Origin of the sequence: Clostridium sp. AM28-20LB (genome assembly GCF_003480665.1) — a bacterium.
Classification (GTDB): domain Bacteria; phylum Bacillota; class Clostridia; order Lachnospirales; family Lachnospiraceae; genus Otoolea; species Otoolea fessa.
The window spans coordinates 57,672-519,044 of the sequence record NZ_QUJN01000001.1; the positions used below are offsets into that span (position 1 = coordinate 57,672).

The 461,373-nt window shown below is 48.7% G+C and carries 404 protein-coding genes, 7 tRNA genes, 1 other RNA gene, 2 pseudogenes and 1 riboswitch (2 of these 415 running past the window's edge); of the genes and pseudogenes, 285 read left to right on the plus strand and 129 right to left on the minus strand.

The window, feature by feature from the left end; all coding sequences use genetic code 11:
- The 5 genes from DW739_RS00275 to DW739_RS00295 form a co-directional block, all read left to right on the plus strand.
- Nucleotides 1-762 carry the 3' portion of a glycine--tRNA ligase gene (locus DW739_RS00275; RefSeq protein ID WP_107001585.1) on the plus strand. It extends 627 nt beyond the left edge of the window, so 762 of the gene's 1,389 nt are visible here — the last part of the coding sequence; the start codon falls outside the window, past its left edge; the stop codon is at nucleotides 760-762.
- A 334-nt stretch (nucleotides 763-1,096) separates the two neighbouring features.
- Complete coding sequence (gene ppdK, locus DW739_RS00280) at nucleotides 1,097-3,730, plus strand: pyruvate, phosphate dikinase (protein WP_022359744.1); 2,634 nt, start codon at nucleotides 1,097-1,099, stop codon at nucleotides 3,728-3,730.
- Nucleotides 3,731-4,124: 394 nt separating this feature from the next.
- Entirely contained in the window at nucleotides 4,125-4,940 is an 816-nt protein-coding gene (locus DW739_RS00285; RefSeq protein ID WP_107001673.1) for an ABC transporter substrate-binding protein, read from the plus strand.
- Nucleotides 4,924-7,131: an ATP-binding protein gene (locus tag DW739_RS00290; RefSeq protein ID WP_118742445.1), complete on the plus strand. Its 2,208-nt coding sequence runs from the start codon at nucleotides 4,924-4,926 to the stop codon at nucleotides 7,129-7,131. Before DW739_RS00285 ends, DW739_RS00290 begins: the two co-directional genes overlap by 17 nt.
- A complete protein-coding gene (locus DW739_RS00295; RefSeq protein WP_107001582.1) occupies nucleotides 7,109-8,959 on the plus strand; it encodes an ABC transporter substrate-binding protein in 1,851 nt (616 codons plus the stop codon). Before DW739_RS00290 ends, DW739_RS00295 begins: the two co-directional genes overlap by 23 nt.
- Before the next feature lie 112 nt (nucleotides 8,960-9,071).
- Here DW739_RS00295 and DW739_RS00300 read toward each other — a convergent pair whose 3' ends face one another.
- The 30 genes from DW739_RS00300 to DW739_RS00450 all read right to left on the minus strand — a co-directional run bounded on the left by DW739_RS00300 (nucleotide 9,072) and on the right by DW739_RS00450 (nucleotide 34,597).
- Nucleotides 9,072-10,580: a recombinase family protein gene (locus DW739_RS00300; RefSeq protein ID WP_107001168.1), complete on the minus strand. Its 1,509-nt coding sequence runs from the start codon at nucleotides 10,578-10,580 to the stop codon at nucleotides 9,072-9,074.
- A 400-nt stretch (nucleotides 10,581-10,980) separates the two neighbouring features.
- The gene (locus DW739_RS00305; protein WP_107001169.1) at nucleotides 10,981-11,181 is read right to left on the minus strand and encodes a hypothetical protein; all 201 of its coding nucleotides are present in this window, start codon (nucleotides 11,179-11,181) and stop codon (nucleotides 10,981-10,983) included.
- Between the two features lie 490 nt (nucleotides 11,182-11,671).
- Nucleotides 11,672-12,094 (minus strand): sigma factor-like helix-turn-helix DNA-binding protein, encoded by a 423-nt coding sequence (locus tag DW739_RS00310; RefSeq protein ID WP_107001170.1) that lies wholly within the window; start codon nucleotides 12,092-12,094, stop codon nucleotides 11,672-11,674.
- 808 nt (nucleotides 12,095-12,902) lie between these two features.
- Nucleotides 12,903-13,439, minus strand: coding sequence for a hypothetical protein (locus tag DW739_RS00315; RefSeq protein ID WP_107001171.1), 537 nt, complete (start codon nucleotides 13,437-13,439; stop codon nucleotides 12,903-12,905).
- Between the two features lie 635 nt (nucleotides 13,440-14,074).
- Entirely contained in the window at nucleotides 14,075-15,490 is a 1,416-nt protein-coding gene (locus tag DW739_RS00320) for a relaxase/mobilization nuclease domain-containing protein (protein WP_107001172.1), read from the minus strand.
- A gap of 79 nt (nucleotides 15,491-15,569) precedes the next feature.
- Nucleotides 15,570-15,860, minus strand: coding sequence for a CD1845 family protein (locus DW739_RS00325; RefSeq protein ID WP_023042378.1), 291 nt, complete (start codon nucleotides 15,858-15,860; stop codon nucleotides 15,570-15,572).
- A 161-nt stretch (nucleotides 15,861-16,021) separates the two neighbouring features.
- Nucleotides 16,022-16,390, minus strand: a complete 369-nt coding sequence (gene vapD / locus DW739_RS00330; RefSeq protein ID WP_016306491.1) for a VapD family protein — start codon at nucleotides 16,388-16,390, stop codon at nucleotides 16,022-16,024.
- Between the two features lie 3 nt (nucleotides 16,391-16,393).
- On the minus strand, nucleotides 16,394-16,732 hold the full coding sequence (locus tag DW739_RS00335) for a hypothetical protein (protein ID WP_016306492.1): 339 nt from the start codon (nucleotides 16,730-16,732) through the stop codon (nucleotides 16,394-16,396).
- Nucleotides 16,733-16,892: 160 nt separating this feature from the next.
- The gene (gene mobC, locus DW739_RS00340; RefSeq protein WP_015553878.1) at nucleotides 16,893-17,234 is read right to left on the minus strand and encodes a plasmid mobilization relaxosome protein MobC; all 342 of its coding nucleotides are present in this window, start codon (nucleotides 17,232-17,234) and stop codon (nucleotides 16,893-16,895) included.
- Nucleotides 17,234-17,416 (minus strand): DUF4316 domain-containing protein, encoded by a 183-nt coding sequence (locus DW739_RS00345; RefSeq protein ID WP_107001173.1) that lies wholly within the window; start codon nucleotides 17,414-17,416, stop codon nucleotides 17,234-17,236. Before DW739_RS00345 ends, mobC (DW739_RS00340) begins: the two co-directional genes overlap by 1 nt.
- A 12-nt stretch (nucleotides 17,417-17,428) precedes the next feature.
- Nucleotides 17,429-18,019: a hypothetical protein gene (locus DW739_RS00350; RefSeq protein WP_227589686.1), complete on the minus strand. Its 591-nt coding sequence runs from the start codon at nucleotides 18,017-18,019 to the stop codon at nucleotides 17,429-17,431.
- Between the two features lie 132 nt (nucleotides 18,020-18,151).
- The gene (locus tag DW739_RS00355) at nucleotides 18,152-18,553 is read right to left on the minus strand and encodes a cysteine-rich VLP protein (RefSeq protein WP_050005650.1); all 402 of its coding nucleotides are present in this window, start codon (nucleotides 18,551-18,553) and stop codon (nucleotides 18,152-18,154) included.
- Nucleotides 18,554-18,751, minus strand: coding sequence for a hypothetical protein (locus DW739_RS00360; RefSeq protein ID WP_005927616.1), 198 nt, complete (start codon nucleotides 18,749-18,751; stop codon nucleotides 18,554-18,556).
- Nucleotides 18,748-19,395: a DUF4366 domain-containing protein gene (locus DW739_RS00365; RefSeq protein WP_107001175.1), complete on the minus strand. Its 648-nt coding sequence runs from the start codon at nucleotides 19,393-19,395 to the stop codon at nucleotides 18,748-18,750. Before DW739_RS00365 ends, DW739_RS00360 begins: the two co-directional genes overlap by 4 nt.
- The gene (locus tag DW739_RS00370; RefSeq protein WP_005927622.1) at nucleotides 19,382-19,648 is read right to left on the minus strand and encodes a DUF4315 family protein; all 267 of its coding nucleotides are present in this window, start codon (nucleotides 19,646-19,648) and stop codon (nucleotides 19,382-19,384) included. Before DW739_RS00370 ends, DW739_RS00365 begins: the two co-directional genes overlap by 14 nt.
- 22 nt (nucleotides 19,649-19,670) lie before the next feature.
- Nucleotides 19,671-21,338: a C40 family peptidase gene (locus tag DW739_RS00375; RefSeq protein ID WP_107001176.1), complete on the minus strand. Its 1,668-nt coding sequence runs from the start codon at nucleotides 21,336-21,338 to the stop codon at nucleotides 19,671-19,673.
- Nucleotides 21,339-21,617: 279 nt separating this feature from the next.
- Nucleotides 21,618-23,885 (minus strand): VirB4-like conjugal transfer ATPase, CD1110 family, encoded by a 2,268-nt coding sequence (locus DW739_RS00385; RefSeq protein WP_107001296.1) that lies wholly within the window; start codon nucleotides 23,883-23,885, stop codon nucleotides 21,618-21,620.
- Nucleotides 23,886-23,964: 79 nt separating this feature from the next.
- Nucleotides 23,965-24,351, minus strand: coding sequence for a PrgI family protein (locus tag DW739_RS00390; RefSeq protein ID WP_016306500.1), 387 nt, complete (start codon nucleotides 24,349-24,351; stop codon nucleotides 23,965-23,967).
- Nucleotides 24,352-24,395: 44 nt separating this feature from the next.
- Entirely contained in the window at nucleotides 24,396-25,049 is a 654-nt protein-coding gene (locus DW739_RS00395; protein WP_107001178.1) for a hypothetical protein, read from the minus strand.
- Nucleotides 25,050-25,058: 9 nt separating this feature from the next.
- On the minus strand, nucleotides 25,059-25,481 hold the full coding sequence (locus DW739_RS00400) for a SpoVG family protein (protein WP_227589684.1): 423 nt from the start codon (nucleotides 25,479-25,481) through the stop codon (nucleotides 25,059-25,061).
- Between the two features lie 42 nt (nucleotides 25,482-25,523).
- A complete protein-coding gene (locus DW739_RS00405; RefSeq protein ID WP_107001180.1) occupies nucleotides 25,524-26,063 on the minus strand; it encodes an MT-A70 family methyltransferase in 540 nt (179 codons plus the stop codon).
- Between the two features lie 41 nt (nucleotides 26,064-26,104).
- Entirely contained in the window at nucleotides 26,105-26,971 is an 867-nt protein-coding gene (locus DW739_RS00410) for a VirB6/TrbL-like conjugal transfer protein, CD1112 family (protein WP_009901636.1), read from the minus strand.
- Between the two features lie 39 nt (nucleotides 26,972-27,010).
- Complete coding sequence (locus DW739_RS00415; protein WP_016306504.1) at nucleotides 27,011-27,226, minus strand: Maff2 family mobile element protein; 216 nt, start codon at nucleotides 27,224-27,226, stop codon at nucleotides 27,011-27,013.
- A gap of 89 nt (nucleotides 27,227-27,315) precedes the next feature.
- The gene (locus DW739_RS00420; RefSeq protein ID WP_107001181.1) at nucleotides 27,316-29,139 is read right to left on the minus strand and encodes a VirD4-like conjugal transfer protein, CD1115 family; all 1,824 of its coding nucleotides are present in this window, start codon (nucleotides 29,137-29,139) and stop codon (nucleotides 27,316-27,318) included.
- The gene (locus DW739_RS00425) at nucleotides 29,136-29,606 is read right to left on the minus strand and encodes a PcfB family protein (RefSeq protein WP_107001182.1); all 471 of its coding nucleotides are present in this window, start codon (nucleotides 29,604-29,606) and stop codon (nucleotides 29,136-29,138) included. The genes DW739_RS00420 and DW739_RS00425 overlap by 4 nt, the downstream gene beginning before the upstream one ends.
- A 91-nt stretch (nucleotides 29,607-29,697) precedes the next feature.
- A complete protein-coding gene (locus tag DW739_RS00430; protein ID WP_107001183.1) occupies nucleotides 29,698-30,747 on the minus strand; it encodes a hypothetical protein in 1,050 nt (349 codons plus the stop codon).
- A gap of 14 nt (nucleotides 30,748-30,761) precedes the next feature.
- Nucleotides 30,762-31,475: an antirestriction protein ArdA gene (locus tag DW739_RS00435; protein WP_107001184.1), complete on the minus strand. Its 714-nt coding sequence runs from the start codon at nucleotides 31,473-31,475 to the stop codon at nucleotides 30,762-30,764.
- Nucleotides 31,476-31,479: 4 nt separating this feature from the next.
- Nucleotides 31,480-32,565, minus strand: a complete 1,086-nt coding sequence (locus DW739_RS00440) for a DNA cytosine methyltransferase (protein WP_107001185.1) — start codon at nucleotides 32,563-32,565, stop codon at nucleotides 31,480-31,482.
- Nucleotides 32,552-32,908 (minus strand): hypothetical protein, encoded by a 357-nt coding sequence (locus DW739_RS00445; RefSeq protein ID WP_009901612.1) that lies wholly within the window; start codon nucleotides 32,906-32,908, stop codon nucleotides 32,552-32,554. The genes DW739_RS00440 and DW739_RS00445 overlap by 14 nt, the downstream gene beginning before the upstream one ends.
- Nucleotides 32,909-33,217: 309 nt before the next feature.
- Nucleotides 33,218-34,597: a ParB/RepB/Spo0J family partition protein gene (locus DW739_RS00450; RefSeq protein WP_107001186.1), complete on the minus strand. Its 1,380-nt coding sequence runs from the start codon at nucleotides 34,595-34,597 to the stop codon at nucleotides 33,218-33,220.
- Nucleotides 34,598-34,912: 315 nt separating this feature from the next.
- Here DW739_RS00450 and DW739_RS00460 point away from each other — a divergent pair, with 315 nt between their 5' ends.
- From DW739_RS00460 to DW739_RS00470, 3 genes are all read left to right on the plus strand, one after another.
- The gene (locus tag DW739_RS00460; protein ID WP_243023703.1) at nucleotides 34,913-37,711 is read left to right on the plus strand and encodes a response regulator; all 2,799 of its coding nucleotides are present in this window, start codon (nucleotides 34,913-34,915) and stop codon (nucleotides 37,709-37,711) included.
- Nucleotides 37,712-37,884: 173 nt separating this feature from the next.
- Nucleotides 37,885-38,709 carry a Cof-type HAD-IIB family hydrolase gene (locus DW739_RS00465; RefSeq protein ID WP_107001580.1) on the plus strand — a complete coding sequence of 275 codons (825 nt, stop codon included), beginning with the start codon at nucleotides 37,885-37,887 and terminating at the stop codon, nucleotides 38,707-38,709.
- A 168-nt stretch (nucleotides 38,710-38,877) separates the two neighbouring features.
- Complete coding sequence (locus DW739_RS00470; RefSeq protein WP_022359748.1) at nucleotides 38,878-39,192, plus strand: YerC/YecD family TrpR-related protein; 315 nt, start codon at nucleotides 38,878-38,880, stop codon at nucleotides 39,190-39,192.
- Nucleotides 39,193-39,472: 280 nt separating this feature from the next.
- Here DW739_RS00470 and DW739_RS00475 read toward each other — a convergent pair whose 3' ends face one another.
- Nucleotides 39,473-40,087, minus strand: a complete 615-nt coding sequence (locus DW739_RS00475) for a DUF1836 domain-containing protein (RefSeq protein ID WP_118492096.1) — start codon at nucleotides 40,085-40,087, stop codon at nucleotides 39,473-39,475.
- A gap of 245 nt (nucleotides 40,088-40,332) precedes the next feature.
- Between DW739_RS00475 and DW739_RS00480 the strand changes: the two genes are divergently transcribed.
- The 4 genes from DW739_RS00480 to DW739_RS00495 all read left to right on the plus strand — a co-directional run bounded on the left by DW739_RS00480 (nucleotide 40,333) and on the right by DW739_RS00495 (nucleotide 45,269).
- The gene (locus DW739_RS00480) at nucleotides 40,333-42,771 is read left to right on the plus strand and encodes a UvrD-helicase domain-containing protein (protein WP_118742447.1); all 2,439 of its coding nucleotides are present in this window, start codon (nucleotides 40,333-40,335) and stop codon (nucleotides 42,769-42,771) included.
- A 161-nt stretch (nucleotides 42,772-42,932) separates the two neighbouring features.
- On the plus strand, nucleotides 42,933-43,226 hold the full coding sequence (locus DW739_RS00485; RefSeq protein WP_022359751.1) for a hypothetical protein: 294 nt from the start codon (nucleotides 42,933-42,935) through the stop codon (nucleotides 43,224-43,226).
- Between the two features lie 261 nt (nucleotides 43,227-43,487).
- Nucleotides 43,488-44,867, plus strand: a complete 1,380-nt coding sequence (gene rlmD, locus DW739_RS00490) for a 23S rRNA (uracil(1939)-C(5))-methyltransferase RlmD (protein ID WP_118742448.1) — start codon at nucleotides 43,488-43,490, stop codon at nucleotides 44,865-44,867.
- A gap of 24 nt (nucleotides 44,868-44,891) precedes the next feature.
- Complete coding sequence (locus DW739_RS00495; protein WP_107001672.1) at nucleotides 44,892-45,269, plus strand: hypothetical protein; 378 nt, start codon at nucleotides 44,892-44,894, stop codon at nucleotides 45,267-45,269.
- On the opposite strand, the gene DW739_RS00500 is transcribed toward DW739_RS00495, so the two are convergent.
- Complete coding sequence (locus DW739_RS00500; RefSeq protein WP_107001577.1) at nucleotides 45,247-46,056, minus strand: YihY/virulence factor BrkB family protein; 810 nt, start codon at nucleotides 46,054-46,056, stop codon at nucleotides 45,247-45,249. The genes DW739_RS00495 and DW739_RS00500 overlap by 23 nt on opposite strands.
- A 290-nt stretch (nucleotides 46,057-46,346) precedes the next feature.
- Between DW739_RS00500 and DW739_RS00505 the strand changes: the two genes are divergently transcribed.
- From DW739_RS00505 to DW739_RS00630, 26 genes are all read left to right on the plus strand, one after another.
- Nucleotides 46,347-47,288, plus strand: coding sequence for a metallophosphoesterase (locus tag DW739_RS00505; protein WP_118742694.1), 942 nt, complete (start codon nucleotides 46,347-46,349; stop codon nucleotides 47,286-47,288).
- A gap of 160 nt (nucleotides 47,289-47,448) precedes the next feature.
- The gene (locus DW739_RS00510) at nucleotides 47,449-48,267 is read left to right on the plus strand and encodes a segregation/condensation protein A (RefSeq protein ID WP_107001576.1); all 819 of its coding nucleotides are present in this window, start codon (nucleotides 47,449-47,451) and stop codon (nucleotides 48,265-48,267) included.
- Nucleotides 48,251-48,859, plus strand: a complete 609-nt coding sequence (scpB, locus tag DW739_RS00515; RefSeq protein ID WP_118467432.1) for an SMC-Scp complex subunit ScpB — start codon at nucleotides 48,251-48,253, stop codon at nucleotides 48,857-48,859. The genes DW739_RS00510 and scpB overlap by 17 nt, the downstream gene beginning before the upstream one ends.
- A 181-nt stretch (nucleotides 48,860-49,040) precedes the next feature.
- Complete coding sequence (gltS, locus tag DW739_RS00520) at nucleotides 49,041-50,222, plus strand: sodium/glutamate symporter (RefSeq protein WP_107001574.1); 1,182 nt, start codon at nucleotides 49,041-49,043, stop codon at nucleotides 50,220-50,222.
- 301 nt (nucleotides 50,223-50,523) lie between these two features.
- Nucleotides 50,524-50,955 carry a dUTP diphosphatase gene (locus DW739_RS00525; protein WP_117795742.1) on the plus strand — a complete coding sequence of 144 codons (432 nt, stop codon included), beginning with the start codon at nucleotides 50,524-50,526 and terminating at the stop codon, nucleotides 50,953-50,955.
- A 178-nt stretch (nucleotides 50,956-51,133) separates the two neighbouring features.
- The gene (locus DW739_RS00530) at nucleotides 51,134-51,925 is read left to right on the plus strand and encodes a tetratricopeptide repeat protein (protein ID WP_243023704.1); all 792 of its coding nucleotides are present in this window, start codon (nucleotides 51,134-51,136) and stop codon (nucleotides 51,923-51,925) included.
- Nucleotides 51,926-51,939: 14 nt separating this feature from the next.
- On the plus strand, nucleotides 51,940-53,190 hold the full coding sequence (gene hflX / locus DW739_RS00535) for a GTPase HflX (RefSeq protein WP_117795120.1): 1,251 nt from the start codon (nucleotides 51,940-51,942) through the stop codon (nucleotides 53,188-53,190).
- 394 nt (nucleotides 53,191-53,584) lie between these two features.
- Entirely contained in the window at nucleotides 53,585-58,282 is a 4,698-nt protein-coding gene (locus DW739_RS00540) for an acyl-CoA dehydratase activase (RefSeq protein ID WP_118742449.1), read from the plus strand.
- 58 nt (nucleotides 58,283-58,340) lie between these two features.
- On the plus strand, nucleotides 58,341-59,633 hold the full coding sequence (eno, locus tag DW739_RS00545) for a phosphopyruvate hydratase (protein ID WP_118742450.1): 1,293 nt from the start codon (nucleotides 58,341-58,343) through the stop codon (nucleotides 59,631-59,633).
- A gap of 441 nt (nucleotides 59,634-60,074) precedes the next feature.
- Complete coding sequence (locus DW739_RS00550; RefSeq protein ID WP_107001569.1) at nucleotides 60,075-61,181, plus strand: BMP family ABC transporter substrate-binding protein; 1,107 nt, start codon at nucleotides 60,075-60,077, stop codon at nucleotides 61,179-61,181.
- Nucleotides 61,182-61,320: 139 nt separating this feature from the next.
- Entirely contained in the window at nucleotides 61,321-62,859 is a 1,539-nt protein-coding gene (locus DW739_RS00555) for an ABC transporter ATP-binding protein (protein WP_118742451.1), read from the plus strand.
- Nucleotides 62,856-63,902: an ABC transporter permease gene (locus tag DW739_RS00560; RefSeq protein ID WP_118742452.1), complete on the plus strand. Its 1,047-nt coding sequence runs from the start codon at nucleotides 62,856-62,858 to the stop codon at nucleotides 63,900-63,902. The genes DW739_RS00555 and DW739_RS00560 overlap by 4 nt, the downstream gene beginning before the upstream one ends.
- Entirely contained in the window at nucleotides 63,899-64,849 is a 951-nt protein-coding gene (locus DW739_RS00565; RefSeq protein WP_243023440.1) for an ABC transporter permease, read from the plus strand. Before DW739_RS00560 ends, DW739_RS00565 begins: the two co-directional genes overlap by 4 nt.
- A 41-nt stretch (nucleotides 64,850-64,890) precedes the next feature.
- Nucleotides 64,891-65,829 (plus strand): nucleoside hydrolase, encoded by a 939-nt coding sequence (locus DW739_RS00570; protein ID WP_022359767.1) that lies wholly within the window; start codon nucleotides 64,891-64,893, stop codon nucleotides 65,827-65,829.
- Between the two features lie 32 nt (nucleotides 65,830-65,861).
- Nucleotides 65,862-67,136: an ArgE/DapE family deacylase gene (locus DW739_RS00575; RefSeq protein WP_118467445.1), complete on the plus strand. Its 1,275-nt coding sequence runs from the start codon at nucleotides 65,862-65,864 to the stop codon at nucleotides 67,134-67,136.
- A 31-nt stretch (nucleotides 67,137-67,167) separates the two neighbouring features.
- A complete protein-coding gene (locus DW739_RS00580) occupies nucleotides 67,168-67,914 on the plus strand; it encodes a glutamine amidotransferase (protein ID WP_118472469.1) in 747 nt (248 codons plus the stop codon).
- Nucleotides 67,915-67,939: 25 nt separating this feature from the next.
- On the plus strand, nucleotides 67,940-69,085 hold the full coding sequence (locus tag DW739_RS00585; protein ID WP_118742453.1) for a M20 family metallopeptidase: 1,146 nt from the start codon (nucleotides 67,940-67,942) through the stop codon (nucleotides 69,083-69,085).
- Nucleotides 69,082-70,107, plus strand: coding sequence for a LacI family DNA-binding transcriptional regulator (locus DW739_RS00590; protein WP_117795132.1), 1,026 nt, complete (start codon nucleotides 69,082-69,084; stop codon nucleotides 70,105-70,107). The genes DW739_RS00585 and DW739_RS00590 overlap by 4 nt, the downstream gene beginning before the upstream one ends.
- Before the next feature lie 60 nt (nucleotides 70,108-70,167).
- On the plus strand, nucleotides 70,168-71,064 hold the full coding sequence (locus DW739_RS00595; protein WP_118742454.1) for a ribokinase: 897 nt from the start codon (nucleotides 70,168-70,170) through the stop codon (nucleotides 71,062-71,064).
- Nucleotides 71,065-71,232: 168 nt separating this feature from the next.
- On the plus strand, nucleotides 71,233-72,603 hold the full coding sequence (locus DW739_RS00600; RefSeq protein ID WP_118742455.1) for a sodium-dependent transporter: 1,371 nt from the start codon (nucleotides 71,233-71,235) through the stop codon (nucleotides 72,601-72,603).
- Between the two features lie 375 nt (nucleotides 72,604-72,978).
- Nucleotides 72,979-74,304, plus strand: coding sequence for an electron transport complex subunit RsxC (rsxC, locus tag DW739_RS00605; RefSeq protein WP_118742456.1), 1,326 nt, complete (start codon nucleotides 72,979-72,981; stop codon nucleotides 74,302-74,304).
- Between the two features lie 13 nt (nucleotides 74,305-74,317).
- Nucleotides 74,318-75,259 (plus strand): RnfABCDGE type electron transport complex subunit D, encoded by a 942-nt coding sequence (locus DW739_RS00610; RefSeq protein WP_107001558.1) that lies wholly within the window; start codon nucleotides 74,318-74,320, stop codon nucleotides 75,257-75,259.
- Nucleotides 75,259-75,867 carry an RnfABCDGE type electron transport complex subunit G gene (locus DW739_RS00615; RefSeq protein WP_022359777.1) on the plus strand — a complete coding sequence of 203 codons (609 nt, stop codon included), beginning with the start codon at nucleotides 75,259-75,261 and terminating at the stop codon, nucleotides 75,865-75,867. Before DW739_RS00610 ends, DW739_RS00615 begins: the two co-directional genes overlap by 1 nt.
- Nucleotides 75,868-75,881: 14 nt before the next feature.
- A complete protein-coding gene (locus DW739_RS00620; protein ID WP_022359778.1) occupies nucleotides 75,882-76,583 on the plus strand; it encodes an electron transport complex subunit E in 702 nt (233 codons plus the stop codon).
- Complete coding sequence (locus tag DW739_RS00625) at nucleotides 76,583-77,158, plus strand: RnfABCDGE type electron transport complex subunit A (protein WP_107001556.1); 576 nt, start codon at nucleotides 76,583-76,585, stop codon at nucleotides 77,156-77,158. The genes DW739_RS00620 and DW739_RS00625 overlap by 1 nt, the downstream gene beginning before the upstream one ends.
- A 15-nt stretch (nucleotides 77,159-77,173) precedes the next feature.
- Nucleotides 77,174-77,965, plus strand: coding sequence for an RnfABCDGE type electron transport complex subunit B (locus DW739_RS00630; protein WP_022359780.1), 792 nt, complete (start codon nucleotides 77,174-77,176; stop codon nucleotides 77,963-77,965).
- Nucleotides 77,966-78,115: 150 nt separating this feature from the next.
- Here the strand turns inward: DW739_RS00630 and DW739_RS00635 are convergent, their stop codons facing one another.
- Nucleotides 78,116-78,559 (minus strand): hypothetical protein, encoded by a 444-nt coding sequence (locus DW739_RS00635; protein WP_117795137.1) that lies wholly within the window; start codon nucleotides 78,557-78,559, stop codon nucleotides 78,116-78,118.
- Nucleotides 78,560-78,852: 293 nt separating this feature from the next.
- Between DW739_RS00635 and DW739_RS00640 the strand changes: the two genes are divergently transcribed.
- Nucleotides 78,853-79,074, plus strand: coding sequence for a peptidase M50 (locus DW739_RS00640; protein WP_107001555.1), 222 nt, complete (start codon nucleotides 78,853-78,855; stop codon nucleotides 79,072-79,074).
- Nucleotides 79,075-79,130: 56 nt separating this feature from the next.
- Complete coding sequence (locus DW739_RS00645; protein ID WP_117795139.1) at nucleotides 79,131-79,742, plus strand: class I SAM-dependent methyltransferase; 612 nt, start codon at nucleotides 79,131-79,133, stop codon at nucleotides 79,740-79,742.
- 373 nt (nucleotides 79,743-80,115) lie between these two features.
- Here DW739_RS00645 and ychF read toward each other — a convergent pair whose 3' ends face one another.
- Nucleotides 80,116-81,213: a redox-regulated ATPase YchF gene (gene ychF, locus DW739_RS00650; protein WP_118742457.1), complete on the minus strand. Its 1,098-nt coding sequence runs from the start codon at nucleotides 81,211-81,213 to the stop codon at nucleotides 80,116-80,118.
- A 487-nt stretch (nucleotides 81,214-81,700) separates the two neighbouring features.
- Between ychF and DW739_RS00655 the strand changes: the two genes are divergently transcribed.
- The 14 genes from DW739_RS00655 to DW739_RS00720 all read left to right on the plus strand — a co-directional run bounded on the left by DW739_RS00655 (nucleotide 81,701) and on the right by DW739_RS00720 (nucleotide 95,769).
- A tRNA-Leu gene (locus DW739_RS00655) sits at nucleotides 81,701-81,784 on the plus strand.
- A 4-nt stretch (nucleotides 81,785-81,788) separates the two neighbouring features.
- Nucleotides 81,789-81,872: transfer RNA gene (locus DW739_RS00660), tRNA-Leu, on the plus strand.
- Nucleotides 81,873-82,038: 166 nt separating this feature from the next.
- Nucleotides 82,039-82,122 (plus strand) — tRNA-Leu (locus tag DW739_RS00665).
- 4 nt (nucleotides 82,123-82,126) lie between these two features.
- A tRNA-Leu gene (locus tag DW739_RS00670) sits at nucleotides 82,127-82,210 on the plus strand.
- A gap of 97 nt (nucleotides 82,211-82,307) precedes the next feature.
- Nucleotides 82,308-84,065, plus strand: coding sequence for a S8 family peptidase (locus DW739_RS00675; protein ID WP_118742458.1), 1,758 nt, complete (start codon nucleotides 82,308-82,310; stop codon nucleotides 84,063-84,065).
- Nucleotides 84,066-84,327: 262 nt separating this feature from the next.
- The gene (locus tag DW739_RS00680) at nucleotides 84,328-86,010 is read left to right on the plus strand and encodes a carbon starvation protein A (RefSeq protein ID WP_022359691.1); all 1,683 of its coding nucleotides are present in this window, start codon (nucleotides 84,328-84,330) and stop codon (nucleotides 86,008-86,010) included.
- Nucleotides 86,011-86,334: 324 nt separating this feature from the next.
- Nucleotides 86,335-87,342 carry a deoxyguanosinetriphosphate triphosphohydrolase gene (locus tag DW739_RS00685; protein ID WP_117795145.1) on the plus strand — a complete coding sequence of 336 codons (1,008 nt, stop codon included), beginning with the start codon at nucleotides 86,335-86,337 and terminating at the stop codon, nucleotides 87,340-87,342.
- Nucleotides 87,343-87,352: 10 nt separating this feature from the next.
- Nucleotides 87,353-89,266, plus strand: a complete 1,914-nt coding sequence (gene dnaG / locus DW739_RS00690) for a DNA primase (RefSeq protein WP_118742459.1) — start codon at nucleotides 87,353-87,355, stop codon at nucleotides 89,264-89,266.
- Between the two features lie 204 nt (nucleotides 89,267-89,470).
- On the plus strand, nucleotides 89,471-90,586 hold the full coding sequence (gene rpoD / locus DW739_RS00695; protein WP_022359694.1) for an RNA polymerase sigma factor RpoD: 1,116 nt from the start codon (nucleotides 89,471-89,473) through the stop codon (nucleotides 90,584-90,586).
- Between the two features lie 43 nt (nucleotides 90,587-90,629).
- Entirely contained in the window at nucleotides 90,630-91,397 is a 768-nt protein-coding gene (locus DW739_RS00700; protein ID WP_107001549.1) for a class I SAM-dependent methyltransferase, read from the plus strand.
- A complete protein-coding gene (locus DW739_RS00705) occupies nucleotides 91,384-92,184 on the plus strand; it encodes a Nif3-like dinuclear metal center hexameric protein (protein WP_107001548.1) in 801 nt (266 codons plus the stop codon). The genes DW739_RS00700 and DW739_RS00705 overlap by 14 nt, the downstream gene beginning before the upstream one ends.
- A 12-nt stretch (nucleotides 92,185-92,196) precedes the next feature.
- Nucleotides 92,197-93,849: a nucleoside kinase gene (locus DW739_RS00710; RefSeq protein WP_118638554.1), complete on the plus strand. Its 1,653-nt coding sequence runs from the start codon at nucleotides 92,197-92,199 to the stop codon at nucleotides 93,847-93,849.
- 44 nt (nucleotides 93,850-93,893) lie between these two features.
- Nucleotides 93,894-94,241, plus strand: an RNA gene (rnpB, locus tag DW739_RS00715) — RNase P RNA component class A.
- Nucleotides 94,242-94,341: 100 nt separating this feature from the next.
- A complete protein-coding gene (locus DW739_RS00720; protein ID WP_118742460.1) occupies nucleotides 94,342-95,769 on the plus strand; it encodes an alanine/glycine:cation symporter family protein in 1,428 nt (475 codons plus the stop codon).
- A gap of 136 nt (nucleotides 95,770-95,905) precedes the next feature.
- Here the strand turns inward: DW739_RS00720 and DW739_RS00725 are convergent, their stop codons facing one another.
- Both DW739_RS00725 and pyrB read right to left on the minus strand, forming a co-directional pair.
- Entirely contained in the window at nucleotides 95,906-96,331 is a 426-nt protein-coding gene (locus DW739_RS00725; RefSeq protein ID WP_022359701.1) for an aspartate carbamoyltransferase regulatory subunit, read from the minus strand.
- Nucleotides 96,325-97,248: an aspartate carbamoyltransferase gene (gene pyrB, locus DW739_RS00730; RefSeq protein WP_118742461.1), complete on the minus strand. Its 924-nt coding sequence runs from the start codon at nucleotides 97,246-97,248 to the stop codon at nucleotides 96,325-96,327. Before pyrB ends, DW739_RS00725 begins: the two co-directional genes overlap by 7 nt.
- Nucleotides 97,249-97,667: 419 nt before the next feature.
- Between pyrB and DW739_RS00735 the strand changes: the two genes are divergently transcribed.
- From DW739_RS00735 to DW739_RS00775, 9 genes are all read left to right on the plus strand, one after another.
- A complete protein-coding gene (locus tag DW739_RS00735) occupies nucleotides 97,668-98,432 on the plus strand; it encodes an ABC transporter ATP-binding protein (protein ID WP_118467468.1) in 765 nt (254 codons plus the stop codon).
- Nucleotides 98,433-98,509: 77 nt separating this feature from the next.
- On the plus strand, nucleotides 98,510-100,480 hold the full coding sequence (locus DW739_RS00740; RefSeq protein ID WP_243023705.1) for a CARDB domain-containing protein: 1,971 nt from the start codon (nucleotides 98,510-98,512) through the stop codon (nucleotides 100,478-100,480).
- Nucleotides 100,481-100,495: 15 nt separating this feature from the next.
- On the plus strand, nucleotides 100,496-101,857 hold the full coding sequence (locus tag DW739_RS00745; protein ID WP_107001542.1) for an ABC transporter permease: 1,362 nt from the start codon (nucleotides 100,496-100,498) through the stop codon (nucleotides 101,855-101,857).
- A gap of 129 nt (nucleotides 101,858-101,986) precedes the next feature.
- Nucleotides 101,987-102,496, plus strand: coding sequence for an SEC-C metal-binding domain-containing protein (locus DW739_RS00750; protein ID WP_022359524.1), 510 nt, complete (start codon nucleotides 101,987-101,989; stop codon nucleotides 102,494-102,496).
- 143 nt (nucleotides 102,497-102,639) lie between these two features.
- Nucleotides 102,640-105,717, plus strand: a complete 3,078-nt coding sequence (locus DW739_RS00755; RefSeq protein WP_182427914.1) for an insulinase family protein — start codon at nucleotides 102,640-102,642, stop codon at nucleotides 105,715-105,717.
- Nucleotides 105,718-105,748: 31 nt separating this feature from the next.
- The gene (locus tag DW739_RS00760; RefSeq protein ID WP_117795163.1) at nucleotides 105,749-107,440 is read left to right on the plus strand and encodes a GspE/PulE family protein; all 1,692 of its coding nucleotides are present in this window, start codon (nucleotides 105,749-105,751) and stop codon (nucleotides 107,438-107,440) included.
- A 32-nt stretch (nucleotides 107,441-107,472) separates the two neighbouring features.
- Nucleotides 107,473-108,534, plus strand: coding sequence for a type IV pilus twitching motility protein PilT (locus DW739_RS00765; protein ID WP_118467476.1), 1,062 nt, complete (start codon nucleotides 107,473-107,475; stop codon nucleotides 108,532-108,534).
- Nucleotides 108,535-108,682: 148 nt separating this feature from the next.
- Nucleotides 108,683-109,789, plus strand: coding sequence for a stage V sporulation protein AD (locus DW739_RS00770; RefSeq protein ID WP_118467478.1), 1,107 nt, complete (start codon nucleotides 108,683-108,685; stop codon nucleotides 109,787-109,789).
- A gap of 38 nt (nucleotides 109,790-109,827) precedes the next feature.
- Complete coding sequence (locus DW739_RS00775; RefSeq protein ID WP_022359528.1) at nucleotides 109,828-110,184, plus strand: SpoVA/SpoVAEb family sporulation membrane protein; 357 nt, start codon at nucleotides 109,828-109,830, stop codon at nucleotides 110,182-110,184.
- A gap of 131 nt (nucleotides 110,185-110,315) precedes the next feature.
- Here the strand turns inward: DW739_RS00775 and DW739_RS00780 are convergent, their stop codons facing one another.
- Nucleotides 110,316-113,027 carry a transglycosylase domain-containing protein gene (locus DW739_RS00780; protein ID WP_118742463.1) on the minus strand — a complete coding sequence of 904 codons (2,712 nt, stop codon included), beginning with the start codon at nucleotides 113,025-113,027 and terminating at the stop codon, nucleotides 110,316-110,318.
- 235 nt (nucleotides 113,028-113,262) lie between these two features.
- Between DW739_RS00780 and DW739_RS00785 the strand changes: the two genes are divergently transcribed.
- Together DW739_RS00785 and typA are read left to right on the plus strand one after the other, a co-directional pair.
- Nucleotides 113,263-113,913 carry a YigZ family protein gene (locus tag DW739_RS00785; protein ID WP_022359530.1) on the plus strand — a complete coding sequence of 217 codons (651 nt, stop codon included), beginning with the start codon at nucleotides 113,263-113,265 and terminating at the stop codon, nucleotides 113,911-113,913.
- Between the two features lie 165 nt (nucleotides 113,914-114,078).
- Nucleotides 114,079-115,917, plus strand: a complete 1,839-nt coding sequence (gene typA / locus DW739_RS00790) for a translational GTPase TypA (protein ID WP_117795171.1) — start codon at nucleotides 114,079-114,081, stop codon at nucleotides 115,915-115,917.
- Here the strand turns inward: typA and DW739_RS15285 are convergent.
- Nucleotides 115,914-116,048 carry a hypothetical protein gene (locus DW739_RS15285; RefSeq protein WP_267895340.1) on the minus strand — a complete coding sequence of 45 codons (135 nt, stop codon included), beginning with the start codon at nucleotides 116,046-116,048 and terminating at the stop codon, nucleotides 115,914-115,916. The genes typA and DW739_RS15285 overlap by 4 nt on opposite strands.
- Before the next feature lie 136 nt (nucleotides 116,049-116,184).
- Here DW739_RS15285 and DW739_RS00795 point away from each other — a divergent pair, with 136 nt between their 5' ends.
- The 15 genes from DW739_RS00795 to DW739_RS00865 all read left to right on the plus strand — a co-directional run bounded on the left by DW739_RS00795 (nucleotide 116,185) and on the right by DW739_RS00865 (nucleotide 131,074).
- Complete coding sequence (locus DW739_RS00795) at nucleotides 116,185-116,814, plus strand: single-stranded DNA-binding protein (protein WP_022359532.1); 630 nt, start codon at nucleotides 116,185-116,187, stop codon at nucleotides 116,812-116,814.
- Nucleotides 116,815-117,059: 245 nt separating this feature from the next.
- Complete coding sequence (locus DW739_RS00800; protein WP_022359533.1) at nucleotides 117,060-117,578, plus strand: cob(I)yrinic acid a,c-diamide adenosyltransferase; 519 nt, start codon at nucleotides 117,060-117,062, stop codon at nucleotides 117,576-117,578.
- Nucleotides 117,579-117,607: 29 nt separating this feature from the next.
- Nucleotides 117,608-117,780: riboswitch (Lysine riboswitch) on the plus strand.
- A gap of 148 nt (nucleotides 117,781-117,928) precedes the next feature.
- On the plus strand, nucleotides 117,929-118,822 hold the full coding sequence (dapA, locus tag DW739_RS00805; RefSeq protein ID WP_118467484.1) for a 4-hydroxy-tetrahydrodipicolinate synthase: 894 nt from the start codon (nucleotides 117,929-117,931) through the stop codon (nucleotides 118,820-118,822).
- A gap of 48 nt (nucleotides 118,823-118,870) precedes the next feature.
- A complete protein-coding gene (gene dapB / locus DW739_RS00810) occupies nucleotides 118,871-119,626 on the plus strand; it encodes a 4-hydroxy-tetrahydrodipicolinate reductase (RefSeq protein WP_107001533.1) in 756 nt (251 codons plus the stop codon).
- 321 nt (nucleotides 119,627-119,947) lie between these two features.
- Nucleotides 119,948-120,676: a hypothetical protein gene (locus DW739_RS00815; RefSeq protein ID WP_182427915.1), complete on the plus strand. Its 729-nt coding sequence runs from the start codon at nucleotides 119,948-119,950 to the stop codon at nucleotides 120,674-120,676.
- A gap of 274 nt (nucleotides 120,677-120,950) precedes the next feature.
- Complete coding sequence (locus DW739_RS00820; protein ID WP_118742465.1) at nucleotides 120,951-123,413, plus strand: phospholipid carrier-dependent glycosyltransferase; 2,463 nt, start codon at nucleotides 120,951-120,953, stop codon at nucleotides 123,411-123,413.
- Nucleotides 123,386-123,769, plus strand: a complete 384-nt coding sequence (locus DW739_RS00825) for a hypothetical protein (protein ID WP_147355655.1) — start codon at nucleotides 123,386-123,388, stop codon at nucleotides 123,767-123,769. The genes DW739_RS00820 and DW739_RS00825 overlap by 28 nt, the downstream gene beginning before the upstream one ends.
- Before the next feature lie 120 nt (nucleotides 123,770-123,889).
- Complete coding sequence (locus DW739_RS00830) at nucleotides 123,890-124,324, plus strand: hypothetical protein (RefSeq protein ID WP_118472488.1); 435 nt, start codon at nucleotides 123,890-123,892, stop codon at nucleotides 124,322-124,324.
- Nucleotides 124,325-124,602: 278 nt separating this feature from the next.
- Nucleotides 124,603-126,033: an adenylosuccinate lyase gene (gene purB / locus DW739_RS00835; RefSeq protein ID WP_022359544.1), complete on the plus strand. Its 1,431-nt coding sequence runs from the start codon at nucleotides 124,603-124,605 to the stop codon at nucleotides 126,031-126,033.
- Nucleotides 126,026-126,943 (plus strand): LysR family transcriptional regulator, encoded by a 918-nt coding sequence (locus DW739_RS00840; RefSeq protein ID WP_107001527.1) that lies wholly within the window; start codon nucleotides 126,026-126,028, stop codon nucleotides 126,941-126,943. Before purB ends, DW739_RS00840 begins: the two co-directional genes overlap by 8 nt.
- A 210-nt stretch (nucleotides 126,944-127,153) precedes the next feature.
- Entirely contained in the window at nucleotides 127,154-128,434 is a 1,281-nt protein-coding gene (locus DW739_RS00845) for an adenylosuccinate synthase (protein ID WP_118467494.1), read from the plus strand.
- A gap of 398 nt (nucleotides 128,435-128,832) precedes the next feature.
- Entirely contained in the window at nucleotides 128,833-130,107 is a 1,275-nt protein-coding gene (locus DW739_RS00855) for a PD-(D/E)XK nuclease family protein (RefSeq protein WP_118742467.1), read from the plus strand.
- Nucleotides 130,108-130,231: 124 nt separating this feature from the next.
- Nucleotides 130,232-130,606 (plus strand): MmcQ/YjbR family DNA-binding protein, encoded by a 375-nt coding sequence (locus DW739_RS00860; RefSeq protein WP_107001522.1) that lies wholly within the window; start codon nucleotides 130,232-130,234, stop codon nucleotides 130,604-130,606.
- A 10-nt stretch (nucleotides 130,607-130,616) separates the two neighbouring features.
- Nucleotides 130,617-130,793 carry a hypothetical protein gene (locus tag DW739_RS14805; RefSeq protein WP_182427916.1) on the plus strand — a complete coding sequence of 59 codons (177 nt, stop codon included), beginning with the start codon at nucleotides 130,617-130,619 and terminating at the stop codon, nucleotides 130,791-130,793.
- A complete protein-coding gene (locus tag DW739_RS00865; protein ID WP_118742468.1) occupies nucleotides 130,784-131,074 on the plus strand; it encodes a type I restriction-modification enzyme R subunit C-terminal domain-containing protein in 291 nt (96 codons plus the stop codon). The genes DW739_RS14805 and DW739_RS00865 overlap by 10 nt, the downstream gene beginning before the upstream one ends.
- A gap of 104 nt (nucleotides 131,075-131,178) precedes the next feature.
- On the opposite strand, the gene DW739_RS00870 is transcribed toward DW739_RS00865, so the two are convergent.
- A complete protein-coding gene (locus DW739_RS00870; RefSeq protein WP_022359311.1) occupies nucleotides 131,179-131,376 on the minus strand; it encodes a hypothetical protein in 198 nt (65 codons plus the stop codon).
- Between the two features lie 247 nt (nucleotides 131,377-131,623).
- On the opposite strand from DW739_RS00870, the gene DW739_RS00875 reads away from it, so the two are divergent.
- Nucleotides 131,624-132,916, plus strand: a complete 1,293-nt coding sequence (locus DW739_RS00875) for an N-acetylmuramoyl-L-alanine amidase family protein (RefSeq protein ID WP_118742469.1) — start codon at nucleotides 131,624-131,626, stop codon at nucleotides 132,914-132,916.
- A 90-nt stretch (nucleotides 132,917-133,006) separates the two neighbouring features.
- Here DW739_RS00875 and abc-f read toward each other — a convergent pair whose 3' ends face one another.
- Nucleotides 133,007-135,067: a ribosomal protection-like ABC-F family protein gene (gene abc-f, locus DW739_RS00880; RefSeq protein ID WP_118673030.1), complete on the minus strand. Its 2,061-nt coding sequence runs from the start codon at nucleotides 135,065-135,067 to the stop codon at nucleotides 133,007-133,009.
- A gap of 272 nt (nucleotides 135,068-135,339) precedes the next feature.
- Here abc-f and DW739_RS00885 point away from each other — a divergent pair, with 272 nt between their 5' ends.
- The 6 genes from DW739_RS00885 to DW739_RS00910 all read left to right on the plus strand — a co-directional run bounded on the left by DW739_RS00885 (nucleotide 135,340) and on the right by DW739_RS00910 (nucleotide 140,574).
- Nucleotides 135,340-136,035: a redox-sensing transcriptional repressor Rex gene (locus DW739_RS00885; RefSeq protein WP_106999697.1), complete on the plus strand. Its 696-nt coding sequence runs from the start codon at nucleotides 135,340-135,342 to the stop codon at nucleotides 136,033-136,035.
- On the plus strand, nucleotides 136,032-136,400 hold the full coding sequence (acpS, locus tag DW739_RS00890; protein ID WP_106999698.1) for a holo-ACP synthase: 369 nt from the start codon (nucleotides 136,032-136,034) through the stop codon (nucleotides 136,398-136,400). Before DW739_RS00885 ends, acpS begins: the two co-directional genes overlap by 4 nt.
- Entirely contained in the window at nucleotides 136,391-137,911 is a 1,521-nt protein-coding gene (locus tag DW739_RS00895; RefSeq protein WP_347560973.1) for an NAD(P)H-hydrate dehydratase, read from the plus strand. The genes acpS and DW739_RS00895 overlap by 10 nt, the downstream gene beginning before the upstream one ends.
- Nucleotides 137,912-137,933: 22 nt before the next feature.
- Entirely contained in the window at nucleotides 137,934-139,139 is a 1,206-nt protein-coding gene (gene alr / locus DW739_RS00900; protein ID WP_243017102.1) for an alanine racemase, read from the plus strand.
- A 215-nt stretch (nucleotides 139,140-139,354) separates the two neighbouring features.
- Entirely contained in the window at nucleotides 139,355-139,702 is a 348-nt protein-coding gene (locus DW739_RS00905) for a type II toxin-antitoxin system PemK/MazF family toxin (RefSeq protein WP_106999700.1), read from the plus strand.
- 143 nt (nucleotides 139,703-139,845) lie between these two features.
- A complete protein-coding gene (locus DW739_RS00910) occupies nucleotides 139,846-140,574 on the plus strand; it encodes a YebC/PmpR family DNA-binding transcriptional regulator (protein ID WP_022360132.1) in 729 nt (242 codons plus the stop codon).
- Between the two features lie 265 nt (nucleotides 140,575-140,839).
- Here DW739_RS00910 and DW739_RS00915 read toward each other — a convergent pair whose 3' ends face one another.
- A complete protein-coding gene (locus DW739_RS00915) occupies nucleotides 140,840-142,303 on the minus strand; it encodes a nicotinate phosphoribosyltransferase (RefSeq protein ID WP_118524473.1) in 1,464 nt (487 codons plus the stop codon).
- Nucleotides 142,304-142,913: 610 nt separating this feature from the next.
- Between DW739_RS00915 and ileS the strand changes: the two genes are divergently transcribed.
- The 17 genes from ileS to DW739_RS14810 all read left to right on the plus strand — a co-directional run bounded on the left by ileS (nucleotide 142,914) and on the right by DW739_RS14810 (nucleotide 159,323).
- Nucleotides 142,914-146,102, plus strand: coding sequence for an isoleucine--tRNA ligase (ileS, locus tag DW739_RS00920; RefSeq protein ID WP_118742470.1), 3,189 nt, complete (start codon nucleotides 142,914-142,916; stop codon nucleotides 146,100-146,102).
- 46 nt (nucleotides 146,103-146,148) lie between these two features.
- Entirely contained in the window at nucleotides 146,149-148,617 is a 2,469-nt protein-coding gene (locus DW739_RS00925; protein WP_118472916.1) for a glycogen/starch/alpha-glucan phosphorylase, read from the plus strand.
- 27 nt (nucleotides 148,618-148,644) lie between these two features.
- Nucleotides 148,645-149,169, plus strand: a complete 525-nt coding sequence (locus DW739_RS00930; RefSeq protein WP_118742471.1) for a hypothetical protein — start codon at nucleotides 148,645-148,647, stop codon at nucleotides 149,167-149,169.
- A gap of 214 nt (nucleotides 149,170-149,383) precedes the next feature.
- Nucleotides 149,384-150,376, plus strand: coding sequence for a SpoIID/LytB domain-containing protein (locus DW739_RS00935; protein WP_118742472.1), 993 nt, complete (start codon nucleotides 149,384-149,386; stop codon nucleotides 150,374-150,376).
- A 40-nt stretch (nucleotides 150,377-150,416) separates the two neighbouring features.
- Nucleotides 150,417-151,184 (plus strand): M23 family metallopeptidase, encoded by a 768-nt coding sequence (locus DW739_RS00940; protein WP_118742473.1) that lies wholly within the window; start codon nucleotides 150,417-150,419, stop codon nucleotides 151,182-151,184.
- Between the two features lie 591 nt (nucleotides 151,185-151,775).
- Nucleotides 151,776-152,366, plus strand: a complete 591-nt coding sequence (locus DW739_RS00945) for a lactate utilization protein (RefSeq protein ID WP_118467519.1) — start codon at nucleotides 151,776-151,778, stop codon at nucleotides 152,364-152,366.
- 204 nt (nucleotides 152,367-152,570) lie between these two features.
- Nucleotides 152,571-152,966, plus strand: coding sequence for a CBS domain-containing protein (locus DW739_RS00950; RefSeq protein ID WP_022360124.1), 396 nt, complete (start codon nucleotides 152,571-152,573; stop codon nucleotides 152,964-152,966).
- 92 nt (nucleotides 152,967-153,058) lie between these two features.
- Entirely contained in the window at nucleotides 153,059-153,457 is a 399-nt protein-coding gene (locus tag DW739_RS00955; RefSeq protein WP_227589710.1) for a spore coat associated protein CotJA, read from the plus strand.
- Nucleotides 153,457-153,711, plus strand: a complete 255-nt coding sequence (locus tag DW739_RS00960; protein ID WP_022360123.1) for a spore coat protein CotJB — start codon at nucleotides 153,457-153,459, stop codon at nucleotides 153,709-153,711. The genes DW739_RS00955 and DW739_RS00960 overlap by 1 nt, the downstream gene beginning before the upstream one ends.
- 3 nt (nucleotides 153,712-153,714) lie before the next feature.
- Complete coding sequence (locus tag DW739_RS00965; protein WP_118742474.1) at nucleotides 153,715-154,257, plus strand: manganese catalase family protein; 543 nt, start codon at nucleotides 153,715-153,717, stop codon at nucleotides 154,255-154,257.
- A 183-nt stretch (nucleotides 154,258-154,440) separates the two neighbouring features.
- Complete coding sequence (locus DW739_RS00970) at nucleotides 154,441-154,659, plus strand: DUF5348 domain-containing protein (protein WP_118742475.1); 219 nt, start codon at nucleotides 154,441-154,443, stop codon at nucleotides 154,657-154,659.
- An 85-nt stretch (nucleotides 154,660-154,744) separates the two neighbouring features.
- On the plus strand, nucleotides 154,745-154,978 hold the full coding sequence (locus tag DW739_RS00975; RefSeq protein ID WP_118742476.1) for a hypothetical protein: 234 nt from the start codon (nucleotides 154,745-154,747) through the stop codon (nucleotides 154,976-154,978).
- Entirely contained in the window at nucleotides 154,975-155,262 is a 288-nt protein-coding gene (locus tag DW739_RS00980; protein WP_118742477.1) for a hypothetical protein, read from the plus strand. The genes DW739_RS00975 and DW739_RS00980 overlap by 4 nt, the downstream gene beginning before the upstream one ends.
- Nucleotides 155,263-155,805: 543 nt before the next feature.
- Nucleotides 155,806-156,129, plus strand: a complete 324-nt coding sequence (gene mobC, locus DW739_RS00990) for a plasmid mobilization relaxosome protein MobC (protein WP_118742479.1) — start codon at nucleotides 155,806-155,808, stop codon at nucleotides 156,127-156,129.
- Nucleotides 156,120-156,992 carry a relaxase/mobilization nuclease domain-containing protein gene (locus DW739_RS00995; RefSeq protein WP_118742480.1) on the plus strand — a complete coding sequence of 291 codons (873 nt, stop codon included), beginning with the start codon at nucleotides 156,120-156,122 and terminating at the stop codon, nucleotides 156,990-156,992. Before mobC (DW739_RS00990) ends, DW739_RS00995 begins: the two co-directional genes overlap by 10 nt.
- Before the next feature lie 472 nt (nucleotides 156,993-157,464).
- Nucleotides 157,465-158,760 carry a type IV secretory system conjugative DNA transfer family protein gene (locus tag DW739_RS01000; protein ID WP_182427917.1) on the plus strand — a complete coding sequence of 432 codons (1,296 nt, stop codon included), beginning with the start codon at nucleotides 157,465-157,467 and terminating at the stop codon, nucleotides 158,758-158,760.
- Nucleotides 158,761-159,146: 386 nt separating this feature from the next.
- The gene (locus DW739_RS14810; RefSeq protein ID WP_182427918.1) at nucleotides 159,147-159,323 is read left to right on the plus strand and encodes a hypothetical protein; all 177 of its coding nucleotides are present in this window, start codon (nucleotides 159,147-159,149) and stop codon (nucleotides 159,321-159,323) included.
- Nucleotides 159,324-159,416: 93 nt separating this feature from the next.
- Here DW739_RS14810 and DW739_RS01010 read toward each other — a convergent pair whose 3' ends face one another.
- The 3 genes from DW739_RS01010 to DW739_RS01025 all read right to left on the minus strand — a co-directional run bounded on the left by DW739_RS01010 (nucleotide 159,417) and on the right by DW739_RS01025 (nucleotide 162,511).
- The gene (locus tag DW739_RS01010) at nucleotides 159,417-159,752 is read right to left on the minus strand and encodes a YopX family protein (protein WP_118742483.1); all 336 of its coding nucleotides are present in this window, start codon (nucleotides 159,750-159,752) and stop codon (nucleotides 159,417-159,419) included.
- A 233-nt stretch (nucleotides 159,753-159,985) separates the two neighbouring features.
- Nucleotides 159,986-161,149, minus strand: a complete 1,164-nt coding sequence (locus DW739_RS01015) for a hypothetical protein (RefSeq protein WP_118742484.1) — start codon at nucleotides 161,147-161,149, stop codon at nucleotides 159,986-159,988.
- Between the two features lie 1,002 nt (nucleotides 161,150-162,151).
- Nucleotides 162,152-162,511, minus strand: coding sequence for a hypothetical protein (locus tag DW739_RS01025; RefSeq protein WP_118742486.1), 360 nt, complete (start codon nucleotides 162,509-162,511; stop codon nucleotides 162,152-162,154).
- Nucleotides 162,512-163,130: 619 nt separating this feature from the next.
- On the opposite strand from DW739_RS01025, the gene DW739_RS14815 reads away from it, so the two are divergent.
- The 5 genes from DW739_RS14815 to DW739_RS01040 all read left to right on the plus strand — a co-directional run bounded on the left by DW739_RS14815 (nucleotide 163,131) and on the right by DW739_RS01040 (nucleotide 165,994).
- Nucleotides 163,131-163,277 carry a hypothetical protein gene (locus DW739_RS14815; RefSeq protein WP_182427919.1) on the plus strand — a complete coding sequence of 49 codons (147 nt, stop codon included), beginning with the start codon at nucleotides 163,131-163,133 and terminating at the stop codon, nucleotides 163,275-163,277.
- A 47-nt stretch (nucleotides 163,278-163,324) separates the two neighbouring features.
- Complete coding sequence (locus tag DW739_RS01030; RefSeq protein WP_118742487.1) at nucleotides 163,325-163,564, plus strand: hypothetical protein; 240 nt, start codon at nucleotides 163,325-163,327, stop codon at nucleotides 163,562-163,564.
- Nucleotides 163,565-163,618: 54 nt separating this feature from the next.
- Nucleotides 163,619-163,981 (plus strand): hypothetical protein, encoded by a 363-nt coding sequence (locus DW739_RS01035; protein WP_118742488.1) that lies wholly within the window; start codon nucleotides 163,619-163,621, stop codon nucleotides 163,979-163,981.
- A gap of 270 nt (nucleotides 163,982-164,251) precedes the next feature.
- Nucleotides 164,252-164,401, plus strand: a complete 150-nt coding sequence (locus DW739_RS14820) for a hypothetical protein (protein WP_182427920.1) — start codon at nucleotides 164,252-164,254, stop codon at nucleotides 164,399-164,401.
- 84 nt (nucleotides 164,402-164,485) lie between these two features.
- Nucleotides 164,486-165,994 carry a recombinase family protein gene (locus DW739_RS01040; protein WP_243023707.1) on the plus strand — a complete coding sequence of 503 codons (1,509 nt, stop codon included), beginning with the start codon at nucleotides 164,486-164,488 and terminating at the stop codon, nucleotides 165,992-165,994.
- A 275-nt stretch (nucleotides 165,995-166,269) separates the two neighbouring features.
- Here DW739_RS01040 and DW739_RS01050 read toward each other — a convergent pair whose 3' ends face one another.
- Nucleotides 166,270-166,653: a hypothetical protein gene (locus DW739_RS01050; RefSeq protein WP_182427921.1), complete on the minus strand. Its 384-nt coding sequence runs from the start codon at nucleotides 166,651-166,653 to the stop codon at nucleotides 166,270-166,272.
- A gap of 126 nt (nucleotides 166,654-166,779) precedes the next feature.
- On the opposite strand from DW739_RS01050, the gene DW739_RS01055 reads away from it, so the two are divergent.
- The gene (locus DW739_RS01055; RefSeq protein ID WP_022359091.1) at nucleotides 166,780-167,070 is read left to right on the plus strand and encodes a phage holin family protein; all 291 of its coding nucleotides are present in this window, start codon (nucleotides 166,780-166,782) and stop codon (nucleotides 167,068-167,070) included.
- A 471-nt stretch (nucleotides 167,071-167,541) separates the two neighbouring features.
- Nucleotides 167,542-168,384 (plus strand): M15 family metallopeptidase, encoded by an 843-nt coding sequence (locus tag DW739_RS01060; protein ID WP_118742489.1) that lies wholly within the window; start codon nucleotides 167,542-167,544, stop codon nucleotides 168,382-168,384.
- Nucleotides 168,385-168,612: 228 nt separating this feature from the next.
- Here DW739_RS01060 and DW739_RS01065 read toward each other — a convergent pair.
- Nucleotides 168,613-168,683: transfer RNA gene (locus tag DW739_RS01065), tRNA-Gly, on the minus strand.
- Between the two features lie 328 nt (nucleotides 168,684-169,011).
- Between DW739_RS01065 and trkA the strand changes: the two genes are divergently transcribed.
- From trkA to DW739_RS01085, 4 genes are all read left to right on the plus strand, one after another.
- Entirely contained in the window at nucleotides 169,012-170,370 is a 1,359-nt protein-coding gene (gene trkA / locus DW739_RS01070) for a Trk system potassium transporter TrkA (RefSeq protein ID WP_117795754.1), read from the plus strand.
- Nucleotides 170,371-170,379: 9 nt separating this feature from the next.
- The gene (locus tag DW739_RS01075) at nucleotides 170,380-171,819 is read left to right on the plus strand and encodes a TrkH family potassium uptake protein (RefSeq protein WP_118491207.1); all 1,440 of its coding nucleotides are present in this window, start codon (nucleotides 170,380-170,382) and stop codon (nucleotides 171,817-171,819) included.
- Nucleotides 171,820-171,834: 15 nt separating this feature from the next.
- On the plus strand, nucleotides 171,835-172,125 hold the full coding sequence (locus DW739_RS01080; protein WP_022359095.1) for a hypothetical protein: 291 nt from the start codon (nucleotides 171,835-171,837) through the stop codon (nucleotides 172,123-172,125).
- A 194-nt stretch (nucleotides 172,126-172,319) separates the two neighbouring features.
- Nucleotides 172,320-172,544 carry a hypothetical protein gene (locus tag DW739_RS01085; RefSeq protein ID WP_022359096.1) on the plus strand — a complete coding sequence of 75 codons (225 nt, stop codon included), beginning with the start codon at nucleotides 172,320-172,322 and terminating at the stop codon, nucleotides 172,542-172,544.
- A 113-nt stretch (nucleotides 172,545-172,657) separates the two neighbouring features.
- Here the strand turns inward: DW739_RS01085 and DW739_RS01090 are convergent.
- Nucleotides 172,658-172,731 (minus strand) — tRNA-Pro (locus DW739_RS01090).
- A 543-nt stretch (nucleotides 172,732-173,274) separates the two neighbouring features.
- Here DW739_RS01090 and DW739_RS01095 point away from each other — a divergent pair.
- The 25 genes from DW739_RS01095 (at nucleotide 173,275) to sigE (ending at nucleotide 204,047) form a co-directional block, all read left to right on the plus strand.
- On the plus strand, nucleotides 173,275-174,051 hold the full coding sequence (locus DW739_RS01095) for an HAD family hydrolase (RefSeq protein WP_118467525.1): 777 nt from the start codon (nucleotides 173,275-173,277) through the stop codon (nucleotides 174,049-174,051).
- Between the two features lie 242 nt (nucleotides 174,052-174,293).
- On the plus strand, nucleotides 174,294-175,304 hold the full coding sequence (asnA, locus tag DW739_RS01100; RefSeq protein ID WP_022360200.1) for an aspartate--ammonia ligase: 1,011 nt from the start codon (nucleotides 174,294-174,296) through the stop codon (nucleotides 175,302-175,304).
- A 151-nt stretch (nucleotides 175,305-175,455) separates the two neighbouring features.
- Nucleotides 175,456-176,877, plus strand: coding sequence for a dihydrolipoyl dehydrogenase (gene lpdA / locus DW739_RS01105; RefSeq protein WP_118742490.1), 1,422 nt, complete (start codon nucleotides 175,456-175,458; stop codon nucleotides 176,875-176,877).
- 25 nt (nucleotides 176,878-176,902) lie between these two features.
- Nucleotides 176,903-178,699: an aminopeptidase P family N-terminal domain-containing protein gene (locus DW739_RS01110; protein WP_181357136.1), complete on the plus strand. Its 1,797-nt coding sequence runs from the start codon at nucleotides 176,903-176,905 to the stop codon at nucleotides 178,697-178,699.
- A 121-nt stretch (nucleotides 178,700-178,820) separates the two neighbouring features.
- Entirely contained in the window at nucleotides 178,821-180,098 is a 1,278-nt protein-coding gene (locus DW739_RS01115; protein WP_118742491.1) for a peptidoglycan-binding protein, read from the plus strand.
- Nucleotides 180,099-180,221: 123 nt separating this feature from the next.
- Nucleotides 180,222-181,652, plus strand: coding sequence for an MATE family efflux transporter (locus DW739_RS01120; protein ID WP_106999719.1), 1,431 nt, complete (start codon nucleotides 180,222-180,224; stop codon nucleotides 181,650-181,652).
- 199 nt (nucleotides 181,653-181,851) lie between these two features.
- A complete protein-coding gene (locus DW739_RS01125) occupies nucleotides 181,852-182,562 on the plus strand; it encodes a Bax inhibitor-1/YccA family protein (RefSeq protein WP_107000382.1) in 711 nt (236 codons plus the stop codon).
- Nucleotides 182,563-182,978: 416 nt separating this feature from the next.
- Complete coding sequence (locus tag DW739_RS01130; RefSeq protein WP_243023708.1) at nucleotides 182,979-184,577, plus strand: GH25 family lysozyme; 1,599 nt, start codon at nucleotides 182,979-182,981, stop codon at nucleotides 184,575-184,577.
- A gap of 964 nt (nucleotides 184,578-185,541) precedes the next feature.
- Nucleotides 185,542-186,342 carry an OadG family transporter subunit gene (locus DW739_RS01140; protein ID WP_118742492.1) on the plus strand — a complete coding sequence of 267 codons (801 nt, stop codon included), beginning with the start codon at nucleotides 185,542-185,544 and terminating at the stop codon, nucleotides 186,340-186,342.
- Nucleotides 186,343-186,370: 28 nt separating this feature from the next.
- On the plus strand, nucleotides 186,371-186,727 hold the full coding sequence (locus DW739_RS01145; protein WP_118742493.1) for an acetyl-CoA carboxylase biotin carboxyl carrier protein subunit: 357 nt from the start codon (nucleotides 186,371-186,373) through the stop codon (nucleotides 186,725-186,727).
- A 63-nt stretch (nucleotides 186,728-186,790) separates the two neighbouring features.
- Nucleotides 186,791-187,942, plus strand: coding sequence for a sodium ion-translocating decarboxylase subunit beta (locus DW739_RS01150; RefSeq protein WP_022360208.1), 1,152 nt, complete (start codon nucleotides 186,791-186,793; stop codon nucleotides 187,940-187,942).
- Between the two features lie 280 nt (nucleotides 187,943-188,222).
- Entirely contained in the window at nucleotides 188,223-188,408 is a 186-nt protein-coding gene (locus DW739_RS01155) for an aspartyl-phosphate phosphatase Spo0E family protein (protein ID WP_106999723.1), read from the plus strand.
- 230 nt (nucleotides 188,409-188,638) lie between these two features.
- Nucleotides 188,639-189,064: a division/cell wall cluster transcriptional repressor MraZ gene (gene mraZ / locus DW739_RS01160; protein WP_022360210.1), complete on the plus strand. Its 426-nt coding sequence runs from the start codon at nucleotides 188,639-188,641 to the stop codon at nucleotides 189,062-189,064.
- Nucleotides 189,061-189,999 (plus strand): 16S rRNA (cytosine(1402)-N(4))-methyltransferase RsmH, encoded by a 939-nt coding sequence (gene rsmH / locus DW739_RS01165; RefSeq protein WP_022360211.1) that lies wholly within the window; start codon nucleotides 189,061-189,063, stop codon nucleotides 189,997-189,999. Before mraZ ends, rsmH begins: the two co-directional genes overlap by 4 nt.
- A 91-nt stretch (nucleotides 190,000-190,090) precedes the next feature.
- Entirely contained in the window at nucleotides 190,091-190,570 is a 480-nt protein-coding gene (locus DW739_RS01170) for a hypothetical protein (RefSeq protein WP_022360212.1), read from the plus strand.
- Nucleotides 190,548-192,719 carry a penicillin-binding protein 2 gene (locus DW739_RS01175; protein WP_243023709.1) on the plus strand — a complete coding sequence of 724 codons (2,172 nt, stop codon included), beginning with the start codon at nucleotides 190,548-190,550 and terminating at the stop codon, nucleotides 192,717-192,719. The genes DW739_RS01170 and DW739_RS01175 overlap by 23 nt, the downstream gene beginning before the upstream one ends.
- Nucleotides 192,720-192,964: 245 nt before the next feature.
- Nucleotides 192,965-194,746 (plus strand): penicillin-binding transpeptidase domain-containing protein, encoded by a 1,782-nt coding sequence (locus tag DW739_RS01180; protein WP_118742495.1) that lies wholly within the window; start codon nucleotides 192,965-192,967, stop codon nucleotides 194,744-194,746.
- An 88-nt stretch (nucleotides 194,747-194,834) separates the two neighbouring features.
- Nucleotides 194,835-195,791 (plus strand): phospho-N-acetylmuramoyl-pentapeptide-transferase, encoded by a 957-nt coding sequence (mraY, locus tag DW739_RS01185; protein WP_022360215.1) that lies wholly within the window; start codon nucleotides 194,835-194,837, stop codon nucleotides 195,789-195,791.
- A 10-nt stretch (nucleotides 195,792-195,801) separates the two neighbouring features.
- Nucleotides 195,802-197,151, plus strand: coding sequence for a UDP-N-acetylmuramoyl-L-alanine--D-glutamate ligase (gene murD / locus DW739_RS01190; protein WP_106999726.1), 1,350 nt, complete (start codon nucleotides 195,802-195,804; stop codon nucleotides 197,149-197,151).
- A 239-nt stretch (nucleotides 197,152-197,390) separates the two neighbouring features.
- The gene (locus DW739_RS01195; protein WP_117795227.1) at nucleotides 197,391-198,545 is read left to right on the plus strand and encodes a putative peptidoglycan glycosyltransferase FtsW; all 1,155 of its coding nucleotides are present in this window, start codon (nucleotides 197,391-197,393) and stop codon (nucleotides 198,543-198,545) included.
- Nucleotides 198,546-198,651: 106 nt separating this feature from the next.
- Complete coding sequence (gene murA / locus DW739_RS01200) at nucleotides 198,652-199,935, plus strand: UDP-N-acetylglucosamine 1-carboxyvinyltransferase (RefSeq protein WP_118293738.1); 1,284 nt, start codon at nucleotides 198,652-198,654, stop codon at nucleotides 199,933-199,935.
- Complete coding sequence (locus DW739_RS01205) at nucleotides 199,907-200,680, plus strand: cell division protein FtsQ (protein ID WP_233430135.1); 774 nt, start codon at nucleotides 199,907-199,909, stop codon at nucleotides 200,678-200,680. The genes murA and DW739_RS01205 overlap by 29 nt, the downstream gene beginning before the upstream one ends.
- 200 nt (nucleotides 200,681-200,880) lie before the next feature.
- The gene (ftsZ, locus tag DW739_RS01210) at nucleotides 200,881-202,107 is read left to right on the plus strand and encodes a cell division protein FtsZ (RefSeq protein WP_022360220.1); all 1,227 of its coding nucleotides are present in this window, start codon (nucleotides 200,881-200,883) and stop codon (nucleotides 202,105-202,107) included.
- A gap of 337 nt (nucleotides 202,108-202,444) precedes the next feature.
- Nucleotides 202,445-203,233, plus strand: coding sequence for a sigma-E processing peptidase SpoIIGA (locus tag DW739_RS01215; RefSeq protein ID WP_181357137.1), 789 nt, complete (start codon nucleotides 202,445-202,447; stop codon nucleotides 203,231-203,233).
- Nucleotides 203,234-203,288: 55 nt separating this feature from the next.
- Nucleotides 203,289-204,047, plus strand: a complete 759-nt coding sequence (gene sigE, locus DW739_RS01220) for an RNA polymerase sporulation sigma factor SigE (RefSeq protein WP_106999729.1) — start codon at nucleotides 203,289-203,291, stop codon at nucleotides 204,045-204,047.
- On the opposite strand, the gene DW739_RS01225 is transcribed toward sigE, so the two are convergent.
- Complete coding sequence (locus DW739_RS01225) at nucleotides 204,001-205,068, minus strand: acyltransferase family protein (RefSeq protein WP_118695708.1); 1,068 nt, start codon at nucleotides 205,066-205,068, stop codon at nucleotides 204,001-204,003. The genes sigE and DW739_RS01225 overlap by 47 nt on opposite strands.
- Before the next feature lie 242 nt (nucleotides 205,069-205,310).
- Between DW739_RS01225 and sigG the strand changes: the two genes are divergently transcribed.
- Together sigG and DW739_RS01240 are read left to right on the plus strand one after the other, a co-directional pair.
- Nucleotides 205,311-206,087, plus strand: a complete 777-nt coding sequence (sigG, locus tag DW739_RS01230; RefSeq protein WP_106999731.1) for an RNA polymerase sporulation sigma factor SigG — start codon at nucleotides 205,311-205,313, stop codon at nucleotides 206,085-206,087.
- Between the two features lie 451 nt (nucleotides 206,088-206,538).
- The gene (locus DW739_RS01240; RefSeq protein ID WP_106999732.1) at nucleotides 206,539-207,327 is read left to right on the plus strand and encodes an SseB family protein; all 789 of its coding nucleotides are present in this window, start codon (nucleotides 206,539-206,541) and stop codon (nucleotides 207,325-207,327) included.
- Nucleotides 207,328-207,446: 119 nt separating this feature from the next.
- Here the strand turns inward: DW739_RS01240 and DW739_RS01245 are convergent, their stop codons facing one another.
- Complete coding sequence (locus DW739_RS01245; RefSeq protein ID WP_106999733.1) at nucleotides 207,447-208,220, minus strand: type III pantothenate kinase; 774 nt, start codon at nucleotides 208,218-208,220, stop codon at nucleotides 207,447-207,449.
- Nucleotides 208,221-208,529: 309 nt separating this feature from the next.
- Between DW739_RS01245 and DW739_RS01250 the strand changes: the two genes are divergently transcribed.
- From DW739_RS01250 to DW739_RS01325, 15 genes are all read left to right on the plus strand, one after another.
- Nucleotides 208,530-210,119: a peptide chain release factor 3 gene (locus DW739_RS01250; RefSeq protein ID WP_106999734.1), complete on the plus strand. Its 1,590-nt coding sequence runs from the start codon at nucleotides 208,530-208,532 to the stop codon at nucleotides 210,117-210,119.
- A gap of 243 nt (nucleotides 210,120-210,362) precedes the next feature.
- Nucleotides 210,363-210,812, plus strand: coding sequence for a GatB/YqeY domain-containing protein (locus DW739_RS01255; protein WP_022360228.1), 450 nt, complete (start codon nucleotides 210,363-210,365; stop codon nucleotides 210,810-210,812).
- A 32-nt stretch (nucleotides 210,813-210,844) separates the two neighbouring features.
- Entirely contained in the window at nucleotides 210,845-212,248 is a 1,404-nt protein-coding gene (pepV, locus tag DW739_RS01260) for a dipeptidase PepV (protein ID WP_117795236.1), read from the plus strand.
- A gap of 154 nt (nucleotides 212,249-212,402) precedes the next feature.
- Nucleotides 212,403-213,395, plus strand: a complete 993-nt coding sequence (locus DW739_RS01265) for an FAD-binding protein (RefSeq protein WP_118472906.1) — start codon at nucleotides 212,403-212,405, stop codon at nucleotides 213,393-213,395.
- Between the two features lie 357 nt (nucleotides 213,396-213,752).
- Nucleotides 213,753-215,051: a dicarboxylate/amino acid:cation symporter gene (locus DW739_RS01270; protein WP_118742497.1), complete on the plus strand. Its 1,299-nt coding sequence runs from the start codon at nucleotides 213,753-213,755 to the stop codon at nucleotides 215,049-215,051.
- 250 nt (nucleotides 215,052-215,301) lie between these two features.
- Nucleotides 215,302-216,318, plus strand: coding sequence for an aminopeptidase (locus DW739_RS01280; RefSeq protein ID WP_118524346.1), 1,017 nt, complete (start codon nucleotides 215,302-215,304; stop codon nucleotides 216,316-216,318).
- 518 nt (nucleotides 216,319-216,836) lie between these two features.
- Nucleotides 216,837-217,853, plus strand: a complete 1,017-nt coding sequence (locus DW739_RS01285; protein ID WP_118472903.1) for an aminopeptidase — start codon at nucleotides 216,837-216,839, stop codon at nucleotides 217,851-217,853.
- A gap of 416 nt (nucleotides 217,854-218,269) precedes the next feature.
- Complete coding sequence (locus DW739_RS01290; protein ID WP_118742498.1) at nucleotides 218,270-219,256, plus strand: LysR family transcriptional regulator; 987 nt, start codon at nucleotides 218,270-218,272, stop codon at nucleotides 219,254-219,256.
- 300 nt (nucleotides 219,257-219,556) lie between these two features.
- Nucleotides 219,557-220,408: a 4-hydroxy-3-methylbut-2-enyl diphosphate reductase gene (ispH, locus tag DW739_RS01295; protein ID WP_118742698.1), complete on the plus strand. Its 852-nt coding sequence runs from the start codon at nucleotides 219,557-219,559 to the stop codon at nucleotides 220,406-220,408.
- Nucleotides 220,389-221,471, plus strand: a complete 1,083-nt coding sequence (rpsA, locus tag DW739_RS01300; RefSeq protein WP_022360427.1) for a 30S ribosomal protein S1 — start codon at nucleotides 220,389-220,391, stop codon at nucleotides 221,469-221,471. Before ispH ends, rpsA begins: the two co-directional genes overlap by 20 nt.
- 52 nt (nucleotides 221,472-221,523) lie before the next feature.
- Entirely contained in the window at nucleotides 221,524-221,673 is a 150-nt protein-coding gene (locus DW739_RS15320; protein ID WP_333490962.1) for a hypothetical protein, read from the plus strand.
- 288 nt (nucleotides 221,674-221,961) lie between these two features.
- Nucleotides 221,962-222,276, plus strand: coding sequence for a PadR family transcriptional regulator (locus tag DW739_RS01310; protein ID WP_022360428.1), 315 nt, complete (start codon nucleotides 221,962-221,964; stop codon nucleotides 222,274-222,276).
- Nucleotides 222,277-222,289: 13 nt separating this feature from the next.
- Nucleotides 222,290-223,111 carry a DUF1700 domain-containing protein gene (locus DW739_RS01315; protein ID WP_106999742.1) on the plus strand — a complete coding sequence of 274 codons (822 nt, stop codon included), beginning with the start codon at nucleotides 222,290-222,292 and terminating at the stop codon, nucleotides 223,109-223,111.
- 12 nt (nucleotides 223,112-223,123) lie between these two features.
- On the plus strand, nucleotides 223,124-223,426 hold the full coding sequence (locus DW739_RS01320; protein ID WP_118491223.1) for a hypothetical protein: 303 nt from the start codon (nucleotides 223,124-223,126) through the stop codon (nucleotides 223,424-223,426).
- A gap of 54 nt (nucleotides 223,427-223,480) precedes the next feature.
- Entirely contained in the window at nucleotides 223,481-223,675 is a 195-nt protein-coding gene (locus DW739_RS01325) for a small, acid-soluble spore protein, alpha/beta type (protein ID WP_106999744.1), read from the plus strand.
- A 75-nt stretch (nucleotides 223,676-223,750) separates the two neighbouring features.
- On the opposite strand, the gene DW739_RS01330 is transcribed toward DW739_RS01325, so the two are convergent.
- Nucleotides 223,751-223,833: transfer RNA gene (locus DW739_RS01330), tRNA-Leu, on the minus strand.
- Nucleotides 223,834-224,040: 207 nt separating this feature from the next.
- Here DW739_RS01330 and DW739_RS01335 point away from each other — a divergent pair.
- From DW739_RS01335 to brxL, 16 genes are all read left to right on the plus strand, one after another.
- Nucleotides 224,041-224,379 carry a zf-HC2 domain-containing protein gene (locus tag DW739_RS01335; RefSeq protein ID WP_022360432.1) on the plus strand — a complete coding sequence of 113 codons (339 nt, stop codon included), beginning with the start codon at nucleotides 224,041-224,043 and terminating at the stop codon, nucleotides 224,377-224,379.
- A gap of 38 nt (nucleotides 224,380-224,417) precedes the next feature.
- Nucleotides 224,418-227,090 (plus strand): DNA polymerase I, encoded by a 2,673-nt coding sequence (polA, locus tag DW739_RS01340; RefSeq protein ID WP_118524124.1) that lies wholly within the window; start codon nucleotides 224,418-224,420, stop codon nucleotides 227,088-227,090.
- 19 nt (nucleotides 227,091-227,109) lie between these two features.
- Entirely contained in the window at nucleotides 227,110-227,691 is a 582-nt protein-coding gene (gene coaE / locus DW739_RS01345) for a dephospho-CoA kinase (protein ID WP_118524129.1), read from the plus strand.
- Between the two features lie 7 nt (nucleotides 227,692-227,698).
- Nucleotides 227,699-228,496 (plus strand): MBL fold metallo-hydrolase, encoded by a 798-nt coding sequence (locus tag DW739_RS01350; RefSeq protein WP_022360435.1) that lies wholly within the window; start codon nucleotides 227,699-227,701, stop codon nucleotides 228,494-228,496.
- A 261-nt stretch (nucleotides 228,497-228,757) separates the two neighbouring features.
- Nucleotides 228,758-229,030: an ACT domain-containing protein gene (locus tag DW739_RS01355; RefSeq protein WP_022360436.1), complete on the plus strand. Its 273-nt coding sequence runs from the start codon at nucleotides 228,758-228,760 to the stop codon at nucleotides 229,028-229,030.
- A 30-nt stretch (nucleotides 229,031-229,060) separates the two neighbouring features.
- Complete coding sequence (locus DW739_RS01360) at nucleotides 229,061-230,425, plus strand: PFL family protein (RefSeq protein ID WP_118742499.1); 1,365 nt, start codon at nucleotides 229,061-229,063, stop codon at nucleotides 230,423-230,425.
- Between the two features lie 12 nt (nucleotides 230,426-230,437).
- Complete coding sequence (locus tag DW739_RS15325; protein WP_347560975.1) at nucleotides 230,438-231,856, plus strand: SAM-dependent methyltransferase; 1,419 nt, start codon at nucleotides 230,438-230,440, stop codon at nucleotides 231,854-231,856.
- 294 nt (nucleotides 231,857-232,150) lie between these two features.
- Nucleotides 232,151-232,369 (plus strand): helix-turn-helix domain-containing protein, encoded by a 219-nt coding sequence (locus tag DW739_RS01370; protein WP_106999747.1) that lies wholly within the window; start codon nucleotides 232,151-232,153, stop codon nucleotides 232,367-232,369.
- Between the two features lie 14 nt (nucleotides 232,370-232,383).
- The gene (locus tag DW739_RS01375; RefSeq protein ID WP_118742500.1) at nucleotides 232,384-232,989 is read left to right on the plus strand and encodes a DUF1819 family protein; all 606 of its coding nucleotides are present in this window, start codon (nucleotides 232,384-232,386) and stop codon (nucleotides 232,987-232,989) included.
- Between the two features lie 10 nt (nucleotides 232,990-232,999).
- Complete coding sequence (locus tag DW739_RS01380; protein ID WP_118742501.1) at nucleotides 233,000-233,560, plus strand: DUF1788 domain-containing protein; 561 nt, start codon at nucleotides 233,000-233,002, stop codon at nucleotides 233,558-233,560.
- Nucleotides 233,561-233,573: 13 nt separating this feature from the next.
- Nucleotides 233,574-237,122, plus strand: coding sequence for a BREX system P-loop protein BrxC (gene brxC / locus DW739_RS01385; protein ID WP_118742502.1), 3,549 nt, complete (start codon nucleotides 233,574-233,576; stop codon nucleotides 237,120-237,122).
- A gap of 15 nt (nucleotides 237,123-237,137) precedes the next feature.
- A complete protein-coding gene (gene pglX / locus DW739_RS01390) occupies nucleotides 237,138-240,662 on the plus strand; it encodes a BREX-1 system adenine-specific DNA-methyltransferase PglX (protein ID WP_118742503.1) in 3,525 nt (1,174 codons plus the stop codon).
- A 15-nt stretch (nucleotides 240,663-240,677) separates the two neighbouring features.
- A complete protein-coding gene (locus DW739_RS01395; protein WP_118742504.1) occupies nucleotides 240,678-241,580 on the plus strand; it encodes a hypothetical protein in 903 nt (300 codons plus the stop codon).
- 42 nt (nucleotides 241,581-241,622) lie between these two features.
- Complete coding sequence (locus tag DW739_RS01400; RefSeq protein ID WP_118742505.1) at nucleotides 241,623-243,095, plus strand: RNA-binding domain-containing protein; 1,473 nt, start codon at nucleotides 241,623-241,625, stop codon at nucleotides 243,093-243,095.
- Between the two features lie 9 nt (nucleotides 243,096-243,104).
- Entirely contained in the window at nucleotides 243,105-245,747 is a 2,643-nt protein-coding gene (pglZ, locus tag DW739_RS01405; protein ID WP_118742506.1) for a BREX-1 system phosphatase PglZ type A, read from the plus strand.
- A gap of 20 nt (nucleotides 245,748-245,767) precedes the next feature.
- Nucleotides 245,768-247,885, plus strand: a complete 2,118-nt coding sequence (gene brxL / locus DW739_RS01410; RefSeq protein ID WP_118742507.1) for a protease Lon-related BREX system protein BrxL — start codon at nucleotides 245,768-245,770, stop codon at nucleotides 247,883-247,885.
- Nucleotides 247,886-248,027: 142 nt separating this feature from the next.
- Here brxL and DW739_RS01415 read toward each other — a convergent pair whose 3' ends face one another.
- The gene (locus tag DW739_RS01415) at nucleotides 248,028-248,921 is read right to left on the minus strand and encodes a selenium metabolism-associated LysR family transcriptional regulator (protein WP_147355656.1); all 894 of its coding nucleotides are present in this window, start codon (nucleotides 248,919-248,921) and stop codon (nucleotides 248,028-248,030) included.
- 341 nt (nucleotides 248,922-249,262) lie between these two features.
- Here DW739_RS01415 and yedE point away from each other — a divergent pair, with 341 nt between their 5' ends.
- Genes yedE through DW739_RS01430 form a run of 3 tightly spaced genes read left to right on the plus strand, consistent with a single transcriptional unit; the run spans nucleotide 249,263 to nucleotide 250,921 of the window.
- Nucleotides 249,263-250,411 carry a YedE family putative selenium transporter gene (yedE, locus tag DW739_RS01420; protein WP_347560981.1) on the plus strand — a complete coding sequence of 383 codons (1,149 nt, stop codon included), beginning with the start codon at nucleotides 249,263-249,265 and terminating at the stop codon, nucleotides 250,409-250,411.
- 19 nt (nucleotides 250,412-250,430) lie between these two features.
- Nucleotides 250,431-250,652 carry a sulfurtransferase TusA family protein gene (locus tag DW739_RS01425; protein WP_118742510.1) on the plus strand — a complete coding sequence of 74 codons (222 nt, stop codon included), beginning with the start codon at nucleotides 250,431-250,433 and terminating at the stop codon, nucleotides 250,650-250,652.
- A 32-nt stretch (nucleotides 250,653-250,684) separates the two neighbouring features.
- Complete coding sequence (locus DW739_RS01430; protein ID WP_118742511.1) at nucleotides 250,685-250,921, plus strand: DUF3343 domain-containing protein; 237 nt, start codon at nucleotides 250,685-250,687, stop codon at nucleotides 250,919-250,921.
- A 223-nt stretch (nucleotides 250,922-251,144) separates the two neighbouring features.
- Here the strand turns inward: DW739_RS01430 and udk are convergent.
- Both udk and DW739_RS01440 read right to left on the minus strand, forming a co-directional pair.
- Nucleotides 251,145-251,797, minus strand: a pseudogene (udk, locus tag DW739_RS01435) (uridine kinase).
- Nucleotides 251,798-252,000: 203 nt separating this feature from the next.
- On the minus strand, nucleotides 252,001-253,419 hold the full coding sequence (locus DW739_RS01440; protein ID WP_118481754.1) for a nucleotidyltransferase family protein: 1,419 nt from the start codon (nucleotides 253,417-253,419) through the stop codon (nucleotides 252,001-252,003).
- A 298-nt stretch (nucleotides 253,420-253,717) separates the two neighbouring features.
- On the opposite strand from DW739_RS01440, the gene pta reads away from it, so the two are divergent.
- From pta to DW739_RS01515, 15 genes are all read left to right on the plus strand, one after another.
- Nucleotides 253,718-254,713 carry a phosphate acetyltransferase gene (gene pta / locus DW739_RS01445; RefSeq protein WP_117795259.1) on the plus strand — a complete coding sequence of 332 codons (996 nt, stop codon included), beginning with the start codon at nucleotides 253,718-253,720 and terminating at the stop codon, nucleotides 254,711-254,713.
- 231 nt (nucleotides 254,714-254,944) lie between these two features.
- On the plus strand, nucleotides 254,945-256,135 hold the full coding sequence (locus tag DW739_RS01450; protein ID WP_022360442.1) for an acetate kinase: 1,191 nt from the start codon (nucleotides 254,945-254,947) through the stop codon (nucleotides 256,133-256,135).
- Between the two features lie 98 nt (nucleotides 256,136-256,233).
- Entirely contained in the window at nucleotides 256,234-256,752 is a 519-nt protein-coding gene (locus DW739_RS01455; protein WP_022360443.1) for a DUF177 domain-containing protein, read from the plus strand.
- Nucleotides 256,753-256,754: 2 nt separating this feature from the next.
- Nucleotides 256,755-256,937, plus strand: coding sequence for a 50S ribosomal protein L32 (gene rpmF / locus DW739_RS01460; protein WP_003499726.1), 183 nt, complete (start codon nucleotides 256,755-256,757; stop codon nucleotides 256,935-256,937).
- A 789-nt stretch (nucleotides 256,938-257,726) separates the two neighbouring features.
- Entirely contained in the window at nucleotides 257,727-258,728 is a 1,002-nt protein-coding gene (locus DW739_RS01465; protein ID WP_118742512.1) for a hypothetical protein, read from the plus strand.
- 408 nt (nucleotides 258,729-259,136) lie between these two features.
- Nucleotides 259,137-260,489, plus strand: a complete 1,353-nt coding sequence (locus tag DW739_RS01470; protein ID WP_118472290.1) for an SLC13 family permease — start codon at nucleotides 259,137-259,139, stop codon at nucleotides 260,487-260,489.
- 12 nt (nucleotides 260,490-260,501) lie between these two features.
- A complete protein-coding gene (locus DW739_RS01475) occupies nucleotides 260,502-261,116 on the plus strand; it encodes a cytidylate kinase-like family protein (protein WP_118293659.1) in 615 nt (204 codons plus the stop codon).
- Nucleotides 261,117-261,442: 326 nt separating this feature from the next.
- A complete protein-coding gene (locus tag DW739_RS01480; RefSeq protein ID WP_118637441.1) occupies nucleotides 261,443-262,309 on the plus strand; it encodes a patatin family protein in 867 nt (288 codons plus the stop codon).
- A gap of 176 nt (nucleotides 262,310-262,485) precedes the next feature.
- Nucleotides 262,486-263,475: a phosphate acyltransferase PlsX gene (gene plsX / locus DW739_RS01485; protein ID WP_106999768.1), complete on the plus strand. Its 990-nt coding sequence runs from the start codon at nucleotides 262,486-262,488 to the stop codon at nucleotides 263,473-263,475.
- 102 nt (nucleotides 263,476-263,577) lie between these two features.
- Nucleotides 263,578-263,808, plus strand: coding sequence for an acyl carrier protein (gene acpP, locus DW739_RS01490; RefSeq protein ID WP_106999769.1), 231 nt, complete (start codon nucleotides 263,578-263,580; stop codon nucleotides 263,806-263,808).
- 185 nt (nucleotides 263,809-263,993) lie between these two features.
- A complete protein-coding gene (rnc, locus tag DW739_RS01495) occupies nucleotides 263,994-264,686 on the plus strand; it encodes a ribonuclease III (RefSeq protein ID WP_107000387.1) in 693 nt (230 codons plus the stop codon).
- 2 nt (nucleotides 264,687-264,688) lie between these two features.
- On the plus strand, nucleotides 264,689-268,270 hold the full coding sequence (gene smc, locus DW739_RS01500; RefSeq protein WP_118742513.1) for a chromosome segregation protein SMC: 3,582 nt from the start codon (nucleotides 264,689-264,691) through the stop codon (nucleotides 268,268-268,270).
- A 40-nt stretch (nucleotides 268,271-268,310) separates the two neighbouring features.
- Nucleotides 268,311-269,261 carry a signal recognition particle-docking protein FtsY gene (gene ftsY, locus DW739_RS01505; protein WP_106999771.1) on the plus strand — a complete coding sequence of 317 codons (951 nt, stop codon included), beginning with the start codon at nucleotides 268,311-268,313 and terminating at the stop codon, nucleotides 269,259-269,261.
- 166 nt (nucleotides 269,262-269,427) lie between these two features.
- On the plus strand, nucleotides 269,428-270,705 hold the full coding sequence (ilvA, locus tag DW739_RS01510) for a threonine ammonia-lyase (protein ID WP_118742514.1): 1,278 nt from the start codon (nucleotides 269,428-269,430) through the stop codon (nucleotides 270,703-270,705).
- Nucleotides 270,706-270,753: 48 nt separating this feature from the next.
- Complete coding sequence (locus DW739_RS01515) at nucleotides 270,754-272,007, plus strand: chloride channel protein (RefSeq protein ID WP_118467603.1); 1,254 nt, start codon at nucleotides 270,754-270,756, stop codon at nucleotides 272,005-272,007.
- A 128-nt stretch (nucleotides 272,008-272,135) separates the two neighbouring features.
- Here DW739_RS01515 and DW739_RS01520 read toward each other — a convergent pair whose 3' ends face one another.
- A complete protein-coding gene (locus DW739_RS01520; protein WP_022360458.1) occupies nucleotides 272,136-272,429 on the minus strand; it encodes a helix-turn-helix transcriptional regulator in 294 nt (97 codons plus the stop codon).
- Nucleotides 272,430-272,956: 527 nt separating this feature from the next.
- Here DW739_RS01520 and pyrH point away from each other — a divergent pair.
- The 13 genes from pyrH (at nucleotide 272,957) to DW739_RS01585 (ending at nucleotide 292,483) form a co-directional block, all read left to right on the plus strand.
- Entirely contained in the window at nucleotides 272,957-273,658 is a 702-nt protein-coding gene (pyrH, locus tag DW739_RS01525) for a UMP kinase (RefSeq protein ID WP_106999774.1), read from the plus strand.
- Nucleotides 273,659-273,671: 13 nt separating this feature from the next.
- Nucleotides 273,672-274,226 carry a ribosome recycling factor gene (frr, locus tag DW739_RS01530; protein ID WP_022360460.1) on the plus strand — a complete coding sequence of 185 codons (555 nt, stop codon included), beginning with the start codon at nucleotides 273,672-273,674 and terminating at the stop codon, nucleotides 274,224-274,226.
- A 125-nt stretch (nucleotides 274,227-274,351) separates the two neighbouring features.
- Complete coding sequence (locus tag DW739_RS01535) at nucleotides 274,352-275,077, plus strand: isoprenyl transferase (RefSeq protein ID WP_106999775.1); 726 nt, start codon at nucleotides 274,352-274,354, stop codon at nucleotides 275,075-275,077.
- A 12-nt stretch (nucleotides 275,078-275,089) separates the two neighbouring features.
- Entirely contained in the window at nucleotides 275,090-275,890 is an 801-nt protein-coding gene (locus DW739_RS01540) for a phosphatidate cytidylyltransferase (RefSeq protein WP_106999776.1), read from the plus strand.
- 42 nt (nucleotides 275,891-275,932) lie between these two features.
- Nucleotides 275,933-277,075, plus strand: coding sequence for a 1-deoxy-D-xylulose-5-phosphate reductoisomerase (locus tag DW739_RS01545; RefSeq protein ID WP_022360463.1), 1,143 nt, complete (start codon nucleotides 275,933-275,935; stop codon nucleotides 277,073-277,075).
- A gap of 1 nt (nucleotide 277,076) precedes the next feature.
- Complete coding sequence (gene rseP, locus DW739_RS01550; RefSeq protein WP_106999777.1) at nucleotides 277,077-278,204, plus strand: RIP metalloprotease RseP; 1,128 nt, start codon at nucleotides 277,077-277,079, stop codon at nucleotides 278,202-278,204.
- Between the two features lie 228 nt (nucleotides 278,205-278,432).
- On the plus strand, nucleotides 278,433-279,509 hold the full coding sequence (gene ispG / locus DW739_RS01555; RefSeq protein ID WP_118742515.1) for a flavodoxin-dependent (E)-4-hydroxy-3-methylbut-2-enyl-diphosphate synthase: 1,077 nt from the start codon (nucleotides 278,433-278,435) through the stop codon (nucleotides 279,507-279,509).
- A gap of 4 nt (nucleotides 279,510-279,513) precedes the next feature.
- Nucleotides 279,514-284,022, plus strand: a complete 4,509-nt coding sequence (locus tag DW739_RS01560) for a PolC-type DNA polymerase III (protein WP_118742516.1) — start codon at nucleotides 279,514-279,516, stop codon at nucleotides 284,020-284,022.
- A gap of 72 nt (nucleotides 284,023-284,094) precedes the next feature.
- Nucleotides 284,095-285,369 carry an aminotransferase class I/II-fold pyridoxal phosphate-dependent enzyme gene (locus tag DW739_RS01565; RefSeq protein ID WP_117795288.1) on the plus strand — a complete coding sequence of 425 codons (1,275 nt, stop codon included), beginning with the start codon at nucleotides 284,095-284,097 and terminating at the stop codon, nucleotides 285,367-285,369.
- A 262-nt stretch (nucleotides 285,370-285,631) separates the two neighbouring features.
- Nucleotides 285,632-287,173: a cardiolipin synthase gene (gene cls, locus DW739_RS01570; RefSeq protein WP_337502334.1), complete on the plus strand. Its 1,542-nt coding sequence runs from the start codon at nucleotides 285,632-285,634 to the stop codon at nucleotides 287,171-287,173.
- Nucleotides 287,174-287,189: 16 nt separating this feature from the next.
- Nucleotides 287,190-287,750, plus strand: coding sequence for a DNA-3-methyladenine glycosylase I (locus DW739_RS01575; RefSeq protein WP_118742517.1), 561 nt, complete (start codon nucleotides 287,190-287,192; stop codon nucleotides 287,748-287,750).
- 62 nt (nucleotides 287,751-287,812) lie between these two features.
- Nucleotides 287,813-290,992: an ATP-binding protein gene (locus DW739_RS01580; protein WP_243023710.1), complete on the plus strand. Its 3,180-nt coding sequence runs from the start codon at nucleotides 287,813-287,815 to the stop codon at nucleotides 290,990-290,992.
- 39 nt (nucleotides 290,993-291,031) lie between these two features.
- Nucleotides 291,032-292,483: an AAA family ATPase gene (locus tag DW739_RS01585; RefSeq protein WP_118742518.1), complete on the plus strand. Its 1,452-nt coding sequence runs from the start codon at nucleotides 291,032-291,034 to the stop codon at nucleotides 292,481-292,483.
- A 136-nt stretch (nucleotides 292,484-292,619) separates the two neighbouring features.
- On the opposite strand, the gene rpmB is transcribed toward DW739_RS01585, so the two are convergent.
- Nucleotides 292,620-292,805: a 50S ribosomal protein L28 gene (gene rpmB / locus DW739_RS01590; protein WP_003504147.1), complete on the minus strand. Its 186-nt coding sequence runs from the start codon at nucleotides 292,803-292,805 to the stop codon at nucleotides 292,620-292,622.
- Nucleotides 292,806-293,306: 501 nt separating this feature from the next.
- Here rpmB and DW739_RS01595 point away from each other — a divergent pair.
- The 3 genes from DW739_RS01595 (at nucleotide 293,307) to recG (ending at nucleotide 297,709) form a co-directional block, all read left to right on the plus strand.
- On the plus strand, nucleotides 293,307-293,663 hold the full coding sequence (locus tag DW739_RS01595; protein WP_022359718.1) for an Asp23/Gls24 family envelope stress response protein: 357 nt from the start codon (nucleotides 293,307-293,309) through the stop codon (nucleotides 293,661-293,663).
- 15 nt (nucleotides 293,664-293,678) lie between these two features.
- On the plus strand, nucleotides 293,679-295,373 hold the full coding sequence (locus tag DW739_RS01600; RefSeq protein WP_118742519.1) for a DAK2 domain-containing protein: 1,695 nt from the start codon (nucleotides 293,679-293,681) through the stop codon (nucleotides 295,371-295,373).
- Nucleotides 295,374-295,651: 278 nt separating this feature from the next.
- On the plus strand, nucleotides 295,652-297,709 hold the full coding sequence (recG, locus tag DW739_RS01605; protein WP_118742520.1) for an ATP-dependent DNA helicase RecG: 2,058 nt from the start codon (nucleotides 295,652-295,654) through the stop codon (nucleotides 297,707-297,709).
- Nucleotides 297,710-297,845: 136 nt separating this feature from the next.
- On the opposite strand, the gene DW739_RS01610 is transcribed toward recG, so the two are convergent.
- Entirely contained in the window at nucleotides 297,846-299,033 is a 1,188-nt protein-coding gene (locus DW739_RS01610) for a ribose-phosphate pyrophosphokinase (protein ID WP_022359714.1), read from the minus strand.
- 279 nt (nucleotides 299,034-299,312) lie between these two features.
- On the opposite strand from DW739_RS01610, the gene DW739_RS01615 reads away from it, so the two are divergent.
- The 65 genes from DW739_RS01615 to DW739_RS01935 all read left to right on the plus strand — a co-directional run bounded on the left by DW739_RS01615 (nucleotide 299,313) and on the right by DW739_RS01935 (nucleotide 373,643).
- Nucleotides 299,313-300,767: a DUF512 domain-containing protein gene (locus DW739_RS01615; RefSeq protein ID WP_118467626.1), complete on the plus strand. Its 1,455-nt coding sequence runs from the start codon at nucleotides 299,313-299,315 to the stop codon at nucleotides 300,765-300,767.
- Between the two features lie 231 nt (nucleotides 300,768-300,998).
- Nucleotides 300,999-302,330 (plus strand): ribosome biogenesis GTPase Der, encoded by a 1,332-nt coding sequence (gene der, locus DW739_RS01620; protein ID WP_118293679.1) that lies wholly within the window; start codon nucleotides 300,999-301,001, stop codon nucleotides 302,328-302,330.
- Nucleotides 302,330-302,962, plus strand: a complete 633-nt coding sequence (gene plsY, locus DW739_RS01625) for a glycerol-3-phosphate 1-O-acyltransferase PlsY (RefSeq protein WP_022359710.1) — start codon at nucleotides 302,330-302,332, stop codon at nucleotides 302,960-302,962. The genes der and plsY overlap by 1 nt, the downstream gene beginning before the upstream one ends.
- Nucleotides 302,963-303,220: 258 nt before the next feature.
- A complete protein-coding gene (locus DW739_RS01630) occupies nucleotides 303,221-304,231 on the plus strand; it encodes an NAD(P)H-dependent glycerol-3-phosphate dehydrogenase (protein ID WP_118742521.1) in 1,011 nt (336 codons plus the stop codon).
- Between the two features lie 322 nt (nucleotides 304,232-304,553).
- Nucleotides 304,554-305,747 carry an ABC transporter substrate-binding protein gene (locus tag DW739_RS01635; protein WP_118628861.1) on the plus strand — a complete coding sequence of 398 codons (1,194 nt, stop codon included), beginning with the start codon at nucleotides 304,554-304,556 and terminating at the stop codon, nucleotides 305,745-305,747.
- 290 nt (nucleotides 305,748-306,037) lie between these two features.
- The gene (locus DW739_RS01640) at nucleotides 306,038-306,919 is read left to right on the plus strand and encodes a branched-chain amino acid ABC transporter permease (RefSeq protein ID WP_022359707.1); all 882 of its coding nucleotides are present in this window, start codon (nucleotides 306,038-306,040) and stop codon (nucleotides 306,917-306,919) included.
- A 112-nt stretch (nucleotides 306,920-307,031) separates the two neighbouring features.
- Nucleotides 307,032-308,096 carry a branched-chain amino acid ABC transporter permease gene (locus tag DW739_RS01645; RefSeq protein ID WP_118293682.1) on the plus strand — a complete coding sequence of 355 codons (1,065 nt, stop codon included), beginning with the start codon at nucleotides 307,032-307,034 and terminating at the stop codon, nucleotides 308,094-308,096.
- A gap of 3 nt (nucleotides 308,097-308,099) precedes the next feature.
- Nucleotides 308,100-308,858 carry an ABC transporter ATP-binding protein gene (locus DW739_RS01650; RefSeq protein WP_022359705.1) on the plus strand — a complete coding sequence of 253 codons (759 nt, stop codon included), beginning with the start codon at nucleotides 308,100-308,102 and terminating at the stop codon, nucleotides 308,856-308,858.
- 13 nt (nucleotides 308,859-308,871) lie between these two features.
- The gene (locus tag DW739_RS01655) at nucleotides 308,872-309,582 is read left to right on the plus strand and encodes an ABC transporter ATP-binding protein (RefSeq protein ID WP_118742522.1); all 711 of its coding nucleotides are present in this window, start codon (nucleotides 308,872-308,874) and stop codon (nucleotides 309,580-309,582) included.
- Between the two features lie 94 nt (nucleotides 309,583-309,676).
- Nucleotides 309,677-311,152, plus strand: coding sequence for a stage IV sporulation protein A (gene spoIVA / locus DW739_RS01660; protein ID WP_118742523.1), 1,476 nt, complete (start codon nucleotides 309,677-309,679; stop codon nucleotides 311,150-311,152).
- A gap of 208 nt (nucleotides 311,153-311,360) precedes the next feature.
- Nucleotides 311,361-312,968 carry an MBL fold metallo-hydrolase gene (locus tag DW739_RS01665; protein WP_118742524.1) on the plus strand — a complete coding sequence of 536 codons (1,608 nt, stop codon included), beginning with the start codon at nucleotides 311,361-311,363 and terminating at the stop codon, nucleotides 312,966-312,968.
- A 33-nt stretch (nucleotides 312,969-313,001) separates the two neighbouring features.
- Nucleotides 313,002-313,475, plus strand: coding sequence for a ribonuclease HI (gene rnhA / locus DW739_RS01670; RefSeq protein WP_022359619.1), 474 nt, complete (start codon nucleotides 313,002-313,004; stop codon nucleotides 313,473-313,475).
- Nucleotides 313,476-313,727: 252 nt separating this feature from the next.
- Nucleotides 313,728-314,570, plus strand: coding sequence for a lysozyme inhibitor LprI family protein (locus DW739_RS01675; RefSeq protein ID WP_118472309.1), 843 nt, complete (start codon nucleotides 313,728-313,730; stop codon nucleotides 314,568-314,570).
- A gap of 214 nt (nucleotides 314,571-314,784) precedes the next feature.
- Nucleotides 314,785-317,394, plus strand: a complete 2,610-nt coding sequence (gene alaS, locus DW739_RS01680) for an alanine--tRNA ligase (RefSeq protein ID WP_227589512.1) — start codon at nucleotides 314,785-314,787, stop codon at nucleotides 317,392-317,394.
- Nucleotides 317,395-317,531: 137 nt separating this feature from the next.
- On the plus strand, nucleotides 317,532-317,708 hold the full coding sequence (gene rpsU / locus DW739_RS01685; RefSeq protein ID WP_003504099.1) for a 30S ribosomal protein S21: 177 nt from the start codon (nucleotides 317,532-317,534) through the stop codon (nucleotides 317,706-317,708).
- A 97-nt stretch (nucleotides 317,709-317,805) separates the two neighbouring features.
- Nucleotides 317,806-319,683, plus strand: coding sequence for a DUF6020 family protein (locus DW739_RS01690; RefSeq protein ID WP_118742525.1), 1,878 nt, complete (start codon nucleotides 317,806-317,808; stop codon nucleotides 319,681-319,683).
- Between the two features lie 62 nt (nucleotides 319,684-319,745).
- Nucleotides 319,746-320,018 (plus strand): YabP/YqfC family sporulation protein, encoded by a 273-nt coding sequence (locus tag DW739_RS01695; RefSeq protein ID WP_118293687.1) that lies wholly within the window; start codon nucleotides 319,746-319,748, stop codon nucleotides 320,016-320,018.
- A gap of 9 nt (nucleotides 320,019-320,027) precedes the next feature.
- A complete protein-coding gene (locus DW739_RS01700) occupies nucleotides 320,028-321,317 on the plus strand; it encodes a sporulation protein YqfD (RefSeq protein ID WP_182427922.1) in 1,290 nt (429 codons plus the stop codon).
- Complete coding sequence (locus tag DW739_RS01705; protein ID WP_022359624.1) at nucleotides 321,292-322,326, plus strand: PhoH family protein; 1,035 nt, start codon at nucleotides 321,292-321,294, stop codon at nucleotides 322,324-322,326. The genes DW739_RS01700 and DW739_RS01705 overlap by 26 nt, the downstream gene beginning before the upstream one ends.
- Nucleotides 322,323-322,820 carry an rRNA maturation RNase YbeY gene (gene ybeY / locus DW739_RS01710; RefSeq protein WP_118467641.1) on the plus strand — a complete coding sequence of 166 codons (498 nt, stop codon included), beginning with the start codon at nucleotides 322,323-322,325 and terminating at the stop codon, nucleotides 322,818-322,820. The genes DW739_RS01705 and ybeY overlap by 4 nt, the downstream gene beginning before the upstream one ends.
- 81 nt (nucleotides 322,821-322,901) lie before the next feature.
- The gene (locus DW739_RS01715; RefSeq protein ID WP_118523400.1) at nucleotides 322,902-324,026 is read left to right on the plus strand and encodes a DUF3048 domain-containing protein; all 1,125 of its coding nucleotides are present in this window, start codon (nucleotides 322,902-322,904) and stop codon (nucleotides 324,024-324,026) included.
- The gene (locus DW739_RS01720; protein WP_227589503.1) at nucleotides 324,007-325,818 is read left to right on the plus strand and encodes a polysaccharide biosynthesis protein; all 1,812 of its coding nucleotides are present in this window, start codon (nucleotides 324,007-324,009) and stop codon (nucleotides 325,816-325,818) included. The genes DW739_RS01715 and DW739_RS01720 overlap by 20 nt, the downstream gene beginning before the upstream one ends.
- A gap of 75 nt (nucleotides 325,819-325,893) precedes the next feature.
- Nucleotides 325,894-326,271 carry a hypothetical protein gene (locus DW739_RS01725; protein ID WP_106999838.1) on the plus strand — a complete coding sequence of 126 codons (378 nt, stop codon included), beginning with the start codon at nucleotides 325,894-325,896 and terminating at the stop codon, nucleotides 326,269-326,271.
- Between the two features lie 84 nt (nucleotides 326,272-326,355).
- The gene (locus DW739_RS01730; RefSeq protein WP_118628854.1) at nucleotides 326,356-327,600 is read left to right on the plus strand and encodes an NAD(P)/FAD-dependent oxidoreductase; all 1,245 of its coding nucleotides are present in this window, start codon (nucleotides 326,356-326,358) and stop codon (nucleotides 327,598-327,600) included.
- Nucleotides 327,597-329,237 carry an FAD-dependent protein gene (locus DW739_RS01735; protein ID WP_118523338.1) on the plus strand — a complete coding sequence of 547 codons (1,641 nt, stop codon included), beginning with the start codon at nucleotides 327,597-327,599 and terminating at the stop codon, nucleotides 329,235-329,237. Before DW739_RS01730 ends, DW739_RS01735 begins: the two co-directional genes overlap by 4 nt.
- A gap of 90 nt (nucleotides 329,238-329,327) precedes the next feature.
- Nucleotides 329,328-329,555, plus strand: a complete 228-nt coding sequence (locus tag DW739_RS01740; RefSeq protein WP_022359502.1) for a DUF896 domain-containing protein — start codon at nucleotides 329,328-329,330, stop codon at nucleotides 329,553-329,555.
- Nucleotides 329,556-329,571: 16 nt separating this feature from the next.
- Entirely contained in the window at nucleotides 329,572-330,150 is a 579-nt protein-coding gene (locus DW739_RS01745; RefSeq protein WP_118637377.1) for a 5-formyltetrahydrofolate cyclo-ligase, read from the plus strand.
- 355 nt (nucleotides 330,151-330,505) lie between these two features.
- On the plus strand, nucleotides 330,506-331,873 hold the full coding sequence (gene miaB, locus DW739_RS01750) for a tRNA (N6-isopentenyl adenosine(37)-C2)-methylthiotransferase MiaB (RefSeq protein ID WP_333523587.1): 1,368 nt from the start codon (nucleotides 330,506-330,508) through the stop codon (nucleotides 331,871-331,873).
- A gap of 13 nt (nucleotides 331,874-331,886) precedes the next feature.
- A complete protein-coding gene (locus DW739_RS01755; RefSeq protein ID WP_106999843.1) occupies nucleotides 331,887-333,164 on the plus strand; it encodes a L,D-transpeptidase family protein in 1,278 nt (425 codons plus the stop codon).
- Nucleotides 333,165-333,266: 102 nt separating this feature from the next.
- Nucleotides 333,267-335,909: a DNA mismatch repair protein MutS gene (mutS, locus tag DW739_RS01760; protein ID WP_106999844.1), complete on the plus strand. Its 2,643-nt coding sequence runs from the start codon at nucleotides 333,267-333,269 to the stop codon at nucleotides 335,907-335,909.
- Between the two features lie 32 nt (nucleotides 335,910-335,941).
- Nucleotides 335,942-338,038: a DNA mismatch repair endonuclease MutL gene (mutL, locus tag DW739_RS01765; RefSeq protein WP_118742527.1), complete on the plus strand. Its 2,097-nt coding sequence runs from the start codon at nucleotides 335,942-335,944 to the stop codon at nucleotides 338,036-338,038.
- Between the two features lie 24 nt (nucleotides 338,039-338,062).
- On the plus strand, nucleotides 338,063-339,046 hold the full coding sequence (gene miaA, locus DW739_RS01770; protein ID WP_118742528.1) for a tRNA (adenosine(37)-N6)-dimethylallyltransferase MiaA: 984 nt from the start codon (nucleotides 338,063-338,065) through the stop codon (nucleotides 339,044-339,046).
- An 805-nt stretch (nucleotides 339,047-339,851) separates the two neighbouring features.
- The gene (locus tag DW739_RS01775; protein ID WP_117795348.1) at nucleotides 339,852-341,150 is read left to right on the plus strand and encodes a methionine gamma-lyase family protein; all 1,299 of its coding nucleotides are present in this window, start codon (nucleotides 339,852-339,854) and stop codon (nucleotides 341,148-341,150) included.
- A 135-nt stretch (nucleotides 341,151-341,285) separates the two neighbouring features.
- Complete coding sequence (locus DW739_RS01780; protein ID WP_106999848.1) at nucleotides 341,286-341,540, plus strand: DUF4321 domain-containing protein; 255 nt, start codon at nucleotides 341,286-341,288, stop codon at nucleotides 341,538-341,540.
- 67 nt (nucleotides 341,541-341,607) lie between these two features.
- On the plus strand, nucleotides 341,608-342,354 hold the full coding sequence (radC, locus tag DW739_RS01785) for a DNA repair protein RadC (protein ID WP_347560976.1): 747 nt from the start codon (nucleotides 341,608-341,610) through the stop codon (nucleotides 342,352-342,354).
- Nucleotides 342,351-343,205, plus strand: a complete 855-nt coding sequence (gene mreC / locus DW739_RS01790) for a rod shape-determining protein MreC (RefSeq protein ID WP_106999850.1) — start codon at nucleotides 342,351-342,353, stop codon at nucleotides 343,203-343,205. The genes radC and mreC overlap by 4 nt, the downstream gene beginning before the upstream one ends.
- Complete coding sequence (gene mreD / locus DW739_RS01795) at nucleotides 343,186-343,704, plus strand: rod shape-determining protein MreD (protein WP_022359512.1); 519 nt, start codon at nucleotides 343,186-343,188, stop codon at nucleotides 343,702-343,704. Before mreC ends, mreD begins: the two co-directional genes overlap by 20 nt.
- A complete protein-coding gene (locus DW739_RS01800; RefSeq protein ID WP_118742529.1) occupies nucleotides 343,697-346,597 on the plus strand; it encodes a penicillin-binding transpeptidase domain-containing protein in 2,901 nt (966 codons plus the stop codon). Before mreD ends, DW739_RS01800 begins: the two co-directional genes overlap by 8 nt.
- 14 nt (nucleotides 346,598-346,611) lie before the next feature.
- Nucleotides 346,612-347,277 carry a septum site-determining protein MinC gene (locus DW739_RS01805; RefSeq protein ID WP_117795354.1) on the plus strand — a complete coding sequence of 222 codons (666 nt, stop codon included), beginning with the start codon at nucleotides 346,612-346,614 and terminating at the stop codon, nucleotides 347,275-347,277.
- Nucleotides 347,278-347,361: 84 nt separating this feature from the next.
- Nucleotides 347,362-348,153 carry a septum site-determining protein MinD gene (minD, locus tag DW739_RS01810; protein WP_118742530.1) on the plus strand — a complete coding sequence of 264 codons (792 nt, stop codon included), beginning with the start codon at nucleotides 347,362-347,364 and terminating at the stop codon, nucleotides 348,151-348,153.
- Between the two features lie 11 nt (nucleotides 348,154-348,164).
- On the plus strand, nucleotides 348,165-348,464 hold the full coding sequence (locus tag DW739_RS01815; RefSeq protein WP_022359516.1) for a cell division topological specificity factor MinE: 300 nt from the start codon (nucleotides 348,165-348,167) through the stop codon (nucleotides 348,462-348,464).
- Nucleotides 348,465-348,492: 28 nt separating this feature from the next.
- A complete protein-coding gene (locus tag DW739_RS01820; protein WP_338108838.1) occupies nucleotides 348,493-349,569 on the plus strand; it encodes an FtsW/RodA/SpoVE family cell cycle protein in 1,077 nt (358 codons plus the stop codon).
- A gap of 82 nt (nucleotides 349,570-349,651) precedes the next feature.
- Nucleotides 349,652-350,047, plus strand: a complete 396-nt coding sequence (locus DW739_RS01825; protein ID WP_022359519.1) for a methylglyoxal synthase — start codon at nucleotides 349,652-349,654, stop codon at nucleotides 350,045-350,047.
- On the plus strand, nucleotides 350,044-351,021 hold the full coding sequence (locus DW739_RS01830) for a serine hydrolase (RefSeq protein ID WP_182426208.1): 978 nt from the start codon (nucleotides 350,044-350,046) through the stop codon (nucleotides 351,019-351,021). The genes DW739_RS01825 and DW739_RS01830 overlap by 4 nt, the downstream gene beginning before the upstream one ends.
- A gap of 87 nt (nucleotides 351,022-351,108) precedes the next feature.
- Nucleotides 351,109-351,528 carry a hypothetical protein gene (locus tag DW739_RS01835; protein ID WP_022359521.1) on the plus strand — a complete coding sequence of 140 codons (420 nt, stop codon included), beginning with the start codon at nucleotides 351,109-351,111 and terminating at the stop codon, nucleotides 351,526-351,528.
- A 410-nt stretch (nucleotides 351,529-351,938) separates the two neighbouring features.
- Nucleotides 351,939-353,180 (plus strand): aminopeptidase P N-terminal domain-containing protein, encoded by a 1,242-nt coding sequence (locus DW739_RS01840; RefSeq protein WP_022359522.1) that lies wholly within the window; start codon nucleotides 351,939-351,941, stop codon nucleotides 353,178-353,180.
- A 2-nt stretch (nucleotides 353,181-353,182) separates the two neighbouring features.
- A complete protein-coding gene (locus DW739_RS01845; RefSeq protein WP_118742531.1) occupies nucleotides 353,183-354,244 on the plus strand; it encodes a Xaa-Pro peptidase family protein in 1,062 nt (353 codons plus the stop codon).
- Between the two features lie 24 nt (nucleotides 354,245-354,268).
- Nucleotides 354,269-355,930: a peptide ABC transporter substrate-binding protein gene (locus DW739_RS01850; RefSeq protein WP_118742532.1), complete on the plus strand. Its 1,662-nt coding sequence runs from the start codon at nucleotides 354,269-354,271 to the stop codon at nucleotides 355,928-355,930.
- A 194-nt stretch (nucleotides 355,931-356,124) separates the two neighbouring features.
- A complete protein-coding gene (locus tag DW739_RS01855) occupies nucleotides 356,125-357,045 on the plus strand; it encodes an ABC transporter permease (protein WP_117795360.1) in 921 nt (306 codons plus the stop codon).
- An 8-nt stretch (nucleotides 357,046-357,053) separates the two neighbouring features.
- Nucleotides 357,054-358,064 (plus strand): ABC transporter permease, encoded by a 1,011-nt coding sequence (locus tag DW739_RS01860; protein ID WP_242995696.1) that lies wholly within the window; start codon nucleotides 357,054-357,056, stop codon nucleotides 358,062-358,064.
- A 13-nt stretch (nucleotides 358,065-358,077) separates the two neighbouring features.
- A complete protein-coding gene (locus DW739_RS01865; protein ID WP_022358656.1) occupies nucleotides 358,078-359,169 on the plus strand; it encodes an ABC transporter ATP-binding protein in 1,092 nt (363 codons plus the stop codon).
- Nucleotides 359,153-360,127: an oligopeptide/dipeptide ABC transporter ATP-binding protein gene (locus DW739_RS01870; RefSeq protein ID WP_117795362.1), complete on the plus strand. Its 975-nt coding sequence runs from the start codon at nucleotides 359,153-359,155 to the stop codon at nucleotides 360,125-360,127. The genes DW739_RS01865 and DW739_RS01870 overlap by 17 nt, the downstream gene beginning before the upstream one ends.
- Before the next feature lie 332 nt (nucleotides 360,128-360,459).
- On the plus strand, nucleotides 360,460-361,641 hold the full coding sequence (locus tag DW739_RS01875) for a MalY/PatB family protein (RefSeq protein WP_117795364.1): 1,182 nt from the start codon (nucleotides 360,460-360,462) through the stop codon (nucleotides 361,639-361,641).
- A 45-nt stretch (nucleotides 361,642-361,686) separates the two neighbouring features.
- Complete coding sequence (locus tag DW739_RS01880; RefSeq protein WP_117795366.1) at nucleotides 361,687-362,250, plus strand: cupin domain-containing protein; 564 nt, start codon at nucleotides 361,687-361,689, stop codon at nucleotides 362,248-362,250.
- 189 nt (nucleotides 362,251-362,439) lie between these two features.
- Nucleotides 362,440-363,843 carry an HlyD family efflux transporter periplasmic adaptor subunit gene (locus DW739_RS01885; protein WP_118695680.1) on the plus strand — a complete coding sequence of 468 codons (1,404 nt, stop codon included), beginning with the start codon at nucleotides 362,440-362,442 and terminating at the stop codon, nucleotides 363,841-363,843.
- A 41-nt stretch (nucleotides 363,844-363,884) separates the two neighbouring features.
- Complete coding sequence (locus DW739_RS01890) at nucleotides 363,885-364,583, plus strand: YggS family pyridoxal phosphate-dependent enzyme (RefSeq protein ID WP_106999861.1); 699 nt, start codon at nucleotides 363,885-363,887, stop codon at nucleotides 364,581-364,583.
- A 4-nt stretch (nucleotides 364,584-364,587) separates the two neighbouring features.
- Nucleotides 364,588-365,097, plus strand: coding sequence for a cell division protein SepF (locus tag DW739_RS01895; RefSeq protein ID WP_022358650.1), 510 nt, complete (start codon nucleotides 364,588-364,590; stop codon nucleotides 365,095-365,097).
- A gap of 149 nt (nucleotides 365,098-365,246) precedes the next feature.
- Nucleotides 365,247-366,005, plus strand: a complete 759-nt coding sequence (locus DW739_RS01900; RefSeq protein ID WP_243023711.1) for a YlmH/Sll1252 family protein — start codon at nucleotides 365,247-365,249, stop codon at nucleotides 366,003-366,005.
- A 21-nt stretch (nucleotides 366,006-366,026) separates the two neighbouring features.
- On the plus strand, nucleotides 366,027-367,136 hold the full coding sequence (gene aroB / locus DW739_RS01905) for a 3-dehydroquinate synthase (protein WP_118742533.1): 1,110 nt from the start codon (nucleotides 366,027-366,029) through the stop codon (nucleotides 367,134-367,136).
- Nucleotides 367,137-367,158: 22 nt separating this feature from the next.
- The gene (lspA, locus tag DW739_RS01910) at nucleotides 367,159-367,680 is read left to right on the plus strand and encodes a signal peptidase II (RefSeq protein WP_118695679.1); all 522 of its coding nucleotides are present in this window, start codon (nucleotides 367,159-367,161) and stop codon (nucleotides 367,678-367,680) included.
- Nucleotides 367,680-368,603, plus strand: coding sequence for an RluA family pseudouridine synthase (locus tag DW739_RS01915; RefSeq protein WP_118742534.1), 924 nt, complete (start codon nucleotides 367,680-367,682; stop codon nucleotides 368,601-368,603). Before lspA ends, DW739_RS01915 begins: the two co-directional genes overlap by 1 nt.
- A gap of 161 nt (nucleotides 368,604-368,764) precedes the next feature.
- Nucleotides 368,765-369,412 carry a cytidylate kinase-like family protein gene (locus tag DW739_RS01920; RefSeq protein WP_118695678.1) on the plus strand — a complete coding sequence of 216 codons (648 nt, stop codon included), beginning with the start codon at nucleotides 368,765-368,767 and terminating at the stop codon, nucleotides 369,410-369,412.
- 144 nt (nucleotides 369,413-369,556) lie between these two features.
- Nucleotides 369,557-371,413 (plus strand): NlpC/P60 family protein, encoded by a 1,857-nt coding sequence (locus tag DW739_RS01925; RefSeq protein ID WP_118742535.1) that lies wholly within the window; start codon nucleotides 369,557-369,559, stop codon nucleotides 371,411-371,413.
- A 333-nt stretch (nucleotides 371,414-371,746) separates the two neighbouring features.
- A complete protein-coding gene (locus tag DW739_RS01930) occupies nucleotides 371,747-372,586 on the plus strand; it encodes a tRNA 2-thiocytidine biosynthesis TtcA family protein (RefSeq protein ID WP_022358643.1) in 840 nt (279 codons plus the stop codon).
- 1 nt (nucleotide 372,587) lies between these two features.
- Nucleotides 372,588-373,643, plus strand: coding sequence for a tyrosine-type recombinase/integrase (locus tag DW739_RS01935; protein WP_022358642.1), 1,056 nt, complete (start codon nucleotides 372,588-372,590; stop codon nucleotides 373,641-373,643).
- Nucleotides 373,644-373,906: 263 nt separating this feature from the next.
- On the opposite strand, the gene DW739_RS01940 is transcribed toward DW739_RS01935, so the two are convergent.
- The 6 genes and pseudogenes from DW739_RS01940 to DW739_RS01980 form a co-directional block, all read right to left on the minus strand.
- On the minus strand, nucleotides 373,907-374,269 hold the full coding sequence (locus DW739_RS01940) for a helix-turn-helix transcriptional regulator (protein ID WP_118742536.1): 363 nt from the start codon (nucleotides 374,267-374,269) through the stop codon (nucleotides 373,907-373,909).
- Nucleotides 374,270-374,546: 277 nt separating this feature from the next.
- Complete coding sequence (locus DW739_RS01945) at nucleotides 374,547-374,834, minus strand: DUF4491 family protein (RefSeq protein WP_118742537.1); 288 nt, start codon at nucleotides 374,832-374,834, stop codon at nucleotides 374,547-374,549.
- A 175-nt stretch (nucleotides 374,835-375,009) separates the two neighbouring features.
- Complete coding sequence (locus tag DW739_RS01950) at nucleotides 375,010-375,294, minus strand: Ada metal-binding domain-containing protein (RefSeq protein WP_118742538.1); 285 nt, start codon at nucleotides 375,292-375,294, stop codon at nucleotides 375,010-375,012.
- Between the two features lie 539 nt (nucleotides 375,295-375,833).
- Nucleotides 375,834-376,205 carry a DUF2500 domain-containing protein gene (locus tag DW739_RS01960; protein ID WP_106999873.1) on the minus strand — a complete coding sequence of 124 codons (372 nt, stop codon included), beginning with the start codon at nucleotides 376,203-376,205 and terminating at the stop codon, nucleotides 375,834-375,836.
- A 288-nt stretch (nucleotides 376,206-376,493) separates the two neighbouring features.
- Nucleotides 376,494-377,096, minus strand: a complete 603-nt coding sequence (locus DW739_RS01970; protein ID WP_007888235.1) for a Type 1 glutamine amidotransferase-like domain-containing protein — start codon at nucleotides 377,094-377,096, stop codon at nucleotides 376,494-376,496.
- A gap of 316 nt (nucleotides 377,097-377,412) precedes the next feature.
- Nucleotides 377,413-377,523: pseudogene (locus DW739_RS01980) on the minus strand (AraC family transcriptional regulator); the annotation flags it as partial.
- Between the two features lie 11 nt (nucleotides 377,524-377,534).
- On the opposite strand from DW739_RS01980, the gene DW739_RS01985 reads away from it, so the two are divergent.
- Nucleotides 377,535-377,693, plus strand: a complete 159-nt coding sequence (locus DW739_RS01985; RefSeq protein WP_333489807.1) for a helix-turn-helix domain-containing protein — start codon at nucleotides 377,535-377,537, stop codon at nucleotides 377,691-377,693.
- A gap of 366 nt (nucleotides 377,694-378,059) precedes the next feature.
- On the opposite strand, the gene DW739_RS01990 is transcribed toward DW739_RS01985, so the two are convergent.
- The 3 genes from DW739_RS01990 to DW739_RS02000 are packed head-to-tail and all read right to left on the minus strand — an operon-like array spanning nucleotide 378,060 to nucleotide 380,181.
- Nucleotides 378,060-378,491, minus strand: coding sequence for a secondary thiamine-phosphate synthase enzyme YjbQ (locus DW739_RS01990; RefSeq protein ID WP_106999876.1), 432 nt, complete (start codon nucleotides 378,489-378,491; stop codon nucleotides 378,060-378,062).
- Nucleotides 378,481-379,347 (minus strand): amidohydrolase family protein, encoded by an 867-nt coding sequence (locus DW739_RS01995; protein ID WP_106999877.1) that lies wholly within the window; start codon nucleotides 379,345-379,347, stop codon nucleotides 378,481-378,483. The genes DW739_RS01990 and DW739_RS01995 overlap by 11 nt, the downstream gene beginning before the upstream one ends.
- A 33-nt stretch (nucleotides 379,348-379,380) precedes the next feature.
- A complete protein-coding gene (locus DW739_RS02000; protein ID WP_118491397.1) occupies nucleotides 379,381-380,181 on the minus strand; it encodes a PfkB family carbohydrate kinase in 801 nt (266 codons plus the stop codon).
- 658 nt (nucleotides 380,182-380,839) lie between these two features.
- On the opposite strand from DW739_RS02000, the gene cobI reads away from it, so the two are divergent.
- From cobI to DW739_RS02025, 4 genes are read left to right on the plus strand one after another with little or no spacing between them, the layout of a single operon-like run.
- Nucleotides 380,840-381,535 carry a precorrin-2 C(20)-methyltransferase gene (gene cobI, locus DW739_RS02010; protein WP_265104113.1) on the plus strand — a complete coding sequence of 232 codons (696 nt, stop codon included), beginning with the start codon at nucleotides 380,840-380,842 and terminating at the stop codon, nucleotides 381,533-381,535.
- Entirely contained in the window at nucleotides 381,528-382,370 is an 843-nt protein-coding gene (locus DW739_RS02015) for an ABC transporter ATP-binding protein (protein ID WP_118742541.1), read from the plus strand. The genes cobI and DW739_RS02015 overlap by 8 nt, the downstream gene beginning before the upstream one ends.
- Entirely contained in the window at nucleotides 382,361-383,104 is a 744-nt protein-coding gene (locus DW739_RS02020) for an ABC transporter permease (RefSeq protein WP_243021941.1), read from the plus strand. Before DW739_RS02015 ends, DW739_RS02020 begins: the two co-directional genes overlap by 10 nt.
- A gap of 25 nt (nucleotides 383,105-383,129) precedes the next feature.
- Nucleotides 383,130-383,681, plus strand: coding sequence for a hypothetical protein (locus DW739_RS02025; RefSeq protein ID WP_118742542.1), 552 nt, complete (start codon nucleotides 383,130-383,132; stop codon nucleotides 383,679-383,681).
- Between the two features lie 137 nt (nucleotides 383,682-383,818).
- On the opposite strand, the gene DW739_RS02030 is transcribed toward DW739_RS02025, so the two are convergent.
- Together DW739_RS02030 and DW739_RS02035 are read right to left on the minus strand one after the other, a co-directional pair.
- A complete protein-coding gene (locus tag DW739_RS02030; RefSeq protein WP_106999887.1) occupies nucleotides 383,819-386,068 on the minus strand; it encodes an alpha-galactosidase in 2,250 nt (749 codons plus the stop codon).
- A 183-nt stretch (nucleotides 386,069-386,251) separates the two neighbouring features.
- On the minus strand, nucleotides 386,252-386,554 hold the full coding sequence (locus tag DW739_RS02035) for a LysM peptidoglycan-binding domain-containing protein (RefSeq protein ID WP_022359414.1): 303 nt from the start codon (nucleotides 386,552-386,554) through the stop codon (nucleotides 386,252-386,254).
- A gap of 978 nt (nucleotides 386,555-387,532) precedes the next feature.
- Between DW739_RS02035 and DW739_RS02040 the strand changes: the two genes are divergently transcribed.
- Complete coding sequence (locus DW739_RS02040; protein WP_118742543.1) at nucleotides 387,533-388,447, plus strand: hypothetical protein; 915 nt, start codon at nucleotides 387,533-387,535, stop codon at nucleotides 388,445-388,447.
- A 182-nt stretch (nucleotides 388,448-388,629) separates the two neighbouring features.
- On the plus strand, nucleotides 388,630-389,247 hold the full coding sequence (gene lexA / locus DW739_RS02045) for a transcriptional repressor LexA (protein WP_022359416.1): 618 nt from the start codon (nucleotides 388,630-388,632) through the stop codon (nucleotides 389,245-389,247).
- Between the two features lie 185 nt (nucleotides 389,248-389,432).
- Here the strand turns inward: lexA and fliB are convergent, their stop codons facing one another.
- The 32 genes from fliB to DW739_RS02205 all read right to left on the minus strand — a co-directional run bounded on the left by fliB (nucleotide 389,433) and on the right by DW739_RS02205 (nucleotide 419,754).
- Complete coding sequence (fliB, locus tag DW739_RS02050; RefSeq protein WP_118742544.1) at nucleotides 389,433-390,587, minus strand: flagellin lysine-N-methylase; 1,155 nt, start codon at nucleotides 390,585-390,587, stop codon at nucleotides 389,433-389,435.
- Complete coding sequence (locus DW739_RS02055; protein ID WP_118742545.1) at nucleotides 390,575-391,270, minus strand: TMEM165/GDT1 family protein; 696 nt, start codon at nucleotides 391,268-391,270, stop codon at nucleotides 390,575-390,577. Before DW739_RS02055 ends, fliB begins: the two co-directional genes overlap by 13 nt.
- A gap of 314 nt (nucleotides 391,271-391,584) precedes the next feature.
- On the minus strand, nucleotides 391,585-392,859 hold the full coding sequence (locus DW739_RS02060) for an amidohydrolase (RefSeq protein WP_118472349.1): 1,275 nt from the start codon (nucleotides 392,857-392,859) through the stop codon (nucleotides 391,585-391,587).
- A gap of 3 nt (nucleotides 392,860-392,862) precedes the next feature.
- On the minus strand, nucleotides 392,863-393,822 hold the full coding sequence (locus DW739_RS02065; RefSeq protein ID WP_106999892.1) for an ABC transporter permease: 960 nt from the start codon (nucleotides 393,820-393,822) through the stop codon (nucleotides 392,863-392,865).
- Nucleotides 393,822-394,970 (minus strand): ABC transporter permease, encoded by a 1,149-nt coding sequence (locus DW739_RS02070; protein ID WP_106999893.1) that lies wholly within the window; start codon nucleotides 394,968-394,970, stop codon nucleotides 393,822-393,824. Before DW739_RS02070 ends, DW739_RS02065 begins: the two co-directional genes overlap by 1 nt.
- On the minus strand, nucleotides 394,957-396,498 hold the full coding sequence (locus DW739_RS02075; protein ID WP_106999894.1) for an ABC transporter ATP-binding protein: 1,542 nt from the start codon (nucleotides 396,496-396,498) through the stop codon (nucleotides 394,957-394,959). Before DW739_RS02075 ends, DW739_RS02070 begins: the two co-directional genes overlap by 14 nt.
- A 32-nt stretch (nucleotides 396,499-396,530) precedes the next feature.
- Nucleotides 396,531-397,703 (minus strand): BMP family ABC transporter substrate-binding protein, encoded by a 1,173-nt coding sequence (locus tag DW739_RS02080; protein WP_106999895.1) that lies wholly within the window; start codon nucleotides 397,701-397,703, stop codon nucleotides 396,531-396,533.
- Between the two features lie 13 nt (nucleotides 397,704-397,716).
- Nucleotides 397,717-398,790, minus strand: a complete 1,074-nt coding sequence (mtnA, locus tag DW739_RS02085) for an S-methyl-5-thioribose-1-phosphate isomerase (RefSeq protein WP_233430147.1) — start codon at nucleotides 398,788-398,790, stop codon at nucleotides 397,717-397,719.
- Between the two features lie 31 nt (nucleotides 398,791-398,821).
- The gene (locus DW739_RS02090; RefSeq protein WP_106999896.1) at nucleotides 398,822-399,655 is read right to left on the minus strand and encodes a purine-nucleoside phosphorylase; all 834 of its coding nucleotides are present in this window, start codon (nucleotides 399,653-399,655) and stop codon (nucleotides 398,822-398,824) included.
- 1 nt (nucleotide 399,656) lies between these two features.
- On the minus strand, nucleotides 399,657-400,268 hold the full coding sequence (locus tag DW739_RS02095) for a class II aldolase/adducin family protein (RefSeq protein ID WP_118742546.1): 612 nt from the start codon (nucleotides 400,266-400,268) through the stop codon (nucleotides 399,657-399,659).
- 4 nt (nucleotides 400,269-400,272) lie between these two features.
- The gene (locus DW739_RS02100; protein WP_106999897.1) at nucleotides 400,273-401,085 is read right to left on the minus strand and encodes a DeoR/GlpR family DNA-binding transcription regulator; all 813 of its coding nucleotides are present in this window, start codon (nucleotides 401,083-401,085) and stop codon (nucleotides 400,273-400,275) included.
- 1 nt (nucleotide 401,086) lies between these two features.
- Nucleotides 401,087-402,400 carry a hypothetical protein gene (locus DW739_RS02105; RefSeq protein WP_118742547.1) on the minus strand — a complete coding sequence of 438 codons (1,314 nt, stop codon included), beginning with the start codon at nucleotides 402,398-402,400 and terminating at the stop codon, nucleotides 401,087-401,089.
- 458 nt (nucleotides 402,401-402,858) lie between these two features.
- Nucleotides 402,859-403,035 (minus strand): hypothetical protein, encoded by a 177-nt coding sequence (locus DW739_RS14825; protein WP_181357143.1) that lies wholly within the window; start codon nucleotides 403,033-403,035, stop codon nucleotides 402,859-402,861.
- 531 nt (nucleotides 403,036-403,566) lie between these two features.
- Entirely contained in the window at nucleotides 403,567-404,082 is a 516-nt protein-coding gene (locus DW739_RS02110; RefSeq protein WP_118742548.1) for a hypothetical protein, read from the minus strand.
- A 47-nt stretch (nucleotides 404,083-404,129) separates the two neighbouring features.
- On the minus strand, nucleotides 404,130-404,783 hold the full coding sequence (locus tag DW739_RS02115) for a hypothetical protein (RefSeq protein WP_118742549.1): 654 nt from the start codon (nucleotides 404,781-404,783) through the stop codon (nucleotides 404,130-404,132).
- Nucleotides 404,784-404,804: 21 nt separating this feature from the next.
- On the minus strand, nucleotides 404,805-405,122 hold the full coding sequence (locus DW739_RS02120; protein ID WP_106999901.1) for a helix-turn-helix transcriptional regulator: 318 nt from the start codon (nucleotides 405,120-405,122) through the stop codon (nucleotides 404,805-404,807).
- Between the two features lie 448 nt (nucleotides 405,123-405,570).
- The gene (gene rsfS / locus DW739_RS02130; RefSeq protein ID WP_106999903.1) at nucleotides 405,571-405,939 is read right to left on the minus strand and encodes a ribosome silencing factor; all 369 of its coding nucleotides are present in this window, start codon (nucleotides 405,937-405,939) and stop codon (nucleotides 405,571-405,573) included.
- A gap of 27 nt (nucleotides 405,940-405,966) precedes the next feature.
- On the minus strand, nucleotides 405,967-406,548 hold the full coding sequence (gene yqeK / locus DW739_RS02135; RefSeq protein WP_022359429.1) for a bis(5'-nucleosyl)-tetraphosphatase (symmetrical) YqeK: 582 nt from the start codon (nucleotides 406,546-406,548) through the stop codon (nucleotides 405,967-405,969).
- Complete coding sequence (nadD, locus tag DW739_RS02140; RefSeq protein ID WP_118742701.1) at nucleotides 406,548-407,174, minus strand: nicotinate-nucleotide adenylyltransferase; 627 nt, start codon at nucleotides 407,172-407,174, stop codon at nucleotides 406,548-406,550. Before nadD ends, yqeK begins: the two co-directional genes overlap by 1 nt.
- Before the next feature lie 50 nt (nucleotides 407,175-407,224).
- The gene (gene yhbY, locus DW739_RS02145; RefSeq protein ID WP_022359431.1) at nucleotides 407,225-407,521 is read right to left on the minus strand and encodes a ribosome assembly RNA-binding protein YhbY; all 297 of its coding nucleotides are present in this window, start codon (nucleotides 407,519-407,521) and stop codon (nucleotides 407,225-407,227) included.
- Between the two features lie 215 nt (nucleotides 407,522-407,736).
- Nucleotides 407,737-409,029, minus strand: coding sequence for a GTPase ObgE (obgE, locus tag DW739_RS02150; RefSeq protein ID WP_106999904.1), 1,293 nt, complete (start codon nucleotides 409,027-409,029; stop codon nucleotides 407,737-407,739).
- Nucleotides 409,030-409,088: 59 nt separating this feature from the next.
- Nucleotides 409,089-409,379: a 50S ribosomal protein L27 gene (gene rpmA, locus DW739_RS02155; protein ID WP_022359433.1), complete on the minus strand. Its 291-nt coding sequence runs from the start codon at nucleotides 409,377-409,379 to the stop codon at nucleotides 409,089-409,091.
- Nucleotides 409,380-409,382: 3 nt separating this feature from the next.
- The gene (locus DW739_RS02160) at nucleotides 409,383-409,712 is read right to left on the minus strand and encodes a ribosomal-processing cysteine protease Prp (RefSeq protein ID WP_022359434.1); all 330 of its coding nucleotides are present in this window, start codon (nucleotides 409,710-409,712) and stop codon (nucleotides 409,383-409,385) included.
- Nucleotides 409,713-409,717: 5 nt separating this feature from the next.
- A complete protein-coding gene (gene rplU, locus DW739_RS02165; protein WP_106999905.1) occupies nucleotides 409,718-410,026 on the minus strand; it encodes a 50S ribosomal protein L21 in 309 nt (102 codons plus the stop codon).
- 312 nt (nucleotides 410,027-410,338) lie between these two features.
- Nucleotides 410,339-411,649, minus strand: a complete 1,311-nt coding sequence (pepT, locus tag DW739_RS02170; RefSeq protein WP_118742551.1) for a peptidase T — start codon at nucleotides 411,647-411,649, stop codon at nucleotides 410,339-410,341.
- Nucleotides 411,646-412,191, minus strand: a complete 546-nt coding sequence (locus DW739_RS02175) for a Holliday junction resolvase RecU (protein WP_022358599.1) — start codon at nucleotides 412,189-412,191, stop codon at nucleotides 411,646-411,648. The genes pepT and DW739_RS02175 overlap by 4 nt, the downstream gene beginning before the upstream one ends.
- Nucleotides 412,192-412,238: 47 nt before the next feature.
- Nucleotides 412,239-413,237, minus strand: coding sequence for an RluA family pseudouridine synthase (locus DW739_RS02180; RefSeq protein WP_118650813.1), 999 nt, complete (start codon nucleotides 413,235-413,237; stop codon nucleotides 412,239-412,241).
- 18 nt (nucleotides 413,238-413,255) lie between these two features.
- The gene (locus DW739_RS02185; protein ID WP_022358597.1) at nucleotides 413,256-413,825 is read right to left on the minus strand and encodes a hypothetical protein; all 570 of its coding nucleotides are present in this window, start codon (nucleotides 413,823-413,825) and stop codon (nucleotides 413,256-413,258) included.
- A gap of 57 nt (nucleotides 413,826-413,882) precedes the next feature.
- Complete coding sequence (locus tag DW739_RS02190) at nucleotides 413,883-414,647, minus strand: SDR family NAD(P)-dependent oxidoreductase (RefSeq protein WP_118293503.1); 765 nt, start codon at nucleotides 414,645-414,647, stop codon at nucleotides 413,883-413,885.
- A gap of 67 nt (nucleotides 414,648-414,714) precedes the next feature.
- Entirely contained in the window at nucleotides 414,715-416,757 is a 2,043-nt protein-coding gene (locus tag DW739_RS02195; RefSeq protein ID WP_118742552.1) for a YgiQ family radical SAM protein, read from the minus strand.
- A gap of 1 nt (nucleotide 416,758) precedes the next feature.
- A complete protein-coding gene (locus DW739_RS15330) occupies nucleotides 416,759-418,228 on the minus strand; it encodes a pseudouridine synthase (RefSeq protein ID WP_118482382.1) in 1,470 nt (489 codons plus the stop codon).
- Nucleotides 418,228-419,754, minus strand: a complete 1,527-nt coding sequence (locus DW739_RS02205) for an RsmB/NOP family class I SAM-dependent RNA methyltransferase (RefSeq protein ID WP_118742553.1) — start codon at nucleotides 419,752-419,754, stop codon at nucleotides 418,228-418,230. The genes DW739_RS15330 and DW739_RS02205 overlap by 1 nt, the downstream gene beginning before the upstream one ends.
- 198 nt (nucleotides 419,755-419,952) lie before the next feature.
- On the opposite strand from DW739_RS02205, the gene DW739_RS02210 reads away from it, so the two are divergent.
- Entirely contained in the window at nucleotides 419,953-420,951 is a 999-nt protein-coding gene (locus DW739_RS02210; RefSeq protein WP_243023712.1) for a nucleoside recognition protein, read from the plus strand.
- Here DW739_RS02210 and DW739_RS02215 read toward each other — a convergent pair.
- Genes DW739_RS02215 through rsmD form a run of 3 tightly spaced genes read right to left on the minus strand, consistent with a single transcriptional unit; the run spans nucleotide 420,917 to nucleotide 422,624 of the window.
- Nucleotides 420,917-421,534 carry a hypothetical protein gene (locus tag DW739_RS02215; protein ID WP_022358776.1) on the minus strand — a complete coding sequence of 206 codons (618 nt, stop codon included), beginning with the start codon at nucleotides 421,532-421,534 and terminating at the stop codon, nucleotides 420,917-420,919. The genes DW739_RS02210 and DW739_RS02215 overlap by 35 nt on opposite strands.
- Nucleotides 421,535-421,545: 11 nt before the next feature.
- Nucleotides 421,546-422,049: a pantetheine-phosphate adenylyltransferase gene (gene coaD / locus DW739_RS02220; protein WP_022358775.1), complete on the minus strand. Its 504-nt coding sequence runs from the start codon at nucleotides 422,047-422,049 to the stop codon at nucleotides 421,546-421,548.
- Nucleotides 422,050-422,069: 20 nt separating this feature from the next.
- Nucleotides 422,070-422,624: a 16S rRNA (guanine(966)-N(2))-methyltransferase RsmD gene (gene rsmD, locus DW739_RS02225; protein ID WP_022358774.1), complete on the minus strand. Its 555-nt coding sequence runs from the start codon at nucleotides 422,622-422,624 to the stop codon at nucleotides 422,070-422,072.
- 316 nt (nucleotides 422,625-422,940) lie between these two features.
- Here rsmD and DW739_RS02230 point away from each other — a divergent pair, with 316 nt between their 5' ends.
- Nucleotides 422,941-423,150 (plus strand): alpha/beta-type small acid-soluble spore protein, encoded by a 210-nt coding sequence (locus tag DW739_RS02230; RefSeq protein WP_022358773.1) that lies wholly within the window; start codon nucleotides 422,941-422,943, stop codon nucleotides 423,148-423,150.
- A gap of 155 nt (nucleotides 423,151-423,305) precedes the next feature.
- On the opposite strand, the gene pgeF is transcribed toward DW739_RS02230, so the two are convergent.
- The 13 genes from pgeF to DW739_RS02295 all read right to left on the minus strand — a co-directional run bounded on the left by pgeF (nucleotide 423,306) and on the right by DW739_RS02295 (nucleotide 432,835).
- Nucleotides 423,306-424,196 (minus strand): peptidoglycan editing factor PgeF, encoded by an 891-nt coding sequence (pgeF, locus tag DW739_RS02235; protein WP_118742554.1) that lies wholly within the window; start codon nucleotides 424,194-424,196, stop codon nucleotides 423,306-423,308.
- A gap of 70 nt (nucleotides 424,197-424,266) precedes the next feature.
- Nucleotides 424,267-424,653 (minus strand): YraN family protein, encoded by a 387-nt coding sequence (locus DW739_RS02240; protein ID WP_118742555.1) that lies wholly within the window; start codon nucleotides 424,651-424,653, stop codon nucleotides 424,267-424,269.
- 15 nt (nucleotides 424,654-424,668) lie between these two features.
- Complete coding sequence (locus DW739_RS02245; protein ID WP_117795445.1) at nucleotides 424,669-425,340, minus strand: ribonuclease HII; 672 nt, start codon at nucleotides 425,338-425,340, stop codon at nucleotides 424,669-424,671.
- A gap of 6 nt (nucleotides 425,341-425,346) precedes the next feature.
- Nucleotides 425,347-426,222 carry a ribosome biogenesis GTPase YlqF gene (gene ylqF, locus DW739_RS02250; protein WP_022358769.1) on the minus strand — a complete coding sequence of 292 codons (876 nt, stop codon included), beginning with the start codon at nucleotides 426,220-426,222 and terminating at the stop codon, nucleotides 425,347-425,349.
- A 24-nt stretch (nucleotides 426,223-426,246) separates the two neighbouring features.
- Nucleotides 426,247-426,792: a signal peptidase I gene (lepB, locus tag DW739_RS02255; protein WP_106999916.1), complete on the minus strand. Its 546-nt coding sequence runs from the start codon at nucleotides 426,790-426,792 to the stop codon at nucleotides 426,247-426,249.
- 235 nt (nucleotides 426,793-427,027) lie between these two features.
- Nucleotides 427,028-427,375, minus strand: coding sequence for a 50S ribosomal protein L19 (gene rplS, locus DW739_RS02260; RefSeq protein WP_022360232.1), 348 nt, complete (start codon nucleotides 427,373-427,375; stop codon nucleotides 427,028-427,030).
- 154 nt (nucleotides 427,376-427,529) lie between these two features.
- Complete coding sequence (trmD, locus tag DW739_RS02265; protein ID WP_118742556.1) at nucleotides 427,530-428,288, minus strand: tRNA (guanosine(37)-N1)-methyltransferase TrmD; 759 nt, start codon at nucleotides 428,286-428,288, stop codon at nucleotides 427,530-427,532.
- A 62-nt stretch (nucleotides 428,289-428,350) separates the two neighbouring features.
- Nucleotides 428,351-428,863: a ribosome maturation factor RimM gene (gene rimM, locus DW739_RS02270; protein WP_106999918.1), complete on the minus strand. Its 513-nt coding sequence runs from the start codon at nucleotides 428,861-428,863 to the stop codon at nucleotides 428,351-428,353.
- Nucleotides 428,864-429,004: 141 nt separating this feature from the next.
- On the minus strand, nucleotides 429,005-429,232 hold the full coding sequence (locus DW739_RS02275; protein WP_022360235.1) for a KH domain-containing protein: 228 nt from the start codon (nucleotides 429,230-429,232) through the stop codon (nucleotides 429,005-429,007).
- A 32-nt stretch (nucleotides 429,233-429,264) separates the two neighbouring features.
- On the minus strand, nucleotides 429,265-429,504 hold the full coding sequence (gene rpsP, locus DW739_RS02280) for a 30S ribosomal protein S16 (protein WP_106999919.1): 240 nt from the start codon (nucleotides 429,502-429,504) through the stop codon (nucleotides 429,265-429,267).
- An 81-nt stretch (nucleotides 429,505-429,585) separates the two neighbouring features.
- Nucleotides 429,586-430,953, minus strand: a complete 1,368-nt coding sequence (gene ffh, locus DW739_RS02285; protein ID WP_106999920.1) for a signal recognition particle protein — start codon at nucleotides 430,951-430,953, stop codon at nucleotides 429,586-429,588.
- 15 nt (nucleotides 430,954-430,968) lie between these two features.
- Complete coding sequence (gene ylxM / locus DW739_RS02290) at nucleotides 430,969-431,310, minus strand: YlxM family DNA-binding protein (protein WP_106999921.1); 342 nt, start codon at nucleotides 431,308-431,310, stop codon at nucleotides 430,969-430,971.
- Nucleotides 431,311-431,470: 160 nt separating this feature from the next.
- Nucleotides 431,471-432,835: an MATE family efflux transporter gene (locus tag DW739_RS02295; RefSeq protein WP_118742703.1), complete on the minus strand. Its 1,365-nt coding sequence runs from the start codon at nucleotides 432,833-432,835 to the stop codon at nucleotides 431,471-431,473.
- Between the two features lie 217 nt (nucleotides 432,836-433,052).
- Here DW739_RS02295 and DW739_RS02300 point away from each other — a divergent pair, with 217 nt between their 5' ends.
- A complete protein-coding gene (locus DW739_RS02300; protein ID WP_106999922.1) occupies nucleotides 433,053-434,132 on the plus strand; it encodes a Xaa-Pro peptidase family protein in 1,080 nt (359 codons plus the stop codon).
- Nucleotides 434,133-434,302: 170 nt separating this feature from the next.
- On the opposite strand, the gene gatB is transcribed toward DW739_RS02300, so the two are convergent.
- From gatB to aspS, 4 genes are all read right to left on the minus strand, one after another.
- Complete coding sequence (gatB, locus tag DW739_RS02305; RefSeq protein ID WP_118742557.1) at nucleotides 434,303-435,739, minus strand: Asp-tRNA(Asn)/Glu-tRNA(Gln) amidotransferase subunit GatB; 1,437 nt, start codon at nucleotides 435,737-435,739, stop codon at nucleotides 434,303-434,305.
- A gap of 1 nt (nucleotide 435,740) precedes the next feature.
- Nucleotides 435,741-437,216: an Asp-tRNA(Asn)/Glu-tRNA(Gln) amidotransferase subunit GatA gene (gene gatA, locus DW739_RS02310; RefSeq protein ID WP_118650835.1), complete on the minus strand. Its 1,476-nt coding sequence runs from the start codon at nucleotides 437,214-437,216 to the stop codon at nucleotides 435,741-435,743.
- 41 nt (nucleotides 437,217-437,257) lie between these two features.
- The gene (gatC, locus tag DW739_RS02315; RefSeq protein ID WP_106999925.1) at nucleotides 437,258-437,551 is read right to left on the minus strand and encodes an Asp-tRNA(Asn)/Glu-tRNA(Gln) amidotransferase subunit GatC; all 294 of its coding nucleotides are present in this window, start codon (nucleotides 437,549-437,551) and stop codon (nucleotides 437,258-437,260) included.
- Nucleotides 437,552-437,626: 75 nt separating this feature from the next.
- A complete protein-coding gene (aspS, locus tag DW739_RS02320; RefSeq protein WP_118742558.1) occupies nucleotides 437,627-438,958 on the minus strand; it encodes an aspartate--tRNA(Asn) ligase in 1,332 nt (443 codons plus the stop codon).
- A gap of 910 nt (nucleotides 438,959-439,868) precedes the next feature.
- Between aspS and DW739_RS02325 the strand changes: the two genes are divergently transcribed.
- Both DW739_RS02325 and purF read left to right on the plus strand, forming a co-directional pair.
- The gene (locus DW739_RS02325; protein ID WP_118742559.1) at nucleotides 439,869-441,968 is read left to right on the plus strand and encodes a glutamine synthetase III; all 2,100 of its coding nucleotides are present in this window, start codon (nucleotides 439,869-439,871) and stop codon (nucleotides 441,966-441,968) included.
- 174 nt (nucleotides 441,969-442,142) lie between these two features.
- The gene (purF, locus tag DW739_RS02330; protein ID WP_118293519.1) at nucleotides 442,143-443,567 is read left to right on the plus strand and encodes an amidophosphoribosyltransferase; all 1,425 of its coding nucleotides are present in this window, start codon (nucleotides 442,143-442,145) and stop codon (nucleotides 443,565-443,567) included.
- Nucleotides 443,568-443,811: 244 nt separating this feature from the next.
- Here the strand turns inward: purF and codY are convergent, their stop codons facing one another.
- The 7 genes from codY to DW739_RS02365 form a co-directional block, all read right to left on the minus strand.
- Nucleotides 443,812-444,609, minus strand: coding sequence for a GTP-sensing pleiotropic transcriptional regulator CodY (codY, locus tag DW739_RS02335; protein WP_022360247.1), 798 nt, complete (start codon nucleotides 444,607-444,609; stop codon nucleotides 443,812-443,814).
- Between the two features lie 143 nt (nucleotides 444,610-444,752).
- Nucleotides 444,753-446,822, minus strand: coding sequence for a type I DNA topoisomerase (gene topA / locus DW739_RS02340; RefSeq protein WP_118742560.1), 2,070 nt, complete (start codon nucleotides 446,820-446,822; stop codon nucleotides 444,753-444,755).
- Nucleotides 446,823-446,831: 9 nt separating this feature from the next.
- On the minus strand, nucleotides 446,832-448,064 hold the full coding sequence (gene dprA / locus DW739_RS02345) for a DNA-processing protein DprA (protein WP_243023713.1): 1,233 nt from the start codon (nucleotides 448,062-448,064) through the stop codon (nucleotides 446,832-446,834).
- Between the two features lie 278 nt (nucleotides 448,065-448,342).
- Nucleotides 448,343-449,986: a YifB family Mg chelatase-like AAA ATPase gene (locus DW739_RS02350; protein WP_118742561.1), complete on the minus strand. Its 1,644-nt coding sequence runs from the start codon at nucleotides 449,984-449,986 to the stop codon at nucleotides 448,343-448,345.
- Nucleotides 449,987-450,328: 342 nt separating this feature from the next.
- Nucleotides 450,329-452,641, minus strand: a complete 2,313-nt coding sequence (locus DW739_RS02355; protein ID WP_118468604.1) for a molybdopterin cofactor-binding domain-containing protein — start codon at nucleotides 452,639-452,641, stop codon at nucleotides 450,329-450,331.
- Nucleotides 452,638-453,114: a (2Fe-2S)-binding protein gene (locus DW739_RS02360; protein WP_107000403.1), complete on the minus strand. Its 477-nt coding sequence runs from the start codon at nucleotides 453,112-453,114 to the stop codon at nucleotides 452,638-452,640. The genes DW739_RS02355 and DW739_RS02360 overlap by 4 nt, the downstream gene beginning before the upstream one ends.
- Before the next feature lie 59 nt (nucleotides 453,115-453,173).
- Nucleotides 453,174-454,037 (minus strand): FAD binding domain-containing protein, encoded by an 864-nt coding sequence (locus DW739_RS02365; protein ID WP_118468606.1) that lies wholly within the window; start codon nucleotides 454,035-454,037, stop codon nucleotides 453,174-453,176.
- Nucleotides 454,038-454,184: 147 nt separating this feature from the next.
- Here DW739_RS02365 and DW739_RS14830 point away from each other — a divergent pair, with 147 nt between their 5' ends.
- Nucleotides 454,185-455,309, plus strand: coding sequence for an NTP transferase domain-containing protein (locus DW739_RS14830; protein ID WP_118524292.1), 1,125 nt, complete (start codon nucleotides 454,185-454,187; stop codon nucleotides 455,307-455,309).
- A 146-nt stretch (nucleotides 455,310-455,455) separates the two neighbouring features.
- On the opposite strand, the gene DW739_RS02375 is transcribed toward DW739_RS14830, so the two are convergent.
- The 3 genes from DW739_RS02375 to nifJ form a co-directional block, all read right to left on the minus strand.
- Nucleotides 455,456-456,853: a nucleobase:cation symporter-2 family protein gene (locus tag DW739_RS02375; RefSeq protein ID WP_118523362.1), complete on the minus strand. Its 1,398-nt coding sequence runs from the start codon at nucleotides 456,851-456,853 to the stop codon at nucleotides 455,456-455,458.
- A 145-nt stretch (nucleotides 456,854-456,998) separates the two neighbouring features.
- Nucleotides 456,999-457,922, minus strand: coding sequence for an alpha/beta hydrolase (locus DW739_RS02380; protein WP_118523363.1), 924 nt, complete (start codon nucleotides 457,920-457,922; stop codon nucleotides 456,999-457,001).
- 287 nt (nucleotides 457,923-458,209) lie between these two features.
- Nucleotides 458,210-461,373 carry the 3' portion of a pyruvate:ferredoxin (flavodoxin) oxidoreductase gene (gene nifJ / locus DW739_RS02385; protein WP_106999935.1) on the minus strand. The gene runs 373 nt beyond the window's last position, so only the last 3,164 of its 3,537 coding nucleotides appear in the window; the start codon falls outside the window, past its right edge; its stop codon occupies nucleotides 458,210-458,212.

The window sequence follows — 461,373 nt, forward strand, 5'->3', positions numbered from 1 at the left end:
ACACCGGGTAACTTTACTTTCCGTACCAGAGAGTTCGAGCAGATGGAGCTGGAGTTCTTCTGTGAACCGGGAACCGACCTTGAGTGGTTTGCATACTGGAAACAGCACTGCATCGACTGGCTGCAGACACTTGGCATCAAGCCGGATGAGATGCGCGCGCGCGACCATTCTCCGGAAGAGCTGTGCTTCTACAGCAAGGCGACGACCGATCTGGAATTTCTGTTCCCGTTCGGATGGGGCGAGCTGTGGGGTATCGCAGACCGTACCGATTACGATCTGACCCAGCATCAGAACACCTCCGGTCAGGATATGACCTACTTTGACGATGAGAAGAAGGAGAAATACATCCCGTATGTGATTGAGCCGTCACTGGGTGCTGATCGTGTGACGCTGGCATTCCTGTGTGCAGCTTACGATGAGGAAGAGATCGGCGAGGGCGATGTGAGAACCGTTCTTCACTTCCATCCGGCGATTGCACCGGTTAAGATCGGTGTGCTTCCGCTGTCCAAGAAGCTTAACGAGGGAGCAGAGAAGATCTACGCAGAGCTTTCCAAGTACTACAACTGCGAGTTCGACGACAGAGGAAACATTGGTAAGCGTTACCGCCGTCAGGATGAGATCGGTACTCCGTTCTGCATCACTTACGATTTCGAGTCGGAGACCGACCAGGCTGTTACCGTCCGTGACCGTGATACCATGGAGCAGGTACGTGTGCCGATCGCAGAGTTAAAGAACTACTTTGAGGATAAGTTCCGTTTCTAATCTTTAAATAAACAAAAAAGCAGAAACCATATTCCAGAAAACAGGAGATGGTTTCTGCTTTTTGTGTTAGAGAGGGCTTGTGACATTTTTGGCATTTTGCAAAGAACGAAATTTATTTTGGGGAAGATTAGGCACTGTTCTGGATAGTCATCTCATTTAATATTCGCGAAAATTACAAAAAAATATATATTGATCGAAAAAAAGTTGGAAAGAATTCAAAAAAACTCTTTACTAGACCGCAGTTTATGTTATAATATTCACGATGGCTTTTATCTTTCACATAAATACAAATATGTGAATGTAAAACATAAACGAGTATAGGAGGAAAATACTTATGGCAAAATGGGTTTATATGTTTAGCGAGGGCGACATGACCATGCGTAACCTGCTGGGAGGAAAGGGAGCGAACCTGGCGGAGATGACAAGCATCGGTCTGCCGGTTCCACAGGGATTTACAATCACAACTGAGGCTTGTACCCAGTATTACGAAGATGGTCGCAAGATTAACGACGAGATCATGGCACAGACCATGGAAGGCGTTAAGAAGATGGAAGAGCTCAATGGAAAGAAATTTGGCGATCTGAAGAACCCACTGTTAGTATCGGTTCGTTCCGGTGCGAGAGCATCCATGCCAGGTATGATGGATACCATCTTAAACCTTGGTTTAAATGACGAGGTAGTTGCAGCGATGATCGCAGGCAACCCGGACCCGAAATTTGAGCGATTTGTATATGACTCCTACAGACGTTTCATCCAGATGTTCTCGGATGTCGTTATGGAAGTTGGTAAGAAATACTTCGAGCAGCTCATCGACAAGATGAAAGAAGAAAAGGGTGTTCAGTACGATATCGAACTGACTGCTGCTGACTTAAAGACTCTGGCTGAGCAGTTCAAGGCTGAGTACAAAAAACAGTTAGGTGAGGACTTCCCGTCTGACCCGGTTGTTCAGTTAAAATTAGCAATCGAAGCTGTATTCCGTTCCTGGGACAACCCACGTGCGAACGTATACAGAAGAGATAATGATATTCCGTATTCCTGGGGTACTGCAGTAAACGTAATGCCGATGGTATTCGGTAACTTAAACGATGAGTCCGGTACAGGTGTTGCATTTACCCGTGACCCGGCAACCGGCGAGAAGAAGCTGATGGGCGAGTTCTTAAAGAACGCACAGGGCGAGGACGTAGTTGCTGGTGTTCGTACTCCGATGCCGATCGCTCAGATGGAGCAGGAGTTCCCGGAAGCATATGCAGATTTCATCAAGGTTTGCGATGTGCTTGAGAACCACTACCATGATATGCAGGATATGGAGTTTACTGTAGAGAACCGTAAACTTTATATGTTACAGTGCCGTAACGGTAAGAGAACTGCTCAGGCAGCTCTGCAGATCGCTTGCGACCTGGTAGATGAAGGCCATAAGACAGAGGAAGAAGCAGTCGCTATGATCGACCCGCGTAACCTCGATACACTGCTGCATCCGCAGTTTGACGCTGCTGCATTAAAGGCAGCTACTCCGCTTGGAAAAGGCTTAGGTGCTTCTCCGGGTGCTGCTTGCGGTAAAGTTGTATTCACTGCAGAGGATGCTGAGAAATGGGCTGAAAAGGGCGAGAAGGTTGTCTTAGTTCGTCTTGAGACCTCTCCGGAAGACATTACCGGTATGAAGGTTGCTCAGGGTATCTTAACCGTTCGTGGTGGTATGACCTCTCACGCAGCCGTAGTTGCCCGTGGTATGGGTACCTGCTGTGTATCCGGATGCGGCGACATCGCTATGGATGAAGAAAATAAGAAATTCACATTAGCTGGTAAAGAGTTCAATGAGGGAGACTTCATCTCCATTGATGGTACAACCGGTAATATTTACGAGGGCGAGATCAAGACCGTAGACGCTACCATCGCTGGTACATTCGGCCGCGTTATGGCATGGGCTGACAAGTTCAGAAGACTGAAAGTTCGTACCAACGCTGATACACCGGCAGATGCGAAGAAAGCTAGAGAGCTTGGCGCAGAAGGTATCGGTCTTTGCCGTACTGAGCATATGTTCTTCGAGGAAGACAGAATCGCTGCTTTCCGTGAGATGATCTGTGCTGACACCGTAGAAGAGAGAGAAGCAGCTCTGGATAAGATCCTTCCGTATCAGCAGGGCGACTTCGAAGGTCTGTTCGAGGCTCTGGAGGGCAACCCGGTTACGATCCGTTTCCTGGATCCGCCGCTGCATGAGTTTGTTCCGACTGAGGAAGATGACATCAAGAAACTGGCTGACGCTCAGGGCAAACCGGTTGAGACTATCAAGAACATCATTGCTTCCCTGCATGAGTTCAACCCGATGATGGGTCACCGTGGACTTCGTCTGGCAGTTACCTATCCGGAGATCGCAGTTATGCAGACCAAGGCTGTTATCCGTGCAGCTATCAACGTACAGAAAGCACACGCTGACTGGTCCGTAAAACCGGAGATCATGATTCCGCTCGCTTGCGATGCGAAAGAGTTAAAATATGTAAAAGATATCGTTGTGAAGACCGCTGACGAGGAGATCGCAGCAGCAGGCGTTGATCTGAAGTACGAAGTAGGTACCATGATCGAGATCCCGCGTGCAGCTCTGACCGCTGACGACATCGCAAAAGAGGCTGAATTCTTCTGCTTCGGTACAAACGACTTAACTCAGATGACCTACGGCTTCTCCCGTGATGATGCAGGCAAGTTCCTGAATGCTTACTATGATAAGAAGATCTTCGAGAGCGATCCATTTGCAAAACTGGATCAGACTGGCGTAGGTAAGCTCATGGAGATGGCGATCAAGTTAGGTAAAGCAGAGCGCCCGACCCTTCATGTAGGTATCTGCGGCGAGCACGGCGGCGACCCGTCTTCCGTAGAGTTCTGCCACAAGATTGGTCTTGACTATGTATCCTGCTCACCGTTCCGTGTGCCGATCGCTCGTCTGGCTGCTGCTCAGGCTGCAATCGCTGAGAAATAATTATTTAAAGGAAACCTTAAATAGAATAAATGGGTAGATAAGGACTCCCTTACGAAAGTAAGGGGGTCCTTTTGTATAAATAATCTGTGGCTGTTTATGAAAAAATGGAGTTACTGTTCACGCATGTGTGAACAGTAACAAAATGGATGATGGAAACTTTTTGTGGACATGGTATATTTTGAATGCTATAATAAAAAGTGTAAGAATATAAGGTAAGAGTTAAGTGGGTATTATGGATAAAGTTCCTGTAAATTTTTTACATGGAGCTTTTTTTGATCATATAGGAAATTAAGTCTTATATGCGGGGGCACCTAAGCGCGGACCACTGAATCGTAATAAATGGCCGGAAATCAGATGTGAAGAAATAGAAAAGAATAACAGGGATGGAATGAAAATGAAAGGAAAAAGAGTGATCGCAGGTATTCTGCTTGTTGGAATCTTAGCAGTTACCCTGGCAGGGTGCAAAAACACAGGTGAGAATAAAAAAGAAACGGAAAAACCCGTCATCACCCTGGGAAGCGACAGCTATCCACCATACACTTATCTGAATGAGGATGGTGTGCCGACAGGAATTGATGTAGAACTGGCTACAGAAGCGTTCAGAAGAATGGGCTATCAGGTGGAGCCTGTCCAGATCAACTGGGAGAAGAAAAAAGAACTGTTGGAGAGCGGGGAGATCGATTGCATCATGGGCTGTTTTTCCATGGAAGGGCGCCTTGACGAGTACCGCTGGGCCGGACCGTATATAGCAAGCCGTCAGGTGGTTGCTGTAAATGAGAGCAGTGATATCTATAAACTGAGTGACCTGGAGGGAAAGAATCTGGCTGTTCAGTCCACAACCAAACCGGAAGGTATTTTTCTGAACCGGACGGATGAGAGAATCCCAAAGCTGGGCAATCTGATCAGTTTGGGACACAGGGAGCTGATCTATACATTTCTGGGAAAAGGATACGTAGATGCAGTTGCCGCACATGAGGAATCGATTGTCCAGTATATGAAGGATTATGACACAAGCTTTCGTATTCTGGAAGAGCCGCTGATGATCACCGGTATAGGGGTTGCCTTTGCAAAAGAGGATGACCGGGGAATCTGTGAGCAGATGGATCAGACCCTGGAGGAAATGCGTCGGGATGGAACATCCCTGAAAATCATTGAAAAATATCTGGATGATCCGGGAAGGTATCTGGAGGTGGATGAACTTGGATATTAAGGGAAGGACAAAGAAAAAGCAGATAGAAATAGTTGGTATTTTGTTTGGAATCTGTGTGGCGGTAGTTTCCCTGACTTATTTCTTTCATGCGGAAAAAGCGGAAGCAGAAGAAAGAATGGTAGAGATTGTAAACTATGTGAAAGTGCAGTGTTCCACCTATACTCATTATAATGAATCTTCGGAATCCAAAAGCCTTCTCCGTGCCATTGAAAGTGCCAGACAGATGAGTACCAATATTAACATGGAAAGAGAAAACGGTGGTCAGTTAAGCCGGGAGTTTCTAAAAGATAATCTGCAGACTCTCTGGGTGGATGGCATCCTTGTACTGGATGCAGAGGGAAAGACGGTCTGTGAGTATAGCACAAAAGAGTCTCTGACGGATGAGATTACGGAGTATCTGCAAAAAGAAATTATCATGGATTTTACAGGATATGAAGAAAGAAGCTATTCGGAACGGCTTGCCAGGGAAGACGGGTCCCGGATCGACATTGCAGCCTGCGCCAGAAAAGACGCACCGGGTATTGTGGCAATTTACTATTACACATCTCCTGAATTTACCAGAAACTATACTTTGACGATACAAGGGCTTTTAAATGGATATAGTGTCCAGAAAGATGGAACAATTATTGTTGCAGACGATGGGCTCGTTGTTGCCAGTAACGATGAGAGCCTGTTGGGGCAGAATACGGCCGACAATGAGGTTATTCAGGCAATGAAAAAGCACACAGACAGCCAGCATATTTTTCATTTGAAGAATGAAGGAACCGGATGCTACGGAATCATGCTGAAGCAGCGGGATTATTATATTTATGCATATCTTCCGGATGAGGAAGTGTTTCATAACCTTCCATTAAGTGTGGCTGGTGTCATTTTTCTATATTCTTTGATAGTTGGTATATTTTGGTCCTGTATCTTCAGAACCAATCTGGAACATGAGAAACAAGAGCGGGAAAAGGATGAAAAATATAAATCAGAACTTCTGATAGCTGCCAAAAAGGCGGAAGCCGCCAATAGGGCGAAGACGGAATTTCTCCAAAGGATGAGCCATGATATCCGGACTCCGATTAATGGAATCTGCGGTTTACTCAATATGGCAGATCATTGTGCAGATGATATGGAGAAACAGACAGAATACAGAACAAAGGTGAAAGAGGCATCCAATCTGTTGCTGGAGCTGGTAAACGATGTCCTGGATATGAGTAAGCTGGAGGCGGGTGAAGTGATTCTGGAAGAAATTCCATTTGATCTAAGCCGTATTTCCCGGGAAGTACTTGTTGTGATCGAGCAGATGGCTGCAGACCAGAATATCCGGATTGTGTGGGAGAAGAAAGAAATCACACATCGAAAGCTTATTGGAAGTCCAGGACATGTGAAACGTGTGATGATGAATATTCTGTCGAATGCGGTGAAATATAACAGAAAAAACGGATATATCTATATTAGCTGCCGGGAGATTCCATCCGAACAGCCAGAGATGACGACGATAGAATTTGTCTGCCGGGATACCGGAATCGGAATGGCAGAAGAGTTTCAGAAACATATTTTTGAACCGTTTGTACAGGAACACGCAGGAAGCCGCACAAAATTTGCGGGAACGGGTCTGGGAATGTCGATTGCAAAGAAGCTGGTTGAGAAAATGGGTGGAACCATTACCTTTGAAAGTGAAGATGGTGTAGGGACTACCTTTGTGATCCAGGTTCCATTTAAAATAGATCTGAATTCGGATAAATGGGAAGAACAGAAAGATGTATCAGATGGAAAATCTATAAAGGGACTGCATATTCTTATGGCAGAAGATAATGAGCTGAACATAGAAATTGCTGAATTTATGCTTCAGAATGAAGGTGCTGTCGTGACCAAGGCATGGAATGGGCAGGAAGCTGTGGATCAATTCAAAAAAAGTGAGTTAGGTGAATTTGATGCGATCCTCATGGATATCATGATGCCGGTCATGAATGGTTATGAAGCAACGAAGAGGATCCGGTCTCTGGAGAGAGAGGATGCTAAGACGATACCGATCATTGCAATGACAGCAAATGCGTTCACGGAGGACAGAATAAGAGCAAAAGAAGCGGGAATGGATGAACATATTTCTAAGCCTGTTGATGCAAAATTACTGGTAAAGGTAATTTATGAACTAGCGGAACACAGTTTTAGGGGGATTCGTAATGAAAAAGGAAAAAAGAAATAAGTTACTTGCTGTATTCCTGGTGATGGTAATGGCCATATTACTTTTATCAGGCTGCGGCGGGAAAAGAGCGGAAAAAGAAGATGCAGAAACCATCACGGTGTATTTATGGAGCACAAACCTGTATGAAAAATATGCACCCTATATTCAGGAACAGCTTCCGGATATTAACATTGAATTTGTAGTAGGAAATAATGATCTGGATTTTTATAAGTTTCTTGATGAAAATGGAGGATTGCCGGATATTATAACCTGTTGTCGTTTTTCACTGCATGATGCAAGTTCGCTGAAAGACAGCCTGATGGATCTTTCCACAACCAATGCGGCAGGTGCTGTCTATGATACATATCTAAACAATTTTAGGAACGAGGATGGCAGCATAAACTGGCTTCCGGTGTGTGCGGATGCCCATGGCTTTGTAGTGAACAAAGATCTTTTTGAAAAATATGATATCCCGTTGCCAACAGACTATGAAAGCTTTGTCTCTGCCTGCGAGGCATTTGATAAGGTGGGAATCCGAGGGTTTACCGCAGACTATTATTATGACTATACCTGTATGGAGACACTGCAGGGCCTGTCGGCGTCAGAACTTTCTTCTGCCGACGGACGCAGATGGCGCACCACCTACAGTGACCCGGATCATACAGTGAAAGAAGGTCTGGACAATACCGTCTGGCCGGCGGCTTTTGAACGGATGGAGCGGTTTATCCGGGATACAGGATTGAACCGGGATGATTTGGATTTGAACTATGATAATGTGGTTGAGTTGTTCAAAAGTGGTAAGCTTGCCATGTACTTTGGAAGCTCTTCCGGTGTAAAAATGTTTCAGGATCAGGGCATTCACACAACATTTCTGCCATTCTTTCAAGAGAATGGAGAAAAATGGCTGATGACGACACCCTATTTTCAAGTGGCTTTAAACCGTGATCTGGCACAGGATGAAACACGACGGAAGAAAGCCATGAAGGTATTGGATACAATGCTTTCAGAGGATGCTCAGAACCAGATCCTTTATGATGGTCAGGATCTCTTAAGCTACAGCCAGGATGTGGATATCCATCTTACAGAATATCTGAAAGATGTGAAACCTGTGATCGAAGAAAATCACATGTATATCCGTATTGCGTCAAATGACTTCTTCTCTATTTCCAAGGATGTAGTATCTAAGATGATCGCAGGAGAATACGATGCAGGGCAGGCTTATCAGTCCTTTAACACCCAGCTTCTGAATCAGCAGACTATCTCCGAGGATATCCTGCTGGATTCACAGAAATTCTATTCCAATCGTTTCCATGCCAGTGGAGGTAATGCAGCCTATTCGGTTATGGCAAATACGCTGCGCGGTGTCTACGGGACGGATGTGCTGATCGCCACCGGAAACAGCTTTACCGGAAACGTGCTGAAAGCCGGGTATACGAAAAAAATGGCGGGCAGCATGATCATGCCAAATGGTCTTTTGGCTTACAGCAGTAAGATGAGTGGGGCAGAGCTGAAAGAGACTGTCAGAAATTTTGTGGAAGGCTATGAGGGAGGCTTTATTCCCTTTAACAGCGGTTCTCTACCTGTAGTCAGCGGTATTTCTGTGGAGATCAGGGAAACGGATGATGGTTATACATTGAGCAAAGTTATGAAGGATGGAAAGAAAGTTCAAGACAATGATATGTTCACGGTAACCTGCCTGACGATACCTAAACACATGGAGAATTATCCGGTAGAGGATAATATTGTGTTTGATAGGGGAGATACTTCTGTGAAGGATACCTGGATAGGATATATTTCAGATGGTGATGCCGTTCTTGCAGAGCCTGAAGACTATGTGGCTCTGAGGTGAGAAAAATGGATATTAAGAATCATAAGCAACGGTGTACAAGGGGTACAAACAAGATTAAAAAGAAAAGATAGATTTGAAAGTAAGTAGAGTGGGATAATCCAGAAGTTAGAGCTTAGATTTTCCACTCTACTTGAACGTGGTCGCTAGTTGCGCTGATTGAAATAATCAGGCCGTCAACGGCTTTCCTTTTGTCGTCAAATTCAATGCTGTCCCAATGGTCGAGGTAATAAGAGAGTTCCTGCTCCTTTTGGGGTGACATTGTTTCAATGGACATTTCCGCAATCTCCTTTGAAATGGTCTGGCGGCGAGTGTCCAGTTCTTCAATTTTTTTGTTAGCATAGGCAAGAAGTGTTGCGTTGGCTCCGGTTAGCGTATCAAGTAGTTTTTCAATCTCGGCTTCAACTTGCGCCAGTTCAATTTGATGGGCGGTCAGTTTGGGATTGACTTTTTCCTCCCGGCTATGGCGGACTTGAAAATTTTTAAATCTCGCCCGCATAGCACTGAAAATAAATTCCTCAAATTCAGATTTACGGATTTTACCACAGCCCGGGCAGCCTTTATTTTCAGTCCGTTTACTACAGCGAAAATAGCCTTCGCTGTTCGGAACGTGTGTTGCCTTTAAGGCATATCCGCAACACCCGCATTTAACTTTTCCGGCAAGCCATGTATTTTTCGGCTTACGTCCTTGTTGAAAACTCTTATTTGTCATTAGCTTCTTCCTGCATTTCAGCCATACATCAGACGGTATGAGCGCTTCATGTGGAGCGATTACAAGTATCTGGTCTTTCAGGCTCCTGTCTTTATCCTCCTTCACGTCCCGGCCCTGATAGAGATAACAGCCATTGGTTCCGGCAAAATCGGAAGCGTCATTGACAATAGCCGCCCCCTGGCTTTTAAAAAATTCGTAGAGTTCTAAATCTGCTTGTGCGTAAACAGGATTTCTTAAAAGCTGTGAAATAAAGGTACGGAATAGCGATTTACCGTAAACTTTGATGTTCTGTTCCTCAAAGTACCGTGTAATGTCACCAAAAGACGTTTCCGGCTCGGAATACATTTCAAACATGAGCTTTACATATTGGGAAGTTTCGGGGTCTGCCACCATCTTTTTTGTGCGGATACCTTCAACCACTGTCGGCTCCAACTGATAACCATAGGGGGCCTGTCCGCTCATGTGAAAACCTTTCAGGCACCGGGAGTAGTAAGCGTCCGTGACGCGTTTCTGGATTGTCTCACGTTCAAGCTGTGCGAATACGATACAAATATTCAGCATGGCCCGCCCCATTGGGGTTGAGGTGTCGAACTTTTCTGTGGACGAAACAAACTCCACGTCATATTCCTGGAACAGCTCCATCATGTTTGCAAAGTCCAGAATGGAACGGCTGATTCTGTCCAGCTTATAAACGATTACCCGCCGCACCCGGCCCTTTCGGATTTCTCCTAACAGCTTTTGAAACTCCGGCCTGTCCGTATTCTTCCCGGAATAGCCTTTATCCTTGAATACTTTACAGCTTCCGCCTTTCAGCTCATACTTACAAAAATCAATCTGGCTTTCAATGCTGATACTGTCCTTACGGTCTACCGACTGTCTCGCGTATATACAATCTTCTCTGATAATGTCCATATTGGGCTCCTTCCGTATGGAATGGAGCTACCAACCTTACAATTATATTATACCATAGGCAGCCCCGGACAACAATGTTGCGGTTGATTAGTAAAATCTGTCCGTGTATTTACTGAACACATCATATAAGTGATTTTCGATTTCTCTTTTTCGCTTGTTCTTTTCATCCGGGGATAGTACCGGAATTAGATTTTCCAATACGATAAGTTTCCCTTGAAAATATACGGATTGTTTTTCGCTTTGGTATGTAACAGATTGAACCATCGAAAACCTCCACTTTTCAGTACGGATGAACAGCGGCCAGCTTCCCTCTTGTCTGCTGGGGAAACCTAAAAAAGCGGCTCCCTGGAAGGAACTGCCCTTTGAGCTTTCCCCAGCCTCGGGCCACGTTGGCCCGAAGCTAATAATCGCCGTTATAATATTTCTGTTCAGCCTCGTTGAGTGTGTATAAGTCAAACACTCCATAAAGCTGATTTACTACACGGCTAATATCTTTATGGGTGAATCCACAGTCCTGCATGGCCATAATCACATAGCCCCGGCAGGCGTCATTACTCCATATATTCAGCGTTAATTCTGGACTAGATATATTTTCCTTCATAAAATTCTCCTGTTCATAGAAAAATATGGGGCCCAGCCAGAACGGTTGCCCTATCATCAGACAGTAATAGAGGAAGGGCCCCACAGGTTAGAAAGTTTTTTCAGATAGACCGGACGGACAGTTGGCTTTTTGTCCCATAGCATTTCAGCTCTCCCCATTCTGATGGCAAGGCGATCTCATTACCTGCGACGGCTCACGGTTCGCAACACCGCTGCACGCTCGGATTGTGACTAATCGCAAGTATCCGGGTTTTGTGTTTTGTCCGGCAGACCTGCCACAGTCTGCCTACGGCATGGGCCTGGTCGCTCTCTCTAGTGTAAAAATAGAGGTCATGGCGGGCCTGTCACTGGACACAAGCACCCTTCGTATCCGTCTATCTTTTATTCAGTTTTCAATCTGCGTGAGGCGTGTCCCGCTTCGGGCCAATGTGGCCCGAGGCTTTGACTGCCTCTCATAAGCCATTTCATTTTTGAGGCGAAATCGGTACACCTTATAAAAATTTTTTTAAAATTTTTTCCAAGTTCCGAAGGCCGCGCTCAATGGCGAGCCGCACGACCTTTTCATCCACACCCTCGGCCCGGGCAATGTCTTGTTTCGTCAAGCCGAGAATGAAATGAGCGTAAATGCGCTTTGCCTGTTTGTCGGGCAGTCGTGAGATGGCGGTATAGAGTTCTTGTATCGTCACTTTACGCTCATACAGTTCATAGGGAGAGAACGCAACGAAAAGCGCCTCATGCTCAATTCCATCATTCCGATCCAGGGAGTAATAGGCTTTGTGCCGGTATGTACGCAGACGGTAAGCGGCTTCCTTCCGGTCAAACTCCTTGAACATTTCAACAACATCTTCTGGTACTTCCATAAAGTAGTCTGACGTATAAAAAGGGTAATAGTCCCGTAAATTTATAATAGCCATATTGAACCTCCGCTTTGTTTTGTGATGGATGGACAACAAAACAGAAGCGGCGGGGAGCGTATATGTAGGCTGAAATTTCTGAAATTTTCAAAAAATAACAGTGAAAAATCTATAAAATAGTAAAGATGGCTACTCGTTCTAAAAAAGCCTCGACAGCTTATCTCAAGACTGGCTCTGTTTCGATAGCAAATCCTGAAATAAGGTGTCGAACATAAAAAAAGCTCAAACAAATAACAGCTTGTTTGAGCCTTAAAAAAGTTTAAATTGGAATAAAACTCCTCCCATCTAGGAGGAGGTAAAGCAAAAGGGGCGTTGCTTCATCTATTTTTTCTCAATAATCTAACTCATGTTATTAGCAACCTCCGCGTAAAAATCTCGTAGTTCTTTTATTATCATATAATGTATTTTTTGCAAAATTTGTCGTAGATAGGAGGCAAAAATAAAAAAATAGAGTAGAGGATATGTTAATGGTTAACGTACCTCTACTCTATCTAATTGTTACTAAAAATTTTCTTTTAAAAAGGTTGTTACAAAACAGACTCAATTTACTATATATAGTATATGTCAATTATTAAATCTACCATATACAGAACATTACTTTTCTCTTTGCAACAACCCTTTTAAATTGTATAATTGCTTTCACTTAATCAGCATTATTTTTTATCTGATTGAATAGCCATCCTATAATTCGAGCTATACAGTATAAAACACCAAGTCCAAGGACGGAGCATACAACTAGAAAAAATATAGACATTGCCGACATATTTACATCAACACCTTTTTGAATAGGACTCTACTTATATTATTCTTAATTTAATACGGTAGAAACTTCTCCATTAAAAACTTCCGTTCTTAAAGCGAAAGAAAGTGTTCCTACTCCGCCGACTACATTTGCTCTCATAGAGCCAGTCACTTCGGCCGCTTTGCTTGAGGTAGATGTTGCACGGCCAATGGCTAAACTTTCATCTTCAACCGTTCCGCCAACACAGTAGGTATTTAAATCACGTGCATTAGAAATTTTCCACTGGCTACCACTCTTTGATAAGTCAAATCTGTAATCCATACCTGCGACACCCCAAAATGCATCCGATTTCCACGTTCCTTCAGTAGCAGGATCACGAGTTAAAGGAGGCGTATAGCTAAGTGTCACTGTTACCGGCTGACCGTCCTTCTCGAAATGTAATGTTTCCGAATAGGGCTGGCTTTCGTCAAAATTATTCAGATCGACACTGAATGTTTGTCTCTGTTCTGGAGAATCAGCAGCAAGAGCACTAAATGCGCTACCAACTACCATGAGACTCAGCGCTACCAACAGACCCAATGCCTTTTTCAAACCTTTCTTCATAAATGACCTCCTTGAGACTTTACCATAGTAACAAACTCAGATTTTTTAGCGCCCACCATTATGTAAGGCACTATTCTCTCAAATTCTCCTCCTCTATAGCCCCAATGGTATCCCTCCCTTTACTAATCGGTTATGAGCTTTTTATAACTAACTGTAGTATACCACAGAATCCCTATATATGCAATATAATCTAAAAATGGTAAATAAAACTTAATAAATTGTTAATTATCAACATATATCGTATATTTTTCTGATATAAAAACCGGGTATTCAAGTTTTGTGTTTTGATGTTTGAGTTAAAACGATAAAAAGAAAGAGAACTTGTTGATATAAAAAAAATATCATTCTTTTTGCATAAACATATAAAAACTCGAAAAGCGATTGATAAATCACCGAAAATTTGTGGCGAATTTTCTTAATATAGATATTTTAAGGAGGTATTGCGTAAAACAATAGATGTTGTATAAACTCAATAATCTTTTTTGCAGTATATTGCTAAATAGCTAAATGGCAAGCAATGCCTCTGTGGCCACAAGTGGCACAAAGGCTGCTTGTTGGGGCTCGCCCCAAACCCATATCTTCGGGCCAACATGGCCCGAAGTGTCAGCGTCGCTTTGCTCCTTATTTTCATAACCTTAACGCTCCTTTTCCTGCTTTCTTCCCGGCTCGGTGTAGCCCATCAGAGTGTCAATGTTCGCCTTGATTGTGACGATCTCCTGCATATCCCGTCGTGCCTTCTGGTATTCTCCATAGAGCTGTTTTTTCTTTGCTGTGAGCTTACGGCCTTCTTCCTTCAGCACATCCATTTTGGGGAGCTTTGCCCCGCCCAGCAGAGAGCGCATTTCCGCTTGTGCAACCCGGTACAGTTCAAGGTCGGCCTCATGCTCCGCAAGGAATTTCCTGCTGTACTTCGTCGCCTTATACTGCTCAAAGACTGGGCGGGTTTTGGCATACTGAACCGTTGCAGCCTTTAGCCCGGCATTGGTTTTCATAGCCTGTTCCGTCTGCTTGACCTGCTCGGAAATAGCATGGAAACGGTCTGCCGCCTCGGTGGCTTTCTGCGCCAACTGCTCATAATCGGTCAGGTTATTGTCCTGTATATAGGCAAGAGCGGCGGCCATCTGCTTAATGTTAAATACCTTCGCCCAGCGTTCATATCCAGGCCCCTTACCGGCAGCCAGCTTTGCTTGAATATCCACCGCCAGACTGATTTTCCGTTCCGAGCGCCCGGGGCGTTTTTCTTTGCCCTCAATGGCAGACAGAACATCTTGCAAGTCGTAGCCGTCTCCCAGCGTGGAAGCCCGCAGACGGGTAAAGCGTTCCTGTCCCTGCCCGGTCAGCCGGAAACTGATACCGCCGCCCCGAACCGTCTTGACCTCATATCCGGCCCGCTTCATCAGATTGAGAAATTCGTCCAGATCAGCGGGGCGTTCCGCCAGCGCAGTATCAATGGCAAGGCGCAGTCTGTCCTGATAGGAAAGCGGCCCTTTTCGTTCTTTCTGCCATTCTCCATAATTCCGATACTTGCCCTTGCTCCGGGGCTTCGGGTTCTCTACAATGGACAGCCCGTTTTCAAGGCACAGCCTGTCAGAGAGCCGCCGGAGGGCGAAGCTGGAGCCCCAAAAGTTTCGGAATTTCCGGGTGCAGTCAAGGGTGGTGGAGTTGTAATAAATGTGACAATGGATGTGCTGCTTATCGGTGTGCGTGGTAACGATAAAAGCGTGCCGCCCCTTTGTCCAGCGCATAGCCAGCTCATAGCCGATACGGTTCGCCTCCTTCGGGGTGATCTCGCCCGGATAGAAGGATTGTCGTATCTGATAGCACAGCACATCATTTTCTTTTTTCTGTTCCCGGCCCGTCATAGCGGCATAGCTGGCTTTTGCCAAAAGGAACTCGTCCGCCACGGTGGCCGGATCACATTCATAAGCGGAGATATACTTTCCTCTTTCTGTTTTCTCCGGGTCCTTGCCATAGTCCAGACAATCCCGGATTGCCTCGGCAATCGTTTCGCCTTCGCCCGCATGGCGCTGCAACAAAGTTGTGGTAGCCAGAAATCATCCCTCCTTTCCATGAGAAAAGGGCGGCCCATCCAGACCGCCCCGACTTCGGGCCAACATGGCCCGAGGCTGTTTAACTTGCCAGAAACCGGTACAGAGCGGATTTGCCTCCGTCCAGCGCCCAAAGAAGGGAGCCCGCCGCCGCTTGCAGTCCATACGGCGAAAGAAGGAAAGCGAGAAACAGAAATACAATCCCGCCTATGGGCGTCGGCGTGAAAAAGAGAGCGACACCCAGCACCACCAGAATCACAGAGGCAATCGTCAGCAGGACGGCACAAATATCAAACAGGAATACCAGCAGAGCCGCCAGAAGGGACAACGCTAAAGCAAAGGGAGCAACCAATATTTTCAGCAGTATCTTCATCTCCAAAACCTCCTTTATCTATCCTTCCTACCTCTATTTTATCATGCCTGCCCGGGGACATAAATGTTGCGAAAGATTAGTGAATCCTGTCCCAAACCTTCGGGCCATGATGGCCCGAAAACAGAAAAAGCAGGACACATTCATGTCCTGCCAAATTTCTGCTATTCTGTTTCCTGCTGCGGGCAATCGGGAACTGTCAGCAGCGAAGTGTCGATAACAATATCCTCTGCTGGTTTCAAGAGCTCTGTCAAATCGTGCTGCCGTCCCACGTTGGTCACATCAATTTTATTCACGCATATTCCAATCCACGGAAACTGTCTGCTTAATTCATCCATCAAGTCGTATATATCAGCAGTTGCCAGCTTATCATCCGATATGTAGCCGGAGCCTTGACGGTGAGAAAAACGATGCCGTTTGAAGAACCGGCGCAAGTCGTCATACGCCTGCCGGTAATTGGCTCCGGGGTAATGCTCTTTTAATTGATGGGTGTCCAGATCAAAATTTAAGGCTTTGAAATATTTTCTCTCCAAAACTCAAGCCCTCATTGCTGTTTTTTCCTGATAGTGGGTCAACAGATCTTCTTCATTGAAATCATCTGGACTGTCAGAATCGTCACTGTCACAAAGACGCCACACAGAAACATTATCCATGAACCATGTCTGCCGCTTCAAGGTATTGACGATCCGGCCGAACAGACTAAAATCCCTCGCTCTGCCGCAGTCACGGAATACCAAAGCGCCGGAACCATCCTCCATACGGGGAAGGCCCACGGTTTGGAATGTATGATTGATTGTGTTGTAAATGCCATCCAGCCGGTACTTATTTTCGGCTGTGATTTTATCATCATTCATGCGAATAACCATTTTCAGCATGGTATCAGCCTCCCTTCTTGAATTATTATATCATTATAGAGCTGGTTCTACAATCTTGAAAATCTGAATTTTTTATGACGGGCTTCGGGTCATGCTGGCCCGAAGTGGTAAAAAAAGAGCAGGGCGGCAAGCCCCACAACGGAAGCCTGCCGCCCTCGTCTTACTTTGCCACCAGCTCGGAAAGCTCCCGCAGCACTTTTGACACCTCGCCCCACAGCTTTTCATAGTCCCGCTTCAATCCGTCGATTTCCTCCGGGTACACGCCATAGGTGTGTGCGTGTACGGCGACCTGATTGAGATTGTTGGAACAGCGCCGTTGCAGAGAGATCAATTCTTTTACGGGCGCAAGGTCGATGTGCAGGATATACCCGTTCAGAGCCATTTTCCGTACATAGGCCCCGGCGTTGGAAATGCCCGCCTCGGCCATCCGTTCATGGATGGCTGCCAGCTCGTCCGGCGTTACCATGACGTGCAGATGGACATTCCGCTTGCGGTTCTCCATCATCGTTCCAGCTCCCGGCCTTTCCGGCGCTTTTTGGGTTCCTTTACCTTATCCAGCGGTTTTGCGTCCAGCTCCGGGGGCGTGGGTTGGATGGGCGTGTTGTTGGGTACGCCGTCAATCATGTTGCAGTTCTGCTCCGTGGAGAGCTCGGCGGTTTTCAGATAGTTGTCTTTTTCGTGCATGGCGATCCTCCTTTATCGTTCCTCATGGTTTTTATGGCTCCGCTTCTGGCCGGGCTCCTTCGGGGGTTCCTGCCCTCTGGTTCCTTCTTTGAGCCGGGCGGTAATGGATGAGCGCACCCGGTCAGGATTGCCCGGTGCTGGTTTCAGTTCATAATCCTCCATTTGCTTTTCGGTCAGCGGCTTTGTGTAGGTCAGTTCGCCCCATGCCATCAGCCTGCCGTCTGCCACAGGACGCCGCCTGTCATCGTCGTAGTTGACAATGGAAAGAGGCTGGTTATCCGGCGGCTTCGGGTAAGTTCCTATGTCCACGGGCCGCTGGGTGGAATAATAGCGGTAAACGCCTTCCGGTCCCAGCTCGGTATGCTTGACCGCCGCATGGTAAAGCTGCTGATAATCGTCCACCCGGCGGTCAAAATCCCGCTGCGCCCATGCCTGGCTGTTTCCATAGCGGCCCCAGTAGTAATCCCGATGGCCGTTTTCCCCCTCGGTAAACTGCCAGGTCACAAAGGGGCTCGGCGCTCCCGGATTATGCCCAAGCGCAAAGCCGTGTCCAGTTTCAAAGGTGGCAGCTTTCAAAATCACATATCCTTGTACTGTCTCCAAGAGATCCCTCCTTTCTGTGCCTCGGGCCAACATGACCCGAAGTGCTGGATGTTACGAAATAAGAGGGCAGACCGGGGAGGAATGTAATAAGATATTCCCACCCCGGAAACACCCTCAAAAAAGCCCGGAATGTCAAGCCTTTGGAGGCGGCAAATCGTAACAGCCGCCCGGCCTTTTCTCCCGCATTTTCCTCATGCGTTCCCGGCTTTTCCGGCGGTTCCCTTCGGCCTTGCAGGCGTCGGAACAGTAGGCTTGACGCCCCTCGGGCAAAAACGCCTTTCCGCAGACCGCACAGGCCCGCAGCTCCGGGGAGATGCCTTCCGTTGTCAGCGACGCTTGAAGCTCCGGGTTAAGAGGCAGGACAGCCTCACGGAAATAACGGCAGTACGCCCCTGTCCAGCACTTGTGCAGCATATAGCAGGCACAGTCAAGAGGAAGGCACAGGCCGCTTTCCCGGTCATAGTTGGCGCACATCCCCGTGACCAGAGTGCGGATTTTCTTCTTCTCGTCACGGGTCAGCTCCCGGGCGTCCATTTATGACTTCGGGCCACGATGGCCCGAAGGGCGGGGCTCCACGATCAGCGCCCGGAACTTCTTCCGGCACTGTTTTTTCTTTCCTTTGCACTCCTTGTAGTAACGGCATCCCTTACAAGGATCGTCATTGTCCCAGCCGGGGTGCGGTACTTCCTTCATCATTCGTTCAAAAGGGCTGCTTGTAAAATTCATTCTCATTCCTCCGTATCTTCCTCCCACGGCGGGGTATCTTCGTCCTCGGGTTCCTCTGCGATCTCCTCCAGCTCCCCGTCCTCATATTCGCAGTAATCATCCTCCAAATCCGGGGCCTCATGCTTCGGCTTGTAAATCTTGAAATAGTAACCAATCCCACCGCCGGCCAGCACCACCGCACCGATCAGGAGCAGAGAGAGAAGGGGGCTGTCCTTTTTCTCCGGCTCGGGTTCCGGTACTTCCTCCACAGGTTCGGTGGGCTTTGGCTCTGGCTCCGGGGTCACTTCTTGGGGCGGTTCCTTACCCTGTTCGGCAAGAGGCAGAAGGTCGTCTGTGGTAACGGTATTGAGGAAATAGACGTTCTCGCTGGTTTTCTGTTTGTCGATCACCAGATAAAACACGCTCTCGTCTGCGGTGGTGATGGTGTAGAACTCTTTACCGTCCTCGTCGGTGGCGTTGTCCACCACGGTTCCCGTCCCGTCCGGGGTAAAGGGGTTCTGGGTTTCCGGCTCCGCTTCGGTTTCCACCGGGGCGGGAGCTGTCTCCGGCTGCGGCTCGCTGCTCTGGGCGTAGGCCGGGACCGTAAAGATCAGGCAACACAAAAGGCTGGCAGCCATCGCCGCCAGCCTGCGGTATTTAGTTTTCTTCATGGGCTGTGTCCTCCTTTTCGGGTGCCTCCGGCTTCGGGTCAGTATGGCCCGAAGCGGTAAGGCTGTTTTTGGGGTCATTCAAAAAAGCCATAAGCTGGGCGGGGGTCAGTTTGAGCGAGCGCACCGCCTGCACGATCTGGCTGTTTTCTTCCTCCTGTTTCTGCTTTTCCAGCTCCCGGATTTTGGCCTGCCACTCGGCTGCCTTCTCCCGGGCTTTTTCCAGTTCCTTATCGAGCTTGTCGATCTTGTTCATGCAAGGACTCCTTTCCTCTGGCTCACAAACGCCCGAAGGCATAGAAATGTGTCTGCCAGTAGCTTGAATTGATGTTTGCGTATTGGATGGGCGAACCACAATGAAGCATCATCCCGTCGCCCACATAAATCCCCACATGGGACACAGGGCCGGGGCTGTCATAGGTTCCCGTGAAAAAGATAATGTCGCCGGGCTTTGCCTCGGAGGGAGAAATGATAGCGCACTGGTTGTAAATGCCCTGCGCCGTGGTACGGGGCAGGTTGTGGACGCCGCTGGCCGTGTACACCCAGCAGACAAAGCCCGAACAGTCAAAGGAGGTGGACGGGCTGGAGCCGCCCCACACATAGGGCCAGCCGATATACTTTGTGGCTTCTTCCATGAGCGCCGCAAAAGCCGGGTCATCCAGCGCCTCGCCGGGTATCTCATAGCTGGGGCCGGTATCTTCGCCGCCGTTGTAAATCCCTTCCCACAGATAGGGCTTGTTGCCTTTGAGCTGCTGCATAACGGTGTAGATTTCCCGCTGCTGTTCGTTAAGCCTCGGCAGGATCACGGCAGGCAGCGTCTTGTTTGTGAGGGTCACATTTAAGATGTAATACTCATAGGGGACTTCCTCGGTGGTGGTTTCCCCTGTCTCCGGGTCGGTGCTGGTTTCGGTGCGGTAGCGTATCTCGACTTCCTCCGTCAAGGTCAGTTCATACTGTGCCTCAAAGATCTCCCGCAGCTCGTCCTGCACCTGTTCCCGGAAATACACATGGTACTTTGCCGAGAGATAGGACGCCAGCTCATAGGGGTTATGGCCGATCTCGTCCACGGAATAGCGGTACTCGTCATAGCCGGGATGGGTGCTTTCGATGTTTGCCACCGTCTGCGCCAGCTCGTTTTCCAGCGCCGTGTAGTCCTCGTCTACGCCCAGCAGGTCCGTATCCTCCGAGGCGTAGGAGGTGCCGGATAACGCATTGGCAAGGCCGCTGCCAAGCGTGGGAAAGATGGAGCTTACCGCCGACACAAGAAAACAGAGCAGCAACAGCAGGAGCAGGACCAGCACCGCCACGGGATGACGGGTCACAAACTGCGCCGCCCGACGGGTCGCAGTTCCCGAAGCGGCAGCGGTTTTCTTTGCGGCCTTTGCGCCCTGTTTTGCAGCCGCCTTTGCTTCTTTGGAATACCGGCGTTTCAGTTTCCATTTCTGCTGCACACGGGAAAGCGGATTGCTGGCAAGCTCCGGGTGCTCGGAGGCCATCTTCTGAAAATCCATATTGGCCCGGGCTTTTATGTCCTTCCGTTCCCACTTTGCCACCTTCCGGGCCGGGTGTTCCTGCCAGCGGCGTTTGGCATACCGGGTCAGTTTCCGGGCTCCGGCCTCGGCCACAAGTTCCGACTTATGGGCTCCTTCCACACCCACATTTTCATGCTCGACTTCGTGGATCTTGTTGTGGACATAGAACCATGCTTCTGTACGGGCTCCCCGGACTGCCTTTTTTGCAAGCCCCGGCGGTTTCTTCGCTGCCCGTTTTGCCTCGGTCTTGTCCAGTTTCTCCCGAGCCTTTCCCAGCTTTTTCCCGGCGTGTTCCGCTTTTGCCTGTGCTTTCTGGTACTTGTCCTTTTTGCTCCCGGCATTCTCTGCGGAGCCCTCCGGCTCCTGTGCCTTGCTGGTATCCTGCGGCCCGCCCGCTTCATCCTCCTGCCTCATGCGGTCAGAGGGACGGCTTTTGCGGCTGTCCTCTTGAAACTTGCCGCTTTTGGACTTCGGGCCATCGTGGCCCGAAGGGCTGTCCTGCCCGGTATCCTCGTCCTCAAACCGCAGGCGTCGGGATGGTGCAGGGGAAGGCCCTTCCCGTTCCGCCGGTCCGGGGCGATTGCCCCCGGTATCCTCCGTCGGCCCCGGCCTTTGAAAACTCCGTTTGTCCGGTTTCTTTCCGATGATGTATCCCTCCTTTCCAAACCTCGGGCCAGCATGGCCCGAAGTGTGTTATGCCCGGTTCATTTCCTGTTTTTTGTCCTCCGGGCGGGTGGTCATAATGGCGTACAGCTCGGTGTTCTGCGGGAAGCGGTCAACAAACGGGATGGTGGTGTTCCCGAAGAACAGCAGCCCTTCGCCGGAATTGGTATGGGTCACATAGGAAAGCTGGTGGGGGCTGATCCCAAGCTGTTTGGCTAAAATCTGCCGGTCCCCCTGTGCCTGCGAGAGCAGCACAAGGAAGTCCGAGTTTTCAAAGATGTTCTCGATCTCCGGGCTTGCCAGAAAATCCTTTACGTTCTGCGTTAAAGCACTCGGAACGCACCCTTTTTTCCGCAGCATTTTCCAGATCGCTACACAATAGCTTGCCGTCAGACGGTCACGGAGCAGCACATGAAATTCGTCAAAGTAGCACCATGTAGCGATACCGCGGAGGAAATTCATGGACACCTGCGAGTTTACCAAGTCCTGCATAATGAGCATGGCAATCGTCCGAAGCCCGGCTCCCAGCTTTTTTAAGTCAAGGCATACCAGACGGCGGTTTAAGTCCACGTTGGTTTCATGGTTGAACACGTTAAGGGAACCGGACACATAGATTTCAAGAGCCGTCGCCAGCCGCACCGCCTCGCCCTCCGGCTGGGAACAGAGCAGGTCATACAGGGTTTGGAGGGTCGGCATTTTGCTTGTTTCCGGGTCCTGCAAGTGTTCCCGGTACATCTGGCGCACACAGCGGTCAATGACGGTACGCTCCACCGGCTGCAAGCCGTCCTTGCCGCCAACGATCAGCTCCATCAGCGACAGGATAAAGTCGGCTTTCAGCGCCATCGGGTTTTCCTCGTCGAAGCTCAAATCAATGTCCATCGGATTGATGTGGTGGGGGCTGTCCGGGGCGATCTCGATGACCTGTCCGCCCAGCCGCCTGATAAGGGGCGAATATTCGCCCATCGGGTCCACCACGATAATGCGGTCTTTTGTGGCAAGGAACACATTCACAAGCTCCCGCTTTGCGGCAAAGGATTTGCCGGAGCCAGGCACGCCGAGGAACAGGCCGTTGGGGTTTTTGAGCTTTTTCCGGTTCGCCATGATGACGTTATGGGAAAGTGCGTTGAGCCCGTAATAGACGGCTTCGCCATCCATGCGGAGCTCCTGCGTCATAAAGGGAACGAAAATGGCCGTGGAGCTGGTCGTCATGCCGCGCTTGATCTCAATGCCGTTATGGCCCAGCGGAAGGCTGGAAAGAAAACCGTCCTCCTGCTGGAAGTCCAGCCGCTTCAAGGTGCAGTTGTATTTCTGGACGATACCGGACACCGTGAACAGGTCATTGTCCAGCTCCCGGCGGGTCGGAGCCATGTTTACCACAAGGAAGGTCAGCAGGAACATTCTTTCATTCCGGCTCTGTAAATCTTCCAGAAGGGTCTTTGCGTCGTTGCTGTATGTTACGAGGTCGGGCGGAAGTATGTCCATGTCGTACCCTGACCGGGCTGCCTTCTTTTGTTCCTCCACCTTCATCTTGTCAATGTCGGAGACTTTGGCCTTGATGGATTTTACGGCGGCGGCCTGATCAACGGTCTGGATATGGAGGGTGATGGTCATTTCCGCATCCATTTCCAAAAGCTCCGCCAGCAGCTTGTCCGAGAGCTCCGAGGCCAAAATCTGCAAGTAGGAGGCAGCGCCCCAAGTCGTCCCCACCCGGAACAGTCGGCTGAAACGAAAATCGAAACTGTCCGGGGCGATAAAGTCTTTGGTGGAAAGCCCGGTTTTGGGGATCATATCCCATGAAAACCGGAAGGGGGAGCCGCTGCCGGGGTGGAGCTGCCCGTGAAGAAGCTCCAGCCGTTCCAGCCCTGAAAGGGAGCGGCACTTGACGCCCAGCTTTTTGAAGTTCCCGCAAATGTCCGCCTCTACACGTTCCAGCCTTGCCCTGGCGGTGGAAAGGTCGTCCACGTTCACGCCGAAGGTCAGGAGCTTTGTGCGGACAATGCCGTTGTTGCTTTTGGCGATCTGGTTTTCCAGCATTTCCACATACTCACACCGGACGCTGTTGTAATCGTCATCCTGCATGGGGATGTTCACGCTGTACCGGCTGCCCGGGCGGCTTCGGTGGTTGAGGAAGGAAAGCTGGAACGGAAGGCTGCTGTCAAAGTAGTTGAGGCAGGCGCTCCACCCGTCAAAGATGGCCGCCTGATCTTCGGACTGTGCGAGCTGGTAGTTGATGTCCTCGTATTCAATGGTTTTGGTGTAATAGCGGTCCGTTACCCGGCACACCCCATCCCGGTACATTTCCCGGTAAGGGAGGGTCTGCTGGGCGGTGGTGGGAATGTTCTTTCCCTTTGTGAACAGGCCGGTAAGGCCCTGCTTTTCAGGCTTTCTGCCTGCGGGCTTTCCGGCCCTTCTGCTGTTTTGCAATCGGCTGCGCCTCCTTTCTGGCGCTAAGCAGCGCATAGAAGTTTTCGGTTTTGTAAGGCCGCACCCGGGGATAGAGGAACCGGGTGCGGATGATGTTTTTCAGCACTTTTTCCAATGGCAGGCCGTCCCGCTCATACATAGCCAGAAAGAAGAACGGGAGCATGAGGCCGATCATTAGGAACATGGCGGCGCTGTTCCCGATACTGTCACGGGAAAGCAGGTAGGCCGGGAGCCCCACCGCCGCTGCGCCGGAAAAACAAACAAGCTGGCGCTTCGTCAGATTGAAGGCCAGCTTTGTCTTAATTTTGGAAAGGTCTTTTGGTACTGGCACATAGGCCATTTGGGTACACCTCCTTTACTGCTTCGGGCCAGCATGGCCCGAGGTCATCTTGCGGCCTCTTTGGCCGGGGCTGTACTGCGGGCGGCTTCGGCGGCCTTACGTCCGCTCTGCCTTGCCCGCCAGTATTCGGGATTATACTGCCGGATGGACTGGTTGAGGTTTTCTTCAAACTGCCCTTTGTCCTTAATGCGGTCAGGTATGTTCCACAGCTTTTTGTCCAACAGTTCCCGGAGCACCACACTTTCCTGCGCGTCCTCCTCATAGCAGATATAGCCCTTATCCTTGAAGCCGCACTTTTTCGCTGCTGGGGAGAGGACGGCGGCTACCTCGTTTGCCACCATCGTTCCGCCGTGGCTGGCGGTAGATACCAGAAACACCCCTGGACAGAGGGTTTCACAGCTCTGCACATCACCCCACGGGGAACTTTTCGGCGCATGGAACATTCCGCCCGTCCGGCTCCGGTCCGCCTGCATGAGCGCCGCCTTTTCCAATATGGCGCGAAGTTCCGGGGAAAAGTAGGCGTATTCCCGCAGGACACGGGCGGCCTCCCCGCCGCAGGCGTTCATCAACAGGGTATAGGCATCGCTGTCCGCTTTGGTACAGCGGCCCAGCAGTTTTCCGTCGTAATAGCAGGCCGCGTCATAGCCCGTCCGTTTGCGTGGCATGGTTCCCGCCTCCTTTCTGCTTCGGGCCAGCATGGCCCGAGGTCAACGCTCTGCGCTGCGGCTGGGCTTTTCCTTCGGAGGCCGTTCTGCCTTTGCCTGTTCGGCAGCCGCTTTTCCGGCTTTGAGCTGGTCGCTGATGGATGCACGCCCCACAGAGCCACGCTCCGCCATCTGTTCCAGCTTTGCCTCATAGGCTTGCAGAACAGCGGTGTTGAGCTGTTCCCGGAACTCCTTTGTGACAGGGTAGGCCATATCCCGGTAGCCGCCTTTGCCGTCTGGCTGGCTGGGCATCCCAAGAAAGAGCCCCTTGCTGCCCTGTACGATTTTCAGATTTTCCACCACAAAGCAGTCATTGAATTTCACGCTGGCAAAGCCCATGAGGTTTTTCACAGGTTCGATGACCCGCACGCTTACATCCAGCTTTATAGGGGCAGCTGGTGTTCCGCCCGCATTTTTTTCCTGCATGGATTTCTCCTTTCCGCTTCGGGTCAGCATGACCCGAAGCTGTTACAAGTTTACAGTGCTTTCAACTTCGTTTCCCCACACGTCCCATCCGGGCTTTTTTTCTCTGGCGAACAATTCCACTCGTGGTATATCGCCCATCAGTTCTACAATTTTCCGCCTGGCCTCGTCCGGCTTTTTACTGTGGCGCTCTATCGGGGAAACAATAAGCTGGTGAACACCGGTAGACTTACGCTTCGGATGTCCTTTTACTGCTAAAAGACAAATTTCTGCATTGCCTCTGGTCCAATACCCCAGACCGTAAAACCATGAGTAGGAGCGCCGGTTCCTCTTTATCCATACAAAAGCCACAGAACGATAAGAAAAGCCCCATGCTTTAATGACCTTTAAGGCTTCCGGCAGTTGTGGGAATGTTGCCCACAGAAACAAAACGCTGTCTTTTGCAGCCAAGTCGGCCACTGGAAGGGAACAAATTTCTTCAATACTCATAGTGGGATAATGAAGCTCTGCTGATCCCTGCCTGTTTTTCTGCTCATACCGCCACGGTGGATCTGCATAGATTATCGAAAATTTTTCTTTCGGCATGATCCTCCTTTCCGCTTCGGGTCAGCATGGCCCGAAGTCTCTTAATGGCAGCCGAAGATGGATTTTGCAAGACTGCCTGTTTTGAATAAGGTAAAACACAGCAGCACCGTATATCCCACGCAGCCCCAGATCGCCCCGATGGGGTCGCCGTCGGTGGCGATACTCTGGATCAGCACCGCATAGATTGCGACACAGACTAAGATCAACAGACCTTGAAAGCCCACCGCAAAGAGGGAGCGGAAATAGTTCTGCCCCATGTGTCCGGTTTCCCTGTTGGGGACTGTGGCAAACGGGATAGGCGCTAAACTTGTGAGTAAATAGATTTCAGTCATACGGCCATATACGATGACGAAGATCACGATATTTAAGGCAATCATGGTAAGCTGGATCAGGAAGGATTGTAGCCAGAGTCCGAACAGAGGACCCAACTCCATCGCTTCAAGTTCTGTCCGTAGACTGTCCAGCACATCCGGCGTGATCTCTGTCCCGTTCTGGATAATGCCCGCTGACTGCTGTATCACATGCTGGCTCACATCAAAGACCGCCAGCACGATATTGAAGGTATTCGTCAGGATCATCACAGCCACAAAGGTTTTGAACACCCACTTAAAAAACATCCATGTGTCAACTTCATGGAGGTTGTTGCGTTCTATGAGCATCTGTATCAGCTCATAGGTCATTACAAAAGTGAGGATGACCCCGGCGATTGGCAGGATGGCAGTTTCAGAGATCTGTCGTATCATGGAAAAGACCCCGGCGTTCCAGTCCGCCGGGGTCGTGCCGACCTGTGTGGCGATCTCGCCAACGCTCTGATTGACGTTATCGAAAAGGCCGTCCAGATTTCCCATGATACCATCGACGAGCAGACCTTTCAGCCATTCAACGATTGCGTCGATGATAAAGTCCATACATCAGCTCCTTCTGGAAAAAGGGACAACGGGTGACACTTAGCTGAACAGACCGGACAGCAGAGGGATAAGCTGAAGGCCGATCAGAACGACACCGCCGCCAGCCATGAGCTGCTTAATGCCCTGTGATTTTGCCGCAGGGTTGTCCGACCCGTAACCTTCCAGAAGGTTGATGACACCCCACACCGCCAGACCGGCGCCAAGAGCCATGACCAGAATTTTAAGAATGTCGATTGCCTGATTGAAAAATTCCATATACGTTCCTCCATTTTGTTTGTTTGATGGTTTTGGGTACAAAAAAAGCCGCCCACATCGGCGGCGCTTCGGGTCATCATGGCCCGAAGTTACACGAACTCGTCGCTGTCCAGATCATCGAAGTTCAACAGGTCAGCTTCTTCGTCCGTGTCGGAGCCGTCCACTTCGTACACCGTGTATTCGTCCTCCGGCTTTAGTCTCAATGGCCGGTGGCGGAACAGGCTTTCCAAGCGGAAGGCGTTTTTCTTTTTATCAAATTCGGCTGTGTACTTGTAATTCGGGTGCTTTTTCAAGTCATACTTCGGGGACAGGAAGGGCGGGAGCCCCCGAAGCTGCAAGATACATTTATCCCCGGGCATGGTGGTGATCTCGCTGGTAGTCATCAGCTCCCGGCCAAGCCGCTGCATATTCTGGCTGTAACTTTCAGACTGCCCCCGGCTCCGGCCTTCGGTCTGCATGGAGATGGTGGCCTTGCCCAGCCAGTTTTCCGAAATATCCTTTAGGGTGGAAGCCTCCCGGCCTCCGAGGAACACGATACTGTCCATGTTGCCCATGATGGTTTCAGAATGGTCCTTGTACAATGCCTTGCACTGGCTCATAGCCTGATAAAAGAGTGTCAGGCTGATCTCACGGGAACGGATGACAGCCACAATTTTCTCCAGCCCCGGCACCTGCCCGGTGTTGGCAGCCTCGTCCCACAGCACCCGCACATGGTAGGGCAGACGCCCGCCATAGGTATTGTCAGCCCGTTCACACAGAAGGTTGAACATCTGCGAAAAAGCGAGGGCAACCAAAAAGTTGTAGGTGGTGTCCGTGTCGCTGATAAGGAAGAACAGCGCTGATTTTTCATCCCCCAGCTTATCAAGCTCCAGTTCGTCATAGGACATGATCTCCCGAAGCTGGGGAATGTCAAAGGGGGCAAGTCTGGCTCCGCAGCTAATCAGTATGCTTTTAGCTGTCTTGCCGCTGGCCAGCTTGTATTTCTTATACTGTCTCACAGCGAAGTGCTGGGGACTGCGGCGTTCCAGCCCATCGAACATATAGTCAACCGCATTTTTGAAGGTTTCGTCATCTTCCCGGACTTCCATGCTGTTTATCATTTCCACCAGCGTATTCATGTTGCGTTCTTCCTCCGGCCCCTCAAAGACGATATAGGCCACAAGGGCGCAGTACAAAAGGGTTTCGGCTTTTGTCCAGAACTCGTCGCCCTCCTTGCCATCGCCTTTGGTATTGGCAATCAGGGCGGTAACGAATTTCAAAACATCGCTTTCCGTCTTGATATAGGCCAGCGGATTGTAGTGCATGGATTTGGAGAAGTCGATACTGTTGAACACCCGCACCCTGTATTTTTCCCTTTGCAGGAACCGCCCGCACTGGTCGAGGGTGCCGCCCTTCGGGTCTACCACCACATACGAGGAATGGGCTTGAAGGAGCTGCGGGGTCAGCCAGAACCTTGTCTTTCCCGAGCCGGACGAGCCGATGACACAGGCGTTTAGGTTCCGGGCATTGGCAGGTACCTTCGGACGGGTGTTCATGGTAAGGAACTCCGTCCCGGTTAAAATGACATTGTTCTGAAATTTAGGGTCTACAAACGGCTTTATATCCTCCTTTGTTCCAAAGCGGGCGGTGCCGTACTCCGCATCCCGCCGGAATTTTTTTGCCTTCCTGATCTTTGACTGTATCAGCAGATACATCCCAGCCGCACCGGCAAGGCCCACCAGCAGGTCAATACCGCCCAGCCCCGGCCAGTAGGTTTCAAAGGCTTTCGGGAAGGTGTCGAGCATCCCCATGAGCTTTGTCCCGAAGTCTGTGCCGGGTGCAGTCCGGTAGGCCGTCCCGATTTTGGAAAAAAACCAGAACACAAAGAGGTACGGCAGGTTGGGGAGCACATATTTTCTGATCTTGTCACTCAACGTCCGTCCTTCACCGCCTCTCTGGTCCGCTGCTTCTCCTTTGCCTGCGTCCTGATCTGCTCCGTGAATTTCCGAAGCTGGCCGAGGATAGAAGGCTTGTCCTGCTCTTTGTCCAGCACCTTTGCACTGTACTTCTGGAAGGCCGCCGTGATAGCGTCCGCCTGATTGGCTTTGAAAAACAGCAGGTAATGGCCGGGGCTCACTTTATGGAAAGCGTAGTCCACATGGAACTCCTTCGCGATCCGGTCAAAATCCTTCGGGGCTCCCACATAGGGCATGGCGCTTTTGCCGCCATAGTGGTTCATCAGCTTTTTCACACTCTGGCGTCCCTGTGGGGTCAGCGCCTTCCGGTGGTGCTTTTGCAGCGTCCGCACCACCTTCCCAAGAGCGGCAGCCAGCACTTTTCCCGTGAGCTTCGTTGTCCTGATCGAAAGGGCAACCGTTTTTTGGTTTACTTCTTCCTGCATAAAACCTCCTTTCCGTCGGGGTTCCCGCTATCCGGGAGGCCCCCGTACAATCTCGGCGAACAGAAAGCCTCGGGCCAATGTGGCCCGAGGCTTACCGCTCGGCATCCCTGCCGGACGGAGCTTTCTTTTCCGGCTCCGTCTGGACTTTTTCGCCCTGTTCCCGCATGGTCTGCAAGATAGAGGGCTTCTTTTGAAGCTGGGAGGGCTTTTCGCCGGACAGCGGCTTGATACATTCCAGCCGGTCAGCCGCCCGGATGGCGTTGTCCGTGAGCTGCCTCTGCCATGCACCCACGCTGGGAGCCCAACGAAAGCCGCTGCTTTTCAGCTCGGCCCGGGTGTCCGCGTCAGGCTTTCCGTCAAAGAACACCTGCAAGCGGTTGTCCTCCCGGTTCATTTCCACACGACCCCCATCGAACTCCCAGCCGGAAAATTCCTGCTGTGCCTGTTTGGAAAGCTGTTCGATACGGGCCTTTACCCGGCGGATCTCCGCGTTGTTGTTGGTAAGCTGGTAGCTTTCAAAGGGCCTCGGGTCGCTCCGCCAGCTTGACGCCATGCTTGCTTTCAGCTTTTCGATCTGGTCCGGCGACAGCAGCGCACAGCCATCCAGTTTGCCATGCTTGCGGTAATAGGCGTTGACCTCCTTCATAATGAGCTGGGAGCGTTCCAGCCCGTCCAGCTTCTTCTGGAGCTTTTCAATCGCTGCCGGGTCATCGGCGCTGATCCCGCCCATGCCGGTACTGCGTATCTTATCCAGCAGCCCTTGAATATACTGCCATTCCTCCATGTTGCTGTCCCGGGCCCGGTTCTGTTTTTCCTTCTTCCCCACCGGGAAATTGGCAGGTCCGGCGATCATCACAGAGGGAACCCTTGCGTCAATGGCAAAGCCCTGGTTCATGTTTTCAGCCAGCTTTCGGGCATAGGTGTCTAACAAATGGTCGATCTTCTCATGGTACATGGGGGCCACCCGGGATTTCTGCTTTTCCGCTATGGCGGCGGCCTTGTCCACCATTGCCCGGTATTCCGCCGTTGCGCTCCCTTCCTTGTAGTCGGAAAAGCTGTTCATTTCCTTTGCCCGGCGGGCGGCTCCTTCATTGATAGGGTAATAGTTGATGGTATGCACCTCCTTCATGCTTCGGGCCATGCTGGCCCGAAGTCCTACCGTTCTTCATGGGAAGGCCCCGCCTTGTCCTTTTTCGGAGCGGGCGGGGCTTCTTGAAACCGTTTGAGTGCAACGAGAATGGAGTGGACAGGTTCGGCCTTTTCAGGATAGGCAAATATCCGGTGTTCCGGCGGAATGTCCTGCGGCCCGTGGTAATACTCCTTGAAGCCCTCCGGGACTGCCGACACATATCCACCGGGAGCGAATACGCCGCCCTCGTTGATACGCACATCCCGCCCGTATGCTTCATAATCGAAGTAGTTCTGAATGTGCTCCGGTATGTCGATGGTCCCAAGCTCGTCGGCGTAAAGGCGGCCCAGCCCTTCATCATCGGAAATATCCGGGTAAAAGCGGTAAAGGTCAAGGTTCTGCGTCAGGTTTATCAAATCCTTCACGCTCCGTGTGTGGTTTCCCAAGACAAGAGCGGCTTCAAAGGTTTCCAGTCCGCCCTTATCCCGTACTTCCAGCAGGGCGTGGCCCAGCTCGTTCAGCTCGTCGATGTTCTCACATTCGTAGAGATGATCGTAGAGCCCCAGCACATCGCTGTCAAAGCTGGTAAAGAACACTTCGCTGTACCGTTTCCCGTCTATCCCGATTTTGGCAAGGGCGGCCTGCAACTCCTGTGTCGTCGTGGGGAAATGTACCGTTGTCCCTACCTCAATCCCCATCAAGGGGTACAGGGCGGTGTTGGTTATATAGGCTTCAAACATGGGCTCATTCCTCCTTTCCGGCCCGGTCAGCCAGCACCTCATAGATCCCGGCCATAATGTAATCGGCGCAAGGGAGGGCAATCGCGTTCCCCAGCGCCTTGTAGCGTTGCAGAGGCCGGATCTCCACGCCGTCCGCCCCGTACTTTGTCCAGCCCTCTGGCAGCCCCATCAGCCGTTCGCTTTCCGTTTCCGTCAGAAAACGGATACAGCCGCCCTCCGGGTCGCCCTCATACCAGAAGGCGAAGGGCGTCACGTCACTGGCTAAAAGAGTGGGAAAAGGGTCAGTTGGTAATCCGAAGCTGTTTCGGAAGGCCGTTTCTTCCTGCCTTTTTGCCGCTCCCCGCATACGGAAGCACTGAAAGGGGTGGATGACTGGTATCTGCCGCCCTGTTTCAAAAGAAGCTGTTCGATCTCCTTCGGCGGCGGCCCGCCCGCCCTCTCCGCAAGGCGGAGGAAGTGGGAGCATTGGACGGGGCTTAAATAGTATGTCTGCGGCACGTCTGCCTCCAAAATCCGCCACGACGAAAATCCGCTGCCTTCGTGCCAGCCTTCGGGTGCCTGCCCAATACTGGGCGTCCATGAGCCGCCAGCACACATCAGGCGTTCCCCCTCGCACCATTCCGGCATTTCCCCATCTTCCCGAAGGAGGCATTGGAACTTCGGTGTCCGAGAAGGCGGATAGGACGGCTCTAAAGTCCATCCGGTCATTTGTAGAAAACGCTCCCATGACGTTTTCCCAAACAGCGATAGCTGGATATAGGTTATCAGTAGCATCCCTCATTTCCTGTATGATACGAAACGCCTGATAGAACAGGCTTGATTTTGCCCCGGCAAGGCCGGAGCGGTTGCCGATCAGAGAAAGGTTCTGACAGGGGGAACCGAAGGTTATCACATGGACCGGCGGGATTTTCCCGCCGTCCACCTTCGTAATATCTCCCAAATGCGCCATATCGGGAAAGTGCCTTTTGGTTATGGAGATGGGCGCTTTTTCAATCTCGCTGGCCCAGACCGGACGGATACCGCACCGGGAAGCAGCCAGAGGGAACACGCCGATCCCGTCGAAAAGGCTCCCCAGCTTAATGTCCGGCATGGCCCGGGGTGCCGTGTCCCTTCACGGCAAGCACCCCTTCCAGCGTTGTCGCCGCAATGCCCAGCCGTCCGGCAACCGCAATATCGTTTTTCACATCCTCGTCCACAACGCTGCCGCAGACGATCAGGGTATGAGAACGCCGCAGCATATCCCGGCGCATATCAATCCCGGCCTTATGTTCCTCGGGAACGCTGTCATTCAAAAACAGCGGCAGGTACAAGAGCGGGCAGATCGGGGAAAAGCCCGCCTCATAAGCAAGGCGGCAGTAGTGAGCCGCCAGCTCCATATCAACATCCGGCTCGCCGCTCCATGCGGCGGTCAGGTACGCTAAAGGTCGTTTCATTGGTTGAGCCTCCATTTCTGTTTTGGTTTAGGGAAAAGCAAGAGTTCGCCCAATCCCTCCGCCCCTTCCCCCGGGAAGGGGAACGGCTCTGGAGAATTTATATCCCCGTCGCTTGACCGGGAAAAAGCATAACCGGGAGAAATCCGTCAAGGGTGCCTCTGGCACCGCCTGCGGCGGCGCTGCCCTTGACTGATTTTCCCGGCTATGCTACGGAATAACTGGCGACGGGGAATCATTTATATCTCCAGAGCTTCGGGGCGCGGGGCAGAGCCCCGCAATCCTCGGGCCATGCTGACCCGAAGTTTTAGCTTACTTTTCCTGTTCGGTTTTCTTCTCCGGTTTTTCGTGTTCCTTCTGCTGACCCTTCCAGTCGTCCAGCAGCTTGATGATCTGGTCCTTCATTTCCCTCGGCGTAGTTTCCTTGCCGAAATACTTGCTCAGTTCCGCACCTGTCAAAATCACTTTGTCTACCTCCTTTTTGTCCTCCATCATAATGCCGTCGATCACATCCCCGTTGAGCAGCTTCTTTTCGTCCAGTTCCCGCATACGCTTTGCCTGCGCCTGTGAAGGCGAGGACTGCTGGCTGTCAATGGCAACGGCGATATAGTTCTGGTTCTTCTTGCCGATATAGGAAAGCTCCACCGCCGTAGTAAAGCCCAGTTTTTTTTCATCCATCAGCTTCATCAAGTCGGGAACCAGCTCATTGAGCCGGATATACCGCTGCACCTGTTTGACCGCCATCTTATTACGCTCGGCCACAATTTCGTTGGAGCGTTTTCCTGCGTCCTTCGGGTCAATCTGGCCCGAAGTGCGGGAGCCCTGGTGCTTGATAGCCTCAAGCTGCATTTTCAAGGCTTTGGCCCGCTCACTGGGGAGGATTTCTTCACGCTGGTTGAGATTATCCTCGACCATCTGCGTGATGGCTTCATCGTCTGTCAGGTTTCGGACGATACAGGGCATATCCGCATATCCGGCAAGCTCGCTGGCTTTCTGGCGGCGGTGGCCGGACACGATCTCATAGCCGCCATCCTCACGGGGACGGACGATAGCGGGCTGGGTCACGCCCTTGTCCTTAACGCTGGACACCATAGCCCGCATTTCTTCATCGTCCCGGACTTCAAAGGGATGGTTCTTGAAGGCGTGGAGTTCGTTCAGCTTGATATAGACGATCTGCTCCTTGCCCCGGCGTGGAGCATCCTTCGGTTTTTCGGGTTCCTTCGGAGCGGGAGCGGCCTGTACCGTTGGAGCCGTTTTTTTCTCCGGTTCCTTTTTGACCGCCTTTTCCGTTTTCTGTGCGGGAGCTTTGGATTTCGAGGCTGCGTCCTTGTCCTTATCTGCTTTCGGGGGACGGCCCCGGCGCTTCGGCTGTTCCGGCTCTTTGGGTTTTTCCTCTGCTTTTTTCGGAGCCTCCGGCTGCTTTTCCGGTTTCTCCGCTTTTGCCGGGTCAGGCTTTTCCACGCCGGGAGCTGCCGCTCGTTCCTCGGCTTTCTTTTCCTTCATAATTTCAGCGAAGTTATAGACAGAAACCTGTGGGGTCTTTACCTCTGGTTCCGTCTTTTTTTCCGGCTCCGGGGAAACGGAAACCTTCTCCGACTCTTTTGGGGGATTAGGCGGTGTTTCCTTGCCCGGCCCGCTATCCGTTACCGGCTGTTCCGGCGTTTTTGTGGTTTTATCATCTGCCATAAGCATTTACCTCCTGTTTTTTGGCATGAAAAAAGGGGCTCAACTTTTCAGTCAAGCCCCCGTGGGAAGTTCCTCCTTTCTCCGCCATGATACAAAAATACCGCCCGTAGTCTCGTTTGGGCGGTACTTTGTGTAAGATTGGCAGTCCATTATTAAGTTTTTTATTATGTTCCCTTTGTACACCGTTGCAATACAGACAAAAAGAAACTTGTCAATAGAAAACAATTCAAGGCAGCTGTCGTTATAGCTGTTTTTCTTGGAATCGTATTGACGGTTTCCCGATATTTTAAATTTGTGTCGAAAACGGTATATGAGGAAAGTGTGTCTCATCTGACAGAGATTTTTCATCAGTCTGATAATATGCTGCGGGAACTGACAGACAAGAATCTGACCTATCTTCATATGTGGGGAGAGAATCTGCAGAACACCTTCAATGAAGACGAAATTCGTGATTATATAGAGAAAGCACAGGAAGATGCCGGCTTTTTAGAATTCTTTTTTCTGTCAGCTGACGGAAACTATAAGAAGGTAACAGGTGAAACAGGGTATCTTGGATTACAGGAAAATATGGAAGAGGAGCTCCGACAGGGAAGTGATGTGATAACAAATGCAGCAGTTCCTGGAAAAGCCCAGCTGCTTGTTTTTGCAACTCCCAAGGCCTATGGAAGTTATCAGGGATTTGAATATGATGCGATTGCCATTGCCTATGAGAATTCTGATATCGTAAATGTACTGGATATCTCTGCTTTCGACGGAAATGCCCAGAACTATGTGATTCATCCGGATGGTCGTGTTGTGGTGGAGCATTCTTCTGGGTCATGGGGGAGAGTGTATAATTTCTTCGGTGTTCTGAGAGAGCATTCTGATATGTCTGAAAGAGAGATCAATGAGCTTTCGGAGAAGTTTAAAGAAGGACGTACCGATGCGAAGCTGGTAAAGCTTGATGGAAGGAGCTATTATCTGGTCTATGAAAAATCAGATATCAAGGATTGGATGTTTCTGGGACTTGTCCCGGCGGATATCGTGAATGCCAGTATGAATAGCCTGCAGTTTAATACAATGCTTCTCGTGGGAGGAGTCGTGCTCTGTATTGCCGCTTTACTTATCAGTTTTATTGTTCAAAAAGGCAGAACAAACCTCAGGAAAAAGGATACGGAGATCCTGTATAGAGACGAATTGTTTCAGAAGCTGTCAATGAATGTAGATGATGTTTTTCTGATGCTGGATGCTAGAACATATCAGGCAGATTACGTCAGCCCGAATGCGGAAAAATTGTTGGGGATTACGGTAGAAGAGATCCGTAAGGATATTCATGTTTTGGGAAAATTGCATTCCGAAAATCCGAAAGAACCGGATAAAAATTATCTGGAGAGAATCCGGGTTCATGAACAGAAAGAATGGGAGTTTGAATACGTTCATTATAAATCAGGAGAGCAGCGCTGGTTTCATAATGTTGCAATGTGCAGCGAGGTAAACGGAAAAAGAAAATATATCTTGGTTATGTCGGATCGTACCTCTGACAGGAAAATGAATCAGGCACTTTCTGAGGCAGTCCGTGCTGCGGAGACAGCAAACCGGGCCAAGAGTACGTTTCTTTCCAATATGTCTCACGATATCCGGACACCCATGAATGCGATCATCGGTTTTACCACACTGGCTGTAAGTAATATTGATGATAAGGAAAGAGTCCGGGATTATCTGGGTAAGATTCTTTCATCCAGCAACCACCTGCTCTCACTGATCAACGATATACTGGATATGAGCCGGATTGAGAGTGGAAAAATCCATCTGGAAGAAACAGAGGTCAGCCTGTCGGATGTGCTTCATGACCTGAAGACGATCATTGGTGGGCAGATCCATGCGAAGCAGCTGGAGCTTTATATGGATGCAATGGATGTGACTAATGAGGATATCTATTGTGATAAGACGCGTCTGAACCAGGTACTGTTGAATCTTTTGTCCAATGCGGTTAAGTTTACACCTGCTGGTGGAACCGTTTCAGTCCGGCTCAAACAGTGTCCGGGGACGCAAAGCGGCAGTGCGCTGTACGAGATCCGGGTAAAGGATAACGGAATCGGTATGAGCCAGGAATTTGTACAGAAGCTCTTTTCTCCTTTTGAGAGGGAGCGGACTTCCACGGTCACCAGGACTCAGGGTACCGGACTTGGCATGGCTATTACCAAGAACATTGTGAATATGATGGGCGGAACTATCGAGGTTCAGACAGAATATGGCAAGGGAACTGAATTTATTGTCCGCCTGCCATTCCGGATTCAGCCTGAGCATCACCATGTAGAGAAGATCACAGAGCTGGAAGGTCTTAAGGCACTGGTTGTAGATGACGATTTTAATACCTGTGACAGTGTGACAAAGATGCTTGTCAAGGTTGGAATGCGTTCAGAATGGACTCTTTCCGGTAAGGAGGCTGTTCTCCGGGCGCGGCAGTCTATGGAACTGGGGGATGCATTCCATGCGTATATCATTGACTGGTGTCTGCCGGATATGAATGGCATTGAAGTTACCCGTCAGATCCGCAGTCTGGGTGACCATACGCCAATCATTATCCTGACGGCTTATGACTGGTCAGATATCGAAGTGGAGGCCAGAGCGGCAGGGGTTACAGCATTCTGTTCGAAACCTATGTTTATGTCAGATATCAGAGAGACCTTGATGACAGCTATCGGTCAGAGGCAGGCTGAGCAAGAGGATAATATTCTCCCGGCAGCAGGTTCAGATTTCAAGGGCAGATGTATATTGCTTGTGGAAGACAATGAACTGAACCGTGAAATTGCGGTGGAGATCCTGAATGAATATGGCTTTCTGGTTGACACTGCCGAAAATGGAGCAGAGGCAGTGGAGAAGGTAGAAAAATCGAAACCGGGCGGTTATGATCTTGTGTTGATGGATGTGCAGATGCCTGTCATGAACGGGTATGAGGCCACAAAGCGGATTCGTGCCCTGGATGATCCGGCACAGGCGGGAATCACTATTCTTGCCATGACTGCCAATGCTTTTGATGAAGACAGGAAGGAAGCGCTGGAATACGGTATGAATGGATTTCTATCCAAGCCAATTGTTGTAGAGGAATTAATTGATGCATTGCAAAAAAATCTTTCATAGAGGGGATACAGGAAGCAATGGCAAAAGTAACGGAAGTATATGAGTTAACCATTTGAGAAGTTAAGAAGGGATTGCATTAAGTAATGTGGCATGTTGCTAATTGACAAATTCATCTTTTCTAAGTATCGTATATACGTGTACAATAGTACGTATGATTTGAATGTGGAGTAAATATGACCGAAAAACATAGTTATGAGATTATCGTCCTGGATCTGGACGGAACCTTAACAAACAGAGATAAGGTGATTACGCCAAAGACGAAGCAGCGTCTGATGGAGCTTCAGGAGCGCGGAAAGAAGATTGTACTGGCGTCCGGGCGTCCGACGCCGGGAGTGCTGCCGCTTGCGAGAGAGCTGGAGCTGGCAAAATACGGCAGTTATATTCTGTCGTTTAATGGAGGCAGGATCACGAACTGCAAAACCGGCGAGATCATATTCAGCCGTTCCCTGCCGCAGGAGGCGAATCAGAAGATTATACGCCTGGCCGAGGAGGAACAGGTGGGGCTTTTGAGTTACGATGAGGCGGGGGCAAAGCTTCTGACGAACCAGAGTGACAGTCCCTATGCAAAGTTGGAAGCGCGGATCAACGGCATGGAGTTAGTACAGGTGGACGACATGGAAGCTGCGATCACGTATCCGGTACCGAAATACCTGATGATGGAGGATGGAGACTACCTGGCGATGGTCGAGCCGCGCGTCAAGGCGGCGATGGGGAAGAATTTCAGCGTTTACCGTTCGGAGCCGTTTTTCCTGGAGGTGCTTCCGAGGGGCATCGATAAAGCACAGTCGTTAGAGCGCCTTCTTTCTCACATCGGGCTTTCGCGTGAGCAGATGATTGCCTGTGGGGACGGCTACAACGACCTCACGATGATTCAGTATGCCGGATTAGGTGTAGCGATGGAGAATGCGGTGCTTCCGGTGCGGAAAGCTGCAGACTTTATTACCTATTCCAACAACGACGACGGTGTGGCTCATGTGGTGGAGAAGTTTATGCTGTAGAAGATTTGGCAGATTCGCATAAATGTATATTGCGTGAACAGATGAAAAATAAAATATTCATAAAAATAGGCAAGATACTAGACTTTAAAACTTTAATATGTTAATATAAGAAAAACGGAAAAATGAATATATTTTCGGAGTACATATTAAAAAGGGGTGCCTTGCATTATGAATAAAAAACTGAAAACCGAAGCTGTGGATCATCTGTTCCAGGCGATTCTGACACTGAAAAATACCGACGAATGCTATAGCTTTTTCGAGGATGTATGCACAGTTAATGAACTTTTATCATTTTCCCAGAGATATGAAGTAGCGAAGATGCTGCGCGAGAAGAAGACATATCTGGAGATCGCGGACAAGACCGGCGCATCGACAGCGACGATCAGCCGTGTCAACCGTTCTTTAAATTACGGAAGCGACGGATATGATATGGTATTTGCGCGTGTGAAAGAGCAGGAAGAGGCGGAGAAAACGGAAGCGTAAAGCGAAGTAGGAATATACGCACGATAGATAAAGCGCGTACTTTCATAGGTATGGCAAACCAACCTGCCAAAGATGGACAAATTTGGCTTGGGGTGGAAATGTCCCAGGAGCTGGCAGCTGGTTGAATGAAAGATAAAAAGAAATGAAAGAAAAAAGACATTGAAAGAATTTCCACAAGGGGAAGTGATTCCAGTGTCTTTTTTATCGTGTATGATGCAATGGGTTGAAATTTTTGTTGTTTAGCCTGTTTTTGAGTGTGGCGGTACAGCGGAAGTGCTGCCTATTTCTTCTTCTTCGGATTCACCGGCGTCTCCTGCCGGAGCTGTTCCGCCAGGATTTCAATCATCTGTTTTTTCAGATAGACATCAAACGCCAGCTCACTGATAAAGGCGAACAGCTGTAAATACTCGCGGTCTTCACAGTCATAGTCCTTGAATGTCTGGCTGGCGGCGTCAAATTTTGCCATGACGTCTTCCTGCAAGCGCTTGCGCTGCCCTTTTTCCAGCGAAAAGATTTCGTTGTAAAGCTCTTCTAATTCCGGGCTGGAACCATGGGAAAAGTGGTGCTCGCTGATGGGCGAGAAGAGCTGCTCAATATCCCGAAAGGATATCACATTTTTAAAATAATAAATCAGAATCAGCATCAGCAGATGATTCTTGGAGTAGCGTTTTTTGATGGGCGGCGGCAGCAGGTTATTTTTGGCATAGTTATTGATCATGGTTTTGGTCAGGATCTTATCCTCGCCCAGCCATTTGGAAGTGTTCAGGTGGCTGTCCATGAAGGTCGTGACCTGATCCATATATAAATCAATACCGGGAATCTCCGACGGATGCACCCGGGTCAGACTATCAACATAAGCCAGCAGATCCTGCAGGCGTTCTTCGTTTGATTTCATGTATGTACCTCGCTGCGTTGAAATTCGAAAGCTGCGAAACAGGGAGGCGATTTTGGCGCTTCCGCTGTCATGAACTCTCTATGTGATATTATATAGTTTTGAAAACCAGATAGCAAGGAGAAATTTAAAATCAATGAAAATTCCGTGACATCCAAGAGAAAATAGATTATACTAGAGCGTATTCGAACATACTTTTTGTCATTAAAAATAGATTATATAAGAGGATAGAAGGGAACGAAATATATATGAGCAAATACGACATACTTAACCCGATGCAGCGGGAGGCGGTTTTTCACACGGAGGGACCACTCCTGGTTCTGGCAGGCGCCGGTTCAGGAAAGACGCGCGTCCTGACACACCGGATTGCGTATTTAATCGAGGAAAAACGGGTGGCGCCGTGGAATATCATGGCGATCACATTTACCAATAAAGCGGCGGCGGAGATGCGCGAGCGTGTGGATAAGATTGTGGGGGAAGGCGCGGAGGCGATCTGGGTCAGCACTTTCCATTCGAGCTGCGTTCGGATTCTGCGCCGGTTTATCGACCGTCTGGGATATGACACGAATTTTACTATCTATGACGGCGACGACCAGAAAACGCTGATGAAGCAGGTGCTCAAGAAAATGCAGGCGGATCCGAAGCAGTTTAAGGAGCGGGCGGTGCTGTCACGGATTTCTGCGGCGAAAAATGACCGGATCACGGCGGATGAGTTTGAGCAGCAGGCGGGAGCGGACTTCCGGGAGAAAAAGATTGCTCAGATTTACCGGGAATACCAGAAAGAACTCAAGAAGAATAATGCCCTGGATTTCGACGATCTGCTGGTGAAAACGGTAGAACTTTTCGAGGCAAACGCGGATGTGCTGGAATATTATCAGGACAAATTCCGGTATATCATGGTGGACGAGTACCAGGACACGAACCTTGTACAGTTTAAGCTGGTCGATCTGCTGGCAAAGAAGTACAGAAATATCTGTGTGGTCGGTGATGATGACCAGTCGATCTACAAATTCCGCGGGGCAAATATCGAAAATATTTTAAGTTTTGAGAAAGCATTTCCGGGCGCACGCGTTATCAAGCTGGAGCAGAACTACCGTTCCACCCAGAGCATCCTGAACGCGGCAAATGAGGTGATCCGCCACAACCGCGGCAGAAAGGACAAGACGCTGTGGACGGCGAATGACGAGGGACCGAAGGTGCGCTTCCGTCAGTATGACACGGCATACGAGGAGGCAGACGCCATTATCCGTGATATTGAGCGTGAGAAAGAAGAGAAAAATGCGGAATATTCGGATTTTGCCGTGCTGTACCGTACCAATGCACAGTCGCGTCTTCTGGAGGAAAAATGTATTTATTACAGCATTCCGTACCGGCTGGTCGGTGGCGTCAATTTCTATCAGCGCAAGGAAATCAAGGATATTCTCTGCTATTTAAAGACGATTGCGAATGGGCGCGATGATCTGGCGGTTCAGCGTGTCATCAATGTGCCGAAGCGCGGCATCGGTGCGACCTCGATCGGAAAAGTGACGATCTATGCGTCTGCCAATGGCATGAGCTTTTATGATGCGCTGCTGCGCGTGCGCGGCGTGCCGACGATCGGCAAGGCGGCGGATAAGATCGAGAAGTTTACGGAGCAGATCGAAAACTTCCGGTCGCGGCTTTCGGCCCTTTCGATTCCGGAACTTATCGAGGCGATTCTGGAAGAAACGGGATATAAGAAGGATCTGGAGGCGGAAGGCGAGATCGAGGGAGAAACACGTCTGCAGAACGTGGAAGAGCTGGTTAATAAGGCGACCGGCTATATGAGCACGGCGGAGGAACCGACGCTGGACGGATTTTTGGAGGAGGTTGCGCTGGTAGCGGATGTAGATAGCCTGGACGAATCCGAAAACAGGATTGTCCTGATGACTTTGCACGGCGCAAAAGGTCTGGAATTTCCGTATGTCTATTTAAGCGGCATGGAGGACGGGCTGTTTCCGAGCAGCATGTCCATCTTTTCGGATGATAAGGACGCCATTGAAGAAGAACGGCGTCTCTGCTATGTCGGAATCACCCGTGCGGAGAAAGAACTGACGCTGACGGCGGCGAGACAGCGCATGGTCAATGGAGAAACGCGGTTTGCGAAGGTCAGCCGCTTCATCGAGGAGATTCCGCCGCAGCTTCTGGACGAGGAAGAGCAGCCGACCGTCTTTGAACGGGCTGCTGGTATGAGCCGGGGCGGACGCGGATTTGAAGATTCGGGGACTTCTGGCTGGACAACGGGCAGCTTTGGTGTATCTGGCGCGGGAGACGGCGATCGGGTGCGGATTGGCGGAATGTCTGGAAAACACCCTCTTTCAGAGAATGATGCCGCCTGGGAGCGCGGCGCAGCCCGGATGAGCGGCTGGGGCGGTGTGAATGGTTCCGGAAGTGCTGGTTCTGGCCGCACGCTGGATCCATATAAGAGCTCTTATAGTTCCAGCAGCCGTCCAGCCAGCCCGGCACCGTCATTTGGCAAGGCATTTACGGTCCAGAAGGCCGACCATCTTTCCTACGGCGAGGGCGACCGAGTCCGCCACCTCAAATTTGGCGAGGGAACGGTGCAGAAGATCGCGGACGGCGGCAAGGATTTTGAGGTGACGGTTAATTTTGACCGCGTGGGCGTGAAAAAAATGTTTGCTTCATTTGCAAAACTGGTGAAATGTTAGACCGTGTTTGCCGTATTGTTACGGTACACGTATGCGAAAACAGTAATGCCGTATTAAAACATTTTCGCCAGATCCAATAAAAAATATAGTAAAATCGGCTGAGAGATGGTATAATAAAATCAAGAATTGCGGATCAAAACGCGGGAAAGGATGTGGAGTGTATGAATAAATTTGATATGATGAGCAAAGATGCGCTCTCCAGAGTAGAAGAGATCATGAATGCAACCAAACTGAATGAATTCCTTCACAGAAAAGAAGAAGAGGAGAAACAGAAAAACTGTATTCTCTGGATTTTAGCCATTATCGGTATTGTAGCAGCAGTTGCAGCGATTGCATACGGCGTATATCGTTTCTTTACTCCAGATTATCTGGAAGATTTCGAGGACGACTTCGATGATGATTTCGACGACGATTTCTTCGAGGATGAGAGCGACGAGAAAGAGAAGAAAGACTGATTGTGATAATTTAGTCAATGAATCAGAATAAATACTGCGCGGAACCGGAAAATCGGTTTCACGCAGTATTTTTTATGCCGTAGGAAAGTTTGTAGATAAGTTTGTATTTTTTATATCTTGGAAAAAGAAAAAAATTCCTGTATACTATAAAGATATGAATTAGAACCGCAGATGGAAATTAGCTGTGATTTGAAGAATCATTTGCAGTTGGTGATTATAGTGCGGTAAAAGCCACTGAGAGAAGGAGCTATATAGTTATCAATGAAAAAAGGTGAGATTTACGAAGGAACTGTAGAACGGATTGAGTTTCCAAATAAGGGCGTAGTTGTGATAGATGGAGAGAAAGCGATCGTCAAAAATGCGCTTCCGGGACAGAAGATCCGGTTCCGTATCAATAAAAAGCGCGGCGGTCGATGCGAAGGTATGCTTTTGGAGGTTGTCGAGCACTCAAAGTTAGAGACGGCAGAGGATGTATGCCCGCATTTTGGTATCTGCGGCGGATGTCTTTATCAGCCGATTCCGTATGAGGAACAGCTTGCGATCAAGGAAAAACAGGTTCGTTCCCTTCTGGATGCGGTATGTCCGGAATATGAGTTTGAGGGCATCTTAGGCAGCCCGCTGGTGCAGGGCTACCGGAATAAGATGGAGTTTTCCTTCGGTGATGAGGTCAAGGATGGTCCTATGTCGCTGGGAATGCACAAGCGCGGCAGTTTTTATGATGTGGTTACAACCGGCGAATGCCATATCGTGCATCCGGATTTTTGCAAGATTCTTGTCTGTACAAAAGAATATTTTGAGGAAAAGAAAGTTGGATTTTATAAAAAAATGCAGCATACCGGCTATTTGCGCCATCTTCTGGTGCGCCGTGCGATCAAGACAGGGGAGATTCTGGTCGATCTGATCACGACGACACAGACGGACACCTTTGAGGGAACCGAGGAAGCACTTTTACGGGGATGGACGGAGCGCCTTCAGGCACTTTCTATGGAGGGAAGCTTTGCGGGCATTCTGCATACCAAAAATGATACATTGGCGGATGCCGTAAAAGATGAGGGGACGGACATTCTGTTCGGACGCGAGCATTTTTACGAAGAGCTTTTAGGGCTGCGGTTCCAGATCTCGCCGTTTTCTTTTTTCCAGACGAACTCATTGGGCGCGGAGGTACTGTACGAGAAAACGCGTGAGTATGTGGGTGAGACGAAGGGAAAAGTCGTATTTGACCTTTACAGCGGCACCGGCACGATCGCGCAGATCCTCGCACCGGTGGCGGAGAAAGTAGTCGGCGTGGAGATTGTCGGGGAAGCAGTCGAGGCAGCCCGTGAGAATGCGGCGCGCAACGGACTTGGCAACTGCGAATTTCTGGCGGGGGATGTCCTCAAGGTGGTGGACGAGCTGGAAGAAAAGCCGGATCTGATCGTTCTGGATCCGCCGCGCGACGGAATCCATCCGAAGGCGATCGGAAAGATTTTGAATTTTGGCGTCAGCCACATGGTTTATGTGTCCTGCAAACCAACCAGCCTTGCGAGGGATCTGGAACCGATCCAGGCGGCAGGATATCAGGTGGATAAGGTGTGCTGCGTGGATATGTTCCCGCATACTGCCAATTGTGAGACAGTGGTTTCATTGACGCGGAAGAAATAAGATCCCAAAATGGATGTGGGAAAAATGGATGAAACAAAAGAGAATGAAATAAAACCAGATACAGCAGATTGCCAGGTACAGGAGACAGCTGTGCAGCGCCGGAAGAGGGAGACTTTACTGCGCGAACAGACGCCGGATGCCCTGTGGGAAGCGATTCTTGCATTTGAGGGGGCAATATTTTACACGGCGAAAGGGCTGGAATATTCGTACACGATCCGGGGAAACGAGATGTTTGTCAGCCGGAAAGAAAAGTCGGTTACGCGTGCAAGCATCCTGGTGGCGTATAAAAAAGCGCAGGAGCTTGGCTGCGTGACCGGACCAAAGCAGCTGGGAGTGTTTGGGGCAAGCTATCTGTATCCGGTGTTCCTGAGGCTGGGGATTATCTGCGCCAGTGCTGGTTGATTTCCGCACCGAAAAACAGGATGCAGATGCAGGCGTACAGCCACAGCATCAGGATCACGACGGCGGTCAAGCTGCCGTACATATAAGAATAATTACTGAAATGGTTGAAGTAGATGGAAAATCCGTAGGAACATCCGATCCATCCGACGGTGGAAATCAGCGCACCGGGAAGCTGGAGACGGATATCCTGCCGTTCATAGGGCAGCCAGGTGTACAGCGCGACGAAAAAGAGCGTCAGCAGCGCCAGCGCAAGAAACGTCCGGAGACTAATCAGGCAGGAAACGAATCTGTCCAGCATCGGAAAGTAACGGAATAGCAGGCGCTGCAGGGAGGAACCGAACACCATCAGAACCAGGGAGAAAATGCACATCAGGAGAAAAACAATGGTATAGCCAGAGTTGATGATACGTCCTAAAAGGTAATTTCTGCGCTTGCGGCAGCCGATGATCCGGTTTAAGCCGCGCTCGATCCCAAGCATGCCGCGGGCAGCCGACCAGATGGTTGCCACGGTGGTAACCGAGAGCAGGGCGGCCGGGGATACAGTCTGGATGTCCTGGATTACCGATTCAATCAGCGGGTGGATGCTGGAGGGAAGAAGCTGTGTCATCACGTGCATCAGATCCTCCGGGCTGACGGCGGGGATGAGCTGGATCAGCGTCAGCAGAATCATGATAAAAGGTGCGGCGGAGAGAACGATAAAAAAAGAAGCCTGGGCGGCGTACACCGTGACTTCGTCTTTGATGAAATCGTTGTAAATCCGTTTACAGTTCAGGAGAAAAGAAAGCATGGAAAACCTCGCTTGATTTATGTTATTAAGAAAATATCCGTAACCGGCTCATTTCCCTTTGAAAAATGGCTGATGATAGGTGAATGCCATTTCAGTGTTGTTAAAAGTATATTATCATGAGGTCGAAAAAATAGCAACGGATTTGCCTGTCTTGACGAAAACACCGGTTTCCCGTATGATAACAGGATAGAAATGATTCGGGTCTGCAGGATATAAGGATGGCAGTGATGCGGACAGCAGCCAAAATCAGCCGGCAGCCAATTGGAAAATGGGACATGGGAGGAAACAAAATGATCGCAATCACAGCATGTGCGGCGGCATTGGCAGTCGTGACAGTGGGGCTTTTGCTCCGCTCGGAATATGAAAAAAAACATTTTGTGACCGACCAGTATGAGATAGAGAGTCCGAAGCTGCCGGATGGCGCTGCGTTCCGCTGCGTATTTTTGTCGGATCTGCATGATAATGTGTATGGAACGGACAATGAGCCGCTGGTGGCAGCGATCCGCGCATTCAAGCCAGATGCGGTGCTGATCGGCGGCGATATGATGGTTTGTAAAGGAAAAGGAGATTTAACCGTCACGGTATCGCTTCTGGAAAAATTGACCTCCTTTGTGCCGGTTTACTATGCGAACGGAAATCATGAGGAGCGGATGAACCGGGAGCGGGATGTGTATGGAGATTTGTATGATCAGTTCCAGATAGAATTAAAACGTCTGGGGGTTCATTATTTGTCGGATCGGAGCGAGGAGATCAATCCGTGGATCCGGGTGACTGGGTGCAATTTGCGGGAGATATATTATAAGCATCATTTCACGGTGCCGGAACTGCCGATGGAAGAGCTTTCAGAGCGGGTTGGAACTGCGGCAGAGAAGACGTGTTTTCAACAGATGAAAGAATCGTTTTTTCCTGACTTGGCGGAAAAGGAGCGGGAAGCCGGACATGAAATGTATGAGATATTATTATTTCATTCTCCCCTCTTTTTTGAGACCTGCCGGAAATGGGGCGCGGATCTGACGCTTTGCGGACATTTCCACGGCGGAACCATCCGGATCCCGGGGCTGGGAGGCGTGATGACGCCGCAGTACCAGTTTTTCCTGCCATGGTGCGCCGGACGGTTTGATGCGGACGGAAAGACGATGATCGTCAGCCGGGGGCTTGGGACGCATTCGATCAATGTGCGGCTGAATGACCGGCCAGAGCTGGTTTGTGTGACGTTGCGGGGAAAACAATAGAGAGATTCTGGTTATTGTACACGGGTAGGCACTTTTGGAACCGAAAGTGCCGTAAGAAAACGTGGTGGCAGCAGGAATAACTCTTCGGCACAGGTGGATGTATACGGAATTTGGTATATGATTGTAGAAAAAGCTGGCTAAAAGAAGGAGTTCGGAAAGAATGGAAATTTCCTATAAATTAGATAATTTTGAAGGACCGTTGGACCTGTTGCTTCATCTGATTGAAAAGAATAAAGTAAGTATCTACGATATTCCGATCGTCCTGATTACGGAGCAGTATCTGGAATATGTTAATCAGATGGATCATGAGGATCTGGATGTGGTCAGCGATTTTCTGGTGATGGCGGCGACGCTTCTGGACATCAAATCGCGGATGCTCCTTCCGAAGGTGGAAAAAGAAGAGGAAGAAGACGAGGAAGATCCGCGCGCCGAGCTGGTGCGCCGGCTGTTGGAATATAAGATGTATAAATATATGGCGCAGGAGCTGGAAGAGCGGGAGCAGGAGGCAGAGCTTCTCTTTTTTAAGGAACCGACGATTCCCCGGGAGGTGGCGAAATATGAAGAACCGCTGGATCTGGACAAGCTTCTGGATGGTCTGACGCTGGCAAAGCTGCAGAAAGTGTTTGACGCGGTCATGAAGCGGAATGCCAATAAGCTTGACCCGGTGCGAAGCCGGTTCAGTACGATCCGCAGGGAACCGATCAGCCTGGAGCAGAAGGTAAGGTCGGTGCTTTCTTATGCGCGGGAACACCGTCATTTTAAATTCAGCGATGTGCTGGAGAGGGAATCCGATCGCCTGGAGATAGTCGTGGCGTTTCTGGCAGTGCTGGAGCTGATGAAGATGGGACGGATTCATCTGGTGCAGGAAAAATTGTTTGATGAGATGCAGCTCGATACGGTGGATGTGGATGAAACGGAAGGCGAGGCAGAGCTGGAACTTTCGACGGAGGAAGGAGAAGAGTATGCCAGAATTAGATGAAAAACGCGAGGAAGCCATCGTGGAATCGGTTCTCTTTACAATGGGAAAATCGGTTGAGCTGCGCCAGCTTGCGGCGGCGCTCGGGACGGATACAGAGCGCGCGGAAGCGGCGGTCAGACGATTACAGAGCCGTTATGAGGCAGAAAAGCGGGGCATGCAGATCACGCAGCTGGAGGACAGTTGGCAGATGGCGACCCGCGCGGAATATTATGAGAATCTGATCCGGGTGGCAGCGACGCCGAAGAAGCAGATTTTAACGGATGTTGTGCTTGAGACACTCTCGATCATTGCTTATAAACAGCCGATCACGAAGCTTGAGATTGAAAAGATCCGCGGGGTTAAATCGGATCACGCGGTCAATAAACTGATTGAGTACAATCTCGTTTACGAGGTAGGGCGTTTGGATGTGCCGGGACGTCCGGCATTGTTTGCGACGACGGAGGAATTTTTGCGCCGGTTTGGAGTCGGATCGACGAAAGAACTGCCGGAACCGGCACCGGGACGAATCGACGAGTTCCGCATGGAGGCGGAGGAAGAGCTGAAGTTTGAGGGGAAACTGCCGGAAGAGGCAGAGAAGGAAATGAAATATTAACGTTTTCTTAACAATATTCATTCAATTCTGACATTAACAGATTCTTAACATCATATTTCTGTATTTTCTTGTAACTTTTTGTAGCCAACGTGGAAAATGAGGTCAACACAAACAAACAAGCAGCTCTTTCAAATCGCTACATAAATGAAAGAAGCCAGCAAAACAAAAGGGGGAATTGTTTATGTTGACACTTGAGCTTGATATGTATCAGGCGTGTGCTCTTGGCGCACTGGTCTACTGTCTGGGAAGATTGCTTGTACAAAAGCTGCCCTTCCTGAGCAAGTATTGTATACCGGCTCCGGTTGCGGGCGGTGTCGTATTTGCATTCGCTCATCTGGCGTTGTATGCAACAGGAGTTCTGGAGCTTTCCTTTGATACAACCTTACAGAGCGTATTTATGACGATCTTCTTCTGCAGCGTCGGTTTTACCGCCTGCTTCCGTCTGTTAAAGAAGGGCGGCGTTCAGGTATTTATGTTCCTGGCGCTGGCAGTTGGTATCTGTATCGTGCAGGATGCAGTCGGCAGCGGTCTGGCAGCAGCGTTTGGTCTGAATCCGCTTCTCGGCTTATGTATGGGTTCTATGCCGTTAGTTGGAGGTCACGGAACGAGTGGTTCCTTCGGACCGCTTCTGGAGCAGGAATACGCAGTTGTAGGCGCAACTACAGTTGCCTTGGCATCCGCTACATATGGTCTGGTATCCGGCAGTATGATGGGTGGTCCTATCGCCCGTGCCCGTGTTGAGAAACACCATCTGAAATCAACCGCAGCCGAGGAAGGCAATGCAGTTGACGAAGTAGCATCGCCGATCGACGGTCAGAAATTCACCACCGCGGCTGTATTCCTTGCAGTTGCAATCGGTGTTGGTACCTTCATTTTCGCGTTCTTTAAGAGCATTGGTCTTACATTCCCGACTTACATCGGTGCGATGCTGGCAGCAGCCGCTATCCGTAACATCTGGGATGTACAGCACAAAGATCTTCCGATGGAAGAAGTTGACGCACTGGGCGGTCTGTCCTTGAACCTGTTCTTAGCGATGGCAATGATGAGCCTGAAGCTGTGGCAGTTAGCAGCTCTGGCGCTTCCGATGATTGTTATCCTGTTAGTTCAGACGGTTGTTATGTTCCTGTATGCAAACTTCCTTGTATTCAACATCATGGGCCGTGATTACGAGGCAGCTGCAATGACCACCGCATTCTGTGGTTTCGGTATGGGCGCAACCCCGAACGCAATGGCAAACATGAGAGCACTGGTAGAGCGCTATGGTCCGGCTCCGCGTGCATTCTTCATCGTACCGTTAGTAGGAAGCTTATTCGTAGACTTCTTTAACTCCATGGTACTGACTACTTTCATGAACCTCTTATAATTTGACGGCTGGTTCAGCAAAGTATCCATTTAAAATATTCTGATATTGAAGTAGCTCCAACCTATTTCCTTCCCGGCGGTTCTGGATTTCCAGGCCGCCGGGATTTTTCGCGTGCAACGAGCGAAAGTCCGTGCCTGCACGAATTAATACTTTCGGAAAACGCGCGCGTGTGGTATTATAGAGAAACTGGAAAGTTGAAAAATATTTTTCGGGGAGGTGCTTTGTGAAAAACAAACCTGCAAGGCAGCCATTACCGGATAAAATGTGACATAAGAAAGGATTTCATACAGATATGAACAGCATGAACATAAAGATCAAATATTTCACAGACGCCATTGACCGCCTCGCCTACATTGACGGCAAATCTGACTGGATCGACCTGCGTGCGGCGCGTGAGGTGGTGCTGAAAAAGGGTGATTTTGCCCTGATTCCGCTTGGCGTGGCGATGGAGCTGCCGAAGGGCTATGAGGCGCATGTAGTTCCGCGCAGCAGTACCTTTAAAAATTTCGGCATCATCCAGACCAATCATATGGGTGTGATCGATGAGAGTTACTGTGGAGACAACGATCAGTGGCATTTTCCGGCATATGCGCTGCGTGATACAGTGATCCATGTCAATGACCGCATCTGTCAGTTCCGCATCATGGAGCATCAGCCGAAGATCGTATTTGAGGAGACGGAGAAGCTTGACAATAAAGATCGCGGCGGGATCGGAAGTACGGGAAAGAATTAATAAAAAGGTTTGGTAAAAAATGAAGCAGATAAAGAGGTTAAAACGAGAAAAAATAAGGTTACTGTTCACGGGTAGGCACTTTTGGAACCGAAAGTGCCGTAAGAAAACGTGGTGGCAGCAGGAATTTGCCGTATTTGAATGCGAAGCCACGGCAAATTCCGTTACTGGTCACGTATGCGTGAACAGTAACAAAATAAGTCTTTTTCTGACAGCAGCGGTGCTTTCACTGGGCATCCTTTCCGGCTGCGGCGCTGAATCGAAGGAAGCGAAAGAAGCGCGTATGACCGGAATCGAGCAGTTAAATGCAGGTAATTATCAGGATGCGATCGATTCGTTTGGAAAAGCGCTGGATGAGAGCGATGGGATCGTCAATTCTTTTGAGCTGGATGTTTTAAAATACCGCGGCGAGGCAGAATACAAACTGGCGGATTATAAGGCGGCAGCGCAGACCTATGGAATTCTGGCGGAGGTAGACGGCGGAAAAGCGGAATACCTCTATTATAAAGCGGCATCGGAGGCAGCAGCCGGACAGGCGGAGGATGCCGAAAAGGATTTTGCGGCAGCGGAGGAAAAGGCGAAGAACAGCAAAAAGAGCAGCGCCACGGCTCCGGGTGTGAGTCTGGCGTTTACGGCGCTTGCGTCGGCGGCGCGGGATGCCGGGGATAGTGAGCTCGCAGCCCAGTACTGCAATCAGGCGATCGAGCGCGGCGTGTCGGGGCCGGAGATTTATAATCAACTTGCGATCAGTGAAATGGAGGCTGGCGATTATGAGAGCGCGATGTCCCATTATGAGGAGGCGCTTTCGCTGGCGGACAGTGAGACGGCGCTGGTAATCCGGCAGAATATTGCGGTTCTCTATGAGAAAGAGGGCGATTTTGCGAAGGCGCTGGAACAGTTTAAGGAGTGCCAGGCAGCCGGTGTGGACACACCGGAGGTGCAGAAGGAAATCCGTTTTCTGGAAAGCCGGTAAATATTGGAGGTAATATGGCAGAATTGTTCGATATGAAAGAATTGGAGGAGCGCGTCATTCTGGTGGCGGTCAGCACTTCAGATGAAGATGATACGGAGGCGTCCTTGGATGAGCTGGAGGAATTGGCGGATACCGCCGGGGCGACGGCGATCGGACGTCTGGTGCAGAACCGGGAGAAGATTCATCCAGGCACCTATCTGGGCAGTGGAAAGATCGGGGAACTGCGGGAGATGGTCTGGGAAATGGGCGCAACCGGTGTGATCTGCGACGATGAACTGTCCCCGGCACAGCTTCGCAATCTGGAATCGGCGCTGGATACGAAGGTAATGGACCGGACGATGGTCATTCTCGATATTTTCGCGGCGCATGCGACGACGAGCGAGGGAAAAATCCAGGTTGAGCTGGCACAGCTGCGTTACCGCGCAGCGCGCCTGGTCGGACTGCGCAGTTCCCTGTCCCGTCTGGGCGGCGGTATCGGTACGAGAGGACCGGGTGAAAAGAAACTGGAGATGGACCGCCGTCTGATTCATGAGCGGATCGGGCAGCTAAAGTCGGAACTGGAAGATGTCAAACGCCACCGCGAGGTGACGAGAAAACAGCGCGACCGGAAATATACGCTGTCGGCGGCGATCGTCGGCTACACGAATGCCGGTAAGTCAACGCTTTTAAACACTCTGACGGGTGCAGGAATCCTGGCACAGGATAAACTGTTTGCGACGCTGGATCCGACGACGCGTGGATTAAAGCTGGCGAGCGGACAGGAGATCCTGCTGACAGATACGGTCGGATTCATCCGCAAACTGCCGCACCATCTGATCGAGGCGTTCAAGAGTACGCTGGAGGAGGCACGTTATAGCGATATTGTCCTCCATGTGGTCGATGCGTCGAATCCGCAGATGGACACGCAGATGTATGTCGTATATGATACATTGCGTCAGCTGAAGATCGGCGATAAGACGGTGGTAACAGTCTTTAACAAGATGGATCAGGTGGAACAGCCGGAGACGCTGAAAGATCTGCATTCTGATTATCAGGTGCAGATTTCCGCGAAGACGGGCGCGGGGCTGGACGAGCTGAAGGATATTCTGGAAATGATTCTGCGAAACCGAAAGATTTATCTGGAAAAGGTATTTTCCTACCAGGAGGCTGGACGCATCCAGACGATCCGCAAATACGGTCAGCTTTTAAAAGAAGAGTACCGGGAAGATGGCATTTACGTGGAGGCGTATGTGCCGACGGAGCTCTACGCAGGGCTGATGCGCTAACAGGCAGATGATAGGTTACTGTGTTACGGTTCACGCATACGTGCCCAGTAACGGAATTTGCCGTGGCTTCGCATTTCAATACGGCAAATTCCTGCTGCCACCACGTTTTCTTACGGCACTTTTGAAACTGCCGGGAATTGACTTTTTATTTTAAATTTGTTAGAATGTAGCATATTTATGGCTGTACAGAATGCTGGAAGGCAGATGCGTACAGATCCATACGGTAAAGAGGTGTGCGGGGAAAAACCGTATGCCTCTTCTTCATGTTTTGGCGGACGCTAAGAAGTTGTTAAGATGAAGAGAAAAGAGATGACAGGGCGCAGGCTGCTTGTGTCGGATAGAATGACCGCACAAGTTTGCAGACATCTGGGATAAAGGAGTTAGAAGATACAGAATGGAACAGAAGGGACAAAACAGACAGGAACAGATTCTCGTCGGAATTGACGTTGGCTCAACGACGACGAAGGTGGCAGTGATGGAGGCGGCAACGGGGAAAGTCCTGTTTTCGGACTATACACGCCATCACTCGGATCAGCTTCAGAGTGTGTCGAGAGCTGTAAAATTGGTGAAAGAGACGCTTGCGGGGCGGTCATTTCTGACGGCGATGACCGGTTCGGGCGCAAAGCACCTCTCGGAAGAGCTGGAGATCCCTTATGTACAGGAGGTAGTGGCGAACTCGATCGCCTTGAAAGCCATGTACGGGGAAATCGGAACGGCGATCGAGCTGGGTGGACAGGATGCGAAGATTATCTTTTTCCAGGAGGATAAACGGACGGGCGAGCTGCAGGTCGCAGATATGCGGATGAACGGCAGCTGTGCTGGCGGTACAGGTGCGTTTGTGGATGAGATTGCTTCTCTTCTTAAGACGCCGGTTGAGGAATTTGACGCGCTGGCGGCACAGGGAACCACCGTATATGATATATCCGGACGGTGCGGCGTGTACGCCAAGACCGACATCCAGCCTCTTTTAAATCAGGGGGTTAAAAAATCAGATTTGGCGCTTTCCTCCTTCCATGCGATTGCTAAACAGACGATCGGCGGTCTGGCACAGGGACTTTCGATCGAGAAGCCAGTCGTCTTTGAGGGCGGTCCGCTGACCTTTAACCGGACGCTGGTGCGCGTGTTTGCTGAACGTCTGGACCTTCGGCCGGAGGAAATTTTAAGTCCGGACCGGCCGGAACTTCTGATTGCCTGCGGTGCGGCGCGTGCGGCAGTGAAGCTTTTTTCGAAGGAAGAGGCGCTCGCCACGGCAGACGGACTGTTAGATCGGATCGAGAAGGTGCGTGCGGCGCGCGAGGAAGCAAAGAAACAAAGTGAAGCCGGAAATGGCGATGAGATGGCGGAGGGCACGTTCCGTTCCCGTCCATTTTTTGCCGATCAGGCGGCGCAGACGGAATTTCAGGAGAGACACAGACGTCCGGAACGAAAAACAGTATATCCGCAGTCAGGCAGTACGCTGCGGGCATATCTGGGTATTGATTCGGGCAGTACGACGACAAAATTTGTCCTGTTAGATGAGAATGAGGAACTTCTGGATTCCTTTTATGCGCCGAATCAAGGCGATCCGCTGACGGTGGCAAAGAAAGCATTGATTGCGATGCGGGAAAAGTATGCGTCCCACGGCGTGCGGCTGGAGATTTTGGCAGCCGGGACGACCGGTTATGGAGAAATGCTGTTTTCACGTGCATTTTCGGCCGAGACACACGCGGTTGAGACGGTGGCACATGCGCGTGCGGCGGCAAAATACACGCCGGATGCGACGTTTCTTCTGGACATCGGCGGTCAGGATATGAAGGCAATCTGGCTGGACAATGGCGTTATCACAAATATTGTCGTGAATGAAGCCTGCTCATCCGGCTGTGGGTCGTTTTTGGAAAATTTTGCATCCTCCCTGCATATTCCGGCGCGGGAGATTGCTGAAAAGGCATTTTCTTCGCAGCATCCGGCTGCGCTCGGAAGCCGCTGTACCGTCTTTATGACGAGCAGTATCGTGACGGAGCAGAGAAATGGAAAGCTGCCGGAGGACATCATGGCGGGGCTGTGCCGTTCGATCATTGAAAATGTATTTACAAAGGTTATCCGTGTGTCGAACCTGGATTCTCTGGGAAAGAGGATTGTCGTACAGGGCGGAACGTTTGAAAATGATGCGGTTCTCTGTGCGCTGGAACAGTATGTCGGCCGCCCGGTGATCCGGGCGCCGTATCCGGGCATTATGGGGGCGATCGGTGCGGCGCTTTTAGCGAAGGAAGAAGCACAGAGCCGGAAACAGCCGCATTTTACCAGTTTGGATCAAATGGAGTCCCTGACCTGGCAGCAGGAGGCGAATGTGCCGTGTCCGTTCTGTATGAACCATTGTCAGCGTGCGGTGGTGCGGTTTTCGAATGGAACCTCATGGATCACGAACAACCGTTGTGAGCGGGGCGAGATTCTTGGCGATCCGAAGGATGTGAAGGTGCGCGAGCGACTGAAAATAGCGTCAGAAACCCGGAATAAAGTGCCAAATCTCTATAAATTGCGGGAAGAACTCCTGTTTGCAGATTATCTGGATCAAGCGGAAGAAGGGGATGCATCGTCTGCAAAAAGTCATTCAGAGCGGGCAGCCGCTAAGACTGGTCTTGTGCCGAATGCTGTGTCTGATACTGTGCGGCGAAATATAACCATCGGTCTGCCGCGCGTCCTTGCTTTCTGGGATACGATGCCGTTCTGGACGACGTTCTGGCGTTTTTTGGGCTTTGAGATTCAGATTTCATCCCCGAGCACGCACAAGATGTTTGAGGAAGGCTTAAGCGCGGTAACTTCAGATACCGTCTGCTTTCCGGCAAAACTGGTGCACGGGCATATCCGCGATCTGGTAAAGAAGAAAGTGGATCGTATTTTTATGCCGTCGATTGCGGCGATCGGATCGGAAAATACGGAATCAACGAGCGAGTCCATGTGTGCAGTCGTGAAGGGATATCCGCTTGTGATCCGCAACTCGGATTCTCCGGAGAAACAGTGGGGCATTCCGTTTGATGCACCGTTATTTTACTGGTACAGGGAGGAAGATAAAGAACGTCAGCTTATTACATATATGGAACAGACATTTTCCATCCAGCCGTCGGAAACGAAAAAGGCGGTTCTTGCAGGAAATGATGCGATGCGGCAGTTTGGGAGCCGCCTGAAAGAGGCGGGAGCGAAGGTTCTGGAAGAGGTGGAAAAAGAGGGGCGCTATGCGGTGGTGCTGGCGTCAAGACCGTATCAGAATGATGCGCTTGTCAACCACAGCCTGCCGGAGCTTTTGACCGAGTTCGGCGTTCCGGTTCTGACGGCAGATTCTGTTCCGGGCATTGAAAATGTGGATTTAAGCCACAGCCGTCTGGATGTCGTAAACAATTACCACGCGCGGATGCTGGCGTCCGCGGTTCTGGCGGCACAGAGCCAGAATCTGGAATATGTCCAGTTTGTAAGCTTTGGATGCGGGCATGACGCATATTTGTCGGATGAGATCCAGCGTATGATGCGGGAAATCTCCGGAAAATCACCGCTGATCCTGAAACTTGACGAGAGCGAGGTACAGGGACCGCTGCGGATCCGGGTGCGTTCCTTCCTGGAGACGATCAACATGCGGCGGAAGAAGCGGGAGATGGCGGAGAGGCTGCAAAACCAGCCTGGAACAAGCCGACAGGAGAATGCGGGCGGCGGAAATGAATGCGGGACGGCTGCGCTGGGACCAGACATTCAAAAATCCTGGCAGGTTCACGAACTTTCGGATCCATATTCGGTTAAATTTGAGGTGGAAGACCGCAAGAAGCGCACGGTTCTGGTCCCGAACACCTCCCACGCGTTCTGCCGGATTATGTCGGCGGCGTTGAAGACACAGGGAATCCGGGCAGTTCCGCTGGCGGTCGGCAGGGAAGAGGCGATCCGCCTCGGAAAGCAGTATGTCCACAACGATATCTGTTTCCCGGCGCAGATTGTCATCGGCGAGGCGCTGGCAGCACTTCGGAGTGGTCAGTATGTGCCATCTGAGACGGCGATCGGTATGGGAAAATACATCGGTGACTGCCGCCTGACCCATTACAGTGCGCTGCTTCGCAAGGCGCTTAACGACGCCGGCTACCCGGAGGTGGCGATTCTGACGAACGATGACGTCGATTATCATGATCTGCATCCGGGCTTCCGGATGAACCTTATGTCGGCGATCCGTCTGGCGGGAGCGCTTCCGATGATCGATATTCTGGAAGAGCTGCTTCGCAAGATCCGCCCGTATGAGAAGGTTTCCGGAAGCAGCGATCAGGCATTTGACGAGGCGATGGATTTCGTCGTGGATGGTCTGGAGCAACATGGGTTTTCAGGCGCTCTGCGAGGCTTTAAAAAGGCGATCCAGCGGATGAATGCGATCGAATATGACCGGAGCCAGCCGCGCCCGCGCGTCCTGATCATCGGCGAGTATCTCCTCAATTTCCATCCGGGCGCGAATCATGAGATTGAGCGCTACCTGGAGAAAAATGGATTTGAGATTATCGAGGCGCGGATGACGGATGTTATCCGGAAAACGTATTTCTGCCAGGATGAGCAGATTCGGACGTATCATCTGAAAAAGCCGTTTGTCAAGAAAAACTGGTATCATGTGGCGAACCGGGTATTTGACGCTGCGCACGCGGCAGCGGATCGGATAGCGAAACAGCATCCGCTCTATACGCCTGTCTGCCGCCTGCCGGAACTGGTAAAGGAAAGTGACCCGATCATCCCGCACACCTTTGATGCGGGCGAGGGCGTGCTGATTCCGGGCGAGATCCTGCACCATGCGGCGCATGGCTGCCGGGCATTTGTGATTTTACAGCCATTTGGCTGTCTGCCAAACCATGTGGTAGGACGCGGCATCGTAAAAAAAATGCGGGAAATGTACCCGGACGCCCAGATCCTGCCGCTTGACTACGATCCGGATGTGAGCTTTGCCAATCTGGAAAACCGCCTGCAGATGCTGATTATGAATGTGAAAGAAAGAAGCGTGGACACGGTTGCCCTGCCGGACGTGGGGCAGAGAAGCCCCGTGGAGACTATGAATAGAAAACAGAAAAACGCCGATAATAAAAAGCAGAAAGTTTCCTGATTTCGGGTTAGACAAAAATAGAAATCACATAAGCCCACGCGGCGGAAAGGGACAAGCTATGAAACATCTGGAAATTGAAAAGGTGATTGGACGGGAGATTGTTGATTCGAGAGGAAATCCAACAGTGGAGGCGGAGGTTTATCTATCAGACGGAAGCATAGGACGCGGCGCGGCACCGAGCGGTGCATCGACAGGTGAATTTGAGGCTCTGGAGCTGCGAGACGGCGACAAGTCGCGTTTCGGCGGAAAGGGCGTACAGAAAGCAGTCCAGAATGTGAATACCGTGATTGCAGAAGTATTAAAGGGCATGGATCCGGCGGACATTTATGCGGTTGATAAAGCGATGATCGAGGCGGACGGAACCAAGGATAAATCCAAGCTGGGCGCGAATGCGATCCTGGCGGCTTCGATCGCGAGCGCACGGGCGGCAGCCAATGCGTATGGTCTTCCGCTGTACCGTTTTCTCGGCGGCGTATCTGGAAACCGTCTTCCGGTCCCGATGATGAACATTTTAAACGGCGGCGCGCATGCGGCAAATACCGTCGATGTACAGGAATTTATGATTATGCCGGTTGGCGCGGAGAGCTTTTGCGAGGGACTCCGCTGGTGTACCGAGGTGTTCCATGTACTGGCAGCATTGCTTAAAGAGCGCGGACTGGCAACCTCTGTCGGTGATGAGGGCGGTTTTGCACCGGATCTGGGAAGTGACGAAGAAGCAATCCAGTGCATCTTAGAGGCAGTGGAGAGAGCCGGATATAAGCCGGGCGAGAGTTTTGTCCTGGCGATGGATGCGGCATCCAGTGAGTGGAAGAGCGGCAGGAAGGGCGAATATCTGCTTCCGAAGAGTGGCAAACACTTCACCTCCGAGGAGCTGATCGCACACTGGAAACAGCTCTGCGGGAAATACCCGATCGCCTCGATCGAGGATGGTCTGGACGAGGAGGATTGGGAAGGCTGGCAGAAGATGACCGCAGAACTCGGCGGACAGGTGCAGCTGGTCGGCGACGATCTGTTTGTAACAAATACCGAACGCCTGGAAAAAGGTATCCGTCTCGGCTGCGGCAATTCGATCCTGATTAAGCTGAACCAGATTGGATCCGTCTCCGAGACACTGGAGGCAATCAAGATGGCACATAAGGCAGGTTACACGGCGATTGTATCCCACCGTTCCGGCGAGACCGAGGATACGACGATCGCAGATCTGGCGGTCGCATTGAATACCTGCCAGATCAAGACGGGCGCACCGAGCCGGAGTGAGCGCGTGGCAAAATACAACCAGCTTCTGCGGATTGAGGAAGAGCTGGGAACCGGCGCACAGTATCCGGGGAATGCGGCGTTTAATAAAAAATGAGTTGTCTTTTTTACGGGATATCGTACAGACAAGCAATCTGTTACATTGCACAAAATGTGTGAGTTGTTCCGAAAACTAATGCATTTCCTCAGAAACAGACAAAAATCATCTGGGAAAATGCCGGATGGCGTCGAAACAAAGGAAAATAGAATACAACTTTGAAAAGGAATGCGTTTTACCGTACAACCAGGACGGAGAGAAACGTATTCCTTTTTGTTTTGCATAAGACCGAAAAAAGGAATATTGCTAAAAGTTTGACAATATTTTAAAAAATAATCGTTTTTATACGAAATTTATTGACAAAACAGTGGGAATGATTGTAAAATAACTGTAAAGCAAATATGAAAAAAGGATTTATTTTTTTTGAACGAATGGAAAAACGTTTTACCAAAGGAATGGTCCGGCGGATAACGTATTTCACATAAAAAGGAGGATGAAAGAATGAGAAAGAGAACATTAAGCATTGTACTTGCAGCAGCAATGTGTGCCAGCTTAACAGCCTGCGGCGGTGGCGGAAGTACTGCTGAGACAACGGCAGCTGACAGCAGCAATACCGAGACAAAGGCAGCCGACGCTTCAGAGAAATCTGACAAACCGCTTCGTGTGTGTGTTGTCTACACCGGCAACTTAGGTGATAAGAGCTACAATGACTCCTGCAACATGGGTGCACAGAAAGCAGTTGAGGATTTCGGCATCGAGCTTAAGAGCCTTGAGGGTACCACTGCTGAAGAGTGGAAAGCAAACCTACTTCAGGCTTGTGATGACGGCTACGATTTAATCATCGGTGCTTCTTCCAACATCGCAGATTATATCACTGAGAATGCATCCAGTTATCCGGATACCAAGTTTGCAGTTATCGATACAACCGTTGATCTGCCGAACGTTGAGTCCATCAGCTTTGCTCAGAATGAGGGCTCCTTCCTGGCAGGTGCGGCAGCAGCTATGTTCACCACCAAGACCGATATCCCGAATGTCAATGAAGATCATATCATCGGCTGGGTAGGCGGTATGGATATTCCGGTACTTCATGACTTCTATACAGGTTATGAGCAGGGCGCGAAGTATATCGATCCGGATATCAAGATTCTTCAGGCTTTTGCAGGAAGCTGGACGGATCCGTTAAAGGGTAAAGAGCTGACGTTAGCACAGTATGAGCAGGGTGCTGATATTGTCATGAACGTAGCATCCGGTACCGGTGTTGGTATTCTGGAAGGTGCAAAAGAAGCTGACAAATACGCAATCGGCGTTGACTTAAACCAGGATTCCGATCAGCCTGGACATGTTCTTACTTCCATGGTTAAGAGAGTTGATAATGCTTGCTATCTGGTTATCCAGTCTGCAGTAGAGGGAACTTTTGAGGGCGGCACAACCAAATATCTGGCATTGAAGGACGGCGGTGTCAGCCTGACCGATTTCTCTGTTATCAAAGAATCTCTGGGCGACAAATTCCCGCAGGATATCGTTGATAAGTGTGATGAGCTTGCCGAGAAGATCAAATCCGGCGAGATCGTAGTTGAAAACTATGAAGGATTTGGCCCACAGGCATAATTGATAAAGACAAGGCCGGGAGCGAGTGAAACCTGGCGGCGAAGGGGGATCTGAATTCTTTCAGGTTCCCCTTCATTTTCAACAAAATGTTTTTTCTTGGAAAGAGCCGTCAGGCATTTCCGGACGAGAGGGTGATCGAATGAACGAATACGTAGTGGAGATGAAAGGAATTGTCAAAAATTTCGGGCAGGTTCAGGCGGTAAAGCATGGTGAATTTACTCTGAAAAAGGGCGAGATTCATTCTCTGATTGGTGAAAATGGAGCTGGTAAATCCACCATGATGAAGCTTCTGTACGGCATGTATCCCATTGACGAGGGCGAGATTATCGTCAAAGGTGAACCGATGGGAACCATCACACCGAAGCTTGCAATTGAGCACGGTGTCGGCATGGTCCATCAGGAATTTATGCTGGTGAATGAGCTGACGGTTCTGGAGAATATTATTCTGGGATTTGAACCGAAAAAGGGATTGACAATTGACTTTGACAAGGCAAGAAAAGAAGTTAAAAAGTATATTGAACAGTATCATATGGACGTGCAGCTGGATAAGAAGGTAAGCCAGATTTCAGTAGGTGAAGCGCAGCGTGTCGAGATTATCAAGACATTGATGCGAGGTGCTGATATCATCATTCTGGATGAGCCGACAGCGGTTCTGACCCCTCAGGAGGCAGAACGTCTGTTTGAAATCCTGAACAATCTGAAACAGGATGGAAAATCCCTTGTCTTTATTTCTCATAAGCTGAATGAAGTTATGGCAATATCAGACCGCATCTCTGTGATGCGTCAGGGACAATATATGGGCACTGTTAATAAAGAGGAAACTTCTCCGCTGGATCTGACCAAACGAATGATCGGACGTGAAGTATTCTTAAACATTGATAAGGCTTATTCTGAGGCGGGAGATACGATTCTGGAGGTTCAGGATGTGTGGATTCCCAGCCAGAAGGAGACATCGAAGATCCGGGGCATGTCCCTGCATGTCAAGGCCGGTGAGATTGTCGGCGTGGCAGGTATCGATGGAAATGGACAGAGTGAGCTGGTTGAGGCGATCACCGGACTCCGCAAGGTAGAGAAGGGCAAGATCCTTCTTTGCGGCAAGGATATTACGAATCAGAGTCCAAGAAAAGTGAGAGAGAGCGGTCTTTCCCATATTCCGGAGGATCGAAATACAAGAGGTCTGAACCGTGCCATGACCATCGAGGAAAATCTGATCGCAGTCCGCCTGGATCAGCCTCCATTTACCAAGGGCATTATGATGAATAAATCAGGACAGGATACCTATGCAAAAGAAATGGTAGAACAGTTTGATATACGCCCGGCGGATTATAGTCTTCCTACATCCTCCTTATCCGGCGGCAATGCACAGAAGGTCGTAGTAGCCCGGGAGGTATCTCTTGGCAATAAGCTTCTGGTAGCATCCCAGCCTACCAGAGGTGTAGATATCGGTGCCATCGAACTGATTCGAAATACCCTGGAAAAGGCGAAAAAGGCAGGCGCCGGTGTTCTGTTGGTTTCGGCAGAATTGGAAGAGATTATCTCCCTTTCGGATCGTATCGTAGTTATCCATGAAGGTAAAATTACCGGCGAGATGAGGGCCGACGAGGCCAATGAAAACAATCTGGGTCTGCTTATGATGGGCGGTACAGACACAGGGAAGGACGGTGAAGCAGCAGTATGAATCAGACATTAAATGGTATTCGAAGGATTCTTATTACGATACTCGTTGCGATGGGTGTCGGTGCGCTGTTTATCATAGCCATCGGGGAAAATCCCATTGATGCATATGCGGCGCTGTTCCGCGGTGCTTTTGACGGAAAGCTCCGTCTGGGCACAACCTTGGCAGGATTTACTCCGCTGCTGCTGACATCCATTGCCTTTGCAGTTGCAGCAAAAGCAGGTGCTTTTAACGTAGGTGTTGAGGGCGAGGTTTTCTTGGGCGGTATCACAGCTGCTTATATCGGCATCAACTGGACCTTCCTTCCGAAGCCGGCTCTGTATGTGGCCTGCTTCGTAGGTGCGATGGTGGTAGCAGCTGCCTGGGCCTTTATTCCGGCGATTTTGCGTGCCTATTATAATGTAAATGAAGTATGTACCACCATTTTGATGAACACAGTAGCCCTTTATATCACATCTTATCTGGTCAGCGGACCTATGAGTGCTGGTACTGCTAATGCTCAGTCCCTGCCGGTTACGGTAAGACTGTATCAGTTTATGAAACCCAGCAGTGTCAACGTTGGTATTTTCATCGCAGCCATCACCGTGATTGTGATTATTTTTATGCTTCAGAAAAGCAGCTGGGGCTACAAGATCCGTACCGTCGGCCTGAATCCGACCCATGCGGATTATGTGGGAATTGATTCCAAAAAGGTATTTGTCGGTGCTATGATGCTTTCCGGTATGTTAGGCGGCATGGCAGGCTGCATCGAGGTTCTGGGTGTTCACGGATATTTCCTGAACAACTTCGCAACTGGACTTGGAAGCAATGGTATGCTGGCAGCTCTGATTGTAAAGAACAGCATGGTTTCAACTCCATTTATGGCATTTTTCCTGGCAGTTTTAAAATCAGGTGCTATGGGAATGCAGCAGTCAACCGGTGTACCAAAATCGCTGGTTGATACCATTACAGCAGTTTTCATTATCATAGCGACCATGGAGACTGCATTCCAGTTTACAAAGAAACGTAAAAAGAAAACGGAGGGGAAGAAGGAGGATAAGGCATGAATGCGATAATGCAGAATTTTGATAAAATCTTTAATGCGTCGCTGATTTATGCAACGTTTCGTTCAGCGACTCCGATCATCTTTGCCGCTCTTTGTGCGGCAATCACCCAGCAGGCCAATATCTTAAATATCGGTACTGAGGGTATCATGCTGGTAGGTGCTTTTACAGCAGTAGCGGTCAGCTACTTTACCGGAAGCTGGCTGTTAGGTATCATCGCGGCGATGATCGCGGGTGCTGTGATTGCGATGATCATGGCGGTCGGTCACATCCGTTATAACTCTGAGATCTGTGCGATCGGTATGGGTATCAACTTGCTGGCGCTGGCGCTCACAAAATTCATGGTAAATGCGATCTTCCACAGCACCGGCAGTTTTTCCAGCCCGGACATCAAAGCAATTCCGCGTGTGTCGCTCGGATTTTTAGACAATCTGCCGGTGGTTGGCGACCTGTTTAACAACTGGTGTGTGACCGAGTGGTTTGCCATCGTTCTGATTATTCTGCTTCAGTTCTTCTTTTATAAGACTGTATGGGGACTGCGTCTGCGTGCGGTGGGGCAGTTTCCGGAAGCAGCCAAGACGGCAGGTATCAAGGTAAATGCAATCAAATATCAGGCGATGCTGCTTTCTGGTCTCATCGGTGGTCTGGCAGGTGCACATCTTTCCCTGGGATACAGTACCCAGTTTATCGAGAACATGACCAATAACCGTGGTTTCATGGGCGTTGCAGCCATGTATTTCGGCGGCGCGAACCCGGTTCTGACCACACTGGGCTGTCTGCTCTTTGGATTTTCAGATTCCGTCGGTGCCCGTCTCCAGGCATATGGCATTCCATCCCAGTTCGTTCTGATGATGCCGTATATCGTGACCATTGCGGTACTGGCAATTTCCATGATTGCGAAGATTTCAACCAACAAGAAGAGAGAATCTTCCCTGCATGTGGGAAGCTGATGATGAAGAAAGATAAAACACTATAAGGAGGACATAATCAGATGGAAAAGACAAAAATTATTCTTGACTGCGATCCGGGACATGATGACGCGGTCGCGATCACGCTGGCGGCGAACAGTGACAAGATCGATCTGTTAGGTATTACAGTCGTAGCAGGCAACCAGACGCTGGAGAAAACGCAGATTAATGCGAGAAATGTGTGCCAGTGGCTCGGTGTGGATGTGCCAGTGTATGCGGGCTGCGGACAGCCGATGGTGCGTGAAAAAATGATAGCGGGCGATATCCACGGTGAAACAGGGCTGGATGGTCCGGTTTTCCCGCCGCTGACAAAAGAATTAGAGAAAGAGCATGCAGTCAATTTCATCATCAAAACCCTGATGGAGTCCGACGGCGATATCACGATGGTGACAACCGGTCCGATGACCAATCTGGCGATGGCGATGCGGATGGAACCGGCGATTATTCCGAAGATCAAACAGATCGTCCTGATGGGAGGCGCGTATACCAATGGTAACGTAACTCCAGCAGCAGAGTTCAATATCATCGCCGATGCGGATGCAGCATATGTATGCTTTACCAGCGGACGCCCAATCACGATGATGGGTCTGGATGTTACCCGCAAGGTACTGTGCTATCCGGAGATCGTTGACCGGATGGAGAAGATAGGCAATAAGGCATCCAAGCTCTTTGCGGATCTGATGCGCTTCTTCTGCAAGACCCAGAAAGAGGTATTTGGCTGGGAAGGCGGACCTCTGCACGATCCGGTTACGATCGCATGGCTGATTGATCCGAGCGTTGTGACCCTGAAACCGATGCATGTGGACATTGACATCCGCAGCGTCCAGTCCTACGGACGTACTAACTGCGATTTCTTCGGTTACGGCGGACAGGAGCCGACTGCAAACGTAGCGATCGATATCGATGCGGCGAAGTTCTGGGATATCGTTGAGGCAGGGCTGAGAAGATACAGCGAGGCATAGTTCATAATACTTGTGTTCGGAGGCAGATATAGATGAGAGACCTGAAAGAAGTTTTAGAGCAGAACAAAGAGAAATATATCGAAGAACTCAAGAATCTGGTGGGAATTGATACTCATGACTTAGGGCACGGAATCGACGGTGGTCTGGAGAAACAGGGACAGGAGTATATGGTAAACCTGTTTGAATCGATGGGAGCCGACGAGATCACGGTGGATCCGATGGATGAGGCTGTGATTCAGGAAAGCTACAAAAAGCATCAGGAAGGAAACCTGGGGCACAACCAGACCGACCGTGCCAATGTCTATGCGACATTTAAAGGAAAACAGGGCGGAAAAAGCCTGTTATTTAACGGTCATATTGACGTTATGCCGGCGGAGATGGAAGACGGCTGGACGAACCCGCCGTTTGAGCCGGTAATTCGGGATGGCAAGATGTACGGACGCGGCTGCACGGATATGAAGGGCGGTCTGATGGCATCGGTGATGGCGGTAAAGCTTTTGCAGGATGCCGGGTATGAGCTGCCGGGCGATGTGACAATTACCTCCGTGTGTGACGAGGAAGGCGGAGGCAATGGCTCGATCCAGGCGGTAATGCGCGGTCTGAAAGCCGACGGCGTTGTCAACTGCGAGCCGACCGACGATACCCTGATTCTGGCGCATATGGGCTGGGTATTCTTTAAGGTTGATTTTGAAGGAAAAGCGTGCCATTCCGGTGCAAAAGCCGAGGGCGTCAGCGCGATCGAGAAGGCGATCAAAGTAATTCAGGGGTTAAATGAGATGGAGCACCGCTGGCTTCTGACGATCCGCCACCGCCTGCTTCCGCCGCCGAGCTTAAATATTGGCGTGATCGAGGGTGGAACCGCCGGTTCTACCGTGCCGGGCGAGTGCAGTTTTTCTACCTGCGTCCACTATGTTCCGACCCTGATGAATCAGGATATGGTTGTAAAGGAATTTACAGAGGTCGTTGAGCGGATCAGCCGTTCCGATGCGTGGATGGAGGCACATCCGCCGAAGATTTCCATTTACCAGACCGGACACGGGTTTGAGATGGAGGAGGATCATCCGCTGGTAGACACCTTTAAGGAGGCGTACAGTGAGGCACTTTCGCGCAGCGTGAAGGTGGAAGGATCCCATTTTGGCTGTGATTCCCGCCTGTGGCGCAACATTGCCGGATGCCCGACGATCCAGTACGGACCGGGCGAGGGCGCACAGTGCCATACCGTGGATGAGTGGCTGAAGCTCGATTCCTATCTGGAAGCGATTCTGGTGTATGCGAAACTGATTCTTTCCTGGGGAGAGAAGAAATAAGGAATTGATAAATATATAAGGAGATAAAAACATGAGCAAGAAAGTTTTACTGGCAGGCGAGTCCTGGATGAGCTATACAACCCATGTTAAGGGATTTGATTCATTTTACACTTCTACCTATGAAACCGGTGAAAAATGGCTGAAAGCAGCCCTTGAGGCAGGTGGTTATGAGGTGACATTCCTTCCAAACCATCTGGCAAATGAAGAATTTCCATTTACAATGGAAGAACTGAAACAGTATGATCTGGTAATTCTGTCCGATATCGGAGCGAACACCCTGCTTCTGCCGGGTGCTACGTTTAACCGTAGTGAGAAAATGCCGAACCGCTGCAATCTGATCCGCGACTATGTCAACGATGGCGGCGCTCTTCTGATGGTCGGCGGCTATCTGACCTTCTCCGGCGTGGATGCAAAGGGCAAATGGCATGACACAGCCGTACAGGAGGTTCTTCCAGTCGAGGTTCTGACGGTCGATGACCGTATGGAACACTGCGAGGGTGTAAAACCGGTAACCGTGGGCGAGCATGAAGCTTTAAAGGGCATTCCGACCGACTGGCCGGAGGTTCTCGGTTACAATAAGGTAATCGCAAAACCGGAGGCAGAGGTTCCGGTTACTGTAGAGGGCGATCCGTTTATCGCGTTTGCTTCTTATGGAAAAGGGCGCAGCGGTGTTGTCACAACCGACTGTGCACCGCACTGGGCACCGCCGGAATTCTGCGAGTGGGAATACTACAATAAATTGTGGCAGAATATCGCAGACTGGCTGATTCAGAAATAAGATAGCAGGAAAAAGGAGAGCGCGTATGGACGGAGCGGTGGAACTTTTAAAAGAGCTTCTGACCATTCGGAGTGTCAATGGACGGGATGACGAGGGAGCAGTGGCAGAATATTTGTGCAAGTATTTCGAACAATCGGGAATTTCTGCACATATACAGCGGATTGACGCGACACATGCCAATGTGCTGGCGGAGCTTGAGGGGGAGTCGGATGACGCTCCGATCTTCTGGAACGGGCATCTGGACACGGTTCCTTACGGAGATACCGGAGAATGGAAGACTGACCCGGCGGTTCCGGTGGAACGGGACGGTTTTCTCTATGCCCGCGGTGCCAGCGATATGAAGAGTGGGCTTGCCGCGATGGTGTACGCGCTCTGTGAATATAAAAAATCCGGTCGTCCGGTGCCGCGTACGATCCACTTCCTCGGAACCTGTGATGAGGAAAAGGGCGGCATCGGCGCCAGAGAGATCTTAAAGGAAGTCCCGGAGACGTCGATTGGAACGCTTTTGATAGGAGAACCGACGGGATGCAGACTGGGCGTGGCGCAGAAAGGCTGCCTGTGGCTGGAGATAGAAGCACACGGAAAGACGAGCCACGGGGCATACCCGCAGGAGGGCTGCAATGCCGTGGAACAGGCGATGGCGCTGACAGGTGAGATTGAAACATATGTGAAAAGCTTCACACACCCGGTTCTCGGCGCATCAACCGCGCAGGTAACGCAGATTTCCGGCGGCGTGGCGCCAAATATGACGCCGGATAACTGCCGGATTCTCATGGATATCCGTATGACACCGGGACTGACAAGCCAGATGGTAGTCGGTCAGGCGGAGGCGTTTGCGGCGGCGCGTTCCGTTACATCAGAAGAAAAATTCCGCGTCAGCTGCCGGATTGTCAATGACCGACGGGCGATCGAGATTGGAGAATCCCATCCGCTTGTGAAACAGCTCTCGAAGGGACTGGAGAAAAAAGGGCTTCCGGTGGAGACGACTGGGATTAATTTCTTTACAGATGCTTCGATCCTGGTGGAACACAAGCTGGATGCAGCCGTTCTCTTATTTGGTCCGGGCGAGGCAGGCATGGCGCATAAGCCAAATGAGCGGGTCGAGATAGAAAAATATCAGAAATCCATTCAGGTTCTCATGGATCTGATCGCATCGGAGGTGGATGAGTGAGGGCAACCATCAAGGATATTGCCGCTGAGACTGGTTTTTCTGTGACGACAATCTCACTGGTTCTCAATGGAAAAGGATATAAGATCTCGGATGAGACAAAGAATCAGATCCTAGCGAAGGCGCGGGAACTGAATTATCGTCCGAACCAGCTCGCGGTCAGTCTGGTAAAGCGGCAGAGCAAGACCATAGGATTTATCGTCCCGGATATTTCCAATGTATATTTTGCCAATATGGCGCGCGCGATCGATGAGGCGTGCCGCGAAAATGGTTGGAGTGTGATTCTCTGCAACACGAATGATAATTATGACCGGGATCGCGAGTATATCGATCTTCTGGCGGATAAAGGCGCGGACGGCATTGTGTTTATCATGGCTAAAGATAATACGCGGGAGATGGCGGCGGAGGAGATTGATTATCTGGAATCGATCCACATACCCTATGTGGTAGTTGACCGGATCCCGGAGCTTCGGAATTGTCCGGCGGTCGGTACCGACCATGAGATCGGCGGTTATCTGGCGGCGCGCCATCTGTTAAGTCTTGGACACCGGCGGATTGCCTGCGTCGTGGGACCGCATGCGACCCAGATGGATTCGGAGGCGCGTTACCATGGCTACTGCCGGGCGATGGAGGAGGCGGGAATTCCGGTGGATGAACGTCTCGTCTGTGTCGGCGAGTATACGCAGGAGGGCGGCGCGGCGGCAGTCGAACAGCTCATTTCACAGGATTTTACGGCGATTTTCGCCTGCAACGACGCTTCAGCGTATGGCGTATGCAGAAAACTCAAGGAATATAGAAAGAAAGTGCCGGAAGATGTTTCGGTCGTCGGATACGATGACGTTTTCTATGCCCGGATGCTGGAGGTGCCGCTGACAACGATACGGCAGCAGGTACGGGAGATGGGAAGAGAGGCGGTAAGGCTGCTTCTGAAACAGATACGGGAACATAAAAGACCGGAGAGCAAGGTGATCTTTGCGCCGGAACTGGTAGTACGGGAGAGTACGGCGCGAATACAGCCGTCTTAAGCGATACATCAAAGATGCCGGCGGCAGATTTTGAAGGAATTGGTCAAGGAGGGGAGCAGAGTGAAGGTATTGAATTTTGGTTCACTGAATATTGATTATACGTATCAGGTGGATCATTTTGTAAGAGCGGGAGAGACGATGTCCTCCGAGTCGCTGCAGGTATTCAGCGGCGGCAAAGGGCTGAATCAGTCGATCGCGCTGAGCAAGGCGGGCGCAGACGTATGGCACGCCGGAGCTGTCGGATCCGGGGATGGAGATTTCCTTATCGAGCAGATGAAGAAGGCGGGCGTCCACACGGAGCTGATCGAGCATCTCGACGGGCAGACAGGACACGCGATCATCCAGAAAGATCCGGCAGGGCAGAACTGCATTCTGCTGTATGGCGGTGCCAACCAGCGGATCACGAAGGAAATGGTGGATCGCGTCCTGACACAGTTTGAGGCGGACGATTTCCTGATTTTACAGAATGAGATCAGCGAGAACGGCTATATCATGGAGAAAGCCCATGAAAAAGGCATGAAGATCGTTCTGAATCCGTCCCCGATGAATGCGAAGATCCTGTCCTATCCGCTGGAATATGTGGATTACTTCTTATTAAATGAGGTGGAGGCGTCGGATATCTGCGGCATTGAGGCAACCAAAGATCCGCAGGCGCTGATGAACGGACTGGTAAAACGATTCCCGGAGGCGAAGATTGTCCTGACACTCGGCGGCGATGGTTCCGTGTACCGCGATGGCGACACAGTCCTTCGTCAGGGAATCTATAAAGTGCCGGTTGTGGACACGACAGCGGCAGGCGATACATTTACCGGTTATTTTATCGGCGGCTTACAGCTCGGTGAAGACCCGAAGACGGCGCTGGAACATGCGGCAAAAGCGGCAGCGATCGCCGTTTCCCGCCCAGGAGCAGCTCCGTCGGTGCCGAACCGGGAGGAAGTCGAGACGTTTGAAGGATAAAAAGCACCTGAAAACTTGTCTTTTAAAACAGAATATAGTAAAATACCATTTGGTGGCGTTTCCGAAATTCGGGCTGGTACCGGGATTTGCGGAGGCGCCTCTTTTTGCGCCCGTCTGACTCTTGTCAGTGTGGGCCTGTAGAAATAAAAAAGGAGAAGGTAAGTAGAAATGGGAAGAGAACGTTTTTCCTCTCGGCTGGGATTTATCCTGATTTCCGCGGGCTGTGCGATCGGTCTGGGAAATGTGTGGAGATTCCCGTACATTGTCGGTCAGTATGGCGGCGCGGCGTTTGTACTGATTTATGCGGCATTTCTGGTGCTTTTAGGTCTTCCGATCATCGTTATGGAATACTCGGTCGGCAGAGCGAGCCAGAAGAGTGCGGCGCTTTCATTTGATGTGCTGGAGCCAAAGGGTACTAAGTGGCATTTTGAAAAATGGTTCGCGATGGCGGGCAACTATGTCCTGATGATGTTTTATACGACGGTAGCCGGATGGCTTCTGCTGTATGTGTTCAAGATGGCGAAAGGCGATTTCGTGGGTCTGGATGCGGACGGTGTAGCAGGGGAGTTTGGCTCTGTACTGGCAAATCCGGGACTGATGACGGTATTTATGCTGCTCTGTGTTGTATTCTGTTTTTCCATCTGTGCGATGGGACTCCAGAACGGCGTTGAGAAGATCACAAAGATGATGATGGTCTGCCTGTTAGTCCTGATGGTTGTGCTGGCAATCAATTCGGTGCGGATGGAAGGCGGACGTCCGGGACTTGAATTTTACTTAAAGCCGGATTTTGGCAAGATTCAGGAGGTTGGTGTCGGCAAGGTCGTATTTGCGGCGCTGGGACAGTCGTTCTTCACGTTGAGTATCGGTATCGGTGCGATGGCGATTTTTGGAAGTTATATCGATAAAGAGCGCAGCCTGACCGGCGAGGCAATCAATGTACTGGTCCTTGACACGCTGGTAGCGTTTATGGCAGGACTTATCATTTTCCCGGCATGCGCGGCTTACGGCATCGAGGCAGGACAGGGACCAAGCCTGATCTTCATCACGCTGCCGAATGTATTTAACCACATGGCAGGCGGACGTTTCTGGGGCACGCTGTTCTTTGTCTTTATGACCTTTGCGGCGGCATCAACGGTCACAGCGGTATTCCAGAATATCGTATCCTTTGCAACGGATCTGACTGGCTGTTCGATCAAAAAGGCAGTCTGCGTCAATCTGGTGGTGATTGCGGTCCTGTCGCTTCCGTGCGTGCTGGGTTTCAATCTCTGGAGTGGTTTCATGCCGTTCGGAGAGGGCAGCAACGTGTTGGATCTCGAGGATTTCATCGTCAGCAACAACCTGCTTCCACTCGGAAGTCTCGTTTATCTGATGTTCTGTACCAGCCGGTATGGATGGGGATTTGAGAATTTTCTCAAGGAGGCAAATGAGGGAAAAGGCGTGAAGTTCCCGCGCCAGGTGCGAGCGTATGTGACGTATGTCATTCCACTGATTGTGCTGTTTATTTTTGTGCAGGGGTACTGGAGTAAGTTTTTCCAGTAGACTGTGCAGCTCTTTAGGTAACGAGAAAAAAGGAAAGTCCGGCAGAGGCAAACTCCGCCGGACTTTCCTTTTTTCGCCAAGGCTATTGACATAGTATTTAAGGGAAAGTTTTACGGGATTTTTACACAGTTTTGTTAATTCTGTATAAACAAAAGCTATATTATAACCATTTGTATTAATTTTTATACAGAGTGAAGGGGGCAGAAGATTCATTTTTCAATTGTGAATTTTTTTTACCTGTGTTATACTATACGCGGTAGATTCTAGCTCCTACGCCCGATAATATTTTCACAATTTCGGCAGAAAAGGCATCTGACGGGAGGTGAATGGGTGGAGGATGAAGGAAAATTTAGTAAGAGAAAGAGGGTTTAATTGATGGGTTTGGCTACATTTATAGGCGGCATTCATCCATTTGAGGGAAAAGAACTGTCTGAGGATAAGCCGATCAAGTATCTCGAGCCGTTACAGGGCGAGGTTATGGTTTATCCGCTGTCCCAGCACATTGGCGCACCTGCGAAACCACTGGTAGCGAAGGGCGATCACGTGCTGAAAGGCCAGATCATTGCAGAGGCAGGCGGATTTATTTCCGCAAACGTACTCAGTTCTGTTTCCGGTACGGTAAAGGGAATCGAGTCCAAGCTGGTTGCTAATGGTGCAATGGTTCAGTCAATCCTGGTGGAGAATGACGGTGAGGAAGAGGCGATTGAGGGCTTCGGAACAGACAGAGATGCAACAAAGCTGTCGAAAGAAGAGATCCGTAAGATCGTTAAGGATGCCGGTATCGTCGGCCTGGGCGGCGCTGGTTTCCCGACACATGTAAAGCTTACTCCGAAAGATGAGAACGCAATTGATTACGTTATCGTCAACGGTGCAGAGTGCGAGCCGTACTTAACCAGTGACTATCGTACCATGATGGAGCGTCCGGAGCAGATTATCGGCGGCCTGAAGGTTATGCTTCAGCTGTTTGACAATGCGAAGGGTGTTATCGGTATCGAGAACAACAAGCCGGAGGCTATCAAGAAGCTGACGGAGATGGTAAAGGACGAGCCGAGAATCGAAGTATGTCCGCTGCTTACCAAGTACCCGCAGGGTGGTGAGCGTACACTTATCTATGCAGTGACAGGACGTGAGATCAATTCTTCCATGCTGCCGGCAGATGCAGGCTGTATCGTAGACAATATTGATACCGTTGCTTCTATTTATAATGCAGTATGCAAGACAACTCCGCTGATCCGCAAGATCATTACGGTAACCGGTGATGCCATTGCAGAGCCGCAGAACTTTGAGGTACGTCTTGGTACCAACTATCAGAGACTGGTAGAGGCAGCAGGCGGCTTTAAACAGGAGCCGGAGAAGATGATTTCTGGTGGTCCTATGATGGGACAGGCTCTTTTCAGCCTTGACTTCCCGGTAGCGAAGACTTCATCTGCGCTGACCACCTTTACCAAGGATCAGGTAGCAGCGATGGAGCCGTCAGCATGTATCCGCTGCGGACGCTGTGTAGGCGTTTGTCCGGAGCACCTTGTACCTCCGCTGATGATGAAAGCATCTACGGCTCACGATCTTGAGAAATTCCAGAGCTTAAACGGCATGGAATGCGTTGAGTGCGGATGCTGTGCATATGCTTGTCCGGCAAGACGGCCGCTGACCCAGGCATTCAAAGAGATGCGTAAGGCAGTAGCAGCCAGCCGCAGAAAGTAGGAGGTGGGAAGAAATGGAAAAATTATTAAAAGTATCGTCATCACCTCACGTTCGTGACGGAGTTACGACACAGCGCCTGATGTTTGACGTTGTGATCGCCATGATTCCTGCCAGTGTTTATGGTGTATGGCAGTTCGGCATGAATGCACTTCTGGTTCTGATCGCTACCGTGATCGCCAGTGTGGCAGCCGAGTATCTTTATGAGAAATTAATGCACAAGCCGATTACGATTTCGGACGGCAGTGCAGTTGTTACCGGCATGATTCTTGCACTGAATATGCCGCCGGAAATCCCGGTTTGGATCCCGGTTCTTGGTGCATTCTTTGCAATCATCGTTGTAAAACAGCTTTACGGTGGTCTGGGACAGAACTTCATGAACCCGGCACTGGCAGCCAGATGTTTCCTTCTGACTTCCTTCGCTCTGTTTATGAATAACTTCTCATCCGCAAAGCTTGGATTTGACAGTCTGACAGGTGCAACTCCGCTGGCACAGTTAAGAGCCGGTGAGACAGTGGATCTGGCATCCCTGGTAATCGGACGTATCCCGGGAACTATCGGTGAGGTATCTGTAATTGCCCTGCTGATTGGTGCGATTTACATGGTAGTCCGCAAAGTTATCAGCCCGGTTATCCCGCTGATTTACATTGGAACCGTATTTGTATTTACATTCCTGTTTGGCGGATTCAACCTGACCTATTCTCTCAGTGAGATCTGTGCAGGTGGTCTTATCTTCGGTGCATTCTTTATGGCAACCGATTATGTAACGAGTCCTCTGACTCCGAAGGGACAGATCGTATACGGACTGATCCTCGGAATCGTAACCGGAATCTTCCGTCTCTGGGGTGCTTCTCCGGAGGGCGTTTCCTATGCGATCATCTTCAGCAACCTGCTGGTACCGCTGATTGAGCGCTATACGCTTCCGACAGCATTTGGAAAAGGAGGTCAGAAGAAATAATGAACCAGATTATCAAAAATACAATCATCCTTTTCGTTATTACTCTGGTAGCTGGTATCTGTCTGGGAACAGTACATGATATTACGCTGGATCCGATTGCACAGGCACAGGAGGCAGCAGCTACTAAAACTTATCAGGAAGTTTACCCGGATGCGGCAAGCTTTGATGAACCGCAGGAGCTGGCTGACGCAGTAACTGCTGCAGCGGACAGCATCTCTGAGTGGGGATTTGGAAAAGTTACCATCAATGATGCAAAAGAAGCGCTGGATGCAAGCGGCAATCAGATCGGTTACCTGATTACCTCTACCTCCGCAGAGAGCTACGGCGGCAACGTGCAGATCGCAGTTGGTATCACCAACGAGGGCGAGCTGACCGGTATCGGTTTCTTAAGCATCAGCGATACGCCAGGTCTTGGTATGAGAGCCAAAGAACCGGATTTCAAGGATCAGTTTATCGGCAAGAAAGCTGAGAACCTGGAAGTTACAAAGACAGGCGCGTCTGCAGATAATCAGATTGAAGCCATCAGTGGTGCAACGATCACTTCCAAGGCAGTCACCAACGCGACAGATGCAGCTATCTATTTCGTGGCTAACTGCCTGGCACAGTAGGAGGTGGAAAGATTATGAATAAATATGTAGAGCGCTTATATAACGGTATCTGGAAAGAAAACCCGATTTTCGTTCAGATGCTGGGTCTGTGTCCGACCCTGGCGGTAACCACTTCCGCCATCAACGGTGTCGGCATGGGACTTTCGACAACCGCCGTACTGATTGCGGCGAACTTTCTGATTGCATTGCTTCGTAAGATCATTCCGGACGGCGTGCGTCTGCCGGCAGAGATCGTAGTCGTAGCATCCTTCGTAACCATCGTAGATATGTTGATGGAAGGTTTCGTTCCAAGCTTATATGCTTCCCTGGGACTTTACATTCCGCTGATCGTAGTTAACTGTATCATCCTTGGCCGTGCCGAGGCATATGCTATGAAGAACGGTCCGATCCTGTCTGCATTTGACGGTATCGGTATGGGACTTGGATTTACAGTTGCTCTGGCACTCATCGGTTCTTTCCGTGAGCTTCTGGGTGCAGGTACTATCTTTGGTATCCAGATTATGCCGGCTTCCTATCAGCCGATCTCAATCTTCATCCTGGCGCCGGGTGCATTCTTCGTACTGGCTTGCCTGACTGCTCTTCAGAATCGTCTGAAGATGCCGTGTGCAACAAACGGTTCCGTAAAAGAGAAGAAGAAGGGTGGCTGCTGCAGCGGCGACTGCTTAAGCTGTGCTGGTCATGATGCAGAAGTTAAGAAGGAACAGGAGGAGAAGTGATGAAAGAATTACTTATTATTGCGATAAGCTCGGCGCTGGTCAGCAACGTCGTACTGAGCCAGTTCCTCGGTATCTGCTCCTTCGTCGGCGTATCCAAAAAAGTTGAAACAGCAGCTGGTATGGGTGGTGCGGTTATCTTCGTTATTACCATCGCATCCATCGTTGCAAACCTGATTTATCAGTTCGTTCTGGCACCGCTTGGTATCGATTACCTGAAAACCATCGTTTTCATTCTCGTTATCGCAGCACTGGTTCAGATCGTTGAGATGTTCTTAAAGAAGTGCATGGTTTCCCTGTATAACGCGCTGGGTGTATTCCTTCCGCTGATTACAACAAACTGTGCCGTTCTTGGTGTTGCCCTGACAAACGTCCAGAACGGATATGGATTTTTACAGAGCGTGGTAAATGGTGTTGGTACAGCCGTTGGTTATACCATCTCCATCGTGCTTCTGGCAGGTATCCGTGAGCACATCGAGGGAAATGATATCCCGTATAACTTCCAGGGATCTCCTATCGTACTTGTAACGGCTGGTCTGATGGCGATTGCATTTCTCGGATTTTCCGGATTACTGTAGAAGGAGGAGACGAAAATGGATATGAATTCAATCATTATCGCTGCTGTCGTGATCGCGGCAGTCGGCATCATCGTTGGTGTCGGTCTGGGTCTGTTCGGCGCGAAATTTAAAGTTGAAGTAGATGAAAAAGAGGCAGCTGTTCGTGAAGAGCTGCCAGGCAACAACTGCGGTGGCTGTGGTTACCCGGGCTGTGATGGTCTTGCAAAGGCCATCGCAGAGGGCAAAGCTCCGGTTAATGCCTGCCCGGTCGGCGGTGCTCCGGTTGGCGAGAAGATCGCTGCTATCATGGGCGTAGAGGCTGGTTCCTCTGAGAAGAAGGTAGCTTTCGTTAAATGTAAAGGTACCTGCGACAAGACAAAAGTACAATACGAGTACCATGGTATCGAGGACTGTGCGAAGGCATCCGTTGTACCGGGTGGCGGTGCAAAGGCATGTTCTTACGGCTGTACCGGTTTCGGTACCTGTGTGAAGGCATGTAAATTCGATGCAATCCACGTGGTAGACGGCGTAGCGGTTGTAGACAAAGAGAAGTGTGTAGCGTGTGGTGCCTGCGTGGCAGCCTGCCCGAAACACCTGATCGACCTGGTACCGTACAAGGCAAAACATCTGGTACAGTGCAGCTCCCACGATCGTGGACCGGCTGTCAAGGCAGCCTGCCAGGTTGGCTGTATCGGCTGTACGCTGTGTACCAAGCAGTGTAAGTTTGACGCAATCCATATGGATAACAACGTAGCTGTTATCGATTATGAGAAGTGCGTAAACTGCGGAGCTTGTGCAGCGAAGTGCCCGGTTAAGGTTATTCAGTAAATAACGTAAAAGAATACGGAAATAAAAAGTCCGGTTGAACCGTTTGAAAAGATGGTTCAGCCGGATTTTTTTGGTTAAAAGATAAGGTGCTTTTCTAAAGCATCCGATGAAGGTGTTCTTTGAAATTTTTGATGTTATGCTATACGAAATTTAAAGGATTGCTTTTGCTAATGCAGTATGTATCACATTTAATAATGCCTGTGAGGTATACTGGCTGCCGCTTTCAAAGGAGAGATTTTCAAGCGACTGCGTGCTCACGATCTGCTCCGAGAGATGCGAAGCGGAAGGAGAGAGCAGCGGGTACATAGTTTCGATGGAATCACTTAAAGGACGGCAGGTAACAGAGGTGATTTGGGTGGAATCAACCGTGACTTCGACATTGACTGCCTGGCTGCCAAGTGTCAGGGTAGAACTGTACATGCCTGGCAGATAGTGGATACCAGCCGCAGCAGGGGCAGAAGCACTCTGTGTCTTCCTTCCAGGACGGAACATGATGAGGAGAAGCGCGATGAGAAGAAGCCCCAGCCCGATAAAGATAGCAGTATAAATAATCTCTTTCATGCGGAGTACGACAATTTTTGTTTTTGAACTCATAAGAAAGCTCCGGAATTCGTTTAGTACAGTGTATGAGACGGTTTGAGGGAAAATGAAAGAATATGATTTGTTATAAAAATAAAAGTCCCTATTTACATTTGTGTGTCTGATGTATCAACAGTATAATGATACATTTCACAAATTGCGTATGCGATTAGAAAATCAAGTAGTCCAAATTCCATAAAATGAAATTTTAGGGCAAATTACAGACATTAGCTTGGCTGTAGTATTTTTAAACAACATGTGTTAGACTACTGTTATACTAATCGGTATTTAACGAGGAGGTAATGATTATGAGTAGAAATATAAAAGGTGGTTTTTTAACATTAAGTGGTGTTGTTGGTATTGTGGGAATGATAATAGTGGCAATGCAAAATCCAGCAACTGAATGGGTAACGCCACCTGGAAGAATGATTGTAAGTATTTTAGAAAATGGATTATTGATTCCTACGGTTTTATTCCTTGTTCTTTTTATTTATGGATTGTATATTCTCCTAACGGAGAAAAACGATTGAGCAATACCGGTTTGTCGAATTAAGAAAACCGGTATTTGTGGAAGAGGAATTCTGTAATGAAATTTTTTGAAAATACCCGTAAGCCACAAGGCTTCGGCGGAAAATTGATGACGAAGATGATGAACAGCGGTCACGCCAAATTATCGCAATGGGGATTCTCAAATATCTCCGCGAAGTCTGATGCTGAAGTTCTGGACGTCGGCTGTGGCGGCGGAGCAAATATTGCGGTCTGGCTTGATAGATGTGGAAATGGCCACGTGACAGGAATGGATTATTCTGAGGTTAGTGTGGCAGAATCTCAAAAATTGAACGCCCTCGCCATTAAACAAGGGAAATGTAATGTAGTTCAAGGAGATGTATCTGCTATACCCTTTTCTGACGCGACTTTTGATTATGTTTCTGCCTTCGAAACAGTTTACTTTTGGCCAGGATTAGTAAAATGCTTTTCCGAGATCAACCGTGTGCTAAAAAGCGAAGGCATATTCCTGATTTGTAACGAGAGTGACGGAACGAATGCCGCAGATGAAAAATGGACAAAGATGATCAATGGTATGAAGATTTACACATCTAAACAACTTGTTGCCGCTTTGAAAGAAGCGGGTTTTACAGAGATCAAAACGTATTCAAATGCAAAAAATCATTGGATAAGTATTGTTGCAACGAAATAGCCAAATTTCAGTTTGTCAATTACAGGTAACATTGAAAGAGTCAGCCCATTCAAGGTGCTGGCTCTTTCAAAAATTCAAATCTAATAAATTGCACGACAACTTAGAGTAAAAATGAATACCCATTAGCCAGAAATGAATAGAAAATGAATAAAAGAGTGGTGTTTCGTATAATTATGAGTTAGTATGCATCAGACACACTTTTGTAAAAAGGGAGAAATAAAAAGAGCTGCCATCCGTTGATATGCTTTGATAGGATCCCCCATGTTTTCGTACGGTCAGCGCAGTAAATGCGCAGACCCAAACAGTTACCCCAAATCTACAAAAAGGGAATCTGATCAGCGGATGGCAGCTTCTGAGATTTTATGACACGATATTAAACATTGAAGCGGAAGAGTACGACATCGCCGTCCTTCACCACGTAGTCCTTGCCCTCCATGCGTACCAACCCTTTCTCTCTGGCTGCATTGTAGGAACCGCAGTCTAAGAGATCCTGATAGTTGACTACCTCAGCTTTGATGAAGCCGCGCTCAAAATCGGAGTGGATTTTTCCAGCTGCCTGCGGTGCTTTGGTGCCGACTTTGATGGTCCATGCACGGGTTTCAGTTTCACCGGCAGTCAGGTAGCTGATAAGGCCAAGAATGCGGTAGCTGGCTGCAATCAGTTTTTCAAGACCGGATTCAGTCAGACCGAGATCTTCGAGGAACATTTTCTTCTCATCTTCATCTAACTCAGCGATCTCCTGCTCAATCTGGGCGCAGATAACAAATACCTCGCTGTCGTTCTCAGCTGCAAATTCGCGAATCTGTTTTACATATTCATTGGAAGCACCGTCATCTGCCAGATCATCCTCGGATACGTTGGCAGCGAAGATAACCGGTTTCCAGGTTAAGAGATCCAGCGTATTGATGAACGCGAGTTCATCCTCATCCTCCGGCTCAAAGCTTTTTGCCAGTTTGCCATCTTCCAGGTGAGCATACAGTTTCTTTAAAGTTTCCAGTTCTTTGGCCAGAGCCTTATTTCCCATGGCACTCTTGGTCGTCTTGGCGATACGGCGTTCCAGAACCTCCATATCGGAGAAGATAAGCTCCAGGTTGATGGTTTCGATATCGCGGAGCGGATTGACGCTGCCGTCTACATGGATAACATTTGGATCCTCAAAGCAACGGACAACGTGTACGATCGCGTCTACCTCACGGATATTGGCAAGGAACTGGTTTCCAAGACCCTCGCCCTTGGAAGCGCCCTTTACCAGACCAGCGATATCAACGAACTCGATCACAGCCGGAGTGATTTTGGCAGAATTATAAAGAGCTGCTAACTGACCCAGACGCGGATCCGGAACCGGTACGACACCGACGTTCGGATCGATGGTACAGAACGGGTAATTGGCAGACTCAGCGCCAGCCTTGGTCAGAGAATTAAACAGTGTACTTTTGCCTACGTTTGGCAGACCTACGATTCCTAATTTCATTTTATGATTTACCTATCCGAAAACCCTTTGCTTATCAGGATTTCCGCCTTTCTTTCGGTTTCTTATTGCGCCTTTTTACGCCCTTTTTGTAATGTTTCTTAATTTTAATGAAAGAAATCAATGCAACTATGTATTATAGCAGAAAGACGGCGCTTTTTCAATCTCAAAGGAGACATTTTGTGGCTATAGGAATGCAGAAATGGTTACTGGGCACGCATGCGTGAACAGTAACCAGAAATGTGTAATGGTTGTCTATTTTCCTGTTTAAGAAGTAAGAAAGGATTTTTTAAGGGAGCTGCGGAGTGGTAGGATAGGGCTGAAATACATGATTTTGCAGTAGAAAGAAACTATAAAAATATAGGAATAATTAGAACAAATAAAAAAAAATAAAAAAAACAAAAAAATGCTTGCATTCGCGGAGCGCCTGTGCTATACTAAGTTTCGTCAGTGAGTGACTCACTCGACAGGCAAAAATAAAAAGCAGTAAGCGGGAGTGCTGGAATTGGCAGACAGGCAAGACTAAGGATCTTGTGGGTGTATGCTCGTGTGGGTTCAAGTCCCATCTCCCGCAGTGAGCAGAAGTGGCGGAATTGGCAGACGCGCACGGTTCAGGTCCGTGTGATGGCAACATCATGAGGGTTCAAGTCCCTTCTTCTGCATGACTGATAGCCCGGTACAGAGATGTGCCGGGTTTTTGCTATACTCTGATTCAATAAATTCAGATATAAATTTGCGGAAAACAGGCTTGCAATTTAAATGAAATTGTGCTATACTACTCTTTGTCGGTGAGAAAATCATCGGACAGAGAAAATTGAAAAACAGTAAGCGGGAGTGCTGGAATTGGCAGACAGGCAAGACTAAGGATCTTGTGGGTGTATGCTCGTGTGGGTTCAAGTCCCATCTCCCGCAGTGAGCAGAAGTGGCGGAATTGGCAGACGCGCACGGTTCAGGTCCGTGTGATGGCAACATCATGAGGGTTCAAGTCCCTTCTTCTGCATGATCGATAGCCCGGTACAGAGATGTGCCGGGTTTTGTTTTGTTAAAAATAGATAGAATATGATTCTGGGATTTGCCATATAAGCATAAACTGTAAAATGAGTGAATTAGTGAATGGCAAGAGCCAGAAAAAAGAAAACCTTTTAAACTTATCTTTGGATGCGACAGAAGCGGAACGGGAAAAGTCCCCGGCACTTCAGATGGGATACGACCAGAATACGAAACGCTGGGAATTAATCATTCAATATAATGGAACTGTGGAAAAGTTGCAGGAACAGCTGCCGCAGGCGGAGATTTATCCACTTTCCGGCGGCTACGCGATTGTGCGGCTCCCTGAATCGCAGGTGGATGATCTGGCAGGATTATCACAGGTTGAGTATATAGAAAAGCCGAAACGTCTTTATTTTGAGGTGAATCGGGCGATTCGTGATACCTGTATTGCGCCGGTGCAGAGCGGAAATCAAGTCTCTCAAAATGTGTATGGCAGAGATGCTGATTTAAGTGGTCGCGGCACATTGACTGCCATCATCGATTCTGGAATCGATTATTTCCATCCGGATTTTCGAAACACAGATGGAACGACGCGCATCGCCGCACTCTGGGATCAGGAGCAGAACCGGATTTATACGCGGGAGGAGCTCAACCGGGCATTGGAGGCGGGCAGCCGGGAACGCGCTTACGAGATCGTCCAGTCGCGGGATGTGAGCGGGCACGGGACGGCAGTTGCGGCGATTGCAGCCGGAAATGGCTGGGAGGGCGGCGGACACTACCGGGGAGTAGCCTGGGAGAGTGAACTTCTGGTCGTGAAGCTTGGAACGCCGCTTGCGGATTCATTTCCCAGGACAACAGAGCTGATGCGGGCGTTGGACTATGTGGTGGGAATCGCACAGGAATGGCGGATGCCGGTGTCGGTGAATCTGAGCTTTGGAAATACATACGGTTCGCATGACGGAACCAGCCTGCTGGAGACGTATCTAAATTCGATGGCAGAGCGGGGGCGGACTTCCATCATCGTGGGAACCGGAAATGAAGGATACAGCATGGGACACCGGGCGGGATTTCTGCAGATGGGATCTCCAGTGGAGATAGAGCTTGCAGTGGGGGAATATCAGACGGGCTTCGGTGTGCAGCTATGGAAATTGTATCAGGACCGGTTTTCAGTAGAAATTTTCAGCCCGGGCGGCAGCAGCACCGGGGTGATCCGGGAATCATTGGGAGCACAGCGGCTTTCCTATGAGATGGAAGAGATTCTTCTATATTATGGGATGCCGAGTCCATACAGTCAGGCGCAGGAGATTTATCTGGATTTGATTCCAAAAGGAAGCTACATTCAGGACGGGCTCTGGAAAATCCGTCTGATTCCAGAAGAAATACGGGATGGTCAGTATGATCTGTGGCTGCCAGCGGGCATGGCACTGAACAGGGAAACACGTTTTTTGGCGGCATCGCCGGACACGACGCTGACAATCCCATCGACCGCCAGTCGGGCGATCTCGGTGGGGGCGTACGATGACGCCACGCAGGCGTATGCAGATTTTTCCGGTCGTGGATTTGCAAGATTGGGGCATCCGATCAAACCAGAGCTGGCGGCACCTGGTGTAAATATCATCACCGCCCGTGCAGGCGGCGGATATGAGGCGGTGACAGGAACTTCCTTTGCCGCTCCATTTGTGACCGGATCGGCGGCGCTGATGATGCAATGGGGGATTGTAAATGGGAACGATCCCTATCTGTATGGGGAGAAGTTGAAAGCATATCTCATCCGCGGGGCGCGGAGTCTGCCGGGGGAGACGGTATATCCGAATGAGCGGGTGGGGTATGGGGCATTGTGTCTGGAGCGAAGTTTCCCGTTGTAAAAACAATAGGAAGTGCAAGGTGCACAAAAAACAATAAATGAAATTGTAAATTATATTTAAAGTGTTAATTGAATTTTCTGCTCAAAAGAGTATAATTTACATGATATAAAATGCAATGAGCATGGAAAGACATAAAAGAATGGAAATACAGAGAGTCACTGGATGGATCGGGAAAGCTGTTGGGATAGAAAATTCGCCTTTGTTATCCGACTGGATAGCAGAGGCGTTTTTTTATAAATAAACAAAGGAAAGAGGTTTAACTATGAGTGGAGTAATGATGATGATAATCGCCATCGTTGTTCTGGGAGGAGCATACCTCCTGTACGGGCGTTATCTCCAGAATAAGTGGGGCATCGATCCAAATGCCAAAACTCCGGCATATGAGATGGAGGACGGTGTCGATTATGTACCGGCTGATACAAACGTTGTGTTTGGTCATCAGTTCGCGTCGATCGCCGGTGCGGGTCCGATCAATGGTCCGATCCAGGCGGCAATTTTTGGCTGGCTTCCGGTCCTGCTTTGGATTTTAATCGGCGGCGTATTTTTCGGCGCCGTTCAGGATTTTGCATCCATGTATGCGTCTGTCAAAAATAAGGGACGTACAATCGGATACATCATCGAAGAGTACATTGGAAAATTAGGAAAGAAATTATTTCTTTTATTCTGCTGGTTGTTCTGTATTCTGGTTGTTGCAGCGTTTGCAGACGTTGTAGCGGGAACATTTAAGGGATTTACGGTCGATGAGGCAGGTGCTGTCACAAAGATAGCGGCAAATGGAGCCGTTGCAACTACTTCTATGTTATTTATCATCGAGGCAGTTGCACTTGGATATTTCCTCAAATATACCAAATTCAACAAATGGATCAACACAGCCGTCGCTATCTTATTACTGGTGGCAGCGATCGCGCTGGGACTGAATTTCCCGGTCTATGTCGATCTTGGAACCTGGCATATTATTATCTTTGTGTACATTCTGATTGCCAGTGTCGCTCCGGTATGGGCGCTGCTTCAGCCGCGTGATTATCTGAACAGCTATCTGCTGATCTTTATGATCGTTGGTGCAGTTATCGGTGTATTTGTGGCCAATCCGGCATGTAATTTGAAACCGTTTACAAGCTTTAATGTAAATGGACAGTATATGTTCCCGATTTTATTTGTAACGATTGCCTGTGGCGCAGTTTCCGGTTTCCATTCTCTGGTATCTTCCGGTACTGCATCTAAACAGATCAAAAATGAAAAGAACATGCTTCCGGTTTCGTTTGGCGCAATGCTGATGGAGAGTATGCTTGCTATCATCGCACTGATTGCAGTTGCTTCCTTTGCAGATGGCGAGGCAGCAGCACAGGGACTTACCACCCAGCCGCAGATTTTTGCAGGCGCGATCGCAAACTTTCTTTCCGTAGTTGGTCTGCCGCATTCGCTTGTATTTACATTAATCAACCTGGCAGTATCTGCATTTGCACTGACTTCCCTGGATTCGGTTGCCCGGGTAGGGCGTCTGTCGTTCCAGGAATTTTTCATGGATTCGGACACAGACGAGGAAAATATGAGCCCGTTTGTAAAGGTAGTAACCAATAAATATTTTGCAACCATCATCACACTGGTACTCGCATACCTGCTTACCAAGGTCGGCTATGCAGAGATCTGGCCGTTATTCGGTTCTGCAAACCAGCTGTTATCGGTACTTGCTCTTGTAGCTTGTGCAGTATTCTTAAAGAAAACCAAGCGTCAGGGCTGGATGCTCTGGGTGCCGATGCTGTTCATGATGGCAGTTACCTTTACTGCACTGAGCATGACCATCATAAAGCTCACAAACGCATTTATGACGACCGGTCTGGATCTGGGAAATACACTGCAGCTTGTATTTGCAGTGCTGCTGTTAATCCTGGGTGTATTAGTAGCAATTCAGGGTATCAAGAAACTGCTTGAAAAAGCGGATAAGTAAAAATAATAAGTGAAAATAAAATGTAGATGAGGTCCATCGGGGGCAGCCGTTACGTTTTGTATGTGTGATAGTAAAGAGAGGATGTCTGTATTCAAAAGAACAGATGTCTTCTCTTTTTCATTCTAAGCCCCTTTGTTCAATAGATGGAAATAAGTAGTCATAATTCCCCTTCTTTCCACATAAAATAAAAAAAGAAAATAGAAAAAGATCAAAAATCCATGGAAAACCTCTGTCCCAAATTACAAAAATATGATATTATTATAAGATAATGGGTGAACTTTCGAATTTATTCCGTAAATTATTCTGAATAAAGGTGGGATCTGGATGAATATCAGAGAAACGATCGAAAAATGGGAACAGGAAACCCTGAGTCCGTATGCGTCGCTGAGTGCGAATACACGGGGACGGGAGCGGAAAGAACCGCTCTGCGACATCCGGCCAGAGTATCAGCGCGATCGCGACCGTATTCTGCACAGCAAATCGTTCCGGCGTCTGAAACAGAAAACGCAGGTTTTTCTGGCGCCGGAGGGCGACCATTACCGGACGCGCCTGACGCACACGCTGGAAGTATCGCAGATAGCGCGCACGATCGCGAAAGCGCTGCGGCTGAATGAGTCTCTGGCGGAGGCGATCGCGCTGGGGCACGATCTGGGACATACGCCGTTTGGTCATTCGGGGGAGGCGGTGCTCAACCGGCTCTGCAGCGAGGGGTTCGCGCATTATCAGCAGAGTGTCCGCATTGTGGAGGTGCTGGAGCAGAAGGGGCAGGGGCTGAACCTGACCTGGGAGGTTCGCAACGGGATCCTGAACCACCGGACGAGCGGTCATCCGGCGACGCTGGAAGGGAATGTTGTGCGGCTTTCAGATAAAATTGCCTACATAAACCATGATATAGATGATGCGATCCGGGGAAAGATCATGAAGGAAGAGGATTTGCCGCGGGAGTACACGGACATTCTGGGAAACAGTGTGCATGAGCGGCTGAATATCATGATCCACGACATCATCGAGCACAGCCAGGATAAGCCGGAGGTGGCGATGTCACCGGAACGCGAGGAGGCGATGCACGGGTTGCGCCGCTGGATGTTTGACCATGTCTACCATGACGGGATTGCGAAAGCGGAGGAAGGGCGTGCACAGCAGATGATCGAGATGCTGTATGGATATTATATGGCGCATCCGGAGGAACTTCCGGAAGAATCCCACCGGATTATGGAGATAAGAAATGAGACGAAAGAGCGCGCGGTATGCGATTATATCGCGGGTATGACAGATATTTACGCGATTGACCGGTTTAAGGAATTGTTTATTCCGAAAGCCTGGAGCGTATAAGGAGGAAGAAATGTATTATCCGGAAGAGGTAATCGAGGAAGTCAGAATGCGTAGCGACATTGTGGATGTGATTTCCGGATACGTGAAGCTGCAGAAGAAGGGAAGCAACCTGTTTGGACTCTGCCCGTTTCATCATGAGAAATCGCCATCCTTTTCGGTGTCGCCGTCCAAGCAGATGTACCACTGCTTTGGCTGCGGTGTCAGCGGCAATGTGATTACGTTTGTGATGGAATATGAAAATTATTCATTCCGCGAGGCGGTTGAGATGCTGGCGGACCGTTCGGGCGTGAAACTGCCGAAGATGGAATATTCTAAAGAGGCAAAGGCGAAGGCGGACCGCAAGGCGGCGCTTCTGGAGATCAATAAGCTGGCAGCCAATTATTTTTATTACCAGCTCAAGCAGCCGCAGGGAAAGATAGGATATGATTATCTGGTAAAGCGGAAGCTGACGGATGAGACGATCCGGCGGTTCGGACTGGGATTTTCCAATAAAATCAGCGACGATCTGTATCGGTATCTGAAAAGCAAGGGCTATGAGGACGAGCTTTTAAAGGATACGGGGCTGGTGACGATCGAGGAGCGCGGCGCCAGGGACAAGTTCTGGAACCGTGTCATGTTTCCGATCATGGATGTCAACAGCCGGGTGATCGGGTTTGGCGGACGTGTCCTCGGGGACGGGGAACCGAAATACTTAAACTCACCGGAGACGATGCTGTTTGACAAAAGCCGGAATCTATACGGACTTAATTACGCGCGTACTTCGAGAAAGAAATATATGATGCTCTGCGAAGGCTACATGGATGTGATTTCCATGCACCAGGCGGGTTATACGAACGCGGTCGCATCGCTGGGAACGGCGCTGACCGAGCAGCATGCGGCGCTTCTGAAGCGGTATACGGATCAGGTCATTCTGACCTACGACAGCGATGGCGCGGGCGTCAAAGCGGCGCTGCGGGCGATTCCAATCCTCAAGCGGGCAGGAATTTCAACCAAGGTATTGAATATGCGTCCGTATAAGGATCCAGATGAATTTATAAAAAACCTGGGAGCAGAGGAGTTTGAAAAGCGGATCGAGACGGCTAGAAACAGCTTTCTCTATGAGATCGATGTGCTGAAAGCCGGCTTTGATATGGAAGATCCGGAGCAGAAGACGGCATTTTACAATCAGACGGCGCGCAAGCTGCTTGAATTTGGCGAGGCGCTGGAGCGGGATAATTATATACAGGCGGTTTCGCGGGAATACTTTATCAATTATGAAGATCTGCGGCGGCTGGTCAACCAGCTCGGAAGCCGGTATGGCGTCGGGGAGACGGCAGCAGGCGGATATGCGGGTCGCTATGGTGATTCATATAGAACCGGAAATACGACTGGTGCGGTACAAAACAGGGAGGTAGGCGGAAGCGTCGGCAGTGCCGGGGCAATGGCGGAAAACCGCGGTGCTGGAAATGCAGAGTTTCCGGGAAATACGGGACCGGCGGTGAGACCGGTGGGCAGGAAGAAGGAGAAGGACGAGGGCATCCGCCGTTCAGAACGCCTGCTTCTTACATGGCTGATTGAAGAACCATCGTTATATGCCCGGATCAAGGACATCATCGGACCGGAGGATTTTGTAAAACCACTTTATAAAGAAGCGGCAAAAGCTGTATTTGAGGGTCTGGAAGCTGGAAATGTCAATCCGGCGGCGATTTTGAACCGCTTTATCGACGACGAGGGCAATTACAAAGAAGTCGCGGCGCTTTTCAATGCAAGTCTGGAAGAATCCTTAAACAATGAGGAGCAGAAAAAGGCATTTGCGGAGACGGTGCGCCGGATCAAGAAGAACAGCCTCGACGATCAGATCCGGCGGGCGTCGGATTTGAATGAGCTGCAGCGGCTCATACGGGAACAGGCGGGATTGCCTTCGCTCGTAATCACGTTGGAGTGATTGCGGATTGGGAAAAATTGGGTTACTGTACACGGGTAGGCACTTTTGGAACCGAAAGTGCCGTAAGAAAACGTGGTGGCAGCAGGAATTTGCCGTATTGAAATGCGAAGCCACGGCAAATTCCGTTACTGGACACGTATGCGTGTTCAGTAACAAAATTGGAAATGGTCGGGCAGGTTCTGAGGATGGAAGGAAGGACGAACTATGGAAGAGAAAAAAGTTACATTTGAAGAAAAACTCACACAGCTTCTGGAATTGGCAAAAACAAAGAAAAATGTACTGGACAATAAAGAAATATTGAATTATTTCCATGGTGAGATACTGAGCCCGGAACAGCTCGATCAGATCTATGATTTTCTGGAAAATCATCATGTAGATGTTCTCCGGATGGATGACGATGAGGACATGGAGCCAGAACTTTTTGAAGACGGCGAGGAGGAGGAGCCGATCGACGTGGACAACCTGGATCTCAGCATCCCGGATGGCGTCAGCCTCGATGATCCAGTCCGGATGTATCTGAAAGAGATCGGAAAAGTGCCGCTGCTTTCCCCAGAAGAGGAAATTGAGCTGGCGAAGCGGATGGAGCTGGGAGATGAAAATGCCAGAAAACGTCTGGCGGAGGCGAATCTGCGCCTGGTTGTCAGCATTGCGAAGCGCTATGTCGGCAGAGGTATGCAGTTCCTTGACCTGATTCAGGAAGGAAATCTGGGTCTTATCAAGGCGGTTGAAAAATATGATTATTCAAAAGGATTTAAGTTCAGCACCTATGCAACCTGGTGGATCCGTCAGGCGATCACGCGCGCGATCGCGGATCAGGCGCGGACGATCCGGATTCCGGTTCACATGGTGGAGACGATCAACCGTCTGATCCGGACTTCCAGACAGCTTTTACAGGAACTTGGACGGGAACCTACCCCGGAGGAGATCGCGGAAAAGATGGAGATGCCGGTTGAGCGTGTGCGGGAGATCATGAAGATTTCACAGGATCCGGTTTCCTTGGAGACACCGATCGGCGAGGAGGAAGACAGTCATCTGGGCGATTTCATTCAGGACGATCATGTGCAGGTTCCGGTCGATGCGGCAACCTATACATTGCTGCATGAACAGCTCATGGAAGTGCTCGATACGCTGACCGAGCGGGAGCAGAAGGTGCTGCGTCTGCGCTTTGGCCTGGACGACGGCAGACCGCGCACGCTCGAAGAGGTAGGACGGCAGTTCAATGTCACCCGCGAGCGGATCCGCCAGATCGAGGCGAAAGCGCTGCGGAAGCTGCGCCATCCGAGCCGGAGCAAAAAATTGAAGGATTATCTGGATGAATGATCTGGAAAGAAGAAATAAAAAGTAGAACACAGGAGAATAAATCATGCGGACAGAAGTAAAACTCTCGAAGCGTCTGGAACGGATCGCTTCTTTTGTACAGCCGGGCAGCCGGGTAGCAGATATCGGCACCGATCACGGTTATGTGCCGATCTGGCTGGTGCAGAAGGGCGTGTGCCCGTCGGCATTGGCGATGGATGTGCGGAAAGGCCCGCTGGAGCGGGCGGAAGAACACGTGGAAGAGGTGGGGCTTTCCGGGAAAATTGAACTGCGCCTGTCAGACGGACTGGCAAAATTGAAGGCAGGCGAGGCAGACACAGTTGTGATCGCAGGAATGGGCGGAAAACTGACCTGCCGGATTCTGGAACAGGGACGCCATGTGTGGGAGAATTGGAGCGAGGGAAAAGAACGCCTGATTCTGTCGCCGCAGTCGGAGCAGGACGAAGTGCGTCATTTTCTGGAAAAACAGGGATTTTCGATTCTCCGAGAAGCGATGCTGACGGACGAGGGAAAATATTACATAGTGATAGAAGCGGCGCGAGGCACGATGCGGCCGGGGAGAGAGCAGGATTACCGTTTTGGAGCCGATTTGATCCGGAAGAAAGATCCGGTGCTGCTTGCGTATCTGGAGAAAGAAGAGAAGATGACGCGGCAGGTGCTGGCAGGGCTGACAGAAAATGATGCCCAGAACAAGAAGAGAACCTTAGAAGCCAGTGAAGCGGGAGAGACGGCGATCAGCCGCCGTGGAGCGCGCATCAACGAACTGACCGCCTATCTGGCGCTGATAGAGGAGACGAGACATGAAATGCAGTGAGATTATCAAGATCCTGGAAACACTTTCGCCGCGCAGCATGGCATGTGACTGGGACAATCCGGGGCTTTTAGCGGGGCGCAGCGGGAAGGAAGTGAAGACGATCTTTCTGGCGGTGGACGCCACCGATTCTGTGATTGAGCAGGCAGAGCAGGCGGGGGCGGATATGATTTTGACGCACCATCCGCTTATTTTCAAAGGAATCAAGCAGGTGTCCGATCAGAATTTCATCGGCAGAAGAGTCCTGCGGATGATTCAGGATGATATTTCCTACTATGCGATGCACACCAATTTTGACGCGGCGCCGGGCTGCATGGCAGATCTGGCGGCAAAGAAGCTGGGATTGACGGATTGTGAGGTTTTAGAGAAAATGGGAGAGACCGGGGACGGCACTTCCTACGGAATCGGATGCACTGGACGATTCGAACAGCCGATGACGCTGCAGGCAGCTGCCGAGCGGGTCAAGGAGGCATTTGGACTGCCGTATGCGGCGGTCTTCGGTAAGCTGGACGGTGAGGCAGTGATTCAGAAAGCGGCGGTCTGCCCGGGTGCGGGCGGAAGCACGATGGGAGAGGCGCTGGCAGCCGGGGCGCAGGTTTATATCACAGGAGATATCAGCCACCATGAAGGAATCGACGCGGTTGCACAGGGCATGGCGGTCATCGACGCTGGACATTATGGAATTGAACACATTTTTACTGAATTTATGGAGAAATATCTGATGGGGAAGCTGGGAGACGCCGTGAAGGTTGTGCGGGAGAAACCGGCGTTTCCAATCCAGATTGTTTAGGGAGGGGATTACATGCCGGAAGTACGGATTGGGAGTGAGATAAAAACATATCCGCAGGGAACCGCCTATGCGGAGATTGCGGAGGAATATCAGAAGAATTACGAGAATGATATTCTTCTGGTCTCGGTAAATGGACGGCTGCGGGAGCTGCATAAAACACTGCAGAAGGACTGCCAGATGGAATTTATCACAGCGGCAGATACGGCTGGCTATCTGGCATATCAGAGAAGTGCCGTCTTTCTGATGATGAAAGCCTTTCAGAATGTGGCAGGCAGGGAAAATGTGAAAAATATCACGGTCTGCTTTTCTGTTGAAAATGGCCTGTATGTGGAGGTGGAAGGCAGGGTAACACTCAGCCAGGAGCTCTTAGACCGTGTGAAAGCGGAGATGAAGCGCCTGTCTGAGCAGGATCTGCCGCTGCAGAAACGGAGTGAAAATACGGATGAGGCGATGGATCATTTCCAGGAGCAGGGCATGTATGACAAGGCGCGTTTGTTCAATTACCGGCGGGCGTCGCGGGTCAATGTTTACCGGCTTGGCGATTATGACGACTATTTCTACGGATATATGGTCATGAGCACCCGGTATCTCAAATATTTTGATTTACAGATGTACGAGGAAGGATTTATCCTGCGTCTGCCGAACAAGAAGCAGCCGAAGGCGATTCAGCCGTTCCATCCGCAGAAAAAACTGTTTGATGTCCAGCAGGAGGCGGAAAAGCTCGGTCACAAGCTCGGTGTGTTTGACGTGGGAACACTCAACGATACGATCGCGCGGGGGCGCATGAACGACCTGATCCTGATGCAGGAGGCGCTGCAGGAAAAGAAGATCGGAGATATTGCGGAGCAGATTTATGAGAGCGGACGCAAACTGATCATGATTGCAGGACCGTCCTCTTCGGGAAAAACGACCTTTTCACACCGTTTGTCGATTCAGCTCGCCGCGCTGGGAATGAAACCGCATCCGATCGCGGTGGACAATTATTTTGTCAACCGTGTGGACAGCCCGCGGGATGAAAATGGAAATTACGATTATGAGGCATTAAACTGCATCGATGTGAAACAGTTTAATGAAGATATGGAAGCACTTCTGGCGGGAAAACGCGTGGAGCTGCCGGTTTACAACTTTGTCAAGGGCGAGCGCGAATATAAGGGCGATTTTCTGCAGCTTGGGGCGGAGGATATTTTGGTCATCGAGGGAATTCACTGTTTGAATGATGATTTGTCGTATTCACTGCCGCGTGATAAGAAATTTAAGATTTATATCAGTGCGCTGACTCAGTTAAATATCGACGATCACAACCGCGTTCCGACGACGGACGGACGTCTGATCCGGCGGATGGTCCGCGATGCGAGAACGCGCGGTGCGTCGGCACAGGACACGATCCGGATGTGGGATTCCGTCCGCCGGGGCGAGGAGCGGAATATTTTCCCGTATCAGGAAGAGGCGGATGCGATGTTCAACTCTGCGTTTTTATATGAGCTTTCGGTGCTCAAACAGTATGCGGAGCCGATCTTATATAGTGTTCCGCGTGATTCGGCGGAGTACAACGAGGCGAAGCGGCTGCTCAAATTTCTCGATTATTTTCTGGGTGTCAGCAGCGAACAGGTGCCGCACAATTCGATTGTGCGCGAATTTATCGGCGGAAGCTGTTTTAAAGTATGATTGACTGGACAAATGCCTGAAAATATGGTAGAGTTAGGATGTTTTGAGTAAGACAGATGGTCGCGGCTGCAGAACCGAAAGGCTGCAGGTGAGGAAAGTCCGGGCTTCACAGGGCAGGATGCCAGATAACGTCTGGTGGAGGCGACTCCAAGGACAGTGCAACAGAAATGTACCGCCCGGTTTACCGGGTAAGGGTGGAAGGGCAGTGTAAGAGACTACCGCCCGGCTGGTAACAGCCGGGGCACATGTAAACCCCATCCGAAGCAAGACCGAACAGAGAGCGCAAGGCGGCCCGTCTGCTCTCGGGTAGGTCGCTTGAGCCTGCTGGCGACAGCAGGACTAGATAGATGACCATTCAACGACATAACCCGGCTTACCGTTTTGCTCAAATCATTTAAGAGGGCTGTTGCCGAATGCAGATACCAAAGAGCATCTTTATCCGGCAGCGGCTCTTTTTTCTATATTGCATACAAAAGAAAAGGGGGAAATTTTATGTTAGAAGGATTTGCATCACTCGTTGGTGTGATCAGCAATGTTATGTACAGCTATCTGTTGATTATCATGCTGCTGGCGGTCGGACTGTATTTCACACTCCGAAGCCGTTTCGTACAGCTCCGTCTGCTTCCGGAATCAATCCGGGTAGTCGGAGAAAAGACAGACAGCAACTCCGTATCCGCATTTCAGGCGCTGATGGTATCGACGGCGAGCCGCGTCGGCACAGGCAATATCGTAGGTGTAGCCAATGCGATCGCGATCGGCGGTTACGGCGCGGTGTTCTGGATGTGGCTGATCGCGATTGTGGGCGGCGCATCGGCTTTTGTTGAGAGCACGCTGGCACAGATTTATAAGAAGCGCGACGCATCCGGCGGAAGCTACGGAGGTCCGTCTTATTATATCGAGGCGGCGCTGAAGAGCCGTGCGCTGGGCGTTGTCTTCGCGATTGCCCTGATTGCTACTTATGCTGGCGGTTTTAATATGCTGGCGTCCTTTAACCTAATTGACAGCATGTCGAATTACGGCTTTTACCATCAATTTATGATGGGGGACAGGAGCCTGGTTCCGATGATCGGCGGCGCCATTCTGGCGATTCTGGTCGGCATCTGTATCATAGGCGGCGGAAAACAGATTGTCCGCATTACCGGCGTGCTGGTTCCGTTTATGGGCGTTTTCTACATCCTGATGGCGATTGCGGTCATGATCTTAAACATCGGAAGACTCCCGGAGGTATTTGTCAATATCTTCTCCAATGCCTTTGATTTCAAGGCGATCTTCGGCGGATTTGCAGGTTCTGCCATGATGCAGGGAATTAAGAGAGGTCTGTATTCCAACGAGGCGGGTGTTGGTTCTGCACCGAACGCGGCGGCAGCAGCCAATGTCAGCCATCCGGTTAAGCAGGGACTGGTACAGATGCTTTCCGTCTTTATCGATACAATCCTCATCTGTACGGCAACCGCGATGATGTGCCTCTGCACCGGTATCGTTCCGTCCGAAGAGCTGAAAGGCGCTCCGTTCGTACAGGAATCTTTGGGAACGGTATTTGGCGTGATTGGACCGTATTTCATTACATTTGCACTTCTTTTGTTTGCATTTACGACACTGCTCGGCAACTTGTTCTACTGTGAGGGATGTCTCAACTACATCGCAGGTCGTACACTGAAAAACAAAGAAATGAACGTGTTCCGCCTGTTTGCGGTGGTAGTTGTCTTCATCGGCGCACAGCTCCAGTTCGGTCTGGTATGGGATCTCGCGGATGTCCTCATGGGTATCATGGCGATCATCAACCTGCCGGTTATCGTGATTCTGGGAAATACAGCGCTCAAATGTCTGGATGATTACCTGGTGCAGAAAAAGGAAGGCAAGAATCCGTGCTTCAAGGCTGAGAGTATCGGGCTGGAAGGTAAGACAGAGTTCTGGAATTAAGATGTTCAAGGGTAGGCACTTTTGGAATCTATAATCTGGAAAATAATAAAAAGCCATGAAATCGCTTATGATCTGTAAATCTACAGAAAAGTCGTTCATGGCTTTTTTGATATTCATTTGATATATTCAGGAGAATTTACAGCGAATACTTCTCATCACAATACTGGCAGCGGTATACCTCTTTTTCCTCATCCGCGAGATAGAAGATATGCGGAAGCTCCTGCTCGATCGAGGTAATGCAGCGCGGGTTCTTGCAGTGGATGACATTTGTGATTTTTTTCGGCATCTTGACATCTTTTTTCTCTACGATTTTTCCATCCTTGATGATGTTGATCGTGATACGGTGATCGATGTAGCCGAGCACATCAACATTTACCAGATCAAGGCTGCCGTCGATCTTGATGATGTCCTTGCGTCCCATCTTGCTGCTGCGCGCATTTTTGATGATAGCCACCTGGCAGTCCAGCTTGTCCAGCCCCAGTTTAAAGTAAATATCCATACTGCGTCCTGCCTGGATGTGGTCCAGAACAAAACCTTCTTTTAATCCGCTGATATTTAACATGGTTTTTCTACCTCCAGTAAAGTCATGATCAGAGCCATACGGACGTATACGCCGTACTGAACCTGTTTGAAGTAAGCGGCACGCGGGTCGTTGTCCACCTCAACGGAAATCTCATTGACACGCGGAAGCGGATGGAGCACAAACATATCATCACGGGCAAGCCCCATCTTCTTTTTGTCGAGAATGTAGCAGTCCTTCATACGGATGTAATCTTCCTCGTTGAAGAAACGCTCTCTCTGGACACGTGTCATGTAGAGAATATCAAGCTCCGGCATCGCCTCATCCAGGTTTTCAACCTCTTTGTACTCGATTCCCTTTGCATTCAGTGTATCCTCAATGATATAATCCGGGACGCGCAGTTCCGGCGGGGAAATGAGGACGAAACGGATTCCCGTGTAGCGGGACAGCGCATTGATTAAGGAGTGAACCGTGCGTCCGAATTTCAAATCGCCGCACAGACCGACTGTTAAATTGTTCAGGCGTCCTTTTAAAGAACGGATCGTCATCAGATCGGTCAAGGTCTGCGTCGGATGCTGGTGACCGCCGTCGCCGGCATTGATAACCGGGATGGAAGAGTGCAGGGAAGCAACCATCGGCGCACCTTCCTTCGGGTGGCGCATCGCGCAGATATCTGCGAAGCAGGAGATAACGCGGATGGTATCTGCCACACTCTCGCCCTTGGAAGCAGAGCTTGAATCGGCAGAAGCAAAGCCAAGAACCCGTCCCCCTAAGTTCAGCATAGCAGCCTCAAAACTTAAGCGTGTACGGGTGCTTGGCTCATAAAACAGAGTCGCGATTTTCTTTCCGTCACAGACGTGTGCATATTTGGCTGGATTGGCTTCGATATCGGAAGCGAGATCCAGAAGCTGGTCGATCTCCTCAACGGAAAAATCCAGTGGATTCAGCAAATGTCTCATTTGATTCTCCTTCTCTATTCGTATTAGCATATTTTTCCCAATTATTATAAAACATTTCCAGGTGGATTGCTATAGCTTTTAATGATCTGTGATATAAAAAATATGAATAGGGGGGATAGAAAATATGGACAATGTGATGACGGCTGGAAGATTACCTGCGATGAAATAGGAAATAAAAATGACTTTCCAGGGCAAAATGGATTAGCGTAAGGAACGGTCAGACAGGGTGAAAAATCTGGTAAGAAAAGCGTAAGGAACATTAAGAAAAATAAGGTAGGAGAATTGAAACAAATCCGGTATAATGTAGAAAGAAGAACTGGAATTGCAATGGTTGAAACTTGTATAAATCCAGGTTGTCAGGAATGGATTTCGATGGAATATTCAGGAGCATGAAATAAGTTAGAAAATGGAGAAGGCTGATGGAAGAGCGGAAAGTGCCGGGGAAGAATGAACTCCGGAAACGGGAACCTGTCATACAGGTAAAAAATCTATATAAAGTCTACCGCGTCGGCGAGACGAAGGTATACGCGCTGAACGGCGTTGATTTTACGATGTACCGTGGCGAATTCTGTGCGATTGTAGGTACCTCCGGTTCGGGTAAATCTACCTTATTGAATATGCTGGCGGGGCTGGAGAAGCCGACGAAGGGCGAGATTGTCATAGCCGGACAGCACATAGAAAAATTAAACGAGAACCAGCTGGTGGCATTCCGCCGGGAGCGGGTCGGATTTATCTTCCAGTCATATAACCTGCTCGGTACGATGAATGCGGTTGAAAATGTAGCGCTTCCGCTGTCCTTCCGCGGTGTGCCGCGCGTCAGGCGCCGGGAGATGGCGGAAAAATATCTGAAAATGGTCGGACTGGAAAAAGTCGGCGATCATATGCCGAACCAGATGTCCGGCGGGCAGCAGCAGCGTGTCGGCATCGCACGGGCGCTGGTGGTACATCCAGAGATCATTTTTGCAGACGAGCCGACTGGAAATCTGGATTCGCACACGACGATGGATGTGCTGAAACTGATGCAGCGGATCGTCCGGGAACAGAACCAGACGCTGGTTATGGTCACGCATGATAACCATCTGGCGGCATATGCGGACCGGATCTTCCATATTATCGATGGTAAGATTGTGAAGATAGAGGAGAATCGGCAAATGGGTAAGGAAGATGGGAAAATAGAAGGCTAAAACACAGGAATGCTGACGATAGAATGAGAAATTGATAAAAGCAGCATTTAATGTGAGAGGATATGGAGGTATGAAAAATGAGAGGTATGAGAAAGTGGAAGAGATGGGCGGTGTTTTTGCTGCTTTTTGCGGTGCTGGCGGTGGGAGGAAGCCGGACGGCGCAGGCGGAAATGCTGGATATGACAAAATATAACGATGATTTAATTACCGTCAGTAAAGTGCCGCACGGAAAGGCCGGAAATAAAATTTCGATTAAGATGACGGTTCATAATAATGGCAGCAAAGGAGATAATTATTTAAGAACAATTCGTTTAGCCAATGCGGATCAATACGATCAATTTTATACATATGATGATGACGATGATGATGACAGTGATTCGGATTCCAATATTTCATGGTCTGGAAAACATTTTCCATTTGAAGCTGATTCAAATACGTTTAAAGAAAAAAGAATTGATGTAAAGCCAGGTTCGTCTAAAAGTGTAACATTGACGTATAAACTGCGCCGGGATTTGGCAGCAGGATATTATCAGGCGTTTTTCTATATTGATGACAGCCTAAAAGTCGGCATCAACATCTGGGTATCCGCCTACGATGGTTCCTCCACCGAGGAAGACGACAACACGAAGCTGGATTACGATTTTTCCATCGGTGACAACCAGCAGACACCGTATGCGGGCTACAATCAGGTCATGAATTTTGGCGTGAATCTGACGAATACGGGGCTTAAAAAGGTTTACGATGTCCGCGTGGATATGCAGCTTGACGCGGATATAACAAAGTTTCCGTTTGATATCAACGAGGGCAACTATAACCGCAAGATGGGCGACATGGAACCAGGGCAGATGGTGACGGTTCCGTACAGCATGATGGTGCGCGAGAACGTAAAATCGGGCTTTTTCCCGATTCACTATCTGGTTACATACCGCGAAGAAGAGGGCGGCGAGTTCTCCGATCCGGTGGACAAGGTATTTTACGTGCGTGTCAAGGGAAAGGATGACGATGAGCTTTCAGCCGATGCGGGCGAGCAGGATCGTACCAAATCCCGAATCATCGTAGATAGTTTCGAGACGATTCCGGCAGAAATCTATGCCGGGCAGCCGTTTGAGCTGCGCGTGCGGATGAAGAATGCCTCCTCCGATGTGTCGGCTTCCAATATCATGTTTACATTTGCGTCAGAAGAGGTTGAAAATACACCGATCTTTACCTCGGAGAGCGGTTCGACTTCGGTGGTAGTCAACAATATGGCGCCGGGGGCGACGGCGGATTTGTCGATGGTATTTAAGGCAGCGCCGACGGCAGAGCAGAAATCATACCGCATGACAATCCAGGAGCAGTACGACAGCCCGGAGTTTAAAAATGCCAAGGAAGAGGTCAAGATTGCACTTCCAGTCAAGCAGGAGCCGCGTCTGAACACCAGTACGATCGATGTGATGCCGGATGCGGTTGAGGTTGGTTCTGAGACGAATGTCATGTTTGGCATCAACAACACCGGAAAAGTAATTCTTTACAATGTTATGGCGCGTTTTGAGGCAGATTCTATCCAACCAGCTGACGCTTATGTGGGAAATATCAAGCCGGGCGAAACCGGCAATGTCGATACGATGCTGACCGCGATTGCGCCGACAACCGATGATGGAAAAGTGAAGATTATCATTTCCTATGAGGATGAAAATGGAGTCGTTTCAGAGACTGAAAAAGAAATGCTTCTGAACGTGAGTGAGGCGTTTTCCGATGACGGGATGGACGGCATGGATGGAATGGACAACGGCATGGATGCAGATGCCGATGCGGCGCAAGCGGGCGGCGCTGGGCGGATCGCTCCGATGCTTGTGATCGCTGCGCTGGTGGGCGCAGGTGTCGGTGTAGTTGTCTGGAAGAGGAAAAAGAAGAAAATAGCAGGAGAAAAGGCGCTTGAAGACGAATTAGAAGAGGAACTGGACAATGAGCTGGGCGAGCCGGAAATGACGACAGCAGATGTATCGGAAGACGAAACAAAGGACGTTGAAAAAGAACAAAACGATCATCTGAAAAGAAAGAAAAAATAGAAAGGACCGGTGAAAATGAGATTCAGTGATCTGCTGACGATGAGCGTCAACAACCTGTTTCGCAGAAAGCTCCGTACCTTTCTGACGGTTCTGGGAGTCGTGATTGGTACGGCATCGATCGTTGTCATGGTTTCCATCGGAATAGGACTGAAAGAATTTACCATCAAACAGTATTCTTCCTATGGAAGCCTGACCGCGATTCAGGTATATAATTATAACAATGGAAATTCCAGTGACAAGAAAAATCCGGAAGACAGCTTCATGACGGATGAGACGATGAAGACATTTGAAAAGATTCCGCATGTGACAAGTGCTTATCCGGATCTGAACCTGAATGTGATTATGCGTCAGGGTGCCTACGAGGGAAACGTGCAGCTGCATGGGATCCCCTTGGGAGCGATGAAGAATATCAAGCTGGGAGAAGGAAGCCTGCCGACAACTGAAACGAAGGACATGGAGATGGTAGTCGGAAATATGGTCGCACAGAATTTTAGCAATGCCAAGACAGGAAAAGGTTACTGGGACACCGGGGAGATGCCGGATATCGATTTTATCAATAAGCCGATGTTCACGATCTTTGACACGGATGCCTACTATCAGTCTAAGGGCAATTCCGGCGGTGATGACGGCAGCCAGAAGGTGGCGGCTCCGAAGAAATATATGCTGAAAACCGCCGGTATGGTCGCAGGCGGACCGGATGAGTGGAGTGATTACAGCTACGGCGTCTACGTTGATCTGGATAAGCTCAAGACACAGCTAAAACAGGTGTTCAAGAAAAAGCCGATTCCGGGTCAGCCGACCAATAAAAAAGGAAAACCGTACAATTATTTTGTATATGAGGAGGCGACGGTCAATGTGGACGATATGGATCATGTAATAGAGGTACAGAAAGCCATCAGCAACATGGGCTATGAGGCAAACAGCCAGATGGAATGGCTGGAACAGTCTAAACAGCAGTCCAACATGATCCAGGCAGCCCTCGGCGGCATCGGCGCTGTTTCCCTGCTGGTAGCTGCGATCGGCATTGCCAACACGATGATGATGTCGATCTATGAGCGGACGAAGGAGATTGGCGTGCTGAAAGTGTTAGGATGTTCCCTTGCAACTATCCGAAATATGTTTCTGATTGAGGCGGGTTTTATCGGCTTCATGGGAGGACTCATCGGACTGGCGCTGAGTTTTATGGTTTCCGTGCTGATTAACCAGTTTCTGGCAGCGACTTTTTTATATGGAATGGATGGAAAACTGTCCGTGATCCCGATCTGGCTGGCAGTTCCATCGGTAGGATTTGCCATCATCATCGGCATGGCAGCCGGATTCTTCCCGGCAATGCGCGCGATGAAGCTGAGTCCGTTGGCGGCGATACGGAATGAGTGATACGTTTGCTTATGCGATAAAATAGGCAGATGCCAGTTTTCCTCCTTGCAAATCCCCCCAACTTGTTATATACTTAAATATACTATGTTATTATAGTAATGAAAGAACGAAAAAAGGAAGGAATTACCGATGACACTGTTAGAAAATTGGCGCAATCTGGCATATGGTGACGGGCTGGATGATAAAAAGAAAGAGGAACTCTGGTCTGGATATTTTACGATTGAGAAAGGCATTTACGAGCAGATTCTTGCAAACCCGACTGAGGTTGTAGAAGGTACCGTTAAGGAACTGGCTGAGAAGTATGATACCGAAGTTATGATCATGACCGGTTTCCTGGATGGAATCAATGAGAGCTTAAAGGGCTATGAGAACCCGATCGAGACCATGGATGAGGATACCAAGGTTAAGATTGAGATCGACCCGGAGAAGTTATATTACAACATGGTAGAGGCAAAGGCTACCTGGCTGTATGAGCTTCCGCAGTGGGATGCAATCCTGACTGAGGAGAGAAGAACAGAGCTGTACCGCGAGCAGAAGGCATCTGGCACAGTCCGCAATACACATAAGATTTACCCGAACGATCCGTGTCCATGCGGAAGCGGTAAGAAATATAAGAAGTGCTGCGGAAAGAATAAATAATAGATTTATGAATCAGAGAAGCACATCCGGAACACAGAGAGAACCGGATGTGCTTTTTTTTATGGAAATATAGGACGTGCTCTTGTATAATAGATATAGAGAAAAGACAGCAGACGAATGATGGCAGGAGGCATGATAAAAGAATGGCAGGTACAAAGCAGTGGAGGGCGGCAGATGGGAGACTGCAGCCGGGATTTCAGACAGCAGGTTTTACATTGAAACAGGTGGGAAAACTGCAGGCGCTGGGAGCGCAGACACTGTATTTTGAACATGAGAAAAGCGGGGCGTCCCTGTTTTATATCAGAAATAAAGATACAAACCGGGGATTCTCGATTTCCTATCGGACACCGCATCTGGATGAGACGGACACGAATCATGTGTTTGAGCATTCGGTACTTGCTTCCTCTGATAAATATCCGAGTAAGGATATTTTTTTTGATCTTTGCAGCAAGACATACCACACATTTGTAAATGCATTTACCTATATACCATTTACGGCATATCCGGTGTGCAGCCAGAGCGAGGAACAGCTGCTTAAGATGGCAGATGTGTATTTAAGCTGCATGAAAGCGCCGGGAATCCGGCGGGAACGCCGCTTTTTTGACCGTGAAGCGGTCCGCTATGAGCTGCGCGACCGCGAAAGCCCGATTACGCTGGCAGGAACGGTGTACAGCGAGGATTTCGGCATGCTGAATGATACAGATAATGAGGCACTGCGGAATGTTTTGCGGGCGCTGTATCCGGGGGAGACGGCGGCAAATGCGAATGGACAGGCGCACCGTTTTTATAAGGATCTGACGTATGAACATACGATGGAGATGTATGATCGATTTTATCGGTTCGATAATGCTCTGATTTTGTTGTATGGGGATCTGGACTGGAAACGGTTTCTGGCATTCCTGGATAAAGAGTATCTGTGTGATGCAAAGAAAAGCTATGGAAAAGAAGACGGATGGAGTTTCCAGTCAGGCAGCGGGCGACAGGAAAAACAGGAAATGCAGAATATAGGGATGAGTGCGTTTTACAGCCCCGAGCCAGATGGTTTGGAAAATGGGGGAGAATCATTCTTCCGTCAGGCAACCGTTCCCAGTCCTGCTTACCGGGGAGACGCATCGGAGAATGCGGCGGTGGTATCGTATGCGATGGATCTGAGCGGCATTTCATGGGAAAAGCTGATCCAGTACAGCATCATTGCGGGAATGATGAATGTGGATGGATCGGTTTTCAGGGAAAAGCTGCGGACGGCGGGCATCCATTGTGATGCGAGTGCATCGGTGATGATGGAGGCAGAAAAGCCATTTTTTGTTTTCGAAATGACAGACAGCAGTCCGAAGGATGCAGAACGGTTCCGGCAGGTGTCGGATGAGACATTATGCGAGATGCAGGAGCGCGGGATCGACCCGTCAGTGGTGGAGACGGCGCTCAAGGCGCGGGCGATACATGATTATACGGCAGGCGAAGATACGGATGTATTTGCGGATTCGATCGTGCCGGAAGTCAGCCTGAAATGGGCATTGACGGGCGATGCGGATGTGTATGCGGATGAGGCGGCAGCCTATGATTCTCTGGATGCAGGGACGGCACAGGCGGAGATTCGCCGGTTTGCGGCAGAGCTTGGCGCGGCGAAGCGGCGGGTTCTTGTCACGACGATTCCGACGCCGGGGATGGCAGAGGCGATGGAGCAGGAGCGCGACGCGTATCTGGCGCAGATGAAGGCGGAGATGAGCGAGGCAGAGCTGGATGCGCTGATTGCGAAGACCCTGGATTTTGATGCGTGGAATGCGTCGGAGTGTTCGAATGCGGATTTTATGATCCGGGTCGATGAGCTTCCGCCGCCGGAAGAGACGCCGGAATATCAGATATATGAGATAAATGGGATTTCGGTCTATGAATCGCCGTCGGATCTGGAAGCGATCAGCTATAACCGTTTATACTTGGATTTGAGCGGCGTGCCGGAAGAGGACCGTTTTTACATTCCTTTATATACAATGTTTGTTTCAGAGCTTGAAAATGCCCGGTATGGCAGAATGGAAAAGGAAAATCAGATTGAGCGCTATCTGCATGATTTTTCCATGAATGAGGGACATCCGGAGGTTCGGGCGGGACGAAACAGCCATCCGACGCTGGCGGTCAGCTGGTATGGGATGGCGGAGGATTATGAAGAGAGCCTGTATGTCCTGTTGGAACTCTTATCACATCCACTCTGGAGAGATAAGAATGCGGTTCTTCAGGCACTGGATGAGACGATTCCGTCCTGTGATGAGTCGCGCAGTGATGCGTATTCGCTGGCGGTGCGTCTGGCGGCATCTGGCTATAGCATCAATACGCGGTATCAGGAATATGTCGGCGGACAGGCGTTTTATGAGTTTTTGAAAAAACTGCGCGGGCGACTGGAACAGGAGGATGCAGCGATCTTCCAGCTGGCAGAGAAGATGAAGGAGGTGCGCGACCGCATCCTGCATGGAACAGCGGTGACGATCCTTCATGTTGCACCGAGGGAAAATCTGGAATGGATGCGGAACTGTGCAGGGCGGATTCTGGGAAATCTGCGGGGAGAACAGATGCCAGACCATGAGAATAAAACGGAAAACAGAGGGGAAAATGCTGGGTATACTTTCCCGGTTCCGGCGCGCAGGGAGGCGGTAATTGTGGAGAGCTCCAGCCAGTATACCGTCTTTTCGGCAGAGCTGAGCGCTGTAGATGGATTTTCCGGGCGGATTCTTCCGTATGTAAATGCGCTGGATGACCGGTATTTTGTGCCGCAGCTCCGTTTTCAAGGCGGCGCATACAGCGCGTCGTTTGCATTTACGCCGACGATGGACCGGATCGTGGCGAGTACATACCGGGATCCGAAGGTCAGTGAGACGATCGAGGCGATCCGGGCGGCAGCGGGTGTATTGGAAAAACTGCAGCTTTCGGAGGCAGATCGGAATGGCTATATTTTAAGCAGTTACGGCAATGCGACGGCGCCGTGCGGATGCCTGGGACGGCGGATGGCAGCGATGCAGTATGCGTACAATGGCCTGGATATTGTACAGATCCGTCGTTGGACAGAGGAGATCCGTGAGACGACCGCAGAGGATCAGAAAGAGGCGGCGCGGATCATCCGGCGGCTTCTGGAAGAAGCGTGGATTGTGACGACTGGAAATCAGACGGCGATCGAGATGGATCGGGACTGCTTTGACCGGATCCGGGATTTCCGCAGTAAAATGGCTGAATAACCAGATCCATATTTATAGGGAGGTAGAGAGAATGCGTACAAAGCGATTGGGAGACATGCTTTTGGAGCTGGGACTGATCACAGAAGGGCAGCTTAAAGAGGCGCTTGACTATCAGGCGAAGGAGAAAGAACGTCTGGGAACAACGCTGGTCAAGCATCATTATATCACGGAAGGTCAGCTGATCGATGCGCTTCGCATGCAGCTGGGCATTGACTATATTGATTTGACGCGGGTCGATATCAGCCCGGAACTGTCGCGTTTTGTGCCGAAAAACCTGGCAAAGAAAATGACGATCGTACCGGTGCGTATTTCCAAAGACCAGCTTTATCTGGCAATGGCGGATCCGCTGAACTTCATGGCGATTGAGGAAGCACAGCATACTTCCAAAAAGAGAATTGTGCCGATGATCGCCTCTGAACCGGCAGTGAAGCGTGCGATCAATATTTTGTATGGCAACGAGGGAGCGGCAGAAGCGATGGCGCAGATGCAGGCAGAGACGGCAGCGGCACAAGAGGTGCGTCAGGGGCAGGGGCAGATGGCGGAAAGAGAAAGACAGGAAAATGTGACGCCGATGATCCGCCTGGTCAATTCGATTATTGAGCGTGCCATTTCGGAAAATGCTTCGGATATCCATTTTGAGCCGACGGAGGAGGAGATGGTCGTCAGGATGCGTATCGACGGGCAGCTTCATCGGATCATGACGATCCCGTCGGAACTCAAGGATTCGGTCATTTCGAGGCTTAAAATCATGTCCCAGCTCGATATCGTCGAAAAAAGAATTCCGCAGGATGGTCGTGCGGTGATGCATTTAAGAGGAAAAGATATTGATATGCGTATATCCACCCTTCCGACCCTGTATGGAGAAAAAGTGGTTATCCGTATTCTGAAACGAAATGAGGAGACGCTGAACCGCCGCGGTATCGGTATTCCGGCAGTGGAGGATGCAAAGATTGATACACTTTTAGGGCTTACTTCCGGAGTTATCATGATTGTAGGACCGACTGGTTCAGGTAAATCTTCGACGATGTATACGCTGATCCGCGAACTTCTTTCGGATCGGACCAACCTGATTACATTGGAGGATCCGGTGGAATACCATATCAAAGGCGCGACACAGGTGCAGATCAATGAAAAAGTGGGGCTGACTTTTGCATCGGGTCTGCGCTCAGTTCTGCGTCAGGATCCGGATATCATCTGCGTCGGCGAGATCCGTGACGGTGAGACGGCAGAGATCGCGATGCGTGCGGCAATGACGGGACATCTCGTTATCACCACGATTCATACGGAAGATGCGATCTCGGCGATTGACCGTCTGCGAGATATGGGCGTGGCGCCATACCTGATTGCGGCGGGACTGCGAGGCGTTATTTCCCAGCGGCTGCTGAGGAAAATCTGTCCGAACTGCAAAACCCAGATTCAGCCGCCGAAAAAAGCGCTTGAGATGGCAGGAATCCCGGAGAACCCTGGAAAATTATACTGGCAGGGAGCCGGATGCGATCAGTGCTTCCATTCGGGATACCGGGGCAGAATCGGTGTGTTTGAGGTAATGCTGATTCAGGAGGAGCTGCGCCGGTGCATTCTGGAAGGAGCTGACCGGACACGTTTCTTAGAGGCAGCCAGAAGAGCGAGCCAGTATGTTCCGATGCTGGAACACGCGCAGAAGCTGGTAGAAGAGGGTGTTTCGACGGTGGACGAGGTGATCCGGACGCTGCTGGCGCTGTAAATGGTGCAGAAAGAGAAGAGGAGACAGATGGTATGTATGGAATCGAGGAATTAATCGCGCTGGCAGCTGAAAAAAGGGCATCGGATGTGCATCTGATTGCAGGGCTGCCGCCAAAATGCAGAATTGACGGCAGAATCGAGACGCTGACGGATGGCGGGCTGACGCGTGAGGATTGTGAGGAATATGGACGCCAGCTGGCAGGCAATGCGGCAGATCAGATCGAGGCCATCGGACAGCTGGATTTTAGTGCTTCGTTTGCGGGACGGCGTCTCCGTGTGAATCTGTTCCGGCAGCAGGGCGCGCTCTCTGCGGCGATCCGTCTTCTGGGCAGTACGATTCCGAACCTGTCGGAGCTGGGGCTTCCGGAAGCAGTGAATCAGTTTTCAAGCTGGAATAAAGGCATTATTCTGGTAACCGGCGAGACGGGAAGCGGCAAGTCAACGACGCTGGCGGCAATTTTAAATGAGATCAACCAGAATCGTCCGCTCCATATGATTACGCTGGAAGACCCGATCGAGTATGTCTATGAACCGGCGCAGGCGATCATCAACCAGCGCGAGGTGGGCGTGGACGTAGAGAGCTATGATAAGGGGCTTTATGCGGCGCTCCGTGAGGACCCGGATGTCATTCTGATTGGAGAAATGCGTGATCCGGCGACGATCGAGACGGCGCTGATGGCGGCGGAGACGGGACATCTTGTTTTTTCCACCATTCATACCAATTCGGCAATCGACAGCATTGACCGGATTGTGGGTGTTTTTCCAGAGGATAAACAGCCGCAGATCCGGATGCAGCTCTCGATGACGCTGCGGGCGGTGCTGTCACAGCAGCTGGTGCCGAGGGCGGGCGGCCAGGGCAGGGCGGCAGCTTGTGAGCTTATGATGCTCACGCCGGCGATCCGGAATCTGATCCGCGATGGAAAAACACCGCAGATGCAGAGCTATCTGCTTTCTAGTGCAAAAGAGGGCTCTATTACGATGGATAATTTTCTGATCCGTATGGCGAAAGAGGGCGTGATCACACCGCAGACGGCAGTCGATGCGTCCCAGGACCCGCAGGAACTGAGAGAGAAACTGGCGGCGGTGCAGTATTAATAATATGGTAAAAACGGGTGAATGAAGCCTGCGAGGAATGCAGATTACTAGAAAACATAAAAATGTATGTTTGTGTAAATACTGAGATTGTAGCGAAAGTTTGAACAGTATATTTTTGACAATGTTTTTATGTTTCAGGAGGAATTTTATGCAGGCAGGTAAATCAAGCATCCAGTTTGAGCATCCGCCCATCATCACATCGGCGGCATCGATCGTGGGGCAGACGGAAGGCGAAGGACCGCTGGCAAGTTTTTTTGACCGGGTGGAGCCGGATCCGACGTTTGGGAAAAAGTCGTGGGAGGAGGCGGAGAGTGAATTGCAGCGCCAGACGGTGCAGAAATGCCTGGATAAGGCGGGCAGACAGGCGGCGGATGTGAATTGCCTGTTTGCGGGAGACCTGTTGGGACAGATTGTGGCGACCTCGTTTGGTGTGGAGTCGTTTGATATCCCGTTTTTCGGGCTTTACGGTGCCTGCTCGACGATGGGGGAGGCGATGATTCTGGGGGCGATGGCAGCAGGGGCTGGCTATGCGGATCGGGTTCTGGCGCTGGCGTCGAGCCATTTTGCATCGGCAGAACGGCAGTTCCGGTTTCCGCTGGCGTATGGGAATCAGAGACCGCAGTCCACAACCTGGACGGTGACCGGGTGCGGGTGTGTGATGATCGAGGAAAATGAGAAAAATGAAGGGAAAGATGGGCGCAGAGCGAAAGAAAATGCGTCAGAATCACTGAAAAATGCTGGACAGGAAAAATTGCATCCCAAATTTCAACCTTGTATCCCAGCTGCCACCCCCGGAAAGATCGTCGATATGCAGATGCGCGATTCCATGAACATGGGGGCGGCAATGGCGGTGGCGGCGGTAGACACAATCTTGCAGAATTTCCGTGATTTTAACCGGAAACCATCTGACTATGATCGGATCATCACTGGCGATCTGGGAATGGTGGGGAAGGAAATCCTGCTTGATTTTATGCGCGAGGCAGGACAGGATATTTCCGGCATCCATATGGACTGCGGGATCGAAATGTTTGACCCGAAGACGCAGGATACCCATTCGGGCGGGAGCGGCTGCGGTTGCTCGGCGGCGGTGCTGTGCGGCTATATTCTTCCGAAAATACAGGCGGGTGAGTGGAAACGCGTCCTGTTTGTGCCGACCGGGGCGCTGCTGTCCCAGATCAGCTTTAATGAGGGGCAGAATGTGCCGGGGATTGCCCATGGAGTGGTGCTTGAGGGAAAAGAATCGTTCGGTGAATGATAGGTATTTGCAAGAAACTTTAGAGAGGGAGCAGAAAAATGGACTATATCAAAGCATTTGTGACCGGCGGACTTCTCTGTGCCGCCGTGCAGATTCTGATGGATAAAACGAAACTCATGCCGGGTCGGATCATGGTACTTTTGGTGGTATGCGGCTCGATTCTCGGTGCGATCGGCTTGTACGAACCGTATGCCAAATGGGCGGGTTCCGGGGCAACAGTGCCACTGCTGGGGTTTGGGAATACGCTTTGGAAGGGCGTACGGGATGGAATTGACAAGGATGGGGTTCTGGGGCTGTTCACCGGCGGATTCACGGCGGGTGCGGCGGGGATTTCCGGGGCGTTGATTTTCGGCTATCTGTCGTCGCTGATTTGCAAACCCAAGATGAAGGATTAGAGAGAAGACGAAAGAAAAGTAAAAGAAAGCAAAGCAAAAGAAAATCAGTTGCGGAAATAAAAAGCTGCTGTAAAAGAGGCATATGAATGTCACTTTTTACAGCAGCTTTTTGCAGATATATTATTTTGCTGTTAATGCTCCGGATTCGCCGGGACAATCGGAATATTATTTCCATTCCGTCCACTTCCCGCCATCGGGCGTGGAACCGCAGAGTGGATCGGAGCCGATAAATTATCTGAATCGGGGCTGTAGCCCGGAGCTGAGAAATCGGCGCTCTCAGAAGGATGGATGATCGTGGACGAACCATTGTGAATCTTGCACTCGCCCGGCATGGAGAAGCGGGAATCGTCCGTTTCTCCGCCGTCTTCCGGAACGACCATAACTGTCTTGGAAATCTGCTGGTTCGTCGGGCAGAAGGCAGTCGAGATGCCGCCGGAGGCGGAGCAGATCGTCACGCGGGTGTGGTGATCGCAGGTCTCGGTCGGAACCGTGCCCTTCGCGAAATATTCAGTGTAGACGGCCGTTCCGCGCGGGTCACTGCTGCAGACGCCGGAAACCGGAAGCTTGCCGGATTTGCGGCATACTTCAGCAGTTTCAATGCTGTCCGGAACCGTAAATCCGGGGTCGCTTAAGCTCTCATGGACACGTGTCATGATATTTCGCCAGATGCGCTTGTGGTAACTGGTACCGCCGTTTGAAACGGTGCCGCCTTTTAATGGCTGGTTATTGTCGCACCCGCCCCAGATACCGGCAGTGTAGTACGGCGTAAAGCCTACAAACCAGACGTCGACGTTGCTGGTGGTCGTACCGCTCTTTCCGGCGCAGCTCATATTGGGAATCGCAGCTGTCGTACCGGTCGATTTAACCCCGGAACCGGAACGCGTATACATTGTATTGCTCTGCATAACATCCTGCATCGCGCTGGTTAAAAGATAGGCAGTAGAGTCTTTGAGCGCCTGCCGCGTCTCCGGTTCATTGTCGATCAGTATCTTTCCGTTGCGATCCAGAATCTTAGTAAAGAAGATAGGCTTCGTGTAGGTGCCGTCGTTGGCGATCGCCGCAAATGCATTTGTCAGTTCCAGGTTGCTGACGCCCTTTGTCAGACCGCCGAGTGCTGTCGAGAGAGTCTGATCCTGGCTTACGAGGGAAGTGATTCCCAGCCGTTCGGCATATTCGACACCGAGCTGCGGCGTTACCGTGTCCGCCATGCAGCGCAGGGCGACGATGTTCATGGAATAGGTAATGCCGTCGCGGATCGTGTGATAGCCCTTGTAATCGCTGCCCCACCAGTTTCGGAACTCTTTTTCACCGGAAGAGTATGGTCCGTCATAGTAAACAGTTGATAGGGTCGCGCCGCAGGCATCCAATGCCGGGGCAAAGGAGGAAATGACCTTGAAGGTCGATCCTGGCTGCCGCAGGGAGTCGGTCGCACGGTTTAAGGTGCGGTTTGCCGTCTTCTGTCCGCGTCCGCCGTTGATTGCCTTGACATAGCCGGTGGACTGTTCGATCAGGACGAATGAGGTCTGCGGCTCTAAAATCATGGTAACTGATTCACCGAGAACGGTGCTTCCGTCCTGCGTGAGGGCGGTGCGGTACTCATCGATCGCCGTCTGCGCCTCTTCCTCGGAATTAAACAGCCCGTCAAAACCGCTTTGTCCCTTGACCTGCTGGATCCATGTTTTCAGAGTTTCCTGTGAATAATGCTGCGTTTCCCCGTCTGGATGGGTCAGGGAAAGGCGGTATTCAACCGAATAGCGAGCCGCGTCGTAGTTGGCAGGATTGTTGACTTCCTCATCGACGATCGCCTGAATCTGTGGATCCTGCGGGGTGTAAATCTGCAGTCCGCCGCTGAACAGAAGATTGGACGCCTGCGTGTCAGTATAGCCGAGCTGCTCTTTGAGCGCTTCGGTGACCTGGCTGATCAGCTCGTCCGTGTAATAGGAGTACGGTGTCTCATTTTCCTTGAGCGCCGTGTCGACATTCTGGATACGGGCGTAGACGTCGTCCGCCAGTGCTTCCTCCTGTTCTTCTTTTGTGATATAGCCCTGCTCATACATTGCCTGCAAAATGACCTTGCGCCGGGCGGCATTTGCCTCCGCGCCGCTGATCGGATTCAGCTTTGACGGATTCTGTGTGATACCGGCGATGACCGCGCACTCAGAAAGAGTCAGATCGGAGACGTTCTTATTAAAATAGCGCAGCGCCGCTGCTTTGACGCCCAGCGTATTGCTGCCGAGGTTGATCGTATTTAAATAGTTCGTTAAAATGACCTTCCGATCGACGTTTTTTGTCAACTGCAGCGCCAGATATTGTTCCTGGATTTTTCGTTCAATTTTGGAACCTTTGCTGGTCTCCATACCGCCGTTGAAGACGGTATTTTTGATGAGCTGCTGGGTCAGGGTGCTGGCGCCGCCTTTATAATTATTTGTCAGGACACCGACCACGGCGCGTGAAATGGAGCGCAGATCGATACCGCTGTGCTGCCAGAAACGCGAGTCCTCGATGGAGACGAATGCGTCGATCAGATCCTGAGGAAAATCCTCGTAGGATGCTTCAATTCGGTTCGAGTTGGAACCGACCAGCGTGTCGGTCACTTCCCCGGCGCTATTATATATAGTAGAAAAATATCCGCTTGGGGTGAAGCTGTCCGGGTTGAAGTCTGGCGAACTGTCCAGAATGCCTTTAAACATGCCGATAAAGGTGCTGGCACCCGTCACGCAGAGAAACAGAACAAGAACAAAGGCAGTCTTGAAGAAGGTCAGAAACAGCCGGTTGGCGTATTTCTTCTTCCGGGAATTGGCTGCCCGGATCCGTTTCTTGGTTGCTTTTACACCGTAATTCATGAGAACCTCCTTTGGGTTCGTAGTGGTTCGTTCTATTAATAAATACAGTATTTCCAATTATATCAAAATTCATAGGATAAATAAATACTATTGTCATGAAGTTTTTTTTACGGTATCATAAAAGATAAGGTTTGTTACTGGGCACGTATGCGTGAACAGTAACTAAGTGTTATTGTGGTTAAAGAAGTGAAAAAACATCCGTTTTAAGGATCGTAGTTCATAGATGGAGGAAAAGATGAAAGAGCGCTATAAAATCGTCTATCAGGGTGGCGAGGGCGAGATTGTGGAGAAGAAGTCCCGCTTTATCGCGGAGATCCGCCCGGTGGAATCGGAAGAAGAGGCGACGGCATTTATTGCGGAAGTCAAGAAGAAATATTGGGATGCGAGACATCATTGTTCGGCATTTACGATCGGAGAAAATAACGAGGTGGCGCGCTGCAGCGACGACGGCGAACCGGCGCAGACGGCGGGACGCCCGATGCTGGATGTGCTGCTGGGACGCGAGCTTCACAACGTCTGTGCGGTTGTGACCCGGTACTTTGGCGGGACACTTTTAGGAACCGGCGGACTGGTGCGGGCATACGGCGGCGCGGTCCAGGAAGGCCTTAAAAACTGTGTGGTTCTGGAAAAATGCCTGGCTCGCAAATGGAAGGTCGGGACAGACTACAGCGGGCTTGGAAAGGTGCAGTACATTTTGGCAGAAGCAGAGTTGCCGATTCTGGACAGCGAGTACGGCGAGGGCGTGGATCTGACGATCCTGGTGCCGTTTGACCAGGCGGGAGCAGCGGAGAAGAAGCTCATAGAGGGCACAAATGGAAGATGCCAGATCGAAAAACTGGATGAAGTTTATTTTGGCATGGATGACGGAAAAATCATTTTATTGTAAAAAAAGATTGAATAATGGATAAAAAAATGCTAAAATAACAAGCTGTATTATTTTGTGGGCGGCTCCTTTGCCAAAGACGAAACGGCAGGATGCCTGTCTGTGACAGAAAATAATTATTAATTAGTACATGTAATGAATCATCATAAGAAAAGAGAGTAAGCAGATATGAAAATGAAACGGGAAGATGTCAGAAACGTTGCAATTATCGCTCACGTTGACCACGGTAAAACGACGCTGGTAGACCAGCTGCTTCGCCAGAGCGGTGTATTCCGTGCCAATCAGGAAGTAGTCGATCGTGTCATGGACTCTAACGATATTGAGCGTGAGAGAGGTATCACGATTCTGTCCAAGAATACGGCTGTTAATTACAACGGCACCAAGATCAACATTATCGATACACCAGGACATGCGGACTTCGGCGGCGAGGTAGAGCGTGTTCTTAAGATGGTAAACGGCGTTATCCTTCTGGTAGACGCATATGAGGGCGCGATGCCGCAGACCAAATTCGTTCTGCGTAAAGCACTGGAACTGGATCTGCCGGTTATCGTATGTATCAATAAGATTGACCGTCCGGAAGCACGTCCGGAGGAGGTTGTGGACGAGGTTCTCGAACTTCTGATGGATCTGGATGCATCCGACGAGCAGCTTGACTGCCCGTTCTTGTATGCATCTGCACGTTCTGGCTATGCGAAGAAGAACCTGGACGATCCGAATGTGGATATGAAGCCGCTGTTCCAGACCATTCTGGATTACATCCCGGCGCCGGAGGGAGATCCGGATGCAGAGACACAGGTTCTGATCAGCACGATTGATTACAACGAGTATGTAGGACGTATCGGCGTTGGTAAGATCGACAACGGTTACCTGAAAGTAAATCAGGACTGCGTCATCGTCAACCATCATGAGCCGGACAAGTTCCGCAAAGTTAAGATCGGTAAGCTCTATGAGTTTGAAGGTCTGAATAAAGTAGAAGTACAGGAAGCAAAGATCGGTTCGATCGTAGCGATTTCCGGTATCGCAGATATCCACATCGGTGATACCCTGTGTTCACCGGAGAAACCGGAGGCAATTCCGTTCCAGAAGATTTCTGAGCCGACCATTTCCATGGATTTCATGGTAAACGACAGCCCGCTGGCAGGTCAGGAAGGTAAATTCATCACTTCCCGCCACATCCGCGAGCGTCTGATGCGGGAGCTGAATACCGATGTCAGCCTGCGTGTAGAGGAGACAGACTCCGCTGACTGCTTCAAGGTATCTGGCCGTGGCGAGCTGCATCTGTCCGTCCTGATTGAGAATATGCGCCGCGAGGGCTTTGAGTTCGCAGTCAGCAAGGCGGAGGTACTCTACAAATATGACGAGAGAAACCGCAAATTAGAGCCGATGGAGATCGCTTACGTCGACGTACCGGATGACTTTACCGGTGCTGTTATCCAGAAGCTGACCAGCCGTAAAGGCGAGCTGCAGGGCATGAGCCCGATCGGCGGCGGATACACAAGACTGGAGTTCTCGATTCCGTCCAGAGGTCTCATCGGCTACCGCGGCGAGTTCATGACCGATACAAAGGGAAATGGTATCTTAAACACCAGCTTTGACGGCTATGCACCGTTCAAGGGCGAATTAAGTTACCGCAAACAGGGATCCCTGATTGCATTTGAGGCAGGCGAGTCCATCACCTACGGTCTGTTCAATGCCCAGGAGCGCGGAACCCTGTTCATCGGACCGGGCGTTAAAGTTTACTCCGGCATGATTGTCGGACAGAGCGCAAAACCGGAAGACATCGAGTTAAACGTCTGCAAAACCAAAAAGCTGACCAACACCCGTTCTTCCAGCGCCGATGAAGCCCTTCGCCTTGTTCCGCCGAAAATCATGAGCCTGGAGCAGTGCCTCGACTACATCGATACCGATGAACTTCTCGAGATCACCCCGACCAGCTTACGAATCCGTAAAAAGATTCTTGATCCGACTCTGAGAAAGAGAGCGATGATCAGCCGTAAAAATAGCTAAATAATCGTAAAGTGGGAGCAGCCGCGCAAGCCAGCTGCTCCTTTTCGTATATTCAAGCGAGAGATATCCAGGAAACGACGCGCCCCGCCGTTTCCGTCCCTCTGCCGATCCCATTCCCTCTGTCGATTCATGTCCCCCACCCTGTCGAAATTTCTCATTCACTTCTTCTTCTAAAACGGTCATTCCCCTCATACATATATACAGTAAGAAGCAGGACTCCAAGAACCTGCCGTGAAAAACTGCAAAAAAGAAGAGGAGAGAGATACTATGTCGGAAAAAATGATTGAAAACAACAAGGTTAGCGTGATTGGTGAGGTCGTATCGGAATTTACATTCAGCCACGAAGTATTCGGGGAAGGATTTTATATCGCAGACCTGGCAGTCAGCCGTCTGAGCGATCAGGTGGACGTGATTCCACTCATGATTTCAGAACGGCTTTTGGATGTATCGAAAGACTACCGCGGAATGACGATGGAGGCGATCGGCCAGTTCCGTTCCTACAACCGTCATGAGGGCGCGAAAAACCGTCTGGTGCTGTCTGTGTTTGTCCGTGAGATTCATTTCCTGGAAGAATTTACGGATTACACCAAAACCAACCAGATTTTTCTGGAAGGCTATATCTGCAAGGAGCCGATCTACCGGAAAACACCGCTGGGACGCGAGATTGCCGATATGCTGCTGGCGGTCAACCGTCCGTATGGAAAATCCGATTACATACCGTGTATTGCGTGGGGCAGAAATGCCCGCTATGCGTCCGGATTTGGCGTGGGAAGCCACGTGTGCGTGTGGGGGCGCGTGCAGAGCCGTGAATATACGAAGAAGCTGAGCGAGACAGAGTGCGAGAAACGTGTGGCATACGAGGTGTCGGTCAGCAAGCTGGAGTGCGTGGAAGAATAGGATAGGTTTAGGATGTTACAGCAAAGTTTGAAGCCGGTTATGCAATCTATAGGGCATGATAAATGGCTGGTTTTGCCATAGCTTGCCAAAACAGATAAAATATGCTAGAATAAGGCAGCTTACAGAATTCGTAAAACGATTATTGGATGGATAGAAATAAAACACACAGGTCTGTGTGTAAAAAGACATCAGGAAAGACAGTCTGTGCGCCAGCGCAGCGGGAGGCACAGAAAGAGGAGAGGGAAATGAAAAAGGGGAAAGTTCATATCATCTTCGGCACCGGGATGGGAAAAACAGCGATGGCACTGGGACGTGGTGTCAGTGCAGCCATGCACGGCCGGAAGGTAATTATGATACAATTCTTAAAGGGAGTGCTGAGCCATGAGACAGCAGATGGGTTAAAACAGCTGGAGCCGGCATTTAAAGTATTCCGATTTGAAAAACAGAATGAGTATTATGAAAATCTCTCTGAAGAAGGCAAAAAGGAAGAGCTCTGCAATATTCAGAACGGGTATAATTTTGCAAAAAAAGTACTCTGTACCGGCGAATGCGATATGCTGATTCTGGATGAATTTCTTGGGGTGTTAGATCAGAAACTGGTCGGAGACGATGCTCTGGAAACACTGCTGGCAGCGCGCGAGGAGAATGTCGATCTGATTCTGACCGGAAAAGTATGCCCGGCTGGGGCAGAGGAGCATGCAGACGAGGTGACGCGCCTGGAATGCCTGAAGCCGTCAAACGATCATGCGTGCATGAACGGTTGACAAGTATTCAAAGTAATGCTAAGATAGAAAAAACAAGTAGAGGTTGCGTTGATTATCAGTAAGCGGTCGGATGCGGCAGGTGCAGGAGAAGACAGCTGAAAGGATGATACGCCGAAGGGCTGCGGCGCCTGTATCTGCAGTTCCTGGGTGCAGGATGAAGAATTCTGTAACTGTCATCGATAGATGGGGAGCTACTGGGAGTTTGGATTTGAATTCATAGAGCTGGCCATTGTGCCAGCTTTTTGTACGCTCAGGACCGACAGGCTGCAAACATTCGTTTGAAGCGGGGACAGAAACGGACTCTGGAATAGAAACTCAGCCATCGTGCAAAAGAATAAGGAGGAAACAAAATGTCTATTTTTGAAGGAGCAGGCGTAGCGCTGGTAACGCCATTTCATGAGGATGGAAGCGTAAATTATGAGAAACTGGAGCAGATCGTAGAAGAACAGATCGCTGGCGGTACAGACTGTATTATCGCCTGCGGTACGACCGGCGAGGCGGCTACATTAAGCCATGAGGAGCACATCGAGGTGATCCGTTTCGTATGCCAGGTCGTAAATAAGAGAATCCCGGTTGTAGCAGGAACCGGTTCCAACTGCACAGAGACAGCGGTATATCTGTCTACCGAAGCGAAAAAGGCAGGAGCAGACGGACTTCTGCTCGTATCCCCGTATTACAATAAATCAACCCAGAAGGGTTTAAAGGTTCATTTCTCAGAGGTCGCAAAGGCAGTTGATCTTCCGATCCTTCTGTACAATGTACCGAGCCGTACCGGCGTCAATATCACCCCGGAGACGATCGTGGCACTGTGCAAGGAATATGAGAACATCGTCGGTGTCAAAGAAGCAAGCGGCAATTTCTCCGCGATCGCACAGATTGCAAGCCTGTCAGGCGGATCAGTTGATATTTACTCCGGCAACGACGACCAGACGGTTCCGATGATGGCACTGGGCGCAAAGGGCGTTATCTCCGTATTATCCAACGTGGCACCGCGTCAGGTACATGATATGTGCGCGGCATTCAAGGCTGGTGATGTAGCGAAGGCAAGACAGATGCAGATAGATGCAATTCCGCTGATTGAGGCGCTGTTCTGCGAGGTAAACCCGATTCCGGTTAAGGAAGCGATGAACATGATGGGCGAGGAAGTGGGTCCGTTCCGCAAACCGTTAGTGGATATGGAACCGGCAAACCGCGATCGTCTGAGAAGAGAACTGGTAAATTACGGAATCAGCCTGAAAGAGTGATAAGAACCGTTAAAATTAGGATGAGATAGGGAAATGAGGTTTTAACAGATGGTACGAGCAATTATGCATGGCTGTAACGGCGCCATGGGACAGGTTATTTCCGGAATTGCAGCGAAGGACGAGGAGATCTCTATCGTTGCGGGTATTGATATGAGAACCGAGCAGAAAAATGATTATCCGGTTTTTGCGTCTCTGAACGAATGCAAGGTAGAAGCGGATGTTGTGATTGATTTTTCCAATGCAGCAGCTGTCGATGAACTTCTCGACTGGTGTGCAGAGAAGAAAATGCCGGTTGTTCTGTGTACGACAGGACTTTCCGAGGTACAGCTGGCAAAGGTAGAAGAGACGGCAGAGAAGACAGCTGTTCTTCGCTCTGCAAATATGTCTCTTGGTATCAATATGCTCTTAAAGCTTCTGAAAGAAGCAGCGCAGATTCTGGCTCCGGCTGGATTTGATATTGAGATTCTGGAGAAACACCACAATCAGAAGGTGGATGCTCCGAGCGGTACGGCGATTGCGCTGGCAGATTCGATCAACGAGGCGATGGGCAATACATACCATTACAAATACGATCGTTCCGCTACACGTGAGAAACGTGATGCGAAGGAGATTGGTATTCAGGCGATCCGCGGCGGCACAATCGTAGGCGAACACGATGTCATTTTCGCTGGTCAGGATGAGGTGATTACCTTTAATCATACAGCTTATTCCAAGGCGATTTTCGCAAAGGGTGCGGTACAGGCAGCCAAATTCCTGGCAGGAAAGCCGGAGGGACGGTATGATATGGCGGATGTGATCGGTTAAGAGATTTTATACAGATGTGAAAATGGAACCCCGACTGTGAGTAAGTTTATCCACTCACAGCCGGGGTTTTCATTTCTGGAACTTTTCCCGCCCTTGTGTTTGTGGATGAAAGCTTCTGAAAATCAATTTGTCAAGGCTAGTGTATCATTTTTTTACATCTTGTGTAAAAAAATGACATCTTGTGCAGTGCAAATTGTAGAAAAATAAAACAAATGATAAGATGAATACAACAAGAAAAGCTTGAAATCGTGAAAAAGAAGAAAAACTCCAGAATAAAAATACATGAAAGACAGCTTTTCGATCAATACGAGGAGGTATGCTATGAGAAAACGCAAATGGATGAAGGCGGGTGCCTGTGCACTCAGTGCCGTTTTGATCATGGGCTTGTATGCTGGACCTGCTTTTGCCGAATGGGTAGGTACAGGAGGTGCAAGAGCCTACATCCTAAATGGACAGGTGCAGACAGGCTGGCAGCAGATCGATGGAAAATGGTATTACCTGAATGAACAGGGAGCACCGCAGATCGGCTGGGTAAAAGACGGGGACAAACAGTATTTCTGTACGGCGTCGGGGGAAATGGTCAGCGGTGTTGTCTGGATCAATGGAAAAACCTATTATTTTGGCACACCGGACAGTGGAGAGATGGCAACGGGCGTTGTCAGTATCAACGGAATTCCTTATACGTTTGAAAACGATGGCACATCGTTCGGCGGCCGCAAGCCGAGACCGGCGAGAAGCTTTGAGGTAAAAGTGGCAGAAGACGGAACGATGACCATCTTAGAGACGACCAATGCCGATACACCGAAGCTGAATTCCAGAACATCCAAAGAACGCAGACATTCTGGAGGCGGTGGTGGAAGCGAAACGCCGAGTGTGGTACCGAGTGATGCGCCGGCGACGAAAGAACCGACCGAAAACCCGACGCCGACCGTGAAACCGACCCAGCCGGAAGAGACGAAGGGGTATACAACAACGGAGCCACCGCAGACAACACCGGAGCCACCGCAGACGCCGGATCCATCGGAGGCGCCGAGGTCAACAGATCCGTGATCAATCTGAAACTAAGAGTATGAAGTGAAAATAATCGGCCAAGTTCAGATTTGGGGCGATTACAAACATTAATCATCTATAATTTAACCTTGTTTTTGCTCTCCTGCATATAGGATGATGGAAACAGATTCATATACTCCCGAGCTCTTTCCTGCGTATGTGCAGGGAGGATCCCGGGAGTATATAAATTATAGCGATGAGAAAGAAACGGCGTGTCTGAGGGGAGTGCCACCGAAATGGAGCACTTAAAAAAGTCGTTAAAGGAGGTGCCAGAATGAAATCAGCTTACTGTATCGCCATTACGGCGTGCCTGACTGTCATCTGGCTGTATGAGGAAAAGAAAAAGCGGGGGATGGCGGGAAAGCTTTGCTGGAAAGCAGCGGCCGGGTATCTGATTACGCGCTTTGTATTCTTTGCCATTTCTAATCAGGAGGTTCATGGCTTCCTGGAAGTCATGGCAATGGATCTGGTGACAGCCGGGCTTTTATATATTTTGTCCGGGAAAAACGGAAGCCGGGAATCAGTGTGGGAATGCCTGTATCTTTATATTTGGAATCCGATCCCGGTATTATCTGTTCTTTCACAGGGAAAAAAGCGGATGCTTTTTATCTGGCTGGCGGTATTGATTCTTTTCGTGGGCAGTTCGTGGATAGAGCACTTCAGAGCGCGTCTTGGAATAGAAAGATTCAAAAAAATTGGAATTCTTCTCACGGTTGCGGGAACTGGCATACTCTGGGCGCGGGATATCACCGGAGAGCGCTTCGGACAGTGCAGTCCGGGAGATGAATTTTATCCGCTGATGCTGATGTTTTTTGCAGTACTGGGTGTGGGAACCTGTGTATATGGAATTGCTTCTTATGTTGGAATATTACATGAAAAATGTCAGATTCCTGAATCGAGAGTCGAGCTGGATGAAGCAAAAGCGGCACGCTGCGCATCAAAACGAATGACGGGGAGTGAAAAAATAGATGCCGGGAAGAGCTTGGAAATAAAATCTTGTGAAAAGAACACAGAGTCGGAAAAGACCGGCGCGCCCTGGTCCGGCCGTGACTGGTGTATGGCAGCAGGATTGACAGTTCTCTTTGCTGTGATGGCATTTGTGAATCTTGGAAGCATGAAGGCGCCGCAGACTGCGTATGAATTTGAAAAAAATGATAGCCACGGAAATGAGATGGTGCTTCGGTTTGATGGAAGTGTGACTATCTCAGAAGCGCAGGTTTATCTGGGTGGAAAGGAGAAGAGACATTTTGTATGCTCGGTTCCGAATGCCGAGGGAGATGGCTGGGATGCCATCGGGGAAGAGACAGAATTGTTATCTGTATACTGCTGGAATCCAGTGGAAATTCATTACCGCACTTACGAACTAGGGATCGTGTCGATGGATGAGAGTGCAGAGGTTCTGGAAATCGTTCTTCTGGATCCAGATGGAAATCCGATCCTTCCATCCAATGCAGAGGATTATCCAGAGGCATTTGATGAGCAGGAATTGTTTCCGGCGGATACAACCTATGAATACCAAAGTATGTTTGATGAGGTTTACCATGCCAGAACGGCAAATGAGATAGTAGAAGGGTGTACAATTTATGAGACAACGCACCCACCGCTTGGAAAATGGTGGATGAGTCTGGGAATCCGCGTATTTGGAATGACGCCGTTTGGATGGCGGTGTGTATGTGCTCTGTTTGGCATCCTGATGGTGCCGGTCAGCTATGCGTTTATGCGGAAAATCAGCCGGAGTACATGGATTGCCTCATTTGCAGCACTGTTGATAGTCTTTGATTTCATGCATTTTACATTGTCAAGAATCGGAACCATTGATGTGATAGTGGGATTTTTTATCCTGCTTACCTTTTATCTGATGTATCTGGTGCTGGATGACTTGAAAATGGGATGCAGCTGGAAAACGGTGTGTCTGATGATTTTAAATGGCATGGCAGCTGGAGCGGCGATGGCATCGAAGTGGACAGGGGTATATGCCTGCGCGGGGATTGCAGTCCTCTTTTTTACATTTTTGTTCCAGGAATATGGGACAGCTGCGGCACGGACCAGAAAGGGAATGTCTGGACAGGCGGCGATAAGTTACCTGGCGGGGCTGTCTGTCATCTGTATCGCTGCATACATTTTGATTCCGGCAGTGATTTACGTTGCATCCTATCTTTCTTATGGAAATGGTATGGGAAATGGAAATGTTTTCCAGACTATGTGGGAAAATCAACAGCTTATGCTTCATTATCATGAGAAAACGGTGTTTGAACATCCATATGCCTCTGAATGGTATGAGTGGGCCTGGATTAAACGACCGCTTCTGGATGCATACACGTCGCTTAAGTCTGGTAAAATCAGTGTGGTTTCAACTTTTGGAAACCCGGTAATCTGGTGGTCGGCAATTCCGGCGCTATTTTATACTATATACCTGTGGCAGATTCGACAGGATAAAATAGCGGGATATCTGTGCATTTCCTATGCTTCTATGCTGTTTCCGTGGTTATTTATCCACAGAACCGTGTTTATCTATCAGTATTTTGCGTGCAGTATGATACAGATTTTAATGCTGGGAAATTGTCTGCATTTTTTCTGGGAAAGAGATCCGAAACGAACCAGGAAAGCAGCGCTGCTGTATCTTGCAGCAGTGATCGGCGCGTTCCTTCTTTTCTATCCGGTGCTGTCTGGATATCCGGTAAAACAGGAATTTGCCGAGCAGTGGCTGGAATGGCTGGAAGGTTGGGTGTTGTCATGAAAGAAAAAAAGAGAGACTGGGCGATCAGCGCTGGCTTTCTGGGGGTGCTTTTGACGGCTTATGTGATAAATTATAGATTTGGTTTTCTGGAAATTCTTGATTTTCATATCGAGAAAGTAAAGAAAGCATACCCAGCTTATTTTGGCACCTATGACCAGATGGGTGAATTGACTGCATGGTTGAATAAAATCGAAAATCTGTTGTGTATCGGACGGAATGGACAGCATCGCTACAATAACATGGATCATTCGATGATGACAGCATTTTGTGCAGTGGATCTCCTTCTGGCGGGAAGTGCGGATAAGGAGCATATCTGGAGTGTGAATACAGAAAAAGCGTATCATGAGAAAAAATAAACTGCCTAAAAACCACAACTTTCAGTTCGGAAAAGCCCTGCCTGTGAGCCGCATCATCTTTACAGATTTTTTTCTATTTGTTATAGTAAAAATGGAGAGGCACCTGCGGGAGGAATGCAGATGTCAGAGAAACATAGAAATGCACAAAAATCAATGCCGCAAAGCAGAAAGCTGTTTAAATATCAAAAACGGAAGATTCGCCGCTATCTGAAACGCGTCCGCTGGCGGAGGAAGCGGAGGCAGAGGTATTTTCTGTATGGACTTGCACTGGCTGTATCCATGTACCTGGCGAGTATATGGAAGATGCGGGAACGGATCTGGTCGATCCGAGAGATGGATGTGATCGAGTATGAACTGCCGGAGGGGGAAAGAGCAGAGAATGGGGCGGAGGAAGCGCCTGCAGACTGGCAGGAGAAGAGAACAGTTGAACGGGAAAATGCCGGGGAAACATACGGAGCGACAGAAAAAACGGGAACTTCCACGAAAATCCGTCTGCATCTGAAGACCGGAGAGCTGGAAATCCTGCACGAACGGGTGGAATCAGAAGGAGAGTGACTGTTTGCGGCAGGAAAAACGTTTGGCCGGGCATGAATGATGAATGGAAGAGCAGGAACGGTTACTGTGGTAAATTCCGTCACTGGGCATGTATGCGTGAACAGTAACCAAGAACGAAAGAGCTGCAGCCGGAACAGCGAAAAGTGATTGATTTTGAAAAGTGCCTGTATTATAATTTGCAGGTAGGATATTGAGAAAATGTGTCGGTGACGCCTTCAAATGGCTGCGAAAGAGACTATTTTCCATACCCTGAAAAAAGAAAGCGAGGTAGATTAGCCATGTACGACAGATATGTAAGCCCTCTTTCCGAGCGCTATGCAAGCAAGGAGATGCAGTATATTTTTTCTCCGGACAAGAAGTTCCGCACCTGGAGAAGACTCTGGATTGCGCTGGCAGAGACGGAGAAGGAGCTTGGCCTTCCGATCACGCAGGAGCAGATCGATGAATTGAAAGCACATAAGGATGAAATCAATTTTGATGTTGCTAAAGAGCGTGAGAAACTGGTGCGTCACGATGTTATGTCCCATGTGTATGCGTACGGTGTACAGTGCCCGACAGCAAAAGGAATCATCCATCTGGGTGCAACTTCCTGCTACGTAGGAGACAACACCGATATCATCATTATGACAGAAGCCCTGAAGCTGGTACGTAAGAAACTGATCAGTGTTCTGGATGAGCTGGCTAAATTTGCTGATAAATATAAAGCACAGCCGACCCTGGCATTTACCCATTTCCAGCCGGCACAGCCGACCACCGTCGGCAAGCGTGCAACTCTGTGGATGATGGAGCTCAAGCAGGATCTGGATGATCTGGATTATGTGCTTGGATCCTTACGTCTCCTTGGCTCCAAGGGAACAACCGGTACACAGGCAAGCTTCCTGGAGCTCTTTGATGGGGATCATGCAAAGTGCCGCAAGGTAGATCAGATGATCGCGGAGAAGATGGGCTTTGATGGCTGCTATCCGGTATCCGGACAGACCTATTCCCGTAAGCAGGATACACGTGTATTAAATGTTCTTGCCGGTATTGCACAGAGTGCCCATAAATTCTCCAACGATATCCGTCTTCTTCAGCATCTGAAAGAAGTAGAAGAGCCTTTCGAGAAGAATCAGATCGGTTCCTCCGCTATGGCATATAAGAGAAATCCTATGAGAAGCGAGCGTATGGCTTCCCTGGCTAACTACGTGATGGCAGACGTGATGAACCCGATGATGGTTGCATCTACCCAGTGGTTTGAGCGTACATTGGATGATTCTGCGAACAAGCGTCTGAGTGTTCCGGAAGGCTTCCTTGCAATTGATGGTATTCTGGATCTGTACCTGAATGTTGTTGACGGTCTGGTTGTATATCCGAAGGTTATCGAGAAACACATGATGGCAGAGCTTCCGTTCATGGCAACCGAGAATATCATGATGGATGCAGTAAAGGCAGGCGGTGACCGTCAGGAACTGCATGAGAAGATCCGTACTCTGTCGATGGAAGCTGGAAAGAATGTGAAAGAGAAAGGTCTGGATAACAACCTTCTCGAGCTGATTGCAGCGGATCCGGCGTTCAATCTGTCCTTAGATGACCTGAAAGCAGCGATGAAACCGGAGCGCTACACCGGCCGTGCAAAAGAGCAGGTAGATGAGTTCTTGGCAGAGGTAATCCAGCCGATTCTGGATGCAAATAAAGAAGATCTGGGAGTGAAAGCAGAGATCAATGTCTAAACAGGATTTACATGGAAGTGTGAATCTGGAGTATTACCGGGTATTCTGCAGCGTGTGCGAATGCGGCGGCATCACGGCGGCCGCAGAGGCACTCTGCATTTCCCAGCCGGCGGTCAGCCAGGCGGTCCGACAACTGGAGACCGCGCTTGGCTGCCGCCTTTTTTTGCGGACATCGCGCGGCGTGAAGCTGACGAGCGAGGGAGAATTGCTTCTGTCGTATGTCAGACGGGGAATTGATGCGATACAGGACGGGGAGACGATGCTGCGGCGCATGAAGGACCTGGAAACGGGCGAGATCCGCATTGGCGCGAGCGATATGACACTCCAGTTTTATCTGCTTCCATATCTGGAACAATTTCATGAGCAGTATCCGAATATCAAGGTGACGGTTTCAAACGGTCCGACGCCCGAGACCCTTGAAGCACTCTATCAGGGACACATTGATTTCGGTATTGTCAGCACACCTTTTGAGACCAAGCAGGCGGTAAAGAGTCTTCCGGTTCAGGAGATCCGCAATGTATTTATAGCCGGACCCAAATATGCAGCCCAGTTAAAGGGCAGAAAACTTTCATATAAAGAGCTGTTGAACTGCCCCTGCATCTTCCTGGAGCGCAATACCAGTACGCGCCGCTTTATGGATGAGTTTCTGGCAAAGCGCGGGGTTCGGCTGGAGCCGGAGTTTGAACTGGCCACCAGTGAGATGATTGTCCAGTTTGTTAAGCGGAATCTGGGAATCGGCTGTCTTATGTCGGATTTTGCATCGGAGGCTCTTGGAAATGGGGATGTTTTTGCGTTGGAATTTGACGAAGAGATGCCATCCCGTGAGTTTTGTCTGGTGGCAGCTGAAAAAGCCTGGATGTCCCCAGCGGCTGCGAAGCTTTTTAAGCAGCTGGCGAAGGTAACCACATGAGAAAAATAGGAGCTGCAAAGTAGCGGTTTTTCAAATCACATTGCCTGGCATATGTGTGAGCATCAATAGTATAAGTGTTAATTATGTAGCTTATAAATAATATTGATTTTACTTATATAGAAAAGTTGTGTATGATTATACAGTAAGAAGGCATGATCGTTTTTCGATCATGCCGAAAAGTATTTATATTCTTCTGAGGGAGGAAAATTCATGGTACGAGCAATAGTAGGAGCTAACTGGGGAGACGAAGGCAAGGGTAAGATTACCGATATGCTTGCTAAGGAATCCGACATCATTATCCGTTTTCAGGGAGGAAGCAACGCAGGTCATACGATTATCAACAATTATGGCCGTTTCGCACTTCACCTTCTGCCGTCCGGTGTATTTTACGGACACACAACCAGCATCATTGGCAATGGTGTGGCATTAAACATTCCATTCCTGGTAAAAGAGCTGGAAAGCCTGGTATCTCAGGGTGTTCCGATGCCGCATATTCTGGTATCGGACCGTGCACAGATCCTGATGCCGTACCATGTTCTGTTTGATACGTATGAGGAAGAGCGTCTGGGCGGCAAGTCCTTCGGTTCCACCAAGTCCGGTATCGCGCCGTTCTACTCTGACAAATACGCGAAGATTGGTTTCCAGGTCAGCGAACTGTTCGAGGACGAGGCAGCTCTGAAAGATAAAGTACAGCGTGTCTGCGAGACAAAGAATGTCCTGTTAGAGCATCTGTACCACAAACCGCTGCTGAACCCGGATGAGGTTCTGGCAGAGCTGATGGAATACAAGAAGATGGTAGAGCCGTATGTATGCGATGTATCTGCATATCTGCATGACGCGATCAAAGAGGGCAAAAACATCCTTCTTGAGGGTCAGTTAGGTTCCCTGAAAGACCCGGATCACGGTATTTACCCGATGGTTACTTCTTCTTCGACTCTGGCGGCTTACGGCGCTATCGGCGCAGGTATCCCTCCGTATGAGATCAAAGAGATCACAACCGTTGTAAAGGCATACTCCAGTGCAGTCGGCGCAGGTGCATTTGTCAGCGAGATCTTCGGTGATGAGGCAGATGAGCTTCGTCGTCGTGGCGGTGATAAGGGTGAGTTCGGTGCAACCACCGGACGTCCGAGACGTGTGGGCTGGTTCGACGCAGTAGCAAGCCGTTACGGCTGCCGCATCCAGGGTTCAACCGAAGTGGCTCTGACCGTTCTGGATGTTCTGGGATATCTGGACGAGATCCCGATCTGCGTTGGCTACGAGATCGACGGCGAAGTTGTTAAAGACTTCCCGGTAACCTACAAGCTGGAGAAGGCAAAACCGGTTCTGAAGACACTTCCGGGCTGGAAATGTGATATCCGCGGAATCAAGAAATACGAAGATCTCCCGGCAGAGTGCCGCAACTACATCGAGACGATCGAGGCAGAGCTTGGCGTACCGGTAACCATGGTATCCAATGGTCCGGGACGTGATGAGATCATTATGAGAAAGTAACTTTATAGAATCCAATTTCAACGGCGGTCCTGCATGATGAGTGCAGACCGCCGCTATTTTTGTGTAATAGGAAATTCCTTGGAATTCTCTATTACACAAAAAGGCACATTCTTTTTCAAGTTTATTCTGAAATCAGCCAGTCAATTAAATTCTTAGATTTTATGCCATCATAGGAAGAGTCCATTCCGGGATTCAGGGAAAGGACGATTTTTTCGTAATTGTCATTGATTTTTTGAAGAGGGAATAATTCAGGATAAGGTATGATTTGGTGTGAAGAAAATTGGAGGGATGCCTTGGATAGAGTCTGTGAGAACCGTTTTTTTTATGGTATGATGGATAAAAAGAAATCGTTTTATAAATGAAAAATGAGACAAACGGGAATCGCCAGAGAATGAGAAATGGAAACATATAGAGATTTACTATCGCAAATTCATACAAACTGTAAAAACATACCATTTCATAAGAAATTATCAGCCTACAACATTTTTGATGTATTAGAGATACAGAGCCGTGAAGTGATCATGTGCCGTTTTTTGACCAATCTGCTGAACCCGGAGGGAATGCATGGCTGCGGAATCCGGTTTCTGAAATCGTTTATCCGAGATGTGTTGAAAATGGATCCGGTAAGCGATACATTGCTATTGCATACGGAGGTAGTCAAAGAGTACCCGATTGATAAAGAGAGAAGAATTGATATTTTCATACGGAATGCGGAGTATCAGATTCCGATCGAGGTAAAAATCTATGCGGGGGAACAGGAAGGACAGTGTTCGGATTACTTTGAGATGGCACAAAATTCCCGATTGATATATCTAACCCGTTTTGGAACTCCGCCATCTGAGTACAGCCGGAAGAAGAAAGGCGGAGGAAATTTATTACCATTAGGGCAAATCCAGTGTATTTCATGGGCAGAAGATATCTATCGGTGGCTAAAAGGTGAATTGCAAAATTTAAAAGAGCCATTTCGGGCAGTGATGGAGCAATATTTGGATGCGGTACATAGCATAGCGGATGAAAGAGAGAAGAAAGTGGCAGATAAAGTGATTGAGGCATTGTACGAATCGCCGGAAAAATTTCTTGCCGGAATTGAGATTGAAAAATCAATGAAAAAGGCAAAGGTGCGGCTGATTCGCCAGGTGTTTGAAGAATTTCAGCAGCAGATGCAGCCGATTATAGAAAAATATGGTTTGAAATTAGAAAAGGATAGTGGATATTATTCCTATCAGGATTCACAGCATGATAAATTTTATGATTGTTACAGCACCTATCCCGGATTGAATTATGTGGTAAAAAAGGCAAAATTTCAAAAAGCGGGTCTGGAACTCTGGTTTCGGATTGAGGTAGAACATAATTTGTTTGCGGGATTTTGCCTGTTTGATAAAGAAGCCAGCTCCAAGGATGGCTTTTCGAAAGGCTATCAGGTAGATGATATAACCGACGGGCTTAAGCAGGAGGCATCCAGATATCTCAAAAAGGAAATAATTCTGCCGGAGGACTGGTGGTTTGCCTGGTGTTATCCGAACGGAAAACGCCACTGCGAAGAGGCAGAAGTGCCAGATTTTAAGCAGATGAATTCGTGCGCGGTTTCGCTTGTGGATGAAACGGCGCGGAGGGAGTATGTGAAGCGGGCGTTGGCGGTGTTCGAGAGAGAACTTTTGGGGTGGCTTTTGTAAAGGGATAAATTGTCGCTGAAACAGAATATCATACTGCACTATAAAAACACATTTACACAAACAAAAACATTGCAAATAACAAATATATTCTACCTTGAAACCGAAAGCGAGGCGTTTCACCAAAATGACAAGAGAAGAATTATTTCAATGGGTAAAACAGGAATATGGCACGGAAGCGGAATATCCGTGGAAGGATTCGAACGCAGTGCTGCGTCGGGCGGATAATGATAAATGGTATGGCGTGATTTTGAGTGTTGCAGGGAGTAAGCTGGGGTTGGAGGATGATAATATCATAGATGTTATAAATCTAAAGAGTGATCCGATGCTGATAGGTTCTTTGCGGGGGCAGAAAGGATATTTTCCGGCATACCATATGAACAAGGAGAAGTGGATCAGTGTTTTGCTGGGGGATGCGGGGCTGGATGAGCCGATTAAAAATTTACTTGCGTTAAGCTATGAGCTGACAGCGCCAAAGAAAAAGAAGAATACTTCCAAATAGGGGGGATCTTATGTCAAACTTTGAATTTTTAAAGAATACAAAAGAATATGCATTATTTGCGCCAGCGGTGGTGGAAGCGAAGCGCACCAGCAAGGAATGTTGGTCGGAAACAGGTTATGCTGTATGCGGACTGTTTAGAGAGGAAGTTTGGCCGCAGACCGATGATGTTTACGACGAATGGATTTGAAACGTATTTCTGGGATGACAAGACTTCTCCACAGCGTCCGGTCAGTGGCATTTTCAGAGTTTATTAACGATCAGTCATTGAAGCAACGGCAGATCAATTTTGTTCATAAGATTATTAATCATATGGAGCAGAATGGGTATATGGAGAATGTGGCTGTTTTGCAGAAGCCTCCGTTTGATAAGCCAATTAGTTTTTTAAAGCTGTTTGATGTGAGAACGAGAACAGCGCTTATGAAAGCGATTAATGATGTCCGGGAGAATGCGGTTACAGTGGCGGGATGATGAAAAAATGACAGGAGACTGCGGAGGCAGTCAGTATAGAAGAGTGAAAGAAGCGAACGACTGCGTATTGTGTTAGAAATAGACAGTCGTTTGCTTTTTGAACGTTATTTTTTCTTTTTAAAATATCGCAGTGCCACCGCATACCCATAGAGCACCGCCGGTATAACGATCGTGCAGAACAGCGATGCCAGCAGCAGATTTTCTGCCAGTGGACTGTCCATCAGGGCGAAGATGATGGAAGAGACGTAGAGGGCGATTAGGATAACAGCACCTGTCAGCGCCAAAATGCGTTTTGATTTCATATATGGTATCCTTTCTAATTTTATAACTCTATAAAAAAGAGTGATTGGAATTTGTAATCATTTTTATATTGTTTCAAAGGCAGATTGGATATTGCTGTCTTTGATGAACTGTCTTTTATTTTATTATTATAAAGGATGTAAGAATTTTTTTCTATACTTTTCATTTGCGGTGCGGTAAAATAAGAAGAGATGTGGCAACTGTTCACAGTTTTTTGCTTAATTATGAACAAGAAAGGGGAGGCACACGATGAATTGGAAGAAAAAATTTATGTGGGCAGCATCCTTTTTAGTATCCCTGTTTGTTTGTGGGACAGCGCTGGCGGCAGGTAACGATGCGTTTGCGGACACCCCGGCGCAGGGCAAGGAAGAAAATCAAGTTTACAGGTTCGGCACCGAAAATAATGCCAATGATATAACAGAGACAGAGGCATCGGCGACAGAAAGTGGCGCGGCTGGTTTTGAAAATAAAGAAATGTATCTGTATGAGGGCGAGTGGGTCGGAGACGGCGAGGACTGGCAGTACCGCCTGACGGATGGCAGCTTTTTGAAAGCGTCCTGGCTGAAATCGAATGGTCACTGGTATTATCTGGGAAAAAGCAGCTATATGCAGCGGGGACTCCGGAAAATCGGCACAAACCGTTATTATTTCGCCGAGAGCGGCGCGATGATGACTGGCTGGATTTATGAGGAAGAGACGGATCAGTGGTATCATGCAAACGAGGATGGAGCACTGACGACCGGCTGGTATCAGGCAGGAAATGCCTGGTATTGGTTTGATTCCAAATGTGTTATGTTCAGCGGCGGAAACCGGATGGTAAACGGGCATAAATATTATTTCTTTGACAATGGTCAGATGGCGGCGGATCAGTACGTGGAACTCAACTACTACGATGCAAATGGACTGCGCGACCGGACGCATGATGTGCGTTTGATGGGAAAACGGCGTCCGTCGGACAGTGAAAAAGAACAGATTACGAAAGAACTGGCAGGCGTGCCAAGAGAGTGGATCAAACGATTTGCAGAATCAGGCTGGGAGCTGATGTACTACACAGACAAGGCATACTTCTCAGCGCCGAAAACAGAGCAGGGTATCTATTTTGTCAATTATGATACAGATGTGCATTACAAGAAAATCAAATTTTCTAAACCGCAGGGACTTGCGATGGCATTCGGCGAGTTCGCTGCGTCGGAACTAAGCGACGAAGAAACCTCACGTGCCCTGACGGATTTCGAGCGATATCTGGCTGGCAGTGGACTGGTGCAGCCGCTTCCATCCTACTTTGACGATAAGCCGGAGATGCAGTTCGGCAGCTTTTTCGCCGCCTGCTGTGACGAAGATGTCCGAGCTGACATCCGAAAAAACAGTCCGGAATTATACAAATATGTCGTAAAGTTAGGATTCTGGCAGGAAGGACAAAAACCAGACGAAGCCGAAGGGGTCGAGATGAACTCTGATCCGGAATTTGCCGGAAATGGAGCCGGACCGGCTGGGGATGAATCTTTAAAGGCTAAGAGTGGTCCGGCATCGGAAGTGCCGTAAGAAAACGTGGTGGCAGCAGGAATTTGCCGTATGTAAATGCAAAGCCGCGGCAAATTCCGTTACTGGGCGCGTATGCGTGAACAGTAACCACTACTCTGCCAATTCCTCCCACTTCTCATACAATCCCTCTAACTTTGCATTCAGTTCTTCCTTCTCTTTATTCAGTTCCATCAAACGCGGAACATCGGAAAAGACAGTCTCATCGCAGAGAAGCGCATCGATCTCCTGATCGCGGGTTTCAAGGGTGTGGATTTCTTCCTCGACGCGTTTCAATTCATTCTGTTTCTTACGAAGCCGCGTCTGTTCTTCCTTCTGCTGTTTCCAGTCCAATTTGCCGGAGGAAGCGCTGGCTGCCGCCTGAACTGCAGCGGTCACGGCAGAAGCGGACGAAGCAGCAGAGGTACCAGTGCCATTTCCAGAAAGAGCAGTCGGATTTGCGCCTGTCGCAGCGGTCAGATGGCTGGAAGTCCCTGTGTTTCCGGCTCCGGAAGATTTTGCAGAGCGGCTGGCTGCCTGTGCGGCGGAAGCCAGATAGGCTTTCTCCTGCGTCTCCCTCTTTTCCAGATAATAATCGTAGTTTCCAATATAATTAATCAGTGTTCCCATCGTCAGATCGAGAATCCGGGTCGCAGTTTTGTTGATGAAATATCGGTCATGGGAGACGTAGAGAACGGTTCCGGTATAATGAACCAGCGCGTTTTCCAGAATCTCCTTCGAGGCGATATCCAGATGGTTGGTCGGCTCATCGAGGATCAGGAAGTTCGCCTCCGAGAGCATCAGCTTCGCCAGGGAAACACGTCCGCGTTCGCCGCCGCTCAGATCGCGGATGCGCTTAAAGACATCGTCGCCGGTGAAGAGAAATGCCGCCAGCACATTTCGGATCTGCGTGTTGTTCATATCCGGGTAGGTGTCCTGCAGCTCGTCAAAGAGCGTCTTGTCCATGTGCAGAACCTGGTGTTCCTGATCGTAGTAACCGATATGCACCTTGGAACCTAACCGGATCTCGCCGTTGTCCGGGGTCAGAAGACCGTTGATCATCTTGAGAATTGTGGTCTTGCCGGTTCCGTTGTTGCCGATGATGGCGATGCGCTCGCCGCGTTTTATCTCAAAGTTAAGATCCGTGAAGAGTGTCATGCCGTCGAAACTCTTGGCAAGCTCACGGACGGAGAGAACGTCATTTCCGCTGGTGACGCACGGTTCCAGCGTAATGTGCATCGCGTCGTTGATTTCGGTTGGTTTTTCCAGAAGATCCATCTTGGAAAGCATTTTTTCACGGCTCTCGGCGCGCTTGATGGATTTCTCACGGTTAAAGGATTTGAGTTTGGTGATAACCTCCTCCTGATGGCGGATCTCCTGCTGCTGGTTTAAGTAAGCCTTGAGCACACCGGCGCGGATGATCGCTTTTTTCTCGCTGTAGGCGGTGTAATTGCCCTGGAAAGAGGTGGCGATGCCGCCGTCCAGCTCGACGATCTTGGTCACGACGCGGTCCAGAAAATAGCGGTCGTGGGCGACGATGATGACCGTCCCGGCGTAGTTCATCAGATAGGTTTCCAGCCACGCGATGGATTCCATGTCGAGGTGGTTGGTCGGCTCGTCCAAAAGGATGATGTCCGGTTTGGAGAGCAGGAGCTTACCGAGGGAGACGCGCGTTTTCTGACCGCCTGAAAGTTCGGAAACCGGTTTGGAAAATTCTTCCTCGACAAAGCCGAGTCCCTTTAAGACACCGGTGATTTCACTCTGCCATGCGTAGCCGTTTAAAAGTTCAAATTCATGGTTTAAGCGGCTGTAAGTGTTGAGCATCGTTTCGAGCTTTTCGCCCTCGGCGTGCTTCATCTGGAGTTCCAGCGTGCGGATCTGCTGTTCCATTTCCAGAATCGGACGTTTGACCTCCAGAAGAGAGTCATAAATGGTGGTCTGGCTATGCAGATCCTGGTGCTGTGCCAGGTAACCGAGGGTTTTGCCCTTGGCGATGGTCACGGAGCCCTCGTCTGCTGCGAGTTCTCCGACAATTATTTTTAAAAGAGTCGATTTACCGGCTCCGTTGATGCCGACGATGGCGGCTTTTTCGTGATCTTCTACATGAAACGATACGTGTTTGAGGATTTCCTCTGTACCGAATGCTTTTGAAATATTGCTGCAAGATAAAATCATAGATTCCTCCTGTGGTTGTATCCATGTATTTTGGTTAAAAATATACCGTCAATCTCAAATTATAATATAAATAAAGAAGCAATGCAAGAATGAGAACGGTTAATGGCTGTTTCTGGTCAGAAAATTTTGCGAAATACAATGTAAAATCCCTCATATGAAATAAAAAAATTGACAATTATTTATCATATGACTATAATAAATTTATCAGATTGTCCGAAGGTTTGCGTAAACCATATGGACAACGTTAGAGGAAAGAAAGGTGGAAGAAAGCCGTGGAACAGAAAGAGATATCTAAAGCGGTCATTTCTAGGCTACCCAGATACTATCGTTACTTGGGCGAATTGCTCGAGGAGGGAGTAGAGAGAATCTCATCGAATGATTTGAGTATCCGCATGAAGGTGACAGCGTCCCAGATTCGTCAGGATCTGAATAATTTCGGCGGATTTGGTCAGCAGGGATATGGTTATAATGTAAAGTATTTATATTCGGAGATTGCCCGGATTCTGGGAATTGACCGTCAGCATAACCTAATTATTATCGGTGCGGGAAATCTGGGTCAGGCGATCGCGAATTATACGAATTTTGAGCGGCGTGGTTTTTTAATCAAAGGCATGTTTGATGTGAATCCGCGTCTGGTCGGTCTGGTAGTCCGTGGAGTGGAGATCCGCGGTATTGAGGATCTGGAGCAGTTTATCAAGGACAATGAAGTGCAGATCGCAGCACTGACGATTCCGAAGTCGAAAGCGCCGGAGATTGCGGATCGGCTTGTCAAAGCCGGAATCAAGGCGATCTGGAATTTTGCCCATACAGATTTACAGGTTCCAGATGACGTTGTGGTGGAAAATGTCCATCTGTCGGAGAGCCTGATGCGCCTTTCTTACCGCGTATGCAGCATGCAGGATCAGAAAGCGAGAGAAGAAGCGCAGAGAAAGCAGGAAGAGGCAGCTGGTGCTGGAGAAATAAAATGATCGTCGGAATTGGTACGGATCTGGTAGAGATAGAGCGAATCAAAAAAGCCTGTGAAAAAGAGGCTTTTTTGGTGCGTGTATATACAGAAGAAGAGCGTCGGCAGGCTGGGGGAAATGCGTCCCGGCTCGCCGGCGATTTTGCGGTAAAAGAGGCAGTCTCGAAGGTGTTTGGAACAGGCTTTCGGGGCTTTGGACTGCTGGATATAGAAGTGCTTCGGGACGAGTTTGGAAAACCGTGGGTGCAGCTTCACGGGGGAGCGAAGAAACTTGCGGACAGCCTGAAAATCACCCGGATTCACGTGTCGATCACGAATACAGGCAGTCTTGCATCCGCGTACGCAGTCGGAGAGGGGGAATGGAAATGAGACGTCTGGTGACAGGAAAACAGATGAAAGAGATAGATGGATATGCAATCCGGAAAGTGGGGATACCCTCTCTGGTACTGATGGAGCGAGCGGCGCTGGCGGTTGCAGACGAGATGGAAAAACGGTATGGGAAGCTTTCAGGGCAGAGGCTTCTGGTATTTTGCGGAACGGGCAATAACGGTGCGGACGGCGCGGCGCTGGCTAGGATTCTCTTTCTGCGCGGCGCGCTTCCGACGGTGCTCACGGTCGGTGACAAGGCGCACTGGACGGGGGAGATGACCTGTCAGGTGGCGATTGACCGGAATCTGGGGATCCCGGTGGAGGCGTTTGAAAATTATGTGCCGGGGCATGTGGAGATCATGGTGGATGCGATCTTTGGTGTGGGTCTTTCCAGAGAGGTCGGCGGTGAATTTGCCGAGGCGATCCGTTTTATGCGTGAGCAAGAGCCAAAGGCGGTAGTTGCGGTTGATATTCCGTCCGGCGTCAGCTCAGAGACAGGGGCGGCGCTTGGCGAGGCAGCTGAGGCGGATCTGACCGTTACTTTCGGCTATGAGAAGCTGGGAATGGTGTTCTATCCGGGACGGAAGCTGTGCGGCGAGATTGTGATTGCCGACATCGGGTTTCCGGCGTATACAAAATATGAAGGGCATACCTATTTTGCCTATGATCCGGAGGATCAGAACCAGATCCCGAAACGGCGGGCAGACGCCAACAAGGGAACGTATGGAAAAATCCTGATCGCAGCCGGTTCGGAGGGGATGTGCGGCGCAGCGTATTTGAGCGCCCTGGCCGCGTACCGGATGGGCGCGGGACTTGTGAAGATCCTGACCGTCCGGGCAAATGTGCCGATTCTGCAAAATCTCCTTCCGGAGGCGATCCTGACGCCGTATGATCCGGAACAGGCACAGACAGATCCGGCAGGTTTTAAGAGCCTGGTGGAACAGGAGTGCGGCTGGGCGAGCGCGATCGTGCTGGGACCGGGACTGGGAAAGGAAGCCCATGTCGCAAGTCTGGTGCAGAACGTGCTGCTTTCCGCCTATGTGCCGATCATTGTGGATGCGGATGGATTAAATGCTGTCGCACAGCATCCGCATTTGTCCGGGTATTTTACGGAAAATGTGATCGTTACTCCGCATCTGGGAGAGATGGCGCGTCTGACGGGACGTTCGATTGAGGAACTGAAACGGGATCTGGTCGAGTCAGCGGTGCGGTATGGCGAAGAAAAAGGCGTGACCTGCGTGCTCAAGGATGCCGTGACGGTGACGGCGGGGCGCGATGGCAATGTGTATATCGGCGACAGCGGCTGCGCCGCGATGGCAAAGGGCGGTTCCGGCGATGTGCTGACCGGTGTGATTGCCGGGCTTCTGGCGCTGGGATTTTCAGAGGATGAAGCGGCGGCGCTCGGTGTGTTCCTGCACGGAAGAGCCGGGGCGGCAGCTGCCTGTAAAAAGGGAGAGCATTCCGTGCTGGCAAGAGATATCGCGGACTGTCTGCTTGAAAAGATAGATTGAAAATAAAAAGGAAGACAAAAAGATGGAAAAAGCATATACAATGGCAGAAGAACCATATACCCGGATTTATGCGCGGATTGACCTGGATGCGATTGTGAAAAATATGGAGGCGATGCGCGAAAATCTTCCGGCAAAAACGAAGATGATCGGCGTGGTTAAGACGGATGGTTACGGTCACGGGGCTGTCCCGGTGGCGAAGACGATCGCGCCGTTTGTCTGGGGCTATGCGGTGGCAACCTTGGAGGAAGGACAGAACCTGCGCCGCCACGGCATTGACAAACCGATTCTGGTGCTTGGCAGCACGCACCCGCGGCATTTTGCGGAATTGATTGAGGACGATATCCGTCCAGCGATCTTTGAGGAAGATAAGGCAGAGCTGCTCTCAAAACTTGCGGTTTCGATGGGAAAGACGGCGAAAATGCATATTGCGCTCGATACCGGCATGGGACGAATCGGATTTCACCCGGATGAAAATAGCCTGAAAGAGATAGAGCGGATTGCAAAGCTTCCGGGCATTGAGATCGAGGGAATGTTTACACATTTTGCGCGTGCTGACGAGGCGGATAAGGCATTTACCCATTTACAGTATGAGCGGTACCAGAAATTCCATGAAGGTCTGGAAGCTGCAGGCGTTCATATTCCGATGTGCCACTGTGCGAACAGCGCGGCGATCATGGAACTGCCGCGGATGGGACTGGATGCGGCGAGAGCCGGTATCACGGTATATGGTCTGTATCCGTCGGATGAGGTAGAGCGGAACATGAAGATTTACCCGGCGATGGAGATCCGCAGCTTTATTACCTATGTTAAGGAAGTGGAGCCGGGCACGCCGATCAGCTACGGCGGAACCTTTGTGACGGACCGTCCGATGCGGATTGCGACGATTGGCGCCGGATACGGCGATGGCTATCCGAGAAATCTCTCTGGAAAGGGTTATGTCCTGATTCATGGACACCGCGCACCGATTCTGGGACGCGTCTGCATGGATCAGTGCATGATCGATGTGACCGATATCCCGGAGGCTGCTGAGGACACGCGGGTAACGCTGGTCGGACGCGACGGAGACGACGAGATCACGATGGAAGAGCTGGCGGAATGGAGTGGCGGTTTCCACTATGAGATCCCATGCGTGCTTGGAAAACGTGTGCCGCGCGTGTACGTGAGAGGTGGAAAGATCGTCGGGAAAAAGGATTATAATGATGATCGGTATGAGGATTTTATGGAGTAAAGCCGGTGTTTGAACCATTTAGAAAAAGGATTCATAAGATAAAGTAGATAGCTTCGGCAAAGCCGGGAACCTGGACTGCCGGATGCATTTATGGGACGACCCGCGTATAGGCGGTGTAAATCTGTCCATACTAACGGTATAAACGGACTGTGGAGCTGTGAAAGTACAAAGCAGTTATTTATATCTTAAAATAGTTTGGACGGAGTGTGAATCGAGTGATTATCAGACGAGGAGATATTTATTACGCAGATTTAAGACCGGTCATCGGCTCAGAGCAGGGCGGCGTCCGCCCGGTGCTGGTCATCCAGAATGATATCGGCAACAAGCACAGCCCGACCGTGATCTGCGCGGCGATCACATCAAAGATGAACAAAGCCAAGCTGCCGACGCATGTGGAATTAAACACGCGCCGCTGTGCGATGGTGAGGGATTCGGTCATTTTACTGGAACAACTCCGCACGATCGATAAGCAGCGGCTGAAAGAGAAAATCTGTCATATCGACGGGGCGCTTTTACAGGAGGTGGACCGTGCGCTGAAGGTCAGTCTGGAACTGGATACATAAAATCAGCCGCGAACCCCTTGTCAAGCATACAGAATGGTGTTAAAATAGTTAAGATGCAGCTTTTTAGTGCCGAAATCGGCGTGATATAAAAGCTGATGAGCGAAAAGATACAACAAAGAAGATAGAAAGAGGAGTGTTATTTTATGTCAGGACATTCAAAGTTCGCCAATATTAAGCACAAAAAAGAGAGAAACGACGCAGCAAAGGGAAAAATCTTTACCGTTATCGGCCGTGAGATTGCCGTAGCTGTTAAGGAAGGTGGTTCGGATCCGGCAAACAACAGCCGCCTGCGTGATGTGATTGCAAAAGCAAAAGCGAACAATATGCCGAACGATACCATCGATCGTGGTATCAAGAAAGCAGCCGGAGATGCAAACTCTGTCAATTACGAGAATCTTACATACGAGGGATATGGTCCGAATGGCGTCGCTATCATCGTAGATACCCTGACCGACAACAAGAACCGTACCGCAGCGAATGTCCGCAGCGCATTTACCAAGGGCGGCGGAAACGTAGGTACTCCGGGCAGCGTGTCCTTCATGTTTGATAAAAAAGGTCAGATCATCATCGACAAAGAAGAGTGCGAGATGGATCCAGATGAGCTGATGATGCTTGCACTGGATGCGGGAGCTGAGGATTTCTCCGAGGAGGAGGACAGCTACGAAGTGATCACCGCACCGGAAGATTTCTCTGCAGTCCGCGAGGCGCTGGAGAAGGCTGGCGTTCCGATGATGGAAGCAGACGTTACCATGATTCCGCAGAACTGGGTAGAGCTTACCGATGAGGAATCCATCAAAAAGATGCAGAGGATCCTGGATCTTCTGGATGAGGATGATGACGTACAGGCTACTTACCATAACTGGGATGAGTAATTGATATCATATTTGATATAGATTTTAAAAAAATAAAGATACGATTCATATAAAAACTGTCGCTGGAATACAATGGCGGGCTGGACTTTTCAAAGAAGAGGGCTGGCAGCCGGATGTATTTGGCGGCAGTTTTTGTGTAATAGGAATTTCCTTGGAGACACATTCGTTTTTATTTTGCAAATTTTATGGAAGCGTTAAAGAAAAAAATACCATGTCCGGCAGCAATAAACTTGCCTGAACATGGTATTTACTCGTATTTTATCTACTAGTTGCTTGTATAATGATAGCTGTCTAACAGCTGTGCCTTCATATGCCACAGCTCGTTGGAGAGATCCACATGAATCTCATGCGGGTTTACCAGACGGCGGGACTCATCCCACAGCGTCTCCTGTTCTTTCTTGCAGTATTCGCGGATGTCCATAACCTTTGGAGACTCGTAAACGCATTTGCCGTTTTTGAAGATTGGAACGAGAAGTTCGCGCATGGTGTAGGTGCCCGGCGCGAGGTGTGTCTTTTTCCATGTCTCGATCGGATCGAAGAGCAGAAGGGAATTCTTCTCATCGAACTCTTCATCCACGAGACAGATCAGATCTGCGATAATCTTGCCAGTCTCCTTGTCATAGATTCGCTGGATGGTCTTGTTGCCCGGATTGGTAACCTTTTCTGTATTTTCCGAAAGCTTGATCTTCGGGATAAATTTGCCTGTGTGACGGTCCTTGATGGCAGCCAGCTTATAAACGCCGCCGAAGGAAGGGCAGTCCTTGGAGGTGATGAGGTTTGTGCCGACACCCCAGGACGTGATGGCAGCGCCCTGAATCTTCAGGCTGTCGATCAGGTATTCATCCAGATCGTTGGAGGCGGAGATGACTGCATCCGGGAATCCGGCGTCATCCAGCATCTTGCGGGCTTTCTTGGAAATATATGCAAGGTCGCCGCTGTCGAGGCGGATGCCGTAGAAAGTCAGCGGGATACCGGCGTCGCGCATCTCCTGGAAGACGCGGATCGCGTTCGGAACACCGGAACCCAGGGTATCATAGGTATCGGCTAACAGGATGCAGGCACTCGGATAGAGCTTTGCATAAGCGCGGAACGCAGTCAGCTCATCCGGGAAACTCATGATCCAGCTGTGTGCGTGGGTTCCCTTGACCGGAACGTCAAATAGTTTTCCGGCCAGTACATTGGAAGTGCCGATACAGCCGGCGATCATGGCAGCGCGGGCGCCATAGGTACCGGCGTCAGCACCCTGCGCGCGGCGAAGCCCAAACTCCATAATTCCGTCCCCGCGTGCGGCGAAGACGATACGGGATGTTTTGGTCGCGATCAGGCTCTGGTGGTTGATGATATTTAAGATGGCAGTCTCAACCAGCTGTGCTTCCATGATTGGCGCGATGACCTTGACGAGAGGCTCGCGCGGGAAGACAACGGTGCCTTCCGGGATTGCGTAAATGTCACCCGAAAATTTGAAATTGTGAAGATATTCGAGGAAATCTTCATCAAAAATGCCGAGTCCGCGTAAGTATTCGATGTCGGCATCATCGAAGTGAAGATTTTTCACATAGTCAATGACCTGCTCTAAGCCGGCGCAGATGGAAAACGCATTTCCATCCGGGTTTGTGCGGTAGAACGCATCAAAAATGACGGTTTCGTTGGCATCTTTCTCCCGGAAATAGCCCTGCATCATCGTCAGTTCATACAGGTCGGTCAATAGGGTAAGGTTTCTTGGCTCCATAATATTCTCCTTTGTTGCGAAAGACGGCTGCGGGCACGCCCTTCTTTTTATATATAGTATACTTCATTGTTTATATTTGCAATGAATGTCTGTGTCTGTTTTTTAAAGTAAATACAGACATATTTTATATACTATACCATAAAATCAGGGGAATGGCAAAATAATGATAATTTTATAACATGTGAATCATATCCGAAACATTCCTTGACAACCATCTGGAAAAAAGATACAATGTCCATGTTAGTGATTTGATTACTAATTACGATAGGAAAAGCAATGATGGAGACAGTAGCGCCGCACAGAAAGCGGGAGCGAGGCAGGGACGGTGAGAGCCTGCTGTGAGTAAAGCGGATGCGAAGATCACTCCGGAGCTTCGGACTGAACCATTTTTGGAAGTCTGAGCGCCGTTTCTGACAGCGCCCGGAAGGAAAATTCAGTAAGTACCGACGGTTTCCTCCGTTATAGGGAGCGCATATAAAGGTATGCAGTAATAGGTGGTTAAAAGCAAGTGGGCCCTTGTCCTGTTACAGGATGGGTCCATTTTTATTTCATAGAAAAAGACGTTCTATGAAATAAAAACTTTATTTCATATTTTTAGGAGGAATTTATCATGTACAACAAAGTTCCGGCAAACATGAATTTCGTGGAACGTGAAAAGAACATTGAGAAGTTCTGGGAAGATGAGCAGATTTTTAAGAAGAGTATCGACAGCCGTAAGCAGGGACCGACCTATACATTCTATGACGGACCGCCTACCGCAAACGGCAAGCCGCACATCGGACACGTGCTGACCCGTGTTATCAAGGATATGATTCCGAGATACCGCGCGATGAAGGGCTACATGGTTCCGAGAAAGGCTGGATGGGATACCCACGGTCTTCCGGTTGAGCTGGAAGTAGAGAAGATGCTGGGACTGGACGGCAAGGAGCAGATTGAGCAGTATGGTCTGGAGCCGTTCATCGAGCACTGTAAAGAGAGTGTCTGGAAATACAAAGGAATGTGGGAAAAATTCTCCAACACCGTTGGTTTCTGGGCAGACATGGAGCATCCGTATGTTACCTACCACAACAGCTTCATTGAGTCTGAGTGGTGGGCATTAAAAGAAATCTGGAACAAGGGACTTCTTTATAAGGGCTTCAAGATCGTACCGTACTGCCCGCGCTGCGGCACCCCGCTGTCCAGCCATGAGGTGGCACAGGGATATAAGGACGTCAAAGAGCGTTCTGCGATTGCTAAATTCCCGGTAAAGGGCGAAGATGCATACATTCTTGCATGGACGACCACCCCGTGGACACTTCCGTCCAACGTGGCGCTCTGTGTAAATCCGGACGAGACATATGTAAAGGTAAAAATGAAAGAGGATGGCACGGTTTATTATATGGCGCAGGCGCTGTGTGATACCGTTCTGGGCGAGGGCACTTATGATGTCCTGGAAACCTTTGTCGGAAAAGATCTGGAATATAAAGAGTATGAGCCATTATTTGACTATGCCGTAGCAACCTGTGAAAAACAGCATAAGAAAGCATTCTACATTGTCTGCGATAATTATGTAACACTGACCGATGGTACCGGTGTCGTACACATTGCGCCGGCATTTGGTGAGGATGACTCTAAGGTCGGCAGAAAATATGACCTTCCGTTCGTACAGTTGGTAGACGGCAAGGGCGAGATGACGAAGGAGACTCCGTGGGCTGGTATGTTCTGCAAGAAAGCCGATCCGGAGGTTCTGAAAGCATTAAGAGAAAGCGGACTTCTGTTCTCTGCACCGGTATTTGAGCATAGCTACCCGCACTGCTGGCGCTGCGATACACCACTTATCTACTATGCACGTGAATCCTGGTTCATCAAGATGACCGCAGTCAAGGATGACCTGATCCGCAACAACAACACGATCAACTGGATTCCGGAGAGCATCGGTAAAGGGCGTTTCGGCGACTGGCTGGAGAATGTCCAGGACTGGGGCGTGAGCCGTAACCGTTACTGGGGAACTCCATTAAATATCTGGGAGTGCGAGTGCGGCTGCCAGCACGCGATCGGAAGCCAGGCAGAATTAAAATCTATGAGCCCGAACTACACGGAGGTTGTGAAAAAATATGCAAAAGAGATGGATCAGGAGGCAAATGGAGAGGTTGAGCTTCACCGCCCATTCATCGATGATGTGACGATCACCTGCCCGAAGTGCGGCAAACAGATGCACCGTGTACCGGAGGTTATCGACTGCTGGTTTGATTCCGGTTCCATGCCATTTGCACAGCATCATTATCCATTTGAAAATAAAGAACTGTTTGAGCAGCAGTTCCCGGCAGATTTCATCTCCGAGGCGGTTGATCAGACGCGTGGATGGTTCTACTCCCTGTTAGCTATCTCGACCCTGATCTTTAACAAGGCGCCGTACAAGAATGTTATCGTTCTGGGGCATGTCCAGGATGAGAACGGACAGAAGATGAGTAAGTCCAAGGGCAACGCGGTTGACCCGTTCGATGCACTGCAGACTTACGGCGCTGATGCGATCCGCTGGTATTTCTACATTAACAGTGCACCGTGGCTGCCGAACCGTTTCCACGGAAAAGCCGTTATCGAGGGACAGAGACGTTTCATGGGTACTCTCTGGAATACCTATGCATTCTTTGTACTCTATGCGAATATTGATAATTTTGACGCAACCAAATATACACTGGAATACGATAAACTTCCGGTTATGGACAAATGGCTGCTGTCTAAGTTAAACAGCCTCATCAAAGAGGTGGACGACGATCTGGGCAACTACCGCATTCCGGAGGCTGCAAGAGCGCTCCAGGATTTCGTCGATGATATGAGTAACTGGTATGTCAGAAGAAGCCGTGAGCGTTTCTGGGCGAAGGGCATGGAGCAGGATAAGATCAATGCGTACATGACACTCTACACCGCACTGGTAACTGTAGCGAAGGTAGCGGCTCCGATGATTCCGTTCATGACCGAAGACATTTACCAGAATCTGGTTCGCAGTCTGGATAAAGAGGCACCGGAGAGCATCCATCTGTGCGATTTCCCGGTTGCAAATGAGGCGCACATCGACAAGGACCTGGAAGCGAAAATGGAAGAAGTCCTGAAGGTTGTCGTTCTGGGTCGTGCAGCAAGAAATACTGCTAACATCAAGAACCGTCAGCCGATCGGACGTATGTTCGTGAAGGCAGAGACCGCTCTGCCGGAGTTCTATCAGGAAATCATCCAGGATGAGCTGAATGTGAAGAAGGTAGAGTTCACGGATGATGTCCGCGCATTTACCTCCTACAGCTTCAAGCCGCAGCTTCGTACCGTTGGACGCAAGTATGGCAAGTATGTAAACGAGATCAAAGAGATTCTTGCAGGTCTGGACGGAAATCAGGCGATGGATACCTTAAATGAAACCGACCTTTTAAGCTTTGAGACGCAGGACGGTACAAAGGTAGAGCTGGCAAAAGAAGATCTTCTGATTGACATGGCACAGGTACCGGGCTTTGTATCTGAGGGTGACAATTTCGTTACCGTTGTTCTGGATACTAATCTGACACCGGAACTCATCGAAGAGGGCTTTGTCCGTGAGATCATCAGTAAGATTCAGACGATGCGTAAGGAAGCCGGTTTTGAGGTAATGAACCATATCAACGTCTTCCAGGACGGAAATGATAAACTTGCAGAAATTTTAAAGAAGCATACAGAGGAAATCAAGAAAGAGGTTCTGGCTGATAATATCCTGATTGGCACCATGAGCGGATACACAAAAGAGTGGGATATCAATGGCGAAAAAGGTATGTTTGGTGTTGAGAAAACGACTGACTGATGTGCCTGGCGGGAAACCGTGATACTACGAATATTAGGAGGACAGGATGCGCGAGATCAGCAAAGAAGAGTTTAAAAAGAGTATTATCGAAAATGTAAAGAACCAGTACCGCAGAACGATCGACGAGGCGACACCGCAGCAGATATTCCAGGCTGTGTCCTATGCGATCAAGGATGTGATTATCGACGACTGGATTGCAACTCAGAAGCAGTTTGACGAGACAGGCGCAAAGAAGGTATATTACCTTTCTATGGAGTTTCTGATGGGACGTGCGCTTGGTAACAATATCATCAACCTGGGTGCGAAAAAAGCAGTGAAGGAAGCACTGGAAGAGCTGGGTTTTGACCTCAATGCGATTGAGGATCAGGAGCCGGATCCGGCACTTGGAAACGGCGGTCTGGGGCGTCTGGCAGCATGTTTTCTGGATTCCCTGGCAACGCTTGGTTATCCGGCTTACGGCTGCGGCATCCGTTACCATTATGGTATGTTCAAGCAGAAAATTAAAGACGGCTACCAGGTGGAGGTGCCGGATGAGTGGCTGAAAAACGGTTATCCGTTCGAGCTTCGCCGCCCGGAGTATGCGACCGAGGTTAAATTTGGCGGTTATGTCAAGACCGAGTGGGACGGTGAGCGCAACCATTTTGTACAGGAAGGTTATCAGTCTGTTCTGGCAGTTCCGTATGATATGCCGATTGTCGGCTACGGCAACAACGTAGTCAACACCCTGCGTATTTGGGATGCACAGCCGATCGACACGTTCAGCCTTTCTGCATTTGACAAGGGTGATTACCAGAAGGCGGTCGAGCAGGAGAATCTGGCGAAGAACCTGGTTGAGGTCCTTTATCCGAACGACAACCACTATGCGGGTAAAGAGCTGCGTCTTAAACAGCAGTATTTCTTCATTTCTGCCAGCTTACAGGTTGCTCTGAAGAAATTCAAAGAGACAAACGATGATATTCACAAACTGCCGGAGAAGATCGTATTCCAGATGAACGATACGCATCCGACCGTGGCAGTTGCTGAGCTGATGCGCCTGCTGCTGGATCAGGAAGGCTTAAACTGGGATGAGGCGTGGGGTATCACAACAAAATGTTGTGCATACACCAACCACACTATCATGGCAGAGGCGCTGGAAAAATGGCCGATCGAGCTGTTCTCCCGCCTGCTTCCGCGTGTATACCAGATTGTGGAAGAGATCAACCGCCGTTTTCTGATCGAGGTACAGAATAAGTACCCGAATAACTACGAGAAAGTTAAAAAGATGGCGATCATCTTTGACGGTCAGGTCAAGATGGCGCATCTGGCGATCGTAGCCGGATATTCCGTCAACGGTGTGGCAAAACTTCACACCGAGATTCTGAAAAATCAGGAACTGAAAGATTTCTACGAGATGATGCCGGAGAAATTTAACAATAAGACAAACGGTATCACCCAGCGTCGTTTCCTGCTGCATGGCAACCCGCTTCTGGCAGACTGGATCACGGAGCAGATTGGCGACGAGTGGATTACCGATCTTCCGCACCTGGCAAAATTAAAAGTATACGTCGATGATCCGAAATTCCAGCAGGAATTTATGAACATCAAGTACCAGAATAAACTGCGCCTGGCAAAATACATCAAGGAGCACAACGGCATCGACATTGATCCGCGTTCCATTTTCGATGTACAGGTAAAACGTCTCCATGAGTACAAGAGACAGCTTTTAAATATCCTTCATGTAATGTACCTGTATAACCAGCTCAAAGACAATCCAAACATGGATATGGTTCCGAGAACCTTTATCTTTGGTGCGAAAGCAGCGGCAGGTTACCAGATTGCCAAGAAGACGATCAAACTGATTAACTCCGTAGCAGATGTTATCAACAATGATAAATCCATCAATGGTAAGCTGAAAGTTGTGTTTATCGAAGATTACCGCGTTTCCAACGCAGAATTGATTTTTGCGGCAGCGGATGTCAGCGAGCAGATTTCCACCGCCAGCAAGGAGGCGTCCGGTACCGGCAACATGAAGTTCATGCTGAACGGTGCGCTGACGCTGGGCACGATGGATGGTGCGAACGTGGAGATCGTCGAGGAGGTAGGCAAGGAGAACGCATTTATCTTCGGTCTGAGCGCTGACGAGGTTATCAATTATGAGAACAACGGCGGTTACAATCCGGAGGAGATCTTCAACACCGACCAGGATATCCGTCGCGTGCTGATGCAGCTCATCAACGGCTACTATTCACCGCAGGATCCGGAGCTGTTCCGCGATATTTACAATTCTCTGTTAAATACAAAGAACAGTGCCAAGGCAGATACCTACTTCATCCTGAAAGATTTCCGTTCCTATGCGGAAGCACAGAAACGCGTCGAGGCAGCTTACCGTGACGAGAACTGGTGGGCGAGAGCAGCCATGCTCAACACAGCAAGCGCTGGTAAATTCTCTTCTGACCGTACCATCGAGGAGTATGTGCGCGACATCTGGCATCTGGAGAAGATCCATGTGGACGATGATGATGTAAAGGCACTGTAAAAGGAGTAAAAAGAGGGAGGACGCACTATGAGAGGATACAGAAAAAGACCGGGGACACAAGGATTTTCGGTTCCTCTTGTGGGTGCTTCCCTCTTTTTTATCATTTCGCTGTTTTTGTTTGCTTCTTATAAAAACAGCGCCTATCAGCAGGCGAAAAAGGAAATCTATTCGCTTTATACGGCGAACCGGGCGTTTGATCTGGATGAGGTGTATCAGGACGGTCTGACGGCGATCTACACGAAAGAGTATGGAAAGACGGCAACCGAGGCTGGATGCGAGGCGCTGGAGCAGACGGGGCTTCCGTATGTTCTTTTATTATCGCAGTTTTCCGCACCGGTGGAACGCGTGTATGTGACGAACTGCCAGCTGACCGAGACGGGACGGGAGAAGAAGGCACGGACGTATGACTACACGGTTTCGGTGCGTTTCTGCCTGGAAAAAGGCGATGAGGTGCTGGCACCGGAGAAGACGATGGACTTTCATGGAACTGTGGTGATGAAGAAAAAGGGATGGTTCCGCTGGCTGCTGGATGGTGTGACGCTGGGGGAGTAAAAGAATGATAGAGGGGAAACTGGAAGAGACTGCAAAGGGCGGCGGAGGAAAAGCCGGAGCGTAGACTTGTGATATTTTTTGAGTGCCTGTCATAAGATAAGGAAGGCAGAGAAAAGAAGCAGGTTTGTAAGGCATTGAAACCATAAGTTTACTGGTATGGCAAAACAGAAAATGCGTGAAACCGTACTGGAACAGTCAAAACAGGAGAACCGAAATGAAGAAGAGAACTGCCGCCGTACTGGCGGCTTTTTTGATCCCATATATCACAACACTGGCAGTTTCCGGGCGTGTGCAGGGGGCGGATGGAGGAAAAATCGGAGGAAATTCAGATAGAACATCTGGAGGGGGAAGTCAGACGGATGGTCGGCAGATCCTTCTGGATCGGGAGGATGGCGTCCGCAACAACGGAACCGGGTATGCTGTCCCGCTGGAAGAATATCTGATCGGTCTGACTGCAGTGCAGATTCCGGACGGCTATCCGAAGGAGGCAGTCAAGGCGCAGGCAATTCTGGCGCGGACGGCGCTGTACCGGGAGATGGACGGGGCGGATTCGATCGAGGAATCGGCGTTAGATATGGATTATCTGGAGCCGGAGCAGATCGAGAGCCGGTTTGAGGCGGCTGGAATGCCGGAATATTACCAGACGATCTGTGGGGCGGTGCGGGAGAGCGCAGGACAGACGGCGATCTGGGCTGGGGATTATATTGAGCCGCTGTTTCATGCAGTGAGCGCGGGGCGGACGCGCGAAGGGGATGAGGCGCATCCGTATCTGGCGTCGGTTGCGGCAAAGGAGGATGAGGGCGCTGGCGGCTACCTGACGCGGCAGGGCATGACACGGGAAGAACTGAAAAAACGTCTGGAAGAAGGACTGAATGCATTGGGAGAACACCCGGATCTGGAAAATCTGGAAGAAGATCGGATTCTGGAGGAGATTCAGATCGTGAAACGGGACAGCGCCGGTTATGTGGAAACAGTGCAGATTGGGGCGGAGACGTACAGCGGGGACGCGGTGCGCTATGCGTTAGGCGTGCCGTCGCCAGCTTTTTCCCTCGAGGAAGACGGGGACGAAATCCGCTGTGTTACTTATGGGCGCGGGCATGGTTACGGGTTGTCGCAGTACGGGGCGGGACTCATGGCGGAGAATGGGAGCAGTGCGGAAGAAATTTTAAAGCATTATTTTAAAAATATTCAAATCGTTTCTGAATAAAACGATTCACTTCGGCAAGACTAATACCGAGGTGATAAACGTGAAAAATAAAGTAAGACAGTTATTCAGGGACAAACTTGTTCTGGTAATGACAGTGCTTGGTCTGCTGACAATCGTAGCCGCAGCAGGAACCGTAAAAATTCGAAAAGATAATGCGCAGGATGGAAGAAATCCGTATCTGGATGTGCCGCAGACGGAGGGAATCCTGGCGGAAGAGAGGCCGCAGAACCGTTTAGAAGAAAACGACGGACAGGCGGAAACACGCGCACAGGTGGCAGGAAGTTCGGATGCCTCGTATTCGGTCAATAACCGGGATGAAGCCGATCAGAAGCCGATGGAGGAGGAAAAAGAGAGCAGTCTGGGAGCCGGAGCAGCTGCCGCACGCGCACTTTCCTACAATGGAACCGATCGCTTAAGCTGGCCGGTCCAGGGCAATGTAATTCTCGATTACAGCATGGATTCGACCATCTATTTTCCGACGCTCGATCAATACAAATGCAATCCGGCGCTCATTATCCAGGGCGATGTGAGTGAACCGGTCGCCGCACCCGCCGAGGCGCAGGTAACCGAAGTCGGTTCTAATGAGGAGATCGGCAATTATGTTGTGCTGGATCTGGGAAGCGGCTACACGGCGGTCTGTGGACAGCTCAAGGACGTTCAGGTGGCGCAGAAGCAGTATGTGGCAAAAGATACGATACTCGGATATGTGGCAGAGCCGACCAAATACTATTCGATTGAGGGAAATAACGTATATTTCGAGCTGATGCACGACGGAGAACCGGTGGATGCGCTGGACTATCTGGAATGACAGGCTGAAATGCTGTTTATGATACGCCTTGCAGTCTGGTTCTGGCTGTGGCAGAAATTGGAAATGAAGGGATAAGTTTGTGTTTTGTGACAGGTGGTTTTGAAACAGAAAGCTGCTGTATGAAAACATGAAGACAGGGAATTTTGTTGACTTGATACTGTTTACGGGTAGGCACTTTTGGAACCGAAAGTGCCGTAAGAAAACGTGGTGGCAGCAGGAATTTGCCGTATTTGAATGCGAAGCCACGGCAAATTCCGTTACTGGGCACGCATGTGTGAACAGTAACTTGACTTGAAGCAAGGCGGGCAGCTAATTTGCTCTGCCTTGTTTTTCTGCCAATATTTGATATACTATAGGTAAAGTACGAATATTTTCAAAGATCAAAAGCTGTCAATGTAGGTTATAAATAAAAGTTACGTAACTGTTCAGTACCTTCACAGTCACGCGCAAAAATCCATTAAAAATTGCCTACGGCAATGGGATTTTTGCCTGCTGGTTCATGTTTTCGTACGGTCAGCGCAGTAAATGCGCAGACCTACTGAACAGTTACAAAGTTACTATAAATTGAACGATTTAATAAGGAGGACAAAGATGGAACAGGAATTGTTGAAGAATAATTTTGAACGTCACGGATTTAAAACGAGTTTCTTTGATACAAAGGAGGCTGCGTTGGACTATCTGAAAGATCAGATTTCCGGGAAAAAAGTTGCGATAGGCGGAAGCGTGACGGCACAGGAGATGGGACTTTATGAAGCACTTTCCGAGAAAAATGAGGTGATCTGGCACTGGAAAAAGGCAGGGCGCGAGACGCTTATGGAAGCGAGAAGTGCCGAGGTGTACATAACCAGCGCCAATGGTGTTTCCAAAACCGGAGAACTGGTCAATATCGATGGAACCGGAAACCGCGTGTCGCAGACCTTATTCGGACCGGAAAAAGTATATTTTGTCATTGGAAACAATAAAGTCTGTCCGGATTTGACATCTGCGATGGAACGTGCAAAACAGATCGCAGCACCGAAGAACGCAGCCCGTCTGCAGGTCCAGACCCCGTGTGCGAAAACGGGCGTTTGCGTAGACTGCAACAGCCCGGCACGGATTTGCCATTCGATCGTGATCCTGGAGCGTCCGAGCAATGGGATGGAAGTAGAGGTTGTGTTTGTGGATGAGGAGATGGGTTATTAGGAGCGGAATATAGTTACTGGTCACGGGTATGAACAGTACCGATTATAGAAAAATTTGATGGAAAAATAAGGATTTCTTTATATCTTTTTTGGACGGATTTGGTATAATCAAGAAGAACGAAGGCAGATTTGAACGAAAATATACAAAATCTACAGATACGTATGGGGTACGTATGGGGAAAGATGAAAGGAGAACAGGTAAACCATGAATATATTATTTTTTCTGACACCGAAAAGTGAAGTCATTTATGTGAATGAGGAGGACACGGTTGGGCAGGCAATGGATACGATGGAAAAGTACAAGTATTCTGCGGTGCCGATCATCACGAAGGCAGGGCGTTACGCAGGAACATTAACCGAGGGCGATCTGCTGTGGGGACTCAAAAATAAGACAGATCTGGTGCAGAAAGGACTGGAAAAAGTGCGGATCACTGAGATTCCACGCCGTTCCGATAATCAGCCGGTACTTGTCAATGCGGATATGGAAGATCTTCTGGGAAAGATCATGAACCAGAATTTCGTGCCGGTGCTGGATGATCAGAAAAATTTTATCGGTATTATTACCAGAAAAGATGTTATCAGTTACCTTTGTAAAAAATAGTACATAATGATCGCTCTGTTTTTCAGCGGCGATCGCATTTATATATTTCCTGCATAAGATAAAGTATAACTGCTTTTGTAGGAGAATGAAATATGAATGGTTATCAGGATAACTCCAGCCGGAAAAATGCCTGCCGTTCGGGAATGCCTCTTATGTCATGCCCGGTGGCAGGCATTTCTGGCAATCGCTGCATAAATACTGCACCGCCAACCTGTCCGCCGGAAATACCTTGTGCTGGTTCGGTGCATCCTGTTTTGGAAAATGGGGCATTTTGCCCGCAGGGGCCAGAAATCCGACCTGCCCGCCCGTATCCGCAGACAGGAGGAAACAGGCCGCCGCAGACATTTCTGGGAGGCGGAAATTATCCGGTCGGCATGGGATATGTACCGGTTCAGTCCTGGCAGCAGCCGTATGCGCTGGAAACCGCATTCAGGCGGGGAACTATTTTTCCGGATCTGGATCTGCCGTTTATGATGGGAGGTGCCTGCTGATGAATGAGACTGCCAGAAAATTGATGAAACGGATTGATGATGCCAGCTTTGCAATGGATGATGTGATTCTCTATCTGGACACCCACCCGGATGACAGGAATGCGCTGAATTATTACCGGTATGTGGTGGCACTTCGGAAAGAAGCTGTTAAAGCGTATGAGGCATCGTTTGGACCGCTCACGATCGAGGATGCGGACGATGCATGCACATGGTCCTGGCTTACAGAGCGCTGGCCGTGGGAAGGGGAGGTGTAGCGTATGTGGAGATATGAAAAAAGATTACAATATCCAGTCAATATCAAGACGCCGAATCCGAAGATCGCGCAATATATAATGAGCCAGTATGGCGGTCCTGACGGCGAAATCGGAGCCTCTATGCGCTACCTGTCCCAGCGGTATACGATGCCTTATAAGATGCAGAAAGGACTTCTGACTGACATCGGAACCGAGGAACTCGCCCATATGGAGATGATTGCCGCCATTGTCCAGCAGCTCACGCGCAACCTTACTCCGGCACAGATCGAGTCATCCGGGTTTGGACCATACTATATCGACCACACCACGGCAATCTGGCCGCAAGCAGCAGGCGGAATCCCGTTCAATGCGTGCGAGTTCCAGTCGAAGGGCGATGCGATCACGGATTTATATGAGGATATGGCAGCAGAGCAGAAAGCCCGCACAACCTACGACAATATTCTCCGCGTGGTCAAAGATCCGGAAGTATGCGATCCGATCCGTTTTCTGCGCGAGCGGGAGATTGTACATTTTCAGCGGTTTGGTGAAGCAAACCGGGAAGATTGAAGTAAAAGTTAAAGTTGATAAAAGGCTTGTAAATACAGCGTTTTTAGCAATTATTATTAAATTGTAAAAAAGGATGTAGACTTAAGTAACCCACAAAAATAACATATATGAGATATAACACACCTAATTTTACGAGGTGTGTTTTTTTGTGGATTTTTTTACAAAGGAGGAGGATAAATTATTATGGCAAAAAGGCAAGGTGCATTGGTTTATAGTAGGGATAAGGGGCGTTATGATGTCCGCTTTGGATTAGATGACTATTATGGCGGACTGCATTGCGGCGACTGTATGGACATTAGGCTTAACGGGCGATGGGTGCCGACCCGGATGGAGTATTTTGCGAGGTGGTATCTGATTGGCGTTAATACAGATGCGCTAGATGGCTTAGTGGTGCGTATATGATGGCGCGGCATTACTGCTCTTCACGCGCCCCGCCAAGGGTGGAAAGCGAAAGAATAAGAGTTTTATATGACGAGGAGGAGATACGATGGCATATTTAGGGGCGCTGATGCGACTCAACAATAAATGGCATATACGATATAGTCGCTCTTTGTATGGCTTCCCACTCCGGCGTGATACGGTACTGCATATACGCACCAGTAGCGGTGGATGGGAAGACGGCATATTACGTTATAATTCAGATACGGATATATGGTATCTGGATGGGATTAATTGTAATGTGCTGGATGGATTGATTGTACAAACGGAGGGGATTGTATGAAACGTATAGGAGCGATTGTCTACGATAAGGAGAGGGATTGTTGTATGGTCCGGTACAACGGGGATGTATTTTTAGAGATACCGGATAGGGCAGAACTGTATGTTTTGCATGGTAATGTGTGGCTGCATAGTCAGCTACGACGTTCTATGTGGGGACATTGGTTTTTAGCCGATACAGGTACTACTGATTTAACGGGAGTTTGTGTGATGATTGACATTGACGATGATGGCAAGTATGCACCAAAAATCATTAAAAGATTATGGGATGGATGGAGGCAAAAATGAAAATTGTGAAATATAAAAGACCTATATCTGACTGCCTATTATGTTATATGCGTATTATTGTGCACATATTTATTTTGGCGGTTACCTTACCTGCTGCATATTTTGTTTTGACGCATTATCACAGGGTAACGTTGAGAGAGAGTATGCAGATGATTTTGTACAAACTGGATAAGTGGATGCCGGTGTAATTAGCCCTTGGCTGGTATGGTGTTATATATTACCGCATTGTTTTATATCGTGTTTATTTTATCATGTATTATTTTATTTGCTGCACATAAGTGCAAGCAGAAAATTTAGGTATTAGCGGGCGGAGGTAGGTTTGCATTCGGCTCAGACTGGGGTCTGCCCTCCACGGGCAGATCCCAATCATCCCCGCCTGCAAGCAGGGGCTGGAAATAGCTGTTATTAGGTGCCGATATCGTACGCCCCTGCAAGTGGCAAGATACGCCCGGTGTAATAACACCGGACATCTTGCCAAGGGCGGAGACCGCCCTATGGAACCCACCCTTCGCCCGCTAATAGTTACTTAATAGGAGGGATAGTTTGAAAAAATCATTTATGTTTAACATCCGCATGACACCGCTGGAATATGCCGTTTTAAAAGATAAGTGCAAAAAGTCAGGGATAACGGTTTCGGAATTTACCCGTGTAGCATTGCAGGAAAAGAATGTCATTATGGTAGAGGGAATACCGGAAATGGTAATTGCTTTAAATCGTATTGGAAACAATATAAATCAAATTGCAAGGGCAGTTAATTATGGTCTTTTAATGGGAGTTGAGACAGATATAAAAAAGGCTGCGTTAGATTTAAATAGCATGAAAAATGAATTGCTGCAAATTAGCAGAAAGGTTGATATATGCCGGTGATAAAAATTATACCAAGTAAAACATCTGTGCATGATATTTGGACTTATGTTACACAGGAGAGTAAAACCTCGAAAGATTATATTATTACCTCTGGCTGCGGTATGGAAAATCCAGAACAGGATTTTAATACCTTAAATAGTGCATACGAAAATCCAGAACACAGGAAGGAACGGACGTATTATCATATTATTGTTTCCTACAATACAAAGAACCAGAAAATACCGCCACAGGATATTAAAGAGATGGCAGAAGAATTATGCCGTAAGTCTAAGATTGACTGTTATCAATGGTTTTCCGCTGTCCATTATAAGGACAGACCCAAGCATCTGCATTGTCATATCGTAGTTGGCAATACTGCCATTAGAGATGATAAAGAATTTGGGGTAGAAAAGGGAAAATGCTTTAAATCAAATAATGCATTTAGAAAAAAACTAATGAGGGAGGCAAATCGGATGTGTAAAGAATATGGTTACGAACACAGCATTATATCTGAGCGAGGCAGAGGTGTGCGTGAAACATTGGCAGAGAGGGCGTTAAAAGCCAAAAACAAGAGGATATGGAAAGATGAGCTGAGGATGCAGATAGACGATGCGCGGAGAAACGCAGATAGCTTAGATTCTTTTAGAGATATCATGGAGCGGTCTTATCATGTAAAAGTTATGGAGAATCCAAAAGGCGAACTCCGGTATGTGCCGGAACATTTTGAAAAGAATGATCCGAGTTGCATCAAACCTTGCCATGAACGCAGATTGGGAGGGGCATATAGACGAGAAGAAATTGAAAGGAGCATCGAGAGTAGGCATGAGTGTAGAGAGAAAATCGACCATAAGGAATTTGAGAAAGGAACAGAACTGGAAAGATAATCTTCCACAGCCAGTACTTGATTTTTTTGACGGTAAAAATAATGAAACGTCGCTCAGCGACGAAGAAGAACAGGAGATCCAGCGGCAGCAGGAGGCACTGAGAAAATTGTCAGAAGCATTTTATGAAGGACTGGATGCCAGTAACGCATTAAACAACGAGAGTAAAAAGAAAGGCGAAAATCAGGACATACATATAAAAACTAGGCTGATTCCGGTTGATAAGTGGGAAGAGTATGTAGCGGCTTTCTGGTTTACAATGCAGTTTTCCGGTTTGTTAATTGGAGGTGCTTTTTGGATTTTAGTTCGCGTGTTGTTGTCGTTTACATTTATACATCCAAATAGGCTGACTGATATACTTTCGTTTTTTCCTACGCTTATAATCAGCAAAGAAAATATCAAAAACTGGCTTGCCGGAGAGCGTACCTATTCATGGTTTTCCGTATGTGATCCACAGAAAAAAGAAGAGCGGAGAATGCCATTATACGAACGGCAGAAATTAAACCCACCTGTACCGAAAGAACTGTATGCCGGAGCTGCACCTATGTTTTTTTTCGGAAAGTCGGGACAGCACTATGTAGGACGGCGGGAGAACGGAGAAGGTCATATCGTATGTTTTGGCGGCTCTGGTCTTGGAAAATCGTCCTGTATTGCAATTCCGAGTCTTTACACATGGGATGGAGCGTTACTTGCGATTGATATTAAGGGGGAGTTATCGGAAAACGCCCCATACAGACATAATAATTATGTATTAGATCCGTTTGAGCCGTCCAGCTATGGGTATGATCCGTTTGAGGTACTGGATAACTATGCGGACGATGATATTGTGCATGGTATACAGGATATCGTGTATGCGATACTTCCGGGAAATCCAAAGAGTGATATCAATAATGACTATTGGACAAATAACGCAAGGAGCTATCTGTCTGGGATGTATCTCTGGGCGTATAAGAGAAATATGTCCTTTACGGAGATAAACGAAAAAATTTGCAGCATGACGGCGCGGGAACTCTTAAAAGAGGTGGCGATTGCTCACGATTTGCCCGTTGTGATGCGGTTTCTGGGCGGCTACGTCGAAATGAATGACAAAACCCTTGACTGCATCGTATCAACTGCCAAAACAGCCGTGGAGTTATATGCGGTGGATGGCAGCATCCAGAGCGTCATGAACCGGAAGAAAACAATCCATCCGGGAATGCTGCTGGACGGAGGGCGTATATTTATTAAAATTCCAGAGCAGATGATTGATCCGTGGAGGACATTTTTAAACATGATTGTCAATCAGTTTTTGCGTGAGTGTGCAAAATTCCCGGATAAGGGCGGACAGAGAATCTTATTTTTAATAGACGAGTTTGCTCGTCTGGGGAGAATCCGCAGTATTGAGGACAGCATGACAACCCTGCGGAGTAAAGGGGTTACTATATGCCTTTTGACGCAGTCTATCAGTCAGATTGATGCGATCTATGGGCTGGAACACCGCAGAATCATCATGGATAATGCAGCATATACGCTGGTGCTGTCCGCGAGAGATCCGGCATCTGCGGAAGAAATATCGAAGATGATAGGAAAGGATTGGTTTACAAGAACCTCTATAAGCACCAAGAGGATGGCAGAAAATAACTATACTTATAACAAACAGCTGCTTTACATTGTTCCGCCGGAAAAATTAAGCAATTTGGGAAATGAAATGATAGTGATAAGCAAAGATGGATTTTGTAGGGTAGAGAAAGTTAATATATTTAAAGATTCCTTTCCCTGGAAAGGAAAATAAGCCTTTGTTTGCTTATTGAGATGCTATCATAAGACAGATGTGAATGTCAATGGCACGGGCTACGCCAGCACATTTTGCTGCTCCATTGACATCACACTGTCTTATGCTACTAAGTAACCAAGCAAACCAAAGGGACAGGCTGCGAGGTGTATCGCAGAAAATGAAAGTGTGAGGAAAACAGGATGAGGGAGAGTATTTATATAAAAAATGGGAATTTTTCCCCCTTGCAGGCAGACCGTATTTTATTTGCTTTTGCACCTATAACGTGTGAAAAATTCCGGGGAGAGTGTCCGATAGAAAAAAATCCATTATTGGATGATTATAGGCTTCTGACAAAAATAACTAGAAAAAAGCCCTGTGATAGTGATGAGGGATACTGTGCGTATTTGGCTGGGGAGATCGCAGATAAACAGCCGGTTCCGGCGGTGGAGATGGAATATAGGAGGCAGCAGGACACGTTTAAGTGCCTGAAAGGCGGACATGGGGTGTGCGTGGCGCAGAAATTGAATACAGTTAATCGTGAAAAGTGTGTGGTAAAAGTGAATCTAAAGATATATTTATAGAGAAATAATGATCTAATGAGCTAACGTATGTTAATGCGGTAGCTCATTAGATCATTATTTTTCCTCCTCCTTGCTCTGATGATAGCGGAGGCATTAGGTTTGCGACCTTTGTACTTTATATTTTAAGGCAATAAGCATAGAATAGTCAAGTATAGATTGAAATAGCATTTTTATTTTTTGAACCATATCATTTTCAAAAACTTTCTTTCCTTCTGTATCTATCCTTCCAATGTATTGGCAAACCGTTTCTGGTTCGACCAGATAAGAAATGGCTACAACCATAGGAATTTCTCTTCCTCCAGTAATGAATGAAGTTGATATATAAGTTCCTTCTTTTGAATATAATAGATCTCCTTCTACCCATTGCTTTTCTTCCGGCAGAGTTCTCCATTCTTCCCTTCTTGCTTTGAATAGTATTTCTCGGTTCATCTATCTATTCGCCCTCTTTCGTTTTAATCTTCAAAAGTTATTTTCCACTGACTATCAGCTGGCGCAGGGTGGGTTCCATAAAGCGATCCTTCGCCCTTGGTAAGATGCCCGGTGTTATTACACCGAGCGTATCTTGTCATTTATTATCCTCTGATAAAAATTCGCCCCATTTTTAAATAAAAAATGACAGACTACCGAATAAAAATATTTGATAGTCTGTCACTTTTTATTTCTTATTTATAAGAAGAGTTGAAGTCAATCGCAGTCTTGCCGAAAACAGTTCTTGTAGATCCGAATTTGCTTACCTGAGAAGCATCTGGAATCTGATAGCCTGTTTTATAGCAGTATTCTCCAATTACCTGATATTTAGATGCTTCATCAGTAAATTCAGAAGTATCCCCTAATTGCAACATCATACGATAGCCAGGATTATACTCATATACATCTGCTACTGTAAAATATTTATTCTGGGTCGTTGGTTCATTGGCAAGCCAAACACCATCTACTAAAAACAGCGGATAGGTGTGTCCTACATCTCCCATTTCCATTGTCTGTAATCCAACGCACATTGCCAGCAAATTTGCAGCTTCTGTGTATCCCTGACAAACAGCTTTTCCATTTACTAGACAACCATACGCACCATAGCTCAAAGAGTTGGACCAACCTGTTGTATCCGCTTCATTTGCTGCATCATAATCGTAAGACGCTTTATGAATACGATTACAAATCCGGGTTGCTTTTTCTAAGTCAGATGCGTTTCGCCAATCGAAACTGTTTAAAAAAGTTTCAACTTCGTTTGCAAGATTATTTACTTCTGCTGTTCCCATTGAAGCTGTAGCCGGAAGACCTGCTAATTTGGCTAAAACGTCTATTCCGTTGCCACTTGTTCCTACAAGATATGTAGCATTTTTGTCCTCAACTGCTTTTTGATATACATAACTTAATCCTGTCATTCCTGCCGGAACAACTCCCTTACGAATCATATTAGGACCTGTCCAATACCATACATAGTTTCCATCGTAAGAGTCTAAATAATTTTCAACTCTTCCTTTTAGCGGATACTGTGCATCATAAGACTGTGCTGTATTTGATGCTACTTTCTGTCCCTGGGTCTGAACTACGCCATTAACTGTCCATGCGCCATCTCCGTTTACGGTACAACCGTCTTTTGTGGTATTTGTCAGCAGATAACCGTTTTCATTAAAATAGTAGCTTTCGGAAATTCCATCTTTATTCCCATCAATCCACTGCCATGTATTTTTAGGATAGCTGCCATCATCATTCTGATACCACCAGCCGTTATTATCACTCTTCCATTCTCCGGCAAAAGAAGTTAATGAATAAAATGCACTTAACAAGGTAGCGAGGGTCAAGACCTTAACAATATTCTTTTTCATATATTTTTTCTCCTTATGCGTTCATTAAGGTCGCAATTCCTAATGCCAACGCATATCCGATAAAAATAATGATCAGAATTTGTTAATATTTTAAATTTGATTATATATGTATAGTAACATTATCTAATCAAAAAATCTATTACTTTTTTATTAAAGAAACAGTTTTATCGTTCCTATCAAATATTTTTATTCGGTTTTCAATGTGCTGTTTACAGATTAAATCTGTAAATAGAAAGATTGGGAATTGAACCCAATAAAACATTTTTGGTTTTCTGCATATTTCTTTCCAGCAGCTTTCCTTTTATTTTAATTAATTACGAAATTTTTGTAATCCGAATCGTGCCATTCTGTATCGTTCGGAAAAAAATAGCGTTTTGTTGGGTGATGTTCCAGATTATATCTCATCCATTCTAACGCATCAGACCATTCCAAATAGCTTTTTATCTGGAGAATGTTTTTATTACAATCCTTATAAAACTCTACCACATACTGATAGCGCTCTAATTCATGCCTCACAACATCGAAGCAGGCTTTTACATGGGTCCAGTTGAATCCAACGAAACATTCCCGTCCGCTTTCATCATAAAAATTCATTCTCATTGCATAATCTTTTGGTTTCTGTATACCCTCAGTCTGTTTGATGATTTTTTCAAACGAATCATAATGTTTGAAATACAATTCGAACGCCCAGTAGCTTATTTGATTCAGATATTCTCTATTTTCCCTAATAAAGGCTATTTTATGTCATATATTGTATCATAAAACCTCACTCTATAGGGCTTTTACAAAAATTTTTTCACATGTTTTTCTAGTTTTAGCTAAGTGGTTTAGCTATGAAATGGCATTTTTTTGAGCATTTGGCTTATTTAAGAAAGCAAGCTTTCGATACGCATTAGAAAATGCATGAGTTTGTGATTTTCTATAAATACATTAAATAGGGAATGTATTTGTTATTTTCTTTGTTTTCTGATAATGGATTTTGACACTAACATAATTTATTTATTAGAGATGCCGTAAATATCTAATAAGTGCCTTTACAAATTTGTCTAGATCCTCTGGAGTAGCAGAGGATAATCCTGTTGTAATGATCTCGCCTTGGATTGTGGCTAAGAGCTTTTCCAACTCGTCGTTCCAGATCCTTAAAAGAGGGTCGTCATTAGGATAAGGTGTATGTGCCCTTATGTAATTTATAGTGGTTAAAAAAATAGGTAAGCTGTCCAATTCCCCGTCCTGAGCATTGAGCAGATTTTGGTGTCTCCTGTAATCGAGATAAGTGCGCTGCCTTGGTGGTATATCATCATAGCGTTTTGCAGCGTTTTTCATAGCAGTGACTAATAATTTTGTCACTAAATGGATGCGCATTTGTCCTCCTCTCTTGTCATAGCATCCAATAATCTCCTATTTTAATTTTTCAAACGAGCTTTTTACAAATGCAAAAAGAGCGTACTATGCCCCTATAACATAATACGCTTAATTCCAATTAACGATAAACAAATACTATATATAATATACTTCTATGCCGCGAAAAGGTCAAGTGTTTTTTGTTGCTTTATTAGGATTTTTTAAAATATTATTTATTATGCCGTGTAAGTGATGTCCGCCCCTACGGGGGCGGACGAGGGTCAATAGTTTGTGGGTTCTTACCACCACGTTCATATAAAGAATTTAGTCTGTTTTCTGTATTTTCTAACCATTCTTCATAACATATTTCCAGCCGTTTCTGGATTCTCTTTATTTGTTGTCATGCCTTGTTACTAGGGCATCATAGCAGACTGCTCGCGCCAGAAAAGGGGTAAATTGTACTCCGCAAATTTTTTTTGAATTTTTATAGGGCAGATAAAGGAGGGAGAGAAGTGGATCAATAAAAATTAAAAAAATATTTTCTCCGCCCCTTTTCTTCTGTTCGCAGCCTGCTAAAGACAGATGCCGTAACAAAGCACATTGACAACAAAATAAAGAAAATCCAGAAAGGGGCTAAGAAATGAGCTACGAAGAATGGTTAGAAAATACGGGGTATACCTCGGAATCCACCACACATCAATGGTGGAAGGAAAATGAAAAAAATATAGATGATGATTTAAAAGATTCTATAGATTTTGAAGTTGATTCGGATATCTGCTGGTACTAATCTAATTCCCCCGGTGTAAGCCGGGGGCAGTTCAGAAAGGATAAGTCATGAAATTTAGCAAAATTACCTTAAAGAAAATGCATATTGAATACCTTGAATCTCTTATTAATTCACTTGAATATGAAGTAAATAATAATCGTGATGCGTTTGAATATGCAAAAAAGGATTTGAAAGAAGCGGAAATAAAAGAAGAAAATTTACAGTATTATGAAAACCGCGTGGATGAACTTGAAATGAAAGTTCAAATAGGCGAAAGCATAATGGCTGAACTGGAAAAAATGGTGTAGGGCGAAAGCCTTACACCTCTTTTAAATTACAGAAAATTTTGAGGAGGAATAGGTATGTATAACTATTATGAAGCAGTCAAAAAAGACGTATTAGATTATATCCGTGAAGAGGTTGACATGAATGGCATGGATCTTGACGAGTTGAAAGAACGGCTCTGGGAGGATTTACTGAATGCAGATAGTGTAACTGGAAATCCAAGCGGGTCTTATACGTGCAATCGTACAGAAGCGCAAAAATATGTAGAAGAGAATAAAGACCTTGTTCGGGAAATGTGCAGCGAATTTGGAAGCTGGAAGAGAGTAGCAGATTGGTGGCTTATGGATGAATATGAGTTAATAGATGTAGATTTACGAATTTATGTTTTGTGTAATGCGATTGAAAAAGCTATAGCAGAATTGGAAAGGGCGGCTGAATAAGCCGCTTTTTCTAAAAAACTTCACTTTTTGCAGGAAAAACTTCATTTTTTGCAGAAAAAATGGGGGATAGATATAGTATACTACGTCATGTAAGTACTTACAGATTCCTCCGATGGTGGAGGTGGCAATATCCGGCTAGCCGGGAAAATAAAATAAATGTACATTGACAATTACATATAGGTGTGTATAAGCAACATATATATTAACAGTGATAATGTACTGGCTGACACTCATAGATATCATAATATAAGTAATAAGGGAGGGTGGATTATGATAGGTAAAGTTGCCTCAAAGAGCGTAATTGATAGGCAAAAAATGCAAGTAACAATCATTAATCTATTTCCATATCCGGCACCAGATGCAGCGTATAAACGAGAGGTGGAAATTCGATTGTTTCGGATTTTCCAGAAGTATGTATAATACAGTTGCAAGTGTATATACGCAATGCTATGATGGAGGTGTGGAGAGCTTAAGTCATACATCCTTGGTAAGGAGGACAAGAGCATGATGTATGACGCGTTATATGGACGCCAGTCCATCGATAAAAAAGACAGTATATCTGTTGAGAGTCAGTTAGATTATTGCAAATATGAGACTCATGGAGAGCCGTACATAGAGTATGCGGACAGAGGCTACAGTGGCAAGGACATCAATAGACCGGATTTCGAAAAAATGATGAGAGATATTCGGGATGGAAGAATTAAACGAGTTATTGTTTACAAACTAGACCGTATTAGTCGCTCCATATTGGATTTTGCCAATATGATGGAGGTATTCCAAGAGTATAATGTCGAGTTTGTTTCCTGCACGGAAAAATTTGACACCTCAACGCCAATAGGTCGCGCGATGCTTAATATTTGTATCGTTTTTGCACAGCTGGAGCGTGAGACGATTCAAAAACGTGTTACGGACGCTTATTACGCAAGATGCAAGCGTGGCTTTTATATGGGTGGGCGTATCCCTTATGGGTATCGTCTGACAAGTACGGTAATAGATAATATCCGGACATCCATGTACGAGGAGGTGCCAGAGGAAAGCGAGCAGTTAAAACTTATTTATTCGCTATACGCTGATCCGACTAATTCCCTGGGAGATATTATGCGGTACCTAAATAAGCACGGGATTAAAAATTTGCGTGGGAGTGTCTGGACGACAGCAAGGATTAGTGAGATGCTGCGCAATCCTGTATATGTAGCGGCAGACATAGATGTTTACAATTTTTATAAGAGCCAGGGAGCAAACGTTTATAACCCACCCAGTGATTTTACGGGATATAATGCTTGCTATCTTTATCGGGGGACAGTTTCAACAACAAGGAAACAATGTGACTTGACGGACAAAGAGATTGTTCTAGCCCCGCATAGAGGTTTTATTTCCTCTTCCGTGTGGCTAGCCTGCCGGATGCGATGTTTAAATAATCGCCAGTCAACCCATACTTGCAAAGGGAAAAATTCGTGGCTTACGGGTAAAACTAAGTGTGGTAATTGCGGATATGCTCTAACAGTCCGTAAGGCGCATACCAAGTGGGGACGTTATTTTGTATGCAGTCAGGCGGGAGCCAACGGAAATTGTAAGGGTACGGGATGTACCATTTATGCGGATGTGCTGGAGGAGTATATGTTAGGCGCTATTCGTAGCAAATTGGCGGAATTTAAGCAGCTGTCTAGCGGTAAAGCAGGTCAAGCAATTCCCAAGGTGTTCCAAAATAAAATCCGATTGACGGATATAGATGTGGAGATCAAAGATTTGCTATCCAAAGTGGGCAGCGCTAACCCTATTTTAATGGAGTACATTAATAATAGGATAGCGAAACTGGATGAGGAACGCAAAACTTTGCAGGAGGAGATACTTGCGCTGACTTGTTCAAAAGCAGAGGATAAAATGGATGAGATAACAAATCACGTGGAAATGTGGGATAGTGTTTCTTTTGAGGATAAGCAGACAGTTGTAGATACATTAATTAAGATCATCAAGATAGCAAATGGAAAAATTGAGATCGAGTGGAAAATTTAAAGAGAGCTTCATTTAAAAACATTTCAGTGGTTAAATTTACTTCAAGCTTCCCGCTTCGGTGAAGCTTTAAGAAATGTACAGGATCACCTGAGCAGTCGTAATTTCTATACGTTTAACCCAGAGTTTGATAAAGTGAAAGCGAAGGGATAAAACAAAAACCTCCGTAAACAATGTCAAATTCATTCTTTACGGAGGTTTTCAAACCAGCACCGAGTACGGATAAATCCGAACCCTCAACCTCCGCCAGTGTGATGGTCTTAGAACCGTTCTTACAGTTAAAAGTAAGGAATTATCTTGTCCTTATAAAGATACACCGCATTTACAAAACTGTCAATCAGTCTTTGCCGCTGTTCCCGCTTTGTCACATCAAATTTACGGAAGCGGTAAATGAAAAATGCTATCTGTTCTCTTGTAAGCAGGGGCTTGTGCATTTCCTCCTGCAAAATGCTGACTTCAAGCTGCCTTTTGGTTTCCTCCAACTCGTCCAGTCTTTGCTTGGTGGACGGAGTAAAAATCCCTGCTTGAATGGAGTTGAGCATATTGTTAATACCTTTTTCCGTTTCTGCAAGCTGCTTTTTCAAAAGAGGCAGATCGGTGCTTTCTTTCTTCTGCAACTCCATCAGCGTATCAATCAGTCGTTCCATGACTTCATCATTCATAATTGCTTTCATACAGTAATTGAGCGTACATATAAATTAGAGGAGACCGAGGCAGTGATGCAGGAACAGATCCGGGTGGCAAACCATCGGATCGCAGATTTGGAAAAGCAGATGGAGGGATAAGGTATGCAGATTAAAGATTATGTAAAGCCGGAATTACTTGTGGTAGCAGTAGTGCTGTACTTTATTGGGATGTGGCTGAAGCAGAGCGAGACAGTGAAAGACAAATACATCCCACTCATTAATGGGCTGATTGGCGTTGCGATTTGTGCCATCTATGTGTTCGCCACCTGTGCCTGCGGCAGTGGTCAGGATATCGCGCTGGCAGTTTTCACGGCACTTACACAGGGCGTCCTTGTGGCGGGATTGTCTACGTATGTAAACCAGATTTTTAAGCAGTCAGGAAAAGAAGAGTAGAAGGAGGCGATCCGACTATCTCCCGCGGCAGTTCGGGGCATGGCTGCCGTTGCGGCATCGCAACAATAGGGAAAATCGACGAAAGCCGATAGAGTGAAAGAAATTTATATGCTATAATGTCAGAGTTACCGCCTCCGAAACTGGTGACAGGAAGGAGGTGCCTGCGGTGGAAATACTATTATCTCTTATTGTTTCCGTCGTGGCGGGTGTGATTAGCCATCTCATCTGCAAATGTTTAGACGGTCACAAATAGTCGGTAACTAGCCTGCGGGTTTAAGCCTTCCCGTCGTGAAATTAGGAATAAAAACCCCCAAGGAGTCGCGATCCTTGGGGGTTTTGTCGTTGCCTGTGATGGACAACTACTATCTCTTAGCCTATCGGCATTATAGCATATGCGAAAATTCTTTGCAAGATACCCCGGAAAACAAAATTTCATATTTTTTCATATCATAAAGAAAAGAGGACAAATCTATGAGAGATATCACATTATGCCATCCGCGCCTCCAGGCGCTGACTGCGCAGCTCGTTGATAAGTGTGTCGGTGCAGGTTTGCCGATTAAAATCGGGGAATCTTTCCGGAGCGTCGCCGAACAGGACGCTTTGTATGCACAAGGGCGGACTCAGCCGGGCAGCATTGTCACGAATGCTAGGGGCAGCAGCTATAGCAGCCAGCACCAATGGGGCATTGCAGCGGATTTCTACCGGGCAGATGGAAAAGGCGCCTATAATGAGTCTGGAGATTATTTTAAGAAAGTAGGAGAGCTTGCCAAAAATCTGGGGCTTGGATGGGGCGGCGATTGGAAAAGCATCGTAGACAAGCCACACGTATATTTGCCGGATTGGGGCAGCGGTACTGGGATTTTGAAACAGAAATATGGGACATTTGAGGCGTTTAAAAAGACCTGGGCGGCGGAGAACAGCACGGTACCAGAACAGTCAAAAACGGTGATCACCGATCTTAAAGAAATTAAGAGCGGCGCACACGGCTTGAGCGTCACTGCATCCTCGCTCATCATCCGGACAGCTCCGGCAGGTGCTGACTCTGGCAAGCGCTACACCAAGGATCAGCGTGTGCAGCCAATTAATAAATGCTTTGCCGGCGGCGATCCGTGGATCCAGACTGCGGACGGCTGGGTGTCTGGCAAGTATCTTACTGGCTGGGTGTGCCAGGACGGGCGCTGGTGGTATCTGCTGAGTGGGTACATCTACCGGCACGATGCAGTCTGCCAGATTGACGGGCAGGCGTATGCGTTTGATTCGGATGGCTGGATGATTACCGCAGATCGGATAGCAGAGGACGGACATATACGATAAAATATGATGAAAAACACAATATAAGCGCATAATAAGGGGCTGTCATTCCTTGAAAATAAAGGGAAAACAGCCCTTTTTTCGTGTGATATTTCGTGTGATATTTCCCCAGAAAAAGGGGTTCTTTATACTGAAATATGCTTTCGTGGTAGATGCTCCAAAAACACCAGAAACCCTTGTAAATAAAGGAAAAATCCAGCATTTACAAGGGTTTCCGCATCCATCAAAAAAAGCAGATAACGGGAATCGAACCCGCCTTTCCAGCTTGGGAAGCTAGCGTTCTACCGATGAACCATATCTGCAAATATATATTAAGTATACTGTTTTTTCTGAAAAAGTCAAGAAATTTATCTTGCCCAAAAGGGAGGAAAGTTACTGTACACGGGTAGGCACTTTTGGGATCGAAAGAGACAAATATATTCAAAACGCCCACAAAATGCCCTCTTAACACAATTTATATTTCAAAAACTCGCAGAAGGTGTTATAATAATTCGGTATGGATCAGGGCGCGGTTTTCAGGCACCCTTTTTCCGTCATAGGAAAGTGTTAAGGCACATTTTTTATTTTGTATATAAAATAGAGATTTTCTGTATCGGTATGGCGGATAAGCAGAAAATAACGGAGGAAACTATGGATATAATCATTATCGGATGCGGCAAGGTTGGTACGACGCTGGCGGAGCAGCTTGTCCGGGAGGATCACAATGTGGTGATGATCGATACGTCTGCGGAGCGAATGCAGCGGGTGTCAGATGATATTGATGCGATCAAGCTGGTGGGAAATGGTGCCAGCATTTCCATGCAGATCGAGGCAGGTGTGCAGACGGCGGACATGCTGATTGCCGTGACAGGGTCGGATGAGATGAACCTTCTCTGCTGCCTGATTGCGAGAAAAGTGGGACATTGCCACACGATTGCGCGTGTGCGGAATCCGATTTACAGCAACGAGCTTACCTTTATCAAGCAGCAGCTGGGAATTTCCATGATTATCAACCCGGAATATGCGGCGGCGACGGAGATTTCGAGAATTCTGCGCTTCCCGTCAGCGATCAAGATCGATCCATTTGCCAAGGGAAAGGTAGAGCTTCTGAAATTTAAGGTAAAACCGGAGTTTAAGCTGGACGGGCTTTCGGTCATGGATATTGATAGCCAATTCCGCTGCGATGTCCTGATCGGCGGTGTTGAGCGCGGCGATGAGGTGGCGATCCCGGATGGTAAATTTGTGATTAAAAACGGGGATATGGTGTCGATTATCGCTTCCCCGGCAAATTCGGCAGAATTTTTCCGCAAGATCGGCATCCAGACAAACCAGGTCAGAAATACGATGATTGTCGGAGGCGGTACGATTGCTTATTATCTGGCGAAACTTTTGGCTGCGATGAAGATCCGGGTTAAAATTGTGGAGAAAGATAAAGCGCGTTGCGAGGTTCTGACAGAGCTTCTGGACGATGCGTTGATCCTCAACGGTGACGGAACGGACCGGCAGCTTCTTCTGGAAGAGGGGCTGATGACGGCGGAGGCATTTGTCACTCTGACGAATATGGATGAGGAAAATGTATTCCTTGCGCTGTATGCGAAGGAAAATTCCAGCGCGAAGCTGGTGACAAAGGTTAATCGGATCGCCTTTGACGAGCTGATCAGCAAGCTGGATCTGGGAAGTCTGATTTATCCGAAATACATCACGGCGGACTACATTTTACAGTATGTGCGCGCGATGCAGAATACCATCGGCAGCAATGTGGAGACGTTGTACCATATTCTCGACAGCCGGGCGGAAGCGCTGGAGTTTGTGATCCGCGAGGAGTCGGAAGTGACGGGCATTCCGCTGATGAATCTGAATCTCAAGAACAACCTGCTGATCGGATGCATCAACCGCGGCGGCAATATCAAGATCGCGCGTGGACAGGACTGCATCCAGCAGGGCGATACAGTGATCGTCCTGACGAGTCAGAAAGGTCTGCGGGATATCCGCGACATCCTGAGAAAGTAGGCGGCATAGATGAATTATTCGATTGTATTTTATATCATAGGCTGGATCCTGAATTTTGAGGCGGCTTTTATGGTGCTTCCGACGGTAGTGGCACTGATTTACCGTGAGTCAGAGGTATGGTGTTTTCTGGCAACGATGGCAGTATGCCTGATGGTTGGTATGCTTCTGGTACGCCGGAAACCGAAAAATCAGATCTTTTATGTGGCGGAGAGCTTTGTGGCGGTTTCTCTAAGCTGGGTTTTACTCAGTGTGATGGGAGCAGTGCCGTTTGTATTAAGCGGCTATATTCCAAATCCGATCGATGCCTTGTTTGAGACGGTATCGGGCTTTACGACGACCGGTGCAAGTATTCTGAGCAATGTGGAGCAGCTGCCGAAATGCTTATTATTCTGGCGAAGTTTTACGCACTGGATCGGCGGTATGGGCGTTCTGGTATTTCTTCTGAGTGTCCTGCCGATGGTGGGCGGTTCCCATATGAATTTGATGAAAGCGGAGAGCCCAGGACCCATCGTGAGTCGTCTCGTTCCGAAGGTTCAGATGACGGCGAAGCTGTTATACCAGATTTATCTGGGAATGACGATTCTTGAGGCTGTGATTCTGATTCTTGGGAAAATGCCGATTTTCGACGCGATCACGATCACGGTCGGAACAGCAGGTACGGGTGGTTTTGCAATCCGGAATGATAGTCTGGCGAGCTACACGGCATTTCAGAAAAATGTCGTGACGGTGTTTATGATTCTGTTCGGAGTGAACTTTAACTTTTACTTCTTTCTGCTGATGCGGAAGATGGGACAGGCCTTTAAAATGCAGGAGGTCCGGGCATATTTTCTAATCATTGCATCGGCGGTTGGCATCATTACAGTCAATACGGTAGCACTCTGCGGCAATGCACTGCAGGCATTCCAGGATGCGGCATTCCAGGTCGGTTCGATTATCACGACGACCGGTTATGCCACGGTGGATTTTGATAAATGGCCGCAGCTTTCAAGAACGATTATGGTACTTTTGATGTTTATCGGCGCCTGCGCGGGCAGTACCGGAGGCGGTATCAAGGTGTCGCGTGTTTTGATTCTGCTTAAATCGGTAAAAAAGGAGCTGAAACAGTACCTGCACCCGAGTGCAGTGGAGAAGATCAAAATGGATGGAAAGATCGTGGAGCATGAGGTTGTGCGCTCGACGAATGTGTTTATGGTTGCGTATGTGCTCATTTTTACGGTATCTGTTCTGCTGATTTCTCTGGATGAATACGATCTGGTGACGAATTTTACGGCGGTTACGGCTACGTTTAATAATATCGGACCGGGTCTGGCGCTGGTCGGACCGACCGGAAACTTTGGATTTTTCAGTAATTTCTCAAAAGTGGTTCTGATTTTTGATATGCTGGCAGGACGTCTGGAGATTTTCCCGGTACTTCTGCTGTTTTCAAGGGAAACCTGGAAGCGGTTCTAGGGAAGGAGAATGCGGATGGATATACTGTTCTTTTTAACGGGGTGTCTGGGACTGGCAGAGACAATTGATTTGTTCTGCGGCAAAGATTTCCTGATTTTTATATCGGATTCGATCGATCCGAAGAAATATAACCTGAAAAAGGTGTATGCGGTTGAAAAATGGCTGTTTGCGATTGATACGCTGTCGCTGTTTGGCATGGCGTTTCATCTGGGCGGCGGTACGGGCGATCTGGTGCTGGCGGCAGTTGTGCTGGTGACACTGTTCGCACATGTGTATGTGTTTAAGAGCCGGAACTTCCGGGTGTAAGTAGATAAAAGTGGGCGTGATGTGTCTGGCATGCGCCCATTTTTATTGCCATGATGCAGAGAAAATGGCTGGTGGCGTGTTTTGGGACAGATGCTTGAAACGGCTGACAGTGTGGCTTCCGGGGAAGTGGGACACACTTTGCGTTGACAGGCATATGATATAGTATCAATGAAAAATGAAAAGGAGATTATCATATGTGTTGGTCTTGGGGTAATGGTTGTGGACACTGCGGAGGATGCGGCGGCTGCGGAAACAATGGATGGGGCTGGAATAGCTGTGGAAATAATGGAAGAAATTCCTATCGGAGAGGTTTCAACGATGGTTATGCAATCGGCTATCGGGATGGCTATGATGCCGGAAGAGACAGCCAGTCTGGCTGCGGCTGCAGTAATAATGGCGGCTGTGGCTGCGGAAATTAGAGATGGAGATTCAGCTTGCATGGGGTGTGAACTGAGAGGAAGAAAGCCGGGCGGTGAGAGCTGCCCGGCTTTCTTCCTTTTATTTATTAAGAACTCTAAGAATATGCTAAAAATCGGGGCAACAGGATTTGAACCTGCGACCTCTCGGCCCCCAGCCGAGCGCGCTACCAAGCTACGCCATACCCCGAAAATAAATCATAGCTGTACTTTGCCAAATGTTCAGCTGACATATACCGCCATTTGTTGAAATATTATATGCATGATACCAGGGTCAAAAGGTCAGAAGTTCGACGCAAGCTTGCTTGCAGGAGAATTTTTGACCTTGGGACCCGCCAAAAACATGAGTAAGTAGCCATTTTTCAAAGAAAAATGAGCGAATTGCGAATGTTTTTGAGAATTGCGGGAGCACGCAGTGCAGAGCAATTCGGTATCAGAGGGGTCAAAAGCTTTTGCCCCCAACATCATATGCATATCATTATATCAAAATTACATCAAAAATCAACTATGACTTCTAAATTTTCGCTGCCGGATGTTTGTTTTTTTGATGTAATTTTGATGGTTGAGTGGAATTTTACGAATCAATGGAATGGATCAACAGAATGAATATTTTCCCAATATTGACTCCAAATTTGAAAAATGGTATGATGAAAACGTGGATAATTAAAAGAAAAGGTCATAGCAGAGTCTTCGGCTGTGACCTTTTGTAGTAACCAACCCCAAGGAGAACATCATGATAAGTTTTGACCTCGACATGACCCTCTTAGACCACCGGACGGATCAGATCACACCGAGTGCGCTGGAGGCGATTGAAAAGCTACGCCCGAAGTACAAGATTGTGCTGGCAACGGGGCGCGATATGGATAATTATTACAGTACATCGTACCGGGACATCGTCCGTCCGGATGCGATTGTACATATGAACGGGACGAAGATCACAGTGGGAGATAAGCTGCTGTTTGAGCACATCTTTGATCCGAAACTCCTGCGCCGGGTGCTGAGTTTTTGCGATGAAAAGGGCTTCGGAATCGGCATGACGGTGGGGGATGAAGATTACTATATCCATCCAGAGATCATTGCGGCTAATGATATCCGCTTCTGGGGAAGCTGCGGGCGGCAGTTCCAGGATCCGTGGAAGATGCTCACGATGCCGGTCCGGACACTGGCGTTTGTCGGCAGCCGTGAACAGGTGAAGGAGATGGAACGGGAATTTCCGACCCTGAAATTGCCGATGTTTGCGAGCGGACATGGCGCGGATGTGGTCGAGAAAGGCAATTCCAAGGCGGACGGACTCCGCAGGCTGGCGGTGTATTTTGGAGAAAAAGAAGATCTCTCCGATACAGTGGCATTTGGCGACAGCATGAATGATATTGAGGTTGTGCAGGAAGCCGGCATCGGCGTGGCGATGGGAAATGCAGTGGATGCGCTTAAAAAAGTAGCCGATTACGTGACGGCACCGATCGGGGAAGATGGAATTTATAAAGCGTGCGAACACCTTCATTTATTTTAAAGAAGTTATTTTCCTATTTTACCTGTTCCCATTTTCCTATATAAATGATATAATAGCTACCAAACGGTTATTGTCCACAGGTGAGTTTCTTTGAGTAGAAATTCCATGCAGTACAATAACAAGAAATGACTTAAAAGGCGCGTGCCTGCAAGCTTTGACTAAAAGGATGAACTGCGGCTGCAGAAATCGGCAGTGCGGCAGGGAACCGGACACGCACCGGGAAAAAAGAGAGGATGTAACAGATGGAACATTTAATTACTCCGGCTGGTTATAAACCGGTATTGGATTTGAGAGAAACACAGGTTGCTATCAAGGAAATCAAGGACTTTTTTCAGAGAGAACTGGCAAAACAGCTCAATCTGACCCGTGTGTCCGCACCGCTTTTTGTACTGCCGGAATCTGGTCTGAACGATAACTTAAACGGCGTAGAGCGCCCGGTGTCCTTTGGAATTCTGGAGCAGAAAGATCGGAAGGCTGAGATTGTACATTCTCTCGCCAAATGGAAACGTCAGGCATTAAAAGAGTACGGATTTCAGGAAGGTGAAGGCCTTTACACCGACATGAGCGCGATCCGTCGTGATGAGGATACAGACAACATCCATTCCATTTATGTGGATCAGTGGGACTGGGAGAAGATCATCAGTAAAAAAGATCGTACCCGTGAGACACTGGAATCCATTGTCCGTTCGGTTTACAAGGCACTGAAAGTGACCGAGGACTATATGGCATATGAGTATGAGTACATTGGACGTTATCTTCCGGAAAATATCACATTTGTGACGACCCAGGAGCTGGAAGATATGTATCCGGATTGCACACCGAAGGAGCGCGAGTACAAGATTGCGAAGTTGCATGGTGCGGTATTTATTGAGCAGATTGGTGACAAGATGAAATCCGGTGAGAAGCACGATGGTCGTGCTCCGGACTATGATGACTGGAAATTAAACGGCGATATTCTGGTATATTATCCAGTTCTGGATATCGGACTGGAGCTTTCTTCCATGGGTATCCGTGTTGATGAGGATTCCCTGAAAGAGCAGCTGGTAAAGGCGGGATGTGAGGAACGCGCGGAGCTGCCATTCCAGAAAGCAGTTCTGGAGGGAGAGCTTCCGTATACAGTCGGCGGCGGTATCGGTCAGTCCCGTATCTGTATGTTCTTCCTGCGGAAAGCACATATCGGAGAGGTGCAGGCGTCGATCTGGCCGGACGGTGTGCGCGCAGAGGCAGAGGCTCACAACATTCATCTGCTGTAAAAATAAAATTGATGAAAAGCTGCCCGGGAAAGTGATTTTCTGCGGCAGTTTTTTGTGTAATAAGAAATTCATTAGAATTCCCTATTACACAAAAAGGCACATTCTTTTTATGTAATGGGAAGCCCATAGAATGAGAGGATAGGATATTTATATGGCGGATCATATCTATGATTTAATTATTATCGGTGCGGGACCGGCGGGATATACGGCAGCGCTGCGTGCGGCAGCGATGGGGATGGATGCAGTCCTGATCGAGAAAAAAGCGCTGGGCGGCTCATGCGTCAATACCGGCTGTATTCCTGCCAAGGCGCTTCTGCAGGCGACGGCGGTCTACCGGGATATGCTGAAAGCATTCCGGTTTGGCATCGTGGCGGAGAAGGTCAGCTTTGACTGGCGGCAGATGCAGATTTATAAAAATGAGTCCGTGGAATCATTCCGCTCAATGATTCAGGGAATGTTAGAAAAAGCGGAGGTGGAGATGATTCACGGCGATGCGCGCCTGCATGCGGATAATGTGGTGCGTGTGACGACCTCCAAAGGCGCATTGACGCTGAAAGGAAAAAATGTGATTCTGGCAACCGGTTCCAGCCCTGTGATTCCGGATATCCCGGGAATTGATCTGCCGCAGGTTATGACAAGCCGTGATATTCTGCGGATGGATGACTGGAATTTTGACTGTCTGACGGTCATCGGCGGCGGTGTCATCGGTGTGGAGATCGCGACGATCTTCGCGGCGCTCGGTTCCAGCGTGACGCTTTTGGAGCAGGCAAACCGTCTGCTGGAGTCGATGGATCCGATGATTTCCGAGCAGATGGAAGCAAATCTGCGTTCTAAGGGTATTGAAGTCCACTGCAATGTACAGGTCATGGAGATCAAGGATCGCGGCAACGATACGGTGTCGGTCAATTACCGCTGTGAGCGCGGCTGGAAGGAAAGCCCGGCAGACCGCGTGCTGGTGGCAGTCGGCAGACGCCCGAATATGTCGAAGGTTCTGGCGGACGATTGTCAGGTGCAGCTGGAAAATGGGCGTCCGCTCATCAAGGGAACTTACCGCACGACGCAGGAAAATGTCTATGCGATCGGCGATACCGTGGCGCGGAAACGTCTTGCCCATGTGGCAGCGTCCCATGCGGCTTATCTGGTCGAAAACCTGGCGGGACGCGGACACCGGATGCAGCTTTCGGTCGTGCCGAACGGTATGTATGTCGTGCTTCCGGTTGTGCCGACCTGTATTTATACGGAGCCGGAGATTGCGGCGGTTGGATTTACGGAAAATGACGCCCGCCTTTATAATATGAAGATCAAGTGCGGTGTGGCATATATGACGGAAAATGGAAAAGCGCTTCTGGCGAGAAACAGCCGCGGTTTTGTGCGCCTGATTTTTGAGGCGTATACCAACACGCTGATCGGGGCGCAGATCATGTGTGCGCGTGCGACGGACATGATTGGAGAGATGGCAACGGCGATCGCCAACGGTCTTACGGCATATCAGCTCTCGACGGCGATGCGCGCGCATCCGACGTACAGTGAGGCGATCACGGAGGCGATCGAAGATGCGTTGAAAAATGGATAATAGAGAAACAATAGGAGGCAGAAAAATGGGACGTGAGGTTCGGGAGAGAATTGAACAGCTTCGCGAGAAGATGGCGGAGCGTGGAATGGACGCATATCTGATTCCGACATCGGATTTCCATGGCTCGGAATATGTGAGCGAGTATTTCAAATGCCGGAAATATATGACAGGCTTTACCGGCTCGGCGGGAACAGCGATCATCACGATGGAGGACGCAGGGCTCTGGACGGATGGCAGATATTTTGTGCAGGCGGCAGCAGAGCTTTCCGGCAGCGGGGTGAAACTTTATCGCTCCGGTCAGGAGGGCGTGCCGACAACGCTGGAATTTTTGAAAAAACATATGCCGGAACAGGGTGTTCTGGGCTTTGACGGCAGAGTGGTCGATACGGCAGAGGGCGAGCACATCGCGAAAGCACTGTCTGGGAAAAAGGTACGCATTTCGGAGGGAGAGGATCTGATTGGGAGTATCTGGGATGACCGCCCGGCGCTTCCGATGAACCCGGTCTGGATTCTGGAAGAGAAGTATGCGGGAAAACCGGCGGCGGAGAAGATTGCAGATCTGCGCGGGGAGATGAAAAAGTGTCAGGCGACGGTGCATCTGCTGACGAGTCTTGATGATATTGCGTGGCTTTTAAATATCCGGGGCGATGATATTGTACATACGCCGGTTGTATTGTCCTACTTGATTGTGACAAAACAGGAATTATTCTTCTTTATTCATGAGAAGACGCTGAACGAGGAAGTACGTGCCTATCTGCATGGACTGGGCGTTCGGATCATGCCATATGAGGCGGTATACCAGATTGCATCCGCATTCCGCTATGAGCGTGTATTATTGGAAAAGTCGAAGATCAATTACCGTCTGTTCCGGTGCCTGGATGCGAGTGTGAAAGTGATCGAGGCGATGAACCCGACGGCAGCGGCAAAAGCAGTCAAAAATCCAGTGGAACAGGAAAATATGCGCCGCGTGCATGTGCAGGATGGTCTGGTATTGACCCGTTTCCTGCGCTGGATGAAGGAACATGCAGGTGAAAAAGGACTGGATGAGTGGACCGCCGGGGAATATCTGGATAAGCTGCGCCTGGAACAAAAAAACTGCCTGGATATGAGCTTTACGACGATCTCTGCGTGGGGACCGAACGCGGCGATGTGCCACTATACGGCGTCTGAGACAGAGAAGAGCAGTGTGCCGAATAAGGGGCTGTATCTGGTCGATTCCGGCGGACAGTATTATGAGGGAACGACGGATGTGACGCGTACCATCGCGGTCGGACCGATCACGCAGGAAGAAAAACGCTGCTGTACGCTGGTGGCGTGCTCGATGCTGCGTCTGCTGGATGCGAAGTTTATGTATGGCTGCCGCGGTATCAACCTGGACTATATTGCGCGCGAACTCCTGTGGAGAAACGGCCTGGATTTCAACCATGGAACAGGGCATGGTGTCGGCTATCTGGGCTGTGTGCATGAGCGCCCGAATTCCATCCGATGGAGGCTGCTCACATCGCCCGCTGAAAATGCGGTTCTGGAGGAAGGCATGGTTACCTCTGATGAGCCGGGTCTTTATCTGGAAGGAAAATTTGGCATCCGGACGGAGAATCTGATGCTCTGTGTGAAAGATGTGAAGAATGAATTTGGTCAGTTCATGAAATTTGAAAATCTGACCTGGGTTCCGATTGATCTGGACACGATCGATGTATCGCTGATGGAAGGGCGTGACCGCGAGCTTTTGAACGCGTACCACAAGGGCGTGTTTAAGAAGCTGTCTCCGTATATGACGGAGGAAGAGAAAGCATGGCTGACAGAGGCGACGCGAGCGATTTAGAGGAGGAGAACAAGGAAGATACGGCAGTAAAACATTAAAAAGCGGTTAAAAACCGGCATAGATAAAAGATGCCGGATATAAACTGTAAATGACCATGTAAAATAAATGTGAGGCTGCGTGTATGCGCTATCATTTGTTCGACCGTGTTCGAATCTGTGAGACAACTGGAATGCAGGACGGCTATCTGAGGATCGATGTGGTAAACCGTGAAAACAATTTCCCGATTGAGGGAGCAGAGGTTTCGGTCAGTTATGGCGATTCCGGACAGACGCAGGAAGTGCTTAGAACCAATTTATCCGGGCAGACAGAGGAGATTGCGGTAGCAGCGCCTCCTGTGTCGCTTTCACTGGAAGAACAGAACCGGGAAAAGCCGTATGCGGATTATACGGTGGAAGTGAGGGCAGAGGGCTATGAGTCGGTGAAGGTAAAGGGAACGGAGGTGCTGGCGGGCGTGCTGGCAGTCCAGCCGATCCGGATGATTCCGCTTCCAGCTCAGACCGGAGCGGAGGAGAATATCCAGATTCCGGACCATACCTTATATGGTTCCTATCCGCCCAAGATTGCCGAGGATGAGGTAAAACCAGTGCAGGAGAGCGGAGAGATCGTGCTGAGCCGCGTGGTGGTGCCGCAGACGATCGTCGTGCATGACGGTGCACCGACGAATGCGTCCGCAAAAGATTACTATGTGGCATACCGGGATTATATCAAGAACGTGGCATCGAGCGAGATTTATGCGACCTGGCCGCGCAGCACAATCGTCGCTAATGTGCTGGCGATCATGTCGTTTACGTTGAACCGGGTGTATACGGAGTGGTATCGGAACCAGGGCTACGATTTTACGATTACATCCTCAACGGCATTCGATCACAAATGGATTTACGGGCGCGATATTTTTGAGCCGATCTCAGAGGTGGTGGATGACATTTTTGACAACTATCTGTCCCGCCCCGGTGTGAGGCAGCCGATTCTGACGCAGTACTGCGACGGGCGGCAGGTGTCCTGCCCGGGCTGGATGACCCAGTGGGGATCATGCAGTCTGGGAGAACAGGGATACAGCGCGATTGAGATATTGCGGCGCTTCTATGGAAATAGTATTTACATCAACACTGCGGAACAGATATCAGGAATCCCGATCTCCTATCCGGGGGAACCGCTTAAGGTGGGGGCCAGCGGCGATAAGGTGCGGCAGCTGCAGCAGCAGCTTGACGCGGTGGCGACTGTGTATACAGCGATCCCGCGGGTTACGCCGGACGGGATCTACGGACCCGGAACGGAGGCGTCCGTACGGGCGTTCCAGTCGGTGTTTGGACTTCCGCAGACGGGCGTGGTCGATTTTGCTACCTGGTACAAGATTTCTCATATCTATGTGGGGATCTCGCGGATTGCGGAGCTGAATTGAGTTGGAAATGGGATTTGCGGGAGAAGAATAACGAAAAGACATATGAATTCCTATAGGTGAAATATCTGTGAGCAGGATGCATACAGGAAACAGAGACAAAGAACATAAGAGGGGGTGGATTGGATGAAAGATACCAGACGGGAAGAGGGAGTCAGACAAACCGGGGGGACTGGCCGGGCAAATGCGATCACAGAGGGAGTGATCTGGAAACAGCTTCTGCTATTTTTCTTCCCGATTTTATTTGGAACTTTTTTTCAGCAGCTCTATAATACGGCAGATGCGGTGGTAGTAGGCCGTTTTGTCGGAAAGGAAGCGCTGGCGGCGGTCGGCGGAAGCACATCGATGCTTACGAACCTGCTGGTTGGCTTTTTTGTAGGACTTTCTTCGGGTGCGACAGTTATCATCGCCCAGTTTTACGGGGCGGGACGCGGTCAGCGGGTCAGCGAGGCAGTCCACACGGCGATTGCCTTTTCGCTGCTGTGCGGTATCCTCATGACGGTTGGCGGACTCCTTTTTTCCGACACGGCGCTTCGCCTGATGGGGACGCCGGAGGATATCATGGACAATGCAAGCGGGTATCTGCACATTTATTTTGTCGGAATCACGGCGAACCTCTTATATAATATGGGTGCCGGAATCCTGCGGGCAATCGGTGATTCCAAAAGACCGTTCTATTTCCTTGTGATCAGCTGTTTTACAAACATTGCGCTCGATCTGTTGTTTGTAGTAGGACTTCGGATGGGCGTGCGTGGCGCGGCGGTGGCGACGATTCTTTCCCAGGTGGTCAGTGCGTGTCTGGTATTGGGAACGCTGATGCGTGCGGATGGCTCGTACCGGTTTGAGATCCGGAAAACGCGGATCACACCGGTGATTCTGGTGCGGATCATCCGGATTGGGTTTCCGGCTGGACTCCAGTCGGTTATGTATTCCTTTTCCAACCTCGTGATCCAGAGCAGCGTCAATGCACTGGGAACAGACACGGTGGCGGCGTGGGCTGCATATGGAAAGATCGACAGCACTTACTGGATGATCATTAATGCGCTGGGGATCTCCATCACGACCTTTGTCGGACAAAATTACGGCGCGGGGCGGCTGGACCGTGTGAAACGCAGCGTGTACGTCTGCCTGGGAATTTCCTGTATTATCACGGTGGGGCTGAGCACGATCCTGTATCTGACGGGCGGCTATATTTATCTGTTGTTCACAACGGATGCGGCGGTAATTGCGATCGGCATGAAGATTCTTCACTTCCTGGTGCCGGCATTTGTGACATACCTCTGTATTGAGATTTATTCCGGCGCACTTCGCGGTGTGGGAGACTGCTGGATTCCGATGATTATGACGGCGCTGGGCGTGTGCGTCCTGCGGGTTGTCTGGATCCTGATCGCTGTTCCGATCCGCCCGGATATCCTGACAGTGGTATTCAGCTATCCGCTGACCTGGACGATCACAACGGTTCTCTTTAATATTTATTATTATTTTTTCAGTGCGCTGAAAAAATGGAATGTGCCGCTTCCGTGGAAGAAAAAGAGGCGGGAGCTTCATAACCTGTAAATAGTTATGCATGGTTTCGAAAATGATTGACAAAACGGGGTGGTACTGGATTTTTTTCAGAAAGTGTGATATTCTTATGTTACAAAAGATAGGTGACAGTGTTTCTTCCTGGATGGATGCCGCGCAAGCGGCAGATAAAACGGAGATTCGAAACAGAGGGCAGAGGCACTTGCCGCTGGTCAGAAAGAGAGGCAGAATTATGGGCTATGAACCAATGAATGAGTCCTGGCAGATGGCGGGGGAACGCCATGAGACACTGGGACAGTATGTGGCGAAGACATATTTATGGATGTTTGCAGGGCTTCTTGTGACATTTGGCATCGCATTAGCCGGATACGTGACGGGAGCGATTTTGTATGTATTTCAGGTTCCGTATGCGACCCTCGCATTGACGGGACTGGAGCTTTTGACGGTGATCTGGCTGAGTGCCCGGATTCACAAGTTATCGGTGGGAGCGGCGAGAGGGCTGTTTCTATTCTATGCAGCTTTAAACGGCGTTGTTTTCTCGATGTATTTCCTGATCTTCGGTGTTGTGGAGATGGTGTTTGTATTTGCGGCGACCGCGCTGTTCTTCGGAATGATGGCGGGCGTCAGCCTGATCTTCAAGCTGGACTTGAGCGGAATCCGTCCACTGCTCGTTGGCGGATTGCTGTTTCTGATTCTCTTTGGTCTGCTTTCAATGTTTTTAAATCTAGGCAGCTTTGAGACAGTGCTCTGCTATGCCGGTATCGTGGTATTCTTAGGCTTTACCGCTTATGATACAACCAAGATCCGGGATAATTACCAGATTTTCTCTGCGGATCCGGAGCTGCTTCAGAAAGCATCGGTATTCTCGGCGTTGCAGCTGTATCTCGATTTTATCAACCTGTTTCTGTACATTATCCGCCTGATGAACCGGAATCGGAAATAGGAAAAAATCTTTCAGGAGAACGAAAGTTCCTTTGCAGGAATAAAGAAAAGTGGAATTTTGCGGAAAACTGAATATGCAAAAATGAAATGCCGGAACGGGGGAAAGCTTTGTTCCGGCATTATTGTGTTTTTCTGCTTGAAAATCCTGTTTTTGGCATGGACGGCTTCATTCTTTTAGCAGAAAGGGAAGCATTCTGTAATAAATTTGACAGATTTTATTTAAAGTTTCTCTATTGAAGTGGATGGGGAGTATCTGTTAAACTAGATTATAATAGGGAAAGTCCTGCTGTTGGTTACACAGTGTGTGGATGAACCATATCTGTTTCGCATATGCCCCCGCCGGATCAGGCGGGGAAATGTATATAAAATGGTGAACAGACAACAGGAATAAAAGGATAATCAAGGAGGTTTTTTGGCATGAATCGGAATAGAGTGAACAAAAAAAGGATGGGGGGCGCGCGTGTGCTTTCACGGGCAGCGGCTGGCATGCTGGCAGCAGCGCTGTGCTTTCAGCCGATGACAGCGCTGGCAGGACCGGCGGGAGATTCTTCTCTTACATCGTCATCCTCGAATGCGGGGCCGGGCGGCGGTTCGGTCAGCTCCAATTCGGGAAGTACAGGCAGCTCTGGCGGTTCGACTTCTGTTTCCAATGGAGGTGTGAGCGCGGTCACATCGGGGCTTGGCGTGTACCGGGTGACGGAGAATGAGGGGATCGGTGCGATTGCGCGCGGCGTGGATGTGTCTTACTGGCAGCAGAATGTAAATTGGAGCCAGGTGGCATCGGATAATGTACAGTTTGCGATGCTGGCAACCCGGTTCCGCGGTAATGTGGATCCGTTTTTCGCTATGAACGCGGCAAATGCGAGCCAGGCAGGGCTGCGGCTGGGCGCGTACATTTATTCGTATGCGACTTCGGTCGAAATGGCGCAGCAGGAGGCGGATTTTGTCCTGAATCTTATCAAGGATTATCCTATCTCCTTCCCGGTTGTCTTTGATGCCGAGGATGCTAATACGCTGGGAACTCTGACGCAGTCTCAGGTCAGCGATGTGATCAACGCGTTCTGTAAGCGGATTCAGGATGCAGGATATTATCCGATGGTCTATGCAAATGAATACTGGATTGCCAATAAGATCGATATGTCGAAGATTTCGTATGATATATGGGTGGCAAAATACCAGCAGAAGTATACATATTCAAAGACCTCGATGTGGCAGGCGTCCAACACCGGTTCGGTCAAGGGCGTGAACGGCAATGTGGATATTGATTATCTGTATAAAGATTATACGCAGATCATTCCGGGCAATACCTGGCGGACGATCGCGGGGAACCGTTACTATTATCAGAACCATGTGATGCAGAAATCGGCGTGGATCAACGATGGTCAGAATTGGTACTATATGAATGCGGCGGGCAATCCGTCTACAGGATGGCTGGAGCTTTCGGGCAAAAAGTATTATTTGGAGGCGGACGGTCATATGATTACCGGCTGGAAGACGCTGGACGGCGGCTGGCGTTACTTTGACGCATCTGGCGAACAGGCGACGGGCTGGCGTGCGGTCGATGGAAGCTGGTATTTCATGGCGGACAATGGTCTGATGCAGACCGGCTGGCTGGAGACGGGCGGCAAGAAATATTATCTGAACGCATCCGGCGCGATGCAGGCGGGCTGGCAGAACCTGGGCGGAAGCTGGTATTACTTTGACGGCTCCGGCGCCATGACGACGGGCTGGCAGGCAGTCGGCGGAAAGTGGTATTACATGAATGAGTCCGGCGTGATGCAGACCGGCTGGCTGGATCTTGGCGGTAAGAAATATTACCTGGATGCCAGTGGCGCGATGTACGCAGGTATTACGTTCGAGATGGATGGAAATACCTGGCAGGCAGCGGCAGACGGAAGCTGCACGGTAGTTCTGCCGGAGGAGAATGCGGCGGGAAATGGCGGTTCGACGGACGGACAGACTCCGATAACCGGAAGCCAGTCACCGGTGCAGCCGTCCGGTCCGGCAGGGGTATAATATAAATATGATTTGAACCAGTACCCAGATATTGGAGCTGATTCAGTTAAAAAAATGAAAAAGTAAACAAATTCGAACGGAAATAACTTGCTTTTTTGCCGACCTCATTATACAATGTTAAACAGGCAAAAAAATGGACTTGCTTATGGGATGGAGGAAACCAGCATAAGTAATCTGGCATAACATGACGTTTCAAACTGCTATATCAACTGTATGTGCAAGATAAGCTGCGGCTGTTCCGGTGCGGATTTGACGAAAGATGCGAGGCTCTTCTGGCTGCAAATTAGGAAGAGCCTCGGTATGCGTTATATCGGCAAAAGCGCAGAATCGGGATGGCGGGCACAGAAGTAGTGCGAAAGCGGGGGCGTTTGTCAGCAGGAAACTGTGAAAGCAGTGGTTCGCAGGCAGGCAGCTGCGCTAAGACGCAGGCAGGGAAAGGTCGGAGAATGCAGATTCCGGATTTAGTACTGCATGGAAGCAGCGTGTTTTTACATATTGTATAATGATTATATAATCAGAACCGTCGGCGGAGTTGTAGTGCTAAAAAAGGGATGTCAGTGCGGCTGGCTGCCGGAATCATTTCCGGAAACAGGGATGAGGGCAGTGTTTGTCATCAGTCAGGCACCGGACAGCGCTTATGTGAGAATCGAATAACAAGTCAGTGGTACAGATGTTTATGTATGCATGGCTATTAAAGTCGGATTCGCATAGACGGAAGTGCATGCCATTTATGTATGCGGAGGAGATTGTACAATCCTCTGCTGCCGCAGCGTGTCAGATGGAGAATTCCCGGAGTGGATGACAAGCTCTGGAAATTTTGCAAAAACACCTGCAAACACAGATAGGTGGGAAGTATCACGGATGGCGCCATGAAAGAAACAAGGATGCTGTCAGGATATGATTCACGAAGAAAGAGGGACGTCCGTCAAAGCATGGAACGATCTAATTACGAGGTGACACATTTATGAAACAGAATATGAAAAGAATGCTGCTTGTACTTTGCATGGCAGTCTGCTTTTTCGCTCTGTCCGCCTGTGGTAGCGCTTCTGAAGAAGCGGTAGAGCCGATTTCTCCGGAGATCGAGCAGACCATGAGCGATGGCGCTAAGAGCTATCTGGAGCAGTTCGCCAGCTACAGTGACGAAGATCTGGCAGCACAGCTGAAACAGGCTGAGAAGCAGAAAAACACAGTCATTGAGTCTGCAATTTCTTCTTGGACCAGTTCTAAGGACGATTTAGGCAAGATGAGTGAGATTCAGAGCGTGACCGTAGAGCGCGCCGATGATGACAGCTACACAGCAGTTGTTCAGGCTTCCTTTGAGAAGAGAGACTTGACTTTCTCCCTGACCGCTGAGGAGAGCGTAAGCAGCTACGGCGGTACTTCTCTGGTACCGACCGAGTTATCCTTTGTTGTAAACTACAGCTTCGGTGAGAAGATGGAGAAGGCAGCATTAAATACCCTGATGGGTATGGGTACCGTATTCCTGGTACTGATTTTCATCAGCTTAATTATCAGCAGCTTCAAGAAGGTTAACGAGATTGAGGCAAATGTAAAGGCTAAAAAAGCAGGAGCAGAGGCACCGGCAGCAGCACCGGCACCTGTACAGACTGCAGCACCGGCAGCAGCGCCGGCATGTACCGCAGCACCAGCAGCAGGCAATGCGGCAAACGATGGAGAACTGGTAGCAGTTATCACTGCAGCGATCGCAGCAGCAACCGGCGTACCGGCAGACAGCGTAAATATCCGCTCCATTACACGTAAATAATCATCGATAAAATCTGGAGGAATTTAAAATGAAGAATTATACTATCACCGTAAATGGTACAGCATATCAGGTAACCGTAGAAGAAGGATTTGCAGGCGCAGCAGCTCCGGCTCCAGCAGCAGCTCCAGCACCGGCAGTAGCACCGGCTCCAGCAGCAGCACCGGCAGCAGGCGGCGTAACCATCACATCCCCGATGCCAGGTAAGATCCTTGGTATTAAGGCAGCAGCTGGCACAGCTGTAAAACGTGGTCAGGTTATCCTGCTTCTGGAAGCTATGAAGATGGAGAACGAGATCGTAGCTCCTCAGGACGGTACCGTTGCCAGTGTTAATGTTGCAGTAGGCGATATGGTAGAACCGGGCGCAGTTCTTGCTACATTAAACTAATCTAATTTTTATAAAACTGGCTGAAAAAATACGGGATATGTTATTCCGTTTGGAGGAATTAATATGGAATATATAACAACTACATTGTCCAATCTTCTTCAGCAGACAGCATTCTTAAACCTGACATTTGGAAACATCGTTATGATTTTCGTAGCGCTGATTTTCCTGTATCTGGCAATCGGAAAAGGATTCGAGCCGTTACTGCTTCTTCCGATTTCCTTTGGTATGCTGCTTGTAAATATCTATCCGGATATTATGAGATCGATTGAAGACTCATCGAACGGAGTTGGTGGACTTTTACATTACTTTTATTTACTGGATGAGTGGAGTATCTTACCATCCCTCATCTTCATGGGTGTCGGTGCGATGACAGACTTCGGTCCGCTGATCGCTAACCCGAAGAGCTTCCTGCTCGGTGCAGCTGCTCAGTTCGGTATCTACGGCGCTTACTTTATGGCTATCTTCATGGGATTCAACGATAAGGCTGCGGCTGCTATCTCCATCATCGGTGGTGCAGACGGCCCGACCTCTATCTTCCTGGCAGGTAAACTTGGTCAGACAGGTCTGATGGGACCGATTGCCGTAGCAGCTTACTCCTACATGGCTCTGGTTCCGATTATCCAGCCGCCGATCATGAAACTCCTTACCACCAAAGAGGAGAGAGAGATCCGTATGGAGCAGCTTCGTCCGGTATCCAAACTGGAGAAGATTCTGTTCCCGGTTGTTGTTACAATCGTTGTCTGCATGATTCTGCCGACAACTGCTCCGCTGGTTGGTATGCTTATGCTTGGTAACCTGTTCCGTGAGTCTGGTGTTGTTAAGCAGCTGACAGAGACTGCTTCCAACGCCCTGATGTACATCGTCGTTATCTTCCTGGGTACTTCCGTAGGTGCTACTACCAGTGCAGAGGCTTTCTTAAACCTGGATACCATCAAGATCGTAGTTCTGGGTCTGATTGCATTCGCTCTGGGTACTGCAGCAGGTGTTATCTTCGGTAAGATTATGTGCAAGGTAACTCATGGTAAGGTAAACCCGCTGATCGGTTCCGCAGGTGTATCTGCAGTTCCGATGGCAGCACGTGTATCCCAGAAGGTTGGTTCTGAGGCAGATCCGAGCAACTTCCTTCTGATGCACGCAATGGGACCGAACGTAGCTGGTGTTATCGGTACTGCCGTAGCAGCAGGTACATTCATGGCTATCTTTGGCGTGAAATAGGATCGAGCAGATTTATTCTGAATAATGTATTTATATAGTAGGGTGGGATTCTTCGGGATTCTGCCCTATTGTTATATGCAAACGTCGGTTGCTGTTCGCAGGTAGGAATTTTCTGAACTGAAAATCCCGTTGCTGGGCACACGTGTGTGAACAGTAACAAACGTCGTTTTTTGTCGAATTTAATCGGTCGAAATAGTTTGCTTTTTGCTGGTGGAAGACGTAAAATGACAGTGAAGTAAGGAGGAATGGCACTAGAGAATAGAAAAGGAGAATGCATAGGATGGCGGATATGAGAGAAGAATTAGTTCAAAAGATTGAACGGGCAAGACAGCAGCTGAATCAAAATATTGACACAAAGGCAGCATATGACACAATTTATCACTACAGTGTGGAGCTTGACAAACTCTTAAATCAGTATATCGGGCTGGAGACGGAGACTGAAAGAGGGCTGGAGACGGCGCTATAAAATAAGAGTGGAAATAGAAACAAATATAGATAAGTACAGAAAACTCAGGTACATGTGTTCGGAAAAAGAACCGGTGCCTGAGTTTTCTGATTTTTTTTCGATTTAGACCTTGCCATTTTGATGGGCATGTACTAAAATAAACATAACAAGTGGTAGAAAGTGGTGAAAAGTGGAACGAAATGGATTTTCGGGACACAAAAGTGGTACACATCGGATGACGGGTGATTGATATGTTCATGGGAGAATACAATCATACAATCGATGCGAAGGGACGTTTGATCGTTCCGTCGAAGTTCAGGGAACAGCTTGGAGACGAATTTGTGGTGACAAAGGGGTTGGATGGCTGTCTTTTTGTGTACGATAACACCGAGTGGAAAAAGTTCGAAGAGAAGTTACAGGCACTCCCACTTACCAATCAGAATGCCAGAAAATTCTCCCGTTTCTTTCTGGCAGGTGCCTCGGCGTGTGAGGTGGATCGTCAGGGACGAATCCTGCTTCCTTCGGTTCTGCGGGATTTTGCAGGACTCGAGAAGGAGGTTGTTCTGGTCGGCGTCGGAAGCCGGATCGAGATCTGGAACAAGGCGACCTGGGCGGAGAAGAATGTCTATGATGACATGGAAGAGATTGCAGAAAATATGGAAGGCCTTGGCATATGATATTTAATCACAAATCAGTATTATTAAATGAGACGGTTGACAGTCTCTGTGTAAAGCCCCAGGGTATCTATGTGGATGGGACACTGGGAGGCGGCGGTCACGCGAGCGAGGTGGCGGCACGGCTGGGAGACGGCGGACGCCTGATCGGGATTGATCAGGATGCTGACGCGATTGCGGCTGCGTCAGAACGTCTGGCTCCCTTTGGAGATAAGATAACCGTTGTGCGGAGCAATTATGAGCGGATTGCACAGGTGTTAGATGAGCTGGAGATTCCGCAGGTGGATGGAATTTATCTGGATCTGGGTGTTTCTTCCTTCCAGCTTGACACAGCGGAACGGGGATTTACCTATCGCGAGGACGATGCGCCGCTGGATATGCGGATGGATCAGAGAAATGAGCAGACCGCGAAGGACATCGTCAATACCTACAGTGAAATGGAACTGTACCGGATCATCCGGGACTACGGTGAGGATCGGTTTGCGAAGAATATTGCAAAACACATCGTTCAGGCACGACAGAAAAAAGAGATTGAGACGACAGGCGAGTTGACGGAGATCATCCGGGCATCGATTCCGGCAAAGGTCCGGGCGACCGGCGGTCATCCGGCAAAGCGTACGTTTCAGGCGATCCGGATCGAGTTAAACCGGGAACTGGATGTGCTGGAAGATTCGATCGATACGATGATTGAGCGCCTGGCACCGGGCGGACGGCTTTCGATCATTACGTTCCATTCCCTGGAAGATAGAATCGTAAAGAACCGTTTCCGGACGAATGAAAATCCATGCATCTGCCCGCCGGATTTTCCGGTCTGTGTCTGTGGACGCAAAAGCCGCGGCAGGGTGATTACAAGAAAACCGATTCTTCCGACCGATCAGGAGATGGAAGAAAACCCGCGTTCCAAGAGCGCAAAGCTCCGGGTATTTGAAAAATCATAAACAAAAGCATAACTGCACCGCAGAACAGAGATCGTTTCAGGTGCGGGGGAGATAAAAGAGAGAAAAAGCGAAAGAGCAGGGAGGGAACGTTATGTCTGTCAGAAGGAGACAACATGTATCGGCCTCCACGTATGTGGACGGTAATACCGTGCGAAAAGTTCAGAGAACCGTGGAGATAAGACCAGAAAGAGATGAGAGAGAGGAGTACCGGCATAAACACGCCGTGCGCCGCAACCAGGAAAAGGCGCTTTACATGAACGGACCGTATGTGCTGGCGCTGACCATCGCTGCGCTGATCACGCTGGTTTTATGTATGAATTATCTGCATAAGCAGGCGTCGATCACGACCCGTATCAACCACATTGAGGATCTGGAGTTGAAACTGGAAAACCTGAAGTCTGAGAATGATGCACTTCAGACCCGGATTGACACGTATGTGGATCTGGATCATGTATATAAAGTGGCGACCGAAGAGCTCGGCATGGTATATGCAAATAAGGATCAGATTCTTTTATATGACAAGACGGAAAGCGAGTATGTAAGACAGTATGAGGACATCCCAAAACACTAACGGCAGACAGACCTTTCGGAAATATATGCAGGAAAAGCTGGCAATTACCGTCCTGGTAATTATGCTGGCTTTGTTTGCATTGGTGCTGGTGCTTTATAATCTGGTAAAAAGTAAGGGCGAGTCGTACAATCAGATAGTCCTGAGCCATCAGGACTATGAGAGCCGCACGATTCCCTACAAGCGCGGCAATATTATCGACCGGAACGGGACGTATCTGGCGATTAGCGAGAAAGTTTACAATCTGGTCATCGATCCGAAGCAGATTCTGGATACGGAGGAAAACTACCAGTATCTCGATGCCACGCTGGACGCGCTGGTGGAGTGCTTCGGTTACAAGCGGGACGAGCTGCAGGCGATGATCGAGGAGAAAAAAGACAGCCAGTATGTGATCTATGCGAAACAGCTTCCAGCGGAAGACAAAGAGAAGTTTGAGACTTATGAGAAGGACAAGAACAAGGAATACCGGGCGCTGCCGACGGAGGAAGGCGGCAACCAGCGTATCACGGGCGTATGGTTCGAGGAAGAATATAAGAGAACGTATCCGTACAATGAGCTGGCATGCAATGTGGTTGGTTTTGCCCTCAAGGATGGCAATGCATCCGGCGGTGTTGAACAGTATTATAATGATATCCTGAACGGTGTGAGCGGTCGTGAGTATGGTTATTTAAACGGCGATTCGAACGTCGAGCGAACGGTAAAACCGGCGCAGAACGGAAAGACGCTGGAGTTGACGATCGACGTCAACATCCAGAAGATTGTCCAGAAATATCTGGATGAGTGGCAGGCGGGCATTGGAAGTAATCTGGCGGCGGCGATCGTCATGGATCCGAACAGCGGTGAGATCCTGGCGATGGATACGACGACCCGTTACAATCTGAATGATCCGTACAATTTAAGCACCTACTATACGGATGAGGAAATCCAGGCGATGGATGAAAAGACGAAGTCCGAGGCGTGGTATAAAATGTGGAGAAACTTCTGCGTGAGCGACTCTTATGAGCCGGGTTCTCCACAGAAAGCATTTACGGTAGCCGGGGCGATCGAGGAAGGCGCGATTTCCGGAAACGAGGTCTTTGAGTGCGGCGGAAAACTGCATTTCGGAGACTGGGATATCCGGTGTGTTGCCCGAGCCGGCCACGGACCGCTGACGATCACACAGGGATTGATGAAATCCTGCAACGTCGTTATGATGCGTATTGTATCACTGGAGGGAAAAGAGAAGTTTGTCCAGTATCAGAAGATTTTCGGATTTGGCGAGAAGACGGGCATCGACCTTCCGGGCGAGGCGTCCGGTCTGATTTATCAGGCATCCAATATGGATCCGGCATCTCTGGCGACCAACGCATTTGGACAGAACTATAACTGTACGATGGTGCAGATGGCAGCTGGATATGCGTCCTTAATCAACGGCGGTTCCTATTATGAGCCGCATGTGGTAAAAGAGATTCTGAACGACGAAGGATCCGTTGTCAAATCCGTTTCCCCAAATCTGGTGCGAGAGACGGTTTCGGAATCGACCTCGAACTTCATTAATAATGCGCTTTACCAGACAGTATCAGGTGATGGCGGTACCGCGGGCGCGGCGGCAGTTGCTGGTTACGAAGTGGCTGGTAAGACAGGTACGGCGCAGAAGCAGCCGCGTGCGGAGAAGAATTATCTGGTTTCCTTTATCGGATATGCACCGGCATACAATCCGCAGGTACTCTGCTATGTGGTAGTAGATACCCCGCATCTGCCGGGCGAGCAGCAGGCACATTCGACTTTTGCCAGCGAGATTTTCAGCAAGATCATGGCGGAAGTCCTTCCATATAAGAATGTATTCCCGGCAGGCGGCGCGGCACAGGATCTCGAGACCAATCTTTCCAGCCAGGAAGAAGGCATTATAAGCGGCACAGCAACCGAGGATCCGAATGCAGCTGAAACACCGGCAGAGACGACTCCGGCTCCGGAGGGCGGCTGGGCGAACTACGATGAGGAATTTATCGATTCCGGAGACGAGTACAGCTATCCGGATACGATGGGAAATGTGCAGGATGAATCGGCGGCGGTTGGAAACGGAGAAACGTCTGGAACGGGCAGAGACACCGGAACAGCGGATAATGCCGGAGAAACGGCAGCTTCCCAGGAAGCGCAGGCAGCGGGAGATTAAGAATTGTGCCTGTCGGGAAGACTTATCTATCTTGTGTGGAAAATACGTAACTGTTCACAGGTAGGAATTTTCTGAACTGAAAAATCCGTACGATACAGTTCTGGCAGCAGATTTTGCCGATTTGGAATGCGTAGCATCGGCAAAATCCCGTTGCTGTGCACACGTGTGTGAACAGTAACGAAAATACAGAATAAAGAAACGGTTCTTATGATATACTGTAGCAATGAGATCAGACAGGAAGCAGTATGAATCGGAACCGGACGCATCACAGAGGAAGAACTGTCTTTTTGTGCGCCGCCATCTGCCTGTGCATGGCAGGATTGGCGGGGAGACTGTTCTTCCTCATGCTGTATAAAGCGGATTATTACAGCCAGATGGCGGAGGAGCTGCATCAGCGGGAGCGCAGTATCAAAGCGCCGCGCGGGCGGATCCTTGACCGGAACGGAACGGTGATCGCTGATAACCGGACTGTGTGTACTATCTCAGTGATTCATAATCAGGTAAAAGATCCGGAGACAGTTATCCGGGTTTTAAGCGAAGAACTGGGACTTCCGGAGGCGGAGGTGCGGAAAAAGACGGAAAAGCGATCTTCCAGGGAGGTGATCCAGTCCAATGTAGAGAAAACGCGGGGCGATGCGATCCGGGCAATGCGCCTGGAGGGGGTCAAGGTGGATGAGGACTATAAACGATATTATCCATATGGACGTCTGGCATCGAAAGTGCTGGGATTCACCGGGGGAGATAATCAGGGGATCATCGGTCTGGAAGTACAGTATGAGAAATATTTAAAGGGCACGGATGGCAAGATCCTGACGCTCACGGATGCAGCGGGGATCGAGCTGGAAAATGAGGCGGAGGATCGCATCGAGCCGGAGGCAGGGCGGGATCTGCAGGCGAGTCTGGATGTCAATATCCAGATGTACGCGGAACAGGCGGCGTACCAGACGATGCAGAAAAAGAATGCGAACCGCGTCTCGATCATCGTGATGAACCCGAAGAACGGGGAAATCTATGCAATGGTAAATGCACCGGAGTTTTCATTGAATGAGCCGTTTGAGCTGGTGACAGATAAAAAAAACGAAGATTCAGAAACAGAAGAAGACATATCCTGGAAGAACGAAGTGCAGTCACACGCAGCATCAGCGCAAAATAAACAAGCTCTCCTCAATCAGATGTGGCGCAATCCCTGTTTAAATGATACATACGAACCGGGGTCTACATTCAAAATCGTGACCGCCGCTGCGGGACTGGAGGCGGGCGTGGTCAACCTGACTGACCAGTTTTCCTGCCCGGGATTCCGGATCGTGGAAGATCGAAAGATTCGGTGTCACAAGGTGGGCGGACACGGCGGGGAGACGTTTTTACAGGGAATGATGAATTCCTGCAATCCTGTTCTGATCGATGTCGGGCAGCGGCTGGGACCGGAGCGGTACTATCAGTATTTTAAGCAGTTTGGTCTGCTGGGAAAGACTGGGATTGATCTGCCGGGTGAGGCGGGGACGATCATGCACCAGCCGGATCAGATCGGACCGGTGGAGCTGGCGACCGTCTCTTTTGGGCAGTCGTTTCAGATCACGCCGATCCAGCTCATTACAACGTCATCCTCCCTGATCAACGGAGGCACGCGCATTACACCGCACATCGGGATCCGTGCCGTGCGGGCAGATGGTCAGGCAGTCCACGTGTTTGCCTATCCAAAAGGAGAGAGGATCTTATCGGAGCAGACGAGTGAGACGCTGCGTTATATTCTGGAACAGGTGGTGGCGGAGGGGAGTGGAAAAAACGCCCGGATCGAGGGCTACCGGATCGGCGGAAAGACGGCAACCTCGGAGAAACTTCCAAGGAGCCGGAAAAAATATATTTCCTCATTTTTAGGGTTTGCACCGGCGGACGATCCGCAGGTGATCGCGCTCATCACCATCGATGAACCGGAAGGAATCTACTATGGCGGGACGATTGCCGCCCCGGTGATCCGCGATCTGTTTGAGGTCATTTTGCCGTATCTGGGGGTGGAGAAAAGAGGTTGATTATTCCCCTAAAAAGACGTATACTATTGAAGTGTATAATTTGAGGAACTATCTCTGTATACATAGGAAGATAAGTTAGAGGTGTGACATGGTAAATGAAACAATACTGGCGGTTATCATCGCATTTGTGGTCAGCGCAGTGCTGTGCCCGATCGTGATACCGTTTCTCCACAGGTTGAAATTCGGACAGCAGGTGCGCGATGACGGACCGCAGACGCATCTGAAAAAGCAGGGAACCCCGACGATGGGCGGTCTGGTAATTCTTTCCAGCATCATCATTACGTCTCTGCTCTATATCCGGGATTATCCGAAGATCATTCCGGTGCTGTTTATGACCGTCGGATTCGGCGTGGTTGGATTTCTGGACGATTACATCAAGATCGTGATGAAACGTTCGGAGGGCTTAAATCCGATCCAGAAGCTGATCGGACAGTTTGTGATCACAGGTATTTTTGCCTATTATATTGTAACCTCACCGGACATCGGAACAGGGATGCTGATTCCATTTACCGGCAAGTATTTACAGCTTCCGGTCTGGCTGTTTGTACCGGCACTGTTCTTCATCATTCTGGGAACTGACAATGGCGTGAACTTCACAGATGGTCTGGACGGTCTGTGCACCAGTGTGACGATTCTGGTAGCAACGTTCTTTACGATCGTGGCGATCGGGGAGAACAGCGGCATTAGCCCGATTACCGGCGCAGTAGTTGGAAGTCTTCTGGGCTTTCTTCTGTTCAATGTCTATCCGGCGCGTGTGTTTATGGGCGATACCGGTTCACTGGCACTTGGCGGTTTTGTTGCTTCCAGTGCCTTTATGATGCAGATGCCGATCTTTATCGCGATCGTGGGTCTGATTTATCTGGTGGAAGTATTATCTGTTATTATTCAGGTAACCTATTTTAAGAAGACGGGCGGAAAGCGCTTTTTCAAGATGGCGCCGATCCATCATCATTTCGAGCTCTGCGGATGGTCTGAGACCAGGGTCGTAGGCGTATTTTCGATTATTACGGCAATCCTTTGCCTTATAGCATACTTAGGATTATAGGAGGAAGATTATGAGTCAGAAAGTATTAGTAGCAGGAACAGGTATCAGCGGTATTGCAGCTGCAAAGCTCCTTCTCTCAAAAGGCGGGGAGGTAGTGCTTTACGATGGCAATGAAAAACTGGATCCAGAGGAGCTGAAAAAGAAATTTGACGAAGGCGCGACGATCACGTTCGTCCTCGGAGAGCTGAAAAAGACGGATTTGTTAGGCGTGGAGCTGGCAATTTTAAGCCCGGGCATCCCGACCGATGCACCGTTTGTAGAGATGATCCGTGAAACCGGTATTCCGATCTGGGGCGAGATGCAGCTTGCATATCACTGTGCAAAAGGACGTATGGCAGCCATTACCGGCACGAACGGAAAGACAACGACGACTTCCCTGACCGGCGAGATCATGAAGTCATTCTATGACAGCGTATTTGTAGTTGGAAATATCGGTGAGCCGTTTGCATTCCACGCATTGGAGACAACGGATGAGACCGTAACCGTCGCAGAGGTATCGAGCTTCATGCTGGAGACCATGACTGATTTCCACCCGAATGTAAGCGCTATTTTAAATATTACCCCGGATCATCTGGATCGTCATAAGACGATGGAATGCTACATCGAGACGAAAGAGAGCATTACCAAGAACCAGAAAGAGGGAGATGTCTGTGTCCTGAACTATGAGGATCCGGTACTGCGTGAATTTGGTGAGACTTTAAAAGACATCAAGGTGGTATATTTTTCCAGTCTGCGTACCCTGAAACAAGGTTTCTACCTGAAAGAGGATGAGATTGTATACAACGACGGCGAGAAAGAGACCGTGATTGTCAATATCCACGATCTGAAGCTACTTGGCCGTCATAACCATGAAAATGTTATGGCAGCGGTTGCTATCAGTATGAACATGGGCGTTCCGCTGGAGAAGATCCAGAAGGTGATCAAGGAATTCAAGGCAGTTGAACACCGCATTGAGTTTGTAACCGAGCGTTTCGGCGTCAAATACTACAACGATTCCAAGGGAACCAACCCGGATGCAGCAATGCAGGCGATCAAGGCGATGCCGGGACCGACCTTATTAATTGCAGGCGGATATGATAAGCATTCCGAGTTTGACGAGTGGATCGAGAGCTTTGGCGGAAAGGTACGCTATCTGGTGCTGATCGGCCAGACCCGCGACAAGATTGCCGAGTGTGCAAAACGCCACGGCTTCAATGATATCATGTACGCGGAAGATCTGCAGGAGGCTGTACAGGTATGTGCATCCTACGCAAATCCGGGCGATAACGTCCTGCTTTCACCGGCATGTGCAAGCTGGGGGCAGTTCAAGAACTTTGAAGAGCGCGGACGCAAATTCAAAGAGTTTGTGAGAAATTTGTAATACCAAGGTTCAAAGGTCGGAAATCCGACGCAAGATTGCTTGCAGGAGGAATTGTGACTTTTGAGAATTGCGGAGTGCAAAGCACGCAGCAATTCGGTATTGGAAGAATAAAGGCTTAATGTATTTAAGGGGGCTGTCGCAGCCGGCATTTGTCTGCGGCAGCCCTGATTTGAAGGAAAAACTGCCGTTTACAGGCAGAATTTCGAAACTGTAACAACAAAAAGCAGGGGAGTGGAAGTATGCCGGAACCGGGAAAAATTAAAAAGAAAAAACCACATCGGTTTTATGATTACAGTCTGCTGTTTACCATCATTTTCCTGACGGTATTCGGACTGATCATGATTTACAGCGCGAGCTCCTATAAGGCGCAGCTTGATTACGGCAATCCGGGATATTTTATGCTTCGTCAGGCGGGCATCGCGGGTGTCAGCTTTGTTGCGATGTATATCGTCTCCAAGATAGATTATCACTGGTTTGCGCGGTTTGCGATGCTGGGATATATCGTTTCATATGTGACGCTGCTTCTGACGCGTTTTACACCTCTGGGCGTGGCATCGCATGGTAAGAAGCGCTGGCTGCGCCTGGGACCGCTCCAGTTCCAGCCGACCGAGATTGTCAAGATTTCCCTGATTCTGCTTCTGGCGGTTCTGATTGCCAATCTGGGCGTGCGGATCAACCAGCTGCGGGCAGTCGGATTTATCGTGGCGCTGTCGGCGCCGCTGGCACTTTTAGTTACGGCGAACAACTTAAGTTCTGGTATCATCATCTGCGGCATCGTGTTTGTGATGCTGTTTGTGGCGTGCAAGATCAAATGGCCGTTTTTTCTCTGCATCGGAGGCGGCGTTGGACTTCTGGCGGTCGCCCCCTATATAGGGCATTTGCTGGTAAAGCTCCATATCCTGAAGGATTATCAGCTGGGACGAATCAATGTCTGGGTCAACCCGGTGCAGTATGCACGTTCCGGCGGTTATCAGGTGCTCCAGGGTCTGTACGCGATCGGTTCCGGCGGTCTGTTTGGAAAGGGACTGGGCGAGAGTCTCCAGAAGCTCGGTTTCGTGCCGGAGGCGCAGAATGATATGATTTTTTCGATTATCTGTGAGGAATTAGGTCTGTTTGGCGCGATTTCGGTCATTCTGATTTTCATGTTTATGATTTACCGCTTCATGGTAATTGCTGGAAATGCACCGGATCTGATGGGTGCGATGATCGTGATCGGCGTGATGGCACACATCGCGATTCAGGTTATCTTAAATATCGCGGTTGTTACGAATACGATCCCGAACACGGGTGTTACGCTGCCGTTTATCAGTTACGGAGGTACGTCCGTCATGTTCCTGATGCTGGAGATGGGGATGGTGTTAAGCGTCTCGAACCAGATTAAGCTGGAGCAGTAGGAATATTTGGCGGAGTTACATATTTACTTCGGGAAATATAGAAAATGAGAACCATTTTCTCTCGTTGGCATATAATAATACATAGATGCCGGTGGGAGGGGATTGTTTGGCTTTCATCGAGATTCACGGACCGTGCCGGATTCAGGGCGGACTCACGGTGCAGGGGTCGAAAAATGCAGTTTTGCCGATGATGGCGGCGTCAGTGTTAAACCGCGGAATTACCGTGCTTGAAAATGTCCCCAGAATACAGGATGTGTTCTGTATGATGGGGATTCTTGATTCTCTGGGATGCCGGTGTGCGTTGCACGGAAACCGTCTGGAAATCGATACTTCGAAGATGAATGGCTGGCGGATCGAGCAGAAAGCGATGGGGAAAATGCGCTCGTCCATTATGCTTTTGGGAGCGCTCCTGGGACGCTTTTGCGAGGCGGGTGTCTACAGCCCCGGCGGATGTATGATCGGAAAACGTCCAATCGACTGGCATTTGCGGGCACTCCGTGCGCTGGGCGCGGAAATACAGGAACCGGAGTCGGACGGCTTCCTGCATGCACAGACAACGGGACTTCGCGGGGCAGAGATTATTTTTCCGTTCCCGAGTGTCGGCGCGGTGGAAAATGCCCTGTTTGCCGCTGTGGCAGCGGTGGGGCGGACGGTTCTGCGGGGATGCGCGCGGGAACCGGAGATTGGACAGCTGTGCCATTTCCTAAATGGTATGGGGGCATCGATCCGGGGGATCGGGACGGATGCGCTGATCATAGAAGGCGGATTGCCGCTTCATGACAGCCGGTTTGTGATCGGCGGCGACCGGATCGTAGCCGGGACCTATCTTCTTGCCGCTGCGTCCTGCAGCGGTGAGGTGATCGTGGACGGCGTGCAGACACAGGAGCTGCGTGCATTGACCGGGGTGCTGGAGCATATGGGCGTTTCGCTTTATCAGGAACCGGAACTTATATATGTACACAGCGGACAGCGCCTGCGGGCGGTATCGGTGAAAACCGGACCGTATCCGGCGTTTCCGACCGATCTGCAGCCGTTTTTGATGGCGGCGCTGTCACGGGCAGATGGAACCAGTATGCTGCGGGAGACGGTATTTGAAAACCGGTTTGGCACAGCGGCGGAGCTTCAAAAAATGGGGGCGAACATCGAATGCAGCGGGAACATTGCTCGGATTGACGGAGTGGAAACCTTGCGGGGAGCTTTGGTGCGTGCCCGTGATCTGCGGGGCGGTGCAGCCCTGACGGTGGCAGCCCTGGGGGCGGACGGATGGACCAGAGTATCAGAATGTGAACATATTGAGCGGGGATATGAAGATATTTGCCGGGACTTGCGGGCATTAGGAGCAGAGATCCGGCGCCGGGAGGATGATGGAGATAGAGAAGATACAGATTGAAAAAAAGACAGAGGAAAAGGTATGGCGCCGCCGTGGAAAAAAACATATCTGGATCACGGCGGCAGCACTTCTTGTGGCAGCCGCGTTTTTTGTCGGTCTGTCGCTGCTTCAGATCAATACAATCCATGTCAGTGGAAACCGGCAATATACGGCAGAGCAGATAGAGGCGTCTATTTTCGATTCGCGGCTGAGCCGGAATCCGGTGTTCTGCTATCTGCAGTACCGCTTCCGGCCGCACAAGTCAATTCCGTTCGTGCAGGATTACAAGCTGGTGTTCCGCAGCCCGTCGGACGTGGAGGTGATCGTCTACGAGAAGAGTGTGGTTGGTTACGTTTCCTACATGAACAGCCGGATGTATTTTGACAAGGACGGCATCATTGTGGAGAGCACAAGCGAGACATTGCCGGGTGTGCCAAAGATTGCCGGACTTTCCTTTGGACATATCGTGCTGCATCAGCCGCTGCCGGTCGAGGATATCAGCGTTTTCAACGAGATTCTGAACCTGACGCAGGTGCTGTCGGTCAACGAGGTTGCGGTGGACGAGATCCGTTTTAATAAGGAAAAGGAAGCGACGCTTCAAATCAGGAGCTTGAAGGTTGAGCTGGGAAGCAACAGTGAGATGAACGGGAAACTTTCGGAGCTGACGGATATTCTGCGGGATTATCCGGATCTGTCCGGAACCCTCTATCTGGACAGCTACGATGAATCGAATGCAAATCCGATGTACCGGTTTGATAAAAACTAGGAAGAATCGGCAAAATCCGTTACTGGCACGTATGCGTGAACAGTAACATTGTGACTGGTTTATTGAAAATTTATAAAAGAAACGATTGATTTTTTGCTGAAAATCAAATATAGTATTAGGTAGGCTAGATTTAAAAGACCCTAATTTTAGTATAAAAATGATAAAACCGGAATAGATGGGAAAATGAAGGAGGAAGTATCTTGTTAGAGATAAAGATAAATGAAGCAGAGAACTCTGCCAGAATTATAGTAGTAGGTGTCGGCGGAGCCGGTAACAACGCTGTCAACCGTATGATCGATGAAGATATTGCCGGTGTAGAATTTATCGGTATCAATACAGATAAGCAGGCACTGCAGTTCTGCAAGGCGTCCACAGCTATGCAGATTGGTGAGAAGCTGACCAAGGGACTTGGTGCAGGCGCAAAGCCGGAGATCGGTGAGAAAGCAGCTGAGGAAAGCCAGGAAGAATTGGCACAGGCTCTCAAGGGTGCAGATATGGTATTCGTTACCGCAGGTATGGGCGGCGGTACCGGTACAGGTGCAGCTCCGGTTATTGCACGTATCGCAAAAGATATGGGCATTCTGACGGTCGGCGTTGTCACAAAGCCGTTCCGTTTCGAGGCAAAGACCCGTATGAGCAACGCGCTCAATGGTATCGAAAAACTGAAAGCAGCTGTCGATACTCTGATCGTTATCCCGAATGATAAACTTCTTGAGATCGTAGACCGCCGTACCACGATGCCGGATGCACTGAAGAAAGCAGATGAGGTTCTTCAGCAGGCAGTACAGGGTATTACCGACCTGATCAATGTTCCGGGTCTTATCAATCTTGACTTTGCAGATGTTCAGACCGTTATGGTGGACAAGGGTATCGCTCATATCGGTATCGGTCATGCGAAGGGTGATGACAAAGCACTTGAGGCTGTTAAGCAGGCTGTATCCAGCCCGCTGCTTGAGACAACCATCGAGGGTGCAAGCCACGTTATCATCAATATTTCCGGCGATATCAGCCTGATCGAGGCAAATGACGCAGCCAGCTATGTACAGGAGCTTGCAGGCGACGATGCCAATATCATCTTCGGTGCGATGTACGATGAGAATGCACAGGATGAGGCGACGATCACTGTTATTGCGACTGGACTGGATTCCCACGGTGTGAACACACCGGTCGCAAAAGCGATGACTGAGTTCAAGACTCCGTTCAAGGCAAAGACGACTGGCAATACATACGCTCAGCCGGCAGCACAGACTGCAGCGGCAGCGCAGCCGACCTACAAGGCACCGACCTTCCGTGCACCATCTGCAGCAGCACCGGCACAGCCAGTCGCTCCGAAGGAAGCACCGCAGTCGGCACCGGCACAGCCGTTCCGCCCGATGCGCCAGGAAACACAGATCAATATTCCGGATTTTCTGAGAAATAAGAAATAATATAAGAGTGAGAGATGAACTGCTCTTGCTTTAGCAAAAATACAAAATATATACAGAAGCAGTTGTTTTTGGAAGAGACACGCATTAGAAGTGAAAATTTCTGATGCGTGTTTTTTTGTGTAATAGGAAATTCCTTGGAATCCCCTATTACACAAAAAGGCACATTCTTTTTTATCGTCGATTCAGACCTTCGACTTATGTCGAATCTATTCAAATTTTACGTTTTTCCCCCGATTTTTGGCGATCAAAACAGGCGTTTTGCACCCTCGGTTTGACAAATTTTGCGGAACTTTTTTCTTATAATATCCCGTGTCGGACAGAAAGGTGGGAAGAGACAGTGACCTATCGTGTGTATGCGGATGTCATCCTGCTGCAAAATCTGGCAGCGGATTTCCTGCTTCTGTCGGTGGTGAAGAATTGCCTGCGTCTGCCGGAACGCCGGTATGGGCGGTTGGCAGGGAGTCTTCTGGGAGCCGTGTATGCGTTAGGAATGGTGTTAGCTCCGGTTCCGCTGGGATATGCCGGGCGGATGCTCCTAAGCGCCACGATGAGCGTGCTGATGGCATGGACGGCATTTTCCATCCGTAGGAAGTCGGAGGCGGCAGAAGCCGCGATCGGGCTTTACATAGCATCTATGCTGGCGGCTGGCTGCATGGAACTGGTTCAGCCGCTTGGAATACGGGTGAATCTTCTGTTCTGGCTGTTTACCGCGGGGGGGAGTTTTCTGATTCCATCTGCGGTGTGGCGGTTTGGTATGCAGCGGTGTATGAAGCTGGAACACCAGTACGCGGTAACGCTTTTTAACAAAGGCAGGGAGCGGCATGTGCAGGCGATTCTCGACACAGGCAACCATCTGACGATGCCGCTTTCGGGGCGTCCGGTGCAGGTGCTGGATGCGTGTGTGGCAGAGAGATTTTTTTCCTGGGAGGACGGTGTCCAATACATCCCATTTCGGAGTGTCGGAAAGGGCGGCGGCGTGATTCCGGCATATCAGGCGGAGCGGATGGAAGTGTCCGGTCAGGGCGGTATGCGGGTGATTGAGAAGCCGTGGATTGCCATTTCACAGGAGGCGCTGTCGCAGAAGGGCGAGTATCAGATGCTGCTCAATGAAAAATATTGGTTGTGAAGAAAAACAGCCGTTATGGTCTGAACCATAGCGAACAACATAAGGGGGAAAGCGTATGTTTATAAAAGTTTCAGTTCCAGGTCAGTTTCGTTTAAAAATGATGCCGTCGTTCCGGTCATTTCTGATGCACCGGGACGGGGAAGTTCATTATATCGGGGGAACCGATATCCTTCCGGCACCGTTTGACAGTGTGCGGGAGGCGGAGGTTTTAAGAAAATTTGGAACCAGTGAGGATAAAGAGGCGCGTTCGGCGCTGATCGAACACAACCTGCGCCTGGTGGTCTACATAGCAAGAAAGTTTGACAACACCAGCGTGGGCGTGGAAGATCTGATTTCGATCGGGACGATCGGTCTTATCAAGGCGATCAACACGTTTGACGTAGATAAAAATATTAAGCTGGCGACCTATGCATCCCGTTGTATTGAAAATGAGATTCTGATGTATCTCCGGAGAAATAATAAGACGAAGCTCGAGGTTTCGATCGATGAGCCGTTGAATGTGGACTGGGATGGAAATGAATTGCTTCTGTCGGATATTTTGGGAACGGATGAGGATATTATTTACCGGGATCTGGAGGATGAGACAGAGCGGAAACTGTTGAATGCGGCGATCGACCGCCTGAATCCGCGGGAACAGAAAATCGTGAAGCTGCGCTTTGGTCTGGGGAGAGAGCAGGAAGATGAAATGACCCAGAAGGAGGTTGCCGACCTTCTGGGTATCTCGCAGTCATACATATCGAGGCTGGAAAAGAAGATTATGAAACGCCTCAAGAAAGAAATTTCGCAGCAATGCGGTCTATACACCAGCCGATAAGTGCTGGAAGAAACAGACCGATCAGGATGTAAAACGGACCCATTTCATAGCGGAAGGAGACCGGAAAGTTGGAAAGCGTTTCCGGTATTTCCTTCAAAATGAAGCGGGCATAGGCAAAATCGATCAGCTTGAACAGCGTGAAATGAATCGCCATAATGTCAAAGGAATGGCGTCCTAAAAAGGCAAGGACCTTTGCCAGCGGTCTGATGCGCTCGGACAGGTCGGAGAGCGAAAGGACGAAGTAAATTCCAATGATGGAGATCGGATAAAATAAGACGCCCGGAATGTGCATGCTTGCCAGATCGATGAAAATGTGAAGCTTTGTGTTCGTCAGGTGCAGAAGCAGGGCGCTTATCAGGCAGCCGTACCAGACCGTATAGTGGCGGAAATTGGAGAAAAACTGCTGCATCAGCCAGGCGATGAGATAGACCGGAACAACGAGCAGCGCCGCCTGCAGATTGTAAGGGAGCGGGCAGCTTCTCATATTTAAGAAGACACCGGCAAGGCCAATCAGGATGCATGCAAATGCACATACAGGAAGCTTGACATTATCTTTCCGGGTGAAGCGGGCAGCTGCGCGTCCAAACCAGACGCATCCGGCAAAGAGTCCGGAGGACACCAGCCAGACCGGCAGAAACCAGAGGGCACCCTGAACCTGTTCCGGGGAGTTGAAGGAAAGACTGCTCATCCATGCCGTAAGCATCCTGGTATGGTTGTAAAGTTCCTGTCCCGCATAGAGCCCGTGCGTCACAAAAAAGTTGTGGAGCAGGACAAAAAACAGCGTGTAGAACATATACCTGGGCCATGCACCGGCGAGACGGGAGCCGAAGTAGAGAAACGGCGTATCCCCGTATTTCGTTTCATTATAAAAATAGCCCGTGATAAAGAAGAACAGCGCCAGGTGGAACAGATAGACGAACGCACCGGCGAAATATCCGGTATGCCCCAGCACGATCGCAATAATGCCCCATCCCTTTACGATATCCCAGTAGAGGGAACGGGCTTTTTTTTGTGTGTTCATGAATGGATCTCCTTGTGGTTGAATTCTATTTTCTATAAATAAGATTGATCGTAAAATCCCTGAAAATATATTTTACTATGGAACGGCAGAAAAGGCAAGAAATTGGAATGAGTGAAAACGGTTCACATTTGTCCGGGTATAAATGAGCTTTGAATTGTCCATTCTAATGTATAGGTGACAAAACAAAAATCAAAACGATTCAACCGTTTGCGTTGATCGTCCATCATACGGAGGGAATGGAAATGCCGGTCTATAAAGTGGAAATCTGCGGGGTCAATACATCCAAGCTGCCTCTTTTAAGTAATGAGGAGAAAGAAGAACTGTTTCGCCGGATTCTAAAGGGCGATCGGGAGGCAAGAGAACAGTATATCAAGGGGAATCTGCGGCTGGTGCTCAGTGTAATACAGCGCTTTTCGGGTAGCCGGGAAAATGTGGACGATCTGTTCCAGATTGGCTGTATCGGCCTCATCAAGGCGATTGATAATTTTGATATTACCCAGAATGTCCGTTTTTCGACGTATGCGGTTCCGATGATCCTGGGGGAGGTGAAACGGTATTTGAGGGATAACAATTCAATCCGGGTCAGCCGGTCGCTCCGCGATACGGCATACAAAGCGATCTATACCCGTGAAAATCTGCTGAAAAAGCAGTCAAAGGAGCCGACACTCTGCGAGATTGCCAAAGAATTGGGAGTCAGCAAAGAGGAGATTGCGTATGCGCTCGATGCTATCCAGAGCCCGGTCAGCCTGTACGAACCGGTCTATACGGACGGCGGCGATCCGCTCTACGTGATGGATCAGCTCAGTGACAAGAAAAATTCAGAGGAACATTGGGTCGAGGATCTGTCGCTGGGGGAGGCGATGCAGCGCCTGCCGGACCGGGAACGCCGCATTATTGATATGCGCTTTTTTGAGGGAAAGACCCAGACAGAGGTTGCCGAAGAAATCCATATTTCGCAGGCGCAGGTGTCACGGCTGGAGAAGAGTGCGTTAAAAAGCATGAAGCATTATTTGAGCTGAATGTTGATAGGGATTGTGTTATAGGGATTGTGTGAGATTCTTCTGATTGATTGTTTGGCGGCTCTGTGTTAAAATATAGGAGATATAGTCTGCAAAAAGAATCTGAAAATCAAGCAGATGACTGTTATCTGAACTGGGGTTGAGCGGAGTATTCCATCTGATATAGTGATAAAGGCAGCTTGGCGATGCGACACTCAGGCAGTCATGGACAGCAGACAGAGTAGAAAAGACAGGCGCAGGCGGATTGAGCCTCGCGCATGATAAAATGTACTCTCGGAGTCTTTTCTGCACTCGCTTTTGTGGCTGATTTTCCGCCAGCCGTACCCGAATTTCATCAACGTACGCACCGCGTACGCCTCAGAAATTTGGGCACAGCTGACAAAAAATCATCTCACAAAATCAAGCACAGAAAGATTCCGAGAGTACATTAAAAAGAGCCGGAGGAATTCAAATGGAGAAATTACGTAAGCTGATGAAAGAACATCAGGATAAAGCAGATAAAAAAGTGATGGGAGAGGTTCTGGAGCTGCTTCAGAGAGAGCCGGGACTGTTTGTTGTGACTGTCCATGCGACGAAAAACTTCTTCCTGGGTGCAGAGAACGGCAAGGCGGCTGCTTTCCTTTACACCAGCCGCGAGTATGCAGATGAGTTCGTGAAAGGGCTGGAGATGGTCGGTGTAGAGACGAAGGTACTGGAGATCCGCCCATTACAGCGTATTTCCTTTTTCAACGACCTCTACCGCAGCGGTTTTGAGGCAGTTGTGATCGACAAGGGACAGGAAAATCATATGTCCATGTCGCTGTTCAGCATCATCGAGAAACCAAAGGATACATCCGAGATCGTGATGAACCCGTCCCTGGTCCGTTCTGCAAATCAGTTCTATCAGGCACTGGTACAGCACCAGGCATTCCCACAGATGCAGGATCTGATGTGCAAAGAGCTTTACGGTGCGCGTCTGCTGGTTCCGGTTGCTGACCCGCAGAAGACGACGGCAGTACCGGTTCTGACCACCGGAAAGGGTGTACGCTATTACCCGGCATTTACGGATTTAGTAGAATTTGGCAAATTTGACCGTAAACATCAGTTTGGAGCAATGGAAGTCCGCTTCCGCGATCTGAAAAAATATCTGGATTACGTGAATGGAATCGTGGTAAATCCGTTTGGATTTGCACTCCGTCTGGACGGCGAGAAGCTGGATCGGATTGAGAAAGAGAATATGAAGCTGAAGGTTGTAAAATAAATGCTGCTGTGACCGTGACCGGTAATGAATAGATGTCAGCATAATAAACTGTGGTGAAAAGGCTGTCTCCCATCAGAATGTATCATATAGATGCATCTGCCGAGAGACAGCCTTTTTGATTATTCGGTTCTCCTGTTTTTTTCATATAAATGTAGTAATCCCTTCATTAACAGCGCCCCATCATACGTGATCGTATGCGAACAGAGCGGCAGGACAATCTTGGAGATGCCGCCGGTGGCGATGATGGAAGTTTTCTCTCCGAGTTCTTCCTCGATGCGATCCAGCATACCGTCGATCATCGCGGCATTGCCAAATATGACGCCGCTTCTCATGCAGTCTATGGTATTTTTGCCAATGACACGGCGCGGCGTATCGAGGCTGATGCGCGGCAGCTGGGCAGTGCTGGCGCTCATGCTGTCGAGGGAAACGCGAAGTCCCGGCAGGATCGCGCCGCCGACATAGCGTCCGTTTTTGTCGATGACAGACATGGTCGTAGCGGTTCCCATTTCGATGATGATGATTGGCGGTTCATGCTCTGCAAGGGCACCGACTGCGTTTACGATCATATCACTGCCGACGGATTTCGGGTTGTCCATCAGGATGTTTAAGCCGGTTTTCATGCCGGAACCGACCAGCATTGCGTTTAGTCCCGTTATTTTACGGATGGCGGCAAGAATCGTCCGGTTAAGCGGCGGAACGACCGAGGAGACGATCGCACCATCAAGCTGATCTGGGGCAATATGGTAAATTTCAAGAATACTTTTCAGCGCCACGGCATATTCCAGATTCGGTTTTCCGATGGTGGTCGTGATGCGTTCTACAAAATACGTTTTTTTTGCGTCGATCACGCCGATAATAATGTTGGTGTTTCCAACGTCGATAGCTAGAATCATAAAATAACTCCTTTATATCTCCTGCATCTCTACAATAATCAACATCTCTTATAAAAAGTTGATTGTATAGTTATCGCAACGGTTTCATATGTTCAACTGTTACTATTTATTATATATCCACGTTAATAGTATGATTATATGTTTTTTAAAGAAAAGGATCAAGAAGAAGATGAAAAATGTTTTTAAGATCTGTTACCGATCGCGCGTGAGTGAACCGTAACTTGGACTTGCGTATTCGTTTAAAATAATATAGAATAAATACGTTTAGACAAAGTTAAAGAATGGTAGTAAGTTTGGAGGAAGATTTTTTTGGAAAATATAGCGGAGCAGATCAAAAAACGGCGTACATTCGCCATTATTTCCCACCCGGATGCTGGTAAGACAACCCTGACGGAGAAGTTTCTTCTCTACGGAGGCGCGATCAACCTGGCTGGTACGGTCAAGGGAAGAAAAGCGGCCAAGCACGCGGTTTCTGACTGGATGGAGATAGAGAAGGAGAGAGGTATTTCGGTTACCTCTTCCGTATTACAGTTTAATTATGAGGGATTTTGCATCAATATCCTGGATACACCGGGACATCAGGATTTCTCGGAGGATACCTACCGTACTCTGATGGCAGCCGATTCGGCGGTCATGGTCATCGATGGTTCTAAGGGTGTCGAGGCGCAGACGATCAAGCTTTTCAAGGTTTGCGTTATGCGCCACATCCCGATTTTTACCTTTATCAACAAGATGGACCGCGAGGCGCGCGATCCGTTTGAGTTGATGGATGAGATCGAGAGCGTGCTCGGCATCCGTACCTGCCCGGTCAACTGGCCGATCGGCTGCGGTAAGAATTTTAAGGGCGTGTATGACCGTGCCACAAAGAAGATCACAACCTTCACAGCAGCAATGGGCGGACAGAAGGAGGTCGCATCTCAGGAGTTCTCGTTAGAGGGCGATGAGGTTAACTCCATCATCGGTCCAGACTACCATCGGCAGCTGATGGATGATATCGAGCTTCTGGACGGCGCATGCGATGAGCTGGATATGGAGCGTGTCAGCCGCGGAAATTTATCCCCGGTATTCTTTGGTTCGGCGCTGACAAACTTTGGTGTAGAGACATTCCTGGAGCATTTCCTGAAAATGACAACCTCGCCGCTGCCGAGAAATACGACAACCGGCATGGTGGATCCGTTCTCTCCGAATTTCAGCGCGTTTGTCTTCAAGATTCAGGCAAATATGAACAAGGCGCACCGCGACCGTATCGCATTTATGCGTATCTGTTCCGGCAAATTTGAGGCAGGCATGGAAGTAACGCATGTGCAGGGCGGACGCAAGATCCGTCTCTCCCAGCCACAGCAGATGATGGCGCAGGATCGAAAGATCGTCGAGGAGGCATATGCGGGCGATATCATCGGTGTATTCGATCCGGGTATTTTCTCGATCGGTGATACACTTTGTACAGGTGAAAAGGTAGAATTTGAAGGCATTCCTACGTTCGCACCGGAACATTTTGCACGCGTGCGCCAGATGGACACGATGAAGCGCAAGCAGTTCATCAAGGGCATCAGCCAGATCGCCCAGGAAGGTGCGATCCAGATCTTCCAGGAGTTCAACACAGGTATGGAAGAGATCATCGTCGGCGTAGTCGGCGTCCTCCAGTTCGAGGTACTGACCTACCGTCTGGAAAATGAGTACAATGTAGAAGTCAAGCTGGAAAAACTTCCATACGAGTACATCCGCTGGGTAGAAAACGCTGACGAGATCGACGTAGCTAAGATCCAGGGAACTTCGGATATGAAGCGGATCAAAGACCTCAAAGACAATCCACTGCTTCTGTTTGTCAACAGCTGGAGTGTGGGAATGGTGGAAGAGCGGAATCCGAAGCTTAAGTTAAGCGAGTTTGGGCGTAACTAAAGCCATGCAGCGGAAAGCACCGTTTCAGCGAATGGAAAATTTATTTTTCAGGCGCTGAAAGGGGGATTTCTGCTATACGGCGCAGCCGGACAGAGGTGTGAAACCGCAGGTTTTGCACCCCTGGGCATGGTAAAACAAGAGAGAGTCCCTATTGCACCCCTGGGCATGGTGAAACAAGAGAGAGTCCCCATCGTCCCATCTGGGCATGGCGAGACCATAAAAAAAGAAAAGGAGACATTTCATATGAGCAGAGTAGATGTAGTACGTGCAGCCATGGTAGAAGCCATGAAAGCAAAGGACAAAGCAAGAAAAGATTCCTTATCCATGCTGTTATCCGCACTGAAAAATGCGGAGATCGACAAGCGTTCTCCGCTGACTGAGGAAGAGGCGGACGCAGTTGTAAAGAAAGAGATCAAGCAGACGAAGGAGACTCTGGAACTGGCTCCGGCAGATCGTGCGGATATCCGCGAGGAGGCACAGGCACGTCTGGCAGTTTATCAGGAATTTGCACCGGAGGATCTGACCGAAGAGCAGATCGCAGAGGTGATCAAAAGTGTTCTGGCAGAGCTTGGCATTGAAAATCCGGCACCGTCTGACAAGGGAAAAATCATGAAAACCCTGATGCCGAAGGTAAAGGGCAAGGCAGACGGAAAGGTAGTGAACCAGGTACTGGCTGGAATTCTGTCCAAATAATAACCAAAGGAAAAGAACGAGGCGGAAGATTTATGTATAAAAAGAAAATCGAGCAGTATATCGAGGCGCACAAGCAGGAGATGTTAGATGACATATGCGCGCTGTGCAGCATCAACAGCGAGCGTTCGGCATACCAGGAGGGCGATCCGTTCGGCGAAGGTCCGAGCCGCGCACTGGCACAGGCACTCAAAATGGCGGAAGAGTATGGATTTTCCATCAACAATTACGATAATTATGTAGGAACCGCCGATTTAAACGACGGTGAGCACCAGCTAGATATTCTGGCACACCTGGATGTTGTCCCGGCAGGCGAGGGCTGGACTGTGACACAGCCGTTTGAACCGATTGTAAAAGACGGAAAGTTGTACGGACGCGGCACGGCGGATGACAAGGGACCGGCGGTAGCAGCTCTGTATGCGATGCGTGCGGTCAAAGAACTGGGAATCCCGGTGACAAAAAATGTCCGCCTGATTCTGGGAACGGATGAGGAGTGCGGCAGCAGCGATATTGAACATTATTATAAAGTGGAGAAGGAAGCGCCGATGACATTTTCCCCGGATGCTTCGTTCCCGGTTATCAATATCGAAAAAGGACGTTTCCCGGGGCATGTGACAGCTTCTTTTGAGGTATCGACGGAGAATGCGCGGATCCTGTCCATCGAGGCTGGCATCAAGATCAATGTTGTTCCGGGCAAGGCGCATGCGACAATTACAGGACTGACCGAGGAAGAGGTACGTCCGATGGCAGAGGGCGTGACGAAGGAGACTGGCGTACAGTTTGAGCTTCAGGCAGAGGAAGATGTGATCGTGATCACCGCAGTCGGTGAGGGCGCACACGCCTCGACACCAGAGGAAGGCAAAAATGCGCTGGCATCCCTGCTTCTGCTTCTGGATCGCCTGCCATTTGCATCCTGCGGACAGACGAAGCTGATTCACAGCCTGACTGAGTGCTTCCCGTGGAATGATACCGAGGGAAAGGCGCTTGGCGTGGCGATGCAGGCAGAAGGATCCGGAGCGCTGTCTCTGGCATTCACGATGCTTACGATGACGGAGACACGGATGGAAGCGTACTTTGACGGACGTTTCCCGATCGGCGGCAATGATGACAACCTGTTGAAACCGGTGGAGGCAAAACTTGCGTCCCACGGCATGAAGTTGGAGTCCCCGCAGCTGCGAGAGCCGCATTTTGTAGATGGCAATTCCGAGTTTGTCAGAACACTTCTGAATGCTTATGAGCTTTATACCGGCAACAAGGGCGAGTGCAACTACACCGGCGGCGGCACATATGTGCATGACCTGAAAAACGGCGTTGCATTTGGCGCGTCGATGCCGGGCGTGGACAACCGTATGCATGGGGCGGATGAATTTGCCTATGTGAGTGATCTGGTGGCAAGCGCGAAGATTTTTGCACAGGTGATTGCGGATTTGTGTAAGTAACAGAAAATTTCGTTTTTTCCGCCGTAAGAATTAAAGAAACCTTAATTGATTCGCCGCAGGTTCTATGTTAGACTGAAATCCACAACCGAGAGGTACTGTGCATGTTTGAAGACAGCTGCAGGAACTCCGGCGAGAGGGAAAGGAGAGAACGATTATGAAAAAATCATTCCATACAGTTAAAAAGGCAGGGATTCTGACGGCGGCAGCGGTTCTGGGAACAGCGGCACTGGCGGGATGCGGCAGTAAGGCAGATACAACAGAGAGTGCAGCGGCAAGCGAGGAAGCAACCGAAGCGACCGGAGAGGCAGAAGCATCGGATGCACAGCTTGTCATCGCAGGTGGAGACAGCGCCGGACTGATCGCGGCGGTTCAGGCGGCAGCCGAGGGCATGGATCCGTCGAAGATCCTGATTCTGGCACCGGGCGAAGAGCTGGCGGCAGATATGACGGAGATGGCACCGTATGTCAATGCAGCCGATACGGATGAGCAGTTCCAGGCGAATCTTACGGATGATTTTGAGATTTATCTGTCCGATATTATGACGGCAGGAAATAATACGAACAATTCGGATATGGCGGCATATGTATCGGAGAACAGCGAAGAGGCGAAAGACTGGCTTGCCGACACACTGGGAATGGAGTATGGCGATCTGGCACAGGAGGCAGGTTCCTCGGTGGCCCGCAGTTTCCCGGCAAAAGAGGGAAATCTGAACGAGCTTGCACAGGAAGCGCTGCTTAAAAAAGTCGAAGAGCTGAAGATTCCGGTTGAATATAAGGCAGAATTAAAGAGCGTCGCTTACGATGAAGAAGGTGCGCTTGACCGCATCACTGTGACGGTGGACGGCAAGGATCAGGAGATTGACTGCCTGGCACTGGTAGCGACCGATGTCTCCCTGATTCCGGTTTTTGAGGAATCTCAGGTATATGAGGCAGATGGAAAGGCAGCTGCCTTGGTTGTCAGCAACAATGCGGAACAGCTAAACAAAGATAGCGGCGAGCTGATCAATGGTCTTTATGCAGCAGGTCCGATCCTGTCAGCGGCAGTAGACGGTGAAGGTGTGCTCTCCGGCAATGAGCTGACCGAGGCGGTTGTGTTTGGTTCGACTGCAGGAACAGAAGCAGCGGTTTATGTTTCGGATAACCAGTAAAAGCTAAGCTGGTTCATATGTAATGCCATTTCTAAAAAATCAGATGATGCAGACGAAATAAAATAGAAACCTTTAAGAAGAAGGTTCAAGCAAGAAGCGGGTAAAAGCGAAAAAACTTTTACCCGCTTTTAGTATTTTACAGAAAACAGTACGGAATTGATTTGCAAAAATAAAATTGTTTTTATTATGGAGACAATACCTAAAAAGTAAGTCAGAACTAACTCTGTATCACTGAATTATTATAACTTATTCGCAATTCGATATATTTGTTTATAATAATCTGGCTTTTTGATACTATGTAGTCAAACCTCATGAGGAACACGAGAAATAAAAAACCATTACATAAGGGGGTATCACATGGTGGAGAAAACTAAAAATGGGGCGGAGAAAAAAGAAACTCCGTTGTACGTGAAAATATTCATTGCATTGTTTGCAGGTATCGCGTTTGGTTACGTCTTAAATTTTATGGGCGGCGTGGAGAATGAGATCATTAACGGATATGTCCTTCCGTTCTTCCAGTTCATCGGAGATTTGTTTATCAAGTTGATCAAGATGATTGTCGTCCCGCTGGTGTTCTTCTGTATCATCGACGCGGCACTTTCGCTGGGCGATATCAAGAAACTTCGAAGCATCGGCGTTAAAACCATCATCTGGTTTTTAGCAACTGGCGGTATTTCAGCAACCATCGGTCTGATACTTGCCAATATCATCAAACCGGGACGTGGCTTGCAGCTGGGAACGGCAGAGACAGCAATGGAGGTGAAAGAACTTCCGGGTATCTACCAGACACTGCTCGACTTAATTCCGTCCAACCCATTTCAGGCACTGACAAGCGGCGAGATGATGCAGATTATCGTCTTTTCCCTGTTTCTTGGATTTGCCATCATCAGCATTGGCAAGGAAGCACAGCAGTTATGTGACATCATCAGCCTTTGTTCACGGACGATGTTTAAGGTTATCGACATGATTCTTGGAATCATCCCTTACGGCGTATTCAGTTTGATGACTGTAGCACTTGCAAAATATGGCGTTGCCATCTTCGGACCGGTTCTGAAATTCATCTTAACTGATTATCTTGCCTGCATTATCATGAGTACTGTTGGATACAGCATTTTCCTTATCGTGATTGGAAAGGTAAATCCGATGAAGTTCTGGCGCAAAGCGTTTGAACCTTGGATGATCGCATTTAGTACCTGTACTTCTTCAGCAGCTCTTCCGGTATCAATGGAAGTAGCACCGAAGAAGATGGGCGTTCCGAGAGATATTGCGAGTTTCGTACTTCCACTTGGATGTACCGCTCAGATGAACGGAACGTGTGCATACTTTGGTATCGTTGTTCTCTTTGCCGCACAGCTGTACGGCGTAGAGTTAAGTATTCAGCAGCAGATTATGCTGGTTGTACAGGCAACCTTCTTAAGCGTTGGCTGTGCAGCAACTCCGCAGATTGGTCTGGTTATCAGCTTAACCCTGATGACGCAGATGGGACTTCCGCTGGATGCATACGCACTGGTAGCTGGAATCTATCGTATCATCGACCAGATTCACACATCTACTAACTCTGTAGGTGACCTGGTAGCATCTGTCTGCATTTCTCAGATGGAGGGCGAACTGGATCACGAGATTTTCAATCAGGGAGAAGCCAAAAAGGCAGCTTGAGTTTTAGAAAGAGACATCCCGGATTCGTATGAAATGTGAAATATATCTGGGCAGTAGTTATGTATGGAACCCGGAAAGCGGGGAAACGACAAATTTGTGCAGAACGTGAATCAAAGATGGAATATGGAACACCCGGTTCTGAAAAGTCCACGTTTTCCGGATAAAAAGGAAAAAAACAGAAATAATTCCCACTTGCAAAGGTGCAAAAATTTAAGGAAACCAGACAAAACAAGAAAAGGAGATTAAAACTATGAGTGATAACAGAATTATCGAATGTATGGAACGTGCACAGTATCTTCTTGGCAACCTGATGGCTGTTAAACCGGGCGAGGAAGTTTTGATTGTCGTTGACCCTCAAACCGACGAGAGAATGACCCAGGCGATGGCAGCAGCCGCTTTAAACTGCGGCGCTGAGTACGGCGTATACATGATGCCGATTCGTGGAAAAGACAAAGCAACCATTTTCCCGAAGTCACTGGAGCTTGGCATGGATGCCTGCGATGTATTTGTCGGCATGACCACCGCATCCGGTGCAGCTATCTACAATAACCACCTGAAAGAGCTCATCAACCAGAAGAAACTTCGCGAGGTTTCCATCTGCTTAAGAAGCATCGATAACTTCACAAGAGGCGGCGCACTGGCAGATTATGAAGCAGTTTACGCAGACGGCGAGAAGCTGCAGGCAATCTGGAGAGGTCATAAGATGGCTCACATCACCACACCGGCTGGTACCGACCTGTACATGGAAATGAATCAGATGGAGCCGATCATCGAGTGTGGTATCGCGAGAAATCCGGGCGATGCAATGGCATGGTCTGACGGAGAGGTTTCCTTAGGACCGGTGATCGACACAACCCATGGCAAACTGGTAATTGATGGACCTATCTGCTACTATGGATGCCCGACCACACCGGTTGAGTTAAGAATTGAAAAAGGACGTATCGTAGAGGTGGTTGGCGGCGATCCGAAGATTTGTAAAGAAATCCGCCGTCAGATCGCAGAAGTTAAAGATTCCGACAACATCGCAGAGATCGGACTTGGACTTAACCCGGCTTGTATGTTCAACGGAGACTTCGAGGAAGAGAAGAAGGCAAGAGGAACCTGCCACATCGCAATGGGCAACGGCTTCTACTATGGACAGCCGGCACGCTCGACCGTACATATCGACATGGTACAGTACAATCCGACCGTTATCTTCGACGAGGGAACACCAGAAGAGGTTCTGATTGTAAAAGACGGCAAGGTTGTTTGTTTGGGCGACAAATAAAACTATTGCATCCAACTAGACAGTTCACCCCAATTATAACCATATAAATATACCTTACTGTTTTGTATGACGCCAGGAATCCCCGTTCAGCCAGTGTATCGGCTGAACGGGGATTCTTGGTATTTTTAAGTCTGATTTGGATGTGAAGTACCGCCTCCCGAGCAAGAAAAACAGGTGACATTGAGCCGGTATGGAACTGCGGCTGGATGGCAAGCAAGCCGATGCAGGCGATTATCGTCCTGCTGTACGGCAGTACCGTATTCTACGCAATTTTCAGCGCACTGGGAATGCTTCCAGCAGGATGGTAAACCCCTTATCACGAAATATTTATAACATATTCGCAAATGGGTATATTTGTTTATAAGTGTGTGCGGGTTTGATAGTATATAGTCAAACCTCATGAGGAACAGAAAAAACTAAATAAACAGCTATGAAACAGAGAACAATGACAGGCAGATAGCTTAAATCGGCTGGATGCAGAGACTGTCAAATAATAACAAAAGCGAGGAGAATGAGTTATGAGTGATAACAGAATTATCGAATGTATGGAACGTGCACAGTATCTTCTTGGCAACCTGATGGCTGTTAAACCGGGCGAGGAAGTTTTGATTGTCGTTGACCCTCAAACCGACGAGAGAATGACCCAGGCGATGGCAGCAGCCGCTTTAAACTGCGGCGCTGAGTACGGCGTATACATGATGCCGATTCGTGGAAAAGACAAAGCAACCATCTTCCCGAAATCTCTGGAACTTGGCATGGATGCCTGCGATGTATTTGTCGGCATGACCACCGCATCCGGTGCAGCTATCTACAATAACCACCTGAAAGAGCTCATCAACCAGAAGAAACTTCGCGAGGTTTCTATCTGCTTAAGAAATATCGACAACTTCACACGAGGCGGCGCTCTGGCAGACTACGAAGCAGTTTACGCAGATGGCGAGAAACTGCAGGCTATCTGGAGAGGTCATAAGATGGCTCACATCACCACACCGGCTGGTACCGACCTGTACATGGAAATGAATCAGATGGAGCCGATCATCGAGTGTGGTATCGCGAGAAATCCGGGCGATGCAATGGCATGGTCTGACGGAGAGGTTTCCTTAGGACCGGTGATCGACACAACCCATGGCAAACTGGTAATTGATGGACCTATCTGCTACTATGGATGCCCGACCACACCGGTTGAGTTAAGAATCGAAAAAGGGCGCATCGTAGAGGTAGTTGGCGGCGATCCGAAGATTTGTAAAGAAATCCGCCGTCAGATCGCAGAAGTTAAAGATTCCGACAACATCGCAGAGATCGGACTTGGACTTAACCCGGCTTGTATGTTCAACGGAGACTTCGAGGAAGAGAAGAAGGCAAGAGGAACCTGCCACATCGCAATGGGCAACGGCTTCTACTATGGACAGCCGGCACGCTCGACCGTACATATCGACATGGTACAGTACAATCCGACCGTTATCTTCGACGAGGGAACACCGGAAGAAGTCCTGATCGTAAAAGACGGCAAGGTTGTATGCCTGGGCGATAAATAAGATGGCTACATATTACGAAATATCAAGAATGAATTGTCAATGAAAGACTGCATGAATTGCGGCTGTGATTTCCCCTTGAGCAGTCGCAATATAAAACATCGGGAATTGGTAAAAGCATAGGAATTGGTAAACCTCCATATTAAAAATGGAAGCTGTGGACGCAGGTTAGCTGCCTTAGATGTGCAGAGCGCAGGCGTTCGCAGCTTCTTTTGAGTGCTGATTCACGCACATGGAAGTTTCGTAAAACAAGCTGGATTCTGTCTGAAAAACGACAAATGGACGGAAAATACAGTTTATTTGTTTGCAGATATAGAAATCTTATGATAAAATAATAACAATAAAAAATAACTGTTAGATATGGCGGTTATATTCGTTTAAGCAAAGCAGGATGGAAAATGGACAGGGGGAATTGACAAATGCTGAATGAAATGAAGTACGTGTATGAGGTTTACAAAGAAAAGAGTTTTTCCAAAGCGGCGAAGAAGCTTTTTATCAGCCAGCCAGCACTCAGCAACATGGTGCGGAAGGCAGAGAAAGAGATGGGAGCGCCGATTTTTGATCGCAGTACGATTCCGCTGACGGTGACGAAGGAGGGCGCGTATTACATCCGTACCGTTGAAAAGATTCTTTTTCTGGAACGGAATTTGGAACGGTATTTTCAAGATATTGCGGGGCTTCAGGGCGGCACGCTGGCGCTCGGCGGTGCATCTTATTTCTGCTCGTTTGTGTATCCGGATCTGATTGCCCGTTTTCAGACAAAATATCCGCAGGTTACGATTGACCTAACAGAAGGAAATACGCGGGAGCTGAAAGCGGGGTTGGAAAATGAGTCGCTGGATCTGGTGTTGGAGACGGCGATGGAGAAGGACGATACTTCGATCAAACGGTATTTATTCCGGAAGGAAAATCTGATTCTGGCAGTTCCGGAAAGTTTTCCGGTTAACCGGAAGCTGCAGCCATACCGACTGTCCAGGCAGGAGATTCTGTCCAAGTCCTTTTTAAAACCGGAGGTGGAGGCGGTTCCGTTAAAGGAATTTAAGGATGTGCCGTTTATCACGATGAAACCGGGCAATGATATGTATAAACGAGGCGCGAAAATGTGCCGCAACGGCGGTTTTACGATGAAAACTGTGATGATGGTGGATCAGGTGCTGACTTCTTTAAATATCGTCTCCAACGGGGTTGGAGCGATGTTTGTGCGTTCTGATATTGTACAGTGGCGTCCGGAGGACCCGAGGCTGGTCTATTATAAGCTGGACGACCCGCTGTCTGAGCGGGAGATTACATTTTCGGTCAAGCGGGGGCGTTATGTGACGGCAGCGATGCGTGAGTTTATGCGTCTGGCAGGCATCCGGTCGGATGATCCGGACACCGATCCGGCTGCCGGGAGGCAAAAGGAGTAACGGCAATTTCCGAAGACAGGGACTGAATGCGGCGTAAATTCCGAAATGCGGTTGCAAAATCAGTTAATCGTGTAAATTTTATATAATTTTACGTCGATTTAGACTTTACCAGCAGTCTAAAGTATGATAAACTATAACAATGAGGGTAAATGAGTTGCCGATTAAAGGCGGAAGAATTTCTATTCTGGAGAATTCGCGGGATGCTATGAGAGACAGGAGCAAAAGTGGATTTTATGAAGGAGACAGAGGGGATTTATTTATCCAAGACGATGAGGAATAGGAGGAATGGCGGGCAGGAACATGGAAATCACAGTTGCGAAGACGGCTGGCTTCTGCTTTGGCGTGAAGCGGGCAGTCGAGAAGGTATATGATCAGATAGCGACGGGGAAGAAGCCGATCTATACCTACGGTCCCATCATCCACAATGAAGAGGTGGTGCAGGATCTGGAAGAGAAGGGCGTACAGGTCATCAATTCGAAGGAGGAACTGGAAGCCCTGAAAGAAGGCGTGGTCGTCATCCGTTCCCACGGCGTAGGCAGGGAGATCTATGAACTCCTGGAACGCCAGGGACTGGAGCTTGTGGACGCGACCTGTCCATTTGTCAAAAAGATCCACAAGATTGTCCGGGAACAGTGCGAAGCCGGACGCCGCGTGATTATCGTGGGAAATGAGCACCACCCGGAGGTCGAGGGTATCAAAGGCTGGGGAAATGAGTATACTCTGGCAGTCGAGTCACTGGAGGAATTTGAAAATCTGGCACTCAGACCGGATGAAAAGCTCTGTATCGTGGCGCAGACGACATTTAACTACAATAAATTTCAAGATTTAGTTGAAAAAATTTCAAAAACGTATTATGATATACTTGTTTTAAATACGATTTGCAATGCAACACAGGAGAGACAGGTTGAGGCGAGGCAGATAGCTTCACAGGTTGATGTTATGATTGTGATTGGAGGCAAGAACAGTTCTAACACACAAAAGTTGTATGAGATTTGCCGCAGGGAATGTAAACACACTTACTACATTCAGACACTGGAAGATTTCAAGCCTGAGATAACAGGTACTGTGCGCAGCGTAGGTATTACAGCCGGGGCATCGACCCCAAATCAAATTATCGAGGAGGTTCATACTAATGTCAGAATTAAGTTTTGAACAAATGTTTGAAGAATCATCATTCAAGAGATTACGTACAGGAGAGGCTGTTACCGGTCAGGTTATCGGTGTCAAGGAAGACGAAATCATTCTCAGCATCGCTGGAAGCAAATCCGAAGGCATCATCACAAGAAGCGAATTCACCAATGAGCCGGGCGTAGATCTTAGAACCAAAGTTCAGGTCGGCGACGAACTGGAAGCAAAAGTTCTGAAAGTAAACGACGGAGAGGGCATGGCTGCTTTATCTTACAAGAGACTGGCTGCTGATAAGGGTCTGAAACGTCTGAAAGAAGCTTTCGAGAACAAGGAAGTTCTGAAAGAGAAAGTTACACAGGTTATGGAGAAAGGCCTCGTAGTAGAGGTTGAGGGAACCCGTGTATTCATTCCGGCAAGCATGGTTTCTGATACTTATGATAAAGACTTATCCAAGTACGCAGGTCAGGAGATTGAGTTCGTAGTTACCGAGTTCAATCCGAGCGGAAGAAGAAGCCGTATCATCGGCGACCGCAAGCAGATCCTGCTTGAGAAGAAAGCTGCTATGCAGAAAGAATTATTCGAGAAGATCGCTGTTGGTCAGACCGTAGAAGGTGTTGTTAAGAATGTAACTGATTTCGGTGCATTTATCGACCTTGGCGGCGCTGACGGTCTGCTTCACATCTCTGAGATGTCCTGGGGCAGAGTTGAGAATCCGAAGAAGGTTTTCAAAGTAGGCGATAAAGTAAAAGCTCTGATCAAAGATATCAACGGCGAGAAGATCGCTCTGAGCTTAAAGTTCCCGGAGAGCAATCCGTGGGCAAACGCAGCTGAGAAATATGCTGTAGGCAACGTAGTAGAAGGCAAGGTAGCACGTATGACTGATTTCGGCGCATTCGTTGAGCTGGAGCCAGGTGTAGATGCACTTCTTCACGTATCCCAGATTTCCAGAGAGCATGTTGACAAACCATCCGACGTACTGAGCGTAGGACAGGTTATCACTGCTAAGGTAGTTGATTTCAACGAGGCAGACCGCAAGATCAGCCTGAGCATGAAAGCTCTTGAGAATCAGGAAGCAGAAGAAAACTAATCAAACGGTTGACGCCAGTTTCTCATCGGACAGATAGTGCGTCAGACGGAGGATGAAAGAATCATCAGGCTGTCACTTCCACAGGAAGAATGTGGAGGTGGCAGCCGTTTTTGCGATGGCGTGGGGCATGGTATTCTTGACCGGAACGCAGTTGGGTATTTCTGGGATTGGAAGAAAGAGCTGGCTGTTTCTGGCGCTGTAGAAAGCTATTTGGTGATTTTATTAAGATAAAAATGAAAACAGGCAGTATGGCGTATGTGATGGAACATAGGTTGTACGGTCTGTTTTTTGCGTGATGAGGAGCGGGATACGGCGTGGTGAAGGGTTGTGGGAGCAGAAAGATGGATTGGAGTGAGTCATAAGGATATTTGGAAAAATATTGACAAAGAAGGTACACTGATATATAATTTAGATACAATATTATATAATATATAATATTAAACAAGAAAAAATATTATATTTTGAATTAGTGAATCTTAGGAGGGATAAGATGGTTTTTAATACAGGAGCTGCGCTTCTGGATGCGATCGTCCTTTCAGTTGTATCAAAATCTGCAGAAGGAACATATGGGTATAAGATCACGCAGGATGTCCGTCAGGCAATCGAAATATCGGAGTCCACGCTTTATCCGGTGTTGCGGCGGCTTCAGAAGGATGACTGCCTGGAAACATATGACCGGGCGATCGACGGCAGAAACCGACGGTATTACAAAATAACGGAGGCGGGACGGATTCAGCTGAATCTTTACCGGGGTGAGTGGAACGTGTATGCAGGAAAAATTTCAGAGATACTGAAAGAGGGATAAGGAGAGGCAGATCATGAAAAAAGAAGCATTTTTAGAGAGGCTGGAAGCGCTCTTGCAGGATATTCCGGAAGAAGAAAAACGGGATGCGATTGACTATTACCGCGATTATCTGGAGGAAGCGGGACCGGAGAAGGAAGAAGAGGTACTTGCAGAATTTCAGAGTCCGGAGCATATTGCCGAGGTAATCCGGACGGAGCTGCAGAGTGAATGGAGTGGCGGCGAATTTACAGACCGGGGGTACAATGACAGCCGGTTTGAAGAAAAGCGGACGACTTTATCCAGAAGCGGTGGGGCAGAACAGGGAGAACGAGAAAAAGAAGCAGGATTTCAGGCTGGAACCGAGGATGCCCCATTCCGGGAATTTCGGGATGAGGAAACGGGAGAAAATGCGGCATCCAATGAGAATCAAAGAAGCCGTCTGAGCGAGATGCTGCATTGCTTAAAAGAAAAAATAACCGGTTCCAAGATTGGAATGGTTGTGGCAGTTCTGGTAGTGCTTGCAGTTCTTCCATTTATCTTTTCGCTGGTAACGGGAACTGTGGGAAGTGTTTTTGGGCTGGCAGTCGCACTGGCAGCGATATTGGTGGTGCTGGGACTGATGACGGTGCTGGTGTTTGTTGGCGGAATTATGCTGTTTGTTCTGGGTACGGCGAGTCTGTTTGAACATTTTGCGATGGGACTGATGTTCATCGGATTGGGTATCGCGGCAGAGGGCAGCTGTCTGCTTCTGATATGCGGCTGTATCCTGTTTTACGGTGTATTTCTGCCGTGGGCAGTCAAGGGAATCATTCAGCTTTGCCGTCAGGCGGCAGGTTATCTGTCAGCCAGGGCGTAGGAGGATAGGAAAATGAAAAAATGGATGAAAAAAATGGCAATCATTGGCGCTGTCCTCTTTGTGGGTGGAATCGGTGTGACATCGATTGGCGCTGCCATCGGAGGCGCAGCTGCCGGACTGGATTTTCTGATCGATCAGGAAAAAAAATTTCAGGATAAATATAACTGGGGTGATTCGGAGGAGATATGGGATGATACGGAGCAGCTGCCGGATGAGATCGACGAGCCGGATGAGATGGAAGAGCAGCTGCCGGAAGAGATCGACGAGCTGGATGAGATGGAAGAGCAGCTGGACAGAGAAAAACAATGCGAATAGTTTTCCAGAAAATGGACATACTCTGAGTACACAAGGTGGAAAGGAGTATTTTTTATGGATGAAAATAAGGTGGATTTTGAGAAAATGACCCCGGCAGAGCGGCTGAAATATGAGGTGGCGGAAGAAATTGGGCTGGCAGACAAGGTACGGCAGTATGGCTGGAGAAGCCTGACTGCCAAGGAGAGCGGGCGGATTGGCGGTCTGATGACGAAGAAAAGGCGGGAGATGAAACAGGATAAGAAAGGCTGATAGATATTTGCTTGAAAACACCAAAAGCCCTTGAAAATAAAGGAAAAATCCAATATTTTCAAGGGCTTTCAAATCTGCCGGCTGCGGGACTTGAACCCGCACGGTGTTGCCACCAATGGATTTTGAGTCCACCTCGTCTGCCATTCCGACAAGCCGGCTGTCTATCGACGCTTTTTATCTTACCAAAATTGGAGACAGATTGCAACTGTTTTTTTGTTTGTTTTGAAATTAAGAAGCGAAGCATTCGCAGGGGCTTGCGTGTTTCATTAAAATAAGGTATGATTAGGTTCAAATGGGTTTATGAACGCGTCATGCGTGAATGATAATTCATATGGAATGACAGACTGGAAAAGGAGGTGGCGTCTGTGACCTGTCGGGAAGCGGAGCGTCTTGTGACGCCGTATATCCAGGATAAACTGAGCGGGGATGAGCTGGAAGCGTTTCTGGAGCATCTGGAACATTGCCGCAACTGTCAGGAAGAATTGGAAATTTATTTTATGGTGGATGTCGGACTGAAACAGCTGGACACCGGATCGGGTACTTTTGATATCATGGGCGCACTGCAGAAGCGGATCGCTGAGTCATATGCCCGTGTGCGCCGGATGTGGCGCTTCCGGAAAATGGAGTATGCGGTCAATACGCTGGGCGTGATGGCGGTATTGGTGACGGTGATGCTGCAGGTCAGGATTTGGCTGGCACCATAGAAAAAAGCAACAAGTGATAGAACAGGAGACGGAAACAGATGGGCAAATTAGTGCTGATAGATGGTCATAGTATACTCAACCGGGCATTTTACGGGGTGCCGGAGTTGACAAATTCGAAGGGACTCCACACCAATGCAGTGTACGGATTTTTAAATATCATGTTCCGGGTGATCGAAGATGAGGGGGCAGACTATCTGGCAGTGGCATTTGACTTGAAAGAGCCGACATTCCGTCACAAAATGTATGCGGCATACAAGGGAACGAGAAAACCGATGCCGCAGGAGCTGCATGAGCAGGTTCCGGTGATGAAGGAAGTGCTGACAGCGATGGGCGTGCCGATTCTTACCAAGGCGGGGTATGAGGCAGACGATATTCTGGGAACGATCGCGAAACGCTGTGCGGCGGAGGGCGTGGAGGTTTCTATCGTATCAGGAGATCGTGACCTGCTGCAGCTTGCAGATACGCACATTAAGATTCGGATGCCGCGTACTTCGAAAGGTACGACGGAGATACGCGACTATTACCCGGAGGATGTGAAGGCGGAGTATCAGGTGACGCCGATCGAATTTATTGATGTAAAGGCGCTGATGGGCGATACTTCGGATAATATTCCGGGTGTGCCATCGATCGGTGAAAAGACGGCAACCAGCCTGATTACCACCTACGGAAGCATTGAGAATGCGTATGCACACATTGATGAGGTAAAGCCGCCGCGCGCACAGAAAGCGCTTCGGGAGCATTATGACATGGCGCAGATGAGCAAGGATCTGGCAACGATCCGCATCAATTGCGAGATTGGTTTTTCGCTGGAGGAGGCGAAGCTGGATTCGCTTTACACGCCGGAGGCATATCAGTATATGAAGCAGCTGGAATTTAAGTCCATTCTGCAGAAATTTGGTGAGGACGCCTTTGCGTCATCAGAAATGGAAAAATCTTTCCGTTTGGTAAATGATTTTGGCGAGGCACAGGTGATTTTTGACCGTGCACAGCGCGCGGAGGAGATCGGAGCGCAGCTGGTGATTGAAAAAGAAGAGGTTGTGGCACTGGCACTCTGCCTGGACGGGACATCGATCTATGCGATCCCGGCAGTTGGATTTCTGACCGGACAGTATCTGGCAGAGGAGCTGGAACGCCTGATGGAGGTGGTTCCGTCTGTGACGGTTCTGGATCTCAAGATCCAGCTTCCATTTCTTAAAAATCATAGCCGCCGGATCGTGGACGGCATCCGGAATGCAGAAGGAAACCGTGCGGTTATGGACGCAGGCGTGGCGGCGTATCTGTTAAATCCGCTCAAGGATACCTATGGATATGATGACCTGGCGCGTGATTACCTAGATATGACCGTGCCGTCACAGGTCGATTTGCTTGGAAAAACGGCGCTGTCGGATGCATTTGAGACAATGCCGGAGAAAGCGTTGAATTGTGTCTGCTACATGGCATATACGGCGTGGAAATCGCGGGAAATCCTGCTGGGGCAGCTTCGAAGACATGGAATGCTGCATCTCTTTTATGAGATAGAGATGCCGGTTATTTACAGCCTCTACCATATGGAAGAGGAAGGTATTCAGGTGCGCCGGGAGGAATTGAAAGCCTACGGCGAACGCCTCCAGACGCAGGTAGAGAAACTGGAGCAGGAGATTTACGCCGAGACGGGCTGTGAATTTAATATTAATTCCCCGAAGCAGCTGGGTGAGGTTTTATTTGAAAAAATGTCCCTGCCGGGCGGCAAAAAGACGAAGACCGGCTATTCGACGGCGGCGGATGTGTTGGAAAAACTGGCGCCGGAGTATCCGGTTGTGCGGAAAGTATTAGACTATCGCCAGGTGGCGAAACTCAAATCGACCTATGCGGACGGGCTGGGTGCATTTATCCGGGAGGACGGACGAATCCACGGAACCTTTAACCAGACGATCACAGCGACAGGACGTATCAGCAGTACAGAGCCGAACCTGCAGAACATTCCGGTGCGTATGGAGCTGGGACGCGAGATCCGGAAGCTGTTTGTACCACGCGAGGGCTGTGTGCTGGTTGACGCTGATTATTCCCAGATTGAGCTGCGTGTGCTGGCGCATATGTCGAATGACAAGAACCTCATCCAGGCATACCGGCAGGCGGAGGACATCCACGCGATCACGGCGTCGCAGGTATTCCATGTGCCGCTTGAGGAAGTGACACCGCAGCTTCGCCGCAATGCAAAAGCAGTCAATTTCGGTATCGTATATGGTATCAGCGCGTTTGGGCTGGGCGAAGATCTCGGTATTTCCCGCAAGGAAGCGACCGAGTACATTGAGCGTTACTTTGAAACCTACCCGGATGTCAAACGTTTCCTCGATGGTCTGGTAAAAACGGGCAGGAAATACGGCGAGGTCAAGACTATGTATGGGCGTGTGAGACCGATTCCGGAGCTGAAATCCGGCAATTTTATGCAGCGTTCGTTCGGTGAGCGTGTGGCGATGAATTCCCCGATTCAGGGAACTGCAGCCGACATTATCAAGATTGCGATGATCCGCGTCGATCAACGCCTGCGCCGCGAAGGACTGCGTTCCCGCATTGTCCTCCAAGTGCACGATGAACTCCTGATTGAAACCTGGAAAGAAGAGCTGGAACAGGTGCAGTCGATTCTGGCGACGGAGATGAAACGTGCGGCGCAGCTGCAGGTGGAGCTGGAAATCGATATGAAGATGGGAAATTCGTGGTTTGAAACGAAATAATGGAAAGGTACAGATAAACATGAAGATAATCAGTATTACCGGAGGCGTTGGTTCCGGTAAGAGTGAGATCCTGCGTGTGCTGCAGGAGGAATTTGACGCGGAAATTATTAAGGCAGATGAAGTGGCTCACCAGCTCATGGAGCCGGGTAAGAAAGGCTATCAGCATGTGGTAGAGGCGCTGGGTGATTCCTTTTTAAATAAGGACGGCAGCATTGACCGCAAAAAGCTGGCGGCGCTTATTTTCCAGAATAAAGAGGCGGTGGAGACGATGAACGCCATCATCCACCCGATGGCGTGGGAGGAGATCCGCTATGCGATCAACCATTCCGACAAGGAGATCATCGTTGTGGAGGCAGCTCTCTATGATGACGACCACAATGCGATGTTTGATGAAATCTGGTATGTATACACATCGGTGGAGAACCGCATCAAGCGTCTGATGGCAAGCCGCGGCTACAGCGAGGAAAAATGCCGGAGCATCATGGCAAATCAGGCATCCGAGGACGATTACCGGAGTTTTGCGACGCGTGTGCTGGACAACAACGGTGGGATTGAGGATATTCGGAAGCAGATAGCGTCATTTTTAGGAAAAGAGGATTAGGATACATATGCGGATGGTTAGTATTGCCAGCGGCAGCAGCGGGAATTGTATTTATATAGGAAGCGACAACACCCACGTTCTGGTGGATGCGGGGATCAGCAACAAGCGTATTGAGATGGGGTTAAATGACCTGGGGCTGAATGCGCGGGAACTGGATGGAATTCTCATCACGCATGAACATTCCGACCATATCAAAGGGCTCGGCGTGTTGGCGCGCAAATATGGCACACCTATTTACAGCACAAAAGAGACATTAGAGGAAATTCAGGATTCCAAGAGTCTTGGCGAGATTCCGGAAGATCTGATGCACCCGATTACGCCGGATGTTGATTTTATGGTAGGAGATCTGGAAGTCAAACCGTTCCGGATCGACCATGATGCAGCGAATCCTGTTGCCTACCGGGTTCAGAATGAAAAAAGATCGGTGGCGGTGGCGACGGATATGGGGCATTATTCCCAGTACATCATTGACCATCTGCAGGGGTTGGATGCGATTTTGCTGGAAGCCAACCACGATGTCAAAATGCTGGAGGCAGGACCGTATCCGTATTACCTGAAGCGTCGTATCTTAGGCGATTACGGACACCTTTCCAATGAAAATGCGGGGCGGCTTTTAAGTTCCATTCTGCATGACAATTTGAAGCATATTTTCCTGGGGCATCTGAGTAAGGAAAATAATTACGAAGAGCTGGCATATGAGACGGTGCGTCTGGAGATCACAGAGGGAGATACGCCGTATAAGGCGAATGATTTCCCGATCACAGTGGCAAAACGCGATGCAGTGTCGCAGATTGTGACGGTGTAGAAGACGTAAAAGTATTAAAATTGGTTATACAAAGTCTGAAAACAAGCCAGAAGATATATTTGGGGTTATGGCTTGGAGACATGGACAAACGTGTGGGGTTGACAGAAATATCGTTACTGTACACGCATACGTGTCCAGTAACGGAATATCATTTTAGGTGTAAAAGTCAGCAGCCGGATGGCAGTTGAGTTTTTATAGAAATTAGTAAGTCATAAAAACATTTCCGCCATAGGACGGAGAGCACACAGGAGGATGAAAGCTATGAGTAAGATTATTATTACTATCGTTGGACAGGACCGCGTCGGTATCGTTGCAAAAACGTGTAATTATTTGGCTGACCACAACATGAACATTCTTGACATCACGCAGACGATCCTGCAGGAATATTTCAATATGATGATGATCGTGGATATTTCCGGTTCCAAGACATCCTTTGATGATATGGCGCATGAGCTGGACAAGCTGGGACAGGAGATCGGCGTAAAGATTCTCTGTCAGAGAGAAGAGATTTTTACCAGTATGCACAGAATCTAAGCAAATATTTTCAGAAAGGACGTAAAACCAATGATTAACATGCAGGAAGTTCTGGAAACTAATAACATGATCGCGCATGAAAAACTGGATGTGCGGACGATCACGATGGGTATCAGCCTCTTAGACTGTGTGGACAGTGATCTGGCGAAGATGAATGAGAAGATCTACAATAAGATTACAACTTATGCGAAAGATCTTGTATCGACCGGCGATGCCATCGGACGTGAATTTGGGGTTCCGATCGTCAATAAACGTATCTCGGTTACTCCGATCGCGCTGGTAGGTGGAAGTGCCTGCAAGAAGAGCGAGGATTTTGTAGAGATTGCGAAAACACTTGATAAGGCAGCGAAAGAAGTGGGCGTCAACTTTATCGGAGGCTATTCCGCATTGGTTTCCAAGGGAATGACACCGGCGGAAGAGCTTCTGATCCGCTCGATCCCGCAGGCACTTGCCTGTACCGACCGTGTGTGCAGCTCCATCAATGTCGGTTCTACCAAGACAGGTCTTAACATGGATGCGGTCCGCCTGATGGGCGAGATGGTTGTGGCAACCGCAGAGGCAACGAAGGACAATGATTCCCTCGGCTGTGCGAAGCTGGTTGTATTCTGCAACGCGCCGGATGATAACCCGTTCATGGCAGGTGCATTCCATGGCGTGACTGAGGCGGATGCGATCATCAACGTCGGCGTCAGCGGTCCGGGAGTTGTAAAGACGGCTTTGGAAAAGGTACGTGGCGAGAACTTTGAGGTGCTGTGTGAGACGATCAAGAAGACGGCGTTCAAGATCACCCGTGTTGGACAGCTGGTAGCACAGGAGGCGTCCAAACGTCTGGGCGTTCCGTTTGGCATCATTGATCTGTCGCTGGCACCGACTCCGGCAGTCGGAGACAGTGTGGCGGAGATTCTGGAAGAGATCGGCTTAGAGCGCAGCGGTGCACCGGGTACAACAGCAGCGCTGGCAATGTTAAATGATCAGGTTAAGAAGGGCGGCATCATGGCGTCCTCCTATGTGGGCGGACTCAGCGGTGCGTTTATTCCGGTCAGCGAGGATCAGGGCATGATCGATGCAGTTTCTGAGGGTGCGCTTACGATTGAGAAGCTGGAAGCAATGACCTGTGTCTGCTCTGTAGGTCTTGATATGATTGCGCTCCCAGGCGATACGAAAGCGACCACGATCGCCGGTATCATCGCGGACGAGGCGGCAATCGGCATGATCAACCAGAAGACAACGGCAGTCCGCCTGATTCCGGTCATCGGAAAAACAGTGGGCGATACGGCAGAGTTCGGCGGTCTGCTTGGCTATGCGCCGATCATTCCGGTCAACCGTTTCTCCTGCGACAACTTTGTCAAACGTACCGGACGTATCCCGGCACCAGTACACAGCTTTAAGAACTAATAGGAGTTTCATATGGAAAAATCACAGGAACTGAGAGAGGTGCTTCTGCGGTATCTCGATGCCGATCTGGAGCGAATCATTTTCAGCAACCCGAGAACCCGTGAATCCTATCTGAAATTAACCGTGCGTCCTCTGCTTTTGCGGGGGGCGCTTGCTTTTCAGACGGAAGAATTTACGGAAAAACAGGCATTTCAGAAAAATCAGAACGCAGAAAAGACCGTCGAGTACCTGCTCGGAGAACTGGAAAACCGTTACCGCAATGCGGAGATCGCGTCGCTTCACGGGATTGTCAATATTCTGATCAGTAAGAAGGGGACAGTGACGATCAAAGAGAAGAAGGTGGGGGTTAAAAGGGCAGAGAATCGGACGGTATCGGTGGCAGCAGGTGATGTGCAGAAAGCTGGAAAGCAGATGCCGGCGAAGAGTCATGCAGATGTGAAAGAAAATTCGCTCGAAAAATCGGGTCAGAGTCAGTCAAGTCACGAAAACGGAAAGATGCAGAGAAGTGCTAAAATACAGGGAAATGGTAAACTGCAGAACAATGCGAAACAGCAGAAAAATGCCGGAACAGGACTGTCAGTTGGCATGGATGCCGCAGCGTTTTCAGAACGTCTGGCTTCGTTATCCCATAACCGTACTAAAAAATACGTCCTTCAGGAAGGCGTCCCAGTCCCATTTCTGGTAGATCTCGGTGTCATGACGGCAGAAGGCAAAGTTGTGAAATCCCGCTACGACAAATTTCGCCAGATCAACCGTTTTCTGGAATTTATTGAGGATGTACTTCCGAATCTCGATCCGAACCGGACGAATACGATCATTGATTTCGGATGCGGGAAATCATATCTGACGTTTGCGATGTATTACTATTTGCATGTGCTGAAAAAATATTCGATCCGTGTCATCGGTCTGGATTTGAAAAAAGATGTCATTGCGCTCTGCAACCGCCTGAGCAAGAAGTTTGGATTTGAGAACCTGACTTTCCTGCACGGCGACATCGCCGGATATGAGGGCGTCGATCAAGTCGATATGGTCGTGACACTGCACGCCTGTGATACAGCGACCGATTATGCGCTGGCAAAAGCGGTCAAATGGGGCGCAAAAGTCATTCTTTCCGTTCCGTGCTGTCAGCATGAAGATTCAGAACGACCTTCTGTCGCCGGTTTTACAGTACGGCCTTCTGAAAGAACGTATGTCGGCGCTTCTGACCGACGGAATCCGAGGGCAGCTCCTCGAAATGTCCGGCTACCGGACGCAGATTCTCGAATTCATCGACATGGAACACACACCGAAAAACATCATGATCCGTGCGATCCGCCAGGGCAAGAAAGCAGACGGGGCGGCATTAGAGACAATGATGAAGGAATTGCATGTGAAGCCGACATTGTATGGATTGTTGGTGGGGGAAGAGTAGAAAAACTGTGGCAGGTATAGTTGTATACTGAAGCTTATTTTTTGAATGAACGTTCAAAAAGTGAGTTATTAGGAACAACTATACCTGTTTTTGTTTTGTGTATATTCAGCAGTTGGAACAGTTCTTAGAAAATTGTGATATTGCAGATTTTGGAAGCTTTTAGAATAAAGAATTGAAATGACAGGTCAAATGCGAAATATCAGAAATTAAATTTGATATTTATCATATAAGATTGTTCACATCGCATTTTCATGATATGATAAAAGGAAGAAAGAGCATTTGTTTAAAAAGATGATAGAACAAGAGGTGACATTATGGCGGTTAGTTATAAAAAGCTGTGGAAAATGCTAATTGATAAAGATATGAGGAAGAAAGACTTACGTGCATTGACTGGATTTAGTACAACAACAATGTCCAGATTGGGCAAGGATGAGAATGTGAGTACGGAAATTTTATCAAAAATATGTTCTGCTTTAAGTTGTGATGTTGGAGACATCATGGAATTTGTTCCTGATAAAAAAGAGGAACAGTAAGGAGGTACGGTAGTATGGATCATTCTTATCCTTATATTGCCTCTTTGACCAGAGAGCCGTTCCTTTTCTACGAAATGCGCTCCACCGCAAAGCTAATGGCAGAAGGAAATGCAGACGAGGCGATTGTGAAAGAAATTGTAGAACAGAATCTGTTCCAGTATCCAACGGAAAAATCACTAAAAAGCATGGCAAAAGCCTGTGTAAAACGGCTTCATGCGCTGGAAGATGATTCTCTGGTTTCTGCGATTGTGTCACAGCCGACGGATGTGGCAAAACAGATTTGTCTGTATGCGTTGATGAAGCAGAGCCGACTGGTTTGGGAATTTATGCTGACCGTCATTGGTGAGAAGTACAGATTAAGGGACACGTCTTTTGGTAAGATTGATTTGAATACATTTTTTATGCGTTTACAGGAGCAGAATGATACCGTAGCTTCCTGGAGTGATAGTACGATAACAAAGTTAAAACAGATTATTGCCAGAGTGCTTGTCGAAACAGAATATCTCGACAACCGGGGGGCAGATCATTTGAATCCAGTATGGCTGCATCCTGTTTTGGAGAATGCCATCAGAAGCAATGGCGATATGGCAATACTGCCGGCGTTTAATTGCTTTTCTTAGGAGGTAGCCAATGAGTGACATAAAAGAACGCCTGGACAAAGTTCGGGTATTGATTCAGGAACCGGAGTTCCTGGAAGGCAAAGGACTCAGCAATGAGGTGAATATCAGAATCTTCTGCTATGAACCGGAGAATGAAATGGTTGTCCGCCATTTTGTAAATCAGTTGGAAACCGATCAGTCCTTAGATTGCCATTTGATCGTTTGTAATTTATATAAAACATTTCTCTCTATCTGCGATGATATGGACATCACAGATGCGATTCCCGATATGGAAGAAGCTGACGGAAGTGCTTATCTTCTGGAGCAGCTTAACTCCGCAATCGGCAATGGAGAGTTCATTGATAAAATCCAGTATGAGCCACACGAACCGGGTGATGTGCTGATGCTGACAGGTGTGGGCGAGGTGTTCCCGTTTATGAGAATCCATACGTTACTGGAAGCATTGCAACCGTATTTTTCAGATGTTCCGATTTTGGTTATGTATCCGGGTGGGTTTGATGGTCGTCATGTAAAACTGTTCAATCGATTGACACCAAATGATTATTACCGGGCATTCAATGTCATAGATTAAGGGGGATAAAGCCATGATGATTCGAGATATGTTTGCGGATGACATTAACCGCAAAATCAATGGTGTAATTAAAGTAGATCAGGCTGCTGATGATGTAATCGAGCAGGAGTTAAATGAATATGTCATTACCAGAGAATTGAAGAAACATTTCATTACGTTCTTCAATTATTACGGTGATGCTTTTGACCAGCCGACAGCCGATATGGGTGTTTGGATTTCTGGCTTTTTTGGAAGTGGTAAATCTCACTTCTTGAAAATGCTTTCCTATCTTTTGGAAAATAAAGAGGTAAAAGGCATTCGCAGTGTGGAGCGTTTCCGTAAAAAGTTTGAGGATGACCCGGCAACTTTTATGCTGATCGACCGTGCTACAAAGGGACAGACGGAAACCATTCTTTTCAACATTGATATTGAAGGCTTCAGTAATAAAGACAAGACTGCCGTACTTCGTGTATTTGCAAAGATGTTCTACAATCATCTGGGATTTTACGGTGAGAACCTGAAAGTTGCCATGATGGAGCGTTATATTGATCAGCAGGGAAAGACCGAGGAATTCCGCAGAGTTTTTGAAGAAAAGAAAGGAAAGCCTTGGCTTGAAATGCGCCGTGCCTTTGCTTTCAATGGCAAGTTCATCATCCCGACATTGATGGAAGTTCTGGATATGAGTGAGGACGATGCTAAGGCGTGGTTCAATGATAAAACCGCAACAGAAATTTCTATCGCACAGCTCGTGGAAGATATGAAAGCCTATGTGGATACTAAGCCAGCCAACTTCCGTCTGCTGTTTATGATTGATGAGGTTGGTCAGTATGTTGGTACGGATACCGATATGCTTTTGAACCTCCAGTCTCTGACCGAGAAAATCGGAAGTGAGTGTGAAGGTAAGATTTGGGTGATCTGCACTGGACAGGAAGCGATTGATGAAATCATCAAAGTTCGTGCTGATGAGTTCTCCCGTATCCAGGCACGTTTCAAGACAAGACTGAGTTTATCTTCTTCCTCCGTGGATGAAGTCATCCAGAAGCGTATTCTGAAAAAGAAACCGGAAGCAACAATGGATTTGGAAACCGTTTATGAGCAGAATGATTCTGTTTTGCGTAACCTGTTCAGCTTCAATGGCTCTATTCTGGATATTAAAGGCTATTCCGGTCCGAGGGAATTTACTGAGAACTTCCCGTTCGTGCCGTATCAGTTTATTATTATGCAGAAGGTATTTGCTGAAATCCGCAAGCACGGAAATTCCGGCAAGCACCTGTCCGGTGGTGAACGTTCCATGCTGTCCGGTTTCCAGGAAGCTGCACAGAAAATTCAGGAGAAGGATGAGTATGCACTTGTTCCGTTCTTCTGTTTTTATGATACCGTACATACTTTCCTGGACGGCTCTATCCGCCGAGTGATCGAGCGTTGCCAGAAAGCAGCCGACAACGGCGATGGCATCGAACAGCAGGATGTAGATGTACTGAAACTTCTGTACTTGATTCGATATATTGATGATATTCCTTCCAATCTGGATAATATCGTGATCCTTATGGCAGACGATATTCGTGTAGATAAGATTATCATGCGTGAAGCTGTCCGAGGATGCCTTGATCGTCTGATGAGCCAGAACTATATCGGCAGAACTGGTGACACTTATAACTTCCTGACTGACGAAGAACAGGATATTCAGCGTGAAATAAGAGATACAAATGTGGATACCGCTTCTATCGTAGAGCGTATTGCTCAGATGATTTACGGTGATATTTTCACAACTAAGAAGTTCCGTTATGGAAAATATGACTTTGCCTTCGACCAGATGGTAGATGGTATTACTGTTGGTGTGGCAACAGGCGGTATGCGTCTGCGTTTCCTGACCGTTGCTACCGATGCTATTGAAAAAACGGATTATCGTCTGATGGCAGAATCCAAAGGCAATGAAGCAATCGTAGTTCTGGCTGATACGCCTTACTATGAATCTCTGGAATCTGCTATGAAGATTCGCAAGTATGTAAAGCAGAGAAATGTAAGCCAGCTTCCAAAAACTGTGCAGAAAATCATCAGTGACCAGCAGGACGAAGCCGGAAAATATGAGCTGAGTGCCATGAGCGAATTGCAAAATGCTATCGAGGGGGCACAGTTCTATGTAGACGGTGAGCATCTGGAAACCAAAACCGGAAATGCCAAGAGTAAGATTGACCAGTCTCTTGAATATCTGGTTGCTCATGTATATAGCAAGCTTGACCTGATTACAGATAATGCAGGCAGTGATGCAGATATTATTGCGATTCTGACAGGTGCGGTAACGGCACTTCCGGGCATGGAGCCAAACCGTGATGCTGCTTCCGCTATGGAAGAATATCTGGAAATGCAGGATGCGAAAAAACTGCCGACATCTATGGCAGACGTGCAAAGCAAATATAGTGCAATTCCGTATGGATGGAAAGAAATTGATATTGCTGCGGTTGCGGCACAGCTGATTTATTCCCAGAAAGTAACCATCAAGTATGCAGGCAATACCATTCAGCCAGATGACCCGAAATTGCCAGATATGCTCCGAAAAAAGAGTGAGATCGGCAAGACTTCCATCAGCAAGCGTAAAACCATTTCTGCTACGATGATGCGTGATGTAAAAGCGATGCTCCGAGAGTATTTCGACATCATGGATGTACCGGACGATGAAGATGGGCTGATTCGCTTTGTGACTGAGAAATTTGGTGAACAGCGTGATTACTATACTTCTCTGGATGCCCGTTATGACGGACATAAATACCCAGACCGTGCATTAGTTCAGGAAGCCATTCATCTGATGGATGATGTACTTTCTCAGAAGAAAGACAATATTGCCCTGATTGAGCGTGTGCTGAAAAAAGAGGATGCTCTTTTCGACAATAAAGAAGCCATGAGCAACGGCATTGAAAACTTCTTCAAAACCCAGGTAACAGTATTCGACCAGGCAGTGCAGTTTGAAAAATCTCTGCATGATGATCTTGACTGCATCGCAGAAAATGAGGAAGCACACAAGGCACTGAATACCATTCGTTTGATTATCATGGTTCAGACCGGAAGTAAGTTCAACTATAACTGGATTCGTGAACTGAATCCGCTGATGGATACGGTTCGTACAGCTCATGACAAGATGTTGGAAGAAAAACGTGTTGAGATTCTGGAAACGGTTCGTCAGTGTATGGAAGCCACCCACACTGCCGCAAACGGCGATTCCAAGGTATCTCATCTGATTGAGAAATCAGATCGGTATTTCAGCCAATGCAAGGAGAAAATCGCAGAATTAAAGAGCCTTGCCCTTCTGGATGCCATGTTTCTGCCAATGTGTCAGTACAAGGATGATATAGTCAGCAATATTGAATCTGTTTTGGAACCGCCTGCACCGAAGCCACAGGTACAGCCGACACAGCAAGGAAAAGAGCAAGCAACTGCAAAGAAAAAGGTTGTCCGAGCTTATAACCGTCAGGTTGTATTTCAGGCAAAGAGCTTACAGACGGATGCGGATATTGATGATTATGTAGAGAAAATTCGTTCTCAGCTGAAACAGTTGCTGAAGAATTGTGACGAGATTAGGCTGAATTAACGAGGAGAGACGAGTATGGATAAGAATGCGATTAAAAAATTTGCTGTCTGGGCAAGAACAGAGCTGATCGCCCGTGTTTCACTAAAAGGTGTGGAATACGGTATCACAGAGGACAACATTGAGGATGCCAATGCGGACAGTGTTGGCGGAAAAGTCCTCACTGCCAATGAAAAGAAACAGCGTCAGGCTCTGATTGCCGAGATTAACGATAAAGGATATAAGCAGGTCATGGAAGAGGTTGCCTATACTTGGTTCAATCGCTTCTCTGCGCTGCGATTCATGGAAGTCAACGGCTATCTTCCTTCTCATGTGCGTGTATTTACGGACGAGGAAAACAACTTTAAGCCGCAGATTATAATCGAAGCCATTCATCTGGATTTGGATGGACTCGATATGGAAAAGGTCTATGAACTGAAAGATGCAGAAAAGAGCGAAGAACTGTATAAATATTTGCTGATTGTGCAGTGTAACGCTCTGAATAAAATTCTGCCGGGAATGTTTCAGAAAATTGCGGATTACACCGAACTTCTTCTGCCGGACAATCTGCTCCGTGAAGGTAGTGTGATTCAGCAGATGATTGAGCTGATACCGGAGAATGACTGGAAGGATGCTGTCCAGATTATCGGCTGGCTATATCAATTTTATAATGTTGAATTAAAAACGGATGTTGAGAAAAGAGTTAAAGGTAAAGGGAGAGTCAGTAAAGAAGAAATTGCTGCCAAAACACAGTTATTTACTCCGGACTGGATTGTCCGCTATATGGTAGAGAACAGTCTTGGTCGGTTGTGGCTGGAAGGACACCCGGATGTGAAAGAGCAGCTTCTTCCGACTGAGGAAGAACAGTCTGCCTATGCTGCCGGAAATCGTGACCCGGAAGATACCAAATGGCACTACTACCTGGAAGAAGCCGAGCAGGAGCCGGAAGTGCAGGCACAGCTGGCTGAGATTCGCAAAGAATACGCAGCACAGACACCGGATCAGCTGAAAGTCATTGACCCATGCTCTGGTTCCGGTCATATCCTTGCATATATGTTTGATGTGTTGATGAAGATTTATGAATCCTATGGTTATACCACCCGTGAAGCGGTGTCAAGTATTGTGGAGAACAATCTTTACGGTCTGGATATTGATGACCGTGCGGCACAGCTGGCTTATTTTGCGGTAATGATGAAAGCCCGCCAGTATGACCGCCGTTTCTTTAGCCGTGGCATTCAGCCCCATGTGTATGCCATCGTGGAAAGCAATCATGTAGATAAATTTGCTGTGGACTATTTCTGTAATGGCGATGCGAAGCTCACAGCGGCTATGGACACCATCATCAGCGAGCTGCATGATGCAAAGGAATATGGTTCTATTTTGACCGTAACACCGCAGGATTGGTCTGCTTTGTACGATCGTTTTGCAGAGATTACGGAAGATATAAATATGTCCCGTGATACGGCATTGAGAGAATTATTGCCGTTGGTACAAGTGGCAGAAGCATTGGCACAGAAGTATGATGTTGGCGTAACTAATCCTCCCTATATGGGTAGTGCCAATATGAGCGTAAAATTATTTGATTATATCAAAACACACTACGCAGACTATAAAAGTGATTTATTTGCAGCGTTTATACTTAGGATAAAACAGTTTTCTAAAGTAAATGGAATGTATGCACTGATCACGCAACAGGCATGGATGTTTAAGTCAAGTTATCGTAATTTACGACCTGATATATACCAAAATGCTATCATAAATATGTTGCATTTAGGTGCTCATGCTTTTGATGAGTTGGCAGGCGAAGTTGTTCAAACAGTGACTTATGTGCAAAAGAATTGGCATTGTATGAAGTACATAGGTAAGTATATTGCATTAGACAAATTTGATTCAGAAGAAAAGAAAAAAGATGCCTATTTTGACAATCCAAGCATATATTACTCAAAGACTGAGAATTTTATGGAGCTGCCAAATCAGCCAACAGCATATTGGGCAAGTAGCAAGCAGGCAGAATGCTTTATTAAATACAAAGCACTTTCTGAAAGTGGAATTACAGCTTGTGCAGGCTTAAATACAAGCGATAATGGAAGATTTGTTCGTCTTTGGCAAGAGGTGAATATTGATAAAATAGGCTTTGGGTGTTCTTCTCACGAGGAATTATTAGATAAGAAAAAAAAATATGCACTGTTTAACAAAGGTGGAGGCTTTAGAAAATGGTATGGCAATCAGTACTTTATTATTGCTTTTGATATGGAAAATTATAATGTCTTAGCAACCATTGGCAATCATCTACCATCTCGTCAATACTATTTTCAATCATGTATTACCTGGAATCGTATTTCTTCAGCTGAATCTTTTAGTGCAAGAATGTGTGATTTAGGATATGCGTTTGATGATGTGAGTCCATCAGCATTTTTAGCAAGAGATAATTTTAATTATGCTATTGGTCTTATGAATTCAAAACCATTTTGTCGTTTGCTGTGTGTTATGAATAGAGGAATGAAAACAGAAACAGGAAATGTTCAGAAAGTACCTTTTGCAAAAAATCAGCAAATGAAAAACATTGTGGAAAAGATTTCCGAGTCGAATATCAATATAGCAAGAACTGACTGGGATTCTTTTGAAACATCATGGGATTTTCACCATCATCCACTGATTTGCCAAGTTCCTACTATAGCAGAAGCTTTTGAACAGTGGCAGGCTGAATGTGATGAGCGGTTTAATCAGCTGAAAGCCAACGAGGAAGAACTGAATCGTATCTTCATTGACATTTACGGTTTGCAAGAAGAACTTACACCGGAAGTTGAGGATAAGGATATTACTGTCCGCAAAGCTGACATTGGCAGAGATATTCGCTCTTTCATTTCCTATGCGGTTGGCTGTATGTTCGGTCGCTACTCTCTGGATGTGGATGGTCTTGCTTATGCAGGTGGCGAATGGGACAACAGTAAATATGCTTCTTTCGCTGCGGATAAGGATAACATTATCCCAATCTGTGACGATGAATACTTTGAAGATGATATTGTCGGTTTGTTCGTGAAGTTTGTAAAAACCGTTTATGGTGCAGATACTCTGGATGAAAATCTGAAATTTATTGCCGATGCACTGGGAGGCAAAGGACAGCCGAAAGATGTGATTCGTAATTATTTTATAAATGAATTTTTTAAGGATCATTGTAACACTTATCAGGTTACAGGTTCTGGAAAACGCCCGATTTACTGGATGTTTGACAGCGGCAAGAAGAATGGCTTTAAGGCTCTGATTTATATGCACCGCTATCGGCCGGACACCATTGCCCGTATCCGTACCGATTATGTGCATGAACAGCAGGCTCGTTATCGTACTGCTATTGCCGATCTGGAACAGCGTATTACTAATGCATCCACTGGCGAGCGTGTGAAGTTGAACAAAAAGCTGACCACCTTACAGGCACAGGAGGCTGAAATCAGAACCTACGAAGAAAAGATTCATCACCTTGCTGACCAGATGATTTCTATTGATCTGGACGATGGCGTGAAGAAGAATTATGCAATTTTCCAGGATGTTCTGGCTAAAATAAAGTAAGGAGGGAGTGCGTAAATGGACAATATATTTACTACGTTTTTACAAGCTGCGGGATTATATGATTCTAAAGAAATTTGTGAGGATAATATTGCTGACTTAATTGAGTTGCTTAAAGGAAATGTTAAAATTAGTGCTTATTGCAAAGAGTGCAAGCAAGAGCGTGTTTTTTACATGAAGCCTATTGTGTATTATTTTGAAACGGGTCCAGATGGGGATGAAAAGATTAGGTGTGCATCTCTTGGTGAGAAAATAGAGTCACTTCAAAATATGATATTTAGCACCAAAGCTAAACAAGAAAAGAGTTTTGCTGAAGAATGGAAATGGATAAATTGGCAAATAGCTGATACAACGAGATTAATGAAATTGGAATATATTTGTTCAATGGACGAGAAGCATCATTTGGATTATATTGTTTTGACAACAGATAATTCAATGACAAAAATTGGGCAGTATCCATCTGTTGCAGACATGACATTTCCAGAATTAGATGCTTATAAGCATGTGATTTCTAAGGAAGACCGTAAAGAACTTGGAACAGCAATAGGACTTTTTGCAAGTGGTGTTGGTGCAGGTTCATATGTTTATTTGAGGCGAATTCTTGAAAGGCTTATTTATCAAGCAAAAACAACTGCGGGAGATGCGGTTAATGATGAGGAATTTGAAAAGGCAAGAGTGGCTGAACGAATTAAGATGTTGCAGGGATATGTGCCGGAGATACTCATCCAAAATACAACTATTTACGGGATTTTGAGTAAAGGTATTCATGAGTTGAGCGAAGAAGAATGCCGAAAGTATTTTCCAGTTGTAAAAGAATGTATTTATCAGATACTTGGTATGTGGGAAAGTGAGAGAAAAAAACAGGCTGATGAAGATGCTTTAAACAAAGCACTGAGTTCAATTTCTTCATCAATCAAGTAAAAATATGGCAGTAAAGGTTGCCAAAGAGAGCGAGGTGTTACAATGACTATAGAAGAAATTCTTGCAGGAGAATCGAAGAATGTGGAGTTCAAAGAGACTCTGCCAGAGAAAAGCATCAAATATATGAAGTCTGTGGTTGCCTTTGCAAATGGAACCGGAGGAAAAATCATTTTTGGAATTACCGATAAAACTAGAGAGGTTGTCGGCTTTGGCAAGGAAGATGTGTTCAAGAAAATGGATGCCATTGCCAATGCCGTATCAGACAGCTGTGAACCGGCAATCATCCCGGATATTACTTTACAAACGGTTGATGGCAAGACTGTTATTGTGGTAGAGGTTTCAGAGGGCAGGCAGCGCCCATATTATATCAAGGCTCTTGGCAGAGATGGCGGTGTATATGTTCGTGTTGCCGGAACTACCCGCCTTGCTGACGAGTATATGATAAAAGAATTGTTGTTTGAGGGCAGTAACCGTTACTACGATCAGGCTTTATGTACTGGGTTAAATGTTACAGATGAAGATATTGATGCCCTTTGCAAAGCTATGAAAGAGCAGGCTGTCAGAAATGCTCGTACAGAGGAACAGAAAGCAACGATTAAAGATGTGGGAAGACAGCAGTTGCGTTCCTGGGGAATTTTAATTGAGCGTGATGGAAAAGATTTTCCATCCAATGCGTTTGCTATTTTGACTGGCAACGGAGGACTTCATGTTGTAACGCAATGTGGTGTGTTCAAAGGTACAACGAAAGCGGTATTTGTTGATCGTAGAGAATATACCGGTCCGCTTTGGGAGCAGATAGATGAAGCATTTCAGTTTGTTTTGAGAAATATTCATTTGGGTGCTACTATTGTGGGAATTTATCGCCAGGACGTTTATGAGATTCCACCGGATGCTATTCGTGAGTTGATTATTAATGCTATGGTACATCGTAGTTATCTGGACCATGGTACAATACAGGTAGCGGTATATGACAACCGATTAGAAATTACTTCCCCAGGAAAGCTGCCAATGGGACAAACGATGGAGCGTATGAAAGAAGGCTATTCTAAAATCAGAAATGAAGCTCTTGCACATGCGTTTGCTTATATGAACTTGATCGAGCATTGGGGAAGCGGTATTCCGAGAATTATAGACAAAGTAAAAGCTGCCGGACTGCAGGAGCCGGAGTTTATTGGTGGCGAAGTTGATTTGCGTATCAATATTTATCGAGGTCAGGTTGATACCAATAACGCCATAATTAACGCCAATGACACTAAAAATGGCGCTAATGGCGTTAATTGTGGCGCTAAAAATGGCACTAATGGCGCTGAAATGCCGCTTAATAAGGAACAGACGCAGATAGAAAAATTGTTGCAGATTATAGAGAAGAATCCGTCTGCAACACAGGCATATTATGCGGAAGAAATGGGTATATCGAAAAGAACGGTTTCTCGAATGTTTGCTACTTTACAGGAAAAAGGTAGATTGGTACAGAGCGGAACAAAACGAAAAGCAAATTGGAAAATTATAAGGTAGGAGGACAGCATGGATACAGATAAAATAATACAAGATTTAAATCGTAGGTTTGCTGCACCTCTTCCTGAGTTTTATCAGCGTCGTATCATTTTCTGGTACGATGAAGATAAGGAATTTGAGGATAAACTGGATGAAGTGGTTTTGGAAAATGCAAAGGTGATTGCGCTGACTGGAAATAATGCGTTTTCTGTAAAAAAACTGCTTTCAGTAGATGATTTGACCACAAATTATCTGGTTTACAGTCCGTGTGTCTATAATCGCCCGGATGATAACTGGCTTCTGGATGTGGAGCTTTACAGTGAAGAGTTTCGGGCAGATTTGATTTCCATTTGGATGGATGAGATGGGACTTATATCAAATCCGGCTATGAGGAAACAGGTTAAAAATTATCGTGCTTATTTCAATGCGAAAGACCGTCGTTTAAAAGTCAGCACACAGAATAAAGTTCCGGAAACACCGGCACAGCTACACATGGCTGTCATGTCGGCAATCTGTGGATTGAAAGATGCACAGCCTAATATGATTCTTCGTAGTGTGTTCCAGGCGGGACTGGATTTGAATAATAATACGGTTTATCAGGATTTTGTAAAATATCATGCAGACGCAGCTTTTTGGGCGATGGTTCGTCAGGGAAGTGGATTTGTGGAGGAAGAACCAGATCTTGGGCAGTTGGCAATTCATCTGCTTTTAACAGCAGCGACCCGTACCATGCGGCAGGAATATCTTGCCGGACTGGACAGCTTTATTTCCATGCCACATCAGGCATATTGCTATGATTTTATTTCTGAATGGCTTCATAGTGACAACATTCCGCAATTATATGATGTGGCACGTTATGTTGAGGATGAAGCCCGTCTGCATCAGCGCTTTGAAAAGCTGACGGTAGAGGATTTGGTAGGAACAGAGTGCTTTCCGTGTATTAATGAAGTGATTCTGACAAAGCTAATGACAGAGATCAGTGACCATATCATTGATGTGGATACCATTACGAATATCGTTGAAAAACGTAGAACTTGTGTATGGTATGAGCCATTTGAAAATTTTTATGATGGTATCTTACAAGTGGCGAATATGCAAAGTTTCTTTAAGGAACATTCTGCCGGATTCCATAACGCAGAAGCGAAAAGTATCTGGAAAGAATATACAGAGAGTTACTATCAGATGGACACTTATTACCGATTGTTCCATCTTAGTTTTCAAAAGAGTTTGGAGACTTCCAATATTCTGCTAGATGATCTATTCAAGCACGTTGTCGATAAAGTGGAAGGACTCTATAATCATTGGTTCTTAGGTGAGTTGGGCAACAACTGGTCAGATGTATGTGCGGATGAACTGGCAACTTACGGTAAAGTTCTGGAAGTACCGCAACAGGAGGATTTTTACCGTTCCCGTATTCAAACCTCGGATACGAAAGTATTTGTAATTATCTCAGATGCCATGCGTTATGAAGTGGCAGCTACGATGGCAGATCAGCTTCAGCGAGAAACGCAAAGTAAGGTTTCTATCAGCAGTATGCAAAGTATATTCCCTTCTACTACAAAGTTTGGTATGGCAGCTTTGTTGCCGCACAAAGAACTGACAGTAGAGGTTCGGAACGATATTTTGACAGTTTTGGCAGATGGACAGTCTACGGCAAGTACTTATAGGGATAAGGTTCTGAAAACAGAAGATTCGGCAAGTGTGGCCTTAAAGTACAATGACATCATTGCTATGAAGCGAGCGGAAAGAAGTGCTTTGGTAAAAGGTATGGATGTGGTCTATATTTACCACGATACCATTGATGAAGCCAGCCACACTTCGGATACTGCTGTTTTTGCTGCGTGTGACAAGGCGATTTCAGAATTGAAGAACCTCGTGCGTATTATCGTAAATGAATTTGGCGGAACGAATATTCTAATTACGGCAGATCATGGATTTCTTTATACATACAGTCCTTTGAAGGAAGAGGACAAAGTAGATAAAAGAGGCTTTTTTGATGTGGATGTAACAAACTCTGACATTACAAAAAAAGAAAGTATCAAGCGATGTGTGGAGTATGGAAGAAGATATGCAATTATGCAGAAGGGTGTGCAACCAGATTACTTGATGCCTGTAAAATTTCTGGGAGGAAATACAGAATTTGATGGATTTGCACCGAGAGAAAGTATTCGTATCAAAATGAATGGTGGCGGTATGAATTTTGTGCATGGTGGTATCAGTTTGCAGGAAATGGTTGTTCCGGTGATTGAGTATCATTATCTCCGCAATGATTCTATGGAATATAAGCGAAATAAGCAGAAATATGATACCAAGCCGGTAACAGTCAATTTACTGTCCGCAAACCGTAAAATCAGCAATATGATTTTTTCATTGAACTTCTATCAAAAAGATGCGGTCAGTACAAATCGTGAAGCAGCAACCTATCAAGTTTATTTTACAGATGAGGACGGCAAACAGATTAGTGATATTCAGAAGATTATTGCAGATAAGTCCAGCGATAATGGTGCAGAAAGAACTTTCCGTTGTCAGTTTAATTTGAAATCTCTGAAATACAGCAATACAGCTACTTATTATCTGGTAATTGCAGATGAACAGGGGTTACAGATGCCACAGCGGGAGCCATTCCAGATTGACATCGCCTTTGCGGTGGACGAGTTTGATTTTTTTAGTTAATGTCGCAGGAGGAGAGAAAGATGGAGCAATTTGCAGAGGGTGAAAGTACCCGTGAAGAAATAAAGAACAAGCTCCGTCAGAACTTTGACGGTAAGATTGTTCGGAAAGACCTGACAAAGAAAATTAAAGAAGGGGCGAATGTCCCAGTGTATGTTCTTGAGTTCTTGTTGGGACAGTATTGCAGTTCAGATGATGAGACGGTTATAGAGAAAGGCGTACAGAATGTGAAGCGTATTCTTGCTGATAACTTTGTACGCCCGGATGAATCACAGAAAATTCTGTCTCAGCTGCGTAAAAAAGGTAGTCACACAATCATTGATATGGTGACTGTTCGACTGGATATGAAAAAGGACTGCTTTTTTGCAGAGTTTTCTAATTTAGGCGTTGGTAATGTACCGATTGCCGATGAATATCCAGAAAAATTTGATCGCCTGCTCTGTGGCGGTATCTGGTGTATTGTTCAGCTGGATTATGAGGTTGAAGGCGACAATAATTTTGGTATTGAGGACATTGATGGAAATCCGCTTCGTTCCAAACAGAAAAAGCAGAAAGATATTTCTCCAATCAGTATCCGTAAGCTGACACCGATCCAGATGCCACACATTGATATTGATGAACTGAAGCAGGGACGAAAGGCTTTTACGAAAGATGAATGGCTGGATATTCTTCTTCGTTCTATCGGCATGGAGCCAGATGAATTTACATATCGTGAGAAATGGCTGCTCCTGACCCGTATGATTCCATTAGTTGAAAACAACTTTAATCTTTGTGAGCTGGGACCAAGAAGTACTGGTAAATCTCATCTTTACAAAGAGATTTCACCGAATAGTATTTTGATTTCCGGTGGACAGACGACGGTTGCAAACCTATTTTACAATATGGGACGCAAAACGGTTGGACTGGTCGGCTTATGGGATTGTGTAGCTTTTGATGAAGTAGCAGGTATCAAGTTTAAAGATAAAGATGGCATTCAGATTATGAAGGATTACATGGCATCCGGCTCTTTCGCCCGTGGCAAAGAAGAAAAGGCTGCTACTGCGTCGATGGTGTTTGTTGGAAACATCAATCAGAGTGTGGATGTGCTGTTGAAAACATCCAGTCTGTTTGCACCTTTTCCACAGGAAATGGGAACAGATACAGCATTTCTTGATCGTATGCATTGTTATCTTCCAGGATGGGAAATACCGAAGTTCAGACCGGAGCATTTTACCGATGATTACGGTTTTATCAGTGACTATTTGGCAGAGTTCATCCGAGAGCTCCGTAAGGAGCAGTATGGAGATGCACTTGACCACTACTTCCGCTTGGGGAGAAATCTGAATCAACGTGATACAATTGCGGTTCGGCGTATGATAGACGGTTATCTGAAGTTGATGTATCCAAATGGTGAGTTTACAAAGGAAGAACTGGAAGAAATTATTCAGATTGCATTGGAAATGCGTCGCCGTGTAAAAGAACAGCTGAAAAAGCTGGGCGGTATGGAGTTTTATGATGTGAATTTCTCCTATATCGACTTGGAGGATATGTCAGAACATTATGTTTCTGTACCGGAGCAAGGCGGCGGTAAACTGATACCGGACGGAATGTGCAATCCGGGACAGGTTTATACTGTATCCAGAGGAAAAAGTGGCATGATTGGTGTATTCCGTTTGGAAAGTCAGATGCTTCCAGGCAATGGCAAAATTGAACGGACTGGCTTAGGCAGTGATTCTAAATGCAAGGAAGCGGTGAACACGGCATTTAATTATCTGAAAGCCAACGGCAATCGGATCAGTGGATCTATCAGCACCTCAACTAAGGATTACATCATCAATTATCAGGATTTGCAGGGTATCGGCATGACAGATAAACTGGCACTTCCAACATTGATTGCACTTTGTTCGATTGCCCTTGGAAAGCCTGTTGTCAGCAACTTGGCAGTGTTGGGAGATATAACAATTAGTGGCACAATGATAAAGGTGGATGAACTTGCCAATACACTTCAGGTGTGTCTGGATAGCGGCGCAAAGAAGGTGCTGATTCCAAGTATCTCATTTGTTGATTTTGCAAGCGTTCCGGCTGATCTGATGAGTGCATTTCAGCTGATTCCGTATCAGAGTGCGGAAGATGCAGTGTTTAAGGCGTTGGGGGTAGAATGATTGAAGAAAGACGTAATTGTACTTATAGATTCACGAAAAGAAATAGAAAAGATGTTCCATCCGTTTGATGGGGGTATGGGAACATCTTTTGAACGGATCAGTGATGTGCCTGAATTTCAGAATTGGCTATGAAAAGTTAAAGTTATAACTTATAAAATCTCTTCGCAAACTCCAAAAACACCCCGCCTTCCTCTGCCATATATTTAACCGGCGAATACACCAGATAGAGTTTCCGGAGAAAGGCAGCTTCCCCAAGCGGAAAGAGAAGCAGTTTCCCCTGCCGTGCATCTGCCTGTATAGTTGCTTTTGAGAGAATGGAGATGCCCATTCCCAGCATGATACACTGTTTGAGGGCGGCGGCATCGTCCATCACGGCAATAACATTTAAATCATCGAGTGAAAGCCCTTTATTTTTCAGGAAATGAAGGGTTTCCTGCTTTGTGCCGGAATTATCTTCCCGGAGTAGAAACGGTTCTTTTAAGAGGGCATCCAGCGGTGATGGAATAGACTGGTAAGCCTGATAATGTGGCGTGGCGGGGGCGGCGATCACAAGCTCATCGGAAGCAAAGGGGAGAAATTCGCAGGAGGTGTCCGAGGTAGTAGTTCCGACCAGACCGATGTCGCAGATGCCGTCATCCACCTTATGTACAACGTCCAGGCTGTCTGAGCAGGAGGCATAGACACGGATATCAGGATGAACTGCGTGATAAGCGCTTAAAAGTTCCGGCAGAAAATAAAGGGACGGAACGGAGGATGCGCCGATCCGAAGCTGCGGTTTCGTCTCGTTGGCGAGTTCCACGATTGCTTTCTGCTGCAGGGTCAGAATCTCCGTGGCATAGGAATATAATTTTGTCCCGGCAGGAGTCAGGGAGAGCGATTTGGTGGTGCGCTTTAAAAGCTGGGTGTGAAATTCCTCCTCCAGACTGCGGATGTGGGCGCTAACAGTCGGCTGTGAGATGTACAGCTTCTGGGCGGCAAGCGAAAAACTCTGATATTTGACGGTGTACACGAAAGCTTCTAATTGGCGGATGTCCATATATTTAAAATCCTTTCTATAGATAAAATCAATTTTTAATGATTCTGTGATAAAATCCAAAATTAAAATGAATAGTAGACAGGTGAAAACAATCTCTAAAGAAGAGTGTAGCTTTATTTATTGAAAATATCAATAAGTTTATAGCAAATATCAATATAAACGATTTTACCATAAAAATACAGGATGTTATACTTGTCTGCGGAAAGTATGGATAGATCCATGAAATGTACGCGCTTGAAATTTTTCATGTTTGATTTTGTGAGATGATTTTTTTGCCAGATGCACTCAAATTTCTGATATGTATTGATGAAATGCGAGTGTGGTGCGTGAAATCACCCACAATGACGAGTGTGAGAAAAACTTTAAGAGTACATGAAATAAAAAAGGAGGCAGGTATGAAAGTATTTGACAAGACATGGAAGCTGGCAGTGGCAGGCGCGCTTGTGGGTGTGTTGGCAGCATTGCTGGCGTATTTTGGAAATCCGGCCAATATGGCGATCTGTATTGCGTGCTTCGTACGTGATACGGCGGGCGCGCTGAAACTTCACTCAGCAGCACCGGTTCAGTATTTCCGTCCGGAGATTGTAGGATTTGCAGTGGGAGCATTTGCAATCTCACTGGTGACGAACGAGTATAAGGCGACAGCAGGTTCTTCACCGATGATCCGCTTTGTTCTGGGTGCGATCATGGTAATCGGCGCGCTGGTATTCTTAGGGTGTCCGCTGCGTATGGTTCTGCGTATGGCAGCCGGTGACCTGAATGCGTATGTAGCGCTGGTTGGATTTGCAGGCGGTATTGCAACTGGTTCGTTCTTCCTGAAAAAGGGATTTTCGCTGGGCAGAGCGTATGAGACGCAGAAATCAAGCGGATATGTGCTTCCGGTGCTCCTTTTGGCGCTTTTTATCATTGGAGCAGTAACAGGCGTATACGCAGCCAGCACGGAAGGACCGGGAAGCAAGCACGCACCGGTTCTGATTTCCCTGGTTGCGGCTCTCCTGATTGGTGCATTGGCACAGAAGAGCCGTATGTGTTTTGCAGGTAGCATCCGTGATGTGATTCTGATGAAAAACTTTGATCTGCTCAGCATTATCGGCGCACTGTTTGCAGTCATGCTGATTTTTAACCTTGCAACTGGCAATTTCCATTTGAGCTTTTCCGGTCAGCCGATCGCGCACTCCCAGCATCTCTGGAATATTCTGGGTATGTATGCCGTTGGATTTGCAGCCGTTCTGGCTGGCGGATGCCCGCTGCGTCAGATCATTCTGGCAGGGCAGGGCTCCTCGGACAGTGCGGTAACCTTTCTGGGAATGCTGTTAGGGGCGGCATTTGCACACAATTTTAACCTGGTTGGTGCGGCAGCAAAAGCGGCAACCGAGACAGAGGCAGCCGTTTTGGGTGGTCCGGCGATGCCGGGCAAAATTGCCGTAATTGTATGTATTGCCCTGTTATTCGTGATTGCAGCGGCAAATATGAAACGTAGAAAGAAATAAAGAAAAGAGGAAACGGAAAATGTCAGATTTTGTTGAGGTAGATGTGCGGGGACTCTCCTGTCCGGAACCGGTTTTGATGGTGATGGATGCGATGGATGAATATCCGGGAAAACAGATCCGTGTGCTTGGCGATGAGGCACACACCCGGACGAATATTGAGCGCACGTTGGAGTATCATGGAAAAGAGGGGCACACCAAGGTGCTGGAAAACGGCTGTTTCACCATTACCTTTGAAGCGTGATGCTGCTCTGGAATATTAAATAGGTGGAAATGATGAGGCAGAAACGGGAATATCGGATTTTTACCTTTCACACGACGGCTGCGGCGATGGAGATGGAGGCATTCTGCCGGGAACAGGGAATCAGAGGGCGCCTGGTGCCTGTCCCACGCGAACTCTCAGCAGGCTGTGGAATTGCCTGGCGGATGGAACCGGAGGAATATGAACAGTTTCAGGGAGTGATTGCGGAGAGCCAAATTGAGATCGAGCAGAGCTGTGTGGTTATGAATTAAATAAAATGTTATGTTAGAGCAGGCATCATAGAAAAAGTATATAGGAAAAAGCGGCGGTATCGGCAGTGGCGAGACATTCAAAAAAGAATGGAGCGCTGACTGTGTGATACTGCTGCTTTTTGGCGTGTAAATCGAGGTCAGAATGAGGTCATTGAGGTCAGAAATCAAATCATGACCTCGATGACCTCATTTGTGACCTCGATGATCCCAATATTTTGAAATATTATTCTTCCGCCTTCGCCTCCTCCAGCAGCCGTGCAATCTCCCCCCGCACCAGCGAGAATGCAACCTCATTCCGTCCGCTGTTTGTAACGACATCTGCATAGGCGCGGGTCGGTTCAACAAAGAGAGCATGCATCGGTTTGACGGTAGTCAGATACTGGTCGATGATGTTTTCGATATCGCGTCCGCGCTCTTTCGTGTCACGTAAGATTCGGCGGAGGATGCGCTCGTCGGCGTCGGCATCGACGAAAATGCGGATGTCGAGCAGATTGCGGAGTGCTTCGTCATAGAGAACGAGAATGCCCTCCAACAGGATAACCGGGCGCGGGGCTCGATGTGAATGGTCGCTTCGGCGCGGTTGTGGTTGGCGTAGTTGTAGGTTGGACAGTCGATTGCCTCCCAGTTTTTCAGTTTGTTGAGATGCTCAAGAAGCAGCTCCGTCTCAAATGCATCCGGGTGGTCGTAGTTCAGCTTTTTGCGCTGTTCAAATGGCATATCGTCGTGGGCGCGGTAGTAGTTGTCGTGGTAAAGCACGGTCACCTGATTACCAAATGCGTCTTTCAGACGGTTTGTAAAAGTGGATTTTCCTGAACCAGTTCCTCCGGCAATTCCGATGATAATAGGTGATTTTCTATTCACTGTGGTTTCCTCCATTTGTAAGTTTTATCTCAGTCGAGAAGAGTCCCACCTCTTTAGGTGGCGAGTAATAGCAAATTTGTCTCAGTGGGAGGTGGGTCTCCGACTGAGATAAACGCTCCGCGGGGATGCGCAGTGATTCTGTATGGAATATGTCAGCTTCGCTGACCAGAATCACGAGCCAAGTCTCACGGACGTTCGACTTGAAAACTGGTTCATTTTTATACAAAAACCAGTCCTTCTGTATATTCATTTTGAAATACGCCGCTGCGCTTCATCCGCACCGTCTGGTATAAATGCGAGGCGTACACCTCCTGCTCCAGCAGCGCGAGCGCCGACGGGGAGAGGTTCTGGGCGGCATCTGCCATTTTAGTGATGAGGGGGATGCTGCTTTTTTTATGCAGACAGGAGAGCAGAGGGCTGCTCTGCCTGCGAAAACCGAGAATCCGTGCATAGAGTGCATAGCCCTCGTCCTTCCACCGGGAAATATCTTCCTCGCGCATACCGAGTACCAGATGCAGAAGCGCACGGCTGACACGCGTGTAGGTAAGCTGGCGCGTCTTTAATGCCTGAATCCGTTCTTCAAAAGAGAGAGGAAAGTAAGGTGGTTTTGCAAGGCGGGCGGCAAGCTCCGGGGAGAGATCTGCGATGCGGGATATAGCCTGCGTATTGGTATCAACAGACAAAGTGCTGGAAGGCATAACGACGTTTGTGGCAGCAATGGAACCTTTCGCTGAAGATTTCTGCATCTGTAAAACAGCCATATTTAAAAGTTCTGAAAAGTCATCCGTAAAAACGGGAAGTGCACCTGCGTATGCGGGATGCGTCACGGCTGGCAGATGAGGTATTAAAATATTAAATAAAATCTCACTTTTTGAATCAGAACCCGGTTCCTGTTTTAGTGAAGCTGGACTATCTGCTGACAGATTTTCATAGCTCTTCCGAACTATCCCGCGAATTGCCGAAGCGGATGGAAACTTTGCTTCAGACAGTGCATCCTCATGATATCCGCTTCCCTCCCGCGAAATCGTATAAAATTCCATCGGGCTGTGCAGATCTTCCGCCGCCCGCAGATATTCAATCCCAAGGATATTATTAGGGGAGTTTAAAATGGAAGACCATATATGAGAGTTCGACACATCTGTATTTGCGTGAAAATCTTCTACATTTTCAACTCTTGTCCCGCCCGCCTGTGTTTCTCCCAGCGCCTTCGCCCGTGCCTGCGGATAAGTCAGTCCCGCCTTCAACCCTTTCCGCAGCCGTTCCTGAAATTCTGCCGATTCGTGGTTCAGCGCAGAAGCAGCCTGCTTAAGGAATTCAATCTGCCCGCATTCACTGCCGAACACAACGGCATCCACACCGATCGCCGACAGAAGCGCGACTCCATAGGCGGCAAATTCATGCGCCGAAGCGGTAGAAAAAGCGACCGGCATCTCAAGTACCAGGTCGGCACCGGCGAGAAGAGCGGCTTTTGTACGACGGTACTTATCAAAGATGGCGGGTTCGCCGCGCTGGACGAAGCTGCCGCTCATCAGGACGACGCAGTAGTCTGCGCCGGTCAGTTCCCTTGCCTGCTGCATATGATACAGATGTCCGGCATGGAACGGGTTATATTCGGTAATTAAACCAACGATTTTCATAAATTTCAATCCTGTTTTTTGCATTTTTGCGAGGAATTTTGTAGCAGCCTATTTATAATAGAAATAAAAATAAAAGACTGTTGCTGTTGCGGCAGAAAAATCTGTAAAAAATAGCAGCCATTTTCTGCTTCATTTACATTATATAGTGGAAGTGCGGGAGCGTAAAGGAAAAATTATAGTGCATCTTGTTAAAAATTTAATTAATCAAAAATTTGAAAATCGCTCTTGTATACAATAAACAACTGGTATATAATGTTAGCAGTAATAGACACACACTTATGAAAGGGGTTTTATAACCATGGCATTTATTGACAAGATTAAGGAAAGAGCAAAAGCAGACAAGAAAACCATCGTTCTTCCAGAGTCAATGGACAAGAGAACATACGAGGCAGCTGAGAAAATTCTGAAAGAGGGTATCGCAAATCTGATCATCATCGGTACTCCGGAAGAGATTGAGAAAAACGGCAAAGGCTTCGACATTTCCGGTGCCACCATCGTTGACCCGTACAATGATCCGAATAAGCAGAAATACATCGACAAGTTCGTTGAATTAAGAGGCAAAAAAGGTGTTACTCCGGAAGTTGCAAAAGAGCAGATGGAGAAAGACTATATGTACTATGCTTGCCTGATGTGCAAGTGCGGCGATGCTGACGGCGCTGTATCTGGTGCATGCCATTCTACCGGCAACACCATTCGTCCGGCTCTGCAGCTTCTGAAGACCAAACCGGGTATCAGCTCTGTATCTGGCTTCTTCCTGATGGAAGTTCCGGATTGCGAGTTCGGTGAGAACGGTCTGTTCGTATTCGCTGACTGTGCAGTAAACACTGACTTCGATTCCAACAAGCTGGCTGAGATCGCTGGTCTGTCCGCAGAGAGCTTCAAGATGCTGGTTGGCGCAGAGCCGAAGGTAGCTATGCTGTCCTATTCTTCTATGGGTTCCGCTAAACATGATGATGTTACCAAGGTAGCAGATGCAGTTAAGATTGCTCATGAGAAGTTCCCGGAACTGAAACTGGATGGCGAGCTTCAGCTTGATGCAGCACTGGTTCCGTCTGTAGGCGAGGCTAAGGCACCGGGCAGCACCGTAGCTGGACATGCTAACACCTTAGTATTCCCGTCCCTGGAAGCAGGCAACATTGGTTACAAACTGGTTCAGAGACTTGCAAAAGCTGGCGCTTATGGTCCGGTTCTTCAGGGTCTGTCCATGCCGGTAAACGATCTGTCCAGAGGATGCTTCGCAGACGATATCGTAGGCGTAGTAGCTATCACAGCTGTACAGGCTCAGCAGGCATAATTAATACCAATTGGAATCAAATGGATGGAGAACTGGCACCGCGTCAGAGAATCTTAAATCCGTTTAATTAAGAATTAAAAGTGATAATTACAGTTCAGCCCGGTATTCATACATAATCCTGCAGTTCACAACAGGGCAGTGCAGACGTTTTTGCAGATGCTTCCGTGTGAACCGCATATAGAGAATACCTGCGGCTGAATTGTGATGTTATAAAGAAAGGAATCTATTACCATGAATATTTTAGTTATTAACTGCGGAAGTTCTTCCTTAAAGTATCAGTTAATCAACTCTGAGACAGAGGGCGTTCTGGCTAAGGGTCTTTGCGAGAGAATCGGCATCGACGGTATGCTGACTTACCAGCCGGAGGGCGGCGAAAAAGAGAAATCTGAGATCGCTATGCCGACCCATACAGAGGCTATCAACGCAGTTCTGGCAGCCCTGACTAACGAGAAGAGCGGCGTTATCAAGAGCCTGTCTGAGGTAGGTGCAGTTGGACATCGTGTCGTACACGGCGGCGAGAAATTTACTTCTTCCTGCTTAATCAACGACGAGTCCATGAAAGCGATCGAAGAGTGCAACGATCTGGCACCGCTTCACAACCCGGCAAACCTGATCGGTATTCGTGCCTGCCAGGAACTTATGCCAGGCGTACCGATGGTAGCTGTATTTGATACCGCTTTTCATCAGACCATGCCAGATGTCGCTTACACCTACGGTATTCCGTATGAATACTATGAGAAATACAAAGTTAGACGTTACGGCTTCCATGGTACTTCCCACAGCTACGTATCTAAGAGAACCGCTGAGATCGTTGGAAAACCGTATGATCAGATGAAGATCATCGTTTGCCACCTGGGTAACGGCGCCAGCATCTCCGCTGTAAACTGCGGCAAATCTGTAGACACCAGCATGGGTCTGACTCCACTGGAAGGTCTGGTTATGGGTACACGTTCTGGTGACCTCGATCCGGCTATCATCGATTTCGTAGGTAAAAAAGAAGGTCTGTCCCTGGATGAGATGAACGAAGTCCTGAATAAGAAATCCGGTATGCTCGGTATCTCCGGCGTATCCAGCGATGGTCGTGATCTGGAAGCAGCAGCTGAGACTGGCAACAAGAGAGCACAGCTGGCTCTGGACGTATTCGACTACCGCGTAATCAAATATATCGGTGCATACGCAGCAGCTATGAACGGTGTAGATGCAATCGCATTTACCGCTGGTATCGGCGAGAACAACATCAAGATGAGAAAAGATGTTTGCAGCAGCCTGACCTACTTAGGCGTTAAACTGGATGAGGAGAAGAACAACGTAAGAGGTGAGGAGAGAATCATCTCTGCTGACGACTCCAAGGTTCAGGTTCTCCTGGTTCCGACCAACGAAGAGCTGGCTATCGCCCGCGAGACTCTTGCACTGGTAAAATAATTAAATATGAATTAAAATTTGCAAAAATATGTAAAATTAATCATTGACAAACGCGCTCGACCTTTGTATAATATCAAAGTGCGTATTAGGAGATTAGTATGCTGATTCATTTATCGGAACTTTTTAACTGTGAAGGTAGAAAGAAAGTCTATACAGTCGAGACTGCGCTGGACTCTGTTGATTTTGACGGAGAGACGTTTCAGATTGAGAAGGCTGAGCCTTTTGAACTGGAACTGACGGCTAAGACACGGCATAAGTATACGATGAGTGGTCATGCGACGCTGACGGTGGGAGGTCACTGTGCGCGTTGTCTGGAGCCAGTATCTTTCGACTGCGAACTGGATTTTGGACGAGAGTTTGAGGTGCAGGACGGTCAGGAGGAGAGTTTAGATGATGAACCCTTTATGAAGGGGTACAATCTGGATGTAGACCAGTTGGTTTGCAACGAACTGCTACTGAGCTTGCCTATGAAAGTCCTGTGCAGAGAAGACTGCAAGGGGATTTGCAATAGATGTGGTACAAATCTTAATCTTCGGACTTGTACCTGTGACACTAGGTCGCTCGATCCAAGGATGTCGGTTATCCAGGAGATATTCAATGAATTTAAGGAGGTGTAACCATGTCTATCTGTCCTAAGAACAAATCTTCCAAAGCAAGAAGAGACAGCCGCAGAGCTAACTGGAAAATGAGTGCTCCGAACTTAGTAAAGTGCAGCAAGTGCGGTGCTCTGATGATGCCTCACAGAGTGTGCAAAGCTTGCGGAAGCTACAACAAGAAAGAAATCGTTAAAGTAGAAGACTAAGCTACAAGTATTGAAAAATAAGGGGTTAAGCGATTTTTGCTTAACCCATTTTTCGCATTTTAGCCCATTTTTAGCCCATTTCAAGAGGGTGTTTAACAGGTGTTTTTGGGTAGATTTTAGCAACTATAACTTATGGCTTATAAAATGTGGTCAAAAACAGGAGAGATTATTAATTTGCAATAATCTCTCCATTTTTTATATTTCGTGAATATTATCAAATCTGTGATTTTTATTAGTAAAAATGTAAAAAATGGGGATAGAAGAGCATTAAGCTCAACTATCCCTATAAGAATGTTATTTAACAAAGTATTTTATGTACTGTTATTTGTTATTTAACTTTTACTAGCAAAAGTCATATATGTGCCTCCTGTAAATGAAAATATATTTCTAATTACAGGGGCCGCTCTCGCTACTTCTGAAAAAGATCAATAGCGAGAGCGGTCGCATATTTTGACATTTTTGTCAAGTATCAATTTAAAAATATGTTAGACTCCTATAGGGGATTTAACGCTAAAGCTTAACTTACTGACATTGGTTCATGGGTAGGCACTTTTGGAACCGAAAGTGCCGTAAGAAAACGTGGTGGCAGCAGGAATTTGCCGTATTTAAATGCGAAGCCACGGCAAATTCAGTTACTGGACACGTATGTGTGTACAGTAACTGAGATACTATGTAGATGGCGGTGTTGTATGCAAAAAGGTGTACAATGCCGCTATTTTTTGTTAATATAGAGAAGAAAGAAAAAAGAGGGATAATATTTTATAAATATCACGTTAGGAGGTTTTACATATGAAAAAGGGAAAATATTTACTTTTGACCGTCACAGCCGCCGCGCTTCTGGCGGCGATCCCATTTCAGGCATTTGCGTCGAAGGATACGGAGGACCGCAGTCCGGTTGGCTCGATCGGCTTAAATGTTTCGTCCTCGATCCATGTCGGTGATGAGAGTTCAGATGTGGATGTTTCGCTCGATTTCGGTGATTGCGATATTTCCAATGTTGATGTGATCAACGAGCCCTCCGGTAAATGGGTGGACAAGGATAAGCCAAAGCTGGAGGTTACTCTGGAGGCGGACGATGATTATTATTTTAAATCCGGTTATGCGAAAAAGAATGTAACTCTGAGCGGTGACAGTGCGACGGTTACTTCCATCAAGCGCAAGGGCGATGAGGAACTCCGGGTCGTGATCACCCTGAAAGCTTTAAAAGGAACCTCCAGTGATTACAGCCTGGATGTAGATGAGGCAGAGTGGGATCAGATGGATGGCGTTGCAGAGTGGAACGGCAGTGAGGATGCGAAATACTATGAGCTGCGCGTTTACCGGGATGAGAAATTTTTAAGTACGGTAAAACCGGGAAAAGAAACGAAATACAATCTTGGACGTTATCTTACGCAGGCGGGAACCTACACGTTTGATGTGCGCGCGGTTTACAGCGATTCACGGCACGGCGAATGGCAGACATCGGATTCCTTCACAATCACGGCGGAGCAGGCGCAGGAAATTCAGAAGACGCTTGTCTTCAAGGAAGCAGGCAGCGGTCCGGCAGCCGGTGCGTGGGAACAGGATGCGCTTGGCTATAAGTACCGCAATTCCGATGGAAGCTATGTGACCAATAACTGGCAGCAGATCGGCGGTGTGTGGTATTTCTTCGATGAAAATGCATATTGCAAGACGAATACCTGGGTGTTCTGGAATGGAAAATGGTATTATCTGGATGTAAATGGCGCGATGTTAGTTAATACGACGGCGCCGGACGGCAAGCAGGTCGGGGAAGACGGGGCGCTTCTGTAAAATTTTTAAGAAACAATTTTGATGAAAATCCGTCAGGGAAGATGGAGACAGAATTGTAAAATAGATGTGAGAAGAGGCAGATTGCACGGAATATGCGGTCTGTCTCTTTTACATTTAAAAGCAGAGAAAAATAAAGAGAATATTTGCAAACAGAACGATGGTAGAATGAAAACACATATATAAAAAGAGTGCTGAAGGACAAGCTGGCAGTTATTTCTGATGAAATAAAAAAAATAACAAAAAGTATACTTGCATATTGTGAAATAAGTAGTAAGATAGAGGTGGTATCTCATGACTGCCTATTTTTTAACAATCTAGGGGAAGGGGCGGTCTGAGAAGAGACTGCAAGGGGTTCTAAGCCAGTATGGAGGATGGCAGAAAAAGGACTGACAAAGGAGGGGCACAAAGATGGCAGCACAAATTTTGGCTGTGATTATTTTTATTGTAATGTTTGGACTTATCATCTGGGATCACATTGAGAGGCATATCGTATCGCTCGGATGCGGGCTTCTGACGCTGGTGCTGGTGTTTGGCGTCTGTATGCACAGTGAGGCGGCAGCGGCGGAGACACTGAGCCTGCACAGCTTCATGGTTCCGAACTTCTGGTTTCAGACCGAGGCGGCGGCAGAGTCCTCAAGCGGCATCAACTGGGCGACGATTCTTTTTATTGCCGGTATGATGCTGATGGTGGAGGGCATGGAGCGCGCGGGATTTTTCCGGTGGCTGTGCCTGACAATCGCCAAGGCGGTACATTATAAGACGATCCCGATTTTTATTTCATTTATGCTGATGTCGGCGTTTCTGGCGATGTTTATCGACAGTATTACCGTTATTCTTTTTTTGGCAGCGGTCACGGTAGAGCTGGCGCATCTTCTGCATTTTGATCCGATTCCGATGATCATTTCAGAGATCTTCTGTTCGAATCTGGGCGGCTCTGCGACGATGTGCGGCGATCCGCCGAATATCATCATCGGAACCTCGCTCGGATATTCATTTAAAGATTTTATTTTAAATACAGGTATGATGGCGGGTGTTTCGCTGATTTTTATCGTGCTGTTTTTCTATTTTTCCTTTAGGAAAGAATTAAAGGCGAGTGAAAAGCATGACGAAGCGGTTACATATCCATCCCCACAGGAGGCGATCGCGGATCGGAAACGGTTTGCGGTCAGCGTGGTGATCTTTGCGGCGGCGATCGTGATGCTGGTGACGCATGCACAGACGGGACTGACAGTTGCGACGATCGGCGTATTTATCGGTGCTTTTTCGCTGCTGGCATCCGGCGGTGAGGCGCTCAGCATGATTAAGAAGCTTGACTATAAGACGCTGCTATTCTTCATTGGTCTTTTTGTCGTGGTCGGCGGCATGGAGCAGACGGGCGTCCTAAATTCTTTAGCAGGGATCATTGACGCAGTCAGTGGAAATAATGTAAAATGGGTAGTAGCGATTGTGCTGTGGCTGTCGGCGCTTGCGAGTGCATTTGTGGACAATATCCCATTTGCGGCGACGATGATCCCGGTTATCCGGAGTCTGGCGCAGGCAGGCGGCATGGATCTCTCGGTTCTGGCGTGGGCGCTTTCGATGGGTACGGATATTGGCGGCTGCGGAACTCCGATCGGAGCCTCGGCAAACGTAGTTGGTATCTCAGTGGCAGCGAAAAACGGACATTTTATCGGCTGGGGGAAATATTGCCGGTATGCAGCTCCGGCGACGGTGCTGGTAATCCTGATTTCCATGGTTTGTATATATGTGAGATACTTTTAAGGGGGCTTTTATATGGAGGAGAGGAAAAACAGAGTGATCATCTCGGTCAGCAGACAGTTTGGCAGCGGCGGACACAAGATAGCGGAAGCGCTGGCAGAGCATTTTGAACTTCCGATTTATGATCATAGGATGCTGGACAGTATTGCCAAGGAAAAGGGTGTGGATCCGCGTGTGCTGGAAAAATACGACGAGAAGCCGCTAAACCGTTTTCTGGCGCGCAATGTCAGCGGATTTTCAAGCTCTCTGGAGAACAATCTGGCGCAGATGCAGTTCAGTTACCTGAAAGACAAGGCCGATTCAGGGGAATCGTTTGTGGTAGTTGGACGGTGTGCGGAGACGGTTTTAAAGGAATATGACGGACTGATCACGATCTTTGTGCTGGGCGATGAGGAAACACGGGTGAAAAGAATTGAGCAGCTGCACGGACTTTCAGAGGACGAGGCGAAACGTCTGGTAAAGACGAAGGACTGGCGGCGGAAATCCTACCACAACTGTTACAGCCGCGGACGCTGGGGAGATTCCAGAAATTATGACCTTTCGATCAACAGCAGCCGGCTGGGAATTGAGGGAACGACGAAGATGCTGGAGGAGTATGTGCAGGCGCGGATGGACGCGATGCAGAAATAAAATAATAGAGATATCGAAGAAAAAGAGAAAGGGGAACGTGTGCATAGGCGGCGCACGTCCCCCTTTCCCTTTTTCTGCCGAGGTGTTATACTGTTACTGTTCCCGGGTGGGCACTTTTGGAACCGAAAGTGCCGTAAGAAAACGTGGTGGCAGCAGGAATTTGCCGTATTTAAATGCGAAGCCACGGCAAATTCCGTTACTGGGCACGTATATGTGAACAGTAACGTTATACTAAAAAATATGGAATTAGATAGAAAAATCGTATTTGCTATCTGTTCGATCTTGTTTTATAGTATATAAGATATTTAATAGGAGTTTGATGATATATGACAGAGTTAAAAAAAGAAAAAAAGACCGGTCTTGTTCTGGAGGGCGGCGGGATGCGCGGCATTTACACAGCGGGCGTCCTGGATGTGTTTTTGGATCATGATATTTCATTTGACGGCGTGATCGGCGTCTCGGCGGGGGCAGTGCATGGGGCTTCGTTTGTGTCGGGGCAGAAGGAGCGGAGCATCCGCTATTATAAAAAATACTGCAATGACAAGCGTTTTATGAGCTTTAAAAACTGGTTGCGGACGGGAAATCTGGTGGACGAGCAGTTCTGCTTCCATGATATACCGGAACGGCTGGATCCGTATGATTACGAGGCATTTGACCGGGGAAATACACGGTTTTATGTGGCATGCAGCAATGTGGAGACAGGGAAAGCAGAGTATCTGGAGATCAAAGATATGTTCAAAGATGTCGAATATTTCCGTGCGACGGCATCCCTTCCGTATGTGTCCCATATGGTCGAGGTTGGTGGAATGAAGCTTCTGGATGGCGGCTGCACGGACAGCATTCCGTTGCATGCGTTCGCTAAGATGGGGTATAAAAAATGCGTCGTTGTGCTGACCCGTCCGGCGGGCTACCGCAAGAAACCGGGCAATTTCTGGCTGCCGGAGGCGGCATATCACAAATATCCGGCGTTCGTGAGGGCGCTTCGCAGCCGCTATTATTTCTATAATAAGACGGTGGAATGGATCGATCGCCTCGAACAAGAGGGAAAAATTTTTGTTATCCGTCCGAGCGTGGCGCTTCCAATCGGCAGAACCGAACATAGTGTTGAAAAATTGCAGGAGACGTATGATATCGGCAGGAAGGATGCTGCCAATCAGATGCATGCAATGGAAAATTGGTTCAAATCTTATTGATTTATAGATTGATCTCTAGTATAGTAAAGATTGATGTAATGTGGCTGTGGACAATAAAAAGCGGGACAGCTGCAGCGTGACGATGAAAGAGCGATTCGTTCGGACCACATATGCCGCAGTGGCGGAAGACAGGTTTGGTATGTGTATCGCTATAAATTATAGAAGGAGAACACGCAATGGTTAAGATAGCTGTAGATGCCATGGGGGGCGACAACGCACCGGGTGAGATCGTGGCAGGTGCCGTGATGGCAGCCCAGTCGAGGGAAGATATTCAGATTTTCCTGATCGGCAAGGAAGAAGTCGTATCAGAAGAATTAAAAAAGCATACATATAAGAAAGAACAGATCGAGGTTGTCAATGCGACTGAGGTCATCGAGACAGAGGAACCGCCGGTCAATGCGATCCGCACGAAGAAAGATTCGTCTATCGTGGTCGGCATGAATATGGTCCGCAGGGGTGAGGCGGATGCATTCTGTTCCGCGGGCAGCTCCGGCGCGATTCTGGTCGGCGGACAGGTGATCGTCGGCAGAATCAAGGGCGTTGAACGTCCGCCACTGGCTCCGTTGATTCCGACAGAAAAGGGCGTGTCCCTGCTGATCGACTGCGGCGCCAATGTCGATGCAAGACCGTCCCATCTGGTACAGTTTGCAAAGATGGGATCCATCTACATGGAACACGTGGTTGGCATCAAGAATCCGCGTGTGGCGATCGTCAACATCGGTGCGGAGGAAGAGAAGGGCAATGCGCTGGTGAAAGAGACATTCCCGCTCTTAAAAGAATGTAAGGACATCAATTTCATCGGCAGCATCGAGGCACGCGAGATTCCGCACGGCGGCGCGGATGTCATCGTTTCCGAGGCATTTGTCGGAAATGTCATCCTGAAACTCTATGAAGGTGTTGGTGCAACCCTGATTTCCATGGTAAAACAGGGCATGATGACAAGCCTGCGCTCAAAGATCGGCGCATTGCTTGTAAAACCGGCGTTGAAGACGACGCTCAAAGCATTCGATGCGAGCCAGTACGGCGGTGCACCGCTTCTGGGCTTGAAGGGGCTGGTTGTCAAGACGCACGGAAATTCCAAGCGCATCGAGGTGTGCAATTCGATTCTTCAGTGTGTGACCTTTAAAGAGCAGGCGATTAATGAAAAGATCAAGGAAAGTCTGTGAAACTTTCGTGAAATTATAAAATGTAGCGAAAAAAACGATATGTTTTTAATCAATCTAGAATTCTAAATATTTTAAAATAAGTTCATAGAAAGGAAGAAAATTATGGAATTTGAAAAATTACAGAACATTATCGCGGAGGTACTGAATGTTGAAGCAGATGAAATTACGTTAAATACGACGTTTGTGGATGATCTGGGCGCAGATTCGCTGGATATTTTTCAGATTATCATGGGAATCGAGGAGGCGTTTGATATCGAAATTCCGACTGAGGAGGCAGAAAAGATTGTATCTGTGGGCGATGCAGTAGAGCAGATCAAGAACGCACTGAACTAATTCAATGTTTGTTAAAAAGTTATAGAGAAGTCTGTCAGGCAAAGGGGCTGGGCGGGCTGCCGAAGGGCAGGATCGCGACAGCTCCTTTCCAAAAAGAACGGATGTTTGACTCTGGCTCACAGACACAAATAGCAATGATTGCCGGAATCAGTCAGCAGCAGGACAGGCTGGAAAGAGAGAAATATATGGAGTATACATTAAATAAATTGGAAAAACGGATTGGCTATTCGTTTCAGGACAAGAAGCTTCTGGAACATGCGATGATACACAGTTCGTATGCCAATGAGCACCATCTTGGAAAACTGGGATGCAACGAGCGTCTTGAATTTTTAGGCGACGCGGTGCTGGAAGTGGTATCGAGTGATTTCCTGTTCCGCACGTTTCCGGAGATGCCGGAGGGCGATATGACAAAGACACGTGCGAGTCTGGTCTGCGAGCCGACCCTTGCATTCTGCGCACAGGAGATCGATCTGGGTGGATTTTTGCTGCTTGGAAAAGGCGAGGATGCGACCGGCGGACGGGGGCGCGATTCGGTGGTGTCGGATGCGATGGAGGCACTGATCGGTGCGATTTATCTGGACGGTGGTTTTGCTAATGCAAAAGAGTTTATTCATCGATTTATTCTCAACGATATGGAACACAAAAAGCTCTTTTATGATAGCAAGACTATCTTGCAGGAGATTGTGCAGGGACATACGGACGAGACACTTACATACGTTCTTCTGAAAGAAGAAGGACCGGATCACAACAAGAGCTTCGAAGTGTCCGCGATGCTGGACGGTCAGGAGATCGGGCGCGGCATCGGACGGACGAAAAAATCAGCGGAACAGCGTGCGGCGTACCGTGGGATCCTCACTATCAGAAAACCGCAGGAGTAGGTATGTATTTAAAGAGTATTGAAATACAGGGTTTTAAGTCATTTGCCAATAAAATTCTGTTTGAGTTCCACAACGGAATCACGGGCATCGTCGGACCGAACGGCAGCGGCAAGAGCAATGTCGCCGATGCAGTGCGCTGGGTGCTCGGTGAGCAGAGAAGCAGGCAGCTGCGCGGCGGCACGATGCAGGACGTTATTTTTGCTGGTACGGAGCTTCGAAAACCGCAGGGATTTGCCTACGTGGCGATCACACTGGATAATGCCGATCACAAACTTCCGATTGAGTACGACGAAGTCACGGTTTCAAGACGTCTTTACCGTTCTGGTGAGAGTGAATATAAGATTAATGGAACGAGCTGCCGTCTAAAAGATATCAACGAGCTCTTTTATGATACGGGTATCGGTAAAGAGGGATATTCCATCATCGGACAGGGACAGATTGATCAGATTTTAAGCGGGCGACCGGAGGAACGGCGCGAGCTGTTTGACGAGGCGGCTGGAATCGTGAAATTCAAGCGGCGCAAGGCGATCGCACAGAAGAAGCTGGAAGATGAAAAGCAGAACCTGATCCGCGTGACGGATATTTTGTCCGAGCTGGAAAAACAGGTAGGACCACTGGAACGGCAGTCGGAGGAGGCGAAGGAGTATCTGCGTCTGCGGGAAGAGCTGCGCTGTCTGGACGCCAACCTGTTTTTGGCAGAATCGGAGGAATTGAAGCGCCAGATCCGGGAAGTGGAGCAGAAGGAGATGATTCTGACCGGCGATCAGGAGAGTGTGCGGGCGGAATCGGAGACACTGAAATCGGAGTACGAATTGCTCGGAACCGAGCTGGATGCGCTGGATGCGGCGATTGCCGCGGATCGTGAGGCGTGCAGCCGGGAAGATCTGGAACGCCAGGAGAAGACCGGACGGATCGGGGTTCTCAGAGAGCAGATCCGGACGGAGCAGATGAACGAAGAACATATCCGCAGCCGGATGGCGTCGATCGACGGCGAAATGCATCAGAAAGAGGAAGAACAGGCGGAATATGAGTCTGAAAAACAGGCACTAAATGCATCGGTGCAGATGATCGAGGCAAAACAGCAGGAAGCGGAGGCAGCAGTCCGTTCGATGGACGAGGCGGTCAGCCGGACGGAAACTTTGATCGAGACAGCAAAAGCCGAGATCATGGACGCTCTGAACCAGAAAGCGGAACTTGCCGCCCGCCGTCAGCGCTATGAGACGATGCTGGAGCAGGCGGATGTGCGCCGGGCGGAAGTGACGCAGAAGCTTTTGAAATTCAAGAGCGATGAGTCGGTTCAGGAAGAGCAGAAAAAAGAAGAAGAAGCCAAATTAGGGAAGGTGCGGGAATGTCTGGAAGCGTTTTCGGCGCAGGAAAAAGAGCTGCAGGAGCAGACGCGCACGGAGGAAGAACAGGAACGCCGCCTGAACCAGAAACTTTCGAGCCTTCAGCAGGATTACCACACGAACCGGACAAAGCTGGAATCGATGCGGAATCTGGCGGAGCGCTACGAGGGCTACGGCGGCAGTATCCGCCGCGTGATGGAAGTCAGGAACTGCGTTCCGGGTATTCACGGCGTTGTGGCGGATCTGATCAGCACGACGAAGAAATATGAGACGGCGATCGAGACGGCACTTGGCGGCAGCATCCAGAACATTGTGACGGATTCCGAGGAGACGGCGAAACGCCTGATTGAACACCTGAAAAAGAACCGGTATGGCCGTGCGACGTTTCTGCCGCTGACCAGCATGGAACGCCGCCAGAGTTTTGGACAGCCGGGGGCGCTGAAAGAAATGGGTGTTCTTGGACTGGCAAGCGAACTGGTCTCTGCGGATGAGAAATACAGCGGGCTGGTGTCCTATCTGCTGGGACGCGTGGTCGTGGTGGATCAGATCGATCATGCGATTGCGCTGGCAAAGAAATATCGGCATTCTCTCCGGATCGTGACGCTGGACGGCGAGCTTTTAAGCCCTGGCGGTTCGATGACCGGTGGTGCATTCAAGAACAGCAGCAATCTGCTGGGACGCCGCCGTGAGATCGAAGAACTGGAAGCTGCCTGCAAAAAGGCATTGGAACAGGTAGAGGCGGTACAGAAGGAGCTGGCAGAGACGGGGCGCAGGCTGACGGAAGCGAAGAGAACACTGGCATCCGTCCAGGAGAGGCGCCAGCAGATGCAGATCCAGCAGAATACGTTGGAACTGACGATCTGCCAGTTAGAGGCGAGACGGCAGGAGATTGCAGATTCCTCGCAGGATCTGTCTTCGGAAAATCAGGAACTCGAACTGCAGGTAGGCGATCTGCGCGGGGCGCTGCGGGAGCTGCAGACCGAAGAGACGAAGCTTGAAACGCTAAGCAATGAGAAGAACCAGTACGTGGAAGAGCAGCAGACGGGTCTTGAGACGGCGAAAAAGCAGCGTGGGGAAGCGGCGGCAGCCCTTTCGGAGATACAGCTTGGGCATTCCCAGGCGGAGCAGAAAGGCGCGTTTATCGAGGAAAATCTGCGCCGTGTATTGCAGGAGCAGGAACGTCTCCGGGCAGAGAAAGAGAAACTTTCCGGCGGTCACGCGGACAGCAGCGAGACGATCGCTGCCAGAGAGCGCGAGATTGCAGCGCTGGAAGCCGAGATACAGGCGTCCGGGGACAAGCGGACGCAGATGGAACTGGTAATCCAGAACAAGCAGCGTGAGAAGGAAGAAAAGGCGGGGCGGCAGAAAACTTTCTTTGATAAAAAGGAAGAGCTGAACGAACGTCTCCAGCTTTTAGACCGAGAGAACTTCCGTCTCCAGAATCAGAGAGAACGCCTGAATGAGCGCCTGGAGTCGCAGGTCGATTATATGTGGAGTGAGTATGAGCTTACGTATTCGCGCGCGGAAGAGCTGCGGAAGGAAGCGTTGACCTCGATTCCAGAAATGAAGCGGTCGATCAATGAGAAAAAGATGGAGATCCGCGCCCTTGGGAATGTCAATGTCAACGCGATCGAGGACTACAAGGAGATATCCGGCCGCTACGAATTTATGAAAAACCAGCATGAAGATCTGGTAGCGGCACAGGCAGCGCTGGAAAAAATTATCGAGGAGCTCGATGAAGGAATGCGGCGTCAGTTCCGGGAAAAATTTGGTGAGATCCGCCGCGAGTTTGATAAAGTATTTAAGGAATTATTTGGAGGCGGAACGGGTACGCTGGAGCTGTCGCAGGAAGAAGATATTCTGGAGGCAGGCATCCAGATTATTTCACAGCCGCCGGGCAAAAAACTGCAGAATATGATGCAGCTCTCCGGTGGAGAGAAAGCATTGACGGCGATCGCACTGCTTTTTGCAATTCAGAACTTAAAACCGTCGCCATTCTGCCTGCTTGATGAGATTGAGGCGGCACTTGACGATTCCAACGTAGACCGGTTTGCCGGGTACCTGCATAAGCTGACGCGCTACACGCAGTTTATCGTCATCACCCACCGAAGAGGCACGATGGTGTCGGCAGACCGCCTGTACGGTATCACGATGCAGGAAAAAGGTGTGTCCACGCTGGTATCGGTCAGCCTGATCGAGGCGCAGATGGAGCGGGAAGAGGAAAAAGCAGAATTATAATTGCAAAAAAGAGTTCAGAAATAGAAAAGGAGGCGCAGCCATGGGAGATAAGAAAAAGGGTTTTTTCAGCCGTCTGGTAGAAGGGCTGACGAAAACGAGAGATTCCATTGTAAGCGGAATTGATTCCGTATTCAGCGGTTTTTCCGCGATCGATGATGATTTCTATGAGGAGATCGAAGAGACGCTTATCATGGGCGATCTAGGTATCCAGACGACGATGGCGATCGTCGAGGATCTCCGGAAAAAGGTAAAAGAAAACCACATCAAGGATCCGGCAGAGTGCAAGGATCTTCTGATTGCCAGCATCAAGGAACAGATGGATCTGGGCGAAAATGCCTACGAATTTGAAAACCGCAAGTCGGTTGTGCTGGTGATCGGCGTCAACGGCGTCGGGAAGACGACCTCGGTCGGCAAGCTGGCGGGCCAGTTAAAGGATCAGGGCAAGAAGGTCATTCTGGCGGCGGCGGATACATTCCGTGCGGCAGCGATTGAGCAGCTGACGGAGTGGGCAGGACGCGCGGGCGTTGAGCTGATCGCCCAGCAGGAAGGTTCTGATCCGGCAGCTGTTATCTACGATGCGATCGCGGCGGCAAAATCAAGAAATGCCGATGTGCTGATCTGCGACACGGCAGGTCGTCTGCACAACAAGAAAAACCTGATGGAAGAGTTAAAGAAGATCAACCGGATCATCGACAAAGAATATCCGGACGCCTACCGTGAGACGTTGGTTGTCCTTGACGGAACGACCGGTCAGAACGCGCTTGCACAGGCAAAACAGTTTATGGAGGTGGCGGATATCACCGGCATCATTCTGACGAAGCTGGATGGCACGGCAAAGGGCGGTATCGCGGTTGCGATCCAGTCCGAGCTTGGTATTCCGGTTAAATACGTCGGAATCGGCGAAAAGATCGACGATTTACAGAAATTCGATGCGAATGATTTCGTCAATGCACTGTTTAAGAGAAATGAAGCATTGACAGAGAATGAATAGAGCTAAAAATAGCTGAGCATGCCACGGCTGAAACTGGTTTGGCGGAGAACAAATCTGCTTAAGCCGTAGATTCAGATAAACAGGACACACCCGGCAGACTGTCTGGTCAGAGAACCGACAAAAGCAGGGCGCATTCTGAGAAATACGGATAAATGGAGGAAAGACAATGAGTGAGACAATAAAGGAAGAGACAGCAGAGGCAGCACAGGCTGAGCCGCAGGGACTGACACTGGAGAAATTCGAAGAAGCAACCGAGGTTGTCAGCAAGGTTATTTCCGAGACAAAACTGGTTTACAGTGAATATTTTTCGAATTTGACCGGCAATAAAGTATATTTAAAACCGGAAAATATGCAGTATACAGGTGCTTACAAGGTAAGAGGTGCATTTTATAAGATCAGCACCCTGAGCGATGAGGAGAAACAGCGCGGTCTGATCACCGCATCGGCTGGAAACCATGCACAGGGCGTTGCATACGCGGCAAAACTGGCTGGCTGCAAGGCAACGGTTGTTATGCCGACGACCACGCCGCTCATGAAGGTAAACCGTACCAGAAGCTATGGCGCAGAGGTGGTTCTTCACGGCGATGTATTCGATGAGGCGCTGGCATATGCAAATGAGCTGGCAGCGGAGCACGGATATACCTTTATCCATCCGTTCAACGATCTGGACGTAGCCACCGGTCAGGGAACCATCGCGATGGAGATCATCAAAGAGCTTCCGACCGTTGATTATATTCTGGTTCCGATTGGCGGCGGCGGACTCTGTACCGGTGTTGCAACGCTGGCAAAACTGCTGAATCCGAAGATCAAAGTGATCGGTGTAGAACCGGCAGGCGCAAATTGTATGCAGGAATCCCTGAAAGAAGGAAAGGTAGTGACTCTCCCGAGCGTCAACACAATCGCGGATGGTACTGCCGTTAAACGCCCGGGCGATCTGCTGTTCCCGTACATCCAGATCAATGTGGATGATATCATCACCATCGGGGATTCCGAGCTGATCGTGGCATTCCTTGATATGGTAGAAAACCACAAGATGATCGTTGAGAACTCCGGTCTTCTGACTGTGGCTGCTTTGAAACACCTGAATGTGAAGAAGAAAAAAGTCGTATCCATCCTGAGCGGCGGCAACATGGACGTGATCACAATGGCATCCATCGTACAGCATGGTCTGATCCAGAGAGACCGCGTATTTACCGTATCGGTACTGCTGCCGGATAAGCCAGGAGAGCTTGCAAAGGTTGCAAATCTGATGGCAGCGGAGCAGGGCAATGTCATCAAACTGGAGCACAACCAGTTTGTCAGCATCAACCGCAACGCAGCAGTGGAGCTGCGGATCACCGTTGAGGCGTTTGGTACGGATCACAAGAATAAGATAGTGGAAGCACTCAAGGAAGCAGGCTACCGTCCGAAGCTGGTAAAATCCAAAAATATCTATGATGTCTAAGATGGAAATGAAAAGCAGTGTGGATAGAGCAGACAGGGGAGAGTTGAAATGAAGCGGGAGAAATATGAGCCGGTGTTAAAAAATATTTCCTATTTTATAAAATGGGTGGAAGGCGCGATTGTGATTGGAATTGTGAGCGGCTGCATCGGCACGGCATTTGGAAAATGTGTCCTATGGGTGTCGGCATTCTTTCAAAGCCACCCGTGGATGGTCTTTCTGCTGCCGCTTACCGGTCTTCTGGTTCTGGGTGTTTACCATGTGCTGGGAGAGAGTAATAACCGGGGCACAAATATGGTGATCGAATCGATCTATTCGAACACAGAGATCAGTTTTGCGACTGCCCCGGCAGTCTTTGCAGGAACACTTCTGACGCACCTGGGCGGTGGTTCTGCCGGACGGGAGGGCGCGGCGCTGCAGATGGGAGGAAGCATCGGAACCCAGATCGGAAAATGGCTGAAATTTGATGAGAAAGATAAGAAAATTGCGGTCATGTGCGGCATGAGCGGTGTGTTTGCCGCCTTGTTTGGCACACCGATGGCGGCGGCGATCTTTTCGATGGAGGTTATCAGCATCGGCGTTATGTACTATGCAGCGCTGGTTCCATGTGTCTTTTCTGCCTTTACGGCGGCGGCGCTGGCGAGGTTCTGGGGACTGATGCCGGAGCAGTTTGCGATTGGTGCGGTTCCTGCGTGGAGTATTGAAACAGCGATCGTGGCTGTCGGTCTGGCGGCTGGCTGCGCGCTGGTGTCGGAGCTTTTCTGCATCACGCTTCACACAACGGAACATCTCTACAAAAAATATCTTCCATCGCCGGTCTGGCGGATTCTATCCGGCGCGGCGATTGTGATTGTTTTGACGCTTCTGACCGGTTCGACCCGCTACAACGGAAGCGGCGTCTCCCTGATTGAAAAATGTTTCGAGGGCGAGGGACTTCCATGGGATTTCCTGATGAAAATTCTCTTTACGACGGTTACGCTGGAGGCAGGCTTCAAGGGAGGCGAGATCGTGCCGACCCTGACGATCGGCGCGGCGTTTGGCAGTTTCTTTGCATTTCTCTTTGGACAGCCGGTCGGTCTTATGACCGCCTGCGGTATGCTGGGACTCTTCGTGGGAGTCACAAACTGCCCGATCTCAACGCTTCTGCTGGGCTTTGAGCTTTTTGGCTATGAGGCGATGCCGTTTTTCGTGCTGGTGATTGCAGTCAGCTTTAGTTTCTCTGGTTATTACAGCCTGTATGCGAGTCAGAAATTTATCTACTCGAAGACGAGGACGGAGTTTATTAACCGGAAGACGAATAAATAGGTGGAAAATGCTCACCATAATTTTGATTTTTTACTTTTGAATACCACAAAAAGGGTTCCAATTTATCTTTGGAACCCTAAAATGTCATGCTTTAAAGAAATTCATGAATCTACGTGCTCTATCATGATTTATTCATGAAAATCCTGCGGTTTCTCATCACGGAAATCAAGCAGGGCGCGCGGTGCAACCTGCAGAACACCTGCAATATCAAAGAGACTCTCTAAGGAAAGACTCGTTTTCATGTTCGGTGCCTCGATGTTAGATATATGAGTCCGGCTTAAATCGGTCGCCTCTGCTAAAGCCATCTGGCTCATGCCACGGAGTTTGCGGTAATAAGCGATGTTGAGACCTATCTGACGGTAATATTTTTCATAACGGTTTGTCTGCTGCTTGTTAATTTGTTTTTGATCGATTGCTGTCATATTTTTCAAGTGCCTCCCCGATCCGAAAGAATCATGCGTTATTGTTATTTCAGAGATAATAAATAATTACAACTGATATAACTATTGTAGCTGGAAATTGATTTTTATCAAACAATATAATGATTCAAATTTGCAATGTTATAAAATGCATATCCAATAAAACAATGCACATACATGGATTGCACCTAGGAAGGCTGTTAAATAATGCACAGAAAAAGATTGCAGAGGATAAGTGCAGATAAATAATGAGAAACTGGGGGCAGAATGAGAACGGCGGGAAAAGGTGAAATAGAAAAAAAGTAAAACGGGCGCTAAAATTTGAGAAAAAATGAAAAACAGGGCGAAGAATCCGTATACAGAAAGGCGTTTGGGGAAAATGATGAAAGGATGCACAGGATTTACGAAAATTCTATCGCACATTCGGATTTTTTGTGGTAGAATATCTTTGATAAGGTGACGCAGCTTTTTACGGTCATCACAGATAAAATGTACATCAGAACGTACATATAGACAGGGAGAACCGAATTATGGAATTAAAGCGGGTATTACTGAAGCTGAGCGGAGAAGCGCTGGCAGGCGACAAGAAAACCGGGTTTGATGAAGCAACGGTCAAGGAAGTAGCCAGACAGGTTAAGACGGCGGTCGATGACGGAATCGAAGTAGGTATCGTGATCGGCGGCGGAAACTTCTGGAGAGGCCGCCAGAGCAATGCAATCGATCGGACCAAGGCGGATCAGATCGGAATGCTGGCAACGGTCATGAACTGTATTTACGTGTCGGAGATCTTCCGGAGCGAGGGTATGATGACACAGATTCTGACACCATTTGAGTGCGGTTCCATGACGAAGCTGTTTTCAAAGGACAGAGCCAATAAATATTTCTCAAAGGGTATGGTCGTATTTTTTGCAGGTGGTACAGGTCATCCGTATTTCTCAACTGATACCGGCGTAGCGCTGCGTGCGATTGAGATGGATGCAGACTGCATTCTTCTGGCCAAGGCGATCGACGGCGTCTATGACAGCGATCCGAAGATCAACCCGGATGCAAAGAAGTATGATACGATCACGATTCAGGAGGTGATCGACAAGCAGCTGGCGGTCGTAGACCTCACAGCTTCCATCATGTGTATGGAAAATCACGTTCCGATGGCAGTATTCAGCCTGAATGAAAAAGACGGAATTGTAAATGCAATGCGCGGAAAAATTAACGGTACAGTGGTTACCGCATAACTAGGAGGATTTTATGCAGGAGAGATTAAAAGTTTACGAAGAGAAGATGAATAAGTCCTATGACGCACTGCTGAATGAGTATACATCCATTCGTGCTGGACGTGCGAACCCGCATGTACTGGACAAAATCAAAGTAGATTACTACGGCGCACCGACCCCGTTACAGCAGGTGGCAAATATCTCTGTACCGGAGCCGCGTATGATTCTGATCCAGCCGTGGGAGAAGAAGCTCATTAAGGACATCGAGAAAGCGATCCTGACTTCCGATCTGGGTATCAACCCGAACAACGATGGAAGTGCAGTACGCCTGATTTTCCCGGAGCTTACTGAGGAACGCCGTAAAGATCTGGCAAAGGATGTTAAGAAAAAGGGCGAGGGCGCGAAGGTTGCAGTCCGCAATATCCGCCGTGATGCAAACGACCTGTTAAAGAAGCTGGAAAAAGGCGGCGAGATCACCGAGGATGAGCTGGCAGATGGCGAGGATCAGATCCAGAAGCTGACTGACAAGATGATCGCAAAGGTTGATAAAGCAGTAGAAGAAAAAACAGCTGAGATCATGACTGTATAAAAATACAATAGAGTTTAAATGTAAAAATCAGGCTGCCTCAAGCAGGGCTGGCCGGCATTGCAGATGCGGATGGCCGGCTGGTCCTGTTTTCTGGCTATTAAGGGAATATTATGGAGGAAAACTGGATGGAAAGGGACATCGAAAACATGGTAATTCCGCAGCATGTCGCCCTCATTCTGGATGGCAACGGCAGATGGGCGAAGAAGAGAGGTCTTCCGAGAACCGTAGGTCATAAACAGGGGTGTGTGACGGTTGAACAGACGGTTGAGGATGCAGCGAGACTGGGAATCCGTTATCTGACGGTATATGGTTTTTCAACGGAAAACTGGAAGCGTTCTGCTGAAGAAGTAGGGGCGCTGATGCAGCTCTTCCGTTTTTATCTGAAACGGCTTTTAAAGATTGCCAAGAAAAATAATGTAAGAGTCAAAATGATCGGCGACCGCACGCGCTTTGACAGCGATATCATCGAGGGCATCAACCGCCTGGAAGACGAGACGGCGGCAAACACGGGCATGACCTTTGTGATCGCAGTCAACTACGGCGGCAGAGATGAGATCACGCGCGCGGTGCGCCATATGATGATGGACTGTCAGGACGGAAAGCTGGTGCCGGAGGACGTGACAGAGCAGACCGTTGCGTCCTATTTAGATACGGCGGGTATCCCGGATCCGGATCTTCTGATCCGCACCAGCGGCGAGATCCGCCTGTCCAATTATCTGCTGTGGCAGCTTGCCTACAGTGAGATTTATATCACGGACTGCCTGTGGCCGGATTTCAACCGCGACGAGCTTATAAAGGCAATTGAGCAGTTCAATCAAAGAGACAGACGCTTTGGCGGAGTCAAGGCATAAGGAGGAGTTGCCATGTTCAGAACGAGGCTGATAAGCGGGATTGTGCTTGTAGCACTCGCGATTTTACTGGTTACAAAGGGCGGTGTCCTTCTGTACTGTGTGACCGCCGCGATCTCCCTGATCGGTATGTTTGAGCTTTACCGGGTTATGGGGATTGAGAAAAAAGCGCCGGGCATCGCCGGGTATCTGGCGTGTCTGGGATATTATGGGCTGGTGTGGTTTGAAGGGCAGCATTATGTGACGCTGCTTGCGATTGCAGCCCTGATGGTGCTGATGAGCATTTACGTGTTCACGTTTCCGAAATATGGGACCGAGCAGATTACAGTAGCATTTTTCGGCATTTTTTATCTGGGAATTATGCTTTCCTACCTGTATCAGGTGCGGGCAATGGCGGACGGAAAATACCTTGTCTGGCTGATCTTTTTAAGCTCCTGGGGCTGTGACACCTGCGCATACTGCGCGGGAATGCTCCTTGGAAAACACCGTCTGGCACCGGTTTTAAGCCCGAAAAAATCGATCGAGGGCGCCGTCGGCGGTGTGGTCGGATCGGCTCTGTTAGGCTGCATTTATGCGTATTTCTTCGGTGCGAAGATGGACGAGGTCAGCAATCCGATGGTGGCATGCGCGGTGGCGTGTGCGATTGCGGCGGTCATTTCCCAGATCGGGGATCTGGCGGCGTCGGCGATCAAGCGGAACCACAATGTCAAGGATTACGGAAACCTGATTCCGGGACACGGCGGCGTGCTGGATCGGTTCGACAGCATGATTTTTACGGCACCGGCGATTTATTTTGCACTGACGTTTTTACGATAAAACGAAAGCATGTATGAAAATACAGAAACAGGAGAATAAGAAATGAAAAAAATTGCGATACTTGGATCAACCGGATCGATCGGAACACAGACATTGGAAGTGGTCCGGGCGAATAAAGATATAGAAGTAACGGCTCTGGCGGCTGGAAGCAATATTGATCTTCTGGAGAAACAGATCCGGGAGTTTTCTCCGAAGATCGCGGCGGTCTGGAACGAGGAAAAAGCAAAAGAACTGAAAGACCGTGTGCGCGATCTGGATATCCGTGTCGAGAGCGGCATGGATGGACTTCTCGCAGTGGCAACGGAGCTGGGTGCGGAGATTGTGGTGACAGCGGTAGTCGGAATGATCGGTATCCGCCCGACGATCGCAGCGATGAATGCTGGAAAAGATATTGCACTTGCAAACAAAGAGACCCTGGTAACGGCCGGGCATATCATTATGTCGCTGGCAAAGGAGAAGCATGTCCGCATTCTGCCGGTGGACAGCGAGCACAGCGCGATTTTCCAGAGTTTGAACGGTGAGACGGGAAATAAGATCCACAAGATTCTCCTGACAGCGTCTGGCGGACCGTTCCGCGGATGGACGAGAGAGCAGATGAAAGGTGTTCAGGTCGAAGATGCGCTGAAACATCCGAACTGGACGATGGGGCGCAAGATCACGATCGACAGTTCCACGATGGTAAACAAAGGTCTGGAAGTTATGGAGGCAAGATGGCTCTTTGGCGTGGAGATGGATCAGGTGCAGGTGGTTGTGCAGCCGCAGAGTGTGATTCATTCAATGGTAGAATACGAGGACGGCGCGGTGATAGCGCAGCTCGGCACGCCGGATATGAAGCTTCCGATCCAGTATGCGCTGTATTATCCGGAACGCCGCTTCCTGGCGGGCGACCGGCTGGATTTTGCAAAGCTGGCACAGATTACCTTTGAAGCGCCGGATTTTGAGAATTTCCACGGACTTTCCCTGGCATACAAAGCCGGACGGCGCGGCGGCACGCTTCCGACCGTGTTCAACGCGGCAAATGAGCGGGCAGTTCAGAAATTCCTCGATCGCGAGATCGGATATCTGACCATCACTGATATGATTGAGGCGGCGATGGAACACCACACCGTGAAAGAGAATCCGACGGTCGAAGAGATTCTGGCAGCAGAACAGGAAACCTATGATTTTATAGAGAGCAGGTGGTAGATTGGTAAGTTTGCTGGCGGCGCTGATTGTATTCAGCCTGATCGTGCTGTTTCACGAATTTGGACATTTTTTATTGGCAAAACGGGGCGGAATCTGCGTCGTTGAGTTTTCGCTCGGCATGGGTCCTAGACTTTTCAGTTTTGTGAAAGGCGGGACGCGGTACTCGCTGAAGCTGCTTCCGTTTGGCGGTTCTTGTATGATGCTGGGGGAAGATGAAGGGTATGATGCGCCGGATGAGACGGAAAAAGGGAGTTCCTGCGATCAGAACCAGAGTCTGACAGATGGAAAAACGGATCGGCTCCTGTTGCCTCCGGGTGCAACGGGGACTTATTTTAATGCGGTTTCTGCCTGGACACGTTTTAAAGTCGTGGTGGCAGGACCTGTATTCAACTTCATTCTGGCATGGTTTTGCGCCTTTTTCGTGATTAGCTGTGTGGGATTTGATGCGGCGTCGGTTGTCAGTGTTGAGGACGGCTATCCGGCACAGGAGGCGGGGCTGCAGGCGGGCGATACGATCGAGCGCTTAAATGGTACGCGCACCTATCTGTACCGCGATGTGCAGACGTATCTGCAGTTTCATCCGGGAAAGAGTGTCACGGTGGAGTATGTGCGGGATGGGAAATCCTACACGACGCAGATGGTTCCGCGCTATTCTGAGGAAGCGGGACGCTATCTTATTGGAATCAGCGGTGGTGTTTACCAGAAACCGGCGTCCGTGATTCAGACGGCGCAGTATAGCTTCTATGAAGTGCGCTATTGGATCCGTGTGACGTTCAGCAGCCTTGGCATGATTCTGAAGCGGCAGGTCAGCTCGAACGATATCGCGGGTCCGGTGCGGATTGTGTCGATGATCGGCACGACGGTCAAGGAGAGCCAGAGCTACGGACTTATGATTGTGCTTGTCAATCTGGCCAATATGTGTATTCTGCTCAGCGCCAATCTGGGTGTCATGAACCTGCTTCCGGTTCCAGCGCTGGACGGCGGACGGCTTGTATTTATCATTCTGGAGATGCTGCGCGGCAAGCCGGTTGATCCGGAAAAAGAGGGCATGGTCCATATGGCGGGCATGGCGGCGTTGATGACGCTGATGTTATTTGTATTGTTTAATGATATTAGAAATTTATTGTAATAATTCATGTAACTGTTCAGTAGGTCTGCGCATTTACTGCGCTGACCGTACGAAAACATGGGCCAGCAGGCAAAAATCCCATTGCCGTAGGCAATTTTTGATGGATTTTTGCGCGTGACTGTGAAGGTACTGAACAGTTACTAATTCATTTGATTCAAAGGCATGAAAGATTCGCTCGAAAAAGGCCGGAAATTTTGTGTCGGAGAAGAATGGTTTGGGAGGAACGATATGGGATACCGGGACGAGACGAAAGTGGTGCAGATTGGAAAACGACAGATCGGCGGCGGCAATCCGATTCTGATCCAGTCGATGTGTAATACGAAAACAGAGGATGTGAATGCGACCGTCGAGCAGATTCTGGCGCTGGAGCACGCGGGCTGCGATATTATCCGTGTGGCAGTGCCGACAATGGAGGCGGCTGCTGCCCTGACGGAGATTAAACGCCAGATACATATTCCATTGGTGGCGGATATTCATTTTGACTATCGTCTCGCGATCGCGGCGATCGAGTGCGGCGCGGACAAAATCCGTATCAATCCGGGAAATATCGGTTCCAGAGAGCGGATCCAGGCGGTGGTTGACAAGGCAAAAGAGTATGGCGTGCCGATTCGTGTCGGCGTCAACAGCGGTTCTTTGGAAAAGCCATTGGTAGAGAAATATGGCGGCGTGACAGCGGAAGGACTCGTTGAGAGTGCGCTGGATAAGGTTGCCCTGATTGAGCAGATGGGTTATGACAATCTGGTTATCAGCATCAAATCTTCGGATGTTATGATGTGTGTAAAAGCACATGAACTAATTGCAAAAAAGACTCATTATCCGCTGCATGTCGGTATCACAGAGGCGGGAACTGTAATTGCGGGCAATATCAAGTCAGCGGTCGGTCTGGGACTGATTTTGAGTCAGGGAATCGGTGATACGATCCGCGTGTCCCTGACAGGCAGCCCGCTGGAGGAGATCAAGTCGGCAAAGCTGATTTTGAAGACGCTGGGCCTTCGTCGGGGAGGAGTGGAAGTTGTTTCATGTCCGACCTGCGGACGCACGCAGATCGACCTCATCGGTCTGGCAAACCAGGTGGAGACGCTGGTACAGGGATATCCGCTGGATATCAAGGTTGCCGTCATGGGCTGCGTGGTCAACGGACCGGGCGAGGCGAAGGAAGCCGATCTCGGGGTAGCCGGCGGTATCGGCGAAGGACTTCTGATACGCAAGGGCGAGATTGTGAAAAAACTGCCGGAGAGTGAACTTTTACCGGCGCTCAAAGCGGAGCTTGACCGGATGGTGGAAGATAAAAAAGCAAAGGAATGATAGAATGAAAACATTTCTGGAGGTATTTCCAGATTTACATATTGCGGAAAATGTGCGGGGACTGCTTGAAATGGTCGGGATCGAGAAGATCTCGACGAACCGTGACCGGAGCGTGATCCGCGTATACATCGACAGCCCGCGCCTGATGCACAAGCAGAGTATCTACGATCTGGAAAAAGGCATCAAGGAGCAGTTGTTTCCGGGCAAACGGGTGACGATCAAGATTTTGGAGAAATACCATCTGTCCAGCCAGTACACGCCGGAAAAACTCATGAATGTATACCGGGACAGCATTTTGATGGAGCTGAAAAATTACAGTATCCTTCTTTATAATATGTTCCGTAAGGCGGAGATGGATTTTGAAGAAGAAGGATACCTGAAGCTGTCGCTGGAGGACACGATGATCGTGCGCGATAAGGCACCGGAACTGGTGCGGATTCTGGAGAAAATCTTCACCGAGCGCTGCAATGTGCCGATGGTTGTGAAGACTTCCTACCGTCCGGTTGAGAAGAAGAATACTGAGCCGGAGATCATCTACATGAAGCCGCAGGCGGCAGGCGGAAGCGGCGCGGCTGCCGGAGCAGCAGGTGCCAATGAGGCGTATATGGAACCGTCGGGGGCAGAACCTGCCTCTGGAGGTGTCGATCTGCCATTTGACGAGGGAAAGACTGTTTTAAAACCGGTTGGTAAGCAGAAAGCCGGGGGGAATCCGGCAGGAGGCAGAAACCAGGCAGGCAGCGCAAATGCTGGATCTGGCAAGGGCGGCGAGTACCGCCGTTCGGGCTATATGAAGAAATCCGACAATCCGGATGTGCTGTTTGGGCGCGATTTCGATGAGGAGGCGAGCCCGATCGAGGAGTTGGAAGGCGAGGTTGGGCAGGTTGTCATCCGCGGAAAGATCCTGACTTGCGAGCTAAGGGAGCTTCGCAGCGGCAACACACTGTTTATGTTTTCGGTAACGGATTTTACAGATACAATCGGCGTCAAGATCTTTGCACGGGAGGATACGCTGGATGATTTGAAGACGGCGACCAAGGCGGGACAGTTTGTCCGCATCAAGGGTGTTGCCAACATTGATAAATTTGATGGCGAGCTGACGATCGGTTCGGTTTCCGGCATCAAGAAATGCGAAGATTTCACCAGCAAGCGGATGGACAACAGTCCGGTCAAGCGCGTGGAGCTGCACTGTCACACAAAGATGAGCGATATGGACGGTGTTTCCGAGGTCAAGGATATCATCAAACGTGCCAAACAGTGGGGCATGGACGCGATCGCTGTCACCGACCACGGCTGTGTGCAGGCGTTTCCGGATGCGAACCATGCGGTCGATAAGGGCGAAAACTTCAAGATCCTCTATGGTGTTGAGGGCTATCTCGTCGATGATATGAAGGAACTGGCGGAGAATGAGAAAGGACAGACGTTAGATCACACCTGCGTTGTATTCGATATCGAGACGACCGGCTTCAGCCCGATCAAGAACCGCATCATCGAGATCGGCGCGGTGCGTGTGACGGATGGAAAGATTGTGGACAAATTCAGCACATTTGTCAACCCGGAAGTGCCAATCCCCTATGACATTGAACAGCTGACAAGCATCAACGACGGCATGGTAATCAGCGCGCCGACGATCGAAGAGGTTCTGCCGGAGTTTCTGGCATTCTGCGAGGGTGCGGTCATGGTCGCGCACAACGCGTCGTTTGATATCAGTTTCATCAAAGAAAACGCGAGACGGCAGGGAATCACATTCCAGCCGACCGTTCTCGATACGGTTTCGCTGGCGCGTGTCCTGCTGCCGAACCTGAACCGCTTCAAGCTCGACACAGTAGCGAAAGAGCTTAAAATTTCCCTCGAAAACCATCACCGGGCGGTCGATGATGCGGGGGCGACGGCAGAGATTTTTGTCAAGTTCATCGAGATGTTAAAGGCTCGTGATATCGAAAACCTGACGCAGCTCAACGAACTCAGCAAAATGACACCGGAAATGATCCGGAAGATGCCGACCTACCATATTATTATTTTGGCGAAGAATGATGTCGGGCGAATCAACCTGTACCGGTTGATTTCCCAGTCGAACCTGACGTATTTTGCAAAACGTCCGCGGATTCCGAAGAGTCTGCTGGCGAGCCACCGCGAGGGGCTGATTCTTGGGTCGGCGTGCGAGGCGGGAGAGCTGTTTCAGGCGATCCTGCGCGGGATTCCGGAGGAAGAACTGGGAAAAATTGCAAATTTCTACGATTATCTGGAAGTGCAGCCGCTTGGAAACAACGCATTTATGCTGCGGGATGAGAAAAGTTCGGTCAACACCTGGGAGGATCTGCAGGATCTGAACCGCAAAGTGATTGAACTTGGCGAACAGTGGAACAAGCCGGTCTGCGCGACCTGCGATGTCCATTTCCTCGATCCGGAGGATGAGGTCTACCGCCGTATCATCATGGCGAGCAAGGGCTTTAAGGATGCAGACGATCAGGCACCGCTGTATTTGCGGACTACCGAGGAAATGCTGAGGGAATTTGAATATTTAGGCAGCGATAAGGCGGAGGAGATCGTTATCACAAACACGCGCAAGATCGCGGCGATGTGTGAGCGCATTTCCCCGGTACGCCCGGACAAGTGTCCGCCGGTTATTCCGAATTCGGATGATACGCTGCGTACCATCTGCTACAACCGTGCACATGATATGTACGGCGATAAGCTGCCGAAGATGGTAGTCGATCGGTTGGAGCGGGAACTTCACTCGATCATTTCCAATGGATTTGCCGTTATGTATATCATCGCGCAGAAACTGGTTTGGAAGTCGAATGAGGATGGATATCTGGTTGGTTCGCGAGGATCCGTTGGTTCCTCACTGGCGGCGACGATGTCTGGTATCACGGAGGTAAATCCGCTGAGTCCGCACTACTATTGTCCGAGTTGCCATTATTACGATTTTGATTCAGAAGATGTAAAAAAGTTTTCGGGTATGGCGGGCTGTGATATGCCGGATAAGATATGTCCAAAGTGCGGCAAACCGCTGAAAAAAGACGGGTTCGACATTCCGTTTGAGACGTTCCTGGGATTCAAGGGTGATAAGGAGCCGGATATCGACTTAAACTTTTCCGGTGAATATCAGAGCCGGGCGCACAGCTACACGGAGGTCATCTTTGGAAAAGGACAGACCTTCCGTGCGGGGACGATCGGTACGCTGGCAGATAAGACAGCGTATGGTTTTGTGGCGCATTATTATGAGGATAAAGGAATCCGTAAGCGCCGGTGCGAGATTGAGCGCATCGTGTCCGGCTGCGTCGGCGTGCGGCGTACCACCGGACAGCATCCGGGCGGTATCATCGTATTGCCCCTCGGAGAGGAGATTGACACGTTTACACCGGTGCAGCACCCGGCGGACGATATGACGACACGTACCGTCACGACGCATTTCGATTACCACTCGATCGACCACAACTTGTTGAAACTCGATATTCTCGGACACGATGATCCGACCATGATTCGTATGCTGCAGGATTTGACGGGACTCGACCCGGTTAAGGATATTCCACTGGATTCGAAGGAGGTCATGAGTCTCTTCCAGAACACGGAGGCGCTCGGTGTCACGCCGGAGGATCTCGGCGGCTGTAAGCTCGGGGCGCTTGGCATTCCGGAGTTTGGTACAGACTTCGCGATGCAGATGTTGATCGATGCCAAACCGAAATATTTTTCGGATTTGGTGCGGATTTCCGGTCTGTCCCACGGTACGGATGTATGGTTAGGAAACGCGAAAGACCTTATCCTGAGCGGACAGGCGACGATTCAGACGGCGATTTGTTGTCGAGACGATATTATGATTTATCTGATTCAGAAAGGACTCGAAGAGGGACTCTCCTTCACTATCATGGAGTCTGTCCGAAAAGGAAAAGGACTGAAACCGGAGTGGATCGAGGAGATGAAAGCTCACGATGTGCCGCAGTGGTATATCGATTCCTGCCTGAAAATCAAGTATATGTTCCCGAAGGCGCACGCGGCGGCTTACGTTATGATGGCGTGGCGTGTGGCGTACTGTAAGGTATTTTACCCGCTGGCGTACTATGCGGCATATTTCAGCATCCGTGCGAGTGGATTTACCTACAAGCTGATGTGCCAGGGGCGCGATAAGCTGGAGTATCATCTGGCGGAATACAAGAGCCGGTCGGATTCTCTTTCCAAGAAAGAGCAGGACACGCTGCGCGATATGCGTATCGTACAGGAAATGTACGCGCGCGGATTTGAGTTCATGCCGATCGATATTTACCGGGCAAAAGCCCGCAATTTCCAGATCATAGACGGAAAGCTGATGCCGTCGTTAAGCAGTATCGACGGACTCGGAGAGAAAGCGGCAGACGCGATTGTTTTTGCGGCGGAGGACGGAAAGTTCTTGTCGAAAGAGGACTTTATCAACCGTACCAAGGTTACGAAAACGGTGTGCGATCTGATGGCAGAGCTGGGAATTCTGACGGGGCTGCCGGAGAGCAATCAGCTTTCGCTGTTTGATATGGTGATGTAAAAGAGCCGTACTAAAAAATAGGCTCAATTACTATATAATTATTTAAAAATAAACATATGAAGGAGAAGAAAAATGAAACGTTCAATGGAAACAACGTGCATCCAGGGCGGATGGCAGCCGAAAAATGGCGAGCCGAGAATTCTGCCGATCTACCAGAGCACGACCTTTAAGTATTCAACCAGTGAGCAGATGGGAAGACTCTTCGATCTGGAGGAAAACGGATATTTTTATACCCGTCTGGCAAACCCGACCAATGATGCAGTCGCAGATAAGATCCGTGAGCTGGAGGGCGGCGCGGCAGCAATGCTGACATCCTCCGGACAGGCGGCAAACTTTTATGCGGTATTTAATATCTGCGGCGCGGGCGATCATCTGGTCTGCTCGGCAACCGTATACGGCGGCACATCAAACCTGTTTGTCGTTACGATGAAAAAAATGGGCGTCGATGTTACGTTAGTTGACCCGGATGCGCCGGAAGAGGAGATCGAGAAGGCGATCCGCCCGAACACAAAGTGTATCTTCGGTGAGTCGATTGCAAACCCGGCTCTGGTAGTGCTGGATCTGGAAAAATTTGCCCGGATTGCACACAGAAATGGTATTCCATTTATTGTAGATAATACCTTTGCAACCCCGATCAACTGCCGTCCGTTCGAGTGGGGCGCAGATATTGTAACGCATTCTACTACAAAATATATGGATGGACATGCGATGACCGTCGGCGGCTGCATCGTGGACAGTGGCAACTTTGACTGGGAGGCACATGCAGATAAATTCCCGGGTCTGACGACGCCGGATGAGTCTTACCACGGCATTATTTACACGAAGAAATTCGGTAAGGCGGCTTATATCACCAAGGCAACCGCACAGGTAATGCGTGATCTCGGTTCCATCCCGTCCCCGCAGAATTCCTTCTTATTGAATATCGGTCTGGAGACACTGCATCTGCGTGTGCCGCGCCACTGTGAGAATGCACAGAAGGTCGCCGAGTATTTACAGAGCCGTGAAGATGTGGCCTGGGTGAATTATCCGGGACTTGAAAATGATAAATACCATGCACTGGCGCAGAAATATATGCCGAACGGTACATGCGGCGTTATTTCTTTCGGCTTAAAGGGCGGTCGTCAGGCAGCTGGCGAGTTCATGGATAAGCTGAAACTGGCAGCCATCGTAACCCATGTTGCCGATGCGAGAACCTGCGTTCTGCATCCGGCAAGCCATACTCACCGTCAGCTCTCCGATGAGCAGCTCAGGGAGGCAGGCGTTGATCCAAGCCTGATCCGTTTGAGTGTCGGAATTGAGAATGTGGATGATATCATCGAGGATATCCGTCAGGCGCTGGAGGACTAAAATGCCAAGAATGGCGATATAACAGCTTTATGCCGGGTATCCGTGAGATGTTTCAATGCGGTTGTTAAAATGAGCGCTTACAACGACAGGTCAGTCGGGATGACACATAAATCTGTGTCAGTCTCCGGCTGACCTCTTGTTTTATTTGCAAAAATCTGCCATACTATGAGAGATGGCACTGTAGTTTTCAATGATACGGCAGGTGCCTGATGAATGAGGCAGAGAAATGGACTGGTAGAAAATGGAGAAAATACTTAAAAAATTGAAAAAACTGCTGCGTCTGATTTTCGGGCGTACCACGCTGGGAACGCTGTTTCTGCTGATACAGATTCTTGTGCTCTTTGCCGGGTTTGACTGGTTTAGAGAGTACCTGATCTATATGTACGGTGGATCTGCGATGCTCAGTGCGCTGGTTTTGATCTATATTATCAGCGATGAGGGAAACAGCACGATCAAGTTGTCCTGGGTAGTGCCGATATTGATATTTCCGGTGTTTGGAACGCTGTTTTATCTGTTTTTGACGCTGCAGCCGGGCACGCGCCGCATTAACCGGCGGATCGAGGAGGTTGGGACAAAACTTCGTCCGTACCTTTTACAGGATCCGGAGGTGCTGGCACACTATGAGAGCATCAGCGCCAGCGGCGGCAATCTCGTCCGCTATATGAACCAGTACGGACGTTTCCCGGCGTATGAAAATACGGGGGTACGCTATTTCCCACTGGGAGATGATATGTTTCCAGTATTATTGGAAGAACTCAAAAAAGCGGAACATTTTATATTTATGGAATATTTTATCGTAGAACACGGAGTGATGTGGGATGCGATTTTACAGGTGTTAGAGACGAAGGTCGCCGAGGGCGTGGAAGTCCGGTTTATGTATGACGGCATGGGAAATCTCTTCACGTTGCCGCACGGCTATGAGAAAGCGATGCAGGAGAAAGGTATCCAGTGCAAGATTTTTGCGCCGGTGCGTCCGGCTCTCTCGAGTTACCAGAATAACCGCGATCACCGGAAAATCTGTGTGATCGATGGTCATACCGCGTTTACCGGGGGCGTGAACCTGGCAGATGAATATATTAACCAGCGGGTGCGCTTCGGACATTGGAAGGACACGGCGGTCATGCTCAAGGGAAAAGCTGTAGACAGTTTTACAATGATGTTTTTGCAGCTCTGGGATGTGACGGAACGGGATGCGGAAGAATATCGCCGTTTTCTGTGTCCGGAGACATTTCATATGCCGGAGGGCATGGACTATGGCGGCTTTGTGATGCCATATGCGGACAGCCCGCTCGACGGGGAAAATGTCGGCGAGTCGGTGTACCTCGATATTTTAGGGCGTTCACGCCGGTATGTGCACATCACGACTCCGTATCTGATTCTCGACGATACGACGCTGGCGGCGCTCAAGTTTGCGGCAAAGCGCGGCGTGGAGGTCATTATTATCATGCCGCATATACCGGATAAGTTATATGCGTACCTGCTGGCGCGCAGCTACTACGCGGAGCTTCTGCGGGCTGGTGTTCAGATCTATGAATACACGCCGGGCTTTATCCATGCGAAGATGTTTACGAGCGACGATGAGAAGGCGGTGGTCGGAACGATCAACCTTGATTTCAGAAGCCTGTATCTGCATTTTGAGTGCGCGTCCTATTTCTTCCGCAATGCGGTTGTGATGGATGTGGAAGAAGATTTCCAGAAAACACTTGCAAAGAGCGAGCGGATTACTCTGGAAAACTGCCGGAAGTATCCGTTTATCCGGCGGTTTGCGGGGAAGGCACTGCGGATTCTGGCGCCGCTTATGTAGGCGAAGGGAGAAAAACATGGAATGGCACGATGGAAAACACCGCTGCCGCTGGGCGAATCCAAAGAATGAATTGTATATCCGTTACCATGACGAGGAGTGGGGAAAGTTAGTTCGGGATGATGCGAAGCTCTTTGAGATGCTGATCCTTGAATCCTTTCAGGCGGGGCTTTCATGGGAGTGCATCCTCAATAAGCGGGAGGCATTCCGCGCCGCGTTCGATGAATTTGACTTGGACAAGGTGTGCGGTTACGACGAGGCGAAGGAGGAAGCACTCCGGACCGCCCCGGGAATTGTACATAACCGGCTGAAAATTCATGCCGCTGTCACGAATGCACGGATATTCCGGGAAATTCAGAATGAATATGGGAGTTTTGACGCGTATCTGACTCACTGGACAGGAGACGCGGTGATTCATGAGACAGGCAAGGTCAGCTCGCCGCTCTCAGATGCAGTGTCGGCAGATCTCAAAAAGCGCGGGATGAAGTTTGCCGGGACGGTGATTATTTATTCGTATCTGCAGGCGGTCGGGCGGATTGAGTCGCATGAGGATGGATGCTTTCTGGGATATAAGATGTAAAATAACAAGATGGCAGGTGCAGGGAAAAGGGCGTGCCAGGGTTTTTGCGGGAGGACGGAGCGGTGGATTCCGAGAATGCGAATAAGAGTAAGAAGAAAAAGACTTCAAACATAATACAGATCTGCATCGGCGTGCTGGCGGTTGTGCTGGCGGCACTGATTATCGTGATGATGGGAATTGTCTCCAGTATTCAGGGAACGGCGCGTGTGGTCAATTATGCGGGACTGGTGCGCGGAAAGACACAGCGTATCATTAAATTGGAAATTTCCGGTCAGCCGGAGGATGGTATGATTCAGGATATTGAGGCCTTCGTCGACGGTCTGCGAAATGGCAATGGCGAACTGGGGCTGGTGCGCCTTGATGACGGGGCGTTTCAGAGTAAGATGCAGGAGTTGGAGGAGTACTTTGCCGCGCTTCACTATGAAATCCTGCGTGTCCGAGAAGTCGGCTATGAGAATACAGAGATCATTGATAAGAGCGAGCGGTTCTTTGAAATCTGTGATGAGGCGACGGGACTGGCGGAGGCGTATTCCCAGAGGAAGGCATCCTCGCTGACGGTAATTGAAAAATATATCACGATTGATATTATTGTTCTGATGCTTCTGATTGGATATGAATTTATCAAGGCGGTGCGCTTTGCGGCGATGAACCGTGCGCTGCAGAAAAAGGTGTATTTGGACAAGGCGACCGGACTTCCCAATAAGAATAAATGCGAAGAATTGCTGGATGATCCGGAACCGGCGGCAGAGAATGTGGGAGTATGCAGTTTTGACCTGAATAATCTCCGCCGAATCAACAACAGCATGGGGCATGAGGCGGGGGATGCCTACATCAGGCGGTTCGCCGTCTGCCTGCGCGCGTCCATGCCTGCGGAACAGTTCGTAGGGCGGGACGGCGGCGATGAATTTATTGCCGTTACGCATGGTCTGGATGAGGAGGCCATGCGGGAATGCCTCACCCATGTGCGGGAGGCGATGACAGAGGAGTCAAAGGGATATCCGGATATGCCGCTCAGCTATGCGGTCGGGTATGCACTTGCCAGTGATTTTCCGGGCAGCACGATGCGGGAGCTTTTCAGTTTTGCCGATAAAAATATGTATATCAACAAAAACCATGTAAAGCGCGAGGAAGCGGCAGCGGAAAAACGGCTGGATTTCCACCTGCTCAAGCTTTTAAACCGGTACGGGAGAAACTTTTCGGATTGTCTCTACTGCGACGCGCACATGGATACCTACCGGGCACTCCGTGCCAGTGCTGATTTCTTTCTGGCGTCAGACGGAAGCTATTCCGGTGCGGCGGAGCAGATAGTAGCGGAACGGGTGGCTCGTGCTGACCGCGCCAACATCCGCCAGAGCCTGCAGGTTTCAGAGCTTTCCGGGAAGCTGCAGGCGGAGGGAGATCTACTCGAATTGCAGTATGACACGAACGGTCAGGGACTCTACAGCCGCCTGACGCTGATCCCGGTAGATTGGGATGAGGAAGGAAAGCTGCATCATTTCCTGTTGGCATTTGAGACGATCCGGAAAAGTTCAGAAGGGCGGGCAGATGCGAAGGAACAGCTGACGCTTTATTATGAACAGCTCAAACAGTCGATTCTGGAAAATGACAGCTATGTGGATGCACTCCTGGATCTGTCGGATATGATATATACAGTTAATTTGACAAAGGATATTCTGGAGAAGAGTGTTGTCTTGAATGGAAAAGACGAGGAATGCCGGGAGCTATTTATGGACTATCCGCTGCCGTGTTCTTACCGTGATTATTGCAGTGAATATATGAAGATGGTCACCCAGGAGACCTTGGGAAGCTATCGTCTGGCAGATGATCCGGCTAAGCTGTTGAAGCGGTTTGAGGCAGGGGAGAAACATATTTCCGTGGAATACTGTATCCAGGAGGAAGATGGCACGATCTGCTGGGTACAGAAAACAGTTCTGATGACGCAGACGATCGTGTTTGATACGGAGCTTTCTTGTGAGATGCCGGTGGTTCATGCGATCATTCTTCTGCAGGATACGTCGCAGATGCACGCGCGGGATGAACAGGAGCACGCGCGCCTGCAGGCGGCATTTGATGAAATGCGGACGGCAAACCGGGCGAAAACAGATTTCTTAAGCCGCATGAGTCACGATATCCGGACACCGCTCAATGGTATTATCGGTCTTTTGAAAATCGATGAGGCACATTTTGATGATAAGGAGATGCTGATGGAAAATCACCGGAAAATGCAGGTGGCGGCGGGGCATCTGCTGTCCCTCATCAATGATGTGCTGCAGATGAGCAAGCTGGAAGAGGGAAAGATCATTCTGGCACATGATTATATTTCATTGGCAGAGATGACGCACGATATCGTGAGCATCATCATCGAGCGCGCGGTAGATGCGGGCATTCAATGGGAGTATGATAAAGGAAAAGCGGAGATTCCGTATCCGTATATTTATGGCAGCCAGCTCCATCTGCGCCAGATTTTCCTGAATATTTATGGAAACTGCATCAAATACAATCGTCCGGGCGGAAAAATCAGTACCAGGGTGGAGGCGCAGGATGTACGGGACGGCTGGTGCGTCTATAGGTGGACGATCTCGGACACGGGAGTTGGCATGAGCCAGGAATTTCTGGATCACATCTTTGACCCGTTTGCACAGGAGAAAAATGATGCGCGTAGTGTTTACCAGGGAACTGGGCTTGGCATGACGATCGTCAAAGGGCTGATTGAACAGATGCACGGAAACATCGAGGTGACGAGTGAGGTCGGCATTGGATCGACGTTTGTGGTGGAAATTCCATTTGAGATTGCACCGCCGCCGGAGGAGTTCCCGGTTAAGGAAGCAGTGCCGTCAGGAGATATTCACGGTTTGAAGCTGCTTTTGGCGGAGGATAATGAGTTGAATGCAGACATCGCGGAAACACTTCTGACCGATGCGGGTGCCCATGTCACGATTGTGAAGAACGGGAAGAAGGCAGTAGACTGCTTTGAGGCGGCACCTCCGGGGACGTTCGATGCGATTCTCATGGATGTGATGATGCCAGTGATGGATGGTCTGGCTGCGACACGCGCGATCCGGGCGATTCCGCGGGCGGATGCAAGGCAGATTCCGATTCTTGCCATGACGGCAAATGCCTTTGAAGAGGATGCCAGGCAGTGCTTGGCAGCTGGGATGAATGTGCATCTGGCAAAACCACTGCAGATGGATAAGGTGCTGGCAGCGCTCATGGAGTGCTGCGGCAAAAAGAAGGATCTATAAAGTTTGGAAAGGGCGAAAAGGAACGCAGGCGGTACAGGTATGAAAGCAATCTCTATTTACACGATTACCCGAAATCAGAATACGGAATACCTTCAAAAGCTGGAACGACAGCTTTCAGGGCGGGATGTGTTTCTGAAAATACGGGAATGGGAGCTGGACAGCATGAAAGCGCTGGTTTCGGAGTTGGAGAGACATATACAGGCGGTGTACGCACTGCGTTTTTTCTATTCCTTTCAGATTCCGAGACTGGGAAAAGAGTTTGATCTGCTTCAGATCAAGGAAGAACAAATTTTAAACCTTGAATTAAAGAGCGGACAGGTGTCGGATGAGGCGATCCGCAAGCAGCTCATACAAAACCGGTATTATCTGGCGGCGCTGGGAAAGCCGATTCGTTCGTACACTTATATTAGCAGCCAGAACCGCCTGGTGCGTCTGACGAATCATGACCGCATTGTGGAGGCGGACTGGGAACAGCTCTGCTGGGATTTGCAACAGGAGAGTGCTGATTATCCAGGCAATATCGAAGACTTGTTTCAGGCGGAGCTGTACCTGATTTCGCCGCTCACAGAGCCGGGACGGTTCTTAAAGAAAGAATATTTCCTGACATACCAGCAGAGGGATATTGAACGCCAGATTTTAAAGAAAATCCGGGCAGACCGGACGGGATATTTCTGGTTTACCGGGCTTCCGGGGACGGGAAAAACGCTGCTTTTATATGATATTGCGATGAAACTCTCCGGGCGGCAGCGGGTGTGCATGATCCACTGCGGTGAAGCGGGAAAAGAGTGGAAGGTGCTGCATGAGCGGCTGCGGCGGGTGGAGTACCTGGCGGAGGATAGTGTTCAAACGGGAGCGGAAATCAGGATTGAAGCATACAGCGCGATCTTAGTAGATGAGGCACACCTTCTGTCGCCCAATACATTGGAAATTTTGCTGGAGATCGGCAAAACACGTCCGGTTATTTTTTCCAGTAACTGTGAGGATATGATTTCGCCGGAAGAATTGGATCTGGGTGCAATAAAGCTCTTGGGGGAGCAGCCGGGAATCCAGACATTCCACCTGACGAATCGGATCCGTGCGAATGCAGAACTTTCCTATTTTATACAAAATATGATGCACCTGCCGCACGGACGCGGAATGCGGCACTATCCCCATGTCGCGGTGGTTTATGCCAACGATGAGTCAGAAGCAGCTAATTTGCTGAATGATTACATCCGTCAGGGATATGAGTGCCAGGAATCCGATTGGCAGGAAAAACTGGAAAAGCAATCCGATTCTGCCGTAGAAATACAATCTCGCCATACGCGAGAAGTCGATCGCATGGTGCATCGGCTGGATGGGCGCTATTATTATGATGAAATGGGATATCTGCGCTCGACGGAGCGCGATGTGAGACATCTTTTTTATCAGCTCAGCGAGGCAAAAGAAGAACTGGCGCTGGTGGTGATGGGAAATGAGAAGCTGTATGGAACGCTGCTGAACTTGTTTTAAGGTGTTTTGAAGGAAAGGTTTTATATAAAATGTTGGAATGTGCTCAAAAAGCATATTTCCAACATTTGTTGTCGTTCATTATGCTAAGGACAAGAAAAAAGCCTCAGGCAGACACCTGAGGCCAGTTAAACTCGATTTAGGCTCTTTCAACTAAACCGGATCTTAAGCAAGAAGTACATACATACATCTTCTGAGCTCCGCCATTAGTTTTAACCTTAACAGACTTAACGTTAGCTTTCCACATTTTGTTAGATCTTCTATGTGAATGACTCACTGCATTACCAAAATGAGCAGCTTTCTCGCAGATTGCACACTTAGCCATCGTAGCACCTCCTTAACCGATCATTGGACTTCCTATTAAAATCCATAACAAAGGTATAATAGCAGAAAATAGGAAAATATGCAAGTGAAAAACCAAAAAAAATAAAAAAAGTTTTCGACAGATGTCTATTTTCTATTTCCTTTTTAACGTGGGTGGTGTATAATATACGCGTAAGCCATGAGTCATGCGGATAAAAAAGGCTGAAAAACGGTGTTGTGCTTGCACATAAGCCGTATTTCAGACATTTTTATCCATAGGGCGAAGCCCGTGAGCGAGATGGAGCGAAGCGGAATCGAGCTGCATGACGGGGTAGAGAGACGCATATATTTCATCCCACGCGCCGACACAGGAGCCGTTCAGGCTCCGCATGTCCAGCCCGTGAAGTACTCATCCCACGCGCCGACACAGGAGCCGCTCCGGCTCCGCATGTCCAGCCCGTAAAAAATCATGGCATAGAATTCGAATCAAACAAAAACAAGTAAAGAAACGGAGGCTGTCAATATGAAAGGACGCATCGACAATAAAATGGGTTCGATCCAGATCGATCCGGAAGTAATTGCAATGTACGCCGGAACGACAGCAGTAGAATGCTTCGGTATCGTTGGCATGGCGGCTGTCAGTATGAAAGATGGTCTGGTAAGACTGCTTAAAAGAGAAAGCCTGACACACGGCATCAACGTAGCCATCAAGGACAATGCACTCAGCATCGATTTCCACGTAATCGTGGCATATGGGGTCAGCATCTCTACCGTTGCGGACAACCTGATCGAGAGTGTAAAATATAAAGTAGAAGAGTTTACTGGCATGAAGGTTGAGAAAATCAGCATTTATGTTGAAGGCGTAAGAGTGATAGATTAAGGAGGAACAAACCCTGTGGGCATGAATTATATAGATGCCGGGATGTTAAAGAATGCATTTCTGGCTGGAGCAAAGGGCCTGGAGGCCAACAAGGAATGGATCAATGAGCTGAACGTATTTCCTGTTCCAGATGGAGATACCGGTACGAACATGACGATGACGATTCTGTCAGCCGCCAGAGAAGTGGCAGCCGTTGAAAATCCGACGATGGAGGCGCTGGCGAGAGCGATTTCCTCCGGTTCCCTGCGTGGCGCACGAGGCAATTCCGGCGTTATCCTTTCACAGCTCTTCCGCGGATTTACGAAAGAGATTAAGACGGTAGATGTCATTACGACGAGTGTTCTCTCAGACGCATTTAACCGTGCGACGGAGACAGCTTATAAGGCAGTTATGAAGCCGAAGGAAGGTACGATTCTGACTGTTGCCAAGGGAATGGCGGATAAAGCGGCAGAACTGGCACCGCAGACCGATGACGTACTTGAATTTTCAGAGAAAGTATTGGAGTACGGCGAATATGTTTTAAGCCAGACACCGGAGATGCTTCCGGTTCTGAAAGAGGCAGGTGTAGTGGATTCTGGCGGACAGGGTCTGATTCAGGTTATCAAGGGCTGTATTGAGGGCTTAAAAGGAAAAGTCGTGGATATCGACGCGGCAGTTACTCCGTCTGTATCGGGAAATGGAGCGGCAAAAACAGCAACAGGCGCCGGAAGCACGCAGGCAGCGGATATCCGTTTTGGTTATTGTACGGAATTTATTATCAATGCAGAAAAACCGGCGGATGAGACGACAGAGCAGGAACTGAAAGATTATCTGAGCACGATCGGCGACTCCCTGGTAGTTGTGGCAGATGATGATATTGTCAAGATTCACGTTCATACAAACGATCCAGGTCTGGCGATTCAGAAAGCACTGACCTACGGTTCCCTGTCCCGCATCAAGATTGACAATATGCGCGAGGAACATCAGGAGAAACTGATCAAAGATTCCGAACGTCTGGCGGCACAGCAGAAGGCAGAAGAAGAAGCCAAAGAGAAGAAGGAAGAACCACGCAAGAAATATGGATTTATCGCCGTATCGGTCGGAGAAGGTCTTTCTGAGATTTTCAAGGGCATCGGCGCTGACTATATCATCGAGGGCGGACAAACGATGAATCCGAGTACGGAGGATATGCTGGAAGCAATCGAAAAAGTCCATGCCGAGACAGTTTACATTCTGCCGAACAATAAAAATATTATTCTGGCGGCAGAGCAGGCAAAGAGCCTGTCAGAAGATACCAAGGTATATGTAGTTCCGTCCAAGACGGTTCCGCAGGGTATCACGGCGCTGATTAATTTTGCTCCGGATCTGACGGCGGAAGAAAATATGGAACAGATGACCGAGGAGATGAGCCACGTTAAGACCGGTCAGATTACCTACGCAGTCCGCAATACATCGATCGATGGTATGGAGATCGCAGAGGGCGATATCATGGGGATCGGCGACAGCGGCATGCTGGCAGTTGGCAAGAATATCGAGGAGACCGCGATGGAGTCACTTCGTAAGATGGTAGATGATGAGCCTGAGCTTGTGACGATCTATTATGGTGAGGATGTCACGGAAGAGGACGCAGAGGCATTCTGTGAGAAAGCCCGCAAAGAATTTACATCCTGCGAATTTGAATGCCAGAATGGCGGGCAGCCGATTTACTATTATATGATTTCGGTAGAGTAGATTTAGGTCGTTTAAAGTGATTGAAATGCGTTAAATGAAGCTGCATTATTGGCTGAGAAAATGCAGATAATGAGGAAATGAATTTTCTATGTGATGGCGCAGATAAAACATTTGACGTATAAAACAAAATAATTCATAAGTATGAAATGAGGCAGGTCAGGGGAGAGATCCCTGCGTCCTGCCTCTCTTTCATTCTAATGTATTCCCGGATTTTTTGTCCGGTAACTGTCCGCGTGGCTGATTTTCCGGAGAATATTCTGAAAAGCAGGAGGAGATAAATGGAACAGCAGAATATAACCGCTGTCAAGGGCATCGGTGAAAAGACGGCAAAGCTATTTCAAAAAATAGGCGTGGAAACGGTGGAAGAACTGCTCCATTATTATCCGCGTGCTTATGATGAGTTTAAGGAACCGCAGCCGATCGCGGAACTGAAGGAAGATACGATCGCGGCAGTCGGCGGAATCCTGGCAAAAACGGCGGATGTGGTGCGGTATGGAGCGCGCCTGCAGGTTACGACGGCTGGATTGCGGGACAGCGGAGGCACACTGGCGCTGGCATGGTACAATATGCCCTATCTGCGCGGGACGCTCAAGGCGGGGGAACGCTTTATTTTCCGTGGCCGTGTGGTAAAAAAACGGGGAAGACTTACGATGGAGCAGCCGGAGATCTACCGCCCGGAACAGTATGCGAAAGTCGTGTCGTCTATGCAGCCGGTTTACGGACAGACGAAGGGACTTGGCAATAAGACGATCGCAAAGGCAGTCACGGAAGCCCTCACGATGCGCCAGATGGAACGGGAATATCTGCCGGCTGGTCTGCGGGAAAAGTACGGATTGGCGGAAATCAACTATGCGCTGGAGCACATCCATTTTCCGGCAAACCGGGAAGAACTGATGTTTTCCCGGAAACGTCTTGTGTTTGATGAATTTTTCATGTTCCTAATGTCAGTGCGCCTGCTCAAAGACAAAAAAGAAGATAAAAAGAGCGCATATCCATTTACGTTTTCTGGGGAAATGGCGTCGGTGGAAGAGCGCCTCCCATATGCTCTGACCGGGGCACAGAAAAAGGTAATCCGGGAGGTGTACGCCGATTTGTCCGGCGGGCATATCATGACCCGATTGATTCAGGGCGACGTTGGTTCGGGTAAGACGATTGTGGCGATTCTGGCGTTGCTGCAGGCGGCGGCAAATGGATATCAGGGGGCGCTGATGGTGCCGACGGAGGTACTGGCGCGCCAGCATTACGAGTCGATGACCGAATTGTTTGCGTCGCTGGGAATCACATATCGTCCGGTGCTTCTGACCGGTTCGATGACAGCAAAGGAAAAACGGCTTGCCAGAGAGTCGATTGAAAATCATGAGGCAGATATCGTGATTGGAACCCACGCGCTGATTCAGGAAAAAGTGGTGTACGACAATCTGGCATTGGTAATCACGGATGAACAGCACCGTTTTGGAGTGGCGCAGCGGGAAATGCTGAGCAAAAAAGGCGGCGAGCCGCATGTGCTTGTCATGAGTGCGACGCCGATCCCGCGGACGCTGGCGATTATTTTATATGGGGATCTTGATATTTCCATCATCGATGAACTTCCGGCAAACCGGCAGCCGATCAAGAACTGTGTCGTGAACCGTGAATTTCGCCCGAATGCCTACCGTTTCATCGAAAATGAAGTCCGCGCCGGCCGTCAGGCATACGTCATCTGCCCGATGGTCGAGCCGAGCGAGATGCTGGAGGCAGAGAACGTCATCGATTATACCGAAGAGCTGCGCCGCGCCCTGTCCCCGTCGATCCGGGTGGAATATCTGCACGGAAAGATGAAGGGAAAAGAAAAAAATGCGATCATGGAAGCATTTGCGGCAAATGAGATTCATGTGCTGGTATCCACCACGGTCATCGAGGTCGGAATCAATGTCCCGAATGCCACCGTTATGATGATCGAAAATGCCGAGCGTTTCGGTCTGGCGCAGCTCCATCAGCTCCGCGGGCGCGTCGGTCGAGGAAAAGATCAGTCCTACTGCATCATGGTCAACGCCTCCGGCGAGGAAGACGCCGGAAAGCGGCTGGATATTCTCAATAAGTCAAATGACGGCTTCTACATCGCCTCCGAAGACTTAAAACTGCGCGGTCCCGGAGACCTCTTCGGCGTCCGCCAGAGCGGCGATCTCGAATTCCATTTAGCGGATATATTTGCAGATGCAGATATATTGAAGGCAGTTTCGGATGAAGTGAAGAAATTAATGGATAAAGATCCGCTGTTGGAGGCGGAGGAGAATCAGGAACTGAAACGGAAGATGAATGGGTATTTGGAGAGAGGTTGGGAGAAGGTGAATTTGTGATGGGGATGGATTGAATTGCAAATCGCGGTTTGAGTAGATTAATTAGAAAAAGCTCCTGCATACACAGAATGAACATTCATCTGTGTATGCAGGAGTTTTTTGAAATTTCCAGCGGTTTATCAGCCGTCAATTCTCATTACATCTGTCCCTCGTTATACCGCTTAATCAGCTTCTGGATCTTCGCCGTCGGTGTCAGTGCGTTCTCCAGAGATACGTTATGGTTCAGGGAGTTGATGATTGCAGCGATAAACTTGCTCATATCAGCTTCTACATACCAGTCACGTTTAAGAAGTTCCGGCGTGTGGTAGTTTAAGTTGGTGGTTACGACGCAGTCGAGGTAACCTTTTGCGAAAAATTCGTCGAATTTCTCAAGTCCGTTGGTGAACAGACCGAAGGTAGCGCATACAACGACGCGTTTTGCCTTGCGCTCTTTGAGGGCGCGGCAGGTGTCCAGCATGCTCTCGCCGGAGGAGATCATGTCATCGATGATGAGAACGGTCTTTCCTTCAACGGAAGAACCTAAGAACTCATGGGCAACGATCGGGTTACGTCCATTGACAACACGGGAGTAATCGCGGCGTTTGTAGAACATACCCATGTCAACACCCAGGTTGTTTGCCAGATATACGGCGCGGGACATAGCGCCCTCGTCCGGGCTGATAACCATCAGGTTGTCCTTGTCGATCTTTAAGGTTTTGTCATGGTTCAGTAATGCCTTGATAAACTGGTAGGTCGGCATGAAATTATCAAAACCGCTTAACGGAATGGAGTTCTGTACACGCGGGTCATGTGCATCGAAGGTAATGATGTTGCTTACGCCCATCTGAATCAGTTCTTCGAGCATCATCGCGCAGTCAAGGGATTCACGACCGCTGCGCTTGTGCTGGCGTCCTTCATATAAGAACGGCATGATAACATTGACACGATGTGCGGTAGCAATGGATGCGCCGATGATACGTTTTAAATCCTGATAATGGTCGTCCGGGGACATATGATTGGTAAATCCGCTCATTTTGTAGGTCAGGCTGTAGTTGGTTACATCGACCATGGCGTAAATATCGGTACCACGGACAGACTCATTGACGATGCCTTTTGCTTCACCGCTTCCGAAACGCGGGCACGCGCAGTCAAGCATGTAGGAATCAGCATCATAGCCGCGGTACTGTAAATTTTCCTGACGTTTTTTCAGGACTTCAATATCGTTGCGGCGGAAATTGATAATGTGGGAGTTGACTTTCTCAGCCAGATCCCGGCAGCTCTCCAGTGCGGCAATTTTAAGCGGCGCAACCGGAAGCGTGTCATTAAACACGTAGTCATTCGACATGATTATACCTCCAAACAGTGTAGGTCCTTCGATGCATGCGGGCAGAGCGTACAAGTTTGTCTGCCATTTGCAGGACATAATACAACTATTTTATACCATTTTACGATAAGAAACGTCAATAGCAAATGAGAAAATTACAAAAAAAATCAAATATTTGGCTTGCTTCCCCAAAAATCCACATCTGCGAATCAGAAGCACAACTTTACAAAAAAGCTGATTACTGTTAATATAATACTGGATTCTTAGGGTTTAAAAATATTTGAAATGAGGATTTTATAAATGAAAAAAGGTCATCTGATAAAATCGGTCGATCCGGGCTCAATTGCGGAGGAAATGGAGCTGGAACCGGGGGACGTCCTTCTGACGATCGATGGAGATGAGATAGAGGATATTTTTGATTATGAATATAAGATAAACAGTGAGGAGATTACGCTGCTGGTCCGCAAGAAGAACGGAGAGGAGTGGGAACTGGATATCGTAAATGAGTATCAGGATCTGGGGATTACCTTTGAAAATGGTCTGATGAGCGATTATCGTTCCTGCAGGAATAAGTGCATCTTCTGTTTCATCGACCAGATGCCGCCGGGCATGCGTGAGACACTGTATTTTAAGGACGATGATTCCAGACTTTCGTTCCTGCAGGGCAACTATATCACGCTGACGAATATGAAGGATAAGGATATTGAGCGGATTATCCGGTTTAAGCTGGCGCCGATCAATATTTCAGTGCAGACGACAAATCCGGAGCTGCGCTGCAAGATGCTTCATAACCGCTTTGCCGGTGAGGCACTCCAGAAAATCGACCGCCTGTATGAGGCGGATATCCCGATGAATGGTCAGATCGTTTTATGCCGGGGCGTCAATGACGGGGCGGAGTTAGACCGTTCGATCCGTGATCTGACGAAATACATTCCGGCGATGCAGAGTGTTTCGGTCGTGCCGGTCGGTCTCTCGAAGTACCGCGATGGTCTGTATCCGCTTGAGCCGTTTACACCGGAGCAGTTGGGCGATACCATTGATTTGATAGAGAAATGGCAGAAGAAGATCTATGCGGAACACGGTATTCACTTCATTCACGCCAGCGATGAGTTTTACATGGGCGCCGGACGCCCACTTCCGGAAGCGGATCGCTATGATGGCTATATCCAGCTGGAAAATGGGGTCGGCATGATTCGCCTGATGGAGGAGGAGATAGCCGAGGCGCTGGAGCAGCTGCATCCGGGAGAGGCTGGCGAGGTGTGCCCGGAGGAGATTTCGATTGCAACGGGACGGCTGGCTGCCCCGTATATTGAGCAGTATGTAGAGCGCGTGTGCCGCCAGTTCCCGGGGAAAAAGGTACATGTATATGCGATCCGCAATGACTTCTTTGGTGAGCGGATCACGGTGGCGGGGCTGATCACGGCAAAGGATCTGATTGCACAGTTAAAGGAACAGCCGCTTGGCAGCCGCCTGCTGCTTCCAAGCGCCATGTTCCGAAGCGGCGAGGAGACATTTCTGGATGATCTGACCCGCACGGATGTACAAAATGCTTTACAAGTTCCGGTGGATATTGTAAAATCAAGCGGACGTGATTTTGTGGAAGCAATTCTGGCTCCTGTGAAGGAGGAAAGCTCCAGGCATGGCGAGTATGAGCCGGATCCGGAGGAATTTGCCGCTCAGATGGATGATAACTGGCAGGAAGAAGATCTGGATGGCGTACAGGTGTACGCATATGAGCCGGAAGACCTGGATTAGGCTGCCCCAGACGAAGTCGTTTGTTTTGAAGAGGAAGACTCAGATCTGGAGGATGAGAAAGAAACGTGATGGCTGGAAATACAGTGGAAAACGTGCTTTCGGACACACAGAAAGAAAGTGTCTGGATGTGAAATGCATCACAATGAATGAAACAAGTAACTGGACAATAAAAATAGCAGCTGTGGATTTACAAACCAGCTGCGGAGCATGAAAATAAATGGAGGCATAAATATGAAAAAGAAACCGGTGGTGGCGGTCGTTGGACGTCCAAACGTGGGAAAATCCACCCTTTTCAACGTCCTTGCGGGCGATATGATTTCGATTGTAAAAGATACTCCAGGTGTAACGCGTGACCGTATTTACGCGGACTGTACCTGGTTAGACCATTCTTTTACCCTGATCGATACTGGCGGTATTGAGCCGGATACGAAGGATATTATCCTGTCCCAGATGCGTGAGCAGGCGGAGATCGCGATCGCGACGGCGGATGTGATCCTGTTTATCGTAGATGTGCGTCAGGGCATGACCGATTCGGATTCCAAGGTGGCGGATATGCTGCGTAAATCGAGAAAACCGGTTGTTCTGGCGGTCAATAAAGTAGACAATCCGGCGAAATTTGGCAATGACGTCTATGAGTTCTACAACCTCGGTATCGGTGATCCGGTAGCGATCTCGGCAGCCTCCCGTCTGGGACTGGGCGATCTGCTGGATGCAGTCGTGGCACATTTCCCGGAGGGAAGCGGCGACGAGGAAGAGGATGACCGCCCGAGAGTGGCGATTGTCGGAAAACCAAACGTAGGTAAATCTTCTATTATAAATAAGCTTCTGGGCGAGAACCGCGTCATCGTATCGGATATCGCCGGTACGACCCGCGATGCAGTCGATACAGAGATTGTCCGCAACGGTACCGAATATGTCTTTATCGATACGGCAGGTCTGCGCCGCAAGAGCAAGATCAAGGAGGAGCTGGAGCGCTACAGCATCATCCGTACCGTAACGGCGGTTGAGAGGGCTGATGTGGTTCTGATGGTCATCGATGCGAAAGAGGGAGTAACCGAGCAGGATGCAAAGATTGCCGGTATCGCACATGAGCGTGGAAAAGGTATTATCATCGTGGTAAATAAATGGGATGCGATCGATAAGACCGATAAGACTATTTATGAGTACACCAATAAGATTAAGACCGTTCTGTCCTTTATTCCGTATGCGGAGTTCGTGTTCGTATCCGCACTGACCGGACAGCGTATGAATAAGCTGTTTGAGATGATCGACATGGTGCGCGAAAATCAGACACTGCGTATTGCAACCGGCGTTCTCAATGAGATCCTGGCAGAGGCAGTGGCACTGCAGCAGCCGCCGTCTGACAAGGGCAAGCGTTTAAAGCTCTACTATATGACACAGGTAGCGGTCAAACCGCCGACATTCGTTGTGTTTGTCAATGATAAGGAACTGATGCATTTCTCATATACACGGTATCTCGAGAACAAGATCCGTGACGCATTCGGATTCAAGGGAACTTCCTTAAAATTCCTGATCCGCGAGAGAAAGGGGAAGGATCAATAATGGAACGTCTCATCTGTATTGTGATTGGCTATATCTTTGGTCTGATCCAGTCCGGCTATCTGTATGGAAAGGCAAATCATATGGATATCCGCCAGTACGGCAGCGGAAATGCCGGTTCTACGAACGTCCTGCGTGTGATGGGAAAGAAAGCGGGCGCGATCGTATTTTTAGGGGACTTTTTCAAGGCGGTGTTTGCAATGGCAGTCTGCCGTCTGCTGTTTAAGGGAAATGCGGACGTGGATCTTCTTGCATTGTATGCGGGTCTGGGAGTCACACTCGGTCACAATTTCCCGTTTTACCTGAAATTCAAGGGCGGCAAGGGAATTGCCTGCATGGCGGGCATCATGACAGCGATGGATCTGCGGATTACGCTGACCTGTTTCGTGATTTTCTCCGTGACGGTGTTCCTGACCCGCTATGTATCGCTTGGTTCGATTCTTGTGTCGATCACCTTTTTTGCAGAGCTTGTGATCTTTGAGAGCATGGGTTCCTACCGGGTAAGCACGCCGAACCGCATCCAGTTCTATGCACTGGGCGCGATTCTGATGTGTATGGCGATCTGGCGCCATCGGAGCAATATTGGGCGTCTGTTGTCCGGCACAGAAAACAAACTGGGCGCGAAGAAATCATGAGAGAAGTTTAACAACACTTTACATAGTTGCCATAAGGTAATTGTTCACAGGTAGGCACTTTTGGAACCGAAAGTGCCGTAAGAAAACGTGGTGGCAGCAGGAATTTGCCGTATTTAAATGCGAAGCCACGGCAAATTCCGTTACTGGGCACGTATGCGTGAACGGTAACGTCATAAGTAATGGGAGTGTATAAAAATTTCCAAATAACATTGACCTGTAGAGAGAAGAAGAGAGAAAAGCAGGTCGGGAGGTATCAGGATGGCAGCAGTAGGAATTATCGGAGCCGGAACCTGGGGCACAGCCCTGGCGGTGCTTCTGAACAATAATGGGCAGGATGTGACAATCTGGTCCGCATTTGATACAGAGATCCAGGAAATGAGCCGCACCAGACGGCACAAAAATCTGCCGGAGGTTGTACTTCCGGATCCGATCCAGATGACAGCTGATCTGCGCACCGCGATGGCGGAGAAGGATATGCTGATTATGGCGGTTCCGTCCGTCTATGTCCGCAGTACGGCGGCGAAGATGAAGGAATACCTGCGTTACGGTCAGATTGTCGTGGATGTGGCGAAGGGAATCGAGGAGCAGAGTCTTATGACGATGTCACAGGTCATCGAGGAGGAACTTCCACTGGCGGAGGTAGCCGTCCTTTCCGGACCGAGCCATGCCGAGGAGGTGAGCCGGGGATTGCCGACCACCTGTGTGGCAGCGGCGCACCGCAAAAAGACTGCTGAGTTCATGCAGAGTGTGTTTATGAGCCCGGTGTTCCGTGTTTACACCAGCCCGGATATGCTGGGCGTGGAAATTGGCGCGGCTCTTAAAAATGTCATTGCGCTGGCAGCCGGTACAGCGGATGGGCTGGGATGCGGCGATAACACGAAGGCGGCGCTGATCACCCGCGGAATTGCGGAGATTTCCCGTCTGGGTATTGCAATGGGCGGAAAACAGCAGACCTTCTACGGATTATCCGGCATCGGTGATTTGATCGTAACCTGTGCGAGCATGCACAGCCGCAACCGCCGGGCGGGGATCCTGATTGGAAAGGGATATACGATGGATGAGGCGATGAAGGAAGTGCAGATGGTTGTCGAGGGCGTTTATTCTGCGAAAGCCGGTCTTCTGCTGGCGCAGAAATACGGCTGCGATATGCCGATCGTTTCCCAGGTCAATCAGGTGCTGTTTGACGGGAAATCTCCGAAAGAGGCGCTGGCGGATCTGATGATGCGCGATCCGCGGATCGAATCGAGCGATCTTCCGTGGGAAGGATAATTCATGCGGTAGCCGTTTTTCTGAATTTGAGTGATTAAATTCGGGAAAATAGCAATGAGATCTACTATGTTTTTCTGGAAAATGCAGGTGTCCGTGTCAGGTGGACAAAAGCTTATAAAAGTGCTTGCTATAACCTGTAAGAATACTTAATATAACTACGAGATCTGGAAAAGAGAGAATTTAGCGAAAAAAAACGAAAATCCGCTAAATTCCCTCTTTTTTAAGTGGTTTTTGTATTGACAATTAGAGGGGTAAAATTTATAATTGCCTCATTCAAATAGTTGTTGTATTCCATTGCAGCATAGAATTGGAGGAGAATATTATGAAAAAAAGAGTAGTTAGTCTTGGGCTTGCAGCTATGATGGCGATGTCTATGACCGCTTGCGGCGGTTCTGGAAATGCGGGCACTTCTGAATCAGCAGCAGAAGATGCACAGGGCGCAGAGGGAGCTGACGGCGAAGTATTTAAAATCGGCGGCATCGGACCGATCACCGGCGCGGCTGGCGCTTACGGCGAGGCTGTAAAGAATGGTACTGAACTGGCAATCAATGAGATCAACGAGGCTGGCGGTATCAATGGTTACCAGGTAGCGTTCAACTTCCAGGATGATGAGAATGATCCGGAGAAGGCGATCAACGCATACAATACCTTAAAAGACTGGAACATGCAGATGCTTCTTGGTACCGTTACTTCCAAGCCGTGTATCGCAGTTGTAGCAGAGACAACAGCAGATAACCTGTTCCAGCTGACTCCGTCCGGATCTGCTGTTGAGAGTATTTCCGGCGACAACGCATTCCGCGTATGCTATTCTGACCCGGATCAGGGACGTGCATCCGCTCAGTACATCGGCGAGCACAAACTGGCAACCAAGATCGCTATCATCTACGACAGCTCCAGCGAGTACTCCGATGGTATCCGCGAGTCCTTCGTAGCAGAGGCCCCGAATCAGGGTCTGGAGGTAGTAGCCAGCGAGGCATTTACATCTGATAACAATACCGATTTCTCCGTACAGCTTGATAAAGCAAAAGAGTCCGGCGCTGATCTGGTATTCCTGCCGATCTACTATCAGGAGGCATCTGTTATCCTGAAACAGGCAAACGATAAAGATTTCCACCCGCAGTTCTTCGGCTGTGATGGTATGGACGGTATCCTGAGCGTTGATGGCTTTGATAAGTCCTTAGCAGAAGGTCTGATGCTTCTGACTCCGTTCTCCGTAGACGAGGAGTCCAGCCAGGACTTCGTAACTGCTTACCGTGATGCTTACGGCATCGACCCGCTTCAGTTCGCAGCAGATGCTTACGACGGCGTATATGCAATTAAGGCAGCTGCAGAGAAGGCAGAGATCACACCGGATATGAGCACTTCCGATATCTGCGATGCACTGAAAACAGCTATGACTGAGATCCAGATCGATGGTCTGACCGGTACAGAGATGCACTGGACGGCAGAAGGCGAGCCGCAGAAAGCGCCGAAAGCTGTAGAGATCAAAGACGGCAAATATGAGATGATGCAGTAATTAAAAATTTAAAAACTGCAGAACCGTTGCGGCTATATGTATGTAGCTCTGATGGGACTGTTACTGGATGTCCGGCGGCACAGATGGCTGCCGGGCATTTAGTAGCAGCTTTCTTTTTAAAACGGTTCACTGCACATGCTTGCCTGCGACGGCGACTGGGTGTTTGCTTTCTGCGGACTGCGAGACGGTCATGTTTGTTCTGCTAAATTCGGTCACAGGTAAACATGTGCAGCGAAATGCGTGTACAGGGAAATGCGAAAACGTAGAAACAAAGAGGTAGGTGTATACATATGAGTTTTCTTTCTTATTTAATCAATGGCATCAGTCTGGGAAGTGTCTATGCGATCATTGCACTGGGCTACACCATGGTTTATGGCATCGCGCGTATGCTGAACTTCGCACACGGCGATATCATCATGGTAGGCGGTTTCACAGTGTTTACGATTGTCACAACGATGGGCGGTTCTCCGGTTGTGGGTATTCTGGCTTCGGTGGTTGTGTGTACAGTGCTGGGCGTTACGATCGAGCGAGTTGCATACAGACCGTTGCGTGACGCGTCCCCGCTGGCAGTTCTGATCACCGCGATCGGTGTCAGTTATCTGCTCCAGAACGTGGCGCTTCTGATTTTTGGTTCCAATGCGAGACAGTTTACATCAGTTATTACTGTACCGGCATTAAAACTGGCTGGCGGCAAGCTTTCGATCTCCAGTGTCACGATCGTGACGATTTTAAGCTGTATCGTGATTATGGCTGCCCTGATGACATTTATCAACAAGACGAAAATGGGGCAGGCGATGCTGGCGGTTTCTGAGGATCGCGGTGCGGCAACCTTGATGGGTATCAATGTAAACCGCACGATCTCCGTAACCTTTGCGATTGGTTCCGCCCTGGCGGCAGTAGCAGGCGTGCTGCTCTGCTCGGCGTACCCGTCCCTGTCTCCGTACACCGGTTCCATGCCGGGTATCAAGGCATTCGTGGCAGCGGTATTTGGCGGTATCGGTTCGATCCCGGGCGCATTTATCGGCGGTATCCTGCTTGGTATCATTGAAAACCTTGCCAAGGCGTATATTTCCTCCCAGCTTTCTGACGCGATCGTATTCTCTGTCCTGATTATCGTGCTTCTGGTCCGCCCGACCGGTATTCTCGGCAAGAAGATGACGGAGAAAGTATAATAGAGAAAATTATACGATGGTTCATGCCGGGGACTTTTGAAACGGAAAGTGCCGTGTGAAAACAAGATGGTGCATGAACTGCAATAAGCAAGAGAAAGTGCAGGTGTTTAAAATGAACGCATATAAAAATAAAATTCGGATTCAGAATGCGATCACATATGCGATTGTAATCGGCTGTTACATTCTGATTCAGATTATGATGGCAGGCGGCCATGTAAACAGTCTTTTAAAGGGTATTCTGGTTCCACTTTGTACCTATACGATTTTGGCGGTTTCCTTAAACCTCACGGTTGGTATCCTCGGCGAGCTGAGCCTGGGTCATGCCGGATTCATGTGTGCGGGTGCGTTTTCAGGTGCATTTTTTAATCATGCCATGAAAAATCTGATCGCAAGCAATCAGGTACGCTTCATTCTGGCGCTCTTTGTCGGTGCGGCGGTAGCGGCGGTATTTGGTATCCTCATCGGTATTCCGGTTCTGCGTCTGAAAGGAGACTATCTGGCGATTGTAACGCTGGCATTCGGTGAGATCGTTAAAAATATTATCAATGTTCTGTACGTCGGCATCGACGGAAACGGCATCCACGTTTCCATGAAAGATGTAGCTTCTTTAAAGCTGGCAGCGGACGGTCAGGTGATCATCAAGGGTGCACAGGGTATCACAGGTACACCGAAGACGGCGACCTTTACGATCGGCATTATCCTGGTACTCCTGACCCTGTTTATTGTATTGAATATCATCAATTCCCGGACAGGTCGTGCGATCATGGCGATCCGCGACAACCGTATTGCGGCAGAGTCTGTGGGTATCAATATCACGAAATACAAACTGATGGCATTTACCATCTCTGCTTCCTTAGCCGGTGTGGCAGGCGTGCTGTACGCACACAACCTGGCGACGCTGGCAGCGACCCCGAAAAGCTTCGGTTATAATATGTCCATTATGATCCTTGTATTTGTGGTTCTGGGCGGCATCGGAAATATCCGTGGTTCCATGATCGCGGCGGTTATCTTAACCCTGCTTCCTGAGATGCTTCGAAGCCTCAATAATTACCGTATGCTGATTTACGCGGTCGTCCTGATTGCAATGATGCTTTTGACCTCCAGCCCGAAGGCGATCGAGGTCCGCGAGCGCATCTTTTCATCATTCCGGAAAAAGAAGACAGAAGGGGAGGCGTAAATCATGGCAATGCTGGATGTAAAAAATTTAAGTATTTCTTTTGGCGGTCTGAAAGCGGTCGATGATTTCAGCATCACGATAGAAAAAGGACAGCTCTACGGCCTGATCGGACCGAACGGCGCTGGTAAAACGACTATTTTCAACCTTTTGACGGGCGTGTACAAGCCGGATGGCGGACGGATTCTGCTGGATGGAAAGGACATTACCGGTCACAAGGCAATCCAGATCAATCAGGCAGGCATCGCGAGAACCTTCCAGAATATCCGTCTGTTCAAGGAGCTGAGCGTGCTTGACAATGTAAAGGTTGGTCTTCACAACCATCATAAATATTCTACGCTGAGCGGCATTCTGCGTCTTCCGTCCTATTACAAGGTTGAGAAAGAGATGGATGAGCGAGCGATGGAGCTTTTGAAGGTGTTTGACCTCGATAAAGAGTTTGATTATAAGGCATCGAACCTCCCATACGGCAAGCAGAGAAAGCTGGAGATCGCCAGAGCGCTGGCGACCGAGCCGAAGCTTCTGCTTCTTGACGAGCCGGCAGCTGGCATGAACCCGAATGAGACGGCAGAGCTGATGAAGACGATCCGTTTCGTGCGCGATCATTTTGATATGACCGTGCTTCTCATTGAGCATGATATGAAGCTGGTCTCTGGTATCTGCGAGCGCCTGACGGTCTTAAACTTCGGTCATATGCTGGCAGAGGGACCGACCAGTGAGGTACTCAGCAATCCAGAAGTTATCAAAGCATATCTGGGAGAATAGGGGGAAGTTTCGTATGTCAATGCTGGAAGTAAAAGATTTACAGGTATATTATGGTGTGATACAGGCACTCAAGGGAATTTCCTTTGAGGTAGAACAGGGCGATGTGGTAGCGCTGATCGGTGCCAACGGAGCCGGAAAGACGACGACGCTTCACACGATCACGGGTCTGCTGCCGTCCAAAGCAGGCAATATCACATTTGAAGGAAAGGATATTACCCATGTACCGGGCTATAAGCTGGTATCAATGGGAATCGCCCACGTGCCGGAGGGGCGCCGTGTGTTCGCTTCCCTGACGGTTCTCCAGAACCTGAAAATGGGTGCGTATACGAGAAATGACAAGAAGGAAATTGAAGATACGATCGAAATGATTTACAAGCGTTTCCCGCGTCTGAAAGAGCGCAAGAACCAGCTTGCCGGAACTTTGTCCGGCGGCGAGCAGCAGATGCTTGCGATGGGACGCGCCCTCATGAGCCACCCGCGCCTGATCGTTCTCGACGAGCCGTCGATGGGTCTGTCCCCACTCTATGTTAATGAGATTTTCGATATTATCCAGGAAATCAACAAGGACGGAGTGACCGTTCTTCTGGTCGAGCAGAATGCGAAAAAAGCGCTCTCCATTTCCAATAAAGCATATGTGCTTGAGACGGGCAATATCGTTCTGAGCGGTGATGCGAAAGAACTGATGAATAATGAGAGAGTGAAGAAGGCTTATCTGAGCGAATAAAAATGTTCTGTGAGCCGGAGCTTTCCAAATGGGAATATTCATAACCCCCTTATGGTCTGAATACATTGTATCAGCAGACCAAGGGGGTATTTTTATGGATCATTTTAATGTATACAGCGATATCCAGGCGCGAACCGGCGGCGAGATCTATATTGGGGTGGTTGGTCCGGTTCGGACAGGGAAATCGACCTTTATTAAGCGCTTTATGGAACTTCTCGTCCTTCCGGGGCTGGAAGATGTCCATGCCCGCGAGCGCGCCCGGGATGAACTTCCCCAGTCTTCGGCGGGGAAAACGATCATGACAACGGAACCGAAATTTATCCCTAAAGAGGCGGCAAAGCTCTCGCTTGGGGACGGTGTGGAGGTGCGGGTCCGCCTGATCGACTGCGTCGGTTTCATGGTGGAGGGCGCTGCCGGTCATATTGAAAACGAGAAAGAACGCATGGTGCGGACGCCGTGGTATGAGGAGGAGATCCCATTTACAGCGGCAGCCGAGCTGGGAACGCGCAAGGTCATCACGGATCATTCGACGATCGGGCTTGTGGTTACGGCGGACGGCAGTTTCGGGGAGTTGAAACGGGAGAATTATGTTCCGGCGGAAGAGAAGACCGTGCAGGAACTGAAAAAACTGGGAAAGCCGTTTCTGGTGCTTTTAAACTCGCAGAAACCGTATTCGGAGGAGACGCGGGCGCTGGCAGCCCGGATGACCGAAAAATATGAGGTGCAGGTGCTCCCAGTCAACTGTGAGCAGCTGCGTGCCGAGGATATCCGGGAGATTCTGGGGCAAGTGCTTCTGGAATTCCCGGTCACGGAGATTGATTTTTCGATTCCGAAATGGCTGGAGATTCTGCCAAACAGTCATTGGCTTAAATCGGAGGTCATACAGGCAGTCCGGGGGATGATGGATCGGACGGTACATATGCGCGATGTGGCGTTGGCGCTGCCGGAGGAAACCGGGGAAGCGATCCGCCGGATCCGGATTGTATCAATGAAAATGGATGATGGCAGCGTTCAGGCGGTGGTCGAGCTGGATGACGGACATTATTATCAGATCCTCAGCGAGTATGTGGGAATGCCGATCGAGGGCGAGTACCAGCTGATGCAGACCTTGAAGCGGTTGACGTCGATGCAGAGCGAGTATGAAAAGGCATCCGTGGCGCTCACGCAGGCACGCAAGAAGGGCTATGGGGTTGTCACGCCGGAACGCGGGGAGATCGTCCTCGATGAGCCGCAGGTGGTGCGCCACGGCAATAAATATGGAGTCAAAATGAAAGCGCAGGCGCCGTCCATCAATCTCATCAAGGCGCAGATTGAGACTGAGATCGCGCCGATTGTGGGAAATGAAGAGCAGGCAGAGGATTTGATCCGATACATCCGGGAGAATGCTGGAAAAGGTGAGGAAGGCATCTGGGAAACCAATATTTTTGGAAAATCAATCGCCCAGATCGTCGATGACGGGATTCAGGCGAAGATATCCCAGCTCACTGAGGACTGCCAGGTGAAGCTGCAGGATACGCTGCAGAAAATCATCAATGACAGCAATGGGGGGATGATCTGTATTATTATATAATAGAATAGGTCTGGCTCTTGTTGGGAAAATGGTGCGTTGTCTGGAATGGGAATGTGGGACAGATAAGGTGATTTTATGAAAATTTTATCGAAACTTTATCGGGGAAATTGCAAAATTGTCAGAAATCAGTTATAATGAAGCTAATAGCAAAAACATTTTCCGCAAGGGGTATGCGGAAACATAAACGACAGAACAGGGGGCTGATTTTATGAGGCTTACATTTATCGGTGCGGATCATGAGGTTACAGGCAGCTGTCATTTCCTGGAGGCAAGCGGACTGAATATTCTGATTGACTGCGGTATGGAACAGGGGATCAACAAGTATGAAAATGCAGAACTTCCGATTCCGTATTCGGATGTGGACTATGTGCTGGTGACGCACGCCCATATTGATCATGTGGGATTGCTTCCGCTTATCTATGCGAGGGGATTCCGCGGACAGATTATGGCGACGCGCGCGACCTGCGATCTGTGTGATATCATGCTGAAAGACTGCGCCCATATCCAGGAGTCAGAAGCGGAGTGGAAAAACCGGAAGGCCATGCGTGCCGGAAAACCGGAGGTGACGCCGATTTACACGATGAACGATGCAGAAGGGGTACTGCATCACTTTGTCCCCTGCAATTACAATGAGATTATCCGTCTGAATGACAATCTGGAGATTCGGTTTGTCGATGTGGGACATCTGCTTGGTTCGGCTTCGATCGAGATCTGGATGAAGGAAGACGATTGTTCCAAGAAGATTGTATTTTCAGGTGATATCGGTAACAAAAACAAGCCGCTCATCCGCAGCCCGCAGTACATCCGTCAGGCGGATTATGTTGTCATGGAGAGCACTTACGGCGGTCGGTTCCACAAGAATACAGGCGATCACGTGGAAGAATTTGCCCGCGTGATTCAGGAGACGCTGGATAAGGGCGGCAATGTCGTGATCCCGGCATTTGCGGTCGGCAGAACGCAGGAAGTGTTGAATTACATCCGTATTATCAAGGAGAAGAACCTTGTAACCGGGCACGGCGTATTTCCGGTTTACTTAGACAGCCCGATGGCGGTGGAAGCGACCGGCGTGTTTAAGGACAATATGATGGATTGCTACAATGAGGAGACGAAGGAGCTGGTAAAAAAGGGCATCAATCCGATTTCTTTCCCGGGTCTGCATCTCTCGATCACCAGCAGCGATTCCGTTGCAATCAACTTCAACGAGGAACCGAAGGTTATCATCTCGGCAGCCGGCATGTGTGATGCGGGCCGTATCCGCCATCATCTGAAACACAACCTCTGGAGACCGGAGTGTACGATTTTGTTTGCTGGCTATCAGGCAGTCGGCACACTGGGACGCAGCATTACTGAGGGACGCGAGGAAGTGAAGCTGTTCGGTGAGTCGATCGAGGTTAAAGCACGGATCGAGAAGATCGAGGGCATCAGCGGCCATGCGGACGAGACCGGGCTTTTGGAGTGGGTTGGCAGTTTTATGGAAAAACCGTCCCAGGTCTTCGTGGTACACGGCGATGACACAGTGTGCGATGCATTTGCAGAGATGGTCAAGGAGACTTACGGCATCAATGCGATGGCTCCGTTCTCCGGCAGTTCCTACGACCTGAAAGAGGGATGCTTCGTGACTGTTACGAAGGGCATTCCGATTCAGAAACCGGCAGTGAACGAAGCAACGAAGAAAGCGGCTGGTGTATTTGCCCGCCTGCTGGCAGCCTGCGACCGCCTGCGCCGTGTTGTTATGCATAACGAGGGCGGGGCGAACAAAGATTTAGCACGTTTTGCCGACCAGATTAACTCGCTCTGCGATAAGTGGGACCGCTAAGCTTCAATAATAGACATAAAGGAGATTTCTGACTTGAAAGTAACTATATACACAGACGGCGCCGCCCGCGGCAATCCAGATGGTCCGGGCGGATTTGGAACCGTCATTCACTATGTAGATCCGGCAGGAAAACTGCACACGAAAGAGATTTCCGGCGGCTACAAACGAACTACGAACAACCGTATGGAGCTGATGGCAGCCATCGCCGGTCTCGAGGCGCTCAACCGCCCCTGCGAGATCGAACTCTATTCAGATTCCCAGTATCTCGTCAACGCTTTTAACCAGCACTGGATCGAGGGTTGGATCAAAAAGGGCTGGAAACGCGGCAAAAATGAGGAGGTTAAGAATGTAGATCTATGGAAGCGCCTGCTTGCTGCCAAGGAACCCCATCAGATTTCGTTTTTCTGGGTGAAGGGGCATAATGGGCATCCGGAGAATGAGAGATGTGACTTTTTGGCTACTTCGGCGGCGGATGGGGACGAGCTGATGGTGGATCCGGGGGTATAGCTCGTTACTGGTCACACATGTGTGACCAGTAACAGGAGTTTGCCGATGCTTCGCATTCCAAATCGGCAAAATCTGCATCCGGAACTGTATTGTACGGAATTTTCAGTTCAGAAAATTCCTACATATGAGCAGTTACTATAACAACCCTTACGATATGTTTACATCTTTCGATCATCTATTTTCAAACCGTCTTAAATGTGCTATTTTAAAATTATCAAGTGAACAGGAATAGCAAAGGCGGTTGAGAGTAATTTGAAAAATAAAGGAATGATCGCTGCCCTCGGTCTGATTCTGGTGCTGGGGATTGTGACGACGGCGGCAACGCGGCGTTATATCCGGGAGCAGGCGGGAAGTGAGAGAAGCCTGACGGTCGGACCGGAGGCGATGTATGAGGCGGAACCATTTGCGGCGGAAGCAGCGGAAAATGGTCTGGCGGAGGATGCGCCGGAGCCATCTTCTAAAAAAATGGCGCATGCGGAAAGCGTGGGGACAGAAGATAGAGCCTGTATGCAGGCGGAAGGAGATGTTTCTGTCCAGTCTTTAGGTGAACAAAAGGAAAAACGTGCAGATAATCGGGCGGCTGCTAAGGCGGCAGAGAAGCAGAGCGCGGGCGATGAGTCGGATCATTCTGTGAATACAGGGGCGGTTGTGTCCCCGGTTGAAAATGGAATTGTATCTCCTGCGCGAGGCGCGTCCTCCGGGACAGGTGCAGGCTCGGACCGGACAGCGGAAGATTACCGGAACCGGCTGGGCGAGATCGAGAATACGATTCAAAACCTGGAAAATTCGGGAAGTGCGAATACGACCGACGCGATGCGGGAGGCGGTCGCGTATGAGTACCGGCTCTGGGATGCCGAATTAAATCAGATTTATCAGGCAATCATGGCGGTGCTTCCAGACGAGGAGACAGACACGCTGCGTGGTCTGGAACGCAGATGGATCCGGGAACGTGATACGGCGGCGAAACAGGCGGCGGAGCGCTACAAGGGCGGCACGATGGAAAATGTCGAGTACACGGCGTCGCTGGCAAATTCGACGCGGGATCGGGCGTATGAGCTTTTGGATTTGTATGAATCGTATCTTCCGGCAGAGTAGTAAAAAAATTAGAAAATGGGACTTTTGCGGCATATAGAATTGCGGTAAGGGTCCCATTTTTGCACACTTTTTGTACACTTTTTGTACCGATAAACCTCTTGCGAAATGTAAATTCCTATGATAGGATATAAAGAATGAGGAAAATTTTACTTAAATAGAAGTAACTATAGGAGGAAGCAACGTGAAAAAATACGGTGTGAACGAACTTAGAAAGATGTTCTTAGACTTTTTTGAGAGCAAGGGACATCTGGCAATGAAGAGTTTCTCTCTGGTTCCGCATAATGATAACAGCCTTCTGCTTATCAACTCTGGTATGGCTCCGTTAAAGCCATATTTTACGGGTCAGGAGATTCCGCCGAGAACAAGAGTATGTACCTGTCAGAAATGTATTCGTACCGGCGATATCGAGAATATCGGTAAGACTGCCCGTCATGGTACCTTTTTTGAGATGCTTGGCAACTTCTCCTTCGGTGATTATTTCAAAGAGGAAGCGATTCACTGGTCCTGGGAATTTTTAACCGAGGTTGTCGGACTTGATCCGGATCGCCTCTATCCGTCTGTGTTCGAGAGCGATGACGAGGCATTTGATATCTGGAACAAAGAGATGGGTATTCCGGCAGAGCGTATTTTCCGCTTTGGCAGAGAGGATAACTTCTGGGAGCATGGCGCTGGTCCGTGCGGTCCGTGTTCTGAGATTTACTATGACCGCGGTGAGAAATACGGCTGCGGCAAACCGGGATGTACGGTAGGCTGCGAGTGTGACCGTTACATGGAGGTATGGAACAATGTATTCTCCCAGTTTAACAACGACGGTCACGGCAACTACACCGAGCTGGAGCACAAGAACATTGATACCGGAATGGGTCTGGAGCGTCTGGCAGTGATCGTACAGGATGTAGATTCCCTGTTTACGGTTGATACCAACAAAGCTCTGTTAGACCGTGTCTGCGAGCTGGCACATACCGAATATCAGAAAGATCATGAGACCGATATTTCGCTGCGTATTGTAGCGGATCATATCAAGTCCTGCACCTTCATGATTTCCGATGGCATTATGCCATCCAACGAGGGACGCGGATATGTTCTGCGCCGCCTTCTGCGCCGTGCAGCACGCCATGGCAAAAAACTTGGCATCGAGGGTGAGTTCTTAGCAGCTCTGTCCCGCACCGTTATCGACCTTTCCAAGGATGGTTATCCGGAACTGGAAGAGAAGAGCGCGATGATTTTCAAGGTTCTTTCTGAGGAAGAGGATAAGTTCAACAGGACCATTGATCAGGGTCTTGCGATCCTTGCTGATATGGAAGAAGATATGAACAAGAAGGGCGAGAAAGTGCTGTCCGGCGACAACGCATTCAAGCTCTATGATACGTATGGATTCCCGATCGACTTAACCCGTGAGATTCTCGAGGAGAAGAGCCTCGGTATCGATGAGGACGGCTTCAACGCAGCGATGAAACGCCAGAAAGAACAGGCGAGAGCGGCGAGAAAGACGACTAACTATATGGGCGCGGATGTTACGGTATACCAGTCCATCGATCCGGCTATTACAACTGAGTTTATCGGCTATGATCGTCTGACAGCGGAATCCGAGATTTCCGTTCTGACGACCGAGGATGAGATTGTAGAGGCACTGACTGACGGTCAGACTGGTACAATTATCACCAAGGAAACCCCGTTCTACGGAACCATGGGTGGTCAGGAGGGTGACTTCGGTCAGATTACCGCTCCGGACGGCTCTGTGTTTGAAGTAAAAGATACCATTCATTTACAGGGTGGCAAGATCGGTCATGTCGGTGTTGTAGTAAAGGGTATGTTCGAGGTGGGAGAAAAAGTAACCATGTCGGTTGACAAGGAAAACCGTGAACTGACTTCCCGCAACCATTCCGCAACTCATCTGCTTCATAAAGCGCTGCGTACCGTACTTGGTAGCCATGTAGAGCAGGCTGGTTCCCTGGTAACCCGTGACCGTCTGCGTTTCGACTTTACTCATTTCTCTGCAATGACTCCAGAGGAGATAGAGAAGGTTGAAAAGATTGTAAATGATGAGATTGCAGCATCCCTGCCGGTTGTAACCGATGTTATGTCCTTGGATGAGGCAAAGAAGACGGGCGCGATGGCACTGTTTGGCGAGAAGTACGGCGAGAAAGTCCGTGTTGTCAAGATGGGGGATTTCTCCACCGAGCTTTGCGGCGGTACGCACGTATCCAACACAGGCACAATTGCATCCTTCAAGATTCTCTCTGAGGCAGGTATTGCAGCAGGCGTCCGCCGTATCGAGGCGCTGACCTCCACCGGTTTGATGAACCACTACAAAGAGGTAGAGAATGAGTTGCATGAGGCGGCGAAACTGGCAAAGACCACTCCGGCGGCACTGAGCAGCAAGATTGAGTCCATGTTAGAGGAGATCAAGACTCTGCACGCAGAGAATGAGAAGTTAAAAAGTAAGCTGGCGAACGACTCTCTGGGCGATGTTATGAATCAGGTACAGGATGTAAACGGCGTGAAGCTGCTGGCAGTTGAGGTTAAGGATGTAGACATGAACGGTCTGCGTAATCTGGGCGATCAGCTGAAAGAGAAGCTGGGCGATGGCGTTGTCCTGATTGCATCTACTCTGGATGGCAAGGTAAGCCTGATGGCTTCTGTAACTGACGGTGCGATGAAGAAGGGTGCACATGCTGGAAACTTAATCAAAGCAATCGCAGGTCTTGTCGGCGGCGGCGGCGGTGGCCGTCCGAACATGGCACAGGCTGGCGGAAAGAATCCGTCTGGTATTGCAGCAGCCCTTGAAAAAGCGGCAGAAGTAGTAGCAGAGCAAGTGAAATAAAAAAATCATAAAAAAATGTAAAATGTTGTTGACGTATCATTTTTTTATGATATAATCTTTTTAGTGCTAAAAAAATACCCATACAGTTGTATTAATATGCACTTATTACACAACTGGAGGGAGGTTAGGTGTGAGCTATGTCAAATGTAATCGTTAAAGATAACGAGAGTCTGGACAGCGCTTTACGCAGATTCAAAAGAAACTGTGCTAAGGCTGGTATCCAGCAGGAGATTCGGAAAAGAGAGCATTACGAGAAACCGAGCGTTCGTCGTAAAAAGAAATCCGAAGCTGCTAGAAAGCGCAAATACAATTAAGTAACGCAAAAGTCCTGGTTTTCATATGAACCAGGACTTTTTTGTGCAATAGGAGAAAAAGAAGAAATGCGATGTGGCGGATGATGGAGTGAGGGGCATGAGAGAGAAGCAGGAAAATGAGAGACGGGGAAAGGGATTGAAACAATATATTGCGGATCGGCGCCTGGCAGCAGTCAGCCTTGTGCTGGGTGTTTTGATGGGGCTGATGATTCTTCTGGGAATCCGTTACAGCCGCAATGAGCTGATTTACCGGACGGCGGGACAGTTTTTGGGACAGTTGGCGGGCTGGGTGGTGTGTATGACGGTGATGGTCTGGGCGATTTGTGTGGGACTGGATGCTTTGGGGCGTGGCTGGCCTGAGATACGGGATTTTCAGTTCGGAAAATTCCTGCCTGTGAACAGTTGCCAGAAACGGACGCAAGCACGGAGGGGGAAAGACTGCGAAGACCAGGGAAGCAGCCGCGATGTGGAAAGCCAGGGACGGGAATCGAAACAGCGCGCAGCGAAAAATTCGGATTTGGGGACATGGCTGAAATGGATGTTTCTCTCCTGGTGCGTCTATCTTCCGGTTTTTCTGGCGGTTTATCCGGGCATTTATTCTTACGATGCGTCCGCGCAGCTCCTTCAGTTTTATGGAAAACTGCCGCTGACAACTCACCATCCATTAATTCACACGCTATATCTGGGACTCTGCATGAAGATTGCGGGGCGTCTGTTCCATACCTATCAGGCAGGGATGGCGCTGTATGCGCTGTCGCAGTCGTTTTTTATGAGTGCGGTCTTTTCCCTGTGTCTGTGCCGGATGAAAGCGCGGCGGGCACCGCGATGGATCTGCGTCGCTTCGTGGACGTTCTGGATTCTGAATCCGTATCTGACGGTCTTTTCCTTTGTCACGACGAAGGATGTGCTCTTTGGCGCATTTTTCCTGCTGGCATTTGATACGGCATGTTGTCTGGCGGAGGATCCGGAGCATTTTTGGCGGGGAATGTGCCAGAAGAAAGAGGATTTGGATAAAGAAAGAGAGCTGGATAAAGAGAAAAATCCGAACGGAACAGGTTCTCGGAAAGAAGTGGGAAAGTCGGGTGATTGGCTGCTCTTTTTTGTGAGTGTGTTTTTTATGTGCCTGTTCCGGAATCAGGGAATCTATGTGTTCCTGTTTTTTGTTTTGGCAGTCTGCCTGTTTTTACGAAAAAAAGTGTATCGCAGAAACTGGTTTATCGGGGCATCTCTGCTGGTGGCAGCTTTATGGTATGTTTTATCCGGTCCGATTCCAACGGCGTTCGGCGTGGGAAAGGGCGATGCGAGGGAGATGCTGTGCGTGCCAATGCAGCAGCTGGCGCGCATATATCATGAAGTCCCGGAGAAATTGGCACCGGAGGAAAAGGAATATATCGAGACGCTGATTGATCCGCAGGCGCTCAGTGAGTATGTCCGTGTCAATGCGGATCCGGTGAAAAGTGGGTTCCATACGGAAGTGATGCAGGCAGATATGGGACGTTTCGTGCGGACCTGGGCGGAAATCGGGAAGCGCCATCCGGATATCTATCTGGATTCATTTCTGATGGGAAACTGGGGGTACTGGTATATAGGAGACAATCAATACTGGATCAGCTATATTTTATACGACGGGGCGTACCTGGAAGATGATTTGAATATCCTGCATATCACGCGGAACAGCCATTTTCAGGCGCTTTCGGACTGGCTGAGGGAGGCAACGCTGACACCGGCATTCCAGTCGGTTCCGATGCTGTCGGTGCTTCTAAACCAGGCATTTCCGTTCTGGCTGATGCTGTTTGCAGCAGGATTTGCAGTCTGGAAGCGCCGGGCGTATGAGATCCTTCCGATGATGCTTCTGCTCGGCTGCTGGGGAACGCTTCTGCTGGGACCGGTGGTTTCCCTGCGGTATGCATTGCCGTTGATTTACTGTGTGCCGCGGCTGCTGGAAATGATAGTGGGTTTGACGGGAAAACGGTAAACGGCATAGTTTCTGCTTTCCTACATATATTAGATAATAACAATGAAATAGGCGGTAGGCGCTTGTTTGGCAGACAGAAAAAAGCGATCGTTTCGGCGCTCCATCTGCCGGAGGACGTCGTTCTCGGAGAGATGCTTCTGTATTTTACCGGCAGTCGGGCGGCTGTGGTGGAAAATTACAGGAGCATTCTCTTTTTTTCCGACGAAATGCTGCGGCTGACGGGAAAGAACACCCGGCTTACTATCAAGGGGAAGGGGCTTTCGATTGAGTATTATGACCGCGATAATCTGCGGGTCACGGGGCAGATTGTGTCTGTCGAATTTGGGGTGCTGTGAGGAATGAGTATGGCGAAGGTAAGACACCTTCTACATGGGATAGTGCGGCTTAACATGCGCGGCACCTCCCCGGAGAGATTCCTGAATCTCTGTACGCTGGCAGGTTTAAATGTCTGGCAGGTAAAAAAAGAGCAGGAAAATCTGCTGTTTTATATGGAAATCCGCGATTTTAAGCGGTGTGCGCCACTGGCAAGAAAAGCGGGAGTCCGTCTGCATATCGTTGAAAAGCGTGGGCTGCCGGTGTTTCTCTGGCGGAACCGGAAACGGAAAGGGTGGGCGGTCAGCTTCGTTCTTTTTTTTCTGTTATTATTGTTTCTGGCACAATTTGTCTGGGAGATCGACTGGAGCGGAAACCGGCGTTATACCGAAAGTGAGCTGAATCATTACCTCCAGACACTGCAGATTGAAGAGGGAATTCCCAAGAAGCGGATTTCCTGTGCGAGGCTGGAGGAAGAACTGCGGGAGTCATTTGAAGATATCACCTGGGTGTCGGTGCGCCTGCATGGGACGCGCCTTTTCATCCGCCTGCGGGAGAGCGAGGTTCCGGTCTGTCAGGAAGTGGAGTCCGGCGAGGCGTGCGATCTGGCGGCGGTATCAGACGCGCGGATCACGTCGGTAGTCGTCCGGAGCGGAATCCCGCTTGTGCAGGCGGGAGATACGGTGGAAAAGGGGCAGCTTCTGGTGTCGGGAACGGTGCCGATCACAGATGATGGAGGCGAAGAAATTTCCTCTTACCGGGTGCGGGCGGATGCGGATATATATGGGATCCGGGAGCGGGTCGGGAGAAAGGAGCTTCCGCTCTGGAGGGAAATGCGGACGGAAACGGGAAAGAAACGATACGGAATTGCTTTGGAAGCAGGGACACACACATTTTACTGGAAAATTCCAGAATTTTATGATATGATAGAACATACATTCGACATGGCGGAGCAGTGTGGCTTTTTCAGACGAAGCAGGCGGATGAAACCTGCCTGGACGATCCGGACGGAGTACCGGAAATTGCGGCTCCCGCTTGATTTTTATCTGCCGCTTTCTGTCGGGTGGAGTGAGTACCGGGAGACGTCTGTCTGCGAAAAAAGGTATACAGAACCAGAGCTTGCGGCGCTGTCAGCGGCATTTCAAAAGGAGACGGAAGAAAAATTGTGCGAAAAAGGTGTACATATTATGGCAAGTGATGGTAGAATACTAATAAATGGCGGAGTCTGCCATTTTGAGGTACGGCTTCAGACGGAGGAGCCGATTCAAGTTGTGACACAAGGAGAACAGCAAAGGAATGAGCATAATAGAGACAATGATTGATATTCCGATGGAACATGAGCGGAATGTATGCGGACAGTTTGACGCGTATCTGAAAAAGATTGAGCGGACGCTGCACGTGACGATGATCACACGCGACGGCGCGCTGAAAATCATCGGTCCGGAGCAGACGATCCGGCAGGCGAAGAGTGTGTTCAACAATCTGTTAGAGCTTTCCAAGCGCGGCAATACCATTACCGAGCAGAATGTTGATTACGCCCTGTCGCTGTCCTTCACGGAGAAGGACGATCAGATTCTCGAGATCGATAAGGATATCATCTGCCGGACGATCACGGGTAAGCCGGTCAAACCGAAGACGATGGGACAGAAACAGTACGTGGACCTGATCCGCAAGAAGATGATTGTATTTGGCATCGGTCCGGCGGGTACCGGAAAAACGTATCTGGCGATGTCGATGGCGATACAGGCATTTAAGAGTGGCGAGGTAAGCCGGATCATCCTGACGCGTCCGGCGATCGAGGCGGGGGAAAAACTGGGTTTTCTGCCGGGCGATCTGCAGAGCAAGATCGATCCGTACCTGCGTCCGCTTTACGATGCGCTGTATCAGATTATGGGGGCAGAAAGTTACCTGCACAATTCTGAGAAGGGCTTGATTGAGGTGGCGCCGCTTGCGTACATGCGTGGTCGTACCCTGGATAATGCGTTCATCATTCTCGATGAGGCGCAGAATACGACCCCGGCACAGATGAAGATGTTCCTGACACGTATCGGCTTTGGTTCTAAGGTAATCGTGACGGGCGACCAGTCGCAAAAGGATCTGCCTGCCGGAGCTGCGTCCGGACTGGATACGGCGATTCATGTACTCAAGAAAATTGACGATATCGGCTTCTGCTATCTGACCAGCAGCGACGTAGTCCGCCATCCGCTGGTACAGAAGATCGTAGAGGCATACGATGCGTATGAGAAAAAAGATGCGGATGCGTCCCGCGGTTTCCGGAGAAATAGTTCCGGGACGCGTGACCGGAAAGATGGAGGAAGAAAGAACAGATGACAATCCAGATCGAATATGAAGCAGAGCGGGAGTGGAAGGTAGATTACCGTCCGATCATCGAGGAGATCGTGGTTGCGGCACTCGATTATGAAAAATGCCCGTATGAGGCGGAGGTCAATGTAGTCCTGACAAATGATGAGGAGATTCATCGTATTAATAAGGAATTCCGAGGAATCGACCGGGCAACCGACGTCCTCTCTTTTCCGATGGGGGATTACGATGTGCCGTCCGATTTTGAACGGTTGGAAGAGCAGTCAGAGGACTATTTTAACCCGGAGACGGGCGAACTTCTTCTGGGCGATATCGTGATCTCGATCGACAAGGTTGACGAGCAGGCGGAGAAATATGGTCATTCTAAGGAGCGCGAGCTGGCGTTCCTGGTGGCACACAGTATGCTGCACCTGTGCGGTTACGATCATATGGAAGATGACGAACGCCTTGTGATGGAGAAAAAACAGGAGGAAATCCTGGCTGGCAAGGGATATACACGCTAAAAGCAGGAAAAAGAACCGGAGGGTAAGTGGAGAGCCCATCTGGGAAAAGAGGCACATGGGGATGTGATGGGGAAGTACGGAATGAAAAAAAACAGTTGGAAAATAAGGGCACTGGCACTGACTCTGGCGGCAGTCTGCTGGCTGTCAGGCTGTTCGGCTCACAAAGAAATATCGGTAACGGCAGCAGAGACACAGGAGGAGACACGCGAGCTGTCCTTAAATACAGAGACGGAGGTCGAAACGCAGCCGGAAGCAGAGTCGGAGGAACGCTGCGAAAAAGACGGGAAGATACAGAGTTATCTGACCGGGGAATGGACCGATGTCGCAAAGGCGAACCGCCGTCCGCTTGCAATCATGATGAGCAATGACAAGGCGGCGCTTCCGCAGTATGGCATCAACCATGCCGGAGTGGTCTATGAGGCACCGGTGGAAGGCAGCATGAACCGATATATGGCACTGATAGAGGACTATGACGATTTGGACCGGATCGGTTCCGTCCGGAGCTGCCGCCCATACTATACTTTTTTTGCAAGGGAATTTGAGGCAGTCTATGCACATTATGGGCAGAATACGTTTGCACTTCCGTATCTGGAGCAGATGGAACATTTAGACGGAATCAAAGGTAATGGGGTATCTGCGTATTTTCGGACCAAGGATCGGAAGACCCCGCACAATGCCTATGCATCGGGACCAAAGCTGCGCCAGGCGATCGAGGCGAGCGGTTATGCGGATGCGTATCCGGAGAGCTATGAGGGGCATTATACTTTTGCGCCGGAGAGTGCGCCGGTGTGCTTTGAGGATGGTATCGCAGCGGCCAAAGTAGTGCCAGGTTATCAGTTAAGCAATCCCTGGTTTGAGTATCACCCGGAGGACGGGCTGTACTACCGGTATCAGTATGGCGGTCCGCATATGGGAGATGAAGGACAGATAGCGGTTAAAAATATTATTTTCCAATACTGTTTGTGGAAATATTATAAACCGACGGAATATCTGGATATTGATGTCCATACACCGGCGACGGGGTATTATTTTACAAATGGACACGGCATTCTGATTCGTTGGGAAAAAGACGGCGCTTACGGCGTCACAAAGTATTACGATATGGACGGTCAGGAAATCAAGCTGAATCCGGGCAAGACCTGGGTCTGCATCCTTCCGAATGACCGTATGGATAAGGCGGAATTCTATGGAGAACAGACGGAGTAGAAGAAAACCCGGAATGCGGGAAGAGACAGAAAGAGAGATAATCAGCCGGCAGCGCACGGCAGGACGTAGAGAAGAAGCAGCCGGAGGCAGCCGGGAAAGTGCGGGCAGAAGCCGTAACCGGTCAGGAAGCAGCCGGAAGCCGGAAGCGGTTCCGGTGAGGAAAGAAAATTTTGTCATTCAGGGTACGATCCTGGCAGTTGCCGGTATCATTGTGCGTCTGATCGGTATTCTGTACCGCGTTCCGATGACGAATATCATCGGCGATGAGGGCATGGGATATTATTCGACGGCATTCAACGTATATAATATCATGCTGATCCTTTCATCGTACAGTCTGCCTCTGGCGGTGTCGAAGATGGTAGCGGCCCGCCTTGCGAAAGGGCAGTACCGCAATATGAACCGTGTTCTGCGGGCGGCGCTTGTCTATGCGACGGTCGTAGGTGGTCTGGCATGCTTTATTACCTGGAATTTTGCAGGCTTTTTTGCAACGACCTTGTTTAACACGCCGTTCTGCGTGTATGCACTCCGCACACTTGCGCCAACGATCTGGATCATGGCGTATCTGGGCGTGCTGCGCGGTTATTTCCAGGGACATGGAACGATGATTCCTACGGCGATCTCCCAGATCCTGGAGCAGGTGGTCAACGCGATTATCAGTGTGGTGGCCGCCAGCGTCCTTTTCAAGGTGGGACTGGATACAGCGAAAGTATATGGAAAAGATGGATATGCACAGGCATTTGGCGCGGCAGGCGGTACGATCGGCACAGGAAGCGGCGCGTTTGCAGCCCTGTTATTTGTGCTGGTATTGTTTTTACTCTACCGTCCGACGGCAAAACGGCGGATTGCCAAGGATCGGAGCGGTAGTGTGGATTCCTACCGTCAGATTTCGAGAATCTTCTTCTTTACCGTTATTCCGGTTATCGTAAGCTCGGGTGTTTACAATATTAACTCGGTTATTGACAACGGTATCATGGCGCACGGCATGGAGTCGCTGGGACGCGGCAAAGAGTTTTTAGCCCTCTGGGGTATCTACAACAACAAATATATGCTGCTGGTACACGTCCCACTTGCGATGGCGAACTCACTGTCCTCGTCGCTGATTCCTTCGCTGTCCGGTGCAATAGCGCGTAAGGATCGAAAGGCGGCGATTGAGAAGACAGCCCTTGCGATCCGGTTTGCTATGCTGATTGCGATTCCGTCGGCGGTGGGGCTGACGGTACTTTCAGCGCCGGTCAATAACCTGTTATTCCGGGGCGGCAACAATGCGGAAGCGATCCGTATGATGATGATTGGCGCTTCAGCCGTTATCTTCCTGTCGCTTTCGACGGTTACCAATGCAATCTTACAGGGACTGAACCGGATGAATGTTCCGGTGAGGAACGCCTTGATTTCGTTGGCATTACACGTGATTGCGCTGTATATTATGCTGATGATCTTCAATATGGGTATCTATAGTATGGTATTTGCAAGTATTTTATTTGCGCTCTTTATGTGTATTTTAAATGCGATCGCGATCCGCAACACACTCGGTTACCGCCAGGAGATGGTCAAGACCTTCCTGTTGCCGGCGATCAGCGCAGCATTTATGGGCGCGGCGGCATATGGCGTGTACCGTGGGGTTACGCTGGTGATCCACAGCAATGTGCTGGGAACGCTGCTGGCGGTGCTTGTGGCGGTCGCGGTATATGGCGTGCTTCTTATCAAGCTGCACTGTATCGAGGAAGATGAGATGTATTCGATGCCGATGGGACGGAAACTCACACGCATCTGCCGGAAGCTGCATCTGATGTAGGGTTAGAAATTTAGTTATGATTAAAATTTAGAAAAAAGTGAATAATAAGGATACACAACAGGAGGTATCCTTATTATGAGAAAATATCAGGGAATACTGTTTGCGGCGCTTTTTTGTTTTGCAATGCTTCTGCTTCTGGCGGCAGGGCTCTGGTGGTACCGTCCACGGCGGGCGGAACCGGTACCGGGGCGCGTGTATGAGTCAGAGCGGATGCCGGAGAATAATGCGGTTCTGAACCCGGAACCGGAAGTGGCGGAGAAACAATCCGGCTATTGTCTGACGGCGGAGGATGGGATGCTGCTTATCTTTGACGGAACAAGCGGCGAAGTCTGTTTCCAGACCCATATGCCGCTCTCAGAATTTTCCGTGGAAGAACAGGAAAAACTGCTGGAAGGAGTCTGGTTCGACACAATGACGGATGTGTTTCACTATCTGGAGTCTTTCAGCAGTTAGATGTGATTATAATACAGTCAAAAAACAAAGAAGAAAGTCCGCGTATGAACGGTACGAAGTAAGCGGTCAGGAAGGGAAATAGGGATGAGTCAGAATAAAGTAATCATAGTGGGAGCGGGAGCAGCCGGAATGACGGCTGCCATTTTTGCTGCCAGGGAGGGCGCTCAGGTGGTTCTGCTGGAACATAAAGACCGGGTCGGCAAGAAGATTCTGTCTACCGGCAATGGACGCTGTAACCTTTCAAACCGTTTGCAGGAGCCGTTCTGCTACCGCAGTGGTCAGCCGGATTTTCCATGGAAGGCGCTTGGGGCGTTTACGCTTCCGATGACACTGGAATATTTTGAGGATCTCGGCGTTTTGACGCGGGAACGGGACGGATATCTGTATCCATATTCCGGGCAGGCAAGCGCTGTTTTAGATGCACTCCGTCTGGGACTTGCGCGGGAGTCGGTTCAGGTGGTGACGGAATGTGAAGTTTTCTCGATCACGCCGCGCGAAGATGCGAAACACCGGTTTGAAGTGAAGACGTCCCAGGGGAGCTTTTCGGGCGAGGCGCTGATTCTGGCGTGCGGCAGCAAGGCGGCACCGGGTACAGGTTCGGATGGAAGCGGATATAAGCTGGCGAAACGGCTGGGACACCATATCATCAAGCCGCTTCCGGCACTGGTTCAGCTTCGTTGCCCGGAAAAGTTCTTTAAACAGCTCGCCGGAGTACGCGCGGATGCCTCTGTGATACTCTACAGCGATGGCAGAAAGCTGGCGGAGGACAAGGGCGAGGTGCAGCTTACGGATTATGGTATTTCGGGGATTCCGGTTTTCCAGGTCAGCCGCTTTGCGGCGCGCGCGCTCGATGAGGGACGGGATGTACGGGCGGTACTCAATTTTTATCCGGAATGCCCGGAAACGGAGACACGCCGGATATTAAAAGAGCGGAGTGAGCGCCTGAAAGAACGGCAGGTGGAGGACTTTTTTTCCGGCTGGATACATAAAAAACTGGCAGCTCTGTTTTTAAAACAGGCAGGAATCCGGCCAGATCGGACGGTTGGCAGCCTGACAGAGGCACAGATTCAGACGCTGGGGGATCTGCTCTGCCGGTTTGAGGTCAGCGTGAACGGTACAAATTCCTTTGAACAGGCACAGATCTGCTGCGGCGGCGTCGATGTGCGGGAGGTTGACGCACAGACGATGGAATCGAAGAAGGTAAAAGGGTTATATTTTGCCGGGGAGATTCTGGATGTCGATGGCATCTGCGGCGGTTATAATCTCCAGTGGGCGTGGAGCAGCGGTGCAGCAGCTGGAAAATGTGCTGGAAGGGAGTCAGATAAATGATACGAGTAAATCAGGTAAAACTGCCGGTCAGCCACAGTGAGGCGGATCTTCGCAAGAAAACTGCCAAAATGATGGGAGTATCGGCAGATCAGATACAGTCGGTGGAGCTGGTGCGCCAGTCTCTGGATGCGCGCAAAAAGCCAGATCTGTACTATTTATATGCATTAGATGTTGCAGTGGCAGGGAAAGAGGCGGCGATTGTCAAACGTGCGCGCAGTGTAAATGTGCAGATCCGAAAGGAAGAGGCGTACCGCCTGCCCGATCCGGGAATAGAGCCGCTTCGGGAACGACCGGTAATCGTGGGCTTTGGTCCGGCAGGTATGTTTTGTGGTCTGATGTTGGCGCGTGCCGGATATCGCCCGCTTATTCTGGAACGGGGGCTGGATGCGGACAGCCGTGCAAAGGCGGTTGCACGCTATTGGACAGATGGAACGCTGGATCCGGAGTGCAATGTGCAGTTCGGCGAGGGCGGTGCCGGTACGTTTTCAGATGGAAAGCTGAATACGCTGGTCAAGGATCCGTCTGGGCGGAATAAGGAAGTGCTAAAAATCTTGGCGCAGGCGGGCGCGGATCCGGCGATTACCTATGTGAACAAGCCGCACGTTGGAACGGATGTTCTGCGGACGGTGGTAAAGAATATTCGAAGTGAGATAGAGAGTCTGGGCGGTGAGGTACGGTTTGGCTGCCGTCTGGAGGACTTTGAGACACAGAATGGTCATTTGTGTTCCATCCGCGTCAGTGCCCGTAAAGGCACGTCGGAGGCAGGACGGACGGTGGAGGAGATTCCAGCATCGGCACTGGTGCTGGCGATCGGGCATAGCGCCCGCGATACGTTTGCGATGCTGGCAGAGAAACCGCTCGACATGCAGGCAAAGGCATTTGCGGTGGGACTGCGGATCCAGCACCCACAGACGCAGATCAACTTAAGCCAGTACGGACGGGAAGAAGCCGGGAATCTGGGGGCTGCCAGCTATAAGCTGACGGCACAGACCTCCGGAGGCAGGGGCGTGTATTCTTTCTGTATGTGTCCGGGCGGCTTTGTTGTGGATGCATCCTCAGAGCCGGGACGGCTGGCAATCAACGGCATGAGCAACCATGATCGTGCCGGTGCAAACGCAAACAGCGCCCTGATTGTGACCGTTACACCGGAGGATTTTCCACAGCCGGGCACACTTGGCGGCGTGACGTTCCAGCGTCAGCTGGAGGAAGCGGCATACCGCTGCGGCGGCGGAAAAATCCCGGTACAGCTTTATGGAGATTTCCGGGAAAACCGGATTTCAACGGGATTTGGAGCAGTGACACCACAGTTTGAAGGGCAGTTTGCATTTGGAAATCTGCGGGAGGTGCTGCCGGAAGCGCTTTCGGCAGCGATGTTAGAGGGAATGGAACATTTTGGACATGTGATTCATGGCTTTGACCGTGAGGATGCGGTTTTTGCCGGAGTAGAGAGCCGGACCTCCTCGCCGCTGCGGATTCCGCGTGACCACGCGACGATGGAGAGCAGCACGATCGCGGGTATCTACCCATGCGGCGAAGGCGCTGGATATGCGGGCGGCATTACCTCGGCGGCGATGGATGGGATGAAGACGGCAGAGGCAATTATCGCGAAGTATGCTATCCCCAAAATTAAATTGTGAGAGAGAATGGTTCAGCGGCTTTAGGCTTTATAGTAAGGATGTCTGCCTGTAGCTGCGAAGAAACAAGCATTATAAGAGGAGAAATGATAGATGAAACAGGAAAGAATTGACCGTATTAATACGTTATATCATAAGAGCCAGGCAGTTGGATTGACCGAAGAAGAGAAAAAAGAGCAGGCAGCGCTTCGGAAGGAGTACATTGAGTCAATCCGTGGAAATATGCGAGGACAGTTAAATTCGATACTGATTAAAGAGAAAGACGGTTCTATTACGGATCTGGGTAAGAAATACGGCGGCGTTACGGATACGAAGAATTAATTGAAGGGTAGAAGAGATGGTTATTCATTCATCTGGATCGCAGATATCAAAACAGGAGGTTCGCGCATATGTCCTTCAAAAACGCGGGACTCTGCTGCCAGAAGAAAAACAACGATGGGATGAGGCATTGTTAGAACGTCTCCACCCCTTCTTTCCATCAGCCGGGACGGCAGTGTATGCCTATACGAGTGTGCGCGGTGAGGCAAGTACGGAATATTTGATTGACGAGCTGTTAAAACGCGGCTGCCGGGTGGCGCTGCCGCGGGTGTTTGGGCGTGAGATGCGTTTTTTCTATGTCACAGATCGGTGTCAGCTTGTGACAGGGGCATATGGCATCCCGGAACCGGCGGACGGATGTCAGGAGGCAGATGCGCCGAAAGCGCTGGTGATCACGCCTGGCGTAGGGTTTTCCAAGGATGGAAACCGCATCGGTTATGGGGCGGGGTATTATGACCGCTTTTTTGCGGCAGAACCGGACCATATGGCGGTGGGGATCTGCTATGGATTCCAGTTGTTTCCGGCATTTGAAACCGAAAAGCACGATAAAAAAATGGCATATATTGTGACACCGGAGCAGACAATTAAAGTTTTGTAATGTCTGGCGCACTCGCGCGAAGCAGAAACATATCAAAGGCATACAGGAACAGAGCAGCCGTGTGGTAAACTCTGTTTTTGCTTCCAGATACATGAACCGGAATATTTTGTAAGAAACTGGAAAGGATTCTGGCAGGAATGGGACTTGCGAAAATGAGCGCCATATAGTAATATTATCTAATGTATGAAATATTAGGATTATTAGGATAATGAAAGAATAGTAAGGAGCAATACAATTTATGGATTTACATACAAACGATTCGTCCGAATCCGCAGCAGGCGTGTTTGTGTCTGACAAATGTCAGATTCCGGTGGGCGGTATACCGCAGCAGGAACCGGATCGCCAGCAGTATTATATGGCACTCTGCCGCCAGAAGGTACAGGAGATTTCGGACAAACTGGGGCGTCCGCTGACCTGCTTTATCTCGACGTTCGGGTGTCAGATGAATGCACACGATTCAGAAAAGCTTCTCGGTATTCTGCTGGAAGCAGGATTTGTGGAAGGAACCAGTGAGGAATCGGATTTCGTCCTCTACAATACATGTACAGTCCGTGAAAATGCGAACCTGCGCGTGTATGGACGTTTAGGGTATCTTCACAGTCTCAAGAAAAAGAATCCGCACATGATGATCGCACTCTGCGGCTGCATGATGCAGGAGCCGGAGGTTGTAGAGAAATTAAAGAAGAGCTACCGCTTTGTGGACTTGATTTTCGGCACACACAATGTATATAAACTGGCAGAGCTGCTGGAACAGCGCTTTGAGACGGGGAAGATGGTCATCGATATCTGGAAAGGAACTGATAAGATCGTTGAGGATCTGCCGTCGGAGCGCAAATATACATTTAAGTCTGGCGTTAATATCATGTTTGGCTGCAACAATTTCTGCAGCTATTGCATCGTCCCGTATGTGCGCGGACGCGAGCGCAGCCGTGCGCCGGAGGACATCATCCGTGAGATTGAAGAGCTGGTTAAGAACGGCGTCGTGGAGATCATGCTGTTAGGGCAGAATGTCAATTCCTACGGAAAGAACCTGGAATCTCCAATTACCTTTGCAGAACTTCTGCGCCGGGTAGAGCGGATTGAGGGGCTTAAACGGATCCGTTTCATGACCTCCCATCCGAAGGATCTGTCGGATGAGCTGATCGAAGTGATGGCATCTTCCAAGAAGATCTGCCGCCATCTGCATCTGCCGCTTCAGTCGGGCAGCAGCGAGATCCTAAAGAAGATGAACCGCCATTACACGAAGGAGCAGTATCTGGAACTGACAGAGCGCATCCGCAAGGCGGTACCGGATATTTCCCTGACGACGGATATCATCGTTGGATTTCCGGGAGAGACGGAGGAAGATTTCGAGGAGACACTGGAGGTTGTGCGGAAAGTCCGCTACGACAGTGCATTTACCTTTATTTATTCGAAGCGCACCGGAACTCCGGCGGCAGCGATGGAAAATCAGGTTCCAGAAGAAGTTGTCAAAGAACGTTTCGACCGTCTGCTCGCAGAGGTACAGGCGATTTCCGCACAGGTCTGTGGACGAGATGTCCATACGGTGCAGGAGGTTCTGGTGGAGGAACCGGACAGTCACGTGGAGGGACTGGTAACCGGACGTATGTCCAATAACACAATCGTTCATTTCCCAGGTGGAAAAGAGCTGATTGGTAAAATTGTTAAAGTATATCTGAAGGAATCCAAGGGATTTTACTATATGGGATCCCTGGTAGATTAAGGAGGATAAATTTATGAAAAAGCATTATAAAGGATTGACGGTTCTGCTGTCAGCCTTCATGCTGGCAGGAAGTGCTTCCGTCGCATATGCAGGACCGGCAGATGACATTGCAAACGGTACAGTCGGTATGCCAAACACCGGTTCGTCAACATCGGCAGAGCAGTTCAACCAGGGAACCGGGCAGCAGGATGAGAACACGGCACTTCATGTCGGCGTCAATTATCTGTATAATGCGGAAGGCGATATTTCTGCATTTGCGATGGATTTGAAAAACTTTGAGGGGATCGGCGGCGTGTCCTACCGTGCATATACCAACACAGGCGGTTATCTGTGGTGGTACCATGACGGCATCCAGACCGGTGTGGTTGGTTCTGGAAGCTGGGTAGAGGCGATCCAGATTCAGCTTTCCGGTCAGGCTGAGAAGATGTACGATGTTTATTATAGCGTTACATCCAGCGGTCAGGGCAAGATGGGATATGCGAAGAACGGCGAAGTGGCTGGTACCGTGGATATCGGCGAGAAGATCCTTTCGATTGAAGTCGTATTAGTTCCGAAGGGAAGCGCAGGTCCGCAGAGTGCAGCACCGCGCTACAAATCAGCTGCTTCCAGCAGACTGAGCGTAGCAGAAAATGCAACGGTTATGTTCAATGAGGACGGAAGCGTATATAACGGCTGGCTTTCCGATGACTTTGTACGTTATTATTTTGAAAATGGCTACGCAAAGACCGGCTGGCAGTATATCGATGGTTACAAGTTCTACTTTGACTCTTGCGGTCGTCTGGTTCAGGACGTAGACAGCCTGATTGGCAAGCAGTCTGATTATCTCCTGAAGGTAAATAAGACACTGAACTGCCTGACGGTTTATGCAAAAGACGGCAATAACGGATATATTATTCCGGTGAAAGCGATGCTGACCTCCGTCGGTGATGATACACCGATTGGAACTTTCAAGACACCGGAGAAATATCGCTGGAGACTGATGGTAAATGATACTTACACCCAGTATGCAACCCGTATCACACAGGGATTCCTGTTCCATTCGATTACATACGCAACCCCGAATGAGAATAACCTTCTGACCGTCGGCTATAATGGTCTGGGTGTTTCCCGTTCTTTAGGCTGTGTACGCCTGAACTGTAGAAACTCCAAGTGGGTATATGATAACTGCCATCTGGGAACGACTGTACAGGTATACGAGGATGCCAATGTAGCATCTCCATTTGATAAGCCGGAGCTGGTACCGATCTCCGATCAGCAGACCTGGGATCCGACGGATCCGAAATTCAACTAAAATAAAACGACAGCGGTCTGTCCGGTCTGGCATTCAGATGAGTGAAGTGCCGGAAAACGGGCGGATCGCGATGAAGAGAGGTAAATTGTGGCACTTTCACCAATGATGACTCATTATCTGGAGACGAAAAAACAGTATCCGGACTGTATTCTGTTTTATCGTCTTGGCGATTTCTATGAGATGTTTTTTGAGGATGCCCAGACTGTTTCGAAAGAATTGGAACTTACCCTGACTGGAAAAGACTGCGGACTGGAGGAACGCGCGCCTATGTGCGGCGTTCCTTATCATGCCGTAGAGGGTTATTTGAGCCGTCTCGTCCAGAAAGGATATAAGGTCGCCATCGCAGAGCAGATGGAGGATCCGAAACAGGCAAAGGGACTTGTGAAGCGGGAGGTAATCCGGGTGGTGACGCCGGGAACCCTGACAAATTCACAGGTTCTGGAGGAATCAAAAAACAATTACCTGATGGGAATTGTATACATAGACGGTGTATTCGGCGTTTCGACGGTTGATGTCAGCACGGGCGACTATCTTGTGACGGAGGTTCGCAACGAGCGCAGTCTGTTAGATGAAATTTATAAATTTTCGCCGTCGGAGCTTATCTGCAACGAGGCTTTTTACATGTCAGGAATCGATTTAGAGGACTTGAAAGTACGGTTAAACGCCGTGATCTCAGCACTTGAAAATCGGTTCTTTTCTGATGATTCCTGCCGGAGAATCCTGCGGGAACATTTTCATGTAGAGCACCTGGAAGCGTTGGGACTGGCAGACTATGAGACGGGCGCGATCGCGGCGGGTGCTGTCCTGCAGTATCTGTATGAGACGCAGAAAAATACACTGGAACACCTGACGCGCCTGACTGTCTATACGACCGGACAGTTTATGATGCTGGATACGTCCACGCGCCGGAACCTGGAGCTTACTGAGACGCTCCGGGAAAAGCAGAAGCGAGGAACACTTCTCTGGGTGCTTGATAAGACGAAAACGGCGATGGGCGCCCGTATGCTGCGGACACTTGTGGAGCAGCCGCTCATCAGCCGGGAGGAGATCCTGCGCCGCCAGAATGCGATCGAAGAGCTGAACATGAACTATATCAGCCGCGAGGAGCTGTGCGAATATCTGAATCCGATCTACGATCTCGAACGTCTGATCGGACGCATCAGTTACCGGACGGCAAATCCGCGCGATCTCATCGCGTTTGGCAATTCACTGGCGATGCTTCCGTATATCAAACAGATTTTGAAGGAGTTTTCAGGCGAGCTGCTTAAAAACCTGGAAGCCGCTCTGGATCCGCTGGCAGATTTGAAGGAACTGATTGACAAGGCGATCGTGGAAGAGCCGCCGATCACGGTGCGCGAGGGCGGCATCATCAAGGAAGGCTACCATGAGGAGGCAGACCGTCTGCGTCATGCAAAGACAGAAGGAAAAGACTGGCTGGCACAGTTAGAGCAGAGCGAGCGCGAAAAGACAGGCATCAAAAACCTGAAAGTCAAGTTCAATAAGGTATTTGGCTACTATTTTGAGGTGACTAATTCCTTTAAGGATCTGGTGCCGGATTATTTCATCCGTAAACAGACCCTGACAAACGCAGAGCGCTATACGACCGACCGGCTGAAAGAGCTGGAAGATATCATTCTCGGCGCCGAGGACAAGCTGGTTTCTCTGGAATATGATCTGTTCTGCCAGGTGCGCGACCAGATCGCGGGCGAGGTAAACCGGATTCAGAGTACCGCCCGTGCGATCGCGATGACGGATGTGCTGGCGTCTCTGTCGGTGGTGGCGACGCGTTACAATTACGTGAAACCTCATATCAACGAAAAGGGCATCATCCGCATCAAAAACGGACGTCATCCGGTCGTAGAGCGCATGATGGGCGGCGAGATGTTTGTCGCCAATGACACATATTTAGACAACGGAAAGAACCGGATTTCGATCATTACCGGTCCGAACATGGCTGGTAAGTCGACTTATATGCGTCAGACGGCGCTGATCACGCTGATGGCGCAGATCGGAAGCTTCGTCCCGGCGGATGAGGCGGATATCGGTCTCTGCGACCGTATTTTTACCCGTGTGGGCGCCTCGGATGATCTGGCATCCGGTCAGAGTACCTTCATGGTGGAGATGACCGAGGTTGCGAATATCCTGCGGAATGCGACGAAAAACAGCCTTCTGATTCTCGATGAGATCGGGCGCGGTACGAGTACCTTCGATGGCCTTTCGATCGCCTGGGCGGTTGTGGAGTATATTAGTAATACGAAGATTCTGGGTGCTAAGACGCTGTTTGCGACACATTACCATGAACTGACAGAGCTGGAAGGAACCTTAAGCGGTGTCAACAACTACTGTATCGCGGTCAAGGAACAGGGCGACGATATCGTCTTCCTGCGTAAAATCGTGAAGGGTGGCGCCGATAAGAGCTACGGCATCCAGGTGGCGAAGCTTGCAGGCGTTCCGGCTCCGGTCATCGATCGGGCAAAAGAACTGGTGGAAGAGTTGAGCGATGCCGACATTACAGCGCGTGCGAAAGAGATTGCAGAAAATGGTCCGGGAACCCAGACGCGCAAAAAGGTGGCAAAACCGGACGAGGTAGATCTGCAGCAGATGTCGATCTTTGACACGGTCAATGAGGACGATATCATCAAGGAGATCATGGAACTGGAAGTAAACCGGATGTCTCCGCTGGATGCGCTCAATACATTAGATAAGCTGCAGGCGAAGCTGAAAAACCGGTGGATGCACCAGTAAAAAAGAGTTTAGGAAGGATGTGGAGGAGATAGATGGCTGCGATTCAGGTCTTGGATTCCAATACAATCAATCAGATTGCAGCCGGCGAGGTCATTGAACGGCCGGCGTCGGTTGTCAAGGAGCTTTTGGAGAATGCGATCGATTCGAAGGCGACGGCGATCACGGTGGAGATTCAGGGCGGCGGTCTGCAGACGATCCGGGTGACGGATAACGGAAGCGGCATTGTGCGCGAGGAGATCCCACTGGCATTTAAGCGCCATGCGACCAGCAAGATCCGGACGGCGTCGGATTTGTTTCAGGTGGCATCGTTAGGGTTCCGCGGCGAGGCGCTGGCGTCGATCGCGTCGGTGGCGAAGGTGGAACTGATCACGAAAACAAACGATTCGATCAGCGGTTCCCGTTACCGCATCGAGGGCGGCGAGGAACTGGGACTGGAGGAGGTCGGTGCGCCGGAAGGTACGACCTTTATCGCCAGAGATCTGTTCTACAATACACCGGTACGCCGGAAGTTTTTAAAGACGCCGGCGACAGAAGGGTCTCATGTGGCAGATTTAGTCGAAAAGATTGCTCTGTCGCATCCGGAAATCTCCATCCGTTTCATCAATAACAACCAGAGCCGTCTCCATACCTCTGGAAATCATAACTTAAAAGATATAATTTATGCGGTCTTTGGACGCGAGATCACGGCAAACCTGATTGAGGTGGATGCCGGAGCTGATCCGATCCGGGTAGGCGGCTTCATCGGTAAGCCGCTGATCGCGCGCGGCAACCGCACGTATGAAAATTATTTCATCAACGGACGCTATATCAAGAGCAGTATCATCGGAAAGGCGATCGAGGACGCATATAAACCGTTCATGATGCAGCACAAGTATCCATTTACGATGCTGCAATTTACGATCGATCCGTCGTATATTGACGTCAACGTCCATCCGGCGAAGATGGAGATTCGTTTCAGAGACGGCGAACAGATCTACCGGATGGTCTACCATACGATCGCCATGGCACTCGCTAACCGGGAGCTGATTCCGGCGGTTTCGCTGGAGAATGAGAAGAATGCAGAGAAAGAGCTGAAGATTCCGGGGCTGGAAAAGGGAGTGCTGCCGGAGCTTCCAACCAGAAAGATGGAAGGCAGCCAGGGCAGCCGTCCGTCCTTAAAACCAGTCCGTTTCCATGAGGAACATCCGGAACCGTTTGAGACGAAACGTCTGGGGGCGTCGCAGGCAGAAATGATGTCGGTCTCGGAAGATATGCCGGGATATGGGGCTGAAAACGGCAGTGGATCAAATGCGGCTGTGTCAGGAACGAGGCGGTTTGATGAAGTGTTTGGAAGAACCGACACAACCGGCAGAGTTGAAAATGTTTCAATTAATACAGAGTCAGATCTGCCAGAGCCGGCCACGTCAGCGCCTTCCAGCGAATCCATCTCAGCTTCAGCGGGGCAAGCTGCATCTCCTGCATCTGTTTCAACGGGATCGACCCAGTCCGCCCCATCTGAAAAGCCCCGTCAGATGGATCTGTTTGAAGATAAACTCCTGACCAAACCGGCGCGTGCGAACCACCGCCTGATTGGACAGCTGTTTGACACATACTGGCTGGTGGAGTATCATGATAATCTGTACATCATTGATCAGCATGCGGCACATGAGAAAATCCTCTATGAGCGGACGATGGCATCCCTTCAAAAGAGGGAGTACACCTCCCAGATGATCGATCCGCCGATCATTTTGAGCCTCAACAGCAGTGAGCAGCTCAAATTAGAGCAGTATATGGAACATTTTACCTCGATCGGATTTGAGATTGAGCCGTTTGGCGGCAAGGAGTACGCGGTGCGTGCCGTTCCGGCGAACCTCTTTTCCGTCGCAAAACGCGAGCTTCTGATGGAGATGATCGACGATCTGGCGGAGGGCAATGGAAGCGGAACCCCGGATCTCATCAATGAGCGTGTGGCGACGATGTCGTGTAAGGCGGCGGTCAAGGGCAATCACACATTATCATTTGCCGAAGCGGACAAGCTGATCGATGAGCTTCTGGAACTCAAAAATCCGTATGCGTGCCCACATGGACGCCCAACGATCATATCGATGAGCAAATATGAGTTGGAGAAGAAATTCAAACGGATTGTATAACCCATTAAAAGGAGAGAAAGTCTTATGGGAAATCTGGAACAAGCGGCTGAAAAAAAGCCCCTGATTGTCCTGACCGGACCGACGGCAGTCGGAAAAACGGCGCTGTCCATTCAGCTTGCCAGGCGGATCGGCGGCGAGATCATCAGCGCGGATTCGATGCAGGTGTACCGCCACATGGATATTGGTACGGCAAAGATACGCCTGGAGGAGATGGACGGTGTGCCGCACCATCTGATCGATATTTTAGAGCCGACTGAGGATTTCAATGTCGTGCGGTTTCAGGCGCTTGCCCGCGCGGCGGCGGAAGATATTTACAGCCGCGGAAAAATTCCGATCGTGGCAGGTGGAACCGGCTTTTATATTCAGGCACTGCTCAATGATATTGATTTCACCCAGATCGACGAAAATACGCAGTTTCGGGAGGAGATGGAACGCCTGGCAGCCGAACAGGGGGCGGAAGTCCTGCATGAGCGCCTGCGGGCGGTCGATCCAGAATCGGCGGAGGCGATCCACGCAAACAATGTAAAACGTGTGATCCGCGCGCTGGAATATTATGAGCAGACGGGCGAGAAGATTTCTGCCCACAATGAGACGGAGCGGGCAAAGATTTCACCGTACCATTTCTTCTATTATGTATTAAATACCGATCGGACAGTTCTCTATGAGCGGATCGAGAAGCGGATCGATGAGATGATGGAAGAGGGACTGGTCGAGGAAGTGAGGCAGCTGCAGGCGATGGGCTGCAGGCGTGATTCAGTGGCGATGCAGGGACTTGGATATAAAGAAATTCTGGCATATTTAAATGGCGAAATGTCGTTGGAGACAGCGGTCAATATCCTGAAACGCGATACGCGCCATTTTGCGAAACGTCAGCTTACCTGGTTCCGGCGGGAACGCGACGTGCGTTTCTTATATTTGCCAGAATTTGATAATGACCGGGAACGCGTGCTGGAACATATTCTGCAGGAATTAGCGGCGGAAGCGGGTATTATGGAGTGTGATTTATAAGATGGATGGAACACTCTAAATTATAAGTTGTAAAAATCAAGAAAAGTTAAAGAAACAAAAAAAGAATTATAGAATAACCGTAACTGTTCAGTAGGTCTGCGCATTTACTGCGCTGACCGTACGAAAACATGGGTCAGCAGGCAAAAATCCCATTGCCGTAGGCAATTTTTAATGGATTTTTGCGCGTGACTGTGAAGGTACTGAACAGTTACGAATAACCGTAACTGTTCAGTAGGTCTGCGCATTTACTGCGCTGACCGTACGAAAACATGGGTCAGCAGGCAAAAATCCCATTGCCGTAGGCAATTTTTAATGGATTTTTGCGCGTGACTGTGAAGGTACTGAACAGTTACGAATAACCGTAACTGTTCAGTAGGTCTGCGCATTTACTGCGCTGACCGTACGAAAACATGGGTCAGCAGGCAAAAATCCCATTGCCGTAGGCAATTTTTAATGGATTTTTGCGCGTGACTGTGAAGGTACTGAACAGTTACGAATAACCGTAACTGTTCAGTAGGTCTGCGCATTTACTGCGCTGACCGTACGAAAACATGGGTCAGCAGGCAAAAATCCCATTGCCGTAGGCAATTTTTAATGGATTTTTGCGCGTGACTGTGAAGGTACTGAACAGTTACGAATAACCGTAACTGTTCAGTAGGTCTGCGCATTTACTGCGCTGACCGTACGAAAACATGGGTCAGCAGGCAAAAATCCCATTGCCGTAGGCAATTTTTAATGGATTTTTGCGCGTGACTGTGAAGGTACTGAACAGTTACGAATAACCGACAACAGGAAAGGAACCACCATGGAGTTAGAGAAAATGTATGGCGACCTCGGCATTTCGAAAGAAGTGCTTGAATATGGAGCCAGAATCGAAGCGGCTCTGGAAGACCGTTTCACAGAGATCGATGGCAATGCAGAGTACAATCAGTTAAAGGTAATCGCTGCGATGCAGAAAAACCGCGTCAGCGATATTCATTTTTCCGGTACAACCGGATATGGTTACAACGACCTTGGACGTGAGACGCTGGAACAGGTATATGCGGATGTATTCCACACTGAGGACGCGCTGGTGCGCCCGCAGATCGTGTGCGGAACGCACGCGCTCTACACGGCATTAGCCGGAAACCTGCGCCCGGGCGACGAGCTGCTTTCGCCAGTGGGAAAACCGTATGATACTCTGGAGGAAGTGATCGGCATCCGCGAGTCCAACGGTTCCCTGCGGGAGTACGGCATTTCATACCGTCAGGTTGACCTGCTGCCGGACGGAACCTTCGATTACGACGGCATCCGCGCGGCGATCAACGAGAAGACAAAACTGGTAACCATCCAGCGTTCCAAGGGATACGCATCCCGTCCAACCCTCTCGGCAGAGCAGATCGGTGAACTGATTGCATTTGTTAAATCCATCAAACCGGAAGTGATCTGTATGGTAGACAACTGCTATGGCGAATTCGTTGAGCGGATCGAACCGAGCGATCTCGGTGCGGACATGGTAGTCGGTTCCCTGATTAAAAACCCGGGCGGCGGACTGGCGCCGATCGGCGGCTATATCGCCGGAACCAGACAGTGCATCGAAAATGCAGCGTACCGCCTTGGTTCTCCGGGACTCGGACGGGAGGTCGGCGCGAGTCTTGGCGTCAATCAGTCCTTCTTCCAGGGACTTTTCCTGGCACCGACCGTTGTATCCGGCGCATTAAAGGGAGCTATCTTTGCGGCAAATGTCTATGAGCGCCTGGGCTTTGATGTGGTTCCGAACAGCACGGAGCCGCGCTATGATATCATTCAGGCGATCACGTTTGGAAAACCGGAGGGTGTTATTGCGTTCTGCCAGGGCATTCAGGCGGCGGCGCCGGTTGACAGCTATGTATCGCCGGAACCGTGGGATATGCCGGGGTATGATTCCCAGGTTATCATGGCAGCCGGTGCCTTTATCCAGGGTTCCTCGATCGAGCTTTCCGCGGATGGTCCGATCAAACCGCCGTACAGCGTCTTCTTCCAGGGCGGACTGACCTGGTACCATGCGAAGTTAGGCATTTTAATGTCCCTGCAGAAGCTTCTGGATGCGGGCATAGTAAAACCTGAGCAGCTCAAAATCGACTAGAAATGACGTTTTTTGAATGATTTTGTAATTAATTTTAAGAAAACTTTAAAAAAAAATCTGCCGGACTGTCTATACACATTCCGGCAGTTTGTGCTAAGATAATAAAGATTATAGAAAGGGACGGTATTCGGTATCATGAATCGAGCAAAAAATTTCTGGATTCTTCTGCTGCTCCTGATGACAGGGATTGTGTTAGGTGGATTTATCGGAAATATGGCATCCGGCGTCAGGGGACTGTCGTGGCTGAATTACGGACAATCCTTCGGTCTGATGGACCCGGTTGTTCTTGATTTAGGAATCCTGGTTATCACGTTTGGTCTGTCAATCCGGGTGACGATGGCGAGCATCATCGGCGTTGTCATTGCACTGATCGCATATCGTCTGATTTAATCAAAGAATCCCGCCAGGCGGGAATGGCTTTCTGTATGCAGAGGAGAGGCACGCAGGAGGACAATCAGTGAAAAAAGAAACAAAGAAACCAGTAAAAAGTTCTGAACAGACCGCTGGATGGCGTCTTACCATGAAAGATATCCCTGAAAAAGACCGCCCCTACGAAAAATGTGAGAGGGAGGGAGTTGGGGCACTGACGGACGCCGAGCTTTTAGCGATCCTTATCCGGACCGGAAACCGGCAGGAGTCGGCACTTTCCCTGGCAACCCGGATTCTGGCGCAGGCGCAGCCGCCGGGGATTTTAGGGCTTTTGCATCTGACTCTTCCAGAACTGATGGAGCAGAAAGGAATCGGCAGGGTCAAGGGAATCGAACTTTTGTGTGTGGGAGAACTGTCACAGCGGATCTGGCGCACCTTGACGCTTTCAGAAGCGCCTGCTTTTACGGCGCCGGAGGCGATCGCCGCTTTTTATATGGAGGAAATGCGTCACAAAGAGCAGGAAGAGATGCACCTGATGATCCTCAATACGAAGCAGAGGCTGATTCGGGATATCCTGCTGTTTCGGGGAACCTTCAATCACTCTCCGGCGTCTCCGAGGGAGATATTTATCGAGGCGCTGCGCTATCATGCAGCCAGCATCGTTTTAGTACATAATCATCCGAGCGGGGATCCTACCCCCAGTGCGGAGGATCGGCGGACGACCGTCCGGATTCAGGAGGCGGGCGCTATGCTGGGAATCCGGCTTTTGGATCATGTGATTATCGGCGAACAAGCCTATTTTAGTTTCAAAGAACGGGGAATACTATCATTATGAAAAACAGCAAGTATATTCTGGCAGGTATGTCAGCCTTCTGTCTTGTGCTGATTACAGCAACGTCTATCAAATCAAGCTTTCTGATGCCGCTTCGGACGGGTGTCGGTTTTGTTCTGGTACCGCTGCAGTCAGGCGTCAACGCGATCGGCACAGGTCTCTACAATGCGCTTGAAAATTTTTCCTCCCTGCGGGAGGCGCAGGAGGAGAACAAGAATCTCCAGATGCGTCTGGATCAGATGGTGGAAGAGAACAACCGCTTGCAGTCGGAGCTTTACGAGTTAGACCGTCTCAGAGAGCTGTATCAGCTTGATCAGGAATATATGCAGTATAAAAAAATAGCCGCCCGTGTCATTGCAAAGGACTCTGGAAACTGGTTTCAGGTATTCCGGATCGACAAGGGAGCGGACGATGGCATCCAGGAAGATATGAACGTCATGGCAGGCGGCGGACTGGTCGGTATTGTAACCGATGTCGGGGCAAACTATGCAACTGTCCGCGCGATCATCGATGACGACAGCAACGTCAGCGGCATGTCCCTGCGGACTGGCGATACCTGTAATGTATCCGGCAACCTGACGCTTTACCAGGATGGACGGCTGGGACTTGACCATATCAAGAAAGAGGCAGATATCCAGGAGGGCGACAAGATCGTGACCTCCAACATCAGTGATATTTTCCTGCCGGGCATTCTCATCGGTTATGCCTCCGGGCTGACGACCGATGCCAACAACGTAACAAAATCCGGTACAATCATTCCGGTTGCAGATTTTGATAACCTGCAGGAGGTACTGGTAATCACCCAGCTGAAAAATGGGGATGGAGGCGACAATAATGCGGAAGCTGCTGATTAACCTTGTCATGCTGATTCTGGCATTCACGATCCAGATCTGCGTGTTCCCACAGATCGCCTTCTTATCTTCGGCTCCGAACCTGCTGCTGATTGTGGTGTTTGTGTGCAGCTTCATTGAGGGGCGCGAGCGGGGGATGTTCTACGGGCTGGTGGCAGGTCTTTTTATGGATCTGTTTTACAGTGGACCATTTGGCTTTTATACACTGTTTTTCATCAATCTGGGGTATGTCAGTGGAATCTGCAACAAGTATTATTATGAAGACTACATCACGCTGCCGCTGCTTTTGAGCCTGGCAAGTGATTTAATCTATAACCTGTACATCTATGTATTCCGGTTCCTGATACGGAATCGTCTGAATTTTGGGCATTATCTGGTCTCCATCATTATCCCGGAGATCATATTTACCACGGTTACGACGCTTGTCGTATACCGGTTTTTCCTTTTTATCAACCGGAAACTGAAAGAATGGGAACAAAGGAGAGATTCGAACATTGTTTGATGACCTGAAAGAATATCTGCGAGAATGGTTCAAAAAAGTGATTACCTCCCGGCTTTTTGTCCTGGCGGTTGTGTTCTGCCTGATGTCGTCCGCATTGGTGATGCGGTTGTTCAACCTGCAGATCATCAAGGGCGAAGAGTATCAGGATGCATATACAGCGATGACGGAAAAAGTCATAAAGACTGCCAGCACGCGGGGTAATATCTACGATCGGAACGGCAATGTGCTGGCGTACAACGAACTGGCATACGACGTTACCATACAGGATACCGGTGCGTACAAGACGGATGCACAGTGGAACACGATGCTCTACGATCTGGTATCGATCTTGAATAAACACGGTGAGAGCGCACAGACCAGTTTAGAGCTTACGCTCGATCACGATGGAAATGTCGTGTATACCTCCGAGACACAGTCCGGACGCAAGCGATTCCTGCGTGATTATTATGGTCTTAAAAATGTGGATGAGATGGACGATTCAGATGGAAAATACCCGTCCGACATTTCAGCGCCAGATCTGCTGGAGCGGATGAAAAAGGAGTACCACCTGACACTCGGTGACGATAAGAACCGGGACGGGCGCCCGCTTGACAAAGACGGCAATCCGATCGATGTTTCGGATGAGGTGGCGCTGCAGATCGTCGGTATCCGCTACACGATGCGTTTTACCGCGTTCCAGAAGTACGAATCTACAACGATCGCGACGGATATCAGCGATGAGACCGTTGCAGACATTTTAGAGCACGCAGCCGATCTGGTGGGCGTCAATATACAGGAATCGACGATCCGTGTGTACAATGAAAGCCTCTACTTTGCGCCGATCATTGGATATACGGGAAAAGTAACGAGCGAACGTCTGGAGGAGTTAAAGACGGTCAACGATGACTATGAGTTAAATGATGTCGTAGGACGTACCGGCATCGAATCCTCGATGGAGCTGGAATTAAAGGGTAAGAAAGGTTCCCAGACGGCATATGTAGATAACGTCGGAAGAATCCTAAGCGTGACCGGGGAAGTCGCACCGGTGGCAGGCAACGATATCTGGCTGACCCTCGATCTGAACCTTCAGAAGGGTATTTACCACATTCTGGAGAAGCAGCTGGCGGGCGTCTTGTTAAAGACGATTGTCAACCAGGATGAGAAAGATATCGCTTATATCGATTCTTCCAGTATTAAGATACCGATCAAGAAGGCATACTTCCAGCTGATCAACAACAACGTCCTCTCGATTGACAATTTCGCTTCCGAAGAGGCATCCGATGTGGAACAGCAGATTTATCAGAAGTACGAGAGCTCACGCGTGCGGATTGAACAGGAACTGCGGGGTGAACTGCAGTCTGAAAATGCAACGCCGATGAACGCGCTGTCAGAGGAAATGCAGGCATATATGCAGTATATCTATTCGTATCTTTCTTCCAGCAACAAGGCGATTGTCCAGCGTGATGCGATCGATACGTCCAGTGACATGTATCAGGCGTGGAAGAACGGTACGATCAGTCTGCGGGAATACTTATATTATGGAATTGCCAACAACTGGATCGATACGACGAAGCTGGACATACAGAGCCGGTATTCGAATGCGGACGATGTCTTCACGGCACTGCTGGACGACTGTTTCCGCGATCTGGAACAGGATCCGGCATTCGAGAAACTGATTTATCAGTATTTAATCAATAACAATGTTGTGACCGGGCGCGAGCTCTGCATGGCGCTCTATTCCCAGAATGTGCTTGCATACGATGAGAATGAGGTCAACCTGCTGCGTGTCAGCGGGGAAGAATATGCGTACCAGTTCCTGATGAATAAGATCCGCAATATTGAGATCACACCGGCGCAGCTGGCACTTGACCCGTGTACGGCGAGCTGTGTCGTGACGAGTGCGAAGACTGGCGAGGTGCTGGCACTGGTATCTTATCCAAGCTATGACAACAACCGGATTTCGGACAGCACCTATTTTGCCCAGCTAAATGCCGATCAGTCGCTGCCGCTGCGAAACAATGCGACGCAGACACTGAAAGCACCAGGCTCCACCTTCAAGCCGATCACGGCGATTGCAGGTCTGGAAGAGGGGGCAATCACGCTTTCTGATATGATTAACTGTACCGGTATTTATGAGGAAGTCAGCAATCCGATCCGATGCTGGAAATATCCGGGCTTCCACGGACCGTTAAATGTCGTGGGAGGCATCGAAAATTCCTGTAACTATTTCTTCTCGGAGGTGGCGCACCGCCTGTCCACAGAGGCAGATGGAAGCTACAAACCGGAGAAAGGTCTGGAGACGCTGAAAAAATACGCGACCATGTTCGGTTTGGACCGGACTTCGGGCATTGAAATCTCGGAGGCGACGCCGTCTATCAGTGATACCGATCCGGAGCGTTCCAGTATGGGACAGGGTACGCACCAGTTTGCGAGCGTGCAGCTTGCCCGCTATGTGACGGCGCTTGCCAACCGCGGCACGGTCTATGATCTGAGCTTGATTGATAAGGAGACGGATTCCCAGGGTAATCTGGTCAAGGATTATTCGCCGGCTGTGGCGTCAACCCTTGATTTCCAGACAAGCACCTGGGATGCAGTCCAACAAGGTATGCGCCAGGTAGTTACCAACAGTTCGACCAAGCGTGTGTTTGATGGTCTGGACGTACACGTGGCCGGTAAGACCGGTACGGCGCAGGAGTCCCAGAAACGGGGCAACCACGCGTTCTTTATTTCGTTTGCACCGTATGAGAATCCGGAAATTTCGGTGACGGTCAGTATCCCGAATGGATATTCTTCTTCGAATGCGGCGATGGTGGCAAAACACGTATATCGTTACTTCTATGGCTATGCGAGTCTGGATGATATCCTGAATTCAGGAGCATTGGATGCGTCCAATGAACGAATCAATGGAGATTAAGAGGTGATGGAACTATGAAAAGTTCCGTAGTAATAAAGGGATGTAAGTCCGGTATGACGGTAATTCTGAATCCGGACACCCCCTTTGAACAGTTACTGGAGGATGTAGGGAAAAAGTTTAAAGAAAGTGAAAAATTCTGGGGATCCGCCCAGATGACGCTGACCCTGGAGGGGAGAGAACTGACTCCAATCGAGGAACTGCAGGTGACGGATGCGATTACCGCCAATTCCCAGATAGAGATTCTCTGTCTGCTGGATACTGACGCTAACCGCATCGCCCGCTGTGAAAAGGCGCTGACCGAGCGGCTGATGGAGCTGACTGCCCGGACGGGACAATTCTATAAGGGTAATTTATCCCGGGGCGATCTGCTGGAATCCGATGCGAGCATCGTGATCATCGGGGATGTGGAGCGCGGCGCGCGTGTCAGCGCACGGGGCAATATCGTCGTCCTCGGCACGCTGGCGGGTTCCGCCCATGCTGGGGCGGCGGGAAGTGAGGACGCGGTGATCACCGCGCTGGAGATGTCGCCGATGCACCTTCGGATTGCTGATCTGACAGCCAAAACGCGCAGCCAGGGTAAAAAGATGGGGCGCGGACCGATGATTGCATCGGTATCCGGTGGAAACATTGACGTAGAATCGGTCAAAAAAAGTTTTTTAGATTATTTTCATTTTATTTAGCGTATTTAATGGATTTAAGACTGGAATTATTCTACTTTTTAGAGTAGAATAAAATGGTAAAACAGAATACAGGAGGATGTTCCTATGAGCGAAGTTATCGTTATTACTTCCGGAAAAGGAGGCGTCGGCAAAACGACAACCTCAGCGAACGTCGGCACCGGGCTTGCCATGCTTGGCAAACGGGTGGTTCTCATCGACACCGATATCGGTCTGAGAAACTTGGATGTCGTCATGGGACTGGAAAACCGGATTATCTACAATCTGGTCGATGTGATCGAGGGAAACTGCCGGATGAAGCAGGCGCTGATTCGAGACAAAAGATATCCTGACCTGTTCTTATTACCTTCCGCCCAGACGCGGGACAAGTCGTCCGTGAGTCCGGGGCAGATGATAAAATTAGTAGAAGACTTAAGAGAAGAGTTTGATTACATACTGCTTGACTGTCCCGCCGGGATTGAGCAGGGCTTTCGCAATGCGATCGCCGGGGCGGACCGGGCGCTGATTGTCACGACACCGGAGGTATCCGCGATAAGGGATGCTGACCGGATCATCGGACTTTTAGAAGCATCCGGGGTCGGGCGTATGGACCTGATCATCAACCGGATCCGGAGCGATATGGTGCGCCGGGGCGATATGATGTCGGTGGATGATGTGATGGATATTCTGTCTGTCCCTGTGATTGGCACAGTCCCGGACGATGAGGATATCGTTATATCCACGAATCAGGGCGAACCGCTGGTCGGCATGAATGGATATGCCGGGCAGGCATATTTAAACATATGCAAACGAATACTTGGAGAATCGGTACCATTTATACAGCTTGATGCGTCTCCGGGCTTCTGGTCCCAGATATCCGGCTTCCTCAAACGTGCATAGGAGGGGACGCTATGATTCTGATTGCAGAACTGTTTACGAAAAAGAATTCCGGCGAGATAGCCAGAAAGCGTTTAAAACACCTTCTGACTGCCGATCGGGCGGGCTGTTCGCCGGAACTTCTGGATCTGATTCGCGCAGATTTCCTGAGGAGCGTGTCACGTTATCTGGAGATTGATCCGGGGGATGTGACACTCCGGATTCTGAGGACATCCTCAGAACAGCCGGCGGAGGTATTCCCGGCGGTCTGTGCGTCGGTGCCGGTTCTTACTTTAAGGAGCCATTTACAGCATGATATTCGATTACCAATTTAGAAATTACAACTTTCGAGCCCTCATTTATATGATTCTGCTGAGTGTTCTCGGCATTTTGGTTGTCGGGAGCGCCAGTAATCAGGACCGTTCCTCTGTGATAAAACAGATTATCGGAGTGGTTGTATCCCTGATTATCTGTCTGGTTCTGTCTTTGATTGATTACCATCAGTATTTCCGATTTACCACGCTTATCTATGTGGTCTGTGCCGGAATGCTGGCGGCAGTTCTTTTGTTTGGACGTACCACCAAGGGCGCGACCCGCTGGCTGCGGATCGGCGGGATTCAGATCCAGCCGTCCGAGTTTGTAAAGATCGGTCTGATCCTCATCCTGGCGAATTTTCTTTCCAGAAACCGGGATAAAATCAATGAGCCAAAGACATTGGGGATGACGGCGCTTATCTGTGTCCTTCCGGTCGGCATGGTATATTTACAGCCGAACCTTTCCACCACCATCGTCATCTGCTTCATGATTCTGTGCATGGTTTATGTAGCCGGTATCAGTTACAAATGGATTGCCGGTGCGGTGGCGGTCGGGGTACCTGGATTTGCGGCGCTTATCTATCTGTCGCTGCAGGGATTCATCCCGTTTCTCCAGAAATACCAGGCACAGCGTATCATGGGAAAGATTTTCCACAGCAGCAGTGAATTTACGGATCTGAACCGTCAGCAGGATAACTCCATGATGGCGATCGGCTCCGGGCAGCTACGCGGCAAGGGGCTTTTTAACAACACATTAAGCTCCGTCAAGAATGGAAATTTCCTCTCGGAGGAACAGACGGACTTTATCTTCGCTGTTATCGGAGAGGAGCTTGGGTTTGTCGGCGGCGTGGCGGTCATTGCCCTCTATGCGCTGCTGGTGTATGAGTGCCTCTGGATTGCGGCGCGCGCGAAGGACACAGCTGGACGTCTGATTGCATCGGGCATGGCGGCGCTTCTGGCGTTCCAGAGTTTTGCCAACATTGCGGTAGCCACGGGAATCTTCCCGAACACGGGTCTTCCGCTTCCTTTCATAAGCTCCGGACTTAGTTCGCTGCTCAGTATGTTTATCGGAATGGGAGTTGTTCTCAATGTTGGATTGCAACGAAATAACGTAACCGTTCAGTAAGTACATGCATGGACTGTGAAGCTGCATGGAAATTGAATTTTATGGTTATGAAAAATAGGAATCATTAAGGAGGCAGGTATAGATGTATATCGGGTTAATCGCACATGATGCGAAGAAAAAACTGATGCAGAACTTCTGTATCGCATATCGCGGCATCCTGAGCAAGCATGAACTCTATGCGACAGGAACGACAGGCCGCCTGATTGAGGAGGTTACGAATCTGACCCTCCATAAATATCTGCCGGGTCATCTGGGAGGTTCCCAGCAGCTCGGCGCACAGATCGAACACAATCAGATCGATCTGCTGATTTTCCTGCGCGATCCGTTGGCGCCGAAGCCGCATGAGCCAGATGTTAATGATGTTGTCCGCCTTTGTGATATTCACAATATCCCGATGGCGACAAACCTGGCGACGGCAGAGCTTCTCGTCAAGGCGCTTGACCGCGGCGATATGGAATGGCGGGAGATGTACAAATGAGAAAACAGACAATCGGACTTGCGGGCGCACTGATGCTTTGCGGTATTAGCATGCTGACCGGCTGTGGTGCCCGCGGTCTGGAACAGGCATATTCATTTCAAGAACGGGAAGCGCAGATGACGCCAGCGGCAGGTGCCGGGCTGGCGCCCTTTTTTGCGTCTTCTCTCTGCGTACCGGAATCTGCAGACGGCGATATTGCTCCAGATGATGCGGTGACGGCGCAGGCGGGCGCATTGTTTGATGTGACCGACTCCAGCGTTATATATGGTAAGAACATCTATGACCAGATGTACCCGGCGAGCATCACGAAGGTAATGACGGCGATCATCGCGATCGAGGAAGGCAATCTTTCCGATGCGGTGACGGCAAATGACGATGTCGTGATCCGCGAGGCAGGCGCTTCGATGGCAGGCATCAAGCCGGGCGATACCTTTACGCTGGAGCAGCTCTTATACGGACTGATGATTCCGTCCGGCAACGATGCAGCCAATGCGATTGCGGATCATATCGCCGGAAGCACGGATGCGTTTGTGGAGAAGATGAATGCGAAAGCGAAGGAACTCGGTGCGACCCACACGCATTTTGTCAATGCAAATGGTCTGCACAGCACCGACCACTATACAACGGCATATGATCTCTATCTGATTTTCAACGAGGCGCTTAAACTGCCGCTGTTTTGTGAGATCATCAACGCGCAGTCTTATACAGCTGATTATACCGATGCAAATGGAGCCGCAAAACAGCAGGTCTGGAAGGTTGGCAACTGGTATCTGAAGGGAGACCGCGAGGCACCGGAGGGAGTGACTGTCTTAGGCGGCAAAACCGGCACCACACAGGCGGCTGGCTACTGCCTGATCATGGCGAGCGATGGGGACGATGGCAAGGAATATATATCGGTTGTGCTAAAATCTGCAAATCGTCCGTCACTTTATGACAATATGACGGAAATTTTGACTAAAATTTCAAATAAGTGATTGCAATATTTATAAATTTATACTATAATTATTTATACAATAAAAGATTTTACATACAACTTAAATAAACTCAAGGAGGAGATTGTTATGGTTCAGATCATCGCAGGAGCAAAGGGAAAAGGAAAAACTAAATATTTACTCGATATGGCGAACACGGCTGTCAAAGAAGCCAAGGGTTCCGTTGTCTATCTGGATAAGAGTTCCAAACATATGTATGAGTTGAATAACCAGATTCGCCTTATCAATGTACAGGAATATCCGATTGATACCAGCGATGGATTTATCGGATTTATTTGTGGTATTATCTGCCAGGATCATGATCTGGAGCAGATGTATCTTGACAGCTTCCTGAAACTTGCCTGCCTCGAGGGAGCGGATATTGAAGAGACCTACAAGACGCTGGAGACCATCAGTGAGAAATATCATGTAAAATTTGTTTTAAGCATATCCATGAATGCAGCCGATCTTCCAGAGTGCGCGAAAGAAAGTGTTGTAGTATCTTTATAAGAGATTCAAAATGAACGAAACCGCAGCTGTCAGCGCAGGGCGGAGACAGGAGACTGTCCGATTCATCTGAAAAAGGAGAATTGGATGGTCTCTTTTTTTTCTAATTTTCTAGTTTGGGCTCAAAACCATCTTTCCACATTTTCATTGAAATGCTTCTTTTGCAGGTACCACCTTTGGGAAAAAATAGATATGCTTTTACATTCTTTTCAAAATTGAAAGGATTTCCTATCATATATATGAAATTTTGCATTAAATGAAAAAATTACAAAATATACTGAAAAATAATTGTAAAATTTTGATTTATACGGTATAATGACACGTGTCGGGAGACAAAAGATTGCGATACATCTATTTGTGAGATAGATACAAAAGTATACGGAAATCATTTAAAAGACAGGAAGGAAAATACTATGAATGCAGAATTTTACCAAGGGAACCGACAGCGGCTGTATGACAGCCTTCCGGATCACACCCTGCTTCTCCTGTTTTCCGGTTCTTCCATCCGAAAGACAGCCGATGAAAATTATCCGTTTTATGCCGATCGGAGTTTTCTCTATCTGACCGGCATTGGGCAGGAACACACAGTCCTGATGGCAGAGAAAGACGGAGAAGAGGTACAGGAAACACTTTACATACTTCCGCCGGATATGCTGGCAGAGCGGTGGACCGGGAAACGGTTCACACCGGAGGAGGCCAGGGCGCGATCCGGGGCCGCGCAGATCGCATCGAGCGGCGAGTGGGAAAACCGTCTGAAACTTCTGATGCGGAGCGGACGGTTTGAGCGGATTGCGATGGATCTGTACCGGCACGATCCGGAGGATGCAGATACCGAGAGTATCCGGATGGCACGGAGACTTAGAAAGTGGTACCCGGCAGCCACACTCACGGATATTTCCCGTCAGATACGCCGCCAGCGCACCATCAAGCAGCCGTGTGAGATCGAGGCGATGCGGGAGGCAGTCAAGATTACGAGGGACGGCATTCTGGCGATGATGAAGGCATCAAAGCCGGGAATGTACGAATACCAGTATAAAGCCGAATTCGACTACGCACTGGCGCAGCACGGATGCCTTGCACCGGCATTTCCGAGTATCATTTCCGCGGGAGCCAATAATTTCTGTATTCACTATTATGAGTACACAGGGCAGGCGAAGGACGGCGATATGATTCTCAACGACGTAGGCGCCCAGTACGACCACCTCTTCAATGATGTATCGCGCGGCTGGCCGTGCAACGGAAAGTTTTCCGAACGGCAGCGACTTCTTTACACATGTGCATACCGGACTTCGCAGCATATGTTCTCCATCATTCGGCCGGGAATGAAGATGGCAGACGTGGACCGGCTGGCGAGGGAATACAATTTCGAACAGCTCAAAGCCATCGGCTTATGTGACCGGTATGAGGACGTCGGCAGATATATCTGGCACGGCGGCGCCCACCATGTTGGCTGGGACACACACGATCTGGTTGATGTGGATATTGTAGAGCCGGGTATGGTTTTCTGCGTGGATATCGGCATCTACTGCGAGGAATGGGGCATCGGCTTCCGCCTCGAGGATAACTGCCTGGTAACGGAGGATAGCTGTGAGAATCTGACAGCATCCATCCCCAGAACGATAGAGGAAATAGAATCAGTGATGGGAGGAGAGTAAGAATGGAACAGTTACTTGCGTATATGCAGAAAGAGCACCTGGATGGCATGTTCATCAGCCGTCCGGTCAATGTAAAGTATGTCAGCCATTATACCGGCGAAGATTCCTGGCTTTTTATCACGGAGCAGGAAAAATTCTTTCTGACAGATCCGCGCTACACCGAGCAGGTTTCCTATGAGTGCCCGGATTACACGATTTTGAACTGGAGAGACACCTACGGTTCCATCGGAAAGGCACTTGCCTACGCGGCGGAAAAGGTTGGGGCAAAGACGATCGGCTATGAAGCATCCCACCTGACCGTTGAACAGTACCAGAACCTCCAGTCGGAGGTAAAAGCAGAGCTGGTACCGGCGGACGGCATCATCGAGGAGTTTCGCTCCATCAAGAAGCCGGAAGAGATTGAGTGCCTGCGTATCTCCTGTGACATTGCTTCAAGGGCATATGAGAAGATTCAGAAGGATATCCGGGTCGGCATTACCGAGAAAGAGCTGGCGGCGCGTTTAAGCCTTTATATGGTTCTGGAGGGCGCGGATACACAGCCATATGGCAATATCCTCATCTCCGGTGCGAGAACATCCCTGCTTCATGGAATCCCGTCCCAGAAAGCGATTGAGTACGGCGATCTGGTCCTGATGGATTATGGATGCCAGTATCATGGTTATTTATCTGATATGACGCGTACTCTGGTAGTCGGACGCGCAACGCCGAAGCAGAAGGAAGTATACAGGATTGAGCAGCAGATGGTCGCCGCGGTGGAAGGATTCTTAAAAGACGGGGTTTCGGCATCGGATGCATATTATGAATCCACGAAGATCATCGAGGGGACCGAGTATTTTCCATATCACTACACAGGAATCGGACACGGCGTCGGCATGTTTGTCCATGAGATTCCATTTATGAGCCCTGTTTCTAAAAATATCGTGCATGCCAATAACGTCATGACCGTGGAACCGGGTATCTATATTCCAGGATGGGGCGGTATCCGCATTGAGGATCAGCTTCTCATCACGGAGACAGGCAATGAAAATCTGATCAGCGCCACCAAGGAGCTGATTGAGCTTTAATAAAAAAGGACAAGGAGGAATATTATGAGAAAAAACAAACTACTTGCACTGGGATTAGCTGCACTGATGGCAGCGAGTGTAGCGGGCTGTTCCACTCCGAGCGCTTCGGTGGATGATACGAAGGCAGCTGAATCAGGAAGTGACAATTCCCAGAGCGCAGCAGCGGGCGAAAAGATTTTCCGTTATTCCAACACAGCGGATATCGCGACGATTGACCCTGATAAGACAAACTCCGTAGCAGACGCGACCGTCTCCTATCATATCTATGATGGTCTGTACCGCAATGTACAGGGCGAGCTTCAGCCGGCAACCGCTGAGAGCTATGAAGTCAGCGATGATGGTCTCGTATATACTTTCAAACTCCGTCAGGATACAAAGTGGAGTGATGGACAGACTGTTACGGCTAAGGATTATGAGTACGGTATGAAGCGTCTCTGCGATCCGGCAGCAGCCTGCCCTGCCAGCTATCTGGGTGCTGTTTTAAAGAACGGCGCCAAGGTCAGTGAGGGTGAACTTCCGGTGGATGAACTGGGAGTCAAGGCACTGGATGACTTTACCCTGGAGATTACGCTTGAGAATCCGGCTGATTACTTTGTCAGCATGACAAGCATGAGTGCATTCATGCCGGTACGTGAAGACCTGGTTGAGAAATATGGCAATGAGTTCGGCGGAAGTGCCGATAAACAGGTTTACAATGGACCGTTCGTTGTAAGTGAATACAGTAACGGCAAGGTAGAACTGACGAAGAACCCGGATTACTATGACAATGAAAAGATCAGTCTGGACGGCGTTGAGATTCTGACCGTAGCCGATCAGACTACCGCTGTTTCGATGTTCGATGCAGGCGAGCTGGATCTGGCAGAGGTTCCAACCGAGCTGGCAGCGCAGTATGAGGGCAAGACACAGTCCTACTACAACGGCGCAGACGATTATGCGGCACTGAATCACCGGAATAAATATCTGGCAAACAAGAACCTGCGTCTGGCGATGAACTACGCAGTCAACCGTGAAGAATACATTCTTCTGACCCACAATGGTTTATATCAGGCTAACCAGAGATATGTGCTTCCGCAGGTTCGCGGCGTGGACGGCGAGTACGGCACCGAGTATCCGTTAGAGGCATTCCCACTTCAGGGTGATATGGATAAGGCAAAAGAGTATCTGGATACGGCATTATCTGAATTAGGTCTTTCCAGTGCTTCTGATATTTCCCTGAAACTGGTTGTATCCGATTCTGACACAGCGAAGAAAGAGGCAGAGGTTGTTGCAAACCAGTGGAAGAACAACCTGGGTATCAACGTAGATATCAACATGGTTCCGTACGCAACGAAAAACGCACTCCTGGTTCCGGACAGTGATGAGTACGATATCATCATGAGCGGCTGGGCACCGGATTACTCTGACCCGTACAGCTACCTGGAGCTCTGGTACAGCACCTCCGGTTACAACTACTTAAATTACCACAGTGATGAATACGATAAGTACATCGACGCTTCCAAGACAACTTCCGGTAAAGAGCGTATGGACAATCTGTTCAATGCAGAGAAGACACTCCTGGAAGACGGCGCACTGGTAGCGCTTCAGTTAAGAGAGGTTCCGTATATGGTATCTGACCGTGTACAGAATCTGGGCGCATACTTTGTTGGACTAAACTATGACTATATGTATGTGGACATCACAAACTAATCCATCATCTATCCAAAACATATTGAAAAACCTTAGAAGATGATTGAAGCACCTGCGCTTCAGGATCCGGCAGAGCAGCCGGATTTCTGAAGCGCAGTACATATCCGGTGGCTGCCTGGCGGATGAATGAGCCGTAACCGGCGGCCGGAACAACCGTATTTGGGATGTTCCCGTAGTTAAAGGAGCGTGAACCTATGAAAAAATATATACTGAAGCGGGTGGGAATATCCATTGTGACTGTGTTTGTTCTCGTATCCGTTGTATTTTTCCTGGCAAGGCTGATGCCGGGCGGACCCTTCAATGATCCGAAAATGTCAGCAACCGCGAAGGCCAATTTAAGTGCCTACTACGGATTCGATAAACCCTTACTCCAGCAGTATCTGACATATCTGAATAATCTGATTCATGGAAATTTCGGTTTTTCTACCAAATATCCGAGCCGTACCGTCAATGACCTGTTAGCAGGCGCATTTCCGTATTCGGCAGACCTTGGTATCCGCGCATTATGTTTTGCGATTTCCTTTGGTCTTGTATTTGGTATTATTTCTGCATTAAACCGTGGCAATAAAATTGATTTAATCTTTGTGATTGTAGCTGTATTTGGTACAAGTGTCCCGGACTTTATCATGGGCGCACTGCTGCAGCATTTCTTTGCAGTCAAATGGGGTCTGTTCCCGATCGCGCAGTACAAGGGCTTCGCCTACACGATCCTGCCGTCGATCGGACTGGGATTCTACACGATGGCGTCCGTCTCGCGTATCATGCGTGCGAGTATGCTGGAGGTAGTCCAGCAGGATTATATCAAGACAGCGCGCTCGAAGGGCATTTCAAAGTTCCGTGTGACCTGGAAGCATCAGATCCGGAACGCGATCATGCCGGTTGTCACGATCCTCGGTCCGACGGTAGCAGCCGTTCTGACCGGTACATTCGTTATCGAGTCCCTGTTTGCTATCCCCGGTATGGGTAAATATTATGTTGAGAGTGTGCAGAACAACGATTACTCCCTGATCCTTGGCATGACGGCGTTTTACGGCACATTCCTGGTATTCTGCAACATGGTAGTTGATATTCTGTATGGCGTGATCGACCCGAGAGTGCGGATCGGTGGAAAGTAGGTGGCAGTATGGGTGAGATGAAAATGAAAGATGGAAATGTGCTGCCTTCTGAGAATTCCGGCGCAGCAGCGGGCACATCCAAAAATTTGACAGATGGACGCACGATTACCCGCGACAAGTTTGAGATGGTAGGTAAAAATATTGAAAAAATGGAATCGATCTCTCGACCAAGCCTGACCTTCTGGCAGGAGGCGTGGAGACGAATCCGGACAAATAAGGCGGCATATTTCAGTCTGATTCTGTTGATTGCATATGGACTGTTAGCGATCTTTGCACCGATGTTCAGCCACTACGGATTTGATCAGCAGGATGCCTACTCGATGAGCAAGGGGATTTCAGCAGCTCATTGGCTGGGAACCGACTCTCTAGGGCGTGACCTCTGGGTACGTGTTTGGATGGGCGCGCGTGTTTCTTTGACGATCGGTCTTCTGGCAGCCCTTTTAAATACTGTAATTGGTACAGTGCTGGGCGGTTTCTGCGGCTATTATGGCGGCAAGTTTGATATGATCGTCATGCGTATCATCGATGTTATTTATGGTATTCCATCCCTGATCGTCTGTATTTTGGTTATGGTAGTATTAGGTTCCGGCGTTAAGAGCTTAATCATTGCAATGGTTATTGTTGGATGGACGGGAACCTGCCGTTTTACCAGAGGCGAAGTATACCGCTTGAAAGAGCAGGATTTCGTACTGGCAGCCCGCGTCATGGGCGAGTCGGCGTTCACAATCATCGTGCGTGAGATCATCCCGAATATCATGGGTCTTCTGATCACAAACCTGACAATGGCAATCCCGAGCGCCATCTTCCAGGAGGCGTTCTTGAGTTATATCGGTCTCGGCATTTCCCCGCCGCAGGCAAGCTGGGGCGTTCTGGCAAAAGAGGGAACCCGTATGATGACGGCAGCGCCGCATATGCTGTACGTGCCGGCATTCTTTATCTGTACAACCGTACTGGCGCTCAACCAGCTCGGAAACGGTCTGCGGGATGCATTTGACCCGAGACTGAGAGGAACGGAATAGGAGGTAGGAGACAATGGCTAAAAATATATTGGAAATCAAGAATCTGACCTTTTCGTTCCATACATACGGCGGCGTGGTAAAATCCGTCCGGGATGTTAGTTTTAATGTACGCGAAGGCGAGATTCTTGGAATCGTAGGCGAGAGCGGATGTGGCAAGAGTGTTACCTCCCAGTGCATTTTAAAGCTCAATCCGGAGCCGCCGGGATTTTTTGAGGGCGGTTCGATCAAATATAAAGGCGAGGAGATCATCACCAAGACAGACCGCGAGATGCGGAAAATCCGCGGTGTGGAGATTGGATTTATCTTTCAGGATCCGATGACCTCGTTAAACCCGACCATGACAGTTGGAAAACAGATCGAGGAGGTCTTTGTCGGACGGAAGGGGATGACCCGGGCAGAAGTCAGGGAACGGGCGCTGGAGATCCTGCGTCTGGTCGGCATTAATGAGCCGGAGCGCCGTTATAAACAGTATCCGCATGAGCTGTCCGGCGGTATGAAACAGCGTGTCATGATCGCAATCGCGCTGGTTGGCAAGCCAAGCATCATCATCGCGGATGAGCCGACGACCTCGCTGGATGTAACAATCGAGGCACAGATCCTGGATCTTCTGAAGGAACTGCGCGATAAGATGAACACCTCGATTATCTTGATTACCCACGATCTCGGAGTTATCGCCAAGATGTGCGATCGCGTGCTTGTTATGTACGGCGGCAAGGTGGCTGAAAAAGGAACGGTTGATGAGATCTTCTATGAGACGGCACATCCGTACACGGCAGGTCTCATCAAATCAATCGCTACGCTGGATACCTCCAAGAATCAGAAGCTGGTGCCCATCGACGGAACACCGCCGGATCTGTTCGCACCGCCGAAGGGATGTCCGTTTGCAGCGCGCTGTGAGTTTGCGATGAAGGTCTGTTATGAAGAACAGCCGGAATTTCACAGGCTTTCAGACGAACATACCTGTGCGTGCTGGCTGCAGCATGAATATGCGCCGAAGGTGGATATCATGAAAGGGCTGACTGAGGCGCAGAAACAGGAAGAAGAGGAAAATGTTGCGGCACTGCCGGAAGAGAAACGGAGGGGACACCATGGCAAAACGAATTGATAGGAGCACACCCTTGTTTCAGGTCACCGATCTCTGCCAGTATTTCAATGTCGGCAGGGGTAAGGTGCTGAAAGCAGTCGATCACGTGCATTTTACGATTTATAAAGGAGAAACGTTAGGTCTGGTAGGAGAGAGCGGATGCGGCAAGTCCACGACGGGACGGTGCCTGGTAAAGCTGTATGAGCCGGCAGCAGGCACGATCACCTATAAAGGAAAAGATATTTTTAAATACACCCGTGAAGAGGAAAAGGCATTCCGCAAGAATGTGCAGATGATCTTCCAGAATCCACATTCCTCCCTGAACCCGCGTATGACGGTCAAGGATATCATCGGTTCCGGCATGAAACTGCATGGACTGGCGACGGACAAGGATGTGGATCAGAAGGTAGAGGAGATCCTGAAGCGCGTCGGTCTGAACCGCGACCATATGTCCCGTTTCCCACATGAGTTTTCCGGCGGTCAGAAACAGAGAATTGGTATTGCCAGGGCATTAGCGGTCGAACCGGAGTTTGTAATCTGCGACGAGCCGATCTCCGCACTGGATGTTTCGATCCAGGCGCAGGTTTTAAATATGTTAAAGGAACTGCAGGAAGAAATGGGACTGACCTATCTCTTCATCGCACATGACTTGAGCGTCGTTAAATACATTTCTGACCGTGTCATCGTTATGTATCTGGGAACGATGGTTGAATTTGCCGATTCCGAAGAGCTGTATGCACACCCGCTGCATCCGTACACGCAGGTGCTTCTGTCCTCAATTCCGGTTGCGGATCCGAAGCTGGTGCGTGAGAAGAAGCGTATCATGGTCAAGGGCGAGATTCCAAGCCCGATCAACCCGAAGGACTGCTGCCGTTTTGCCGAGAGATGTCCGTATGCGACGGAGGAGTGCAGGGCGAAGCTGCCGGAACTCCGGGAAGTGACGCCGGGGCATTTTGTGGCTTGTCATATGGTAAAGTAAATTAAATAGATTCGTGAAGGCGTCGAAGCTGACGGGGACAGGACAGCCTGGCTTCTCAGACTTATCATTGTTCGCTTGCTTTCGCTACAGATGCTCGCCTGATGCGGACTTACATCTGCCTCATTCGGACATCTGTGCTCAAAATGCGTACAATTTGATAAGCTGAAAGCCAGACCGCCCTGTTCTCGTCAGCTTCTTAGTTTTTTGGCTAATTGAGGGAGTAATTGTAGACATTGATCGCCGACTGGTGTAAAATATTAGTTAGAATTTTTTTAAAATTATGGCTGAATTTGGAAAATTTTAACGATATATAACAGAAAGGTGGATTTTCTATGCAGTACGATTTTGATACACCGATCGATCGGACCCATACTTGGTCGATCAAGCATGATTTTAAGAAAGAAAATGGGAAAGCGGATGATATTCTGCCGCTCTGGGTGGCGGATATGGATTTTCGATCGCCGGACAGCGTGGTTGAAGCGCTGAAAAAGGCAGTGGATCACGGGATTTTCGGTTACAGCCGGGCAGATGAGTCGTACTTTGATGCGGTGGCAGCGTGGTATCAGAAACGCCATCATCTGACTCTGCAGCCGGAGTGGATGACCTGCACGCCAGGTATCGTGTTTGCACTCTCGATCGCAGTGCGGGCTTTTACCCAGGAGGGTGATGCGGTGTTGATCCAGCCGCCGGTCTACCATCCATTCAGCCGGGCGATCCTCCGCAATAAGCGGACGCTGGTGGAGAATCCGCTGGTTTTAAAAGATGGACATTATGAGATGGATCTGGAAGAGTTGGAGCAGAAGGTGCTGGATGAGCATGTCAAACTGATGATTTTATGCAATCCGCACAATCCGGTTGGCCGTGTCTGGACGAGGGAAGAGCTGACCGCACTGGCTGACATCTGCCTGCGCCACCATGTATACGTGATCAGCGACGAGATCCATGGCGATTTTGTATGGCAGGGGCATGAGCAGACTCCGTATGCGTCGATTTCAGAGGAAGCATGCCTTCATTCGATGATGTGTACAGCGCCGAGCAAGACCTTCAATCTGGCTGGCATGGCGACATCAAACCTCTTTATCCCGGATCCGGAGATGCGGCGTAAATTCCGGTCGGAGCTGCTGGATGTTGGTCAGGAAAATATGAACCGTCTGGGATTGTTCGCCTGCCGTGCAGCGTATGAAGGCGGCGGGGAATGGCTGGATCAGCTTATCGGCTATCTGGCTGGCAATCTGGCACTGGTGCGCGATTTCTGTAAAAACCGTGTGCCGCAGATTCAACTGGTAGAACCGGAGGGAACGTATCTGGCATGGCTGGATTGCCGTGAACTGGGGATGACGGATGATGAATTGATGGCATTCTTCTCGAATGAAGCGAAGGTATGGCTGGATCCGGGCACGCATTCGGGTGAACAGGGATCTGGATTTATGCGCTTTAATCTGGGCAGTTCGCGCAGTGTGATTGCACAGGCGCTCGATCAGATCGAGGCGGCATGGAAAAAACGGAATGCATAATGAAAAATAGCAGAACCGTAAAAATAAAACGTTCGGAGGGATTGCATGGAATTTGAAGAAGTGGAGAATATTGGACAGCGGATCAAGGAGATTCGCAAGAGTAAATCTATCACGATCCAGAAGCTGTCCCAGTTTACCGATCTGTCAGTGGGATATCTGAGCAATCTGGAGCGGAACCAGGCAAGCCCGACGCTGAACAATCTGCAGCGCATCTGCGTGGCGCTTGGTATTTCGATCCGGGATCTGCTCAGTCCTTCCGGCGAGGAGAGAACCCTGATCCGCCAGGAGGAGCAGCAGTTATATGAATATGATGAGTACAAGCTTCAAATCCGTCGTCTGGATTTTGGAAAGAAACGCGGTATTTATGAGTTTTCAACCTATGATCCAGAGACAAAAGATACACCGCCGTCCTGGGGGCTGCATCCATACGCGGAGGTCGGAGTCATTCTGGAAGGCAAGATGGAGGTCAATCTGGATGGAACGGTTTATCTCTTAGGACCGGGCGATTCGATCTATATCAAGCCGAATCTCTATCACACGATGCGGAATGCGGGCGATACTCCCTGCCGCTCCTTCTGGCATCTGCAGATTATGGATGATTCTGTATAATTGACGGGATGAATTGATCTTGAAATTTGGACAATTCACTCGTATAATAAAGGCTGTACGTTGGGCTATACAGAATATTGCAAAAGTCCATGGCCGGAGACAAATTTGCGTGGATTTTTGTCTGGTAACTATGAAACTGCAGAAACAGCTGCCAGAGAAGTACATCGGGAAAAGGGAGGATAGAGCTGCATGGCCAAAAACAAGAAAATTGTACGCTACAGAAAGCCATTGAATATCAATGTAGGCATGATCATTTTTGCCATGATTTTCGTCTATCTTTCTTTCAGTGTCTATACATATCTCAGGCGGGATCACGTCCAGTTTTATGAGGTCGTCGAGGGAAGTATTGTAAATAATAAAGAATACAACGGAATCCTGTTTCGGGATGAGACAGTGGAAAATGCACCGCAGACCGGGTACGTCAACTATTATGTGCGCGAGGGAAAGCGGGCAGGCGCTGGGGCGCGCGTCTATTCGCTAGATGAGACCGGCGAGCTGGGGAAATTTTTGGAAGAAAATCAGTCCTCTGGGGTGTCCCTGTCAGCAGAAAATCTGGCTGATTTGAAGAAACAACTCAGTTCGTTCTGTTTATCCTACAACGATCAGCGCTTTGAAAGTGTCTACGACGCCAAATATTCTTTGCAGGCTTCGGTTGCAGAGTATATGAATTTCAATGCGCTGGGCGATATGGATGCACAGCTTCAGGCACAGGGTATCAATTACAAACAGATATCGGCGCCCCAGCCGGGTATTATTTCCTATGTGACCGATTCTTTTGAGGGGGTCGCGCCGGAGGAGGTGACGGCGGATTCGTTTGACCGGAGTCAATATACGCGGCAGGTGGGACGAGCTGGGGAACTGATCGAGGCGGGCACGCCGGTGTACAAGATCATCACATCGGAGAACTGGAGTATCGTGTTTCAGATGGATGACAAGGATAAAGAGCAGTTTGCCGATCAAGATACACTGACGATCAAGCCGTTGGGAAGTGATATGAAATTCCGGGGAAATTATTCGATGTTTACCGGTTCCGATGGCAATCTGTATGGACGCCTGGATCTGGACCGTTACATGATCCAGTTTGAATCCGAGCGTTTTATGAACTTCGAGATCTCCAGCGAGGAAACGCAGGGACTTAAAATTCCGGTATCATCGGTGATGGAGAAGGAATTTTATACCATTCCAGTTGATTATATGACAACGGGCGGCAACGCTACTGAAGATGAGGCTGGCTTCAATAAAGAAGTTTACGGCGAAGGCGGAAAGGCGTCGATTGAATTTGTCACGCCGGAGATTTACAGCTCGACCGATGAGTATTATTATGTCGAGAAGAGCGACGATGGGCTGTTAAAGAGCGGCGATTATCTGGTGAAGCCGGATTCAAACGAGCGCTTCCAGGTAGGACCGACGGCAAAGCTGACAGGTGCTTACAATATTAATAAGGGATACGCGGTGTTCAAGCAGGTGAAAGAACTTGCAAATAGCGGTGAATATTACATTGTAGAAAAAGGAACCAAATATGGATTATCGGTTTATGACCATATCGTGTTGGATGCCAGCACCGTATCGGATGGCCAGATCGTATATCAGTAATGATATTTCCAAAATATAGAGATAAGGAAGGTGTATCACATATGGTTCAGGAACAGTTAGAAGAAGTACGTCAGAATATACGGAACGCCTGCGAGCGGAGCGGACGGAAGGTGGAGGATGTCACGCTGATCGCGGTCAGTAAGACAAAGCCGGTGCCGATGCTTCAAGAGGCATATGATGCCGGCGCCAGAGATTTCGGCGAAAACAAGGTGCAGGAGATTCTGGAGAAGGAACCGCAGCTGCCGTCTGATATCCGTTGGCATATGATTGGACATTTACAGAAAAATAAAGTCCGTCAGGTAATTGACAAGGCAGTTCTGATTCACTCCGTCGATACGGTGGGACTGGCAGAGCAGATCGAAAAAGAAGCGGTCAAACGTGATCTGGACGTTTCTATTCTTCTGGAGGTCAATGTCGCCGGAGAAGAGTCCAAATTTGGTTTTGCCCCGGAAGAAGTCGAGGAAGCGGCACGCGAAATTGCAAAGTACCCGCATGTCCACATACAGGGACTTATGACGATTGCACCATTTGTAGAGAATTCGGAAGAAAATCGTGGTGTTTTTAAAAAATTATATGAATTATATGTTGACATGAAACGGAAAAACATTGATAATGTTACTATGAATGTCCTTTCGATGGGAATGACCGGAGACTATCAGACAGCGATTGAAGAAGGTGCAACTATGGTAAGAGTCGGTACGGGCATTTTTGGAACCAGGGCAAAGATAGGAGAGAAATAGGGTTATGAGTATTCTGAACAAATTAATGGATACAATGCGTCTCACAGAGAATGATGACGATTACTTCGATGAGGAAGATTACGAAGAAGAAAAACCGGTGATTAAGAAGCGTTCTTTCGGCAAGAGGGACGAAGAGATGGATGATTACCGCCACGAGGAGGAATCTAAGCCGCGTTTTCTGCCACGTTCCTCTAACAATAAGGTAGTGCAGATGCGCCGCAGCATGGAAGTATCTCTGATCAAACCTACTTCCATGGAGGATACGAGAGAGATTTGCGATTACCTGCTGGCTGGAAAAGCTGTTGTTTTAAATATGGAAGGAATCCACATGGAGGTTGCACAGCGTATCATTGATTTTACCTGTGGCGCGACCTATTCGATGGATGGAAATCTCCAGAAGATTTCCAATTACATTTTTATTGCGACACCGTCATCGGTTGAGCTGTCCGGCGACTTTCCCGAACTCTTAGCAGACGGTTCCATGAATGTTTCCGGGATGAATCTCCACTTCTGATACTGATATACTCCCAGGTTCGCTATATATCTGAACCTGGGAGTACTTATTATACAATCGGAAATTTGTGTGATTTCTGATTGTATACAGGCTTTCTGGGCAGGAGCACACTTTATATAAGCACTTTCGAACAGGAGTAGAAACACGCGATGCTGCAGGAAAAAGAAGAACAGCTTTTAAAAAAGAGAATGATAGAACTGGCCGGACTCTGTTATCAGCGCGATATACAGACAAGTACCGGCTTTTTGTCGTTAAATGAACAGACGATCTTTCACTCGATCGAGAAGACGCTGCCGCCGGTGCGGACTTGCCTGACGGGCGGCTTTGAGGGCGCAGAGCGCAAACTTCTTTGTTTTCTGGCTTCGTATGACGATGAGGAGTTTGGACTTCCGATCGCCGTGTTGGAGGTCATTCCGGCAAACCTGCGCTACAGTGAGGCGCTGACGCACCGGGATTATCTCGGGGCGATCATGAACCTGGGGATTGAGCGCAGCTGCATCGGGGATATTCTGATGAAGGAAAATGGCTGTTGCGTCTTCTGCCAGGAAAAGATGGCGGACTATCTCTGCCAGGAGCTCACGATGGTGCGCCATACCTCCGTAAGCTGCCGCAGGGCGGACACGACGGAGCCAATCGCACCAAAGATGGAGCGCGTGAGTGGAAGTGTTGCATCACCGCGTCTTGACAGTGTGATCGCGATGGTATTTTCATCCTCCCGCACAAAGATACTGCCGCTCATTGAGGGCGAAAAGGTGTTTATTGACGGGAAACAGGTGACTTCCCCGGCGGTGCAGCTTAAAGAGGGCGAGATTGTATCTGTGCGCGGCATGGGAAAATTCCGCTTTGCCGGGAGCGGGGGATTGTCGAAAAAGGGACGTCTGTATGTTTATGCGGATAAATATGTGTAAAAAAGAAAGGACTGAAAACAAATGACAGCTGTAAAGAATGAGAAAATGAATCGCGTAACCGTCCACCTGGACGAGAAACCGATCTATGATATTGTGATGACCGAAGATTTTTCGGCACTTCCGGGTGAAATTGAAAAACTCTCCATTTCAAACCGCCGTCTCTGCATCGTGACGGATTCGAACGTAGAAAAATTATATCTGAACGAGGTAAAAGAACTTCTGGCGCCGTGCTGCAAGACGGTAATTTCGTTCGTATTCCCGGCGGGCGAGGAGCACAAAAACCTAGATACCGTCCGTGATTTATATGAAACCCTGATTTTGAACCATTTTGACCGCAACGATATGCTGGCAGCACTCGGCGGCGGAGTTGTGGGCGATCTCTGCGGATTCGCGGCGGCGACCTATCTGCGCGGCGTTGCCTTCATGCAGATTCCGACGACGCTTCTTTCCCAGGTGGACAGCAGTATTGGCGGCAAGACAGGCGTTGATTTTGACGCGTACAAAAATATGGTTGGCGCGTTTCATATGCCGAAGCTGGTATTTACCAATATCAATACGCTTCAGACACTTCCGGACAACCAGTTTTCCGCCGGTATGGGTGAGGTTATAAAGCACGGTCTGATCAAGGATGCGGCATATTATGAGTGGCTGCTTGAAAATGCGGCAGATATCTGGGGAAGAAAGCCGGAGGCACTCCGCAAGACAGTGACCTGGAGCAATGAGATCAAGCGTGCCGTGGTAGAGAAGGATCCGACCGAAAAAGGCGACCGTATGCTCTTAAACTTTGGTCATACGCTGGGACACGCGATAGAGAAGCTGAAAAACTTTGAACTTCTGCACGGTGAATGTGTGGCACTCGGCGCGTTGGCAGCGATGAAGCTGTCAGAAAACCGCGGCATGATCAAGCCGGAGGAAACAAACCGATTTAAAAAAGCGCTGGGAGAATTCCATATCGGTACGCAGGTATTCGGACTTGAAAAGGATGCGATTGTGGCAGCGTCCAAGAGCGACAAGAAGATGGATTCCGGCATCATCAAATTTATTCTCCTTCATTCCATCGGCGACGCCTACGTGGATCGCACGGTAACCGAGGACGAGATGAAACAGGCACTCAATCAGGTGCTGGTATAATAGCAGGAAAGGAATCAGGTGCATGAACACGAAATTACGACAGTTCTTTATCTTTTTTATCGGGCTAGGAGTCAGTATCGGACTGGATCAGTTTACAAAACATCTGGCAGTTGTCCATCTGAAGGGGCAGAAGCCATTTGTGCTCATTAAGGGTGTGTTTGAATTTTATTATTCTGAAAATCGCGGCGCTGCTTTTGGAATGCTGCAGGGACGCCAGGGATTCTTCTTCCTGATCGCAGCGGCAGTCATTCTGGCAGTTTTATGGGCGGTATACCGGATGCCGGATGGAAAGCGGTATCTGCCGCTGATGTGCAGCTTATTTCTGCTCGTATCAGGTGCAGTTGGCAATATGATCGACCGCATGACTCAGAAATATGTGGTGGATTTCCTGTATTTTAAGCTGATTGATTTTCCGATTTTTAATGTGGCAGATTGCTATGTGGTGATCGCGACCTTCTCGCTGATTCTCCTTTTTTTCTTCTTCTATTCGGATGAGGAACTGGAATTTCTCTCTTTTAAAGGCATGAAAAAGGAGTCAGAGTGATGATACAGGAATATCTGGTTCCAGAAGAGGCAGCTGGAACCCGCATCGATAAATTTCTGGCGGACGCCTGCCCGGCTCTGTCCCGTTCCTTTTTGCAGAAACTTCTGAAAGAGGGCAGCGTTACAGCAGACGGAAAGGCGGTTAAAAGCAGTTTCAAGGTAAATGGCGGGGAAACGATCGCCTTTGAAGTTCCGGAACCGCAGGAGGCGGCGATAGAGGCGGAAAATATCCCGTTGGATATTTTGTATGAAGATTCGGATGTGATTTTAGTCAATAAGCCGAAGGGGATGGTTGTCCATCCAGCAGCAGGGCATTATACCGGGACTCTGGTCAATGCGCTGATGTATCATTGCAAGGATCAGCTCTCCGGCATCAACGGAGTCATGCGTCCGGGGATTGTCCACCGGATCGATATGAACACAACCGGCGTGCTGGTAGTATGCAAGAATGATTTCGCCCACAATTCTCTCGCAGAACAGCTCAAGGTGCATTCGATTACCCGCGTGTATTATGCCATCGTATTTGGCAATCTGCGCGAGGATGAGGGCACTGTCCATGCGGCGATTGGACGCCATCCGACGGATCGCAAAAAAATGAGCATCCACTCTAAGCAGGGGCGCGACGCAATCACGCATTACCGCGTCCTGAAACGCTTCGGGGCATATACATTTATCGAGTGCCGCCTGGAGACGGGACGCACACACCAGATCCGCGTCCATATGGCAAGCATCGGTCATCCGCTTCTGGGCGATGAGGTGTACGGTCCGGCGCGGCAGCCATTTTCACTGGAAGGGCAGACCCTGCATGCAGGAGTCTTAGGCTTTATCCATCCGCGGACCGGGGAGTATGTGGAGTTTTCTGCGCCGCTGCCAGCGTATTTTGAAGAACTGCTGGAGAAGCTGCGGAAAAAAGCTGGAAAGTAAAAGCAGCGTGAATAGTAAGATTGTTCAGATTTGTATACACATTCTTTTCAGATAGTTTATTTCTGCGTTGCCAAGAAATACCTTTTATTCCGAAATAATAATGACTTTTCAGATAGCTTGTGTTATAATAAAGGCAGAACTTGAAAGGAGTTGAGGGAGACATGAAACGGAATTTAGTAATTACAATCGGTCGCGAATGCGGCAGCTCCGGAAGAGCAATTGGACGAAAACTGGCGGAATCATTGGGAATCAAGTGCTACGATAAAGAGCTTCTTGCACTGGCAGCGAAGAATAGTGGTCTCTGTGAAGAGCTTTTTAAGACGCATGATGAGAAACCAACCAACAGTTTCTTATATTCACTGGTAATGGACACATATTCGATGGGTTACAATACATCGGCTTATATGGATATGCCGATCAACCACAAGATTTTCCTGGCACAGTTTGACACGATCAAGAAACTGGCAGATGAAGAATCCTGTGTCATTGTAGGACGGTGTGCGGACTATGCGCTGGCAGATTATCCGAACGTAGTGTCTGTTTTCATCTGTGCAGATGAGGAAGTGAAGATTCAGGAATTGATGAAACGTCACAATATTACCCGCGATAAGGCAAAAGATGTGATGATCAAGACCGATAAGCAGCGTTCTGGTTATTATAACTATTATTCCAGCAAACGCTGGGGCAGCTCCAAGAGCTATAACCTCTGCATCAACAGCAGTGTCGTAGGCATCGACGGTGCCGTAGAAATTATTAAGGAATTCGCCAAAAAGAAACAAGAATTTCTTAAGATAAACGAGAACGCATAAAAGTATAATTAAAACCGGTGTGTTTGAATTTCTGGTGAAGAATCAGAAAGGACGCACCGGTTTTTTGCGCCTGGATGTTTTGAAGATGAGATTGCGTTGGGGTATAAAAACAAAATAGTTACTTAAGATTTTGAATGTAGATACATGAAGAAAATGATGATGAAAGAAAGACATTCTTATATAATCCGAATGGCGCTCATGGCGGCATCGGGTATTTTATTGTGCGGGATTGCCGAAGCAGTGCGCCCGGAGGTGGATTTATCAGTCGGTGTGCCTGCTGATAAAGTTGTGATTGCAGATGGAATTTTAGACCAGGAGACACAAAATGATACAGACGAATCCTTCTGCGACCGTCTGATGAAGAAAATGGTACACCCGATTCACATGGCATCCCGATTTTTAAATGGTCTGGGGGCAGACTCAGAAGAATATGTTCCGTCGGAAACGGAGTATAACCTGATGGCGCTCCGGACGGAAGAGAGCGCTGTTGATCTGTCTGATCCATTGGCGGCATTTGAGTCTCTTCCATGGTATAAACTTGCAAAACGATTCCGGAGTATGGGGACAGAAGATACCTGGGGCGCGAAGATGTACGAAGCGCTTGGAACGCGGGATGCACAGTGGATATCGGAGATCTACGGGTGGATCCAGACGACACCGCTTACGGCTTCCCAGAAAATGGGGCTGCCAGCTGCACAGGTACTCGGCAGCTATGATCCCTCCAATCCAGAGCATAACGCGCAGGATCCGGCGAGCTGGGTAGTTCCAACTTGGAAAAATATCCGTTTCCAGATATGCGACGGAGACGGAAGGCCGACGTCCCTCGCATCCAATGCGACCGATATTTTGTCCATGGCAAATGTATATACATACAGCCTTGACTGGAAAAATACAGACCTGTTCAATACCTATATCAATCAGCTCTGGACCAGTTCCCACCAGTACCACGTGAGCATTAGCAATGTGTATTACTGTGAGGGCTGTACAGAACTGCCGGACGAGCCGGCAACAGAGGAAACAGCAGATGACGATGTGGAGAGCGGCAGTGCAGCAGGAGAGGCATCCTCGGAGGCTTTAGATGCCCAGGGCGCAGGAGACAGTCAGACAGCGGCAGAGGAGCCGTTAACGGAGAGCGAGGCGGCATCCACAGCAAATAATTATGTCAAACCGGCACAGGGACCGGGGGCTTCCACACAGGAGCAGGCAGCCGAATCAAAAGCGGCTGCGTCCCCGTCAGAGGCGACGTTCAGTGCGGAGAGCGCTGCGGCAGTTACATTAAATGAAAACGGAAAATATTGCCCGGGACATGTTGATCTGACCATTACCGTTAAGACAACCGGTCTGAAAGAGAAGCATAATCTGTTTGCACTCGATGGAACGGGAAATCAGGCTGTCGGGAACTGGCAGGGTTGGACGGAAGAAAAACAGACAGCCGCCCAGACACTCGCTGCTCAGGATTGGCAGGGAATGTACGGGCTTGCCAGTTCAGAGTTTGCACTCGGGAATCCGCTGACACCGGCAGAAATTGCGTCTTACCTGGATTTACTTCCAGAGGATTTATCACCGGAGCGGCGTGCCGTTATCACATGCGCGCTCAATTCCGTTGGCAAGATTCCATATTATTATGGAGGAAAACCGAGTACAGCAGGACTTTCCGGCAATCATTTTGCCAGCGTGACAAGCCCGGATTACAAGGGACGGATTTTGTCAGGGCTTGACTGTTCTGGATGGGTCAACTGGGTATACTGGACCGCGCTTGGCAATAGAATGGGTGCCGCCAGCACCTACGAGATTGTGCGGACAGGACGGGCGATCAACAGCGCAGAGCTTCAGCCGGGCGACTTGCTTGTCCAGCTTGGCGGTGATTCGCACGTTGTAATGTTTTTAGGCTGGAACGCAGACGGAACCATACTGGGCGTACATGAATCCGGCAGTGCAAGCAATGTAACGGTCGGAAAGGTTCATGCGGTCTGGCCGTATTACCGGGCGTTTTTGGATTAAGAAGTGAATAAAGAATAAAATGAATATGAATTAGTCATAAGGGATTTTGAGCTGGATGGATGTTGCCTTTGTTTTTTGCTGGAGTGTTTGCTGGTAAATGGTAAAGGCGGCATCCATCCATTTTGTGTTTAGGTTTGTTTTTATGCTGAAATACGATATTGAATAATTCGTAAAAAGATTTATTTACAAATAAAGGGAAACATGGTATGATAGGAAGATGGACATAACTATTCGTGAAAGCCTACTTTATCGAATAGTTTGAAATATAAATATGTGTATGCACTTAATCTATTTGCTAAACTATTCATTCGTTATATTTGAAAGGATGTTCTCATGAAACTTCAACGTCTTCTAAGTTTAACCCGCCAGGCGGTTGATGACTATCGTCTGATTCAATCCGGCGATAAAATAGCTATCGGTATTTCTGGCGGTAAAGACAGCCTGACACTTTTATATGCTTTACAGGGGCTTCGCCGGTTTTACCCGGAACCATTTGAACTTTGTGCTATTACAGTTGATCTGGGCTTTCAGGCACTTTCTCCGGAGGTTTCGAACCGGTTGTCGCCGACGCTTTCATCGGATGCGGCTGCATTTGATTTAAAACCGGTTCAGGAGCTTTGTGATGAATTAAACGTGCCCTACACGGTCGTCCCGACGGAAATCGGCAAGATTCTCTTTGAAACCCGTCAGGAATCCAATCCATGTGCGCTCTGTGCCAAGATGCGAAAAGGCGCTTTAAATGAAGCGGCACTGAAACTTGGCTGTAATAAAATCGCCTATGCACATCACCGTGACGATCTGATCGAAACCATGCTTTTATCCTTAATTTATGAGGGGCGTTTCTATTCCTTCTCGCCGAAAACCCATTTGGACAAAACGGGATTGACGCTGATCCGCCCGCTGATGTATGTCCAGGAAGCCGATGTGATCGGATTTAAAAACAAATATCATCTTCCTGTCTGTAAAAATCCATGTCCCGTAGATGGAAAAACAAAACGCGAGTATGTGAAACAATTAACAAGGAAACTCAACCATGATTCACCGGGGGTAAAGGATCGCTTTTTCCATGCGATTATTGATGGAAACAATCCCGGATGGCCGGAACGGACCGATCGACACCTGAAAAATTTGATACATTCGGACCTTTCATCATCACCAAAGGAGGAATTGTGATATGGCTGCACTCTCCTACCACGAACAGGAAGACATCGAAAATACAAAACGAATCCGAGGCATTCTGAAAGAGCTGCCACCGTTCTGTACCGATTTCTTCCGCGGTATTGAACCACGTACATCGGCGCGCACCCGGCTTGCGTATGCCTATGATTTAAAGACATTTTTTGATTTCCTGAAACAAGCAAATCCAGAGCTTAAATCAAAGAAGCTGCGCGATTTGCCGCTCTCTCTTCTGGATGAAATCAAATTGATGGATCTGGAAGAATATATGGAGTATCTGAAATGTTATTCGACCGAAAAACGTGAGGATCTGATGAATACAGAGCGTGGTATCATGCGGAAAGTCTCGACGGTTAAGAGCTTTTACAACTACTTTTACCGGACCGAGCGGATTCAGAATAACCCCGCTTCTCTTCTGCAGCTTCCCAAGATTCATGAAAAAGAAATTATACGCCTCGATGTTGACGAGGTGGCGCGTTTCCTGGATGAGGTTGAGGATGGCGAATGTCTGACCGAAAAACAGAAAGCCTACCATGCAAAGACCAAGCTGCGAGATCTGGCGATGATGACGCTTCTGCTTGGTACGGGGCTTCGTGTATCAGAATGTGTCGGACTGAATATCAACGATGTTGATTTCCGAAACGGTGGTCTTAGGATTCATCGAAAAGGCGGAAAGGAAGTCATCGTATATTTTGGTGCCGAGGTAGAATATGCGCTTCAGGACTATCTCAGCGAGCGTGAACATATTGTCCCAGAGGAAGGCAGCGAAGAAGCACTCTTCCTCTCCATGCAGCGTAAGCGCATTAACGTACGCAGTGTGGAAAAAATGGTCAAAAAATACGCACAGCTCGTCACACCGCTAAAAAAGATCACGCCACATAAGCTCCGCAGCACCTACGGCACTAATCTGTACCGTGAAACCGGCGATATTTACCTCGTCGCGGATGTTTTGGGACACAGTGATGTCAATACGACGAAGAAGCATTATGCGGCGCTGGAGGATGAACGGCGGCGAAGCGCAAGGAATAAGGTGCAGCTGAGAGAAAAAGAGTAAAGGGCAAAAAAGGCAAAAAGTAAAAAAAATTTTTAGGTAAAAAAGGCTAATTTCGTACTTTATTTCCGTGTAAAGTGAAAATAGTATTTTGCTAAAATAAAGTTTAAAATTCATATTTGCCAAGTAAAAACCGATGACCTCGACTGCTTATAGTCTATGCCATCGGTTTTCCTAGTTCAAGCACTCTCACTCTGCTTCATCTGTGTCTCAATAACTTCGTCTAAGTTGGCTGCTGTAGTTTGTTCACTCATAGCCTTCTGCCTCTAATAATAAACACTGCAAAGGTTTAAAATATCCTGCAACAGATCATACTCCATCTTTGTCTTATCATTCATTTGATAATTTATCAGAGCCTTTTGCGAGTACATCGCATCTACGCTTTGCGTTTTCGTTGAAAATTCCATCAAAGTATCCGGGCCAATGCCCAAACTGGTAAAAATTTTATTCAAATGCTTATCGAATGAGCTTTTACTATCTATCTCGCCATTTAAAATTTTATCTAAAGTAGGTCGATAAATTTCTGTCTTTTTGCAGAACGATACCTTAGAGAATCCATTGCCACTGATGTAGTCCTTTAATTTTATTCCTGTCAGTTTTCTCATTTCAAAAAGTTCATCAAAACGCACTCTCTATCTCTCCCAGTAACAAATTGTCAATAGTTTTTTAATCACTTTTCTTAAAAAGGCAAAAAATAGAACGTATAGTAAACGCTATGGTGCGTTGACAACGTATAGATTATTTCCATACGCTCTATCTCTCATTTCGTAAACGTTCCATAGCAAGTACCTTGCCAGCCCAAAGTGCTGCAACATGGTTTTGCAAGCAATAATCCGCAACGTTCGCTCCTCCAGTATTCACCTGTAATCTCCATACCGCCATCTTCTCATCTCCCCGCTTTCTTCTTTAGTGCTTATCCACCTTCCGCTTCGGGAACCATCCTTTTGCCACTCTTTTTTCCTGTTCTTTCAGTTCCTTAATGCTCCAAAAGCAACTGACGCCCAAAACACCCAGGGAAACCGACAAAAGTATTTCCTGCATTCTTACGGATAGAATCATACACAAAATGCCCACCAGCAAAAATACCGGCCAACAGCGGCTTCCAAAGTAATACTCCGCATATATAACAATAGGATGGAACAATCCAATCAGAAAAAAGGTAAGCACACCAATCAATATCCCACTAAAATTCATCATAACTCCTTGTCCTTTTCCTTATACAAACAGCACATTATCGCAGACCGACGCAACTTATCTTCTGCGTGCAACAGTCGCCCTCAACAGCATATCCAATATGCGCAAAGAAGAAGTATTGCAATATAGAACTACAACCTTCCTCTTCCATATTTTTTAAATATCTGACACATTTTTACGGATTGCATTTTTTACACGGATCATAACCTGCAGCAATCAGCGCATCCCTACTCTCTGATGAGGATTTTTTATTGCTCTCCTTCATCTGTTTGACCGATGAACAGGACGGCCGATGAAAATTCTTTGTATTGGTATTGAGGATATAGGATTCCGTGTTGGTCTGCTGAGAAGCTGCCTGCGTAACAGCCTGTGTGGCCTGCTCTGTTTCTGCCGTCTTGTTTGTTCCAGAAGCCGAGCTGTCCCCCGTCGCATAATTGATGTTAAAGGTCGCTTTATCCATTTTGAGGGATGTAAAGTGACCTTCTCTTAGTCAAATATAATGCCGTTCCTTTCTTCGCAAACTTTTACAGAAAGTACAAGCATCCATGTTTCGTTTTTGATAAAGAATCCGTTGCTTTGGTGAGCACTTATAATCGTGTGCACACACTGGGCATGTCCAACAAACAGGTGTTATGCAATTATCCAAAATCTGATCAGGATCACATAACAAATAGTTATCCAAATGGTTCCACTCATTCATTAAATCCGGATGCAATACGGCAAAGGAATTAACACCCGGAAGAACTTCTTTCATTGAACAATACACACAATCCACGTTTCCCGTTGCCATATCTCGAATAGAACTTATATATTCGCCACCACAATCAGGGCATTTCCAGAGTGCTCGGTAACATGAATTATTTAAATAATGTGACATTGGTTCTTCATTATTAGAAGACCATCGCGACATTAATTCTGGATTCGTTAACTTGAATTGACATAAACTTTTTCTTAAAATCACCTCCTCGTCTACTTCCTTTCACACTATCACCTCCAGAATCACACGCGCTCAAATGACAGATATCTCGTTCCCTGAAACGTAAGTTTCCCAATGTCGCCTTCCGCCAGCATTCCATATTCTCTGCCAGAAACCGACAGTTCCATCCGGTCACCGCTCTCTACCTGAAACGTGACATAGTAGCTGGTACTTGAAGTCGAATGGTAGCCATGAGTTCCAGACAGGTCACCCGCATTTGCATGGCTATGATGTGTGATATTTTCACGCTTTGCGACGATGGTTGCACTCACCGACAAACGCGGTGACTGATTGTTTTTATGCCATGTTCCGATTCCTGTCACAAACTGGAAGATGATCATGCCAAAAACCATTACGAAGATAATCGGAAACATAAACTCAAACAGCATAAACATATAGCTCACCTCTTCTTCATCTTTCGTCCAATGATTACTCTGAGCACAAAACATACGACAATCACGAAAAGCGAGGCAGCGATATACAGTAATGCTTCTGTATACCACGGTGCAGAATACGATTCGTATAGTTTCGGAAAGCGCTTATACCCATAGAAATCCATACCCGTTTTAATCACAATTATGTAGAAACTCGCATAGATAATATATTTTAATAAATCGTATAGTCCATCGTCTCCGCGATATTCTGTTTTAACCTTTTAGCATCGGCAAACTGGAATTTTCAAATTAGTCTTTGCAAATAACCTTTGAATCTTCACCATCAATTACAATTCCCTGACGGTTGTTAATTGGGCATAGATTCAAATCCGAAAACTCAGTCATTATTTTCTCGGTAACTTTCTTAAATGGTGCTGTAAGATAATGCGGAAGAACATAGAAATCAATCAAATCAATCCCTGCATCATCTTCTTGTGAGTAGTCCTCCGGCTTTTCATCCATTTGCTCGATATATTGGATGCTTGGAGCGCATATAATTGCGCCTGCCGACTCGCCGATCATCAATTTTCCATTTGCCAATTCCTTTTTCAGCAGTCCATCAGTTCCCGTTTTACGGAGCTGGTCCATAAGAAAGAAAGAATTTCCGCCGGTAAAATATATCACATCTGCTTCTTCAAAAACAGACTGTATCGTTGAATAAGCCTCCGTTGAAATATCAATTTCAGTTACGATTGCTCCCAACTTTTTGAATAATTTTCGAGCCGAGCCGACATAACCGGTGTAGCCTTCACGCAGTGAAGCTGTTGGAATAAATGCGACTTTCTTATTTTCAATTTCTTCCTTTATCAGACTTCCTACACTTGAAAAGTGCGAACATAAAAATAGTTTCATCAATATTCTCCTTTATAAATCCCGACTTGTTACTCACATTATATCATATTTTTTCTTCAGTTACATCCACCAAATTTTAGTACACTGCCATTCGGCTTGCTTCTGTAACCGGCATCCGTTTAATCTTCTCCTGCATTTCTTCCTCGGTTGTAGTAGATTCCTGCCAGCCTCTGTTCACGATCATTTTTCTGGATCTTCTGTTGGTTCTGGAAGTCTCCGGCTGCTTTTCCTATAACGGTATGGGTTTCCGTCTGAAACTTCCGTTCCGGATTTTTCTTTGTGGATACAGAAAGCTCTTTTCCATTAATAGAACCGTTTATAACAACATATCTTTCACGCATTTACTCCGATAGTCACTCGGCGATATTTTGTATCTTTCTTTAAATGTTCGGTTAAACGTTCTTTGACTTTCAAATCCACTATCCAGTAGGAATCCGAATCACCAATGCTCAGATTTTACTTGAAACAACAACTTATTCCATCAATGAGATTTCTAAGATTGTCGGGTATGATAACCAGCTTTATTTCAGCCGACTCTTCCACAAGCTAAAAGGATATTCACCTAGAGAATACCAAAAGATAAGAAATAAGTTCTGAAAACCATAATATTATAAAAATCCAATTTATTTAAAAAGAGGATTAAAAATGTTACATTCCTAGTTTTCTTATCACAAGTTGCTTCTAATACATGATTCCCCTTAAATAAAAGATAATATAAAAAGGTCACTTTACCCATTTTGAGGGATGTAAAGTGACCTTCTCTTAGTCAAATATAATGCCGTTCCTTTCTTCGCAAACTTTTACAGAAAGTACAAGCATCCATGTTTCGTTTTTGATAAAGAATCCGTTGCTTTGGTGAGCACTTATAATCGTGTGTACACACTGGCATCGAATTCGATGCAGAAGAATAGCGCCTCACTTTGGCAAAGCAGGGCGCTATTCTCTGTTACAGGAAAAATTAGGTTATTCTCCCATGATCTGAACCGTATATTTTCTTATCTTCAGTCCATCGAACTCCACAAAATAAATATCCTGGGCACTTCCGCCCGCTGTTTTTCCATCTATTACCGGAAGCACACAATGATTTCCGCAAAGCATTGACTTCAAATGTCCCGGGGCATTTCCGCTGCAGGTTCCATAGCTTGGAAGCATATGGGTATGCACGTAATCTCCGTCTGTTGGTATCAACCGTTCCAGCGTCAGTTCAATGTCCTTTTCCACACAGGGAAGGCTTTCATTTATCATAATCGCCGTAGTCGTGTGCATGGATATGACAAAAACAACTCCCGCTGTGATTCCGCTGGCAGCCACGTCCTTTTGCACCTGATCTGTGATTTTTACCATTTCAAATTCCTGTCTGCTGGCAATTTCATGCGTATAAGATTTAATAATCATAGCCTCTTCCTTTCATTCCCAGAAACACTTCCGCATTCTCTCCCAGGATTTTTTTCAGCACATCTGGACGAAGATTTAGTTTTTCCAGACCGTCCTTTGTTCTGACCTGGCGAAATCTGGGGAGGTTGGATCCATACATCACCTTATCCATCAGATTATTCTGCAGCCATCCCGGAGCCATATTTTTCAAGAAAATCTGTTCATAATAGTTTTTGGGGCTGTCCATAAATACCGTCGCCGTATCTGTATAAACATTGGGATACTTTAACAACAGCATGCACAGCTCATCCACCCAGGGCCATCCCAGATGCGACAGGCAGAACCGAAGCGTCGGATATTCCACGGCGATATCTTCAAACAAAATCGGACGTGTATATTTTGACGGGGAATCCGGTTCCCAGCTGAAGCCGCTGTGAAACAGTACCGACTTGTCATACTTTGTGCACAGATCTAATAACGGTTTTAACCGTCTGTCATCCGGATACATATTTAAATGGGATAAATTCAGCTTCAGACCCATCAAATTCAGCTTTTCAAACGCGTCCTTCAGTTTTTCTGCCGCACATTCCTCTCGCGGATCGACACTGGCAAAGCCGATAAAGCGTTCCGGAAACAATTCTACGATCCTCTTTACTTCTTCGTTTGACACAATCGGCTGTCCCATCGATGCAGAATAATCTTCCGCAAGAATTACCGCCCGATCCACTCCGGCATGATCCATCACAGCCATGACCTGCTCCATGGGCACAGGAGATGATTTGTACAGGCCAAACGCCTTCTTTCTGAAATTCACCCTGTCCGAATCTGTACAGATCGGACCAAATAACACCGGGTGTACATGTACATCAATAATCACGAAACGACAACTCCTTTCTCTCCAAAGCTTCCTTTACACATGATAAGGTTCAAATATACTGACAATCTCAGCAGCCTTTTTCGCGCCGGAAAGCATACATTCCGGTATGCTCCTGCCCCGAAGAACTCCGCTCATAAAGCCGGCGCCATAGGAATCTCCCGCGCCTACGGTATTCACCAGCTTCGGTGCCGGTATGCACGGCTGTCGATAAAACTCTGTTCCGTCAAAAGCCAGAGAGCCTCCTTCCCCAAACGTGGCAAGCAGCACCTCGGCTCCCATGGAACAGCCCATCCGCAAAAGCTCTCTTACCTCCTCGGTCTCCTCTTCAAATGAAAAAATACCATAATTGATATTTTTTAGAATGGTCGGAACATCCTCATGCCGATACCGCTTAGAAAAATCAAAATAGATCTTCGTTCCCTTGCTTCTCATGTCCTTCAGCAATCCTGTCACATTCCACGAAAGATCGGTATGAATGTAATCCTGTGTCCGGATAAAATCCATATCCTCTCCCGTTGGCTGATATGGAATCATGACTCCTTTTTCCGCCCTGTGATGCACCCGGTCTCTGCCATTTAACAGCATCTCTATCACTGCCGTCTGTCCCCCGGGAACAATGGTAACATGTCCGGTATCTACCTTCCTTTTCTGACACGCTTCCAGCATAGACTGTCCATAGGCATCATCTCCAATCGCCGTCACCACGGACGGTACAAGCTCGGGAACCAAATCCATCAGATTAAACATCAGATCGATTCCATTGCCTGTCGGGTAACTGATATTTAAGTTTTTGTATACATCAATGCAGGTGAATCCTACCGCTGCAAACCGCATAGCTGTTCCTCCCTCTGTTTATCTTCGTCACTGCATATACATTTTTAAATTCCGTACATTTTTCTTATCATGTTCAAACGGATTAAAATAATATGCGGCATCTGCTCCAAGCATTCCGGCATACGCTGCAAAATTCAGCGCCTGCCCCCCAGGAAACATGGTTTTTAAATGGATGTACTTATCACATACATTGTCCCCAATCCCTATTACCTTCATTTCCTCAGCTTCTTTAGTCGAATTCCTCTTCAATCGATTGATTATATATCATTATATAATGTTATGATATCATATTAGCGCTTCTGGATCATTTTGTCAATAGGATTTTATAAGAAAACAAGAAAAAAATGCGGCCACATTGAGCCTGCGCTCAACATGTCTGCATCATTCCTTTTTCAAATGAAGCGATTTGAAAATGTACTTTATTCTGTTTCGAAATAAAGTACATTCTGAAATAAAGTGCATTTTGAAATTTTTGTACTTTATGCTATAATCCTTGTATCTAAGCCATTTATTAACCACTAACTATAAAGTACAAAATTTTTTACTTTTGAAAAAGGCTAATTTCGTACTTTATTAAAAAAGCAAAAAAGGCATCATACAAAAATTTTAAAAGTTGAACACTTGAATTTCTCACAGTTTTCACAGAAAGGAAATGTTTATGATAAAAGGAACCTTATATGGCGTAGGAGTAGGTCCGGGCGATCCGCGGCTCATGACATATCTGGCAGTTGACACGATTCAGAAGTGCCCGGTGATTGCGGTACCGGCGGATGGAAAGGAAAATGCAGTTTCCTATAAAATTGCCAGTGGGATCGTGGAAAATCTGGATGAAAAGGAATGCTTAAACCTCACTACTCCGATGACAAAAGATAAAGCTGTTTTAAATGCAGCATACCAGGCTGCCTCGAATCAGATTATAGAGCAGCTGGAACAGGGGAAGGATGTTGCCTGCCTCACGCTCGGAGATCCGACGATTTACAGTACCTATATTTATATCCATCGGATTGTAAAAGCACATGGTTATGCAACTGAAATCATTAATGGCATTCCGTCCTTCTGCGCGGTCAGCGCCAAGCTTCAGGACAGTCTTGTTGACCGCTCAGAACAGCTTCATATTATTCCGTCCACTTATGATATTGAGGCGGCGCTGGAACTTCCAGGTACCAAGGTTCTGATGAAAGCAGCTTCCAAGATGCCGCTTGTCAAGGCGACCCTGAAAGAAAAGCATATGACAGGTACCATGATCGAAAATTGTGGTATGCCAGAGGAGCATATTTATCATAAAATTGATGAAATTCCAGATCGGGCAAGTTATTATTCGATTATTGTCGTGAAGGAAGGGAACCATGATTGAATTAAAGCATCTGACAAAAAAATACGATCATTTTCTGGCGGTCGAGGATCTGAACCTGAAAATTGGGACAGGCGAGTTCTTCGGGCTTTTGGGACCGAATGGTGCCGGAAAAACGACCACCATCGGAATGCTCTCCACTCTCCTGCTTCCGACTTCGGGTGAAATCTGGATCAACGGAGAGCTGCTGACCCGTCAGAAAAACCAGCTGAAACAAAAACTCAGTGTCGTTACGCAGGAATACTCGATGCGCCAGGATATGACGATGAACGAGATTATGGAATATCAGGGACGTCTTTATTATATGCCGATCAAAAAGATTCGGGAGCGGTCAGAGGAATTGCTGGAATTCTGCGGGTTGATCGATTATCGGAAGAGAACCGTCCGAAAGCTTTCCGGAGGCATGAAGCGGAAGCTGATGGTCTGCCGGGCACTTTTAACGGAACCGGAAATCCTTCTTCTGGATGAACCGACTGCAGGGATGGATGCATTTGTCCGCCGTCAGATGTGGAATCTTCTGAAAAAGCTAAATCAGCAAAAGCTTACCATTCTTCTGACAACGCATTATATGGAAGAAGCAGAAACGCTTTGTGACCGTGTCGGCTTTATGTGCGGTGGACGTCTGGAGGAAACAGATGCTCCGGGGCATATGATAGAGACGCTGGGGCGGTATGCGGTTGATGAGACTTCACCAGATGGGCTGAAATCACACTATTTTCATGGAAAGGAGGAGGCAATTCAGTATTTGTCCGCGTCAGAACAGGAAACAGCGCTTCGCAGTACGACATTGGAAGATGTATTTCTGGAGACAATCGGGCAGCAGCTGGAATGCCGGTAAAAATGGGTATTCTTACTGTGTTATGGGAAAAATGGGTAGAATTCCGGCGGGATTTTTATAAAATCACGCTGGCTGCCATGATTGCTCCTCTTTTATATATTCTGGTGTTTGGTCTTGGAATCCAGACCATGTCGCACGGACAATCGTATCTGAACTTTCTGATTCCGGGAGTGGTTGCCCTGACGACCATGAATGGCAGTTTCAATGCTATCGCCCAGAATTTAAACGTCCAGAGATTGTACGAAAAAGCATTTGACCAGGTCATCATCTCTCCTACCCCGCTGTGGCAGTTCATCGCGGGACAGATCATCGGCGGAAGTCTCCGGGGATTATATGCGGGAGCCGTGATTATTCTTCTGATTTTGCCGATCGGAACGGGGCTCTGTTTTAACGGCTGGTCGTTCCTTCTAATGTTTTTAAACGGATCTGTGTTTTCCACAATTGGAGTTGTGGTATCTTTTTATGCCAAAAACCATGCCGATGTGCCGCGCTTTTCGAATTACGTGATTATGCCGATGGCATATCTGTGCAATACATTCTTTTCAGCCCGGAGTATGCCGGATGGTCTGCGCCAGGTGATTGAATATCTGCCGTTATCGCAGACCAGTGCGGCGCTTCGCAGCATCGCCAATCATGAGGCATTTTCTTATACAACGATTGGGATCCTGCTTCTGTATTTGGCGTGTTTTTCGGTTGCTGCGTCCTGGTTTCTGTATAAGAAAAAGAATTTATAAACACAGGGTAAGGAGTTTTCTGTCTATGAAAAAAATAGGTTTCATTCTTCTGGGAATCATTTGTATCTTATTTAGCAGCCGGTGGACGTTGACGGCGCAGGCAGATGCTGGAACGCTGCTTTCCCTGGAGGATGGTGAATATGCCATCGAGGTAACGATGACTGGAGGAAGCGGAAAGGCTTCGATCCAAAGTCCTGCTCTTCTGACGGTGACAGATGGAACGGCATACATATCCATCACATGGAGCAGTTCCAATTATGATTACATGGTGGTAGATAATAGAAAATACGAGAATGAAAGTGCCAAGGACGCAAATTCTCATTTTACGATCCCTGTTTTGGATCTGACAAAAGAACTTACAGTCAGGGCGGATACACTGGCGATGGGAACGCCTCATGAAATCGAATATACCCTTCAATTCAATACTACGTCGATTGCGTCTAAGAGCACACTTCCGCAGGAAGGGGCGAAACGTGTGCTGATGATGGCAGCCGTTATTATTATCGGTGGCGGGATTCTGAATCATATCGTAAATGAACGCCGGAAGCGGGATTATACGGGGAAACGCCGGACTTAAATTAAAAGGGATTCGTAACTGTTCAGTACCTTCACAGTCACGCGCAGTAAATGCGCAGACCTACTGAACAGTTACAGGGATTCTTCTTTAAAAACCAGATTCGGGAGCATCCCCTTTCAATGCTTTTATCTTATTTATTATTCAGCCTGCTTTTGTACATAAAACAGGCGAGAATCAAAGTCGCAGCTCTCTCTTCTACCATCCATATACTGTCCGGAAGAGGCGTCACTGGTAATCAGTCCTAAATTCATCAGTTCGTCACCATAGTGGGTGCTTACGGCACTTTCATGTCCTTCTGTATATTCCGTGACATTGTAAAGATCGGATTCTTCCAGTCCCTGTAAATACAGCCGCGTAAACGGACCATTGGCTACATTCAGTGTCCGGTACCAGCCGACCAGGGCTTCTGTGCGGTCTTCACTGACTACCATCCAGGCAGTGATATTGTTTTCAAACGGACTGGAAAGTCTGTAAAAAGTACCATACTGAATCAGGGACCGGTGCTGTTTCATAAAGGCGGTCTGAATTTTTAATTCAGATAGCTCATCTTCTCCGAGCTGTGCCAGATCCAGTTCATAGCCGAAAGTTCCGAAGAACGCGGTATTGGCACGTGTCCAAAGCGGTGTCTGACGATGAAGCTGATGGTTCGGAGAAGCAGATACATGGGATCCCATCGAGCTGATCGGGTAACCATAGGAAGTACCGTATTGAATCCGCAGGCGTTCAATCGCATCTGTATTATCACTGAGCCATCCCTGCGGTGCGTAATACAGCATACCTGCATCAAAACGCGCTCCGCCGCTGGCGCACGATTCGAACAGAATGTCCGGAAAGCGTGTTGTCAGCCGCTCATACATCTGATAAACACCCAGAATATAGCGGTGAAATACTTCTCCCTGCTGTCTGGCGGAAACTCCTCTGCTCCATACATCACTGAGACTTCGGTTCATATCCCACTTGATATAGGAAATGGAGGCGCCTTCCAGAATCGATGCAATCTTTTCATAGATGTAATCAAGGATCTCCTGCCGGGAAAAATCCAATACATACTGGTAACGTCCGTGACAAGGCGTTCGCCCTGGAACCTGGAGGATCCAATCAGGATGCGTGCGGAATAAATCGGAATCGGCATTTACCATCTCCGGTTCGATCCAGAGACCAAACTTCATGCCAAGCGCTTCTATCTTCTGTGCCAGTCCGGAAAGACCGTTTGGCAGACGGTCACGGTTTGCCTCCCAGTCGCCCAGTCCGGCTTTTGAGCTGCTTCTGGCACCAAACCAGCCGTCATCTAAAACAAACAGCTCTATGCCGCATTTCTGCGCTCTGGAAGCCAGCTGTAGAAGTTTTTCTTCGGTAAAATTGAAGTAAGTTGCCTCCCAGTTATTGATCAGGATTGGGCGCTCGCGATCACGCCAGTACCCCCTTGCCAGTCGGCGCCGATACAGCCGGTGAAAAGTCTGGCTCATGTCGTTAAGTCCCTGAGAGGAGTAAACAAGCACTGCCTCCGGAGTCTGGAAGGTTTCACCAGGGTTCAGCTCCCAGCTAAAGCCAAACGGATTAATTCCTATCATAAGACGGGTGGTTCCATGTGACTCCACTTCTGCCTGAGCCAGAAAATTACCGCTGTAAATCAAGCTGCAGCCAATGGCTTCTCCCTGAAATTCGTCAGCCGAAGGGCGTTTTAAAATAATGAACGGATTCTGCTCATGGGAAGAATGTCCCCGGGTGCTGTCAATCGCCTGAATGCCATACTCAAGCCTGCGTGTGTGGAGTGCGCGCTCTCTCGCCCATGCCCCAGAAAACTGCATCCACTCATAATCGTGGTCAGGAAGATCCAGGCAAAGACTCATCGCGGTCTGAACCTGTACAGAAATGTCTCCCTGATTGGAAATAGAAGCACTTCGGGCAATGACACCGCCCTCGACAAATATTGTATATAAAAGATGCAGCTCCAGATTAGTATGGGTATCTTTTAACGTAATAATAAGAGTTTCAGCTTCCCCGTCCTGTTCAGTATAAGTAGCAGGAAGTCCTGGCAGTTTTGGCTTTCCGGATGTAACCTGATATCCAGTAAATTGAAAATCTGAATAGGTACTTCCATCATTCTGGAGAATCTCTACTGCCGGATGACGGTAATCACCGCTTCCGTAAGTACCGTACTCCAGCTTAATATGTCCAAGTGAAAAGGTGCGATCGTTTTCATAGAGATAAGATGCCATGTCTCTGGGAGCTAATTCAAGAAGGTATGAGAAATCTTCCTTGTCACGAATCTTTTTCCCATAATACAGCTGTCCCATATGTCCGTTTGGAAGAACCATCATGATATAGCTGATGGTCTGGTTATATAAATGAAATATCTTCGATGATTCGTGATATACAATACTCATATCCTTATTTCCTCCTGTTCTTCTGTCGCTTGTCATTTAATCAGATATAGACTGCTTGCTAAACTTTATTCTACCAGAAAATAGATTAAATGAACAGACTACGGACAGGAATATGGAAAATTCTATAAATTTGATTCTGTCTCTGTTATCGGTTGTGTGTACGTGTATGTGAACGGTAACGATTTATTTATAATAACGAATGGTCAGGTAATGCCCTGCGTCAATATGGTCATCCGAAAGACTGTTCATCTGGCGCAGCTCCCGTACATACTCTTCAACTGACTCCTCCGAATCTGCACAATATGTCTGAGCAATGCTCCAGAGCGTATCTCCATCTTTCAGATGAATACTGGTATAGTACTTTTCCGGTCTAGTATCTGCTTCTTCCTCAGCCATCACATACATCAGACTCCGTCCAAAAAAGCCCGAAAGCAGCATGATGAAAACAACAGCTAAAACCATAACACCTTTTTTCAACGTATACATTTGCAATCTTCTCCTCTCGTGTTTTGTTGGAATCGTCTTTTTGTATTCAAATCTGTTCTTAAAGAATGAGAAGAGATTTGAATATTATAAAAATGTCAGGAACATCTGTTCTGTATAGCTACATTATACGATACGAACAAATGTTTGTCAATGGTTTCGAAAGAAAAAAGCAAACATTTGTTCGCAGCTTGCTACTGTTCACGCATACGTGCCCAGTAACGAAATTTTCCGTGTCTTCGCATTTAAATACGGCAAATTTCTGTTGCCACCACCTTTTCTTACGGTATTTTCGGTTTCAAAAGTGCCGTAAGAAAACGCGGCTCTGCTCGTAAGCAGCAGACACCTGCTCCCTATAAAAATCTAAATACTTTAGGTATATAGATTTTTATAGGGAATCATACATATTGCACAAAACTGCGCTGCTATTTCTGGCAAATATAACCACAAAAGTCGATGAAACTATTCGCGAAAGCATCCTTTCACGAATAGTTGATAGTTTCATTCCTATTTTTACTATCGAAATCATAATCTATGTATAACAATAATTATGTATAACATATATATAACATATCACAGAATCAGATTGACGCCCTTGTGGTTTCATGATAATCTATATACATAAAATAAAGTATGACGCAATTTGAAATTTCAGTTTAAATCGAACGTTATAAGACTTGGCGCATGATCTTTGCAAAACACTTCTTTGAAATCAGTTTGATAAGCAGCGTATTATATCGCGTAACTGTCTACATGAGTATGAACCGTTACCATCTCGCAGCAAGAATGTCAGGGTATTAAACAAACAGGTAACTGTTCAGTACCTTCACAGTCACACGCAAAAATCCATTAAAAATTACCTACGGCAATGGGATTTTTGCCTGCTGACCCATGTTTTCGTACGGTCAGCGCAGTAAATGCGCAGACCTACTGAATAGTTGCATAAACAGTTACAAAAAAATAGATTGGAGAATATAGAATATGGGAGAAATTAAACAGGCAAACTTTCGAATCGATTCCGATACAGCGGATGCTTTCCGTGCATTTTGCGAACAAAAAGGAATGAACCAGGCCCAGGGCTTTGATCATGTGATGCAGGTGTTTGAGTTAAATCAAGCCAAATCCTCAATTCCGGGGAGAAGTGTCGAGATTGAGGAGTTTGAAACCATGGTTAAGTCCATCACCTCCGCATATCTGTATAGCTTGGAATTGAACCAGAATGCAGAAGCCAGAGCACGGGAGGAGTTCTCTTCTGAACTCCAGAGAAAAGAACTGCGCCTCACAGAGTTACAGAAAAAAGTAGAACAACTTCAAGCAGAAAAGAAAAAAATGGATGCGGAGTTCGCTTTGCTGACCAAGCAGGAACAGACACTCACCGAACAGCTAGAATCGCTCAGAAAAGGTGCTGCTGACCAGGAGCAGATCAACCAGATGCTGAAGGAGAAACTAGAAGAGGCACAAAATCAGCTGAAGAAAAATGAACATTCAAAAGAATCAGAAGAAATGCTTAAGAATGAGCTTTTACAATGCAAACAGGAGCTTCATGATACGGTACTTGCTCTCTCTCACTCTCAGAAGGAACAGGAGGTAAAGTCAGAGTCCTATCAGCATGCATCCGATCGGATTCTGGCACTTGAAACTGAAAATAAAGAATTACAGCAGAAACTCACAGAACTTACCCAGGAATTATCAAAACAAAAAGCGGATGCTGATGTGGGTCTTCAGCAATGCAAAGCCCAGGCGGAGCTTACGATGGAGCGTGCACTATTCAAAAAAGAACGGGAAATGCAGGAACTCCTTCGTCAGGCAGACAAAGAAAATGCCCGTCTGGAAGTGCTGCTTGAGCAGGCAAGAGAACAGCTTAAAAAAGAAAACATTGATAAAGACGAACAATAGTTTGCATTTTGCCCGAACATATGTTACTATATATAATATAATAAGGGCTTACTATAGGCCAAACCTTTCAGTGATTCAGCTGCTGGTCCCATCAGGTGGGCGTTCGACTTGTATCCTGCCAGAATCACTGTATATCCGATATTAAAAACATTTTATATACTTCATCGACAGGAGGAATCTATATGGCACAGGGACGTATTACAGATAAACAGAAAGAGATCTTGGAATTTATTAAAGCATGCATTTTAAAGAAAGGTTATCCGCCGACGGTACGTGAAATTTGTGAAAAGGTACAGCTTAAATCTACCTCTTCTGTCCACTCTCATCTGGAACAGCTTGAGAAGAACGGATATATTCACCGGGATCCGACGAAACCGAGAGCCATCGAGATCGTTGATGACACCTTTAACCTGTCCCGCCGCGAACTGGTGAATGTACCCCTTATCGGTACTGTAGCAGCCGGTGCGCCGATTCTGGCTGATGAGAATGTGGAGAACTATTTCCCGATTCCGGCAGAACTGCTTCCGAACAGCGAAACTTTTATGCTGAAGGTCCGCGGCAATAGTATGATCGATGTGGGCATCTATGACGGAGATCGTGTTATCGTGGAACAGACCAGTGTCGCAGAGAATGGCGAGATCGTGGTTGCACTCATTGATGATTCAGCTACCGTTAAGCGTTTCTTCAAGGAGAACGGTCACTATCGTCTCCAGCCAGAGAATGCAACCATGGATCCGATTATTGTGGATAAAGTACAGATTCTTGGCAAAGTAATCGGTCTGTTGCGCCTTATGCGGTAACACCTTGGTTTGCTGCCGCTTACCTTTCGCTTATTATCTGAAAATGACAGAAGCATTATGTGGCAAAATTTAACTCAAAAGCTCTATGCTATTCGTTGACGTCCGGAGATACGGTACGCTCAATTTTATAGAATAGAGCTTTTTTGTTCGTATGATTCATTTTTGCAATATGCTTCTTTCGGTGATTAAACCGGTGCATACCGCTCAAAAAGCCAGTCTTCCAGTGCATTTAAGTTATCATCGGAATGTTCTACTTCCCGGGCATATCTCCAGGAGATTTCTTCCACATCCTTCATGGAAAGTTTCTTTCCATTTTCCAGCCATCTGACCATCAGAAATTCCTGTATCCAGCGAACAGAGAACAATGCCAGTTCTATCTTGGAACAGACCATATCGTCGTAGACAGCCCCGCAAAAATAGGTATAGACAAAAAACATTAAAAGCTGCTCGCCCAGATTTTCCCATTCTTCTTTGTGACTTCCTAAGCTTCCATATGCCTTATGAAATTCTTCGCAAATTTTATGATAGGTTTCCTCACTTCCCTGATACAGCCACTTTTCAGCACCATCCAGCACATCATCCCATTCCGGACGCAGGCGTTCCAGACCGCGTAGTACCTGCAATTCTTCTATCTGGCGTGCCCACCGATGGAGAGATGCTGCATCAATGCCTTTTTCAGCAAGACTTTCTGATACAAATTCCTGGAGTTTTTTTCTCTGATGATGAGCTTCACAGTTTCGCAGAAGTTCATCAATTTCATATTCCTTCTGCTCTTCCACCCGGATCTGATATTGTTCTGTCAGCTGTTCGGATGCCGACATTCGGAGAGTCAGAGGAAGGGATCGATCCTGTAAAATCGAAAACAGAACATCTCTTGTATCTTCCAACTGGGAAAACATCATAAAATCGAATTCTTCAAAATCGTCCTCCAAATCGTCCTCTTCTTCCAGAAAACGGACCGGTTCTTTACAGGAAAGAATGATTCTAGCCGCCTCCGGACAGGACAGGGAAAGAGATAATTCCCGAAGTCCCTCGTATTCTTCCGTATGTCTCGGGTACATCCGGCAGGTATCACAAAGAGAATCTGGTCCCAGTGCTTTATAAAGATCGCAGAGATTTTCTTCATTTAAAAATGCACAGCGCCGATTGTTCTGGTAAAAACATTCTTCATCCCAGTCAATAGAATTGCGTAATCGCGTTCCGAACTCGCTCTTTTCATTTCCATATCGCTCCAGAGAGGCTTCATCAATCACGATCTGCCATCCGGCACAGCAGCTATCCGGACAATCTCCTGCTGTACAGACAAATTTATCATAATAATGTGGTTTTAAATATCGCATTTATTTTCCTTCTTTCTTTTTATATAGATCCAGGCACATAAGGCAGTAAAAATAACAGCCGCAGCAATCCATACCGACCATACCGGAATCGGACAGACTCTTGCGTTCATCATGTTCAGTCCCTGATGAAGTGTGAAAGCACCAAATATGGAAAAAATAACAAATGCCAGTGTATTCAGCAGCCCATCGGGAGTTTTGCTCTTTAAAAGATATCCAACCAGCATTCCGAGAATATCCGCTGCAAAAAGTCCCAGAGAGCATCCAATCCATACAACAAAGGCTGATTTCATGCCTTCATTGGCTCCGAACGTGATGGCTGTAAGCTGAGTCTTATCTCCCAGTTCTGCCACAAAAAATGTACAAAAAACAGCTAAGGGTGCGAACTGAATCTTTGATTTACCGTCCTCATCCTCTTCTTCGTCATCATCACCGGCAAGAGTCGATGCGGCGAAATACAAAAATGCAAGTGCTGCAATCATCTTAATAAGCCAGTCAGGAATAAATTCACTGACAAGTCCGCCCGCCAGAACCGCAAGACCATTCAGAACAAGAATCGCCGCCGCAGTTCCTAGTATAATATCTCTCAACTTATATTTTGAAGTGAGAGCAATCAGCATAAGCTGGGTTTTATCGCCCATCTCTGCGATAAATTCTGTAAAAAACACTTTAAAAAACAGCATCATTTTTCATTTCCTCCTGGATGTAATGCATGTTCCCTCACCGCTCACTGTCGATTACGATGTCCTCCCTTTTTTGCATCAATGCACAAAAGAAAAACTCATGTATATCAACTGACAGCTATGCATGATACAAAAACTGTCGTCCATCGATATACATGAGTCTCATTATTTAAGATTTGCCAGATTATACAGTTGCTATAATCAGAATGTTGACAAACCACACTTTCGCGCTAACTACTCCCTCATGGAATATTGAATTTACTTGATAAATAGTATCAAATAAAGAATGTGTTGTCAACGGAATTTAACGCTTTTACCTACGATTGTCTCATTCGGGTTATGATCTCATTTGCCTTTTTGTAAACTTCCTTTGGCTCCACCCCAATGAAGAATTTCTGGTCTTCATAGAGGATCTTGCCGTTGATCATGGTCATCTTCACATTCTGTTTGCTTCCGCTGTATACCAGGTTTTTCATCGGGTTGTTGATAGGTTGCATATTCGGCTGGTTCAGATCGATCATAATCAGATCAGCCTTTTTGCCTTCTGCAAGGCAGTCGCAGTCTGTCAGTCCCATTGCTTTTGCACCGCCGGTTACTGCCATTTTCAGAACTTCTTCTGCTGGTACTGCAGATGCATCCCGATCATGAAGTTTTCCCAGTCCCGTCACTAAAAACATTTCCCGGAACATATCCAGGCAGTTGTTGCTGGCTGGTCCATCTGTGCCGATGGCCATATTGACTCCGTGTTTCAAAAATGCCGTAGTGTTGGCGATGCCGCTTGCAAGTTTTGTGTTGGATCCAGGATTGGTTACCGCTGTCAGTCCTTTCCTGCGGAAGAGTTCTATTTCCTCATCGGTAAACCAAATGCAATGATATCCACCGCCCCCATGTTCAAATAAGCCCAGGGAATCCAGATAAGCTGCAGGTGTAGTTCCATGGCGCTGTACACACTCTGCCACTTCCCGTTCTGTTTCTGACATATGAGCAAATACAGGAGCCTTGTAGCGCTGTGACAGCTCGGCAATCTTTTTTAAGAGTTCTTCGGAACAAGTGTATTCTGCATGAAATCCCAGACAATACCTGATCAGCTCATCATATTGGTTGTAGGTATTAAAATCTGCCTCCACTTCCTCCAATGAAGAGGAAAAATCATTGATTCCGCTGACGAGTACACTCCGGAATCCACATTCTACCGATGCTTTAGCCATCATTTCTGTATTCAGATACATATCAAAGCAGGAGGTAATACCGCTGGTCAGGTATTCCATGATTCCCAGTTTGGAGAGCCAGTAGATATCATCCGGCTGTAATTTTGCTTCCATCGGGAAGATCTGCTTTGTCAGCCAGTCCTGCAGCGGCATATCATCCGCATAGGATCGAAGAAACGTCATGGCTGTGTGCGTATGTGCATTTTTAAAGCCCGGCATGATGAGATTTTTTTCTGCATCGATCTCACGGTCCCACACATTGCCGCATTCCTTATGAGGACCTACATATGTAATAGTGTTCCCTTCGACCCATACCTCTCCGTGGATGATATCCATATTTCCATTCATCGGAAGAATCTGGGCATTATAAAAACGAATATTCATGTTCTACCTCTTTCCTTTGTCGTAAATCTCTCCAAGTGCACGAGGAGCACGATTGTATTTTGAGAAGAAAATCAAAAGCAGCATTGTAACGATATAAGGCAGCGTCATGGCAAGATCCGAGTAACTGCTGGGCATCTGCATCTTCTGGACAAGATAATAGCCTCCGGATCGGGCAAAACCAAACAGCAGGCAGGATCCAAGTGTAGGAAGGATCTTCCAGTTTCCGAATATCATGGCTGCAATCGCCAGATATCCGTATCCCACATAGATGTTGGAAGAAAAGTTCGCTGAAATGGAATAAGCAAAGCTGATTCCAGCCAGACCGGACAGAGCACCGGATACAAGGACTGCAATCAGACGGATCCGGGTAACATTCTCTCCTGCTGCGTCTACTGCGTGAGGATTATCTCCACAGGCACGAAGATTCATGCCATAACGCGTTTTATACAGCACATACCAGGCAACAACTGCGATCAGAAGGATCAGGATCTCAAATGGATAGACATCTTTAAATGCGGCTCCAATTACTGGGATGCCGGAGAGCAGCGGAATTGTAAACCGTGCAGACACACCCAGAACAAATTTTTCCGAAGCTGCACCGAACACAAGGCGGTTTAAAAGTTTTGTAAAAAATGCAGTCAGTGACATAGCCAGGATATTGATCACGACTCCGCCAATGATCTGATTTGCCTTCAGACGGATACATAACAGTCCATATAAGAGCGAATACAGCATTCCACCTGCCATGGCACATACAATTGCGAGATAATAAGGAACCTGGGAATTGCTTCCAAAATAGCCTGCAGCCAGAACGGCCACAAAGGCGCCTATAAATGCCCCCATTCCCTGCAATCCCTCCAAAGCCAGATTCGTCACGCCGCTCTTTTCGCTGTAGATCCCTCCGATTGCCATTACGAACAGCGGGATCGCAAAGGATAAACCATCAATCAGGATTCGTTCCATCAGCTGATCCCCCTTTCTGTCTCTTCATTTAACTCTTGTTTCATTCGATTCACTTTGTAACGGATATATACACCGCAGGCGGAAAACAGCAGGATCAATCCGGTGATAACGGATGCGATCTCTGATTCCAGACCGGATGCTGAATTCATGTAGGTACTGCCCTTGCTGATCACTGTGATCAGAAGAGATGAAAATATGATGCCGATGGGATGGTTTCCTGCAAGAAGTGCCACTGCGATGGCATCAAAACCGGTGCTTGGAAGGACGCGGGGCTGAATCGAACCAAAATACCCCAGGTAGTACGTCACTCCTGCCAGGCCTCCTAATGCACCGGAGAACATCATCGCCATGATCATGCTTTTGCCAACATTGACACCTGCATACATGGCCGCTTTTCTTCCAAGTCCCACGCATTTGAGTTCATAGCCAAATACGGTGCGATCTAACACGAACTTCACCAGGACTGCAGTCAGAACTGCAAGAAGGATTCCTAAGGGAATATCCATTTTCAAGTTTCCGACGGGTGTGTCCATCAGAGTCAGGCGGGATGCTTTCGAGACGGCCTGGGACTGCCTGGAAACCGGATTGATATAGTACGTGTTGATGAAAAAGCTGATCACATACTGGGCCGTATAGTTTATCATGATCGAAGATACGACTTCATTGATATTAAATTTGTATTTTAACCAGCCAATAAGTGCACCGATGAGTGCACCAACGACTGCTCCGACAATCAGTACGCATGGCTTAGCCACCGCTGCCGGAAGGGAACTATATCCGATCACCAGAGTTGTGATAAAACCAGAGGTAAGCATCTGACCGGAGACACCGATATTAAAGAGTCCGGCACACATACCGACTGCTACTGCCAGAGACGCAAAAAGCATCGGAGTCCAGGCATTCATATAACTGGTGAAGTCGGTCAGCATATTCTTATATCCGGCATAACTCGGTTTCGGGAGGAATCCAGCCCCCTGAAGAAGGTTACCATAGGCCGACAGAGGATTCTTGCCAAGCAAAAGAATGATCACAGCTCCAGCCAGAAGGCTTAAGAAAATGGCCGACATGGGAATGGTGATACCCTGGTATTTTTCATTTCCCAGGAGTCTGACAAGCATCTTTTTCAATCTGTGTTTAATTTTCAGCATTTTGGTGCACCCCCATCATAAATTCTCCCACTTCATTTGATGTAAGCGTTTTTGCAGCTGCTATTTTCTGGATTTCTCCATTATATATTACTCCGATGGTATCTGCACAATTCATGATCTCATCCAGCTCTAACGAAATCAGCAGGATTGCCTTTCCTGCATCTCTCTGTCGGATAATCTGCTTATGGATATTTTCGATGGCTCCGATATCCAGACCTCTGGTTGGCTGCACAAAGATCATCAGAGGAGACTGAAGTTCAATCTCTCTTCCGATGATGGCCTTCTGCTGATTACCGCCGCTCATGGAGCGGACAATGGTCTTGTTTCCCTGACTGCTCCGGATGTCATACCGGTCAATCAGTTCATTTCCGTACTGGGAAAATTCTGCTTTATCCAGTACACCTTTATGGGAAAATGGTTCTCGGAAGTAGTTTTTCAGTCCCAGATTTTCCTCCAGGGTAAAATCCATGACCAGGCCGCAGCTCTGCCGATCCTCCGGAATATAAGAGATTCCTTCCAGGGTTCGTTTGCGGATGGAGTAATTGGTGATATCGACTCCATTCAGAAGAATACTACCTGAAGCTGCCTTCTCAACTCCTGCAATCGCATCTGCAATCTCAATTTGACCATTGCCGGATACTCCGGCAATGGCAAATACTTCTCCGCCGTGGACAGAAAAGGATACATTTTTTACTACTTCAAAATGATCCTGATTTTTTACAGTGAGATTCTTTACCTCTAACACAGTCTCCCGGTAATGAGGCTCTGATTTCTCTACTTCAAAAGAAACTTCCCGTCCAACCATCAAATTGGCCATCTGCTTTGTAGAGGTCGTGGCGACATCCAGAACATCGATGAGCTTTCCTCTGTTTAAAATCGCACATCTATCTGCAATTTTTTTGATTTCCTCCAGCTTATGGGTGATCAGGATGATGGTTTTTCCATCATCTCTGAGGTTGCGGATGATCGTCAGCAAGGATTCAATCTCCTGAGGCGTCAGCACTGCTGTCGGCTCATCAAAGATCAGAATTTCAGCTTCCCGGTACAGCATTTTCAGGATCTCGACACGCTGCTGTGTCGATACACTTGTATTTTCGATCACATCGGTCGGATTGACTTCCAGGCCGTACTTCTTAGAAAGCGCCTCGATCTCCTGATCTGCTTTTTTTAAATCAACATAGGGAAGGATTCCAAACAGTTTGTCTTTCTTCTTTAAACCCAGAATAATGTTTTCTGTAATCGTGTAATTCTGTACCAGCTTAAAATGCTGATGGACCATACCAATATTGAGTTTTGTTGCGTAGCTTGGCGAATGAATCTGTTCTTTCTTACCCCGGATGAAGATCTCACCTTCATCCGGTTCATACATACCAAATATCATGCTCATCAAAGTTGATTTTCCGGCACCGTTTTCGCCAAGCAGTGCGAAGATCTCACCTTTTTTAATTTGAAGCGTCACATCATCGTTTGCCACGATACCTGGGAAACGTTTTGTGATGTGCTTCATTTCAATGATATATTCCGACATTTAAGCCTCCTCATTTTCTGGTACAGAACGTATTATTTCAATCCCGGGAAATCTTCCGGCTCAATTCCGTTAAAGTTTGCTGCCGGAACGATAGTTCCATCTTTTACAAGTTCATATGCTTCGTCCATCTTCTTCACGGTATCCTCAGACATGCTCTGACGTCCTTCCTCTGTTACATAACCAACAGAATCAGAATCTGCACCTAACAGAGCGTTTGCTCCCTGGAAACTTCCGTCTGCGATAGCATTTAATTGTTTCTCTACGTTCATGCTCATAACTTTCAGTACAGAAGTCAGAATAATGTTATCAGAACCGTTAGCACCATCATCATACTGGTCTACGTCACAGCCTACTACCTTTACATTGCCAGCTTCTTTAGCAGCAGTAAATACACCGTTTCCAGAACCGCCTGCAGCTACGAACAGAATATCACAGCCCTCATCGATGAGAGCTTTTCCAACAACTTTACCGGTTGCTTCATCTGCAAAGCTTCCCACATAGTTTCCACCTACATTTTTATTGGTAACGTCAACGCCTGCGTAAGATGGGATCTCTACGATCTCAACACCGGTATCATATTTCTCATTTGCGTAATTGACACCACTCTCAAAACCGTACTGATAGTTTACATTGCTTGGGTATGCAATACCGGTTACTACAGCTACCTTTTTGCTTTCAGACTCCAGTGCAGCTGCCATTCCCGCGAAGAAACCTCCTTCCTGCTCCTTGAAAGTCATTGCATAAATATTATCACATTCGATGTCATTACCCTCAGAATCGGTCGGATTCGTATCTACAAGGATAAAATCTACATCTGGGTTATCGGTTGCGATGGTTCCGATTCCGGAGAATTGGAAGCCCGGGCATACGATCACATTGTAGTCTGCAACGATATCAGCAACTGCCTGAATAACTGCAGCCGGATCACCGGTTTCCTCGCGAACCGGAGTTACGGTTGCTCCCGGATGAGACTCGATAAATTTCAGGATACCGTTGTAGTTATCCTGGTTAAAGGAGCCGTCATCTACACCGGATGGACTGGTCACGATGGCGATCTTTAAATCTCCATCAGCGTTCTCAGCAGAAGCTGCTGCTGTTTCAGCCGTATTTTCCTTTGTCTCGGCTGTATTATTGTTTCCACCGCATCCTGTCATTAACGCTACGGATACTGCTACACCTGCTACAATACCAAATAATTTTTTCATCAATCTTTTCCTCCTATTTTTTGTTTTTGCCAAACATATTTGCAAGACTCTCCGTATACGGTGGTCTGCAGATTCCTTTTTCTGTTACAATTCCGGCGATCAGCGTGTGATCGGTTACATCAAATGCCGGATTATAACATTTGACACCCTCCGGTGCCATCGGTTTTTCATAAAATTTGCTTTTGATCTCTTCCGGACTTCGAAGTTCGATCTGGATATCATCGCCAGTTGCACAGTCAAGATCGATGGTTGAACTCGGTCCTAATACATAGAACGGAATTCCGTAATGTTTTGCAAGGATTGCAACACCACTGGTTCCAATCTTATTGGCCGCATCACCGTTGGCAGCGATACGATCACAGCCTACGAAGCAGGCCTGGATCCAGCCGTTTTTCATTACAATGCTGGCCATGTTATCACAAATCAATGTTACATCGATTCCTGCCTGATCTAACTCATATGAGGTAAGTCTTGCTCCCTGAAGAAGCGGCCTTGTCTCATCTGCAAATACATGGAAATTCATGCCCTGCTCTTTTCCAAGGAAGAGAGGTCCTAAGGCAGTTCCATAGCGGGAGGTGGCTAAGGGTCCGGCATTGCAATGTGTCAGAATTCCGTCTCCGTCCTTAATAAGGCTTAAACCATATTCAGAAATCGCTCTGCACATCTGGCTGTCCTCTTCCTGAATATCCATGCACTCTTTCTTCAGATATCCAAGAATCTCTGGTACAGAAGCATCGCTGTGGCTTGTCACTACCTGCTCCATGCGGTTTAATGCCCAGCTCAGGTTCACTGCCGTTGGACGGGAAGAGTTCAGATAATCCTTATACTCTCTGAATTTCTTTAAAAACTCATCGTAATCCCCGGTTTCAATCGTTCCGGCCAGAACATACATTCCAAATGCCGCACAAATTCCGATTGCCGGTGCTCCCCGGACTTTCAATTCAAAAATGGCATCATACAGATCCTTCGCCGTTCCAAGGGTCAGGTATTCGGTAACCGTTGGAAGCTTAGTCTGATCAATGATGGTCACAGCTTTGCCGTCTTCATGCAAGTACACATTTTTGATTGCTTCTGACTGATTGTCCACTTTATCATCTCCTTTGTTTTTTATTCATCACTCAGATCATTTTACCGATTCGAACTATGGATTCCGTAATCAGCTGTTTAAATAACGGTGCAACACGGTCAGCTGTTTCCTTCACTTCCTCCGCACTCAAAGGCTGATCAGTCATTCCGCATCCCAGATTGGAAATGCAGGAAATACCGCAGACCTTCATGCCCATATGATTGGCAGCTATGGCCTCGCATGCGGTGCTCATTCCTACTGCATCTCCTCCAAGTATCCGGCACATTTTTACTTCATGGGGAGTTTCAAAATTCGGACCGGACAGCTGGATATAGGTTCCCTCCTGAAGCGGAATCTGAAGGTCTGCAGCAGCACCCCGGATGATCTCACAAAGGTCCTTACGGTAAATCTCAGACATATCGCTGAAACGCTCTCCCAGCATCTCCTCATTGGGTCCGATGAGAGGAGACGGTACAAAATTACTGATCTGGTCGGTGATCATCATAAAATCACCGGCTTTGTAATCATAATTCACACTGCCGGAAGCATTGGTCAGAAACAAGACCCGGGCCCCCATCATCTTCATGAGACGGGTGGGAAGAACTACATCCTCCATGGAATATCCTTCATAGTAGTGGACACGTCCCTGCATGATTACGACCGGGACATCTCCTACGTATCCAAAGACAAATCTGCCCTTATGTCCGCTGACTGTGGACACAGGAAAACCCTCAATATCATGATAATCCAAAACAGCTTCTACCCGAATGGTATCTGCATAATCACCGAGTCCGGATCCCAGCACCAGTGCCACCTCCGGCTTAAAATTAATTTTGTCTTTAAAGCACTGATAGCATTTTAATAATCGTTCATACGCCTTTGTCATATCAGACCTCCTCGTATTCTTTGATCACAACCGGATGTCCTGAACAGAGTGCAAGATGATAGATCTTTGCAGCATCCTCCACATAAACACTGTTTGTATATGCTTCCGGTAATGTTCCGCCGATAGCCACGACACCGTGATTGGCCATCAGACAGGCATTTTTCCGTTCCAGGATTGGAACTGCATTCAGACCAACCTCTGCGCTTCCCTGCTGTGCATAAGGACTTACCTCCAGTTTCCCTTTTAAGAAAGGAATCATTTCAATCAGTACAACTGGAATTTCCTGATGGTTTACCGCAAAACTGCTTGCATAAGGAGAATGTGTATGCACCACCGCATTAGCATGGGACAGGTGACGGTAAATCTCAGCATGCATTTTCCACTCGGAAGATGGCTTGTGTCTTCCTTCGACCAGATTGCCATCCAGATCAATCACTACGATATCCTCTTCCGCCATCAAACTGTAATCATAGGAGCTGGGAGTAATTACGATCCACTGCTTCTCACGAAAGTAAGCACTGATATTGCCGCTTGTTCCGGCCATCAGCTTTTCATCATAGGCCTTTTTCGCTGTCATCAGCACATTTTGTTTCAGTTCCCTCAAATCTGTCATAATCTTATCGCTCATCTCCTTTGGTTTTTGATTTTCTTTCCGCTTTCCCTTCCAGGACAGGGATCTGATGTGCCTGGAACCATTCCCATAGGTCCGGATTGGTTTTTCGGATGGAATGATCCACAACCACCTGACTGAGCTGCTCCAACTCTCCGATCACATACACCTCGTTGCGTCCGATCTTCGTATTGTCCACCACCAGGATCTTATGTTTCGCCTGCTTTAATACCTGACGACGGATATCTGCTTCTTCACGGGTGGAATCTGTAATACCTGCCTCCAGACTGCAGCCGGCACTGCTGACAAATGCATAATTGATAAAGCAGGTTTTCATCTGTTCCAGTACGGTCTGTCCTTCAAACGCTTCCCGATCGCGATTCAGCTCACCGCCAAATAAAATAAGACGAATCTGCGGATTCGCATCAATCTCCTTTGCCACTGCCAGAGAATTGGTCATGACGGTCAGCTTGCCGGGAAAATCCGCTAATTGCTTTGCAATATGAAGAGCCGTGGTACTGCAATCCAGAAAAATGGAACTCTTTTCGTGGATCCATTGCATGCAGAGAGATGCAAGAAGCTTTTTCTCTTCCTGCATCACCTTGCTGCGAACCGAGATGGGAGTTTCATTGCCAAAACCTTCGTTTAAGTAGGCACCTCCGTGAACACGGTTTAATTTCTCCTGTTTTTCCAGTTTTTCCAGATCCTTTCGAACCGTTTCTTCCGTAACTCCCATTTCACGGCTCAGATCCGTCACCATGACTACTTTATTCTTCTCCAGCATGGACAAGATGTATTCTGCACGTTCGATTGCATGCATACTACTGATAGTCCTCACCTTCCAGGTAATTATAGAAAGCGGTATTGCAGAAGCGTTCAACCGGTACAACTTCCAGGCCGTCGGAGATTTCCGTCAGTTTTTCAACAACCTCATCTTTATCTTCCGGTAAGGTAAATGGATGAATGGAATATGTATCGTTCGTGATTACGCAATCATAGATCTGATGATAATCAGTCTCCGGCATATCTGTTCTGGTTGAAGAATAAAGCGGCTGCCACCAGGATGCATAGATCAGGCCCTTTGCTTCTTCATTTCCTTCATTTTTCTTTGCGTACGTCTTGATTACTTCGTCAAAACGATTCATATCCTCAAGATTGTCGAACTCAAGCTCAAGGTCATATTCTACTGCATATACCAGTGCAAGATCTTCATATTCTTTTACTTCGTAGGTTGGAGTAGCCTCCGGGATCGGACCCCACTCCGGCAGATATTGGTAAATACTAATCTTCGGCTCAAGCTGAACCTTTGCTGTGATATTCTCGCTGTTCAGAAGCCCCATCAGCTGATGTACATGTTTGATATCAGAATGACCGTACTGTAAGGTCAGTTCCGGTAAAAAGCGGGCACTGTATGCAGCAGATTTTAATCCATATCCGGTGGTTACCTTGTTCTGTACAGCTTCTTTTCCGATCTCTGCCAGTTTGCTGTCATCAAATAAGATAAAGGAATTCCATGCCTGGTCCAGTTTCGCGTAAATGTCTGGATCATTTGACATGCCAAGGTAGTTTCTTGCGTCTCCATTTGCATTGGCAATTGCCATCAGAAGACTGATTTCATCCTCAGCTGTAAAGGCATCTTCTGCAACGACTTTTTTCGCAGTTTCGGAAGTGATGAGGCTGGTATCCAGAGCAGCAGCAACGTATCTGGCATATTCATTCGTCTCATCCATCTTTACCCCATATTGTTCAAGACGATCTTTAATCTTATCTTCCGGATAGCTAAGAGCAAGCTCTTCATAATCAGCAGCAGCCACAGCAGCTTTCACAGCAGAAAACCAGGTCATGTCCCCCTCGACAGCCGGTGCCTCATCTCCTGCTACCTTTTTCAGGTCAGCGGAAAAAGCAGCACTGTCCGGATCTTCTTTGATCTGTACATCGAAAAACTCTGCCAGGTATTCTGCCTCATGGGCATCAGCCTCTTTGGTTTCTTCCTGAGCTGCTTCTGTCTCCTGAGTAGCAGAAGTCTCAGCCGGTTTGGTCTCTGCGCCGGTCGGTGCTGCATCCTTTGCACCACAGCCCCCTACCATCGCGGTTGCGGCCATAGCAGCCATCATTACTGCAAGTTTTTTTCTCATCTCTTCTTCTCCTCTTATATGTATTTATTAGTTTTGCTACTAACTAGCAGCTGATTTATTTACATACATTATAAGCACCTTTTATAGGAAAAGCAAGTACTAATCTTTCTTTTTCTTTGTTTTTCTGTTTTTTGTTTTGTTTTTTTTCACCATAGGATGAGGTTTTCTATGTCACAAAAAGATCCCCCGAAAAATCGAAGGGATCTTTCTAGGAGAGCTGAATTGGAATCCGAGCTTCCAGTTTGCAAGTTTAAGTTCTGATTTAGCTAATCACTTGCAAAAGTAAATTCTGGCAAATCAAAATATCATGATTTTTATGGACGTTAGTTTTGCAAAGTTCTTCAAAACTGGAATTTACTATTAGAAACAAGTTGTTTTATGCTTCATATGCTGATATACCCTTGAATAATGTACTGTTTCACTTCAAATACGTGACCGCAGCAACAACACTTAAGCTTTCACGTAACAACAATTCCCGGCTCGCCCAGAAGTAACTCCAAGGATGATTTTCCCTCACTGGCTGCCACATACGCATCCATCTTCGCCTGTTCCTCATCCGTCAGCTGAATATGCCACCAATTATGTTCCTCATGGCACTTGGGACACGGCTGGTTGATTTTGTAAAGTCTTCCCATAGTCTGATCTCCTTTCGATTTTTTCTGCCCAACTATATCATCATCGAATTCGAATTTCCAATTAGCGGTTTCTGCGGATAACGTTTTGAGTCAAATTTTCGCTCAGACGTTCCTGCCTGAAATCATAAAGCGCTTTATCATAATTCCGGTTTTGGAATTCTTGTGACCCAATCCATTCCGTGTTTGTAACCCACTTCAGTACACTATTTTTGAAATTTCCAAAATGGAGCGATTTTAAAAAGTAAGTTTTGAGTTAGGTTTTGAACTCTTTCAGACCGAAATCCTTCTTACCATGAAAAATGGCTACGGAATTGCTTCCGCAGCCGTTGTGCCTGAAAACCGTACCTTGGCACCGTGATCCCTCACAGGTTTTTTACAGGGTGATTTGAAAATCTGCATGATATGCTTTTCCAAAGCCGTCTCCATGAACCGGAACACATAACCCGATAACAAATAACCGATAAGCGATGACAATGAACCGTAACCACTCGTAATTTTTTGTTAGAAGTATGCCCTGTACGGAAATTCTACTTAGATATCCACCTCAAACAGCACCGTCTGATTATAACGATCCAGTGCAATCTGCATTTCCATGATCGTATTGGAGATGCGGTCATATTCCTGCCGGATCAGTTCCGGATCGTAGTTGACATACTTATACTCCGGTGCCGAACCAGAAGAACCGAAGGAGTTGCCATAGACTCGCGTTTTTGGAAGTCTCTTGCGCATATCGTCAAGCACCGTCTTTCTCTTGTTGAGCTGCGCCATCCGGATTAGGATGCCGTCAATGCTCATTTCCTGAGCGCCGACCTGCACTTTTGCGGTGGCATTGGTCAGATTCAATGTGTGCTTGATAGTAAGGATCTTCCTGTCAATCTCATCAATCGTATTCGCAACAGTCATGTAATCATATTCCGGAACGACTGGTTCCTCGTTGACCGCAGCCACGTAAGTACTGGATGTCGATTCCTTGTTTACCCAGAATGCCTTGTCTTCTTCTAGGCTTCTCAGCATCTTATTTGCATAAGCCGATGTAATTTTCTGCATGATTTTCGCCTCCCACAATGTTCTTATCAATATAAATAAAAATGATCTCAGTCCCACAGCTCCCAGAGATATCTGGTAAAAAGCTTCATTCCTTCTTTCATACACCGATCTCGGTATGCTGCCAGTTCCTTCTCCGCTGCAAACCATTGGTCCAATATTTCCTTGTATTCCGGCACATCGGACATGGTATGCACACAGTAATAACCTTTATCTTTTTCCTGCTCTTTTTCTTCTTCGGTTTTCAGCTTTTCACCAAACATCCCGTATTTCCGGGTGAAAGCCTCTCTTGCCTGATCATATGCTTCTTCATATGGATTTTTCCGGTGACAGGTTTCCTCGTTTGCCTCCCGAAATAGAAATTCCATATGTTCTAGGATCCGGTTCCATTTCCGCACATTCTCTTCTTCGGTTCCTGTGAAAGATCCCGGATATCCATGACCGTTGATACGTAGATCGTTGAGCATATTGGGGATGATAACAAGAAACCACTGGTCAATCGCCCAGGCATCACGGTAGCAGTATCCGTAACGCAATCTCTGACAGATGCAGATGATATCTTCTTTCCAACGTTTTATCCATCCCAAGGGGGAAACGTGAATCGGTCCGTAAGTAAGAAAAACAGGATATTCCGGTTTGCGCATCTTACTTTTCCGTTTCTTTCGCAGAATATCATTTAACATAAATTTATGTTCCGATTCCATGTTTCACCGTCCTCTCCTCTATCATTTGTTTCTGATCCGATTGTAAATCATACGGCAACGGATGTCATTCAACCATCGGTTTAAAATTCCCCATAAACGAGGAATATCCCCGTCAATGACGAGGATATCTTCAATCGTAGTATGCAATAATCTACTTAAAATAATGAAGTTGTCGATGCTGGGTAACGATTTACCGGACAGCCATTTGTAAATGGCCTGCGGATTTTCAAACCCGAAAGCTCCCTGGATTTCCCGAATCGTATACCCTTGTTCCAAAAGCAGTCTTCTTATGCGTTCCCCTGTCTCTTCCGGCTGGATTGACAAATACATTGGTTCCATACTTTGCACCTCCATGATTCAGGACCGTGTTTCTTGATAACGTAAATATTCTACCACGGAAAGGACAGACCCACCAGTATCAATCATACTATAGCAGTAGGAAATGTAGGGTTTTTCCTACCACTATTATATGATCTTTTAAAAAATATCAATATATATACTTATTGCTTTGATACAACACTTCTCAATAAACAAATTGCGTTCGTTGCAATTAGCGTATTCCAACCTTGTAACTCGTTTTATTTCACTATTTTTGAAATTTACAAAATGGAGCGCTTTTAAAAAGTAAGTTTTGAGTTGAAAGGAAAACACTTTATCAGCCTTGTTCGCGATAGATGGGAAAATACAGATTTCAAGTTTTTCTCTCTTATTCGCGATAAAAGGGAAAAACCATTTGCAGGTTTTTCCCTTTCTGTTCGTGATATAAAAGGAATGAAACAAAAATCTATTACAATTCCTCCACATTCTCAACTACTTTTCCGTCTCTCCAGATGCGCTCCAGATCATAAAACAGTCTGTCATCGCGGGAGAAAATGTGTACGATCAGATCGCCGTAATCCATCAGGATCCATCCGGCAGTCTGATAGCCCTCGATCTGACGGCACTCATGACCGGCTTTGCCGAGTTCTTCCTCTACATTATCTGCCATTGCCTTTACCTGGCTGGCGTTGCTTCCGTCTGCGATGACAAAGTAATCAGCCAGTACAGATACTCCATGAATATCAATGACGCGAATATCTTCGCCTTTTTTATCTTCCAGCGCCTTTACGGCAAGTTTGGTCAGCTCTTTTGCTTCCACGGGGATTATCCTCCTCATTATTTTATTTAAATCCTGTTAATGTGTCTATTGATGAACATGACGTTCATGATAGTATTCCCAGGTCTGTTCGGTTGTATCATCCTCTGCCGTGCCCGTTTCCTTTAAATAATTGCGGGTGCTGTCCAGAATCTGATACAGCGCTTCGTCCAGATCTTCAAATGCAAGACGGCGGAGCTTCGGCAGATTTGGCGCCTTATCACGGCGCGGTTCGATGTAATCGGCTACGTACAGGATCTTGTCTAACAGGGACATCGCCGGTTTTCCGGTCGTATGGCAGGCGATTGCAGATAAGACCTCTGGATCGGTAATACCATACTTGTGTTCTGCCATCCATGCGCCTAATTTTGCATGAATCACAGCCGGAGCCCGCAGTTCACCTTCAGTCAGTTCAATGCCATGCTCCTGGCATTTGCAGATGATAGTCGCATCATCATAGCGCTTTGCACAGTCGTGGAGAAGTCCAGCCATCTCCGCCTGATCCAGATTGGCACTGTAACGCATTGCCAGAGCCATACATGTGTATGAAACACCCAGCGTATGTTCATAGCGCATCGGGTTCAATTTCTTTTTCAAATGCTTCCGTATCTCTGTAATTCTTTCGTCCATTACACATTTACCTCCTGATACAAGCCGTGCTGTTCGATATATTGACAGACTTCCTTCGGCACCAGGGAACGAACGTCTGCTGCGTGTCCTGCCCGGAAAGCCGCGCGGATCTCCGCCGAAGCGACATCCATTTCACGGCAGTGAAGACGCAGAATATGCGCCTGATATTTCTGGTTTAAATAGGAAATCTGCTCATCCAGCGAACGATCCGCCTCCTCATGCTTTCTTGCTGCCGCCAAAAATGTGACGGCTGGAAGAACATATTCGGGATGATACCATTTTTCAATGTCCATAATTGAGTCTGCGCCTGCGATAAAGAAAAATTCCACATCCGAATATTCTTCTTTCAATAAGCGAAGCGTGTCTGCTGTGTAGGTATTTCCGCCGATTCTGCGAAGTTCAAAATCAGACAGCTTAAAATAAGGATACGGCGCGATCGCAGCTGCAGTCATTGCCAAACGGTCCTTTGCCGCTGTGATCGTATGATCCTTTTTATGCGGCGGGATCCTGGAGGGCATATACCAGATGCAGTCAAGATCATATTCTTCATACGCCTGTCTTCCCAACATGATATGTCCATTATGGATCGGGTCAAATGTTCCCCCCATAATACCGATCTTTTTCATCGTCATCCGTATCCTTTCTGTCAGAGATTCATTCGCAGAATGCAGCCCCTTTATTTTGGCAGAACGATCTTACGTTTCTTCTCGTCCTTTGCCTCTTTATAAAGAACAATTTTCTTGCCGATTACCTGTACTACCTGTGCGTGGGTACGCTCAGCCAGAACGGCTGCCAGCTCATTGCCGTCATCGACGCAGTTCTTCAGAATATTCAGTTTAATTAACTCGCGGGCCTCCAGCGCCTCTGCCACAGCAGCGGTCAGTTCTGGCGTCAGGCTGGATTTGCCGATCTGGAAGATCGGATCCATGGTCATCGCGAGACCTTTTAAATAAGCTCTCTGTTTGCTTGTCATAAAATCTATCTCCTGTTAAAATTCAAACTCAGATCCAGTGTGGATTTCTGAGTTTGAAATATTGTAAATGTGTAACTATTCAGTAGGTCTGCGCATTTACTGCGCTGACCGTACGAAAACATGGACCAGCAGGCAAAAATCCCATTGCCGTAGGCAATTTTTAATGGATTTTTGCGCGTGACTGTGAAGGTACTGAACAGTTACGTAAATGTCAATTATTTATAGTAATCAAATTCAAGACCATACATACGAACTGTATCGCCCTCTTCGATGCCAGCTTCTTCCAGCTCAGCCAGAATACCGCTGTCCTTTAAGAATTTCTGGAAGAACTGGAAGCCCTTCTCAGAATCAAGGTTTGTGTAACCGAGCATCTTCTCGATCTTCGGTCCTTCTACCACATAAATACCATCTTCATTGCGTTCCACGGTATACGGAAGATTCTCGCCCTGATACTGGTATTCAAATTCTTTTTCGAAAATAACTGGCTTGCGGTCAACCGTTTTCAGCAGATCATTTACATGGTAAAGGAGCTCTTTTACACCCTGCCCGGTAACTGCAGAAATGGCAAATACCTGGATGCCTTCCGGCTCAAATTCGCGTTTTAAGCGCTCTACCGGGTCTTCCCAGTCCTCTTCGCCAGTATTGTAAATCGAATCTACCTTGTTGGCAGCAATCACCTGCGGACGCTCTAAAAGCGACGGATTATATGCTTTTAACTCCGCATTGATGGTACGGATATCTTCAACCGGATCACGTCCCTCGACGGATGCCGCATCCACAACATGAACGAGAACCTTGGTTCTCTCGATATGGCGCAGGAAATCATGTCCCAGACCGATTCCCTGGGAAGCACCCTCGATGAGCCCCGGAATATCTGCCATGACAAAGCCTTGTCCATCCTGCAGATCAACCACGCCAAGATGCGGGTTCAGCGTCGTGAAATGGTAATTGGCAATCTTCGGACGTGCATTAGAAACGCGTGAAAGCAAGGTCGATTTACCGACGTTCGGGAAACCAACCAGACCAACATCTGCGATTACCTTTAATTCCAGCTGTACCCAGAGTTCCTGTGCCGGCTGTCCCGGCTGTGCATACTTCGGAACCTGCATCGTCGAGGTCGCAAAGTGCATATTTCCAAGACCGCCCTTGCCACCTTTTAAAATCACTTCTCGGCGGTTCTCGCCGGACATATCCGCGATTACCTTACCGGATTCAAAATCCTTGATAACGGTTCCTTCCGGAACCTTGACAATCAGATCCTCGCCGTCTGCTCCGTGACAGCGGCGCTTTCCGCCCTGCTCTCCGTCGCCAGCCACATATTTGCGGACATGACGGAAATCGGTCAGGGTATTCAGTCCGTCGTCCACTTCAAAAATGACATCGCCGCCGCGACCGCCATCGCCGCCGTCCGGACCGCCAGCAGCTACGAAAAGTTCCCGGCGGAAGCTGACATGACCGTCGCCGCCTTTTCCGGATCTGATATAAATTTTTGCACTGTCGGCAAACATAAATACCTCCTTCTGATCTGAAAAAAGCTCCATACAATCCGTATGGAGCTTCTTTATAATTATTCGTTAATTGTTCTCGGGTAAACAGAAACCTGCTTTTTGTCTCTGCCCTTTCTTTCAAACTTTACGACGCCGTCAACCATAGCGAATAATGTATCATCTCCACCGCGTCCTACGTTCACACCTGGATGAATCTTGGTTCCGCGCTGTCTGTAAAGAATGTTGCCAGCTAATACGAACTGTCCGTCTGCTCTCTTCGCACCAAGTCTCTTAGACTCAGAATCACGACCGTTCTTTGTGGAACCAACACCTTTTTTATGAGCGAATAACTGAAGGTTCATTTTAAACATGCGTTACACCTCCCTGAATCGAATTTTAATGTATTTATCTCCATAACTCTCCGCGATATCGGTAAGTCCAAGTATCAGCGAATCCATCAGGAGTTTTGATTCCGCACTTACAGTACCGGTAAAATGAAAAATAAACTGACCTGTCTTTTCATCCACACTGCCCTTAAAACCGTCATCGGTAAATTTTTCCACCGAATTAGCCATATTGACAGTCAGAACGGATACAGCCGCACAGACAATATCTTTGCCGTACTCATCATATCCAGCATGTCCCTTTACTTCCACTCCCGTGGTACATCCTTTGGAATCGGAGTATACGTCTACTTGAATCATTTCAATTAAGCGTTGATCTTTTCGATCTTAACTTCTGTAAAGAGCTGTCTGTGACCATTTTTCTTATGGTAGCCAGTTTTTCTCTTATACTTGTAAACGATAACTTTTTTGCCTTTGCCTTCTTTAACAACTGTTGCGGATACAGTAGCACCCTCTACAGTCGGGCATCCGATCTTCATCTCACCGTTGTTAACAGCCAGAACCTGATCGAAAGTAACAGCTTCACCTGCAGCAGCACCGAGTCTCTCAACTTTGATTACATCGCCCTCGGCAACCTTATACTGCTTACCACCTGTTGCAATAATCGCGTACATCTGATGGCACCTCCTATTATCATTACTCGCCAGCTATGGCGGCTTGCGCACTTTTAGCCTCGCTGTGCGGCACACTTAGATATTCTAGCATCGGAATATGGATCTGTCAATGGTTTTTTCTTGAATTTGGGAGAAAATTTCAAACCAGTGTTACGGATAAAGCTGCTTTTTCCAAGTCCTCATAAGTACCACCAAACTGTTCAACCCTTTTGCCTCTGTAAAATAAGCAGAAAAAAAGCTGGAAGTCCTGATCAACTTCATTTTTCAGTATTTACCAGAAAGAATGGTGAGGATCTCCTTTTACTATTTATTTCACTCAGCCAGAGCTGCAAACTGCTTTCCAATCTCCACCAGTATCTCCGCCGTCTTCTGAAGCGAATCCACCGGAATAAATTCATATTTTCCATGATAGTTATACCCGCCGGTGCAGAGGTTCGGGCACGGGAGCCCCATGTAGGAGAGGCGGGCGCCGTCGGTGCCGCCGCGGATCGGAACGACCTCCGGCTCGATGCCGCAGGCTGTCATCGCCTCTTTGGCGGTATCGATCAGGTACATGCACGGCTCAATTTTTTCTTTCATGTTGTAGTAGCTGTCCGTTACTTCGGCGATCACGGTGCCCTTACCGTATTTGCGGTTCAGGAAATCGGCGGCTTCGGCGAAAAATTTCTTTTTCTGTTCAAATTTTTCATGGTCGTGATCGCGGATGATATAATTTAACTGCGCCTCTTCTACATTTCCGCTCATTTCATCCAGGTGATAGAATCCCTCATAATCTTCTGTGTACATCGGATTTTCAAAGACCGGCAGCAGGCTCTGAAATTCCATGCCGATGAGAATGGCATTTTTCATCTTGAGCTTCGCATCTCCCGGATGGATGCTGGCTCCCTGAATCCGGACTTTGCCGGAAGCGGCATTGAAATTTTCATATTCGATCTCGCCGATCGGACCGCCGTCTACCGTATAAGCAACCGCTGCACCGAAGTCTTTCACATCGAAACGATCCGCGCCGCGTCCGATCTCCTCGTCCGGCGTAAATCCAATGCAGATCTCGCCGTGCGGGATCTCCGGGTGGCTCAGGAAATATTCTGCCATCGTCATGATCTCCGCCACGCCTGCCTTGTCGTCGGCGCCCAGAAGCGTGGTTCCGTCAGTTACGATCAGATCCTGACCTTTTAAGTCGGCTAAAAACGGAAATTCTGAAACTTTCATGACAATTTGTTTTTCTGCATTTAATACGATATCTTTGCCGTCATATGCCTGGACGATGCGCGGCTTTACGTTTGTTCCGGTTAAGGACGGCGCGGTGTCTATGTGGGAAATGAAGCCAAGTGCCGGGATGGTAGCTTTCTGCCCAACGTCGGATGCACCGTGAGCAGACGCAGTGCTAAAAGAAGCTTCCGCTTCTTGCGGTGCAGAGGTACTGTCAGTATTATCCGGAATGCATGCAAACAAGTATCCGTACTCGCTCATCCGCACATCGGATGCACCCATTTCTTCCAGCTCGCGTTTCAGCTCATTGGCTAACAGAAGCTGTTTTTCCGTGCTCGGGCAGGTGTCATATGCCTCGTCTGACTGCGTATCATATGATACATATTTCAAAAAACGTTCTACGGCTGTTGTCATGAAAAATCATCCTCTCTTTCTCCTAAATCCCGGCTCAGCGGTTCCAGATAATGGACTAATATATCCCGGTGGCTTTTGATGCGCCACGTTTTATCCATTTCCTCATATGTAAAACTCTTCCGTCCGCCCTGCTGCATCCGCTCCCAGTATGCGTCCAGATGGAAAAATGGCAGGTAGTAAAGTTCATCCCTCTGTGAAAAATATATAATTAAGAAAGCAATCCCGCCCTGCTCTTCAAATTCCCGCATAAATGCGACCTGATGCGGATGGACGTTCTGCAGTGGAAATGTATCTGCCGCGCATTCTTTCGCATCAAAGCAGACCGGGACGCCCTGAATCGCGCCGATGTAATCGACGGTACTCTTCTGGTCGAAATACGCCAGCGTGATATGGCGGCTGGTTTTATCGATCGAGACGGGCGTGATCGGCGTCGGGATTTTCTGGATCAATGCCAGCTTTTTCTCACGGTAAAGATCGTTTGTGTGGTTTATCATATCCTCCAGGGTTGAACCACGAAGTCCCCGGCTGTTCCATGTCCCCATGTTGTTGCTCCTCCACTCATTTTTTAGTTTTTCCCACAATTTAAAATTTACGGGCGATGATTGGCTGGGCGTTTTGGAGCTGATTTCATCATCTCTTCCATCCGCTTCATCTCCGCTGGCATAGGCGCGGTAAATTCTTTGCCCGCCAGATATGAAAGCGGCTCGGAGATCGTTTCCGGCATTACCAGCCGCCACGCATGAAGCATCTGTGAACGGACGCCGAAGCGTTTCTTCACTTCCTCATTGACCCGGGGATCACCGTACTTCGGATCCCCGGCGATCGGGTGCCCGATGGAAGCCAGGTGGGCGCGGATCTGGTGGGATCGTCCGGTGATCAGATGAACCTCCAGAAGGGTATATCCATTTCCAGATACCAGCGGTCTGTATGCAGTCCGGATCGGCAGACTTCCAGGGGTCTCCTCTTTTCGGATCGACACCTGATTCGTCTTTTCATTTTTCGTCAGCCATCCCTCGATGCGGGCTTCGCCTTTTACGATTCCCCGCACGACGCAGACATAATATTTTCCCAGACTCCGGTCCTTGATGACCTCGGACATGATCTGCAGTCCCGGCAGGGAACGTCCAGCTGCCACGATGCCGCTTGTGTTGCGGTCGAGGCGGTTGCAGACGGACGGACGGAAGCACGCCAGGTCCTCTTTCTTTAATTTGCCGGAATCCAGCAGATAGTCAATCAGGTATTCAACCAACGATTCATCCGTCTCTTTCGCTTTCTGGGACAGCATTCCAGATGGCTTATTGATCAGTAAAATATGTTCGTCCTCGTAGACAATATCGAGTTTTTTCTTTTGTACTTTCTGAATCTTCACTTCCGAAAACTTCTCAATCGTCTCTTCTGCCAGAAACAGCTTGATCTCATCGCCCTCGGTCAGATGTTCGGAACCGTCGCATTTTTTTCCGTTCAGGGTAATATTTTTCTTCCGCATCATTTTATAAATGAAGCTTTTTCCCGCCAGATTCAGATATTTTGCCAGCAGCTTGTCCAGGCGCTGCCCCGCCTCATTTTTAGATACTGTCAGCATCCGCATGGCTGCCGCCTCCCTTTTTTACATCGATAATCCTTTTATTACGCGCACACCGTACTCTACAGTTCCATCGTCCTCATACTCTGACGCCGGTTTCAGGCTGTGAATCCGCTTGTCAAAGGTGCTGCGTGAGGTCACGATTTTCAGGTTCGGATCCAGTTTGTTAGCCTTTAACAGTTCATTTAAACCTGCCTCCGCGCGCTTTACATTCAGCTTTGGATTAATGCAGTACACATAGATGCCGGTCGGGTGAACGACGGTCACATCGGACGGAATCACATCTTCCGGTGTCGTCAGAACCAGATCATAGAGAACTTCAAATTTTTCCTCATACGGCATATATGCCTCATGAAACGCCTGCTCCGGTGTATGGTATTTGAAAATGGCAATCAACGGGGAAGCGAGATTCGCCGCCGGAAGTACCGTGACGATCGCCATGACCGTCAGAATTTTTTTGACGGAATCATTGTCTGTAAAAGACCGTCCAACCAGCTGTGCGATGATAAATAATGCCAGAAGTGCGATGATAAAAAGCTGTTTCCGCTTGAAATGATTGCGGTAGCCGTAATCGCCTTTTTTTATCTTTTTCACGGTGTAAAAATCCTTTCTATCATGTTTTTATTGAATGATACTAGCTTTTTGTCTGATTTAATGGTTTAACGCCTGCATCGCGCGCAGAATCCACTCATGCGGAACTATCTTGCAGAGCACAAAGAATGCCTTCATCCATACGCCGTAAATCGACACGCTTTTTCCCGCCATACAGTCGCGGATGGCAAGTTTTACAACTTTGTGCGGATCTGCCATCACCAGACGCTTATAAAGAGGAATCTCCCCGGTTGTCTCGGCAATGTCGAAAAACTCGGTTTTGACCGGTCCGGGGCAGACCGCCGTCACGCCGATTCTGCGCGGGCGGAGTTCTTCCCGCAGGGCGCGGCTGTAGCTTAAGACAAATGCCTTGGTTGCCGCATAGATGGCAAATCCCGGCTGCGGCAGAAAGGAGGCTGCTGACGCGAACTGGAGAATCCGGCTGTTTTCGCTCATATAGGGAAGCACCATATGCGTGACCGCGCACAGCGCCTCGCAGTTGAGCTCTACCATTCCCGTTTCATCGTCAAGCGGCAGGTTCCCGACCGTTCCGATTTTACCAAAGCCGGAAGCATTTACCAAAAGCTTTACGTTGGGCTTGCGTGCCGCCAGCTCGTTTTCCAGCGTCTCCCGCTGGGATGCATCCGTCAGATCGATGGCGAAACACCGCGCCGGGATCGGCAGCGTCCGTTCCAGCTCCTGCATCCGGTCCATCCGGCGGGCAATCAGCCAGACTTCCTGAAGTCCCGAAAAGCGATCCGCCAGCTGTCTGGCTGCCTCGCGCCCCATACCGGAAGAGGCACCTGTAATTATCGCAATTTTCATGAGAAATTCCTCCCGTCTCAAGCATGTACGCTCGGAGTCGTTCCTTCATTCCGTGCGTACATACGTTTTATTTCTTCTTGTGCACGTTCCGGATGGTTTTTTTCTTTCCGCTTCCGCTGCTCTTTCCACCTACAGCGCCGCCAAATCCCCCCGCATTTCGTCCATTTCCATTTATGCCGGTCTGTTTGTGCCCGGCCATACTGCCCACAGCCGGTCGTTTGGTGTCTTTTGCACGATTGGCAGCAGCCGGTTTTGCCGTCTGGGTGCCATGATGCGCCCCTTTATATCCGCCAGCCGCGAAATCGCGGCCTTTGATCTGCCGCGGACGGATCAGGCATTTCTTATCAAAACCGATCAGATCCGTTCTGCCTGCCAGACGGAGTGCTTCCAGCACCAGATCATAGTTTTTCGGGTTGCGGTACTGGATCAGCGCACGCTGCATCGCTTTCTCATGCGGGTTGGTCGGCACGTACACCTTTTCCATCGTGCGCGGATCATATCCCGTGTAATACATACACGTAGACAGTGTGGATGGTGTCGGATAGAAATCCTGCACCTGCTCCGGCATGTAGCCGAGGTCCCGCAGATATTCTGCCAGTTCGATCGCCTCCTTGAGCGTGGAACCCGGATGGGAGGACATCAGGTACGGAACAAGGTACTGCTTCATTCCCAGCGAGTCATTCATTGCAGCATATTCCTTCATGAACTGGCGGTAGACCTTATTCTCCGGTTTTCCCATCCGTTTTAATACATTATCCGATATATGTTCCGGCGCTACCTTGAGCTGTCCACTGACATGGTACTGACAAAGTTCCCGCAAAAATGCCCGGTTTTTCTCCGCCAGCAGATAATCGAAACGGATGCCCGAACGGATAAAAACTTTCTTCACCTTCGGAATCGCCCGCAGTTTCTTTAACAGGGAAATATAGTCGCTGTGATCGGCATTCATGTTTTTGCACGGCTGCGGGAACAGGCACTGTTTGTGCGGACAGGCACCATAGGTCATCTGTTTTTCGCATGCCGGGTGACGGAAGTTTGCGGTCGGACCGCCGACATCGTGGATGTAGCCCTTGAAATCCGGTTCCTGGGTCAAAAGTTCTGCTTCCTGAATAATTGATTCATGGCTGCGGGTCTGCACGATGCGTCCCTGATGGAAGGTCAGCGCACAGAAGCTGCATCCGCCGAAGCATCCGCGGTTGCTGATCAGGCTGAATTTTACTTCCGTGATCGCTGGAATACCACCCGCTGCATCGTAACACGGATGCCAGGTTCTCATGTATGGAAGTGCGTAGACATCGTCCATCTCTTCCTGGGTCAGTGGTTTCGCCGCCGGATTCTGGACCACATAAAGGCGGTCGCTGTACGGCTCAACGAGGCGTTTTCCCGAAAATGGATCGGTGTTGCTGTACTGGGTGTAAAAGCTCTCCGCATACGTCTTTTTATCGGAGGAAACCTCGCGGTAAGACGGCAGACGGATTTCGTCGTAAACGGAATCCAGGTTTTCCGCCTTATAAACAGTTCCCTCGATGAAGGTGATATCCTTTGCCTCGATGCCGCTCGCCAGTGCATCCGCGATCTCCACGATCGAGCGCTCGCCCATTCCGTAGGAAATCAGATCTGCCTGGGAATCCAGCAGAATGGAGCGTTTCATTTTTCCGGACCAGTAATCATAATGTGCCAGACGCCGCAGGCTGGCTTCGATACCGCCGAGAATGATTGGCTTTTTCGACCAGGTGCGGATCAGGTTGGAATAGACGATCGTCGCATAATCCGGACGTTTTCCCATCTCGCCGCCCGGTGTGTAGGAATCCTTTGCGCGGCGCTTTTTCGAAACCGAATAATGGTTTACCATAGAGTCCATATTTCCGGCGCTCACAAGCCATCCGAGACGCGGTTCGCCCAGAATCTGAATGGATTCCTGATTCTTCCAGTCCGGCTGGGCGATGATGCCTACTTTATAGCCGTGCGCTTCAAGCATACGGCTGATGATCGCGTGTCCGAACGACGGATGATCGACATACGCATCCCCGCACACGTAGACAAAATCGCAGCTCTCCCAGCCGCGCTTGTCCATATCCGCCCTGCAGATCGGTAAAAAATCATGTATCATTTTATCTTGCCCCCTGTATCAGTTCCCGGTAGTCCCGGATATAAAAATCAGCTAATTCTTTCTTTTCTTCGGTCATGGAAAGTGAAAATACGTCCTCGACCGCGCCAACGCGCATACCAGCCCGTTTTCCAGCCAGAATCCCCGCCGGGACGTCCTCAAATACCAGACATTTTTCCGGCTGTACGCCCAGATCCGCCGCTACTTTCAGATAGATATCCGGCGCCGGTTTTCCTGCTGCCACCTCACAGGCAGTTGCCACCACACCGAAATAGGAACGGATATCCAGAGAATCCAGCACGGCTGCTACCATATCCTGTGCGTTGCTCGTTGCAATTCCCATGCGGATTCCTTTTTTCTTTAAAAATGAAAGAAATTCCGCAACACCCGATTTCAGCGGTACCTCATGGCGGTATTTATCGATCGACATTTCAATCCAGATGGCCTTTATCTCATCCAGGGTCATCGGCAGCTGGAAGCGATCTTTAAAATAGATTGCTGTCTCGGAAAAGCTCATGCCCTCGATCACCTTCTCAAGATCTTCCGGACAGTCATAGCCGTAACGCTTTAAAAATTCCACATCGATCGCTTTCCACATCCACATGGAATCGACCAGGGTGCCGTCGAGATCGAAGAGGACGGCGTCTACTGTGTTCCAGTTGATTTCAGGAGGTGTGTTATTTGGGGTGTCTGACAAATTTTCGTCATTTGATACACAATTTTGTGAGGTTAGCGTTCTTTCTTTTAATGCTCTAATTTCATCTTCCCTCAGCGCCCGGTACTCTCCCGTCGCCAGTGCCTCATCCAGGGCAAGCGGTCCCATCGAAAGGCGTTTCAGGTAAATAACTTCGCCGCCCTCTGCCTCAAACATCCGCTTTACCTGATGAAATTTTCCTTCATGGATGGTCAGGCGCGCCTCGCAGAGGTCTTCTCCTGCGTCGTTCCATTTTTTCTCGATCACAAGCTCTGCCGGCCGTACCGGTGTGCCATCCGTCAGCGTCAGTCCCGCCTGAAAGCGCGCTTCGATTCCTTCTTTCAGTGTTCCCTTTACGCGTGCAAAATAGACCTTATCCACGTGTTTTTTCGGTGCCAGAAGCTCATGCGCCAGCGCACCGTCGTTCGTGATGAGAAGCAGTCCTTCCGTATCAATATCGAGGCGTCCGACCGGGAAGAGGTCTTTTCGCTTTGCTTCATCAATAAGGTCAATGACAGTCTGATAGCGCCCGTCTTCCGTTGCGGAAACGACGCCCTGCGGTTTATTTAACATATAATATTCCGTGTCTGCCCAGCCAACCGGCTGTCCATCCAGTGTAACCCGGGTTTCGTCCGGGAATATTTTCCGGTCAGACTCGCGGCAGACGGTTCCATCGACCAGAACCCGCCCTTTGCGGATCATCTCTTTTACCTGACTGCGCGTTCCCTGCTTCATCTCTGCCAGGAAACGGTCTAAACGTATACTTTTACCTTGTCCCATCACTGCCACCTCCATCCGGGATTGTATTTATTTTTAAGCTGACCGCCCCGTTTCTGCGCCCAGCCAAGCGGAAATCCATCCACACAGATTAGTACAAGACCATCTGCCGCCTCTTCCTCTGCAGCTGTCAATGTCTCGCCCTTTAAATAGCGGATCGTGCGCTCATCCGAGGCTTTGAAGTTTAAATAATTTGCAAATTCCTGCATCCGCAGGTTCATCGCTAACGCCTGAGATGGTTCAAACCGCCCTTTTTTCAGTTCTCCGAGCAGAAGCCCGGTACGCAGACAGCGGAGCGGCTTAAAATAGCGCGTATTTTCGCCTGCCAGCGCTGCCGGGAGATAATAGATGCGCTCGCTGTCACGGTAGAATTGATCGGGATTCCAGGTTCTTACCGGAAGCTGGCGCAGAAGATCGAACAGGGGGGAAAAGTCCTCGTCTGTCTGGTTTTGCATCCCGTTTTTTCCTTTTCTAAATGTTTTCCCTTCCGTTTTTCCAGAAGCCATCTGTCTGGACTTACCATCTTGCGCCACACGGCACAACCGCGCTTCTATTTTCTCTACCGAAAGTGGAGCGCTCAATGCTTTCTCACCAGCATTTTCCAAATCCCTGACATTTGCGTCCGGTTTCTCCGTCCGCTTCTCCAACAGCGCAACAAAATGTCCTTCGCCCTCCAGACGGTGCGGAAACAATCTCAGACAGCCCTCAATGCCACGGCTTCCCTCAAAGCCATATTCCGGTTTCTGCGGCACGACCGCCATCTGCGGATATTTCTCCAGAATATACTCGATCGTTCCCTCGTCCTCGTCCCTGTCAAAGGTACAGGTCGAATAAACCAGTTTCCCGCCCGGCGCAAGCATCTGCACGGCACAGTCGAGAATCTGGCGCTGTAGCGGCGCATAATAATCGGGACCTTTTTCGTTCCAGCTCTTTACCATCGACGGATCGCGGCGGAACATACCTTCGCCGGAGCACGGCGCATCGACCAGAATCTTATCAAAAAACTCCGGCAGGATGCCAGCCATTTTTTCCGGTGCCTCGCTCGTTACACAGATATTTCCCGCTCCGAACATTTCCAGATTTTTAAGAAGCGCTTTTGCGCGCGAATTGCTGATATCATTGGAAAACAGGACACCTGTACCGGCTAATTTCGCCGCCAGTTCCGTACTTTTACCGCCCGGTGCCGCGCACAAATCCAGAACCCGGTCGCCCGGCTTGATCGGCAGCCATGCCGCCGGTGACATCGCACTCGGTTCCTGCAAATAGTAGAGTCCCGCGTAGTACCACGGATGCCTGGATGGGCGTTCGCCCTGATAATAAAAACCGTTCTTCGTCCACGGCACTGGTTTCAAATTCCAGTCCGCCGTCTGTGCCATCTCTAAAAACTGTTCCGGTGTCAGCCTGCCCGTGTTGACGCGCAGCCCTGAACGCGGCTCTTCCTCATACGAAGCCAGATACTCCGGGTATTCCTCCCCCAGAAATTGTTTCATTTTTTCAAGAAATTCTTCCGGCAGTTCTCGGTAATCCAATCGTTTTCCTCCTGTTTTTGTCTATTGCTCTGTATATCCATTTATAATCGTGATTCTAAAGACTTTTTCTTCGCGCTCATTCGTTCTTTCTTTGTTCGGTATGCCGGTTTTCAGGCTTCCAAAAGGAATGAGCCATTTTCTGTCTACATATATATAATCTATCTTTATATTACTTTTTAATGATAGAAAGGCGCTCCCATGCCATATATAAAAAAAATAGTATCCGCCCTGTTCCCAGCACTTATCCTGGCGCTTCTGCTCTCGCATCCGCGTCTCTCTGCGGATGGGGCACAGAAAGGACTTCTTTTATGGTTCAATACGGTCTTTCCGACGTTATTTCCCTTTATGCTCTTCTCAAAGCTTTTAGCTGAACACGGCGGCGTCCGGCTGCTTCTAGCGCCATTTCACCCAGTTTTGAAACATCTTGGTATGTCTGTCTACAGCGGCTATGCCCTGCTTGCCGGGATGCTCTGCGGTTACCCGATGGGAATGAAAACTGCCGCCGATTTTAACCGGAAATCGCTGCTTTCGGCACATGAAAAACGGCTTCTGACCGCCATCAGCGCTTCGCCAAGCCCCATGTTTATCGCCGGATATGCTGCACCTAGGCTGAACCCGGCAGTTCCGTCAAACTATCTGGTTCTGGCACTATATACGCCGCTTTTATTGGTTGGAAGTCTCCTATGCATTTATAATAAAGTAACTTCTTTTAGCCTTCAAAACCGATCTTTTTCGAAACAAACCGGCTCTGTCAAGCCCGCCCGCACAAAATCCACATCCGTCTCCGTTCCCGCTTCCTTCGACACCATCCTGATGGACTGCATCGAACTGCAGGTCCGCATCGGCGGTTTGATCATGCTGTATTCGATCCTCGCTGCCTTTGCCGACGCCTTCTGTTCCGGCACGCTGCGTCTGTTTCTGATCGGGACGGCTGAAATGACAACCGGCATCGATGCGATCGCCCGTTCTGGTGCTATATTCAGTATCCCGGTTCAATCCGGTGCGATAGCGGCGTGTGCCGCGTTTGGCGGGTTATCCGGGATCGCCCAGACAAATTCAGTCATACGGGACAGCCGAAAAGACAGAGAAAAAAATGCCGGACTTTCCATCCGGCATTATGTACTGTGGAAACTGGTTCACGCCAGTCTCTCGTTCGTTCTCTTTATTCTGCTGCTTCGCCGGATGCCGCCTGTGTAGCGGCCGCTGCTGCCTCGGCGCCTGTGTTCTCCTCCGGCTCGGTCACGACACTGCCAGCCAGCTCATTACGGTTGGAAGATACGACATCGTAGCTGGACTGCATCGAACTCATGTAAGACTCGAAACGGCTCTGCGCGCCCTCCATCGAATGCTTGATGATGGTCTGCAGGCTGCGGAGCATGTCGTCCGTGTACTGAACGGAACCCTGGCGGATATTGTTTGCCTCTGTGACAGCGTTGTCCACGATCTGCTGTGCCTGTGCATTTGCCTGCTCAATAATGCTGTTTGCTTCTGCATATGCACGCTGCATGATCTCATGCTCATTAACCAGCTCATTGGTCTGGGCGGTCGCCTCGGCTACCATCGCGTCTGCCTGGGAACGTGCCTCCTGCAGAATCGCATCCTGGTTGCTGATGATCTTCTGATATTTCTTGATCTCCTCCGGAATGCGAAGACGCAGTTCCACGAGCAGTTCTTCAATCTCTTCTTTATTTACTAAAATCTTCGTGTTGGACAGCGGCTGAAACTTGCAGCTGTCGATATAATCTTCAATTTCTGTGATGATCTGTTCAATTCTGCTCATAGCTTTTCTCCTTACTTACATTCCCTGTCTTCCTGAAGCGCCTGGTATTTCTCCTGTACTTGTTTTGCAATGACCGGATCGAGAAATTCGGAAATGTCTCCGCCGTACATCGCAACCTCTTTTGCCATACTGGAACTTAAATACGCGTATTTAAGGTTCGTTGTCAGAAACAGGGTATCTATTTCGGGTGCAATCACCCGGTTCATCTGCGCGAGCTGCAGCTCATATTCGAAATCCGTGATCGCACGCAGACCACGCACGATGACCTTTGCGTGATTCTGGCGCATGAAATCGACCAGAAGTCCGTCAAACGACTGCACCTCCACGTTAGGAATGTCTTTTGTCACTTCCTCTAACATCTTAACACGTTCTTCGACAGAAAACAACGGAGATTTTGCGTTATTACACAAAACTCCCACGATGACCTGATCAAAAATTTCGGAGGATCGCTTTATAATATCAAAATGTCCGAGCGTCACCGGATCAAAGCTGCCCGGATAAATGGCTGTTTTCATCTTTTTTTCTCCTTTGGTATTCAAGCTTTTCGGATAAACAGATGTTTATTCGTCTTATATATCTTCTCTTTTTCGAGATGGTATCCCAGTTCTGAAAGGTAGCTACACCCGGTCTCTTTCGATGCCTCTGTGATGATCATCGTATGTTCATCTGCCAGGGACGAATGCGCCAGATAAGTAAGCACTTCTTTCTCCCAGAGATGGTTGTACGGAGGATCCATAAAAATGAAATCAAACGCACTCTTCCGGTTTTCTATCCGTTTCAATGCATCCGAAATATCACAGTTTAACAGCGTCGCCTTATCAGCCAGGCGGGCCGCTTTCAGATTGTCACGGATGCAGTCCGCCGCTTTCGGATTCTTCTCCACAAAAACAGCTTCTTTTGCCCCGCGGCTTAAAGCTTCGATCCCGATCGCCCCGCTTCCGCTGAATAAATCGAGAAATGTGCATCCATAGATATCATTCTGAATCATATTAAAAAGAGTTTCTTTGATACGGTCCGTCGTCGGTCTCGTATCCATTCCCTCGATCGTCTTTAAAGTAAGCCTTCTGGCACTTCCTGCTATTACCCGCATGGATTTTTCTCCATCTTACTAGAAATATTAATGTATTTTGAACTGCAACCGTAAAATTCACCAAACAGTTTGCGTATTTTTTAACACTACATCTGTTCTATTATAGTATGAGTTTTACTGATATACAAGCATAAAATCGGATCAATACTAACTTTTTTCCCTACATTGTGGGTGTTTTGCCCCAAAATGTCAATTTGCACAAAACCTTCTAGTGTATTTCACTTTTAAGATCCGCATACTGAGAATGTAACAAAAAGAGACACCCGGACAAACGAAAGTTTGAAGGGGCACACGCAAAAAAAAGGAGGCGTCTGTTATGTCTAGTTCCAACAACACTAACAAAACCAATGTACCGGAAGCCAAGGAAGCGATGAACCGCTTTAAGATGGAGGTTGCCAATGAGATTGGCGTTCCGTTAAGCGAGGGCTACAATGGTAACCTGACCTCCGCACAGGCTGGTTCCGTCGGCGGCTATATGGTCAAAAAGATGATTGAGGAACAGGAAAAAAAGATGGCTGGTAAATAAGGCATCGTAGGGCTCTTCTGAATCTTCGCTGAAACGGCGAAAAAAACGGCAGCAGCATGATTGACAAAACCGGACTTGAACGACCGATTTTCAATCATGCTGCTGTTCTTTTCTGCAAAACATTCATTCACTTGTTTGACAGACAGATTGTATACTTACTTTAGCGATAAAAATGCCGCCAGATTCCCCCTCTTATCTCCCATCACGCGGTGTGAATATAAAAGATCCGGATTGCATTTCGTACATACATTCGTCACAGCCAGATGCTCCGGCAAAATTCCGGCATCCAGGAGCACCCGGCGGTTCGCGCCCCAGAGGTCAAGCTGGTACTTGCCATTCCCCTTATTCATGAGAATCGATTTCCCATTCCAGGAATAACAGGATGTTGAATCATCCTGACTGATTTCTGCTCCAAATTCTTCTTTAAATGCGTCTGCCACATCCTCACTGACCTCATAACAGTCCCGGCAGATGCTCGGTCCGATGCAGACGCACAGATCCTCCGGCTTCGTGCCGAACGCCTCTCCCATCGCCTCGATCGTTTTCTGTCCCATCCGGTGAACGGTTCCCTTCCAGCCGGAATGCGACAGTCCGATGGCACGATGCACCGGATCTACAAAATATAATGGTACACAGTCCGCAAAAAATGTAACCAGCGTCAGCCCCGGCACGTTTGTGATAAGTCCGTCGATGTTTTCATAATCGCGCTCCCGCCAGATTCCTTTTCCAGCGTCCGCTTCCGTAACAAGACGGATATTCGTCGTGTGCGTCTGATGGCTGAGCACCATCTTTGACACATCCGCTCCCAGAATCCGCGCCATTTTCCGGTAATTTTCAAGCACATCGTCCCGGTTGTCGCCGCGCGTCAGCGAAAAGTTCATCGTACTGAAATATCCCTTGCTCGCTCCGCCAAGCCGGGTAGAAAATGCGTGGCGCACCATCCTGGTCTGCTCTAAGAGCGGAAAGGTAAAATAAGCCACTCCGTTTGACTCACGAAGGGTAATTGGTGCCGGATGAACTGTTTTTTGTATATAGGTAAGCGCCATGATTGTCACATCCTTTTTCTGTCTCTTGCTCAAATCTGATTGTGCAGTTTTTGAATTCTCTCATTTGTAATTATCCGCACCAGAACGCGTCCCGAATTAATCTCACGTTACTGCCAAGCACCGCCACCACATCAAACCGGCATGGCGTGTCCTCGGAAATATGATAATGCGTCATATAATACCGGGCGGTACGAAGAATCCGCGCCTGCTTGCGGGCATCCACTGCCTCCGCCGGATCGCCTTCGTGTTCATCGCGGCGGTATTTGACCTCGATAAAAACCAGGTAGTCTCTATCTCTTGCGATAATATCAATTTCACCCTGGCGACAGCGGAAATTCCGGCAGAGAATCTGATAACCGTGCCGGATGAGATATTCACACGCCAGAGTTTCATATTCAGTTCCGATGGCACGGCGGTTGAATGAATTTCCATGAAGATGAAAGTTTCTTTCTCCCATTCAGCTCCCTTTCTGTTATTTCATTCCCTGCATCGCGGCTTCCTCGCCCAGCAGCTTCTTCAAAAAGGTTCTCCGATGGATCGGGCATGGACCATAGGTTAAAATTGCCTCGTTATGCATCTTAGTTCCGTATCCTTTATGCTTCGCAAACCCGTATTCCGGATAGATTTTATCGTACTCCATCATCATATGATCCCTCGTCACTTTTGCCAGGATACTGGCTGCCGCGATCGAGACACTTTTTGCATCGCCCTTGATAATCTTAATCTGCTTTTCCTCCGAAATCCCCGGAATGATGACCGCGTCATTTAAAAAGATATCCGGCTCCTGCGGAAGCTGTGCGACTGCCTGACGCATTGCTTCATAGGTCGCCTGCAAAATATTGATGGAATCGATCACCTCCGGGCTTACAATTCCAATTCCGTAGGCAGCTGCCTTTTCTTTGATTTCCAGAAATAATTCTTCCCGGCATTTTTCCGACAATTTTTTGGAATCGTTCAGCCGCAGAATCGTACAGTCTTTCGGAAGTACCGCGACCGCCGCCACCACCGGACCGGCTAATGGACCTCTGCCCGCCTCATCAATGCCGCAGACGATCCCTGCACTTTCGTACTGATGTTCATAGGCGCGCATTCCTTCGAGACGCGCCAGTTCTGCTTCCAGTTTTTCTCCTGTTAGTTTTCTCATGTTTTCCTATACCTCCGGCACTTCCAGCGTCACGCGCCCCAGTTTGCCGCTGCGGAAGTCATCTAATAGGAAGCCAGCCGCTTTTTTCGTATCCAGCTCGCTGCCCTTTAAAAGACAGGAACGTGCCCTTGCGATTTCACGCAGAATTTCCCAGGCTTTTTTTGTATCTTCGCCGTCCCCAGCCGTATTCTCAACCAGCGTCACACCATACCGCTCTTCCAGGCGCTTTCCGTAACGTCCGGACATATTTTTGATCAGCTCGGCTGCCAGCTCTTCCTTATCCAGAATCTCATCGTTGATCGAGCCGATAAATGCAAGGCACAGTCCCACATTCGGATCTTCAAATTTCGGCCAGAGGATTCCCGGCGTATCGAGAAGTTCCAGTGTCTTATTTAAGCGGATCCACTGGTTTCCCTTGGTAACACCCGGTTTATTTCCAGTCTTGGCGCAGGCTTTTCCGGCAAAGGAATTGATAAAGGTCGATTTTCCGACATTCGGAATGCCGACTACCATCGTCCGCACCGGGCGGTTTTTGATACCGCGGCGGCGGTCACGCTCAATTTTCTCCTTGCATGCCTCCTGCACCAGCGGCTGGATCTGCTTCATTCCCATGCCGCTGCGCGCGTTGATGCGGAGTGCATGGATGCCCTGCTCCTTAAACCATGCGATCCAGCGCTCTGTACAGCCGTCGTCCGCCAGATCCGCCTTATTTAAAAGGACAATCCGTCCCTTTCCCTTCGCAAGCTCATCAATATCCGGGTTGCGGCTGCCGAGCGGCACGCGCGCATCCACCAGCTCAATCACCAGATCGATCAGCTTGATATCTTCCTTCATGGCTCTTTTTGCCTTTGTCATATGTCCAGGGTACCATTGTATCTGCATGAAATTTTCTTCCTTTCTTAGAACCTATCTCGACGAAATCAACCCAAACCGGCTAACCGGCTGGATCCGCAGCCAGACCTTTCCTTTGATCTGCCGGAACTTCACATTTCCCACATTGGAAAAGCGGCTGTCCTCACTGCCGGAGCGGTTGTCACCCAGCAGAAAATATTCGTTTTTATCCAGACTAATCGGATATTCCGCCAGTCCAGCCAGAGCCGCCTTACCCAAGTCGTTCGGGGCGTCTAATTTTTCATTATTAATGTAAATATAACCGTCCTTGATCTGCACCGTCTCACCTGGCAGTCCAATGACGCGTTTTATATTGTAATTTCCCGTTTCTTTTTCAAATACAATAATGTCATAGCGCTTTGGGCGCATCACGCGGTAACTCAGGCGGTTCATCAGAACCTTTTCGTTCTGCGACAACACCGGTTCCATTGATTGACCGCTCACCCGTATCTGTGTCCCCATCGCAAACACGGCGAACCACGCGATCGAAATTACCACCGCGATATCCACGATCCATCCAACCACCAGACGGATGCGGTTTTTATCCTCTTTCAGCTCCATATGTCACTCCCTCTCTATCCATTCCCCATGAATCATCGCTCATGTCGCAAGCGACCGCGCTCGGCGCGAGAATGTGCCAGGGCACATTCTTTTTTATAATAGGGAATCACAAGGAATTTCCTATTACACGAAAAAAAGCTGCTGCACAGTTCCTCCCGCCGCGCCGGACACACATAACCGCATATCCGGATGCACAGCGGGCTGACCTGTACAGCAGCCCCATCCGCTTCAGAAATTATTTTACTAACTCTTTTACCTTCGCTGCCTTGCCGATTCTGGATCTCAGGTAGTTCAGTTTTGCTCTTCTTACTTTACCTCTTCTTACTACTTCAACGTTCTCTACAGACGGAGAATGTAACGGCCAGGTCTTCTCTACACCAACACCGTTGGAGCTCTTTCTAACAGTGAAAGTCTCGCGAACGCCGCCGTTCTGTCTCTTAATAACAGTTCCCTCGAAAACCTGAATTCTCTCGCGGTTTCCCTCTTTGATCTTAGCAGATACACGTACTGTATCGCCTACGTTGAAACTCGGAACGGTTTCCTTTAACTGAGCTGCTTCAATGTTCTTAATAATCTCGTTCATCTTTGTGAACCTCCTTTAAAATCTTTGATGTTCTTAATACGATCTTTTATCCCGTAAAAACGTGCTTCCTGTAACAGCGGAACATCTCTTTATTTCACAGAATATGATTTTATCATAGAAATCCTTGATTTGCAAGGACTTTCTGCTCTCTTTTTTAGAGTTTTTTTGTTTCTTTTTCCTCTTTCTGACGAATTAGCTCTTCCAGATATTTCTTCTCTTTCTTATCCAGAACCGCATCTTTTAAAAGATCCGGGCGGCGTTCCAGCGTCCGTTCGATCGATTTCTGACGGCGCCAGGTCTCGATATTTTTGTGATGCCCGGTCAGAAGTATGTCCGGGACCGCCTTATCCATGAATACAACCGGGCGGGTGTACTGTGGATATTCCAGCAGATTGTCGTGAAATGACTCAAATTCCGCGGATACGTCATTATTTAACACACCAGGCACCAGACGGGAAATGCAGTCGATCATAACCATCGCCGGAAGCTCACCGCCCGTCAGGACATAATCGCCGATGGAGAGATAGTCGGTCACAACCAGCTCTAATGCGCGCTCATCGATCCCCTCATAATGCCCGCAGAGGAACACCAGATCCTCTTCTTTCGCCAGTTCTTCCGCGATTTTCTGGTTGAAAACCTGCCCCTGCGGAGTCAGATAGATCACGCGCGGACGTTTTCCGGTGCGCGCCGCCAGATCTTCATATGCATCGTAAATTGGTTCCGGCTGCATCACCATACCGGCGCCGCCGCCATAGGGCGCATCGTCTACATGATGGTGTTTGTCCTTCGAGTAATCGCGGATATTGACCGCCTCAACCGAGATCAGCCCTTTGTCAATCGCACGCCCCGTAATACTTGTGTTCAGTCCCCCCATTACCATCTCCGGAAACAGGGTCAGAATATGAAAATTCATCCGTTTCTCCTATATATATACACTTTCACAACGGTACTTTCATTTTAGGATTTTCATTCCATTTACAGATCCAGCAGACCGTCCATGATATGAACCGTTACGGTGCCAGCCTCCAGATCGACATTCAGGATGCATTCCTTGATGGACGGGAATAGGTATTCTTTGCCCTCAGGTCCTTCGATCACATACACGTCGTTAGCCGCTGTCTGAAGGATATCTTTCACCGTACCGAACTCCTCACCCTCGTCCGTCAGCACTTTCAGACCAATCAGATCGGCAATGAAATTCTCATCTGGATTCAGTTTCACCGCCTGATCGCGGGTGATCAGAATATCCTTATTACGGAACGGCTCGCAGTCCTCAATCCGATTCATCTCTTTAAATTTAAGAATGACCATATTTTTGAAAAAACGCACCTGTTCCACGGTCACCGGCATTTTTTCTTTTCCAGTGTCGATATACGCTTTTTTTAATTTTTTAAAACGATTCACATCATCGGTGGTAGGAAATACTTTCACATCTCCGCGCAGACCATGCGGGGATGTAATTACACCAACTCTCAGATAATCAACCATTCTATAATCCTCCTGTATGAAATAGAACGTGCCTTGCATTCCCGCGCCGGGGTGCGGTTGCGTTGGCATCCTCTTGAATTTCCTGTGATATAAAAAAGCCGGACACCCTTTCAGGCAGCCGGCTTTTCAGCTTCGTCTGTATTACTGAATCTCTACAATAACTTTCTTGTCTTCCTTGGATGAAGCCGCCTTGACAACCGAGCGAATCGCTTTCGCGATACGACCCTGTTTTCCAATTACCTTACCCATATCGGCCGGTGCAACGGAAAGCTCGATTACAGTCTCGTCGTCTTTGACCGATTCTGTAACCACTACCTCGTCCGGGTTCTCAACCAGTGCTTTCGCGATAACTTCTACTAATTCTTTCATACCTTTGCACCTCACAGGTCAGTATGCTTGATTTACTGGATACCAGCGATCTTTAAGAGTTTACCAACAGTCTCTGTCGGCTGAGCGCCTGTTGCTAACCATTTCTTAGCAGCTTCCTCATCGAATTTCAGAGTGCTCGGCTCTGTGTTCGGATCGTAGATACCGATCTCCTCGATGAATCTGCCATCTCTCGGGGATCTGGAATCTGCAACAACGATTCTATAGAAAGGAGCTTTCTTCTGACCCATTCTTCTTAATCTCATCTTTACCATTTTAAATTACCTCCTGAAATTTTCCTTATTTCCTTGAATTATAAAATATAGCTAATGCACACTGCATCTACTAACACTTGTTTAAAACGGCAGCTTCATCTTGCCAAGCATACCGCCGAGTCCGCCAAGACCCTTGCGTTTTCCGCCGCCTGCCATGCCCGGAAGCTGTTTCATCAGCTTTTTCATATCTCCGAACTGTTTTACCAGGCGGTTGACTTCTGCGATATCCACGCCTGCGCCCTGTGCGATTCGTTTCTTGCGGGACGGATTCATCAGATCCGGGTTGCGCCGCTCTTCGGCTGTCATCGAGAGGATGATCGCCTCCACGCGTCCCATCGTCTTCTCATTCTCATCTAAATCCAGACCTTTAAGCTGTCCCATGCCTGGCATCATACTCATGATGCTCGCCATGCCGCCCATCTTCTTGATCTGGTTCATCTGATCGAGGAAGTCATTGTAATCAAATTCTGCCTTCTTAATCTTGCGGCCGAGTTCTTTTGCCTTCTCCTCGTCGATCACAGCAGATGCTTTGTCGATAATGGAAAGAACATCGCCCATGCCCAAGATCCGGGAAGCCATACGGTCCGGGTAAAACTGTTCCAAATCGGAAAGTTTCTCGCCCATACCGACATAGAGAATCGGTTTTCCGGTTACCGCCTTGATAGAAAGGGCCGCACCGCCTCGCGTATCGCCATCCATCTTTGTCAGAACCACACCGTCAATGCCGATTTTGTCGTTAAACATGCTCGCTACATTGACTGCATCCTGACCAGTCATGGCATCTACAACGAGAAGTGTCTGATAAACATCCACATTCTCTTTGATCTCAACCAGCTCATCCATCATCGCTTCATCGATGTGGAGACGACCGGCTGTATCGATGATAACCACATTGTTGCCATTTTTCGCCGCGTGCTCAAGCGCTGCCTTTGCGATATTGACCGGTTTGTGGTTCGTTCCCATCGCAAATACGGGAACACCCTGTTTTTCACCATTTTTCTGCAGCTGTTCGATTGCCGCCGGTCGGTAGACATCACATGCTACCAGCAATGGATTTTTTCCCTTTGCCTTGAGCTTTCCGGCAATCTTTGCCGTCGTGGTCGTCTTACCAGCACCCTGGAGACCTGCCATCATGATGACGGTAATCTCATTGCCCGGTTTTAACGCAATCTCTGTCATCTCGGAGCCCATCAGCTTGACCAGCTCGTCGTTGACAATCTTTATTACCATCTGTCCTGGATTCAGACCATTTAAAACATCGGTTCCAATCGCCCGCTCCTGTACAGAATTGATAAACTGTTTTACTACCTTGAAGCTTACATCCGCTTCCAGAAGGGCCATCTTGACTTCTTTGAGTCCGGCTTTTACGTCGCTCTCGCTGAGTCGTCCCTTGCCTGTCAGGTTTTTAAACACATTCTGCAGTTTGTCTGCCAAGCTTTCAAATGCCATCAAAAACCTCCTGCATTATAAATCCAATATCTCGTTTGAGATTCGCCCGATTGCCTCAATCAGCGCCTGATTCTGTGTCTGGCTGAATTCTTCCGTCAACCGATGAATCTCAGTTACTTTTTCCTTGGTTTTCTGGAATTTGGCAATCAGTCCAAGCTTTTCCTCATAACCAAGAAGTGTACGGTCACAGCGCCGGATCAGATCATGCACACCCTGACGGGTAATGCCCTGTTCGTCTGCAATCTCGCTGAGGGACAGATCGTTAAATACCACATCCTTATATACACTTTGCTGATGCTTTGTCAGGAGTTCTCCGTAAAAATCATACAAAAGACCCTGTTCAACAATTTTTTCCATTCCTCATCACCTGTGTTATCATACACGATAATCTAATTGGTGTCAAGTATTTTTTCTTTACACCAATCAGATTATCAAACGAATTATTTTTTTTGCTGCTCTGTCTGTGTTTTCTTTCAAAAACAAGCAGCTTAATGATCGCATTACATCGTTTCAAATTCTATCCCCGCACCGGATGGCCATCTTCCTTCGGCATCTTCTTCGCCGCCCGCCAGAAACAGATCATATGTGCCGTCGCTGTGACCGCCCAGGAGATTGGGTACGACAGATACAGGATCGCCAGCGACCGCTGCGCTGCAAATATGGTAAAGATCCAAATCACTCGCAGTCCGCAGGCGCCGGTCAGAGAGACAAGCGTCGGCAGGATCGAATACCCAAGTCCGCGGATGCTTCCGACCATCGTATCCATCACGCCGCACAGGAAATACGTCGTACAGATGATCGACATCCGGAGCAGTCCATAGGAAATAACGTCGGCGTCTTCTGAATATATCTGCAACAGCCACGGACCGCCGAGGTATGCTGCAAATCCCAGCACCAGTCCTACTGTCACAACGACGCCCTGGCAGGTGGCAAGGATCTTTTTGATCCGCGTATATTTCTCCGCTCCGATATTCTGGCTCGTAAAGCTTAAATTGGTCTGGTACAGCGCATTCATCGAGGTATACACAAATCCCTCGATATTCTGCGATGCCGTGTTGCCTGCCATCGCGATCGAACCGAAGGAATTGACAGACGACTGAATCAGTACGTTGGAGATCGCAAAAATCGCCCCCTGAATACCAGCCGGAAGACCTACCTTTATAATAAGAAGAAGTTTTCTCCGGTTGACTCCCAGCTTGGAAAGCGACAGCTTCATCGCGCCATCTGAACGCATCAGGCAGCGGATAACCAGAAATGCGGAAATACACTGGGAAATCACGGTTGCCAGCGCGACACCCGCTACGTCCATCTGGAGCTTGGTAACAAAGAATATGTTCAGTGCTGCATTGATAACACCTGCCACGGTCAGGAAATACAGCGGGCGTTTCGTATCGCCGATCGCGCGCAGGATCGCACTTCCGAAGTTATACACCATCGTTGCCGGCATACCGGCAAAATAAATCCGCATGTAGATCGTCGATTTATCGATGACATCGTCCGGCGTCCCCATCAGTTCCAGCCAGAAACGTGAGGTAAACAAACCCAAAAAGACTAGAAACAGCCCGCTCATCAGGCTGACCGTGATCGCCGTATGGATTGTCTCGCTCATGTCGCGGTCATTCTTCGCGCCATAATAGCGTGCCACCAGAACGTTCGCACCAATCGACAGACCGATAAAGACGTTAATGAGAAGATTAATAAGGGAACTGGTCGAGCCGACTGCAGCCAGAGACTGGCTGCCTGCAAAACGCCCCACCACGATCACATCTGCCGCATTGAAAAGAAGCTGAAGCACACCGGAAAGCATCAGCGGAATGGAGTATGTAAGTACCTTTCCGAGAATCGGACCATTGCACATATCCATTTCATAGGATTTCGCCATGTTTTTCATCCTTTCGTATCTTAAAAATAAAAGTCCTTTCATTTTTCGAAGGCTGGTCAGTTGATACTATTCTACCCCCTTTCCATGCGCTTTTCAAGCGTTCTTTTAATCGTTGACTTTTTCCCGGCGCGTTTTATAATAAGGGTAGATAATTTACGGCGTAAACTGTCTGGCATCTTCCAGTTACAGCCACTTTACTTATAAGGAGGACATCATGATGAACACACAGCGACTTGAGAAAGTTTTGAAGAAAATGGAAACAGAGGGTCTCGAGCAGATGATTATTTCCGATCCATATGCGATCTATTATCTGACGGGTCGTTTTATTGATCCGGGTGAACGTCTGCTGGCACTTTACATTAACCAGTCCGGCAAGAATAAGATCTTTATCAATAACCTCTTTACCGTTCCGGAAGATCTGGGCGTAGAGAAATTCCGCTTCTCGGATACAGACGATTACCTGACTCCTCTGTGCGACTGTGTTGAGGCAGGCAAACCGCTCGGTATTGATAAAACATTTGCTGCCCGTTTCCTGATTCCGGTCATCGATCATTCGGGCGCTTCCTCCTACAAGGTCAGCTCCATCTGCATCGATGAGGTCCGTGCGTGCAAGGATGACGAAGAACGTGAAAAAATGCGTGCGGTTTCCGCAATCAATGATAAGGCGATGGCACAGTTCCGAGGTCTGATCCATGAGGGCGTGACTGAGGAAGAGATCGCTTCCAAGATGTTAGATATTTATAAGAGTCTCGGTGCAGACGGATATTCCTTTGAACCACTGGTTGGCTTCGGTGCAAACTGCGCGCTTGGACACCACGGTCCGGACAACACGGTTCTGAAAGAGGGCGACACCGTCCTGTTTGATGTTGGATGCAGGAAGGATGGCTATTGTGCCGATATGACACGTACTTTCTTCTATAAAAAAGTACCGTCTGAGAAGCACCGCGCTATTTATGAGACCGTCCGCCGCGCAAATGCTGCCGCAGAAGCAATTCTGAAACCGGGCGTTCCGCTCTGCGAAGTCGATAAAGCTGCCCGCCAGATCATCGAGGATGCCGGATATGGTCCGAACTTTACCCATCGGCTGGGACATTTCATCGGTCTGGAAGTACATGAGTACGGCGATGTTTCTTCTGCGAACACCAAGGTCGCTGAGGTTGGCAATATCTTCTCCATCGAACCAGGTATTTATGTAGAAGGCGAAGTTGGCGTGAGAATCGAGGATCTGGTGCTGATTACTGAGGATGGATGCGAGATTCTGAACTCCTTCAGCAAGGAGCTGGATATTGTAGAGTAATCACATCGCATCATTTATAACACGATTATAAAAAAGAAACTGTTACAGATGGTATTTCTGGTAATTCCGATTACAAATCACGAATCATCCAGAAAGCCAGCATCTGTAGACAGTTTCTTTTTAGTTTTCTTTAAAAGCTAATTATAATTTTCATTTATACAAAGGCGTTTTTACGCGTTCAGCTTCTCCGTCATCATTTCATTCACTTTACCCGGATTTGCCTTGCCCTTCATCAATTTCATCACCTGACCAACCAGAAATCCAAGTACCTTTGTCTTTCCACTCTTGTACTCTTCCACCGTCTTCGGGTTTGCGGCGAGCACATCGGAAACTGCCTGTTCCAGAGCACTGTCGTCATTGACCATGCCAAGTCCGTGTGCTTCGACATAGGCGGACGGATCGACATCTTGCTCGAAAATAGCTGTAAATACTTCTTTTGCCGTGTTGTTATTGATCGTTCCAGCATCGACCAGATCGATGAGCTGTGCCAGATGCATCGGGGAGAACCACAGGCTTTCAGCGTCCTGTCCTTTTTCCTTGAGCAGGCGGCTTGCCTCGCCGATCAGCCAGTTTGCCGCTTTCTTCGGTTTCTGGCAGATGGTAGTGGTCTTTTCAAACATATCCGCCATCTTCTTAGACTCAGTCAGGATGCGGCTGTCATATTCAGACAGACCATATTCACTCTGGTAACGTGCCATTTTTTCCGGCTGCAATTCCGGCAAGGCGGCGCAGACGGATTCCAGCCATTCATCGCTGATGCAGACCGGCGGAAGATCCGGATCCGGGAAATAACGGTAATCTTTCGCATCCTCTTTAGAACGCATCGCATAGGAGTATTCCTTATTGTCATCCCAGCGTCTCGTCTCCTGGATGACCTTCCTGCCCTCTTCCAGCAGCTCAATCTGGCGGGCGCGCTCGCCGTCGATCGCACGGGCAATCGCCTTGAAAGAGTTCAGGTTCTTCATCTCGGTTCTCGTACCAAATGTCTCACTTCCCACCTCACGGACCGATAAGTTGACATCGGCACGCATCGAACCTTCCTGTAACTTACAATCGGATGCGCCCAGATACTGTACCAGCAGGCGCAGGCGTTCAAGGTAGGCAATAACCTCATCAGCACTCCGCATATCCGGCTCAGAAACGATCTCGATCAACGGCACGCCGCTTCGGTTGTAATCAACCAGCGAGCAGTCTTCCCACTCGTCGTGGATCAGCTTTCCGGCATCTTCCTCCATATGAATTTCATGAATACGAATTTTCTTTTCACCGGCATGCGTGTCGATCGGGATATAGCCGTCGTGGCAGATCGGGAGATACAGTTGGGAAATCTGGTAGTTCTGCGGGTTGTCCGGGTAAAAATAGTTTTTCCGGTCAAATTTACAGAACTGGTTGATACCGCAGTTTGCCGCCAGACCGACAGACATCGCGTATTCAACAACTTTCTTATTTAAAACCGGCAGGGAACCCGGCATACCGGTACAAACCGGGCAGGTATGAGTATTTGGTTTTGCTCCAAATTCGGTGGAGCAGCCGCAGAAAATCTTGGTTTTCGTCGCCAGCTCTACGTGTACCTCCAAGCCGATGACTGTCTCATATTCTTTCTTCATCTTATCTGCCCTCCTTGTCTGTCATAACCGGAAGCTTCCATGCACCTCTCGCCTTTTCGTATGCAGATGCCGCGCCAAACAGCTTTTTTTCCTGGAAGCAGTCTGCGATCATCTGAAGCCCGATCGGAAGTCCCTTTGAATCCAGCCCGCACGGAACTGAAATGCCCGGAAGACCTGCCAGGTTGACCGAAACAGTATAAATATCGCCCAGATACATCTTCATCGGATCGGAAAGGCTGTCGCCCAGCAGCGGTGCCGTGGACGGCGCTGCCGGTCCCAGAATGACATCGTATTTCTCAAACGCCTTGTCAAATGCCTGTTTAATCAATGCTTTTGTGCGGAGTGCTTTCAGATAATATGCATCGTAGTAGCCGGAACTCAAAACGAACGAACCGAGCATGATACGGCGTTTTACCTCTGGTCCAAAGCCCTCGGAACGGCTCTTTTTATACATTTCATGTAAATCTTCATATTCCGGTGTGCGGTAACCGTACTTCACACCGTCAAACCGGGACAGGTTGGAGCTTGCCTCCGCCGATGCAATGACGTAATATGCTGGAATCGCATACTCAACCATGCCTAAATCAAAAAATTCTACTTCTGCCCCGCGTTCTTTTAACGCATCAGCTGCCGCCAGAACAGCTTTTTTTACATCTTCATCGAGTCCTTCGCCCAGATAATCGGACGGGATTCCAATCTTCATCCCTTTTACCTCTCCGGTCAGGGCAGCGGTAAAATTGTACGCCTCCCGCTTGACAGAGGTGCTGTCCTTTTTATCATAGGAAGCGATCGTTTCCAGAATTGCCGCGCAGTCTGCGGTATCTTTCGCAATCGGTCCAATCTGATCCAGCGAGGAACCGTAGGCGATCAGACCATACCGGGAAACCGTTCCATAGGTCGGTTTGATGCCGGTCACGCCGCAGAAGGAACTTGGCTGGCGGATGGAACCGCCCGTATCTGAACCAAGAGCAAAAAAGGTCTCTCCCGCTGCGACAGCCGCACACGAGCCACCGGAAGATCCGCCAGGTACATGCTCTGTATTCCACGGGTTTTTCGTCGGTCCAAACCAGGATGTCTCGGTCGTACTTCCCATCGCAAATTCATCCATATTTGTCTTTCCAAGCAGGATCGCACCGGCTTTTTTGAGGTTCAGCGCTGCCTCCGCTGAGTACGGAGGTACAAATCCCCTTAAAATTTTGGAACTGCACGTTGTCTCAATTCCCTCTGTACAAATATTATCCTTGATCGCCATCGGAACGCCCGCCAGCGGTCCGGTCAGGGTGCCATCGTCAATCTGTTTCTGGATCTCATCCGCCTGTGCCAGTGCTGCCTCCTCGGTCAGCGTTACATAAGCATGAACTGTATCTTCATATTTATGAATCCGTTCCAGAGATGCCTGTACCGCCTCCCGGACGGAGATTTGTTTTTCTTTAATTTCTTTTCCCAGCTCCAGCGCTGTTAATTCTGAAATTCCCATCCTGATTTCCTCCATATTGCTGCCTGTATCTCTACTTCTTTTTACTCCACTGTCCTCGGCACCTTGTACTGTTTTTCTTTCTGCTCCGGTGCATTCGAAAGCATCGCATCTGATTCATCTCCATTTTCCACGACATCTTCGCGGAACACATTGTGAATGTCAAAGACATGCGACATCGGTTCTACCTCCGAAGTATCAAGCTGATTCAGCATATCGATATACTCAAGCATCCGGCTCATGTCGCTTTTCGCTGCCTCCTTTTCCTCCGGAGAAAGGGAAAGCTTTGCTAAAATACCAACATAATCAATCATTTCATCGTCTATTTTCACTGCCATAAGTTCTGTTCCTTCCTATTATAATATGTGTTATGGACAAACTCTTTGTTTCATAGGAAATTGCGTCCTGTCACGTTACGGTACCAGACGGCTCATATCTCTCGGGAAGAGCGAAACCTCACGGACATTCTCCTCTTCAAGCAGCTGCATCGTCATACGTTCCAGACCGATACCGAGTCCGCCGTGAGGCGGCATACCGTGTTTGAAGGTGCTTAAATACTGTTCCATTCCCTCGGTATCCATACCGCGTTTTTCAATCTTCTCCATCAACTCGGTGTAGCTGTGGATACGCTGTCCGCCGGTTGTGACTTCCAGTCCACGGAATAAAAGGTCAAAGCTGAGTGTTACTTTCGGGTCTGTCGGGTCATCCATCGCATAGAATGGACGCTTCTTGGATGGATAATGGGTGACAAACACAAAATCGGCGCCGTACTCTTCTTTAAAATAGCGTCCAATCAGGTGTTCTTCCTCCGGCTCCAGATCGTATGGGTTTTTGATCTGGGTTCCATATTTTTCGGAGGCAAGGCGTTTCGCCTCGGTAAAGGTCACTGCCGGAATCTTCTCTACTTCCGGAAGTTTGACTTTAAGAATTTCCAGCTCCGTGGAATATTCCTTCTTTAAAATTTCCACCATATGCTGAAGAAATCCGGTTTCCATCGCCATGATATCGGTAAAATCATCGATATATCCCATCTCAAAATCCAGTCCGGTATATTCGTTTAAATGGCGTTTCGTGTTATGCTTCTCCGCACGGAACACCGGACCAACCTCCATCACACGGTCAAACACGCCGACCATCATCTGTTTGTAAAACTGCGGACTCTGCGCTAACACCGCCGGGCGGTGAAAATAATCGAGTTTAAAGACGTTTGCTCCGCCCTCGGCTCCTTTTGCTCCGATCTTCGGGGAATGAATTTCCGTAAATCCTTCTCCATACAGGTACTCCCGGAATGCCCGTGCGATTCCTTCCTGGATTCTGAAACGTGCGCGCTCCCGCAGGTTGCGGAGTGTCAGAGAACGCATATCCAGTTTGGCTTCCAGGGATGCGCTCATTTTCCATTTTGATACGGCAATCGGCATCGGTTCTTCCGGTTTCGAGAGGATCCGAACACTCTTTAAACGAAGTTCCATGCCTCTCGGCGCCCGCTCTTCTTTTCGGAGGACACCGGAAACTTCTACGAATGTTTCTTCTCTTAATTCAGTAAAATCTGCGTCGGTCACACCTTTTTCATAGACAGTCTGCAGCACGCCGTCACGTTTCCGGAGAATCACAAATGCGATATCGCCCATGTTGCGGACACTCATGATCGCGCCGTTTACCTTTACTTCCCGTCCTTCCATACCGTCTGCAAACACGGCTGCCAGATCCAGCACTTCTTTTTCCTTTTTACCTGTCATAAATTCCATCGCTGTTTCCTCTCTTTCTCTGCTTTTTGATATGTCCGGGACGGGAATAATGAAAAAGAATGTGCCTTGGCACATTCTCGCGCCGAGCGCGGTCGCTTGCGACAAACTACATCTTCGCGCGAGTGCGCATCATTGGCACGTTAGTGCCTTTTTGTGTAATAGGGGATTCCAAGGAATTTCCTATTACACAAAAAGTCCCGGAATGACGTTCACTCACATCATTCCGGGACGGGATATTCCCGCGGTACCACCCGCATTTAAAAAGAAACGATTGTTTTTCTTTTTACTCTTTCGCTGCTTAACGCGCAGTCACGTGATGACCTACCTGCGGCGGCTGGCGGGGTGTCCAGTGTCGCTCTCAGTCATCCGGCTCCGGAGTGTTCCCTATTGTCCCGCTCCCTCCTGACACGGCTCTCAGCCGGTGACCGCGTCTTTCTGTCGGATTCTTCGAAACAGAGTCTCCATCTTTGCCTTTTAAAAAAGTGGGCACGAATACCATGATTATCATGGCATCCTTGCCCACCCCGTTGGATTCAATTTTTTATGTTCAAACTATAAACTATTTTTCTGAGTTTGTAAAGAGGTTTTTTAATTTTTTTTCACGCAGTAATTCTGTATGGAATATGTCAGCTTCGCTGACCAGTATCACGCGCCAAGTCTCACAGATGTTCGACTTAAATAGAAGAAATCTTGTACAATATCCTCCCTTGAAACATTTTTTCAAAATTCGTGTGCAAATTGTATTGACATTCAGAATTTTTCGTGTATACTACTACACATAAAAGCAAGGGCGCTTCGAGATGATCGAGGTGCCCTTTTCTTTATGTAAAATGTGTCAGAGCACATTCATCTTACGTAGATTTAATCATCACAAAATCGCAGACATAAAACCTGAAAGGAGACATGAGTTATGAAAAAAAACATCCCTGAACTGTATGGAAGTCTTGTATTCAACGACAAAGTCATGAAAAGCAAATTGCCGCGCGATGTTTATAAGGCACTCCGCAAAACGATTGAAAATGGCAGCCATCTGGATCTCGACATTGCAAATGCAGTCGCAGTTGCAATGAAGGAATGGGCCGTTGAAAATGGTGCAACTCACTTCACACACTGGTTCCAGCCGATGACCGGCATCACTGCTGAGAAGCACGACAGTTTCATCAACCCGGTTGGCAATGGCGAAGTTATCATGGATTTCTCCGGCAAAGAGCTGGTAAAGGGCGAACCGGATGCATCCAGTTTCCCATCCGGCGGACTTCGTGCCACCTTTGAGGCAAGAGGTTATACAGCCTGGGATCCAACCTCCCCAGCATTTATTAAAGACGATACACTCTGCATCCCGACCGCATTCTGTTCCTACAGCGGCGAGGCACTTGATACCAAAACCCCTCTTCTGCGTTCGATGGAAACCATCAACCGCGAGGCGCTGCGTGTCCTGAAACTCTTCGGAAATGAAGATGTGACCCGCGTTGTCTCCACCGTTGGTCCGGAACAGGAGTATTTCCTGGTTGATAAAGAACTGTTTAATAAGAGAAGCGATTTGAAGTTCTGCGGAAGAACTCTGTTTGGCGCACCAGCTCCGAAAGGTCAGGAAATGGATGACCACTATTTCGGCGCTCTCCGTCCGAGAGTTTCCGCTTTCATGAAAGAACTGGATGAAGAGCTCTGGAAGCTCGGTATTCCGGCAAAAACCAAACACAACGAGGTAGCTCCGGCGCAGCATGAACTTGCCACCATCTACACGACTACCAATGTGGCAGTTGACAACAACCAGCTCACTATGGAAATCATGAAACGTGTGGCAGAGAAACATGGCCTTGTGTGCCTGCTCCATGAGAAACCATTTGAGGGCATCAACGGAAGCGGTAAACACAACAACTGGTCTTTATCGACCAACACCGGCGAAAACCTTCTTGATCCGGATCGCGATCCGGCAAAGAACTTACAGTTCCTTCTCTTCCTGTTCGCAACGATCAAGGCAGTCGATGTCTACGGCGATCTGCTCCGCGTATCAGTTGCAACTGCTGGAAATGACCACCGTCTGGGCGGTAACGAGGCACCGCCAGCTATCGTGTCTATGTTTATCGGAGATGATCTGGAAGCAGTTCTCGATATTGTGGAAAAAGATCTCGAGTCTGAGGCAAAAGAAGTCCAGACCATGAAGCCGGGCGCAAAGGTTCTGCCGCACTTTATCAAAGATACAACCGATCGCAACCGTACTTCTCCGTTTGCCTTTACCGGCAATAAATTCGAGTTCCGTATGCCAGGTTCCGCTCTCTCTGTATCGGAACCGAACATTGTCATCAATACAGCCGTAGCTGAAGTTTTAGGCGAATTTGCAGACCGTCTGGAAGGTCTTTCAGGCAAGGCTCTGGAGGCAGAAATCCATCTGCTCTTAAAGGAAGTGCTGCGTGATCACCGCCACATCGTATTCAACGGCAACGGTTACACCAGCGAATGGGTAGAGGAAGCTCACAAACGCGGACTCTTCGACCTGCCGAGCTGCGCAGAGGCATTTCCGCGCCTGATTGCTGAGAAAAACGTAGAACTGTTCCTGAAACACGGCATCTACACCAAGGAGGAACTCTTCTCCCGCTACGAAATCAAGGAAGAGAACTACATCAAGACCATCAACATCGAGGCAAAGACGATGCTTTCGATGATGAAGAAGACCTTCCTGCCGTCCGTCCTCTCCTACTGCAAGGAGCTGGCTGAAACCGCCGCAAAGACAAAGGCAATCCTGCCGAACGCACCGATCAGCGCCGAGAGCAAACTGCTTGAGAAGCTGTCCGGTCTCTACACCGAGATTTCCGAGAAAACCGAAGCACTGGCAGAGGCTGAAAAAGCGGCAGAATCCATGGAAGATAATATCGAGAAGGTTACATATTTCCACTATACGATTCTTGCCAAGATGGATGACTTGAGAAGCAGCGTTGATACCGCAGAAGCCCTGATTCCGGATTCCTTCCTGCCGTATCCGACTTACGATGAACTTCTGTTCTCCGTATAATCTGACATGTCAATATTATGACTTGATTGAAAAATCGAGAAAAATGTGTTATGATTTGGCTGCAAAATATTGGTATATTGTCTTTTATACTGATATTTTGCAGTCAATTTTGGGTTCTTATCCCTGTTATTTTCTTATCATTCAGGTATCTTGAATACAAAGGAGGTTTATATCATGAGGGAGTCACTCACATACGAAACCGGACTTCGTGAGGAATGCGGCGTATTTGGAATGTTTGACCTGGAGGGCGGCGATGTTGCCAGAGATATGTACTACGGACTCAGCGCACTCCAGCACCGCGGTCAGGAGTCATGCGGCATCGCAGTCTGTGACACGAACGGCCCAAAGGGCGTTGTCAACTGCTACAAAGGGCTGGGACTTGTCAATGAGGTATTTCATGAGGAGACGTTAAAACGCCTCGGCGGCAATCTGGGAGTTGGTCATGTTCGCTACTCCACAACCGGTTCTTCTACCATCGAAAACACACAGCCACTGGTACTTAAGTATTTTAAGGGAACACTCTGTCTGGCGCACAACGGAAACCTGGTAAATGCGTTTGAGATGCGCCGCCAGCTTGAAGAAACCGGCGCAATCTTCCAGACGACGATGGATTCAGAGGTAATCGCATTCCACATCGCCAGAGAACGTCTGGCTGCCCCGACCGCTGAAGAGGCAATCAAACGGACCGCGGCAAAAACACGTGGCGCTTATGCCCTGATTATCTCCAGCCCGCGCAAGCTGATCGGCGTTCGTGATCCATTTGGTCTGCGTCCTCTCTGCCTCGGCAAAAAGGGAAATGTCTGGATCATGGCATCGGAAAGCTGTGCCATCACCTCGGTCGGCGGCGAATTTATCCGTGATATCGAACCGGGTGAGATCGTGACCATCACCCGCGACGGCGTTTTTTCTGATAAAAGCCTGCAGCAGGAAAAACGGGCGCACTGCGTTTTCGAATACATCTATTTTGCCCGCCTCGACAGCCACATCGATGATGTGAGCGTCTATGAGGCTAGGCTGCGCGGCGGCGCTGCTCTCGCACGTTCCTTCCCTGCCGATGCCGACCTCGTCGCCGGTGTACCGGATTCCGGTCTGACCGCCGCGATGGGATATGCGAAGGCATCCGGCATTCCATATGAGATTATTTTCCATAAAAACAGCTATGTCGGCAGAACTTTCATCAAACCGACCCAGGAAGAACGCGAAAATAGCGTCCGGATCAAGCTTAATATTCTGGAACCGGCTGTCAGGGGAAAACGCATTGTCCTCGTCGATGACTCCATCGTGCGCGGTACGACGATGAAAAACCTGATCCGCATGCTCAAAAAAGCCGGGGCGAAGGAGGTTCATGTGCGCGTCAGCTCCCCGCCATTCCTCTTCCCCTGCTATTTCGGCACCGATGTCCCCTCCAATAAACAGCTCATCGCCAGCAGTCATTCCGTCGAAGAAATCTGCCGGGAGATCGGTGCGGATTCGCTTGGATATATGCCGGTTGAAGATCTCGAGGAGATGGCAGGCGGACTGCCGCTCTGTACGGCATGCTTCACCGGAAACTATCCGATGGATGTGCCGGATGGGGAGATTAAGGATGCATTAGAATAAATATTTCGCAAATGAAAAAGAATGTGCCTTGGCACATTCTCGCGCTGAGCGCGGTCGCTTGCGACATGTTTCTGCTTCGCGCGAGTGCGCATCATTGGCACGTTAGTGCCTTTTTGTGTAATAGGGAATTCCAAGGAATTTCCTATTACATAAAAAAGGGCTCTCACCGAGTCCTTTTTTATCCCTCACACTTTTTCACGTTTTGTCAAAACTTTTGTTTTTGTTTAAAATGTCTTATATGTTTTTATACATTGGATGACGGACGGTTGTTCTGCGCTTTTAACGCTTTCAACTCGTCAAATACAACATCGTTCAGAACCTTAATGTAGGTTCCCTTCATACCGGACGAACGGGACTCAATAACGCCTGCACTTTCAAACTTGCGGAGTGCATTGACGATAACGGAACGGGTAATGCCGACTCTGTCTGCAATCTTGCTGGCTACCAGAATGCCCTCGTTGCCTTCCAGCTCATCGAAGATGTGAGTAATTGCTTCCAGTTCGGAGAAGGACAGGGTGCTGATCGCTGATTTAACGATCTGGATCTTTCTTGTCTCCTCTGCATTCTCCTCGTTGACAGAACGCATCATCTCAAGTCCGACAACAGTGGTTCCGTACTCACTCAGGATGATATCGTCGATGTCGTACTGTGCATCTGATTTGTAGATGAACAGAGTACCCAGTCTCTCACCGGATATATCAATAGGCGTGATGATCGCCTGATACTTCTTCACGTTCTCCTCGGCGAATCCCAATGTGGCAAGGTTGACATTTTCCTTCGTTGACAAAACGCTTAAAAGGCGTTCATTCAACATACGGTCAACAAAACCGCCGACCTGATCCTTGATCAACTCTTCGATCTCATCCACACCCTCATGAATCGCAACTCCGAGTACTTTACCTTTCTTGCTGATTACGAGAATATTGGATTCCAGTATGTCACTGAGGACTTCACAAATGTCATTGAACACAACCTTATGAGAATGGTTGTTGTGCAATAACTTATTAATTTTTCTAGTTTTGTCCAGTAATTGAACGCTCATTTTACCAGTTACCTCCTTTGCCTTTATCGTAAATTAGAATTCGATCCTAACCTGTAAGAATTGTAACACGATTTTCGTATAATAGCAAGAGTTTTTCTGTATTTTTCATTTTTTTTAATAATTAATATCTATTTCAAGAGTTTTTATGAGTTTTTTACAAAACCGCAGGCTTCGTTAGAACAAAGAAGCTTATTTCCCTTTTCGAGCATAATATGTCCACATTTCGGACACATTTCTTTTGACGGTTTCTGCCAGGTCATAAAATCGCAGTCCGGGTTATTTTCGCAGCCGTAATATCTTCTGCCCTTTTTCGATTTACGGATGACAATCTCACCACCGCATTTCGGGCACTTCACGCCGATCTTTTCCAGGTACGGCTTCGTGTTTTTACAGTCTGGGAATCCCGGGCAGGCAAGGAATTTGCCGTGCGGGCCATACTTAATTACCATGTTGCGCCCGCACTGGTCACAGATCACATCCGTCACCTCGTCAGCAATCTTGACGCTCTCAAGCGTCTTCTCCGCTTCTTTAACCGCCTTGTCAAGATCCGGATAAAAGTTTTCGATAACGGTCTTCCAGCCGATCGTGCCGTCCCCGATGCTGTCGAGCAGGTACTCCATATTTGCCGTAAACTGCAAATCAACGATGGATGGGAACGCCTTCTTCATCATCCGGTTGACTACCTCGCCAAGCTCTGTCACATAGAGGTTCTTATTTTCCTTCGCTACATAGCGGCGCGCGATGATTGTCGTGATGGTCGGTGCATAGGTACTTGGCCGTCCGATGCCCTGCTCTTCCAGCGCCTTGACGAGCGACGCCTCTGTATAATGTGCCGGTGGCTGTGTAAAATGCTGTGCCGGTTCTAACTGGTTTAAATCCAGCTTCATGCCTGCTTCCAGCGACTCGTTCAGAACGCCGTCGGTCTCCTTATCCTCGTCCTGTGAATAGACGGACATGAAGCCATCAAATTTGATTTTGGACGCCGACAGGGTAAAAAGCTCCTCTCCGGCTGCTACCTTGACGGAGGTTGTCTCGTAAACCGCCGGGCGCATCCGGCTCGCCGTGAAGCGCTTCCAGATAAGCTGGTACAGACGGAACTGGTCTCTGGAAAGCTGTTCTTTTACCTGTACCGGCGTCAGTGTAATGTCGGTCGGACGGATCGCCTCGTGTGCGTCCTGGATCTTGGCGTCTGATTTTGCCGCCGCCGGCGCCTCGGACACGTAACTTGCCCCAAACTGGTCGCCGATATAGCTTCTCGCCGCCGCATCTGCCTCTGCCGCGATGCGGGTGGAATCGGTACGCAGGTAGGTGATCAGACCGATTGTGCCGCGTCCCTTGATATCCACGCCCTCATAGAGCTGCTGGGCAAGGCGCATCGTCTTCTGCGTTGAGAAATTCAGCGTCTTGGATGCCTCCTGCTGCAGCGTACTGGTCGTAAACGGGATCGGCGCCTTCTTCACGCGTTCGCCCAGCTTCACATCGCGCACTTCGTACTCACAGCCCTCCAGACGCTTCATAAGCGTCTCCACTTCCTCTTTGCTGTGAATTGCCTTCCTGCCGTCCTTATCGCCGTAATAATGGGCGGTCAGCTTCTTTCTGGAGCCATGTACGTGGAGCTGTGCATCCAGCGTCCAGTATTCTTCCGGTATAAACGCATTGATCTCTTCCTCACGGTCGCAGATCATACGCAGCGCGACCGACTGCACACGACCGGCGCTGAGTCCTCTCTTGACCTTCGCCCAGAGAAGCGGGCTGATGAGGTAACCCACCATACGGTCAAGCATACGTCTCGCCTGCTGTGCATCCACCAGATTTTCATCGATGGCACGCGGCTCTTTTAAAGATGCCTTGACGGCGTTTTTTGTAATCTCATTGAAACTGATACGGTAAACCTTTTTATCTTTCTGTTCATCCAGCTTTAATGCTTTCATCAGGTGCCAGGAGATCGCCTCTCCCTCGCGGTCCGGGTCAGTTGCGAGATAAATCTTATCCGCTTTTTTAACCTCTTTACGAAGACGCGCCAACACATCGCCCTTTCCCCGGATGGTGATATACTTCGGCTCATATCTATGCTCTACGTCCACTCCCAGCGTGCTCTTAGGGAGGTCGCGCACATGACCGCCGGAGGCGTCCACCTCATAGTTGGAACCCAAAAATTTTTTAATTGTCTTGACTTTCGCCGGAGACTCTACAATAACCAGATTTTTTGCCATAACAGACCTCTATACAATCTTCCTAACGTAATATTGATTCATTGGCTGCAGGATCAATCCCTGCATTTCCAGATTTAAAAGCGCAGTCATGCATTCCCCTGCTGTCACCCCACAGCTTTTCATGACCGCTTCCAGATGTTTCGGTTGTGAATCTAGGCAACTATACACCATTTTTTCCGACTTGGCAAGTGCATTTACTGATTTTATTGTTTTTTTACAAGAATTTTTACATTTTATATGGAAGAAATCCAACACATCCTCCGGTTTCGTCACGATCCCCGCTCCCTGTGCAATCAGCCGGTTGCAGCCCTCACTGAGCGGATCGATGCGCCGTCCCGGCAGCGCAAATACCTCTTTTCCCTGCTCCAGCGCCAGATCCGCCGTAATCAGGGAGCCGCTTCTTTTTCGTGCTTCCACGACCAGCACCAGGTCGGAAAGTCCGCTGATGATCCTGTTCCGGATTGGAAAATGGGATGCCGTCGGCGGTACACCCGGTCCATATTCTGACAATATGCCGCCTTGTTCACGGATGCGCGCATGCAGTCGGATGCCGGATGGCGGATAACAGGTGTCAATCCCACAGCCCATCACGGCATACGTCAGTCCGCCGCCATCCATCGCGCCCTTATGCCCCGCCTGATCGATCCCCAGCGCCATGCCGCTCACTACCTGCACGCCGTTTTCTGCCAGAATCCGGCCGAAATACTCTGCCTCCTGTCGTCCATACGGCGTACAGCTGCGCGCCCCGATGACTGCCGCGGATGGTTTCGCATCTTCTGGAAGCATTCCACGCACAAACAGCCACATCGGTTTATCATAGATATGCATCAGGCGCTTCGGATATGCCGCCTCACCGCACAGAATGAAACGTACCCCCTGTTCCTCCAGCCTATCGTATTCTTCCACGCGCTGTTTGAAGAGCGGAACCGCTTCCTCCAGCCCCTTTTTCACAGCCTTTCCGAGAAAGGAACATATAAACGGATCCAGTTTCTTCCTATTATATAAAACCCGCTCATAGATTCCCTCAAAACTGCCGCACGATTCATATAATTTAGCCGCCGTCACCGCGCCGATTCCATCCACTCTCGATAACCAGTAGGCATGGATGCGCTCACGGTCGGAATACTGCATATTTTCTGTCAGAGGCACTTTTTTATGCGGCGGTTCCTGTGTTTTTCCATATAGTTCCTGCATAGAAAGCTGAGCATTCTGTACATTGCTCTCTTCTTTTCCTATTTCCATATCTTTCCCCCTATATATGTCAGATCGGCTGCCTTTTACCTTCAAGAATGCCTCGGCATTCTTGCTGCGAGATGCGCGTCATGCAAAGCATGACATACTTCTTTTGCGCATCTTAAGCAATCCTGCCGGAGGCTATATCAGATGGGGGATTGGCTCCCACCACTGATACTAATTTGCTTCTCGCCACCTGAAGAGGTGGGAGTCATCTCACATCTGATATAACAATTACAACCCTTATTAAACTTTTTATTCTTTCAATCTTTTAGACATGCTTCTTTTCAGAGACTCCCCCAATATTTTTTCTCAAAACTCCGGAATCCAATCGCCTCCGCCAACTGCGTCCGCCCGATCTCCGCCTGTCCATCCAGATCGGCAAGTGTGCGCGCTACTTTTAAAATCTTTCCGTGTCCCCTGGCACTGATTCCCTGCTGCCGTTCGACCTTTTCCAGAAATACCACATCTTCCCCGGATAGACGGCAATACTTTTCGATCTGGCGGCGGGTCATCTGGCTGTTGTAGGAGATAGATTCGTCTGCAAACCTCTTTTCCTGTCGAGCGCGCGCCTCCATGACGCGGGCGCGCATGACAGCGGAGGAATTCCTCTGCTCCGTCTGTGGAAAACTCCCCTCATCTATACTCTTCTCTGAAGCCATCATACCCAAATCCTGCCGCGGTACTTCCACCCCAATATCGATCCGATCTAAAAATGGTCCCGAAACGCGGTTCAGATACCGGCGGATCTGGGTTGGAGTACAACGGCATTTTCCCAAATCTGGGAAAAAACCGCATTTGCAGGGATTCATCGCCGCCGCAACCATCGTTTTTGCCGGAAATACAACCGTCTGGTTGAGACGGGAAACCGTGATGCTTCCTTCCTCCATCGGCTGACGCAGCAGATCCAAAATTTTCGGCTGAAACTCCGTTAACTCATCTAAAAAGAGGGTTCCATAACTAGCGAGTGAGATCTCCCCGGGCTTCGGATTTCGTCCTCCGCCCGCCATCGCCTGGGCGGTCGTGCTGTGATGCGGGCTGCGGAACGGACGCTGCAAAACCAGCGGTGTGTCTGGCTTCAGGAGACCGCAGATACTGTATATCTTCGAAACTTCAATGCTTTCCTCCAGCGTAAGCGGCGGCAAAATTGTCGGAATACGCCGAGCTGCCATCGTTTTTCCCGTTCCAGCCGGTCCGATATAGAGAATGTTGTGACGCCCCGCTGCTGCCGCCTCGGTTGCCTGCCGCACCAGCGGAAGTCCGACGATCTCATCAAAATCGACGTCAAATTCTTCCTGTCCCGCCTGAAACAGATCTGGTGTGAACCATTGTCCGTGAATCTGTTCCGGATGCTGCAGGCAAGCCGTCAGCGCTTTCACATCCCGGACTCCGACGATCTCGATCCCATCCACAGCCCGTCCCTCCTGTACATTCTCTTCGGATAGAAAAACCCGTTTCATTCCGCAGCGGCGCGCTTCATAGACCATCGAGAGAACACCGGTCAACGGCTTGATGCTGCCGTCCAAACCCAGTTCACCGATAAACGCCCATTGGTCCCAATTCGGTGCAGAATTGTTCTCCTCATCTTCCACCCCATCCATTTCCGGGCAGGTTTCATCCGTCTTTCTTATTTTTGCCTTTTCACCCTGTTCCCACAAGCACCTCAAAATTCCTGCCGCGATCGCCAGATCACACCCCGTTCCCTCTTTCCGCACCCCGGCTGGCGATAAATTGACCGTGATCCGCTTAGGCGGCAGGCAAAACCCCGCATTCCGAAGTGCGGTCCGAACGCGCTCCTGCGCCTCCCGCACCTCCTCCGCCAGGTAGCCCACCATGACAAAACTCGGCAATCCGTTGCTCACATCAACCTCCACCGTGATCCGGTAGCCATCGATGCCGCGGGTGCTGAAACTGTTTATTTTACTGAACATATATTTCCCCCTATTATTGATTTTTTACCTTGCCTTGTATTTTTCATACCATACAGGCTTAAAATTTGGATACTTTTAATGATATCCTGAGATAAAAGAGATTCTACTTGAATTTGATTTGAAATTAAAATAAATAGATTTGAATCATGAAATCAGATTTACCAGACCTAAAATAGATATTCACTCTTTCATTATATATAGACCTGCGGCAGAATGCAAGCCAAAACAGCTTAGAACTATGACACTAATTAATTGACATTGTGCGCACACAAAAACAAAAAGCTGCCGCAAAATGCTAACATATAACATTCTGCTGCAGCTTTTTGTTTTTAATCTATCTCTTTAAATAAAATCTTCTCCCAGCTTCTCTGCCGCCGCGCGTGCAATCTGCTCCGGCGTGATCGGAAGCTCATAGAATCGTTTTCCGACTGCATTGTACACCGCATCAGCAATCGCCGGAAGCGGCGTGTTGATAACAATCTCGCCGATCGACTTTGCTCCGAACGGACCAGATGGCTCATAACTGCTCTCAAACTCAACGTTTAAATGTCCATAGTCAATCCGGGTCGGAATCTTATACTGCATCAGGGAATTTTCACGCACACCACCCTGTGCATTGCGGGTAATATTTTCCGTCAGCGCCATGCCGATTCCCTGCATCAGACCGCCCTCAACCTGCAGGCGGGACAGATTCGGATTGATCGGTGTACCGCAGTCTACCGCTGCCGCATAATTAATAACGCTGGTTTCGCCTGTCTCCATATCAATCTCAAGCTCAACCGCACCTGCCATAAACGGAGGCGGGGAAATATGGGCGGTTCTCGACTCGGTTACCTCCAGCGGAATTTCATGCCCGTACATGGACGCCGTTGCGATATCAGCCAGAGCGATCTTCTTCGTCTCATCCCCGGCTTTTTCGGTTGTGAATACCTCTTTTCCGTCAAATTCCACTGCATCCGCCGGGACGCCCAGAAGCTCTGCACCCAGTTTACAGATCTGCTCACGCAGGCGCAGCGCACACCGTTCGGTCGCTTTTCCGGTCAGATAGGTCGTACTCGATGCATAAGAACCTGAGTCATACGGGGATGAATCCGTGTCCGCGCCCAGCACCGTGATCGCATCGATTGGGCATTCCAGCACTTCCGCCGCAATCTGCGCCAGAATCGTGTCACAGCCGGTTCCCATATCTGCCGCTCCGAGCGACAATGTATAGAACCCTTCGTCGTTGACTTTGAGACGAGCACTTCCGACATCCATCGCCGTGATTGCCGATCCCTGCATCGCCATACCCATGCCGACGCTGCGGACCTTGCCATTGCCCATGTCACGCACCGGATATTTGTCTTCCCAGCCGATCATCTCACGCACTTTTTTTACACAACGGTCGAGTGCGCAGCTTGTATTAACCTGATTATAATATGCTGGCATCAGATCGCCCTCTTTAACCATGTTTTTCAGGCGGATCTCAAAGCGATCCATCTGAATCTGGTCTGCCAGCTCATTGACCGCCGACTCGATCGCGAAAAGTCCCTGTGTCGCACCATAGCCACGGTACGCGCCTGCCGACATGATATTCGTATAGACAACATCGCTGATAAAGCGGAATGCTTCAACACTTCCATACAACGGGATCGATTTGTGTCCTGACAGTCCAACGGTTGTCGGTCCATGCTCGCCGTAAGCACCGGTATTGGACAATGTGTAAAGATCGATGCCGCGGATCGTGCCGTCCTTCATCGCGCCCAGACGCACATGCATCTCCATCTCATGGCGCGGCGAAGACGCCGTCTGTGCCTCCATCCGGCTATAAATCAGCTTCGACGGTTTTTTCGTCATCCAGGTAACGAATGCCGGATAGACTTCACAGACCGCCGTCTGCTTCGCACCAAAACCCCCGCCGATTCTCGGCTTGCTCACGCGCACCATCGACTTCGGGATATGAAGCGCATTTGCCACGATTCTGCGGCAGTGAAACACGATCTGCGTGGAACTTAAAATATTTAATCTTCCGTAGGTATCGATCGAACAATAGGTACGGAATGTCTCCATCATCGTCTGCTGGCACGGCTTTGTGTGGTATACATGGTCAATCACGATGTCGCAGTCCTTTAAAACCGCCTCGACATCCCCGTTGCCGCACTCATCGTGCGCGCAGAGGTTACGCTTGTTGTCTGCGCCGACCGGAGCAAGACTTTCCCAGTTGTCCTCTGGGTGAACCAGGATCGGGTTGTCCTTTGACGTATGGAAATCCAGAACCGGCTCTAAGACTTCGTACTGTACCTTGATCAGGCGGAGTGCTTTATCGACACATTTTTCATCTTTTCCTGCTACAATCGCCACAATATCGCCCTGAAAACGGACATGGCGGTCGATCAGGAGACGGTCATACGGGCTCGCCTCCGGGTATGTCTGCCCCGCCTGTGTGTAGCGCTTTGCATCCTGCGGCACATCCTCCCAGGTATAAATTGCCTCGATGCCCGGAACTTTCATTGCGATCGCAGTGTTGATCGTTTTTACCATCGCATTCGCATACGGGGAACGCAGAAGTTTGACGATCAGGCAGTCCTGCGGCGCCAGATCATCCACGTAAACCGGCTGTCCGGTTACCAGCTGCATCGCATCTTTTTTTCGTACAGAAGTATTGACTACTCTCATTCTGCCGCCTCCTTCTGTTTTTCTCTCTTCCAGTCTAAAAATGCCAGAATGCCGCGAAGCTGTCCTTCATAACCGGAACAGCGGCACAGGTTTCCTGCCAGATATTCGCGGATTTCATCCTCCTCCGGGAACTCTTTTTCCCGGAACAGCGCCAGCGCATTCATTATAAAGCCCGGATTACAGAAGCCGCACTGTTCGGCTCCCTGATCGGCAATGAATGCGCCAAATTCTTTTGCCTCCTCCTGGAGTCCTTCCAGCGTCGTCACGCTGTGACCGTCCGCCCGCGCCGCCAGCACGGAACAGGAAAGCACTGGTTTTTCATCCAGAAATACGGTACAGAGTCCGCAGTTTGCCGTCTCGCAGCCGCGCTTGACACTGTAACAGCCCTGACTGCGTACCAGATCAATCAGAAGCGTATCCGGCTCAATCTCCGGAGAAATCTTCGTTCCATTTAGAGTAATCGTTATCTGCATCATATGTGAATCTCCTAATATTCATACTGTTATACGATCATTTTATTGTCCTATTTCGTTTAGCACTCTTCCAGCACACGCACCGCCCGCTTTATCAGAACGCCGGTTAAATGTTTCCGGTATTCAGCGCTGCCGCGCATATTTGAAGATGTCCGAACCTGATCACAGATCCACTTTGCAAGACAGGCTGCTTTCTTCCCGGTCTGCGTCTTGTCCTGCTTTTCTCTGGTATCGGCATCCGCATCTGCTTTTGTTTCAGCCTTTTGCTTTTCCTCTATAAGCGCCTGTATTGTCTCCGCTGATGCCTCGAACAACACAGCACGCCCCGGACGCGCACCGATGCTAAAACGATATGCTCCATCCGCCCGTTTCGCCGCCGCACAGGTCAGCACTGGAAAATCAGTCTGTGTATTCCGCACAGACTGGTAGTGATATACGGCTTTGTCTTTATGGACAATTAATTTGACTAAAATGTCCCGGCCGCCGATCTGTTTTGCAAATTCCACCAACGGCATCCGTCCAGCTTTGTAAAGTTCCACCTCGGTGTCCATCGCCAGGAACATCGTCAGGACATCTGAAAATCCAAATCTGCCATAGATACTGCCTCCGACTGTCGCTAGGTTCCGAAGCTGCACGCCGACGATATGGCGCACCGACTCGCGCATGGCACCGTCTGTGTATGCCGCCAATCCCGGATGTTCTTCCAGCTGGCGCAGGGTAACCATCGCGCCAATCTCAAACGCATCCTCTGTCTCCTCTATCTGATCCAGCCCCAGCCCTGAAATATCAATCGCGGTTCCTACATTGCCCCGGCTCATCTTCAGCCAGATCATACCGCCTATCACCCGGTTCGCTTTTTTCTGATTCAGCTCCCAGGCTTCCTCCAGGCTTTCTACCCGTTTATATTCTCGAATCGTCATCATAGGTTTTTCCTCTTTTTCATCTATTTCTTAAATAACAAAATTATCCATCTTTTATTATAGCATAAAACATGGTATAATTCCGTTGTTATTTTTAAAATACAACGAGGCCCCTTTTTCCAGAAAAGATTAGGAGGATTTGACAAAACTATGAAACCATCCATCCGTACCTACCTCTGCAATGACGAAAACCATCGTTTCTTTGGCGAAGGTCCTCGTCAGCTTCTTCATGCCATCGATGAAACCGGCTCGCTCCGCTCCGCCGCTCTGTCCATGAATATGGCGTATACAAAAGCACTTCGGATTATCCGCTCCGCCGAAGCCACGCTTGGATTTCCACTGACCGTCCGCACCACCGGCGGAAAAGGCGGCGGAGGCAGCCAGATGACGGCGGAGGCGAGGGAGTTTCTAGCTAAGTATGAGGCATATCGGGATGCATGTACGGAGAGTGGGCAACAGTTATATGAAGAATTTTTTTGCAGACGGAAATCTATTTTTTTCTCTTCTGGAACACAAACGCCCTCTTTCACTTGTTTGCAAAATTCAAACGAGGTCCGTATCGCCTGCATCATCATGGCCTCCGGTCTTGGAAAACGTTTCGGCTCGAACAAGCTCATGGCTTCGTTCCACGGTGCTCCGCTCATCCACTCGGTTCTGGATGTGACCGGTTCTGTTCCGCTCTTTGCCGATCGTCTCGTTGTGACGCGCTCCCGGGAGGTTCACGATTACTGTCAGTCCCTGGGGATTCCGGTGCTGATTCATACACTTCCCAATCGGAACGAGGCGCTCTGTCTGGGACTTACACACATGTTAAAAAGGCACCCGGATTTATCAGGATGTCTCTTTGCACTCGGCGATCAGCCGCTTCTGCGTCCACGGACACTGGAACGGATATGCCGGCGCTATCTCGAATGCAGAATATCACCACGTCACGCTGAATCTGTTTTCCCAGATTCTGATTTTTCTATTTTGGAATCAAAATTGCCTCAGAATTCAGGAATTGCAAAAAAATCACCGATCGTACAGCTCTGCAGCGTCCAAATGACGGCTTCTCCCGAACCTTCCGTCTCAACCACCGTCGGAAGCCCGATTCTCTTCGACCGGGCATATTTTGACGAACTGCTCCATCTGCCGGAAAAAGCTGGCGGAAGCCATGTTCTCCGCCAGCATCTGGACGTTGTCCGGTATGTGACTGCCGAAGTACCGGAGGAATTGATGGATGTAGACACGCCGGAGGAGCTCAAACGCCTGGAGAATCTGGTAACAATCGAATAAAACTATAAGGACTGACATCACACATGCAGCATGATGCCAGTCCCTTTTTATCAATCTACGTATCACTTTCAGCCATACATTCCATATTTTATATATGGATCTTATATTTTTATGTACCTATGACCTTTTTCTAATCTTCCTATTTCTTACGCCTCTTCCTTCGGCAGCAGCACATTCAGGATAATCGCCATGAAAGCTGCCGGAACGATACCAGATCCGCCGAATACAAGCTGAATTGCTTCCGGCATCTTGGAAAGGATGGTTGCATGTGCACCCATGCCGTAACCAACACCCAGTGCAACAGAGACGATGGTCAGGTTGCGTGAAGTCATCTTCTCTTTCGTGATAAGCTGAATACCGCTAACTACGATCGAAGAGAACATCATAACCGCTGCGCCTCCCAGTACCGACTGCGGCATGATCGAAACGATCGCACCCAGCTTCGGAATCAGACCGCACAGAATCAGGAATACCGCGCCGGTTGCAAGTGCCATGCGGTTGACTACCTTTGTCATCGTAACCAGACCTACGTTCTGGCTGAACGAAGTGTTCGGAAGAACACCGAACAGCGCCGCAATACTGGAACCAAGTCCATCGCAGATAACGCCGCCGGAAAGCTCTTTATCGGTCGCCTCACGGTCCATACCGCCCTCAACGACACCGGAAATATCTCCGACCGTCTCAACAGCGGTTACAATAAACATGATAAGAACCGGCAAAATCGCGCGCATATCAAAGACAATTTTAACCGGGACGATCGCCGGAATGCTGATCCAGCTTGCCTGTGCTACCTTATCCCAGTTTAATACCCATGCTTTGGTATATTCGGTTCCGTCCGCTGCAATGCCCGTGTGCGGAAGCACCAGACCCATGATGAATGCTACAGCATAACCGGCAATAATTCCGACCAGAATCGAGGAAGAACTTAAATATCCCTTCGTTCCGTGCTTCACTGCCAGAATCACAATCAGGACAAAAATAGCAAGCAGCATATTTTCCATGGAACCAAAGTCCTGCGCCGAGCTGCCGCCGCCGAAGGAATTGACGCCGACCCCGATCAATGACAGACCAATCGAAAGAACGACCGTACCTGTTACGACCGACGGGAAAAATCGGCGAAGCGGCTTTAAGAAGCATCCAAGCACACTCTCGAACAGACCGCCGATGATCGAAGCACCCATAATGGCGCCGTACGCTAAAATACCGCCGCCCATCGTAGCCGCCACGCTGTTGAATACACCGATGAAACCAGAGCTGGTTCCCATGATAATCGGAACCTTGCCGCCGACCGGACCAACCGAAAATAACTGCAGCAGCGTGATCAGTCCCGCCACCAACATCGCATTCTGCAGAAGCTCGATCTGCAGCTGTGCCAGATCGTTTCCGCCCGTGATACCACAGGCACCCGTGATGATCAGAAGTGGTGTCAGGTTACCGACAAACATCGCAAGCACGTGCTGCAGTCCCAGCGGAATCGCCTGTTTTAACGGCATCTTCGCCTCAAACTCATAGGCAGGTCCCGTAAATTTCTTTTCATTTTCCATAGATTTTCTCTCCCTGTACCCAATTTAAAACTACCTTTTTACACAGTTTCCAAAACATTCTCAATTATAAAAAAAAGCATATGAACTGTAAAGATTGTTTTTTCATTTGTATATTATTTTTCATTAAGTAAGTTATAAGTATTACTTATAATTTACTTACCCAGTCCACAATATCACCAAATACCTCTTCCCGGTTGATCTCATGAAACAGTTCATGCCTTGCCCCCGGATAAAGTTGCATCGCCACATTGGTACATCCGGTTTCTTGCAGATCTTCCATCGCGCGCCGCACACCGCGTCCGCCTTCTCCGACCGGGTCCTCCTCTCCCGATATCAGCAGAATCGGCAGATTTTTCGGAATTCCATCAAAGCCTCTCTTCCGCTTCAAATCCAGCATGACCTGGAAAAAATCGACGAATGCCCCATCGGTAAATAAAAACTGGCAGTATGGATCCGCCTCGTATTTTTCATCCTCCTCCGTCACGCGCGACAGCCATTGATGTTCCGTTTTTCCTTTTTCAAAATAGCGGTTATAGCTTCCAAGAACCAGCTGGTGCAGCCGCTCATTTCGTCCATTTCTTCCTTCCAGCCACGCTGCCGCTGCCACGACGGTTCCGCCCAGCCACAAAAGTGGTTCCGGCTGGCTTCCGGTTCCCATGCAAATTGCGCCGTCCAGCCATTCTCCATAATGCGTGATAAAACGGCGTCCAAAAAACGAACCCATGCTGTGCCCCAGAAGAATATGCGGAATGCCCTGAAACTTGTGTTTCGCAAAACGTGCCACCTGCGCCATCGCAGCGTTCACGCGGCGGACACCATTTTTCTCCGCGAACTCACCCAATTCCCCTGGTTTTGCTGTCCGTCCATGTCCCGGATGATCGTGCCCGATGACCGCAATCCCCGCCCGGTTCATCGCCTGTGCAAATTCTTCGTATCTGCCAATGTGCTCGATCATACCGTGCGCCACCTGAATGACCGCCCACGGTGTTTCCTCCGGCTCCCAGCAGATGCCATGGATTCTGCCGCTCCCATCCTGAAATGGAATATAAAAATCTTTGCCCTGTGCCATCCTGATTTCCCCGCTTTCTAAATGCTATATCGAATTATCTCTCTCAACATTGCCTGAAATATTTTTTATTTTCCTGTTTTATTGAAGCATATAATTTTCAGATCCTTTTCATATACAGGATACCACAAAAACACTCTATTATACAATTTTCCCCCCTAAAAAAGAATGTGCCTTGTTGTGTAATAGGGAATTCCCTATTACACAACAAAAGCTCCATCTTTCGACGGAGCTTCTGCAGTCATACGTTTTATATATCGTATGTCATATATTCATGAATCAGTGATTCATTAGTTGTTTGTATACAGAGTAACGAGCTTGTTCAGGTACTGGTATCTAGCCTTTGCCTCTTCCTCGTTCTTTGCATCCAGCGCGCCGGCTCTATCCGGATTCTTCAGAGCCAGAGATGCGTAACGAACCTCACCCTTTAAGAATGCCTGGTAGTCACCTGTCGGTGCCTTGCTGTCCAGAGTGAACTTCTTGTCCTCTGCAGCCGGATTGTAACGGAAGTTGTGCCAGTAACCGCACTCTACCGCCAGTTTCTCCTCGGTCTGAGCCTTGTCCATACCTTTCTTGATACCGTGGTTGATACACGGAGCATAAGCAATGACTAAGGACGGACCCGGATATGCCTCTGCCTCAGCGATTGCCTTAACAGTCTGAGCATAATCAGCACCCATGGAGATCTGGGCAACGTATACATAGCCGTAGCTCATAGCGATGGAAGCAAGATCTTTCTTCTTCACATCTTTACCACCTGCTGCAAACTGTGCAACTGCACCGGTCGGAGTTGCCTTAGAGGACTGTCCGCCTGTGTTGGAGTAAACCTCGGTATCATATACCATGATGTTGATATCCTTGCCGGAAGCAAGTACGTGGTCAACACCGCCGAAACCGATATCGTAAGCCCAACCGTCGCCACCGAATACCCACTGGGATTTCTTAGCGAGGAAGTCTTTGTTCTTCACAATATCCTTGCAGTTCGGGCAGTCGATGCCGTCCAGAGCCTCTACCAGCTTGTCGGTAGCCGCGCCGTTCAATGCACCGATTCCGTAAGTATCCAGCCACTCTTTGCAAGCTGCTTTCACTTCATCGGTCGCCTGTTCTGCCGCCATCACAGCCTCAACCTTACCCTTTAAGCCGTCACGGATTGCGTTCTGAGCCAGAAGCATACCATAACCGAACTCTGCGTTGTCCTCGAACAGGGAGTTGTCCCAAGCCGGACCCTTGCCAGCCTTGTTCATGGTGTAAGGTGTGGACGGTGAAGAGTTGCCCCAGATAGAGGAGCATCCAGTTGCGTTGGCAATGTACATACGATCGCCGAACAGCTGAGTAATCAGTTTTGCGTACGGAGTCTCGCCGCATCCTGCACAAGCGCCGGAGAACTCAAGTAACGGCTGTTTGAACTGGCTTCCCTTAACAGTTGTCTCTTTATATTTATCAATGACATCCTGTTTGATCGGAAGTGTCTGACCGTAGTCATAACCCTTCTGAGCCTCCAGATTCTTGTCAAGACTTACCATCGTAAGTGCTTTCTCACCCTTCTTGCCTGGGCAGACATTTGCACAGGAACCACATCCGGTACAATCCAGGGAAGAAATAGTCATCACGAACTTGTACTGCGGCATACCTGTAAGCGGCAGTGTCTTTGTTCCTTCCGGAGCGGCAGCAGCCTCTTCCTCGGTCATCGCGATCGGGCGGATAACTGCGTGCGGGCACACATAAGAACAGAAGTTACACTGGATACAGTTGTCCGGATTCCAAACCGGTACATTGACTGCGATACCACGTTTCTCGTATGCAGCGGAACCAGACGGAGTTGTACCATCTACATAATCGGTAAATGCAGATACCGGCAGGTTGTTACCCTCCTGAGCATTGACAGCAGCCTGAACGGTGTTGACAAACTTAACAACGTCTGCTCTTCCCTCGGTTGCGTGAGTCATCTCAAGTCCCTCGTCCTCGCCGTTCTTCCAGCTTTCCGGAACCTGAATCTCTACAACGTTCTGAGCGCCTGCATCGATAGCAGCCCAGTTTTTCTTAACAACATCTTCGCCCTTACGACCGTAGGTTGCCTTTGCAGCAGCCTTCATCAGTTCGATCGCTCTCTCCTCCGGAATAATATTTGCCAGCTTGAAGAATGCGGACTGAAGGATGGTATTGATACGGGTCGGACCCATACCGGTCTCGATACCCAGTTTAACACCGTCGATGGTGTAGAATTTAATCTTGTGGTCAGCGATGAACTTCTTAACCTGTCCCGGTAAGTGCTGCTCCAGCTCTTCCATGTTCCACGGGCAGTTTAACAGGAATGTACCGCCGTCAACCAGTTCCTGAACCATGTTGTACTTACGGATGTAAGCTGGATTGTGACAGGCAACAAAGTTTGCCTTGTGGATCAGGTAGGTGGATTTGATCGGTTTATGACCGAAACGAAGGTGGGACATTGTAACACCACCAGATTTCTTGGAGTCATAATCGAAGTAAGCCTGTGCGTACATATCGGTGTTATCGCCGATGATCTTGATGGAGTTCTTGTTTGCACCTACAGTACCGTCGGCACCAAGACCCCAGAATTTACAGTTTACAGTTCCTTCCGGAGTGGTAACAAGCGGTGCGCCAAGCTCCAGGGAGAGATTGGTAACATCATCTACGATACCGATGGTGAACTGTTTCTTGGTTGTATTCTCATATACAGCTACGATCTGAGCCGGTGTAGTATCCTTGGAACCAAGTCCGTAACGACCTGTGAAGATCGGAGTCTGATCGAATTTTGTACCCTTTAATGCTGCTACTACATCAAGGTAAAGCGGCTCGCCAAGGGAACCTGGCTCTTTGGTGCGGTCTAATACGGAAATCTGCTTAACTGTATCCGGAATAGCGTCTACCAGTGCGCTGGCTACGAACGGACGGTACAGGCGAACCTTTACAACGCCGACTTTCTTTCCAGCTGCTACGAGGTAATCGATCGTCTCCTCGATGGTATCGTTGACAGAACCCATTGCGATGATAACGTGCTCTGCATCCGGAGCGCCATAGTAGTTGAACAGCTTGTAGTCTGTGCCAATCTTCTCATTGACCTTGTCCATGTATTCCTGAACAATCGCCGGAAGTGCATCGTAGTACGGGTTGCAAGCCTCTCTTACCTGGAAGAAGATATCCGGGTTCTGAGCAGAACCGCGCTGACACGGGTGGTTCGGGTTCAGTGCATTCTTACGGAATGCATCGATTGCATCCATATCTGCCATATCTTTCAGATCTTCATAATCCCAGGTCTCGATCTTCTGAATCTCATGGGATGTACGGAAACCATCAAAGAAGTTAATGAATGGAATCTTGCCCTTGATGGATGCCAGATGTGCAACCGGGGTTAAATCCATAACTTCCTGTACGCTGGATTCACACAGCATCGCGCAGCCTGTCTGACGGCACGCATAAATATCAGAATGGTCAC

Bases quoted from the DNA above. Each gene is read 5' to 3' on its own strand.
- ppdK (WP_022359744.1), top strand. From the start codon at position 1,097: ATGGCAAAATGGGTTTATATGTTTAGCGAGGGCGACATGACCATGCGT.
- DW739_RS00285 (WP_107001673.1), top strand. From the start codon at position 4,125: ATGAAAGGAAAAAGAGTGATCGCAGGTATTCTGCTTGTTGGAATCTTA.
- DW739_RS00290 (WP_118742445.1), top strand. From the start codon at position 4,924: ATGAACTTGGATATTAAGGGAAGGACAAAGAAAAAGCAGATAGAAATA.
- DW739_RS00295 (WP_107001582.1), top strand. From the start codon at position 7,109: ATGAAAAAGGAAAAAAGAAATAAGTTACTTGCTGTATTCCTGGTGATG.
- DW739_RS00300 (WP_107001168.1), bottom strand. From the start codon at position 10,580: ATGGACATTATCAGAGAAGATTGTATATACGCGAGACAGTCGGTAGAC.
- DW739_RS00305 (WP_107001169.1), bottom strand. From the start codon at position 11,181: ATGAAGGAAAATATATCTAGTCCAGAATTAACGCTGAATATATGGAGT.
- DW739_RS00310 (WP_107001170.1), bottom strand. From the start codon at position 12,094: ATGGCTATTATAAATTTACGGGACTATTACCCTTTTTATACGTCAGAC.
- DW739_RS00315 (WP_107001171.1), bottom strand. From the start codon at position 13,439: ATGAAGAAAGGTTTGAAAAAGGCATTGGGTCTGTTGGTAGCGCTGAGT.
- DW739_RS00325 (WP_023042378.1), bottom strand. From the start codon at position 15,860: ATGAAGATACTGCTGAAAATATTGGTTGCTCCCTTTGCTTTAGCGTTG.
- DW739_RS00335 (WP_016306492.1), bottom strand. From the start codon at position 16,732: ATGCTGAAAATGGTTATTCGCATGAATGATGATAAAATCACAGCCGAA.
- mobC (WP_015553878.1), bottom strand. From the start codon at position 17,234: ATGGAGAACCGCAAGCGGAATGTCCATCTGCACGTCATGGTAACGCCG.
- DW739_RS00345 (WP_107001173.1), bottom strand. From the start codon at position 17,416: ATGCACGAAAAAGACAACTATCTGAAAACCGCCGAGCTCTCCACGGAG.
- DW739_RS00355 (WP_050005650.1), bottom strand. From the start codon at position 18,553: ATGGACGCCCGGGAGCTGACCCGTGACGAGAAGAAGAAAATCCGCACT.
- DW739_RS00360 (WP_005927616.1), bottom strand. From the start codon at position 18,751: ATGAGAATGAATTTTACAAGCAGCCCTTTTGAACGAATGATGAAGGAA.
- DW739_RS00365 (WP_107001175.1), bottom strand. From the start codon at position 19,395: ATGAAGAAAACTAAATACCGCAGGCTGGCGGCGATGGCTGCCAGCCTT.
- DW739_RS00370 (WP_005927622.1), bottom strand. From the start codon at position 19,648: ATGAACAAGATCGACAAGCTCGATAAGGAACTGGAAAAAGCCCGGGAG.
- DW739_RS00375 (WP_107001176.1), bottom strand. From the start codon at position 21,338: ATGAGGCAGGAGGATGAAGCGGGCGGGCCGCAGGATACCAGCAAGGCA.
- DW739_RS00385 (WP_107001296.1), bottom strand. From the start codon at position 23,885: ATGTACCGGGATGGGGTGTGCCGGGTAACGGACCGCTATTACACCAAA.
- DW739_RS00390 (WP_016306500.1), bottom strand. From the start codon at position 24,351: ATGGCCTATGTGCCAGTACCAAAAGACCTTTCCAAAATTAAGACAAAG.
- DW739_RS00395 (WP_107001178.1), bottom strand. From the start codon at position 25,049: ATGCTGGCCCGAAGCAGAAAGGAGGCGGGAACCATGCCACGCAAACGG.
- DW739_RS00400 (WP_227589684.1), bottom strand. From the start codon at position 25,481: ATGCAGGAAAAAAATGCGGGCGGAACACCAGCTGCCCCTATAAAGCTG.
- DW739_RS00405 (WP_107001180.1), bottom strand. From the start codon at position 26,063: ATGCCGAAAGAAAAATTTTCGATAATCTATGCAGATCCACCGTGGCGG.
- DW739_RS00410 (WP_009901636.1), bottom strand. From the start codon at position 26,971: ATGGACTTTATCATCGACGCAATCGTTGAATGGCTGAAAGGTCTGCTC.
- DW739_RS00415 (WP_016306504.1), bottom strand. From the start codon at position 27,226: ATGGAATTTTTCAATCAGGCAATCGACATTCTTAAAATTCTGGTCATG.
- DW739_RS00425 (WP_107001182.1), bottom strand. From the start codon at position 29,606: ATGCAGGAAGAAGTAAACCAAAAAACGGTTGCCCTTTCGATCAGGACA.
- DW739_RS00430 (WP_107001183.1), bottom strand. From the start codon at position 30,747: ATGGCCCGAAGCATGAAGGAGGTGCATACCATCAACTATTACCCTATC.
- DW739_RS00435 (WP_107001184.1), bottom strand. From the start codon at position 31,475: ATGTTTGAAGCCTATATAACCAACACCGCCCTGTACCCCTTGATGGGG.
- DW739_RS00440 (WP_107001185.1), bottom strand. From the start codon at position 32,565: ATGCCGGACATTAAGCTGGGGAGCCTTTTCGACGGGATCGGCGTGTTC.
- DW739_RS00445 (WP_009901612.1), bottom strand. From the start codon at position 32,908: ATGAAACGACCTTTAGCGTACCTGACCGCCGCATGGAGCGGCGAGCCG.
- DW739_RS00450 (WP_107001186.1), bottom strand. From the start codon at position 34,597: ATGCTTATGGCAGATGATAAAACCACAAAAACGCCGGAACAGCCGGTA.
- DW739_RS00465 (WP_107001580.1), top strand. From the start codon at position 37,885: ATGACCGAAAAACATAGTTATGAGATTATCGTCCTGGATCTGGACGGA.
- DW739_RS00470 (WP_022359748.1), top strand. From the start codon at position 38,878: ATGAATAAAAAACTGAAAACCGAAGCTGTGGATCATCTGTTCCAGGCG.
- DW739_RS00475 (WP_118492096.1), bottom strand. From the start codon at position 40,087: ATGAAATCAAACGAAGAACGCCTGCAGGATCTGCTGGCTTATGTTGAT.
- DW739_RS00480 (WP_118742447.1), top strand. From the start codon at position 40,333: ATGAGCAAATACGACATACTTAACCCGATGCAGCGGGAGGCGGTTTTT.
- DW739_RS00485 (WP_022359751.1), top strand. From the start codon at position 42,933: ATGAATAAATTTGATATGATGAGCAAAGATGCGCTCTCCAGAGTAGAA.
- rlmD (WP_118742448.1), top strand. From the start codon at position 43,488: ATGAAAAAAGGTGAGATTTACGAAGGAACTGTAGAACGGATTGAGTTT.
- DW739_RS00495 (WP_107001672.1), top strand. From the start codon at position 44,892: ATGGATGAAACAAAAGAGAATGAAATAAAACCAGATACAGCAGATTGC.
- DW739_RS00500 (WP_107001577.1), bottom strand. From the start codon at position 46,056: ATGCTTTCTTTTCTCCTGAACTGTAAACGGATTTACAACGATTTCATC.
- DW739_RS00505 (WP_118742694.1), top strand. From the start codon at position 46,347: ATGATCGCAATCACAGCATGTGCGGCGGCATTGGCAGTCGTGACAGTG.
- DW739_RS00510 (WP_107001576.1), top strand. From the start codon at position 47,449: ATGGAAATTTCCTATAAATTAGATAATTTTGAAGGACCGTTGGACCTG.
- scpB (WP_118467432.1), top strand. From the start codon at position 48,251: ATGCCAGAATTAGATGAAAAACGCGAGGAAGCCATCGTGGAATCGGTT.
- gltS (WP_107001574.1), top strand. From the start codon at position 49,041: ATGTTGACACTTGAGCTTGATATGTATCAGGCGTGTGCTCTTGGCGCA.
- DW739_RS00525 (WP_117795742.1), top strand. From the start codon at position 50,524: ATGAACATAAAGATCAAATATTTCACAGACGCCATTGACCGCCTCGCC.
- hflX (WP_117795120.1), top strand. From the start codon at position 51,940: ATGGCAGAATTGTTCGATATGAAAGAATTGGAGGAGCGCGTCATTCTG.
- DW739_RS00540 (WP_118742449.1), top strand. From the start codon at position 53,585: ATGGAACAGAAGGGACAAAACAGACAGGAACAGATTCTCGTCGGAATT.
- eno (WP_118742450.1), top strand. From the start codon at position 58,341: ATGAAACATCTGGAAATTGAAAAGGTGATTGGACGGGAGATTGTTGAT.
- DW739_RS00550 (WP_107001569.1), top strand. From the start codon at position 60,075: ATGAGAAAGAGAACATTAAGCATTGTACTTGCAGCAGCAATGTGTGCC.
- DW739_RS00555 (WP_118742451.1), top strand. From the start codon at position 61,321: ATGAACGAATACGTAGTGGAGATGAAAGGAATTGTCAAAAATTTCGGG.
- DW739_RS00560 (WP_118742452.1), top strand. From the start codon at position 62,856: ATGAATCAGACATTAAATGGTATTCGAAGGATTCTTATTACGATACTC.
- DW739_RS00565 (WP_243023440.1), top strand. From the start codon at position 63,899: ATGAATGCGATAATGCAGAATTTTGATAAAATCTTTAATGCGTCGCTG.
- DW739_RS00570 (WP_022359767.1), top strand. From the start codon at position 64,891: ATGGAAAAGACAAAAATTATTCTTGACTGCGATCCGGGACATGATGAC.
- DW739_RS00575 (WP_118467445.1), top strand. From the start codon at position 65,862: ATGAGAGACCTGAAAGAAGTTTTAGAGCAGAACAAAGAGAAATATATC.
- DW739_RS00580 (WP_118472469.1), top strand. From the start codon at position 67,168: ATGAGCAAGAAAGTTTTACTGGCAGGCGAGTCCTGGATGAGCTATACA.
- DW739_RS00585 (WP_118742453.1), top strand. From the start codon at position 67,940: ATGGACGGAGCGGTGGAACTTTTAAAAGAGCTTCTGACCATTCGGAGT.
- DW739_RS00600 (WP_118742455.1), top strand. From the start codon at position 71,233: ATGGGAAGAGAACGTTTTTCCTCTCGGCTGGGATTTATCCTGATTTCC.
- rsxC (WP_118742456.1), top strand. From the start codon at position 72,979: ATGGGTTTGGCTACATTTATAGGCGGCATTCATCCATTTGAGGGAAAA.
- DW739_RS00610 (WP_107001558.1), top strand. From the start codon at position 74,318: ATGGAAAAATTATTAAAAGTATCGTCATCACCTCACGTTCGTGACGGA.
- DW739_RS00615 (WP_022359777.1), top strand. From the start codon at position 75,259: ATGAACCAGATTATCAAAAATACAATCATCCTTTTCGTTATTACTCTG.
- DW739_RS00620 (WP_022359778.1), top strand. From the start codon at position 75,882: ATGAATAAATATGTAGAGCGCTTATATAACGGTATCTGGAAAGAAAAC.
- DW739_RS00625 (WP_107001556.1), top strand. From the start codon at position 76,583: ATGAAAGAATTACTTATTATTGCGATAAGCTCGGCGCTGGTCAGCAAC.
- DW739_RS00630 (WP_022359780.1), top strand. From the start codon at position 77,174: ATGGATATGAATTCAATCATTATCGCTGCTGTCGTGATCGCGGCAGTC.
- DW739_RS00635 (WP_117795137.1), bottom strand. From the start codon at position 78,559: ATGAGTTCAAAAACAAAAATTGTCGTACTCCGCATGAAAGAGATTATT.
- DW739_RS00640 (WP_107001555.1), top strand. From the start codon at position 78,853: ATGAGTAGAAATATAAAAGGTGGTTTTTTAACATTAAGTGGTGTTGTT.
- DW739_RS00645 (WP_117795139.1), top strand. From the start codon at position 79,131: ATGAAATTTTTTGAAAATACCCGTAAGCCACAAGGCTTCGGCGGAAAA.
- ychF (WP_118742457.1), bottom strand. From the start codon at position 81,213: ATGAAATTAGGAATCGTAGGTCTGCCAAACGTAGGCAAAAGTACACTG.
- DW739_RS00675 (WP_118742458.1), top strand. From the start codon at position 82,308: ATGAGTGAATTAGTGAATGGCAAGAGCCAGAAAAAAGAAAACCTTTTA.
- DW739_RS00680 (WP_022359691.1), top strand. From the start codon at position 84,328: ATGAGTGGAGTAATGATGATGATAATCGCCATCGTTGTTCTGGGAGGA.
- DW739_RS00685 (WP_117795145.1), top strand. From the start codon at position 86,335: ATGAATATCAGAGAAACGATCGAAAAATGGGAACAGGAAACCCTGAGT.
- dnaG (WP_118742459.1), top strand. From the start codon at position 87,353: ATGTATTATCCGGAAGAGGTAATCGAGGAAGTCAGAATGCGTAGCGAC.
- rpoD (WP_022359694.1), top strand. From the start codon at position 89,471: ATGGAAGAGAAAAAAGTTACATTTGAAGAAAAACTCACACAGCTTCTG.
- DW739_RS00700 (WP_107001549.1), top strand. From the start codon at position 90,630: ATGCGGACAGAAGTAAAACTCTCGAAGCGTCTGGAACGGATCGCTTCT.
- DW739_RS00705 (WP_107001548.1), top strand. From the start codon at position 91,384: ATGAAATGCAGTGAGATTATCAAGATCCTGGAAACACTTTCGCCGCGC.
- DW739_RS00710 (WP_118638554.1), top strand. From the start codon at position 92,197: ATGCCGGAAGTACGGATTGGGAGTGAGATAAAAACATATCCGCAGGGA.
- DW739_RS00720 (WP_118742460.1), top strand. From the start codon at position 94,342: ATGTTAGAAGGATTTGCATCACTCGTTGGTGTGATCAGCAATGTTATG.
- DW739_RS00725 (WP_022359701.1), bottom strand. From the start codon at position 96,331: ATGTTAAATATCAGCGGATTAAAAGAAGGTTTTGTTCTGGACCACATC.
- pyrB (WP_118742461.1), bottom strand. From the start codon at position 97,248: ATGAGACATTTGCTGAATCCACTGGATTTTTCCGTTGAGGAGATCGAC.
- DW739_RS00735 (WP_118467468.1), top strand. From the start codon at position 97,668: ATGGAAGAGCGGAAAGTGCCGGGGAAGAATGAACTCCGGAAACGGGAA.
- DW739_RS00740 (WP_243023705.1), top strand. From the start codon at position 98,510: ATGAGAGGTATGAGAAAGTGGAAGAGATGGGCGGTGTTTTTGCTGCTT.
- DW739_RS00745 (WP_107001542.1), top strand. From the start codon at position 100,496: ATGAGATTCAGTGATCTGCTGACGATGAGCGTCAACAACCTGTTTCGC.
- DW739_RS00750 (WP_022359524.1), top strand. From the start codon at position 101,987: ATGACACTGTTAGAAAATTGGCGCAATCTGGCATATGGTGACGGGCTG.
- DW739_RS00755 (WP_182427914.1), top strand. From the start codon at position 102,640: ATGGCAGGTACAAAGCAGTGGAGGGCGGCAGATGGGAGACTGCAGCCG.
- DW739_RS00760 (WP_117795163.1), top strand. From the start codon at position 105,749: ATGCGTACAAAGCGATTGGGAGACATGCTTTTGGAGCTGGGACTGATC.
- DW739_RS00765 (WP_118467476.1), top strand. From the start codon at position 107,473: ATGTATGGAATCGAGGAATTAATCGCGCTGGCAGCTGAAAAAAGGGCA.
- DW739_RS00770 (WP_118467478.1), top strand. From the start codon at position 108,683: ATGCAGGCAGGTAAATCAAGCATCCAGTTTGAGCATCCGCCCATCATC.
- DW739_RS00775 (WP_022359528.1), top strand. From the start codon at position 109,828: ATGGACTATATCAAAGCATTTGTGACCGGCGGACTTCTCTGTGCCGCC.
- DW739_RS00780 (WP_118742463.1), bottom strand. From the start codon at position 113,027: ATGAATTACGGTGTAAAAGCAACCAAGAAACGGATCCGGGCAGCCAAT.
- DW739_RS00785 (WP_022359530.1), top strand. From the start codon at position 113,263: ATGAAAGAGCGCTATAAAATCGTCTATCAGGGTGGCGAGGGCGAGATT.
- typA (WP_117795171.1), top strand. From the start codon at position 114,079: ATGAAAATGAAACGGGAAGATGTCAGAAACGTTGCAATTATCGCTCAC.
- DW739_RS15285 (WP_267895340.1), bottom strand. From the start codon at position 116,048: ATGAATCGACAGAGGGAATGGGATCGGCAGAGGGACGGAAACGGCGGG.
- DW739_RS00795 (WP_022359532.1), top strand. From the start codon at position 116,185: ATGTCGGAAAAAATGATTGAAAACAACAAGGTTAGCGTGATTGGTGAG.
- DW739_RS00800 (WP_022359533.1), top strand. From the start codon at position 117,060: ATGAAAAAGGGGAAAGTTCATATCATCTTCGGCACCGGGATGGGAAAA.
- dapA (WP_118467484.1), top strand. From the start codon at position 117,929: ATGTCTATTTTTGAAGGAGCAGGCGTAGCGCTGGTAACGCCATTTCAT.
- dapB (WP_107001533.1), top strand. From the start codon at position 118,871: ATGGTACGAGCAATTATGCATGGCTGTAACGGCGCCATGGGACAGGTT.
- DW739_RS00815 (WP_182427915.1), top strand. From the start codon at position 119,948: ATGAGAAAACGCAAATGGATGAAGGCGGGTGCCTGTGCACTCAGTGCC.
- DW739_RS00820 (WP_118742465.1), top strand. From the start codon at position 120,951: ATGAAATCAGCTTACTGTATCGCCATTACGGCGTGCCTGACTGTCATC.
- DW739_RS00825 (WP_147355655.1), top strand. From the start codon at position 123,386: ATGGCTGGAAGGTTGGGTGTTGTCATGAAAGAAAAAAAGAGAGACTGG.
- DW739_RS00830 (WP_118472488.1), top strand. From the start codon at position 123,890: ATGTCAGAGAAACATAGAAATGCACAAAAATCAATGCCGCAAAGCAGA.
- purB (WP_022359544.1), top strand. From the start codon at position 124,603: ATGTACGACAGATATGTAAGCCCTCTTTCCGAGCGCTATGCAAGCAAG.
- DW739_RS00840 (WP_107001527.1), top strand. From the start codon at position 126,026: ATGTCTAAACAGGATTTACATGGAAGTGTGAATCTGGAGTATTACCGG.
- DW739_RS00845 (WP_118467494.1), top strand. From the start codon at position 127,154: ATGGTACGAGCAATAGTAGGAGCTAACTGGGGAGACGAAGGCAAGGGT.
- DW739_RS00855 (WP_118742467.1), top strand. From the start codon at position 128,833: ATGGAAACATATAGAGATTTACTATCGCAAATTCATACAAACTGTAAA.
- DW739_RS00860 (WP_107001522.1), top strand. From the start codon at position 130,232: ATGACAAGAGAAGAATTATTTCAATGGGTAAAACAGGAATATGGCACG.
- DW739_RS14805 (WP_182427916.1), top strand. From the start codon at position 130,617: ATGTCAAACTTTGAATTTTTAAAGAATACAAAAGAATATGCATTATTT.
- DW739_RS00865 (WP_118742468.1), top strand. From the start codon at position 130,784: ATGGATTTGAAACGTATTTCTGGGATGACAAGACTTCTCCACAGCGTC.
- DW739_RS00870 (WP_022359311.1), bottom strand. From the start codon at position 131,376: ATGAAATCAAAACGCATTTTGGCGCTGACAGGTGCTGTTATCCTAATC.
- DW739_RS00875 (WP_118742469.1), top strand. From the start codon at position 131,624: ATGAATTGGAAGAAAAAATTTATGTGGGCAGCATCCTTTTTAGTATCC.
- abc-f (WP_118673030.1), bottom strand. From the start codon at position 135,067: ATGATTTTATCTTGCAGCAATATTTCAAAAGCATTCGGTACAGAGGAA.
- acpS (WP_106999698.1), top strand. From the start codon at position 136,032: ATGATCGTCGGAATTGGTACGGATCTGGTAGAGATAGAGCGAATCAAA.
- DW739_RS00895 (WP_347560973.1), top strand. From the start codon at position 136,391: ATGGAAATGAGACGTCTGGTGACAGGAAAACAGATGAAAGAGATAGAT.
- alr (WP_243017102.1), top strand. From the start codon at position 137,934: ATGGAAAAAGCATATACAATGGCAGAAGAACCATATACCCGGATTTAT.
- DW739_RS00910 (WP_022360132.1), top strand. From the start codon at position 139,846: ATGTCAGGACATTCAAAGTTCGCCAATATTAAGCACAAAAAAGAGAGA.
- DW739_RS00915 (WP_118524473.1), bottom strand. From the start codon at position 142,303: ATGGAGCCAAGAAACCTTACCCTATTGACCGACCTGTATGAACTGACG.
- ileS (WP_118742470.1), top strand. From the start codon at position 142,914: ATGTACAACAAAGTTCCGGCAAACATGAATTTCGTGGAACGTGAAAAG.
- DW739_RS00925 (WP_118472916.1), top strand. From the start codon at position 146,149: ATGCGCGAGATCAGCAAAGAAGAGTTTAAAAAGAGTATTATCGAAAAT.
- DW739_RS00930 (WP_118742471.1), top strand. From the start codon at position 148,645: ATGAGAGGATACAGAAAAAGACCGGGGACACAAGGATTTTCGGTTCCT.
- DW739_RS00935 (WP_118742472.1), top strand. From the start codon at position 149,384: ATGAAGAAGAGAACTGCCGCCGTACTGGCGGCTTTTTTGATCCCATAT.
- DW739_RS00945 (WP_118467519.1), top strand. From the start codon at position 151,776: ATGGAACAGGAATTGTTGAAGAATAATTTTGAACGTCACGGATTTAAA.
- DW739_RS00950 (WP_022360124.1), top strand. From the start codon at position 152,571: ATGAATATATTATTTTTTCTGACACCGAAAAGTGAAGTCATTTATGTG.
- DW739_RS00955 (WP_227589710.1), top strand. From the start codon at position 153,059: ATGAATGGTTATCAGGATAACTCCAGCCGGAAAAATGCCTGCCGTTCG.
- DW739_RS00960 (WP_022360123.1), top strand. From the start codon at position 153,457: ATGAATGAGACTGCCAGAAAATTGATGAAACGGATTGATGATGCCAGC.
- DW739_RS00965 (WP_118742474.1), top strand. From the start codon at position 153,715: ATGTGGAGATATGAAAAAAGATTACAATATCCAGTCAATATCAAGACG.
- DW739_RS00970 (WP_118742475.1), top strand. From the start codon at position 154,441: ATGGCAAAAAGGCAAGGTGCATTGGTTTATAGTAGGGATAAGGGGCGT.
- DW739_RS00975 (WP_118742476.1), top strand. From the start codon at position 154,745: ATGGCATATTTAGGGGCGCTGATGCGACTCAACAATAAATGGCATATA.
- DW739_RS00980 (WP_118742477.1), top strand. From the start codon at position 154,975: ATGAAACGTATAGGAGCGATTGTCTACGATAAGGAGAGGGATTGTTGT.
- DW739_RS00995 (WP_118742480.1), top strand. From the start codon at position 156,120: ATGCCGGTGATAAAAATTATACCAAGTAAAACATCTGTGCATGATATT.
- DW739_RS01000 (WP_182427917.1), top strand. From the start codon at position 157,465: ATGCCATTATACGAACGGCAGAAATTAAACCCACCTGTACCGAAAGAA.
- DW739_RS01010 (WP_118742483.1), bottom strand. From the start codon at position 159,752: ATGAACCGAGAAATACTATTCAAAGCAAGAAGGGAAGAATGGAGAACT.
- DW739_RS01015 (WP_118742484.1), bottom strand. From the start codon at position 161,149: ATGAAAAAGAATATTGTTAAGGTCTTGACCCTCGCTACCTTGTTAAGT.
- DW739_RS01025 (WP_118742486.1), bottom strand. From the start codon at position 162,511: ATGCGCATCCATTTAGTGACAAAATTATTAGTCACTGCTATGAAAAAC.
- DW739_RS14815 (WP_182427919.1), top strand. From the start codon at position 163,131: ATGAGCTACGAAGAATGGTTAGAAAATACGGGGTATACCTCGGAATCC.
- DW739_RS01030 (WP_118742487.1), top strand. From the start codon at position 163,325: ATGAAATTTAGCAAAATTACCTTAAAGAAAATGCATATTGAATACCTT.
- DW739_RS01035 (WP_118742488.1), top strand. From the start codon at position 163,619: ATGTATAACTATTATGAAGCAGTCAAAAAAGACGTATTAGATTATATC.
- DW739_RS14820 (WP_182427920.1), top strand. From the start codon at position 164,252: ATGATAGGTAAAGTTGCCTCAAAGAGCGTAATTGATAGGCAAAAAATG.
- DW739_RS01040 (WP_243023707.1), top strand. From the start codon at position 164,486: ATGATGTATGACGCGTTATATGGACGCCAGTCCATCGATAAAAAAGAC.
- DW739_RS01050 (WP_182427921.1), bottom strand. From the start codon at position 166,653: ATGAATGATGAAGTCATGGAACGACTGATTGATACGCTGATGGAGTTG.
- DW739_RS01055 (WP_022359091.1), top strand. From the start codon at position 166,780: ATGCAGATTAAAGATTATGTAAAGCCGGAATTACTTGTGGTAGCAGTA.
- DW739_RS01060 (WP_118742489.1), top strand. From the start codon at position 167,542: ATGAGAGATATCACATTATGCCATCCGCGCCTCCAGGCGCTGACTGCG.
- trkA (WP_117795754.1), top strand. From the start codon at position 169,012: ATGGATATAATCATTATCGGATGCGGCAAGGTTGGTACGACGCTGGCG.
- DW739_RS01075 (WP_118491207.1), top strand. From the start codon at position 170,380: ATGAATTATTCGATTGTATTTTATATCATAGGCTGGATCCTGAATTTT.
- DW739_RS01080 (WP_022359095.1), top strand. From the start codon at position 171,835: ATGGATATACTGTTCTTTTTAACGGGGTGTCTGGGACTGGCAGAGACA.
- DW739_RS01085 (WP_022359096.1), top strand. From the start codon at position 172,320: ATGTGTTGGTCTTGGGGTAATGGTTGTGGACACTGCGGAGGATGCGGC.
- DW739_RS01095 (WP_118467525.1), top strand. From the start codon at position 173,275: ATGATAAGTTTTGACCTCGACATGACCCTCTTAGACCACCGGACGGAT.
- asnA (WP_022360200.1), top strand. From the start codon at position 174,294: ATGGAACATTTAATTACTCCGGCTGGTTATAAACCGGTATTGGATTTG.
- lpdA (WP_118742490.1), top strand. From the start codon at position 175,456: ATGGCGGATCATATCTATGATTTAATTATTATCGGTGCGGGACCGGCG.
- DW739_RS01110 (WP_181357136.1), top strand. From the start codon at position 176,903: ATGGGACGTGAGGTTCGGGAGAGAATTGAACAGCTTCGCGAGAAGATG.
- DW739_RS01115 (WP_118742491.1), top strand. From the start codon at position 178,821: ATGCGCTATCATTTGTTCGACCGTGTTCGAATCTGTGAGACAACTGGA.
- DW739_RS01120 (WP_106999719.1), top strand. From the start codon at position 180,222: ATGAAAGATACCAGACGGGAAGAGGGAGTCAGACAAACCGGGGGGACT.
- DW739_RS01125 (WP_107000382.1), top strand. From the start codon at position 181,852: ATGGGCTATGAACCAATGAATGAGTCCTGGCAGATGGCGGGGGAACGC.
- DW739_RS01130 (WP_243023708.1), top strand. From the start codon at position 182,979: ATGAATCGGAATAGAGTGAACAAAAAAAGGATGGGGGGCGCGCGTGTG.
- DW739_RS01140 (WP_118742492.1), top strand. From the start codon at position 185,542: ATGAAACAGAATATGAAAAGAATGCTGCTTGTACTTTGCATGGCAGTC.
- DW739_RS01145 (WP_118742493.1), top strand. From the start codon at position 186,371: ATGAAGAATTATACTATCACCGTAAATGGTACAGCATATCAGGTAACC.
- DW739_RS01150 (WP_022360208.1), top strand. From the start codon at position 186,791: ATGGAATATATAACAACTACATTGTCCAATCTTCTTCAGCAGACAGCA.
- DW739_RS01155 (WP_106999723.1), top strand. From the start codon at position 188,223: ATGGCGGATATGAGAGAAGAATTAGTTCAAAAGATTGAACGGGCAAGA.
- mraZ (WP_022360210.1), top strand. From the start codon at position 188,639: ATGTTCATGGGAGAATACAATCATACAATCGATGCGAAGGGACGTTTG.
- rsmH (WP_022360211.1), top strand. From the start codon at position 189,061: ATGATATTTAATCACAAATCAGTATTATTAAATGAGACGGTTGACAGT.
- DW739_RS01170 (WP_022360212.1), top strand. From the start codon at position 190,091: ATGTCTGTCAGAAGGAGACAACATGTATCGGCCTCCACGTATGTGGAC.
- DW739_RS01175 (WP_243023709.1), top strand. From the start codon at position 190,548: ATGAGGACATCCCAAAACACTAACGGCAGACAGACCTTTCGGAAATAT.
- DW739_RS01180 (WP_118742495.1), top strand. From the start codon at position 192,965: ATGAATCGGAACCGGACGCATCACAGAGGAAGAACTGTCTTTTTGTGC.
- mraY (WP_022360215.1), top strand. From the start codon at position 194,835: ATGGTAAATGAAACAATACTGGCGGTTATCATCGCATTTGTGGTCAGC.
- murD (WP_106999726.1), top strand. From the start codon at position 195,802: ATGAGTCAGAAAGTATTAGTAGCAGGAACAGGTATCAGCGGTATTGCA.
- DW739_RS01195 (WP_117795227.1), top strand. From the start codon at position 197,391: ATGCCGGAACCGGGAAAAATTAAAAAGAAAAAACCACATCGGTTTTAT.
- DW739_RS01205 (WP_233430135.1), top strand. From the start codon at position 199,907: ATGATGGAGATAGAGAAGATACAGATTGAAAAAAAGACAGAGGAAAAG.
- sigE (WP_106999729.1), top strand. From the start codon at position 203,289: ATGTTTATAAAAGTTTCAGTTCCAGGTCAGTTTCGTTTAAAAATGATG.
- DW739_RS01225 (WP_118695708.1), bottom strand. From the start codon at position 205,068: ATGAACACACAAAAAAAAGCCCGTTCCCTCTACTGGGATATCGTAAAG.
- sigG (WP_106999731.1), top strand. From the start codon at position 205,311: ATGCCGGTCTATAAAGTGGAAATCTGCGGGGTCAATACATCCAAGCTG.
- DW739_RS01240 (WP_106999732.1), top strand. From the start codon at position 206,539: ATGGAGAAATTACGTAAGCTGATGAAAGAACATCAGGATAAAGCAGAT.
- DW739_RS01245 (WP_106999733.1), bottom strand. From the start codon at position 208,220: ATGATTCTAGCTATCGACGTTGGAAACACCAACATTATTATCGGCGTG.
- DW739_RS01255 (WP_022360228.1), top strand. From the start codon at position 210,363: ATGAGCAGAGTAGATGTAGTACGTGCAGCCATGGTAGAAGCCATGAAA.
- pepV (WP_117795236.1), top strand. From the start codon at position 210,845: ATGTATAAAAAGAAAATCGAGCAGTATATCGAGGCGCACAAGCAGGAG.
- DW739_RS01265 (WP_118472906.1), top strand. From the start codon at position 212,403: ATGAAAAAATCATTCCATACAGTTAAAAAGGCAGGGATTCTGACGGCG.
- DW739_RS01270 (WP_118742497.1), top strand. From the start codon at position 213,753: ATGGTGGAGAAAACTAAAAATGGGGCGGAGAAAAAAGAAACTCCGTTG.
- DW739_RS01280 (WP_118524346.1), top strand. From the start codon at position 215,302: ATGAGTGATAACAGAATTATCGAATGTATGGAACGTGCACAGTATCTT.
- DW739_RS01285 (WP_118472903.1), top strand. From the start codon at position 216,837: ATGAGTGATAACAGAATTATCGAATGTATGGAACGTGCACAGTATCTT.
- DW739_RS01290 (WP_118742498.1), top strand. From the start codon at position 218,270: ATGCTGAATGAAATGAAGTACGTGTATGAGGTTTACAAAGAAAAGAGT.
- ispH (WP_118742698.1), top strand. From the start codon at position 219,557: ATGGAAATCACAGTTGCGAAGACGGCTGGCTTCTGCTTTGGCGTGAAG.
- rpsA (WP_022360427.1), top strand. From the start codon at position 220,389: ATGTCAGAATTAAGTTTTGAACAAATGTTTGAAGAATCATCATTCAAG.
- DW739_RS15320 (WP_333490962.1), top strand. From the start codon at position 221,524: ATGAAAGAATCATCAGGCTGTCACTTCCACAGGAAGAATGTGGAGGTG.
- DW739_RS01310 (WP_022360428.1), top strand. From the start codon at position 221,962: ATGGTTTTTAATACAGGAGCTGCGCTTCTGGATGCGATCGTCCTTTCA.
- DW739_RS01315 (WP_106999742.1), top strand. From the start codon at position 222,290: ATGAAAAAAGAAGCATTTTTAGAGAGGCTGGAAGCGCTCTTGCAGGAT.
- DW739_RS01320 (WP_118491223.1), top strand. From the start codon at position 223,124: ATGAAAAAATGGATGAAAAAAATGGCAATCATTGGCGCTGTCCTCTTT.
- DW739_RS01325 (WP_106999744.1), top strand. From the start codon at position 223,481: ATGGATGAAAATAAGGTGGATTTTGAGAAAATGACCCCGGCAGAGCGG.
- polA (WP_118524124.1), top strand. From the start codon at position 224,418: ATGGGCAAATTAGTGCTGATAGATGGTCATAGTATACTCAACCGGGCA.
- coaE (WP_118524129.1), top strand. From the start codon at position 227,110: ATGAAGATAATCAGTATTACCGGAGGCGTTGGTTCCGGTAAGAGTGAG.
- DW739_RS01350 (WP_022360435.1), top strand. From the start codon at position 227,699: ATGCGGATGGTTAGTATTGCCAGCGGCAGCAGCGGGAATTGTATTTAT.
- DW739_RS01355 (WP_022360436.1), top strand. From the start codon at position 228,758: ATGAGTAAGATTATTATTACTATCGTTGGACAGGACCGCGTCGGTATC.
- DW739_RS01360 (WP_118742499.1), top strand. From the start codon at position 229,061: ATGATTAACATGCAGGAAGTTCTGGAAACTAATAACATGATCGCGCAT.
- DW739_RS15325 (WP_347560975.1), top strand. From the start codon at position 230,438: ATGGAAAAATCACAGGAACTGAGAGAGGTGCTTCTGCGGTATCTCGAT.
- DW739_RS01370 (WP_106999747.1), top strand. From the start codon at position 232,151: ATGGCGGTTAGTTATAAAAAGCTGTGGAAAATGCTAATTGATAAAGAT.
- DW739_RS01375 (WP_118742500.1), top strand. From the start codon at position 232,384: ATGGATCATTCTTATCCTTATATTGCCTCTTTGACCAGAGAGCCGTTC.
- DW739_RS01380 (WP_118742501.1), top strand. From the start codon at position 233,000: ATGAGTGACATAAAAGAACGCCTGGACAAAGTTCGGGTATTGATTCAG.
- brxC (WP_118742502.1), top strand. From the start codon at position 233,574: ATGATGATTCGAGATATGTTTGCGGATGACATTAACCGCAAAATCAAT.
- pglX (WP_118742503.1), top strand. From the start codon at position 237,138: ATGGATAAGAATGCGATTAAAAAATTTGCTGTCTGGGCAAGAACAGAG.
- DW739_RS01395 (WP_118742504.1), top strand. From the start codon at position 240,678: ATGGACAATATATTTACTACGTTTTTACAAGCTGCGGGATTATATGAT.
- DW739_RS01400 (WP_118742505.1), top strand. From the start codon at position 241,623: ATGACTATAGAAGAAATTCTTGCAGGAGAATCGAAGAATGTGGAGTTC.
- pglZ (WP_118742506.1), top strand. From the start codon at position 243,105: ATGGATACAGATAAAATAATACAAGATTTAAATCGTAGGTTTGCTGCA.
- brxL (WP_118742507.1), top strand. From the start codon at position 245,768: ATGGAGCAATTTGCAGAGGGTGAAAGTACCCGTGAAGAAATAAAGAAC.
- DW739_RS01415 (WP_147355656.1), bottom strand. From the start codon at position 248,921: ATGGACATCCGCCAATTAGAAGCTTTCGTGTACACCGTCAAATATCAG.
- yedE (WP_347560981.1), top strand. From the start codon at position 249,263: ATGACGAGTGTGAGAAAAACTTTAAGAGTACATGAAATAAAAAAGGAG.
- DW739_RS01425 (WP_118742510.1), top strand. From the start codon at position 250,431: ATGTCAGATTTTGTTGAGGTAGATGTGCGGGGACTCTCCTGTCCGGAA.
- DW739_RS01430 (WP_118742511.1), top strand. From the start codon at position 250,685: ATGAGGCAGAAACGGGAATATCGGATTTTTACCTTTCACACGACGGCT.
- DW739_RS01440 (WP_118481754.1), bottom strand. From the start codon at position 253,419: ATGAAAATCGTTGGTTTAATTACCGAATATAACCCGTTCCATGCCGGA.
- pta (WP_117795259.1), top strand. From the start codon at position 253,718: ATGGCATTTATTGACAAGATTAAGGAAAGAGCAAAAGCAGACAAGAAA.
- DW739_RS01450 (WP_022360442.1), top strand. From the start codon at position 254,945: ATGAATATTTTAGTTATTAACTGCGGAAGTTCTTCCTTAAAGTATCAG.
- DW739_RS01455 (WP_022360443.1), top strand. From the start codon at position 256,234: ATGCTGATTCATTTATCGGAACTTTTTAACTGTGAAGGTAGAAAGAAA.
- rpmF (WP_003499726.1), top strand. From the start codon at position 256,755: ATGTCTATCTGTCCTAAGAACAAATCTTCCAAAGCAAGAAGAGACAGC.
- DW739_RS01465 (WP_118742512.1), top strand. From the start codon at position 257,727: ATGAAAAAGGGAAAATATTTACTTTTGACCGTCACAGCCGCCGCGCTT.
- DW739_RS01470 (WP_118472290.1), top strand. From the start codon at position 259,137: ATGGCAGCACAAATTTTGGCTGTGATTATTTTTATTGTAATGTTTGGA.
- DW739_RS01475 (WP_118293659.1), top strand. From the start codon at position 260,502: ATGGAGGAGAGGAAAAACAGAGTGATCATCTCGGTCAGCAGACAGTTT.
- DW739_RS01480 (WP_118637441.1), top strand. From the start codon at position 261,443: ATGACAGAGTTAAAAAAAGAAAAAAAGACCGGTCTTGTTCTGGAGGGC.
- plsX (WP_106999768.1), top strand. From the start codon at position 262,486: ATGGTTAAGATAGCTGTAGATGCCATGGGGGGCGACAACGCACCGGGT.
- acpP (WP_106999769.1), top strand. From the start codon at position 263,578: ATGGAATTTGAAAAATTACAGAACATTATCGCGGAGGTACTGAATGTT.
- rnc (WP_107000387.1), top strand. From the start codon at position 263,994: ATGGAGTATACATTAAATAAATTGGAAAAACGGATTGGCTATTCGTTT.
- smc (WP_118742513.1), top strand. From the start codon at position 264,689: ATGTATTTAAAGAGTATTGAAATACAGGGTTTTAAGTCATTTGCCAAT.
- ftsY (WP_106999771.1), top strand. From the start codon at position 268,311: ATGGGAGATAAGAAAAAGGGTTTTTTCAGCCGTCTGGTAGAAGGGCTG.
- ilvA (WP_118742514.1), top strand. From the start codon at position 269,428: ATGAGTGAGACAATAAAGGAAGAGACAGCAGAGGCAGCACAGGCTGAG.
- DW739_RS01515 (WP_118467603.1), top strand. From the start codon at position 270,754: ATGAAGCGGGAGAAATATGAGCCGGTGTTAAAAAATATTTCCTATTTT.
- DW739_RS01520 (WP_022360458.1), bottom strand. From the start codon at position 272,429: ATGACAGCAATCGATCAAAAACAAATTAACAAGCAGCAGACAAACCGT.
- pyrH (WP_106999774.1), top strand. From the start codon at position 272,957: ATGGAATTAAAGCGGGTATTACTGAAGCTGAGCGGAGAAGCGCTGGCA.
- frr (WP_022360460.1), top strand. From the start codon at position 273,672: ATGCAGGAGAGATTAAAAGTTTACGAAGAGAAGATGAATAAGTCCTAT.
- DW739_RS01535 (WP_106999775.1), top strand. From the start codon at position 274,352: ATGGAAAGGGACATCGAAAACATGGTAATTCCGCAGCATGTCGCCCTC.
- DW739_RS01540 (WP_106999776.1), top strand. From the start codon at position 275,090: ATGTTCAGAACGAGGCTGATAAGCGGGATTGTGCTTGTAGCACTCGCG.
- DW739_RS01545 (WP_022360463.1), top strand. From the start codon at position 275,933: ATGAAAAAAATTGCGATACTTGGATCAACCGGATCGATCGGAACACAG.
- ispG (WP_118742515.1), top strand. From the start codon at position 278,433: ATGGGATACCGGGACGAGACGAAAGTGGTGCAGATTGGAAAACGACAG.
- DW739_RS01560 (WP_118742516.1), top strand. From the start codon at position 279,514: ATGAAAACATTTCTGGAGGTATTTCCAGATTTACATATTGCGGAAAAT.
- DW739_RS01565 (WP_117795288.1), top strand. From the start codon at position 284,095: ATGAAACGTTCAATGGAAACAACGTGCATCCAGGGCGGATGGCAGCCG.
- DW739_RS01575 (WP_118742517.1), top strand. From the start codon at position 287,190: ATGGAATGGCACGATGGAAAACACCGCTGCCGCTGGGCGAATCCAAAG.
- DW739_RS01585 (WP_118742518.1), top strand. From the start codon at position 291,032: ATGAAAGCAATCTCTATTTACACGATTACCCGAAATCAGAATACGGAA.
- rpmB (WP_003504147.1), bottom strand. From the start codon at position 292,805: ATGGCTAAGTGTGCAATCTGCGAGAAAGCTGCTCATTTTGGTAATGCA.
- DW739_RS01595 (WP_022359718.1), top strand. From the start codon at position 293,307: ATGAAAGGACGCATCGACAATAAAATGGGTTCGATCCAGATCGATCCG.
- recG (WP_118742520.1), top strand. From the start codon at position 295,652: ATGGAACAGCAGAATATAACCGCTGTCAAGGGCATCGGTGAAAAGACG.
- DW739_RS01610 (WP_022359714.1), bottom strand. From the start codon at position 299,033: ATGTCGAATGACTACGTGTTTAATGACACGCTTCCGGTTGCGCCGCTT.
- DW739_RS01615 (WP_118467626.1), top strand. From the start codon at position 299,313: ATGAAAAAAGGTCATCTGATAAAATCGGTCGATCCGGGCTCAATTGCG.
- der (WP_118293679.1), top strand. From the start codon at position 300,999: ATGAAAAAGAAACCGGTGGTGGCGGTCGTTGGACGTCCAAACGTGGGA.
- plsY (WP_022359710.1), top strand. From the start codon at position 302,330: ATGGAACGTCTCATCTGTATTGTGATTGGCTATATCTTTGGTCTGATC.
- DW739_RS01630 (WP_118742521.1), top strand. From the start codon at position 303,221: ATGGCAGCAGTAGGAATTATCGGAGCCGGAACCTGGGGCACAGCCCTG.
- DW739_RS01635 (WP_118628861.1), top strand. From the start codon at position 304,554: ATGAAAAAAAGAGTAGTTAGTCTTGGGCTTGCAGCTATGATGGCGATG.
- DW739_RS01640 (WP_022359707.1), top strand. From the start codon at position 306,038: ATGAGTTTTCTTTCTTATTTAATCAATGGCATCAGTCTGGGAAGTGTC.
- DW739_RS01645 (WP_118293682.1), top strand. From the start codon at position 307,032: ATGAACGCATATAAAAATAAAATTCGGATTCAGAATGCGATCACATAT.
- DW739_RS01650 (WP_022359705.1), top strand. From the start codon at position 308,100: ATGGCAATGCTGGATGTAAAAAATTTAAGTATTTCTTTTGGCGGTCTG.
- DW739_RS01655 (WP_118742522.1), top strand. From the start codon at position 308,872: ATGTCAATGCTGGAAGTAAAAGATTTACAGGTATATTATGGTGTGATA.
- spoIVA (WP_118742523.1), top strand. From the start codon at position 309,677: ATGGATCATTTTAATGTATACAGCGATATCCAGGCGCGAACCGGCGGC.
- DW739_RS01665 (WP_118742524.1), top strand. From the start codon at position 311,361: ATGAGGCTTACATTTATCGGTGCGGATCATGAGGTTACAGGCAGCTGT.
- alaS (WP_227589512.1), top strand. From the start codon at position 314,785: ATGTTCTTAGACTTTTTTGAGAGCAAGGGACATCTGGCAATGAAGAGT.
- rpsU (WP_003504099.1), top strand. From the start codon at position 317,532: ATGTCAAATGTAATCGTTAAAGATAACGAGAGTCTGGACAGCGCTTTA.
- DW739_RS01690 (WP_118742525.1), top strand. From the start codon at position 317,806: ATGAGAGAGAAGCAGGAAAATGAGAGACGGGGAAAGGGATTGAAACAA.
- DW739_RS01700 (WP_182427922.1), top strand. From the start codon at position 320,028: ATGGCGAAGGTAAGACACCTTCTACATGGGATAGTGCGGCTTAACATG.
- DW739_RS01705 (WP_022359624.1), top strand. From the start codon at position 321,292: ATGAGCATAATAGAGACAATGATTGATATTCCGATGGAACATGAGCGG.
- ybeY (WP_118467641.1), top strand. From the start codon at position 322,323: ATGACAATCCAGATCGAATATGAAGCAGAGCGGGAGTGGAAGGTAGAT.
- DW739_RS01715 (WP_118523400.1), top strand. From the start codon at position 322,902: ATGAAAAAAAACAGTTGGAAAATAAGGGCACTGGCACTGACTCTGGCG.
- DW739_RS01720 (WP_227589503.1), top strand. From the start codon at position 324,007: ATGGAGAACAGACGGAGTAGAAGAAAACCCGGAATGCGGGAAGAGACA.
- DW739_RS01725 (WP_106999838.1), top strand. From the start codon at position 325,894: ATGAGAAAATATCAGGGAATACTGTTTGCGGCGCTTTTTTGTTTTGCA.
- DW739_RS01730 (WP_118628854.1), top strand. From the start codon at position 326,356: ATGAGTCAGAATAAAGTAATCATAGTGGGAGCGGGAGCAGCCGGAATG.
- DW739_RS01735 (WP_118523338.1), top strand. From the start codon at position 327,597: ATGATACGAGTAAATCAGGTAAAACTGCCGGTCAGCCACAGTGAGGCG.
- DW739_RS01740 (WP_022359502.1), top strand. From the start codon at position 329,328: ATGAAACAGGAAAGAATTGACCGTATTAATACGTTATATCATAAGAGC.
- DW739_RS01745 (WP_118637377.1), top strand. From the start codon at position 329,572: ATGGTTATTCATTCATCTGGATCGCAGATATCAAAACAGGAGGTTCGC.
- miaB (WP_333523587.1), top strand. From the start codon at position 330,506: ATGGCACTCTGCCGCCAGAAGGTACAGGAGATTTCGGACAAACTGGGG.
- DW739_RS01755 (WP_106999843.1), top strand. From the start codon at position 331,887: ATGAAAAAGCATTATAAAGGATTGACGGTTCTGCTGTCAGCCTTCATG.
- mutS (WP_106999844.1), top strand. From the start codon at position 333,267: ATGATGACTCATTATCTGGAGACGAAAAAACAGTATCCGGACTGTATT.
- mutL (WP_118742527.1), top strand. From the start codon at position 335,942: ATGGCTGCGATTCAGGTCTTGGATTCCAATACAATCAATCAGATTGCA.
- miaA (WP_118742528.1), top strand. From the start codon at position 338,063: ATGGGAAATCTGGAACAAGCGGCTGAAAAAAAGCCCCTGATTGTCCTG.
- DW739_RS01775 (WP_117795348.1), top strand. From the start codon at position 339,852: ATGGAGTTAGAGAAAATGTATGGCGACCTCGGCATTTCGAAAGAAGTG.
- DW739_RS01780 (WP_106999848.1), top strand. From the start codon at position 341,286: ATGAATCGAGCAAAAAATTTCTGGATTCTTCTGCTGCTCCTGATGACA.
- mreC (WP_106999850.1), top strand. From the start codon at position 342,351: ATGAAAAACAGCAAGTATATTCTGGCAGGTATGTCAGCCTTCTGTCTT.
- mreD (WP_022359512.1), top strand. From the start codon at position 343,186: ATGCGGAAGCTGCTGATTAACCTTGTCATGCTGATTCTGGCATTCACG.
- DW739_RS01805 (WP_117795354.1), top strand. From the start codon at position 346,612: ATGAAAAGTTCCGTAGTAATAAAGGGATGTAAGTCCGGTATGACGGTA.
- minD (WP_118742530.1), top strand. From the start codon at position 347,362: ATGAGCGAAGTTATCGTTATTACTTCCGGAAAAGGAGGCGTCGGCAAA.
- DW739_RS01815 (WP_022359516.1), top strand. From the start codon at position 348,165: ATGATTCTGATTGCAGAACTGTTTACGAAAAAGAATTCCGGCGAGATA.
- DW739_RS01820 (WP_338108838.1), top strand. From the start codon at position 348,493: ATGATTCTGCTGAGTGTTCTCGGCATTTTGGTTGTCGGGAGCGCCAGT.
- DW739_RS01825 (WP_022359519.1), top strand. From the start codon at position 349,652: ATGTATATCGGGTTAATCGCACATGATGCGAAGAAAAAACTGATGCAG.
- DW739_RS01830 (WP_182426208.1), top strand. From the start codon at position 350,044: ATGAGAAAACAGACAATCGGACTTGCGGGCGCACTGATGCTTTGCGGT.
- DW739_RS01835 (WP_022359521.1), top strand. From the start codon at position 351,109: ATGGTTCAGATCATCGCAGGAGCAAAGGGAAAAGGAAAAACTAAATAT.
- DW739_RS01840 (WP_022359522.1), top strand. From the start codon at position 351,939: ATGAATGCAGAATTTTACCAAGGGAACCGACAGCGGCTGTATGACAGC.
- DW739_RS01845 (WP_118742531.1), top strand. From the start codon at position 353,183: ATGGAACAGTTACTTGCGTATATGCAGAAAGAGCACCTGGATGGCATG.
- DW739_RS01850 (WP_118742532.1), top strand. From the start codon at position 354,269: ATGAGAAAAAACAAACTACTTGCACTGGGATTAGCTGCACTGATGGCA.
- DW739_RS01855 (WP_117795360.1), top strand. From the start codon at position 356,125: ATGAAAAAATATATACTGAAGCGGGTGGGAATATCCATTGTGACTGTG.
- DW739_RS01860 (WP_242995696.1), top strand. From the start codon at position 357,054: ATGGGTGAGATGAAAATGAAAGATGGAAATGTGCTGCCTTCTGAGAAT.
- DW739_RS01865 (WP_022358656.1), top strand. From the start codon at position 358,078: ATGGCTAAAAATATATTGGAAATCAAGAATCTGACCTTTTCGTTCCAT.
- DW739_RS01870 (WP_117795362.1), top strand. From the start codon at position 359,153: ATGGCAAAACGAATTGATAGGAGCACACCCTTGTTTCAGGTCACCGAT.
- DW739_RS01875 (WP_117795364.1), top strand. From the start codon at position 360,460: ATGCAGTACGATTTTGATACACCGATCGATCGGACCCATACTTGGTCG.
- DW739_RS01880 (WP_117795366.1), top strand. From the start codon at position 361,687: ATGGAATTTGAAGAAGTGGAGAATATTGGACAGCGGATCAAGGAGATT.
- DW739_RS01885 (WP_118695680.1), top strand. From the start codon at position 362,440: ATGGCCAAAAACAAGAAAATTGTACGCTACAGAAAGCCATTGAATATC.
- DW739_RS01890 (WP_106999861.1), top strand. From the start codon at position 363,885: ATGGTTCAGGAACAGTTAGAAGAAGTACGTCAGAATATACGGAACGCC.
- DW739_RS01895 (WP_022358650.1), top strand. From the start codon at position 364,588: ATGAGTATTCTGAACAAATTAATGGATACAATGCGTCTCACAGAGAAT.
- DW739_RS01900 (WP_243023711.1), top strand. From the start codon at position 365,247: ATGCTGCAGGAAAAAGAAGAACAGCTTTTAAAAAAGAGAATGATAGAA.
- aroB (WP_118742533.1), top strand. From the start codon at position 366,027: ATGACAGCTGTAAAGAATGAGAAAATGAATCGCGTAACCGTCCACCTG.
- lspA (WP_118695679.1), top strand. From the start codon at position 367,159: ATGAACACGAAATTACGACAGTTCTTTATCTTTTTTATCGGGCTAGGA.
- DW739_RS01915 (WP_118742534.1), top strand. From the start codon at position 367,680: ATGATACAGGAATATCTGGTTCCAGAAGAGGCAGCTGGAACCCGCATC.
- DW739_RS01920 (WP_118695678.1), top strand. From the start codon at position 368,765: ATGAAACGGAATTTAGTAATTACAATCGGTCGCGAATGCGGCAGCTCC.
- DW739_RS01925 (WP_118742535.1), top strand. From the start codon at position 369,557: ATGAAGAAAATGATGATGAAAGAAAGACATTCTTATATAATCCGAATG.
- DW739_RS01930 (WP_022358643.1), top strand. From the start codon at position 371,747: ATGAAACTTCAACGTCTTCTAAGTTTAACCCGCCAGGCGGTTGATGAC.
- DW739_RS01935 (WP_022358642.1), top strand. From the start codon at position 372,588: ATGGCTGCACTCTCCTACCACGAACAGGAAGACATCGAAAATACAAAA.
- DW739_RS01945 (WP_118742537.1), bottom strand. From the start codon at position 374,834: ATGAATTTTAGTGGGATATTGATTGGTGTGCTTACCTTTTTTCTGATT.
- DW739_RS01950 (WP_118742538.1), bottom strand. From the start codon at position 375,294: ATGGATAAAGCGACCTTTAACATCAATTATGCGACGGGGGACAGCTCG.
- DW739_RS01960 (WP_106999873.1), bottom strand. From the start codon at position 376,205: ATGTTTATGCTGTTTGAGTTTATGTTTCCGATTATCTTCGTAATGGTT.
- DW739_RS01970 (WP_007888235.1), bottom strand. From the start codon at position 377,096: ATGAAACTATTTTTATGTTCGCACTTTTCAAGTGTAGGAAGTCTGATA.
- DW739_RS01990 (WP_106999876.1), bottom strand. From the start codon at position 378,491: ATGATTATTAAATCTTATACGCATGAAATTGCCAGCAGACAGGAATTT.
- DW739_RS02000 (WP_118491397.1), bottom strand. From the start codon at position 380,181: ATGCGGTTTGCAGCGGTAGGATTCACCTGCATTGATGTATACAAAAAC.
- cobI (WP_265104113.1), top strand. From the start codon at position 380,840: ATGATAAAAGGAACCTTATATGGCGTAGGAGTAGGTCCGGGCGATCCG.
- DW739_RS02015 (WP_118742541.1), top strand. From the start codon at position 381,528: ATGATTGAATTAAAGCATCTGACAAAAAAATACGATCATTTTCTGGCG.
- DW739_RS02020 (WP_243021941.1), top strand. From the start codon at position 382,361: ATGCCGGTAAAAATGGGTATTCTTACTGTGTTATGGGAAAAATGGGTA.
- DW739_RS02025 (WP_118742542.1), top strand. From the start codon at position 383,130: ATGAAAAAAATAGGTTTCATTCTTCTGGGAATCATTTGTATCTTATTT.
- DW739_RS02030 (WP_106999887.1), bottom strand. From the start codon at position 386,068: ATGAGTATTGTATATCACGAATCATCGAAGATATTTCATTTATATAAC.
- DW739_RS02035 (WP_022359414.1), bottom strand. From the start codon at position 386,554: ATGTATACGTTGAAAAAAGGTGTTATGGTTTTAGCTGTTGTTTTCATC.
- DW739_RS02040 (WP_118742543.1), top strand. From the start codon at position 387,533: ATGGGAGAAATTAAACAGGCAAACTTTCGAATCGATTCCGATACAGCG.
- lexA (WP_022359416.1), top strand. From the start codon at position 388,630: ATGGCACAGGGACGTATTACAGATAAACAGAAAGAGATCTTGGAATTT.
- fliB (WP_118742544.1), bottom strand. From the start codon at position 390,587: ATGCGATATTTAAAACCACATTATTATGATAAATTTGTCTGTACAGCA.
- DW739_RS02055 (WP_118742545.1), bottom strand. From the start codon at position 391,270: ATGATGCTGTTTTTTAAAGTGTTTTTTACAGAATTTATCGCAGAGATG.
- DW739_RS02060 (WP_118472349.1), bottom strand. From the start codon at position 392,859: ATGAATATTCGTTTTTATAATGCCCAGATTCTTCCGATGAATGGAAAT.
- DW739_RS02065 (WP_106999892.1), bottom strand. From the start codon at position 393,822: ATGGAACGAATCCTGATTGATGGTTTATCCTTTGCGATCCCGCTGTTC.
- DW739_RS02070 (WP_106999893.1), bottom strand. From the start codon at position 394,970: ATGCTGAAAATTAAACACAGATTGAAAAAGATGCTTGTCAGACTCCTG.
- DW739_RS02075 (WP_106999894.1), bottom strand. From the start codon at position 396,498: ATGTCGGAATATATCATTGAAATGAAGCACATCACAAAACGTTTCCCA.
- DW739_RS02080 (WP_106999895.1), bottom strand. From the start codon at position 397,703: ATGAAAAAATTATTTGGTATTGTAGCAGGTGTAGCAGTATCCGTAGCG.
- DW739_RS02090 (WP_106999896.1), bottom strand. From the start codon at position 399,655: ATGACAAAGGCGTATGAACGATTATTAAAATGCTATCAGTGCTTTAAA.
- DW739_RS02095 (WP_118742546.1), bottom strand. From the start codon at position 400,268: ATGACAGATTTGAGGGAACTGAAACAAAATGTGCTGATGACAGCGAAA.
- DW739_RS02100 (WP_106999897.1), bottom strand. From the start codon at position 401,085: ATGCATGCAATCGAACGTGCAGAATACATCTTGTCCATGCTGGAGAAG.
- DW739_RS02105 (WP_118742547.1), bottom strand. From the start codon at position 402,400: ATGAGAAAAAAACTTGCAGTAATGATGGCTGCTATGGCCGCAACCGCG.
- DW739_RS14825 (WP_181357143.1), bottom strand. From the start codon at position 403,035: ATGGGAAGACTTTACAAAATCAACCAGCCGTGTCCCAAGTGCCATGAG.
- DW739_RS02110 (WP_118742548.1), bottom strand. From the start codon at position 404,082: ATGCAGAAAATTACATCGGCTTATGCAAATAAGATGCTGAGAAGCCTA.
- DW739_RS02115 (WP_118742549.1), bottom strand. From the start codon at position 404,783: ATGGAATCGGAACATAAATTTATGTTAAATGATATTCTGCGAAAGAAA.
- DW739_RS02120 (WP_106999901.1), bottom strand. From the start codon at position 405,122: ATGGAACCAATGTATTTGTCAATCCAGCCGGAAGAGACAGGGGAACGC.
- rsfS (WP_106999903.1), bottom strand. From the start codon at position 405,939: ATGAGGAGGATAATCCCCGTGGAAGCAAAAGAGCTGACCAAACTTGCC.
- yqeK (WP_022359429.1), bottom strand. From the start codon at position 406,548: ATGGACGAAAGAATTACAGAGATACGGAAGCATTTGAAAAAGAAATTG.
- nadD (WP_118742701.1), bottom strand. From the start codon at position 407,174: ATGAAAAAGATCGGTATTATGGGGGGAACATTTGACCCGATCCATAAT.
- yhbY (WP_022359431.1), bottom strand. From the start codon at position 407,521: ATGACAAGCAAACAGAGAGCTTATTTAAAAGGTCTCGCGATGACCATG.
- obgE (WP_106999904.1), bottom strand. From the start codon at position 409,029: ATGTTTGCCGACAGTGCAAAAATTTATATCAGATCCGGAAAAGGCGGC.
- rpmA (WP_022359433.1), bottom strand. From the start codon at position 409,379: ATGTTTAAAATGAACCTTCAGTTATTCGCTCATAAAAAAGGTGTTGGT.
- DW739_RS02160 (WP_022359434.1), bottom strand. From the start codon at position 409,712: ATGATTCAAGTAGACGTATACTCCGATTCCAAAGGATGTACCACGGGA.
- rplU (WP_106999905.1), bottom strand. From the start codon at position 410,026: ATGTACGCGATTATTGCAACAGGTGGTAAGCAGTATAAGGTTGCCGAG.
- pepT (WP_118742551.1), bottom strand. From the start codon at position 411,649: ATGACAACAGCCGTAGAACGTTTTTTGAAATATGTATCATATGATACG.
- DW739_RS02175 (WP_022358599.1), bottom strand. From the start codon at position 412,191: ATGGGGACATGGAACAGCCGGGGACTTCGTGGTTCAACCCTGGAGGAT.
- DW739_RS02180 (WP_118650813.1), bottom strand. From the start codon at position 413,237: ATGCGGATGCTGACAGTATCTAAAAATGAGGCGGGGCAGCGCCTGGAC.
- DW739_RS02190 (WP_118293503.1), bottom strand. From the start codon at position 414,647: ATGAAAATTGCGATAATTACAGGTGCCTCTTCCGGTATGGGGCGCGAG.
- DW739_RS02195 (WP_118742552.1), bottom strand. From the start codon at position 416,757: ATGATACATGATTTTTTACCGATCTGCAGGGCGGATATGGACAAGCGC.
- DW739_RS15330 (WP_118482382.1), bottom strand. From the start codon at position 418,228: ATGGGACAAGGTAAAAGTATACGTTTAGACCGTTTCCTGGCAGAGATG.
- DW739_RS02210 (WP_243023712.1), top strand. From the start codon at position 419,953: ATGCCATATATAAAAAAAATAGTATCCGCCCTGTTCCCAGCACTTATC.
- DW739_RS02215 (WP_022358776.1), bottom strand. From the start codon at position 421,534: ATGAGCAGAATTGAACAGATCATCACAGAAATTGAAGATTATATCGAC.
- coaD (WP_022358775.1), bottom strand. From the start codon at position 422,049: ATGAAAACAGCCATTTATCCGGGCAGCTTTGATCCGGTGACGCTCGGA.
- rsmD (WP_022358774.1), bottom strand. From the start codon at position 422,624: ATGCGGGTAATAGCAGGAAGTGCCAGAAGGCTTACTTTAAAGACGATC.
- DW739_RS02230 (WP_022358773.1), top strand. From the start codon at position 422,941: ATGTCTAGTTCCAACAACACTAACAAAACCAATGTACCGGAAGCCAAG.
- pgeF (WP_118742554.1), bottom strand. From the start codon at position 424,196: ATGGCGCTTACCTATATACAAAAAACAGTTCATCCGGCACCAATTACC.
- DW739_RS02240 (WP_118742555.1), bottom strand. From the start codon at position 424,653: ATGGGAGAAAGAAACTTTCATCTTCATGGAAATTCATTCAACCGCCGT.
- DW739_RS02245 (WP_117795445.1), bottom strand. From the start codon at position 425,340: ATGAGAAAACTAACAGGAGAAAAACTGGAAGCAGAACTGGCGCGTCTC.
- ylqF (WP_022358769.1), bottom strand. From the start codon at position 426,222: ATGCAGATACAATGGTACCCTGGACATATGACAAAGGCAAAAAGAGCC.
- lepB (WP_106999916.1), bottom strand. From the start codon at position 426,792: ATGGAGCTGAAAGAGGATAAAAACCGCATCCGTCTGGTGGTTGGATGG.
- rplS (WP_022360232.1), bottom strand. From the start codon at position 427,375: ATGAACGAGATTATTAAGAACATTGAAGCAGCTCAGTTAAAGGAAACC.
- trmD (WP_118742556.1), bottom strand. From the start codon at position 428,288: ATGAATTTTCATATTCTGACCCTGTTTCCGGAGATGGTAATGGGGGGA.
- rimM (WP_106999918.1), bottom strand. From the start codon at position 428,863: ATGGTTGATTATCTGAGAGTTGGTGTAATTACATCCCCGCATGGTCTG.
- DW739_RS02275 (WP_022360235.1), bottom strand. From the start codon at position 429,232: ATGAAAGAATTAGTAGAAGTTATCGCGAAAGCACTGGTTGAGAACCCG.
- rpsP (WP_106999919.1), bottom strand. From the start codon at position 429,504: ATGGTAAAGATGAGATTAAGAAGAATGGGTCAGAAGAAAGCTCCTTTC.
- ffh (WP_106999920.1), bottom strand. From the start codon at position 430,953: ATGGCATTTGAAAGCTTGGCAGACAAACTGCAGAATGTGTTTAAAAAC.
- ylxM (WP_106999921.1), bottom strand. From the start codon at position 431,310: ATGGAAAAAATTGTTGAACAGGGTCTTTTGTATGATTTTTACGGAGAA.
- DW739_RS02295 (WP_118742703.1), bottom strand. From the start codon at position 432,835: ATGGCGAAATCCTATGAAATGGATATGTGCAATGGTCCGATTCTCGGA.
- DW739_RS02300 (WP_106999922.1), top strand. From the start codon at position 433,053: ATGAACACACAGCGACTTGAGAAAGTTTTGAAGAAAATGGAAACAGAG.
- gatB (WP_118742557.1), bottom strand. From the start codon at position 435,739: ATGAAGAAAGAATATGAGACAGTCATCGGCTTGGAGGTACACGTAGAG.
- gatA (WP_118650835.1), bottom strand. From the start codon at position 437,216: ATGGGAATTTCAGAATTAACAGCGCTGGAGCTGGGAAAAGAAATTAAA.
- gatC (WP_106999925.1), bottom strand. From the start codon at position 437,551: ATGGCAGTGAAAATAGACGATGAAATGATTGATTATGTTGGTATTTTA.
- aspS (WP_118742558.1), bottom strand. From the start codon at position 438,958: ATGGAATTTATGACAGGTAAAAAGGAAAAAGAAGTGCTGGATCTGGCA.
- DW739_RS02325 (WP_118742559.1), top strand. From the start codon at position 439,869: ATGAAAAAAAACATCCCTGAACTGTATGGAAGTCTTGTATTCAACGAC.
- purF (WP_118293519.1), top strand. From the start codon at position 442,143: ATGAGGGAGTCACTCACATACGAAACCGGACTTCGTGAGGAATGCGGC.
- codY (WP_022360247.1), bottom strand. From the start codon at position 444,609: ATGAGCGTTCAATTACTGGACAAAACTAGAAAAATTAATAAGTTATTG.
- topA (WP_118742560.1), bottom strand. From the start codon at position 446,822: ATGGCAAAAAATCTGGTTATTGTAGAGTCTCCGGCGAAAGTCAAGACA.
- dprA (WP_243023713.1), bottom strand. From the start codon at position 448,064: ATGGAAATAGGAAAAGAAGAGAGCAATGTACAGAATGCTCAGCTTTCT.
- DW739_RS02350 (WP_118742561.1), bottom strand. From the start codon at position 449,986: ATGTTCAGTAAAATAAACAGTTTCAGCACCCGCGGCATCGATGGCTAC.
- DW739_RS02355 (WP_118468604.1), bottom strand. From the start codon at position 452,641: ATGAGAGTAGTCAATACTTCTGTACGAAAAAAAGATGCGATGCAGCTG.
- DW739_RS02360 (WP_107000403.1), bottom strand. From the start codon at position 453,114: ATGCAGATAACGATTACTCTAAATGGAACGAAGATTTCTCCGGAGATT.
- DW739_RS02365 (WP_118468606.1), bottom strand. From the start codon at position 454,037: ATGATGACGATTCGAGAATATAAACGGGTAGAAAGCCTGGAGGAAGCC.
- DW739_RS14830 (WP_118524292.1), top strand. From the start codon at position 454,185: ATGAAACCATCCATCCGTACCTACCTCTGCAATGACGAAAACCATCGT.
- DW739_RS02375 (WP_118523362.1), bottom strand. From the start codon at position 456,853: ATGGAAAATGAAAAGAAATTTACGGGACCTGCCTATGAGTTTGAGGCG.
- DW739_RS02380 (WP_118523363.1), bottom strand. From the start codon at position 457,922: ATGGCACAGGGCAAAGATTTTTATATTCCATTTCAGGATGGGAGCGGC.